The organism is Enterococcus sp. 5H (assembly GCF_028128615.1).
Classification (GTDB): domain Bacteria; phylum Bacillota; class Bacilli; order Lactobacillales; family Enterococcaceae; genus Enterococcus_L.
Window position 1 is genome coordinate 57,672 of sequence record NZ_AMDP01000002.1, and the last position, 461,373, is coordinate 519,044.

Sequence of the window (461,373 nt, forward strand, 5' to 3'; positions counted from 1 at the left end):
TGTGATTATTTATTTAGATCAAGAAAAAATTAAAGTGCATAAACGACAACTTAAATTAGAAAGCAGTAATAAAGATTTATATCCATCCAACTATGATTTAGATTCATTATTTGAAGATTTCCATGAACGGAAAAAGCGTAAAGACTTGGAACGTGGTTCGAAAAAAGCACACAAGAAATTAAAAAAAGAAATGCTTGAGAGACAACTAGCACAAAATCAAAATAAGCACTAAGGAACTTTTTAAAGCGTAGAAACAATTGAAATTTTGTTTGTTTTTACGCTTTTTTTATTTTAATAACACTTCTTCAGGTTTCAACGTTTTCTTCCCAATTTTTCAATGGTATAATGATTTCGGAGGAATGTAGCAGATGAATGAAAATCAATTATCAAAACGTTTAAATCGAGTAGGTGAATTTGTACCGGAGCAAAGTCGTTTAGCCGATATTGGCTCGGATCATGCTTATTTACCAGTCGCGTTAGTTTTACAAAATAAGATCCCATTTGCTCTTGCAGGTGAAGTGGTTAAAGGCCCATTTGAATCAGCCCAAAAACAAGTGAGAAAAAATGGATTAGAACAGCAAATTATCGTCCGATTAGCTGATGGATTGGATGCAGTGGAGAAAGATGATAACATTACTGCAGTAACCATTTGCGGTATGGGCGGCTCCTTGATTCGTGATATTTTAGATGCTGGCTGGAACAAGCAGCGTTTAAATGGAACTGAGCAATTAATTTTACAACCAAATATAGGCGAAAAAACATTGCGAGAATGGCTGACAGTTCATGGCTATACAATTTTGGAAGAAGATATTTTAGAAGAAAATAATAAAATATATGAAATTATCGTAGCAGCTAGAAAAGCAACACGGATTGCTTATTCAGAAAAAGAAAAACTGTTCGGTCCCTTTCTTATGCAGCAAAGATCAACAATTTTCAAAAAAAAATGGCAGCGAGAATTAAAACAGCGTGAGCATATTTTAGCTCAATTAACCCAAGCTGCTGGCGATCAGGAAGCAAGACAAGAACAACTTAAACGCGAAATTAATGAGATTAAGGAGGTTTTAGTTGATGAGTCTTAACGGCAACGAATTTATTCGTCATTTTGAAAATTATTGTCCCCAATGGTTGGCAGAAACAGGTGATCCAGTCGGTCTGCATATTGGAACCTTGAATAAAGACTTGAAGCGTGTTTTAGTCACATTAGATGTTCGTCCAGAAGTGGTTGCTGAGGCAATTGAAAAACAAGTCGATTTGATTATTGCTAAACATCCACCAATTTTTAGACCTGTAAAACGGTTAGAGACGGATGATTTACAAACGAGGATGTATGCTGATTTACTGAAACATAATATTGCGGTTTTTGCTGCGCATACGAATATGGATATCATTAATGATGGTTTGAATGATTGGTTTTGCGAGTTATTAGAAATTAAAAATACTACGTACTTAACCAAAACGCATACAATTCCATATAAAAAATTAGAAGTTTTTGTACCTGTTGATGATGCCCCTAAGATGCGTCAGGAACTGGGAAAAGCTGGTGCTGGTAAACAAGGAAATTATAAAAATACCAGTTATTCGCTTGTTGGTAATGGTCGCTTTACACCAACCGTTGGAGCTAATCCAACAATTGGTGAAATCGATCAAGAAGAAATAGTTCAAGAAACAAAAATCGAAGTTATTTTTCCAGAAACGATCCAAGCGAACGTTATCGAGGCAATGTTAAACGCACATCCATATGAGGAACCTGCGTATAATGTGCAACTAATTGAAAATCATGTAGAAACATATGGTTTAGGTCGGGTTGGAACCTTAGAAAAGCCGCTATCTTTAAAAGAATTTACAGCGATTGTTAAGGAAAAATTTGATTTAGATGGTTTGCGACTAGTTGCTGAGGATGAATCTAAACAAATTCAACGTGTGGCAATCTGTGGCGGCAGCGGAGAAAAATTTTTCCGTGATGCTTTAAAAAAACAAGCAGATGTCTATATTACAGGAGATGTTTATTATCACACTGGACATGATATGTTGACAGAAGGTTTAGCTGTGATTGATCCAGGTCATTATATTGAGCAATTGTGTAAACCAAAATTAGTCGAAAAGTTTAATCAATGGAAGCAAGAGAATAATTGGGATATTATTTTTATAGAGTCTGAAATTAATACAAATCCATTTAAATTTAGATAAAAAGAAAGAAGGAATTTCGTTATGTATGAAAATCTACTACCTCGTTTTTTACGCTATGTCAAAACAGAAACTCGCTCTAATCCTAAAAGTACAACAACTCCATCAACACAAACACAAGTTGCTTTTGCACAGACCTTAAAAAAAGAACTTGAAGATTTGGGTATGAGCGATGTCGTTTATAACGAGTCTAACGGTTTCGTAATTGCTACGTTGCCTAGTAATACAGATAAAGATGTTCGTTCAATGGGCTTTATCGCTCATATGGATACAGCTGATTTTAATGCTGTTAATGTAAATCCGCAAATTATTGAAAATTATGATGGGGAATCAACAATTAAATTAGATAAAGACGGTAAATTTACTTTAAATACAACCGATTTTCCTAATTTGAAAAACTATCAAAATCAAACTTTAATCACAACAGATGGAACGACACTACTTGGAGCAGACGATAAATCTGGAATTGCTGAGATTATGACAGCGATGGAAATTCTAATTAAAAATCCAACTATTAAACACGGAACAATTCGGGTTGCTTTTGGACCAGATGAGGAAATCGGCGTTGGTGCTGATAAATTTGATGTGGATCAGTTTAATGTTGACTTTGCGTATACAATGGATGGTGGTCCAGTAGGTGAATTACAATATGAAACGTTTAATGCCGCTCAAGCAGATGTTACCATTCAAGGGAAAAATGTTCATCCGGGAACAGCAAAAAATACGATGATTAATGCTCTGCAAGTAGCAATTGATTTTCACAACCATTTACCACAAGAAGAAGTTCCTGAAAAAACAGATGGTTATCAAGGATTTTTCCATTTAGCTCAATTGGCTGGTGCACCTGAAGAAGCGCAAATGACCTATATTATCCGCGATCATAATCGTGAAAAGTTTGAAGAGCGTAAAGAACTGATTACAGCAATCCAAACAAAATTGAATCAAAAATTCGGTCAAGAACGCGTTCAAATCAATTTATACGACCAATATTATAATATGGGGGAAATTATTGAGAAGGATATGAGTATCATTGAGCTGGCTAAACAAGCAATGATCGAATTAGACATTGAACCTTTGATTGAACCAGTTCGCGGTGGTACCGATGGTTCTAAGATTTCTTATTTAGGAATACCGACACCAAATATTTTTGCTGGTGGTGAAAATATGCATGGTCGTTTCGAATTCGTTTCTTTACAGTCCATGGAAAAAGCAACGGATGTCATTGTAAAGATTGCTGAGTTAAATGCTAAATAATTGCTTTCGATAGTAAAAAAAGCAAATAGGGAGTAAAGTTACAAGTAGTAGCTTACTTCCTATTTTTACGGAAATTCTAGCTTGTAGGAGGGAAACGATGGAAAATGTCATGATTTTATTTAATGAAACTTCAGGTAAAGATAAAGGCAAAGAATTGGCAGAAAAATTTGTTGACTATGCCAAAGATCAGGGTCGTTCGGAAATTCATTTTTTATTAGAACAAGTTGGACCAGATTGTGATAGCCAAAAAACAGTTGAAAAAGCCAAACAAGAGCAAGTGGATACTCTGATTTTTATTGGTGGTGACGGCACAATTAATCATAATATTGCCGATTTTAAAGATGAACTAGCAGATCTAAAAGTTGGTTTATTACCTGGTGGAACAGTAAATAATATGGCTAGAGTTTTAGGTATACCACTTAAATTTGAAGATGCCGCAGCAGTAATTTTAGCTGAACATACACGCAAGATCGATTATGGAATGATTAATAATCAAGTGATTGTCAGCACAATGACTATTGGCATTTTGGCTGATACAGCTGCACGAATTAGTCAGAAAGAAAAGCAAAAATATGGAAAATTAATTTTTGTAAAAAACTTTTTTAAATTGTTAGCGAAGAAAAAACGTTATCGATTAGCAATTACTACAGAGAAAGAACAATGGCAGGGAAAAACACAGTTAGTAACGGTTACTATGACTAATTCAGTGGGAGGCTATACAAATTTTGATGATTCAGCTTCACCGGATGATGGTTTATTTCATGTAACAATTTTGCCCAAACTAAACTTTTTTAAATTAGCTTTTTATTTACCTAAAATCATCTTAGGCAAGATTTATGAAATTCCAGGCTTGAAATATATGACCGCTACAGATATCGCGATAAAAAGTACAAAAGGTAAAAAAATAGGGACACGCGTTGATGGAGATCCCAGTGAAGATTTACCTATTAATATGAAAGTTGTGAAACATGGGGTGACGGTTTTTGCTCCTGAATAGTAAACTTATAACAATTAATTGTCGAAATAACTTTACATCCAACTCTTATTCAAGGTATTCTATTAGAAGAAAGATTTTGGAGGAAAAGTTATGAACGATTTAATGAAGCATGCACCATGGATATATTTGCTTCTAATAAATGTAAGTGAGTTTTTAGCAATGTATTTTGACAAAAAAAGAGCTGTTAGAAAAAGATGGCGGATTCCTGAATTTGATTTATTATTTATGGGAATTATCGGCGGCGGGATCGGCGGTCTGCTTGCTCAGCAGCTGTTTCATCATAAAACAAAAAAAATACGCTTTTATTTTTTCTTTATTTTTGGTACACTAGTAGCTATCGCAATTCTTTATTTTAGTTATAAAAGGACGTCGTGAATACAAATTAGTGGGGAGAAACCATGAAAAGCAATTCAAAAACAAAAATTTTCGTGAATATTGGCTTATTGGTAATTTTCATAGGCATTTTAATTTATGTCATGGATAATTCATTAAGCGATATATTCGCTCAATTAATGGAAACTAGTTGGCTTGTTGTTGCTCTGGTTATTTTATTAGGTGTTGTCTATCAAATTGTGGAAGGGCGCTCTATTAAAGAAATTGCCTCCTATTTCCAAAAAGATTTTACAACAAAAGATGGTTTTTTTACGTCATGTTATGTAGCGTTTTACCGGGTTATTTCATTTGGTACAGGGACTTTACTTTCAGAAATTTATTTCTATAAGAAAAAAGGTTTAGCTATTTCACAAGGTGTAGGTGTGACAGCGTTACATATGATTATGTATAAAGTAGCTGTTATTTTCTTATCTGTACTAGGTCTTATTGTTCAGTTTTCGCTATTCTATGAGCATGCACCAAAAATGATTCCATTTATTTTGGCAGGGGTTATTTTGACATTTGCAATTATTTTTTCATTATTAGTTCTGTCAAGCAGCCTGAATTTACAAGTCTTCTTAATTAAATGGACGAACAAGTATTTTAAACGCCAAAAATTAAGAGATTGGGTAGATAAATGTAATCTACAAATCTATTCATTGAGAGAAACGGTTTTAACGATTACCAAAGATCGTTCTGCAGCCATTCGGATTTTTGGCTGGAATGTGACAAAATTGCTTTTTTGGTACGTGATTCCATATGTTGTGTTAGTGCAGGAACATCCGAAAATTGACTTCTTGTTAGTTCTCTCGTTTACTAGTTTTGCAGTAATTTTATCTGGAGTTTTCCCAACACCAGCAGGAATTGGACCTTTTGAATTTGTCTACTTACTCTTATTTAAACCATTAGTTGGTACGGTGGATGCTGTTTCTTCTTTACTATTGTATCGTTTTGCTAGTTTTGTTTTACCATTTTTGATTGGTTTCGTATTTGTCTTGGTACAAAAAAGACGAGAAATAAAATCAGATTTGGATGCAGTAAAGAAAGAAAAAGAGCAAGCGGTAGAGGAATAGTCAACTTAATAAAAAATAGAACTTGTAACAAAACGGATGTTTAGTTTTGTCGCAAGTTTTATTTTTTTGTAAGCATCGTTAACAAAATGTTTGAAAAATCCTTATTTATTATAGTTTTTTTGGTAAAATGAAATCAGCAGTGATTTTAAGTAATCAAAAGCTACTGTATTAAATAAAAAGGAGAAAGAAGGGATAGTATGGTTAATGAACAAGTATTAAATGTGGTAGATGTATCTAAACGTGTTGGTAAAAAAAGAATCATTAAAGATGCATCATTTAGTGTGAGGAGTGGCAGAGTAACAGGGCTTCTTGGCCCGAATGGTGCGGGGAAAACAACGATTATCCGAATGTTGGTTGGTTTAATGAGTCATGATAAAGGCTCAATTCAGATCGTTGGACACTCACTTACAGAAAATTTTAAAGAAGCCATGGCTCATGTTGGTGCAATTGTTGAAAACCCTGAATTTTATAATTATATGACTGGGATGGACAACTTAAAACAATTTGTGAGAATGACAGAGAAATCAATTTTTGAAGATACCCTAAATCAAGTAGTTAAAAGCGTGCACTTAGAAAATAACATTGATCAAAAAGTCAAAACCTACTCTTTAGGTATGCGGCAGCGATTAGGAGTAGCGCAAGCAATTTTACACGAGCCAGACTTGTTACTTTTAGACGAACCAATGAATGGTTTAGATCCACAAGGAATGCGGGAATTTCGTGAAATGATTCAGCAGCTTAAAGAACAAGGAGTTGGTGTGCTGATTTCAAGTCATCAGCTGAGTGATATGGAGCTGATTTGTGATGACTTAGTGATTGTTCAAAAAGGAGAAATTTCGTATGTGGGTCCGATGACGGCTGCAAATCAAGAAAATAAACTAGTCGTATTGCTGGAAACGGATCAGCAGGAAAAAGTACAAGTTTTTCTAAAAGAAGAAGGCTACAGTGTAAGTGTTGATCAAAACTATTTGAAGCTTGAATTAACCGAAGATACTAGAACAACGTTAGTTAAGCAGCTAGTTGAGGCTGGTTTTGGTATTAAAGAACTAAAAGTCCATGTTGATTCGTTGGAAGAAAACTTCTTACGCTGGACTGAAAATGGAGGGTTGTAATATGGGAGCATTGATTAAAAACGAATGGATAAAATTAATAAAAAAGAAATCGTCGTGGATTATGTGGATTATTTTAGCGGCTATGACTTTCGGTATTACGTTACTTATAAGGTCAACGACGAATACTGGAACTGAGAGAGTTATAAAGGCTAATGAAGTATTTTTTAATTTAACAGACATGACTTCTTTTCTTAATTTATTCGTTGTAATTGTTGCAGCATCTATTGTAGCTGAAGAATTCAGTCGAGGAACAATTAAGTTCTTACTGATCCGACCATTTACGCGCAGTCAAATTTTATTTTCAAAATTTATTGTATGTCTGATCTACGGCTTGGTTGGAACAGTGATTCTTTATGTCAGTAGCCTTGCTTTTTCGAATTTATTACTTGGTGTACAATCACCATTTGAAGTAGTAAAAGACTTTTATGGTTGGAATGCTTTAACCGTTGCCGCTGCTTATGCGTGTGCTAATTTGTTGCTAGTTTTACTATATATTACGATTACATTGTTTATCTCAGCGGCAGTTCGATCGCAAAGTTTGGCAGTTGGTGTCGGTTTAGGTGTTTTATTTGGAAGCAGCATTATTAATACATTTTTGAATATTTTGATGCAAGAGCGACCTTGGTTAAAATGGAATTTATTTAACATGCTGAATATTAAAAATACAGTTATGGAATCAACTGGCGAAGAAGAATTACTTAAAACGTACCTGAATTTCTGGCAAATGGCTGTAGGGATTTTAATTTATAGTGCAATTATTTACTTTGCAATGCAATTACTGTTTAAGAAAAGAGATGTTTCATTGAGTTAATTTTCATTTTTGCTGTTATTTTATATAATGAAATAGGTAAAATTGTTCTATTTTAACTTTGATTATTAAAAAAAATGTCTAAATGTTAGAAAAGGAAAAATCTAAAAAAAATTCTAGAAGTTGTAAACGTTGACTAATCAACGTTTAGAGCTTCTGTTGTTTTGGGAGTTAAATGAAAAATTAGAGGGATTTATTATTTTCTAAGTAAACTAATAAATTGCTGATAAAACGAGTGTTTATGCGTTTGAGCGCTTGTTTATACATTTAAAAATGATTATGATTAAAAAGAAATTTTAAACTTTATTAGGATTAGGAGTGTTTTAATGGAACAAAAGCAGTTGCGATGGTTTACAGTTGGTTTAATCGCATTTAACATGGTTTGGGGCTTAGGAAATGTTGTAAATAACTATGCTCAACAAGGAATCTCAGTTGTCACATCTTGGGTTTTAATTTTGGTCTTATATTTTATTCCGTATGCCTTGATTGTAGGGCAACTAGGTTCAACATTTAAAGATAGTAGCGGTGGTGTCAGCTCATGGGTCCAAAATACTAGTACCAAACGTTTAGCATATTATGCAGCTTGGACTTATTGGGTTGTGCATATTCCTTATTTGGCTCAAAAGCCTCAATTAGTTTTGATTGCGTTTGGCTGGGCAATTCAAGGAAATGGAAATATTGTTAATAATTTCTCAGTTGTTGGTATTTCGTTAATTTCATTGGCTATTTTTTTGATCTTTCTACTTTTATCTACGCGCGGTTTAATGACCTTAAAAGTTATTGGCGGGATGGCAGGTACGGCTATTTTTGTAATGTCGATGCTATTTATTTTATTGGCAGTTGGCGCACCGTTTATGAATTCTACAGTACAATTTGCAACACCACATATGAATCAAGTCAGCACTTATATTCCAAAATTCGATTTTAGTTACTTTACGACAGTATCTATGCTGGTCTTTGCGGTTGGTGGGGCAGAAAAAATTTCGCCTTATGTTAACTCAATGAAAAATCCAGCAAAAGAATTTCCTAAGGGAATGATTTTCTTAGCAGCAATGGTTGGTGTTTCAGCTGTGTTAGGCTCATTCGCTATGGGAATGCTTTTTGCAAGTAATAATATTCCAGACGATTTGATGGCAAATGGCGCGTATACAGCGTTCCAATTATTAGGTGAATATTATGGTGTAGGGAATTTATTAATGATTATCTATGCAATCACAAATGGTATTGGTCAAATCTCAGCTTTAGCTTTTTCGATTGATGCGCCGCTGCAAATTTTATTAGCAGATGCTGATCCAGAATATGTTCCGGCAGCATTACGCAAAAGAAGTAAAAAAGGAACCTTGGTTAATGGGTATTTACTAACTGGTATTCTGGTAAGTATCATTATTCTATTACCGATGTTTGGTATAAAAAATATTCAAGAGCTAGTTAAATGGTTAACGAACTTAAATTCTGTTGTTATGCCAATGCGTTATCTGTGGGTATTCTTTGCCTATATGATGTTGAACAAAGCATATAAAAACTACAATTCAGAATATAAATTTATTAAAAATCCCAAAATTGCCTTTGGGTTTGGACTGTGGTGTTTTATTTTTACCGCGTTTGCTTGTATTTTAGGAATGGTGCCAAAAGTTGATTTTGGAGTGGATCCAAAAGCTTGGTTCTTCCAATTAGCTTCAAATATAATTACCCCGGTTGTACTAATCTTACTAGGGATGATTTTACCAGCTTTAGCCCGTCGAGATAAAAAAAGAGCATAATTACATTAACTAAATGAAGAGAGAACGATACTTGAAATAATAGTATTTTTCTCTCTTTTTATTTTCTGACTAAAATGATATGATGAATTTAAATAGATCTGATGAATTATGAGGGGATAATAATGAAAAACAAAAATTTAGTTCAAGTAACTATCGATCAATTAAAAAAATATATTCAAACTGAAAACTTTAAGGATGGGGACAAACTGCTAATAGAAAAGCAATTAGCTGAAAAGTTTGGTGTGGGTCGTTCGACGTTGCGTGAAGCTGTAAAAATTTTGGAATACGGCGGTGTTTTGGAAGTTAAACAAGGTGCGGGAACGTTTGTTAAAGCTTTAGAAGAAGGTTCTAATTTGAGGAAAGATTTAATCGATGTTAGAGAAATGCTTGAAACAACTGCTGGTAAACTAGCATGTGAGAATCGAACTGAAGCCGATTTAGCTGCTTTGAACCAAGCGTTATTTACCCGAAATCGTTTATTAGCAAAAGGCAATTTTTCTGAGTATATTCAAGCCGATTTAGACTTTCATTTATTAATTGTAAAAAGCAGTAAAAATGGTTTTTTAATTCAATGGTATCAAGAGATTTTTACAGATTTAAAAACAATGCTTAGTACGCTAGTCATTGATTCAATAGATTATCAGGACAATACGAATTTACATCAGAAAATGTTTGATGGTATTTTGGCTCAAGAACCAGCTGTTATAGTTGAAGCAATCTTAGAGAATAGCAGGAGAAAATAACAGATGGTTAAAGAAGATTATAAAAAAATCGGTCTAGTTTTTTTAGTTGCATTTAGTTTACGAGTAGGAATTTCTTCTATTCCGCCCTTGTTGCCAATGCTGAAAAAGGAATTGGCAATTTCTGATGTAGCAGCAAGTCTATTGACAAGTATTCCAGTGATCTGTATGGGAATCTTTGCTTTGACAGTTTCTTTTGTTCAGGAAAAATTAGGTCGAAGAAAAGGAATCTTAGTTTTTCTTTTGGTACTGAGTGCGGCTATTTTAGCTCGAGCAGTCACAGTCAATTATTTTGGATTGATAACTACGGCATTTATGGTTGGTGTTGGGACAGCTATTATTGGGCCCTTGTTGTCAGGTTATATCAAAGCTGAATTTCCTACAAGATCGGGTTTATTAATTGGTATTTATTCAATTAGTATGGGACTTGGCGCATCGATCAGCTCAGGCAGTGTAATGAAACTGACTGATTATTTTGGCGGAAGATGGAATTTTGCATTGGCTTTTTTTGGTTGTTTGTCATTAGTCGGTTTTTTTAGCTGGAAAACTGGAACGAAGCAACAGTCACAAAGTGAGTTAATTGTAAGAAAAGCTGCTTTACCATTAAGAAATAGGCAAGCGTGGAAAATCACATTATTTTTCGGTATTCAATCGGGAATTTTTTATGGATTGACTACTTGGATCACAACAATTGCATTTTCAAGAGGTGTTAGTATTGAAGTTGCAAGTTTGGTTTTAACTTTTTATACCTTAATACAGATGGTATTTAGCTTTTTAATTCCGTTGTTAATGGATTATGTAGGACAAGTTAAAAGCTGGTCATTAATCTGTAGCTCTCTTGTTCTTATAGGGATTGTTGGTTTACTTATGAGAGGTGCTTTCTTATGGTTTGTCCTTGCTACCTTTGTGATTGGAGTAGGTTTAGGCGGTTTATTTCCGATTGCACTTTTATTACCATTGAAGCTAACTCATTCAGCTGAAGAAACAAGTGCTTGGACTGGAATGGTTCAATCATTTGGCTACATTATTGGTGGAATGATTCCAATTTTAATGGGGATTATTGCAGATATTATTCCGGCGACAAACGCTTCGTTATGGTTTGTTATGTTATTAAGCCTGATAATAATTGGTATCACTTTACGATTCAATAAAATCTAGTTGTCTTAGAGCAGCAAGCTAGATTTTTATTAACCAAAATTATAAAAAAATGAATTAATTAAACTCTATTTTGTTTTTGCAATTGTGTATTATAGAAAAAAAGAGCAATTTTGTATTTTTAAAGGTATAATAGAAGTGGAAGTGTGTTCTTTTTTCTAAAAAAATGATACGATTTATAAAGGATAAAATTAGAGGAAGTGAGAACGATTAGTAAACAACAACAATCAGCTAAACAAGAAAGATCAACGTTTATTTGTAAAGAGATTGATCCTGATTACTTAGGTCGTGAAATTTATGCTGATAATATAAAAACACCGTATTCTTTTTATTTAGTACGAAGATTAACTTTAGCAAAAGATTATCAGAATTTGGCTGAAGGTGAGGCTTTTTTTGATGCTATCTGTGATAGTTGGGATGCAACGGATGATTTCGAAGAATTGGTTGTCAAAAAAATCTATATGTACGTTGAAACTGAAGTGATGTATTATACTTTATTAATGGGTAGCTTTGAGCCAACTAAGCGAGTACTGCGGACAGATTTAAAACACTGGCTTGAAGATATTTCATTGGAAAAAGAAGAACGCTCACTGATTTATAAAGGTGAACCTGAGATTAATACAGGTGAAATGCAGAGTATGATGAAGCAAATGATTGAAACATCAAATGAAATTTTCCGCTTAAGAAAAATGATTGATGATTTATCTGAAACAATTAATCAAGGGAAAATTGAAGTACTTCATCAACCAAAAATTCAACCAGTTATTTCTAGAAGTATTAAAACAATTCATTTAAAACGTGCTCAGCCATTGTTACTAGAAGACGATCACTTAGACTCAAGTAATGCGACTGAAGAATCCATAGAGAAGAATGACTTAAATGTTTTGAGCGATTCGGTAGAGAAAGCAGCAGGGAATGAGACTGAAAAAAAGCCACAAATCAAGTTGAACGAAAAACCAACGCTAGAAAATTCCCCAATAGCAGACGAACGCTTCACCTCTCTAAAGCCAAAAGTAAAAGATGATGCAGATGCTAAGGAAAAAATTACTGAAAATAATGTCACTAAGCCTGAGCTAAAAGCTTTAACATTGGTAAGAGGGAAAGCTCTACAATTGCAGCCGGAAAATTGGCTTGATTTTTCATTACAACTTGAGGATAGTCAAATGGTTGATTCCTCTACAGAAAGATCAAATGTTGAACCAGATGACCTAGAGAATCTTGAAAATGAAATTTATCAATGTTTTGTCAATAAACGCAAACGTTTAGGTGACAAGAAAAAACATACTAAGAAAAAAAGAGTTCTACGATCAGATCTTTTAGCCCAAATTGAGCAGGCAGAGTATTTAAATTATTCTTGGGGACAAGTGCTCAGAAAACGTCAAGAAGATGTCTTGATTTGTGGACGTTTAAGTAGTAGCAGCTTAGTTTCATCTTTAGATGAATTTTTAGATGAAGTACGTGGAATTGCGTATAGCCGTTCTTTATTTGGGAAAAAAGTTCGCTGTTCCATTGAGCTTTTACGGCGTTTGGAAGGTTATGTTTTGATGGATCAATTTATGCAGAAGTTGATTATTCTTTCAGACGAACCAACGCAAAATTAAAATGGTTTAGTCATTTCGAAAGTGTACAATTATTTATTTAATTTTAGGGAAATTATAGGAGCTACTTTTTCTAGCTGTTTAGTCGAATATAGTGTGTGGAGCAAAACGGATCTTTGGTTTTGCCCACACCCTTTTTTTGTTGAAGTATTGGGAAGAATTTAATGAACTCGGGTTAAAATCCACGGTCTAGCTGTTCCTTCAGCATCCTGTTTTGTTGAAGTTGAAGTAAGAATCAGTTTTTTGTTCTCGTAATTAGAAAATGTATATCTTAATGTTTCATCTGAATTAAGATAGACTAGTGATTTATCTGTCTTTTTACTCTCCAGTGTTAGCGGAATCGTTTCACGATCAGAGGCATCTTCTGCTTTTGCTAGAAGTAAATCGATTTTTAGAGGATCAAAAGTCGCTTTGACTTGAATAAATGCTGGATAATCAGATTCAGTAGATTGCCAGCTACCCAAAATATTCTCAGTAGAAATTTGTTGCTGTTTTTTTAAAATAATTGGGGCTAATGAACCGCCAACAGCATTTGGCTCAACCTCATAAGTTGGATAAACAGTTACCGTGCCTTCTTCTAATTTAAAGGTATAGTGAGATTTTTTATCATCAGTCTCATAGGTATATATAGTATTTTCTTCTGTAAAATCAATGGTTAAATGTGTTGAATTAAAATCTATTTTTTGGTTATCACTTGTAATTACATAAGATCCATAATCATAGCTATCTGCAAACCAAGTCCCTACAATTTTCTGAACCGTATCAGTGTTAATGCTATTTTTTCCCTGTGGTCTTGTATGACATGCGCTCAAAAAGAAAATAGTAAATACCAATGTTAAACCAACCAATTTTTTCTTCATAAACTAACAACTCCTTATCTTTTTATCTTAGTTTATCATAATGACTGTTTTATGAAACAAGAGATTAGATTTAATCTTAGCAACTAAGACTAAAAAAAACTTTTGTTTTGTAGTATAATTTTGAAGGAATAGAGGAAAGGTGGGAGCTTATGGAAAAAAGTCAGGTTTATGCAGTAGTTGATATCGAAACAACTGGTACAGATCCCACTGTTGATCGAATTATTCAGTTCGGTTGTGTATTGATCCAAGACGGTGAAATTATTTCTCGTTTTGCTACTGACATTAATCCTAATCAAGCCATTTCTAAACAAATTCAGCACCTGACAGGTATTAGTAATTCACGTGTGCGAAAGGCACCTTATTTTGAAGATGTGGCGTTAACTATTTATAATTTATTAGCGGATACCGTTTTTGTTGCACATAATATTTATTTTGATTATTCATTTTTAACCCATGAATTAGTTCGTTGTGGTGCACCTAAGTTAAAAATACCCGGAATTGATACTGTTGAGCTGGCACAGATTTTTTTACCTACAGAAAAAAGCTTTCGTTTGGGGGATTTAGCAGATAGCCTAGGGTTAATCCATGAAAATCCCCACCAAGCAGATAGTGATGCTCAAGTAACAGCAGAATTGTTGTTGTTAATTGAAGCAAAAATGAGACGTCTTCCTTTAATCACAATGGAGGCGATTGATCGCTTGAGTCAATTGACAGGGATGGATACGAGTGCTTATATTCATGAAATTTATGAAGAAATGAAACAAAATATCCAACCTTTACCTAAAGAGCAACATGTAGTATCTGGGATTGCTTTACGGCGTAAAGAAGTGACTTTATTTGAAGAAAAATTATATGGTGAATCGATCTTTCCTGTTAAGAAAAAAGCAAAGGAAAAAGTCTTTGGTCAAATAATTGGTTATCGTTCTGAACAAAGCCGAATGATGAATTTGGTTTATGAACATTTTATCAACGATGAACATAAGGATTTGTTTGTTGAAGCAGCAACGGGAATAGGGAAAACGCTAGGATACTTATTTCCGCTTAGTTATTTAGCAACCCCGGAAAACCCAGTTATTATTAGTACAGTTTCAATTGTTTTACAAAATCAGCTAGCGGAGAAAGATATTCCATTTGCAAATCAGCTTTGCCCAAAACCGTTGCAAGCAACGATTATTAAAAGTCATCGGCATTATATCGATTTGCAGCGATTTAAAGCAACATTGAATTCACCTGTTAAACAAAAACAGTATGCATTGTACCAAATGGGCGTTTTGGTTTGGTTGTTAGAAACGGAAACGGGTGATTTGGATGAATTGCAATTAACTAATTTCAATCATATTTTCTGGAAAGAGGTTGCTCATCGAGGGGTAGATTTTCTATCGGACCAAGATAATCTTTATCAAGAGGATTTTGTTCGTTTCTTATATAAAAAAGTCAAGCAAAGCAATGTTTTAATTGTGAATCATGCTTTTTTAGCACAGGAAACATTAAGAGAGCTGCCGATTTTACCTAAAAGTTCTTATTTAATTATTGATGAAGCGCATCATTTGCCAGATATTGCTGGTAAAATTGCAAACCGTCAATTTAATTATGCTTCTTTTAAAAAACAAGTAGCAGGTTATTTGGAAGAAGAGCAATTATTCGATCAAGTAATGCAAGTCTTTAAACAAGAAAAAGAAGGACAGCGTTTGTTGCGAATTTACTGTAAAGCTTTGGGGGATTTAGTAGAAGAATTTAGTGATTTATTTTATGAGATTAATCAACTGTTTCCTAAAGAGCAGCAAGTGATGGAGCCCGTGTTGTTAACAAAACAACGATTTGATCATTTGTCTTTAACTGGGGAACGGAGTATTCAAAAAATTGAAGTTCTTTTATCAGAAATGCTGGAAATACAAGAAAGAATTCAACAATTGATTACTAAATACTTAGATAAATATACGGCATCAGACCGTATTATTTTCGTTAGTTTACTACAATTTTTTGATCGGGTGGAATATTTGTATGAATGTTTTGATATTTATGTCAATCAATGGCAGCCGCGCTGGATCAAGGAGTACAGTCAAAGTATACAAGGGAATAGTTTATTATCAATCAATGATCTAGATGCCAGCATTTTACCTGAAACAATATGGTATGCGCGTTATCAACGAATTCTATATACAGGCGGAACACTAAAATTTGGAAATGATAAAAAATATTTACCTGAAAAGTTGGGTTTAACAGATATTGTGTTTAAAACATTACCAGACCCTTATAACTATGAGAAAAATGCTCGTTTATTTATACCATCTGAGGCGATTGCAATCAGTCAGGCGAAAACGGCTGAATTTTCCGCTTATATTGCATCTGTTTTGCAAGAGTTAGCTCAACTTGATCGTTCGGTTTTGGTTCTTTTTACGTCTCATGAAGTCCTGTCTAGTGTTTATTATCGTCTGCATCCATTATTTTTAAATGAGGGTAGGGAACTTTTGGCACAAGGAATTAGTGGCAGCCGTGAAAAAATTCTAAAACGCTTTGCTCATTCAAAAAATAGTGTGTTACTTGGTGCGGATAGTTTTTGGGAAGGTGTCGATTTACCTGGGGAGACCTTATCACTTTTAGTGGTGACACGATTGCCTTTTGAAAATCCTAAGAGACCTTTTGTTAAAGCGCGTTATGATTATCTTGAAGAAAAAGGAATTCAGGCGTTTACCCATGAAGCACTGCCCAAAGCCGCGTTACGATTACGCCAAGCGTTAGGCCGTTTGATACGCTCTGAAAAAGATAAAGGAGCCTTAATTGTTCTAGATAGACGTTTGATTACAGCGAAATATGGAAAACGTATGATTAAGGCTTTACCGAAAAATCTGCCAGTTAAAGAAACCTCTATAGAAGAAATTGTTTCTGAACTAAAAGAATTTTTAAACAATTAAGAGAAAGAAATTCGCTTTTTTGCTATTAAAGTGAACTAATTTTCTGCTATAATGGTAGCCAGTAAGTTTGGAAAGGACGAGAAGATTGCAAGAGCAAGAAAACCGAAATGAAGAAAAAAAGACTAAGATTTTGTTAAGCATAATTACGATTTTATTAGTGATTATTGTTATGATTGCTATTTTCTATGTTCGTTCGACTCATCCAAGAACTCAGGCGAAAAAAGAAGCAACCGAAATCGCAAAAGAATATGCGCAGTTAACTACCGTAGATAATTTTTATTGGTTTACCAGAAAAGAAACATATTTTAGTGTAACTGGTAAAAATGCTGAGGGTGAAAATTTAGTTGTTATTATTCCTGAAAAAGATGGTGACGTAACCGTTCTAAATCAAAAAGACGGCGTAGAAGAAGGTCAGATCCGTCAAATTATGGAGACGGACTATCAAGAAAATAATATCCAAAAAATTAGTTTAGGATTGTATGATGGCAAACCAACCTGGGAAGTTGTTATAAAGGATAAAGATGGTTTGTTGAGCTATTATTTACTGTCATTTGAAAAAGCAGAAGAAATCATGGTTATTAAAAATGTCTGACGAGACTAATTATTAACTTTAAAGAAATTCCAATAGATTAAAATTGAGGCTGTGACAGAAGTGTTAAAATTGCTTCTGCTCTCGCCGTTTATTCAGGTATAGTGTGTGATGTAAAACTAATCTGTAGTTTATGTCCGTTACACATACATGAAAAAATGAATGGAGTGAAAGTATGGAAATCTCAAAACGCGCACAAAAATTAGAACCTTCTGTTACTTTGGCTGCAGCAGCTAAAGCCAATGCATTAAAAGCACAGGGTAAAGATATTTTAAGTTTAACAGTAGGCGAACCAGATTTTACTACGCCAAAAAATATTCAGCAAGCTGCAATTCAAGCTATTGAAAGTGGGAAAGCTAGTTACTATACTCCTTCAGCGGGAATTCCACAGTTACGGGAAGCTGTAGTTCAACACATTGAAACCTACTATCAATTACAGTACCAACCGAAAAATGTGATTGTAACAGACGGAGCAAAGTTTGCTTTATATTTACTTTTCCAAGCAGTTTTAAATCTAGGTGATGAAGTTATTATTCCCGTTCCATATTGGGTTAGCTATGGTGAACAAGTTAAGCTAGCTGAAGGGGTTCCAGTCTTTATTACAGGTGCGCAAGAAAAGGAATTCAAGGTTACAGTTGAACAATTAGAAGCTGCCCGTACTGATAAAACCAAATTGCTGATATTAAATTCACCGTCCAATCCGACTGGGATGATTTATTCGGAAGAAGAATTACGCAGCATTGGCGAGTGGGCTGTTGCAAATAATATTTTGATTGTAGCAGATGATATCTATGGACGATTAGTCTATAATGGTGCCACATTTACGCCAATAGCATCTTTATCTGAGGCAATTCGTCAACAAACAATTATTATCAATGGTGTATCAAAAAGTTATGCTATGACAGGTTGGCGAATCGGTTATGCCGTTGGTGATGATAAAATTATTTCAGCAATGAACGATATTGCGTCCCAATCGACTAGTAACCCAACCGCAGTCAGTCAGTATGCAGCAGTCGAAGCATTACTTGGTGAACAGGATACAGTAGAAACGATGCGTCAGGCTTTTGAAGAACGTTTAAATACAATTTACCCACAGTTTGCTGCATTACCAGGGTTTAAATTACAAAAACCTCATGGCGCGTTTTATCTATTTCCAAATATTAAGGAAACGATGGACTTATGCGGATATACCGATGTGACTAAATGGGTGGATGACTTATTAGAAGAAGCCCAAGTTGCATTAGTTACAGGTGCAGGCTTCGGTGCCCCAGAAAACGTTCGGATTAGTTATGCAACAGACTTAGCAACCTTAGAAGAAGCGGTAAAACGAATCGCTGCTTTCATAGAAAAAAAATCAAAGAATTAAAATTACTATATTCGGGATAGGCAAAAAAAGAAATGAACGGAGAGACAATTGTGGAACAAATTCAAATTATTGATTCAAAACATCATGTTGGAGAAACTGTAAAAATCGGAGCGTGGATTGCTAACAAACGTTCAAGTGGGAAAATTGCTTTCTTACAACTACGTGATGGTACAGCTTATTTTCAAGGAATTGTTGTGAAAAGTGAAGTACCAGAAGAAGTTTTCCAATTAGCTAAAGGCTTAACACAAGAAACATCTGTATGGATTATAGGTGAAATCAGAGAAGATAGCCGTTCAAAATTTGGTTATGAAATTGGGGTTACTGGAATTGAAGTGATTGGTGAAAGTCATGAATACCCAATTACTCCTAAAGAACATGGAACAGACTTTCTAATGGATCACCGTCATTTATGGTTACGTTCTTCTCGTCAGCACGCCATTATGCAAATCCGTAATGAAATCATTCGTGCGACGTACCAATTCTTTAATGATAATAATTTTGTTAAAATTGATCCGCCGATCTTAACTGCAAGTACAGCAGAAGGAACAACTGATTTATTTGAAACAAATTACTTCGATCAAAAAGCTTATTTATCTCAAAGTGGTCAATTATATATGGAAGCGGCAGCCTTAGCTTTTGGTAAAGTCTTTTCATTTGGTCCAACTTTCAGAGCAGAAAAATCGAAAACACGTCGTCATTTGATTGAATTCTGGATGATTGAGCCTGAAATGGCCTTTATGCATCAAGAAGAAAGCTTAGAAGTTCAAGAACAATATGTTTCTTTCTTAGTTCAAAGCGTACTTGATAACTGCGATCAAGCTTTAGATGTGCTGGAACGTGATAAAGAAGTACTGAAAAAATATACACAATTACCATTCCCACGCATTTCTTATGATGAAGCAGTGGAATTGTTGAAGAAAAATGGTTTTGATGATATCGAATGGGGCGACGATTTTGGTTCACCGCATGAAACCTTTATTGCAAATTCATTTGACCGTCCTGTATTTATCTTAAACTATCCAAAAGCAATTAAAGCTTTTTATATGAAACCACATCCAACTCGTGAAGATGTTGTCATTTGTGCTGACATGATCGCACCGGAAGGCTATGGAGAAATCATTGGCGGTTCTGAAAGAGCGATTGACTATGATTACCTATTAGAACAAATTAAAAACCATAACCTAGATGAAAAAGAATATTCTTGGTATTTAGATTTACGTCGTTACGGATCAGTGCCCCACTCTGGTTTTGGTTTAGGGTTAGAACGCACAGTTACATGGTTAGCAGGAATCGAGCATGTTCGTGAAGCAAGTCCATTCCCACGTTTGTTAAACCGTATTTATCCTTAGTATCGTTTTTATTTAGTAGTTAAGACGGAGAATCTATCTTCGTTTTAGCTGCTATTTTAATGTATTTAACTTTTTAATTGAACCAGTAAATTTTTTGGTAAGAATGTATGAAAAAAGAGCAAAAGTTATCATGAAAAAGTAAAGTAAATTGTTTAGAAATCCAAGATTATGTGGTAGAATCAATAGAAAGTACAAAAAAGGAATGACTTGAATGGAAAATCCAACTCAAATTAAAAGAAAACATTTTCGTTTTCCAGCTTACGATGATGAAATCGGTGTAAAATTAACTTCTGAAAATAAGAGAAGACTATTTCAAGATGAGCCGGAACTTAATAAAAATATGACTCAAACACAGCAAAGCACACCAGTAATGGATCCTGTTACTGTTCAGCCTGTGTCTTCTAAACAACCAACTAAAACGAATGCGCAGCACGTTGCTCACAGCCAAGAGCAAATGGAAGAGCTGGCTAGACACAAATCTAATTTACCAAATTATATGATGAGCCACAATAAAGTAGCCAGCCCAAAGCAAAAGACTAATTTATTTGGTTCAATGCCGAAAAAAAGTTCGTATAGTAATGGATTTAAGCGCTCAAATGGATCAAATAAAATGGCTACTTCTAGAGATTATACGTATGATACTCGTTCTTATTTTGTGCCGAAGTATATACCGGCTTCAGTAATTCCAGAATCCTCTACTTCTGTTTTATCAGAGCAGGAATTAGCGCAAGCCATGAAGAAAGATCAAGCTACGTATTTACTTTTTGATGATGAACCAGCAGCATTTCAAGTAAAAGGGAATGAAGATCCTACTGTTAAAAAATTCAATATTCCTAAAGGTTCACCTGAGATTCCGGTGACTAGACGTCAATACCAACAAATCAAACCTGAGATGGAACGTTTTGACAAGGAAGAAGATATTAGCCATACTTTGCCGCGTTCACGGAAAGAATTAAAAACAGCTAAACAAAATGCCAAAGGTCAAACTGCTTATGGACAAAAAGTAGCAGAAGCAGAACAAGATAAAAAGAAGGGAATTCTTGATAAGCCATTGAGTGGTATTATTGAAGATTCCAGCATGGAATTAGAAAACAGCAAGTATTTTTCATAAAGTATTTGCTGTTTTTATCGTCCGTTTTGTCGGAATAGTGAGCAATTTTTTTGTATCCTGATATACTAATTTATTTTTTAGAAATAAAAGTACGTTTTTTGAAAATTAGAATCAGCTTTTTTAGGTTGATTATTTTATGAATTTGTATGATAATGAGTAGCATACGATTTGTTTAAATTGAAATTGATTATCAGTTTTTTACATATGAAAAGAGGATTATAATGAGCAATCAAGAAAATAAATTACATCACTTTGTTGGAATTAAAGGTTCAGGTATGAGTTCATTAGCATTGGTGCTTTTTGAAAAAGGCTACCAAGTACAAGGATCTGACGTAGAAGAATATTTTTTCACTCAACGTGATTTAGAAAAAGCCGGCGTCAAAATTTTACCGTTTAATGCAGATAATATTTCAAAAGATATGATTGTGATTGCTGGAAATGCTTTTCCAGATAGTCACGAAGAGTTAGTGCGCTCAAAAGAATTAGGGGCAGAAGTGATTCGCTATCATGATTTTATCGGCCGCTTTATTCAGCCATATACAAGCGTAGCAGTTACAGGTTCTCATGGTAAAACAAGTACAACAGGTTTGTTGTCTCACATTTTGACAGGTATCGCGCCAACAAGTTATTTAATTGGCGATGGAACAGGTCACGGTGACCCTAATGCGCAGTTTTTTGCGTTTGAAGCTTGTGAATATCGACGCCACTTTCTTGCGTATGCTCCAGATTATGCGATCATGACGAATATCGATTTCGATCATCCAGATTATTATAAGAGTATAGAAGATGTTTTTTCTGCGTTCCAAACAATGGCAGGGCAAGTTAAAAAAGGAATCTTTGCTTATGGTGATGACAAATACTTACGTCAGCTGAAAGCGGATGTTCCAATCTATTTCTATGGTTTGAATGACGATGATGATATTCAAGCCAAAAATATTCAACGAACTACACAAGGATCATCATTTGATGTTTATCATCAAGAACAATTCGTCGGTCATTTTGTATTACCAGCATTTGGGCAGCATAATATCATGAACGCTTTAGGTGTGATTGCAGTTGCTTATTTTGAAAAATTAGACATGACAAAAGTTGCTGAGGAAATGTTAACTTTTGAAGGTGTAAAACGCCGCTTTACTGAGAAAAAAGTTTCTGACATGATTATCGTTGACGATTATGCTCACCATCCAACTGAGATTATTGCGACAATTGATGGGGCACGTCAAAAATATCCAGATAAAGAAATTATTGCTGTATTCCAACCACATACATTTACACGTACGATTGCTTTAATGGATGAATTCGCTCACGCATTAGATTTAGCCGATCATGTTTATCTTTGTGATATCTTTGGTTCTGCCAGAGAACAACAAGGTGATGTGAAGATTGAAGATCTTGGCAATAAAATTCAAAAAGGCGGTCAAGTGATTAAAGAAGAAAATGTTTCTCCGCTGCTGGATCATGAAAATGCTGTAATGGTTTTTATGGGTGCCGGTGATGTTCAAAAGTTTGAACAAGCATACGAAACACTATTGAGTAATACAACTAGAAGTGTGCTTTAAACGTTTATTTTATTTTTCTATAAGAAGTTTCAGCTGAAGGGTTGGAGCTTCTTTTTAACTTGCCTTTTGCCGTCATTTTGGTACAATAAACTTATCATTAGTGGAGGTGTACTAATTTGAATATCGGAAAACCGAGAAAATTAGGCAAAACCATCGAAGATATTGAGGAAGGCGATTCGCTGTCTTTAACCGAATCGATCGAAGATAAAGATTTACTTCTTTATTTAGGCTTAACCAATGATGCCAATCCTTTATATATCCAACATGATTATGCCCAAAAAACAGAATATGGCAAACCAATCGTACCATCGATTATGTTGATGGGGATTATAACAAGTGCGATTTCGAAGCACTTACCAGGACCTGGTTCTCATGTGGTTAATTTTTCTGTGAATTTTGTTGAACCTGTTTTTCATTACGAGACGTTGACGTTTCAGTTTGAAGTAATCAAGGTTGATAAAATGAAAGATGTTGTAACCATTTCAATTGAGGCTGTAAATGAAGAAGAAAGCCGTGTTCTTGATGCGGTCGTGATGGTACAGCCGCCTCAAGTTACACTAGCAGAATTAGAAGAGAAAGTAGGAGAAGTAAATGAATAATGGAGCAGTAGCCAGTGTTGGCTTAAATAAGTTTTATTCAAAGATTTATGCATTTTTAGCAATGGGTATCGGAGTTAGTGCTCTTGTATCTTATCTAATTTTAAATGTTTATCCAGTTGTTTTAAAAACATTATTGAGTTCAGTTCCTTTGTTTTTTGGTTTATGGATTTTACAAATTGGTTTAGTTTTCTTTTTAGGTGTGAAAGCGCAAAAAAATCCTAGTTTAGCAATCGGCGGATTTGTTGCATACTCTATTTTAAATGGTGTAACGATTTCAGCTACTTTACTGATGTACGCACAAGCGACAGTTGTTAGTGCTTTTGTTAGTGCCGCAGCTACATTCGGCGCAATGTCCTTAGTGGGTATGTTTACGAAAAAAGATTTATCTGCAATGGGTCATGCAGCTTACAGTGCTTTGATTGGAATTATCATTGCGATGGTTATCAATTTCTTTTTCTTACGTAGTAGTGCAGTATCATTTTTCATCTCAATTTTGATGGTCTTGATTTTTGCTGGGATTACAGCGTATGATAATCAAAAAATTCGTACGGTTTATAACCAATCAGGCGGACAAGCGGGAACAGGAATTGCTGTATTTTTCGCATTGCAACTTTATCTTGACTTTATTAACTTGTTCTTAGCGTTCTTACGTATCTTTGGTAAAAACAACTAAAATGAGCAATAGTTGAAACACAGTATTTGGAAAAATCCATTACTGTGTTTTTTTGTTGCATAAAGTTAGTCTTATTCTCGGAAATTATGAATATAAATTCTTTTTAAAGGTGTTTTGTGTATAAAAATGTTGACTGTTTACTTTTTATGCATTATACTTTTATAAAATTGAAGAAATATATTTGAATCAGACTAATCGTTTTGTTAGCCAAGGAAAGGTGTTATTGATGGGGATTAATGAGAAAATACCAAAAGGGTTTCAGTTTTATGGAGCACATAGTGGGATTAAGAAAAGGAAAAAAGATTTTGGTTTAATTGTGGCAGACCATATTTGTCATGCAGCAGCTGTTTTTACGAAAAATACTTTTTGTGGTGAGTGTATACCGATTGGTAAGGATCACGTGAAAAATGCTGAATTACAGGCTATTGTTGTGACTAGTGGCATTGCCAATGTTGCAACAGGAGAAATTGGTCGAAAGAATGAATACAAAATATTAGAGCTTCTATCAGCAAAATTCAATTTAAAAAAAGAAGATATCCTTCCTTCTTCAACAGGAGTCATCGGACCACAACTGCCGATTGAAAAAATCGAAGCTTTTATAAAGAATCAATCGTTTGATTTGAAGAATGAGTATGAAGATTTTGCCAATGCTATTTTAACGACAGATCAAAAAATAAAAGTACGGACAATGAAAGTGGGTGAAGCGACGGTTTTAGGTATTGTCAAAGGTTCTGGTATGATTGAACCAAATATGGCGACAATGCTGGCCTATATTGTAACCGATGCTAAAATAGACAAAAATCAAGTTTATCCAATGTTGAAAACAGCAACAGATCAATCATTTAATACCATTAGTATAGATACTGACACTAGTACAAGTGATACAGTTGCCTTGATGGCAAGTGGGTATTACAATGTTGATAAGGATGAATTACAAACAGCTTTAAATCAAGTGAGTAGAGAACTAGCCTTAGACGTTGTGAAAGATGCCGAAGGAGTAACTAAAACATTATTTGTTACCGTAAAAAATGCAGAAAATCAAAAGCAAGCTAAAGATGCAGGAAAATCAATTATTAATTCCCCACTAGTAAAAACGGCTCTATTTGGTTGTGATCCAAATTGGGGTAGAATCGCAATGGCTTTAGGAAAAACAGAAGGATTAGTTTTCGATCCTACGAACGTTGAAGTTTACTATGGGGACTTGCCGATTTTTTCAAAAAACAATGAAGAAAAACAAAATATCAAACGAATCGCCAATTATATTGAAAAAAATGAAGAGATTTATTTAACAGTCGATCTTCATCAGGGAACAAAAAGTTTTCAAGTTATTGGTTGTGATTTGAGTTATGATTATGTCACAATAAATAGCGCTTATTCTACTTAAAAATTGAGAAGTATTCTGTTTACTTAGAAATTAAGTACGGAATAGCTTCTTTTTTTATGTTGTTGATTTTTAACAAAGAACTTTTTTATATTACCTTTCAATTTACGAATGTATGTTCTATAATGAGTAATGATAGGTGGTGGTTATTTATGGTAAATACAGAGAAAATTGCGGTGCGTAGATTAGTTGAGTTCATTTTGCGTAAAGGGAGTATTGATGCTCGGCATGCTAGTGAACATACAGCGCTTGAAGGTGGAAAAATTCATCGAAAGCTTCAAAAAGCAGCAGGAGAAGATTATCAAAAAGAAATCAAATTAGCAATTGACATAGAATTAAATCAACAAGCTTACATAATTGAAGGGCGAGCAGATGGAATTTTTATTAATGAAGATAAGCAAACTGTGATAGATGAAATTAAAACATCTGAACCTGCTTTTTCTGAGCTACTGGAAGAGCAAGTGGATATGTACTGGTATCAAGTAATGTGCTATGGTCATATTTATTGCCAGCAAGAAGCACTAGAGACGATTGATTTACAGCTGACGTATTATCAAGCTACCACAGACGAAATTACTCGCCAAGTGAAGACGTTTAGTAAAGATGAACTAAAAATATTTTTTGATGATTTAACCCAAAGATATGAACAATGGTTAATTTTTAAAGCAAACTGGCGAAGAATCCGCAATCAATCGCTACAAAAAATGTCATTTCCCTACGATTCTTATCGTTCAGGTCAAAGAGAATTAGCAGTAGCTGTGTATAAGACAATCTTAAGCGAACAAAAATTATTTGTCGAAGCGCCAACTGGCACGGGAAAGACGATTTCGACCCTTTTTCCGACATTAAAAGCAGTTGGCGAAGAACAAGCCGAACGAGTCTTTTATTTAACCGCAAAGACGATTACACGTCAGGTAGCCGAAGATGCAGTCGAAGCGATGAGACAAAAAGATATGAAAATAAAAAGTGTTACTTTGACAGCCAAAGATAAAATTTGTTTCTTGACTGAACGAAATTGTACCCCGGAAGCTTGTCCTTTTGCCAATGGCTATTATGATCGATTAAACGAGGGATTGTGGGATTTATTAAACAACGAAAATCAATTTACTAGAGAAGTGATTGAAACTTACGCTCGGAAACACACGTTATGTCCCTTTGAATTATCACTGGATGTGAGTTTGTGGTGTGATTTAGTAATTTGTGATTATAATTATCTTTTTGATCCAGTTGTTTATTTACGACGTTTTTTTGATGAGCAGCAAGAAACGAAAGAGAATCTATTTTTAGTTGATGAAGTACATAACCTAGTCAATCGTTCACGTGAAATGTACTCAGCAGAATTGTCGAAAAATAAAGTCTTGGCTTTAAAAGATATCTTGAATCAAAAACACCCTAAACTGCTGCGAGCAATCAATAAAATCGCAAAAGCCTTTGAAAAAATCGAACAAGTTTGCACAGAAGAAGATCAGGAATTTTTACATCAGCAAGAGCCAATTGATTCATTGATTAATGCCTCATACTCTTTAACAGAAAATATTAAAGAATGGTTACCTGAAAATCAGGAATTTGGCGAATTGAATCAAGTTTCAACAGTCTATTTTGACTTGTTAAACTACATTAAAATTAGTGAAAATTATGACGATCATTACTGTACATATGTTAATTGCCATAATTATGATGTGGTTGTTAAACAATTTTGTTTAGATCCGTCTTATTTATTAGAGCAAAAATTAAATCTAGGTAAGGCAAGTGTCTTGTTTTCTGCCAGCTTAACACCGCTAGATTATTACCAAGAAATTTTAGGCGGTGGTGACAAGAGCTTACGTTATCGGATAGCCAATCCGTTTCCAAAAGAAAATCAGTTGCTGCTGATTGAGAAATATATTCAAACAACGTATAAAGAGCGAGCAGCTAGCTATGATAAAATTGTTGCTAGTTTAACGAGTATGATCGAACAAAAATCAGGAAATTATTTTGTGTTTTTTCCATCATATGCGTACATGGATACTATTTATGAGTTATTTAAACGAAGAAATCCTCAAGTAAAAACAATGCTTCAAAATTCAAAAATGGATGAAACTGAACGAGAAAATTTTTTAAGCGAATTCGTTGAAAATCCAAGTGAGACACTCGTTGGTTTTTGTGTTTTAGGCGGTATTTTTTCTGAAGGAATTGATTTGAAAGGAACACGTTTAATTGGAACGGCTATTATCGGAGTTGGGTTACCTCAAATCAATCATGAACAGGAATTAATCAAGAATTACTACGATCAAGAAAAAAATCAAGGATTTCAGTTTGCTTATCAAATTCCCGGGATGAACAAAGTCTTGCAAGCAGCAGGTCGGGTAATCAGAGATGTTGATGATCAGGGTGTTGTATTGCTATTAGATCAGCGATTTTCATCAAGAAATGTTCAGCAATTTTTCCCGCCTCATTGGGATCAAGTACAAACAGCTTATTCAAATGAACGCTCTAAACAATTATTAACGCAATTTTGGCAGACAAATTACAAGAATCGTCATTAGAAAAAAATAACAGATACTGGTATACTAAACGAGGCAAAAGCGGATATATTTTAGGAGGTTAATACATGAAAACAATACTAGTTTTACATACAGGCGGCACGATTTCTATGTCAAAAGAAGCAGATGGCAACGTAGCTTTAAATACAATGAATCCTTTGTTGGATCAAGAAAAACTTTTAGAGGGAAAAGTTAATTTAATAGTTGAAGAAATTTTCAATATTCCATCTCCTCACATGACTTTAGAACGAATGTTAGAATTGAAACAGCGTATCCAAAAAGCCTATGATGAAGCAATTGATGGTGTGGTTATTACGCATGGAACAGATACATTAGAAGAAACAGCGTATTTTTTAGATATTACGTTAGAACATAAAATTCCAATTGTCTTAACTGGTGCGATGCGTTCCAGTAACGAGATAGGCACGGATGGGCTGTATAATTTTATTAGTGCTGTTTTTACCGCTTGTTCAGAGGAATCTTATGGTAAAGGTGTTTTGGTTGTTATGAACGATGAAATTCATACGGCACGCTATGTAACGAAAACACATACGACGAATGTTGCAACTTTCCGTACACCGACTTTTGGACCGATTGGGATGATTGCAAAAGAAAAAACATTTTTTGCTAGTGAAGTTCCTCCGCAAGAAGTTTGTGATATTCAAACAGTAGCTGGCAATGTTTACGTGATTAAAGCTTATGCTGGAATGGACGGAAGTTTATTTGAATTAGTGGATAATGATCAAACAGCTGGAATCGTGATTGAGGCACTGGGAGCTGGGAATCTGCCGCCTGAAACATTACCAGCTCTGAAAAAAATATTGGCTCGTAATATTCCAGTTGTGTTGGTTTCACGCTGTTCTAACGGAATTGCTGAAGATATTTACGATTACGAAGGCGGCGGTGTAAACTTGAAAAAAATGGGAATTATTTTTTCAAGAGGAATCAATGGACCTAAAGCGCGAATTCGTTTGATTGTTGGATTGAATAGTGGGAAAAGTATGGAAGAATTAAATGCTTTTTTGAGTGAGTAGAAGTAAAAAAAGAACAAAGTCCAATGAGAATGTTACGTTGACTTTGTTCTTTTTATATACATTCGTTTTAGCGATAATTCGTAAATTGTAATTCAATTGGTAAATCTAAATTTCTAAGCAATGTAATCACTTTTTGTAAATCATCACGGCTTTTTCCTGTTACTCGAACTTGATCTTCTTGAATTTGTGATTTAACCTTAATCCCAGAATTTTTAATTGCAACGTTGATTTTTTTTGCATTATCTTTATCAATTCCGCTGATTAAATCACCATATTGACGAGCTGTCCCGCCTAAGGCTTTTTCGCTTTCTGAAAAATGAATATTTTTGATAGGTACTTCGCGTTTTACTAGCTTACTGAACAAAACATCTTTCACTTGTTCAACTTTGTAGTCATCCTCTGCTACAACGACTAATCTATTATTTTCTAATTTAATATCTGCAATTGAACCTTTAAAATCAAAGCGATTTTTGATTTCTTTTAACGCAATTTGAATTGCATTTTTAACTTCCTCCATATTCATTTCAGATGTCACATCGAAACTTGCTTCTTTTGCTGCCATTTGATAACCTCCCATTTTTTTCTTACTTTTATAGTACCATTAAATATAGAAGAAACAAGTGAAAAAGATTGAGAATCTACTAAGGAGTATAAGAGGGGCCGGTGATAAATTGAAAGAGAATAAAATAATCCTCATAATGATCTTTTTTTCTTTTCTTTTTTTGTACAAACTGTTATTCTAATTCGTGGGATTTTACTTAATAAATTAGGATAAAACGACAGACGGTTGTATTTGAGATAGAAGGAGGAGTTGGATGAAAAACAGGGTTACATATCAACAGAATGAATTATTGAAAAAATTGGCTGTTATTTTTATGACAGGTATTTTAGTAGCGATTAGCTTGAATTTTTTCTTAATTCCGGCTAAAGTATTTTCTGCAGGGATGAATGGTGTTGCGCAAATAATTGCGACCTTATTATATACACATTTAGGACTGTCAATTGATACAGGTCTTTTTATTTTGTTATTAAATATTCCAATTTTTATTTTAGGATTTATTAAATTAGGGAAAGAGTCAACGATTTTTAGTTTTCTAAGTGTGGCGTGGGTTTCAATAACGACTATTTTAATTCCAATTCATGTCGTAACAGATAATCCATTGATGAATGCAATTGCTGGTGGTGTGCTGATTGGGATAGGTGCTGGTTTATCTTTAAAACTAGGATTTACTACAGGCGGCATGGATATTATCTCGTTGGTCTTGTCAAAAACGACAGGAAAAACTGTTGGAAACTATATGTTTATGCTAAATGGCATCATTGTACTGATAGCAGGGTTTGTTTTTGATTGGGAAAGTGCCCTTTATACGATTATTTCGATCTATTGTATGACTCAAGTGGTAGATACGATACATACAAGTCATCAAAAGATTACAGCGATGATTGTTACAGTCCAACCAGAGATTGTTACTCAAGCGATTTCGAAACAGATGATTCGTGGTATGACACTGCTTCCCTCGATGGGAGGATATTCTGGTGTTGAAGGACGTATGATTATGATGGTGATTACTCGATATGAACTTTATGACTTGGAGCAAATTGTATATGAAGTCGATGAAAATGCCTTTATGAACATAATTCCGACTCAATCGGTGTTAGGACGATTTGCCAATGAAGATGAGCAGCGTATTTTTAAGAGCACTGGAAGTTTCCCGGAAGCAAAAAAACATAAAAAGAAATAATCAAAACCATCTAAAATCAAGGACAATCAGATCTTGATTTTAGATGGTTTTTTGTATGGAAATTTGGTGAGTTTTATAGGCTGAATTAGTTGGTAAATTTCCCAAGATTTGACACCTTTTCTCAATTGAAAAAGCAACTTCCCTAATCAGCTGCAACGCATTGATAGCGCATACATTCAGATGGTATAACTAATGTGTAAACAAAATATATCGAAGGTGGGTGTTTTTCTATTGATGGAAAAAGTGCAGCGGTTTGGTGGGGCGATGTTTACTCCAGTTTTGTTATTTTCTTTTTCGGGAATAATGGTAGCGCTTGCGATTATTTTTAAAAATCCGATGATCGTCGGCAGTATTGCAAATGAAGGAACTGTTTGGTATGGGATTTGGTCGGTTTTAGAAAATGGGGCTTGGACTGTTTTTAACCAAATGGAGCTACTATTTGTAATTGGGTTACCAATAGGCTTAGCGAAAAAAGCGAATGCTCGAGCAGCGATGGAAGCTTTTGTCGTTTATCTAACCTGTAATTATTTTATTAGTAGTATGTTGGAATATTTTGGTAATTTTTTCGGTGTAGATTTCACACAGGAAATCGGTGGCGATAGCGGCATGAAAATGATTGCTGGGATTAAGACATTGGATACTGGAATTATTGGGGCAATTTTTATTTCGGCAATTGTGGTTTGGCTGCATAATCGTTACTTTGATACGAAATTACCAGATTTTTTAGGAATTTTCCAAGGATCATCTTTAGTGGTTATTTTAGGATTCTTCGCGATGTTGCCAGTCGCATTTCTAATTTGTCTTGTTTGGCCTAAAATTCAGATGGGCATTAGTTCAATGCAAACATTTTTAGCAACGGCAGGAACGTTTGGTGTTTGGCTTTATACATTTTTAGAACGGATCTTAATTCCGACCGGGCTGCATCACTTCATTTATACACCATTCGTTTTTGGCCCGGCTGTAGTGGAAAATGGGATCACCAAATATTGGATGGCTCATTTAAATGAATATGCAAGAACGACTACACCATTAAAAGAATTGTTCCCTCAAGGAGGTTTTGCTTTGCATGGAAATTCTAAAATTTTTGCTTCACCAGGAATTGCGGCTGCGTTCTACTTTACAGCAAAACCAGAAAAACGTAAAAAAGTTTTGGCTATTTTAATTCCGGTTACCTTAACTGCTGTTTTAGCTGGAATTACTGAACCGTTAGAATTTACTTTCCTTTTTGTAGCTCCGCCGTTATTCGTTTTACATGCTTTATTGGCTGCAACAATGGCTGCAACGATGTATTTCTTTGGCGTTGTAGGCGATATGGGCGGTGGATTGATTGATTTATTAGCGAAAAACTGGATTCCTCTATTTGCCAATCATAAAGGGATGATCTTTACTCAGCTTATTATTGGGCTTTCGTTTACTTTGATTTATTTTATCGTGTTTAGAACCTTGATCTTGAAATTTAATTTTGCTACACCTGGTCGGGAAGAAGAAGATAAGGAAGTCAAACTATATAGTAAAAAAGAATACAAAGAAGCGAAAAAAGCTGGTGCACTTGGTGATATTGCTGTGGCGGGTGCCAATCAATATACCGAACAAGCAGCAGTTTATCTAGAAGCATTTGGTGGCAGTGACAATATTGAAAAAGTCAACAACTGTGCGACACGATTAAGAATTACAGTTAAAGATGAAGAACTGGTTTCACCAGATGGAGTGTTTAGAGATGGCGGCGCACATGGAGTTGTCCGAAATGGAACGGCCTTTCAAGTGATTGTTGGGTTGGATGTACCTCAGGTAAGAGAACAGTTTGAAAATCTATTAATGTTAAACAATCAAAACCAAATAAATGAATAAATCGAATTGAGGAGATGGATAGAATGAAGAAATTTTCAGTTGTAATTGCAGGTGGCGGTAGTACATTTACGCCAGGAATCGTATTAATGTTATTGGATAATTTAGAGAAATTTCCAATTCGTCAAATTAAATTTTATGATAATAATTTTGAAAGGCAAAAACAAATTGCTGATGCCTGTGAAATTATCATTAAAGAACAAGCACCTGATATTGATTTTTCAGCGACGACAGATCCGGAAGCTGCGTTTACAGATGTCGATTTTGTAATGGCGCATATTCGTGTTGGTCTATATGCAATGCGGGAACAAGATGAAAAAATTCCTTTGAAATATGGCGTAATCGGTCAAGAAACTTGTGGACCGGGGGGGATTGCTTATGGTATGCGTTCCATTGGCGGCGTTCTGGAATTAATCGATTTTATGGAAAAATATTCACCCAATGCTTGGATGCTAAATTATTCAAATCCGGCAGCGATTGTAGCAGAAGCGACGAGAAAATTACGTCCAACATCAAAAATTATCAATATATGCGACATGCCAGTCGGAATCGAAGAACGAATGGCGAATGCAATTGGCTTAAGTTCACGAAAAGATATGGTGGTGCGTTATTATGGACTGAATCATTTTGGCTGGTGGACAGATATTCGTGATAAAGAAGGAAATGATTTATTACCGAAAATCAAACAACATGTAAAAGATTTTGGTTATTCATTAAAAGAAGAAATAGAGGAATCTCAACATACAGATGCCAGCTGGATGCATACCTTTGCCAAAGCAAAAGAAGTCTATGCGGTTGATCCAGAAACGTTGCCGAACACTTATTTAAAATATTATTTTTATCCCCAAGACGAAGTGGCTCATGCCAATCCAGAATATACTAGAGCTAACGAAGTAATGGCTGGTCGGGAGAAACATGTTTTTGGCGAGTGTAATCGAATAGCCAAGGAGGGGACAGCAGCTGATACGACATTGGAAGTAGATGAACACGCGTCTTATATTGTTGACCTAGCCAGAGCTATTGCGTATAACACGCATGAAAGAATGTTATTGATTGTTGAAAACCAAGGAGCTATTGTGAACTTTGATGAGACAGCGATGGTGGAAGTTCCTTGCATTGTTGGTAGTAATGGTCCTGAGCCAGTTGTACAAGGGAAAATCCCGCGTTTTCAAAAAGGTTTAATGGAGCAGCAGGTTGCTGTAGAAAAATTAGTTGTAGAAGCTTGGGAAGAAGGTTCTTATCAAAAACTATGGCAAGCACTAACGTTGTCAAGAATAGTACCTAATGCTCGGGTTGCTCAAGAAATACTGGATGATTTAGTAGAAGTAAATAAAGAATTTTGGCCTGAACTACGCTAAAAATGAAGGAGCTCAGGGTACGCTAAAAGCGGATAGTCTTTTTAAAAATGAAGCCATCATGGTTTATGCCCCGAGCTCTTTTCCTTTGAGATACTCCCTTAGTTTCCGTTTTGGATGACTTCCATTATAATTGGAGGAAAGAATAAGTGAGGTAGATGGGTTGAAGATGAATTTGGAAATGTTAATGCAAAAATACCAAAAGAATTTAAGTGAAATGGATTGGATGATTTTAGGTTATATTTTAGAAAATGAACAAGAAGTGATGGGTTTAAGCATCGTGGAGCTTGGAGAAAAAGTGCATAGTTCTAAATCCTCAATTTTACGTTTAACGAAAAAACTTGGTTTTTCAGGTTATTCAGAATTTAAATATTTCATGCGACAATCTAAACAAAATCAGACAAATTTAGCGACTGCAAACTTGATTGAATTACAAGCGAAAGACATTGATAATACAGTTAAATTAGCTCAACAAACGAACTTTTCTTTATTAAGTCAGGCGCTCCAAAAAGCCAACACGGTCTATTGTTACGCGACCGGTTATTCTCAAAGGAAAGTAGTAGAAGAATTGTCAAAAATGCTGATGCTGTGCGATAAACGCTCAATTGTGATACCTGTTAAAACAGAATTAGATATTAGTATGTCAATGATCTCAAAAGAAGATATTGTTTTATTTGTCTCATTGAGTGGTGAAACGGACGAAATTAAAGAAAATATTTTGTCGTTAAATGCTCGTAAGATTCCAGTTGTTGCAATAACGGCATTTTCTCATAATTTTTTTGCTGAACACGCACAATTTTCCTATTTTTATTATTCAACACCATTTACCATTTCAGGTAAAAATCATATTGCCCAGTCCCTAGTAGGCTTAAGTGTATTAGTAGACATTATTTTTAGAAAATATGTTACGTACTTAAATAATGAATTCGAGGAGAGGATGTAATGACCATTTTTTGGAATAATTCGGTAAAACTGAAACGAATCTTATTTATATACTGGCTAATGATTCCAGTTCTTTTTGGATCGTATGTAATTGTTTTTGCTGCAGTGAAAAATGTTTCGGTAACGGCTCTTTTTACTAATATTCCTAGTTTGGCTTTGACAAGTGTTGTAGCACTCTTATCTTTTTTTCAAGTTTTTATTTTGTACAAGTTGAAAAATTCTAGCAATTATCGACAATCTTTTTTCGGTGTTTTTTTGAAATTTAGCATGATCCAACAATTGTGCTCTTTGAATGTAATTGGCTTACTTTTGTGTATTTTAGTCTATCGGAGCTTGTTGGAAGGATCAGAACAAGTTAAAATTTCCAAACAAGTGAAAATCCAAGTTTACAGTTCTATGGTTTTTATTACATTGGTAACATTTCTAGTCGTTAGTATTCGATTTTCATTATAATGTTTAAATGAGTGAGAGCAGAAGTTAACAGCTTTTCACTCATTTTTCGTACAAAAAGCGGGATGTGTCACGAATATTGTGAAACTTTGGACAAAAATTTTCTGAAAAAGGGAATTTTAGTAGAAAAGTACTAAAAAGTCTGCTAAAATATAACTGTTGATTAAGGGTATCCTTAACAAATAAAGTTTTTTTAAAACTTAGGAGGAATTTTATTATGCCATTAGTATCAGGAACAGAATTTCTTAAAGCAGCTCGCAAAAGCGGCTACGGTGTTGGCGGATTCAACACAAACAACCTAGAATGGACAAAAGCGATTCTTGAAGCTGCTGAAGCTAAAAAAGCGCCAGTATTGATCCAAACTTCTATGGGTGCAGCTAAATACATGGGCGGCTACCAAGTATGTTACGATTTAGTTAAAGATTTAATTGATTCAATGGGAATTACTGTACCAGTAGCTCTTCATTTAGATCATGGTGAATACGAAGATGCATTAGAATGTATCGAAATCGGCTACACTTCAGTAATGTTTGATGGTTCTCATTTACCATTCGAAGAAAATATTGAAAAAGCTAAAGATGTTGTTGCTAAAGCACATGCTAAAGGTGTTTCTGTAGAATGTGAAGTTGGGTCTATCGGCGGAGAAGAAGATGGAATCATCGGTACTGGCGAATTAGCTGACGTACAAGAATGTGTACAAATGGTTGCTACAGGTATTGATTACCTAGCATGCGGAATCGGTAACATTCACGGTTCTTATCCAGAAAACTGGACTGGTTTAGCATTTGACCATTTACAAGAAATCGCTGACGCTGTTGGTGACATTCCATTAGTATTACACGGCGGTTCTGGTATTCCTTTAGAGCAAGTTCAAAAAGCTATTTCTATGGGCGTATCTAAAATCAACGTAAATACTGAGTGTCAAGAAGTATTTGCAGCTGCAACTCGTAAATATATTGAAGAAGGAAAAGATCTTGAAGGTAAAGGTTTTGACCCTCGTAAATTATTAGCACCAGGAACTAAAGCTGTTACAGAATTAGTTGAACAACGTATCGAATGGTTCGGTTCAGCTAACAAAGCATAATTTAATTTTATACTAATTAGAAAACTAGGATATATGTTATCGCATGGTAGCATATGTTCTAGTTTTTTGCTATTTTAAAAATTATACCGAATAAGTTGCAAATAAAATTAAAAAAATATATTTTGAAAATTGAGAAAAAATAGATAAAAAGTGATGGAATAGCAAAAATATTCCATAGGTGTTGGTTACGCGCTTTTTTATTGTGCCTTAATGTGGTAGAATAGTTTGGGTATATCACACAAAAAAATAAAACTATTTGTTTTACATAGATAGGTGAGAATAATTAATGAAAAAAATAGTAATCAATGGTAACCGTCCTTTAACAGGAGAAGTTTGTATCAGTGGAGCTAAGAATAGTGCAGTGGCTTTAATCCCAGCAGCTATTTTGGCAGATTCTCCAGTAACTTTAGATGGAGTTCCTGATATCCAAGATGTTCATTCTTTAATTGAAATTTTAGAAATTATGGGAGCGAAAACAAGCTTTAAAGATAATACTTTAGTTATCGATCCAACAGAAGTTGTTTCTGTACCGATGCCGAAAGGTAAAATCAATAGTCTCCGTGCGTCTTATTATTTTATGGGTTCTTTATTAGGCAAATTTGGAGAAGGTGTTGTAGGGTTACCGGGTGGCTGTTATTTAGGTCCTCGTCCGATTGACTTGCACATCAAAGGTTTTGAAGCATTGGGTGCTAAAGTTACGAATGAACATGGTGCAATGTATTTACGAACTGAAGATCGTTTACAAGGTACGAGAATATTTATGGATATGGTTTCAATTGGAGCAACAATCAATGTGATGTTAGCCGCAGTTAAAGCTGAAGGCAAAACAATCATTGAAAATGCTGCCCGTGAACCGGAAATTATTGATGTTGCCACTTTACTTAACAATATGGGAGCAAACATTCGTGGTGCCGGTACTGATATTATCAGAATTGAAGGCGTGGAAAGTTTACATGGCTGTCGTCATTCAATTATTCCTGATCGAATTGAAGCAGGGACATATCTAGCTTTAGCTGCTGCTGTTGGCGAGGGCATAAAAGTTCGTAATGTTATCTATGAGCATTTGGAAAGTTTCATTGCTAAGTTACAAGAAATGGGCGTGAAGATGACGATTGAAGAGGATACCATCGAAGTCCATCCATCTCATGACTTAAAAATGACCACTGTTAAAACATATCCTTACCCTGGTTTTGCAACCGATCTTCAACAACCGATCACACCATTATTGTTAAAAGCTAAAGGTACCGGTGAAGTAATCGATAGTATTTATACTCAACGGACAAAACACATTCCTGAGTTAGTTCGTATGGGGGCGGATGCCTCAATTGAAGGAAATATGATTGTGATTAATGGTCCAGCGAAATTACATGGTGCCGAAGTTGTTGCTTCCGATCTTAGAGCAGGTGCTTGTTTAGTGACAGCAGGTTTAATGGCGGAAGGCACAACTACGATTTACAATGTGGAATACATTTTACGCGGATATGACCATATTATTGAAAAATTAACAGCGCTTGGCGCAGATATCCAAATGATCGAAACGGAAGAAGAAATCGAGGTGGCTAAATGAGTGACTATCTAACGATGGCAGAACTTGAAAATAGTACATTAAAAGATATTTACGCTTATGCAAAAGAATTTAAGATTCCCTATTATAGTCAAATGAACAAAAAAGAACTTTCTTTAGCTGTTATTAGAGCTCAAGCAGAAAAGCAAGGGTTCTTCTTTATGGAAGGTGTCTTGGATATTGTTTCTCAAGATGGCTATGGTTTTTTACGCCCGATCAATTATGGACCAAGTGCTGAAGATATCTACATCTCATCTTCTCAAATTCGTCGTTTTGGCTTACGAAATGGAGATAAAGTTGCTGGAAAAGCTCGTCCTCCAAAAGAGTCGGAACGTTATTATGGTTTAATGCATGTTGAAAGTGTGAATGGCAAAGATCCGGAAGAAGCAAAAGAACGTCCACATTTTCCTGCATTAACACCCTTGTACCCCGAAAAACAAATCAAATTAGAAACAACTCCCGGTAGAGTCTCAACCCGTATGATTGACATTTTTTCACCTGTAGGTTTTGGGCAACGTGGTTTAATTGTAGCCCCGCCAAAAGCTGGTAAAACTAGTGTCCTTAAAGAAATCGCTAACGGAATTACTGAAAACTATCCAGATGTAGAACTGATTTTACTTCTGATTGATGAGCGCCCTGAAGAAGTAACTGATTTGGAGCGTAGTGTGAAAGGTGATGTGGTTTCTTCAACTTTTGACCAACAGCCTCAAAATCATACGCGTGTTTCTGAATTAGTTTTAGAACGTGCTATGCGTTTAGTAGAAGATAAGCGTGATGTCGTTATTTTGATGGATAGTATTACTCGTTTAGCTCGTGCCTATAACTTAGTTGTACCACCAAGTGGACGGACATTGAGCGGTGGGATTGATCCTGCGGCATTTTATAAACCAAAACGGTTCTTTGGTGCTGCTAGAAATATTGAAGAAGGCGGTAGTTTAACAATTTTAGCTACAGCTTTAGTAGATACAGGCAGCCGGATGGATGATGTGATTTATGAAGAATTCAAAGGAACTGGAAACATGGAACTGCACTTATCACGTGATTTGGCAGAACGTCGAATTTTCCCAGCAATTGATATTAAAAAATCTGGTACTCGTAAAGAAGAATTGTTAATGTCATCAGAAAAACTTGAGGAAATTTGGAAGCTGCGTAACCATATGGTCGGTGATTCTTTAGAATATACTGAGCAGCTAGTTAAGTTTTTACGTAAGACAAAAAGCAATGAAAAATTCTTCGAAGAGTTCCATGATGTTTCTTTCGGCAGACAAGCCAAAAGAAATGTAAAAAGATAATTGCATCGTTAAACAAATCATGCTATTATAGTACTGTTGTATACCGACAAAATAACTCTGATGCAGCAAATGGATCAGGGCAAAGGAGCGAAAAGACTATGAAACAAGATATCCATCCAGAATATCACCCAGTCGTATTTATGGACTCAACAACTGGTTTTAAATTCTTATCAGGTTCTACTAAGCACTCTGAAGAAACAGTTGAATGGGAAGACGGAAATACTTACCCAGTAATCCGTGTCGAAGTTACATCTGACTCTCATCCATTTTACACTGGACGTCAAAAATTCACACAAGCAGACGGACGTGTGGACCGTTTCAACAAAAAATACGGTCTCAAAGACGAAAACGCTGCAGAATAATAAAAACTTTATTAAAACAGAGTTTATCAGAATTTCTCATTTGGTGGGAAATTCTGTTTTTTTATTTTATACCTAAATGTACATCATGTCTAAGTGCATGTTGACAGATTTATTGTAAAATCAAACAAAAGTAAGTAAAATTCAAAACAAAAGAGGAAAATACAATAAAAGATGGTAAAATAGTTGTGATCCATACAAGGATAAAAATTGAATTGAATTAGAAAGGATGAAGGTTGTGAAGATAAGTCAACGAAAATTTGGAGAATCAGCTATTTTGTATTCGCTTACGAATGATTTAGGCACCACAATGAATGTTACTGATTTAGGAGCTAGAATTGTAGATTTGATTGTGCCTATTAATGGAGAGCAGAGAAATATTATTTTGGGGTTTGATTCTGCAGAAGAATATTTAGAAAAAGATATGTATTTTGGAGCAACGATTGGTCGTGTTGCTGGCCGAATTAAAAAGGGCTTGTTTACAATCGAAGATCAAAACTATTCACTACCAGTTGATCGTGAAAATGGCAATATTTTACATGGCGGACCTAACAGTTTTGAAGCAAAAATTTGGTCAGCAAAAACTGAAGAATCAGATGACAAAGTCTCAGTCGTTTTTTCTTATATCAGCCCAGATGGGGAAAATGGTTTTCCAGGGGAATTGGAAGCGGTTGTAACTTATTCTCTAACAAATAAAAATGAATGGATTATCGATTATCAAGCAGTTGCTGACCAACCAACGTTATATAATCCAACGAATCATGTTTATTTCAATTTGACCGGAGATATGTCTCAATCAGTCGGAACCCATGAATTATTTGTTGATGCAGATCGTTTTGCTGTAGTTGGCAATGATACTACTACCACTGGTGAGTTACGCGCAGTCTTAAATACACCATTCGACTTTAATCAGGCAAGTAAGCTGGATCAGGTATTTTCTGCATCATATGAACAAAACAAACTGGTTAACGGTTTAGATCATCCATTTATTCTTAATCAGACAGGTTTTGAAACTCCACAAGCAATTATTACGGCTCCAACCAAAGATCTTTCTGTTGAGATGTATACTGATCGACCAGCTGTAGTGATATTTACGGCGCAATTTGGCGAAGCTGGACCAGAAGTTCGCGGTCAAAAACTGGTTAATCATGGTGGACTGACGTTAGAAACACAGGTTAGCCCAGGGGCTGTGGAATTTGAAGGTTTTGGCGATATCGTATTATCTCCTGAAACAACATTTAATAGTCGGACAATATTTAAAATTAACAATTAATTTTGAGGAGCTGGTTAAAAGATGGAAAAACTGTTAGGAAGTATTGAGGCAGGCGGTACAAAATTTGTTTGCGGTGTTGGTACAGACGACCTCGAAATTATTGAAAGAGTTAGTTTTCCAACGACAACTCCTGATGAAACAATGGCATTAGTTATTGATTTCTTTAAAAAATATAAGCTGAAGGCAATTGGAATTGGTTCATTTGGACCGATTGATATCTATCCAACTTCACCAACATATGGTCACATTACTTCAACACCTAAATTAGCATGGCAAAATTATGATTTTGTCGGTGAAATGAAAAAGCATTTTGACATACCGATTGCTTGGACAACAGATGTTAATGCAGCTGCATATGGAGAATATGTCGCAGGCAGCGCTGAGGATTTAAATAGCTGTGTGTATTATACAATTGGAACAGGCGTAGGAGCAGGTGCTATTCAAGCAGATCATTTTATTGAAGGATTTAGCCATCCTGAAATGGGACATATGGTTATTAGACGGCATTCGGAAGATACGTTTGAGGGCAATTGTCCATTTCATAGCGATTGTTTAGAAGGTTTGGCTGCAGGACCTGCGCTAGAAAAAAGAACAGGTGAAAAAGGACAAAATCTTTCAGAAGAAGATTCGGTCTGGGATTTGGAAGCTTATTACATTGCACAGGCAGCTTATAATACAACGTTGATGCTTGCTCCTGATGTAATAATTTTTGGTGGCGGGGTTATGAAACAGCGTCATATGTTGGCAAAAGTTCATCAAGAGTTTGAAAAATTGGTGAATGGCTATGTGAAAACACCGCCGTTAGAAGAATACATCGTGACTCCAACTCTTGAAGATGATCCGGGAACGATTGGCTGCTTGGCTTTGGCAAAAAAAGCAATTAAATAATGAAACTAAAATAGTGACTGGAACATAGCTCTCTGAGTTCTATCTACGTCAGCGAAAATCCGAATAAACGATGTGGAAAAGTCAGACTTTTGTCACATCGTTTATTCGGATGTAGTGTGGGGAGCAAAACGGATCTTTAGTTTTGTTCCCCACACTTTTTAGTTAATTTAACTATAATAAGTTTTTACTTTGATATCTTGTTCATAATTACCAAAAGCTTTACCAAATAAGGTACAGCCACCAACATTTTCTGCATCTTTTTTTACTTCAATCCTTAATTGCCAAATATCTGATTGAGCATCAATATCTGTTAACTTCACTGAAGAAAGTGCTTCACCTTCAATGTAAGTTCCATGATTCATAATCCGAATGGTTTTTAATAAGCCGTATTGATTAACATTATCAGGATACCATTTTGGTGTGAGTTTTCCTCGAATATCCGCGAAGTCTCCAGGACTTGTCCAAGTACCCAACTCAATTCCGTTTAACGAAAAAGTAATATCTGACGGCCAATTGTCATTTGAAAAAGGAAATTCAGACGATATTTCCATGGAGATCTCCAACATTTCCAGTGACTGATCTGAGTTGAGAAAATTAGGTGTTTGATATTCAACAAAACCTTCAGTGAACCATAAAATTTGCGCATCCATTCGACTAGGGTCCATAAAATATTTGGGTTCATCTACTTTACCGATAAAATGAGACTCGGTGGCTAAACCGCATGTCGGCTCCACAGAATAATTAGTATAATGACCGACTGGAATAGATGTTTCCAATGTGTCAAAAGCATTAAAAATCTTTTCTGGAAAATGAATTTCAATATTATCTACTCGCAAACTAGAGATCTTTTGTTGTCCAATTTTTTCTGTTTTAATGATATTGGCATCTTCTAATTTTTTTATATGCATTGTTATAATAGCACTACTTAATCCAAGTTCAGTTGCTATCTCTTTAACATTCATTTTTTGTTTAGCTAAGAGTTTAATAATGTTGATTCGAACTGCGCTAGCTAAAGCTTCGTAAACTGGAAGGGCTTCTTCCGAAATCTCGAGTTGCATAGTGTACACCGCCGTTTCGTATTCTTTAAATCATGTTAACATATTTATTAATATTAGTAAACGATGAAAGGTTCTAATGTGTTTGAGTAATGTTTTTATTAATTTGTTTTAGGTTTTTCGAGTTTTTAATTAATATATATATTGTTGACAGCGGTTTCTTTATCGATTATTATTTGTTTGTAAATAAAGATGGAGGTGCTTTTATGGAAAGCATGTTAACGATTTCTAAAGAGTTTCAAATTTCCGAAGTTGATCCCCGCATTTATGGTTCTTTTATAGAGCATATGGGACGAGCAGTTTATGAAGGAATCTATCAACCAGGTCATCCGAGTGCAAATAAGGATGGGTTTCGTCAAGATGTTATCGAACTTGTTAAAGAATTAAACATTCCACTAATCCGTTATCCAGGCGGAAATTTTTTGTCAGGATACAATTGGGAAGACGGTGTTGGTCCCAAAGAAAAACGCCCAAAACGTCTAGATTTAGCATGGCGTTCAATCGAAACAAATGAAGTTGGATTACATGAATTTTCTAAATGGATTAATTTAGTTGGTTCTGAGATTAATATGGCGGTTAATTTAGGTACACGCGGAATTGATGAAGCAAGAAATCTCGTGGAGTATTGTAATTTTGAAGGCGGCACTTATTGGAGTGAACAAAGAAAACAAAATGGTCATGAGCAACCTTTTGGTATTAAGACTTGGTGTTTAGGCAATGAAATGGATGGACCGTGGCAAATTGGACATAAAACGGCAGAGGAATATGGTCGTCTTGCAGAAGAAGCCGGGAAAGTTATGAAATTAGTTGATGATTCAATTGAGCTTGTTTTATGTGGTAGTTCGCACAGCCATATGCCGACTTTTGGCGATTGGGAGTTGACAGTTTTAGAACAAGCTTATGAACAAATCGATTATCTATCCTTACATCAATATTATGGAAATCCTGAAGATGATTTGGAAAACTATTTAGCTCGCTCACTTGATATGGATGAATTTATTAATGGTGTCGTAGCGATTTGTGATTCTGTTAAGGCAAAAAAACATAGTAAAAAACAAATCAATTTATCTTTTGATGAGTGGAACATTTGGTATCATTCGAATGAACACGATGAGCAAGTTGAACCGTGGCAAGTAGCTCCGCCTTTGTTAGAAGATCATTATAATTTTGAGGATGCCTTATTATTAGGCTGTTTATTGATTACGTTATTAAAACATTCAGATCGTGTGAAAATTGCATGTTTAGCTCAATTGGTTAATGTTATTGCGCCGATTATGACGGAAAAAGACGGACCAGCATGGCGTCAAACAATTTTTTATCCTTTTATGCAAGTCTCTAATTTTGGTAGAGGAGTAGTTTTGACACCCATTACTCACTCACCAACGTATGAAACAAAAGATTTTGAAGCTGTTCCCTATGTTGAAACGATTGCGGTCCTGAATGAGGAACAAAATGAATTAGTAATTTTTGCCGTTAATCGTTCAAAAGACGCGATGGATTTTTCGGTTAATACAACTGACTTTAAGATCAAGAGAGTTATAGAATACAGCGAAATGACTGGTTTTGATAAAAAAGCAACTAATCTAGCGAATCAAGAACAAGTAAAACCAAAATTTTCAGATCATTATTCATTAAATGAAAAGAATTTAGTTGTCCAACTTGAACCACTATCTTGGAATATGATTCGCTGTGAATTATAGATAATTATATCTTGGCTAAAGTGAAGGTGAATAAAATGGAAATTATTTTAGCAACAGATAAATCTGGAATTAAAATTAGTAAATATATTTACGGTCAGTTTGCAGAACACTTAGGGCGTTGTATCTATGAAGGGCTTTGGGTGGGTGAAGATTCATCAATTCCAAATAATAAAGGGATTAGAAGTGACGTCGTTGAGGCACTAAAAGCAATAAATGTACCTGTTTTACGCTGGCCTGGGGGCTGTTTTGCAGATGAATATCATTGGAAAGATGGTATTGGGACCAAAGAAAAGCGGAAAAAGATGGTGAATACGCATTGGGGAGGCGTGACAGAAAGTAATTATTTTGGTACACATGAATTTTTTGAGCTGATCGATCAGCTAGGATGTGAAGCCTATATCAATGGAAATGTTGGCAGCGGCACTGTTCAAGAAATGCAAGAATGGGTTGAATATATGACGATGCCTGGTATCTCACCGATGTCAAATTTAAGAAGAGAGAATCAACAGGATCAGCCTTGGAAAGTCCCGTTTTTTGGTGTGGGCAATGAAAGTTGGGGCTGCGGTGGAAATATGCGTCCAGAGTATTATGCTGATCTATACCGTCGTTATCAAACCTATGTAAGACAATACGGAGCGGAAAAAATCTATAAAATCGCTTGTGGTCCAAATGTTGATGATTATCATTGGATGGAAGAAGTCATGAAATCAGCTGGATCGTTTATGGACGGTATTAGTTTGCACCATTATGCATTGACTGGCGCATGGGAAGATAAGGGAAAGGCATTGAATTTTCCAGAACAAGAATGGTGGTCATTGATTGCAAGTGCTCAAAAAATGGATGAACTAATTACGAATCACAGTGCTATTATGGATAAATATGATCCCGAAAAACGAGTTGGACTTATCGTTGATGAATGGGGATCGTGGCTTGCCGTTGAACCAGGCACTAACCCGGAATTTTTGTATCAACAAAACACGATTCGAGATGCAATGGTTGCTGCAATAACGTTAAATATTTTCCATAAACATGCTGAACGAGTTAAAATGGCGAATATTGCTCAAACGGTTAATGTATTACAAGCAATGCTATTAACTGAAGGAAATGAAATGGTCAAAACGCCAACTTATCACGTATTTGATCTATATAAAAATCATCAGGATAGCGAATTGATTGTAAGTTTTACTGAAAAATCTGAAACTATATCGTATACGGTATCCCAAAAAGAAACCCAAATAACAATTTCTATCTGTAATTTTTCCTTAACAAAAACTGAGTCCATCTCGTTTGCTCAAACGGCTAAAATCAAGCTTATTAGTGCGAGGTCGATAAACGGCGATCAGAAGGATGCACATAATGACTTTAGTCATCCAAATACAATTAGTATTCAGAATTTCGATCAAGTTCTAATCAAGGAAACGACTGTGATAGCGGATGTGTCACCAATGTCAGTGACAACGATTATTGTGGAAGTTATTTAAATGGTTTGCATTGGCTGTGAAAAGAAAAAAATTTTGACTGAGGCAGAAGTTAAACAATTAATTCAGGAGCAGTTGACATTGGAGCGAAATTTAGCTGAGGAAAAAGTGAAAGTTGCTAGAATGAGAAAATGTAAAAGCTGTATTTTTCGAGCTCAGCATACTTGTATTAAATGTGGCTGCTTTTATGAATTTCGTGCGAGTTTAGCTGATAAGAAATGTCCAATTAATAGTTGGAATGAATAATAAGACTGAGAAATTCAACCAAGGCGGATGAGTTTCTCAGTCTTTTGTTTAACGGTAATACATTTTTACTTTAATATCTTGATCGTGATTGCCGAAACCTTTACCAAAAAGTGTACAGCCACCCATATGCTCAGCATCTTCTTTAACTTCTATTTTCAGCTTCCAAGTATCAGTTTCACTTTTTATATCTGAAATTTTAATGTCTGATAAGATATTACTATCGACATTCGTGCCATGATTTGTAATACGAATGGTTTTAAGTAAGCCGTATTGATTTAAGTGATCTTCCCACCAGTCAGGAGTGAATTTTCCCCTAGTATCATAAAAATCACCAGGGCTCGTCCAAGTCCCAAGTTCTACATCATTAAGTGTAAAGGTGATATCTGAAGGCCACTCATTGTTAGCAAAAGGAAATTCAGAAGAGATTTCAAAAGAAATTTCCAACATCTCCAAAGTATCATCTGGTTGAAGGAAATTGGTGATTTGATATTCGACAAAACCTTCAGTAAACCACAAAATCTCAGCATTCATTCTTTCTGGTGCCATAAAATATTTTGGTTCATCAAAGATTCCGATTCGATTTGTCGTTGATGCGAGCCCACAGGTAGGCTTAACTCTATAATTTGTGTACAGGCCAACTGGAATGGATGTTTCATATGTATCGAAAGCATGGAAAATTTTTTCAGGGAAACTAATCTCAATATTATCGACTTTTAAACTTGAGATTTTTTGTTGACCTACTCGCTCTGTTTTAATCAGATGAGCTTCTTCTAGTTTATTAATATGCATTGTTACAATGGCACTGCTCAAATTTAGCTCTTTAGCTAGTTCTTTATTATTCATTTTTCTTTCTGAAAGTAGACGAATAATATGCAGCCTCACTGAGCTTGCTAATGCTTCGTAAGTTAGTAAAGATTCATCTGAAATATCTAATTGCATTTGGCACCATCCGTTCATGTTTTTGTTTATTGTAATAGTAACATCACCTTGACTAATTGTAAATGTTTAACATTTGTATTAATTGATTAAAAAAATAATTGAAAAGATTTATGTATTTATTATTGACAGCGCTTGCAATTAAGTATATTATTTGTATGTAAATGAAATGAAGGAGGGAGCATTTATAGTTTAAGTACTGGATTTAGAGAATGCACAACTACTAAATTAACTAGGGAGAGAAAAAGATGAGCGCATGGAAGAAAATTTTAGGAACTTCACTTGTATTAGCTAGTAGTCTGTTATTGTTAAGTGCTTGTGGCGGCGGTGAGAAAAAAGCAGCGGATTCAGATGGTGAAAAAACTAAGTTAACTTTTTGGAATGGTTTTACAGCATCTGATGGTGAAATTTTGCAAGAGATTGTAAACGATTTCAATAAAGAGAATGATAAAGGCATAACAATCGAAATGGATGTAATGACTTGGGCGAACTTAAATGAAAAACTTCCACCAGCGATTTCATCCAAAACAGGTCCTGATTTTATGCTCTTAAATTACGGTGACTTTGCTCAGTATGTTAAAAATGGAGCGGTTCAATCACTAGATGATTTTTGGGACTTTGATGGTGTAGACAAATCAGATTTCACAAAAACAGCAGTCGAGCTTGGAATTGTTGATGAAAAACAATACTACATTCCAATGCAGGTTCAAGGAATGTACACTTATTGGAATAAAGATTTATTCAAAGCTGCTGGTCTGGATGAAAATAATCCGCCTAGAACTTGGGATGAGTTAACTGAAATGGCACCGAAATTGACGGATGCATCTAAAAATGTTTCAGGTTTTGTTTTCAATAAAGATGGTACCGCGCCTCTTTACAACTGGATTTTAGCGAATGGCGGAAAACTAGTGAATGATGATTATACTAAGTCAGAATTTGCTTCTACGCAAACATTGGAAGTATTGAAAAAAATCCAAACGATGATCCATACCGATAAGACAGGTCCTGAATCAATTTCTGGTGCTGAAATGGATAATTTAATGAACGCTGGACAACTAGCTATCGAGCTAAACGGTCCATGGTTAAATAATGGCTTGAAGAAAAATGAAATCAATTACGGTGTAACAACTATTCCTCAATTAGTTGCGGGAAAAAATGAACATGCGATTTTAGATGGTGTTGGTTTTGGTATTCCAGCTAGTACAGATGATTCCAAAAAAGATGCAATTTATGAATTTATTAAATATTGGAATACAACAGAAATCGGTAAAAAATGGAGTATCGAAAACGGCTTCCCTCCATACTTGAAATCAGTTAGTGAAGATGCCGAAGTGAAAGCAGATCCAATTGTTTCTGAACTTGGTAAACAAATTGAATTCGCTGAACCATTTTTACCAGGTTTTGATAAACTACCTTCAATCAACAATGACATTATGAATCCATTAATTGAAAAATTATTAGCAGGCGATGATCCAGAAAAATTAATGAACGATGCGGATAAAGCGATCAATGACATGCTAGCCAATTAGTACACTGACGATTAGTGAAACACACTTGTTGAGCTTTGATAACGAGTGTGTTTCCACTAATATCCTGATTACATAATTGAAAAGGGAGGGGAAACGATGAAAAATTATATGACATCGCTTTCGAATTATTGGAATAAACCAAGCAGAGCTGGTTACATTTTTCTAGCACCATCTATTTTGGTGTTACTATTTTTTACAGTGATTCCTTTGGTTGGCACATTTGCACTTAGTTTTTTCAATATTAATATCTTTTTTACAAACACTACCTTTAATGGGATTGACAATTTTTTACGCGTATTTCAAGATGAACGAGCAATTAATTCATTGATTCACACCTTGTATTTTACCTTACTTGAAACTCCTACACAGATCATCGTTGGTTTGTTATTTGCAGTCTTATTATCTAAAAACACGATGTTCAATCGCTTTTGCCGTTCTACATTTTATATTCCCGTTATTTGTTCTTTAACATCTATCGCTATTATATTTTCTATGTTATTAGATCCAAATATCGGAGCTATTCCTTATGTCCTTTCTCAACTAGGTATGCCTATTCCACAATTTTTTAGAGATCCTACACTTGCGATGCCAACGGTTGCCCTAATGACTGTTTGGAAAAATTTTGGTGTCACAATGACTATTCTCTTGACGAGTATTCAAGGTATTTCTCCTTCATTATACGAATCAGCTGAAATGGATGGAGCGACTAAAAAAGAGCAATTTTTTAATATTACCTTACCGCAAATTGTCCCTTCTTTAGGTTTTTGTATTTTGACAAATCTTATCGGATCGATGCAAGTCTTTGACCAAGTTTATGTTGCAACAGGCGGTGGACCACAATTTAAAACAGAAACAGCCGTTCAATATATCTACAGCCGAGGTTTCTCAGCACCTTATGAGCTTGGTTACGCATCAGCATTATCTTCCGTACTGTTTGTACTAGTTGCGGTACTTGCTGTTTCAGCGAATCTTTACATGACTAGAAAAGAACGCCAAATGAAATAGGAGATGATAAAAAATGAAAGAACTTGCTCAAAGCAGCTCTGTGATTGACAGAAGTCCTGTGAAAAAGAATGGACGAACATTGAAAAAGAAAAATCAAACATCAATTTTTACGAAAATCGCTATGACGATAGTTTTGATAATTATTGCTTTTCCATTTATTTGGCTGATAATATCTTCATTTAAATATGAAAAAGATATTATTTCATTTCCGCCTAGAATTTTTGCTGACAGTTATACTTTTGAAAATTATCTTAAAGTTTGGTCAACAATTCCGTTATTAGATTACATTAAAAATACGGTGATTTTTGCAGGTGGTGTTGTAGTAACTTCAGTATTCTTTGATTCATTAGCTGGTTATGCATTTGCCCGCATGAATTTTAAAGGAAAATCTGTTTTATTTTATTTTGTACTACTGACAATGATGATTCCATTTCAAGTGTTTATGATCCCATTATTTATTCAAATCAACAAATTGGGATTATTAGATACGTATGCGGGATTAATTATTCCTAAAATGACAAGTGCGTTTGGGATCTTCATGATGCGATCGTTTTTCGTAACTTTACCGAAGGATTTAGAAGAAGCTGCACGTGTTGATGGATTGAATGAATTTAAAATTTTTCTAAAAATTATGTTGCCGCTAAGTAAACCAACAATGCTGTCATTGGCTATTTTTACATTAATGAATAGTTGGAATGACTTGCTTTATCCATTGATTTTAACAAGTAGTTCTAAAATGAGAACGTTACCAGCCGGATTAGCTTTATTTACTGGACAAAATATTTCTTTTTACGGACCAGTAATGGCAGGAACGGTAATCTCAATGCTGCCGCTTTTAATTATCTATATGTTTGCTCAAAAATATTTTGTTCAAAGTACAGCAATGTCTGGGATGAAAGAATAGGTGATGGAAAATGAAATTAATCAATAGTCGTTTCTATTCGGCACTGATGATAATTACAGATTATCTACTATTAGGTTTGGTTTGGTTGATTTGCGCATTTCCAATTGTAACGATCTATGGCGCCACAGTTTCACTCATGTATGTTATTGACCAATGGCATGAAGGTGAGTCAGGTAATATCTTGCGGTTGTTTTTCCGTAAATTTAAGGAAAGTTTTTTCGTTAAATTGTTGATTTCATTTGGCTTTCTAATAAGTATCAGTGTAATTTATGTTGATTTTACTATTTTATCAAACCTGATTTCAGACGATCAAAAAATAATAACTATCTTAATTGTGACACTGTTAGTCTTACTGATGCTTTTTATTAATTTAGCTTTCATTGATAGCCAAACAAAAAAGGTGAAATTCACTAATCTATTTAAAGCTGCAGTTATCAGCTTTTTTACGAATTTTTTACCCAATTTATTAGGGATTCTATTGATTATTTTGAACAGTTTTTTAATTTTCTTATTACCTATTACCGTATTTTTTACACCGATTATTACGGCTGTTGCCTTGTATAAATTAAATAATAGAAAAGACATAATAATACAAGAAAACTAGTTTTAAGGAGGTAGCGCATGGCTACATCGATAGAAATTAATCATCAATTTAAAGTCGGAGAGATAAGTCCAAGATTATTTGGCTCGTTTATTGAACATATGGGAAGTGTGGTTTATACCGGAATTTATGAACCGGAACATCCTGAAGCTGATGAAAATGGATTTCGGCAAGATGTTTTAAACAAAATCAAAGCACTGAATCTTGGAATTATTCGTTATCCGGGTGGAAATTTTACTTCTGGTTATAATTGGCTGGATACAATTGGTCCAAAGGAAAAACGAAAAACGACATTGGAACTAGCTTGGCGCGGGATTGAACCAAACTCTTTTGGTTTAAATGAATTTTTTTCATGGCTTAAATTGATTGGAGCAGAAGCAATGATGACGATTAATTTAGGAACTAAAGGAATTGATGATGCTAGAAATATCGTTGAATATTGTAATTTTCCTGCAGGTACTTATTGGAGTGAACTTCGTAAAGCACACGGGGTTGAAAAACCGTATAACGTCAAAGTTTGGTGCTTAGGTAATGAATTAGACGGACCTTGGCAAATTGGCAGGAAAACAGCTTACGATTATGGGCGTTTAGCAAATGAAGCGTCAAAAGTGATGAAATTAGTAGATTCCTCAATAGAAACGGTGCTCGTTGGCAGCTCAACACCTAAATTAGCTTCTTATCCTGAATGGGATCGTGTTAGTTTGGAACAAGCATATGATACAGTTGATTATTTGGCTTTGCATAATTATATTGATCGTTGCCAAGATGAAGATTTGAGCAAGAAAATGCCGAGAGAGCCAGATGATACACCAACATTTTTAGCTCGTTCACTAGAATTTGATCGGCAAATCGAAACAGTAATTGCTACTTGTGATTATGTAAAAGCGCTAGTTCGCAGTGAAAAAACAATGTATTTAGCATTTGATGAATGGAATGTTCACAATTTTCCTGAAAAAGAGCACAAAGATTTTGAAATTGGCAGTCCAGTCGACTGGTGTCACTTTTCGATGGAAGATACGTTGTTATTCGCTTCAATGGGACTCGCGATTTTAAGAAGAGTTGACCGAATCAAAATTACGTGTCAATCATTATTAGTTAATACAATTCCTTTGATTTTAACTGATCCCAATGGTGCCTCATGGTGCAATCCGACTTATTATGTAATGAAAGACTTGAGTAATTTAGCTAAAGGTGAAGTACTGCAAAGTGTGATAAAAGGACCAACCTATGACACGAATATTTATAAAAATGTATCTTTTGTTGATGCAGTTGTTGTTGATTCTGGAAAAGAATTGGTTTGCTTTATTGTTAATCGTTCAAATAAAGAAGAAACAATTACACTAAATACAGATTTTACACTAAGTGGAAATTATCAACATTCAGAATTAGCCAGCACTAATTTAACAGATAAAAATACTAGAGAAAATCCAACACTTATTCAGCCAAAAGAAATAAAAAATCAGGTCAGTATTAGTGGTAGTAAAATACATATCACTATCGCACCGTATTCTTGGAACACCATTCGTGTTGGAAAATAAAGGAGTCAAAAACAATGACAGGAAAAAATTCGTCAGCAAATTATAAAAATCCGATTGTTTTGGAAAGAGCTGATCCGTGGGTCTATAAACATACTGATGGTTACTATTATTTTACTGGTTCAGTACCAGGCTATAAAACGATTGAGTTACGTCGCTCAAAACACTTAGATGAATTAGAAGAAGCTGAAAGAGTAACGGTTTGGCAAGCACCTGATTCTGGCATTATGAGTCAGTTAATTTGGGCACCTGAAATTCATTTTGTACGGGGAAGCTGGTACATTTATTTTGCAGCAAGTGATAGCGAAACCATTCGGGATAAAACGCATCATCATCGCATGTTTGTGATTAAAAATGAAAATGCAGATCCGATGAATTCAAATTGGGAAGAAAAAGGTCAAATTAAAACCCAGTTTGACAGCTTTAGCTTAGATGGAACAATGTTTGAACATCGTGAACGACTCTACTATGTATGGGCACAGCAAGATCCGGTGATTCCTGGAAATTCTAATTTATACATTTCAGAAATGGAAAATCCTTGGACCTTGAAAGGGAAACAAACTCTGTTGTCGATCCCGGAATATGATTGGGAAAAAATCGGCTTTTCAGTTAACGAGGGAGCAGCAGCATTGATCCGAAATGGAAAAATTTTTATCACATATTCTGGAAGCGCGACAGATGAAAATTATGCAATGGGTTTATTGTGGGCGGATGAAAGTAGCGATTTATTAAATGGATTTTCTTGGCATAAAGGCTCAGATCCAGTTTTTAAAAGTTCTGAGCGGAATCAACAATTTGGACCAGGACATAATTCGTTTACTGTAAGTGAAGATAATCAACAAGATATATTGGTTTATCATGCTAGACCTGAACCTAATCACAAGGGTGATCCATTGAATAATCCCAATCGTCATGCTAGAGCGCAAGTTTTTGGCTGGGATGAAGCTGGTTTTCCAATATTTGGTGAGCCAGTTGCTTAGATAAAGAGGAGAAATTGGATATTTTATGAATGGTGATAGGAGGTTATCTCGTGGTGGAAAAAAAAAATACGATTATAGCAGATATTGAGGCTGGTCGGACGTCTTTGGGAATTGAATTAGGTTCTACTCGGATTAAGGCGATTTTAATTGGTTCGGATTATTCAGTGATTGGCGCTGGAAGTTATGATTGGGAAAATCAATTCGAAGCTGGTAATTGGACTTATTCTCTAGATATGATTTGGCAAGGTGTCCAAGCTAGTTATCAAAATATGGTAAAAGAACTTCAAGAAAGTTATGGAATTGCACTGAAAAAAATTGGTTCAATCGGTTTCAGTGGAATGATGCATGGTTATCTTGCATTTGATAAAAATGATGAGTTGTTGGTTCCGTTTCGAACATGGCGAAATTCTGGTACGGAAGCAGCTGAAGAAGAATTGACAGCATTGTTTCAACATAATATTCCGCAAAGATGGAGTATTGCTCACTTGTATCAAGCGATTTTAAATCAGGAAGATCATGTGTCGGAAATAAATTTTTTAACAACTTTATCCGGTTATGTCCATTGGAAATTAACGGGTGAAAAAGTTATCGGGATTGGTGATGCTTCAGGGATGTTTCCCATTGATCCTTTAAACAAAGAGTATGATGCTAAAATGATCCAACAGTTTAATCAATTAGTAAGCAAATATACGTATCAGTGGCAAATAGAGGACATTTTACCAGAAATATTGACTGCTGGACATGAAGCGGGAAAATTAACAAAAGCTGGTGCAAATCTCTTAGATCTAAGTGGGAACTTACAAGCTGGCATCCCATTATGTCCGCCAGAAGGTGATGCTGGTACTGGCATGGTTGCAACGAATAGTGTAGCAGTTCACACTGGAAATATTTCAGCCGGGACATCTGTGTTTGCCATGATTGTATTAGAAAAAGCCTTAAAACAAGTCCATTCTGAAATTGATTTAGTAACGACACCAACGGGTAGTTTAGTAGCAATGGTTCACGCAAATAACTGTTCTTCAGAAATCAATGCTTGGGTTAAATTATTTAAAGAATTTGCCCAGCTTTCAGGAAATAGTATGCAGACAGAACAACTATTTGAATTGTTATTTTCAGTTGCGCTTGAAGGTGATTTGGATGTAGACGGATTGCTATCTTACGGGTATTATTCAGGAGAAAATATTACGGGGATGAATGCTGGTCGACCATTGTTTGTTCGTACTCCTGAAAGTCATTTTAATCTAGCCAACTTTATGAGATTACATTTGTATTCAGCGTTTGGAGCCTTAAAAATTGGGATGGATATTTTATTAAAAGAAGAACACGTTCAAATCGATCAAGTCGTTGGACACGGTGGTTTATTTAAAACTAAAGAGGTCGGTCAAAGAATTGTTTCCTCTGTTATGAATGCCCCAGTTTCTGTTATGGAAACAGCTGGTGAAGGCGGAGCTTGGGGAATAGCGCTATTAGCCTCATTTATGCGTGAAAAATCGACAGATAAACCATTAGCCGATTATCTTAATGAGAATGTATTTATTAAGAATCAAGCAACGACTGTTATGGCAGATGAAAAAGACGTTCAAGGCTATGAAGTCTTTATTAAACGCTATAAACAAGGTCTGCCAATCGAACAAGCAGCAGTCGATCATTTAGTTTAGAAAGGGAGGGTTTGATTGTGTTAGAGCAACTAAAAGAAGAAGTCTTTCAAGCGAATTTAGAATTGCCAAAACATGGATTGATTAAATATACCTGGGGCAATGTCAGTGCTATCGATCGTAAACAAGGTTTGTTTGTCATAAAACCAAGTGGAGTAGACTATGAGACAATGTCAGCTGAGGATATGGTTGTTTGTGATCTAAATGGTAACGTTGTTGAAGGGAAGTTAAACCCATCTTCGGATACACCAACTCATGCCGTTTTATACCAAAAATTTTCTGAAATCGGGGGTATTGTGCATACACATTCAACGTGGGCAACTATTTGGGCGCAAGCAGGTTTAGATGTTCCGGCGATGGGGACGACACATGCCGATACCTTTTATGGTGCAGTTCCATGTGCCCGGTTTTTAAATCAAACGGAAATTGATAATGGTTATGAAGCAGAAACTGGCAATGTGATTGTTGAAACATTTATAGAACGAAGGCTTAACCCCATGGAAATCCCAGGCGTATTACTTCATGGTCACGGACCGTTCACTTGGGGGAAAGATGCAAAAAGTGCTGTAATGAATGCTGTTGTTCTAGATGAAGTATGCAAAATGAATCTTTTTTCAAGAGAGCTAAATCATTTTTCAGAAACACTGCCTAAACGAATTTTAGATAAACATTATTTACGAAAACATGGTGAAAATGCGTACTACGGACAAAAATAACTCAATTTAATGAAGGAGCGAAAATCATGCTAACAACAGGAAAAAAAGAATTCTGGTTTGTCGTTGGTTCCCAACACTTATATGGAGAAGAAACATTATTAGAAGTGAAAAAACATGCTGAAGAGATCGTAGCAGGCTTAAACAATAGCGGAAAACTTCCTTATCCAATTATTTTACAAGAAGAACTAGCGGTTTCAGCAGATGCTATTACAAAGATTATGAAAGAAGTAAATTACCGTGATGAAGTAGCTGGTGTAATTACTTGGATGCATACATTTTCACCTGCAAAAATGTGGATTCGCGGGACACAAATGCTGCAAAAACCGTTACTACATTTAGCGACACAGTATAATGAGAGTATTCCTTGGCAAACAATCGATATGGACTTTATGAATCTAAACCAGTCCGCACATGGTGATCGTGAATATGGCTTCATCAATGCTCGTTTGAAAAAAGGGAATAAAGTTGTAGTTGGGTATTGGCAGCGAGAATCTGTTCAGAAACAAATTGCTGAATGGATGGATGTTGCAGCCGCATTTGAAGATAGTTTTACGATAAAAGTTGCCCGGTTTGGTGATAATATGCGTCATGTTGCTGTTACTGAAGGCGACAAAGTAGAAGCACAAATTCAATTTGGTTGGGTAGTTGACTACTATGGTATTGGAGATTTAGTTGCTGAGATAGATAAAGTAACAGAAGCAGAAATCGAAGCAACTTTTTCTGAATACAAAGAACTGTATGACTTTGATTATGGTAACTATGAAGAAACTGTTTGGGTGAACCATGTCAAAGAACAAGCACAAATTGAAATTGGTTTACGTCGTTTCTTAGAAACAGGAAACTATTCTGCTTTTTCGACCAATTTTGAAGATTTGCATGGTATGAATCAATTACCTGGTTTAGCTGTACAGCGCTTGATGGCAGAAGGTTACGGGTTTGCAGGAGAAGGTGACTGGAAAACAGCAGCGATCGACCGTTTGTTAAAAATTATGGCACATAATCAAAATACTGGATTTATGGAAGATTATACCTATGAACTGGCACAAGGGCACGAAGCAATTTTACAATCTCATATGATGGAAGTTGATCCTACTTTAGCTGGAAATAAACCGAAAATTGTTGTTTCTCCTTTGACTATGGGGAATCGTAAAGATCCGGCACGTTTAGTTTTTGATGGAAAAGCTGGTGAAGGTGTTGTTGTTTCAATGGCTGATATGGGTACACATTACCGTTTATTGATAAATGCTGTTGACCTTTTTGAACCGACAGAGCCTGCTCCATATTTACCAGTAGCACGTGTTCTTTGGAAAGTAAAACCAAGCTTTGATGCTGGTGTTCGTACTTGGATTGAGAGTGGTGGTGGTCACCATACGGTTGTCTCATTAAATATTTCTGTAGAACAAATTATTACATGGGCGAAAATGGTTGGCCTAGAATATGTGGTAATGAACTAAAAAATCAAAGAGGTGGAGAAAAAAGTATTTAGCTCTAAGAAACTATAAGGAGCTGCTTTTTCTCACTGTTTATTTGAATTTAAATTATGGAGCAAAACCGGTTCTAAGTTTTGCTCCATAATTTTTTGATTATTAAAATAATTATTCGTTTAATCGATTATCGTACATTAGCTGGATTTGGATACCAAAAGGATCTTCCACGATTCCATATGCTTCACTAAAAACATTTTTATTTAGCGGCACGATGATTTTAACACGTTTATCTGTTAGCAAGTTAGTATAAAATTCTTTAATTTCTGCAAGATCAGCACTTTGAATACATAAAGAACAATTATTCCCCATTTTGAACGATTCAGCAGGATTCATTTGTTCCTCAGCGATCATTATTTTGGTTTTTCCAATTTGCAAAACTGAGTGTGAAATAAAATGTTTATTTTCATCAGTTAGAGCGAATTCCGGGTCTCTTTTCGCCATATCAGCATAAGTTACTAACAAAAGTTCCTTTGCGCCAAAATGTTTTTTGTAGAAAGATATCGCTTCGCCAGCATGTCCATTCATGGATAAAAATAATGCAACTTCTAATGTCATAGTGAATCCCCATTTCTATTGTTTTTGTTTACAGCTATAGTATACTAGTTAAAAGTGTCAAAATATGAAACCTTTGAAAGGGATAAAATGAAAAAAGTTGAACGAATCAATGACCTGTTGTTATTTTTAGCTGATAAAAACAGTTTTAATTTAAAAGAATTAATGGAAAGATACCAAATCTCAAAAAGTACCGCTTTACGTGATATTGAATCATTGGAAGAAATCGGTTTGCCGTTGTATTCAGAATTAGGAAGATATGGCAAATATACTATTTTAGATACAAAAATTGCTGCTCCGATCTTATTTACAGAAGGAGAAATGTATGCTCTTTATTTCTCGCTGCTGACACTTAATGGATACAAATCGATCCCGTTTGATGCAGAAAGTGATACTTTGGAAAAAAAATATCGGCATGTGCTGCCACAAAAACTTCAAGAAAAGCTCACGCTAATGAAGCAGGTTATCGTTCTTGAGCAAACAAACCATAGTCGAGCAAGTCGTCATTTAAAGGAAATTGTACAAGGAATTATACATGAGGCTGTTTTTGAACTGGTTTATTCCAAGGAAGGAAAAAATAAACAGTCAATCGTTCAATTTATTCAACTTACTTCGAAGTTTGGCCAATGGTATGCTAAAATTTGGAACTTTGAAACTGAGCAAATTCGCATAATCCGCTGTGATAAAATTAAAGATCTTCATTTAAGCAAAAAAAATACAGCAAAATCAATCAATGAACTTTTAAGTCAGATAGCAGATTTAAAAAAACGTAGCAGTGATATCCCGTTTTCTGTAACAGTTAACGAAAAAGGCAGCGATATTTTTACTAAAGAAAGTTACCCATCAATGAAAATGGAGCCTTTCCAAGAAAATTATCGAATTTCTGGTTCTTACGATACTTCTGAAGTAAAATTTATTGCTGCCTATTTTATTCGATTTGGAGAATCTATTTTATCTATAGAACCAGAGCAGCTAAAAGTACTGGTTACAAGAAAACTTAAATCACTGCTGACTCATTTTGAAACGATACAGTGAAACAAATAGCAAGACAGTTATTATAATATATGATAAGATATATACACTTACAAAAAGTAAGTTTTTGAGTAGAATAACCTTAATTTATGATTAAAGAGAATAGGTGATGGCATGGAGCATATTTTTGAAGAAGGACAAGCACAAGGAAAAAAATTATTACTACTTCATGGAACGGGTGGCGATGAGACCTCATTACTTGATATTGCTAATTATATAGCCGAAAAACCAACTATTCTATCATTTCGAGGAACAGTTCAAGAAGCTGGTATGAATCGTTTCTTTAAAAGAAATGGATTAAATCAGTTTGATTTAGTTAGTTTAGAAGAGGAAAGTGATCGACTATTAAATGAAATTATAATGATTAGTGAAGAAAAAGAGATTTCTTTAGAAGATTGGACAATTGTTGGCTATTCGAATGGCGCAAATATTGCTGCACATCTACTGTTGGAGCGAAATTCAAACCTTCAGCAAGCAATTTTATTTCATCCGATGTCTTTGGGTGTGGACACGCAAACATCTTCACTATCAGAAAAGAAAATATGGCTATCTGTTGGTCAAAATGATCCGATCGTGTCACATGAAGATTCACAAAGTTTGATTCAGCAATTAGAAAATAGAGAAGCTCAAGTGACTGTTTTAACTACTAATGAAGGTCATCAATTAACTTTAGAAGAAGTAAACCAAGCGAAAAACTGGTTGGATAAAAATTAATCCGCTAAAAGCGAATCGTTTGAAGACTGACATAATTGATGCTATGCTAGTTATGTACTATATAAAATAACTAGGAGGGATTTTCACATGGCAGATTTAAACGGACGCATTGATGACACAAAAGACAAAGTTGAAGGTACAGCTAAAGAGGTTCAAGGAAAAGTAACAGATGATAAAGGCAAAGAGCTTGAAGGTAAAGCACAATCAACATTTGGTGACGTAAAAGAAAAAGCCAGAGATGCCGGTGATGATATTAAAGAGGGAGCCGACAAATTAGGTGACAAAATCAAAGAAGGCTTTGATGATATCAAAGAAAAATTCCACAAGCATAGTGATAAATAGTAAGACTCTGTATATTTATAAATAAATAGCTGGAAAATACACAAGACAAGTATATGTTTTGTGTATTTTTTTGTTATAAACCCCATAATCCAGATTCGAAAGGAATTAAAAATGCATAATAAAGATATTTTAATCTCGTTTATTTGTTTTTTCTTTTTGGAAAAAATATTTGTCTTGATAAGGTTATTGATGTACAATTTGAAATGTCGAATTTTCTTTTTTTTTGATATTTTTTTAAAAAGATGAGAGAAATAACAATTGTATATAAGATATAATTATTAATGGAATAATATATACAAATGTTAAAAATCTGGAAAAGGAATGAGAATTTATGAAAAAATGGAAACACACGTTACTAGTTTCAACACTTGTTTTGGGTTCAGTACCCTATAATGCTGTAATTTCACCTAATCATGCAAGTGCTGCAGAAGTAGAAGATCAGACTGCTGAAAAATCAGTCGCAACACAACCTGATTCAACTGTGGAAAGTAACGCAGAAGAAGTTCAATCAGAAACTAGATTGTCTGAGAAGATACCTAATGCATCAGAAGTTTCACAAGTGGAGAATGAAAATGCTAACCCAGTTTTGAGTGAAAGTGTGAAGGAGTCTGGCGAAAATTCTAATAGTGAGATACTGCAAATTACTCCTAGAAGAACAGCTGATTTTATCCTAACCGTTGATGGGGTTGAAGAAGCACTTTTGCAGGAGAACTATATGCGAACAAATGTAAAAACTTTTACATTCGCTCGATCTGATAAGTATAACGAAAGATATGATTATATGATTAGTTTAAATGAAGTTCCAATAACAAGTGAAATTCCTGGTAATGTTGTTGATTTATCTGGCTATACAGATGAAGGGATTTATCTCATTGATTTAGCTGGTTATACAGCTCAAAATCGCGCAGATTCAGGGGAATTTTTTAACAACGTTCAGCGAACAGCATCCTCGGTCAATATCGATGGCGTGGTAAATAATCCGAATGAGGTTGTTAAAGACCCTACATCAATTGTGGTCGATAGAGATATAAATGATAATTATGGTGATTATACCTATAGTTGGGTAATTTCCGGAACCGACTTAGCAGGTAATCTTATTGAAATTAAAGGGGATAATACAGAGGTGAAACCTGAGGACTTGGCTTCTTTACCACCAGGTAATTACACAATTACCAATACAGTGAATGAAACTGTTCCGGAAGGATTCGCACCAGCTGAAATCACTGATATAACTTCAGGGGCCTTTAAAATGAGTGGTGGTTCCGTTGTAGTGGAACATATTTTACTTGATAAAGATGGAAATGAAACAGTTGATAAAACTGAAGGTCCTGAGTATGGCAGACTTGACGCGGATTATACAACGAGTTCCATTGATATTAAAGGCTACAAAGTTGTAGAGGAAAAGAAACCTGCAAATCAAAATGGAAAATATACAGAATCAGAGCAAATCGTAAAATACTATTACGAAAAAATCAAAACAAATATTAATGTTAAATATGTCGATGAGGCTGGTGTCGATTTACTGATAAAAGATCCGCTTACTGGGGATTATGGCGATCCTTATCAAACAACTAAGGAAGATATTTATGGTTATGAATTAGTGGCAAATCCAGAAAATGCATCAGGAAATTATACAGACCAAGATCAAACGGTCACTTATGTCTATAAAAAGAAAGCAACTCAGGTAAACGTACATTATGTTGATAAAAATGGTAATCCATTATCAGATGATACTTTGATACCTGGCGTTTTTGATAAGGATTATACTACAACACCTAAAGACATTCCCGGCTATATCGTAACAGTTGTTCCAAATAACGCGGTAGGAAAACATACCGTCGAACCAACAGAGGTTACGTATGTTTATGAAAAAATCAAAACAACTATCAATGTAGAGTATGTCGATGAACAAGGAAATCCTATCGCCACAGAGGAAACCATTCCAGGTGAATATGGAGATAACTATACAGCAGAACCAAAAGACATCCATGGCTATGAAATAGTAGAAAATCCAGAAAATGCGACAGGAACTTTCACAGATCAAGATCAAACAGTCACTTATGTCTATAAAAAGAAAGCAACTCAAGTAAACGTACATTATGTTGATAAAGATGGTAAGAAATTATCAGAAAGTACTTTAATAGACGGCGTTTTTGATAAGGATTATACTACAACACCCAAAGACATTCCCGGCTACATCGTAAAAGTTGTTCCAAACAATGCGACAGGAAAACATACTGTTGAACCAACAGAGGTTACGTATGTTTATGAAAAAATCAACACGAATATCCATGTAGAATATGTCGATGAACAAGGAAATCCTATTACTGAAGGAAAAAATATTCCTGGGGAATATGGGGATAACTACACGACAGAACCAAAAGATATTCCTGGCTATGACTTAGTAGCAGAACCAACTAATCCAAATGGAACTTTTACAGATCAAGACCAAACTGTTAAGTATGTCTACAAAAAGAAAGAAACTAAAGTAAATGTCCATTTTGTTGATGAAAAAGGCAAATCTTTAGCTGATGATCTCGTGAAAGACGGGTTATTCGATGATCCATATTCAACTGAACCAGCATCAATTCCGGGCTATATTCTAGTTGAAGTTCCAAGTAATGCTTCTGGAAAGCATACAGCTGACCCGACAGAAGTCACATATGTTTACAAAAAAATTGAAGCCCCAACTGTCAATGACACACTAGAAGGAGCAAAAACAGTAAGTGGTAAAGGGATGCCTGATTCTCAAGTAATTGTTACATTTCCAAATGGTTCAACGATAACTGTTGATGTCGATAAAGACGGTAATTGGCAAGCTGATGTTCCTGAAGATATTGTATTGAAAAAAGGAGATAATGTCACAGCTGTAACACTGGACCCTAAAACAGGGAGCACGTCAGATTCTGGTAAAGGAAAAGTTTTACCTCTCGTTACTAAATTACCTGATACTGGTACATCTGGAAACACAGAGAAACTAGTAGATCCTGCTAATCCTGCTAACACAAAAACGACGGCGAAAATCACTTCAAGTGATCCGCTAACTCGTTCGGCTAGTACTACAAAATCAGCTAGCGGTAAACAACTACCGAACACAGGTGAAGAAGCTGGAGCTTATGCAGTTAATCTTGGATTGTTCGCTCTGATTTTAGCTTTCTTTGGAAAATTGTTGAAAAAAAGAGAAACTGAATAAGACAATTTAATAAGCAAATAATGAGCGTGGAGCAAAACTAAAAACCAGTTTTGCTCCACGCTTTTAATCCGAATAAACGCATTTGTCTCCGTCTCTGTTTGTATATTGTGAACATAGTCATAATTTCCTTTATATGATAAAGTAGATTTAGAAAAATTCAATAGAAAGAAGGGATTGTCCATGTTCACTGACTGGCTCTTATCATTAGATGCTTGGCAACAAGCACTGGTGGGAACTGGTTTTACTTATTTTATGACAGCTTTAGGAGCAAGCTTGGTTTTCTTTTTTAAAGAAATCAAAAAAGATATTTTAAATATGATGTTGGGATTTGCTTCTGGCGTGATGATTGCTGCGAGTTTTTGGTCGTTACTTGATCCGGCGATAAAACAGGCTGAGGAAAATGGCAGCATTGCTTGGTTGGTGGTTAGTTTTGGTTTTGGTTTGGGCGGATTATTCTTATATATAGCGGATAAGACATTGCCACACATGCATTTTGGACCAAATCATGAAAAAGAAGGACTTCCCAGTCATTTAAAACGAACAATTTTATTGGTATTTTCGATAACGTTACATAATATACCAGAAGGTTTGGCGGTAGGGGTGGCATTCGGTGCAGCAAATTCGGCTGATGATCCACAAAAAGCAGTTTTAGCAGCAATTTCGGTAGCATTGGGAATTGGGATTCAAAATTTTCCCGAAGGTGCAGCTGTTTCGATTCCTTTGCGACAAGAAAATTTAAGTCGTAAAAAAGCCTTTATTTATGGGCAAGCATCTGGAATAGTTGAACCAATTGCTGGAATTATCGGAGCAGTGTTGGTGACTAAAGTAACTTTACTTTTACCATATGCATTAGCTTTTGCGGCAGGTGCCATGATTTATGTAGTTGTCGAGGAACTCATTCCAGAAGCGCAACAAACTGTGACAAGTAAACGTCATTTTGCTGTATTTGGTGTGATGTTAGGATTTATTATTATGATGATTTTGGATGTGGCATTAGGATAAAAAAAGTAGTAAAATTCAGTCGAATTTTACTACTTTTTTTATAATATACGCTCAAAAGGATCTAAACTAATTCCTTTTTCTAAAACGATTTTGGCATATTCCTGTGCAGAAAATAGAGAATGATCTTTATAATTTCCACATTCTTTTGCAGAAACTGCTGGTACAAAATCTGTTTCAACAATAAAATTCAAAACCTTCACTAATGCATCACGGATTTCTTTTGGTGAATGCTCATTCCACATAATCATATAAAAGCCAGTACGACAACCCATTGGTGAAATATCAATAATTCCTTCTAAATGATCGCGTAAGTTTACTGCTAATAAATGTTCCAATGTATGAACCGCAGCGGTAGGAAGCTCATCTTCGTTTGGTTGTAAGAAACGCAAATCGTATTTTTCGATTAAGACCTCACCATTTTTTTCAGTACCAGCTAAACGGACATAAGGGGCTTTTACTGTATTGTGATCTAATTCAAAACTTTCAACTCGTGCCATTATACACACTCCTTCATTTAAGTAAATGTCGCTTTTAACTATATCAAAACACCTTGGAAAGTCAATACTTATGGAAACAATAGTAGTCCAGAACTTTTGTTTTATAAAAATCTTCACTAAATAAAGAAAAATCATTTTACTACCTATGTAGTAAAAGCCAATATTATGGTAAAATGAAAAAAGCAACTTTCTTCAGGAAATTGAGAGGAGATCAATAAGTATGGAAAAAATGTATAATGTTGCCGTGGTAGGCGCAACGGGTGCTGTTGGCACAAAAATGATCGAAATGTTGGAAGAAACAACTTTACCATTGAAAAATGTTAAATTATTAGCATCAAAACGTTCTGCGGGGAAAGAACGTACCTTCAAAGGAAAGACATTAATTATTGAAGAATTAGTACCGGAATCTTTTGAAGATGTTGATATTGCTCTATTTAGTGCCGGTGGCGGCATTTCAAAACAATTTGCACCGGAAGCTGTTAAACGCGGAGCAGTTGTCGTTGATAATACGAGTCATTTTCGGATGGACCCTGAAGTTCCATTGGTGGTGCCTGAAGTCAATCCACAAGCATTAAAACGTCATAAAGGAATCATTGCCAATCCAAATTGTTCAACGATTCAAATGATGGTAGCACTAGAGCCAATTCGCCAAGCATATGGTTTAGATCGCGTGATTGTGTCGACTTATCAAGCGGTAAGCGGTGCTGGAATCAATGCGATGAACGAATTGAAAACACAAGCACAAGCTTATATTGATGGAACTCCGGCAGAGCAATTGCAAGCTGATATTTTACCTTGTGGCGGCGATAAGAAACACTATCCGATTGCATTCAACGCCTTGCCTCAAATTGATGTTTTTTCAGATGCAGATTACACGTATGAAGAATGGAAAATGGTCAACGAAACGAAGAAGATTATGGAAGATGACAGTATTAAAGTTGTTGCGACTTGTGTACGGATTCCTGTTTTATCTGGTCATTCTGAGTCTGTGTATATTGAAGTGGAAAAAGACGGATCTAACGTTGAGAAGATCAAACAGCTAATTGCTGAAGCTCCGGGAGCGGTTTTGCAAGATGATCCAAGTCAACAATTATATCCGCAAGCTTTAACTAGTATTGACCGCAAAGAAACATTTGTCGGCCGCATCCGTCAGGATATTGATATTGAAAAAGGCTATCACATGTGGGTTGTTTCAGATAACTTACTAAAGGGTGCTGCCTGGAATTCTGTTCAAATTGCAGAAACATTACATGAAATGGATTTAGTACGAGTTTAATTAAGGTTGGAGGAGAGTAAGGATGAATTTAGAGAATGCAACAATCATTACAGCAATGGTTACACCTTTTGACGAAAATGGAGCAATCGATTTTGCTAAGTTGCCCCAACTAGTGAATCATTTACTGGATAATCATACTGAAGGAATTATTTTAGCGGGAACAACAGGTGAATCACCAACATTGACCCACGATGAAGAAATCGAGTTATTCAATGAAGTTATTCGTTTAGTTGATGGTCGAGTACCAATTATTTGTGGTGTTGGAACCAATGACACACGAGATTCAGTTGAATTTGTAAAAGAACTTTCAGCTATTCGCGGAATAGATGCCGGCTTAGCTGTTGTACCTTATTACAATAAACCTAACCAAGAAGGATTGTATCAACATTTTAAAGCGATTGCTGAAGCAAGTGATTTACCAATCATTTTATATAATGTGCCTGGCAGAACAGTTGCGAGCCTTGATGTAGCAACTAGTTTGCGTTTAGCTGAGCTTGATAATATTATTGCTATTAAAGAATGTGCTGGTCTAGATGCATTAACTGAGTTGATAGAAAAGGCGCCAAAAGACTTTTTAGTGTATACTGGAGAAGACTCCTTAGCTTTTGCAACTAAAGCTTTGGGTGGACAAGGGGTAATTTCTGTAGCTAGTCATATTTTTGGAACTGAAATGTATGAGATGTTCCAAGCTTTGGATCAAGAAGAAGTTAAAAAAGCAGCAAGTATTCAGCGGCAAGTATTACCAAAGATGAACGCATTATTTTCAGTGCCTTCACCTGCTCCTGTAAAAGCTGTCTTAAATCATTTAGGCGTTTCTGTAGGTGATTTACGTTTACCTCTTGTATCTTGTACTTCTGAAGAAAAAGCGAAAATTTTAAGCATACTGGATTTTTGATTCGGTGTGAGAATATAGAGAGGTGAAATTAGTGAGTACAATAAAAATCGTTCCCTTAGGCGGCGTTCGTGAAAATGGAAAAAATATGTATATCGCAGAAGTGGAAGATGAAATTTTTGTACTGGATTGTGGATTAAAATATCCAGAAAATGAATTATTAGGAATTGATGTGGTTATCCCGGATTTTACGTATTTAGAGGAAAACATTGATCGTGTGGCAGGTATCTTCCTAACACATGGTCACGCTGATGCTATTGGGGCATTGCCATATCTTTTAGCGAAAGTTCATGTACCAGTATTTGGAACGAAGTTAACTGTCGAATTAGCAAAATTAAATGTTGAAGCTCATGCTGGGTCAAAAGATTTTGATGATTTTCATGTAGTTGATGCGCATACAGAAATAGATTTTGCACACGCGACGATTAGTTTCTTCCGTACCACACATACGATTCCAGATTCTATTGGAATCAATTTAAAAACTGCGGAAGGCAATATTGTTTACACTGGTGATTTTAAGTTTGATCAAAGTGCCATTCCAATGTATCAAACTGATTTTGGTCGGTTAGCTGAGATTGGTAATGAAGGAGTATTAGCATTATTAAGTGATTCTTCTAATGCAGAAAATCCAGCTCAAGTTGTTTCTGAATTACAAATTGCTGATGAAGTTTTTGATACTATTCGTTATTGGGAAGGCAGAATTATCGTAGCTTGTGTGGCCAGTAACTTACAGCGGGTCCAACAAGTACTAGATGCTGCTTACCGTTCTGATCGTAAAGTAGTTTTAACTGGACAAGATTTCCAACGAATCATCAATACAGCGATTGATTTAGATAAACTGAAATTACCGAGTGAAGACTTAATTGTCCCTGCAAAGGATATGAAAAAATATCAAGCAGATCAATTAGTTGTGCTGGAAACAGGAACCATGGGTGAACCAATTAAATCATTACAAAAAATGGCAAATGGCACACACCGTGTAATTAAAATTCAAGATGGTGATCTAGTTTATATCACAACGACACCAACAACAGCAATGGAGACAGCTGTTGCTAAAACAGAAGATATTGTTTATCGTGCTGGCGGAATTGTGAAGCAAATTTCTGATAATATGCGTGTTTCCGGTCATGCTAATCCAACTGATTTACAATTAATGCTGAATTTGATTAAGCCTAAATATTTTATCCCTGTTCAAGGTGAATATCGTCAATTAGCTGCGCATGCAGATTTAGCTCATGAAATTGGTATCCCATATAAAAATATTTTTATCACTGGGCGCGGCGATATTTTAGAATATAGCAAACAAAAAATGACTGTTGCCGGCAGCACTACTGCGGATAATATCATGATTGATGGAATCGGTGTAGGAGACATTGGTAATATTGTTTTACGTGACCGTAGAATTTTATCAGAAGATGGCATTTTTGTAGCGGTTGTCACGATCAATCGTCGTGAAAAACGAATTGTTTCACCTGCCAAAATTACTTCAAGAGGTTTTGTTTATGTGAAAACAAGCAAAGACCTGATGAAGGAAAGTGCTAATATTGTTACTGAGATTGTCGAAAAGCATCTTGAAAGTAATGATTTTGAGTGGAGCAAGTTAAAACAAGATATTCGTGAACAGTTGAGTCGTTACTTATTTGAACAAACGAAACGCCGTCCTGTAATTCTTCCAGTAATTATGGAAGCAACTCAGCGAAAAGGGCGTAAATCATCAAATTAGATTGAGCTAAATTTGAATTGTTAAAAGCTTAATTGCTACTAATTGAGGTGACTGAGAAATGACTTGCAAAGTTGTTTCGCAGTCATTTTTTAGTGGATGTTAAAGTATACAATTTTTTACAGATATTCTTTTTTTAGATACAATGAACTTGTGAGAATGGGGGGAAGAAAGAATGGAAAAGAAACAAGAAACTCGCTGGATTAAATTTCTGGGCGGGAAAAATCTATTATTTACTTTAGTAGCTTTAGTATTACTTGGAGCAGTGATTTTTATTTTTCATCAAGTTGGGTTTATTTTTGGTCCGATCGGGGTCGTTTTCAAAACAATTATAGGTCCAACAATTTTGGCTTTGATCTTATATTATTTATTTAACCCAGTTGTAAATTGGCTGGAAAAGCATAAAGTTAAACGTGTATATGGTGTTTCAGCTATTTTTGTTATTGTGATTACATTGATTGTTGTAGGAATTATTCTAGTTGTTCCGATCTTACAAAAACAAGTGGACGGATTAATTAAAAGTTTTCCTCAATATATGACGGACTTAGAAAAAATGGTCAGTGATTTCTTTCATAATTCCGCATTGGAAAAACCATTATCTAATGCTTTAGCAAGTATCCAAAAATGGTTTGATAATGTTTCAGATGGTATTGGCAGCTACTTTACCAAGGCAGTTGAAGGAGCTTCAACGGTTTTTTCAACTTTAACCGGTTTTGCATTAATAATGGTAACAGCACCGATTATCACCTTTTTCTTATTGAAAGACGATCAGAAATTTTTCGGTTTTGTTTTAAGTATTGTCCCTCCTCGTTTTCGAAATGATGCCAAAGAAATTGGGTCAACAATGAGTAGTCAAGTTGGTGCTTATCTAAAAGGGCAAATACTGGTATCGATTGCTATTGGGGTTTTAACTTTTATCGGTTTTTGGATAATTAAAATGCCTTATTCAGGAACGTTATCAATTATTGTGGGAATAACGGCAGTGATTCCTTATATTGGACCAGTTATTGCTTATGTTCCGGCTGCAATTGTGGCATTAATGGTTTCTTTTGGAATGTTTATTAAGATGTCAATAGTCTGGATGATTGTTCAAATGTTGAATGGTCATTTTATTGCTCCGCAAGTAATGGGTAAACGTTTAGTTGTTCATCCTTTAACGATTATTATTGTTTTGTTAGTGATGGGGGATTTGCTTGGGATGTTTGGACTGATTTTTGGAATTCCAATCTATGCTATTGCAAAAGTTTTGGTTACGTATGTATTTCGTAAGTTTAAACAACGTTATAACAGATATTATGGTGACAGCGGTGAATACGAAGATACTGAATTTTCAAAAGAAGATTATTTAGATGAATAAATAAAATTGATTGATCGGTTAGTTTATATAAGAAAAACTTATTTGCTAACAGAATCAATCTTTTTTTATATAAAAAAATTCGTATCTTTTGTATTACTTTTTTTAAGGAGTTACAATTTAATTAGTGAAGAAATAGAATTGAAAAGGAGGAATGCTTATGAAACGATTGATAAAAGTCGTCTTAGCGCTATTCATCTTTCTATTGTTCGTTGGAACGGTAGGATTACTTGGCGGATTAATTGAAATTCCGTGGGTCTCAGGAGAAGTAAATTGGCTTTTATTGAATTATCCTTGGCTAATTTCTTTTTTTAAAGGCATTTTAATTATTTTGGGTGGACTTTTATTTATTTGTTTAGTTGTCGTTTTATCAGTTTCTGGAGGGAGGAAGCGCTTAGTAATTAAAGACGGAAAAAATCGAATTGAAATTCTAAAAAGTACTGTGGAACAAGTAGCTGAAGAGGCATTTAATTCGACTGTCCATCCGGATAAAACCAAAATGAAGGTTAAAATTAAAGGCAAAGCAAAAATAGTGATACATCTTAGGATCGATGTGCTAAGTAAAGTACGTTTCCAACCAATCGCCGATGAAATTAAAGAACAAATGCAAACTGCATTAACTACGGCTTTGGAACCAATTGAAAATCAGGTATCGATTCATCTGAGAGAACAAGAGCCAACCAAGACATCAACTTTTGGAAAAAAACAATCACGAGTGATATAAGGAGGGAAAATTATGGATCAAGAAAAAAAGGAGCGTTGGTTTAAGCAACTTAAACCGTATCGCTTTCGAATTATTTGGTCAACGTTATTTTTCCTTATGGCTTTACTTATACTACTCATAGGTTTTTGGAAAACAGTTATTTTAATTGTTTTTGCATTCGTTGGCTATATTATTGGCAAGATGCGTGATGAAGATTTGGATATTTATTCCTTAATTGATACAGTGCGATCAATGATAGGGATTTAAATAGTAAGTTAAAGGAGAGGATGCAAATGGCAGAACCAGTACAAGAAAATTCAGGTGAGTTTAAATCAAAATTAACATTTGATGACGTTGTTATCAAAAAAATCGTTGGAGTGGTTATTTCAGAGGTTGATGGTATTTTAGGTTTAAGCGGTAATTTATTTACAGATTTTGCAGATCGCTTTAGAGACACTGGCGATATTACTAAAGGTATTGGCGTGGAAGTTGGCACGAAGCAAGTGGCTGTGGATGTATCAGTAATTTGTAAATATGATGTTAATATTTCTGAAGCTTTTGACCGAGCAGTAGAAAGAGTTAAAGAGGCCATCCTTTATATGACAGGTCTTGATCTGGTAGAATTCAATATGAACGTTGATGATGTCATGAACGAAGAAGAATTTTTAGAAAAATATCGTGGTAAAGATAGCAGTAATAATAACAATTAAATTGTACAAAACAATTTTCATTCTATTTTACAACAACAACGAAAAAATAATGGGCAAACAAAGCATTGATTGTTTTGTTTCCCATTATTTTTTATTTTTTTTCTAGTTCTAAAAGAAATTGCTTAATGCTAAGACCATCTTGTTCGGAACTTCCTAAGTAGCCAGTCAATTTTCCGTTTTTTCCAATAATACGGTGACAAGGAATAATGATTGGTAATGGATTTTTACTGTTAGCCTGTCCAATTGCCCGCACGGCTTTTGGTGAATGAACGGCTTGAGCGATTTCCAAATAACTGCGGGTTTCTCCGAAAGGAATCATAGTGAGGGCTTGCCAGACGTTTTGTTGAAATGGTGTACCCGTTTGGATAGATAACGGGACTGTAAAAGCTTGGCGTTTTCCAGCAAAATATTCTGCAAGTTCAAGTGCAGCTTGTTCAGTAAACGCATTTGTTTGATGTCCGATAATTTCGTGAAAAGAAACTGCTGTTAAGCCATTATTATCAGCATCTAACCAAATTGATCCGAAAGGAACCATAATTTTCATCTTGTTCTCTCCTTATTTCGTAGCTGTTGACTTTATTATACGCGATTTTTAGAATTGAGCAATAAGCTAAAAGAGTTGGATTAGCGACTTTCTGGTTAAATATGGTACTATATTTTTATAATTGAAAGAAGAGGGGCGATTTGTTGGAAGAGATCGTAATTTTTCATACGAATGATTTACACTCACATTTAGAAAACTGGCCCAAAATAAGAAGATATCTAATGAAGCAAAAAGAAGCATATAGCGATGCAGGGAAAACAGTTTTAACTGTTGATTTAGGTGATTTTATCGATAGGTGGCATCCGCTTACCGAAGCAACTAACGGTCAGGCAAATGTTGAATTGATGAATACAATTAATTATGATGCAGTTACGATTGGCAACAATGAAGGCGTTGGTAATTCAAAAGATCAATTAAACCATTTATACGACCATGGAAATTTTGATGTGTTGTTAGGAAATTTATTCGATTTAAAAACTAAAAAAGCTCCGAATTGGGTAAAACCTTACAAAATAATCGAAACAACAAACAAAACTAAAATTGGTTTAATCGCTTTAACTGCACCATTTCCGTTGACCTATAATCCAAACGGTTGGGATATTCGTACAGCAAAAGAAATACTACCTGAACTGATTAAAGAAGTTCAAGCAAAATGTGATATTTTAGTTTTAATGAGTCATTTAGGAATAGACGAAGATATTAAGATAGCGAATGATTATCCAGAAATCAATGTATTATTAGGTTCACATACACACCATTTATTTAAACATGGTGAAAAGATTAATCAGACGCAACTATCTGCTGCGGGTAAGTTCGGTTATTATATTGGTGAAGTTCATCTGACAATAGCTAGCGGGAAAATAATTCATAGTGAAGCCCGAGCGATTTCAACAGCTGATTTACCTGTTTTACCAGAAGATCAGGAAGAGATAGCAGACTATCTGGCGTTAGGACATGAATTATTAAAAAGTGAGGAAGTTGCTAAAATTACTCAACCTCTTCTAGTGGATTTAAATGCATCCGCCCCATTAATGATAACAACATTGCAAGCCTTAAAAGAAAAAGGGCAAACAGACGCAGCGATTTTAAACAATGGTTTATTTTTAACAGATATCCCTACTGGTACTGTGAACAAAGATCAACTACATGAAACGCTGCCACATCCTATGCATTTGATTCGGGTAACTTTATCTGGATTTGAATTATCGCGATTGGTAAAAGAGATGGAAAAGAATCGGCATTATCTACGTAAATTTCCAATTAGCGGGATGGGTTTTCGAGGAAAAGTTTTTGGTGAACTTTATTATGATGGACTCACGTATGATAAGGCTAGTCGGCAAGTACTTTGGCAAAACCAGCTTGTTGATCCAAGTCAAACTTATTCATTTACGACTGTTGATCATTTTATGTTTATTCCATTTTTCCCAACGATTGAATTAGCCGGTGAAATTGAATTTATTTTTCCTGAGTTTATCCGAACCGTTTTAGCAGACTACTTAAGTGAACACTATCCAATCCAATAAAAACAAGGTATAATAAAATCTAGGTGGTGAAAATATGACAGAAAAAGTAAAGAAACCATATAAATCAACTAAAACAACTAAACCAGTTAAACATAAAGAAACACAGGATAATACTTTAACTGAAGAAATTACTGCTGTTCTTGAAGAAATAAAAGATGAACCTGTCAAAGAAAAGAAAAAAGGCGAGATCGTTACGATAGTCGATGAAGAGAACATTACTATAGGCGATCGTCAGTATCTGATAGTTAAAAATCATCGTGATGCGTTTGATCCAGAGCGTTTAGGAGAACGTTTTAGCGATGTCCTTTCAAGATATGATTATATTGTGGGAGATTGGGGCTATGACCAGCTTCGTTTGAAAGGTTTTTTCAATGAATCAAACCGCAAAGCGAATCCGGAACAACGAATTGATACATTAGAAGATTATTTGTATGAATACTGTAACTTCGGCTGCGCTTATTTTGTACTAGAAAGAATTGGCGGAAAACGTGAAAAACAACAAACTCGCCGAAAAAGAACCAATAAAAAACCAGCAAATCAAAATCAACAAGCCCATACAGAGGAAAAACGTGGACCGGCAACGAATAAAACGAAACCGGTAATAAAAAACCGCAAAGAAAATGAGCCAAAAAAAGCGCCGGTAGCTAAACCAAAAAAATCAGCTGAAAATGGACGCTCATTTACTATTCGTCAACGTGAGGAGTAATTATTTGTGAAAAAGCATTATCAAGGATATTTAATCGATTTAGATGGAACAATTTATCTTGGAAAAGAAGTTATTCCAGCTGGTAAACGCTTTGTCGAAAGACTTCAGAAATTATCAATCCCATTTCTTTTCGTAACAAACAATACAACAAAATCTCCGGAAGCCGTTTCTTCTCGTTTAGCACAAGAATTTGATATCCATGTGCCGGAACAGACTATTTATACTGCAAGTCTAGCAACGATCGACTATATGAAAGAGCAAAATAAAGGTAAGCGAGTATACGTGATTGGTGAATCTGGGTTGATTGATCTGATTTTGGCTGCAGGCTTTGAATGGGATGAAAAACAGCCAGACTATGTAGTTGTTGGTTTGGATACAGAAGTTAACTATGAAAAATTCGCTATCGCCTCACTAGCTATTCGAAACGGCGCTGAATTTATTGGGACTAATCCAGATAAAAGTATACCGACCGAAAGAGGCTTATTGCCGGGAGCTGGTTCTTTTATTTCTTTAGTACATACTGCGACACAAACGAACCCTATCATGATCGGCAAACCAAATGCTGTCATTATGGATGAGGCGCTTAAGGTGATGAATTTAACAAAGTCAGATGTCTTAATGGTTGGTGACAACTATGAAACAGATATTCAATCAGGCTTGCAAAATGGCATAGATAGTTTGTTAGTATTATCAGGTTTTACACCAAAAGCAGCAGTTCCTACATTACCAGAAAAACCAACATATGTAGTAGATTCTTTAGATGAGTGGGACTTTTAGTAATGAAAGAAAAAAGTTGGATTTGGCGCGAGCGTGCTGGCATTTTATGTTTAATTTTGACCATCTTATCATTAAGTATTACCATAACAATTAATTTTAGACCACTGTATCAGTTTGATATCGGCTATTTAAATATTTTGGATGCTGTAGCAATGGATAAAGCAACACTACTGAAAAATTTTGGTGAGCTAATGTCTTATTTAAACAATCCGTTTAATCATACATTGCAGCTTTCAGATTTTCCATTCTCAAAAAGTGGTGCATTTCATTTTTATGAAGTCAAACGCTTATTTATGCTGTGTTATGGCGTTTTACTCGTAACTATCGTTCCAAGTATCTTATTTGTTCACCAATTGATTCAGAGAAAAAGAGTGTGGCGCTTAATTCGTCCATTTCAATGGGGAATGATTGTCCCAGTCTTCTTTGGAATTCTGATGGCAATTGGCTTTGATCGGTTTTTTGTAGCGTTTCACGGTGTTTTCTTTAACAATGATGATTGGCTATTCGATCCTGCGACAGATCCGATTATTAATGTGTTACCAGAGGGATTTTTCATGCATAGCTTTATCTTGTTTTTCATCGTATTAGAATTATTTTTTTTGATTGGGATTATTGCGGGAAAACGAGAATTAAAAAAATTATAGATAATTAGTGATTGTAGCTTTTATTAGTTGCAATCACTTTCTTGTTATAAAGGTGGCTTTGTTTTCTTAGAAAATATTATATTAAAAAGTTTTAATGAAGTTATTGACATAATAAGAAGGTGCCTTTATAATATAAAGCAGGTACCTGAATTAAAAATGAATTTATGGAGGAATCTATTATGGAAGAACAAACATTAATGGAACAGTTTTTAACTTTGCAAGCAATGATGCAACGATATTTTATGAATCGTCGAAGAGAACATGGTCCTTTTGGTAATCCTCATAGAGGACAAGGAAGAGTACTGAATCTTTTAAAATTAAAACCTGAGACTACGCAAAAAGAACTTTCTTATTTATTAGACATGCGCCCGCAATCTCTGGGAGAATTATTAGGTAAGTTAGAGAAAAAAGGTTATATTAGTCGTGAACCGCTGGAAAGTGATCGACGCGTAATGGTTATCAAATTAACTGAAGCTGGTACAGCAGCAGCCGATAATAGTCAACAAGAAGAAGAAACTATTTTTAATGTTCTTTCTGAAGAAGAGCAAGACTCATTTAAAGAAATTATGGGCAAATTACTAGAAGCTCTTGAGGCTGAAATTCCAGAAGAAGAGCGTGGACATCATGGACGTCGGATGCATGGACACGCTAGGCGCGGTCATGGTTTTGGCGGCGGACATGGACCGATGAATCCAGATTTTGATCCACGTGATCGTTTTAATTCACATGATTTTCCAAGTAGAGGGAAATTTGGTTTTAATCCATTTATGCGTGGTACTGAAGAAGATGATGAGTTTAGTGATTTTTAAAAATTTTTAAAGCAAGCTTTCAATTAAAGAAAGCTTGTTTTTTTATAAAATTTTTATCTAGTTTCGAAAACTAGATTGAATGTTTGTCGAAAAAATGTTAGAATGTTTTCATAATAAGAAGGAGGGGTATTGTGAATGGAATAAGCGGATCTCTTAGAGCCTGGGGTGAAGAATTAGTTGATGTTCATTTACCTAGATGGCATGAATTGCCTGAGATCGAATTATATATGGACCAAGTAATTACGCTGGTAGAACGCTATTTATCTCCAGTTATTCTGAAAGAAAAACATACCTTGCTGACTTCTTCAATGGTCAATAATTATGTCAAATTAGGTTTGATTCCAGCGCCAAACAAAAAACGCTATAATCAAAAGCATCTAGCTTTTTTAATTGCTATAACTTTATTAAAACAAGTTTTAACTATTCCTGAGATTAAGCAAGGTATTTTATATCAAGGAGCTGTAGACGGTATTCGTGAAGCATACAATTTATTTTGTGATGAGCAGGAAGCAGCAATTGCAGTGGTGATTGCGCAAGCATTAGGAACAGAACCACTTGCTGCATTTGAACGGCCAATATCAGTAGAATATATGGCAGTAAAAGGAGCAACATTATCTTTTGCAACCAAATTGTTTACTGAAAAAGTGATTGAGTTAGAACAAAAATACTTAGAAGAAAATGGAGAACAAAATAATGAATAAAGAAAAAATTGCTTTGCTCGTAGATTCGGGTACGGATGTTCCTCAAGAATTGATTGAACAATACGGGATGTATATGATTCCACTGCAAATAATTTATAAAGATCGAATTTATACGGATAAAGTAGATATTACGCCGGAAGAAGTCTATGAGCGCTTACCAATAGAAATTCCAAGTACATCTCTACCAGATGGTGAAACGATCACTAAGATTTTTGAAAAAATAAAAAATGATGGGTACGAAAAAGTTCTTGCGGTAACCATTTCAAGCGGATTAAGTGGTACGTACAATGTGGTGCGTTTGATTGCAGAAGAGGTTGAAGGACTGGATACCTTTGTTTTAGATACTAAAAATATCGGGATTGGTAGTGGATTACAAGCTATTGAAGCTGCTAAATTAATTGAAGCAGGTCTTTCTTGGGAAGAAATTAAGACGACCTTAACGAATAATGTTGCGAAAGCCAAAGTTTTTTTCAATGTTGCTACGTTGGAATATCTACAAAAAGGCGGAAGAATTGGTTTAGTTGCCTCGATTTTGGGTAATGCTTTAAAATTGAATCCAATTATTTCTTGTAATGAGGAAGGCGTCTACCATACTGTAGCAAAAGCGCGCGGTAGAAAGAAAAGTTTAGAAAAAACGTTTGAACTTGTGAAGTCCTTCGTTGGTGACCACAAAAAATTTGCTTTGGCGGTTGCGCAAGGACAAGCTTTGGAAGAAGCTGAAACTTTCTTTGAACGCTTAAAAGAGCAATTTCCACAAGTAGAAAAAATTTATTTTGGAACAATTAGCCCAGCTCTTGTCGTACATACTGGTCCTGGTTTATTAGGAATAGGAATTCAAATTTTAGATTAAAAAATAGTGCCAACAATAATGCCTGTTTTGTGCATTTTGTTGGCTATTTTTTTGACTTTTAATTATTATTATACTTACCTATTAGATTGAGATAACGCTCATCAAATTTTCTCTTAATTTAATTGGTAATATCATGAAAATTTTCATGAATGTGTTATCATAAGTATGAATAAACTGAAAGGAGGAATATAGATGAAAAAAGCAATAGCAGAATGTATTGGTACATTTATTCTAGTTTTCTTCGGAACAGCTACGGCAGTTTTGGGTAATGGGATTGAAGGTATAGGTACAACAGGAATTGCACTAGCTTTCGGGCTGACGATTATTGCAGCGGCGTATAGTATTGGTACTGTTTCAGGAGCGCATTTAAATCCGGCAGTTTCAATCGGAATGTGGTTGAACGAAAGAATCTCAGTGACAGAATTAGTTTATTATATTGTAGGTCAAATTATTGGTGGTTTAATCGCTTCATTTGCTTTACTTTCAATTTTAAACGCTTCTGGTAAAGATACAGCGAATCTAGGGCAAAATGGTTTTGGCGATTTGAGCGCTATGGGAGCATTAACAATAGAAATTATTTTAACATTTATTTTTGTATTAGTTATTATGACTGTGACAAGTTCTAAAAAAGGTAACGCTAAATTAGCTGGAATTGCAATTGGATTAACTTTAACAATGGTTCATTTAGTGGGTATTCCATTAACTGGTACCTCAGTTAACCCAGCAAGAAGTATTGCTCCAGCAATTTTCGCTGGTGGCGAAGCTTTATCTCAATTGTGGGTATTTATTGTAGCACCTATTATTGGTGGTTTATTAGCTGCTTTAGTGGCGAAATACTTGCTTGATACTGAAGCATAATCAAAAAGTTCTTACCGATCTGTGAAGCAAATCGGTAAGAACTTTTTTTGTTTTTAAAAAAATGTAATCTTTTTCTGTTCAGTATCTACTGTAGCTTGATCACCAATCGGGATTGTAAATATTGGCTGAGTATGACCAAAATTCATATTATAAATAACAGGAATTTCACGAAGTAAAGGGTATTTAGCTAAAATTGCTAAAAGACGTTCTTCCGTCATCTCAGTTTCTTTAGGAAACCGTCCAATTAGAAGTGCTTTTGGATGTTCAATCACTTGTAATACAGCAGATAAACCACGTGCAAAATCATGATAATCATCTTCTTCAGCATTTTCTACAAATAAAATAGATTGATCTGGTTTAGGTAAGAACCGAGTACCTAATAGTAATTGAAAAGTTCCTAGATTTCCACCAAAACAAGTACCAGTAACTGGCTCAGAATGATTATATATTTTCCATTCATTTGCATGTAGGTTTCTATCAGAATTCGGCAGATACCATTCATCTTGACTCCAAAAATCAGAGGCAGTTACTTCAAATGTTTTTTCATCAGTGACGGCATGTAAAAAATTTTCAGTTTGATAGTCTTGCAATTCATCCATTTGAAAACTTGAAAAATGTGGACCTACGTAAGTTAAAATCTTTGTTTTAGCTGAAATAGCATTACATAATGCAGTAATATCACTGTAACCGCAAAAAATTTTAGGGTGGCGTTTAATTAATTCAAAATCTAAATATGGGAGTAACTCATTACTATTAAAGCCTCCTATAGCGCTCAAGATACCTTTAACATTTTCATCAGCAAAAGCTTCGTGTAAATCTTTTACTCGGCTCATAATAGAAGAAGAACCAAGTTCATCTTGTTCATAAATATGTTCAGAAAACGTGACTTTAAAGCCTAAATCAGTCAGTCTTTTTTTTGCTAACTCAATTCCTGGTTCTGATAAACGTAAAAAACTGCTGGATGGGGCAATGACTCGAATCTCATCGCCTGTTTGTAATCGTGGTGGTTTCATTATTATCGCTTCCTTTAAAAAAACTTATGTTTAATTATAATCAGAATCCCTTTATTTTTGCAAGATAAAGATAAGAAAAAGTAAGGAGTCTATTCCCAAAGATGAAACAGTGGACAAAATAAGGTATAATAGTAGAGAATATGGTTAAACAATGAAAAGAAAAAAGAGGTGTCTCTTAATATGAAGAAAATTTTAGTAGTAGATGATGAAAAGCCGATCTCAGAAATAGTGAAATACAATCTTACAAAAGAAGGCTATGAAGTTTTTACAGCCTATGATGGAGAAGAAGCTGTTGAGCAAGTAAAAGAAGTTGAACCTGACTTGATTATTCTTGATTTAATGTTGCCTAAAATGGATGGTTTGGAAGTTGCCAGAGAAGTCCGTAAAACATATGATATGCCGATTATTATGGTAACAGCTAAAGATTCTGAAATCGATAAGGTTTTAGGCTTGGAACTTGGTGCAGACGACTATGTCACTAAGCCATTTTCAAATCGTGAACTAGTTGCCAGAGTAAAAGCTAACTTGCGTCGCGGCGCAACAAATGCTAAAGAAGCAGAATCAACAACTCAATCTGAATTAACAATTGGTGATTTGACAATACATCCGGATGCTTACATGGTATCTAAACGTGGGAGTAAAATTGAGTTAACACACCGTGAATTTGAATTGTTGTATTATTTAGCAAAACATATTGGTCAAGTAATGACTCGTGAGCACTTGCTTCAAACTGTTTGGGGTTATGATTATTTTGGTGATGTTCGTACAGTTGATGTAACGGTTCGCCGTTTGAGAGAAAAAATTGAAGATAGTCCAAGCCATCCCACTTACTTAGTGACTCGTCGTGGTGTCGGTTATTATCTACGAAACCCTGAACAGGAGTAGTGATTTATGAAGAAAAAAGTTCACTTTTTTCAATCGGTAAACTTTAAAATTGCGCTATCGTTTATCTTATTGTTGTTAATTGCCATTGAGATCATCGGCGGTTATTTTATTCGTGAGCTGGAATCAACAACGATTAATGACTTTAAGAAAAATGTTGATTTACAAGTTACGCAGTTAGCAAATACACTTAGTCCTAAATTGGGTGAAAAAGATCAGGATCGCACAGAGATTGATGCCAACTTAAAAAAAGCCCTAAGTGACTTTTCTGCTTCTGAAACAATAGAAGCTCGTGTCGTTGATGATAAAGGTATTGTCCGAGCAACGAGCGATTTAAACCAACAAGGGATCGTCGGTAAGAAAAATGATTACCGGGATTTAAATGATTTTAGTGCCAAAAAATATGCTGCGATGGATAAAGACCAACGAGTATATATTAATGTTCAGCCTATCCAATCCCCGAATGCTGGCGAATCAGTTATCGGGGTTCTTTATGTTAAAAGTAATATCGAAGGGAAATATCAGGAAATTACTGATACTGCTCGAATATTTTTTACTGCCTCCTTAATAGCTGGAGCGATTTCAATCATTGTGACTCTGCTGATTGCTCGTTCAATTACACAGCCGATCGGTGAAATGAGGGAGCAGGCTTTGAGGATCGCAAGAGGAGATTATTCTGGCAAAGTTAAAGTATATGGTAAAGATGAATTGGGTCAGTTAGCTGAAACCTTTAATCAACTATCTGAACGAATTGAAGAAGCGCAAGAGACCATGGAAGCTGAACGAAATCGACTTGATAGCGTGTTAACCCATATGACAGATGGGGTAATTGCCACAGATCGACGGGGAAAAGTAATTACAATCAATGAAATGGCTATTTCGCTGCTGAATGTAAAGAATGAAGAAGTTATTGGTTCTTCTTTATTGGAATTGTTAGATATTGAAACAGATTATACGCTTAGAAAACTTTTGGAAGATCCGGAAGAAATCTTAATTGACCGTTCATCTTCTGCAACAGAAGAAGATCAAATGATTATCCGAGTTGATTTTGCTATGATTCGTAGAGAATCTGGGTTTATAACAGGTCTGGTTTGTGTACTGCATGATGTTACTGAACAAGAAAAAAATGAACGGGAACGACGTGAGTTTGTTTCTAATGTTTCACATGAGTTGCGGACGCCGCTTACAAGTATGAGAAGTTATATCGAAGCTTTAAGCGAAGGTGCTTGGCAAAATCCGGAGATTGCACCTAATTTCTTAAATGTTACTTTAGAAGAAACCGATAGAATGATTCGAATGATTAATGATCTATTAAATCTTTCTAGAATGGATTCCGGAAATGGTGAATTACAATTAGAGTATGTGAATTTCAATGAGTTAATTAATTTTGTACTAGACCGCTTTGATATGATGGTTGAAACTAGAGATAAAAAGTACACTATTCTACGTGAATTTACGAAACGTGATTTATGGGTGGAACTAGATACAGATAAGATTATTCAAGTATTGGATAATATTTTAAATAATGCGATAAAATATTCGCCGGATGGTGGTATGATTACTTGTCGCTTACTTGAAACCCATAATAATGTTGTCTTTAGTGTAACCGATGAAGGTTTAGGGATTCCAAAGAAAGATGTCAATAAAGTCTTTGAGCGTTTTTATCGTGTGGATAAAGCGCGAGCACGCGAGCAAGGCGGTACAGGTCTTGGTTTGGCAATTTCAAGAGAAGTAATCAAAGCTCATAATGGCGCAATTTGGGTTGAAAGCCAAGAAGGTCGGGGGTCTACTTTTTATATATCCTTACCTTATGAACCTTATGAGGAGGACTGGTGGGAATGAAACTAACAGAAAAAATTATACGTATTGGATTAGTTTTATTAGTGATGCTCAGTTTGTATTTTTCTGTTAGTATCTGGATCAGCTCTGCTAAGAAAGAGCAACCGCTAAAAAATGATAGCCAAGTCGCTGCAGTTGTTAATGAACGATCAGCTACAGATGTCTTTTTGCCATTGCGTTTAATTCGAATCCAAAATGGAAAAAATGAAATGAACAATAGTGAAAATTTAATTGCTAATGTGCAAAATGAAATTAAACAAAGTTCTTTTGGCAGTCTATCTCAAGTTGTTCAGGAGAATGAAGAACAATTTGAAAAGTTCCTTACTATAGACAGCGGCGTTGAATTAATTTATGAAGATTCCTTTTTGTTAAAAGAATATCTTTCAGTTTATGGAATCGCAATTGATACAGCGGAGCTTACAGATAGTGACAAAGTTGATTTTACTTGCATTCAAATTGATTTGAATCAAAACAAAATCCGTTTTCTAGATTTTAATCGAAAAGATGTCTATGAAGCAGCAATTACGATTGACGCAGAAAGACTCCTAACTACATTAGATAAAACTGGAACTGAGTATAATCAAATCTTCGATCAAAAAGTGATTGGAGCGCAACATTATTATTTCTCGGAAAATCTTAAGATGAAAAAATATAGTTATATTTTGGCATCACAACCTGTAACAAAGTTTCGCAATGCTTTTTTTACAAATACAGATGACATTCAAACGAATGAAGATAGTAATGATTTCTCATATAGTAGTGGAAATGAACGGTTAGTAGTAGAAGAAAGACTGGGCAAAATACATTTTAATGGTGTCTTAGAGTCAAGAAAACCTGAAGATAATATTTACTCGGACAGTTTTGACTACATTAAAAAATTAGGAACAAATATGGGGAATATTCGTTATTTTGATCGAACAAATTCTCAGATCAATTACCGTACTTTTGTAGAAGGCTATCCTGTGTTTAGTGAAAATAATAAAGGCCAAGTTCATATCACTATAGAAGATGCAAAGGCAGAAAATTCTACTGTGGTGATTGATACGAGTGTTGATACGATTCAAGTTCCAATTCCTTCTGAAGAAGAAGTTACGTTGCAAAGTACAGAAAGTTTATTTGAAAGCTTAAGTGCAAACGGTGCTGATGCCGCGAAAATAAGTTCAGTTGTAATTGGGTATACGTGGCATAAGATTGAAGAAATTACCCAAGTCGTTGACCTAACTCCGGAATGGTATATTCGCTATGATGAAAAATGGTATTCAGAACAGGATTTACTAGAACTGTTAGCGAATTCGGAGGTGGAATAATGGACTTTAAACGAATCGAGTGGATTTTTTTCGTTGCTTTTTTAGGATTGAATATTTTTCTTTTTGGGATTTATCAAGAAGGGCTAAAAGAAGAAAGCAATGTCGCTTTTTCAGATCAAACAGATAGTATAGAAAAACGCTTAGGGAAAGATCAGATTACGTATAAAGGTGATTTATCTTCGGAAAAATTAGAGGGTTATTATCTTAGTGGGGAGCAGACTAATTTTTATGATGCGATCCAAAATGAGCGTGAAACAAGAGACCGGAATTTTTTTAGAAGCGGTACAGAGCTGATTGATTATTCTTTAACTGTTTATCCGCAAATGAATTATACCCAAACTAATTATTTTATTGACGAAAAAAGTGTGGAAAAATCTTTACAAACTTTTTTAAATGATCAAGATAATGTCTTATTTGGCAATCAGTATCAGTATCTTTCCAACTTTTCTAATTTAGATGGGGAGTTTCCGGAATTAATTGCTTCTCAAAGTTATAAGAATATTCCTTTTAAGGATGATACTGCACAAATCTCATTGAAAATTGAAAAATCAGATGAATCAGCAGGAATTCACAAAATTTATAAGTACACACAAACACATATTCAAAATATCGAAGAACTAAGAGATAAAATGGACTTATCTTCAGAACGTGATGCAGTCGAAACATTGTATATTAACAATAAAATTCCAAGTAATACAAAAATTTTATTTAGAGAGCTAGCTTATACGAGAATTTATAAAATTCGTGAAAAGAATGTTTATGTTCCAGTTTGGTTTGTGGGGCTGAAACCTAGTGAGGGAAATTTACAGATTGAGCAAGTAAATGCAATGAGTAATACGATCATCACAAATAATACAGTTCCAAAGGTGGAAAATCAGTAGTGATGGTTGTATAATAAGTAGCTGTAAACAAAAGAAGGGAAGCGATCAGAAAAATGAGTCAAGAAACAGCTTTTAACATTAGCATTCTTGCCAGCGGCAGTACAGGAAATTCCCTTTTCATTGAAACTGAGAATAAAAAAATACTTGTAGATGCCGGTTTAAGCGGCAAAAAAATCACTTCATTATTAGCGGAAGTCGGACGTAAACCAGAAGATTTAGATGCCATTTTAGTTACCCATGAGCATCGCGATCATATTCATGGTGTTGGTGTAATGGCCAGAAAATACAAATTGGATGTCTATGCCAATGAACAGACTTGGGCTGCCATGGATCCTTTGATCGGTACTGTTGCGGTTGAACAAAAGCATATTTTTGATATGGGAAAAGTTTTAACTTTTGGTGATATGGATATTGAAAGTTTTGGTGTTTCTCACGATGCAGCTGCACCGCAGTTTTATCGTTTTTATAAAGATAATCGCTCGTTTGTAATGTTGACAGATACAGGTTATTGTAGTGATCATATTCGCGGAACAATTAAAGATGCAGATGCTTATTTAATTGAAAGTAATCACGAACTTGAAATTTTGCGGATGGGTCCGTATCCATGGAGCTTGAAGCAAAGAATTTTAGGTGACAAGGGTCATTTATCAAATGACGATGGTGCGTTAACAATGGCTGATGTTATCGGAGATCATACAAAACGAATTTACTTAGGGCATTTAAGTAAAGAGAATAACACGAAAGAACATGCTAGAATGGCAATGGAATCTATTCTAAAAGAAAAAGGATTAGGTGTGAATTTTGATTTCAATGTTTATGATACTGATCCAGATTCTGCTTCTGAGTTATTTGCGATTTGATTAAATACTTGATGAATAACATTTGATTATTTTGAAAGTGGCTGGGACGTAACCTCTGAGTTATTTCCACGTCAGCAAAAATCCGAATAAACGGTGTGAAAAAGTCAGGCATCATTTCATTTCGATCAGATTGCTGTAAATCACGAAGAATATTGTGATTCGATGATGAACGATACAAGGGACAGAATGTTCGGTGCTTCCTTTAATGCTCTCAGAATTGAAAGATTCGACAATTTCTTAAAACCCACACAATGCGTTTTATTGCATTGTGTGGGTTTTAGTCCGATTGCTCAAGTCTAAACGACTTTTTTCATAATATCTCTTTGGAATGAAAATGACAGTTTTCTTATAGATACCTTAACAAAATAGACCTTGTTTTTTTTGCTTTGGTGCAGTATAGTTAACTATATTTTTGAACGTTGAAAAACAGAAATTATTTTTCTGTTTAAATTTGTTACACAGAAGCAGTACGTTAGAGTTTACTTGTTTCTGCGCTAGGAGGAATTAGATGTTTCAATTTTTACCTCATTCAGTTTTACAGATGGGTACTATTTTTTTATCGATTGTTATTGAAGCTTTGCCTTTTGTTATGCTAGGTTGTGTGATTTCAGGCGCTTTACACGTTTTTTTAACACCGGAAAGAGTCAAGAAATTATTGCCGAAAAATAAATTTTTATCTATTCTTGTTGGCAGCTTTTTAGGCTTCTTTTTCCCCTCATGTGAATGTGGCATCGTGCCGATTGTTCATCAGTTTGTCAAAAAAGATGTGCCGACTTACACTGCTTTTGCTTTTATGATTACAGCCCCTATTATTAATCCAATTGTGCTGTTTTCAACATATATTGCCTTTAGTAACTCAATAAAATTTGTGATTTGGCGTGTGTTGGGGAGTTTAATTGTCGCCTTAGTCGTTGGTGTTTGGTTGGCATACATTAACAAAGAATCAATCTTACGACAAAGTTTGAGTGAAGAAATTTCTTGTACGATTGAATCGAATGAACATCAACATGACCATAAAAAAGAAGGTTTCTGGCAAAAGTGCTGGTCAGTCTTAACACATGGTATTGACGAATTTTTTGACACTGGGAGGTATTTAATTTTTGGTTCATTATTAGCTTCAGCTATGCAGACCTATTTACCGACTGGTGCTATGCTTCAATTAGGAAATACCAAAATTTTAGCTATATTAGTGATGTTGATTTTAGCAGCTACTTTATCATTATGCTCAGAGGCAGATGCATTTATCGGTTCATCTTTGTTGAGTTTATTTGGCAGCGGTCCTGTTATTGGCTTTTTAGTTTTTGGACCAATGGTGGATATCAAAAATTTATTAATGATGAAACGCTATTTTAAAACTTCTTTTATGTTGAAATTTGTAGGAATTGTTACAGTGGTTGTCAGCTTGTACGCGTTAGCAATCTGAGGAGGGTAGAAAGATGATTCGATTTTTGATTTTAATTGGTTATACATTATTGATGACTTATCTGCAAGTATCTGGTCGTTTAAATCAATACATTAATGTTCATTATCGTTACTTAGCAGTTTTGTCAATGGTCCTTTCTTTTGTTTTAGCGATTGTTCAGCTTATTTTATGGAATAAAGAAGAGGATCAGAAAAAAGACGACCACCACCAGCACGAGGGGCACGACCACGGACTAAATAAACCCTATCAGCGTGGGATCGCTAATCTGTTACTGTTATTGCCTTTAGTAGTTGGTTTTCTTTTTCCTACAGTAAGTTTAGATACATCAATAGTTGAAGCAAAAGGGTTTAATTTGCCTTTGAGTAAAGAATCTGTAGGGGATCCAGATGTACAAACCCAATACTTAAAACCTGATACCAGTATTTATTTTGATAAAACAGATTACGATAAGCAAATGAAAGTAGCGCTGGAACCTTATATTAAAGATGAACATGTTACAGTTACAGATGAAAATTATTTAGAAGTTATGGAATTGATTTATAACTATCCAAGTGAATTTATCGGTAAAACAATTTCATATAAAGGATTTGTGTTTAATTCTTCTGAAACAGCCCAGTCCGATGTCTTTGTTTTTCGTTTTGGGATCATTCATTGTGTAGCAGATTCAGGTGTTTTTGGATTACTAACACATATGCCTGAAGGGCAAACATACCAAAATAATGATTGGGTTGAGGTGACTGGTACGATCCACTCTCAATACTATGCGCCGTTCAAACGTGAATTACCAATTGTGGACGTAAGTAAAGTGGTAAAAGTCGATCAACCAAAAAATCAATATGTCTATCGTTCTTTTTAGATAAAAAAAGAGAGAGGCTGAGAAAAAAGTGTTTAGCTCCGAGAAATAAGAAGGGATTCACGAAAATTGCTCTTCAAATTTTTGTGAATTTCAGCTTATTTCCGAAGGAGCTGCTTTTTTCTCGCCGTTTATTCGGATATAGTGAGTGAAACAAAAACTGATTTTTAGTTTTGTACCACTCTTCTCCTTTTAATTTCAGGAAAATTTATTAAAGTTTTTTTCCCAGATAAGTTGATTCTCTAATTCACTTGTTTCATCTATTTGTGTACAGTTGAGTTTAAACCCTTGTTTCAAGTAAAAGCGATAGGCTTTTTGATTTTTTTGATAAACAGAAAGAGTCAATGTCTGATAATTTTTTTTGATATTAGTCAAAAGTTTTTGCCCAATTCCTTGATTACGGAAGTTACTTTCAACAAAAATTCCAGCAAGATAATTATCAATTAGTCCAGCGAAACCAATAATTTTTTCATCTTTCAAATAGATATATAAATCTGCTTGAGGCAATTGTTTCCTCACTGAAGCTGCATTATCCAGCCAGAATTTTTTTGAAACAAACGAGTGTGCTTCAATATTTGCTGTTAACCAAATTTCCATGAGGATGTCTAATTCTTTTGTGGTAGGTGTTTCTATTTTTTTATCATTTTCCTTATCCTTATCCTTATCCTTATCCTTATCCTTTCTAAATTAGCTTATAAAAGAACAATTCCTACACTCATCAATTCAACTCCAAAACTTTATTTATTTTCTTTTTTTCTAATTAGACTGAGTATTTCACGTTTTTCTCTGAAGTTTCGTATGTTATGATTTAACACTTCGGATAGAACCAATCCTAAGGCAATAGCCCCCGCGATCATAATTGCTTGAACAGTCGAGTAAATAGCTATTTCATACTGTCCGATTACTAGATTTCTAACTGCTTGATAAGCAAGACCACCAGGAACTAAAGGAACCATTCCGGGAATATTAAAAATGGTAACAGGTAACTTTAGCGTTCTAGAGCAAATAAAACTTACGGTGGCCACACTTAGAGCTCCTAATAATGAACCTAACGCGGGAACTGCACCTAGTTGAACTGCAAACCAATAAATCATCCAGCCAGACGCTCCAGACAAACCACAGGCAATCAATGAGCGACGAGGAACATTAGTAAGGATCGCATATGCTGCAGAGGCTAAAAAACTAAATGAAAATTGAACAAATAAATCAAACATTTTTATAAACCTCCTAATAAAATAATTGAAACACAAAAGCTATGGCAAAACCAATCATCGTAGCAGTCATAATTGCTTCTGTTCCCCGTGAGACACCTGAAAGGTAATGACCAGCTAACAAGTCTCGCAACGCATTCGTAATCTGAACACCTGGTACCAAAGGCATCACACAACCAATAATAATCATATCCTGATTCGTTCCTAAACCAATTTGCGTGCATAATAAAGCAGCACAGCCAATAAAAAATGCAGATAAAAACTCGGATAAAAATTTTATTCGTAAAATCTTAAGACTAAAATAATATAAACTATAGCCTAAACCACCGATCACAAAAGTTAACGGTAAATCTGACCAAATGCCACCGAATAAAATCATAATCGTTCCACTGATAACCGCTGCACTAACAAAACGTAGCCATAACGGGAAAAACTTTTTTTCTTGCTCTAATGATTTTAGTTGATCCAATAGGTCTTTTAATGTAAATTCACCAGCTACATATTCTCTGGATAATTGATTAATATGAGAGACTTTTTCCAAATTAATAGAACGATTTAAAATTTGAACCATGCGGATCGTGGAAGTGCCATCCAGTCCGACGAAAAGCCCAGTTTGCGTAACATAACTTACCAGTCGATAATCACCGGAAGCTAATGCAATACGACTCATAGTGTCTTCAACACGGTACATTTCAGCATCGCTTTCCAACATGATTTTCCCAGCTAATAAGCAGGTTTCTAGTACCTTTTCTATGTCCAAAGTTGCCATTTCAATTCCTCACTTTTTCTATTGTGTCTATATGTTAGTATAGTTGAAAACTCTCTGAAAAAATAGCATATTGGGACAAAAAGATAAACAAGTAACACCTATTCAAGAAAAACCTACCATGATAAAAATTATAAGAATTTATTTGAAAAAAGTTTTCGTTTATTCCATGTTAGCGTATAATAAGAAAAATACAAAAAATGAATGGGATGAGAAAATGATTTTACTGGGTTCTTTGGTTAATGGCGTTGCAATAATAATTGGGAGTTTGCTGGGCGCAATTTTAAGAAATATTTCAGAACAAATGAAAGATACGGTTACCAAAGGAATCGGTTTAGGTGTACTAGTATTGGGTGTTCAGATGGCTTTCAAGACATCTTCTTTTATCATTATTTTAATTAGCCTGTGTTTGGGTGCAATGCTTGGTGAGCTGTTGGGACTTGAAGACAAAATGAATCAATTTGGTTTATTTTTGGAAAAACGTTATGCAAAACCGAATAGTAATTTTGCGGAAGGTTTCATTACTGCTTCGCTGATCTTTTTGATTGGTTCGATGGGAATTATCGGTGCAATTGAAAGCGGAGTAGCGCATAATCACCAAACGCTGTTTACTAAAGCTGTAATGGATGGTTTTATGTCGATTATGTTGACAGCTACTTTAGGTGTGGGTGTTCTTTTTTCTGCAGTTCCAGTTTTCTTGTATCAAGGATTGATTGCTATTTTTGCTAGTCTAATGATGCGTTATGTGCCCAAAGAGTTATTGGATTTATTAATGAGTGAAATTAGTGCAATTGGTGGATTGATGATTTTAGGTATTGGTTTAAATATTATGAATATCACAAAAATTCGAGTATCAAATTATCTTCCGGGGATTTTGATCTTAATCGCAATAATTACTTACCAATTTTATTTTTAATTGTAATCTAGAAAGCTAAAAAGATGACAGCTAGTTGTCATCTTTTTTGTGATACGATCTAACTATAAAGTGAAGGAGGAAATCAAAATGATGACACAATTAACAGAAAAAATAATTAAGGGAAAGAAAATTCGGACAAATAACGGTAAAATAGATGAAATTATTCAGTTATGGAGTCATGTACCTGAAATGAAGTTAAGTGGTGAAGTGTATGCAGTTTATTCAAATTATGCTAGCAATTTCAAAGGGGACTACGATTTACTTATTGGTAACGAACATGCAAACTTTCAAGAAAGCAGCACAATCCAAGTAGGAAATTATGTTGAGATTACTGTAGTTGATGGAACACCAGAAAATGTAGGTAAAGCGTGGCAAGGTATCTGGGGAGATGCTGAGTTAGAAAGCCGACGAAGCTATTTGACTGATTTTGAATATTATAAAACCGATGGATCTGTTAGTATCTATCTTTCGGTAAATTAAATCAGAAAATGAGATTGTGACAAACGTCGTTTAGTTCAATTGCCGAATAAATTGACTTCTTCACACTATTTATTCAAATTTTCACTGACGTAGATATAACTCAGAGAGTTGTATTTACGTCAGTTTATTTTTATACAAAAATAGGAATATCCCGGTCTGCTTTTGCATAAATATTTGATTTTTTGCTTATTTTTAATAAAAAACCGTTGACTTGTACTCTGACTAATCTTATAATGTGAGAAACAATATAATTAGAAAAATATGAGAAAGTAAAGGTGTGAAGTAAATGAAAGTCTCAATTGTTGGGGTGACGGGGTATAGCGGGTTAGAGTTATTACGATATTTAAAGCAACATCCTTTTGTTGAAATTGTTTCAATTCATAGTCATTCAATGAATAAAAAATCATTAGCTGAAGTTAACCCACATTTGCGGCAACTAATTTCATTACCATTAGAAGAGATTAACTTTCAGAAAATCATGGAATCGAGCGAACTAGTTTTTTTGGCAACACCTTCAGGGATTTCCAAAGAGTTAGCGATTCCGTTTGTAGAGGCTGATTTTCCAGTCATTGATTTATCGGGAGATTTTCGTTTAAAAGAAGTTGGCGCTTACGAAACTTGGTATGGTTCGTCACCTGCACCGGAAGCTATTATTAATATGTTTGATTATGGCTTAGCGGAAGCAAGAGAAAAACCAAAGTCAAAATGGATTGCTAATCCAGGTTGTTATGCAACGGCTACAGAATTATCTTTAGCACCTTTACTAAAAGAAGAGCTAATTTTACCGGATTCGATTATAGTTGATGCAAAATCAGGGCTATCAGGTGCTGGAAAAGGTTTGTCTCAACTCACTCATTTTACAGAAGCTCATGACAATATGACATTGTATAAAATGAATCAACATCAGCATATACCAGAAATTATTCAACAAATAAAGATATGGGAGAAAGCAGTAAAAGCAATTCAGTTTTCAACGTCATTAATTCCAGTTACTAGAGGCATTTTTCTAACTGCTTATGCCAAATTAAAGCAACCAAGTTCTGACGAGAAATTGGTTCAATTATTTAAAGATCATTATGAGGAAAAGCCGTTTGTTCGAGTTCAGGAAGTTGGTAATTATCCAGCGTTGAAACAAGTTATTGGCTCAAATTACTGTGATATTGGTTTGGCTTACAACAAAGAGACGAATTTAGTCACAATCGTTACAGTTATCGACAATCTAGGGAAAGGTGCAGCGGGACAAGCTGTACAGAATTTAAATATTTATGCAGGATTTGATGAATGTAGTGGTCTGGACAATATTCCGATTTTTCCATAAATAAAATTGGTTAATCTAAATATATTGATTAAAGAGGGAGCGGCAAAATGAAGAAGGTTATCGTTATAAAAATGGGTGGAGTAGCTAGTGATAATTTAACAAAAACATTTTTCGAACAAATAGATCATTGGCAAAAGCAAGGGAAAAAGGTAGTAATTATTCATGGTGGTGGGCATTACATTTCCGAAATGATGGAGCGCTTAAATGTACCAGTTAAAATTCAAGATGGCTTACGAATAACGACAGAAGAAACCCTAAAAATTACTCAAATGGTCTTGATTGGACAAGTTCAGCCAATGATTACCACTCATTTTCAACAAGAAGGATTTTCGGTAGTAGGGTTAAACGCCTCTTGCAGTCAAATTATTACGGGAAACTATCTGGATAAACAAGCGTTAGGTTCAGTTGGAGAGGTACAGCAAGTAGACACTGAATTGTTAGAGCATTTATTAGAAACAAAACATATTCCGATTATTGCGCCTTTGGGTTTAACTAAAACAGGCGAATGGTTGAATATCAATGCGGATCATGTAGCTTGTAAAGTAGCCGAAGAACTTCAAGCTGAAAAACTATATTTGCTGACAGATGTACCAGGTGTGAAAAAGGAAGAACAATGGCTGAAAGAACTTTCGACTAACGAAATTCCCCATTTAAAACAGAAAAAAGTAATTAAAGGTGGCATGTTGCCAAAACTGGAAAGTGCAGTTTCAGCGATTAAAGGTGGCGTTAAAGAAGTTCATATCACTAATAAAATTCAATGCGCCGGTACAATTATCAAAGCGGAGGAGGTCTTTGTATGAGCTATTTATTCCCCAATTATGCAAGAAAAGACATTGAGTTTATGAAAGGTTCTAAAAATACTCTCACAGATCAGGCTGGACAATCCTATCTAGATTTTACTAGTGGAATTGGCGTAATGAATTTAGGTTACGAAGTTCCAGAATTAAATGAAATTTTAGCGGAACAAGCAAAATTGTTGTGGCATACACCCAATTTATATGAGAATCATTTACAAGAAGAAGTGGCGGAAAAGCTAGCGAATGGCAAGGATTATATCAGCTATTTTTGTAATAGTGGGGCAGAAGCTAATGAAGCAGCTATTAAGCTTGCACGTAAAGCAACCGGTAGAACAAAAATTATTACGTTCACTAATTCGTTTCATGGCAGGACATATGGTGCGATGAGTGCTACTGGGCAATCAGGTATCCAAGAAAGCTTTCAGCCATTGGTTCCTGATTTTGTTTATCTGCCATACAATGATATTCCTTCGTTGGAACAAGCTTTAGACATGCAGACAGCAGCGGTTATGCTGGAATTGATTCAAGGTGAAGGTGGAGTAATCCCAGCTGATGAGGAATGGATTCAAAAAATAGTAGAGCTTTGCAAAAATACTAGGACGCTCTTAATCATTGACGAAATTCAAACAGGAATCGGTCGAACAGGAACGTTGTATGCCTACGAAACCTATCAAATTGAACCTGACATATTTACATTAGCTAAAGGCTTAGGTAATGGAATTCCAGTTGGCGCAATGCTAGGAAAAAAAGCTTTAGCTGAAGCTTTCAACCCAGGAAGTCATGGCTCAACTTTTGGCGGGAATAAATTAGCAATGAGTGTTGCGAATAAAGTCGTGGAGCAGGTTAATCAGTCGATTTTTTTACAAGACGTTCAGGAAAAAAGTAAACAATTATTTGCAGGTTTGGAAAAATTAGCTGAAAAAAGTAAAAAAATCCAAGCAGTGCGTGGTAAAGGTTTGATGATTGGTTTAGAGTTATCAGATCCAGAAACTTTAAATCAAATCGTAAATGATTTACAAATAAATGGATTGCTGGTTTTAAAAGCTGGGAAAACTGTTTTACGTTTATTACCACCATTAACGATTACTCCTACTGAAATTGATTGTGGGTTGCAAATTCTGGAAAAAGTTTTCATTGAAGGAGAAAAATAAATGATAAATTCTATGTATGGTAAAAGCATTTTGAACTTAACGGAATTAACAAAAGAAGAGTTTTTGTCCGTTATTGAACTAGCAGTAGCAGTTAAAGCTAAACCAGATAATTATAAAGGTGTTTTAGCTGGGAAAATTTTAGCAATGATTTTTGAAAAAAATAGTACAAGAACACGTATTTCTTTTGAAGCAGGTATTATTCAACTTGGCGGACAAGCCATTGTTTTAGATTCTAAGAGTACACAAATGGGTCGAGGTGAACCAATTAAGGATACAGCAAATGTGATGTCAGGTTATGTTGATGGGATCATGATTCGCACATTTTCAGATCAAATGGTGGCTGAATTAGCCAAAGAGGCTTCGATTCCAGTTATTAACGGACTAACAGACGATCATCATCCTTGCCAAATATTAGCTGATTTTCAAACAATTTACGAGAATAAAGGAAAACTTGCTGGATTAAAACTAGCTTACGTCGGTGACGGCAATAATATGGCTCACTCTTTCTTAATTGGCGGAAGTTTAGTGGGCATGGATGTTTCGATTGCAGCACCTAAAGGCTATGAACCAAAAGCTGAATTTATTGAAATAGCTCAAAAAAATGCAGAAAAAAGCGGCAGTAAAATTGAAATTGTAAATGATCCAGTCCAAGCAGTAAAAGATGCGGATGTTCTGGTGACAGATGTTTGGGCAAGTATGGGAGCGGAAGCTGAACAAAAAGAACGTGAAGAAAAATTTAAAAATTTTCAAATTAATAATCGTTTAGCGGTTCAAGCAAAAAAAGATTTTTTATTTTTACATTGTTTGCCCGCGCATCGAGGTGAGGAAGTATCCGCTGACATTATCGACGGTAGCCATTCAGCTATTTATCAAGAAGCTGAAAATCGATTACATGCGCAAAAGGCGTTAATGATTAAAGTTATGGGAAATTTGTAATAGAGAAACAGAGCGTGTTTAGTTAAAAATATATGTTTAAAAAATAGGAAGCTTAGACTCCTATTTTTTTTGTAATGTATACATCATCCACTGATTTGTTGTGTGTTGCTTAATCAAAGTGAAACCAATCTTTGAAATAAAATTACTAAAATCTGTCGAATTTTTTAATTCAGGTAAAAAATAATTGATTTTTGCTGTTTCACAGGCCAAAACAACAAGCCCGTCTTGCTTAAGAACACGATGTATTTCATCTAAAGCTTGTTTTAGATCATTCCAATGAAAATGTGTCTGAAAAGCAGTCACTAAATCAAATTGATCAGCTTCAAAAGTAAGATTATGAACATCCATTGTTTCAAAATGGAACATGTCAGGAGGATATCTTTTTTTAGCGTGTGAAATAGCATCTGGAGAAAGATCAATTCCTGTTACAGAAACTGTATGAAATTTTTGAGCAAGATAGGCGCTAGATGCTCCATTACCAACACCAATGTCCAAAACGGTTGATCCAGCATTTAAATCAATATATTCCATCGCCCATTTGACTAAAGGAAGATAAACTTTATTCCAAAGTCTCATCATTACAAAACCAAGTGCTCCAGTTGGCTTTTTTGATTGTTTTAATAATAGTCCAAATAAACTCATTAATAATATAATAATGCCAAAACTCATCCAAATAAACATAACAGCCTCCTATACTCTATCCCAACTTCTTTTAAAAATAGTATACAATAAAAAAACAGCAAGCAGAGCAAAAATTACGTAGAAATTACCTGCACATTAGGTGAAAAAAACGAATAATACGTTGATTTTGTTAAATTTAAAGAAAATCTTTAGATTATTCTAGGAAATGTTAAGTTTTATTTGTAGTTTCGTCTTGTTTTTAGTAGAATGAAACTGTATGAATAGAAGAAAAGTGAGGTGTAGATAAATGGGTTTTACTGATGAAACTGTACGTTTTGATTTTGATGACAGCCGTAAGAAAGAAGTAAGTGAGACTTTGTCCACTGTATACAGAGCTTTAGAAGAAAAAGGATATAATCCAATTAACCAAATTGTGGGCTATTTACTTTCTGGAGACCCGGCCTACATTCCTCGTTATCAAGACGCTCGAAATTTGATTCGTCGTCACGAACGAGATGAGATCATGGAAGAGCTTGTTAAATTTTACTTATCTAATCATGGAATATCAATTCGATGAGAGTAATGGGGCTTGATGTTGGATCAAAAACGGTTGGAATTGCCGTAAGTGATCCGTTCGGCTGGACAGCACAAGGTGTGGAAATTATCCGGATCGATGAAGCACAAGAAGAATTTGGTTTTGAGCGTTTGGCAGAATTGGTCAAAGAATATGAAGTAACAAGTTTTGTAGTTGGCTTGCCGAAAAATATGAACAATTCTATTGGACCGAGAGCAGAAGCATCAATGGCTTATGGTAAGAAAATTGAAGAAATCTTTCAATTACCAGTTGTTTATCAAGATGAACGCTTAACTACAGTACAAGCAGAGCGAATGTTAGTTGAACAAGCCAATACTTCAAGAGCAAAACGCAAAAAAGTAATAGATAAAGTAGCAGCTGTCATGATTTTACAAAATTATTTAGATGGTGCTGGAAATAAAATTTAAAGAACTTAATGAAGTAAGTTCAAGAGGAGAGCAAGAGAAATGACAGAAGAACACAACCACGATCATGAAGAACATGAGCATATTACCTTAGTTGATGAACAAGGCAATGAAACATTATATGAAATTTTACTAACGGTTGATGGACAAGAAGAATTCGGTAAAAATTACGTACTTCTTTATCCAGCTGGCGTTCCAGAAGAAGAAGACGTTGAATTGCAAGCTTATGCTTACATCGAAAACGAAGAAGGAACAGAAGGCGAATTAGAACAAATCGAAACAGATGCTGAATGGGATATGATTGAAGAAGTCTTCAATACATTCATGGCGGAAGAAGAAGAATAGAGTTTAAATGATAGCTAAGCCCTTGATACATAAGGACTTAGCTTTTTATTTTGTTTTAGTGAATATGTGATTGAATACGGTGTGTTAAAAATTCAAGTGTTTAACAAGCTTTTAGTTAGCAGTAAGGGCAGATACAAATCCAGATGACAAAGCAAGTCCAGCGTTAGACTATTACAATGCGGGTAATGTGATTTCGTATGATAGCTATATTATGGCTAACGGTTATGCTTGGATTAGTTACATTGCTGGCAGTGGTAAACGTCGTTATGTTGCTGTGGGTCCAGATGATGGGCAAACAAATACGACTTGGGGTAGAGGTTTTTTTAATTAAAACATATCTTTAGCTTAGGTTTCTTCCTCCTGTTACACTTAAACCAACAATTAACAGGAGGGAATACATATGTGTGGAAGATTTTCATTGAATCCTGACGAATCAAAAGAAATATGGGATATTGTTAGAGCTGTAGAAGAGAAACATAAAACAATCAAAACGGGTGAGATTTATCCATCTAATGATGTACCAGTGATTTATAGTCCTGATTCTGATGATATTGATTATAATGCTACGACATGGGGATTTCATAGGTTTAAAAAAGGACAGCTTCTTATCAACACACACGATCTGGAACCGTGACCGAGAAAAAGACGCTTGCCAAAGCATTTAAAAGCACATAGTGTGTATTTCCAACCACGGGATTTTATGAATGGGATGCAAATAAAGAGAAGTTTCTATTTTACTGAGCAAGATTCTAAGTCTGTTTACTTGGCAGGATTTACAAAAGATTTGAGGATGGTAATCGTAGTATTATTTTGACTACTGCAGCAAATGAATCTATGCAGCAGATACATGATCGTACGCCTGTAATTTTACCTAAAGAGTCTATTAATCAATGGATATTGGATGAGGAATTTGCAGAGTCCTTTATAAAATAGAGAATGCCGAAGTTGGTTAGTCAAAGAAGTTAAGATCTAGAAATACTGAGGATTCTGTTTAGTCTATGAGAAATTAACAATTAAACTAATTGTTTTATATATGTGCTATTAAAGTTGATAAAGCTGTTGTTTTGTATACGTACTTCTGGTTTAATATAGATAGTATTTAATTAGAAGAGGAGTTTATAAATGTTTAATGATTATTTTGAAAACGAATTAAAAGTTATGCCACATTTCTTAAGAGCTAAATATGTAACAGCAGTAAAGGGACTGACTAAAGAAAAACAATTTGCCTCAAAAAAAGAAGAAATTAATAATATATTCGGAAAAGGAGAGGTGCAATCGTTGCTTTGCGTGAAATTCTGTTAAATCAAAATGAAATATTGATTGAGGCTTATAAAAATATTGAATCTAAAAAAAGTTTAAAATATAGTGCGCTTTTTGAATTGGATGATGATAGAAAAATCCATGACATTGTAAGAGCGATAGGACAAGGCAATGAGCTTTCTGATTCAACTATAGATTTAAGCGATCCTGCATATGAAATAAAGGCAATTATGATAGACAATATGTTGAAATTTACATTTCTTTTGCAAGGGATAAAAATTCAAGACAGTTCTCCGATGCCTTGTAAAACAACATATTCTGTTGTAGTAAAATTTTGGGAGATAGAGAACAGTAGTAAAAAATTCGTTGAAATTGACGTTGATAATGTTGCTACATATTTTAGGCTTGATAAAAGTAATTTCTTTACATTTATGATTGATACTGTATTAAATTACCTTCAAACTGACTTTGCGTTATCATTAAAAGCGATTGATTTATACGCTGTTTTGGAGAAAATTAAAGATAAAGAAAAGTCAGGGGAATTAAAAAATTTACCTAAAGCTTCTGCTCAAAAAATGGTTTTAAGCTCTGGTTCCCAAGCTATACTGGATTCTAACGATGCCGAGACTATAATATTACCTATCCTTGGAGAATTAAAAAAACTAATCGAAGCAAATGAGAAGTTGTTTTCGGAGTCTCCAGATGTTAAAATTCTAATTGAAGATTTTATTAAGGATACAGAATTGATGTCTGATTTACCTTGGATTACATTTACTTGGGATGATAAAATAAAAAGTAAAAAAATTCAGGTTAAATTTGTGTTTTCAGATTATCCATATACACTTTTAAGTTACTATAGCCACACAAAGGGAAGGAGTGGAATGAATGATGTCGTTGAATCTTTACTCAAAGAGTACTGCAATTTCACAAATAGTAACAACCAATAACTTGCCGCAGGAAAAAGTGAAACGATTTCTTGATAAATTAGATGAATATGGAAATAATCGATTATATATATCAACTATAAGAAAATTTTTCAAAATATCTCAAGAAGAATCGCTAAGTGTGATTGAGTTGTTAGTTACTTTAGATATATTGAAACCGGTATACAAAATAAAAATAGATGATAGAATTCTTTCTGCAGAGTATGATTACTTGAAAGATATACCTCCCTTTACTTTTGATGAAGACAAGTATGAAGATGTTCCTATTAACTTTATTGATAATGTGTTTGTGTTTTTTAGAGTGATTTCTGATGAATAATGATTTAACGAAATTAATCGAAGCTGCCAAGACCAACCCAAGTATCTTTAAACGGGAGTATACATTCACAGAGGAGCAAGCATTACAAATAGATAAATTAATTATTCAAATACTTGAAGATAAGTTTGAAACCACCAAAAGTAAGGGCGACGCACTAGAAAGTCTTGTTGATTACATTTTTAGCAGTCACAATATTTATAAAGTTAGAAGGAATTTAAAAACTAGCACAAACGAAATAGATGTATTTTTAGAATTAGAGTTTTTTGGAGATCAAGTGAATCAAACTATCGAGAAAAGTCTTTTAGAAAATGAAGTTTTGGTTGAATGTAAAAACTATAATAGTAAAGCGGATGTGACTTGGATTGGTAAGTTTGCAAGTCTGTTAAGAGTATCTAATACAAAAGTTGGTTTGTTTATTTCGAAAAGAGGTATAACTGGTAGGAGTAAATGGCAAGACGGGAAAGGACTAATAAAAAAAATCGCACTCAGAGATAATAATCTTATATTAGATTTTGAATTAGCTGATTTTATGAATTTAAAAGGTAAAACACTTTTTGAATGTTTAAGGACTAAAGTGCAGTCATTAGAGCTAGATATAGATATAGAATCTTTAATCGAAACACATGATTTAGAATCAAAACTTTAGTATTATGCTCGGAATTAAAATAATATATACTAAACAAAAACAATTATTTACCATCGTGCCGCTCTTTTCGTCGGGCGCGGTGTTTTTATTTGCTAATAATAAAATCAAACGCTAGAATAGCCACATTCCGCTTTATCAGCGCTCATTTACGGAAATAAGTGTGTGCTTTTTTGTCCGCTGGAAATTGTTTTTTTATACCAATAACTAGTGTTATACTAGCTGAGAGTGGTTCGAGAAGTACTCCTATTTGGTTGAAATGCCGATAGGAGTATTTTTGTACAGTTTGCGAGATGTGTCAGTTTACAAATACTTTACTCTATGATATATTCAATATTCGAAAACAACAAAAAACACCAATAACGAGCGATGCAACCTTCCCCAAGATTTTTTATGCTCAATCGGTGTTTTTTTATTTTATCCAGAAAACAGTGTAAATGATAATTAATAATATTTCAAGTAATATGATAAGCGCGTAGTTACGCTCTATAACGTAACTGTTGTTATTATTTAATAAGGATGGAAAGCTTAATTAACAGTGTGTTTTTCGCGTGAATGTGTTTACAAATGTTATTTTATATGATAAATTAATAGTTGTGATATATTACACGAGCCAACCAGCGATGTCTTCCCCAAGATAGTTTAGCGGTTGGCATTTTTTGTGTTGAATTACATTCTAAAGATTTTCTATTACAGACTTTGAGTAAGAATAGAATTGTGTGGAGTCCTATATTTTGTTATACTTTTCTTAAACTAAGAAAAGGAGACTCGCATGACAATTAATAGTAATTCAAGTATTGCTGGGGGAGTATCTGCTTCCTTCAGTAAATCTGCAAGTGCTTTAAATAGCCTCTCTATTTCTGTCGGTTCTGGACAAATAAATGTGGCTGGGAACGGAACTGCACTCGCTAGCTTTTCAAGTTTTCAATCAAGCGTAAAAGCCGTTTCTAACAGTGTGGTGACAGCTGGTGATAATATTAACTCTGTTGCCAAAGAGTTTGAACGGATTGACCAAAAAATCGCCCAATTACCTAACCTATCCTTTGGAGGTATGAGGTAATGGAATTAACACAGCAACAACTCTTTGAAGATAAAAATTACCAGTTTAGAAACCAATTGGAAGAATTACAAGATACACAGCTAGACAACAAAAAGGAACTACGAAAACTGGAAAACTTACAAGAACGGTTTCATTTGTTGCAGCAACAAGAACAAAAAGTTTATCAAGGATCATTGAATGAAGTAGATCCTGAAGAACGATCTTTTTTCGAGGAACGCCATGACGAAGGACTTCATTTATCACGAAAAGTCCAACAAGAGCTTGAAGAGGATCGAGAACAATTAGAACAAGAGCGAAGAATTTTGTTTGAAAAAGAAGAGTCTGTCCATGCAGCTCATAGAGCCTTTCTAAAAACCGAGAGGGAGGCAACTGTTAATGGGACTTAAATTTGTTGTATCAGAAGCACAAACAAGAAGTACACAAGCTTCACAAGCAAGCAGTCAGGCACAACAAGCAGCCGCAGCGTTACAACAAAGTATTCAAACTTTTCTATCAGCGCCGTTATCTAGTAAAGCTTATGATTCAGCAAAAAATTACTTTATGGTAGCCTATACACCAATCGGTCAATCGATTATAATGACAGGTGAGGCATTAGCGAATGCACATAAGAAGTTCTTAAGTGAGTACTTAGCAACGGTTAATGGTTCTGATCTGGACGAAGACCAATTAGTAGCCGAGATTGACAATTACAAAGCATTGTTGGATACGATTGATGATCTCATTCGGGATGCGAAAACGCAAAGAACTGATTTAGAAAGACGCTCGATGAATGCGTATCAAGCGATGCAGAAGCGGCAAGAGAAATTGGAAAAATTTCGTACGTATAGTGGTCAATCAGCAAGCTATTTTTCAGAATACCAATCGTCACAAAGTGAATTAAACAATGGTTTAGCACAAGTACAAGGTTGTAAAGCATGGAACGCGTCCACAGGTACATTTGACATTGCACGGCTTGATATGAACTGGGCAAAACCAATCACCACTCGTTGGGAAGATCGCCAGAAAAAAATTGATGCTAAAGTAAAAGCCTATAATCTAGCCAATCAAGAGATCACGACAAAGTTTGATGAATACGGCAACGTCACAGGTGTTTACGTTGATGGGAAATTTGATTCAGAGTTAACAAGTACCCTGCAAGAAGCGATCAGGACTCAGAATTTCAACATGATTAAAGGTTTTGGTTCTGGTTTTATCGATCAATTAGCAAATAACAACGGTAAATCTTTATTAAACGAATGGTTTGGTGAAAGAAAAGTTGGAGCAGAACTTTCTGGAACACAAAGCTATGCGCTCGGTCAATTTGTTGCGGACTTAGCTTCTTTAGTACAAGGTGGAGCAGAGTTTATAGGCGGTGGTTTATGGGCATTTGGGGGTTCAGCAGCTTCTACTTTCTTTTCTGGTGGAGCAGGAGCGGTTGCAGTTCCTGCGATTAGTTCAAGTGGATTAGCAGTATCTGCGCATGGTGGTGGTGTATTTACCAGTGCTTGGAATAGTTTAGGAAATGGTCATTCTTATAAACCAGATAACAAAGCTGTTGCAAATATGAAAGAATTTTTTGAAACAGAGTTTGGATCTAATATAAAAGGTAACGTTTCAAAAAATGGAAAAATGGTTGATGGACAGCAAGTTTATAAAGTAGACAACAAACAATTGAAAAAATATGGATTAAAAAAAGGTGATCAACTTTATTTAGACGGGATGCACAAAGATCACTTAGAAGTTTTTAATAGCAGCGGTAAGTTAGAAAAAGTTTTAAACTTAGACGGAAGTGTTAATGCTGACAAAACTAGAAAAGCTTTAGGGAGGGTTTTAAAATAGTGAACAATATTGATTGGAAGACTTTAGTAAAATTTTATGAAGATGTAGATAAGAAAAATAAAGAAGAATATGCTTCAGATTTCCCAATAAAAATACTAAAAGAAGATATACTAGAAGAAATTGAAGATGATCTAAAGGAACTACAGCAAACTATTAATAAGATAAAATCAATAGATGTTCATGCTGACTTAAACGTATTAAATAGCAATCAGATGTTTAAAGAACAGTTGATTATGTTACTTGGAATATATGGTCATTTAAATACTGAATTTGAACAGTTATATGATCTTCATTCACAGTTTATTAAACAATTGCCAGAATGGACTGAAGACGCAAATTGAATAAGAAATCGACATGGATGAAAACAAACTATTTTATGGAACGCCAAAGATAATTAGTTAAATAAAATGTAGCCTACCAGTTTCGATCGGTAGGTATTTTCTGTGATTTGAAAAATTCTTTTTAAAAGCCTTTCTTCATTTTTGTTCAAGGAGGTATACTCTTGTGACGGAATCTAAAACACTGCTTTAACAAGATATTCGATTGTTCATAAGGGTTGCTCAAAAATATTTTTCTATCCTAATTAAAGTTATCCTTAAAACATTCGTTATACGTAACACTCATTTTTTCACTCCGTTTTAATTTTCTATCTCTTCAGAACTAATCCTCCTAAGATGATTTTCTGGATAAGTATATCAAATAAAAAGTTGAGGTTAAACTGATGACTCATAATGTGTTAACTTTTAAAATTATAGTGATTTTTAAAAGTAGCAATTAACGACTTTATAAACGGAATATGTTTTACTGAAATAGAGTAAAACTTAATTAGCCGAAAGCAAAATTGCTTTGAGCGGTTATTTCATAGAAACGATAACTGTGTTTTCAAGGTATGCTTTTAAATTTAACATTTTATTTGATATACTTATTTAGAAATACTTTCAAAAAGGATGTGATTATAAAATGAAGAAAAAATATTTAGGGGTCTTATTACTTTTTTCCTTACTATCAGTAGGTTGTTCTAAAAAACAGCCAACTAAAACAGAAGATTCCGACTTCCAAATTAAACAATCCGAATCGACAACAAAGAAATCAGAATCTACCACGGAAGTAACTTCTAGCTCTACTTCGGAATCAATTGTTTCGTCTTCTATCGTTCAACAAACTACCGCTAGCCTTGAGAATGAAGTTCAAGAACAGGTATATCCAGAAGTAGTGGACAATACAAACGAAGAAAATGAAACAAATTCAGAAAACTACTATTATAATTTTATAAAAGATGTAAAGCAGAGACAAGTTGACTACATAAATTCTATTGAAGATCCTCATATAAAACAATCTGTTCAAACCAGTCAATCAGCCGCTATATCAGCATCAAACAGTTTGCTATTAGAAAACCCCCGAGATGCTGACATTATAAAAGAAGCACTTCAAAAAGTGCTTAATGAATAAGCTGTCAATAACTAAGTCCATCGATATTTTAAAATATAAGAACTTTAACAACTGATCTCAAAAAATGTTTGTAGTCGTTCTGAACGACTACTTTAACAGAGTATCAAATAGTAACCTTGTCGAAATGTGGTGACGACCTAGCGAAACGTTAGGGCATAAATTGAACGAACGCAAATATGCGTTGGTTGTATGATTAACGACACCGAAAAAAACAGGGTACCTTATCACCCGCGGGTGAAGAGGTTAAGTCAATGTAACTAAGTCGAAAATATCGAACTAGTTACCTTGTTCATTTGTTTTCAAAAACTAAATTGAAGCAAATTTATTGAATTAGTTTTTAAAAGTTGTTATTATCTAAAAAAACTAAGAGGTGATGGCCTATGTATGCAGTAAAATTTCTCCATGGATATATAACTAAAGATGGTAAGCGAACAAGAAACAAAAAAATAGCACTAACATTTGAAGTTAAGCGTGAAGCTGAATTGTTTGCTAATCGAATAGGTGGGAGAGTAAAGAAAATTGAAGAATAATTGACTAGGTAGTTCAGTGGAAAAACTGACTACCTTTTTTTATATTCACTAGCTATTTATTCTTACTATTGGTATGATTATTCTGAGGTGTTTTTGAATGGAGAGTATAAGTGAATTTTTTCTTCTTTTTTTATTATGTATTCCAATCTTTTGTTTACAAAAAATTAAAATTAAAGATGTTCCTGATAATTCTTTAATGTTCATAGTAGTGTTACAGGGAATTGTTTTTATTGTCAAAAATAATTATTTAGATGAGTCAATTATGTTAGTGGGGATGATATTAACATGTTTTTTTTATTTTGTTGTTTCAAATAGTTTAAGGTTGGAGTTGACTGATTCGTTTCCAAAAATTTATGATGAAAAAAAATTGAAAAGAAGTAGTGTTAAATTTTTTTACGGATTTTTTTTAATAGTTTTAAGATATGTTGAAATGGCTATGTTTTTCTACTATTCTATACTTTTTTTAGTTAGTATCACACCATTAAATAGAGAATTATTGAATAATATTGTGGATATTTTAAAAATAGAGATGCTCATAATATTTTGTGTTGCACTGTTCGCAATTATTTTTTATTATACACGCATTCAATATAGAAGATTATTGATGTTAGCCTTCTTTTTTATTTGTTTAGGCAGATTTGATTTAAAATATTGGACAATTATAACTATTTTGACTTCTATATTGGCATTGACTTTTTCAGAAAATTTTGTGAGAGAATTTATTAAAGAGAAAGTACTTAATTCTGGTAATCTTTATTTCTTTAAGTTTATCACTATATATTCTACTTTACTATTGTATATATCAGTAGTTGTTGTTAAAGATATCATCACACATAAACGAATAATACACTATTTTGAAATGTTAATGGAATTTCAAACAAAAGATGCAACGGAAATGCCGACATATTTAGTCTACATCATTGCTGGAATACTGGAATTATTAATTTTTGTTTTTTTATGGGGTAGAGGAAAATCTTTTTTTAAAAAAATGAATATATTTAATTATCTATTCTTTCAACAAATAACTTATATAGAAAATAAAGTGAAATTTTCGATTAAAAAGATAAGATGATATAACTTTAACAAAGTTATATCCATTGTCATGATGGTTTTTGTCTGTGCATTTGTCTGTATTTGTAAATAAAACTATGTGTATCCTGTTTAGTAGTTTAAAAATAGTAAAAGAATATTTTTTGAGGTGAAATAGTGACTAAAATAACAATGTCTATTTCTATAATAACTTTAGTAGTTACAATATGTAATACTGGTTATACGGTATACGATAAGAGAAAACATAGAAGTATACAAACTAGTTATTCTGAAAATAGAAAACAATTTGAAGAACTTATACAAATAATAGCTGATACTGCGACTATGATTAGACTGTATCCTCGTTCTAAGAACAAACTGGAGCAGCTAGGATATGAGGCAAAGTTATTATCAAAAAAACCACTTTTTTATTCAAATTTAGATTACAATAATAAATTTGCTGAAGAATTGCGATCACAATTTAATTTGATGATAACCATATTGTTAGATGGAACTGTGGTAGATGCTGAGGTTAGTTATAAAGAGCTGATTAAATCTGATCCTGAGGGGTTTAAGGCACTAACTAAACAAGATCAATATATATTGATCTTGTATAAAATTCTAGATGATTATACTAGTGAATATAGAAGAATTAATAAAAGGTTAGTTTAAAAATAGATTTATATAGCGCCCCACGCTAATGATAATTTTAGTGAATACGAGATTGAATACGATTCGCATTCGATTCTTTGAAACTAATTGATACAGCATATTAATTATCTTCTTAAAAAATATTACATGACGTTAGATAAAAGCCTGTGAAATGCTATCATCATTCATGGCTGAAGAAGAGGAATAGAGTTTAAAATATAGCTGAACCCTTGATGCATAGAGGTTCAGCTTTTTTCTTTTGTAAAAAATGTTGACAAAAAACAAACTTTATTGTAAAGTTTTTATAACTTATAGAGAAGGAAGTGTTATAAATGAAAAAAGTTATGTTTGTTGTTTTAATGTTAGGATCTTTTTTACTTTTGTCTAATTATCAAGTTCATGCTGAGGATGTCTCAGACATTGTGCAAGACAGTCGAAATATTAGCCTTCCATACGATGGGGATTTGCTAAAGGTGGGAGAAGATATGTTGATAGAAACATTCAATCAATATAATGTTAACCTGGAGCCGGGGAGTCTAGATTACTCTGATAAATTACAGTTTATTCAAAATGAAGATGATTCGATCCTACCAGAGAGCAGTAGAAACCAAATTCTAGACTATATTTCATTTTATTTATCTGAAATAGCATCAATTCAGCTGATAGACGGAAGTAACCAAGAGGATATTTTATCAGCTTTGGAAAAAATGAATAGATTCACTTTTGCTGAGAAGAGGAATATAAATCTAGATAATTTGCAAGAATTTAACGGTCAACAAAACCCTTTAGCACGAGCTGCCACACCATCAAGGTCTTTCAATGTTAAAAAAGCGAATGAATATGCTGCTAGATATGCAAAAGGAAGGAATGCAATAGACTACCCAACATTTTCAAATGATTGTACAAATTTCGCTTCGCAGATAGCCAAAGCCGGAGGCATGGGAACCAGTAATTCATATACAAATTATTCAGGGGGATACTGGCATCCATCAATATTGAGTAAAAATAAAGCGTGGTATAATGCAAGTACCTTTTTCAATTTTTTTAATGCAGAAGGAATGAGATCTTATGGTGCTGCTAACAAAGCTGAGGTAAATAGCAAAGCGAATACGGGAGATATGCTTTGTTATATTAGAAGAAGCACAGGAGTTGTGGATCATATTGCTTATGTAAACAGAAAAACTGGTGGAAAGATTTATATAAGTCAGCATACAACGGATAGAAAAGATGAAAAATTTGACAACATAGACGTTTTTTCTGGTTTTAGCTACGTCATAGTGTTGAGATTCCAACGGTGGTAAAATGAAAAAAAAAGCTATTTTAGCAATTCTATTGCTCTCTATACTATTATTTGCGCATTCATTTAAAAATTCAAAAAAAATTGATCATCAAGAACTTTTTGCAAGAGCCATAATGGATTACAAAAGAAATGAGAGTAAGAATTATCCAGAAGCATCAAAAGTATCTTTAAAACTTACTTTTTATGGTGTTGAAGAAGAGGAGAACTATACGAAAGTTTACGTTTACCAAAATTTTGACTTAGAAGATTCAGGCAAAAATAATATTAGCGGTTCAAGTTTTCCTTTAGTCTATTATTTTGTTAAAACTGACGGGAATTATACAGTGGAATCAAAGAAAGAACCTTCGGATGGTGCAGAAAACTTTGGTTCTATGCAGCAGTTATTTCCGAAAAAAATATTGAAAAGAATGAATTCTCCATTTGGTTTTTTTTGTATAAAAAATACGGTGAGATTAACTGAAGAATTATAAAAAAATAGTTATCTTTTACAAAAACCAACCTATTATTTATGGCTGGTCAGACTGTAGAAAAAAGGAGCTGGTTTGATTGCCAACTCCTTTTTTTCATAAATATAGTTATTGATGCGAAGTATCTTTTTGAGGTTTTAGATGGATTGAAGTTATAATGATAGTCAAAAATAGAGAAATAATAACATGAAATAGATAAAGAATCCACAGCTATTTGGTACTAATTTAATTGGTTTGTAAAATAAATTAGAGATTCATTTGAAGTAGAAGAGTTAAATACATATAATCGTACTTTATCGTAATCCTTCAAGCTTTTGTGTCCCAAATATACTTTAATTAATAAATAGGTGTTGGTTCAAGCAAAATTAACATAACATTCCAACAAAAACCTGTATAATAACAAAGTCGGAGTATAAAGGAGAGAACCCCATGAAAGACGGTTTATATTACGCATCACAATTTAAAGAAAAAAAGATGAGTGTAACAGAATGGATCGATGACCGAGAGCAAAAATTAAAACAGTTAAACCCTAAATTGAATGCTTTCGTTGACTGGGATGCATCTGCAGCAAAAAGACAATATGAATCTATGGAAGTAAGCAAGGGCCCTTTTTATGGCTTGCCGATTCCTTTAAAAATGTTAGGTCAAGACAAAGCTGGGATGAAGTCAACTTCCGGTTCTAGGCTGTTTACAGAAAATCGTTCAGTTTCGACCGATAATTTTGTTAAAAAATTAGAAAATATTGGCTTTATTCCTTTAGGGAAAACCAATGCGCCTGAGTTTGGGTTTAAAAATATCTCAGATCCAATGATTTATGGACCATCTAGAAACCCTTGGAATCTTGCGCATTCACCAGGAGGTTCTAGCGGTGGTGCAGCGGCAGCTGTTGCCAGCGGTTTGTTCCCAATTGCTGGAGCAAGTGATGGTGGCGGATCTATTCGAATTCCAGCATCTTTCAGTGGTTTAATTGGGCTAAAACCAACAAGAGGCAGCATGCCAGTCGGTCCCAATGGTTGGCGTGGCTGGCAGGGAGCTTCGATTGATTTTGCATTAACGGTTTCTATGCGTGATACGGAAACACTGTTCTATCATTTGCGTGGAACAGAGCCAGAAGCGCCATACCAAGCACCAAAATCTGAATGGAATCACCATAAAATGGCAGAGAAAAAAATCCTGAAAATTGCCTTTTTGACGGAGTCCCCCGTGGGTACTTCAGTTTCAAATGAGGCGAAAAAAGCAATTCGTCATGCAACGGAATTCTTGGTAAAACAAGGGCACGAAGTAACAGAAATCTCTTATCCAGTAAACGGTCGTCAATTGATTGATAGCTACTATTTAATGAATGGTGCGGAAACAGCCGCAATGTTTGCAAGTATTCAACATGAAATTAAACGACCAGTTACTAAAGTAGATATGGAATTAATGACTTGGGGCATCTATCAGTATGGATTAAAATTACCTGCAAGTGACTATGTAAGATCGCTTCAATTATGGGATCAAGCAGCCTTTAAGATGGAGCAATTATTTAAAGAATATGATTTATTTTTGACGCCAACTGCAGCAGATATTGCGCCTGAAATTGATGCAGAATTGCAAAGTGAACAAATCCGTAAATCATTAGCGCAAGCAGAAACCCAATCTACCTCACAACTACAAGACTTGGTGTATGCAATGTTTGAAAAAAGTTTAACTATCACCCCATATACTCAGTTAGCCAATTTAACAGGTCAACCAGCAATTAGTTTGCCCACTCACATTACCGATTCAGGGTTACCAATTGGCATTCAATTTATGGCCTCTAAAGGCAGAGAAGATTTACTTTTTCAAGTAGGCAAGCTCTTTGAACAAGAACAACAATTTTTATTACCTGAAATCTATCGTGAATTATAGGAGGAAGACATGAAAAAAATCTTTGTTAGTTTAAGTATAGTTGTATCAATTTTTATTTTAGCTGCGTGTGGCGGATCACAGGATAAAACAGCAGGAAAAGATGAAAGTTTTGAAAAAGTCGAAAAAGCAAAGCAATTAACCGTTGCAACATCGGGGACATTATTTCCATCGTCTTATTATAATGATAAAAATCAATTAACTGGATATGATGTTGATATTATCAAAGAAGTTGGCAAACGATTAGGTCTTGAGGTTGTATTTAAAGAGTACAATGTAGATGGGCAAATTGCTTCGGTCGAAAAAGGGGAAGCAGATTTAGCTGCAAATGATTTTAGCTTAACCGGTGAAAGAAAGAAGAAATTTATTTTGTCGACACCTATTAAATACTCTTTTGATAGCATGATTGTCCGAAAAAGTGATGATTCTGGAATTGCTTCACTTGAAGATTTAAAAGGTAAAAAAGCAGCAGGTGAACCAAATACAAATTATATGAAAATAGCTGAAAAATATGGAGCAAAATTGGTTACCTATGATAATGCAACAAATGATCAATATTTAACAGATGTAGCGAATGGACGGACAGATGTTATTTTGAATGACTATTATTTACAAAAAATGTCAGTGAGTGCGTTGCCGGATATCCCAGTAAAAATTTTGGAAGGTGTTTATTTCAATGCAAATCATACTGGCTTTATCATGAAAAAAGAGAGTGTTGCACTGAATGAAAAAATTAATGAGACTTTGAAAGAAATGCAAGCTGACGGCACAATGAAAAAAATATCTGAAAGCTATTTCCAAACGGACGTTTCAGTAGAACCAACTGAAAAAGTTGAAGAAAGTGTTTCGGTTGAGTAAATGTATATACCAAAAATTGACTTTCACTTAATGCTGGAATCTATCCCATTTTTATTAACCGGATTACCTTATACGATTGGAATTAGTCTGATAACGTTTTTGATGGGAAATGTGATAGGAATTTTTTTGACGATGTTGGGGATGCTGAATTCAAAAATAATTAAAGCATTTGTACGTTTTTATATTTCATTTTTGCGTGGTGTTCCTGCATTAGTGTTACTTTTTCTTTTGTACTTTGGCTTACCATACCAACTAAGTGCACTAACTGCTGCTTGTATTTGTTTTAGTTTGTCGAGCAGTGCTTTTATTGCTGAAATCTATCGAGGTTCAATTGCTGGTGTGGAAGCCGGACAGTGGGATGCGGCCTATGCGTTAGGCTTACCGTATGGAAAAGTGATGCGCAAAATAATTTTGCCCCAAGCATTTCGGATTTCTATTCCGGCTTTAGGAAACGTGGCGATGGACCTATTAAAAGGAACTTCTTTAGCAGCGATGATTACAATTCCTGATATTTTTCAAAAAGCAAAAATTGTTGGAGGCAGAACCTTTGATTATATGTCTATGTATATTTTAGTAGCGATTATCTACTGGCTGCTTTGTATTGGAATTGGCTGGGGGCAAAATCGTTTAGAAAAATATTATGTGCATCGTTATAAAGTGACTACTGAGGGTTGAAACAGAATAAATCTTGTGGTGATCTGACTAATTAAAGGAGATTAATTATGGATAGGGAAGATAATAGAAATAATGAAATCCGAAAATAATGGATTTTATATTAAACTAGCACTCAGTTTTGATAGGGAAATCCAAATAATGAAAAGTCTTATAGAATTTATCATTAAAAATCAGATGATTATTCACATAAAGATCACAATTACTTTGTATTATATAAGCATACCAACAAACAACCCTAACAAAACACTTTTTCATTTTTAACTCCTTTTCCCACTCTTCCCCAAAGAGTGGGTATTTTTTTGTTAAAAGAATCTTTAGAAAAAAAGAAAGTTACTTTTAATTAATATATACACTCCTAAACCAATAAAAACGAATGGTACAATTTTTTTACCGTACTTTTCTAGAGTTTTAGCTATTTGATTTAACTGAGCTAGTTTGTATCCAAGCCAACACCAAATGGCAAGTAGCACAAAAAACGTGACGATTGTAAAGATGACCTGAATTGGTTGAAGTGTTAAAAAGCACGGCATGTAGATGCCTATATTATCACCACCATTAGCCATAGTGAAAGCAGCAATACTTATCACGGATATCTTAACTTTAAAAACACTGTCCGAATCTGCAAGGTTTACTTGCTTTTGTCTAACTAACATCCTAACTCCTAGATAAATTGGTAGAAGACCTAAAATTCCAGTCCACTCTATAGAAATAAATGTTGCCCCAAAGCTTCCTAATAAACTTAAACCAAGAATGAATCCAAAGCCCAAATATTGCCCTAAAACAATTTTACATAAATCATTCCGCGACTGTTTTTCTTCTGAATCTTTTTGGAAAAATAACAAAATTAATATAAAAATATCATCAAGGTTCGTGGTAATAAATAGACTAATAGCCGTTATTAACATGAAAATCATAAACTAAACCTACTTTCTTTTTTTCCCCTCAGGTACAAAAAAAGACCTAAGTACACAAATGTATACATAGGCCTGTAATTTCAGTTCGATTTGATAGACGAATCTATTAAATGACTTTACCACAACTAAATAATAGTTATAAACTGCCCCGTCCTATGGAGTAGGGAAAATTTAGCATTTATTTTAAAGATTTTCAAGTAGCTAAGTTGATTTAACGCGTACAAATTCTTTTTCTTTTGGAAGATAGATGTCTGTTTTTTCTTTCTGATAATACATTGAGAGAATCAAACCGATCGCAATAAAGTTTGCCAGATAAGCACTACCACCTTGACTGATAAAGGGTAACGGGATACCTGTTAAAGGAAGTAATCCAATATTAGAGCCGATATTTTCAAGAATGTGAAATAAGAAATACATAATAACTCCGGTAGTAATATATGCATAGAATTCTCGCTTCGCATTTAATGTACAAATCAACATTTGATAAATCAGATAGAAGAATAACAAAATCAAAATACAGGTCCCAACAAAACCGTATGCTTCACCAATAACGGTAAAGATCATATCAGATTCTCGCACTGGAACATAAACTTCTAAATTTGATAAACCTTTGCCGAGCATTTCACCCGAACCAATCGCAGTTAGACCTCGTGCTTGCTGAAAGGAAATAGAATCAGCATATTCAAAGGGATTTAGCCAGGCATGAATGCGGTCAAACTGATAGGGTTTAAAGTGAAGAAATGAAAGGATTTTTTGCCCTTGTTCTGTTAAAACCAATAGAATTCCAGTTACACCAAGAGCGGTCAGGGCGGCAAATCCAGTACCTAAAATTTTCCAAGAACAGCCTGAAACTAAAAGCATCCCAACAAAAATGGACATAAAAACCAAACTGGTTCCAAAATCTTTTTGATAAAACATTAAAGCCATCACAGGCAAACTTACAAGAACCATTTCTCCTAGTAAGCGAAAGTCGTCTTTTAATGTCGCCTGATCAGATGTTTTTTGCCTTCTTTTAGTAATGATATAAGCTAACATCAAAATGTAGCCTAACTTCACAAATTCTGACGGTTGGAATGAAAATGGTCCGATTCGAGCCCAGCGTTTTGTACCTGTAGCAGCAGACATTACCGGATCATGAAAAGGAATTAAAAGGCTCATTAAACCTAAAGAAAGGGCGTAAATAGCTGGTGTAAATTTCCATAGATATCTAATCGGGATAAACATTGTAATAAACATTGAGATAAAGCCCAAAATGGTCCATGCTAACTGTTTTTTTAGTAAAGGATCAAAGGATTCAATGGCTGGATCAGCCTTAAAAGCACCGTATTGTGCAACAAAACCAATAAGTATTAAAAGAAAAACAGGTAAAAGCAGAGCATAATTGACAGGTTCATTTTTAGGTGCTAACTTATTTCTCATAAATGCCCTCCTGAGTCATTTCTTTTTCTCTTATTTCGGTACCACGAGCATTGAGAGCGATAGCCAATGTAATACTCAAGATTAACAGACTAGAACCACCATAACTAATGAATGGAAAAGTTAAACCTGTCATTGGAATATACCCTAACAAGCTGCCGATATTTACAGAAACCTGCAAACAAATTAATGTTCCACAACCGATATAAAGATAAGAATAGTACAAAATTTTTGAACGAATAGCTAGTAAAAATAGACGACCCGCAATGAAGAAAACAAGGAACAGAATACCTAATGAAACGATCAGCCCCAACTCTTCAATTACAATAGCAAAGATAAAATCAGTATCTGCTGCAGGTAAAAAGCCTTTCTTTTGGATACTGTTTCCTAATCCTCGTCCAAAAAAACCACCGTTATGCATAGCGTAATAAGCGTTAGAGGTTTGAAATCCGATACCCGTCGGATCAACAAAAGGATTTTGCATAACTTCAAAACGTGTAACTAAATAACTAAATTTTTGCGGCATCCAATTTGTCGGAATCGAAAGCAGCAAAATTGTTCCGAGTCGTTTGATAACAACGAATGAAATTAAGGCTAATGACATAAAAATTGGCGACAAACCACTAGATAAGAAAAATACCGCAACTAAAATGAAGATCATTGAGGCACCAGCAACATTGGGCTGTACAGCCACCAAAAACATAAAGAAAAGCGAAACGTAAAAAGCTTTACGATAATCTTTAAACGAAAAAGGAACTAGTTTATTTGACTTTGTTAAAGTAGAAGACAAATAAAGTACAAGGACTAAAGGAACTAATTCTGATGGTTGAAACAGCATTACGCCCAAATTGATCCAGCGTTTCGCACCACCAACAGTCGTTCCAATGAATGGTAAAGCGATCAATGAAAGAAACGTTACAAAAAGGATAATTTTCATCGTTTGTGGTTTTCGCAGTACTTTCAAATTGATTCGAAAAATAATACTCATACAAATTAAACTAAAAAGAAAGTATGAGCTTTGTTTAATAGCTTTGCTTGCTGGGCTTAAATCAGTATCTAAAAATTGATAGGAGCTGGAACTATAAACCATTAAGATACCGATCACGCATAAGACTAAATAAGGAATTAGAATGTAATAGTCTATATAATGTAACTTAGAAACCTTTGCCGACCACTTCATTTTTGTTCTCCTTCAGCTAAAAAAGCATGAATTGCTTGTTTATTTTGCTCTTCATCAATTTCTAAAACACTGCCAGCATCAGTGTAATCATTAAATGACCAACTATTCTCAACAGGAACGGACAAAGTTTCTAAGTTTTTAACCTTCCCTGATAGAAAGTCTTTTGCTAAAGAAATTAACGTTTCAGAAGGGATATTTGTATCTAGAAACCCCATAGCTTGACCTGCGATTTTAGGTAATTGAGTAATTGGAACAGCATTTTTTGCTTGTTTAGCTAAAGCATCCATTACTTGCTGCTGCCTCCTAATACGACCAAAATCACCTTCTTCGTCCATTCTAAAACGAGCATATTGAAGTAAAGTATTACCATCCATCACTTGAGCACCTTGTTTAATGTCCACATTATCTAAATTAATATCTTTTTCGGCATCAATTTCAACACCATTTGGATAAAGTTCGTTAATCAATTGGATAAAGTGGTTGAAATTAAGCGAAATGTAGTAGTTAATTGGTAAATCAAAAGAATCTTTGAGTACTTGTCTTGTTAATTCTGCTCCGCCATAAGCATATGCTGCGTTAATTTTTTCTAAACCATGGTTTGGAATTTCAACATAAGAATCACGCATGATTGAAATCAGTTTTGGCTGCTTTGTTTCTCTATTATAATGAGCAACCATCAGGGTGTCTGAGCGACCGCCATCTTCATCATCTTCACGACCATCATCACCAATTATCATGATGGAAATTTCTTTCATATCCGTTCGTTGATCTCCAGAAAAATTTTGATTTTTTGTTTTATTTATGGATGTTTGTGCTTGTTTTTTTCCACTGTTGAACTCAATAACGGCGTAACTTCCAATTGCTGTGAAAATCAAGAGGATAAATAAAGTAAGTCCAATAATTATTTTACCTGTCTTTTTCATTTTGTATTCCTCGCTAATCATTTTATTGATCATTAAATAAAGTTGGATTAAGGAGTCGATAGTGAGTGCACGGGGAAAAGTTCTGTAGGCTGTTGTTTTAAATGATAAAATTGACAAATAGGTAAATTGTAAATTAGCTTAGGCATCTCCAGCTAATTAAATAAAAATTTGCCAAAAAAAGTGATCAAAAACAAAAAACCTTCGCTGAAAAAATACTCAGCGAAGGGGATTGATTACAGCACAAATAGAGCTTTCCATCATTCTCATCGTTGAGTTTTAGCACTATGAAACGTAAAAAGCTGCGCTTTTAGCTACTTTGTGAAAAGCCTTAATTCGACAATTCCTGTCCTACCCATGCCTGTCTTTCGACATTTTTGAGCAGTAGCCTGTGTTTCCATAGGAGCCTCACCTAACAAGTTATTTAGATCGTCCTAAATATAGTAAAAAAAACGACTTAAGTCAATGCCATAAAGCTTAATTTTTTCATAATAGAAAAAGCCAAGAGAAAAGAACTTTCGTTATTTAAAAGTTTTTATACTAGATATCGTTGTGAAATAGGCTTTTAAACGTAATAACAATAAATAGTGTCAAAATAAATAGATAAATTAACATTTTTTTATTTCTTAATTTTTTTTTAAGAAAGATTTGTTGTTTTAAAATAATTTTAAAACAAATGATTAAACAAAAAATTTAACGAGTGCTATACTAAAAATGGAATGAAACAGAAATTTTGACTGTACTATTATTTTGCTTTAAAAATAATTTTATTGTTATATTTAAAACCTTAATCGTATTGTCACAACTTGGAAATAGACTAGTACAGAAAATGTGTGGAACTTTGGAAAAGTAAATGAAGTGTTTGTTACAGGATTCAAAATAGATGAACCATTTATGATGAATATTTAATTGATTATCAAGAGAATGAAAAATTGGACGTAACAATTTTACCGAATCAATTTTATTAGAAGGGTGAGCGAATTGACAAAAGAAGCAATTTTATATCAACATGGAACTTTAGGTGCCTTGATGGCAGGACTGATGGATGGCACAGAAACAATCGACAATATTCTAAAAAAAGGTGATTTTGGTATCGGGACATTATCCAGTCTTGACGGAGAGCTAATCATTTTAGATGGAAAAGCTTTTCAAGGAAGAGAAGATGGAGCGTTGCTTGAATTAGATGGCGAAATCGAAACTCCTTATGTAGCAGTTACAACATTTAATCCAACACTTCGATCTGATATTGAAGCTTGTGACAATCATAAAATTAGTGAATTAATAAGAAAACAATTGAAAAGCGAAAACCTTTTTCATGCAATTAAGCTGCACGGAAACTTTAAAGAGGTTCATATACGTGTAATGCCGAGACAACAAAAACCGTATAAACGTTTGGTAGAAGTGTCAAAAGATCAACCCGAATTTATTAAAAAAAATGTAACAGGCACCATTGTTGGTTTTTTTACACCAGAGTTGTTTCAAGGTGTCGCAGCTGCAGACTTTCATTTGCATTTCATTGATGATGAACTGACATTTGGTGGACATTTGATGGATTATACATTGGAAACTGGTATTTTAGAAATTCAAGCAATGGATTCTTTACTACAACACTTTCCTAAAAATGATGAGACGTTTATCCATACATCCATAGATTATGCAGACTTAGATAAAGAAATTCAACAAACTGAATAAGAGTAAATAAAAAAGAGCGGCGCGAACAAATTTTGTTATACAAAAAAACTCCAAAAGCTAGATTTTCAGGTCTAACTTTTGGGAGTGGTCCACTTTCTATTTTTTAAGAAGTTGTTTTGCTTTTTCAGTGTTAGCAAAATGAAGTTTCGTGTATTTACTTAACAGTTCCATACCGCCTTTTTCTAAAACTTTTGCCGCGATTTTATCTGCAGTACTGCCAGCACCAGAGGGAACCTTTATCCCCAATTCTGCAGATTCTTTGTCTAGTTCTTCAAGGAATGCGGCACGACTAATGATCGAAGCGGCAGCTACAGCCACATGATATTGCTCTCCTTTTGTTATAAAATAAAGCTTTTCAGTTACTTGATTTTTTTCACTCTTAACGTATTTTTTAAAATTAGCCTCTGGAGTAAATTGGTCAATTAAAATGGCATCTGGCTTTATGGGTGCAAGTTCATTTAATAGTAAATAAATTGCTTGATTATGCAGTGCAACTTTCATATGAACAGCATTGTATTTAGGTTGTATTTGATTGTATTTTTCTGGCTCAACAATGAGTAATTTATACGGAATTATTTCTTTTATGACTGTTGAAAGATTGATAATTTGTGGATCAGTCAATTCTTTGGAATCTCTAACACCTAAGGCTTTTAATTTCGCTACCATATCTTTATCAACATAAGCAGCACACACAGTAACAGGTCCAAAATAGCTACCATTACCAACTTCATCACTACCTAAAACAGAGAGTTGACTGAAATTTGCTGGTAATGTGTTGGTGTTGTTTTTTTTACTAGTAGATGAAGATTTGGAACTTTTACTTGACGTTGAAATGCCCCATTTAGCGGCAATACGCTCAGCATCTGGTCCTTGAAAAACCACTTTGCCTGATGTGTAAGCAGTGATCGTTGTAGTACCAACTTTTGCAATAAAATCAGTATAAGGGATATTTTTATTTAAACGATTTTTTTCATAAGATACACGCATTTGATTCATTTTATCTTTAGTTACTTTAATGACATGTGTTTGAGACATCTTTGAGCTCCTTTCGACTTTTCTTATCTATAGTAAAACAAAAGAATAAAAAAAGGAAGCAGCTGTCTGGTGAGAAAATGAATAGAAGAGCCAATTAATAATGAAAATTTGAGTTTTCAGAAAATATGTGGTAAAATAACTTGTAAGTAATGATACTAGTCGGAGTGAGCGGATTTCTGCTCACTCTTTTTAATGGAATAACATGAAAAGGAATGCTTTAGCTGCTGGTTTTTCGGATTCGAAAGGGTCAATTTAGATATCCTTTCATAATTCATTTGCATTAGCTAAATAGTGAGGACTGAATAGAAAAATGTAACGATATCCTCGCTTTGTAATTGCCAGCAATTAGTTTGTGGCAAAACGATTTATTCCGCTTTTCATAACTAGTACGTCGTTACATAAATCTCGTAAGGAGGCGAAAATTTTGAGTAGTGTTGTGGAAACTGTTACCGAGTTAGTCACACCAATCTTAGAAAAACAAAATTTTGAACTTGTAGAAGTAGAGTTTGTCAAGGAAGGTAAGAACTGGTTTCTCCGTGTATTTATTGATAAAGAAGGCGGCATTGATATTGAGGAATGCGCATTTGTCAGTGAGCAGCTTAGTGAGCAACTTGACGCTATGAACCCTGATCCTATTCCGCAGGCTTACTTTTTAGAAGTATCCTCTCCGGGAGCTGAACGTCCGTTGAAAAAGGAAAAAGATTATGAACAAGCAGTTGGTGAATATATTCATGTATCACTATACCAAGCAATTGACGGCGAAAAACAATTCGAAGGTACTCTAAAATCAGTTGACGAAAATCAATTGACCTTGACAGTTAAAATTAAAACAAGAGTCAAAGACTATACATTTGAACGAAAAAACATTGCAAAAGCTCGTTTGGCAATTCAATTTTAAGCAATAAAATACTAAACAAAAATTGACATTTTTGTTTACAGCGGGCTGCAAAGTTAAACCTAGACAGGTTAAACAGCTCTGTTCAACTTTCATTTAATACAGTAGGAGGAAATATAAAAAAATGAGCAAAGAAATGTTGAATGCATTGGATGCATTAGAAGCTGAAAAAGGTATTTCTAAGGAAACAGTGATTGAAGCATTGGAAGCAGCGTTAGTTTCTGCATACAAAAGACATTATGGACAAGCAACAAACGTAGAAGTTGAATTTGATTCAAAAAAAGGCAACATTCACGTTTATGCAGTCAAAGAAGTAACAGAAGAAGTATTTGATTCACAACTTGAGGTTTCATTGAAAGATGCAATGGAGGTCAACAAAGCTTACGAAATCGGTGATAAAATCCGTTTTGAAGTAACACCGAAAGATTTTGGTCGGATTGCAGCACAAACAGCTAAGCAAGTTATTTTACAACGTGTTCGTGAAGCTGAAAGAAATATTATCTACAACGAGTTTAGTGCCTATGAAAATGACATTATGCAAGGAATTGTTGAAAGACAAGACCGCCGTTATATCTACGTGAATTTAGGTAAAATCGAAGCTGTTTTATCAAAACAAGACCAAATGCCAAATGAATTTTATCAACCTCATGACCGTATTAAGGTATACGTTTCAAGAGTTGAAAATACATCTAAAGGTCCGCAAGTTTTTGTAAGTCGCAGCCATCCAGATTTATTGAAGCGATTATTTGAACAAGAAATTCCGGAAGTGTATGATGGTATTGTAGAGATTGTAAGTATTGCTCGTGAAGCAGGCGACCGTTCAAAAGTTTCCGTTCGCTCAACTGATCCAAACATTGACCCTGTAGGAACTTGTGTGGGACCAAAAGGTCAACGTGTGCAAGCGATTGTTAATGAATTAAAAGGTGAAAACATGGATATCGTTGAATGGAACGAAGATCCGGCAATCTTCATTAGTAATGCATTAAATCCAGCACAAGTAGTAGATGTTATTTTTGATCCTACAAATAATAAAGCTTGTACGGTTGTTGTACCAGATTATCAATTATCATTAGCGATTGGTAAACGGGGTCAAAACGCTCGTTTAGCAGCTAAACTAACTGGTTTCAAGATCGACATTAAACCTGAGTCTGAAATGGAAGCATTTTACGCTCAACAAGCTGAGAATGAAGGAACTCCTGAAGAAGAAGCTTATGATGAACAAATTGTAGAATCAGATATGACTGCAGATGATTATGAAAATGTTGAATTTGAAGAACAAGCAGCAGAAAACGAAGAATAAGTCTAACGTACTGGAGGGAACAACATGAAAAAAAGAAAAGTCCCGATGCGTAAGTCTGTTGTTTCAGGTGAAATGAAACCTAAAAAAGAATTAGTGCGAATCACGCGTTCTAAAGAAGGTGAAGTAGCGATTGATCCTACTGGTAAAATGCCGGGACGCGGTGCCTATGTGGCTTTAGAGCCTAAAGAAGTTCAAGATGCGTGGGATAAACATATTCTTGATCGTGTACTAGAAACAGCTTTGACTGATGAGTTTTATCAAGAATTATTAGACTACGTTGAACATCAAAAAGCCCGTAAAGAGCTGTTTGGCAATGAATAAAGAAAAAGTATTAAATCTATTAGGTTTGGCAATGAGAGCTGGAAAACTAGTGACTGGTGAAGGATTGACCATTGGTGATATTCGCAGCAGCAAAGCAAAATTTGTCTTTGTTGCCGCCGATGCTAGTGAAAATACAAGAAAAAAAATTAAGGACAAATGTTCTTATTACAATGTTCCTTGGGATGACTCGTTCGTCCAATCGGAGATTAGCCATGCAATCGGTAGAACACGTATGGTTATTGGAATCAACGATCAAGGTTTTGCGACTAAATTCAAGGAACTAATCAAAGGTTAGGAAGGTGATTGCATGGGGAAAAAGAGAATTTATGAATTAGCAAAAGAAATCAATCAATCGAGCAAAGACGTAGTGGAGAAAGCACATGCACTAGGCATGGATGTGAAAAATCACATGGGCGCAATTTCCTCTGATGAAGAGTCAAAACTTCGTCAATCATTCGGAGGAAACAAACCAGCAAGTTCACAACAAAAACCGATGGCTAAACCACAAACTGCACAAAACAGCCAACCACATGGAAAACCAGCAAATCAAAAGCCAGCTAACCAAAACGGGCAAAAGCCAAACCAAAATCAACACAGACCGCAACAACAAAATAACCAACAGCGTCCACCGCAAAATGGACAACATCAAAACCGTCCGGCACAAGCAGGACAACAAAATAATCAAAATCGTAATAACCAAAATCGAAATACACAAGGAAGCAGCCAAAATATGACTCAAAATCGTCCAAACCAAGGGCAACAAAATCGTCCAGCACAAGCAGGACAACAGAATAACCAAAATCGTAGTAATCAAAACAACCAAAGCACTCAAAATAGAAATACGCAAAATAACACTCAAAACACGAACCAAGGACAAAATAATCAAAATCGTACGAATAATAACAACAACAGTAACTACGGAAACCGCAACAACAGCTTTGGCGGAGGCGGACAAAATCGCAACCGTAACGGTTATAATAACCAAAACCGTAATCGTTTCAACAAAAAAGGTAAAAAAGGTAAATATCAAGAATCAACAAAACCTGCAGTGCCAGCACGTAAATTCCGTGAATTACCTGATGTTTTAGAATATACAGAAGGTATGAATGTAGCAGATATTGCGAAAAAAATTCACCGCGAACCAGCAGAGATCATCAAAAAATTATTCATGATGGGTGTTATGGTCAACCAAAATCAATCATTGGATAAAGAAACAATTGAACTTTTAGCTGTTGACTACGGCATGGAACCACAAGAAAAAGTCCAAGTTGATGTAGCTGATATTGATAAATTCTTTGAACCAGAAGCTTTGGTAGAAGAAAATCTTGTAACTCGTCCGCCAGTTGTAACAATCATGGGTCACGTTGACCATGGTAAAACAACTCTGTTGGATACGTTACGTAATTCAAGAGTAACATCTGGTGAAGCTGGAGGTATTACTCAGCATATCGGTGCTTACCAAATTGATATTGACGGCAAACCAATTACTTTCTTGGATACTCCTGGACATGCTGCGTTTACAAGTATGCGTGCGCGTGGAGCTGGAATCACTGATATTACTATTTTAGTAGTAGCTGCTGATGACGGTGTAATGCCGCAAACGATTGAAGCGATTAACCATGCGAAAGCTGCAGAAGTGCCAATTATTGTAGCGGTTAACAAAGTGGATAAGCCAGGTGCAAATCCAGATCACGTAAAACAAGAATTAAGTGAACATGGCTTAATCCCAGAAGAATGGGGCGGAGAAACAATCTTCGTAAACATCTCAGCGAAATTTAATCAAAATATTGATGAGTTACTTGAAAATATTCTATTAATTGCTGAAGTAGAAGACTTGAAAGCTGACCCAACTCAACGTGCGATTGGTACAGTTATCGAAGCTCGTTTAGACAAAGGAAAAGGTCCAGTTGCGACATTACTTGTTCAACAAGGTTCGCTAAAAGTTGGAGATCCGATTGTTGTTGGTAATACATTTGGTCGTGTACGTGTGATGACAAATGATATTGGTCGTCGTGATAAAGCTGTAGGTCCAGCAACTCCAGTTGAGATTACTGGATTAAATGATGTACCTCAAGCAGGAGACCGTTTCGTAGTCTTTGAAGATGAAAAAACAGCGCGTCAAGCTGGTGAAGAACGTGGTAAACGTGCAGTTCTTGAACAACGTTCAGCAAATAACCGAGTAACCCTTGACAACTTGTTTGAAAGTCTTAAAGAAGGCGAATTGAAAGATGTAAATGTCATCATCAAAGCTGATGTTCAAGGTACAGCTGAAGCTTTAGCTGCTAGTTTGCAAAAAATCGATGTTGAAGGCGTTCGAGTTAAGATCGTTCACTCAGCAGTTGGTGCTATCAATGAAAGTGATGTTACTTTAGCTGCAGCAAGTAATGCGATTATTATTGGATTTAACGTTCGTCCGACACCGCAAGCAAAACAACAAGCAGAGCAAGAAGAAGTAGATATTCGTCTGCACCGTATCATCTACAAAGCAATTGAAGAAATTGAAACAGCGATGAAAGGAATGCTTGATCCTGAGTTTGAAGAAAAAATTACAGGTCAAATGGCAGTCCGTGAATTATACAAAGTTTCTAAAGTCGGTACAATTGCTGGGTGTTACGTAACAGAAGGATTCATTCGCCGTGATAGCGGAGTTCGTGTAATTCGTGATGGTATCGTAATCTTAGAAGGTAAACTAGCTAGTTTGAAACGTTTCAAAGATGATGCTAAAGAAGTTAAACTTGGCTTTGAATGTGGCGCAATGATCGAAAACTTCAACGATCTTAAAGTTGATGATGTTATCGAAGGCTTTGTAATGGAAGAAATTAAAAAGTAAAAATACTAAAATATAGAAAGAAGGAGCAACAGTATGGCAAATTATCGTGACCGTCGTGTAGGTCAAGAAATCATGCGTGAAATCAATGATATTTTGAGAAAACGTGTAAGAGATCCTCGTGTAGAAGGTATTACTATTACCGATGTTCGTGTGACTGGCGACTTGCAACAAGCAACGATTTACTACAGTTTGTTATCTGATCTAGCTTCTGATCAACAAAAAGCGCAACAAGGATTGGATAAAGCAAAAGGATTGATTCGCAAAGAATTAGGTCAGCGTCTAACATTATATAAAACGCCAGAGCTAATCTTTGAAAAAGACGAATCTGTTCAATATGGAAATCATATTGACGAATTGATTCGTAAGTTGAATCAAGAATAGGTAAAAAGCTGAGCTGGAACTATTTATTAGTTCCAGCTCAGCTTTTTTTACCAAAAATAACCGTTATTATAGATTGAAATAAATCATGAAATTCAATATACTGTACATAACGTGAATCTATTGGAGGAAAAGTCATGGACAAAAAAGACCAAGTTCTATTAAGTGTCAGAGAGTTATTTAACAAAAAATCTTGGCTTGATAAACTAAAAATGGAAGAACAACTAAATGAATATAAACCTTCTGAAGTTCACTGTATCGAATTTATCGGGAAAAATAAAGATACAAATGTTACCAAACTTGCGGAATCTTTATTTATGACTAGAGGCGCAATCAGCAAAATAACGAAAAAACTTTTAAAAAAAGGCTCGATTGAAAGTTACCAAAAAGCTGATAACAAAAAAGAAATTTATTTTAAACTAACGGAGCAAGGGAAAGTCGTTTTTAATACACATGAAAAACTTCATCAAGAGATTCAAGCACGAGACGAAGCTGTTTTTAATCAAATAACAGATAAACAATATAATGCAATGCTTGTTTTTTTGGAAAATTACAGCCATCATTTAGATAAAGAAATCGAGAAGCTGAATATAGATCGTAAATGAGTGTTTTAGTATGCAGAAAAAAAAACATAAAATTGTGTAAACGTGTGATAATATTATCACCACGTTTTTTTTAAAAAAAATATTGTTGACAAGGAAACAATATAGTTGTATGATGGTTATGTTTCTTAGGAAACATAATATTTTTAAGGAGATTCATATATGTCTAAATTTAATTATGAAAAAAAACAACAAACGATAGATAAACACGCATTAACCTTTGGATTAATTTCAGTGTTTCTTATCGGGGTAGGGTTTAGTATTATTACCCCAGTTATTCCATTTTTGGTAGCACCATATATAAAAAATTCGGCTAACCAAGCAATGGTTGTGACACTTTTAATTTCAGTTTATGCTTTGTGTATGTTTTTTTCAGCGCCAGTATTAGGTGCTTTGAGTGATAGGTATGGTCGACGTCCGTTGCTTTTGATTAGCTTGTTAGGGGCAGCAGTGGGCTTTTTAGTATTTGGCTTAGGAGGAGCGCTTTGGATTTTGTTCGCTGGTCGAATCATTGAAGGGATTACCAGTGGAAGTATTAGTACTATTTTTGCTTATTTTGCCGATATCACTTCAACAGAAGAACGTACGAAGTATTTTGGTTGGGTAAGTGCTGTTGCTGGTGTTGGTTCCATTATGGGGCCAACAATTGGCGGTTTGATTGCAGGAAAATTTGGTTATGCAGCCCCACTTTATTTTGGTGCAATTATTTCGTTATTAAACTTTGTCTATGGCTGGTTCCTAATGCCTGAAAGCCTTGATAAAAGTGAACGACTACAAGAAATCACGTTTGGCAGAATAAAACCGTTTGTACAGCTTGCGTCTGTTCTGTCCATTAAGAATCTAAAATGGGTTTTTATTTCAGCTTTTTTACTTTGGATTCCTAGTGGTAGTTTACAAGGAATTTTATCCCAGTTTACAATTGATACATTTCAGTGGAAACCGGCACTTATTGGTTTAGTTTTTTCAATTATGGGCTTTCAAGATATATTTTCCCAAGGTCTGATTATGCAAAGATTAATTACAAGATTTAGTGATAAACAAATTGTAGTTTTTGGAATGACTGCTGAAATTTTCGGCTATATTTTGATGGCAGCTTCAAGTTTTTTTACGAATTCGATTCTATTTATTGTGGGAATGTTTATCTTTGGTTTTGGTGATTCAATTTTTGGTCCAGCATATAATGGGCTTATTTCCAAATCTGTTGATGGAAGTGAACAAGGTCGAGTACAAGGTGGAAGTCAATCAATTCAAGCCCTGGCGAGGATTATTGGACCAGTTGTCGGGGGAGTTGTTTATGTTTCAGTCAGCCATGCAGCACCAGCTATTATGGGTGTGATACTTGTCGCGATGGCAATCTTAATTTTAGCTAAAAAGAAATAGTCAATAAAAAAAGTTGTTTAATGTGTTTGAAACTGATTGAAATTGGATTAATAATCAAGAGGTTGCTTCTGACTTCTTTATTTATTCGGTTGTTGGGTATTTGTAGCGTAACTCATTGAGTTTTGCTACAATTTTTTTAATTTCACATTCAAAATAATCATTTTGGAGGAAAAAAATGACTAAATAGTACCTTGAATGATTGATGTTAATAAATCGATAAAGATCTAAAACATTAATTCTTGTGTTTTTTCTTGGTAGGAGTTAAGAAGATAATAACTTCTAGGGGATGAAAAATTCAAATTTGGGCATAAATAAACTTTGTGTGAATAATATTTTTTTAAAAATATAGTAAATTATTGTTATAGAGAGAAATTAATTTCTTTTTATTACTATTGAGAAGGGAATCTACCTAATAAAAGTTGATTAATGAAAAATATACAGTTGAAAGGTGTGGTTAGGATGAAAAAAATTATTGTTACAACGTTATTGGTCGCGATGTCTGTGTTTGTGTGTGGTGGTATGACCAAAGTAGATGCTTTTGCTCAAGGAGTAAACAAACAGGAAGTATCGAAGTCACGAATCGAAGAGTCAGATATCAAAATAACAGACTTATTTACTCTTCATGGAGATGCAGAACTAATCGACGATCAAACGGTAAGACTAACGAAAGACGAATTTAACCAATTAGGCGCTATTACGCTAAATTCTCAAATAGATTTCAGTGAAAAATTCAAAATAGAGCTGTATATTGATTTGGGTTACAAATCATCTGGATTTGCCAATGGTATAGGTTTTGCATTCCATGATGGAAAAACTAATGAAGTTGGATTGTCTGGGATAGATGGTAGTGGGCTTGGTATTTTAGGGTTGAAAAATGGTTTAGGGTTTGAATTTGATACGTATATGAATCCAGGTGTTCCAGAGGATACAACGGGGTTAATAAATTGGGCTCACCATGTCTTTGTTCATACAGATTGGTATGATTATCTAAATCCAATAGGATCAATAAAATCTATGATGTTTTCTTTGAGTGGCTATGACAAGGCTATAATTGAGTTTGATGGTGAAGAGTTGTGGCTGACTATGAATACCAGTAGTATTCGACAAAATATTAGTAAAGACAAGGCTTCTTTTATTTTGGCAGCTACAACTGCCAACAATTATTCAGCAGAACATAAATTACGTATTGGTAAAATTGAGGCAACACTAAATATACCTCAGCTTGAGGCTAATGATATTGAGATTCAACAAGATGAGATTTTTAATCCGTTCGATAAAAAAATCGGTCTGAAAGCGTATGATAAAAATGATGGAGATCTAACCAATAAAATCAAAGCAATATCTAATAATGTAAACAGCGCGGTTCCAGGTACCTATAATGTCACGTATGAGGTCAAAAATAACCGTGGTGATGTAGCAAGAAAGACTATTGATGTAAAAGTTAACGTTAAAGATACTTGGCCAGAAGGAAAATCGAATGGTTGGAAGATGTTTGCGGGTCAAGATATTGAATTACAATATAATCCTGATGAAGCTTTGGTTGGTGATTACACTTTCTTCTCAACTCAACATGCGGGTGTGTATAAACACTTTACTGGGACAGAAGCATTAGAGCAAGGAAAAGAATACCGAGTAACTGTCTATGTAAAACCAGAAAACGAGAAACCAGCTGGACATAGATTGAAAGTATCCTTAAAAGAAGATCCAAGTAGTAAAGAGAGTAGAGAGTTAATTAACGCTTTTATTTCTGATGGTACTTTAGCAGAAAAGGGATACTATCGTATGACATCAACATTTAAACTAGGGGCGAAAGAAACAGATCCGTTAATTGTTATTGAAAACTTTAATGCAGGATATATTGGTTCAATCAACGTATCGAAAATCAACTAATAATTAACTGAATAGTTAGAATAGAAGTTCTATATAAAGGGACTAATTTATGTCACTTTTTTGAAAGATGGACGACTTAGACGTAATTCATTGAATTATGCTCAAGTCGTCCTTTTTCTACTATAATAAATTTATCTTTTCGTAAAAGAAGCCAGAATACTGCCAATTATATTTCTATGTTATAATAGCTGAGTTGACAATTTAAAACTGGAGGAAAAAGATGGACGGTATTTTACCTTTATGGAAAGAACGCGGGATGACTAGTCATGACTGTGTTTTTAAATTAAGAAAAATTTTACATACAAAAAAAATTGGACACGGTGGTACATTAGATCCGGATGTGTCTGGTGTTTTGCCAATTTGTATCGGTAAAGGAACGAAAGTTATCGAGTACATGGTAGATTCAGGAAAAACATATGAAGGTGAAATTACGTTAGGATTTTCTACTACAACTGAAGATGCTAGCGGAGATGTTGTTGAAAAGAAAACACTCACTCAACCTTTTTCGATAGAAGCAATTGATCAGGCAATGCACTCGCTAACTGGTGAAATCACTCAAATTCCGCCAATGTTTTCAGCTGTCAAAGTAAATGGTAAACGACTATATGAATATGCACGAAATGGCGAGGAAGTGGAAAGACCGCAACGTAAAGCTAAGATTTATTCTTTTGAACGCACCAGTGAACCTATTTTTGATTCTAAAAATGGCACACAAAGCTGGGGCTTTAAAGTTGTGTGCGGCAAAGGAACTTACGTAAGAACCTTGTCTGTTGATACGGGACTTGCTTTAAGAGTTCCAGCACATATGTCTGATTTAACCAGAACAGCCAGTGGTGGACTGAAAGCTGAACAATGTCTCACTTTAGCAGAAGTTGCTGAAAAAATGAAAAATAATCAAATAGCCGAGGTACTGCTACCAATTGAAGTTGGAATCGAAAAATTTCCAAGGATTGATCTGTCAGATAAATTATATGAAAAAGTAAAAAACGGTGTTCCCTTGAAATTGCAGGAGCTTTCATTGAAAAGTATGCCGGATGAACTAGTTGCCTTATTCTACCAAAATCAAGTAGTGAGTTTATACATGGCGCATCCAACAAAAACAAATCTTTTAAAACCTAGTAAAGTACTAAGAAATAATTAACAGAAAGAAGTTTTAACATGCAAATTATTCCAATTAGACATCCCTTTGATTCGAAACAAATCCCAACAGACGACGTCGTGATGGTTTTGGGTTTTTTTGACGGAGTTCATCGCGGACATCAAAAAGTTATAGAAACAGGTAAAAAAGCTGCAACTGAAAAAGGGTTGAAATTAGCAGTGATGACCTTTAATCAACATCCTTCAATTGTTTTTCAAAAAGTCTTGCCGGAAAACATGAAGTATTTAAATAGTTTACAACAAAAAGAGCGTTTGATGGAAAAGTTAGGTGTTGATATTTTATATATCGTAGATTTCACTTCTGCTTTTGCTCAATTAGCACCACAAGCATTTGTCGATCAATATATCGTTGGTTTACATTCAAAAGTTGCTGTTTCAGGGTTCGATTATACTTATGGCCCTAAAGATGTAGCTGATGTTGACCATCTTCCGAAGTATGCGCAAGGGCGCTTTGAAGTTGTCACAGTAAGTAAGGAAGAACTGGCTGGTGAAAAAATTAGTTCAACTCGGATTCGTAAATTAATGGAATCTGGACAAATGGAAGAAGTCACGGAGTTACTTGGCTATGTCTATGAAATTGAAGGTACAGTTGTTCATGGAGATGCTAGAGGACGTTTACTTGGTTTTCCAACCGCTAATATTAAAGTGAAAAGTACTGTCCGTTTGCCGCGAATTGGTGTTTATGCTGTAGAAATTCAAATTGGTGATAAATGGTATATCGGAATGGGCTCAATAGGGCACAATGATACTTTCGGTGAAGGTCGCGAATTAACGGTAGAGGTCTATATTTTAGATTTCCATCAAGATATTTATGGAGAACAAGTGACTGTTCGCTGGAATCATTATTTAAGAGACCAAGTCAAATTTGATGGGGCAGAAACTTTAATCGCGCAACTAAAACAAGATGAGCTTGATACTGCGGCATATTTTTCAACAGATACAATCGGTTGATTTTGAAAGGAAATATATAAATGGTAAATGAGCATGCAGTGAATAATGCAAAAGTTTCAGCATATATTCACATTCCATTTTGTGAACACATCTGTTACTATTGTGACTTTAATAAAGTATTTTTAGAAGGACAACCAGTAGATGAATATATTCAGGCGTTACTAAATGAAATTCGTTTAACCAAAGAAAAGTTTCCTAGTAATGATACGGAAACAATTTATATTGGCGGTGGAACACCAACCTCATTATCGGCAAATCAATTGGCTGTTTTATTAAATGGGGTACGGGAATTGCTGCCTTTCAATGAGCAAAACGAATTTACCGTAGAAGCTAATCCAGGTGATTTAACGGCAGAAAAATTACGTGTGATGAAAGATTTTGGCGTGAATCGCTTATCTATGGGTGTTCAAACTTTTGATAATCAGCTTTTAAAAAAAATTGGTCGCAAGCATACTGCAGAAGATGTATACGAAACGATGAAGTTTTTAGAAAAAGAAGACTTTACTAATGTGAGTATTGATCTGATTTATGCATTACCTGGTCAAACTTTAGAAGGTTTTAGAGATACTTTAAAACGTGCAATTGAATTAGATTTGCCGCATTACTCTCTATATTCGTTGATTTTAGAAAATAAAACGATGTTTATGAATTGGGTGAGGCAAGGACGTTTACAGCTGCCGGACCAAGAAGTTGAAGCGCTGATGTTTGAAGAAACGATTATTGCTATGGAAAAAGCAGGTCGTCATCAATATGAGGTGAGTAACTTTTCTTTAGCTGGTAAAGAGAGTCAGCATAATTTAGTTTATTGGGATAATAACCATTATTATGGTTTTGGCGCAGGTGCTAGCGGTTATCTTGGTCATACACGTTACCGTAATCACGGACCGATTCAGCATTATTTAAAACCGCTTAGGGAAAATCAGTTGCCAGTGGTTGAAACTGAAAATCTAACGCTAAATAATCAGATGGAAGAAGAATTCTTTTTAGGTCTGCGGAAAAAAGATGGCGTCTCTAAAGAACGGTTTAAAAATAAATTTGGGCGAACAACCAATCAAGTGTATGGTGAAAAAATTTCGTCTTTAATAGAAAAAGGTTTACTAGAAGAAGGTCCAGAGTTTTTACAATTAACGGAACAAGGTCTTTTTGTAGGGAATGATGTATTTGAAGAATTTCTTTTAGATAAAGAGTAATGAAATTAGTAATATTGACTAGTCCTTAAATTGAGTAAAGAGCTCAATTTAAGGACTTTTTCTATTTTTAGCGCTCGTATGTAAAGAGTGCTAAAAAAGTATGTTTTTCTCTTGACAAGTCTATGAGAACTTGGTATATTAATACTTGTATTAGCACTCGACTAACAAGAGTGCTAATGGAGGGTGGTAACTATGATAACAGAAAGACAACAGAATATTCTACGGCTTATCATCCAAGAATACACGAATACAGGAACTCCTGTAGGATCAAAGAAATTGATGGAAGAAGGAATCCAATCAAGTTCTGCAACGATTCGTAATGACATGAAAGCCTTAGAAGAACATGGCCTGCTACTTAAGACCCATTCATCTTCAGGTCGAATTCCTTCGATGGAAGGCTATCGTTATTACGTGGACTATTTATTACGTCCAGCGGAAATTGAACACGATGAATTAGAGACGATTCGTCATTCTTTTGGAAAAGAATTTCATGAAATTAACGACATCATTAAACAATCGGCAGACATACTTTCCAATTTAACAAGCTATACAGCATTTTCTTTAGGTCCGGAAGTTAAGGAACGTAAATTAACTGGCTTTCGAATTGTCCCTCTTAATGATCGGCAAATTATCGCAGTGATTGTAACAGATAAAGGTAATGTTGAAAGCCAAGTTTTCGCTATCCCTCCATCTGTTACGAGTCAGGATTTAGAAAAAATGACTCAAATCATTAACGATAAACTCGTTGGGCAACCGCTTTTAACTGTCTATCATCGTTTAAGGACGGAGATTCCGATGATTTTACATCGTTATTTTCAAACACCTGATGGAATGATGGATTTATTCGAAGCAATGTTAGGACATGCATTTGAAGAAAAAGTTTTTGTTAGTGGTCGTATGAATTTACTTGATTTTGGTGTGAAACAGGACATTGAACAGTTAAAATCAGTTTATTCATTTATGCAGAATACGGATGCGATTACGCACTTACTTTCAAGTGAAATTTCAGATAGCCAAATTGCGATTCGGATTGGTTCTGAAATTGGTAATACCTTACTTGATGATATGAGTATGATTACTGCAACTTATGAGGTAGCTGGACATGGTAAAGGAACCATTGCTTTATTAGGCCCAACTAGTATGCCTTATTCAAAAATGTTTGGATTAGTCGATGTTTTTCGACATGAATTAGCGTCAAAACTTGGTGCTTATTATCGTTTTCTTGATGAGTAGTAACCAGTAAAATATAGAATTTCTAATTAATTCTACGGAAATGAGAAGGGAAGTTGCAAAGTGAGCCAAAAAGAAGAAACAAACGAAGAATTAAAAGCCAAGCAAAACGAAGAACATGAAGAAGCAATCGATGCTTCTGGTGTTTCAGAAGTTGAAGCTGAAATGACAGAGTTAGATAGTACTAAAGCGGAACTTTCAGAAATGGAAGATAAGTTTTTAAGAGCTCGTGCAGAAATTGCTAACATGAGTAATCGTTTCAAAAATGAACGTGAATTACTTGTTCGTTATCGTTCACAAGACTTAGGTAAAAAGTTATTACCGTCAATCGACAATTTAGAGCGTGCGATGGCAATTGAAGTTGATGATGAACAAGGAGCTAGCTTGAAAAAAGGTATTTCTATGGTACTTGAAAGTGTTCAAGCAGCCTTAAAAGAAGAAGGAATTGAAGAAATCCCAGCAATCGGTGAAGCCTTTGATCCTAATTTACATCAAGCAGTTCAAACAATTCCTGCAAGTGCTGAAACGCCTGCAGATACTATTGTTGAAGTTTTACAAAAAGGTTATAAACTACATGAACGCGTTTTACGAGCAAGCATGGTTGTTGTCGCACAATAATCAAAACTGTTTGCATAATATAAATTAACTAAAAAAATTAAAATTTAAAATCAAGATAGGAGATCATAATTATGAGTAAAATTATTGGTATTGACTTAGGAACAACAAACTCTGCAGTTGCTGTATTAGAAGGCGGAGAAGCAAAAATTATTGCAAATCCAGAAGGTAACCGTACAACACCTTCAGTAGTATCGTTCAAAAATGGTGAAATCCAAGTTGGTGAAGTTGCTAAACGTCAAGCGGTAACAAACCCACACACTATTTCATCTATCAAACGTCATATGGGTGAAGCTGGTTATAAAGTTGAAGCTGATGGCAAATCTTATACACCACAAGAAATTTCTGCAATGATCTTACAATATTTAAAAGGTTTTGCTGAAGAATACTTAGGCGAAAAAGTTGATAAAGCAGTTATCACAGTTCCGGCTTACTTTAACGATGCGCAACGTCAAGCAACAAAAGACGCAGGTAAAATCGCTGGTTTAGAAGTAGAACGTATCGTTAACGAACCAACTGCTGCAGCATTAGCATATGGTTTAGATAAAACAGACAAAGACGAAAAAGTTTTAGTATTTGACCTTGGTGGTGGTACTTTTGACGTATCTATCCTTGAATTAGGTGATGGTGTGTTTGATGTATTATCAACTGCTGGAGATAACGAACTTGGTGGAGATGACTTTGATAACAAAATCATCGATTATATGGTAGCTGAATTCAAAAAAGAAAACGGTGTTGATCTTTCTAAAGATAAAATGGCAGTTCAACGTTTGAAAGATGCTGCTGAAAAAGCGAAAAAAGATTTATCAGGTGTAACGTCAACTCAAATTAGCTTACCATTTATCACAGCTGGAGACGCTGGTCCATTGCATTTAGAAATGAACCTAACTCGCGCAAAATTTGATGAATTAACAAGTGACTTAGTAGAACGTACAAAAACACCTGTACGCCAAGCATTAAAAGATGCTGGTTTAAACCCTTCTGAAATTGATGAAGTAATCTTAGTAGGTGGTTCTACTCGTATTCCTGCAGTTGTTGAAGCTGTTCGTAAAGAAACAAACAAAGAACCTAACAAATCTGTAAACCCTGATGAAGTTGTAGCTATGGGTGCTGCTATTCAAGGTGGGGTTATCACTGGTGACGTAAAAGACGTAGTATTACTTGATGTTACTCCATTATCATTAGGTATTGAAACAATGGGTGGCGTATTTACTAAGTTGATTGATCGTAATACAACAATCCCAACTAGTAAATCTCAAGTATTCTCTACAGCAGCTGATAACCAACCAGCAGTAGATATTCATGTATTACAAGGTGAACGCCCAATGTCAGCAGATAACAAAACATTAGGTCGTTTCCAATTAACAGATATTCCAGCAGCTCCTCGTGGTGTACCGCAAATCGAAGTAAGTTTTGATATCGATAAAAATGGTATCGTAAATGTTCGTGCAAAAGACTTAGGTACACAAAAAGAGCAAACAATTACAATTAAATCTTCTTCAGGTTTATCAGACGATGAAATCGAACGTATGGTAAAAGACGCTGAATCTAATGCTGAAGCAGATAAAGCACGTAAAGAAGAAGTTGATTTACGTAATGACGTTGATGCTTTGTTGTTCACTGTTGACAAAACATTGAAAGAATTAGAAGGCAAAGTTGATGCTGATGAAGTTAAAAAAGCTGAAGATGCTCGTGATGAGTTAAAAGCAGCTGTTGAAGCGAACGATATCGAACAAATGAAAGCAAAACGTGATTCATTAAACGAAATCGTCCAAAACTTAACAGTAAAACTTTATGAACAAGCAGCGCAACAACAAGCAGAAGAAAATCCAGAAGCTGCACAAGGTGGAGCAGATGATGTTGTAGATGCTGACTTTGAAGAAGTAGAAGGCGACGATAAATAATCATCGTTAACAAGCTGGCAAAGACCAAAGTCATCACTTTGGTCTTTGCCTATCTTTATTTAGACGCTAAAATAAATTAAGCTATTTTTCTTTTACTTAATTTATGGTATGATTACAACGATGTTTTTAAACAGATAAGTTGGCGTTGACCTTTTAGAATAAATGGAATAATAGTTGGAGGGGAACTAATGGCTACGAAAAGAGATTATTATGAAGTCCTAGGTTTAGCAAAAGGCGCTTCAGATGATGAAATAAAAAAAGCATACCGTAAGCTTTCTAAACAATATCACCCCGATATTAATAAAGAAGCGGATGCGGAAGAAAAATTTAAAGAAGTTTCTGAAGCTTATGAGGTCCTAAGTGATTCTCAGAAAAAAGCTGCATACGATCAATACGGTCATGCTGGAACTGATCCAAATTATGGCGGAGGCGCTGGTGGCTTTGGCGGTTTTGGCGGAGGTGGATTTTCTAGTAGCGGTTTCGGCGGTTTTGAAGATATTTTTGATTCATTCTTTGGCGGAGGCAGCCGTAGCGTTGATCCTACAGCACCAAGACAAGGAGCAGATTTACAATATTCAATTAATTTGAAATTTGAAGAAGCGATCTTTGGTGTAGAAAAAGAAATCAAATATAACCGTGAAGACAATTGTAGTACATGTGGCGGAAATGGTGCCAAACCAGGTACTCAACCTGAAACTTGTCATAAATGTCACGGATCAGGTTCAATTAATGTAGAACGTCAAACACCTCTTGGTCGTGTGATGAGTCGCCAAACATGTGATGTTTGTCATGGAACGGGTAAAGAAATCAAAGATCCTTGTCCTACTTGTCACGGAACAGGTCACGAGAAAAAAGCTCATAAAGTAAAAGTGAATGTTCCAGCAGGTGTTGAAGATGGACAACAAATGCGTTTAGCAAATCAAGGTGAAGCTGGTATGAATGGCGGACCGTATGGCGACTTATATGTTGTCTTTAATGTTGAAGACAGTAATATTTTTGATCGTGACGGCTCTGAAATTTACTATGATTTACCATTAAGTTTTGTCCAAGCAGCCCTTGGAGATGAAGTAAAAGTACCAACTGTTCATGGAGATGTCAAACTAAAAATTCCCGCAGGTACACAAACAGAAACCAATTTCCGTTTACGCGGAAAAGGTGCACCTCGTTTACGTGGTGGGAATAATGGCGATCAACATGTGAAAGTCAAAATCATTACGCCTAAAAACTTGAATGACGAACAGAAAGAAGCGTTACGTAACTTTGCTGAAGCTGGTGGTCAAACAATTAGCGAACAACAAGAAGAAGGTTTCTTTGATAAAATGAAAGATGCTTTCGGCGGTAAAAAGAAAAAATAAATAATTAAACGTCTGGTATTAACTATGCAAGTTAGTTAGTATCAGACATTTTTTGTTCATTAGGCAGAAAGTTTTTAGCAGAAACTAGCTAGAGGTATAATGATTCAGGATAAAAAAACTTTATGAGGTGATAAATATGAAACTATTACTAATTGGACATACAGGAACATTAGGCACAGGTGTTTATAATTATTTTGCTGATAAAGAAGAAGTCATCACTGCTAGTCGTTCAAAAGGGGATGTGCAAGTAGATATTACTGATCCAAAAAGTATTCAACAAATGTTTGATAATGTTGGAAAAGTAGATGCAATCATCTCTACGGCGGGCGCAACTACTTTTGAACCGTTAAATCAATTAACGCCTGAGAAAAATCATTTTTCTATTATGAGTAAATTAGAAGGACAGGTAAACCTTGTTTTAATTGGGCAACATTTTTTGAACCCTAATGGCAGTATTACTTTAACTTCTGGTATTTTAATGGATGAATTTATTCCGACAGGTACATCATCTGCGATGGTTAATGGAGCCTTAACTTCTTTTGTCAAGGCAGCCTCACTTGAATGTCAGCAAGGTATAAGGATCAATGCAGTCAGTCCTAATGCTCTTTTAGAATCTTGGTCTGATTATCAAGACTATTTTAAGGGATTTGTTCCTGTAGCCATTAAAGATGTTATTCCGGCATTCGAAAAGTCAATCTATGGAATTATGACGGGTGAAACTTTTAAAGTTTATTAAATTATGCTAAAACAGTTAATCGTAAAGGGTAGCTAGATCATGGATTCGTCGTTTCAATTCTGCACGCACATGCGGTGGTTTAAGAACTTCACAATTTTTGCCAAAACCAAGTAGTAAGTTATAACCGAATTCATCCTCTACAAAAGGGAAATCCACAGTCAACATTGAGTTCCCAGCCATTTTTGAAAAATTTAAATCACCGAATTTATCAACTAGCTGATCTTTTATTTTGCTGTGGATTTTTAAATGAATAGTTATAAAAGGTAAACTCACCCAGTGATCGGTACCTAAAGGTTGAGGCGTAAATTCACGAGGGATGAATGATTCAGGAAGTATGTTTAATTCTGACATTCGAGATAATTTAAATGTACGAAACCCCTTTTTCTCTGTACAAAAAGCTTGTAAATACCAACTGATTTCTTTTAAAACTAAGCGATAAGGCTCAACAGTACGGTTAGTCAACTGACCTTGATAATCTTCATAATGAAATGTTAGTAATTGGGATTGATCTAGTGCAAGTTTGACTGTCTCCAAAAAGGGTTGCACACTTTTATTACTAGTCCAAGGTGTTAGATCAATGGTGATCTGATCTGTTTTAAATTTAATTTCCTCTAAAAAATGAGCTGGAACAAGTGTTTTTAATTTTTCATAGATTTGATTCAATTGCAGGGCGGAAACATTTTTTGATAAGCTGTTTAATGCAATTAGCAAAGAAGTAATATCTGAACTGGTAAAGAATTGTTTGTCAATTTTATAATGATCCATAATTCGAATACCGCCATTTACACCGGGAATTGTAGTGACAGGAATACCCGCTTCACTTAGTGAGGTAATATCTCTATAAATCGTTCGAACTGAAACTTCTAACATTTCAGCTAATTTACTGGCACTAATTTGTTTTTTATCTAATAAAATCATAATTATTGTGAGTAATCGCTCAGTTTTGATAAAAGCACCTTCTTTTTATTTTTTCAATTCTATGTCTTCAATAATAGTATAATTGAAAAAAATAATTGTGGAAGCGAACATGATGTGAAATTTTGCTAATGAAAGATTTAGCTTTGAATTGCGTTGGAACCGTATTTATTGATTGAAAGAGAAGCGGCAAACTTTAATAAAAATAATTGCCGTTTTTTTATTGTATAAATTGCTGGAAATCCGTATTATAGAAACTAGAGAAAGGAATGTGACGGATGAATCCTCATTTTTTTAAACGTAGCCATCCCTTTGTTTCTTGTTGTTATTTTCTATTACTATTGTTAATTATTATCAGCACAACCAATCCTGTGATTATTACTAGCTGTTTCCTAGCTACTTTAAGCCTTAGATTAGTACAACTAGTTGGAGCAAAGAAAACTCCGATTGTATTTCCATTACTTTTAGTTATTGTGATTACTATTACTAATCCGCTATTTGTACATCGTGGAGGAACCATTCTTTTTTTCCTTTTTAATAAGCCGATCACATTGGAAGCATTTATTTATGGTTTTTTTATCGGGTTAATGATGGCTACAGTTATTTATTCATTTCAAAATTTTCAAAAAAGTGTTGATTCGGAGCGTTTATTTTATTTATTCGGTTCAAAATTGCCCAAACTTACTATGATTTTAACGTTGATTTTTCGTTTTATTCCATTATTCCAACAGTATTTTCAGGAACTAAATCAGGTTCAAAAGTCAGTTCAACTAGCTGAAAAGAGAACATTCAGAGATAAAGCGGCTTACGGTTTTGATTTATTCGGACATTTTTTTTCTTGGGCAATAGAAAACTCGTTGGATACTGCGGATTCAATGCTTGCCAGAGGCTATGGTGTTTCAAAACGGACAAGTCGATTATTTTATCAGTGGAATAGTAGTGATAGTATATATTTATTTGGAATTTTCAGTTTTAGTATAATTTTTATCTACTATTTAGTGGTGGGAAAGTTTGAGTTTAGCTATTATCCTTATTTAGAAGCAATCGAACCGTTCATCCAATTGCAGTGGGTAAACTATTTGCTAATTGTTATTTTTGCTTTTATTCCAACGATTAATCGATTAAAGGAGGCGATCATTTGGGCTATCTTGAAATCAAAAATATAACCTTTCAATACCCGGGAGCTACTCAGCCGGCTTTAAATGATTGTTCTTTATCAATTCGTCAAGGTGAGTTTGTCTTACTATGCGGTGCTTCTGGAAGTGGAAAATCAACTATGCTAAAACTCTTAAAGCTTCAGTTAACACCTGCTGGTAAACAATCAGGCGATATTTATTTAAACAATGAAAAGCTCACTCAGCTTTCAAAGTCAATTTCCGCAAATAAAATCGGCTTTGTTAGTCAAAATCCAGACAGTCAAATTGTCACAGAAAATACTTGGCAAGAATTAGCTTTTGGACTAGAAAATCTTGGTCTAGATCCTTATGAGATTAAAAGTCGAATTGCTGAGATGGTTAATTTTCTTGGCATTCAAGATCTACTAGGAAAACCCACAAAGATACTTTCAGGCGGACAAAAGCAGCTGTTGAATTTAGCCTCTGTTTTAGTTATGCGGCCAGATATTTTATTATTAGATGAGCCAACTACCGAATTAGATCCAATTGCCGCGCAAAGTTTTATCGAAGTATTGATTCGCTTAAATCGTGAAATGGGAACAACTATCCTGATGTCAGAGCATAGCTTAGAAACAATTTTTCCTTCAGTAGATAAAGTTGTTCTTTTAGCGAATGGCCATATCGTTTTGAATGAAAAACCAGTAAATATCTCGGATAGAATTAAACAAAATCAATATGATTTGTCACGTTTTCTTGTTAGTTTGCCTAGTTCAGTTCAACTTTATCATGCGAGCCAGGTAAATGAAGATAAATGCCCATTAACAGTAATAGAAGGGAAACGTTTTTTAGAACAACAGTTTCGTAAGTGTGCACCGTTACCCAAAGAAATAAAACCAACTGTCAAAGATTTAAGTAAAAATAACTATAGTATCGAGCTGAATAATTGCTGGTTTCGTTACGAAAAAAATGGAAAAGATATTTTAGCTGGCGTAACAGCAACATTTAAACAAGGAGAAATTTTTTCTTTAGTTGGTGGAAATGGCAGCGGCAAAACTACATTGCTTAAAGCGATAGCAGGAATTTACAATTGTTATCATGGAAAAATAACGATACTAAATCACTCCCTAAAAAAAATGCGAAAGACAATTGCCTATCTGCCGCAAGAACCGCAAATGCTTTTTATTAAGGATACAATCCAAGAAGATTATCAGACTTGTTTACAAAACCAACACATCAGTGAATTCCAACAACAAGAACGTATCGAAGAAATAACAGCACTTTTAGGCATTCAAGATAGTCTATTAAAGCATCCTTTAGACCTTAGTGGCGGTGAATGTCAGCGAGCTGCGTTAGGAAAGCTATTGTTGACTGATCCTGAAATTCTACTGCTAGATGAACCTACCAAAGGCATTGACAATTATGGGAAAAAACAAATAATTCAATTACTAAAAAAGTTATCCATACAAGGGAAAACGATTATTTGTGTTACCCATGATTTAGATTTTGCGGCTGAATCATCAGATCGCTGCGGGTTATTCTTTGAAAATCAAATACTAACAGTAGCCGATCCATCCAATTTTTTTAGCAGACATGCATTTTATACTACTGCAGCAAGTCGTATTGCTCGAGAATATTTTCCTAATTTAGTGACGATCGATCAAGTAAGTGAGGCCTATCAGAGATGGGAGGATGAGACAGTTGACTAAATATTTTTCGAAACAGTCTATTTTTAGATTGGTAATCATGATGGTCATCTGTCTATTGCTCTGGATTTTTATACAGACAAATCAATATCAAATTGTTTCAATGGCCATAGCGGTGATTGCTTGTTTTCCAATCTATTATAAATATGAAAAAAAAGAATTGAATACGAAAGAATTAGTTTTAATAGCTGTTTTAACAACTACCGCAGTTTTAGGACGTGTGTTGTTTTATATGATTCCGGCGATTACTCCGATGACTGCTATCATTATTATAGTTGGGATTTGCATGGGATCTGAAATCGGCTTTTTAGTTGGGTCGTTGTCGGCGATTACCTCAAATATGTTGTTCGGTCAAGGTCCGTGGACACCATTTCAAATGTTATCTTGGGGAATAATTGGTTTTATAGCTGGAGTACCGTTGATTCAGAAAATACTAAAAAAAAATTATTGGTTTTTAATAATATATGGAATTTTTGCAGGAATCTTTTTCTCTTTTTTTATGGATATATGGACGGTCTTTTCACTTGATCGTCAATTTTCATGGGTGAGATATTTAGCATTACTTGGAACCGCATTACCGTATACCATTTCTTATTGTTTTGCTAATGCTTTTTTCTCATGTTTATTATTCAGAACGATTCAGAAAAAACTTCAGCGAATTTTGATAAAATATGATATAAACAAAGGTGGATAAAAATGAAAAAATTAATAAATGCAACAATGGTTTTAGTGCTTATTTTTTTCTTAGCAGCATGTGGTAAAACTGGAGATAGTCAGAAAACCAACGAGCAGACTAATCAAAACGTGACAATTATTCTAAAAGAAGATGGGAAACAATTTGATAAAAAAGAAATCAAATTTCAACCAAAGGAATCCCTTCAAACGATTATGGATGCTAATTTTAAGTTAGATATGGATAAAGATTTTATTAGTGGAATAGATGGTCATAAGCAAGATGCAGCAACGAGTAAGTATTGGTTATATGATGTAAATGGTAAGCAACCAGATGTAGGAGCGGTAGAATATTTTCCTAAAGATGGTGATGTCGTTACATGGACCTTGGATAAAATATAAACAAGAGTATTTCTGATCCCGCAATATTAGGGAAATTTAGATCTAAAATTAATTATACCTAATATTGATAAACCCTGACACTAAGTTGTCAGGGTTTATTTGCTAGAATGAACTATATCAATCAAAGGAGTGGTTATTAGATGAAAATTGAACAAGCTTTTAAAAAAATTATGCAGGAACAAACAGAAATTGCGTTAGCAACAAGTGTTGCAGAGCAGCCGAATGTGAGGATTGTCAATTTTTTCTATGACGAATCTAAAAAATGCGTATTTTTCTCCACATTTAAAGGAAATCAAAAGGTTAAGGAATTTGAACAAAACCCCAAAATTTCATTTACAACAATCCCGAAAACAACAACAGAACATATCAGAGTTCATCATGGCACAGTTAAAAAAAGTAGTTTAACGATTTATGACGTAGCCGAACAATGGATTCAAAAAATTCCGGAATACGAAGAAAATATTCGGAATGTTGGTGCAATGCTAGTATTATACGAGCTTCATTTTAAAGAAGCTACGGTCATCTTAGATATGGAAAATATGGAGACTGTTTCTCTGTAAAGGATAAGATTGAAAAATATGAAGTGGAATAAAGAAAAGAGCAAAACATACTGAAAAATTGTGTCTTGTTCTTTTTCTGTTTATATATAAGAAAATATGACAATTGGAGCGGCTGTGCCAATGAGTGATACATCATGATCTAAAACTTAATAAATTTATTAAATCATTCATCTTTACTAAACTTAACTGGCGTTTTATGAAGTTGCTTAGTTAAATGTAGGGTATAATAATTTTAACGATTACTGGAAAGGAGTAAAAAGTATGAAAGAATATGTTTACGCAATCAGTGATATCCATGGAGAATTTGAATTATTTGAAGATCTGATTCAATATTATGATAAAGACCTACATCAATTGGTTTTGATAGGAGATTTAAATGATCGGGGACCTAAAACAAAAGAATGCTTCTTTTTAGGTATGGAACTAGTCGAAAAATATGATGCAATCTATCTAAGAGGCAATCATGAAGAATACTTTTTACAGTTTTTAAATAATCCAGAAGACTGGTTTCCAAGTTATATTCGAAATGGCGGCAAAGAAACAATGGAGAGCTTGCTTCATAAAGGTGCAACAGAAGAATACTCCCCGACAGAAATTGCGATGATGATCCGCAGTCGTTATAAAGAATTGATTGACTTTTTAACCGTACGTCCACTCTTTTTTGAATGGAATGATTACATATTTGTTCATGCCGGGGTAGATTTGACTAAAAAGGACTGGCATGAAACCAGCCCGCACGATTTCATTTGGATTCGAGAAGCTTTTCATAAAGGGAAAAATAATACTGGGAAAACGATTGTTTTTGGTCATACAATCACACCAATGTTGCACGGGGACATGGAGACAACAGATTTATGGTTATCAGATAATAAAATTGGGATTGATGGTGGTGCAGTATTCGGAGGTTCTGTTCACGGTGTAATTTTTAATAAAAATGGGATTTTACAAGATATTGAGTATCAAAATTTAACTGGACCTTGGCAGCCTGATTTTTAAAAAAAGGAACATTTTAAAATCATCAAACCTTTCTTAAGCTTCTGACTCATCCTATATTTCAAGTAGAATTTATGCTAAAATAAAAGAGTATGTTTTATGAAGAGAGGTATGAAAAAAATGGCGGAAGCTTACAATCAAGACGTAGTTGAATTATTATTAAAAGAATTATCCGGTTATCGTTCGAAACAAATTACAACTGTACTGACTTTATTGAATGAAGGGAATACAGTACCATTTATTGCACGTTATCGTAAAGAAATGACGGGTAGTTTAGATGAAGTACAGATTCGTGAGATTGAAGAGCGCTATACGTACTTAGGGAATTTGGAAAAACGAAAAGAAGAAGTCTTGCGTTTAATTGAGGAGCAAGGAAAATTAACTGAAGAACTAGCTAAATCAATCCAAAAAGCAACTAAAATGCAGCAAGTAGAAGACCTATATCGTCCATATAAACAAAAACGTCGAACAAAAGCGACGATAGCAAAGGAAAAAGGCTTAGAACCTTTAGCAGATTGGTTACTAAGTTTTCCGAAAAATGCTGATGTAGTGAAAGAAGCAGAGTCGTATGTAAATAGTGAAAAAGAAGTAGAATCCGCTGAAACAGCGTTACAAGGAGCACACGAAATTATCGCTGAACGAGTAAGTGATGAACCCAAATTCCGTTCTTGGATTCGTGATTTCACCTTTAAAAACGGCCAATATATTAGTACCGTTAAAGACGAAGAAAAAGATGAAAAAGCTGTTTATGAAATGTACTATGATTTTTCAGAACCTGTTAGTAAAATGGTTTCCCATCGTGTGTTAGCAACGAATCGTGGAGAAAAAGAAGAGATTCTAAAAGTTGCTATTTTAGTTGATGAAGAAAAAATCAAAGCTTATTTAGAACGTCAAATTGTTGGTGATAATCAACAAGCTTTAACCGTATCATACGTTGAAGCTGCTTATCTTGATAGTTATAAACGATTCATCGGACCAGCAATTGAACGTGAAATCCGTAATGAATTAACTGAAAAAGCTGATGAACAAGCGATCAATATTTTTGGTGAAAACTTACGTAATTTATTATTACAGCCGCCTTTGAAAGGCAAAGTAGTTTTAGGGTTTGACCCGGCTTATCGTACGGGGTGTAAAATGGCTATCGTAGATGCAACTGGTAAAGTTTTAGCTATTCAAGTAATCTATCCTCACAAACCAGCATCAGCAGATAAACGTGCAGCAGCTGGATCTGTCTTCACTAAATTAATCGAGGATTACCAAGTTGAAATGGTCGCTATAGGGAATGGAACAGCTAGTCGTGAGTCTGAATTATTCGTGGCTGAACAACTCAAACAGATTAAGCGTGAAGTATTCTATGTAATTGTTAATGAAGCTGGCGCATCCGTTTATTCTGCAAGCGAAGTTGCCAGAACAGAATTTCCTGATCTACAAGTTGAAGAACGCAGTGCGATAAGTATTGCTCGTCGTTTACAAGATCCGTTAGCAGAATTAGTTAAAATTGATCCCAAAGCTGTTGGTGTTGGTCAGTATCAGCACGATGTTTCTCAAAAACGTTTAGCTGAACAATTGGATTTTGTGGTTGAAACTGCAGTTAACCAAGTTGGGGTAAACGTAAATACAGCAAGCCCGCAACTCTTACAGCATATTTCAGGATTGAACAAAACAACTGCTCAAAATCTAGTTACTTATCGCGATGAAAATGGCGCTTTTACTGCACGGAATCAAGTGAAAAAAGTACCTCGTTTAGGTCCTAAAGCTTTTGAACAAGCAATTGGGTTCTTACGTATCCCAAATGGTAAAAATATTTTAGATAATACGGGTATTCATCCGGAAAGTTATGATGCTGCAAAAGCTATTTTAGAAAAAGCGAATGTAAAATTAGCAGAGTTAGGTAGTCTAGAATCAGCACAAAAAATCAAAACATTGTCATTGACTGAATTAGAAACAGAATTGGCCGTTGGAACTGAAACGTTGAAAGATATCATCTCTGCTCTAATTCAGCCAGGTCGCGATATGCGTGACGAAATGCCTGCGCCGCTTTTAAGAAAAGACGTTTTGTCGATGGAAGACTTAAAATCTGGCATGGAGCTTCAAGGAACGGTACGTAATGTTATTGATTTTGGTGCATTTGTAGACATTGGTGTGAAACAAGATGGTTTGGTGCATATCTCAAAACTAAGTACAAAATTTGTGAAGCATCCAACGGATATTGTTGCAGTAGGCGATGTAGTGACTGTTTGGGTAGAAGAAGTAGACTTGAAGAAAGGACGCATTAGTTTAACAATGCTGCCACAAGCTGAAAGGAAAGATTAATTTTGGACCGTTCTTCTAGAGGAGATAACCTAACGAAAAATCAGTATTCAGATAACCAGTTACAGACTTTAGTTGAGAAAATTTCACGTATATTTTTTAGAAAACCATTTGCACACAAAGCTTTCTTTAATCGACGTTTGCGAACAACAGGCGGTCGGTATCATTTAAGTTCTCACAACATTGATTTCAACCCCAAAGTTGTTGAAATCTACGGCGAAGAAGAACTAGTTAATGTTATAAAGCATGAGTTGTGTCATTATCATTTGCATTTAGAAGGGCGCGGTTATCAACATAAAGACTCTGATTTTAAGACACTTCTAAAACAAACTGGAGGCAGCCGCTATGTTCGACCATTAACTGAACAAAAGCCACAATCTTATTATCAATATCAATGTGAAAAATGCCAAACATTGATTTTAAGAAAACGCCGAGTCAATCTTAATAAGTTTGTATGTGGAAAATGTCGTGGTAGACTAATTGAGGTAACTGTTCCGGCTAAATTTTGAAAAACTAAGCTCCTGGAAAGAAGAATCGTTCTCAATACGAGATTGAGTTACCTAATTTCCAAGGAGCTGTTTTTTAATTAAAGTGGATAAGGTAATGGAGGTAATAGCGATGGAAGAAATTAAGCATTGGAATACCATTATTGATTTTTTAGCTTCAAGAGAAACAGTTAATGGAACGTATGATCTGGCAATTTTAGCTGGAAATAGTTTACCTTATCTGGCGGATGAGCTAATACGTTTAAAAAAACAAAATATAACGGCTTCTGTTATGCTAGTCGGAGGTGTTGGACATGCAACGCATTTTTTACGGGAAAATTTAAAAAAAATTGGAATAACAGTCTCCAATAAAAGTGAAGCAGAAATGTATCTAGAGTACTTTGAAGAAAAATTTAAATTACCAAAAGATAGCTTTTTAATAGAAATGGAATCTACCAATTCTGGTGCAAATGCTGCGAATGCATTAAAAGTAGTTAAACAAGCAGAACTAAATCCCGAAAAGGTGTTATTATTACAAGACCCAATTTTACAGAGAAGAATCAAGGCAGCTTTCGAAAAAGAATGGGCTGGTACTGGAACAAAATTTACAAATAATGTTCCGAGGATTCCCTATATAAAAGCAATTCAAAATTCTATAATTTTTGAAGATGATCGATTAAATGGACTATGGCATAAGGAGTATTTTATTTCACTTGTTTTAGGTGAGATTCCTCGACTAAGAAATGATAAAAACGGCTATGGACCACTAGGCAAGAGTTATATTGATGTAATTGAGATCCCTGATGAGGTAGAACAAGCTTATGAGCAACTATGTATTAACTATCCCAACGATCGATATCTGTGAAAATATGAATGCGTATGGAATAATTTGGAATTCAGCGTATCTTGACAAGGTTAGTGAGCTATTTTATACTGGGATGGTTGAATAGCTATGTTTTTTTACGCGGTCATGGCGGAATGGCAGACGCGCCAGCTTGAGGGGCTGGTGGGAGTACTCCCGTGGAAGTTCGAGTCTTCTTGGCCGCATGTTTTAATCCTAACCCTAGAAATATATAGGTTTAGGATTATTTTTTATACCTTTATAAAAGTATTAGCTACTATAATGTCAGTGCTATCTGTTTTTATAGATTAAAATAAAATTATTATATAGTTCAAGCCGTTGCTTTTGTTTAAAAATTTCAAAAACCCATGCATTATAGATACGCTTTTTATTCTTTTATTTTATAATGTAGGGAAAGATAAGAATAGGGGTGAAACAGATGACAATCAAGAAGACTTGGTGGAAAGAAGCAGTTGGTTATCAAATTTATCCAGGAAGTTTTATGGACACAGATAATGATGGAATTGGTGATTTGAATGGCATTCGTTCAAAACTAGATTATCTAAAAGACTTAGGAATTGGTTTTATCTGGATTACACCAATTTATGAGTCGCCTAATGTGGATAACGGTTATGATATTAGCGATTACCAAAAGATACTTAAAACATTTGGTACGATGGAAGAATTCGATTTACTTTTGTCAGAGGCCCATGAACATGGAATTAAGGTAATACTGGATTTGGTTATTAACCATACTTCAAATCAGCACGAATGGTTTATTGAATCTAGATCGTCTATTAAAGACGATTATCGTGATTATTATATCTGGGCGGACGGAACGGTTGATGGTCCCCCAAATGATTGGGTATCAATATTTGGCGGATCAGCTTGGGAATACGACGAAACAACGCATCAATATTACTTACACGTTTTTGCAAAAGAACAACCCGATCTTAACTGGGAAAACCCTCGTGTCAAAAGAGAACTATTTTCGATGATTGACTGGTGGTTGGATAAAGGAATTGATGGATTTCGAGTAGATGCAATCTCTCATATAAAAAAAGCCCCACTAGCAACAAAATCAACTAATGACCCATTTGATTCCTTCAAAAATGTTCCGGGAATTGAAACTCATTTAGAAGAACTAAGAGATATTTTCAAAAAACGTGATATTTTAACTGTAGGCGAAGCTAATGGAGTTAGCGCTGAACAGGCATATCAATGGGTTGGTGACAATGATGGCTATTTTAATATGTTGTTTGAGTTCGATCATATTTCTTTATGGAATAAATCAGAAAATGATACATTGGATGTGATTCATTTTAAACAGGCTTTAACTAACTGGCAGGAAGCTTTAGCAGATGGAAAAGGCTGGAATGCTTTATATATGGAAAATCATGATATTCCACGTTCTGTATCAAGTTTTGGTAGTGAGGAAGAAGTTTTTTGGCAGGCATCTGCTAAGGCATTAGCATTATCGTTCTTACTTTTACAAGGGACACCGTTTATCTATCAAGGACAAGAGATCGGTATGACGAATATGCCTTTTACGTCAATCATTGAAATTGATGCAGTAGATACAAAAAACTTTTATTATGAAATGCTTCAAACTGGTTTATCACCAGATAAAGCCATGGAAGTTATTCGTAAAACAGCAAGAGATAACTCAAGAACACCTATGCAATGGACTGGTGAAGAATTTGCAGGCTTTTCAAAAAGAACACCATGGATGGTCATTAACCCAAACAAGCACAAAATTAATGTTTTAGATGAAATGGCTGATCCAGATTCTGTATTAAATTTCTACAAAAAAATAATACGGCTAAGAAATCAAAATGAAGCGCTGATCTACGGTGAGTATAAATTGTATCTACCTGAACATCCACAATTGTTTGTCTATGGTCGTCGCTTGGGTGATGAACGCTTTGTTGTTATAATCAACCTTTCCAAAGAATTTGCTTCTGCTGATTTGCCAGAAAATGTGCAGATTGAACAGTGGGATCTTCAATTGTCTAACTTAAATAAGTATGAGATTCATCAACATACCATTTTTGCACCATATGAAGCAAGAGTCTATAAACATAAATAAGTAAAATCAGAGTAAAGTGTCCTTAAAAATTGTGTGATGCTTTACTCTTTTTATGTTTAAGAAAAGCTAAGATGTAAGAATAGAAAAATTTTTTAGAAAATTTCAAATTTTTCATTGCTTTTTTTTTGTGAGTGGCGTAACTTTAAAGATATAAAATTTTGAAAATGAGGGATACAGTATGAGAAATTTTGAGAAGTCCAACAAACTTGATGGTGTAAGTTATGATGTACGTGGTCCAGTTTTAGAAGAAGCTGACAGAATGCAAGAAGAAGGCATTCGTATTCTGAAACTTAATACTGGTAATCCCGCCCCATTTGGATTTGATGCTCCGAATGAAGTTGTTCGTGACATGATTATGAACGTACGTAATTCAGAAGGTTACTCTGATTCAAAAGGTATTTTTTCTGCACGCAAAGCCATTGAACAATATTGTCAGGTAAAGGGTTTCCCTAATGTGACAATTAATGATATTTATACGGGTAATGGTGTTAGTGAATTAATTACGATGTGTATGCAAGGCTTGCTAAATAATGGGGACGAGGTACTAGTACCCATGCCAGATTATCCGTTATGGACTGCATCTGTTTCGTTAGCTGGAGGAAATCCTGTTCATTATATTTGTGATGAACAGGCAGAATGGAATCCAGACATTGACGATATTAAAGCAAAAGTCACACCGAACACTAAAGCAATTGTTTTAATTAACCCAAATAATCCAACAGGTGCTTTGTATCCTAAAGAAATTCTTGAACAGATCGTTGAAATTGCAAGACAAAACGATTTAATCATTTTCTCTGATGAAATTTATGATCGCTTGGTTATGGATGGTTTAACTCATATACCTATCGCGACTCTAGCACCAGACTTATTTGTAGTGACCTTGAATGGTTTGTCTAAATCTCATAGAGTGGCAGGATTCCGTTGTGGCTGGATGGTTTTAAGTGGAAATAAAAAGCATGTAAAAGGCTACATCGAAGGGTTGAATATGTTGGCATCTATGCGTTTATGTTCAAATGTATTGTCACAACAGATTATTCAAACCGCACTTGGAGGCTACCAAAGTGTAGATGATTTACTATTGCCTGGTGGAAGAGTCTATGAACAAAGAGAATTTATTTATAATGCAATCAATGATATTCCCGGTTTATCAGCTGTCAAACCGAAAGCGGCATTTTACATTTTCCCTAAAATTGATATTGAACGCTTTAATATTTATGATGATGAAAAATTTGTTTTAGATTTTCTACATGAACATCATATACTTTTAGTTCATGGTGGGGGTTTTAATTGGACTCAGCCGGATCACTTTAGAATTGTTTATCTGCCTAAAATGGAAGATTTAAAAATTACTGCTAATAAAATGCAAGAGTTTTTGAGTACGTATCGACAAAAATAAACGTCAGAGATATGAAAAAGTGACTCAAAACGACATGTTTTGAGTCACTTTCATTTGGAAAGACTAGATATTTTTGATTATTTTGTTGTTTGACAATCTTTTTTACTGATGACCATGCGATTTGTATATTTTTCTTCCATATCTGGACTAGGATCCGAAACAACGACCAAGTAAGCATTTTCGTATTCTTTTTCGATATAGCCTATGTAACTACCCTTGTCCCAATTAAAGCTAATTCGTTTTTCTTGCATCATGAATAGCACTCCTTGTTTGCAAAGCAAAAGTATTTTTAATCGTCTTAGTCTAGTATTAGGTAATGTTCTTGCAGTATATTATGCAATAAAGTACAATAAATGCATAATGCGAATTCGCATATTTTTAAGTTTTTTGGTAATAAATACTTTTTTTGCAGTTAAATATAATTGAAAATAGCTTAGGAGTGGAGATATGGAATCTTTTGGGGCAGTGATTAAGGAAATTCGTAAGAATAGAAAATTAACACAAAAGATGTTATCAGAAGATATTTGTTCACAAAGCGTATTGAGTAGAATAGAAAATAATGAAGAACTACCTAACGTAGTTGTGATGCAGCAGATTTGCCAGCGGCTAGGAGTAACGATGGATCAGATTATGCAATTTAAATCAGAAGAAGTCCATTTGATTACCCGAATATTTGAAAAAATAGCAGATTATTTTCGGCATAAAGAATATCAAAAAATTATCAACTATATGAATGACATTAAAATTGAAGAACGTTTATATTTGGATACGGATTGGCAGAGGTATTATTATTATTTAGGTAGTTGTAAGTTTTATCTTTTCAATGATTGTGAACAAACCATTATCGATTTAAAAAAAGGCTTGTCGTATACTTATCAAGCGAATAAAGTTAATTTGTCAGATTTTGAAATACAAGTAATCAGCTGTATCGGAAGTGCTTATGGTAGTGCAGGGAAAATTGTCGATGCTGAAAAACATTTAAAATTAAGTATTCATTATTTCCACAAATTGCCAAATGAACGAGTAAATGCTGAATTAACTAAAATTTTCTATAATTATGCGCATTTTCTAACGAATCAGAACCGCTTGGAAGAAGCCCAAATTTATATAGATCAGGGAATTGTTTGGTCACGAAATAGAAATAGTTACTATTATCTAAGTGAGCTTTTTCAATTAAAAAGTCAATTAATGCATGTTAAAGGATTAGCCGATAAATCAAAAGAGTATCAAGCTTTATCTGAGCAAATTCACCGTATTGAAACAATTAAAATCTAACGAAAGTTAAGTAAAAATTTTAGAAAAGGTCTAAACCATTCTTGACTTATTTTGATTTTAAGAGTACGTTTAAATTAGAAAATTTAAAGAAAGAAGGATGAAGATGAGAACGTTTATCTTTGCTGAAAAGTTCTTTTTAAAAAGTGATGTAAAAGGGCCGGGCTATTTAGAAATTACAGATGGTATTTTTGGAGACTTTTATAAAGAAGCACCTGAAAGCGATGCAAAAGTTATTAAAGAAGAAGGAAAATGGATAGCACCTGGTTTAGTCGATACTCATATTCACGGCTACATGAATCATGATGTAATGGACAATGATGCTGAAGGGTTAAAAGTAATGTCAGAAGGCTTACTATCTTGTGGCGTGACGTCATTTTTACCAACTACTTTGACATCAAGTAAAGAGCGCTTGAAAGATGTTGCTCAAACGATTGGTGAAGTCTACCAAGAAGTTCCGGGAGCAAAAGTGCAAGGTATATATTTTGAAGGTCCGTTTTTCACTGAAGAACATAAAGGGGCTCAAAATCCAATTTATTTCGGAGATCCAGATTTAGCAACATTTCATGAATGGCAAGAAGCTTCGGGTGGTTTAATTAAAAAAATTGCTTTAGCTCCTGAGCGAAAAGGCGTAAAAGAATTTGTAAAAGCAATTACTGATGAGGGCGTAGTTGTCGCTTTAGGACACAGTGATGCTACTTTAGAACAAGCAACAGATGCAGTTGAAGCGGGTGCTAGTGTTTTTGTTCATGCATTCAATGGTATGCGTGGATTAAATCATCGTGAACCTGGAATGGTTGGAGCATTAATGTCATTAAACCAAGTCTTTTCTGAATTAATTTGTGATGGACATCATGTTCATCCTAATGCAGCTGATATTTTAATGGAAAAAGCTGGTCATGACCACATTGCTTTAATTACTGATTGTATGATGGCAGGTGGAATGCCTGATGGCGACTACAATTTAGGTGAATTCCCTGTTGTCGTAAAAGATGGTACTGCTCGTTTAGAATCTGGTAATTTAGCTGGCAGTATTTTAAAATTAAAAGAAGCCATTAAAAATGTAGTGGATTGGGAAATTGCAACTCCTGAACAAGCAATTATGATGGCAACATTAGTTCCTGCTGTAAGTTGCAAAATCGAGGACAAATGCGGGATGATCGCTAATGGTCGCGATGCAGACTTTATTGTTTTAGATCCTAATATGGATTTAGCTGCAACTTATTTAGATGGTGTAGAACGTTATCGCGCATAAGTATTAATAGTAAAAACCAGATTTCAGAGATTTTTCTGAAATCTGGTTTTTTAATTCATTCACTAAATTTCGGTAAGACAGTTGATTCAATAGTACCTTCAGTATATGCAGTAAAAAACTCAGAGAGAAATAAATTATAAGTTTCTATATCAGACTTATATAAAGAGACTGGAATTACAAAAGTTTGATTAACAGTTCCTGCAATATAGTCGCCGTCAATGGTTTGAGCCACCACTAAAAAAAGATCCTTTTGCCATTCTACTACATCTTTCAAGGAAATTGTTTCATCAGACGCAAGATATGAAACGGCTTGTTCAAAATGTTCTTCTGCATTTTGGCTAAAAATAATACTGCTATCCTCAGACTGTTCTGTACGTAATAGGGTTGTTAAAAAAGATTGCGGGTTGGGTTCAGTTACCTGTTTTTTTATTTTATAAAAATCCAAAAAATCCCCTCCTATTTATAAATTTTTGATTTATTTTTCATTTAGAATCGTTACTCGGAAATTGATTTTAGAATCTTTGCTCAATCCTTTTGCTTCCAAATCAATTTGTTTACACATTAACTCAGTTCCTTCATAAACTGGTGTTACCCGATAACGAATGGTTTCACCATTATCCAGTGCTTGGCGAATTTGATTTTCGTATTTTGTCATAAAGGGTGTGTTTACCGGTGTTTGGTAAAGGGTTGTTAAGTTTCTCGCATCATCGCCAGTTCCGCCTAGTTGTCGTCCAATTAAATGTCCTCTAGAATGATTCGTTGGATCTAATCCGGAAATAAAACCAGGCGGACGAATATCTTTGTTGGCAGAAGTACCAGTATTTACCATAGCTGGTTTTAACAATGCGTCTGCACCTGTTGCTCGGCCTAGTGAATCTAATGAATGATAATCAATCCAACCTTTACTGCTATTTTTTAATTCCTCTGCAGTGAACGTTGCTTCGCCAAGTTCCTGAGGTCCTGGGTTCGTTGAAGCTACTGATGTAGTAGTGTTTTGTTTGGTTTCTTCTTGGGTATTAATCCCGAAAAGTTCTTGAATATCTTTTGGAACTTGAACCCCTAGTACACCTAAAACTAAAATAACTAAAAATCCTAGAAGCATTATCTGCGGTGTGAGGGTTGTTTTTTGTTTTTTTCTTCTTGCCATGTTTTTCTCCTAACTATGGGTAAAAGGTAAAATCAAATGACATAACATAAGACTTAAAAATTAGTCCAAATATTGTATACTATTCAATTTTAATCCTATCTTTCTATTATACGAAAAAAAATGTAAAAATCAAAAAACCTTTTGAGCTGTTAGGGGACTTGTCAGATTAGTTGTGATAAAATTTCCTTGAGAGGAGTTTGAAGAATTATGGCTTATATTGATGTAATAAATGAATACAAAAGATATCACATGGGTGAAACAACCATAGCAGCAAATGACGGAATTTCTTTTTCAGTTGAAAAAGGTGAAGTAGCAATTATTTTAGGACCAAGTGGGGCTGGAAAATCAACAGTTTTAAATATTTTAGGCGGGATGGATTCATGTGATGAAGGTCAGATAGTTATTGATGGTACTGACATTGCAAAATATAATGAAAAACAGTTAACAACTTATCGTAGAAATGATGTTGGATTTGTGTTTCAATTTTATAATTTAGTCCCGAATTTAACTGCTAAAGAAAATGTTGAACTAGCATCTCAAATTGTATCCGACGCACTAAATCCAGAAGAAGTACTGAAATCTGTGGGGTTGGGCGAGAGATTAGATAATTTTCCTGCACAATTATCTGGTGGAGAACAACAAAGAGTGACAATAGCCAGAGCGATTGCTAAACGCCCCAAATTATTACTGTGTGATGAACCGACAGGAGCACTGGATTATGAAACAGGAAAGCAAATCTTAACTATTTTGCAAGAAACAGCGCGTAAAACTGGGACGACCGTTTTGATTATTACACATAATTCGGCAATTGCACCGATAGCTGATCGAGTAATTCGGATCAATGATGCAAAAGTACGCAGTGTTACTATTAATGATGAACCCAAACCTGTTGCAGAGATAGAATGGTAGGTGCTTGTGTTGAAAAAAACAGCATTATTAAAAACAAGTGGTCGAGAAATTAAACAATCTAAAACCCGCTTTATTTCAATCATGGGTATAATTTTTCTTGGTGTAATGGTCTTTGTAGGTTTAAAAGCCACGGGTCCAGATATGACTCAGACCGCTTCAAACTATTTTCAAAACCAAAAACTACCAGATGCTAGGGCTGTTTCATCCTTAGGGTTAGTAGAACAAGATATTGATGAAATCAAAAAAGTAGCCGAAGTGGAGAGCGTTTATCCAAGGTATACAAAGGATATTCAAATAACTGACCACAATGTTGCGATTAAATTTATCAGCTATGATCTGAATGAGAAGCCGCTTTTGTCAGATTACTTAGTTGTTAAAGGACGAATGCCAGAAAAAAGCGGTGAGGTTGCGTTAGATGACCTAGCTCAAACTAGAGGAAACTATAAAATAGGTGAAACAATCACTTTATCAAAAGATGATAATCAAGAAAAATCGCTAAAAAAAGAGCAATTCAAAATAGTTGGATTTGTTCAGTCTCCTGAGTACATTGAAAATACTTCAAGGGGAACCACTACTGTTGGGAAAGGAACAATTGATTTCTTCGCGGTTATTCCTAAAGAAGATATGGATCTTTCGGCTTACACTGAAATCTTGCTTTCATTTAAAGAGTTAAGTAGTCAAAATAGTTATTCATCAGAGTATACAGAACAGCGTGATAAAGCTATTGAAGCTGTAAAAAAACAATTAAAAAACCGTCCAGCTGAACGTGTGGAAGAGATTCGTAAAGAAGCTGAAGTGTCTTTAGAGAAAGCACAAAAAGAGATTACTGAAAATGAAAATTCCTTAAACGATGCAGAAACGAAACTTGAAAAGAGCAAACAGGATCTAGAAGCTGGCAAACAAGATTTATTAAAAGCGCAAGATGCCTATTCACAGCAAATAGAAGCTGCTCAAAATGAACTAGTTCAAAATCAAACGGCGTTAACAAGTAATGAAAACAATCTAGCTGAACAAAAACGTTTATTAGATGGAAAGAAAAATGAATTAGCGCAAGCTGCTACTCAAGTAACACAAGCACAAAATACGTTGCCGACTTTACAGCAACAACTAAGTGAATTAACTGCTACAAGTGACTCTTTAACCCAAACGACTAACGGTTTTCAAAGTTTGGCTGCTTCTGTAGCGCTGATTGATCGCGTTCCAGATGATTTATTAACCGAAAGTATTGCAGAGGCAGCGCCACAATTGCAAGCAGCTGTCCAAGCATTAGGTTCTCCTGCCGAGCTTAGTGCAGCAATTAATCAACTAATCGCTCAACCAGTTAGAGAGAATATAGCAGTTGTGATGGGCGTAATTAATCATTCTCTAACTACTTTAACGGCTCAACAAAGCCAAGTTACAGCAAATATTCAATTATTAGATCAAAATATTGCTACGCTTAATCAATCAATTGCACAATATACAGAAGGTCAACAACAAATTACTGTGGCGGAAGCAGAAATTACCCAAGCTGAAAATCAACTTGCTTCCGTGAAAGAACAGTTAGCTGATGGACAGCAGCAATTAGAACAAGCAAAAATTGAAGGTCAGGCAAAATTAAATGACGCTCAGGTTAAAATTGACGAAGGCCAGAAAACCTACGATCAAGGGCTAGCAGAATTTACTCAGAAGAAAAATGAAGCTTTACCTAAATTAAATGAAGCAAAACAACAATTAGAAGAGAAACAAAAAGAATTAGCAGGATTGAAAAAAGCAGATTATTATTATTTTACAAGAAATGATAACCCAGGTTATTCTGAATACGAAGACAATGCTGATCGAATTTCTTCATTATCGACTGTCTTTCCAATTTTCTTTTTCTTAATAGCTGCTCTAGTTAGTTTAACCACGATGACCAGAATGGTTGAAGAAAAACGAACTGAAATTGGCAGTTTAAAAGCGATTGGTTACCGTAACGGCGAAATTGCTTTTAAATTTCTAATATATGCTGCTGCAGCAAGTCTTTGCGGGGCTTTTCTAGGTCTAATCGTTGGTTACTATTTATTCCCGACAATTATATTTGATGCTTACGGGCAGCTCTATAATATTCCTAATTTTGTTACACCGTGGTACTTGAGTTATAGTATCGTTGGAATCTTAGTTGCTGTTTTATGTACAGCAGGAGCAGCGATGGTCGTGTTGCGAATTGATTTGTTTAGTGCACCAGCTAGTTTATTACGACCAAAATCCCCTAAGGCAGGGCAAAGAATTTGGTTAGAGCGATTAACACCAATTTGGCGGAGACTAAGCTTTATTCAAAAAGTAACAGCGAGGAATCTCTTTAGATATAAACAGCGGATGTTAATGACTGTATTAGGGATTGCTGGCTGTATGGCTTTAATTATTACAGGATTTGGCTTAAAAGATTCAATTTCTGATATTGTCAACGTTCAGTTTAATAAAATTTGGCACTATCAAGCGGTTGTAACGTTAAAAAATGATGATTCAGAACAGGAAACAAAAAATTATCATGATGTATTAGACAATGTTGAGGGTCTGAAGGAAGTTATGCCATTACACGTAGAGCAGTTGGAAACAGTAAACAAGTCTAATACTAAGCAAAATGTTTCTATTTACGTTCCTGAAAAAACAAAGTCAATTGACCAGTTTATCTTATTTAATAATCGACAAACTGGAGAAAAGTACCAATTACCAGATGATGGAGTCATTATAAATGAAAAATTAGCTAACCTTTTTCAGTACAAAAAAGGTGATACGATTATCTTGAAAAATAGTGACAGTCAAGAGTTTAAATTAAAAATTTATGCAATTGCCGAAAATTATATTGGTCATTTTGCCTATATGTCTCCAGTGTACTACCAAAAGATTTTTAAACAAGAGCCGACCTACAATACAGAATTTTTATTATTCGATCAACCATTAGACGATAAAGAAGAAGAAACAATTAGCAAAAGTTTGATGGCTAATCAACAAGTATTGAATGTTTCGTTTTTATCAATCTCAAGTGATGCATTAGATGATACAATTCATAGCTTAAATATTGTTGTGTGGGTTTTGATTACTGTATCTGGATTATTGGCCTTTATCGTGTTGTATAATCTGACAAATATTAATATTTCAGAACGTATTAGAGAGTTATCGACCATTAAAGTTCTAGGTTTTTATGATAAAGAAGTAACGATGTACGTGTACCGAGAAAATATAATTTTGACCTTAATAGGTATTGTAATCGGATGTTTCTTAGGTAAAATTGTACATGGATATGTTTTAACTACTGTAGAAGTAGATATGTTAATGTTTTCGCCAACGATTCACTGGTTTAGCTATGTTTATTCATCTTTAATTACTTTGTTCTTTACATTATTAGTTATGGTGTTTATGCATAGAAAATTAAGGAAAGTGGATATGATTGAAGCGTTAAAATCAAATGAATAAAATCATTCATTAAAAGCCTGAGATAAAACGGGATGTTTCGTTTTATCTCAGGCTTTTTTTGCTAAAAAAGACATAAGGATATTTAGGTTGCTTACTTTATTTTGGAATTATAATCATTTATTGTTGAAAACGAGTTTTATAGTAGTTTAAAAATATCACAATGTTCGAAAAAAAATAAAAAAAGTGAACTTGAATTAGTAACTTTTTTCATATATTATGTAGCTATGATATGTATAGAAAAACCAGAAAAAAATTTATAATATGTTATTAAATTCTTATGTATGAAAAACATTATTTTTTATATTTAACTAATAGTTTGATTTGGATTACTTTTCATATTTTTATATAAAACATGAAATTTCTCATCTGAAGTCAGTATATAGCTTTTAAATCAATAAATCAATAACTTTTTTTATTAAAATTTCTCATTTTTTTGCATATCACTACAAAAAAATGAGAAATTCGGTTATTATTTGTCTGACATATCAATATTTTATGAAGTGTTTTTTTAAGCCGTCAATAGCGCCGTCAAAAATTTTTTTAGAAAGGATTTGATTTTTTTGGCTAAAGGGGAAAATATTTATAAAAGAAAAGATGGTCGTTGGGAGGGAAGATATCCTAAGGCTCGAAAATCAGATGGTTCCATTCATTATGGGTATATTTACGCTAATTCTTATAGATCTGTAAAAGAACAGTTACTTGAAAAAAAAGTTCAAACTACAGTTTTATACTCTCGGTCTAATAAAGATTTCAAGGGTACTTTTGGAGAGTGGGCAAATATCTGGTTAACCACTATAATGGCTCCTAAAATTAAGGAAAGTACATATGCTAGCTATAAGAATAAAATGAAACTACACATTTTTCCAAGTTTTGAAAAACGAACTTTAAAAAGTATTAAAGCTTCTGATATTGATTCGATGATATCGAATCTATCAAATTCCTTATCTGCAAGTTCGGTTCATGTCATCTTTCGCATTATGAGTGGTTGTTTCGAAAATGCTAAGGAACATGCATATATATTTACTAATCCATGTGAAGGTGCTGTTTTACCAAAAGTTCAAATGGAAAAAGTTCGTGCATTAACAAGAGCTGAGCAGAAAGATTTGGAAAAAGCTAGTTTAAAAAATAAAAATGGTTTGCCTATACTAATTGCTTTGGAAACGGGAATGCGGATAGGAGAGATTTGTGCACTTAAATGGAAAGATGTGGATTTTAGTAGCTCGATGATTCATGTTCATAGAACGATTCAAAGAGTGAGTTTACCTGATTCACATGGAAAAAAGACAAAAATTATTGAAACAACGCCCAAAACACCAAATTCAGACCGAATGATTCCATTAACCGCTAAATTGAGGGATATTTTACTTCAAACGCATAAAACCTCCCAAGAATGTTTTGTTATAAGCAATGGCTATAATGCTATTGAACCAAGAACCGTGAGCTATCGCTTTGACCAGATAAGGCAGGAAATCGGCTTAAATAGTATTTCATTCCATTCGTTGCGACATACTTTTGCAACAAGATGTGTTGAAATTGGCGTGAATGTTGCTGCAGTCAGTTCTTTGCTAGGTCATTCTTCAATAAAATTAACTCTGGATACTTATACTACTTCTTTTTTAACAGAAAAACGGGAAGCGATAGAAAAATTAGACCATCTAGATTTATAACTGATAGAACTACAATCATGAATAAAAAACTCTGTTTAGAATGAATTATTTTAGACAGAGTTTTTTTGTACGCCGTCAGTTTTTCCGTCAATCATTAAATTTGACTATTACGGTATTGAGGATTCGTACCATTTTTCATGTTTTATATAAAAATATGAAAAATAGGGAGAGATACTTCAAATGTATACATTAGGAATAATAATGTCAGAAGATCCTTCTGATTTGAAAATAATTGAGAAAATAGATTCAAATGATTTTCAATCAAAAGTGATTGAAAAAATGGAACAAACTGATGAAGTCGATGGAATCTTAATAAATGTTGATGACAACGAAAATAGTCAAGTATTTAAGGGATTAGAATGGCTGACAAACTTAAGAAAAGAAAATATGTCTGTACCTGTGTGGCTGTATTCTGGTCGACCTATGTCACAAGTTGAACAAAAGTTATGTTTACATCTTGGAGCAAATGGCGTTTTCAGTAGTGGAATTGATGATGACAGTATGTTCATCATTTTAAAAAACACCTTAAATTGTATTAATGCTTCGGATACATCAGAACAATGTCAATCAAATTCAACAATTGTTTTGAATCCTGACTCGCACAGTTTACTTTTAGACGGGCAAATAGAGATTTATTTTACTCGTTTAGAATTTATGATGATTTCATACCTCTACGATCATGCTGATAAAGTAATGACTTACCAAGATATATCAAATCACCTGTGGCATGATGGGCACACTAAACAAAAATATCGTGTCGCTCATATCATTTTTCTGATTAGAAAAAAATTGGGGGAGGAAGGAAAGGACTTAATTAGGACTGTACGATCAATCGGCTACCAGTTAAATAAACAAGGTGCGTAAAGATTCTAATTTTGACAGAAATGTTGATTTTAAAGGAGTTGTTTAATTAGACATGAAGAAAAAATTAGGCATACTAGCAATTCTGAGTTGTTTAAGTGTTTTGTTTCTATATGGATTTGGAAACGAAAAAATTAAAGCAGCCACTGAGAAAGATAAAGCTGAAATTAATATATTTCAGAGCGTTAGTATTGCTAAATATGATTCAAAGACTAAAAAAGTTTCAGATGGTTTAAAAGATGGCGATACCGTCAGCTATGATGAATTGTTTCAATTAGAATATCATATAGTAATTCCTGCGGGAAGTTATAAAGAAGCAGATCAGCCTCAAGAGTTTTCAATAGAAATTCCTGAATTTGTACCTATTACTATGAGTGAAGCACAACTAGTGAAAAATGAACAAGGTGATAATTTAGGGAGTTGGAAAATTTTAGATGATTCAGAAAAAAATAGGGTCTTAACATTGCAAGTGACGAGTAAGCTATTTGAAATGGAAAAATCAGAATTAGATATTCAGTTTTATGCTACTTTTGATCACGAGAAAGTAAAGGATATTGATCAGTATTTAAGTTTTAATTTTAAAACAGCTAAGAAACCATTATTAGGTTTGAATATTTTAAAACAAATAGATGTTCTTAAAGAAAGTAGACCTAAAATATATACTGCTAGTTCAAGTTTAAATACTCAGGTGATTGAAGAAAAAGATAATAGGTTCAATAATTATATAGAACAAAAAAATTGGGGGCTCAACCGAGAAACTGTAGGAAACGGTATTTTAATAAGGTCAGTTGATATTAATAACTCTGGTATAAATGTTCCGGCCAGCATATTTATATCTTCACATGAGGATATAGGTCAACCTATAGACATGAAACAAACAATAGCCGGTCCAATCTTGTTTGAGGACTTAGAAGCAGGTACTTATAGGGTCTTTGGTGGTGTAGCACTTGATGGTATTCACTTTTTACCTAGAGAAAACTGGGTTGATATAACTCTGCCTAATGACAACCCAGTTATAGTCTTTAAATATTCACCAGGTTGGGGAGCTGTAAAGTTATTCAAAGAAGATAAGGAAACAAAACAGCGTTTAAGTGGAGTGGAATTTAAATTAATGCAGTATGTAAGGGATGGCAGTCTATCGTTAGTTAAAGATGATTTAGTAACAGATGAAGATGGAATTGTTCAAGTTGGAAAATTGGAAGAGGGAGAGTACGCTTTTATTGAAACAAGAGCTGCAGAAGGGTATGTATTGGATAATACACCAATACCGATTAGTTTGGGAAAAGGAAATATGAGCTATCCCGATGAAAAATATGATTATATTTGGAATAGTAAAAATCAAGTTACTGTAACTAATGAAAAAATGAAAGTTACAATGGACAGTACAAAATTACCTGATAATCTTGATTTTGGTTCTCATAAAATTCAATATAAGCAGGATGAAACCTATACTGCAAGTGATAGTACTGACGCTCAAACAAAAGGTGAAATTACAATAAATGATACCCGTGATAGCGGTGGATGGACTTTAAAAGTTAAACAGGATTCTGAATTTCAGCATACTGATTTAACGAATTTATCTGACAATACTAGCCTTACAATAGATATTGGTACAGTAACAAACAGTAATTCTAAGTTGCCAAATAGCATTACGCAATCTGTATCTTTACAACCAAATGATGAAAAGAAGATAGCTGTAGCTCAGGATAATGAAGGATCAGGAAAAACAATTATTCCTTTGGATAAATTTTCATTAACTGTTCCTAAAAACTCATCTAAAAGAGTAGGTAAATACAACTCGTCAATAACTTGGACACTTTCAGATGTTCCAGAAGGATAGAAAGGATAAAAAATGAAACTTAAAAAAGTATTATTAACTTGTCTTCTCTTGTTTATGTCAATTACCTCTTTTTCAATGATTAGTTTTTCACAAACAACTGATGGTCAAAAAACTAAAATGGGTGTGGAATATTATGATGGTAACTTGGCTAGAGATCAAAAAACAGATGAATCTTCATTTCCGAATACTTCAGGCATAAAGCCAGCTGGAGGGAATAAACTTGCATCAATGTTGCCTAGCACAGGTGAAGAAGCAGTCAAATTTTTAGCGATTTTGGGTTTGGTTTTGCTAATTTTTAGTGGAATGTACTATATAAAAAAATGGTATCAAGCTTTTAAAGCTTAATATATATAACTTATTTTAGGAGGATTTTTCAAACATGAAAAAAATTGTAGGAGTAACATTATTATCAACATTATTATTATCATCAGTGGGCTTTTCTAGCCAAGCATTTGCGGTACCTGTGACATCGACACCAACTAATGCAGAGGTTGAATATACTTCTGGAGACGGCCCCGGCATTATTGAAGAAGATGACAAAGATCCGAATACTGGAAAAGATGTTTTAGGTACAGGCTTACCAAAAAACTTGTATTTTGGTAGCCATAAAATCACTAAAAATGAGGAAACATATCAAGCACATGATAAAACAAGCAAAATAGCAACTACAGGGAAGTTAAAAATTGATGATGCTCGTGGTGATGGTACTGGATGGCATATTAAAGTTGCGCAAACTGGTCAATTTGCTAATGGTTCGAGTACTTTGGATAATGCAAAATTATCAATTACAACTGGTGCAATTGATAATTTAGGTGGACTAAAACCATCTGTTGGTGCAGGGCAAGTTGTAGAATTACATGGTGATCCGAAAGATGAAAAAGTTATTTTTGCTGCAAATGCTGGAGAAGGTAATGGTAGCTCGTCTTTAGCGCTTGATCGTTTTGATTTAGATGTAGCGGCAGGAGTGGAGAAAATTAAAGGTAGTTATACAGCTCAACTAACTTGGACTGTAACTGACACACCGATGAAATAGTTTCTTAAAAAAACAAGTATAGGAACGTTCCTATACTTGTTTTTTGAAAGGGGGAAGTTATGCTAAATAAAAATAAAGTTATTAAATCTCTATTTTTTAGCATATTAATTTGTTTAATTTTTGTGGTGGATTTTTATAGTGCTTATGCTGATAGTGAACAATCATTTGCTGATTTTACAGTGGATGCTAAGTTGCCAGATAATCAATTTTCAAAGGATGTTACATATTTTGATGTCAAAGTAGATCCTGGTCAAAAGCAACAACTTGAAGTTGTTTTAAAGAATAACTCATCGAAAGAAATAGAAATCATTCCATCTTTTAATAGAGCACAGACAAACCGTTCTGGTGTTGTTACGTATTCAACTAAAAGTAATGATGAAGGTGCAGGCCTAAAATATAACATCGAAGATATCGTGAAAATCAGCGATAAGAAAATAGTACTAAAAGCAAATGAAGAATATACACTAAAATTGCAGATAGACATGCCAGATGGACCATTTGATGGAATTTTAGCAGGGGGACTTTATCTTCTAAATAACAGTAGTGGGGAATCGGAAGGTAATATTAAAAATTACTTTGCTAGAGAAATTGGCGTTATTTTAAGAGAACAAGAGAGCAGTAAGGATATACTGGGGGATATAGAATTAATAAATGTTAGTAGTGGGCAAGAAGCAAGTAGAAATGCTATCAGTGTACTTTTAGAGAACTCTCAACCAGCGTATTTAAATGGGTTTAGTCTTAAAGGAACCATCACCAAAAAAGGTGAAACTGATCCAACTATAAACATTGACAGAGAAAGTTTATCTATGGCTCCGAACAGCATATTTGATCTATCTACTTCACTAAATGGAAAACCCTATGTAGCAGGTACGTATATTTTTAAAGCTCAAGCTAAAAAAGATGATAGAGTATGGGACTTGGAGAAAGAATTTGAAATCACTGCGAAAGAAGCAAAAAAATATAACAAAGTTGATGTAAGTATCGATAAAACAAGTATTTTTGATAATAAGCTAGTTGTAGCGATGATGATCGTACTTATGCTCTTAGTTTTTGTTATTGTAATTTTAATCATACGAATGATTTTAAATAAGAAAAAAGAGAAGAAGAGAAAATACAATTTAAATAAAAAGAGAAAAAAACGGAAAAACTCAAATAGAAAAAAGTAGATAAACGATGAATGAAAAAAATATAAAATTTTTGATTTTTAGTAAAATAAACAATTTACAATGTATGTTATATATGCTAGCATGTACATGGAAAATATTTATTTTTCAAAAAAGGAGAAAGAGGTATTAAATAGAATGAAAAGCAATTTAAAAAAGGGTCTTTTTGCAATTAGCTGCACATTATTGGTAGGATGTGTATCAACTTTAAGCAATTATGACACAGCGTTAGCTGAATCTAATGAAACAAATTTAAGAGTAAGTGGTAAGCTAATTAATGGCTCATTTACTGAGTACTATCAAAGATCAGGAGCAAGTTTAGTTTCAGTAGGAAGCCAGTATGAGAGAGGGAATTTAGACTTTGAATCTTCTAATAAAGTAGCTCCTTACCCAGGACTAGACATGACGAAACCATTCCAAGTTCATAAAACAGGTTATATACAAGCACCTGGCACGGGTAATTATCGTTTTTTTGTGCAGACTGCTAATGGTGGTCAGGTATATGTAAATGATGAATTAGTTGCAGCGGGTAAGCTTATTAGATTCCAAAAAGGAGATATCATTAAAGTAAAAGTTGTGAGTAATTTTGCTGGTACGCCAAGCGCATCTGCGGGAACAATTTCACTATATTCAACCCTGTATTGGTCCACTCCAGCATCACTAAGTGCTGGTGGCTCACAAGCAAATCAGCAAGTGCCTAAAGAAATAGTTTATACGACTCCTGACATGCAAGGTGTTGATACTGAATTTGATGAAACTTTAGTACACGGTGTATATGCTGAGTACGAAACTCGATCAAAAACTGTCTTGAATGCATATGATCTGTTTGCTAGCCAATATGAAGATAGCACTCTTGATTTCAGTTGTTTGGCAGGAAAGCAACCATATCCAGAATTGAATCCAGTACAAGGTTTCCGTGTTAAGAAAACTGCTTATGTAAAAATTGAAGAAAGTGGAACGTATCGCTTCAATACATCTAATAATGCAAAATTATATGTTAACGACGTTTTAATTCAAAATAATAGTACTGCAATGTATTTTAATGAAGGACAAGTCGTAAAAATGAAAGTAATATCTAACGGTTACGGAGGTACAACTGGTACAAGATACTTTTACGATGTATATTGGATGACACCTGACAGCATGTATAAATATGTTTCAATTCCTAAAGACAGATTATATACAACCGTTGATCTAAATGGAGTTCCATTAACTTAATAAACTACTGACTATCATTCAGTAAAAAATATCTTGGAGGTTTCATACAGTCGTAGTATCTCCAAGATATTTTTGTAATAATTTACGTAATGTAATAACTTTAAAATTTTAGAATGATGAAAGTAGTAGAGAACTGGAATAGATATGAAAAATTGGTTTAATTACTGCTTAACTATTCTAGTTTTGTGGGAGAATAGGAAATTAATCAGAAAAGTTTTTAAAATTTAGATTGATTGTTTTTGTTCTTTTGTGTGATCAAAATTAAAATGTAAATCAAGATAATTTTAGAAATTTAAATTTCAAAGAAAAATAATAAATTTAAATGTAAAATGAAAACTTAAAAAAGGTGATAAAATGAAAAAATTCAAAATAATCAATATATATATGACTATATGCATTGTTTTAGCTGCTTTTATTCCCAATATATCAGTTCTAGCGATAACACAAGCTGATGGAACTGGAACTAGTTCAATTACTTCGGTCCTTTATGAAGACTTTAATATGAACACCATACATGACCAAGATGATCCGCCTATGGTTGGGGTAAATGTTACATTACTCGATTCAGCTAAAGAAAAGATTAGGAACATTGAAACAGATGCTGATGGAAGATATAGGTTTGATAATCTATCAGCTGGAAAGTACTATCTAAAAATTGACACTCCTGAAAGATATACAACTTTTAATGAGGGAACTGTTAGATTTATTGATGGTTTATCCAGTGAAATTATCATAAAAGATGGTGAAGTTTTCACTGATGCTTGGATTAGTTATGTAACAACGGATGTATCAGTCAATGGATATGTGTTTAATGATCAAAATAAAGATGGAAAAAAAGATTCAGGTGAACTTGGAATTGAAGGAATTGAAATGGGATTATATTTGAAAGGGACAACTAATCCAATTCAAATAGTAAAAACAGAAGCTAATGGGAAATACTCACTAAAAAAAATTCCTTCAAGTGAAACCTATGAAGTAAAAGTACTATCTGTTCCACCTAAATATCAAATTATTAAAAATACGAATTTTGATGAAAACGGTAAAAGTAATCCACTAGAATTGAAGCCATTTCAGTCTCGTAACAATATAAATTTAGCTCTTTCCGAAGAAATCGACGTATCAGACATAATAGTAGAACCAACCGAATTAAATCAAGTAGTAGGTGACACTGGAACCTTAAAAGTAACATTAATCCCAGAAGATGCCACTGATCAGACAATAACCTATGAAAGCAAAGATTCAACAATTATAACCGTAGATGAAAATGGTAAATGGGAAGCTAAAGGAGTGGGCACGACTGAAATTACTGTTAAATCAGGTAATATATCTAAAACAGTAAAAGTAATAGTAAAAGCAAACGAAGTGCCAGTAGATGGTTTGACTGTAGAACCGAAAGAGTTAAATCAAGTAATAGGGGATACAGGTAAATTAAAAGTAACGATTACTCCAGATAATGCCACAGATAAAACGGTTACCTTTGAAAGTGCTGATCCAAAAATTATAACGGTTGATGCCAATGGTAATTGGACGGCTTTAGCTGAAGGAACAACAGAAATAACTGTTAAATCAGCGAATGGTAAATCTGATACCGTAAAAGTAACAGTAAAAACAAAAGACGTTCCAGTTGATGGCTTAATAGTAGAACCAACAGAACTAAATCAATATGTAGGCGATACAGGTCAACTAAAGGTAACACTTACACCAGAAAATGCTACAGATAAAACAGTCACGTATGACAGTCAAAATGAATCAATTATAACTGTAAACTCAGATGGTAAATGGGAAGCCAAAGGAGTAGGCACAACCGTTATTACTGTTAAATCGGGCAATATATCTAAAACAGTAAAAGTAACAGTAAAAGCAAAAGATGTGCCGTTAGAAAGCATTACGGTAGAACCCAAAGAATTGAATCAAGTAGTAGGAGATAAAGGGACGCTAAAAGTGATTTATACCCCAAGTAATACAACTAATAAAGAAGTGACCTTCACAAGTGTCGAACCAGCAATTATCACAGTAGATGCTAATGGAAATTGGGAAGCGAGAAAAGCTGGAACAACCAAGATTTTGGTGATGGCCGGAACAAAAATGGAATGGGTAGAAGTAACAGTTAGTGAAAAAGATATCCCATTGGAAAGTATTACAGTTGAACCAAAAACGTTAAATCAAGTAGTGGGAGACAAGGGCACACTAAAAGTGATCTATACGCCAAGTAATACAACCAACAAAGAAGTGACCTTCACAAGTGTTGATCCAACAGTTATCACAGTAGATGCTAACGGAAATTGGGAAGCGAAAAAAGTTGGAACAACCAAAATTTTGGTGATGGCAGGCACGAAAATGGAATGGGTAGAAGTAACAGTTAGTGAAAAAGATATTCCATTGGAAAGCATCACAGTTGAACCGAAAGTACTGAATCAAGTAGTAGGAGATAAAGGGACACTAAAAGTGATTTATACCCCAAGTAATACAACCAATAAAGAAGTGACCTTCACAAGTGTCGACCCAACAGTTATCACAGTGGATGCTAACGGAAATTGGGAAGCGAAAAAAGCTGGAACAACTAAAATTTTGGTGATGGCAGGCACAAAAATGGAATGGGTGGAAGTAACAGTTAGCGAAAAAGACATTCCATTGGAAAGTATCACAGTAGAACCAAAAAGATTGGATCAAGTAGTAGGAGATAAAGGGACGTTAAAAGTTATCTTCACTCCAAGCAATACAACCAATAAAGAAGTGACCTACACAAGTATTGATCCATCAATTATTACCGTAGATGCTAACGGAAATTGGGAAGCGAAAAAAGTTGGAACAACCAAAATATTGGTGATGGCCGGAACAAAAATGGAATGGGTAGAAGTAACAGTTAGCGAAAAAGACATTCCATTGGAAAGCATCACAGTCGAACCCAAAGAATTGAATCAAGTAGTAGGAGATAAAGGCACGTTAAAAGTTATCTACACTCCAAGCAATGCGACAAATAAAGAAGTAACCTACACAAGTGTTGATCCATCAATTATTACCGTAGACGCTAACGGAAATTGGGAAGCGAAAAAAGTTGGAACAACTAAAATTCTGGTGATGGCAGGCACGAAAATGGAATGGGTAGAAGTAACAGTTAGTGAAAAAGATATTCCAGTAGAAACTATCACAGTTGAGCCTAGATCATTAGACCAGTATGTAGGAGATACAGGCACCTTAAAAGTAACAATTACACCAGATAATGCTACGGATAAAAATGTTACATTTACGAGCAATGATCCAGCGATTATGACGGTAGATGCCAATGGCAACTGGGAAGCGAAAAAAGTCGGAACAACAGTGATTATAGTTAAAGGTTCAAATGGTAAAACAACGCCCGTGCAAGTAACAGTTAGGGAAAAAAATATTCCATTGGAAAGCATCACAGTCGAAACAGAGAGATTGGATCAACTAGTAGGAGACAAAGGCACGTTAAAAGTTATATTTAACCCAAGCAATGCGACAAATAAAGAAGTAACTTTCACAAGTGTTGATCCATCAATTATTACCGTAGATGCTAACGGAAATTGGGAAGCGAAAAAAGCTGGAGCAACTAGAATTCTCGTATTGGCAAACGAAGGCAAAATGGTGTGGGTAGAAGTAACAGTTAGTGATAAAGATATTCCAGTAGAAAGTATTACAGTCGAACCAGAAAGATTGGATCAACTAGTAGGAGATACTGGAGTCTTAAAAGTAACGATTACACCGAATAATGCTACAAATAAAAATGTATTATTTACAAGTAATAATTTATCAATTATCACAGTAGACGCTAATGGAAACTGGGAAGCCAAAGCTGTAGGTGAAACTAGTATTACAGTAAGAAGCTCTAACGGAAAAGTATTTGTTGTACCAGTTACTGTCAATAAAAAAATCTCACAAGGTGTTTCAGTATCCTACTATGATTATCCAAAATTCCTAGGAATGTTTGAGTTAAAAGGTACGGGAACTGCTACAAACTTTGATGATAATTATGGTAAGACAGAGCCTTATCCTGGTCTTGGTACAGATAATTATAAAGTTACAAAAGTTGGTTATGTTAAAATAACAGAAACTGGACTGTATAAGTTTTCTATAGCAGTAGACGATAATGCGACTGTTTATATCGATGATGAACAATTCTTAAAACGTGATACTGTTGTTGGAGGATCATTGTCTAATACTCGCTATTTAAAAGCAGGCCAAACAATTAAAATTAAAACAGAACATTACCATAAAATATCTGCTAATTCTTATTTCCAATTAAGATGGTGGAAACCAAGTAATCCGTATTCTCCATTACCAATTCCTGACTCTGAAATTATGATGGAAAACTAAACGGGAAAATTTAAGATTTTAGCAACAACAAAAACGTTTTGTGTTCAATTAATTGAGCACAAAGCGTTTTTGAATATAGTGATTTACGAAAACTAGTTAACATTCAGCAATTTCGCTACATTTTTCAAGAATATCTGTCATTTTATTCAAAGTATTGGTAAAATAGATATATAATCAGGAAAAGGTTCAGTTTTAATAAAGTGAGTAAGTAATGGAAAATGAGAGGGTGTGAGACAGTGATTCAGGGAATTCCAATTGAAACAATTTATCTTTATATTTTAATAGTGTGCGCAGCGCTGGCTTTTTTGCTAGTGATTTTTGGAGATATCTTTGATTTTGATGGACCAATAGACCCAATGCTGGTGATTCCATGGTTGGCCTTTACTTCATTATTCGGGTATTTAGGCGAGCAGCTACTTGATTGGAGCCATTTGGTTTTGTTTTTTGTTAGCGCTACAATTGCTTCGGTGCTGGTGTTTTTCTTGAATTTTTATGTATTAATGCCGATGAAGAATGCTGAGTCTACAATTTCTATTTCTGAAAAAGATATGGAAGGGAATACTGCGACTGTAGTAACACCAATTCCGGTAAGTGGTATGGGTGAGATTCAATTTAAGAGTGTTACAGGATCAATCAGTCGACCTGCCGCTTTCTATGCTCCGCAAGAGCAATCGATCGATCGTGGGGAGCAAGTACTGATTATCGAAGTCAAAGATCGAGTATGTTATGTAGTTCCTTATAAAGGAAGTTTACAATTATAAAAAGAGGGAGAGAAAAAAATGGGATTTGGAATTTTGGGACCAATTGTACTGGTTGTTTTTATTTTGTTAATGATGCTGATTGTTTTTATTTCAAAGTATCAAACAGCGAAACCAGACGAGGCGTTAATTATTAGTGGGAGTTACTTAGGTAATAAAAATGTGCATGCAGATGAACGGGGCAATAAAATCAAAATCGTTCGTGGTGGCGGTGCTTTTGTATTACCAGTGTTTCAGCGCTCAAACCGAATCAGTTTACTATCAAGTAAACTTGACGTATCAACACCTGAGGTTTATACAGAACAAGGGGTTCCAGTTATGTGTGATGGAACGTCAATTATCAAAATTGGGTCTTCTGTAGAAGAGATTGCGACTGCAGCGGAACAATTCTTAGGGAAAACTCGTGAAGAACTTGAAAATGAAGCACGTGAAGTTTTGGAAGGACATTTACGTTCAATTTTAGGTTCAATGACTGTGGAAGAAATCTATCAAAATCGTGATAAATTCAGCCAAAGTGTGCAAGAAGTTGCCAGTGTTGACTTAGCTAAAATGGGTCTGATTATTGTATCGTTCACCATCAAAGAAGTTCGCGATAAAAACGGCTACCTTGATTCATTAGGTAAACCAAGAATCGCTCAAGTAAAACGTGATGCAGATATTGCTGAAGCGGAAGCATGGAAAGAAACACGTATTAAAAAAGCGGAAGCGGAAAAAGAATCGCAGCAAGCTGAATTACAACGTCAAACCGAAATTGCAGAAGCGTCGAAAGAGAAAGAACTAAAATTGGCTACGTACAAAGAAGCACAAGATATTGCTAAAGCAAAAGCGGATCAGGCCTATAATTTGGAAAGTGCTAGAGCGCAACAAGAAGTTGTTGCTCAAGAAATGGAAGTTAAAGTTATTGAGCGTCAAAAACAAATTGAATTAGAAGAAAAAGAAATTGTTCGTCGTGAAAAACAATACGATTCTGAAGTGAAGAAAAAAGCGGATGCGGATCGTTACGCGAAAGAACAAGAAGCTTTAGCGCAAAAAGCACGTGAAGTTGCCGAAGCTGAAGCTGAACGTTTCCGTGTAGAAGCATTAGCCGAAGCTGAAGCCAGTCAAACTCGTTTAGCCGGTCAAGCTGAAGCTGAATCAATTTTAGCTCGCGGTGCTGCTGAAGCCGAAGCTAAACAAAAAATTGCGGATGCTTTTAAAGAGTATGGCGAAGCTGCTGTTTTAAGTATGGTTATGGAAATGTTGCCGCAATTGATGAAAGAAGCAGCACAACCACTCGGCAACATTGATAAAATCTCTGTTGTTGACACAGGTGGCGGTGGGGAAAATGCGGGAGCAAACCGTATTACTAATTATGCGACAAACTTGTTAGCTGGCACACAAGAAACATTAAAAGAAACAACAGGTTTAGATGTGAAAGAATTGATTGAAAGCTTCTCAAAAAAAGGAACCCACAGTAATGTGAATTTCTATGGTGACGACGAGAAGAAAGATAACGAATAGAAAAAGATGGAAAAGACCATTTCGGCTCTTTTCCATCTTTTTAGTTAATCTACTTTTTTATTTTCCTGTGCTCTTTTTTGCTGAATTTTAAGTCGCAGAGCTTGTAATTCTTTTTCCTTCTTATCTAATTCAGCTAAATCTTCATCAATGGCGCGTTCCTCTTCTTGTGGTTTAGGCCTAAAGAAAAAATTTAAACCTATACCGATAAACGTCCCGATAAATGTATCAATTACTCTAGACAGGGCAAAGGAAAAAGATTCTCCCTGAGGAACACTCAAAGCGATTAATAGTAATGTGGCGATTGCTGAGATGATACCTGAATTATTATTCATACCATCAGACAATACAATGACAATAATTACTAATAATGGCATTAAAAACAACTCTACAAGAAAATCGTTTGAGAAAAGATCTTTCGTTAATATGTAGACAATGGCTAAACCACCACCCAAAGTATTACCAAGTATTCTGGATTTACCGAAAGAAACACTAGTTGTCAAGTCCTGACGTAATGAAAATACTGCCGCCAAAGCCGCAATCATCGGTGCACCGCGGTCAAGTACTTTAAATAAAACAATACACAGCATGACAGCTAAAGCTGTTTTTAAAGTGCGCATACCTAAACGAAATGGACCGATTTCCATAAATTTCCTCTCCTATAATCAACATTTAATGGTTTTTCTATTTAATCATAACCGAAATAGAGGTAAAATTACTAGTATTAAAGTAAAAGATTGATTTTTTTTAAGGAGTGACCGAATGAAAATAGGTTTGAGAACGATTAAAACAGCAGTTAGTGCAACATTATCGATGATTGTTGCAGAGAGTTTAGGGTTGCTTTATCCAGCTTCTGCTGGAATTATTTCAGTATTAAGTGTAACCAATACAAAAAAAACATCATTACTTACAGGTTTCTATCGGTTGCTTTCATTAGCACTGGCAACGGTGATAGCTTTTATTTGTTTTTCAATTTTAGGTTTTAATCCGTGGGCATTTGGTGTATTTTTACTTTTATTTATTCCAAGTGCAGTTTATTTTAAATTGTCTGACGGGATTGTCGTAAGTTCTGTTTTGGTCACGCAATACTTAATCGAGCACAATATGTCTTGGACAATTATTGGCAATGAATTTTTATTAATGACTATTGGTGTTGGTTTCGCGTTGCTACTGAACTTGTATATGCCGGATACTGAGAAGCGTTTAAAAGAAGATCAAGAAGTTATCGAAACAATGTTTAGGCAAGTTTTGAATGAGATGGCTGAATATCTGAATCAATATGGAAAAGAACGAAATTTATTTGAGAAATGTGATGATTTAAAAACGTTTATCCGGACTGGCGAAAATTGGGCAAAAAATCATGCTGAGAACCAATTATTATCATCAAACGATTACTATTTAAATTATTTTGCGATGCGCCGAATGCAAAGCAATAGTTTGAAAGATATGCTGAGGCTGCTAGAAAAAATTACAATTGAACCAGAACAGGTAGAAAATCTTCAAAAATTATTGCAACATACGGCGGAAACTTTTGCTGAAAATAATGATGGTGAAGACATATTAGCAAGAATTGCTCAAGTTTATGAAGCGTATCGGGGAAAAGAGTTACCGAAAACTAGAGAAGAATTCGAAAATCGTGCAAAACTTTTTCAGTTGCTGCAAGTTTTTCAGTTATTTATAGAGATCAAAGCAGAGTTTGTTAGACATCAAAGTGAAGGGAATCATTAATATGTTTGAAGAATTTTTGGTAGAATTTGAGCTTACAGGAAATTTAGAAGAAAATATTAAAAACTTTTTTGGGAAAGAATTTGAATCTGTAGCCAAACATTCATGTGAAGTTGCTGCTTGCGCAAAAATCTTAGCAGAGCGTTTTAATCAAGAACCAAAAGCTGCTGAATATGGTGGATTGTTGCATGATATTAGTGCTGTTATTCCAAATAATCAACGAATTGCTGTGGCAGAAGCTTGGGGTATTCCAATAATTGAAGCAGAACGTAAGTTACCAATGATCGTGCATCAAAAACTATCCAGACATATAGCTAATGAAATATTTAAGGTAAATGATGAATCAATTCTCTCCGCAATAGAATGTCATACTACTCTAAAATCAAAGCCGACAAAAATGGATCAGATTGTTTTTATCGCGGATAAGATCAAATGGGATCAAAAAGGGGAACCACCTTATTTAGAAGAGTTATTAAGTGCACTAGATAATTCATTAGAAGAAGCTTCCCTTGTTTATTTGAATTATTTATTAAATAGTCACCCCCAAGTTATTCATCCTTGGGCTCTGGAAGCTCAAACGGAGTTAAGCAAGAGGATATCCTTATAATAAAAAGTATAAAATGAGTCTAAATTGTAAAGTAATTATTAAAGTTTAGTTACGGAATCCAAAATACCTAGTATTTATAAAATCAAGGTGCTATACTTTCATCAAGTAAAAAAGACTTACACTTAATACAAGTAGAGAGTTTTTTGAGTTTTTAAATATGTCAAGCTAGCGAAATGGTTCAATCTATATAAGTCGATTTGAACCTAGCTGAAAGCTTCTCTAAAAAGGTGGAACCAGAATTAATGACTGAAAAATGGCGTGAAGATCAAGAATATATGTCTTATGTAGAAGATTTATTAGCAACTGAAGAAGTGCAACGCTTGGCTAACTACACGCAGCATGTTCATTCAACTCGTTTAGATCATTCGATTAGTGTTTCTTATCATAGTTATAAATTAGCCAAAAAGTGGAAGGGCGATGCCAGAGCAACTGCTCGAGCAGGTCTTTTACATGATTTATTCTACTATGATTGGCGGACAACTAAATTCGATGAAGGATCACATGCGTATATGCATCCGAGAATTGCCGTGAAAAATGCAGAAAAATTAACAGAACTTTCCGACTTAGAACGTGATATCATTATTAAACATATGTGGGGTGCAACGATTGCTCCGCCGAAATATAAAGAAAGCTACATTGTAACTATGGTAGATAAGTATTGTGCTGTTAAAGAAGCATCTGAACCTATGACTACTAGTGTAAAAGCAAAATGGCGCCAGTATTTTGGTAAAAAACAATCTGTATAGTAAAACGACCGATTTTCAGTTGAGAATCGGTCGTTTTTTTGTTAAATATTCGTTTCCATTACTTGTTCCTGTTCTAATTTTTTGAGACGTTTGATTGCTTTGAAATATGAAGCAAGTAACACCATGACCGATCCGGCCCAAGCCAATGGCGAAGCTAAAGCGGCTCCAACAAACCCTAATGAGGCGGTTAAAATAATCGCAGCAAATGAGCGCATAAGTAATTCCATAATACCGGCTAAAGTAGGAATAACACTTTGCCCCAGCCCTTGTAATGTATAGCGGATAATAAATAGAATAGCTAAAAGCCAGTACATGCTACCGTTTACATTGAAATAAATTTGCGAAAGCTTAAGTACTTCTGTTTCCTGACCACTAATGAAAAGTGTGACCAGACTTTGACCAAAAAAGATCACGATGGCGCCTGCTAAAAAGCTAAAAGCGATACTCATAGTCAAGCATTGATTAACACCTTGTAAAATGCGCTTATATTTTTTTGCACCATAATTTTGCGCGGTAAAAGTTGCCATGGCAATCCCGAAAGACATCATGGGTTGTGTTGCAAACTGTTCAATTTTTCCCGATGCAGCTTGAGCAGCAACCACGTCTGTTCCTAAACTGTTTAAAGCAGACTGCAAGACAATCGCACCAATCGCAATAATCGAAGATTGAAAAGCCATCGGCAAAGCAATTAGTAAGTGATCTTGAAGTTCTTGTTTATCAATAAAAAAATCTTTTTTTCGTAGTTGAAGTTGGGGGATTTTTCTTTTTATATAAATGACACATAAAACACTTGAGACAATTTGTGCTGTAACGGTTGCAATCCCTGCCCCTGCGACCCCCATATGAAAGTTAATAATCAAAATCAAATCCAGTACAACGTTGATGATACTAGCAATAATTAAAAATAAAAGTGGTGTTCTGCTATCCCCTAGAGCTCGAATGATATTGGAAAGTAAATTAAAAGCCATAGCCGCAAATATTCCAATAAAGATAATTGATATAAAGATTTGGGCATCATCAATAATTTCTTTTGGTGTTTGCATGAGTATAAGCATTGGTCGGACGAAAATTAAACTTAAGGCAGTTAAAACAATCGTGACAATAGCACTAATAATAATACCCGTCGCAAAACTTTTTTTTACCCCGCGAAAATCCTGACCACCAAAACGTTGTGACGTTAAAATAGACAAACCAGCTGTCAAACCTTGAGCAAATCCAATGATTAAAAAAGTAATACTTCCTGTAGAACCGACAGCAGCTAAAGCATCTTTTCCTAATGTTTGTCCGACGATTATCATGTCAGCCATATTATAGAACTGCTGGAAGAGATTACCGATTAATAATGGAATTGTAAAGAAAAAAATCAGTTTTGCGGGATTTCCTTGTGTCAATTCTTTCAATAAAATACATCCTCTCTGTTCCTTCAATTGAGATTAGTAACGTTGATAGTGTAATAATGAATTAAAATTTCCTCCTCATACTAGCATAAACATCTTGATTTACAAGAGGGTTTGGATGTTTTGTTGAAATTTGTATAAAATGACGAAAAGCTTCGTCACTTTTTTATAGAAATATTGTAGCTATGCTTTAAAAGGTTTCAAACCAAATGATAAGAAACTTGCACTTTAGCTAAACAAATGCTATATTTTCAATAGTAAACAAGGTCAGGGCGATGGTGTTCGCCGTTAACTATTTATTTGAAAAAATAGATTAATGACACCTACTCAACAGGATGTTTCTGTCCAGTGGGTAGGTGTTTTGTTTTTGTGTAAGTTGTGATGATAAATTGGGAGGCTATTTCGTATGAAAAAAGAATTGATGGGACCATTAAAAATAGGAGCTTATATGCTGAAATGGCTATTATTATCAGCTTTAATCGGTCTGTTTATGGGTGCGTTGTCCACATTTTTTCTTGCTAGCTTAAACGCAGTTACAAATTTTAGAAGTGAGCATCTATGGATTGTTTTACTGCTACCTTTTAGCGGCGCATTTTTTGCTTTCTTATATAAACGATATGGTGGAAATTCTATCTATGGAAATAATCTTGTGATAAATAAAGCTAACGGGGGAGAAGATAATATACCCTTGCGACTTGTTCCCTTAACCCTTTTTAGTACAATCGCATCTCATTTGTTTGGCGCCTCTGTAGGACGTGAAGGAACAGCGGTACAGATGGGTGGAGCTGTAACGAATGAGATTGGGCGTATTTTTCGTTTAAACAAAGTTGAACGGGAAATTGTGATTATTTGTGGGATTAGTGCCGGATTCAGTTCAGTTTTTGGAACACCATTAGCAGGTACGATTTTTGGTTTGGAAGTTCTAGTCATTGGACGTATACGTTCAGAAGCTTTATTTCCTAGCTTTTTTTCAGCATTTTTTGCTAATATGGTCGCTATAAAACTTGGGATTAGTCATGCTCATTATTCAATGGGGACAATCCCGGAATGGTCAGTAATTTTGTTCCTAAAGTTATTTATCGCAGCGGTGTGCTTTGGTATTATTGGTTGGTTATTTAGTCGTTCATTAGTGTACGTCAAAAAAATATATACGAATTGGATTAATGATCCTATCTTAAGAAATTTTGTTGGTGGCTGTGTTATAGTTGCGGCTGCAGGATTATTAAGAAGTCAGCGGTATTTGGGCATAAGTCTCCACTTGTTGGAAGATGCATTTGCAGGGACGAATTATTTATTTGATTTTCTTGGGAAATTATTATTTACTGTTTTATCTTTAGGTGCCGGATTTCAAGGCGGAGAAGTGACACCTTTATTTGAAATTGGTGCAACATTAGGCAGCAGCTTGGCGTTACTTCTTCATGTTTCAATTCCTTTTTTAGCTGGTTTAGGGTTTATTGGTGTGTTTTCAGGTGCGACGAATACGCCAATTGCTTGTTTTATTATGGGAATTGAGTTATTTGGTGGTGAAGCAGCCTTGTTTTTCTTTATGGTCTGTTTGATAAGTTTTATGTGTTCTGGAAATTCAGGGATCTATTCAGCGCAAAAAGTTGAAGTTGAAAAAGGGATTTTATTTTTACCAGTCTGGATGAACCGCAAAGGAAGGCAAGATGGTCTGGATTAGGATTAATTTTTGTTACAATAGAATAAAGGAGTGGCGTCATGAAAGATTATCAATATCCATTGGACCTTGATTGGACAACTGATGAAATGGTCGTTGTTACAAATATGTGGACAGCAGTCGAAAAAGTTTATGAAACAGGTCTGGAAACAACTACGTTTTTAAACATATACAAACAGTTTAAAGAGGTCGTTAAAAGTATAGGAGAAGAAAAACGTTTGGGAAATGAATTTGAACGAGTATCTGGATATTCTCTGTATCGTGCTGTGCAACAGGCAAAAAAACAAGAAACGGGCAAATTAAAGATGGGGAGCTGATTAGATGACATGTGAACAAAAAGTAGATCAAGTTAAAGCGTGGATATATGAGGCAGCAGACAATATTCGTGAAAATCTTCATCAAGATTTTACCGTTTCTCAAAAAACAGGGCGTACCGATTTGGTGACCAATATTGATGAAGAAACGCAAGCTTTTTTTATTAATAAAATCAAAGAAACCTACCCTGATGATAAAATTTTAGCTGAGGAAAAGGAATATTGTACGATTGATTCTTTAAAAGGAAATGTTTGGATTATAGACCCAATTGATGGAACGATGAATTTTATACTGGAGAAAGAAAATTTTTGTATTATGATTGCTTTATTTAAAGATGGTATTGGACAGTTAGGTTTTATCTATGATGTAATCAAAGAAGAGCTATACTGGGGCGGGAAAAATCTGGGTGTGTTTATGAATGAACTAAAGCTATCCCAGCCTAAAAATGCCTCATTATCTGAGGGCTTGCTGGGAATGAATGCTTATATGTATGGAGAAAATATTTATTCAGCTGGTGATATTGGACGCGCTAGTATGGGGATTCGAGTTAGTGGGTGTGCGGGATTAGAATTAATCGCAATGCTAAAAGGAACACACATCGGTTATGTTTCTAATTTGAGTCCGTGGGATTACGCTGCAGGTCTTGTTCTAATTGAAGAATTTGGTTTTAAGTATGGTAACATCGAAGATAAAAGTCTAGCATTTTCTAAACGAGAATATTTTTTAGCAGCTACGCCAAAAGCATATACTGAAATTCAAGAAAAATTTATTCAAAATTCTTTTGAGTTTGAATGAGATTAATAAAACTAAGCTTGCTTTTTTGGAGAATAATTCACCTGTTTTTCTGAAAAGTAAAATAAAATATGAAATTTTCATGATTTTTACATGCTTTAGACTATATTTCGTGAAAAATATTTGCTATAATAAACAGTCGGATTTAATGAACAAGTGACGTAAGGCATAAGGATAAGGAGCAATTACATTGAAATACAGAGAAGATATTCGTAACGTGGCAATCATTGCCCACGTTGACCATGGTAAAACAACATTAGTAGATGAGTTATTAAAACAATCACAAACTTTAGATGGACATACACAATTGCAAGAACGTGCGATGGATTCAAACGCGATTGAAAGTGAACGCGGCATTACGATCTTAGCTAAAAATACAGCAGTTGAGTACAATGGCACTCGTATCAATATTTTGGATACACCTGGACACGCGGACTTCGGTGGTGAAGTTGAACGTATCATGAAAATGGTTGATGGTGTAGTTTTGGTTGTTGATGCCTATGAAGGAACAATGCCACAAACACGTTTCGTATTGAAAAAAGCGTTGGAACAAAAAGTAACACCAATCGTTGTTGTAAATAAAATTGACAAACCGTCTGCACGCCCAGAACACGTTGTGGATGAAGTCTTAGAATTATTTATCGAATTAGGTGCCGATGACGATCAATTGGATTTCCCTGTTGTTTATGCATCAGCTTTAAACGGAACATCAAGTGATTCTGATAATCCAGAAGATCAAGAACCAACGATGGCACCAATTTTTGATCAAATTATCGAACATGTACCAGCACCAGTTGATAATTCTGATGAACCTTTACAATTTCAAGTATCATTATTAGATTATAATGATTACGTTGGACGTATTGGTATTGGTCGTGTTTTCCGCGGAACGATGAAAGTTGGAGATCAAGTTGCTTTAATGAAATTAGATGGCAGTGTGAAAAACTTCCGAGTGACTAAAATCTTTGGTTTCTTTGGTTTACAACGTGTTGAAATCACTGAAGCTAAAGCCGGCGATTTAATTGCCGTTTCTGGTATGGAAGATATCTTTGTCGGTGAAACAGTTGCTGATGTCAACCACCAAGAAGCATTACCAATTTTACACATTGATGAGCCAACACTACAAATGACATTCTTAGTTAATAATTCGCCATTTGCAGGTCGTGAAGGTAAATTCGTGACAGCTCGTAAAATCGAAGAACGTTTGATGGCTGAATTACAAACCGACGTATCATTACGTGTAGAGCCAATTGCTCCTGATGCATGGACTGTTTCAGGTCGTGGAGAACTACATTTATCTATCTTGATTGAAAACATGCGTCGTGAAGGATATGAATTGCAAGTTTCTCGTCCAGAAGTTATCGAACGTGAAATTGAAGGTGTGAAATGTGAGCCGTTTGAACGTGTTCAAATTGATACACCAGAAGAATATATGGGTAGCGTGATTGAATCTTTAAGCTTACGTAAAGGTGAAATGCAAGACATGATTCATACTGGAAATGGTCAAATTCGTTTGATTTTCTTAGCACCTGCTCGTGGTTTAATCGGATATACAACTGAGTTCTTATCAATGACTCGTGGCTACGGAATCATGCACCATACTTTCGATCAGTATTTACCAATGATTCAAGGAACAATTGGCGGACGTCATCAAGGCGCTCTTGTTTCAATTGATACTGGTAAAGCAACAACCTATAGTATTATGAGTATCGAAGAACGCGGAACAGTTTTTGTTGAACCTACAACAGAAGTTTACGAAGGTATGATTATCGGTGAAAACAACCGTGATAATGACTTAACAGTAAACATCACAAAAGCTAAACAAATGACTAACGTGCGTTCTGCAACAAAAGACCAAACGTCAGTAATCAAAAAACCGAAAAAATTAACATTAGAAGAATCATTAGAATTCTTGAACGAAGATGAATATTGTGAAGTAACTCCTGAAAGCATCCGTTTAAGAAAACAAATTCTTAATAAAAATGAACGTGAAAAAGCAAGTAAAAAAAGTAAAAAAGCCTAATAAATAAAGCGATAAATTTTATTTATTCAGATTTTAGAGAAACCGAGAAAAAAGCATTTAGCTCCGAGAATTAAGAAGGAATTCACGAAAATAGTTTTTTAAATTTTATGTGAATTTCAGCTTATTTCTGAAGGCGTTGCTTTTTCTCGTCGTTTAGTTGAAGTAGTGAGTGGAGCAAAACTGATCTTTAGTTTTGTTCCCTCGCTTTTTTTGTGGATAACTTTTCGTGAATATGTATGGAAAGTGCGTATATTATTTAAAGAAAGCTTGTTCTATCAGTCTTTTAAATTTTTCAGAAGAAGACTAAATGTTTCACAATAAGAAAGGTGTTTCACGATAAGCTAGAATCATCTCTTGAATTGAGGTATGGCAAATGCTAAAATTACAAACAGATACAAAGAACGGAGCGAATGTCATGATTGATACAAAAGGACTGCTGAAAGAAAAATTTGGATATGACGAGTTCCGTCAAGGACAAGAAGAGATCATCAATCATGTTTTAAATAAAGAAAATGTTTTGGGGATTATGCCGACTGGCGGAGGTAAATCGATTTGTTATCAGTTGCCGGCTTTGATACTGGAGAATTTAACATTAGTAATTTCACCTTTAATTTCTTTAATGAAAGACCAAGTTGATGCATTGAATATGATGGGAATCCCTGCAACTTTTATTAACAGTACGATTTCTCAACAAGAAATGAATAAGCGGGTACAAATGGCAGTAAATAGAGAAGTCAAACTGCTATACGTGGCGCCTGAACGGTTAGAATCATTTGATTTTCAGCAATTATTATTACATGTTCCAATTGATTTATTAGCAGTGGATGAAGCGCATTGTATTTCTCAATGGGGGCATGATTTTCGACCAAGTTATTTGCGATTAGCTGAAATTATTGAGCAGTTTCAGCAACAACCGGCAGTAATAGCTTTGACTGCAACGGCAACACCGCAAGTTGCAGAGGATATTATTCAACAATTACATATTCCCACAGATAATCAAATCCAAACTGGGTTTGCGCGAGATAATTTATCATTTCAGGTAATCAAAGATCAAAATCGTGATGTTTTCCTGTTAGAATACTTGAAATTGAATAAAGATCAGTCTGGAATTGTCTACGCAAGTACGAGAAAAGAAGTAGAACGTATTTTCCATTTACTTCAAAGTAAGAAAATAGCTGTTGGAATGTATCATGGCGGGATGAGTGAAAGTGAGAGAAACCGAAATCAGGAGCAATTTTTATTCGATCAACTTCAAGTAATGGTAGCGACGAATGCTTTTGGTATGGGAATTAATAAAAGTAATGTCCGGTTTGTTATTCATGCTCAGATACCTGGAAATATTGAGTCTTACTATCAGGAAGCCGGAAGAGCAGGTCGAGATGGCTTACCAAGTGATGCTATTTTACTTTATGCTGCTCAAGATTTACAAATTCAGCAATTTTTTATCGATCAGTCAGAAATGACCATTGATTACAAGCAGAAAGAATATATGAAATTACGTGAAATGTCTCAATATGCGAATGCTCAAATGTGTTTACAAAAGTTTATTCTCCGTTATTTTGGTGAACAAGGGGCTGAATGTGGACGTTGTTCAAATTGTTTAGACGAACGAGAATTGGTGGATATTACAGTTGATGTACAAAAAGTTTTATCCTGTGTCAAACGTATGGGAGAAAAATTTGGGAAAGGACTTGTTGGAAAAGTTTTGACAGGTTCAAAAGACCAAAAAATTGAACAGTGGCATTTTAATCGCTTACCGACGTATGGTTTAATGAAAGATCGCAGCCAAAAAGAAGTGAATCAGTTGATTGATTATTTAACTGCTGAGCGATATTTAACTCCTTCTGATGGGCAGTTTCCTTTATTGTCAGTTTCATCTACAGGTATCCAAGTACTTTTAGGAAAACAGACTGTTTTTAGGAAAGAGGATCAACGGGTACGTAAAGTGGCAGTGAATGATGAGTTGTTTGAGACATTAAGAGCATTACGAATGGATTTAGCGCAATCAGCTGGAGTTCCTCCGTATTTGATTTTTTCAGATAGCACTCTAAAAGAAATGTGTGAAAAATTGCCCAAGAATTCAATTCAGCTATTGCAGATAAAAGGTGTTGGACAAAATAAATTAGACAAATATGGTGAACAATTTTTAGCTGTTTTGGAAAAGTTTAAGCAGAAGCAAGAGTCATAAAATTAATTAAAATACTGTAATGTGAAATCTAAAAAAACAGTGATTATTTCCATCCAGAAGTTTAACTTTTTAGCTGGGTAATGATTACTGTTTTTTTATACAGAGTCAGAGACATTAATAGCATCTTAAAATGGATTCTGTTACTATTAATAATAGAATTTGCTTGAAAGGAAAATGTTTATGCTGATTCGATTAGAGAACGAACAAGATTTTGCTGCAATCTATTCTTTTACAAAAGAAGCATTTAAAACAGCTAAAGTTAAAGATGGAAATGAACAAGATTTTGTAGAGCGATTAAGGAAAAGTGAAGATTACCTTCCTAGCTTAGCTTTTGTAGCAGAAGAAAATAACGAAATAATAGGTCATGTGATGTTGACGAAAGTTAGGATTAAAGGTGAAAATCAAATTTTTGAAGAACTGATTTTAGCGCCTTTAACAGTTCGCTTAGATCAGCGAAATAAAGGCTTAGGCAGTCAATTGATGAATAAAGCAGAGCAAGCTGCGATAAGTCAGGGATATCAAGCAATTGTTTTAATCGGTGATCCACAATATTATGGACGATTTGGATATACGCGAGCAGAACAATTTGGGATTGTGTCAGATAGCGGAATTCCGTCTGACTACTTATTGATTAAAAAAATTGGTCAAACTGAGTTAGCTAATATAGCAGGAACGGTTTCGATTCCAGAGTGAGATATAACTAAATAGAGGTTTTTATAATTCATATAATAATAGGGGGAGATTGTGATGAAAGAGAGTGCAAAAGCTGGGATTTCTTTTGGCTGTGCGTTGGCACTAGTCATATCGTATGTTAATTGGCATAGTATATTGTGGGCAATTTTTCATGGTATTTTAAGTTGGTTTTATGTCATTTATTACGTTGTTGTTTATGGACTAAACTAAGTAATGTGTCTAGTTAGCTTTATTGTAAATGAATTTTTATCAGAAAAGGAAGAACGGATGAGAGTTTCTTTCATTCAGCTTCTTGAAAAATTAAAAATTTTTTTGAGACTAAGGATTTTCAGAAAATTTCTGTTAATCCTTAGCTGAATTATGCTATAATTACATAATTAAGATGGGAGGTTGAGTCCAAATGGAATCCATTTCAAAAGAGTTTGCAATTCAGTTGTTAAATGAAGATGCTCAAAGAATTATGATGCTTATTCGTAATCAAAAGAATAGCTTATGTATATCCCAGTGTAAAGCTTTTGAAGAAGTTGTTGATACACAAATGTACGGCTTTTCTCGTCAAGTGACTTATGCCATACGTCTAGGGATTTTAAGCTCAAAACAAGGACATCAATTACTAAGTGATTTAGAAAAAGAACTAAATCAATTATATAGTGACGTTTATGAGGAAAGACAAGAAAATAAAGAGATTGGCAAGGAGGTTTAAACTTTGCCAAACAAGGTAAAAAAGAGACACCTGTTAGATTATAGTATTTTAATTCCCTATCTAGTTTTAAGCGTCGTTGGACTAATTATGGTATACAGCTCGACGTCATCCCTACTTGTATCAAAAGGGCTAGCTCCAACTGGAATGGTTATTTCTCAGTTACAGTTTTGGGGGCTAAGTTTGGTGGCGATGTTTTTCATCTACAAAATGAAAACAACGGTTTTCCAACATAAAAATTTTATTATGTTTGCAATAGCTGTTATATCGGTTTTACTTTTAGCTGTTCGTTTTACTAAACTTGGAGCTGAGATTAATGGGGCTAAAGGATGGATTCAAATTGGTTCTTTTTCAATGCAGCCTGCCGAGTATTTAAAGATTATGGTTATTTGGTATTTAGCTTATATTTTGGGTCGCAGACAAAAGTATATTGATAAAGAATTTAAAAAAGCGGTATTCAGACCAATGCTGTTGGTTGGTTTTTTAATTTTTCTAGTGGCAATACAGCCAGATTTGGGTAATGCAGCAATTCTGACTTTATTGGTTATAGTAATGCTTTTGGCAAGTGGTGTAAATTATATGTATACATATCTTGTCGGTGGCGTAAGCATACTTGGCAGTATCGTTGTGATTGAGGCGTTAATTTTAAGTAAAGGGAATTTTATCCCTCAGCGTTATCAATATGTTTATCAACGATTTGCAAGTTTTCTAAACCCTTTTATTGATGAACGAAATGCAGGTCATCAGTTAGCAAATTCGTATTATGCAATTAATAATGGTGGTTGGTTTGGTAAAGGTTTAGGTAATAGCATTCAAAAGAAAGGCTTTTTGCCAGAGGCTCATTCCGATTTTATTTTTGCCATTACAATTGAAGAGTTAGGACTTTTAGTAACCCTGATTATTTTAGCACTCTTGATGTTCATGATTGCTCGGATTATATTGGTAGGAGTACGTTCAAAAAAACCATTTAATTCGTTGATGTGTATTGGGATTGGCGCTATGTTATTGTTACAAGTATTTATTAATTTAGGCGGAATTACAGGGGTTATTCCTCTAACTGGGATTACATTTCCTTTTCTAAGTCATGGGGGAAATAGTGTATTGATTATCTCCGTGGCGGTCGCTTTTGTGCTAAATATTAGCGCAGATGAAAAACGACAAAAAATGGACCAAGAATACCAATTACTTGGTAATTAAATAAAATAGAAGGTAAAAAAACAGGTAGGAGTGAAAGAATGAAAAAAGTTTTAGTAGCAAATCGTGGAGAAATTGCAATTCGAATTTTTAGAGCCTGCACAGAAATGCACATCGGGACAGTAGCAATCTATGCAGCAGAAGATGAATATTCCGTACATAGATTTAAAGCGGATGAAGCATACTTAGTCGGTAAAGGTAAAAAACCGATTGATGCCTACCTGGATATGGAAGATATTATTCGGATTGCGAAAAAATCAGGAGCAGATGCTATTCATCCTGGTTATGGTTTTCTTTCTGAGAATCTTGAGTTTGCTCGTCGTTGTGAAGAAGCAGGTCTTATTTTTGTTGGTCCTTCGTTACACCATTTAGACATTTTTGGTGATAAAATTAAAGCCAAAGAAGCGGCTGTCCAAGCTGGTATTGCCTCGATTCCAGGGTCTGAGGGACCAGTAGATACAGTGGACGAAGTAGTTGGATTTGGTCAAACACATGGTTTCCCAATCATGATTAAAGCGGCTTTAGGCGGCGGCGGTCGCGGTATGCGGGTTGCTCATGATGAGAAAGAAGCCAGAGAAGGCTATGAGCGAGCGAAAAGTGAAGCCAAAGCTGCTTTTGGTTCGGATGAAGTGTATGTAGAAAAATATATTTCAAATCCTAAGCATATTGAAGTTCAAATTTTAGGTGATAAACATGGTAATGTGATTCATTTATTCGAACGTGATTGTTCTGTTCAAAGACGTCATCAAAAAGTAGTTGAAGTAGCACCATGTGTTTCAATGAACGAAGAACAGCGTAAAGCGATTTGTGATGCAGCAGTTCAGCTAATGAAACATGTAGACTACATTAATGCTGGAACAGTTGAGTTTTTAGTTGAAGGGGATAAGTTTTACTTTATTGAAGTTAATCCTCGTGTTCAGGTTGAGCATACAATTACTGAGATGATTACTGATATTGATATCGTTGTTTCTCAACTTCAAATTGCACAAGGACTTGATTTACACAAAGATATGAAAATCCCGCAACAAGAAAATATCACATCAAATGGCGCTGCAATTCAATGTCGAATCACGACTGAAGATCCATTGAACCAGTTTATGCCGGATACTGGAAAGATTGATACGTATCGTTCACCGGGAGGTTTTGGTGTTCGTTTGGACGTCGGAAATGCCTATTCTGGTGCAGTTGTTACTCCTTATTTTGACTCTTTATTAGTGAAAGTATGTACGCATGGTTTTACCTTTGAAAAAGCAATTCTAAAAATGGAACGTTGTTTAAGAGAATTTAGAATTCGCGGTGTAAAAACAAATATTCCATTTTTACACAAAGTAATTGCTCATCCAGAATTTCAATCTGGTGAGGCTAAAACAACATTTATTGACAATACTCCGCAATTATTTGAATTTCCTAAATTAAGAGACCGTGGTAACAAAACTATGAAATATATTGGTGAGGTTACTGTTAACGGATTTCCTGGTATTGACAAAACGACTAAAAAATATTTTGAAACACCTCGTATACCAACTGATCTAGAATTACGTGAAGACTACGTAACTGCGAAAAATGTATTAGATAATGATGGAGCTAAAGGGGTTATTGACTGGATTAAGCAACAAGATAATGTCTTACTTACTGATACGACCTTTCGTGATGCTCACCAAAGTTTACTAGCAACACGCGTAAGAACACAAGACTTCAAAGAGATCGCCCGTCTAACTGGAGAAGGTTTACCTGAGTTATTTTCTAGTGAAATGTGGGGCGGTGCGACTTTTGATGTTGCTTATCGCTTCTTAAATGAAGATCCTTGGGAACGATTACGCAAAATACGTAAGTTAATGCCAAATACATTACTGCAAATGTTATTTAGAGGTTCAAATGCTGTTGGGTATCAAAATTATTCTGATAATGTTATAGAAGAATTTATCCAAGAGTCTGCTAGACAAGGGATAGATGTGTTCCGTATTTTTGATAGTTTGAATTGGTTGCCACAAATGGAAAAAAGTATTCAGGCAGTACGTGACACAGGTAAAATTGCTGAAGCAGCCATTTGTTATACGGGTGATATCAATGATCCTTCAAGACCTAAATATAATGTTGATTATTATAAAAATATGGCGAAGGAATTGGAAAAAATGGGCGCTCATATCATTGCAATTAAAGATATGGCTGGCTTATTAAAACCTCAGGCGGCTTATCGCTTAATAAGTGAATTAAAATCTACGACTGATTTGCCAATTCACTTGCACACACATGATACAAGTGGAAATGGAATTATTACGTACTCTGCTGCAACTAAAGCGGGCGTAGACATTGTCGATGTTGCAACAAGCGCTATGAGTGGCGCTACAAGCCAACCGAGTATGAGCAGTTTGTACTACGCATTAGTTAATGGAGATCGGACTCCAGATATTAATATTGATAATACACAGAAAATTAACCACTATTGGGAAGATGTCCGCATGTATTATCAGCCGTTTGAGAATGGCTTAAACGCACCGCAAACAGAGGTTTACATGCATGAGATGCCGGGCGGACAATATTCTAATCTGCAACAACAAGCTAAAGCCGTTGGATTAGGTCATAAGTGGGATGATATTAAAAAAATGTATCATACTGTGAATTTGATGTTTGGTGATATCGTTAAAGTAACTCCTTCTTCAAAAGTTGTTGGAGACATGGCTTTATTCATGGTTCAAAATGAACTAACTGAAGAAGATATTTTTGCAAATGGAGAAGAATTAAGTTTCCCTGAATCAGTTGTAACATTCTTCCAAGGGGATTTAGGACAGCCAGTTGGTGGTTTTCCGAAAGAATTACAACGGATTATTTTAAAAGGTCGACCTGCTTTTACTGAAAGACCAGGGAGTCTTGCTGCACCAGTAAATATGGAAAAAGTTAAAGCGGAATTAGCAGAATTAGTTGGCTATGAACCAAAATTAGAAGAAGTTTTAAGCTATTTAATGTATCCACAAGTCTTTTTAGATTATCGTACATCTTATCAAAATTTTGGAGATGTTACTTTATTAGATACACCGACTTTCTTCCAAGGTATTCGCCAAGGAGAATCAGTTGAGGTTCAAATCGAAAAAGGTAAAACATTGATTATTCGCTTGGATGAAGTAGGAGATCCTGATATTGAAGGGAACAGAGTTCTATTCTTTAATTTGAATGGTCAACGTCGTGAGATTGTAATTAAAGATACTTCTGTTAAATCATCTGTACAGGCAAAACGTAAAGCTGAACCGACAAATAAAGAGCAGATTGGGGCAACAATGTCTGGATCAGTTCTTCAGGTCTTAGTTAAAAAAGGCGACAAGATCAAAAAAGGTGATGCTTTACTTGTAACAGAAGCAATGAAAATGGAGACAACCATAGAAGCACGTTTTGATGGTGTTGTCGATCATATTTATGTTTTTGAAGGAGAAGCGATTAGCTCTGGTGATTTATTGATAGAGGTAAAAGAAAAATAAATGGAAGGTAGGGAAAAAGATGAAACGTTTTTTAGCTTTCATAGGCGTATTCTTTGTGGTCTTAGTGATTGGCTATTTACAGCCGGTCTTTTTCCCTGCTGAAAAACCCAAACAGGTTGCAGATAGTGGGATGCGTGATGTTTCCCACACTGCATTACCTTATGAAGAAATTGCTACTTCGGGTTTTGCTGAATACATAGGAAAAAAAACAGACGATTTTATCAATCAGTTTGGCGAACCAATTGAAAAACAAAAAACTGGAATGGGTTATGATTTATGGATTTACGGGGAAAAAGACGCTGACTATTTTGAAATCAATGTGCAGGACGAAAAGGTTGCAGTAATTAAAGCGTTCAACAATTCTAAAGAAGTCATTCCATTTTCACTAGGTATGAATTTGTCTGATGTTTCAGAACAAATGACTATTTTTTCAAATTTTACATTTACATATAAAGAAAATGATTATAGCATAGAATTAATGGAAGAAGATATGAATTATCGACCTTTGATAGCATTCGATAATAAAACATTCGCAATTTTATTTTTCGATCATTCAGACGGTAGGTTATCTGCGATTACTTATTTAAATAAGGAATCCTTACTAACTCTTATGCCATATCAAATGGTTGAAGGAGAAGCATTACCAATCCTTATGACTGAAGAGCAGGCAGGCTTCGATTCAGTGAAAAGTAATCATGCCATCCGTATAATTAACCTGTTGAGAATCACAGAAGGTTTACCAACTTATTCTGCAAATACAGAAAGTCAAAGAAATGCTCAAAAACTTTTTGATGCATTAATAAAAAATGAAAAAACGATTCTTTCGTCTGAACGAGCAGAAATTTGGCAATTCAGCAAGGAACAGGCAACATCTCAAGCGATTTTCACTTTAACAAATAACGAATATCAAAAATTACTAAAAGCCGGACAGCTTAATAAAAAAGATGCTACCGGAATGTATACTGAACCAGTTTATGATGCAACTTTTACGATTTTATCGTGGTTTTCTGATTCTTTATACCATTCCCGTTTTGCTCATGATGAAACTGAAAACATTGGCGTTGCCTTCTCTAACGCAAGTATGTTAGTCTTATTACAAGAAAGTGAATCAGAAATATCACAAACAGAGGAAAGTGAATAACAATGATTGTAACCGAAAAACTTTTTGAAATAGAAGATCAAACTGAAAAACTTGTTCAAGCAATTTTGACAAGTGAAAGTATTGAAACTTATAAAATAAATCGTCAGAAAATGCATGCATCAAATGATGTACAAGAAAAGCAAAAACAATTTTTAAGCGCAAAAGATTCATTTGAACGGATTGAGGCTTTTGGAAATCACGCGCCTGATTTTCGGACAAAGCAGCGTGCGGTTCGTCAAGCCAAACGAGCGTTAGACATGAATGAAGAAGTTGCAGAGTTTCGTTTTTCCGAAACATCAGTCCAAACAATTTTGGATTTGGTTGGTATGGCTGTTGCTAAAACAATTTCAGACGATATTAAAGTAGATGCTGGAAATCCTTTCTTTGAAAAAGGAAAACATTCAGGTTGTGGAGGTAGTTGTCATGCAAGTTAAAGAGGAAAAAGAATTTACTATTCAAAAACGCCGTTGTTTAGTTGTTTGGGTTTATAGCTTAAAACAATTAAAGACTTTAAAACGATATGGCTTGATTCATTATGTCTCTCGTCGTATGAAATATGTTGTTATTTACATGAATGAAGAGGATATTGAGCAATCTGAAGAGAAGATTAATGGATTACATTTTGTTCGTAAAGTCGAACGCTCATATCGTCCGGATGTCGAAATGAATTTTGCTGAAAAAATTGGTACAAAAGCTGCTTATCAGTATAAGGAAGAAGAAGGTTTTGAGGTAGAAGAGATTAGTACTCAGATCCGTTTAGCTGAAAACGTGTAAATACTAGATGAAAAATGTGAACGAACTTCAAACATTTTTCATCTTTTTTCTGTATTTTTGTTATACTGTTATAGTTATAAGGAATAAAAAGGAGCGATAATTAATGCGGGTTATTTCTGGAGAATACGGTGGAAGACGATTAAAAGCTTTAGATGGGGATAATACTCGTCCAACAACTGATAAAGTAAAAGAATCTATTTTTAATATGATTGGTCCCTATTTTGACGGAGGTATAGCTTTAGATTTATATGCTGGAAGCGGTGGATTAGCCATAGAAGCAGTTTCTAGAGGAATGGATCAAGGAATTTGCGTCGAAAAAAATGGTTTAGCAATTAAAATTATAAATGAAAATATTGCAATTACAAAAGAACCTGAAAAATTTCTGATCAAAAAAATGGATGCCAACAAAGCGTTGGAAATTCTAAAAGATGAAGGGAAAAAAATAGACTTAATTCTTTTAGATCCGCCATATGCAAAACAGGAAATTACTAACCAACTTGAAAAGATGGTTTCTTATGATTTATTAGCTGAAGATGCTATTATTGTTTGTGAAACAGACAAATCAGTAGAGCTACCTGAGTCAATTGGATCATTGAGTAAAAGACGTGAAACAACTTACGGTATTACTCAAATAACAATTTACAGACAGGAGGAAACCAATGAATAGAGTCGCTCTTTTCCCTGGAAGTTTTGATCCCTTAACAAAGGGGCATCTCAATTTAATTGAACGAAGTGCAACACTTTTTGATAAAGTTATTGTAGGTATTTTTGTTAATACAAATAAAACAGCATTATTCACACTTGAAGAAAAAATAATAATGGTAAAATCATCCGTCAAACACTTAAAAAATGTTGAAGTTATTGTACAAGAGACTAAGTTGACGGTTGAAAGTGCTTCAGAATTAGGAGCTAATTTCTTAATTCGTGGGATTAGAAATGTGAAAGATTACGAATACGAGAAAGATATAGCACGAATGAATCAACATTTGGGCCCTCAATTAGAAACTGTTTTTTTGTTAGCAGAAGAGCCATATGCGCATATTAGTTCAACCTTACTAAAAGAAGTGCTTAAATTTGGTGGAGATGTTTCTATTTACTTGCCTGAAGCAGTTAATGCAGTAATAAATCAAAAAAATCGCGGGGTGAAACCAATTGAATGATGAACATGAAGAGAGATTATCTGTTAAGGCAATATGGCCTTTTGCTCTAATTATTTTTTTAATCATTGTGATGATCGTCCCGATTCCTTATTACATTGAAGGACCCGGCTCAACAGAAAACCTAAAGGAATTTGTCACTGTAGACAACAAAAAAGATTCAGCATCGGGCGCATTTTACTTAACAACGGTTGGTGTTAGAAAAGCAACATTAGGTTCCGCTTTAATAGCTAATTTTTCTGATTTCAAAGAGATTATAAGTAAAAAAGATTTAATGGGAACAAGTAATAGCAGTGAATATGCGCGTATTCAGCAATATTATATGTCATCTTCCAAAAATGCTGCTATTGAACAAGCTTTAAAACTTGCGGATATCCCTTACGAAATGACTTTTAAAGGAGTTTATGTCTTAGCCATAGAAGATAATTCTAGCTTTAAAGATAAAATTTCAGTTGGTGACACGGTTACAGGGATTGATGGCAACACGTTTAAAAGCAGTGAAGAATTTGTAAATTACGTCAAAGAACAAAAAGTTGGGCAAGAAGTGACGGTTAGTTATTTGCAAGATAATGAGCCTAAAGAAGCAACTGGTAAATTGATTGAATTGCCTACTGACAAAAAAGCTGGTATTGGTATTGGTCTAACGGATCACACAGAGATTAATTCTTCTGTACCTGTGGAAATTGATGCCGGCGATATTGGCGGACCTTCAGCAGGATTGATGTTTACCTTAGAAACATATGAACAGTTAACACAGAAAAATATTCGTAAAGGTTATAGAATTGCCGGTACAGGTACGATTAATACGGATGGCGTTGTGGGTAGAATTGGCGGTATTGATAAAAAAGTTGCAACTGCCAATGAAAATAACATAGATATATTTTTTGCTCCGGATGATGAAATTACAGACGAGATGAAAAAAGCTGAGCCAAAAATTAAAACAAATTATGAAGAAGCTAAAGCAGCTGCTGAAAAACTTGGCACGAAAATGAAAATAGTTCCTGTAAAAAATGTTCAGGAAGCTTTAGATTATCTTGATAAGTTGAAAGAAAAAGAATAAAACATATTATGTAGACTTTCCAACTAATGAAACAAGACTGAAATTTAGTTTTGTTTTATTAGTTTTTTTTGTCGAATAATCATAGAAAAACGAAAAAACTGCGTATCTTACATACGAAGGGGGAAAAAGATGAATTATCGTATGTTGTTACAAAGATACTGGCAATACTTGGTCGGTGCAGTTGTTGTACTACTTATTTTGATCTGCAGCATTTTATTTTATAATAAATCAGAAAATGAGGTGAATGAGGAAATAAGTATGGTATCAACCGGATCATCAGAGAGTTTTGAATCAGAATCAATTTCTCAGCAAATTTATGTGGATATTAAAGGCGCTGTTAAAAAACCAGGAATGTATGAAGGAATGCTAGAAATGCGTGTATGGGACGCTGTGATGCTTGCAGGAGGCGTTCGTGAAGATGCTGACACCAAACAAGTGAATTTTTCAGAACGAATTGTTGATCAAATGGTCATTTATGTTCCAACGATCGGTGAGGAAGTTCAAGAGCTTACAAGCAGCGAAGATTCTGAGGATGGGCTAAAAAGTACAACTAACAAAATTAATCTTAACAAGGCTAATGAAGCAGAGTTAACAACTTTAACAGGGATTGGTCAAAAGAAAGCGCAAGAAATTATCCGTTATCGTGAAGAAAATGGCGGATTTAAATCAATTGAAGAGCTAAAAAATATTTCTGGTTTTGGCGAAAAAACATTTGAAAAGCTAAAAGATTCTATTTCTGTTTGACTGTTATGAAGTGAGTAGCAAAAGTATTTGATAAATTTCTAGCACTGGTTCTTGACGAGACTTTTTCTATAATTTACTATTTGTATAACTGAATAGTAATCTATCAACAGCAAAATTATTTTTTATAAAAATATATCAAAGTAAAAGGAGTTAATTATGACATTAGAACGAATTCCATGGGACCAATACTTTATGGCACAAAGCGTCCTATTATCTTTAAGAAGTACGTGTACTAGATTAGAAGTTGGCGCGACGATTGTTAGAGACAAGCGAATTATTGCAGGAGGATATAATGGATCAGTTAGTGGAGATGTGCATTGCATTGATGATGGTTGTTACATTGTTGACGGGCATTGTGTCCGAACAATTCATGCAGAAATGAATGCAATCTTACAGTGTGCAAAATTCGGTATTCCAACAGATGGCGCTGAAATTTACGTTACTCATTTTCCTTGTTTGCAATGTACTAAGATGCTTTTACAAGCAGGAATCAAAAAGATTCATTATTTAAAAGATTATCGAAATGACGAGTACGCACTGGCTTTAATCAAACAAGTTGGTGCAACGGTCGATCAAGTAACCTTATCAAAAAAATATTTTGCTGAATTACAATTAGGAGAAGACGAGATTGCTTCATCTGAAGAAGCACCTCAAACGGACCAATAATTACTGGTTTTTTCCAGCAGTAATTTCTATAGGAACAGTCTTTCTAGTTTTAGAACCTAATTGGCTAGTCGGGATAATTTTGAGTTATCTCGTTTATCGAATATTTTGTTTAGGTAATAAAACAATAGTAGTTATAAGTCTTGTTTGCTCGGGTATCTTTACGTTGCTGAGCTTACACGTGATAACCAGTGAAAAATCAGAGAAATTTATTGAAGAAATTGAAATTTCTGGAGAGTTAACGGTTTTGCCGGATCAATTTAACGTAGATGGTGACCGTTTACAAATCAAAGGTTATTTTCACACAGCTGAAGAAAAGCGAAGAAAAATTATTGCTTTTTATCAATTTACGTCAGAACAAGAAAAGAAGCATTGGCAAATGAAGAACCAAATGCTTAAAATACAGCTCTCTGGTAACTTTGAGACACCAAGCGGGCAAACGAATCTTAATGGTTTTGACTATCAAAAGTTTTTAAGAGAACAAAGGATTTTTCACCTATTATCGATTAACAAAATCGAAAGTATTTCCGAAAAGAAACCAAAAATTTATGAGTTTTTTAGCTGGTTAAGCATTCTTAGGAAGAAAGCCATTGATTACACTCAAAAAACGTTTCTGTCGGATACAGCTCTCTATATAAACACATTAATTTTTGGCTCTAAATCAACTGAGTTTTCACAAAAAGCTGACGTTCTAGCTGACTTAGGAATCTTGCATTTGTTTAGTTTGTCAGGGATGCATGTGACATTTTTTATCGGATGGTTTCGTTATTTTTTCTTAAGAATAGGAGTAACTATTGAACGTTTATTTGGTGTACAGTTACTTTTTTGTTTAGTATATGCTGGGATGACTGGTTTTTCAATTAGTGTTGTAAGAGCATTAGTACAAAGCACAATATCTTTGAGTAATCGGCAATTTAAGTGGTACTTATCCGCGCTGGATTGCTGGAGTATCTCATTAATCATCGTTTTGTTGTTTAATCCGTATTTGTTATTTACTACAGGCGGACAGTTTAGCTACGGGTTATCTTTTTTTATTCTATATGTTCATCCGATTATGGAAAATATTAAAAATAAGTATTTACGACAGTATTGTTTTTCTTTGATGCTGAATATTATGACACTTCCAATAATTGGCCTATCGTTTTTTGAATGGCATTTAACTAGTAGCTTCTTTACGTTTTTATTATTACCAATATTTGAGCGGTTGATTCTTCCGATATTGAGTATTAGCTTGCTTAGTTCATTTTTCATCAAAGTCCCTTTTTTAATTGAAGGGCTAGAATATTATTTCTCGATTCAGCAAAAGTTTTTTGTTTGGTTAAGTCAGAACAGTACATTGAGAATTGTTACGGGTGTTTTTACGCATATCCTTTTTGTAGTAACATGTATGCTATTATTTAGCTTACTGCATTTTCTCTCTAGTAAATCGAAAAAATCATATTTGGTTGGATCGCTACTTTTGTTAATTATGTTTAATAAGTACTTCTCTGTAAAAGGAACTGTTGCATTTATTGATGTTGGGCAAGGAGATAGTATTTTTTTACAAGCTCCGTTTCATAAAGAAAATATATTGATTGATACTGGTGGTAAAATAGCATTTGAAAAAGAAGCGTGGAAAATGAGAAGTAAACAGAAAGCGAATGCAGATTATTCTGTAATTCCTTTTTTAAAAAGCAGTGGTGTGAAATATTTAGATAAAGTACTCATTAGCCATGGAGATGTAGATCATTGCGGAGATTTACTTGAGATTAATAAAAAAATTCCCATTCGTGCACTCTATTATCCTAAAGGTACTGAAAACAAAACTGTATTTAAACAAATACTCAATCAATTAAAAAAAAGTGGAACCAAGTGTTATCCTATTTTGGCAACGACAACACTTAGCCAGGAGTTGAATATACAAATGCTCATGCCCCAGTCATCTGGGTTAGGAGAAAATAAGGATTCAATGGTTTTATATGCTAAGATTGCTGAAAAACGTTTTCTGTTTACTGGAGATTTGGAAAAAGAGGGAGAGCGACAGTTAATAAATTATTTTCCAACATTAGATGTAGATGTACTAAAAGTCGGACACCACGGTAGTAAAACATCGACAGATCCGCTGTTTATTCAAAAAATTTTACCAAGGGATAGTATCATTTCATGTGGGCGCGATAATCGGTTTAAACATCCTCATGATGAAACGTTAGTGACTTTAAAACAGGAAAACGTCACAATTTATCGAACGGATCAACAAGGAATGATCTATTATCAATGGACACCATTTTCTAAAATGTCAGCTGCAAAAACTACTATCAAAGAAGACTAGCATTTATCAATTTGGCGTGATAGGATGATAGAGAGAAATGAGGGGAAAGATGAATTTACAAGAGGTTTTAAAACAAGTTAGACAGCAGCAATTTGAGTCAGTTTATTTAGTACAAGGAACAGAAGACTATTTAAGCGAATTATTTAAAACGGAATTAATGAGTCAATTAATAAAAACAGAAGACGATCAATTTAATTATTCTTCCTTTGATATGGAAGAAGTTTCGCTATCAATGGCCATGGAAGAAGCTGATACAATACCGTTCTTTGGTGATTATAGGCTTGTATTTATTGAAAATCCATATTTTTTAACAGCAGAGCGAAGAACAAATGCAATTGAACACGATATTGATAGTTTGTTAAAATATTTGGAGCAACCTTCACCAACTACAATTTTAGTTTTTTGTGCAAATGTTGAAAAACTCGATGAACGAAAAAAAATAACTAAAGCACTTAAAAAAAAGGCTGAAGTAGTTGAAGTTAATCCAATGGGAGAGCGAGAAGTTCGTCAATATGTTGAGCAAACGATCCAGAGTGAAGGCTACGACATTCGTCCGGAGGCGTTTGATTTATTATTGCTGCTAACGGATTTAAATTTATCTAAAATCATGGGGGAATTACAAAAATTATTTCTGTATGCGTCAGATAATAAGATCATTACATTGAATAGCGTGAAAGAACTAGTGCCAAAATCTTTGGAACATAACGTATTTGACCTAACCAATGATGTTTTATCTGGTAATGGTGAAAAAGCTATCCAATTATATGAAGATTTATTGCTTCAAGGAGAAGAAACAATAAAATTAAATGCAATTCTCTTAACTCAAATTCGGTTGTTCTTGCAGACAAAAATTCTAGCAAAATTAGGCTATCAGCAAGCGAATATTGCTGAAACATTAAAGGTCCATCCATATCGTGTGAAGTTAGCTTTGCAACAAGTAAGGCATTTTGGATTAGAGCGATTGGAAGCAATTTATGACGAATTAGTCGAAAATGACTTTCATATGAAGACAGGTAAGATGGATAAGGAATTACTCTTTGAATTATTTATTTTGAAATTATCTGGTCAAACCTCCAGATAGGAAAAGGTGTGACTGATATGAAGGAAGCTAAACAAATAGTTACTGATTTTTTTGAAAATATACGTTCAGGAAAGAACCTGCAGGCTGCATATGAATTTATGCATCAAAGAGTGATTGCTCATCAGGTCCAATCTGAAAATGAGTATACAGTAGAACGATCCCCTCAAGATTACGTCGATCATGTAAAAGAAATGCAGGACCTTTACGGCAATTTTAAACTGGAAATTCAAGAAATACTAGCAGACGGAAATAAAGTGTATGTTCGTTGGAAACAAACAGGTGAGATGGTAGATGGAAGACGAATTATCCAGATTGCCAGTGCCGTATACTTAGTTAAACAAGAAAAAATTTCTGAATATTGGATTCAAATCGACCGAAAAGGATTAGAACTTCAAAATAATTGAATGATAGTTAAAAAACGTGTAGAGAAACTGTGACTAGTTTCTCTACACGTTTTTATTACTCTACAAAAAAAGCTAACAAAAAAGTTAGCTTTAATGAATTCATTATTTAGCTACTTTTTTGCTTAAGCGAGATTTGTCGCGATTCGCTTTGTTTTTATGGATTAATCCTTTAGATTCAGCCATATCAACAGCTTTAATAGCATCTTTGTGTAACGCATCTACGTTGTCAGCACCAGCAGCAACAGCTTCTTCAAATTTCTTGATAGCTGTACGCATAGCATTTGTTTGAGATGAATTTTTCGCATTCGCATTCGCATTTGTACGTACACGTTTAATTGCAGATTCAATATTTGGCATTTATTTCACCTCCGATAAAATAGGGTCTTACATAGGAAATTCCATATGTAATTCAACACTAATCATTATACCCAATCCAAACGGGCATTGCAATAAAAGATGACAAGTTTTTTTCCTTAACAGTAAAAATGCTCAAATCTCCAAGAAAAAAAGTTGATTCTTTAAGGATTTACATCGAAAAATAAATACATTTTATAAAAAATATGTTATCATAGCAGGGGAAAAATGAAATGGTGGTGTCAATGTGAATATTGCTTTAATTGTAACCGTTACACTAGTGATGGGTGTTATTTTTGTTAATGGCTGGACAGATGCTCCGAATGCAATTGCAACCGCTGTCTCAACACGTGTTCTAAAACCGAATGTTGCGATTGGAATGGCAGTTGTAATGAACTTTCTTGGTGCTTTGGTAATGACTTATTTTAATGCTCAGGTCGCTGAGACGATTAGTAATATCGTTAGTTTTGATGCACAGGGAAATGCTTCTCAGGTTGCTTTAGCAGCGGCATTATTTTCAATTGTCGTTTGGTCAGTAGCCGCTTGGTATTTTGGAATTCCAACAAGTGAGAGCCATGCGCTAATTGCCGGATTGACTGGTTCTGCGATGGCTTTAGGTGGTCTTGGTGCTGTTAATGGTACTGAATGGACAAAAGTCCTTGTTGGGTTAGTTGTTTCCACTGTGATGGGGTTTGGTGGCGGATATCTTGCAACAAAATTAATTGTAATCCTTTTCAAAGGCGTGGCTAGGAGAACGGCCAATAAAGTTTTTACTTATGGTCAAGCATTTGGGGCGGGAGCAAATGCCTTTTTACATGGGGCTCAAGATGGTCAAAAATTTATGGGTGTATTTATGTTGGGGCTTTATTATAATAATTTGGCAGAAAAATCTGGCTCTGGTTTTATTATTCCAATTTGGGTGATGGTTCTTTGTTCTGTAACGATGGGATTTGGAACTTCTGTTGGAGGAATGAGAATCATTAAATCGGTTGGAATGGATATGGTAAAACTGGAACGTTATCAAGGGTTTGCAGCAGATTTAAGTACAGCTATCTGTTTATTTTTAGCTTCTATTTTTGGTATTCCTGTTTCAACGACACATACTAAAACGACGGCTATTATGGGTGTGGGCGCCTCCAAACGTGTATCTAGTGTTGACTGGAGAATAGTAAAAGAGATGCTGATTGCTTGGATTTTAACATTTCCTGGCTGTGGTATTATAGCTTTTGTGATGGCAAAATTATTCGTGGCATTATTTTAGAACTAATCAGGTTTTAGTAAAATGAAAATCACAAAAGATGGAACATCCAATTAATTGGTGAAGGGAAAGAATAAAATGGCTAGAAAAAAACAGTTTGACTATTTTGGTGAGTTAGAGCATCTAGCAAAAAATGCTCATCAGGCAGCAGAAATTTTACAGATGATTACAATTGATTATTCGCTTGAGCTGTTGGAAAATGAAGCTGAAAAAATTCATGAGCTAGAGCGTGAAGGGGATCAAATTGTTAAAAAAATCTTGAGTGAGCTATATATATCATTTATCACACCGATTGATCGTGAAGATATTGTAGCAATTACAGAACGTTTGGATGATGTCTTAGATTCTGTGAACAGTATTGCGTATTTGTTAAGTAGTTTAGTTGTTCAAGAGCTAAAAGAAAATGCACTTATTTTTATCACATATGCTTTAGAAGCAACTGCAGGTGTTTTAACTGCTACCAAAGAATTTGCTAAATTCAAAAATTCAAAAACCTTGCATTTAATGATGGATGAAGTCAGTGAGATAGAAGGCAAAGCGGATAAATTATATAGCGAATCATTGAAAGACTTATTTACAAATGAGCAAAATCCCATTGAAGTAATCAGATGGAAAAATGTTTACGATCAGTTGGAAGAATTGTTGAATGCCAGTGAATCAGTTGTAGATGTAATTGGTGGTTTGGTAATTAAAAATACGTAATTCAAGACAAAAGTGATAGCAGGCTAAAGTCAACTAGGTTGATTAAGTCTGCTGCTTTTCCTTAAATTGGAGGGAATCAAATGAATGAGATTCAATTGGACAAAATTAAAAAATTTACTGAATTAACGTTGGAAGAAGACCAAACAGGACATGGAATGGATCATATCAATCGAGTGGTAAAGTTAGCCGATCAAATTGCAGAAACAGAAAAATGCGATCGTTTTATCGTCCTAGCGGCTGCATATTTACATGATACAGTAGATGATAAGGTAGTTTCAGATTCGGTTGAAGCATATCATCAACTAAAAAAATTTTTAGAAGAAATTAATCTATCTAATCAACAAATTCGGGAAATTATTCAAATTATAAATAATCTTTCATTTAGCAAATCTTTAGATGGAACAGCAGAAGAACTTTCTATTGAAGGGCAAATTGTGCAAGATGCTGATCGTTTAGATGCGATAGGAGCAATAGGAATTGCGCGGACGTTTTACTATGGTGGTTATAAAGGAAATCGCATGTATGATCCAGAAATTAAGCCGAGAGATTTACAATCAAAAGCAGAGTATAGAGAAGATACAACAGTTATTAACCATTTTTATGAAAAACTACTTTTATTGAATAAGACATTAAATATAGCATATGCGAAAAAAATAGGAGCTAAACGTCAAAAATTTTTGGAACTTTTTCTAGATGAATTTTTAGAAGAGTGGGATTAAATTTATTTAGAGGCTGAGAAAAACGGGTATTTTCTCAACCTCGTAATATCAAATAGTAACTTTTAACTATTTATTACTAAATAAATTTTGCGGTTTGTGGATGAGATGATTTCTTTTGTTTCACCTCATTAACAGGAATTGTTTTAAGCATCCTCAAACCGTTTAAAATGACCAATATTGTGCTTCCTTCATGACCGATTACACCTAAAGGTAAATTAACGATTTGAAAGAAGTTAGAAAGAACTAAAAGTAGAATGACGCCTGCAGAAAAGGCAATATTTTGACTAACAATGCGTTTTAATTTTTTTGAAAGCATATGGCTCATTTGTAGTTTTTCCAGATCATTTTGCATTAAAATTACATCCGCAACATCCATTGCAATGTCCGTTCCTTCACCCATCGCAACTCCGATTGCAGCGTTAGCTAAAGCAGGTGCGTCATTTATGCCATCACCTACCATTGCATTCACACCATATTTTTCTTTTTGCTCTTTGATAATTATTGTTTTTTCTTCCGGTAAGCAATCAGCATGGATTTCATCAATTTCTAGTTGTTCAGCTACAGCTTGGGCAGTTTGTTTATGGTCCCCTGTAATCATTGTAGTATGAATACCTACTTGTTTAAAATAGTGAATGCAATTTTTAGCTTCACTTTTCGGTACATCAAGCAAACCAAAATAGGCAATTATTTCCTGATCTTGGAATAAGTAAATAACCGTTTTTCCCTCTTTTTGAAGTTGTTCTATTTTGTCAATTTTTTGTTTATTCACGTCACTGTTTGAGACAAACGAGTTTTTACCGATTCGCCAAGTAATGCCGTTAACTGATGTTTCCATACCAAATCCTGTGATATTTTTTACTTCAAGTTGTTCAGTTAAAGGTCTGACTTCAGCTTCAAACCGTTTTACAATTGCTTGTGCTAGAGGATGGGTAGATTGTCTTTCCATGGCCACTAAGATATTTAACGCTTCAGACTGATTTTCTAAAAAGACAGCATCTGTTACCACTGGAAAACCCTTTGTTAATGTTCCTGTTTTATCAAAGGCAATGGCTTTTAAAGATGCTAGGTTTTCTAAGTAAACACCGCCCTTAAATAAGACGCCATTTTTAGCACCATTTGATATTGCGGCTAACGTAGCTGGTGTAGCAGAAGCAACTAAAGCACATGGTGACGCTACAACCAATAACACCATTCCTCGATAAAAACTTTCATTCCATGACCAGCCTAATAATAAATAAGGAAGCAAAATCATTAGAGGAATAGCGATTAAGACAATTTTTACATAAGTGCCTTCTAATTTTTCAATAAAACTGGCTGTTTGAGAGGGGGTGTTTTGTGCTTCATCAACTAAACGAATGATTTTAGCAAAGAGCGTATCTTCACTATTTTTTGTCACCTTCATGGTAATTGCTTCACCTAGATTAATTGTACCGCTAAATAATTCATCACCTTGACCTTTTTCTACTGGGAGAGATTCACCAGTAAGCGCAGCTTCATCAATTGTTGAAACGCCAGTGACTAATTTTCCGTCAATTGGGATACTTGCGCCTTTAGGAACTAAAACAAGATTTCCAATTTGTAATTTGTTAACAGAAATTTCTGTAGTCTTACCTTGTTCATCTAATAAAAAGGCCGTTTCAGGTTGTAAATTCATCAAGGCTGAAATTTCTTTTTTACTTTTATTTGTTGTGTATTCTTCAAGTGCGCCGCTCAGACAGAAAATGAATGTCAACATTGCGCCTTCAAACCAATTCCCAATTATACAAGCGCCGATAGCGGCTAAAGCCATTAATAAATCGACATTTAAGTGTTTGTTTTCGAAGGTATCAAGCAGACCTTCTGTTGTTTGTTTCCATCCGCCGAATAAAATTGCCAAAACGAAGCTAACTGGATAAAATGCAAAGCCAATTTTTTCCAAAGTAAAACCGATAATCATAAATATTAAGCATAGGATCGTTGATAAAATAGCTTTTTTTTCTTTTGTAAGTTTCATTAAAATCACTCCTCATTTAGAGGATAACACAAATAAATTCTAATTGATAATGGAATATCTTAATTGAGAACGATAGTGATTATCAATTAGAATAACCTTGTTTTTCGGTATTTAATATTTTTTAAAGATTATATTAATTCTAATTAATAGTGATAATCATTATCAATAAAATCTACAAAAAAAACTAAGACAAAAGAAGATAATTTTTGTCTTAGTTTATAAAGATTATGAGAATAGCCAATAACTAATAAGTAGAACACCAAGCACGATTCGATACCAGCCGAAAGCAGTAAAATCGTTTCGCTTCAAATAATTTAGCAAGAACTTAATTACAATAATCGAAACAACAAATGCCACAATCGATCCAGTTAATAAAACTAAGATTTCACTAAAACCAAATGAATTCCCTTTAAGTAAAAATTTTCCGATTTTAAGAAAACTTGCGCCAAACATGACTGGAATACCAAGGAAAAAAGAAAATTCTGTTGCGACAAAACGAGATGCACCAATAATAATTGCGCCTAAAATAGTAGCACCTGAACGTGAAGTACCAGGAATTAACGACAGGACTTGGAAAAAACCAACAACAGCCGCAGCCTTATAAGTAAAATCTCTTAAGTCGGAACATTTTGGTTTCCGATGTTTATTTCTTTTTTCAATAACTATAAATGCAATTCCGTAGACAATTAGCATCAATGATACAGTAAAGAAATTATGAAATTTCGCTTCAAGCCAGTCGTCTAATAAAATCCCGATGATTCCCGCGGGTACACAAGCGACTACGACTTTTGACCAAAGAATCCAAGTATCTTTTTTTTCAGTCTCATTTTTTTGAGGTGAAAAAGGATTTAGTTTGTGAAAGTATAGTACTACAACAGCCATGATAGCGCCAAGTTGAATAACAACGTTGAACATTTCCATGAAGTCTTTACTAAGGTTCATCTTGATAAATTCATCAACTAAAATTAAATGCCCCGTACTACTGATTGGAAGCCATTCAGTCACTCCTTCAATAATTCCTAGAATAATTGCTTTCCATAAATTTGATAAAAGCATAGGTTCAACCCTTTCCAGCTTAAATTAGTAAATCACTAATAGTATACCTTTTAGGCGAAGAAAAACCAACTAACATTTTAGCGCAAAAATAAAAACTTAGATTGATAGTTGTAATTATTCTAAGAATTTTCTATACTGTTACTATTCATGTGTAAATGGAGGAGAAGAAGAAATGTTTGGATTTTTAAAAAAGAAAGAACCAGTTCAGTTAAATAATCATTTATATGCTGTGGCAACGGGAAATCTAATTCCAATCACTGAAGTCAATGATCCAGTGTTTTCACAAAAAATGATGGGTGACGGTTTTGCTGTCATTCCTCAATCGGGAGAAATATATTCACCCATCGACGGAGAAGTACTAAGCGTTTTCCAAACAAAACATGCGATTGGGATGAAAATGACCAATGGGGCAGAAGTCTTGCTTCATATGGGAATCGATACGGTCGAGTTAAATGGAGAACCTTTTTCAATCAAAGTCAGCGAAGGCTCAAAAGTTACACAGGGAACTCAGGTCGCAAATGTTGATCTGGATTCAATTATTGCTGCAGGTAAGGCAGTAGACATGGTCGTTGTCATTACAAATATGGATGTAGTCAAAAAATTTGATTTAACTAAAACCGGACAAGTAACTTTAGGTGATGAAGTTGGTATGGTTGAAGTATAAAGCTAATTTTTATTAGATCATTAATAGTATCCGCTGTAACAGAAGAGATTGTTTCTGTCACAGCTGTTTATTCGGATATAGTGTGTGAAGCAAAACTTGATTTTAGTTTTGTCTCGCACACTTATTTTTTTATCGTAATAATGAAAAATAATTTCAAATAAGATATTATATAATAATTTATGTTGAAATATTATTTCATAAAAGCTATAATAAGTTCGTATTAGGAAGGAGTCGTTGGGAATGTATGGTATTTCAGTTTTTTTAGGAGAAGAAATTACGAACCAGACACGGAATTATATTCAAAAAATGCAGCAAATAGGATTTGAAGGGATTTTCACTTCTTTGCATATTCCGGAAGATGATGCCAGCCTTTATGCAGAAAGATTAAAGGAACTCGGCCGTATTGCTAAAGTAAATCAAATGAAATTGATGGTAGACATTTCTGGAGAGGCATTGATGCGAGCTGGTTTTTCTTTTGAGGATTTAGATGAAATCATAGCAATTGGCGTAACTGGGTTACGTATGGATTATGCGATTTCAAATCAAAAAATAGCAGAAGCTTCTCGAATAATAGAAATAGGATTGAATGCAAGTACCATTACTGAAAAAGATGTAGCAGAGTTGAACTATTATAAGGCTGATTTTACTAACTTTCAGGCTTGGCATAATTATTATCCTCGACCAGAAACTGGTTTATCCAGTCAGTTCTTTAATAGTAAAAATAGTTGGCTTAAAGAAGTTGGGTTTCAAGTTTTTGCTTTTATTCCTGGTAATGGTGAATTAAGAGGTCCACTTGGTGAAGGATTGCCTACGCTTGAAAAACATCGATATACAAATCCATTAGCAGCAGCAATTGAACTAAAAGAAGATTTTGACATTGATGGTATTTATATTGGTGATCCAAGGATTTCTGAAAGAACAAGACTTCAATTTGAAGAATACAATCATAAAAAATTAATTTTAATGGAAGTAGCAGATGTTGGTAGTGACTATTACGAGCTGATTTTAGGTGATCATACGAATCGTCAAGATGAAGCCAGAGATGTTTTACGCAGTGCAGATGCCCGATTTAGAGACAGAGTAACTATTATTCCAGAGAGAGCGCAATCTCGAAATTTGGGTAGCGTCACAGTAGATAATGAATTATATGGTCGGTACATGGGAGAAATTCAAGTTGCTTTGAAAGAACTGCCAGCTGATAAAAAAGTCAATGTAGCAGCCAAAATAGTTAAAGATGATCGCTCTTTATTGAATGTGATAAAAGCAGGATCAGCCTTTAAATTGATAGAGAAGGGAAATTTATAATATGAACTTAGACAAATTAACAACTGAACGAAGAAATCAAGAAACGATGAATTTAGATCAATTAACAGTAAAAGAAGCTTTAATTAAAATGAACCAAGAAGATCAAAAGGTTGCTGTTGCAGTAGAAGAAGCACTTCCGCAGATTGAACCAGTAGTGACTGCAATAATCAGCTCTTTTAATCAAGGTGGACGGTTAATTTATATGGGAGCGGGTACCAGTGGTCGTTTGGGTGTTTTAGATGCTGCTGAATGTGTACCAACTTTCGGAGTTGAACCTGAAATGGTGCAAGGATTAATTGCAGGTGGTCAACAAGCGATGACTGTGGCAGTTGAAGGGGCTGAAGATTCTAAAGAGTTAGGCAAAGAAGATTTAGTCAAAATAAAATTAACAAATAAAGATGTTGTTGTAGGAATTGCAGCAAGTGGACGAACACCTTATGTTATCGGTGGTTTAAAATATGCTGATTCTATCGGTGCGATTACTGCTTCTATTTCTTGTAATAAAGATGCTGAAATTAGTAAATATGCGCAATTTCCAATTGAAGTTGATGCTGGACCTGAATTTTTAACAGGCTCAACAAGATTGAAATCCGGAACAGCACAAAAATTAATTTTGAATATGTTATCAACTATTTCAATGATCGGTATTGGCAAAGTCTACAATAATTTGATGGTTGATGTGAAACCGACAAATGAAAAGCTAGTTGAACGCTCAAAACGGATCATCATGGAAGCAACTAACTGCGATTATGATACTGCAGCAAAATACTTCGTAGCAGCCGATGAAAATGTAAAATTAGCAATTGTAATGTTACTGACAAATTCATCTAAAACAGAAGCAGCAGAAAAATTAATTGCGGGAAACCAATTTATAAAAAACACTATTTAAAAAATGAGGAGGAAATAGTTATGGCAGAAGAAAAAATCACACGTTTAGCAAAAGAAATTTATGAAGAAGTAGGCGGTCAAGGTAACGTCTTAAAACTTCGTCATTGCATGACTCGGGTTCGTATGGATATCCGAGATTATGACAAGGTAAATTTGGAAGCGCTAAAAAATATTGATGGTGTCATGGGTGTTGTTGAAGACGATACACTTCAAGTAGTTATTGGACCTGGAACGGTAAATAAAGTAGCTCAAGAAATGGTTGATATGGCTGGAGTAAAACTAGGAGAGCCTTTCCCAAGTCAAGAAGCGCAATCAGGAAAACAATTAGTAGAAGAAAAAGCTGCTCAAATGAAGGCAGCTCAAAAGGAAAAAAATAAAAATAATTCAGGCTTTAAAGTTGTTTTGAAATCGATTTCTAATATTTTCGTTCCGTTGATTCCAGCCTTTGTTGGAGCGGGAATTATCGGCGGAATCGCAGCAGTAATGTCAAATTTATTAGTTGCAGGTACAATTGGAGATTCTTGGCAGCAATATATTGATGTGTTAAATATCATTAAAAATGGGATTTTTGCTTATCTAGCGTTATACACAGGGATCAATAGTGCCAGTGAATTCGGTGCGACTCCAGCATTAGGTGGTGTTATTGGAGCAGTAACGATGTTAACTGGAATGAATCCAGATGCCCCACTGCCCAATTTTTTAACTGGAGGTAATTTATCAGCAGGACAAGGCGGAATTATCGGCGTTATTTTTGCTGTCTGGTTACTTTCTTTGATTGAAAAACAATTGCATAAAGTTATTCCTGATTCTATTGATATTATTGTAACCCCAACTGTGTCACTCTTAGTAATTGGTCTAATTACAATCTTTTTAATTATGCCCGTAGCTGGATTGATTTCAAACAGTTTGGTCGGTGTAATCAATCTTGTTTTAGAAAAGGGAGGAATGCTTGCTGGATTTACGTTAGGCTTAACATTCTTACCGATGGTTATGTTTGGTTTGCATCAAATTTTAACACCTATTCATATTGAAATGATTAATCAAACTGGAATGACGTTATTGTTACCAATTCTTGCAATGGCTGGAGCTGGTCAAGTAGGTGCTGCGTTGGCTTTGTGGATCCGTTGTAAAACAGATACGAAATTAGTTGAAATGATTAAAGGGGCTTTACCAGTTGGAATTTTAGGGATTGGCGAACCATTGATTTATGGCGTTACGTTACCGTTAGGACGTCCATTTATTACTGCTTGTATTGGTGGTGGTATTGGCGGAGCTGTGATTGGTGCGTTTGGTAATGTCGGATCGATTGCCATTGGTCCAAGTGGAGCTGCCTTAATCCCTTTGATTGCAAATAATCAATGGTTAGCTTATGTTTTAGGTCTTTTAGCAGCATATGCAGGTGGGTTTGTCGCAACATTCTTCTTTGGAATTCCAAAAGATTTACAAGAAAAATAACATTTTATCAATCGTTTATTTTATAAACTGATTTCTTATTTGTAAGTAGTGTTAATTGCTTAAAATGAGAAGTCAGTTTTTTCAATAGCTAAAATTGATTCCATTATTTATAGATTTCTTTTAATGTTTTTTTTAGCTATAATAGTGTCAGTTCATAAAAAGTTTTATGGGATTTCAATTGATAAAGGACGTGAATAACATGCAGCAAAACATTATTTTAACCATTCAAGATCATCTTGGGAATCTACCGGGATCTGAACAGAAAATTGCAGAGTATATTTTAAAAAATACAAATGAAGTTATTAATTTAAGTACACAAGAACTTGCAAAAAAAGCTGGTTCAAGCCCAGCTGCAATTATCCGTTTTTGCCGTTCGATTGAAGTTAGTGGTTTTACAGATTTAAAAATATTACTATCTGCTAATTTAGGTATGATTGATACTGAAATGTATACAGAAGTCGAAAATGGCGAGACGACTGCAGCAATTAAGCAAAAACTACAGCATCGTGTAATCCACGTAATTGAAAGAACTAACGAGCATTTAGAAGATAAAGCCATTGATTTAGCTGTAAATGAAATAGAAGCAGCAGAAATCATCTATGTTTATGGAGTAGGAGCTTCTTCATTGGTTGCTCAAGATATCTATCAAAAATTTACTCGACTTGGAAGAAACGTTTTTTTTAGCATGGATCATCATTTGTTTGCCTCAGCAATTGGAACCAATCATTTAAAAGGTATTTTTATTGGGATTTCAAGTTCAGGTATGAACCAGGAAACTGTTGCATTAGCAGATTTATCCGCAAGTAAAGGCATGACGGTAATTAGTTTGACCGCTGATACAGGCTCTCTTTTAGCTAGTAACAGTGACGTTGTGTTATTAACACCAGAAGGAGAAGAGGCGCCATTAAGAAGTGCTGCGACGGTTTCTCTAACAGCGCAACTATTTGTGGTAGATGTTTTATTTTTTGCATATGCTGCTAAAAATTATGATGAAACGCTGAAAGAAATTCGACATTCTAAAAAGGCTGTTGAAACGGTAAAAAAACGCTGAATTTAAAAAATGAGGCTGAGACAAAAGCGCTTAGCTCCAAGAAATAAGAAGGGATTCACGAAAATTGATCTTCAAATTTTTGTGAATTTCGGCTTATTTCCGAAGGAGCTGCTTTTTTCTCCCCGTTTATTCGGATCTAGTGAGTGAAACAAAACTGATCTTTAGTTTTGTCCCACTCACATTTTTTTACGCTTAATTGTGCAGTGATATTTTTTTACCTTCATCAATATAATGAGTATCATTAACAGTATCAATAGTAAACCTACCATTTTCATAGATAAGCTTAGTCACACTGCCATTTTCTAACCCAATTTGCATTGGCAAAGTATTGTCAATTAAAGAAAGCAGAAATGAAATTGTCAGACCGTGCGAAACAATCATGACATTACCGCCGCCATTTTTTTCTGTTTTATGAGCGATGTCTTCAAAACCAGTCCAGACACGTTCACGAATTTTTTCATAAGGTTCAGCCCAATCAGCGGTATCAGCTGCGATAATAGCATCAGCTAAATCTTTATAACTAATTCGGTTCGTCATCATATCTTCATAATTTTTAAATGCTAATATTCTAGGAACAACTCCCCAAAGCTCGCCATCATAACCGCCATCCAATGAACCAAAACACCATTCTCGAATCCGGCTATCTGTAGCATAAGGAATAACGGCCCCTTGCTTGTGTTCTTGTAAAATAATTCTGGCGGTCTGCATCGCTCGGCCACTATCACTGGAATAGGCTTCTTCAAAATCGATATTTTTTAACCCCATACCTAAATAGTGAATACCAGCTTCACCTTGCTTAGTTAAAGGTGTATCCGACCAGCCTTGCGTTCGTCCAATTGTGTTGAACATTGTTTTACCATGTCTAATGATATACAGCGTTGTTGGTTTAGTCATAAAACATCCTCCTAAAAAAATTATTCAATAAAATTTAGTTAAAAAAAGGATTTGTCTTTTTTTCATGTTCAATTGTTGTCGCATCACCATGACCAGAATAAGCAGGAAATTCGTCTGGTAATGTGAATAGATACGTTTGAATACTGTGGAGTAATTGATTCATATCACCTGTGTGTAAATCTGTTCTGCCAATGCTTCCTTTAAACAGAGCATCACCAGTTATGACAAAATCATCAAAAATAAAACTTACACTGCCAATTGAATGACCAGGAGTGGGAACAACTGAGAATTTCATGCCGCCTAAATCATAACTTTTCATTTCAAATTCTACTTCTGCAGGCTGGACAATAATATCTGCAATGTCATCATGACGACCTAATCCAGATAAGTTTAGAGTAGGATCTGATAACCATTCTTGCTCAAGCGGACTAACATATACTGGGATTTTATAAAGAGAACGAAGCTCTTCAACGGCACCGATATGATCGTAATGGGTATGTGTTAATAAAATAGCAACTGGTGCTTTTCCAGTTTTTTCAATCTGTGTTGAGATTTTCTGCGCTTCAGCACCTGGATCAATAATTAGTAAATTAGTATCATTGTAAATTAAGTAACAATTTTCTTGAATTGGTCCAGTTAAAATCCGTTCAATTTTCAACATATTTATTTAGCCTCCTTGTAAGTTTGAATCTTAATTAAGTATAACCTAATATGAGGAAGATTCAAAAGCCATTAGTATTGATTTTTATTATTTTCATTATAGTCCTTAGTTGGAAATTATCACTAACTAAATTAGTTAATGTTCGTATTTTAATTGTTTTTATGATTATTAAAAACTTTTTTCAATAAAATATAGATTAAATACGAATTATTGTATATAAAGTGTTTTGTATTGTTACGAGAGGGGCGCATGGCATGTTTAAGAATATTGTAAAAGGAACAGGTTTTACAAGTGTAGATCCAAAAAATATCAGAATTCTCGAAAATACACTATTTTGTATTTCAGAAACTGGAAGTATTGCTAAAATAATTCAGCCAAATGAAAAAGATTATGAAGAACTGAGTGAGAGCTATTCGGCTGCCGATAAATTAGTTGAACTGAAAAAAGGGCAGTATATTTTACCAGGATTTGTTGATCTTCATGTCCATGCACCTCAATGGGCTCAGACTGGCACAGCTCTTGATCTACCATTATATGAGTGGTTAAATACTTACACGTTTCCGTTGGAAGCAAAATTTTCTGATCTAGAATTCGCTGAAAAAGTTTATTCTGATCTTGTTTCTCAATTACTGCGCAATGGGACTACGACGGCACTTTATTTTGCTACTGTGCATCGTAAAGCAAGCTATCGTCTAGCTGAAATTTGTAGTGAAAAAGGTCAACGAGGATTAGTTGGTAAAGTTGTGATGGATGATAAAGAACAGAATCCAGAATTTTACCGTGATGACACAGCTGAATCAGCTATTGCAGAAACAGAGCTTTTTATAAAAGAAGTTCAAGCACTAAATAAGCATACGCCACAAGGTGTTTATCCAGTGGTGACACCACGTTTTATCCCAAGCTGTACGGATGAATCTCTTAGAGGACTTGGAGCGCTGGCGAAAAAATATGATGTGCATATTCAATCTCATTGTAGTGAGAGTGATTGGGCACATGAATTTGTCAAAGAACGATTTGGAAAGAACGATGCATTTGCACTGAATGAATTCGGTTTGCTGTCAGAAAAAGCTGTAATGGCGCATTGTGGCTTTTTATCAGATCAAGATATGCGATTGTTTTCAGAAACTGGAACAGCAGTAGCTCATTGCCCAATTTCAAATGCTTATTTTGGAAATGCTGTGACACCCATAGCAAAATTACTCAACGATTACCAAGTTCAGGTTGGATTAGGTAGTGATGTTTCTGGTGGTTTTTCACCTAGTCTGTTTGACAATGTTAGGCAAGCGGTCATCTCTTCAAGAATGTTGGAAGATGGTGTCGACAATAATTGTTGTAGTGAGAAACGTGGTGTGAAAAATTCCAGCATTACTTTAAACGAAGCTTTTTATTTAGCAACAGCTGGTGGCGGCAATTCGTTAAGTATGCCGATTGGTAAATTGGAAGTGGGTTTTGCTTGGGATATCCAAATTATTGATACAAAGAACTTACCTATTTTTTCTGAGGAAGAGTCGTTAGCAGATCTTTTTCAAAAAATACTTTATCTTTCAAGACCTGAAAACATTAAAGAAGTTTGGGTTCAAGGCAAAAAAGTTCATGAAAATACTTTAGGACTAGGAGTGTACAAAGAAAATGTCAGATAACCAAGAAAAGCCATCAAAATTAACTGTAGGACCAAATGATGATCTGTCTTTGGGACAATCAGCACTACTAGGGATTCAACATGTTTTGGCAATGGATGTATATGTTGTACCATTTATTATCGCATCTGTTATTGTTTTAACAACGAAAGAATCTTCTGCGTTAATTCAATCAACTTTTATTGCAGCGGGGTTGGCAACGATTGTTCAATCGTATTTTTGTATGAAATTACCTGTTGCTCAAGGTCCTTCATTTATTCCAATTGGAGCAATTGCGGGGATTTATTTTGCTAATAGCCAAGGCGGAAATGGTTGGGGAACTGTTTTAGGCTCGAGTTTAGTTGGTGCAGTTTTAGTGATTATTTTGGGAATGACTGGGATCTTTAATCGTTTAATTAAAGCTTTTGTGCCGCCTATTGTTGGCGGAACGATAATATTTATCGTAGGTTTGTCTTTAATGCCAGTTGCGTTGAATGATAATGTTTTCAAAGCTTCTGGAGATTTAGGTCAAAATATTTTATTGGCAATAATAGCTGCTACTACATTAGTTGTATTCGCAATGATTGGCTCCCGATTCTCAGGGAAAGGGCGTATATTCCGAATTTCATCCGTTATCTTAGCCTTGGTTTTCGGGTGTTTGGCTGCACAATTTATGGGCATTCTTGATTTTTCTCAAGTAGCGAATGCTCGATTATTTAGCCTACCTCAAGTACCGTTTGTTGATTTTCATTTTTCTTTTGATTTGTCTTCTATATTAACTATGACAATTATTTATATTGTTTTAATGGCAGAAACGACAGGAACTTGGTTTGCGGTTAGTCATGTATGTGAAGAACCTTTGACAGATGAAAATATTAATCGTGGTGTTGTGGGTGAAGGCATCGGTTGTTTGATCTCTTCTGTATTGGGAGCGACACCTGTAACTGGTTATTCCACAAATGCGGGAATTATTTCAATTACAGGAGTAGCCAGCAAAAAAGTATTTGCGGCAGCCGGAGTTTGGTTTATTATTTTTGGTTTTTCAGGAAAACTTTCAACTCTAATTTCTTCAATTCCAGCACCAGTGATTGGTGGTGTTTTTGTAATTGTTTGCGGAATTATTTCGATTAGTGGACTCAAGGTAATTAAAGAAATTGATATCAATGAAAAAGAGATGTATGTTATTGCGATTCCGATGATTCTGACAATTGCTTTAACGTTAATTCCTGAAGAATTTATTCAATCATTACCACAATTTTTGCAATACTTATTTGGTTCATCAGTGGCAACTGCATCAATTGCGGCAATTATTTTAAATCGACTACTTCCATCTGAAAAAAATGAAAAAGTAAGAACTCAAGAGAAACTGGTCGAAGCTCAAGAGATAGAAACAGCGTAAATACAGAGTAGCTAAAAAGTTATTCGCAAAGAACTGCTTAATTTTTTATCTAATTTCCTTATTTTTCGTCATTTACCTTTGACTTTCTAGGGGAAATAGTGTAAATTATCATGGGTGTTCGAAAATACGAACGATATTATGGTTAATGTTCGTGTTTTTGCGTATTTTAATAGATCTTGCTAGGAGGCAGTAAAGTATGAAAGTATTTGATTATGAAGATGTCCAGTTGATTCCCAATAAATGTATTGTGAACAGCCGATCCGAATGTAATACAGAAGTAAAATTAGGTAAACATACCTTTAAAATGCCTGTAGTTCCAGCGAATATGCAGACGATTATTGATGAGAATATCGCTGAGTTTTTAGCCGAAAATAATTATTTTTACATCATGCATCGTTTTGATGAAAATGCTCGTATCCCTTTTATTGAAAAAATGAATAAAAAAAGATTAATCACTTCAATTAGTGTTGGAGTAAAAGAAGCTGAATATGGATTTGTTGAAGAATTGGCAAAACGCAAATTAGTTCCTGACTATGTGACAATTGATATTGCTCATGGTCATTCTAATGCAGTAATAAATATGATCCAACATTTAAAAAAACATTTACCTGAAACGTTTGTTATCGCGGGTAATGTTGGTACTCCAGAAGCTGTTCGTGAATTGGAAAATGCCGGAGCGGATGCAACCAAAGTTGGAATCGGTCCCGGTAAAGTCTGTATTACAAAAATCAAAACAGGTTTTGGAACAGGCGGCTGGCAATTAGCAGCACTACGTTGGTGTGCTAAAGCTGCGAGAAAACCAATTATCGCTGATGGTGGCATTCGTACACCGGGAGATGTTGCGAAATCGGTTCGTTTTGGTGCGACAATGGTAATGATCGGATCATTATTTGCAGGGCATGAAGAATCTCCTGGTGAAACTAAAGTTGAAGATGGTATTGTTTACAAAGAATATTTTGGCAGTGCTTCTGAATTTCAAAAAGGTGAAAAGAAAAATGTTGAAGGTAAGAAAATTTGGATTCAGCATAAAGGCAGTTTAGCTGATACACTGAATGAAATGCAGCAAGATTTACAATCTTCTATTTCGTATGCTGGCGGGCGTGATCTTGAAGCGATTCGAAAAGTAGATTATGTAATTGTCAAAAACTCAATTTTCAATGGTGATACAATTTAATAAGAATAACATTTAGACAAAAGCAGCTAGTAACCGGAAAAAGGGCTAGTTGCTTTTTTATTTTCAATTTTTTACTTTACCTGTCGTAGTAATCATGTTATGATAATTACAACGACAGACGTAGTACGTTAGGTGTAGTAATCGGAGGTGGTTAAATGATTAGCAGCGATGCTATCAGGGGATACAATGACACGTTTATCTTGTCCGTTTTGATGGAAGGAGACTCATATGGTTATGCAATTTCTAAGCGAATTACAGAAATTTCGGCGAATAATTATTCTATAAAAGAAACCACATTATATTCGGCATTTAACCGTTTAGAAAAAAATAGTTTCATTCAATCGTTTCCGGGACAAGTCACACATGGAAAAAAACGAACATACTATACCATTACCAAAGCTGGAAAAGACTATTTAGAAGAAAAAATCGCAGAATGGCAACTAACTAAAAATGTTGTCGAGCGATTTATTGAGGGGGATAAAAATGAAAACAATTAGAGATTATATTGAAAGCTTATTTTTAGGAATTGCAGAAACAAGTCAAACAAGGAAGTTAAAAGAAGATTTACTAGCCAGTGCAGAAGATCGGTATGAAGATTTGAAAAATCAAGGAAAAACCGAAAATGAAGCAATTGGTGGAGTTATTGCAGAATTTGGTTCTATAGACGAATTGTTGGATGAAATGAATATTAAACAAGATTTTATGGATGAAAAGGGCTATGAAATCGATGAAATTACCTTGGATGAATCGCTTGAATATTTAAGTATTCGCCGCCGGGGAGCAACTTTAATTGGCTTAGGAGTTACGTTGATTATGGTTGGTGTAGCTATTTTTGCAGCGATCGCTGGCGTAATGGGCACAAATGCTGCAGGTGTCGGAGCTGGATTACTCTTTTTATTCTTAGGTGCGGCGATCGGTGTTCCTCTCTTTATTATTGCTGGAACAAAAATTTCTAGTTCAAATAAAAAATTAGACGACCGCTTTATCCCAGTTCAAATAAAAAATGAAATGAAAAAAAGAAAAGAAAGTTTTCAGCGTTCATTTGTATTTTGTATAGTAGCAGGTGTTGTTTTATGTATCTTATCAATTATTCCATTGATTTTCTTTACGACAGTTTTTCAAACAGAGGAGTATGAATTATTTGGAGTTGCCTGTTTATTAATCATTGCTGCGTTTGGTGTCTTTTTCTTCATTTTTGGTGGTGTGATTATGGGAAGCTTTACGAAAATGATCGATCAAACCTATTTTATTTCTGATGAAAGTGAGCTAGGTCCAAGAGCTAAAGCAGAGCGAGAAAAAAAGATTCCATTTTGGCTACAGAACCTTGAAAAAATTTATTGGCCAATTGTCGTAGGAATCTTTTTGATACAAGGATTTGTTCTTGGAAATTGGGCCACAAATTGGGTGGTTTTCCCGGTAGGAGCAATTCTATTTTGGATTCTTGAAAGTATTTTTGGTGATAAAAAATAGCATATCAAAAACTCGCTTACCAGACTATTTGGTAGGCGAGTTTTTAGGTCAACAATTAAAATGCTTGTCTGGTAAAAATTGTATCCATTGCTTTTTTTAGCGGGAAGTACACAAGAGTTACAATGATTATTGTAGTAATAACATTAATCAAAGTTGCAGGTAATTTAGATAATGCACTAGCAAAGGCGACATTAAAATCAGCGCCGGCAATTAATCCCATCGTGGTATTTTTGATTTGGGTCATAATAATTTTAGCAATACCAGTTACAATAGCAATAGAAATGATTTTCCAGATAGCATCAATTTTATTGTGAAAGAACAGAATCATTAAGGCTGCAGCTCCGCCAACGATAAAACTTTCAATAACAAAATAGGGTGCTTCTGCTGCAAAACCATTCATAATATCAAAAATGGCAAACCCGATACCGCCAGCTAATGCACCACGTTTATAGCCAATTAATAGGACGGCTAGTAATAATACTGCATTGCCCAAATGAACAAAAGCGCCAGTTGGTAAAGGAATTTTCAACATTGTACCTAAGATGGTTAAAGCTGCAAAAAGTGCAACCAATACAATTGATGTTGTTGAATTTTTGCTATTCATAAGAAAACAACTCCTTTATTTTTCATTCATTCGGTTTTCCGCTTGGTTATATGCTCCATGCCAAACATGACCGAGAAATGGATTAATTTGTTGTCCGTTTTTAATAGCAGCCTGAACAAATTTTTTAGCTAAACTTACTGCATCAACTACCGAGTAGCCTTTAGCCAGCCCAGCAGTTACTGCAGCAGCAAATGTACAACCAGCACCATGATTGAAATCGGTCGGAACTAACTCAGCTTCTAAAACAGTAAAATCACTACCATCATAAAAAACATCAATCGCTTGTTCCGTTTGAAGACGGTGACCACCTTTGATAACAACATTTTTAGGTCCTAATAGACGAATTTTTTTAGCTGCTTCTTTCATTTGATCGATAGAAGTTAAATCGCCCATTTCAGATAAAATACCAGCTTCTACTAAATTTGGTGTTGTAATAGTTGCTTTAGGTAAAAGTAAACGGGTCATCGCAGCGACATTTTCGGGTTGTAATAATTCACTAGTTCCTTTACATGCCATCACTGGATCAATGACAATATTTTGCATATCAAAAGAATCAATATATTTTCGTGTGATTTCAATTGCTTCAATTGTACCTAACATGCCTGTTTTCATCGCATCTAACGCGCCACCGGCAAAAATTGTTTTAAGCTGTTTATCAACTAGATCCGGATCAATTGGTGTAACAAGGTGGCTCCAATCTTCATCAGGGTCCATAGTGACGATACTTGTTAAAGCTGAAAAACCAAATGTTCCATATTCTTCAAAAGTTTTTAAATCTGCTTGAATTCCAGCACCTCCGCTTGAATCAGATCCAGCAACAGTAAGTACTTTTTTAATCATATACATAACCTCTATTCAAATTTAGATTTTTATATTATTTATTGTAAACGAAAGATCAGTTGACAAAAACAGCCAATTGGGTTATTTTCAACTCATCCAATTGCTGCGATACACAAAGAACGAAGTGATTTGATGTAGAGCAGTACAAGGCGAACGAAAGAGAGAGTTGTGACATATAGTTTGATACACAAAAAACGAAAAGTAAGTTGTATCAATTAAATAATATCCAAAAAATAAATAACTAGATTTAAAATGGTACAAAATAATATTGACAAACCCTTATAATTCAAAGTTGTTCCATTATAAAACGTTTCAATAAATAAAACAAAAATTACAGATCTTTTCAAAGAGGAGTAAAAAAATGTGGACTTTAAAAAAAGAACCAGGTGTTCCGGTTTATGTTAGTATCGTCGAGTTAATTTTATCTTATATAAAAAATGGGGATATACTGCCAGGACAGCGGTTACCTGCAGAAAGAAAGTTAGCAGAATCTTTCAAAGTAAATCGTTCAACAGTTGTGCACGCGCTGGATGAATTGGTAGATTTAGGATGGATTGTCAGAAAACAAGGAAGTGGAACGATCGTTAATGAGGGTAAATGGGGTATTAGCACGACTCCAAGAACTGATTGGCGCCGTTATCTAGATCAAAATGTCTTTGCACAAGTAGACCCTTTTTTAAATCAGATTAATGCGTTATTAAAAAAGCCCAATGAAGATATCTTAGATTTGTACACTGGAGAATTACCTTTAGATTTAATTCCCAGCTTTGCTTTTCCACCATTAACTTGGAAACATTTTTTAAAAGAAGAACAACAAGAAGATTTAGGTTATTTACCTTTAAGAGAAGCGATTAGTCTGGAGATGGAAAGAGAATACGGTTTTACATTATCACCTGAAAGTTTGTTAATTACTTCAGGTGCTCAACAAGCGCTATTTTTAATTTTACAAGTTCTTCTAAAATCTGGGGATAGTGTTGCGATCGAAGATCCATCGTTCCTATACGCTTTGCCGATTTTTCAAGCAGCTGGGATCCGACTATATGGTGTAGAGATGGACGATGAAGGAATCAATTTAGACTCACTAGAAAAAACAATTCGCCAGCATCGAGTTAAAATGATTATGGTAAATCCTTCGTTTCAGAATCCTACCGGAAAAACAATGTCAGTCAAAAGAAGACATGAACTAGTCCGTTTATGCCAGAATTATCAAGTTCCGATTTTAGAAGATGATGTTTTTGCTCGACTAAATTTTGTACCATCTGACCAAATTCCACCTCTAAAAAAAATAGATCCAGAAAATGTTCTATATATTGGCTCACTGTCAAAAATACTTGGATCAACTACTAAGATTGGCTGGCTAAGCGCCCCTAGCTCAATCAACCAACAATTAGCAGAAGCTAGAAAAATGATGGACTTCACATTAAGTATTTTCCCACAATTATTGGCGAATCTTGCGTTATCGGATGATGATTTTTCTGAGAAGATAAATTCATTAAAAAAGACTGTCGAAGCTAGAGGGAAAGCAGTTTATGACATGATTAATAAATTACCAGAATGGCAGGTTGAAATGCCGAAAGGCGGTTTTTACATTTGGGCGCACTGGAAAGCTGGGAATCTTAGACAAAAAGACTTCTATACTTTTTTACAAGAAGGATTACTGATTGCTCCAAGTTTCTTTTTTAGTGAGGATCGTCAAAGCATTCGAATTAATTTTTCCAGAGTTGATGAACAGGATTTGCCACTTGTTGAAATGAGACTTAAACAAATAACTAAAAAATTACGCTCGATTCATTAACGGTATGATAAAATAAAAGTAAATGGAGGGATGCTGTTTGAACGAAACAATTGAATTACTAAAAAATCGGCGAACAAACCGGGATTTTGATGAGAATTACCGTATTCCTGATAATCAGCTGCAAGAGATCTTGGATGCTGCTCGACAAGCGCCTAGTTGGATGAACGGTCAATTTTATAGCATTTTAGTTGTCCAAGATCCTAACATACGACAACAATTAGTCGCATGGAATCCGGGCAATCCGCATATGTTAAAGAGTTCTGTATTTTTAATTTTTGTTGCAGATCTCTATCGAACAAAGTTGGTTAGTGAGTCATATGAAAGTGACTATTTAATTGACCAAAGTGTTGAATCATTACTCGTTGCAACGACGGATGCAGCACTAGCGCTTGAAAATGCTGTAATCGCTGCTGAAAGTCTTGATCTTGGCTCTGTTGTGGTTGGAAGTATTCGTAAACATGGACGTGAGATAAGCGAATTACTTAATTTACCAGAAATGACCCTGCCTTTATTCGGACTAAGTATTGGCAAACCGATCGTTGAAATGAAAGTAAAACCTCGTTTGTCAGAAAATGCGGTGATTCACTATGACACGTACAAGCCATATCCGTATACCGCAATTGAACAATACGACAAGGTTATGAAAGCTTTTGGTGAAGCTCGTGAGACAAAACTTTGGAGTCAAAAATTTGCTGACTATTTCTCCGCAGAACCTAAAATGATAACGGATCAATTATTAAAAACACAAGGTTTATTTAGATAAAATGAAAGCAAACTAAGAATGAATATTTTTAAAAGCCATCTCTTTCCTATGATGAGCTTGAATGATATACTTATTAAGGAGTCAAAAACAATCGAATAGAAGAGGTGTAAAACATGTCTTGGGAACAAGTCTATGAACAATGGCTAAACGAAGAAAATATACCACAAAATTTAAAAACTGAATTAAAAGATCTAAAAGAAGATCCAGAAAAATGTGAAGATGCTTTTTATGCACCTTTAGAATTCGGAACTGCTGGAATGCGTGGGATTCTAGGTGCGGGTATCAACCGTATGAATATTTTTACAATACGCCAAGCAACTGAAGGTTTAGCTCGTTTTATGGATGCACAAGGTCCAGAAGCTAAACGTAGAGGTGTTGCTATTGCTTATGATTCACGTCATATGTCACCGGAATTTGCAATGGAAGCTGCTAAAACGTTAGCAAATCACGATATTCCTGCCTATGTATTTGAAAGCCTACGTCCAACTCCAGAGTTATCCTTTGCAGTAAGACATTTGAATGCTCTAACAGGTATTATGATTACAGCTTCTCATAATCCGGCTGCCTATAATGGTTATAAAGTATATGGTGAAGATGGTGGACAAATGCCGCCAGCCGATGCTGATGCTTTGACAGCTTACGTAAGAGCCGTAGAGAATCCTCTAAAAGTAGAAGTTTTATCTGAAGAAAAAGCTCAACATAGCGAGTTAATTTCAATTATTGGTCAAGAAGTTGACGAGGCTTATCTACAAGAAATAAAATCAGTTACCATTAATCAAGAATTGATTGATGAAATGGGAAAAGAGTTAAAACTTGTTTATACACCACTTCATGGTACTGGGAAAATGCTCGGAGAAAAAGCGCTGAAGCAAGCTGGATTTGAAAAATTTATGCTGGTTCCTGAACAAGCGATTGCTGACCCTGATTTCACAACTGTTAAATCACCAAATCCTGAAGAACATTCTGCTTTTGAATTAGCCATTCGTTTAGGTGAAAAAGAAGATGCAGATTTATTAATTGCAACAGACCCTGATGCGGATCGTTTAGGTGCGGCTGTTCGTTTACCAGATGGTACTTATCAAGTATTGACAGGAAATCAGTTAGGTTCAATTATGATCCAATATATTTTAGAAGCACATAAACAAGCAGGTACTTTGCCAGAAAATGCGGTTGTTTTAAAATCAATCGTATCTAGTGAATTAGCTACAGCTGTTGCGGCTAAATATCAAACAAAAATGGTTGATGTATTAACTGGATTCAAATTTATCGCAGAAAAAATTCAACAATACGAAGAAGATCTTTCTCAAACATTTATGTTTGGTTTTGAAGAAAGCTATGGTTATTTAGTGAAATCTTTTGTACGTGATAAAGATGCGATTCAAGCATTAGTATTGTTAGCTGAAGTAGCTGCTTACTACAAAAAACAAGGCAAAACACTTTACGATGGTTTGCAAGATATCTTTAAAGAATATGGTTATTATGAAGAAAAAACAATTTCTGTGACATTGAGCGGTATTGAAGGCAGTGAGAAAATTAAAGCTCTGATGAAAAAATTCCGTGAAGAAGCGTTGACAGAATTTGCTGGGACAAAAGTAATTCAAACTGAAGACTTTAAAGAATTAACAAGAACTTCTGCTTCTGGGAATGTTGAAACTTTAACAACACCGCCTTCAGATGTTTTAAAATATTTCTTAGAAGATGGTAGTTGGATCGCCATTCGTCCTTCCGGAACTGAACCGAAAATTAAATTTTATCTCGCAACAAAGGCAGACTCTCAAGCAGAAGCTGACCAAAAAATTAAAAACTTTGAACAAGTAGTAAATACGTTAACAAAATAAGCACGTAGAAAAAAGGTATTTGCTTATTCGAAAATAAGGTGGGTCAGACAAAACATCGACCGTTTTGTATTGCTCACCTTATTTTTAAAATTTTATGAGGGGGATTAAGTTCTATGAATATTGGATTTATCGGAGCTGGTCATATGGGAAGTGCGATGATCGAAGGCCTTTTAAAAGCAAAAATAGTTTCACCTAAAAATCTTTATGTAAAAGGTGGTTCAAGTGGTACAGCTGAAGCTTTGCAAGCTAAGTTAGGCTTTCAATTAATTTATGATTATAATCGTTTAAAAGAATGTGAAGTTGTTTTTATAGCAACTGGAGCTAAAATTGTTCTAGAAGTATTACAAGAAGCTGCACCATTTTTGGCAGAGGAAACGATCTTAATTTCTGTAGCAACAGGCCATACGGTTGAAGATGCACAGGCAGTTTTGGGAGCTAAAATACATGTTGTACATGCGATTCCTAATACTCCCGTCAGTGTAAATGAAGGTATGATTGGTGTTGCTTTTGCTCAAATGCCTGAGGAAACAAAAAATAAAGCATTAGCTGTGTTAACGTCATTAGGTAAAGTTGAAGAGGTAAATGAAAACATTTTAGGTACGTTTGGCACAGTAGCTGGCTGTAGTCCGGCGTTTGTCGATATCTTCATGGAGGCATTAGCTGATGGAGCTGTTCGTGAAGGGATGTCTAGAACGTTGGCTTATGAAGTAGTTGCTCAAATGTTACTTGGAACTGCTAAACTAGCGATAGACAGTAAAAAACATCCGGGCGAATTAAAAGATGGAGTAACGTCTCCAGGAGGAAGTACGATTAGAGGCGTTGAAGCTTTAGAGAAAAATGGTTTTAGATATGCAGTGATAGATGCTGTAAAACAAGCGAATAGCTAAACTATTTTAGTGAAGAGATAATGGCAATCTTAGGTGATGATCATTATCTCTTTCTTAGATTTAACTTGATGATAAATCTAGCTTTTTTTTTAGAAATTTTGTTATAATAAGCAAAGAAGATTGAAGAAAGGAAGCTCAGCGATGAAAGAAAACGAAGAAATTCAAAAAGTCAGCCAGCTCTACAAAGTGTTGAGCGATCCCACGCGTTTAAGAATTTTACTTTTATTAAAATCAGGAGAACTAAATGTTACGGCGATAGGTGAAAAACTTTCAATGGAACAATCCGCTGTTTCACATCAATTAAAACTGCTGAGGGATAGTCATGTTGTAAAGTCTAGAAGAGAAGGCAAAACTATCTATTATACGTTAGACGATCATCACGTAATTGATATTCTTAACCAAACTTTTGAACATATTAAACACCAATAACTCACCTTTTCTCTGGTTCTCTCTGGAAAATCACAGAAAAGGGTAGTTTTTTTTTCTACAGTTCGTTATACTATAAACATGTTTTATTAGAATAAGATGAAACGTTTCTAATTTTTTATAGCTGGAGGAAGAAGAATGAAGGAAAAATTAAAGATTGGTTTACTTGGACTAGGTACGGTTGGATCTGGTGTACCAACAATTTTACAAGAACATCAAGAAAAAATTTCTCAAGTAACAGGAATGGAAATTACCATTTCAAAAGCGTTAGTTCGCGATGAAGCAGAAAAAAGACGTCAGGCAGAACAGTTTGATATTCAACTAACGACTAATATTGATGATATTATTAACGATGATGAAATTAAGATTATTGTAGAATTAATAGGAAAAGTAGAACCTGCAAAAACCTTCATTACCAAAGCTCTTGAAAATGGCAAACATATTGTTACGGCAAATAAAGATCTTTTGGCACAACATGGCAGTGAGTTAGTTGCGTTAGCCCAAAAGAATCATTGTGATTTATATTATGAAGCAAGTGTAGCCGGTGGTATCCCAATTTTACGAACAATTGCGAATAGTTTAGCTGCTGATAATATCCAAAAAGTTTTAGGTATTGTCAATGGTACGACTAATTATATGTTGACGCAAATGGTTTCAGCAAAAAAATCTTACGATCAAGCATTAAAAGAAGCACAAGAACTAGGGTTTGCTGAATCTGATCCGACAAATGATGTAGATGGAATTGATGCAGCGTATAAAATGGTGATATTAAGCCAATTTGCTTTCGGAATGAATATAAAATTGGATCAAGTGGAAACCCGTGGTATTCGCGGGTTATCATTGGATGATGTTGAAATGGCAGCGCAACTAGGCTATGAAGTAAAACTTATTGGTTCTTCTGAAAATAAAAACGGTAGTATCGCTGTAGAAGTAGGCCCAATGCTTGTAGCGAAGGCTCATCCGATAGCTTCTGTTCGAAATGAATTTAATGCCGTGTTTATTGAAAGTTCAGGTGTCGGTGAATCAATGTATTACGGACCTGGTGCTGGGGCTAAACCTACGGCTACTAGTGTGGTTAGTGATCTTATTACAATTGCGAAAAATATTCGCTTAGGAACAACCGGACATATGTTTAATGCTTATCAGCATGATACAAAATTAGCTAAAGATGACAGTATTTCTGGAAAGTATTACTTTTCGATTGGCGTACCCGACAGACATGGTCAGATCTTAAAGTTAACTCAAATCATGACAGAAGCCAATGTTAGCTTTGAGCAATTAGTTCAACAGAAGTCAGATGGAACAAGAGCTAGAATTGTCGCGATCACACATACAATTACAAAAGAGCAAATGAAACAGGTCATTAAAGAAATAGAAGCAACCGAAGAATTTGAACTACTAAATACTTTTAAAGTACTGGGGGACTAAGATGATGTATGAAGGATTACTAAAACAATATAAAGAATATTTGCCGATTACAGATAAAACACCAATGATTTCATTGGCTGAAGGAAATACACCATTAATTCCGCTGCATAGTTTATCAAAAGAACTAGGCATCACTTTATATGGAAAATACGAAGGCTTGAACCCAACTGGATCCTTCAAAGATCGTGGTATGGTAATGGCAGTTGCTAAAGCAGTTGAAGAAGGAGCAAAAGCAATTGTCTGTGCTTCAACTGGAAATACTAGTGCAGCAGCAGCAGCATATGCAACACGAGCAGGTGTAAAAGCGTACGTTGTTATTCCTGATGGTAAAATTGCAATGGGCAAGCTGGCGCAAGCAATCATTTATGGGGCGGATATTATTTCTATACCTGGTAATTTTGACGAAGCCTTAAAAGCAGTACGTGATATTGCTAAGACAGAAGCTGTTGCGTTAGTTAATTCGGTGAATCCTTATCGATTAGAAGGTCAAAAGACAGCTGCATTTGAAGTTTGTGAACAATTAGGGCAAGCACCAGATGTTTTAGCGATTCCGGTTGGAAACGCAGGTAACATTTCTGCTTATTGGAAAGGCTTCAAAGAATGGCATGACAAAAAAGGAACGTTATTACCAAGAATGCATGGTTTTGAAGCAGAAGGAGCAGCTGCGATTGTCAAAGGCGAGGTTATCGAGCAGCCGGAAACTATTGCAACAGCAATCAGAATTGGAAATCCAGCTAGCTGGAAATTAGCTGAAGCAGCCCGTGATGAATCAAAAGGGTATATTGATTCTGTAACAGATGAAGAAATACTGAATGCTTATCGAAAAGTTGCTGCTCAAGACGGTGTATTTGTTGAACCAGGCTCTGCTGCGTCACTTGCAGGTGTCATTCAACATGTGAAGAGTGGGAAGATTAAACCAGGGGAAACAGTTGTGACTGTCTTTACTGGCAATGGGTTGAAAGATCCTGATACAGCAATTAATGCAACTGATGTAAAAATTTCAAAAATGAGTGATTTAGAAGAAATGCGTATGCATTTACGTAATGGAGTGTCTGAATTATGAAAATAAGAATTCCCGCTACCAGCGCTAATTTGGGTCCGGGTTTTGACTCTTGCGGTATTGCCCTATCACAGTACCTCAGTATTGAAGTACTAGGTAATGCTAAAGAATGGAAAATAGAACATACTTTAGGGGAAGATATTCCTGTTGATGAAACAAATTTACTAATTCAAACAGCCTTACAAGTTGCTCCTGGCCTTTCGCCTAAAAACTTGAAGATGACTTCGGATATTCCTTTAGCTCGGGGTTTGGGAAGTAGTTCGAGTGTGATAGTTGCTGGGATTGAACTGGCTAATCGTCTTGGAAATTTGAATTTAACACAAAAAAATAAACTTGAGATTGCGACTGAAATTGAAGGGCATCCAGATAATGTTGCTCCAGCGATTTGCGGAGATTTTGTGGTAGCCAGTTATATAGGTGATGAAGTTCATTATGTGAAACACCATTTTCCGATGTGTGATGTGATTGCGTATGTTCCTGATGTCCAACTATTAACATCTGAGAGCCGCAGTGTTCTTCCTAAATCTATGCCATATAAAGAAGCAGTACAAGCCAGTGCAATCGCCAATGTAATGATAGCTGCGATTTTGAATGGAAACCTGCCTTTAGCTGGCGAAATGATGGAAGAGGATCGATGGCATGAAGCATATCGTAATGAATTAGTACCGCATTTGGCGCAAATTCGATCGATAGGTCATGCAGTTGGTGCTTATGGTGCATTTCTAAGTGGTGCTGGTCCGACTGTCTTAGTGTTAACTCCAGAAGAAAAAACGGATCAAATGGTCCTTGAATTAGAGAAACTTTCTCAGTCAGCAACAATTAATGTGCTGTCAATCGATCAAGAAGGAATTCAGGTATTCTAAAAAAGAACAGCAGAGATGATAAAAAATCATCTCCGCTGTTCTTTTTAATTTATGCTTCAGGAGATTCTGTTGCGTAATAACTATGATCTTCCAAATTTAAGGCATTTAAAATCATAGATGCTGTTTCTTCAATTGAGAGCGAAGCGACATTAATAACAACACAACCTAGTTTTTCATACAAATCATTAGCGAATTTCAATTCTTTTCTAATTTTTTCGATATCCGAATATGAAGTGTCTGCTGGCAGTCCGTAAGTTTTCATTCGTTCTTTTCTAATACCGTTCAATATATCAGGATCATTAGTTAGACCTACAATTTTTTTGGGATTCGTTTCCCAAAGTTGTTTTGGTAGATGAGCTTCTGGTATTAATGGTAAATTAGCGACTTTTAAATTTTTATTTGCTAAAAATAAGCTTAATGGTGTCTTAGATGTTCTAGAAACACCTAATAAAAGAACATCCGCTTCAAGGAATCCTCGAGGATCTTTACCATCATCATATTTTACTGCAAATTCCATCGCTTCAATCCGCTTGAAATAATTTTCGTTTAAATGGTGGAGAGCACCCGGTTCTCTTGTTGGGGCTACTCCAGTTAATCGCTCAATTTCTGCTACGGGAGGAGTCAAGATATCAAAATGATATAAGTCATGCTCATCAAAAAAATCATTAGCAATTTTAACTAAGCGTTCGTTAACGATTGTATGTAAAACCATCGCATTTTCCCGCTTCGCATCTTCCAATGCTTTTTTTAGTTTATCTTCTTCTTTAGCAAATGTTCGTCTAAACAAGGAAAATTCAACAGTAGGGTATTGAGCCATTGATGCAGCCGCTAATTTTGATGCAGTTTCTCCAGCTGAATCTGAAATTACAAAGATTGTTACACATTTTTTTTGTTCATCATTTGTCATATTCGTATTCCTCTCTTGCTTTTTTTATAAATTTATTATACCATACCTTCATAAATCTTATTCGTAATCATTCTGATTTAGGATTGGGGGTAACAAAATGACACAATCAACATCAAAAGTAGAACAAGCCTTAGCTTCTATGAAAGAACATGGATTAAAATATACGAAAAAAAGAGAAGCGATGATTACTTATCTTATTAAGCGAAATCGTTATATAGCAGCTAAAGAAGTCTATGAATTTATGAATCAGGAGTACAAAGGTGTAAGTTATGATACAATTTACCGTAATCTTCATGATTTTGAATCACTGGGGTTATTGGAAACAACAGATCTAAACGGCGAAAAAAAATTTCGCTTTCTCTGTTGCCAACACGTAGGTCATCATCATCATTTTATTTGTACCGTTTGCGGAAAGACGAAAGAGATTCACATGTGTCCTATGGATTTCTTTAAAGAACAACTTAGCGGTTGTGAAATTGAAGGTCATCGATTTGAGATATTTGGACGTTGCGAAGAATGTTGTTGATCTGTTTTTTTGATTAAAAACACTAATTATCGGGTGAATGTGTAAAAATTTACTCTTTTTGGTACTTTTTCATACATTTTTTGAAGACAAAGGTTGACGTTAAAATAACCATTCGATATAATATAAAAAGAACGGTATTTTATGTATGTGGATTAGATCATAAATATAAAAAACGGTTACTTTTTAAGCTCGGAGGGAGGGAATTAACATGTCAAAAACTGTCGTTCGTAAAAACGAATCTCTTGACGATGCTCTTCGTCGCTTCAAACGTTCCGTTTCAAAAGCGGGTACTTTACAGGAATCTCGTAAACGTGAATTCTACGAAAAACCAAGTGTAAAGCGTAAGAAAAAATCTGAAGCAGCTAGAAAACGTAAAAAATTCTAGTTTTCGATGAGTTGGAGCTGGTTATATGTCATTACTAACAACATTGAATGACGATATCAAAACAGCAATGAAGTCAAAAGATAAAGAAACGTTATCTGTTCTTCGTATGCTGAAATCAGCCATTCAAAATGAGCAGATTAAAGTTGGCCGTGATTTGAACGGAGAAGAAGAGTTGACAGTGTTATCTCGTGAGATGAAGCAACGCAGAGACTCTTTGTCAGAGTTTGAAAAAGCGGGACGTGATGATCTTGCTGACAAAGTTAAAATCGAAATCACAATTGTTGAAAAATATATGCCTAAACAACTTTCAGAGGAAGAAATTCGTCAGATTGTTCAAAAGGCAATTGATCAGACTGGAGCCTCTTCTCCAAAAGAATTTGGAAAAGTTATGGGTGCTGTTATGCCGGAAGTTAAAGGTAAAGCAGACGGTAATCAAGTCAATGCAATTGTAAAAGAATTACTACAAGAGAATTAACAAAAATGAAGAAACCAGCGGATTCCCGTTGGTTTTTTTGTCCAAAAATACATAGAAAAGTGACGACTTCTTTTTAAAAAAATCATAATATGGTATGATTAGACAGAATGAAAAAATAAAGGAGATGGGCAATTTTTGACAGAAAATCAGTCTATATCTTTGGAATTAAAATTGAATGATTCCGACGATGTGAGTATGCTTTTAGGAACCCATGATAAACATATAAAATTTTTAGAAGAAAATACTGCTGTAACAATCAATACACGCGGTGAGACGATTCAATTAATTGGAGCAGAGTCTGAAGTTCAGTTAGTGGCATCGATTATTCGTACATTACAAGTACTAATTCAGCGTGGTATTAAAGTCAGCACACCAGACGTTGTTTCAGCTTTAAAAATGGCAAAAACGAATGATTTAGATGCCTTTATCGCGATGTATGAAGAGGAAATACTAAAAGATCATCACGGAAGAGCAATCCGCATTAAAAATATCGGGCAAAAAAGATACGTCGATGCAGTAAAAAAACACGATATTATTTTTGGCGTTGGTCCAGCTGGTACGGGTAAAACATTTTTAGCTGTTGTGATGGCAATTGCTACCTTAAAAAAAGGTGAAGTTCAAAAAATCATTTTGACACGTCCTGCAGTTGAAGCCGGCGAAAGTCTTGGATTTTTGCCAGGTGATTTGAAAGAAAAAGTTGATCCATATCTTCGTCCAGTCTATGATGCTTTATATCAAGTTTTTGGCATGGAACATACTAATCGTTTAATGGAACGCGGCGTGATTGAGATTGCTCCGCTTGCATATATGCGAGGCCGTACTTTAGATGATGCTTTTGTTATATTAGATGAAGCACAAAATACAACAGTTGCCCAAATGAAAATGTTTTTAACTAGATTAGGCTTTAATTCGAAAATGATCGTTAATGGAGACACGAGTCAAGTTGATTTACCGAAAGGCGTTGTTAGCGGCTTGGTGCACGCGGAGAAAACACTTCAGTCAATAAATAAAATTGCCTTCGTTCATTTTGATGCAGGTGATGTTGTTCGACATCCAGTTGTAGCCGAAATCATTCGCGCATACGACAAAGAGAATCAAAACCATACTTAAACTTTCGGAAAGGAGTGAGTATTCCGTTGAAGTTTACATTACTAAAATTACGTGACAAATTGGGAAAAGCGTTTATCCCAATACTTTTACTTGTTTTTTCCATATTCCTATTCTTTATAATGTTTGGGAGTGTCTATCAAAAAAGAGTTGAGATCAAAGAAGGTCAACTTGCAGAGAAAACAATTCGTGCCACTAAAAATGTAGAAAATACCTACGAAACTGAGGCTAAGAAAAAATTAGCAGCTGAATCGATTACACCTGAATATATTTATCAGGAAGATACTGCGGAGATACAGCATAATCGCATTGAAAAGCTATTTAAATTAATTGGCACTACAAATGATAAGATTGATAAAGAATATCAAGATAAGCAAGCAAAAGCTAAAAAAGATGAAACGGTGCCAAAACCGACTGCTGAAGAACGAGTGGCTAGTTTAAAATCACAATTTGAATCTCTGGATCAAGATGAGGTTACATTTTACCAAAAGCTGCCTAATGTTTTTTATCAAAATATTTTTTCTTTAGACACCGATCAATTACAGAGTGTGAAAACTGAAGCACTAAAGATAATTGATGATAAAATGAAAGATCATGTTCGTGAAGCGGATTTAGATAATATTCGACAAACCGCGATTGAGAAAATCCAATTCCTCGATGTGACTAGCACAATGCAACAAATGATTCGTTATCTGGTAAATGAAGGTATCGTGCCAAATGATTTTGCCAATGATAAGAAAACCAAGGAATTACGTCAAAACGCAATGGATGCTGTTGCGCCAGCAATGATTTATCAAGGCGAAATTATTGTTCGTGAGGGAACTCAAATCGATTCAAAAGCAATGGAAAAATTAGAACTTTTAGGGATGACTAATCAAAATACATCCATTTTTCCAATGGTAGCTTTAGGATTGGCGATTGTATTTCAAATATTGGTTCTGCTCTTTTTTACAAAACAAGTGACAGAAGAAGGAAAACGCCGTTATTTCATTTTATTTTATGTTATGGCAATGTCATTAAGTGTAATCTTGATGAAGTTTTTCCAAATTTTCCAAACAGAGCAAATGACTTATATTTCACTGTTTTTCCCAGCAGCTTTTACTCCGCTGGTGTTAAATTACTTTGTAAGCCGTCGAGCGGGTGTATTGGCTGCTGTTTTTCAAGTTATCTTTTCGTTGTTTGTGTTTTATCATTCAATTGGGACAAATTCGTTAACGATTATCTTGATTAGCTATACGATTTCTGGCTTGTTTGCTACCGTGGTTAAACGAACGCGAATTAGCGAGCAAGGAATGATTGCAGTTTTTTGGGTAATTATTTTTCCAGTCTGTATGGACTTTATCTTAATGATTTATCAAGGCATGAGCCTATTGGATAGTAAATCATGGACGATGATGATTTGTTCATTAGCAGGAACAGTTTTATCTTTTTTAGCTACGATGGGTTTACATCCGTACATTGAATTGCTGGTTACAGATGATAGTGTGATTGTCTTAAATGAATTAAGTAATCCAAATCATCCGTTATTGAAAAAATTACTTGAAGAAGCACCGGGGACCTATCATCATAGTATGATGGTTGCAAGTCTTAGTGCAAATGCAGTAGCTGAAATCGGCGGACGTTCTCTGTTAACTAGAGTTGCTTGTTATTATCATGATATAGGTAAAATTAAACATGCCAATTTCTTCGTAGAAAATTTACCAGCAGGTGCAGAGAATCCGCATAACTTTTTATTGCCGGAAGATAGTAAACAGATTATCTTTGGACATGTAATTGATGGTGCTGTTATTTTAGAAGACTATCATATGCCGGAAATGGTTATTGATATTTGTCGTCAACATCATGGTACGACATTAATGAAATTTTTCTATATAAAAGCGAAGGAACGAAATCCTGAGATTTCCGAAGCTGATTTTCGTTATCCTGGACCAAAACCGCAAACACGAGAAGCTGGAATTGTCAGTATTGCAGATACTTGTGAAGCAGCAGTCAGAGCTATGGATCATCCAACGAATGAAAAAATTAAAGATTTTGTTCATAATGTGGTTCAAGATCGAATTTCTGATGGACAATTAGATGAATGCGGCTTGACTATGAAAGAAATTCGTATTGTTGAAAAATCACTCGTAAATGGATTATGTAGTACTTTCCATTCAAGAATTAAATATCCAAAAATGAAATCAGAAGCGGAAAAAATGAAAGACGAACAAGAAAAGAGAGATGACTAGTGGATATTACGTTCATTGATGAAACAACTAAAATATCAGAGGCAAACTTAAAAGAAGTAGAAGAACTATTACAATTCGCAGCGGATTTTCTGAAAATTTCTGAGGATACGGAAATGTCAGTAACATTTATGGACAATGCTGGTATCCAAGTAATTAACAGAGATTATCGCGGTAAAGATGTACCTACAGATGTGATTAGTTTTGCTTTGGAAGAAGAAGGCGAAGATGAATTACCGATTATTTTTGAAGATGAAGAAGAAGTATTTCCTAGAAATTTAGGTGACATCATGATTTCGATTGAGCGAACAGAAGAGCAAGCTTTAGAATATGGTCATTCTTTTGAACGTGAACTTGGATTTTTAGCAGTACATGGTTTTTTACATTTAAATGGGTATGATCATATAGAAACTGAGGATGAGAAGGAAATGTTTGGTTTACAGAAAGAGATTTTAGATGCCTATGGACTCAAAAGATAAGCAAACAGGAAAGAATAAACATTTCATAGCTTCATTGGAATTTGCTTTACAAGGGATTAAAACGGCTTTTAAAGAAGAACGAAACATGCGGACACATGTTTTAGCGGGAATTGCTGCTATAGTAGCAGGATTTGTTTTCCGTTTATCTTTATCAGAATGGCTGTGGCTGTTGTTAGTGATTTTTCTCGTTTTAGTGATGGAAATGGTGAATACTGTCTTTGAGAACGTCGTTGATATGTTTACAGACTTTCATTTCCATCCCATCGGTAAAAAAATCAAAGATATGGCTGCAGGAGCGGTACTTTTAACAACAGGCTTTGCTGTGATTGTGGGAGTACTGTTATTCGGGCCAAAAATCTGGCAAATACTAATAGATTTATTATAGAGGAGAAAAACTATGACTGAAGAAGCGCATAAATCCGGTTTTGTAGCTATTGTGGGACGACCAAATGTTGGGAAATCTACTTTGCTAAATCGAATTGTCGGACAAAAAATTGCAATAATGAGCGATAAAGCTCAAACAACACGAAATAAGATTCAAGGTATCTATACTGTGCCGGAAGCGCAGATTGTTTTTATTGATACTCCAGGGATTCATAAGCCAAAACATCGTTTGGGTGATTTCATGGTTGAAACGGCGTACAGTGCATTACGTGAAGTTGATGCCACACTATTTATGGTCAGTGCTGACCAAAAAAGAGGAAAAGGTGATGACTTTATCATCGAGCGGCTTAAATCGATGAATAGTCCTGTTTATTTGGTTATAAATAAAATAGATACCGTTCATCCTGATGAATTGTTAGGAATTATTGAAGATTATGCAAATCAAATGACCTTTGCTGAAGTTGTGCCGATTTCAGCTACTGAAGGAAATAATGTTGAGCGGCTAATGGATATTTTGGTCGACCAAATGCCGGAAGGACCGCAATATTTTCCAGACGATCAAATAACTGACCATCCTGAATATTTTATTGTGTCTGAGTTGGTTCGTGAAAAAGTCTTATTGCTTACTCGTGACGAAATCCCGCATTCAGTTGCAGTAGTTGTCGATTCGATGAAACGTGACGAGAATGATAAGGTGCATATTCAAGCGACTATCATTGTTGAACGAGATAGCCAGAAAGGGATTATTATTGGAAAAGGCGGTAAAATGCTGAAACAGATTGGAACAAAAGCGAGACAAGATATTGAACACTTGCTAGATGACAAAGTTTATTTAGAACTTTGGGTTAAAGTACAGAAAGACTGGCGAGATAAAAAAGTTCATTTACAAGATTTTGGATACCGTAAAGACGATTATTAAAAAAATGATGGAGTCCGGGACAAACTAATTTTTAGTTTTTGTTTCGGGCTCTAAAATGCACATAGTCATAAAAATGAGAATAAATAGGGGGCATTAATATGACAGTTGGTGAAACAAAAGGAATTATTTTGTTCACGAAAGACTATAAAGAAAAAGATAAACTAGTCAAAATTTTTACTGAATCATTTGGAAAACTGATGTTTTTTGTAAAAGGTGCCCACCGTAAGAATAATCCGATTGCTCCTGCTATTTTGCCATTTACAGAAGCGGTTTTCATAGGAGATTTTAAAGAAGACGGACTTTCTTTTTTAAATGGTAGTAAGGAAGTTTATCCGTTTAGAGTGATTCAAGCAGATATTTTTGTAAATGCATACGCAACATATATTTTAAACTTAGTAGATGCTGCCATTGAAGATCGAACTTATGATCCTAATCTATATCATTTTGTGAAACAGGCATTAACGCTATTGAATGAAAATAAAGATCCAGAAATCATTACGAATATTTTTGAAATCCAACTGCTCAATCGTTTTGGAATTACCCCGTTATGGAGTCACTGTGCAGTTTGCGGCGAATCTCACGGTAAGTTTGATTATTCGTCAAAATATAGTGGGGTTCTTTGTGAAAGACACTGGCACCTTGATAATCATCGCTACCATGCTGATCCAGTCGCTATTCATTTTATTCGTTTATTTTCAGCAATATCTTATGACAAAGTACAGGACATCAGTGTAAAACCAGAAACGAAAACAGCCATTCGCCTTACTATTGATGAATTATACGAGGAATATGTTGGTATTCATTTAAAAAGCAAAAAATTCATTGATCAAATGCAAAGTTGGGAAAATACATTAAAACTTCCAAAACGAGAAACTAAAATAGATGATGAGAAAGATTCTAATTCGCAAAAATAATTTGACATCTGTTCTTTCAACCCTTATTATAAAGAGTAATTAAATACATATGTTGATGAAGAAGAGTAGGAAGCATTGCTGTTGTAGCGAGTCTGGGAAAGTGTGAGCCGGATACTAGCAACTTTTGAAAGGCGCTTTTGAGTATGGCTAAACGAAGCTGCCGACAGTTGATGTCGGAAGTAGGGTGGAACCGCGATTATTCGTCCCTATGTCTCTATGAGGCATAGGGACTTTTTATTGTGAATCACAAAGAACGAAGAGATTTGATGATGAACAATACAAGACTTGCATAAGAAAGAGTTGATCATTACTGTTTTACGAATCACAAAGAACAAAGAGATTTGATAATGAACAATACAAGGCTTGCGTAAGTAAGAGTTGATCATTACTGTTTTACGAATCACAAAGAACGAAGAGATTTGATGATGAACAATGCAAGACTTGCATAAACAAGTGTCGATCATTACTGTTTTACGAATCACAAAGAACAAAATGAGTTAATAATGGAAGCTACGCTTTAAACTTAACTCTATAGGAAAGGAAGTGGTCTAACGTGGAATTTAACGCTACTTTTTTGCCAACGGATTTTTCAGAAAATAAACTTAAAATTTTATCTCTGGTCAAACTTATCGTACAGGTAAAGGATAATAATGGAACGATAGTTGAAGAATTTCAAACAAATCCCAGTGAGAAAATCTATAAAATCAGTACACTATTGACACCAAGCATGGAAGTTGAAGTTACTGTTTTATCTGGTGAAGTCGTAGAATTTTATCCAGTTGTTACAGCACTTTAAAAATAAGGAGGATTATAATGAAAAAGAAACTTACGGTACAAGAAATGATTTTAACGTTACAGAAATTTTGGTCATCAAACGGTTGTATGCTTATGCAAGCATATGATACTGAAAAGGGTGCAGGTACAATGAGCCCGTATACGTTTTTACGTGCGATTGGACCCGAACCTTGGAATGCTGCATATGTAGAACCTTCACGTCGTCCAGCTGACGGACGCTACGGAGAAAATCCTAATCGTCTTTATCAACATCATCAATTTCAAGTGGTGATGAAACCTTCTCCTGAAAATATCCAAGAATTATATTTAGAAAGCTTAGAATTATTAGGGATCGACCCTTTAGCGCATGATATTCGTTTTGTTGAGGATAATTGGGAGAATCCTTCAATGGGGTGTGCTGGTCTTGGTTGGGAAGTGTGGCTTGACGGGATGGAAATCACTCAATTTACTTATTTTCAACAAGTAGGCGGTTTGGCCTGTCAACCAGTAACTTCAGAAATTACTTATGGGATCGAACGTTTAGCATCTTATATCCAAGAAGTTGAAAGTGTTTATGATTTAGAATGGACTGAAGGCGTAAAATACGGTGAAATTTTCAATCAGCCTGAATATGAACATTCAAAATACTCATTTGAAATCAGTAATCAAGAAATGTTATTAGAAAACTTTGACAAGTTTGAAAAAGAAGCGAAACGCTGTATTGATGAGAGTTTGGTTCATCCAGCTTATGATTATATTTTAAAATGCAGCCATACATTCAATTTACTTGATGCTCGTGGTGCAGTTTCTGTAACAGAGCGGGCCGGTTATTTAGCTCGTATTCGAAACATGGCACGTGCTGTTGCGAAAATTTTTGTAGCAGAACGTGAAAAATTAGGGTTTCCACTTTTGAATAAAGCAAATGAGACAACTAAGGAGGAAAAATAACATGGCGAAAGATCTGTTACTTGAAATTGGTTTGGAAGAAATGCCAGCGCACACTGTCAGTCCTAGTCGTGTGCAATTAGAAGAAAAAGTTATTAAGTTTTTAGATGAAAATAGCTTAACATATGAAACAGTTCAAAGTTTTTCAACTCCACGTCGTCTTGCTATACGGGTGACACAACTTCCGGAACAACAAGCAGATACTCAAGAAGAAGTAAAAGGGCCTGCTAAAAAGATTGCCCAAGATGCTGAAGGAAACTGGAGTAAAGCAGCAGAAGGTTTTGTTCGAGGACAAGGTTTAACGACGGAAGCGATTGTATTTAAAGAACTTAACGGCGTAGAATATGCCTATGTGACCAAACATAATCATGGACAAAAGACTATTGATGTTCTAATTGGATTGAAAGAAGTGATCACTAGCTTAACATTTCCAGTGACAATGCATTGGTCAAATTATAATTTTGAATATATCCGCCCCATTCATTGGGTAGTGGCTCTGTTAGCAGATGAAGTGATTCCATTTTCTATTCTTGATGTACAAACAGGTAACACATCTAGAGGACATCGATTCTTAGGTGATGCAGTTACATTTAAGCATTCAGATGATTATGAAGCTAAAATGAAAGAACAGTTTGTTATTGTTGATCCGAAAGAAAGACAACAAATGATCGTGGATCAAGCGAATCAATTAGCAAAGAAAAATCATTGGTCTCTTGATTTAGATGCTGATTTATTGGAAGAAGTCAATAATTTGGTTGAATATCCAACGGTTTTTGTCGGTGGGTTTGATGAAAAATACCTTTCAGTACCAGATGAGGTGTTAGTTACTTCTATGAAAGAACATCAACGTTATTTTGATGTGAGAAATGACCAAGGTTTATTGTTGCCTCACTTTATTTCAGTTAGAAATGGTGACAATGTTCATCTTGAAAATGTGGTAAAAGGCAATGAAAAAGTGTTGGTTGCTCGTTTAGAGGATGCAGAATTTTTTTATAACGAAGATAAAAAACTAACAATTGATGCTTGTGTCAATAAGTTGAAACAAGTAACATTTCATGAAAAAATTGGTACTATTTATGAAAAAATGCTACGTGTTGGGGTTATTAGTAAAATTATTGGTAGAGAAATAGGATTAACAGATGCTGAACTAACTGATTTAAAACGAGCTTCTGAAATTTATAAGTTTGATTTAGTAACCAATATGGTTGGAGAATTTCCTGAGTTACAAGGGATTATGGGAGAAAAATATGCGTTGCTTCAAGGAGAAAAACCTGAAGTTGCACAGGCGATTCGCGAACATTATATGCCGACATCTAGTGAAGGCGAATTGCCGCTTTCTGATATGGGCGCAGTTTTAGCGATAGCAGATAAATTAGATAGCGTATTTTCATTCTTTGCTGCTGGTATGGTTCCAAGCGGTTCAAATGATCCTTACGCGTTACGTAGACAAACATACGGTGTAATAAGGATTGTTGAAAGTAAAGGCTGGCAATTCCCACTAGTTGAATTGAAAAAAGATATTGATAGAGCTGTTAACGCAGATAGCGAAACATTTGGCATTCAATTAATGAATGGCCAAGAAGAGGTTATTGACTTTGTTAAGGCTCGTTTACGCCAGTTATTATTGACAGAAGAAGTACGTCATGACGTTATCGATGCAGTTATTTCTTCAGAGCAAAAAGATTTATCTAAGCTATTTTCATCTGCTAAAATTTTGAAGCAACATTTATCGGATGATGAATTTAAACCTTCTATTGAAGCTTTGACTCGTGTAATTAATCTTTCTAAAAAAAGCAGAGAATTACTTATTCAAGAAAGCCAAGTAGATGACTCGTTGTTTGAAAATGATGCTGAAAAAGCCCTTCATCAAGCAGTGAACCAACTTGAAGCTGAGTTTGAAAATCGAACTATGAGTGAAAATTATCAAGCATTAGTTGATTTGCGACCATTAATTGAACGTTATTTTGATGAAACAATGGTTATGGTAGATGACAAAGCTGTAAGAGCCAATCGTCTAAATGAATTAAATCGAATTGCAAAAATGGCTTTATCATTAGCTAGTCTAGATTTGTTGATTGTAAAATAATATTAAAAAAAAGAAAGATCGTAAGGTCTTTTTTTTTATAAATTCATAAATCAAAATTTTTTCATCAAAAGAAATTTCATGTTAGGATTAACTTATCGAATGATAAGTTTTTTTGTTTGCGATTTAACTATAAAATTATTCATCTAAAAAAGTAGGAGGGATCAAGATGAATCTAACAAAATCTAGAAAGTGGATGGTAACACTATTTTATTTCGTCATGATTGGGACCAATGCTGCTGCAGTTTTGCTTCCTTTGAATGGCGTGAGTACGCAAGAAGTTTCTAATACGTATGGCAATTTGTTTGCTCCGGCTGGCGTGACTTTTTCAATTTGGTCGGTTATTTATTTGCTGTTAGCTGGATTCGTAATTTATCAGTGGCAAACACCAGACAAGCAGTCTATTTTAGCAGATACATCAAGTAGTAACATGTTAAGAATTATTTTTATACTATCTTCAATTTTAAATAGTGTCTGGCTGGTTTTATGGCAGTATTTCCATATAAACCTTTCAGTGATAGTGATGCTATTTTTATTAATTTCATTAATTTATGTTAATCAGCTATTAGCCAACGCGACGTTGACTAAAAAAGATTATATCTTAGTTAGATTGCCATTTAGTATATATTTTGGTTGGATAACAATAGCAACAATTGCTAACATTACAGCTTTTTTTGTAGATAAGGATATCGCATTTTTACAAGATAATCAACCTATTTGGACGGTTATAATTTTAATCATCGGAGTAGTAATTATTAGTGTAACGATAATTAAAAATCATGATATTGCGTATGGCATAGCAACGTTATGGGCATACTTGGGTATTTTACTGGAACATCAAGCACAAGGAGGTTGGAACCATAAATATCCAATAATTATTAATACTGTGTTTGTTTCTTTAATTGTAATTGTTTGTGTTTGTTTGTATGTTTTGGCATTAGAGGTTAAAAAGAAAAACAATAAATAATGTATTTTTCTTAGTTGAATTCTGTTAAAATAGTGTGGAAATCAATGATAGGTGGCCGATCAATGGAAAGTAAGACAAAAAATACAAGAGCTAAAATTATAGAAGTTGCAACTGAATTATTTATGGCAAATGGTTATCAAAGTACCTCAACTAGGCAGATTGCGCAATTAGCAGAAGTAACTCAGCCTAATTTATACCACCATTTTAAAAATAAAGAAGAAGTCTATATCGGTGTAATTGAAAACTTATTAAGTGATGTAAACGTAGAATTAGTTAAAATTGTTGAAGATTCATCACTAGATACAATTCATAAATTGCAAAATTTTGCAGAATGTCTAAAACTAAAACATCCATTTGACTTAGAGTTAATGATGCGAGACTTTCAAACGAAACTAACGCAAAGTACTCAACAGCAGTTGTTTTCTCTCTGGAACGACTCCTATAAAAAGCCTTTATTAGCAATTTTTCAGAAAAGTGATCTTTTGATTCGTACGGATTTATCGGCTGAAGTTGCCACAACACATTTCCTTAATACATTATCACCTTATATAAAAACTGAAAAATATAATAGTCCTTTAACTATAGCTAAAGTTGTTGATCTTTTTGTATATGGTATTTCAGCGGATAAAAAATAATAAGATTTCCAGTATAAAAAAAGAGATCAACATCATTTAGTATTGTGAGCCGCCCCCAAAAAGTTAGATTTCCAGGTCTAACTTTTTGGGGGCGGCTCATTGATGTTAATCTCTTTTTTTATTACATTTATTTTCGATTTTGTTTTCCTGCATTTCTACCTGTGTTGGATGTATTTCTTGGTTTAGAAGTCTTTTGTGGTTCTTTTGCTTCTGCTGGCGTTACATCCTTACGAGGAGTAATCACTTGTTTAGGCGGATTTTTCTTTAATTCTTCCGCAACTTGCGCTCTAATTCTTGGTTTAAGTAAAATGTTTGTAATGAAAGTTTGGATACAGGTGAAGATACCACCAACCACCCAGTAGAGTGTTACACCAGCTGGAGAGCTAAACGACATGAATACAATCATCAATGGAGAAACAATTAACATTGATTTCATGGTTTTCTTTTGTTCTTCAGGAATTCCTATTGTAGAAAGATAACCTTGGATTAGATAGGCTACACCAGCTAAAGCAACAAATATCAGACTCGGTTCACCTAGATTCACGCCAAAGAAAGTAGCATCACTAATTCCTTGTGTATAACGTGCCGCAAAGAATAATGCAGAGAAAATCGGCATTTGGATAAGTAATGGCAGACAGCCAATACCGCCCATCATACTCATATTGTTTTCTTTATAAACTTGTTGTAGTTCTTGTTGCGCTTGCATTTGCTCTTCACGAGTTGTTGCTTCTTTTAATTTTGCTTGGGCAGCATCAACTTGAGGCTTGATGGCTTGCATTTTTTCAGTTTGAATCATACTTTTTTTAGACTGATTCAAGCCTAAAGGCATAATAATGATTCTCACAATAATCGTAATAAAGATAATTGCCCAGCCGTAGTTCCAGTTGAAATTATCAACAAGGTACGTAATAGCACTACTCATGGGTTTAACTAAAAAGTTGTAGATAATTCCTTCACCGGTAGGCTGTCCGTCTGAACCAGTCTTTACACAACCAGATAAAAAAAGTACTAGAGTGAATAAACCGGAAGTTAAAAGCCACTTATTTAATTTTCGCATTGTATTCTGTCCTTTTCTAAAAAATTTACACAAGATTAACTATACTTGAAAAAGCGTTTTTTTTCAATAAAAAATAGAAGAATCAGACTCAAGTAGGAGTGGGATTCTTCTTTTGTTATTAATTCGTAACTTTAAATTGTGTATATTCCTCCATCATAGGGTCTTCTTGAAGATCTACATATGTAACTCGACCTGCAGGACTAGGTGATTCCTTAACTTTTTTGATAAAGATATTAATTAAGTCATCTTCGCCAAAAGCTTCAATAGATACAGAACCATCATCTTCATTTCGAACAGTTCCAGCGACACCTAATTCATCAGCAACCATTTTAGTCATATAGCGAAAGCCAACACCTTGTACTCTGCCTTGGACATTCATACGTACTTTTCTCATTTTGACGACACCTCGCTTTTTAATTAATGATAGCGATTTTCTTAATATATAGCAAGTAAAGTAATGGCTGTTTGATTGAAAAAAACATGTTATAATGACAATTACGAGGTGAGCAAATGAAAGAAATTTTGTCAACAAAAAATGCTGCGATTAAGAAATTCAAAAAACTACATAAAAAGAAATATCGAGATGAGCGTCAGCAATATATAATAGAAGGTTTTCATCTGTTAGAAGAGGCTATTAAAGCTCAAGTCCAGGTTGAATGGATTCTATATAATCAGCGAGGTAAAATAGAATGGGGTGCATGGTTGGCTGCTCAGCCGGAAGAACAGTTGATTTTTGTTTCAGATGACGTTTTAGAATCTCTTTCAGAATTACCAACTCCTCAAGGAATATTAGCGATTGTTCAGATGCCAAACAATGAAAAAAATATAGATTTTTCCGGAAGATGGTTACTTTTAGATAATGTGCAAGATCCTGGCAATGTTGGAACGATGATTCGAACGGCTGATGCAGCTGGACTGTCAGGGATTATTTTAGGAGAAGGCTGCGCAGATATTTACAATACTAAAGTTTTGCGTGCGATGCAGGGGAGTAATTATCATTTACCAATTATTCGTCAAATTTTAAGCGATATTATTCCGAAATTTAAACAAGCCCACATACCTGTTTATGGAACGGAATTGAACCCAGAAGCAATAGCTTATTCGGACGTCACAGATGTAAAAGAGTATGCATTGATTTTGGGAAATGAAGGTCAAGGCGTAGGTAAAGAACTTTTAGAGCTGACAGACCAAAATATTTATATTCCGATTAGTGGAGATGCTGAATCTTTAAATGTCGCAATTGCAGCAGGAATTATCATGTTCCACTTTGAATTACAGCGTTGAAGCATAGCGTGTATTTTCAATGCTAAGAAAAGTTGAGAAAAAACAGTAGAATGTTATTGAAATCTATTAGATAATCATGTATACTAAACAACGGTGTGAAAACACTAAATCCACATTCAGATTTGATTTGTAAAGCGGTGCTGCTTAAATTAGTAGTTCTTTACAAAGATGAGAACTGAAGAGGGAACAAATAAAAACCAAATTGGAGGAAACAAACATGGCAGTAATTTCTATGAAACAATTACTAGAAGCCGGCGTACACTTTGGTCACCAAACTCGTCGCTGGAACCCAAAAATGAAGAAATACATCTTCACAGAAAGAAACGGAATCTACATTATTGACTTACAAAAAACAGTTAAATTAGTAGATGCTGCTTACGATTACATGAAAAATGTTGCTGAAGACGGCGGCGTTGCATTATTCGTAGGTACTAAAAAACAAGCACAAGAAGCAATCAAAGACGAAGCTATTCGTTCAGGTCAATACTTTGTAAATCACCGTTGGTTAGGTGGAACTTTAACTAACTGGGATACAATCCAAAAACGTATCAAACGTTTGAAAGACATCAACAAAATGGAAGAAGACGGTACATTCGATCTTTTACCTAAAAAAGAAGTTGTTGGCTTAAACAAACAACGTGAACGTCTTGAAAAATTCTTAGGTGGTATCGCTGATATGCCTAGAATTCCAGATGTAATGTACATCGTTGATCCTCGTAAAGAGCGTATCGCTGTTCAAGAAGCACAAAAATTAAACATTCCAATCGTTGCGATGGTTGATACTAACTGTGATCCAGATGAGATCGATGTTGTAATTCCATCAAATGATGATGCAATTCGTGCGGTTAAATTAATTACAGCTAAAATGGCTGATGCTTTCATCGAAGGAAACCAAGGTGAAGATCAAGTCGTTGAAGAAACTTTCACTGAAGAAGTAGCAGAAGCTGCAACTTCAATCGAAGAAATCGTTGATGTTGTTGAAGGCAGCAACGAATCAGCAGAATAATATAAAATAACGGAGCTGTCTCAAAGGCTGGGCGAAAAAAAGCCTGTTACCTCCTTTGAGATAGCTTTTTTTAAAACAAACTTTACAATTATCGAGCTTTTCGGGTTAGCCTATTAAAGAAGTGACTGACCAGTTCGGCTTATAAAATTAGGAGGAACATAAAAAATGGCAGATATTTCAGCAAAATTAGTTAAAGAACTACGCGACATGACTGGTGTCGGTATGATGGATGCTAAAAGAGCATTAGTCGAAGTAGAAGGAAATATGGATGCAGCTGTTGATTACCTACGCGAAAAAGGTATGGCAAAAGCAGCTAAGAAAAACGACCGTGTAGCAGCTGAAGGTTTAGCAAATGTTGCTTCAAACGGAAACTTTGCTGCAATCGTTGAAGTAAACTCAGAAACTGACTTTGTTTCTAAAAACGAAATGTTCCAAGATTTAGTTAAAAAAATTGCAACTGAAATTGCAACAAACAAACCAAAATCAATGGAAGAAGCGTTAGCACTTAAAACTGATAAAGGTACAATTGAATCAGAATTAGTTGAAGCTACAACAGTTATTGGTGAAAAAATTAGCTTCCGTCGTTTTGAATTAGTTGAAAAAGCTGACAATGCAGCATTCGGAGCATACTTACACATGGGTGGGCGTATTGCCGTATTAACTGTATTAGATGGAACTACTGACGAAGAAGTTGCAAAAGACGTTGCAATGCACGTTGCAGCAATCAACCCTCGTTATGTAAACGAATCTCAAATTCCTCAAGAAGAATTAGATCATGAAAAAGCTATTCTTTCTGAGCAAGCATTAAACGAAGGCAAACCAGCAAACATCGTTGAAAAAATGGTGATTGGTCGTTTGAACAAATTTAAAGCTGAAATTTCATTAGTGGATCAACCATTCGTTAAAGATCCTGATATGACAGTTGAAAAATATGTTGCTTCAAAAGGCGCAACAGTTAAATCATTCACTCGTTTCGAAGTAGGCGAAGGAATTGAAAAACGTGAAGATAACTTTGTTGATGAAGTTATGAGTCAAGTGAAAAAATAATTCTATTACAAATCGTAATAGTTTAGGGTGGGATGAAACTTCTTTAAGTTTTGCTCCACCCTTAAATATGAATGAACGGCGAGATGAAGGCATTTTTAAACTTTTATCCCAGCCGCTTTTTTTAGGAATTAAACAAAATGAACTGGCAGATTCTATAGAGTATGTTAAAATGTTTATAGACAAATGGTGGAGGGAATTAAAAAATGGTAAAACCTAAATATCAACGTGTTGTATTAAAGTTAAGTGGCGAAGCTTTGGCCGGAGACGAAGGGTTTGGAATTAAACCTCCTGTAATTGCAGATATTGTTCAAGAAATCAAAGAAGTCCATGAATTAGGAATTGAGATGGCGATTGTTGTTGGTGGTGGAAATATCTGGCGTGGACAAATTGGTGCTCAAATGGGTATGGAGCGCGCTCAAGCAGATTATATGGGAATGTTAGCTACCGTGATGAATGCTTTGGCGTTACAAGATACGTTAGAGAATCTTGGTGTTCCTACACGCGTGCAGACATCAATCGAAATGCGTCAAATCGCAGAACCGTATATCCGTCGTCGAGCAGAACGTCATTTGGAAAAAGGGCGTATCGTGATTTTTGCCGGTGGGACAGGTAACCCATATTTCTCAACGGATACAACTGCCGCATTACGTGCAGCAGAAGTAGATGCAGATGTTATCTTGATGGCTAAGAACAATGTAGACGGTGTATACTCTGCTGATCCTAAATTAGATGCAAATGCTGTCAAATTTGAAGAGTTGACTCATTTAGATGTCATCTCAAAAGGTTTGCAAGTGATGGATTCAACTGCTAGTTCATTAAGTATGGATAATGATATTCCATTAGTTGTCTTCAATTTAAACGAAAAAGGCAATATTCGCCGCGCATGCCTTGGTGAAAATATCGGAACAACCGTAAGGGGGAAATAAGAAATGACTGGAGCAATTCTAACAACAGCTAAAGAAAAAATGAGTAAAGCAGAACAAAGCTTACAACGTGAACTTGGTCAGATTCGTGCAGGACGTGCAAATGCTAGCCTATTAGATCGTATACAAGTTGATTACTATGGCGCACCAACGCCAGTTAATCAATTAGCTGGAATCAATATTCCGGAAGCTCGTGTACTGATGATTACACCGTTTGACAAAAATTCGCTTGAAGATATTGAAAAAGCGATTCAAGCAAGTGATATCGGAATTAGCCCGACAAATGATGGGACAGTGATTCGTTTAGTCATTCCGCAATTAACAGAAGAGCGTCGTAAAGAATTAGCTAAAGACGTTAAAAAAGCTGCTGAGAATGCAAAAATTGCGATCCGCAACATTCGTCGAGATGCTATTGATGATTTAAAGAAACAACAAAAAAATAACGAAATTACTGAAGATGAATTACGTGGTTTGGAAAAAGAGACACAAAAATTAACAGACGATAGCGTGAAAAATATTGATGCTATTACAGCTGAAAAAGAAAAAGAACTTCTTGAAGTTTAAATGTAAAAAAAATTAAAACAATAAAATCTTACCTTTTCATTTGTGTAAGATTTTGTTGTTTTTTTATTTTTTAAATATATTGTTATTTAAAAGAAATATTCCGAATAAATGATAAAATTATAATCTAATAAATTTGTAAGGTCAAAGGGATATACAAAAAACATCTTGTTTCTCATCTGGTGTTATGGAATAATGATATTAGTTATATTTTTCTTAAAGGAGGATGAGAAAGTGGATTTCGTCAAACGAGCTTTATGCAGTGTTACAAGAAAAAAAGGGAAATCACTGATTTTATTTGCAGTGATATTTGTTTTGGGGAATGTTATTGCAGGTGCAATTGCGATCCAACAATCAACACAAAATGTTGAATCAAATGTAAAAAAACAACTAGGTGCTATGGCAACTATTGAGATTGATTGGGAAAATAACCAAGACGAACTGATGAGTGAAGGTAGTGATATTGAGCAGCTAAACGTTGATTTGATCAAAAAAGTTGGCGAATCACCTTATGTTAAATATTACGATTATAATGCAAGCAGTTATGCAGAAACGAAAGATTTAAAAAGCGTTACATTAGATTCTGATCAATTTGGTGGTATGGAAGGTTTTACGCTAAAAGGCTCTAACTATGCTAAGATTTTAGATGTAGAAGAAAAAAGTATTAAATTAGTTGATGGATCAGTCTTTAGTCAATCTGATATTGATGACGGAAAAAATGTTGGACTGATTTCCTCTAAAGTAGCTGACGAAAATGGCTTATCAGTTGGCGATCAGATGGTTATTGACATGCGCGGTAATGATTATACTGATGATAGTGGCAAGAAAGAGTTATTTAAAATAGATGTTCCAATTCAGATTATTGGGATTTTTGAGCCGGAAAATGTTGAGATGGAAGACAAAGATCAAAGTAAAAAATCTGAAGAACAAAATATGAATCAGCAATTTATGTCTGTTCAACAATTTAATACGATTTATTTACCGAACAAAACAGTTTTAGAAGTTAGTAAAAACTATTTCGAAAAAATGAAAAAAGAAGCACCTGAAAGCATGGGATATACGGATATTGATTCGGAAGATACGGAATACTATACACCTGTATATGTTCTAAAAAGTCCAGATGATGTTGAAGCCTTTAAGCAAGAAACAGAACCACTTTTACCCAAATTATATACAGTAAAAGCTTCTACAGACCAATATGAAAAAATTGGTGGCAGTATGAAAAAAATGTCACAAATATCCGGTTATGTAGTTTTAATATCAGTTATTGCTACTTTACTGATTATCTCACTTGTAGTCTTGCTGTTTATGCGCGATCGTAAACATGAACTTGGTATTTACCTATCATTAGGTGATAAACGTAGTCATGTGATGGGGCAAATAATCATTGAGATGCTGATTATCAGTGGTATTGCATTAATTATTTCCTTAATCACTGGGAATTTCTTAGGTAAGATGGTTTCTGAATCATTGTTGAATAGCGATATTCTCAGCAATGGCGGAAATCAGTTGGATATGTATGCAGGTTTAAGTACATCTCTAGGATCAATGGATCTTACAGCAGATGATATTATGAATGCTTATGAAGTGAAATTTTCATTAGGCTATATTGTGACTTATTTAGTGGTTGGCTTAGGAACTGTATTATTGTCCGCTATTTTACCACTGCTGTATATTGTCCGCTTAAATCCAAAGAAAATCATGATGTAGGAGGTAAGAAAGATGGCGATTTTAGAAACTAAAAATTTAAGTTACTTTTACCAAGATGGCGATCAACGACGTTTTATTCTTAAGGATACAAATGTATCATTCGAACAAGGTAAATTTTACACAATCTTGGGTCAATCTGGTTCTGGTAAAACAACTTTTCTCTCATTAATTAGTGCATTAGACACTCCAAAAGAAGGTCAAGTCCTTTTAAATGGGAAAGACATTAAAACAATTGGCTATGAAAAATACCGTCGAGATGATATTAGTATCATTTTTCAAAGCTATAATTTAGTCCCTTATTTGACTGCACTAGAAAATGTATTAGTTGCAATGTCGATTACGGACAACGAATTACCACCGAACCAAAAAGAAGTGGCCTATAATTTATTAGACTACATCGGAATTACACGAGAAAAAGCGGATCGTCTAGTGAATCAACTTTCTGGTGGTGAACAGCAACGTGTGGCTATTGCTAGAGCTTTGGCGACCAATGTTGATGTCATCCTTGCAGATGAACCAACAGGGAACTTAGATGAAGGAATGGAACAAGAAATTGTTGATATTTTCCAAAATCTTGCCAAAGAGCATAATAAATGTGTGATTGTTGTTACTCATTCAAATGATATAGCAGCTCAATCTGATGAGACGTATTACCTGAAAAAAGGTGTGTTAAATAAATATGAGTGATTTTTTATCAAACTTTAGCGGAGAAAATTATAATAAAACCCGTCAAGATAAAGACAAGCAAAAAGAAGAAAAACAATCTGAATCAAAGTCAGTAATCAAAAAAACTGACAAAACAATAAACAATGAACAATCTAAACAATCAGAAGAACTTATAGGACCAAGAAATAATCCTCTAAACGAACAAAATAATTCTGAGGAAAAAAAGGAAAATTCGGAAGACTTAATTTTCACAAAAAAAAGGTCAAAAAAGAAAAAAGTCAAAAAAGAAACGCCAGAAGTTGTTGAACAAGTAAAAGAACCGATTGCTAGTACGACAAAAAATCCGGATGAGTTCATTGAAACTGACCCGACCTACAAAAAAACGCAACAAAAAAAATATCTTTTAATGGGCTTGGGTATTTTAGTTGCAGGTTTCGTTCTATTTTTCGGTTATTATCAATTAACCCATGTAAAAGTCCCTAATTTTGAGGGTAAAGAATTATCAGAAGTCCGCGAGTGGACAGCTGAAAACGGGGTTAAACTCCAAGTAGAACAGAAATATGACTTTGATAAAAATGCTAATATCATTATTCATCAAAATGTCAAAGATAAAAAAATAAAAAAAGGTAATGAATTAGTGGTAGATGCGAGTTTAGGTGCAGATCCAGAAGAGAAGATTTCTTTACCAGATTTTAAAACAATGAAGCTCGATGAAGCCAAGCAATGGATTGAAGAGCAAAAAGCTGATAATTTAGCAATTATTGAAGAATACAGTGACAAAATTGCTGCAACTGAATATATCAAATTTGAAATAACCAATAGAGATGTTAAAGCAGAGGACTATAAACGCAAAGATAAAGCAAAAGTCTATTTTTCAAAAGGAAAAGAAGTGTTTGAAAAAGACATCTCAGTACCAGATTTTGCTGGAAAGATGAAAGAAGAAGCAACTGACTGGGCAAAGAAAAATGAAATTGATTTAAAGATTGAAGAAACAGATTCAGACAGTATCGAAAGTGGAAAAATCATATCTCAGAGTGTTGGTAAAGACACGAAGATTGCTAAAAAAGATGCCATGTCAATCGCTGTTTCAACTGGTAAAGCGTTAGTAGTGCCAGATTTCTCTCAATTCACAGTTGAAGAAGCTGAATCAAAAGCCAATGGTTTACAAGTTCAAGTGAAACAAGTCTTTAATGATAGTGTTCCCTATGGTGGTTTTATTAGTCAATCAGTTGAAATTGGGAAAAAATACAAAGAAAAAGATGAAAAACCAACGATTCAAGTTGTTTATTCTTCTGGAAAGCCTTATATCAAGGATTTGAGAGATAATACTTTAGAAGGTGATCTGCAAAAGATTTTTTATGAGGAATATCAATCAAAAGGTGCAAATATTACTTATCAAGTTAATTATGTCGATTCAACCGTAACTAAAGGAACTGTGGTAAATATGAGTAAATATAATGAATTTGCACCAATTAATTATGTTGTTCAAATCAGTATTAGTAAAGGGAATTTAACACCAGAAGTGAGTAAAACTGCTGAATCTGAAAAATAATATATGCTATCTATTTGCATATCTGTAATAAAATTGAGAGCAGGAAAAGCTGTTTTGCAGGCTTTTTCTGCTCTTTTCTTTTGCTAAAAGAACACAATTTATTAAATAATATTGAAAATCTTTCTATTTGCATAGGCATTTTTAAAAGATATTGCTATAATGGTTAAGATAGATTTTGGATTGGAGGGAAAAATATGTTGCGTTTTTTTCCACAAAAGAATAAATACATACAAGCAGAAAGCTTATATACTTTTAAACGTGATGGAGCAATTCCTAATCATGTAGCTATTATTATGGACGGGAATGGACGTTGGGCTCAAAATCGACGTTTACCAAGAATTGCTGGCCACAAAGAGGGAATGGATACTGTTAAAAAAATCACGAAACATGCGAGTAAATTAGGTGTGAAAGTCCTTACTTTATATGCCTTTTCTACTGAAAATTGGAAGCGACCATCTGATGAGGTTAGCTTTTTAATGCAATTACCAGTTGATTTTTTTGATACATTTGTTCCTGAATTAATTAAGGAAAATGTCAAAGTTCATGTAATGGGCTATCAGGAATTTTTACCAGCGCATACACAAGATGCAGTAGAGCGCGCGATGGAGCAGACAAAGGATAATACGGGAATGGTATTAAATTTTGCTCTAAATTATGGTTCAAGAGCTGAGATTGTGACAGCAGTCAAGGAAATAGCTGGAAAAACTGCGAATGGTCAACTTGATCCAGCAACAATAGATGAATCAATCATTGCCGATCATTTAATGACTAGTTTTTTACCTGAAGAATTAAGAGATCCCGAGTTATTAATTCGTACAAGTGGAGAAGAACGAATCAGCAACTTTTTACTTTGGCAAATTGCTTATAGCGAGTTGTTTTTCACAGATGCTTTATGGCCGGATTTTACAGATGAATTATTGGAAGATGCTTTAGCATCATTCCAGAATAGAAACCGTCGATTTGGTGGTTTAAAAGAGGTTGAGGAGGAAAATAAATGAGACAGCGCGTTATTACAGCCGCAGTTGCATTAGTTGTTTTTATACCAATTATTTGGTACGGAGGATTTGTCATTGAATTGGCAGCAGCGGTATTAGCTGTTGTGGGTGTTTATGAATTGTTTAGAATGAAAGGCTTGGAAATAGCAAGTTTTGAAGGAGTACTTTCTGCATTGGGTGCAGTCTTTTTGGTACTACCAAAAGATCGTTGGTTTTTCTTTTTGCCTGAAAAAGCCGATAATTTTATCCTATTTTATTTAACAGTTATGATTTTGTTAGGCGGCTTAGTTGCCTCAAAAAATATGTATACAATTTCTCAAGCTGGTTTTCCTGTTATTGTAAGCTTATATGTTGGCGTAGGATTCCAAAATTTTGTGAGTGCTAGACATACTGGTTTTGTCGTTTTGCTTTATGCATTATTTGTTGTATGGTCTACAGATATTGGAGCTTATTTTATTGGTAAACGTTTTGGAAAAAGAAAATTATGGCCAGAAGTATCACCAAATAAAACAATTGAAGGTTCTATAGGCGGTGTTATTTGTGCAGTTGTTGTATCTTTATTATTTTTAACGTTAACACCTAATAAAGAGTTATTCACTTATAACTTGCCAGTTATGTTGGCTATTACAGTAGTATTTTCGATCGTAGGTCAATTTGGTGATCTAGTTGAATCTTCCATTAAAAGACATTATGATGTTAAAGATTCTGGAACTATCTTACCTGGACATGGTGGAATATTAGATCGTTTTGATAGTTTACTTTTTGTTTTTCCAATCATGCATTTATTCGGATTATTTTAATTTCTAAACAAGAAGGGAAGGCGAGAAACTCTGAATGTTCAGAGTTTTTCTTTTTACTATGAAAAAAATTGCATTATTAGGCGCAACTGGTTCGATTGGTACGAGTACTGTAGACGTAGTTCTAGCGTATCCAGAATTGTTCAAGATTGTTTCTTTAACTTTTCATTCTAATATTGAAAAAGGTATTTCCTTAATTAAGCAGTTGCAACCGCAATTTGTGGGTGTCGGATCAGAGGAAACTAGAGTTGAATTATCACGTCATTTTCCTAATATTGAATTTGGAGTTGGAGAAACTGGGCTAGTTCAAGCAGCTACGCTAGAATCAGCGAATGTTGTGTTGACAGCAGTTTCCGGAAGTATAGGCTTGAAACCGACGATGGCCGCTATTGGAGCTGGAAAAGATATAGCTTTAGCCAATAAAGAAACCTTAGTTATGGCGGGGAAGTGGGTTATGGCTGCAGCTAAGAAGCATGAAGTTAGTATTTTACCAGTAGATAGCGAACACTCAGCGATCTATCAGTGTTTGGAGGGACAAAAACCTGAAAACCTAAAAGAACTAGTTATTACAGCTTCAGGTGGAAGTTTTAGAGACTTAACCCGTTCTGAGCTGAAATTTGTTACTTTAGAACAAGCCTTAAATCATCCAAATTGGTCGATGGGACAAAAAATTACGATTGATTCCGCTACAATGATGAATAAAGGGTTAGAAGTTATCGAAGCCCATTGGTTATTTGGAACGGATTATGATAAAATAAAAGTTGTTTTACATAAGGAAAGTATCGTTCATTCAATGGTTGTCTTAAAAGATGGGGCATACTTGGCACAATTAGGTCCTAGTGATATGCGGGAACCTATTCAATATGCATTGACATATCCAGAACGATTACCAATAAAAAATGAAAAAGAATTTGATTTGACGAAAATCGGTCAGCTGCATTTTGAACCGATGGATCTGGTACGTTTTCCAATGCTGGCGCTAGCTTTTAAAGTTGGTAAAAAAGGTGGCAGTTATCCTACTGTCTATAATGCAGCGAATGAAATTGCTGCTATGGCATTTATTGAAGGGCGTATTTCATATTTACAGATTGAAGATTTTGTACAACGGGCTGTTGAAAATCATTTTGAAACAACTGAAGTTACATTAGATGATGTGATTGCGATTGACCAACAAACAAGAGCAATCGTAGAAAGATGGATTAAGGAAGAAGGTCGTTTATGAAAACAATTATTACATTTATTATAGTCTTTGGAATTCTTGTCTTAGTACATGAATTTGGACATTTCTTCTTCGCAAAGCGTTCTGGTATTTTAGTACGTGAATTTGCAATTGGAATGGGACCGAAGATTTTCGCACATCAAGGAAAAGATGGAACAGCTTATACGATTCGCATTTTACCAATTGGCGGTTATGTGCGTATGGCTGGCATGGGGGAAGATGAAACAGAGTTAGCCCCCGGGATGACTCTTTCTGTTGAGTTAAATGAACAGGAAGAAGTCGTGAAAATTAATACAAGTAAAAAAGTTCAATTAACAAATAGCATTCCGATGGAAATGTTGGAAGCTGATTTAGAAAGAGAACTATTCATCAAAGGATATGTCAATGGCGATGAATCTAAGGAAATAACGTATAAAGTTAATCATGATGCGACAATTATTGAGCAAGATGGAACGGAAGTTCGAATTGCACCAATCGATGTACAGTTCCAATCAGCTAAGCTTTGGCAAAGAATGTTGACTAATTTTGCTGGTCCTATGAATAATTTTATTTTGGCATTTGTTTTGTTTACAGTTTATGTTTTCATGCAAGGTGGCGTAACGTATACCAATACAAATCTAATTGGTGGAATTCAAGCGGATAGTCCAGCTCAAAAAGCGGAATTAAAAGCTGATGATCGGATTTTGGCAATTGATGGTGAAAAAGTTTCTAATTGGAATGAATTTACTGAAATTATTCAAGCAAATCCTGATAAAGAGTTGAGCCTAGAAATAGAATCAGATGGAAAAATAAGAGAAGTTGACATTACGCCTAAATCGCAAGAGTCAGGCGGTCAAGAAATAGGTGTTATTGGCATTTTACCTCCAATGAAAACGAGCTTTACTGATAAGCTATTTGGTGGAATTCAAACAACTATAGACAACTCTTTGCAAATTTTTAAAGCTTTGAAATCATTGTTTACTGGTTTTAGTTTAGATAAATTGGGTGGTCCAGTGATGATGTTCCAAATGTCTTCAGAAGCATCAAAAGCAGGTGTGAGTACAGTTATATGGTTGATGGCCATGCTTTCAGTTAACTTGGGTATTATCAACTTATTGCCGATTCCTGCGTTAGATGGCGGGAAAATTGTTTTAAATATTTTTGAAGGTGTTAGAGGAAAACCTCTTAGCCAAGAAAAAGAAGGAGTCATTACACTGATTGGTTTTGGGTTTATCATGTTATTAATGGTGTTAGTGACTTGGAATGATATACAGCGGTTTTTCTTTTAAACTATTAATTGAATTTACGACGAATAACTTGAGGAGTTTATACACATTCGTTTAAACAAAGGAGAGTTCTAATGAAACAGTCAAAAATGTTAATCCCTACTTTACGTGAAGTTCCAAATGATGCAGAGGTTTTAAGTCATCAAATGTTGCTTAGAGCGGGCTATATCCGTCAAGTCTCTGCAGGTATCTACTCATATTTACCTTTAGCTAACAAAGTACTTGAAAAACTTAAAAAAATCATGCGTGAAGAGTTTGATAAAATTGATGCGGTTGAAATGTTGATGCCGGCATTGTTACCAGCGGAACTTTGGAAAGAATCTGGACGTTATGACACATATGGCCCCAATTTATTTCGTCTAAAAGATCGTAACGATCGTGATTTTATTCTTGGTCCAACTCATGAAGAAACATTTACTAAACTAATTCGCGATGAAATAAACTCTTATAAACGCTTGCCGCTAAATCTTTACCAAATTCAAGCAAAATATAGAGATGAAAAACGTCCACGTTCTGGTCTATTAAGAGGTTTGGAATTTATCATGAAAGATGGCTATTCTTTCCATGCAGATGAAGAAAGTTTGGATCAATCTTACCGTGATTATGAAAAAGCTTATTCTGCTATTTTTGAACGTTGTGGTTTGAATTTCCGTGCAATCATCGGTGATGGCGGTGCAATGGGTGGTAAAGATTCTAAAGAATTTATGGCGATTTCTGAAATTGGTGAAGATACAATCTGTTTTTCAACAGAAGGTGACTACGCAGCTAACTTAGAAATGGCGACAAGTCTATACACACCTAAAAAATCCCATGAAACACAATTAGACGTTGAAAAAGTTGCGACACCAAATGTTACTTCTATTGAACAAGTAGCTGAATTTTTCGATGTTGAACCTCAAAAAATCATTAAGTCTGTTTTGTTTATTGCAGATGAAGAACCTGTGATGGTTTTGGTTCGTGGCGATCATGAAGTGAATGATGTTAAATTGAAAAACTATTTGGGCGTTGATTTCTTAGAAGAAGCAACAGATCAAGATGCCCTAAAATACTTAGGTGCTGAATTTGGCTCGGTAGGTCCAGTCGAATTAAGTGAAGATGTGAAATTATATGCTGATTTACATGTTCAAGATTTAGCCAATGCAGTTAGTGGCGCTAATGAAACAGGTTACCATTTAACGAATGTAAATCCAGGGCGTGATTTTACTCCAATTAGTTATGAAGATTTACGCTTTGTTCAAGAAGGCGATCCTTCTCCAGACGGAAACGGAACGTTAGAATTCACTAAAGGTATTGAGATTGGTCATATCTTCAAACTAGGAACACGTTATAGCGAATCTATGGGTGCTACTGTATTAGATGAAAATGGCAGAGAGAAACATGTGATCATGGGCTGTTATGGAATTGGTGTAAGCCGCTTATTATCAGCAATCGTTGAACAAAATGCGGATGAAAATGGCATTAATTGGCCTGCTGGAATTTCACCGTTTGATTTACATGTTGTTCAGATGAATGTGAAAGACGAGTACCAAACAAAATTAGCACAAGAAGTTGAAGCAATGATGACAGCTACTGGCTATGAAGTTTTAGTAGATGATCGTAATGAGCGTGCTGGTGTTAAATTTGCTGATGCAGATTTAATCGGCTGTCCGATCCGCATCACTGTTGGTAAAAAAGCAGTTGATGGTGTTGTAGAAGTTAAAATTAAACGTACTGGAGAAATGGTTGAAGTACGCAAAGAAGAACTTGAAAGTACATTATCAATTTTATTAAACGCAGAATCTGAATAAGATAGAAAAAGTGTGGGAAATCAAAGTGTTACTTGATTTCGTACACTTTTTACTTAAGTAAATCCTTTGCCAAAGTAAACTATATCAAACAAATGTTTTTTTGAATAGATTGTATTTTTACATGGAAAATAGTATACTTAAGTGTGGCGAGGCACTTGGCAGAAATGTCTAAGGGCCTCTTTCTTATCAAATTGTCTGAGTTACTTTTTCAGTCAATGTGAACAAAGAATTTAGATACTGTTAAACTAAGGAGGTTCGTTTGGTGGCAGAAAAAGCACAAGAATTATTTGCAAAACTGATTGATCAAATTCAATTAAGTGAACAAGAACGAGAACATCCGCTGATTCAACAAGGAAGAATCGAGAAAGTGATTGTTCATCAACAAAGTCGGTTGTGGGAATTTCATTTAGGTTTTGCTGGAATTTTACCCGTGATGCTTTATCAATCATTTATGCAGCAATTAGAACTTGCCTTTCAACAAATCGCAGGTGTTTCCGTAAAAGTTTCAGCAGATAAAAATGATTTCACAGAAGAACAATTAACGGATTATTGGCAACTAGCATTGTTAAATAGCCAATGTGATACACCGTTAGTTCAACGAGTAATTAAAACGCAACGACCAGTAATTGAAGATAAAAAAATTATTTTACCGGTTGATAATGAAGCGGTTATTCCTTATTTAAAGCAACAATATTTACCAATTATTGAAGACTTGTACCTAAATTATGGGTTTCAAAAGTTTCATATTGAACCTAAAATGGATGAACAGCAAGCTAAACGTGTATTGGCTCTATTTGAAGAACGTAAACAAGAACAAGATGCTGCTTTCCAACAGCAAGCGGCTGAATCACTTGTCAAACATGAGCAAAAGAAAAAAGAAAAACAACAGCAAGGTCCAGCGCTGGATGGTCCAATTCGTTTAGGACGAAATATTCCAAATGATGAACCAATTATGCCAATGGGGAATATTTTAGAAGAAGAACGCCGAGTAACAATTGAAGGCTTTATTTTTGATAAAGAAGTACGTGAGTTACGATCAAAGCGTAAAATTTTAATTTTAAAAATCACAGACTATACGTCATCATTTATCGTTAAGAAATTCTCTAATGGTGAAAAAGATGAGCAGATTTTTGATGCTATTCAAAGTAAAAGCTGGGTTCGTGTGCGTGGGAGTATTCAAGAAGATACGTTTATGCGGGATCTAGTTATGAACTGTCAAGATTTGATGGAAGTCAAACATGCTCCTCGTAAAGATTACGCACCTGAAGGCGACAAGCGTGTGGAACTTCATTTACACAGCAATATGAGTACAATGGATGCTACAAATAATGTTGCAGATTTTGTCGCTCAAGCTGGTAAATGGGGGCACAAGGCGATTGCAATTACTGATCATGGCGGTGCGCAAGGGTTCCCAGATGCTCATAGTGCTGGTAAAAAAGCAGGGGTAAAGATCCTGTATGGTGTTGAAGCGAATGTTGTTGATGATGGTGTACCCATTGCGTACAACGAAGCTCACATTGAATTGACAGATGCTACTTATGTTGTATTTGACGTGGAAACCACAGGACTATCTGCAGTTTACGACACGATTATCGAATTAGCCGCTGTAAAAATGCATAAAGGTAATATTATTGATACGTTTGAACAGTTTATTGATCCTGGGCATCCATTATCTCAAACAACGATTAGTTTGACAGGGATTACTGATGAAATGGTTCGTGGTTCAAAATCAGAAGAAGAAGTTTTACGTCTATTTAGAGAATTCTCAGAAGATACGATTTTAGTTGCCCATAATGCGTCTTTTGATATGGGCTTCTTAAATACAAGTTATGGCAAATATGATATTCCGGAAGCTGAGAATCCTGTTATTGATACGTTAGAACTATCTCGTTACTTACATCCAACATTTAAGAGTCATCGTTTGAACACTTTATCGAAAAAATTTGGTGTTAATTTGGAACAACATCACCGTGCGATTTACGATTCTGAATCAACAGGTCATCTGTGCTGGATCTTTTTAAAAGATGCGAAAGAAAATCATGGTATGAATTATCATGATGAATTGAATATGCACATTGGTGAAGGTGATTCTTATAAGCGAGCGCGACCTTTCCATGCTACGATTTTAGCAACTACCCAAGCTGGATTGAAAAATTTGTTTAAGCTTATCTCTATGTCAAATGTGAACTACTTTTTCCGAATCCCTCGAATTCCTCGGTCTCAACTGAATAAATTGCGGGAAGGACTTATCATCGGTTCTGCTTGTTCGAATGGTGAAATTTTTGAGGCGATGATGCAAAAAGGTGTGGAAGAAGCGAAAAATCGGGCGAAATTTTATGACTATATTGAAGTAATGCCTAAAGCAGTATACGCGCCATTACTTGAGCAAGAATTGGTTAAAAGTGAAGCAGATTTAGAAGAAATTATTGCGAATTTAGTTAAAATTGGTGATGAACTAGATAAACCTGTTGTAGCTACTGGAAATGTTCATTATTTAAATGAAGAAGACAGTGTTTATCGTAAAATTTTGGTTGGTTCAATGGGCGGTGCGAATCCGTTGAATCGTCATAGTTTACCCCAAGTCCATTTTAGAACGACTGATGAAATGTTGACAGCTTTTCAATTTTTAGGTGAAGAAACGGCTCATCGTTTAGTTGTAGAAAATCCGAATGCCATCGCAGACATGTGTGACGAAATTACACCTGTTAAAGATGACTTGTATACACCAAAGATTCCCGGTTCAGAAGATGAAATCAGAAATCTAAGTTATACTAGAGCTAAAGAATTATATGGTGATCCATTACCTGATATTGTTGAAAAACGTTTGAAAAAAGAATTAGATAGTATCATCGGAAATGGTTTTTCGGTTATTTATTTAATTTCACAAAAATTGGTGCATAAAAGCATGGAAGATGGCTATTTGGTTGGTTCTCGTGGTTCGGTTGGTTCAAGTTTTGTAGCAACAATGACAGGTATTACCGAAGTAAATCCACTTGCTCCTCACTATCACTGTGTAAATTGCCAGTATTCTGAGTTCTTTGAGGATGGTTCTTATGGTTCCGGTTTTGATATGCCTGAGAAGAATTGCCCGAATTGTGGTCAACGCTTATTTAAAGATGGACATGATATTCCGTTTGAAACATTTTTAGGTTTTCATGGTGATAAAGTACCCGATATTGATTTGAACTTTTCAGGAGATTATCAAGCGGAAGCTCATAACTATACAAAAGTCTTATTTGGTGAAGAATATGTGTATCGAGCAGGAACGATTGGTACTGTTGCAGATAAAACTGCTTATGGTTTTGTTAAGGGGTATGAACGCGATCATAATTTACACTTTAGAGGAGCGGAAGTTGATCGATTAGCCAAAGGTTCAACAGGCGTGAAAAGAACGACTGGTCAGCATCCGGGAGGAATTATCGTTATTCCTGATTATATGGATGTTTATGATTTTACACCAATTCAGTTTCCGGCAGATGATCAAAATGCTGAGTGGAAAACAACTCATTTTGATTTCCATTCGATTCACGATAATATTTTAAAACTTGATATATTGGGCCATGATGATCCTACTGTTATTCGGATGTTACAAGATTTATCTGGGATTGATCCCAAGACCATACCAACAGATGATCCTGAAATGATGCGGATTTTCGCCGGTCCTGAAGTGTTAGGCGTTACAGCAGATCAGATTTATTCTAAAACGGGTACTTTGGGTATTCCTGAGTTTGGTACGCGTTTTGTACGAGGCATGTTGGAAGAAACACATCCATCGACATTTGCAGAATTACTACAAATTTCTGGTTTGTCCCATGGTACGGATGTTTGGCTGGGTAATGCAGAGGAATTAATTCGTCGTGGAGAAGCGACCTTAGCAGAAGTAATTGGTTGTCGGGATGATATTATGGTTTATCTAATTCACGCTGGACTTGATAGTGGCATGGCCTTTAAGATCATGGAAACAGTACGTAAAGGTCAGTGGAATAAGATTCCAGATGATTTAAGAGAAACATATTTAACTGCTATGAAAGAAAACAATGTTCCAGATTGGTATATTGATTCTTGTTCAAAAATCAAATATATGTTTCCGAAAGCCCATGCGGCAGCTTATGTATTGATGGCGTTGCGTGTTGCATACTTTAAAGTGTATTTTCCAATTTTATATTATTGTGCATATTTCTCTGTACGGGCAGATGATTTTGATTTAGTTGCGATGTCACAAGGGAAAGAAGCTGTCAAAGCAAGAATGAAAGAAATCCAGGATAAAGGATTAGAAGCATCTACAAAAGAGAAAAATCTTTTAACTGTTTTAGAACTTGCTAATGAAATGATTGAACGGGGCTTTAAATTCGGTATGATTGATCTATACAAATCTGATGCTGAAAACTTTGTAATTGAGGGTGACACTTTAATTGCACCATTTAGAGCGGTTCCCAGCTTAGGACTTAACGTGGCTAAATCTATTGTAGAGGCACGTGAAGAGCCATTCTTATCAAAAGAAGATCTAGCAAGCCGGGGTAAAGTTTCAAAAACACTAATTGAATATATGAATGAAAATGGTGTTTTAAAAGATTTACCAGACGAAAATCAATTATCTTTGTTTGATATGTTGTAAAAATGTAGATTAATACAGAAAAAACGGACGATCGTATGTATCATCCGTTTTTTTCTATTAATCGATTGCAATTAAAGAATCACTGACACCGTTCGTATAAAGCTCCAACAAGCTCTTTAATGAGCTTTCCATCAGGATTTTCGATGCTTGCAATGTATAAAAAGCAATATGTGGGCTAACGATAACATTGTCGAGTTGCAATAGTTCTTCGATGTATGGATTTTTTTGAAGTTGTTCCGCTTTTGTTTTATTGACAAACAACATTTCATCTTCTAACGTATCTAAACCTGCTCCAGCAATTGTCCCTGATTTTAGAGCGTTAATCAATGCTTGCGTATCAACTAAAGGTCCGCGAGCGGTATTAATAATTAATGCATCTGACTTCATCATGGATAAAATATGTTGGTCAATTAAATGATGATTTTCTGGTAAGTACGGTGTATGAAGTGATAGAATATCCGCTTCTTTTGCCACATCTTCCAAAGTAGAGCGATAAGTTAAAATGGAATCTAAATCCTGTTTTGGATATTTATCATAAGCAATCACAGTTGCTCCTAAAGCCTTAAATAATTCAGCTGTTACCAGACCAATATGACCAGTTCCAATAATGCCCACAGTCAACTCATGAATTTCACGACCGATTAATCCGTCTAAACGAAAATCTTGCTGTTGTTCTCTTTGGACTAATTTAGGAATTTGGCGTAAAAGCATCATAGTCAGTGTTAAGGCGTGTTCTGCAATCGCTCTAGGACTATAAACAGGAACATTTGCTGCTTTAATTTGATATTTTTTTAAATATTCTTTAGCTAATCCATCAATTCCAGCAGATCTGGTTGAAAGCAAATGAATTTGGTTTTCTGCCATTTGTTGATAAACTGCTTCATCATGGACAGCTGCCATCTGTTGAAAAGAAATGGCATCCGCTCCTTGAGCTAAAGTAACGGTTTGCGCATTTAATTCTTGATCGGTAGTTTCGATCGTAATGCCGTGTTCTTTGGCCCATTTTTCTGCAACAGGCTGTTCTTTGTTTCCAATTCCATAAATGAATACTTTCATATAATTTTCTTCCCTTCTCGAAAAGTAGCAAACTTTTCCTAGTATATTGTATGAAAATTCCAGACAATTTCCTAGTCAGAAGTATTTTTAAGAAAAAAATCTAATGAAACTCGTAATAATAACACTAAACCTTTAATTTTTTCGCTTAGTAGCATATAATAAGAAAGGGTTTATCAGAGAATACACGCAGGTGTTTTTCGTGGTAAAATAGCAGTTATGGATAGATACTACAGGAGGGAACACCATCATGGTTAAAGAAAAAACAAGATATAAAGCTGTAATTGCCGATCATTCCTATACAATTATCGGACAAGAAAGCAAACAACATATGGATTTAGTCACTAAAATTGTCAATGAACAGTTAGCAGAGCTCAAACATATTTCACCACAAACAGATGATGAACAAGCATCCGTTCTTTTAGCAATTAATGCTATTTCGGATCAATTGAAAAAACAAGAAAAAGTCATTAACTTGGAACAAGAAGTAGCTGAATTGAAAAAAAGAACGATTCGTTTAGCTGAATTAGAAAATCGAATTAAGCGAATTGAAGCAATTGAAGATGAAGCACGTGATGTCCTTAAAAAAAATGGACGGGAAGATGTAGAGATTCATAATCATATGGAAGCTCAACAGATTTTAAATGAAAATCGAAAACAACAAATTCAAAGTAAAAGTACACAAGATCAATAATATGAGAGGATGACGGGATGTTAACTTTACTCATTTTACTATTATTAGCTATCGGATTTTATACAGGTGCTAGAAGAGGATTAGTTCTGCAAGTTTTATATACATTCGGGTATCTTTGTACATATTTTATTGCGAGAACATATTATCAAAGTCTTGCTTCTCACTTAAAATTATATGTACCATACCCCTCTCCAACTGCAGAGACTAAATTAGTTTTCTTTGATCAAAATCTTACACTAGACTTGGATCAGGCATTTTACGGTGCAGTAGCTTTTTTACTAATCTTAGCAGCGGGTTGGTTGGTTGTAAGATTTTTAGGCATTTTTGCACATCATTTAACATTTATTCCTGTACTAAAACAAGCGAATGGACTAGCTGGCGGAGTGATTAGTTTTATTGTGATGTATGTTGGAATATTCTTAGTTTTAATGATGCTGTCAATGTTGCCGATTGATGCCATTCAAAATCAATTTAAAAATAGCGGTTTAGCTCAATTTATTGTTAAAGACACACCCGTTTTTTCAAATCAAATTTATCAATTATGGGTTGAGAAAATGATTCGCTAGTATCACAAGAACAGAAGGTGAAAAAATGAACACTAGAATTTTAACGACGCTTGGTTTTGATAAAGTGAAGCAATTAATTGCTCAATACGTTGTTACAGCTCAAGGAGTAGAAGAAGTTGAGATGTTAGTTCCAGTTAATGATAAAAATAGTATTCAGTCATGGCTGGAAGAAACGGAAGATGGCTTAAAAATTCAGCGTCTACGAGGTGGTATCCCGATTCCTAAACTGGAAAATATTCGTCCTCATATGAAAAGAATCGAAATTGGAGCTGATTTAAACGGGATTGAATTAGCTCAAGTTGGACGGGTTCTTTCAACAACATCTGAAGTTATTCGATTTTTTAATGATCTTAAAGACAGTGAGATTGATTTATTAAGACTTTATTCATGGGTCGATCAGCTAATTGTTTTACCTGAATTAAGTCGTCGTTTAAGAGAATCCATTGATGAAGATGGCAGAGTGACAGATGAAGCGTCACCAGAATTAAAAATTATTCGTAATAATATTCGGAGAAGTGAACAAACGATTCGTGAACAACTAGATGGTATTGTTAGAGGGAAAAACGCTAAATACTTGAGTGATGCGATTGTAACAATGAGGAATGAGCGCTATGTAATTCCTGTTAAACAAGAATATAAGAGTGTATTTGGTGGTGTCGTCCATGATCAAAGTGCTTCTGGTCAAACCTTATTTATTGAACCGAAACAAATTGTGGAACTGAATAATCGATTGAGGCAACATCAAATAGCAGAGCGCAATGAAATTGAACGGATTTTAGCGGAGTTGTCTGCTGAATTGGTTCCTCATAGAAATGAGATTCTGCACAACGCTTATGTGATTGGGAAGTTAGACTTTGTGAATGCCAAGGCTCGTTTTGGGAAAGAATTAAAAGCTGTTGTTCCTGAAATCAGCGATACTAATCAGATTCATTTTAAACAAGCCAGACATCCGCTAATCGATCAAGAAAAAGCTGTTCCTAACGATATAACAATTGGAAAAGATTATCAGGCAGTTGTTATCACTGGACCAAATACAGGAGGAAAGACGATTACATTAAAAACTTTAGGTTTACTACAATTAATGGGGCAATCGGGCTTGCCGATTCCAGCTGGTGAAGAAAGTTGTATGGGGATTTTTGATGAGGTTTTTGCTGATATTGGGGATGAACAGTCAATTGAACAGAGTTTAAGTACATTTTCTTCACATATGACTAATATTGTAGATGTCTTAAAGAAAGTTGATAACCAAAGTTTGGTTTTATTTGATGAACTAGGTGCTGGGACTGATCCCCAAGAAGGGGCAGCTTTAGCTATTTCAATTCTGGATGCATTAGGTAGTAAAGGCGCTTATGTTATGGCGACAACTCACTATCCTGAATTGAAAGTTTACGGCTATAATCGTGCTGGAACAATTAATGCAAGTATGGAATTTGATGTGGATACATTAAGTCCGACTTATCGATTGTTGATTGGGGTACCAGGACGAAGTAATGCCTTTGAAATCTCCAAACGATTAGGGTTAGATACTACTATTATTGATGAAGCGAAACATATCATGGACGGCGAAAGTCAAGATTTAAATGAAATGATCGCAGATTTAGAAAATCGTCGCAAAATGGCGGAAACAGAATATTTAGAAGTTCGTCACTATGTCGATGAATCAGAGCGTTTATACAATGAATTAAAAGAAGCATATAGTTATTTCTTTGATGAAAGAGAAAAAGAAATGAATAAAGCACGTATTAAAGCTAATGAGCTGGTTGCTAAAGCGGAAGAAGAAGCTAGTGACATCATTTCTGATATTCGTAAAATGCAGCTTACAAGCGGTAATCAAGGCGGAATTAAAGAGCATCAATTGATCGATGCGAAATCAAAACTTTCTCAACTGCATCAAGAAGAAGCTCATTTAGATAAAAATAAAGTCTTGAAAAAAGCTAAAGAACAAAAACAATTTAAAGTTGGCGATGAAGTTTTAGTCCAAACTTATGGGCAAAGAGGGACGCTAATTCGTAAGTCTGGAGATCATGAATGGCAAGTTCAATTAGGCATTTTAAAAATGTCTGTTGACGAAAGCGATATGGTACCAGTTGCTCCGGAAAAAGAACCAAAACAACGAGTTACCGCTGTGCGTTCCAGCGAATCTAGTCACGTTGCCAATCAATTAGATTTACGTGGGAAACGTTATGAAGAAGCGCTTGCGGAAGTCGATCAATATCTAGATGCTGCAATTTTAGCTGGGTATCCTCAAGTAACGATTGTTCATGGAAAAGGAACTGGGGCATTACGCACAGGAATCACAGATTATCTGAAAAATCACCGCAGTGTTAGCAGTTATGAATTTGCTCCTGGAAATCAAGGCGGCAACGGTGCGACAATTGTTAAGTTCAAATGAATTAGCTTACCTTTAGTAAGCAGAAAACTAGTCGAACAGTAAAACCAGTGATATACTATAAATAGATGTAAAAGAACTAGGAGGCGTTATTATGACACAAGTAATAACTGATAAAGATTTTTCAGCTGAAACTGATAGCGGTCTTGTTTTAATCGATTTTTGGGCAACTTGGTGTGGTCCTTGTCGCATGCAAGCACCGATTTTAGAACAATTAAGTGAAGAATATGATGAATCTGAATTGAAAATTGCTAAAATGGATGTTGATGAAAATCCTGAAACACCCGCTTCATTTGGAATCATGAGTATTCCTACATTGTTATTGAAAAAAGATGGAGAAGTTGTAGAAAAAGCAGTAGGTGTTCATTCTAAAGAACAATTACGTGCGCTGATTGATAGCTACTTATAAGCGATTTTCTTAGGATGGAGACTTTCTTCATCCTATTTTTTATGCTGATTTGATTGGAAAATGATATAATAGATGGTATCAACGAACTGAAAGGAAGTACTATGAACGAAAGAATCAAAAATAAGCTAGCATTACTTCCTGACCAACCAGGATGTTACTTAATGAAGGATAAAAATGGCACGATTATCTATGTCGGAAAAGCCAAAGTCCTTAAAAACCGTGTAAGATCTTACTTTACTGGCAGCCATGATACTAAAACAGAGCGTTTAGTCAGTGAGATAGAAGATTTTGAATATATTGTTACTGAGTCTAATATCGAGGCATTACTTTTAGAGATTAACCTAATTCACAAAAATGACCCTAAATATAATATCATGTTGAAAGATGATAAGAGCTATCCTTTTATTAAAATCACAAATGAAGATTTCCCTCGTTTGCTGATTACACGTAAAGTCGTAAAAGATAAAGCCTTATATTTTGGGCCATATCCAGATGTTGGTGCTGCTAATGAAACTAAACGCTTACTGGATCGATTATTTCCTTTAAGAAAATGTCGTGTATTACCAAAAGAGGTTTGTTTATATTATCATATGGGTCAGTGTTTGGCACCTTGCGTTTTTGATGTGCCAAAATCAACGTACAAAGAAATGGTTGATGAGATTAAACGTTTTTTGAATGGCGGACATCCAGTGATTGAAAAAGAATTGATGGAAAAAATGGAAGTAGCTGCTGAAAATATGGAGTTCGAAAAAGCTGCGGAATATCGTGATCAAATAAAAGCAATTGAAACAGTGATGACTCGGCAAAAAATGACTAACGCTGATTTGGTTGATCGAGATGTATTTGGCTATGCAGTTGATAAAGGCTGGATGTGTGTACAAGTCTTTTTTATTCGTCAAGGAAAATTAATTGAACGTGATGTTTCGATTTTTCCATTTTATAATGAAGAGGAAGAAGACTTTTTAACTTTTGTTGGTCAATTTTATTTGGAGAATGAACATTTTGTTCCCAAAGAAGTTCTGATTCCAGATAATATAGATGTAGCCAGCGTGGAAGCAATGCTTTCCACTAAAGTTTTACAACCAGTGCGGGGAGAAAAAAAGAAACTGGTCAGGCTAGCTGGGAAAAATGCGACAGTTGCTTTGCAAGAAAAATTTGATCTAATCGTCCGGAAGCAAGAACGAACGATTGGCGCAGTAGAAAAGCTGGGCAATGCGATGAATATCCCAACGCCAATTAGAATTGAAGCCTTCGATAACTCGAATATTATGGGAACCGATCCGGTTTCTGCGATGGTTGTATTTATTGATGGGCGACCAGATAAAAAAGAGTATCGCAAATATAAAATAAAAACAGTTAAAGGTCCAGATGATTACGCTTCTATGCGGGAAGTTATTTACCGTCGCTATTCACGCGTTTTAAAAGAGGGATTACCATTTCCAGACTTAATTGTTATTGATGGAGGGAAAGGGCAAGTAGATGCTGCAAAAGAAGTATTAGATAACCAATTAGGCTTGGATATTCCAATTGCCGGCTTAGCTAAAAATGATAAGCATAAGACTAGTGAATTGCTTTTTGGTTCTGATCTGGCTATCGTTCCTCTTGAAAGAAATTCTCAAGAATTTTTTCTATTGCAACGAATTCAAGACGAAGTCCATCGTTTTGCAATCACTTTTCATCGTCAGTTACGTAGCAAAAACAGTTTTTCATCTCGCTTGGATGATATTGAAGGACTTGGACCAAAGCGCAAAAAAGAATTGCTAAAGCAGTTTAAATCGCTAAAAAATATTACGGCAGCTTCAATAGAAGATCTAAAGGATTCTGGTTTACCCAAAAATGTGGCAAAAAATGTTTATGATCACTTACATCAAGAAGCAACCAGCTCAAATGATGAAAAATAAAATGGATTATCTAAACTCGCTAAGTTGAATTCTCGATTTAGCGGGTTATTTTATTTAAAGTAAGAAAATGAGTAATTGATTAAAAAAAGATTTGACAGTTGGAATAACAAACGATACCATAATGTTATGTAGTAATTTGTGTAATTGTTAATAAAGGGTTGAAATTTTTTTAATCAATAAAATAACGATGAATATTTATTTTTTTAAATTACTAAAAAGATGCTTGAAGAATAATTATTGCTTGTAACAAGGTAATTTATTCTATTTTTTATAAATAAATGATAAAATTTGGTGAAAGGTTTTAAGACCTTTAAAAAAACTATTGTGGATTTAAAATTTTTGGAGCTAGGCTAGTTTAAATATAGGAGGATGGGAAATGTTAGAAGTAAAGAATTTGGTTAAAACATTTGGGGATTATACAGCTGTAGACAATATGTCTTTTGAAATCCCAGATGGAAAAATACTTGGGCTGATCGGTCAAAATGGTGCTGGGAAAACGACAACTTTTCGTTTGATTTTAGACTTTTTAACCCAAGATAGTGGAACCGTCTTGTGGAATGGACATCAGTTAAGCGGGAAAGACTATAATGATATTGGTTATTTGCCCGAAGAACGTGGGTTATATCCAAAAGTATCCATTCAAGATCAACTGATCTATTTTGCCGAATTAAGAGGCAAAACAAAAAAAGAAATCGAACCAAAAATTGACGAATGGATGGAAAAATTTAAAGTCAAAGGGAAAAAGACGGATAAAGTAAAGTCTCTTTCTAAAGGGAATCAGCAAAAAGTTCAATTAATTGCAACGTTGATTCATGAACCGAAATTAGTTATTCTTGATGAGCCATTTAGCGGACTTGATCCGGTGAATGCAGAACTGCTTAAAGATGGCATTATTGCATTAAAAGAGCAAGGATCTTGTGTTATTTTCTCAAGCCATAATATGGATAATGTTGAAAAAATTTGCGATCACCTTGTCATGTTACGAAGTGGCAAAATGGTTTTAAATGGCAAAGTTCATGAAATTCGTGAAAGCTTTGGCCGTACAAAAGTATTCTTAGAGTCTCCATTAACACCAGAAGATGTTCTCGCAATTGACGGTGTTCAATCTGCTGTCAAACGCGGTGATGGCGTGGTCGAAGTGACATTGAATGATCCTAAAGCTGGAGAAGAAATCTTTACTAGAGCGACACAGTATGGCTATATTCCGATGTTTAATCAACAACCACCGACTCTGGAAGAAATATTCAAAATGAAAGCAGGTGAACCAAATGAATAAATTTTGGATTATTGCAAGTGATGTATATAAGAAAAATGTAAAATCACTATCATTTTTGATTATGATTTTGGTTCCCTTTATTGTAATGGGTGTGATTTATGTTGCAGGCAGTTTAGCTAGTGGATTTTCAGAAGATAGTAAAATTGGTATCGTATCCGATAATGAAGCTTTAGCTAAGCAACTCGCGGAAGCCAAAACTGAAGATTATTCATTTAAATATGTTTCTTCCAAAGCAGAAGCAGAGAAGCAATTGAAGTCCGAGGATATTGAAGCTTTTCTAGTATTAAATACAGCAGGAGATGAAATTAAAGGTGAGTTATTTTCAGAATCATCTCTTGGCGCTACTACGGAAATGACGGTTGGTCAGCTTTTAAATAATATGCAGTCGTCGATAAATGCCAGTAAATTGAATTTAACCCAAGAGCAAGTTGCTAGTCTAAGTCAGCCGGCAAGCTTCTCAAAAACCAAAGTTAGCTTTGATGCTGATGGTAAAATGAAAACAGGTCAAGACAATACTATGATCCAAATGGCCGTATCCTTTGTTGTAACGATTATTTTATGGGTAATTATTATTACGTACTCATCCATTATTGCTCAAGAAATTGCATCTGAAAAAGGAACAAGAATCATGGAAGTCATCTTATCCAGTACGAAGGCGCAAACGCATTTTTATGGTAAGCTAACAGGTGTTATTATGGTTGCGTTAACGCAGATGGTAATTTATGCAGCTGCAATTGGTATTGGTTATTCTCAACTTAAAAATATGGATATTGTTAAAGATTTCTTGTCAGGTGTATCAACAGGGAACCTTCTTGGCAATTTCCTAATATTTACACTTCTATTCTTTATTTTAGGTGTTTTAGTTTATTCTGTTTTAGCAGCATTGTGCGGATCACTAGTGTCTAAACCAGAAGATACGGCTAAAGCAGTTCAACCTATTATTTACATTGCTATGATTGGTTATTTTATTGGCATTACAATAGGAACATCTGATCCACAAAATATTGTTATTAAAGTAACTTCATATATTCCGTTAATTTCATCATTTATTATGCCGATTCGCTTGGCTAATGAAACTGCGACTATGGGAAATGCAATAGTTTCCACGATTATTTTGGTCGTTTTCGGAATTGCTTTAACCATGTTTTCAGCTAAACTTTATAAATCAAACGTCTTGGTTTATAGTGAAGGTGGCGTTTTGAAATCATTAAAACAGTCGATTTCTATTTTAAGAAATGAGCGAAAAAATTAGCAAAATAAGCAAAACAGATAAATAGTAGGAAGTGAAAGGAAGATCCAACGTTGCCTCTTGGACCTCGAGTCCTACAAAAAACGGTCTCTTTCACTGCCCATTTAAAATCTGGTTTAAGTATGTTGGGGTTTCGAACTCGTGTTTAGGAGATTGTCGAAGAAGCTGACCTCTTCACACCGTCTATGTCACTTTTGATTTATAGGTACCGTTTTTCTCTCAATCAATTCAACACTCATTTTCCGTTCGGAAATTTTTTCTTGATTTAATTGGTTATGGATATAAATAAATGAGTTTTCAGCTTGATGTTTAATGGAATAATCGACAGTGGTAATATGCATTAAACGACTTATTTCGCTATTGTCAAAGCCGATAACAGCGACATCTTCAGGAATCGAATAGCCTAAGGTTTGTAATTCAGAAATAAAACCTGCAGCGACTGAGTCAGTATAAAAAGCCATAGCATCCGTTTTTTGCGGTAGTTCATGCCATAATTGCGCTATTGAACGTCCGTTATCCAGTCTAGTTTTGTCATGGAAAATCCATTTTTCCTCTAAAGGTAGCTGATGTTTATTATTGAAATCAGTAATAGCTCTCATTCTAGCTTTAGTATTTAGATTTTCTGCGTTTCCTAAAACATGTCCGATAGAGCGATAGCCGCGCTGGAAAAGATAATCCAATGATCTTAAATAACCTGAATAATGATCGACATAGGAAGAATAAATACGTTCAGAATCAATTCGATGCCAAGTTGAAATCGGTCCATAGATACTATAAGGTTCGATCACATCCCATGAATTCGCGCGTGTTAAAATAAGAACACCATCCAATTGTTTATATTTCATTTGATTTAACGCTTCAATTTCTTTTTTCTTATCACCATCAGTAAAATAGAGGGTGACATAATAGTTATAGGTTTTAGCAATTGAGATAAAACTTTGCAGAAATACACCTAAAGGATCAAAAAAGCCTTGAGCTAAAAAACCAATTGTTTTTGTTTCGCCACTTTGTAGGTTTCTAGCAATCAGGTTAGGAGAATATGCTAACGCTTCCATAGCTTCAAGAACTTTTTTTCGGCTTTCTTGGCTAACATAACCGTTGCCTGAAATAACTCTTGAGACAGTGGATTTTGATACTTGAGCTTTTCTTGCAACATCAATGATGGTAGTCATAAAATCCCTCGCAATCAAAATAAATACTTTCCTTTTAATTATAACATAAAATAAATTAAAAAAGACCTTGACATGGGAACATTCCCACAGATTATGATAAAAATGTAAACGATGTCAGAACGTATTCTGAACAAAAAATCAGGAGGGAAACACATGACAAGAGAAGCATTGAAAATCGCGACAATTGGTGGAGGATCAAGTTATACACCAGAGCTAATTGAAGGGTATATTAAAAGAAAAGACGAATTACCAATTAAAGAAATCTGGTTGGTTGATATTGAAGCAGGAAAAGAAAAACTAGAAACTGTCGGAGCAATGGCCAAACGAATGGTGAAAGCAGCTGGTTTAGATTGGGAAGTTCATTTAACTTTAGATCGCCGTGCAGCCTTGAAAGATGCGGATTTTGTTTCAACACAGTTTCGAGTTGGTTTGTTAGATGCTCGTATTAAAGATGAGCGAATTCCTCTATCTCATGGTGTATTAGGTCAAGAGACCAATGGTGCAGGTGGAATGTTTAAAGCATTTCGTACAATACCAGTGATTTTAGGCATCATTGAAGATATGAAAGAGCTTTGTCCAGATGCGTGGTTAGTAAACTTTACGAATCCAGCTGGAATGGTTACAGAAGCTGCCATTAAACATGGTGGATGGAAAAAAACTGCAGGTTTATGTAATGTACCGATTGGTCACAGAAAGCAAGCAGCAGAAAAATTAGGGATTCCAGAAGATGATTTATTCTTTAAATTTGCTGGGATTAACCATTTCCATTGGCATCGTGTTTGGGATAAAGAAGGCAATGAACGTACACAAGAATTGATTGATTTAATTTACGGACCGCAAGAAGATTCTGAAAGTCATTTAAAAAATATTCACAATGCACCATTCCATTATGAGCAAATCAAAGATTTAGGTCTGTTACCTTGTGGTTATCACCGTTATTACTATATTGAAGATGAGATGTTAAAACATTCAATTGAAGAGTTTGAAAGAGGCGAAACCAGAGCACAAGTAGTGAAGGAAACAGAAGCTCGTTTATTTGAATTATACAAAGATCCAAATTTAGATTATAAACCAAAAGAATTAGAACAACGTGGTGGTACTCATTATAGTGATGCAGCTTGTGAATTAATTGCATCGATTCATAATGATAAACGTACAGATATGGTTGTTTCAACTGAAAATAATGGGACAATTACTGATTTGCCATATGATTGTGTAGTTGAAGTTTCGGGACCTGTGACGGCTCATGGTCACGAACCATACAATTGGGGATCATTCCCACCAGCTGCCCGTGGTATTATTCAAGTGATGAAAGGGATGGAAGAAACAGTTATTCGTGCGGCGATTGATGGTGATTATGGTGCAGCGCTACATGCTTTCACAATCAATCCTCTAGTTCCAGGTGGTGCTATGGCGAAAACATTGTTGGATGAGTTATTAATTGCTCACAAAGATCATTTACCAAACTTCTCAGAAGCGATTGTTAAAATCGAAAATGAACAACCAGATACAGTTGCTTATGTAACGGAACTAATGAAAAGTAATTAAGTAAAAAAACTTGCTAAGACGTAATTGTCTAGCAAGTTTTTTTGATAGGTAGTTTAAATGCTCCTGATTGGTGCTACACTTTGAAGTAGAGAACGAAAAGGACGTCTAGTCTCAACACTGAATTGATAAGAACGGTAGCGGAACAAAAAGTTTAAAAATAAAAAGATACTGACTTCAGCAATTAAAAATATTGCTAATGATTTTATTGAAAAGATTAGTAAAGAAAGTGCTAAAAATAGCAAGATAAATAAAGAGAATAATTGCTGAATATGTTTAGTTGTTGTAATTGTGACTTCTTTTGTATCGTCTGTGACTTCTATTTTTTGTGAGAAACGGAAAAAACCTTCTCTGAATTCTAAAATATCACCTTTAGCGACTTCCAACTCATTTGAAATATTGTTAAATAATTTTCCTTGGTAAGAACCATTTTTATAAACTTTAAAGTGACGGACACAGCCCCACGTAGTTTGACGTTTTAAAATAATTTTCATAGTATTACCTCCTACAACTATTTTCACACAAATAAAGTGAAAAAGGATCGCACGTAAGACTGATTTATTTTCACTTTTTTATCGTTCTGAAGTCGTAGAGGTAATAAGATTAAGCTTCATCAAGTGGTGGTAAATAAGTGTACTCAGCTACTTCTGCAGCATGTGTGCCAGCAACGTGACCTGTAACAAAAGCTGCCGTCACATTATATCCACCAGTATAACCATTTATATCTAATAATTCTCCAGCAAAAAATAAACCATTAACTAACTTGCTTTCCATTGTTTTAGGTTGAATTCCTTTTAAGGAAATACCACCACCAGTGACAAAAGATTTTTCAATCGGGAACGTTTTTTCAGCAGTAAATTTAAAGTCTTTTATTTGTTTCGTTAATTCATCAAGTTTTTTCTCAGTGACTTGTTTAGCAGAGCTGTCATTTAAATCAGTTTTATCTAGCATATAATCAAGCAAGCGTTCAGGTAAAAAGTTTTTTAAGGCATTTTTTACTGATTTGTCGGGTTGTTCAAGCAACTTACTTTGTAAATCATTTTTTAGTTCCGTTGTAGATTTTTGTGGCATAGCATCTAAAACTAATTCAACAGGCTTGTGACCGTTTCTTTCAAGTTCTTGATTTACAAAACTTGAACATCTTAAAGCTGCAGGACCTGAGACGCCAAAATGAGTGAAGAGGAGATCCATTTGATGCTCAATAATGACTTTTCCTTTATTGTTTAAAACAGATAATGAAACATCGCGTAAAGACAGACCTTGAAGCACTTTTTTTTGAATAAAGTCATCATTTGAGATGATTGGTGATTCTGTTGCATATAAGTGACTAATCGTGTGACCAACTCTTTTAGCCAGTTTATAGCCATCGCCAGTGGCTCCTGTTGAAGGATACGTTCGACCCCCAGTTGTTAAAATAACACAAGGTGCATAAATTTTTTCTTTTTCTAAAGCGACTCCAATGATTTGCTGATCTTTGTGCAGTAGTTTCTCAACTTTTGCTTCAGTATATATTGTTACATTTAACTTTTGCAATTGCTCAAAAAGTGTTTCAACAATTGTTTTAGAGCGATCGGTTACAGGGAACATTCGACCATGATCTTCTTCTTTTAAATGTGTGCCGTTTGACTCGAAAAACTCCATAATATCATAGTTATTAAATTGCGAAAAAGCACTGTATAAAAATTTACCATTACCTGGAATATGAGCGATAATTTCATCAGCTGATCGGTTATTAGTGACATTACAACGTCCGCCGCCAGTTAACAACAATTTTTTTCCCACACGTTTATTTTTTTCTATTAGTAACGTTTTGCTGCCGGATTCTGCCGCTGCGATCGCAGCCATCATACCGCTAGTACCGGCACCCACGATAATTACATCGAATAATTTCACGTTAATTCCTCCAATTCAATGGTAGTTTAACACAATTTTCAAATTTTTTTCTACTTTTTTTGCAATTTTCGGTAAAAAGTTGTGGAAATTTTCTGAATTTAGGTTAAAATAGGGTTACAACTATGAGAGGATGATTAGATGGAAGCAAAACAGTACGTGGAAGAGATGCAAAAGAAGATTCACGAAAATGATCGAGGTCAAGTGGAATACTTGCAAGCTGTAGATGAATTTTTGCCATCAGTAGAAGTGTTTTTGAAAGAAAACCCTGCTTTCATTGAAGCCAATATTTTAGGGATCCTAATTGAACCTGAAAGAATTCTGCAGTTCAGAGTTCCGTGGCAAGATGATGAAGGTAACTGGCGTGTTAATCGTGGTTATCGAGTACAATATAATTCTGCGATTGGTCCTTATAAGGGCGGTTTGCGTTTTCATCCTAGCGTGAATTTAAGTGTTATGAAATTTTTAGCATTTGAACAAATTTTTAAAAACAGCTTAACTGGTTTACCTATCGGTGGTGGTAAAGGTGGTAGTGATTTCGACCCTAAAGGAAAATCAGATGCTGAAGTCATGCGATTTTGTCAAAGTTTTATGACAGAACTGCATAAACATATTGGACCTAGTACGGATGTACCTGCGGGTGATATTGGTGTTGGCGGCCGAGAAATTGGCTACTTATATGGAATGTACAAGCGTTTGAGAAATTATGATGCAGGTGTTTTAACAGGAAAACCATTAGGCTACTGGGGAAGTCAGGCAAGAACGGAAGCAACTGGCTACGGTTGTGTTTATTTTGTTAAACATCTACTCAATGATTCTAACGATTCTTTTGCAGGTAAAAAAGTAGTCGTTTCCGGAAGCGGAAATGTATCAATTTATGCAATTGAAAAAGCCCAGGAGTTAGGAGCAACAGTGCTTACTTGTTCAGATTCTACCGGCTTTGTCTATGATCCCGATGGTATTGATGTTGAATTAGTCAAGGAGTTAAAAGAAAAGAACCGTGAGCGTATTTCAAAATATGTAGAGATTCGTACAGGTGCTACTTATTATGATGGTCAATCAGTTTGGGATTTCAAAGTGGCATATGATATAGCATTGCCTTGCGCGACTCAAAATGAAATTAATGAAGATCAGGCAAAACTTCTCGTAGAAAACGGTGGTAAAATTGTTGCTGAAGGTGCAAATATGCCATGTACGCTTGAGGCTGTACATGTATTAGATGATGCTGGTGTTTATTACTGTCCGGGTAAAGCAGCCAATGCAGGTGGAGTGGCTGTATCTGCTCTAGAAATGAGCCAAAATGCCGAACGATTATCATGGTCTTTTGAAAAAGTAGATGGTATGTTAGATGATATTATGAAAAATATTTATGAAACTTGTCGTGACACGGCAAACCGCTATGACGCAACGAATAATTTTGTTTTGGGTGCAAATGTTGCTGGTTTTGAAAAAGTAGCTACTGCGATGATTAGTCAAGGATTAGTATAAAAACTTTATAATACTGCTAAATTGTTTTCTGACATTCTTAGCAGTATTTTTTTATTTATTAGATAAATTAGCGAGGCTCTTTTAATAATGAACGGTTTTTGGTATAGTCCATATCAGCTAGATTCTGATTAATAAAAATGATTTTAGTGAAAAAAACTAAAATTGGTACATATATTCACAATTTGCTTGAAAAAAGTCTGAAAAAAACGTAAAGTAGAGAGTGTATTAAGTTTAATTTCAAGGAGGAGAAGGAATGTCACACATTCAATTTGATTATTCCAAATTAGCACCATTCGTTGCTGATCATGAATTGGAATACATGCAGACACAAGTGACTGCGGTAGACAAAGCTTTACGAGAAGGAACAGGGGCAGGCAGTGATTTTACTGGCTGGATTAATTTACCTGAAGAATATGATAAAGATGAATTTGCCCGTATCAAAAAAGCGGCTGAAAAAATTCAGTCTGATTCTGAAGTTTTAGTTGTTATTGGGATCGGCGGTTCTTATTTAGGAGCTAGAGCAGCGATTGAATTCTTACACCATTCATTTAATAATTTATTACCTACTGAAGAAAGAAAAGCACCGCAAATTTTCTTTGCTGGAAACAGTATTAGTTCAACATATTTAGCTGATTTAATTAATGTTATTGGTGATCGTGACTTCTCTGTTAATGTTATATCTAAATCTGGTACAACAACAGAACCTGCTATTGCTTTTAGAGTTTTCAAAGAGCTATTAGTTAAAAAATATGGCAAAGAAGAAGCAAACAAACGTATTTATGCTACAACTGACCGTGCTAAAGGTGCTGTTAAAGTTGAAGCTGATGCTGAAGGTTGGGAAACATTTGTTATTCCTGATGATGTTGGCGGACGTTTCACTGTCTTAACACCAGTTGGTTTATTACCGATTGCTGTAAGTGGTGCTGATATAGATGCATTGATGACAGGGGCAAATGACGCTCGTAAAGAATATGCTGAAACTTCAGATTTATCGAAAAATCAAGCATACCAATATGCAGCTTTAAGAAATATTTTGTACCGCAAAGGTAAAACAACAGAGATGTTGATTAATTATGAACCAGGAATGCACTATTTCTCTGAATGGTGGAAACAGTTATTTGGCGAGTCAGAAGGGAAAGATCAAAAAGGTATTTTCCCGGCAGCAGCTGATTTTTCTACGGATCTACATTCTATGGGGCAATATGTTCAAGATGGTATGCGTAATTTATTTGAAACAGTTGTTAAAGTTGAAACACCTCGTCATACAGTTTCAATTCCAGAACTGACTGAAGATTTAGATGGCTTGGGTTACTTACAAGGGAAAGAAATTGATTTTGTAAATACTAAAGCATTTGAAGGTACGTTACTTGCTCATACAGATGGTGGAGTACCGAATATGATCGTTAAAATTCCGGCAATGGATGCTTATTCATTAGGTTTCGTAATGTACTTCTTTGAAATCGCTGTTGGAATCTCTGGCTATTTAAATGGTGTAAATCCATTTGACCAAGAAGGTGTAGAAGCTTACAAGAAAAATATGTTCGCATTACTTGGTAAACCAGGGTTTGAAGATTTAGCGAAAGAGTTGAACGAACGTCTGTAAAACAGCGTTTATTAGTAGTTTTAGAATTTAAAAATATGCCACTAGAAGGAAAGTGAAATTCCTTTTGGTGGCATTTTGCTTGTTTTTTAAAGGATGATAAAATATATAGGAGACTTAATAGCAACCAGACTAGATTTATCTATATCCCACTATTGTCTAATTGTATTGCATTTTCGCTTCCTGAAAGGACTAATACTAAAAAGTGAATTAGCACTTTCCTCATAAAATCTCTTTTACACGTTCACTGATTACATATGAATCAAGTTTATTTTTTGTTATAATTAGTTTTGGATGGTGAATTATTTTGAAAAAATTATTAGAGCAATTTAAATTGTATGACTATATTATTGTGATCTGTTGTGTAGTATTTTCTTTTTTTCCGTTAATAGCATTTGCAATGACGACAAGTAATGAGGGAGACAAAATTGCAATAGTTAAAATTAATGGAGAAGAAGTTGAGCGGTATCGAATAGATGAGATTGACCATTTTGAAAAAACATATCAGTTGGAAGATGGAAAATATAATGTAATTGAAGTAGAAAGAGGTAGGGTCAGAAATAAAGAGGACAACAGCCCGGATCAAATAGCTGTTAGGACAAGCTGGATAAATAAACCAGGGCAAATAGCCATCTGTATACCACATGATTTCCTTATTGAAATCGTTACAGAAGGAGCTAAAAAAGATGAAAATTATCCTATCTATTAATTAAAATACCGACAGGAGAAACTGACATTTCTCTAGTCGGTGTTTTAGTTAGTAATTAGTTAATATCATCATCTTTAGGATAGGGTAGTACATGTAAAGATAGATCATCTTGCGTAGCGTTTTCAGAATTTGGATCTTGGGAAAAACGAACATTTTCTCGGTTGTTATTTTCATGAGCGGACTCGCTTGATTCGAAAGGAATAGAGTGAGATGCCACATGATTATTTTGTGCTAAACGAGCTTTCGCTTCTTTTTCAGGGTCATAATTATTTTGATGATAGGATTTATCATTTTTGCCGCTTGTAAGTGTTAGATAGATGATTAAAATAATCATAATAATGGTTACAATAATTAATGTAACAAACATACCAAACGAGATGAACATAGGAAATAACCTCCTTTAATGGACCTTTAGTCTTTTACAGTTTATCAAATGTTTTGTCTTGCGTCATCTATTTTTCTTTCACTTTTGTAGTAAAACACTATTTTTGCGATACATTTTCTGCTTAAGTATGATAAATATATACTATGAATCAGAAATAGCTTATAGAAAATAATTGCTAATTAGTACAGCTGTGATAAAATGTATTAGTATGATAATTGTTACAAAGTGATTTGCGGTTTTCGTAGAGGTCGAACTTACTTTGAATTTAGGTTAAAAGAAGAGTGATACTCTGGTTGATAACGAAGTTGAAAAAACTGATTAGTTGTTAAAAATCAGATTAAAATTTATATAAAAAGTAAAGAATTCTGTAGGAATTCCTTTGTTTATGGTAAACTATAGAAAGTAAGTTTTTTGGAGGAATGAGTTTGAAATCTAAAGAGTTTTTGCATACAACATTATTTTTTGTCGGCTTAGTAGTCGTGTTATTTTTACTAAGACAATTTGTATTTACACCAGTTATGGTTAAAGGTCATTCGATGGACCCTACTTTAGCTGATGGTGAACGAGTGATTGCATTAAAAAACACAAAAATTAAACGATTTGATATTGTAACGTTTCCAGCGCCAGATGAGCCGAAGAAAAATTATATTAAACGTGTGATTGGCTTGCCAGGTGAAACAGTTGAAATGAAAGATGATGTTTTATACATTGATGGCAAAGAAGTGAAAGAACCATATCTTGATGAATTTAAAGGTGAATTAACAGATGGTGATCCATTAACGTACGATTTCACTTTGGAAGAAGTGACTGGAGAAAATAAAGTGCCGGAAGGTCATTACTTTGTAATGGGAGATAACCGTAGAAATTCTAAAGATGGAAGAATGATTGGCTTTATTAGTGAAGATAAGATTTTAGGTGATGTTAAGTTTGTTTTATGGCCATTGAATCGTTTTGGTGTACTGTCAACAGACGGTAAATAAAATTAGTTTTTCTAATATTTAGTCAATAAAAAAAGCGAGTAGCAAAGAAATGTGCTGCTCGCTTTTTTGTTATTTTATTTTACTGTTATATAGTTAGAATTGTTTTTTAATTCGCTTGGATTTTCAGTTCATCTGAGTAATATAAATTCAAGATAATATTTTGTTTATGGTTGCCAAAATTTTCTCCAAAAAGAGTAATTCCACCTTTATTTTTCGCATCTGTTTCAATTTCAAAACGTAGTTTGATAAAAGGGTTATTTTCTAAATCTAAGTCTTTAATCGTAATATCTGAATATTTTTCGCCATCAATTCCTGTGTCAAGAGTATTGATACGCAAATGTTTTAAAAGTCCATATTGACTAAAGTGATCGTCCCACCAATCAGGAGTATAGTGACCTCTAGTATCAGAGTAATTTCCCGGAACGGTGTAGACAGCTACTTTTTGATCGTTTACATAAATTGAAATGTCACTTGGCCAAACGTTATTTGATAATGGAAATTCAGAAGAAACCTCGAAACTAATCTCCAATAGTTCTGGTATTTGACGCTCTTGAAGTAGGTTAGGAATCTTATACTCAACAAAGCCTTCTGAAAACCAAAGTAGCGATGCATCAACACGATTGCTATCCATAAAATATTTAGGTTCATCCGCTTTACCAACTATTGAGGTAGCAGTAGCTAAACCACAAGTTGGTTTAATTTCAAAATCAGTAAAATGACCGATTTTTAAGTCTGTTGTATGCAGCTTATAAGCATGATAAATTTGTTCAGGAAAACGAATATGGATATCATCAATACCAAGATAGACTAATTTTTGTACACCGGATTTTCCAGGAAGTTTTTCTGATTTAACAATGCCTGCTTGCTCCAATTTTTGAATATGACGGGTAATGATTGCGTTACTCAAATTCATTTTTTCTGCTAGTTGGCTCATATTCATCTTTTTCTTCCCGATTAATTGGATAATAGCTAATCTGGTTTCGCTGGCCAAAGCGTCATAAACCTTCAGCGAATTTTTACTAATATCTAATTCCATGTTATCCTCCTCATATACAACTTTAACTATTTAGTTAAAGTTGTATTCTTATTTTATAGTTTACCATATCAGGTGTTTAACCGTAAAGTGAAACGTATATTTTTCTTTTATATCTTTATTGACAACGCTTTCTTTAAATGGTATTTTAATTTCAAGTTAAACAATTTTTGTTTTTGTTTAACTTTATAGTTAATTTAATTAGTTTAGAATTGAATTAATAAGTTAAAGAAAGGTGAGGGAAAAAGTGAGGAAGAAAAAACTGATTTTAGGAGCGTCAATTGTTTTGATGGGGGCACTATTACTTGCTGGATGTGGTGGTTCTAAAGATGGAGGAGGCAGCAGCGCAAAAGAAATTACTTTTTGGAATCCGTTTACAGGAGCCGATGGTTCCAATATGAAAAAAATGATTGATGATTATAATAAAACAAATCCTGAGTTCAAAATAAAAAATGTCTCGCTTAAAGAGGGCGACATGTATGCCAAGATTCCTACAGTCGTAAATTCGGGCAAAAATATTCCTGATTTGACTATTGTTCATGCGGAACGAATTAAACAATTTAAAGATAATGATATGTTGAAAACCTATGATGAAGTGCTCAAAGAATACCCGGACATTAAAGCAGAAAATTATGTTGCAGAAGCTTGGAATTTAGGGGAAATTGATGGCGAACGTTATAGCTTACCTCTGGATATTCATAGTTGGGGAACGTATTACAATAAAGATTTGCTGAAAAAATATGCACCTAATGCTATGGACGATGATATTTTAACGTTTGATGAAATTATTGAAGCAAGTGAAAAAGCAAAAGCTGATGATGTCCGGGGAATTGCGGTTACATGGGTTAAACCAAATTATTTATCCTTGATGGCTCAGTATGGCGGGAAATTAACAGAAGATGGTACTGCACCGACACTTGATACTGAAGCAGGTAAAAAAGCCTTTGAAATGTGGAATACTATGTATGAAAAAGGTGTAACAACTCAAGATGGTGAAGATCCAACCCAACTATTTTTGAGCGAAAAACTATTGTTCTTCCCAGAAGGAATCTGGATTCAAAACAACATCAAGGATGCAAAATTTGAATGGGGTTTAACGAATTCACCTCAAGTAACGAATGATCTATCTCAGTCAGTCAATTGGGCTTCCTCTCATCAATTTGTGATGTTCAATTCTAAAGATCGAAGTGAAGAAAAAGAAAAAGGCATCGGGAATTTTATTAACTGGTTACGTGATAATTCATTAGAATGGGCAAAAGCTGGACAAAACCCTGCAACGTTAAGTCTTTTGGATGATCCGGAATATACTGAAATGCCTCAGTCTATTTTCTTGAAAACACCTGAAGAACAAGCGACATTGAAAATTTTTGATTATAAATATAATGGATACGTATCTGAATATCTAGATGCTCATGGTTTCGATACGATTTTTGGAAAAGTATCTATTGATGAAACGTTAAAAGATATGCAAAAAGAAGTTTCAGATAAAATCTCAAAAGATGATTCTGGGAAATAAAATGTTAGGTTACTGAGAAGAAGAGAACTGATTCGAGTAATGATGCTATCAGTTGTTTAAAGCCCACGTATAGAGTGAGAATAGAAAATTTCTGAAGATAAAGTAAAAATGTGTCTGTTCTCACTTTTGTATTGGGGTGATTTATAGAAAAGGGGTTTTTTTATATGCAGTCTGCTATCAGTACAAAAGTAAAAACAACCAAAAGGAAGCGTAATGTTTTACCTTGGTTCTTTTTAGCACCTCATTTATTGATTTTTGCAATCTTTTTTTTAATTCCAGTTTTATTTGGCATTTATATCTCATTAACAAATTGGGATTTAGTTAATTCTCCAACATTTGTTGGTCTAGATAATTATAAAGAAATTTTGTTTAACTCGGATTCGACGTTCTATACACAATTTCACAATGGATTTAAAAACACATTTTTATTCGTCCTTTTTTCAGTTCCGTTTTGTATAGTGGTACCGTTGTTAATTGCTGCAGCTTTGAATACGAAGCCTAAACTGGGGAAATTGTTTCAATCGATTTTTTATTTGCCGTCTCTTTTCGCGATTTCTGCTGTGGTAATTATTTGGACATTGATATTTAATGTGACTTACGGACCAGTGAATAATATTTTTAATCTAGATACTGTTTGGTTAGGAACACAACCTTATGCTTGGTTTGCCTTGGTTGTCGTAACAGTTTGGTGGACAATTGGTGGAAATATGGTGATTTATCAGGCGGCGCTTAACGGTATTTCAAAAGATTTTTATGAAGCAGCCGACATTGATGGCGCATCAGCTGTTCAAAAATTTTTTAAGATCACCTTACCAAGTATTAAAGGACAAATTCTTTATACCGTTGTAATGACAACGATTGCGCAATTTAATGTTTATGGACAACCATTAATGTTAACTGCTGGAGGGCCTAATAATTCCACTCGTGTTCTATTAATGTATATTCAGCAAAATGCCTTTGGCTCTGGTCAATCAATTGCTGGGATTGCTTCAGCGATGGCCGTTCTATTAGGGATTTGTATTATGATTGTTGCGGCATTGCAGTTTAAGTTTCTAAATAAAAAAGATTAGGAGAATCCTGATGAAAAAGAAAAAATTATCAAGTTCAAAAATTGTTTCACTACTTTTTCTGCTGTTAATGGCATTTGTTTGGATTGTCCCAATTTTATGGGGAGTCGTAACGTCATTTAAATCAGAAATGGAACTGATGACAGCTGGATTTAAATTTTTACCAATTGAATGGGTGATGAGCAATTACACAGAATTGCTTTTTGATAATTCGAGTACACCGTTAGTTCGCTGGTTTTTAAATTCTTTATTTATTTCTGTGAGTCACTCGCTGCTAGTATTGTTAGTGGTTTCGTTATCTGCATTTGCGTATAGTCGTCTAAATTTTAAAGGGAAAACGTTGTTGTTTTCTTTTTTGATGGCTACGATGATGTTTCCGAGTGTAGTCAATTTGATTCCGTTGTACAAAATCGTTGATACTTTTGGCTGGGTAAACTCGCCATTAGCGATGATTGTTCCAGGTGCAGCTGGTGTATTTAATATTTTTCTGGTTAAACAATTTATGGATAATATTCCGAAAGAATTTGACGAGGCAGCGCGGATTGATGGAGCAGGAGAGTTTGCGATATTTTTAAAAGTTATATTACCTTTGATGAAACCGGTATTGTTAGTGGTCACACTGTTCTCTTTTACAGGTTCATGGAATGATTTTTTGTGGCCGTCGATCGTTTTCAATGATATTGATAAAATGCCGATAACACCAGGTTTGCAGTTGCTTCAAGGGATGTATCAAGCGCAACCGACTTTATTGATGGCTGGAGCTTTAGTTGCAATTATACCAACATTCGTATTGTATTTATTTGCGCAAAAATACTTCTTGGAATCTATGTCATTATCAGCAGGAGTGAAGGGATAATGAATCGGAAATTAGAACGGACATTAGTTACAATTTTAGGTTGTTGGCAAATAGTTGATGGTGTAATTACGATTCTTTTTTACAGTATGTATAAAAGAAGTCAAATCAGCAGCATCAGTAATCTTTCGAACGAAAATGCTCGAGCTATTGACGCGGTTTTCGGAAATATTTTTATTTTTATAGGAATTTTCGGTACGATTTTAATAGGTTTGGGTTTGTTTAATTTGGTCGTTGCTAAAAGATACATTAAAGATAATCAAATAAATAAAAAAATTGGTGCTTGGCTGATTGGTTTAAGCATTATATCTTATTTTTCAATGGATATTTTAAGTGTTGTGCTAAGTATGGCGGCAGGGATTATTTTACTATCGAAAAACAAGGGAATTCGGTTGAACCAAGAGAAACAAGTAGAAGGACTAAAAGGAAAGTTGAGTGTGATAAATGAAAAGAGCAGAGTATCCTAGGCCACAGTTTGTTAGGGAAAAGTGGCAAAATTTAAATGGAACATGGAAGTTTGCCTATGATGACAAAAATATTGGAAAAAAATCTGGCTGGTATTTAGGTAGTGAAAATTTTCCAGATGAAATTGAAGTCCCATTTGTTTACCAATCGGAATTAAGTGGACTTCATGAACGAGCAGTACATGAAACTGTTTGGTATCAACGTGAGTTCGAAGTGGATCAAGTGGCTAAAAACCAGCGTGTGTTGCTACATTTTGGAGCGGTTGATTATGAGGCGGAAGTCTATGTAAATCAACAGTTTGTCGGAAGACATCAGGGAGGACATACTTCATTCTCCTTTGATATTACAGAAGCGATCACAGATAAGCGACAAGTTGTTACAGTTAGAGTGAGTGATCCTTATGAAGATGAAACGATTCCTCGAGGAAAGCAATTTTGGGAAAAGGAGTCGCGTGGTATTTGGTACACTAATTCAACTGGGATCTGGCAAACTGTATGGCTGGAAGTTGTACATCAAACGTTTGTTGAGAATATTCAATTTACACCTGATGTCGATCGAGGCTTTGTGGATATTTCATTGCAAGTCTCAGATGCCGCGAAAAACTTATCAGTGAATTATAAAATTAGTTATAAAGGTTTAAAAATCATCGATGACACAGCGCAATTGATGAGTAAAAATAATCGAATGAGCTTCGATATTTATCAAAATCGGATTTTTAGAAGCAATTTTCATGATAAAGGGTGGACGTGGAGTCCTGAAGAACCCAATTTATTTGAGATTGAAATTGTATTATTAGATGATGAAACTATTTTAGATCGGGTCGAAAGTTATTTTGGTATGCGAAAAATACATACTGAATCAGGAATGACCTTTTTAAATAATCAGCCCTATTATCAAAAGCTAGTTTTGGACCAAGGTTATTGGGAAAAAGGACTGCTAACAGCACCGTCAGATGAAGATTATAAAAAAGACATATTATTATCCAAAGAGATGGGGTTTAATGGTTGTCGCAAACACCAAAAGACATCAGATCCACGTTTTCTTTATTGGGCAGATAAACTTGGTTTTATTGTATGGGGCGAGTGTGCTTCGGCGCCGATTTATACTGAAAAAGCAGTTGAACGTTTAACTAAAGAATGGTTGGAAATTATTGAGCGTGATTATAATCATCCTTCAATTATTACGTGGGTTCCTTTAAATGAAAGTTGGGGAGTACCTGAGATTCATCATGATTTACAACAGCAGCATTTTTCGGAAGGTTTGTATCATCTAGTGCATGCGTTGGATAAAACGAGATTAGTGATTTCAAATGATGGATGGGAAATGACCAAAACTGATATTTGTGCGATTCATAACTATAATCACGGCGCCAAAGAAGACACAAAAAAATATGATTGGTTTAAAGAAACATTAGCGACTAAAGCAAATCTATTAGCTTATCCACCAGGAAAGTGGGCCATTTATGCTAAAGGCTATCAGTATCAAGGAGAACCGATTATGTTAACAGAGTTTGGTGGGATTGGATACAAAATTTCAAAGCAAAATGGTTGGGGCTATACTTCTGTTAAATCGTCGGAAGAGTTTGTAGCAGAATATCAACGAATTATGGCAGCGATTTATGAATCTAAAGGCTTATGGGGGTTTTGCTATACACAGCTAACAGATGTGGAACAGGAAATTAATGGCCTGTTAGGCTATGATCGAAAACCCAAATGTGATTTAGCCGAAATAAAGAAAATAAATGATCAATTTTATCCAGAAAGAATTTGAAAAAGAGGAGAAGTGTATGGAGAAACTGAGGAGAAAACATCCAAGACCACAATTTATCAGAAAAAACTGGACTTCGTTGGATGGAGAATGGGATTTTAGCTGCGATGATGAAAATACTGGATTAAAAAATAGCTGGCAAAATGGTTTTACTGAAGCAAGGAAAATAAATGTTCCTTTCACTTATGAAACAAAATTAAGTGGAATTGAAGACACATCTCACCATGCAATTGTTTGGTATCAAAAAAAGCTTACTTTAGAGGAAACAAAAAATTGGGTTCTTTATTTTGAAGGAGTTGATTACCAAGCAAAAGTTTGGCTTAATGGTCAAATGGTAGGCGAACATATTGGTGGATATGAACGTTTTTCTTTTGATTTGTCTGGCTATCAGGTTTCAGGTGAGAATACTTTAATTGTTCGAGTGGAGGATTCCTTGGCTTGTGAACAGCCTAGAGGCAAACAGCGCTGGCTAAAAGATAATTTTGGTTGTTGGTATGTTCAAACTACAGGTATTTGGAAAAGTGTTTGGTTGGAAGAAGCTGGCTCTCAACGATTTGAGCATGTTAAAATGACCCCGATGTTGGACGAAGACCAAATATGCTGTGAGATAGAACTTCATGATCAAAAAGTTATGCCGGATATGCAAGGTTTATCAGTAGAAATTGAGTTGTTTTTTAATGATAAAAAAATTCAAGCAGTAAAAAGTTTATTTCAACATGAAATGATGCCGATTAATATTGACACCCGCGTTCAAGAAGATGCTTGTTGGGGAACGAAAGTTTGGAATACCAACACACCTGATTTATATGATATTGTATTTAAGCTTTATGATGAATCAGGTCAATTAATAGATGAAGTTTTTTCTTATTTTGGTATGAGGAAAATTTCGATTAAAAATGGACGTATTTTACTAAACAATACAGAGCTATACCAACGCTTGATTTTAGATCAGGGCTACTGGTCTGAATCGGGTTTAACACCGCCATCTGTTGAGAAATTAGAGCTGGATATCGAGAAAACCATCGAAATGGGCTATAACGGATTGCGTAAACACCAGAAAATTGAAGATGAACGCTTCCTTTACTTGTGTGATTTAAAAGGTGTTTTGGTTTGGTCTGAAATGCCCTCAACTTATACTTTTAATGATATTGCGCTTAATAAGTTTACCAACGAGTGGCTGCAAATTGTCAAACAAAGTTATAATCATCCATCCATCATCACGTGGGTTCCGTTTAATGAATCGTGGGGAATTAAAAATATTAGTCGTTCAAAAGAACAGCAACGATTTACTGAAGGTATCTACTATTTAACAAAAGCAATTGATCCAAATCGTCCAGTAATTACCAATGATGGTTGGCAACATACGATTTCTGATATTATTACGCTACATGATTACGAAGAGAATAGTACCGATTTTATTGAGCGTTATAAAGATTCCAACAAGATAGTAGGAGGCTCCCATCAAAAGGCGCAACAGTTTAATAAAGACTTTTTTGCTTTTGCAGATGGTTTCGAGTACAAAGGTCAACCGATTATTATTTCAGAATTTGGCGGAATTGCTTTTGATTCAGGCGAAGGTTGGGGGTATGGCAATATGGTAGCTGATGAAAAAGCATTTATGGAACGTTTTGAAGCAATTCACCAAGCTATTCAAGAACTGCCCTATGTTACAGGTTATTGCTATACGCAGCTGACGGATGTTGAGCAAGAAGTGAATGGTTTGCTAACAGTTGATCGTAAAGCGAAAATTGATTTGGAAGAAGTAAAAAGGATCAATGTAAAAAGACTAGACTAAGTAATTTAAAAGAAGTTAGTGGATATCTCTCTATTCAGTAGCTTCTTTTTTGTTTTTGTCCAAAAGGAATTTTTTTTAATATTCAAAATTTCCAATATTTTTAGGATTTTTGTACAGTTCTAATTTTTTTAGACAGTGTCAGTCATAATTCTATCAAATATATGATAAACTAAAGCCAGGAAACATTTATAAAGGATGTGACAAAATGGCGCTACAGTTTATTCGTGGAACTGCTGAAATGGATTTAGAAGCAGCTCTTTTACAAGCTTCCGTGGATTGGTTAGAAGCGGATCAGGCGCATGAAGTATTTTATTTAGTTCCCAACCATATGAAATTCGAGCAGGAAATCAATGCTTTGAAACGAATTAAAAATCTTCAAAATAATCAAAGCGATTCAATTGCTACGATGCGATTACAAGTTTTTAGTTTTTATCGATTGGCTTGGTACTATTTACAGCACACTCAATATTATAGTTCAGAAGTACTTTCAGATGCTGGTGCAGCAATGGTTTTTCGAAAAATTCTTTCAGAAAATGAAGAATCCTTGAAGGTATTTCGTGGAGAAATCAATAAATCAGGTTTTATCAAGCAACTGTTTGAGTTGTATCAAGAAATAAAAGAAGGGAATATTGATTTAGAAGAACTTCTGAGTTTTATGGCGGGGTCAACGAGTGATACCAAAGAACAAGACTTACAATTAAAAATCCAAGATATCAAGCTAATTTTTACTAAGTTTGAAAGCTTAATGAGTGAGTATGGAATAAAATCTGCTGAAATTATCGATTATTTGACCTCGTATTTAGAAACGCAAGATTTAAGTAACGTATTATTTGTAATTAATGGTTATCACCATTTTTCTGCTAGGGAATTAAAGTTAATCGACGTATTAATGCGCCGCGGCGGTCAAGTAAAAATTTCGTTGGTTTTAAATAAAAAATATCCCAATGAATTGCCATCCTTAATGGATTTATTTTATGAAACCGGAGCAACATATCAACAACTTTATCAAATAGCCAGACAAGCTCAAGTAGCTATTTTGCCGGATTATGTTGAGAAAAAGCAGTCATTAGTTTCTAATAATAGCCTGCAGGTACTTCAAGAATATTGGATTAACGCGCAAGAAAATGGTCCAATCAAAAATAGAACCCAGATTAAGGACAATTACTTACAACTTTGGTGTACTGAAAATATTAAAGAAGAAATTAATCATATCGCGAAAGAAATTAGGCGTTTAGTTGTTGAAGAAGGCTATCGCTATAAAGACATTCAATTGTTGACGCGGGAATTAGATAGCTATGAAACGATGATTGAACCGTTATTTACTATGCATGAAATACCCATTTATTTAGATCGTGATATGGCAATGGAGCAGCATCCGTTAGTTGAATTTATCCAGTCGCTTTTTTCTATTAATTCTTATAATTATCGCTATCGTGATGTGCTACGCTTTTTAAGAACAGAATTATTTTTCCCATTTGGTGATCAAGATACTGTTTCCGACTGGCAAGTAATTCGGGATGAATGGCGTAGAAAGATTGATCTTACTGAAAATGTTGTACTTGCATATGGATATGAGGGTTACCATTGGAAGCAAGATAAAAACTGGCATTTCATTCGCTATGATTTTGAAACGGATGAACAAGACGATACCGAAATGATTGAGCAAGATTCAAATACTGTACGAAAATTGATTCAACAATCAATTCCAGCTTTCTTCGAAAATATCCAAAAATCTCAAACGGGTATTGAAGCGGCGGATTATTTTTATCAATTTTTAGTAGGTAATGGAATTGAAAAGCAGTTAATGATGTGGCGTAATCAAGCGATTGAAAGTGGTCAGTTAGAAGCTGCTAGAAATCACGAACAAACTTGGGAAGCATTAATGAACTTGTTAGATGAATTTGTCACAATTTACGGGCAAGAATCCTTTAATTTATCAACCTTTGAAGAAATCTTCTCTAGTGGATTAGAAGGTTTACGCTATAACAAGGTTCCCACGGCAATTGATCAAGTACAAGTTCGGTCGATTGATTTAGCGCGTCCTGGACAAGCCAAAGTAGTTTTTGCGATTGGTTTGACAGATCAGGTCTTACCACAAAGATTTGATAATACAACATTACTTTCGGATGAAGAACGCCAGGCAGTAAACGATCATTTAGATGATTCACGTTTTTTATTGAATAACACTAGAAAAAGTATCGCAAAAGAACCATTCAATGCATATATTATGTTTGCATCAGCGAAAGAACGCCTATATTTTTCTTATCCGAGTGTGAAAGATACTGCTAAAGATGTGAAAATTTCAACTTATTTAACCAATATTCAAAATGACTTAGGTCTGTCAATGCAATTTAAGAACACGCTCTCTATTTCTGATAATGAACAAATTAGTCTAGAACACATTGGGACGTACCGCACATTAATCAGTGATTTAACTAACTTAAAAAGACAAAAAAAAGAAATTAATGAAGGAATCTTATCTTTTTGGCATACGATGGAACGTGCTTTGATGAGCCATTCAGAGGCGTTTCTTGCTGAACATGTTTTTACAAGTCTAGGACATCAAAATTTACCAGAAAATCTGGAAGCAGATTTAACCGACGAGCTCTATAGTAAGCATATCTATACTTCTGTTTCACGGATGGAGAGTTTTTACCGTTGTCAGTATCAATACTTCTCTCGTTTTGGACTGGGCTTAAAAGAACGGGATGTATTCGGTTTATCACCTGCGGCAACTGGAGAGTTTTTCCACGAGGCTTTGGATCAGTTTTTCAAATTGCTAATTATGCAGAAAAAACAGTTGTCTGATTTAACGGATCGAGAAGTTAATGAGTTTACTGAGCAAGTGCTAAATGCAGTATTTGGTGAGATTAAATTTTCGATTTTGGATACATCTAGCCGTATGAACTATATTCGTTACCAGTTAGGGCAAACGATTAAAAAAGTTAGCTGGGCGTTAAAAAGACAAAGCGAACGTAGCGGTATGAGCACGGTTCAAACAGAAATATTATTTGGTCAAATTGCGAGTCAAAAAGGAATTAAAGGTTTAGAGTTGCCACTTGAGAATGATGGACAGATTAGTGTTCGAGGGAAAATAGACCGCCTAGATCAGCTAGTTACTCCAGATGCACTGTACTTAGGTGTAGTTGACTATAAATCCAGTCATAAGAAATTTAATATTACAGAAGCTTATTACGGTTTAGCGATGCAGATGTTAACTTATTTAGATGTTGCATTGATGGATGCAGTAAATCTAGTAGGACAAGCTGCTAAACCAGCAGGATCTTTTTATCTTCATGTTCATAACCCTATTTTACCTTATGAAACGGATGATAAAAAAGAACAGCAACTTCTGAAAAAATTCCAGTTTGACGGTTTAATGCTGAATGATTCTGGTTTACTTGAAAACTTGGATAAAAGTTTGCAAGCAAAACAAAGTTCTTTAATTTATCCAATTGAAGAATCAGCCAAAGAAATTATTAAACCAGGACGTCGCCAAGAAGATAAATTCGTGACCGAGCCAGAATTAGATGCGTTGTTAATCCATAATCGGAGTAAATTTATCGAAGCTGGGAATAAAATTACAAAAGGTCAAATTGATTTAAATCCGGCTTATCAAGGGAAAGAACGAATTGCCTGTCGTTTTTGTCCATTTAGAAGCGTGTGTAATTTTGATGTAATGTTGAAAGAAAATAATTACAATCGAATAGAAACGTTATCAAAAAAAGAAGTAATGGATCGTTTAGTTGAAAACAAACAAGAAGGAGGATCAGTAAATGAGTAAAGAAATACCTTTACGACCAGAGAATGAACAGTTTACTGATAATCAATGGCAAGCTGTTTTTGATGGAGATGAGAACATTCTGGTTTCTGCATCAGCTGGTTCTGGTAAAACAACAGTACTTGTTCGACGTGTAATTGAGAAATTAAAGAGTGGTTCTGATATTGACCGTTTATTGATTGTGACTTATACAGAAGCAGCCGCGAAAGAAATGAAAGAACGAATTCAAGTTGCTCTGCAAAAGGCGATTAATGGCGAGAGCGATCAAGAAAGAAAGCAGCATTTTGTTAAACAGTTAACGTTATTACCAACAGCTAACATCAGTACCTTACATGCTTTTTGTTTGACCGTTATTCGTCGATTTTATTACTTAATTGAAATGGATCCAGTTTTCAGGTTGTTAACAGATGAAACAGAAATGCTGTTACTCAAAGAAGATGTTTGGGATGACTTAAGAGAAACTTTTTATGCAGATAATCGTGAACCTTTTTATCAATTGACAAGTAATTTTTCTAATGATCGCAGTGATGACGGATTGACTAGGTTAATTTTTTCTTTATATGAATTTGCTAGAGCTAATCCTGATCCAGATGAATGGCTGCAACACTTGGCAGATAGTTATCGGGTCGAGGGTAGTTTAGGGGAGTCTGTTTTATTTCAAAATTTTTTAAAACCACAAATTATGGAAAATCTTTTCCGATGCATCGAACGTTATGAAGAGATGATTCATTTAACAGAAGGTGAAGAAAAGCTAGTTAAGATTGTAGATCTTGCCAGAAATGAGAAGGACTTTACTGAAACATTTGCTAGCCAATTAGCAGATAATGATTTAGAAGCAGCTTATGGGCTGTCTAAATCAATAAAATTCGATCGTTATCCAACTGTTCGTGCAGAAGATCTAAAAGAAACTGCTGCAATGGCGAAAAATTTGCGGGAACAAAATAAAAAAACGTTGAACAATATTTTGGCAGATCTGTTTGTATTGTCACCTGAGCAAATGAAGCAGGTCATCGATGCTGCAACACCTGTAGTTGTGGAAATGGCAAAAGTAGGACAGGCTTTTATTGATAACTATAGTGAAGAAAAGTTGAAAAAAGGTCTGGTGGACTTTAATGATCTAGAACATTTTACACTAGCTATCTTAGCAAATAAAGAGTCAGATCAATGGTTCGCTACTGAAGCATCAATGTATTATCGTGAGAAATTTGATGAAGTTTTGGTGGACGAATATCAAGATATCAATCGATTGCAAGAAACTATTCTTTATTGGCTTAGAAGACCAGAAGCAAATAAGGGTAATTTGTTTATGGTTGGCGATGTAAAACAATCGATTTATTCATTCCGATTAGCTGATCCTACCTTGTTTATTGAAAAATATAATCAATATGGAGCAAATCAAGATGGTAAGCGAATTGTTTTAGCAGAGAATTTTCGATCCAGAAAAAATGTGTTGGATTTTACTAATTTAGTTTTTGAGCAGTTAATGGATGAACGAGTTGGGCAAATTGCTTATGATGAAGCAGCTAAATTAGTTCATGGCTTCGACCAATTTCTGGAAGCGGAAAATTATGATACGGAATTATTGATTTATGAAAAAAAAGCGGGACAGTCGGAAGCTGAAGAACCCATTTTGAAGCTGGATGATTCAGAATTGATCTTAGAAGATAAAACTGAAGGCGAACTCCATATGACAGCTTTGAAAATCAGAGAGCTAGTCGATCAACAGTTTTTAATTTATGATAAAAGTACGAAAGAAAACCGCCCAATCACCTATAAAGATATTGTTTTATTAACGCCAACGAAAAAAAACAATTTAACAATTTTAGAAATATTTAAAACTGCTGGAATACCAATTCAAGTTAATGATGCACAAAATTACTTTCAAGCAACTGAAGTTCAGACGATGGTTGCACTTCTGCAGATTATTGATAATCCGTACCAAGATATCCCGTTGGTAGCTGTGTTGCGTTCACCGATTGTTGGCTTAAAAGAAAATGAATTAGTGAGGATTCGTTTAGCTGCTAAAAAAAGTTCGTATTATGATGCATTTCTAACGTTTAACCAAAATCAAAGCGTGGATGAAACAGCAGATGAACTAAAGAAAAAAACAGTACAATTTTCCAATCTTTTAGCGAAGTGGCGCGAACTTGCTCGTCGAGATCAATTAGCAACACTTATTTGGGAAATCTATCGAGATACTGCATACTTAGACTACGTAGGAGGAATGCCTGCTGGTAAACAAAGGCAAGCCAATTTGTATGCTCTGGTTGAGCGTGCAGCTAGTTATGAGCAAACAAGTTTCCGAGGGTTATTTCAATTTGTTCGCTTTATTGAGAAAATGCAGGAAAAAGACAAAGATTTAGCTGAGCCAGTAATTTTAAGCGAAGAAAATGCTGTTCGAGTTATGACAATTCATGCCAGTAAAGGTTTGGAATTTCCTGTTGTATTTGTTCTTGATATGACAAAAGAATTTAATCTTGGAGATTTAAATGAACGCTATATATTTGATGATCGATTAGGTGTAGGTATCCGTTATCTTGATCAAACAGATCGAATGCTATATGAAACGTTACCCTTTCTTGCAATTAAGCAAGCTAAATTAAAAAAATTACTCTCTGAAGAAATGCGGAAATTATATGTTGCGTTAACGAGAGCTGAACAAAAGCTTTTTTTAGTAGGTTCATACAACGATCAGGATGCAACTTGGAAAGAGTGGCTAAAAGTTGGGGATGTCCAAACCAAAGTGCTGCCTAGCGAAAATCGCTTACAGGGAAAAAGTAGTCTGATGAACTGGGTTGGTATGAGTTTGGTCCGACATAAAAGAATGAGTGATTTCCAAACAGAATTTATTACTCAGGAAATTGTAGGTATTAGTCACCATCCAGCTAGTTTTTCTGTAACCTTTATTAATGAAAAAGATATTCAAAATCAATTTTCTCAACTTCAATTTGTTGATACAGCTGTTTTGCAAGAGGACAAAAGTGGGCAATTTGACCAAGCAGTTGTTGATAAAGGGTTGTATCGTTTAAACTATTTATATCCATATGAAGTGGCTACTAAAACAACGAATTATCAGTCTGTTTCAGAAATTAAGCGTGTTTTTGAGGATCCGGATAATAAAGAAATTGCCAAAATTGAATTGGATGAAAAAAGTACGATTCAAGCGCCTCAAATGATTGTTCATCGCATGAGTGAAGGCGAGCTGGGAAAACCAAGATTTATAGAAACTATTCGTAAACCTTCATCAATGGAAATTGGAACAGCTACCCATTATGTTTTACAGCTTTTGGATTTAGAACAAATGCCAACTAAAGTAAGAATAGAACAACTTATAGATGAGTTAGTTCAAACGAAAATCATACAAGAAAATGTAGCTGAATATATTAAGAGTGATCGAGTATTGGCGTTTTATGAAACAAGTTTAGGTCAGCTGATTTTAGAAAATTCAAAACAAGTTAAACGCGAGCAACCTTTTTCGATGCTGTTAAATGCTGAAGGATTGATAAAAGACTACCCTGATAAAACAGATGATGATTTGCTAATTCACGGAATGATTGATGGTTATATAGAACTGGAAGATTCTTGTGTTTTATATGATTACAAAACCGACTTTGTTCAAAACATAGACAATTTAAATGAGGTTAAAAAAATCATTCAACGGTATAGAGGTCAGTTAAATCTTTATAAAAAAGCGTTGGAGCAAGCTTCTGGCAAGCCTGTTAATCAAGTCCTGTTAGTCTTATTATCAGCAGGAGTTATTATTGATTTGGATAAAGAACAGATAATAGAAAAAATTTATTAAAATGAAAGCAGATCTACTTACAAATTGTAAGTTGTATGCTATACTCAGGACACGAGGTGAGGAATATGGAGCAAGTAAAAACAACCGAATTTTCACTATGCCCTAAGTTTGAAAAAGCATTTGCAATTTTAGGCAAAAAATGGAATGGTTTGATTATTGATGTCTTGTTGGAAAATGGTCCTCAACGATTTGGTGAGTTAAGACAAAAAATCCCAGAACTTAGCGATCGAGTATTAGTCGAACGATTAAAAGAACTTGAAGTAGAGGGGATTATTGCAAAAGCAGTTCGCTGCGATGAAAGTAGCCGCTTAGAATATTTTCTCACACAAAAAGGTGCAGATCTACAGCAAGCGATGGAACAAATTCAAGGATGGGCAGAAAAATGGGTTACAGCTGAAGAATGCAGTTGACCTATGACTAAAGTTCTTGTAAAATGTAATCAATTGAATAACAAAAAAATGTTGAAGGAAAAGAGTAATTTGGCTGATGTGATTTAGGGAGTACCTGTCTAAGACTGGAAGCAGGTATCACAATCGAAAAATGAAGTTCACTTCCGGAGTTTGTTTGTTCCAGAGAGGTCAGACCGGTGAAAGCCGTTATCAGAATTGAGTGCATAGCCTTTTTTGCTATGAAGTAGGATGGTAACACGATAGCTCGTTCCTTTAATTAAGGAATGGGCTATCGTTTTTTATTTGGATAAAACTTTAACTTAATTCGATGAATAACCAAAAGAAAGGAATAGAAAAATGACATTAAAAGACCAATTAGAAGCATTAAGAGATGAGACGTTGAAACAGATCCAAAATGTTTCAGATCTTAAAGCACTAAATCAGATCAGAGTAGAAACTCTAGGTAAAAAAGGTCCGATTACTGAAGTATTGCGTGGGATGAAAAATTTATCGGCAGAAGAACGTCCTGTTGTGGGAGGTTTTGCTAATGAAATTCGTAATTTGTTAACACAAGCTTTGGAAGAGCGCAAAGAAGTATTAGAATCTGCGGCACTAAATGCAGCATTAGAAAAAGAAACAATTGATGTAACTTTACCGGGTAAACAAATTGGGCATGGTAATCGTCATGTACTATCACAAGTCATGGAAGAAATTGAAGATATTTTTGTAGGTATGGGGTATCAAATTGTTGAAGGATTTGAAGTTGAATCTGATCACTATAATTTTGAACGTATGAATTTACCTAAAGATCATCCAGCTCGTGACATGCAAGATACGTTTTATATTTCAGATGAAATTTTAATTCGTACTCATACCTCACCAGTACAAGCTAGAACGATGGAAAAACACGATTTTTCTAAAGGTGCTTTGAGAATGATTTCTCCAGGGAAAGTATTCCGCAGAGACACAGACGATGCAACTCATAGTCATCAATTCCATCAAATCGAAGGTTTAGTTATTGATAGAAATATTACCATGGGTGATCTAAAAGGGACGTTAGAAGTTGTTATGAAAAAAATGTTTGGTGAAGATCGTAAGATTCGGTTACGTCCAAGTTATTTCCCTTTCACTGAACCATCTGTTGAAGTCGATGTTAGTTGTTTCAAATGTGGCGGATCAGGTTGTAATGTATGTAAACATACTGGCTGGATTGAAATTTTAGGTGCTGGTATGGTACATCCAGATGTACTGGAAATGTCTGGAATTGATTCGAATGAATACACTGGTTTTGCTTTTGGTTTAGGTCCGGATCGAGTGGCAATGCTACGTTATGGAGTTAATGATATTCGTAATTTTTATCAAAATGACTTACGTTTCTTAAATCAATTCAAGGTAAAGGAGTAATTGACGATGTTAGTTTCTTATAAATGGTTAAGTGAGTATTTAGATTTATCCAAAATTTCTGCCAAAGAATTATCAGATCAAATGTCTTTGACAGGAATTGAAGTTGAAGGGGTTGAAGTACCAGAAGAAGGTTTGAAAAAAATCGTAGTAGGTGAGGTCAAAGAATGTGTTCCTCATCCAAATTCAGACCATCTGTCAATTTGCCAAGTGGATATTGGCGAAGCTGAATTATCTCAAATTGTTTGTGGTGCACCTAACGTAAAAGCTGGAATCAAAGTTATTGTTGCTTTACCTGGTTCAAGAATAACGGGTAACCAAAAAATTAAAAAAGGCAAAATGAGAGGCGAAGTTTCAAATGGAATGATCTGTTCATTACAAGAATTAGGTTATTCTGATAGTGTTATTCCAAAAGCTTATTCTGAAGGAATTTATTATATGCCTGAAGAGGCAGTCAATGGAACTGATGTATTTTCATATTTAGATATGGACGATCATATTATTGAACTTTCAATTACACCAAACCGTGCAGATGCTTTAAGCATGCGTGGAGTAGCTTATGAAGTAGGTGCAATTTATCGTCAAACACCTAATTTTAATGATGAAGTATTGAAAGAAGATTCAAGTGAGTATGCAACTGAGTATGTATCAGTAAAAGTGGAAGATGAGAAAGATGCTCCTGCATATCAAATTAGAATTATTAAAGATGTTAAAATCTCGGAGAGCCCATTATGGTTGCAAACAAGATTGATGAACGAAGGCATTCGTCCGATTAACAACGTTGTAGATATAACAAATTATATTCTGTTATTGTTTGGTCAACCTTTACATGCTTTTGATTATGATAAATTAGCAAGTAAAGAAATTCTTGTAAGACGTGGAAACAACGGTGAAGAATTAGTAACCCTTGATGGGGAAACTAGAAAGATTACGAATCAAAATATCGTAATTACAAACGGTAAAGTTCCTGTTGCTTTGGCTGGCGTTATGGGTGGAGCAAATTCAGAAATTACTGAAGAAACTACTACAGTTGCTTTAGAAGCGGCTTTGTTTGATTCTTTATCTATTCGCAGAACTTCTAAAGAATTTAATTTACGTAGTGAATCATCTAGTCGCTTTGAAAAAGGAATTAACCGTGGAACAGTCGGTCAGGCAGGCGATGTAGCAGCAGCAATGATTGCTTCTTTAGCGGGCGGAACAGTTGTTTCAGGCAAGAGCATTGGCTCTGATTTAACACTTAATGAAGTTAATGTTAGCGTAACGATTCCACGTATAAATGAGTATCTAGGCACTGAGCTAAATGAAGCTACTGTTAGCGAAATTTTTGAAACTTTAGGTTTTGAATATACTTTAGAGAAAGAAAAATACACAGTAACGGTCCCATCAAGACGTTGGGATATCACTATTGAAGCAGATCTTATTGAAGAAGTAGCCCGCATTTACGGATATGACAATTTACCGTCTACTTTACCAAAAGGTGAAACAGTAGCAGGCAGTTTAACGAGAGGACAATTGTTAGTTCGTAAGATCAAGAGTCTTTTAGAAGGTTGTGGAGCAAGTGAAGCGATTAGTTATGCGTTAACTACTGAAGAAAAATCACGCCAATTTATGATGAGAGAAAGCAACACAACTAGTCTACAATGGCCAATGAGTGAGGAACGTTCAGTTTTAAGAATGAATCTTATTTCAGGCTTACTGGATGACGTAGCATATAATGTAGCAAGAAAAAACACTGATATTGCTTTATATGAAACTGGTCGAGTATTTTATCAAGAAAATGATAGTAAAAAAGAATTGCCATATGAAGAAAATCACCTAGGAATTGTCTTATCAGGAAATCGTGTGGTAAAAGATTGGCAAACAAACGCGGTAGCAGTTGATTTCTATACAATTAAAGGCATGCTTGAAGTTTTGTTTGATTCGATTGGTATTTCAGCTAAAATATCTTATGATGGAACAAATGAAATTGCAGAACTACATCCAGGTCGAACAGCGCTAATTAAAATGAATGACTCAATTGTCGGGTTTATCGGTCAAGTTCATCCAAATACAGCAAAAGAATATGATATTCCAGAAACTTATGCGGCAGAATTAAATCTTCAAGCAATCATCGATGAAGAAAACGAAGCAGTTGTCTATCAACAAGTTTCTAAATTCCCGGAAGTCTCTAGAGATATTGCTTTATTAGTAGATGAATCCGTATCAAACCAATCATTAGTAGAAATAATTACAAAAAATGCAGGAAAATTTTTACAGTCAGTGCATCTGTTTGATGTTTATCAAGGGCAAAATATTGCGGATGGTAAAAAATCAATGGCATACAGCTTGACTTTTGTAAATGCTGAAGCGACTTTAGTAGATGAGGAAATTAATCAATCTATGGAAAAAGTAGCCAAAGCTTTAGAGGAGCAATTTGCTGTAACAATTAGATAATAAAAAAACAACCTACTGGACTTTGAGTAGGTTGTTTTTTTTAGACCCAATTTCTTGATAGCCATCTTGAAAATTGGGAAATAGTAAAATTAATAACAAAATATACCAAAGCGACAATTGCGTATATGGTAAAGACTTGTTCAGTCTCAGTATAACGTCCCATTAAGATATATGATTTACCAAAAAGCTCCTGTAAAGCAATGACAGAATATAAGAAGCTTGTATCCTTGATAACCGTGACAAATTGAGAAACGATAGCAGGGAGTACATTTCTGATTGCTTGAGGTAAAACAATATAGATCATAATTTGAAAATTGCTAAAACCTTGAGAACGTGCAGCTTCTTTTTGACCTTTGTCGACACCGTTTAATCCTCCACGGATAATCTCTGCTAATGCAGCAGTAGTGAAGACTGTAAAACTGACGATACCAGCTGGTGTTGATCTCAGTTGGAATATCAAAAAAATGACATAAATCCATAATAGATTAGGAATATTTCGAACAATTTCAATATAAAAACTAGCTAAAAATTTCAAAGGACCATTTTTTTGATTTCTTAAAATGGCTAATATTGTTCCGAAAATTGTACTTAGTACAATTGAAATAAAAGAAATATATAGAGTAAGCTTTAAACCTTCGAATAAAAAGCGCATATTATTACTGGTCAAAAGTTGGCTCATTTGTTCTGAATATGACGACATAAATGCACTCTCCTATCTAGTGTAAGCTTTCTTATTATTTTCTTCTAAGCGCCGTGCTAATTTCGCTAATGGGAAGCACAGAATGAAGTAAAGCAGTCCTGCAACAGTAAATGCTGGAATATAGTTTAGATTAACAGAAGACCAACTATTGGCCGTAAACATAACATCTACACCTGAAATAATCGCAACAGTAGATGTATTTTTAATTAAATTGACAATCTGATTAGTCAAAGGCGGCAGCATAATACGCCAAGCTTGCGGTAATATGACATAGCGCATCGTGTCTCCATAAGAAAAACCTTGTGAATAAGCAGCTTCAAATTGACCTTTTGGAATTGCTCCAATCCCAGAACGAACAACTTCAGATATATAAGCGCCGTGATAAGCGCCAACACAGACAATCGCAATTGTTGTTGTAGAAAAAGTTAAAATTGGGCTAATCAATGGTAATCCGTAATAAGCAACGACAAACTGGATTAATAGCGGTGTATTCTGAAAAAATTCCACATAGATTCGACTAATAATATTTAATGGTTTATTCTGAATTGTCGATAAGCTGCCAAATAAGATACCCAAAATCATTGCAACAATTAATGCACCAATCGATAAAAGAATTGTATATAGAAAAGCGTGACCAAAAAGTTGCCAGTCTTTAAATAATGCTTCCCAACGATAAAGTGCAAAAGGACTTGCATTTGCTAAAATAAACATCTAATCTCCTCCCGAATTCTAATAAAAAACGTTAGAACCGAGAATAATCATTCAAGATTCTGTTCTTTATATATTTTTTTCAATGTACCATCTTGTTCCCATTTTTCAATCAGACTATTTAAATAGTCATTTAATTCAGTATTTGATTTTTTCGTAGCAATTCCATATTCTTGCGGCGAAAAACCATCTTTTAGAATTTCAGTTTTATCATCGACATAACCAGCTAAAATCGACTTGTCAACTGAGAAAGCATCGATTCTTTTGGCTGTTAGGGCCATTTTTAATTCTGGATAAGATCCAAGTTCTTTGTATTTAAAACTGATTCCGTGTTCTTTTGCTTCTTTTTCAAGGGACATTTTTGTCGTCGCGGATTGAACAACTCCGATTGTTTTACCATCTAAACTTTCAATATCAGTAAAATGATCGTCCTTTCGAACTAAAAAACCAATTTCATCTTTGTAGTAAGGGATAGTGAAATTATAAGTTTCTTTTCGTTCTTCAGTAATTGTGAACGTGGCAATAACCATATCAAGTTCGCCGTTATCTAGCAAAGGACCTCGTGTTTTGGCAGTGATGCCGACAAATTCAACATTGTCTTCGCTGCCAGTTAGTTCTTTAGCAATTAGACGGGCAATATCCGGTTCCATACCTTCATTCTTGTTAGTATCAGGATTCATATAGCCAAAGTAGGGAACATCTTCCTTCACACCAACTCTAATAACGCCTGCTTCTTTAATTGTTTGAGGTGTGGTGATACTGGATGAATTACCAGACGTCGAATCATTGCTGCACCCAGCCACTAAGCTTAGTAACAATACAAGAAATAGTGCGCTTAATAATTTTTTCTTTCTAATCATAAAAAATCCTCCGTGGAAATATAGTCTGTCAATTAATGTTGGATGATTTTGCTTAAGAAGCTTTTAGCTCGTTCATTTTCAGTATTTGTGAAGAAATGTTCAGGAGTTCCTGTTTCAATAATTTGACCGTCATCCATGAAAATTACTTTATCAGCTACTTGGCGGGCAAAGCCCATTTCATGCGTAACACAGATCATTGTAATATTTTGTTTGGATAGGTCAACCATTACATCTAGAACTTCTTGTATCATTTCAGGATCAAGTGCTGAAGTAGGTTCATCAAATAAGATGATTTCTGGATGCATATTTAAGGCTCTAGCAATCGCAACACGCTGTTGCTGACCACCAGAAAGTTGGGCAGGATAAGAATTTGCTTTATCAGCAAGACCGACTCTTTCTAAGTATTCCATACCCGTTTTTGTTGCTTCTTCTTTTGAAATACCTTTCACTTTGATCGGAGCTAGTGTCAGATTTTGAATAATGGTTTTATGTGCGTAAAGATTAAAATTTTGGAAAACCATCGCCGCTTTTTGTCTAACCTTTTGAACTGGAGCTTTTGGTTCAGTAATGTCAATTCCATCGACAAAAATATGTCCATCACTAACTTTTTCTAAACGGTTGATACAGCGAATTAAGGTGCTTTTTCCAGAACCAGAAGGACCAATAATAACAATTTTTTCTCCTTGGTTAACGTTTAAAGAAATATCCTTTAATACGTGGTGATTGCCAAAATACTTATTTACATGTTCTAACGAAATCATAATTATTCTCCTTTATGTATAAATTTGTTACATGATTTACAGTAATAAATGCTTCTCTAAAGCTTGAGAAGGTACTGATATAATCTAATTGTGAGAAAATAAAACGAACTAGCGATTAAATAAAAATGATTATAATGGTATATTATAAGTAATTTCTATGATTTATCAGAAAAAAATATTTCCTTTATATTTAATCGTATCTTCATAATTCTTTCTATCCTGTAATGTTAGAAATTATAACATAAGAAAAATAAGATTACCAGTTTTTTTTGAATGAAAGAAGAAAGCTCAAAACTAAAACCTAAAAAAGTGGTATAATTAGGAGATCGTATGTTAAAACTTGAAAAAATAGTGTAAATAGCTGAAAATAGTACTATTGAAAAAATACTGAAAAGGTTTGATTCGTTTGAATAATCATGAAGCAATAGGATTTATTGATTCTGGAGTCGGTGGACTTACAGTAGTTAAAGAAGCTTTGAGACAGTTACCTAATGAACGATTGATTTATTTAGGAGATACTGCTCGTTGTCCATATGGACCTAGACCAGCAGAACAAGTCGTTCAATTTACTTGGGAGATGACAAATTTCCTGTTAGAAAAAAATATAAAAATGCTGGTCATTGCCTGTAATACAGCAACAGCTGTTGCTTTAGAAGAAATCAAAGAAAAATTGGATATTCCTGTAGTAGGTGTTATTTTACCTGGGACTAGAGCTGCATTAAAAGCAACTCAAAACAACCGAATTGGTGTTATTGGTACAGTAGGAACCATCAAAAGTGAAGCGTATAAAAATGCGTTGAAAGGTAAAGCACCAAAGACCACGGTAGTGAGTTTAGCGTGTCCTAAGTTTGTTCCATTAGTCGAAAGCAATGAGTTTGGCTCATCAGTTGCAAAAAAAGTTGTCTCAGAAACACTAAATCCTTTGCAGCTGAAAAAGTTAGATACGTTAATTTTGGGGTGTACACATTATCCATTACTACGTCCCTTGATTCAGAATGTGATGGGAAGTCACGTGAAATTAATTGATTCTGGTGCTGAAACAGTGAGTGAAGTAAGTATGTTGTTGGATTATTTTGATATTGCCAATTCACCAGATTATAAAAATGAGGTAAATGATTTTTATACAACCGGTTCACCAAAAATGTTTAAAGCCATTACAGATGAATGGTTAGCTATAGAAGATATTAATATACAGCAAATCCGTTTAGGAGGAATGAAACATGATTAGACATGACGGTAGAAAAGCTAAAGAACTAAGAAAAATAAAAATTGAAACAAATGTCTATAAACATCCAGAAGGCTCCGTAGTAATTTCTTTTGGTGATACTCAAGTAATTTGTTCCGCTACTATTGAAGAAAAAGTACCGCCGTTTTTAAGAGGTGAAGGAACAGGTTGGGTTACTGCAGAATATAGCATGTTGCCACGAGCAACAAATACACGAAATATACGTGAAAGCGCCAAAGGAAAGTTATCTGGAAGAACAATGGAAATTCAGCGCCTCATTGGACGTTCATTGCGTGCAGTTATTGATTTAAAAAAATTAGGCGAACGTAGTATAGTTGTTGATTGTGATGTTGTGCAAGCTGATGGTGGTACGCGAACGGCAAGTATTACTGGTGCTTTTGTCGCTATGAAAATTGCTGTAGATAAAATGCTGCAAAAAGGCATACTTGAAGAAAATCCAATTAAAGAGTATCTGGCTGCTGTTAGCGCAGGTATTTTAAGTGATGGAAATTGTGTTCTTGATTTAGATTATGTAGAAGATTCTGCAGCGGCGGTGGATATGAATTTAGTGATGACTGAATCTGGAAATTTTGTGGAGCTTCAAGGAACAGGTGAGGAAGCAACGTTTTCTGGAGACGAACTAAATGCGTTACTTTTTTATGGTAAAACTGGTATTGAACATTTAATCGCTTATCAAAAAGAAGCACTTATGGCACAAACAACACAAAATACTCAGTCCATAGAAGAAAATACAATCGTCATTGCTACAAGAAATCCGGGGAAAGCCAAAGAATTTAAGAAAATTTTTGCTGAAAAGGGCTATTCTGTTAAAACATTATTAGATTATCCAGACTTACCGGATGTTGAAGAAACAGGGAAAACCTTCGAGGAAAATGCTCGGCTAAAAGCAGAAACAATTGCAGCCATTTTACAACAACCAGTGTTAGCAGATGACTCTGGATTAATTGTCGATGCATTGAACGGTATGCCGGGAATTTATTCTGCACGATTTGCCGGTGAGCCAACGAATAATGCGGCTAACAATGCCAAGTTACTGCACGAGCTGACCGGTATACCTCAAGAAAAAAGGATGGCTAAGTTCCATTGTACGTTAGTCTTTGCAGCACCTGATAAAGAAAGTCTTGTTGTTACAGGAGATTGGTCAGGAGAAGTGGGTACGATTCCACGTGGAGACAATGGTTTTGGTTACGATCCGTTGTTTTATGTGCCAGAAGAAGGAAAAACTGCGGCAGAACTTACAGACGATCGTAAAAATGAAATCAGTCATCGTGGTAAAGCTGTTGCAAAACTTAAAGACCAATGGGAAAATTGGCTAAAAAGCTAGGAGGAAGCGCATGAAATATTTAGTCGTAAGTGATAATCATGGAGATCGTGAAGTTTTAGTAGATTTAGCAGATACTTATCGTGGAAAAGTAGATCGAATGTTCCACTGCGGTGACTCAGAATTAGAGCCAACAGATACTTTGTGGAATGAGTTTATTGTCGTTAAAGGCAATTGTGATTATGACCCAGAGTTTCCAGAAACAATCGTAGAAAAGACAGATAGAGATATTATTTTTATGACTCACGGTCATTTGTCTAACGTTCGTTTTGGTTTAACTACATTAGCATTGCAAGCTAGGGAAGCTAACGCAACGATTGCATTATTCGGACATACTCATGAGATTGGGTGTGAAGTTCATGACCATATCCTTTTCTTGAATCCAGGCAGTATTAGTCAGCCTCGTGGTCCGATTCAATTAAAATCATATGCAATTATTGAAAGCTCCCCGGAAAAGTTTACTATACAGTATTACGGTAGAGATCATCGTCCTTTTGATAAATTGCATTTTGTCTTTGATAAATAATAATGAGAAAAAGATGGCGGCTTAGGCAAAAGCGTTTAGCTCCGAGAACCAAGTAGGTACTGTGCACATCAACTTGATACTCGCCGTTTATTCGGATTTGAAGTGTGTGTCAAAACTAAAAACCAGTTTTGACACACACTCTGTTTTTCCTGTTTTTACATATTAGTTAGCAGTACAAACAGTCAATTCAAATCTTAATTTTTCTTTATAGATGTGAAAAAAGTTTGAATTTGAAGACATTTGCATTTGTTTTCGGTACAATAATAGTTGTAGCATAGAAAATGAAATGGAGGCACTCCAATGATTGGAACTGCTGTTAAAGAATTACTATTAGAAAAAGAAGAAACTTTTTTAATACCAGCGGAAAATGTTGCAAACGTAATGTGTTTAAATCCGCTAAGCCATGCGCTGCTTGTTTTATCACAAGTAAAATATTCAAAAATCCCTGTTTTAGATAAAGGTGATCGTTTTGTAGGTCTTATCAGTTTATCTGATGTGGTTGATAAAATGTTTGATATAACATCTGTCGATTTTGACAAACTAAAAGATTTTACGGTAGCGGATGTTATGGAAGTCAATGTTCCAGTGATAGGAGAAAAATGGGAACTTGAAGACATTCTGCACTTATTAGTCGATGCAGCATTTTTACCTGTAGTTGATGATAATCAATGTTTTAAAGGGATTATTACTCGCAAAGAACTGTTAAAAGCCATTAATCATATGGCACATGAGTTGGAAAGAAATAATATTATTTTACCAAAGACAAATGAAGAAGAACGGGAAATAAAAGCAATTTAGACCATTTATTTTGGGGAAAAATAGTTTGAAAATTTTAAAATAAGTAAGTTATTGAAGGGAATTATCTTATGGACGCATATGAAATTATTAATTATATCGGCAATGCTGAGAAAAAAACACCAGTAAAAGTAACTTTAAAAGGGAAACTTAAACAAGTAGAATTCCCGGAAACTATTAAAGCATTTACAAATTGTAAAACTGGAACTCTTTTTGGAGAATGGCAAGATATTAAAGTCTTTTTAGAAGAAAATAAAGAACTGATTATCGACTATGTAATTGAAAACGATTCACGAAATTCGGCTATTCCAATGTTGGATATTAAAGAGATAAATGCACGAATTGAACCAGGTGCAACTATTAGAGATCAAGTGGAAATTGGTGACAATGCAGTTATTATGATGGGAGCAGTTATTAATATTGGCGCTGTTATCGGCGCAGGTACTATGATCGATATGGGAGCAATTTTAGGTGGTCGAGCGACCGTTGGGAAAAACTGCCATATCGGTGCAGGAACTGTTTTAGCTGGCGTTATTGAGCCACCAAGTGCAGAGCCTGTTGTGATTGAGGATAACGTAATGATTGGTGCTAATGCGGTTGTTTTAGAAGGAATTCGTGTTGGTAAAGGAGCGGTTGTTGCAGCTGGAGCTATTGTTGTAGACGATGTGGCGCCAAATACTGTTGTTGCAGGTGTTCCAGCTAGAAAAATCAAAGATATAGACGAAAAAACTAAAGGTAAAACTAATATGATGGAAGAATTACGTAAACTATAATAAATTAATAACAGAGACTGAGAAAAATGTAGTAACTGCTTTTTTCTCGTTGTTTATTCGGATCTAGCGTGTGGAACAAAACTGATTTTTAGTTTTGTCCATACGTTTTTTTATGAAAACTAACAATCAGCTTACATAACTTTCGATTATGTAAGCTGATTGTTAGGCTATTCAATTTTCTGTAAGCACCCTAATCTCTATACTTACTTTTATAGATAGAACTAGGAGGAAACAGTAAAATGAAAAGTAAAAAAACAAAATGGATTATCGGTGGAATTGCAATTGGCGTATGTGTAGGAAGTTATTTTCTATTTTTTTCCTCACCTAAAAGTAATGAACCCACTTATAATGCATTCACATTAAAACCTTTAGACCCACTTCTTTTGAAGGGTGAAATCAAAGCAGCGCAAACTCAGGATATTTACTATGACCAAACATTTGGAACGATAGCTAATATTCCAGTAAAGAATGAACAAGAGGTTAAAAAAGATGATAACGTACTTAATTATCAAAATGGAGAAGCACAAACTAGAGCAGACCAACAGCAAAGAGCCGTAAATAAAAGTAACTTATCTGCCCAACAAGCATCACAAAATTTAGCTAGAGCGCAAGCTCGTTATAATGAAGCTCAAGCAACTTTAGAACAAGCACGAGTTGCAGCTGATCGTGAGGCAGATCCTGATAAAAAAGAAGAACTGAAAAGCAAATTTGAACAACAAAAATCAGAATCAGCAAGCTTAAATAATGAAATGATTCAAGCCCAACAAGCAGTTGATTTAGCAAATACCGAAGCTGTTGACGAAACTGCGATGTTGGAAACGGAGCAAGGCAAAGTTAGTTCTGTTGTAAATGCAACAATTGATGGCGTTGCACTAGTGAATGAAGCGGGTAAAAAATCCTTGGAGACTCCATTGATTCAAATATTAAGTAAAACGAAACAAGTCAAAGGAACGGTCAGTGAATATGATTTAAACAAATTGAAAACAGGACAAGAAGTAAGCGTGACATCAATCGGTTCTAATCAAAGTGCACAAGGAAAAATTAGCAATATTAATCAATTACCCAATTCAAAAGCTGGTACAGAATCTGAAATACCAGTCTACGAATTCACTGTTGAAGGAGATTTTAGCTGGCCGTATGGTTCGTCCGTTCAAGTTTCTATGGCAAAACCACAATTGATTATCCCGGAGAAAGCAATAGTAACAAAGGATCAACAAACGTTTGTTTTCGTATATAAAAATGGGCAGGCGCTTAAGACAGAAGTAAAACTAAAAGAAGTAGACGGTGGAAAACAAGTAGAATCAGGTCTTTCAGAAGGTGTAAAAATTATTAGTAATCCAGACCAAGCTTTAACAGACAAAGCAGAAGTGCAGGTGCTTGAAAATGATTAAGCTTGAGCAAATTAACAAGTATTATTCCTTAGAAGAAGGACAGCTTCATGTATTAAAAAATATAAATTTTGAGATTAAAGAAAAAGAGTTTGTTGCGGTGATGGGGCCTTCTGGGTCTGGTAAATCAACGTTAATCAATTTGATTGGTTTTATTGATAAAAAGTTTGAGGGCACGTATTTATTTGAAGATAAAGAGATCACTGATTTTTCAGATAAAGAACTTTCTGCGATTAGAAATCGATCAGTTGGCTTTGTTTTCCAAAATTTTAGCTTAATTGAAAATAATACTGTTTTTGAAAATATAGAACTGCCTTTGCTCTATAATGGTTCAGCTTATGAGGATAGTAAGAAACGGGTTCAAGAAGTATTAGGGAAAGTCGGTTTAGCAGACAAAGGCAATAAATACCCGAAACAACTTTCTGGCGGTCAGCAACAACGGGTAGCTATTGCTAGAGCGATCGTTAATTCTCCTAAATTTATAATTGCGGATGAACCAACTGGAGCCTTAGATTCAAAAACCTCTGAAGATATTATGCAGTTGTTCCAGGATCTGAATAGGAATGAGGGAGTCACGATTATCTTAGTCACTCATAATCCTGATATGGTCTCTTACTGTGATCGATTGATCCGAGTAAAAGATGGAGCGATTGTGGAAGAGGAGTTGATTAAATGAAAAATATTGTTATCGCAAAAACAGCATTGAAATCAATTCTAAAGAACAAAAAACGTAGCTTTTTAACTATGTTTGGGATTATTATTGGTATTGCATCGGTTATTACGATTGTCTCAATAGGTAATGGGTTTAAACGTGATATGATCGACAAAATGTCAATGACAAATACGAATGAATTTACAAGTAATATTACTTTTAATTATTTTGAATTGTCGAATGCCTTAAGTGACAAGGAAGTTTTTAAAAAAAGTGATCTGGATTTAATCAAAAATGTTAAAGGTGTTAAAAAAGTCGATTTCTATAAACCAAAACAAAAATTAACTGAACGTCAAGTGGATCTATATATTCGTGGTAAGAAAATGAACAAAAAAATTGAACGAGTTGAAGAAACGTCACTTGATCTGTTAGAGGGGCGTCAAATTGATCAAGCGGATAATGAGCGGTTAAACAAAGTAGTCGTTATTGATGAAGTTTTAGCTCAGAAACTTTATGGAGATGCTGGACAGGCCATTGGAAAAGGTTTTGAAATTAAGAACGAGTTATTTACGGTTGTGGGAGTTATTGCTAGTGGGAGTGGCACACTTTCTTTAGAAAATCAGGCAGCGTTGGCTTATTTTCCTATAAAAAGTTACGATCACTATTTTAGCGCAGTAGACAGTCAGTCTATTTTGGATTTGGAAACCGAACCAGATCAGAATTTAGACAAAGTGACAGCAGAAGTATTAAAACAGCTTAATTTTAATGGAAGTTTACGAAATGCAGGAGAATACGAACGATATAATCCTAAATCAGATATTAAAGAGATGGGCAGTATCTTGGATAACTTGACGTTATTTATCTCAGCTGTAGCAGGTATTTCGCTATTTATTGCTGGAGTCGGAGTGATGAATATGATGTATATTTCTGTTTCAGAACGGACTAAGGAAATTGGTATTCGCCGAGCATTAGGTGCAACTGAAAAAGACATTAAAAAACAGTTTTTAGCAGAGGGCTTAACGTTAACTTTACTTGGTGGGACGATTGGTTATCTATTAGGAATGTTGCTTGGGTTATTGGCTTCGGTATTTTTACCATTTGCTGTACGACCAGATTTATTCACTATAACTTTAGCCGTTAGTATATCTGTGTTGATCGGTGTTATTTTTAGCTATATGCCAGCTTCGGCAGCTTCTAAAAAAGATTTAATCGATATTCTGAAATAATTGATTTAGTTAAATTTAAATTGAAAGCGAGGTTGGGACAGAAGTGTTTAGCTCCGAGAACCGGGTAGGTACTGTGCAACATCAACTCGGTTCTCGTTGTGTTTTACAGCAATAAGAAGGAATTCACGAAAATTGCTCTTCAAATTTTTGAACCAAGTAGGTACTATTCTACATCAGTTCGTACCTCACTGTGTTTCATAGCAATTTCAACTTATTTCCGAAACCTTCAATTCTTAGCGCTTTAGCTCTTAGAAATTGTTGTGATCGGAAATAAGTGGAGTAGTTGCTTCTGCTCCCACCGTTTATTCGGAAACTAAGAGGTTGAAACATAACTTTTTGTGTTATGTCCAAGCTCGTTTTTGCATGGATCAAAGAAGTTTTTATAAAAATAGATTGACAGAACCTCATTTTTATTCAACAATAAATTATGTGAAAAAGAAATGAGGCAGATGACCAGTGATTCAAGAACGTTTGATTGAGATAAGAAGACAATTACATCAAATTCCAGAAATCGGCTTAGAAGAAGTAAAGACACAAAAAGCTTTGCTGGAAATAATATCAATTATTGATAAAAATTACATAGAGATTAAGACTTGGCAGACGGGAATTTTAGTGTTTGTTCATGGTAGTAATCCTGAAAAAACAATTGGCTGGCGGGCAGATATTGATGGTTTGCCAATTCAAGAAGAAGTTCTTTCAGAATTTCAATCCGGACACCCAGGCTTTATGCATGCATGTGGTCATGATTTTCATATGACGATTGCTTTGGGCTTATTGGATCAAATGACAGTGGAGCAGCCGAAAAACAATTATTTATTCCTTTTTCAACCAGCGGAGGAAAATGAATCTGGTGGTATGTTAATGTACGAAGCCAGTGCATTCGGTTCGTGGTTACCAGATGAATTTTACGGATTGCATGTCAATCCAGATTTACCGGTCGGAACTATCACGACAAAAGTAGGTACGCTGTTTGCTGCAACATGCGAAGTACAAATTACACTGACAGGGAAAAGTGGACATGCAGCATTTCCTCATGCTTCTAATGACATGATTGTAGCTGGAATGAGTCTGGTTCAACAAGCTCAAACGATCGTGAGTCGAAATGTTAATCCTGTGGAAGGAGCAGTGATTACATTTGGAACTTTTCATGCTGGAACGGCAACAAATGTAATTGCAGGAGAGGCTAAACTTTCAGGAACGATCCGTACGCTCACTGAAGAAATGAATCAATTAACCCAGCAAAGAATTAGAGAAGTGTGCATAGGAATTTCAAAATCTTTTAATTGTGAAGTTGAAGTGTCTTTAGAGCAAAAAGGCTATTTGCCGGTAATTAATGATAAAGAAAAAACTACGAATTTCATGTCATTCATGACACAAGAACCCGATGTTGTTTTTGAAGAAGCTGATGTGGCGATGACAGGTGAAGATTTTGGGTATTTATTGTCCAAAGTTCCCGGAACGATGTTTTGGTTAGGTGTTGATAGTCCGTTTGGATTACATTCCGAGAAATTTGATCCAAATGAAGCCGCAATTCCTTTTGCTGTTAAACATATTAGTAAGTTTTTGAAATCACTGGATAATTAAATAGTATTGTATAAAAAGAAAAAGCCGTCACTTGTTGAGTTGACAGCTTTTTTTGATAAATGCTCTATTACTGTAGAGTAATTGGAGAATTGGGAATCGTAAAATTCGCTTCAGAAAGTTTTTTCACATACTGAGCTAAAAACTCTTCCTTAATTAGAGCTTGTTTTCCATTTAGAACATACATTGTAGTACGGACGGCAAAATTACCATTACCAAGATCTACCATTCCAAAAACAGAAGGTCCCGTTTGAATACTATCAATGTATTTTTCTTTTAATTCTTCATTAACCTGATCGATGATCGTGATGATTTGTTCGTATCCTTCATCAGGGATAATTCTGACATCAATCAAGACTTGCATATTTGATCTGGAAAGGTTGCTGATAGTTGTAATATTACGGTTTGGAATAAAATGGACTGTTCCATCTAAGGCTTTCATTTGAGTTGTTCGAAGACCTATAGAAGTCACAGTTCCTTCAATACTGAGATTAGCCAACCGAATATAATCACCGACATCCATTTGCTGTTCAAGAATAATGAAAAAACCTGTTATGATATCATTCATAAAACCCTGAGCACCTAAACCAATGGCGACACCGGCAATACCAGCTCCTGCGAGTAATGAACCAACTGGAACACCGATAATTGTGAGTAAAGAATAGAGAAAAAAGAAAAATAGTGTGTATTGAAAAGCATTATTTATTAATGTATGTAACGTTTTTAAACGACTTTCACTAAAAGCTTGCTGTTTTGCACCATAGTTTCCATAGGCGCGATCAATTAATTTTTTGCCTACCCGATTTAAAATGATAAAAAGAAAAATCAAAAAGATAATATAGATGGTTTTTCCAATAACCATAGCAATAATTTGATCCCAGTTAATGTTTTTCCAAAATTGCTCAAAGGCATTTACATTTTTTTCAGTAACTTTCTTTATATTTAGAGCTGAATCAACTGTACTTTCAAGGGTTGAGCTAGGTGTTGTTTGGCCAAATATAAACATGGTGGTACCAACTTTCTATTGAGACTTTTATTTAATAGGGGATGTTGAAATATTTGTTTTCTCTATTATTATACTTGAATTTGAAAAAAGATGTCATTATTTATGAAAAAAGGTTAACAAAGATATTGTAAATATGTTACAATATTCTGAAAATAAGGAGTGATTCGATGTCAATTGATTGGGATAATTTAGGATTTGATTATATAAAAACCCCGTACCGCTATATTTCAGTGTGGAAAGATGGTCAGTGGGATGAAGGTAAACTGACGGAGGATAATACCTTAAATATTCATGAAGGTTCGGCTGCACTGCATTATGGTCAACAATGTTTTGAAGGTTTGAAAGCTTATCGTTGTGAAGATGGATCAATTAATTTATTTAGAATTGACGAAAATTCTAAGCGGATGAACCGCAGTGCGCGTCATTTACTTATGGCGGAAGTACCAGAAGAGAAGTTTATCCAAGCTGTAGAAGAGGTTGTGAAAGCCAATGAGGAGTTTGTCCCGCCTTACGGTAGTGGAGCTACTTTATATATTCGTCCATTATTGATTGGGATCGGTGAGGGGATTGGTGTTCATTCTGCACCTGAGTTTTTATTTACAGTTTTTTGTATGCCTGTGGGTGCTTATTTTAAAGGTGGTCTGACTCCAACAAACTTTGTTGTATCTGATTATGACCGGGCCGCTCCACATGGTACTGGATCTATCAAAGTAGGTGGAAATTATGCTGCAAGTCTCTTGCCTGGGGAAAAAGCTAAAGAAAAGCATTTTTCTGATTGTATTTACTTAGATCCAACAACTCATACAAAAATTGAAGAAGTCGGCTCAGCGAATTTCTTTGGTATTACAAAAGATGATCGGTTTATCACTCCATTATCGCCATCTATTTTACCAAGTATTACGAAGTATTCTTTACTTTATTTGGCAGAACATCGTTTAGGAATGGAAGTAGTAGAAGAAGATGTTTATTTAGATTCATTGAGTAAATTTAAAGAAGCAGGTGCATGTGGAACAGCAGCAGTAATTTCACCAATTGGCGGTATCCAAACGTTTGATGAATTCCACGTTTTTTATAGTGAAACTGAAGTTGGACCAGTTACCCAAAAATTGTACAATGAATTAACTGGTATTCAGTTTGGTGATGTACCAGCACCTGACGGATGGATTAGAAATATTAAGTAAAATTGTTTATTAAGAAAACCATGTTGATTCCATGTGGTTTTCTTCTTTTTATTTATTGAGAAAAGAGCTTATAAGCTTTGTTAGTTTCAACTGAGTCTTGTAAGGAGTATAATAAAATTGTATTTACTTTTCCAAAGAAAGGAATGACCAAAGAATGACTTTTGAAAAAACAAAAGAGTTAGCTAATGGCTCTATTATCCCGCGCTTAGGTTTGGGAGTATGGCAAGTAAAAGACGGAGCTGAAGCGGTTAATTCTGTAAAATGGGCGTTAGAAGCTGGTTATCGCTTAATTGACACAGCTGCAGCCTACAAAAATGAAGAAAGTGTTGGCGAAGGTATTCGTCAGTCTGGTGTCCCAAGAGACGAAATTTTTGTTACGACGAAATTATGGAATGCAGATCAAGGATATGAATCAACGTTGAAAGCATTTGATGAAAGTTTAAAAAAATTAGAATTAGACTATGTGGATTTATATTTGATTCATTGGCCAGTTGAAGGGAAATATAAAGATTCTTGGCGAGCAATGGAAGAAATATACAATAGTGGACGTGCCAAAGCGATAGGTGTTTCTAATTTTTATGCTCATCATATTGAAGATCTTTTAACGACAGCTGAAGTAACACCAATGGTTGACCAAATTGAATTGCATCCTACGTTAACTCAAGAACCCTTACGTAAGTTCTTAGCAGATCACGAAATTGCTGTAGAAGCGTGGTCTCCATTGGGACAAGGAAAAATTCTTGAAAATCCAACATTGGTTGAATTGGGTGAAAAATATCATAAAACAGCTGCGCAAATCATTATTCGCTGGCACTTACAAAGTGATATTATTGTCATTCCAAAATCTGTGCATCAAGAACGAATCAATCAAAACTTTGATGTTTTTGATTTTGAATTATCCGTAGAAGATATGAAACGAATTGATCAATTAAATACGAATGAGCGTTTAGGTCCAGATCCGGATACTTTTAATTTTTAAGCTAAAAGAGGTCGAGAAAAAGGGCTTAGCTCTGAGAAATAAGAAAGAGCTGTTTTTTTCTCGTCGTTTATTCGAATATAGCGAGTGGAGCAAAACTAAAGATCAGTTTTGCTCCACTCATTCTTTTTTTATAATTTATGCACAAAATAATCGAATAGCTCAAATTCTTGTTTGGAAAATTCAAAGCGTAATTCTGGATGCCACTGAACACCTAAAATTCGTTGATTGGAGTCAATTGCTTCAACAGCCTCAATTAGTCCATCAGTAGATTTAGCTGAAACTTGTAATGATGGGGCTAATTGATTAATTGCTTGATGGTGATAAGAATTGACGCGATATAGTTTCCCAAACAGCGGGTAAAGTAGACTTTCTTTTTCTATACAGATATCGTGTGTAGCAAATTGTGGTTGAGTAGGTTCTTGACCGTGTTTAACCGTCCAATTTGGATATAAAGACAGGTCTTGATACAAAGAACCTCCCAACGCAACATTCAATAGTTGCATTCCGCGGCAAACTGCAAAAATAGGTTTCTGTTGTTTAAGAGCTTCTCTAATTAACGCTAATTCAAAAAGATCTCGATTTCTATTAGTTTCCTCAAGTTTTGGATGAGGTTCTTCATTAAAAAAATCAGGACAAATATCTTGTCCACCAGCCAGCAATAACTTATCTATTTTAGAAATATATGCTGCAGCTGTTTCTTCTGGTGAAATCGGTATAACTAATGGTAAACCACCCGCTTTTTGTACAGCATTTACAAAACCTTGCGGGGTATAGGTAACATAATTACCATGAAATACTTCAACAGATTGAATAAGTTGATTTCCCGCAATCCCTATCACTTTTTTCATCTAATCACTTCCTAAATTTATCATTACAAATAATAGTTTATCATGCTTTCAAGCTCTTAGTTTCGAATAAACGGTGGGTGCAGAAGCAACTACTCCACTTCGTTCCGATCACAACAATTTCTAAGAGCTAAAGCTCTAAGAATTGAAGGCTTCGGAAATAAGCTGAAATTGCTATGAAACACCGTAAGGTACGAACTGATGTAGAATAGTACCTACTTGGTTCAAAAATTTGAAAAGCACCAAGTAGGTACCAATCATCATCCATTCACAAGCTCATGGTGATTCTTGGCAATTTTCGTGAATTCCTTCTTATTGCTGTAAAACACAACGAGAACCGAGTTGATGTTGCACAGTACCTACCCGGTTCTCGGAGTTAAACATTTCTGTCCCAACCTCATTCTAAAAAACAACTATTTATTGTGTAGTAAAAACCTAAACAATAAATAGTCATTTCAGTAATTAACGAGAACGAATAACTTCGACTTTATATCCATCTGGATCTGTAATAAAGTAATACGATGGAGGTGTACCTGGTAAACCCTTCATATCAGTAACGTTAAAGCCGGCGTTTTTTTGCTCTTCATGCAGCTTTTCGATTTCATCAGTGCTTATGGCAATATGACCATAGCCATCACCAAGATCATAAGCTCCGTGATCGTAATTATAAGTTAGTTCTAATTCATAATCGTCACCAGGTAAAGTTAGGTAAACGAGCGTAAATTTATTTTCTGGAAAATCACGGCGGCGGCTTTCTTCAAAGTTAAATGCCTTTTGATAAAATTCAAGAGATGCTTCCAGATCTTTGACACGTACACAAGTGTGAGCCATTTTCATAGGAGTATCTTCCTTTCTTAGCTGAGTTATTTATTACAGATGTAATCAAACAATCTGTCAATGTATTTATAGTATCATAGACTTTAAATAAATTGTGAATGAAATGATAAGTTAATACTTGTTCATGAGAAAATTCTCATGTAAAATTAGTCTAAACGAAAGGGAGTTGTTTTTATGGAAACACCGACATTCGGTGAAAAATTGGAAACCTTGGTATATAAAAAAAGAGTGGGCGCTTATATCGTTATTTCTAGAAACGAAAGAACAGAAATCGTATTGGTCCAGGCGCCAAATGGGGCGTACTTTTTACCTGGCGGAGAAATTGAACACGGAGAAACGAAGGAAGTAGCTATTGACCGTGAAATGATTGAAGAATTAGGTGTTGAGGTTGTTATTGGAAAGTATTTAGGTCAAGCTGATGAATATTTTCATTCGAGGCATCGAAGTACAGATTATTATAATCCCGGTTATTTTTTCGTTGCAGATAGTTGGAAACAAATCTGTGATCCTTTAGAAAAAACTAATACCATTCGCTGGGTTCCAGTTGATGAGGGGATTGAATTGCTTAAACGAGGCAGTCATAAATGGGCAGTGAAAAAATGGCAAGATAATAAGTAGCAAAAAGAATAAAATCACTAGATTAGGAAAACTTGTTTATTTACCTAGTCTAGTGATTTTTTAGTTTTACTACATGTATTTTAATAAAGCCTCAGCAACTCCGTCTTCGTCATTACTGGTCGTTAATACATCTGCTGCACGTTTGACACTTTCAGTAGCATTCCCCATAGCAACGCCAACACCAGCATATTCAATCATTGATAAATCATTTTCATTATCACCAATTGCCATTGTTTCCTCTTGAGAAACGCCTAAATGTTCAGCAAGCTTCGCTAAAGCATGTCCCTTACTGGCTTCTTTGTTTAAAATCTCATAATAAAATTCCGTACTTTTCACAGTTGTAAACTTTTCTGTGAAAGATTCTGGAAGCTGAGCGATTGCTCGATCTAAAACATCTGGTTCATCAATCATCATCATTTTAATAATAGACATATCGGGTGTCATTTCATCAACTGCGCGATATTTTAACGGCATATCTACTAGGAAAGCTTCGTGAATTGTGTATTTACCAATATCACGATTAGCTGTATAAATCGCTCGATCATCAATTGTATGCAAATGAACGCCAGCTTTTCGTGCAGCTAATTCAATTTCTAAAAAATCATCATAACTTAATGTATACTGCGAAATGATTTCATTTGATTTCGTTGCTTGAACTAAAGAACCGTTATATGTAATTACATAATCATTAGGTCCATATAATTCTAATTCAGCTAATTGTTCTTTGACACCAGGCAAAGGACGTCCAGTACATAAAACAATATAAATTCCACTATCATTAGCTCTTTGCAGTGTTTCTTTAACCTTGGGGCTGATTTTTCTGTTTGAATCGAGTAAAGTTCCATCAATATCGATTGCGACTAGTTTAATTGACATAAGTTCCTCCTGTAAAAAAAAATTTATTTTGTGCCTTCAACGATAGCACCATTATGAATATATGTAGCAAATTCACGGTAAGTATCATCAAATAAATCATAATGTTGTTGCCTTTTTGGATCAACCATTTCTTTAGGGAAATAGAAACGTTCATCAATCTGCGTTTGTCCAGCAAGAGCTGCAACAAGATGGCTGATTTTAGATAACTCGATCAAGGTTCCATCTTTTTGCATGATTTCAATTTGAGTACGATGGCTATTTTTCTCCGGACGATAAAAATCATAGGGTAAATCATAACTTGAATTAATCGCTGTATAATACTTAGGATTGTAACCAACTTTTTCAATTAATGCTTTTAAATGACGGATGGTTACAGAATCCCGATTTCCAGAAAATGTTGCCGATTTTAATGGCTTACGAATTAAAAAGCGATTGGCTAAATCGTTCAAAATCGGATCAGGTAAAGACGTCCATTGAGTGAAATAAGTATTTAAAACGCCATCATCTAATTTCAAATAATCTTGTAACGAAAAATCACCAGTGAAAAAAGGAACCAATAACTGTGAATGGAGCTGATAATCTTTAGGATCTTTTTCATATAACTCTTTCGCTCGATGAAGTAGATGATCTAAAATGACTTCCATACCACGAGAAACAGGATGAAAATAGACCTGAACATACATTTGATAACGGCTGACAATATAGTCTTCCACCGCATGCATGCCGTTCATAGCAAATGCCAAACCATCTTTATACGGGCGAATCACTCTTAGAATTCTGGTTAGATCAAAGGTGCCGTACTCTGTCCCGGTAAAATAAGCATCCCGTAACAAATAATCCATACGATCAGCATCAATTTGACTTGAAATCATTTGAACAACTTGGGGATTTGGATACTGTTTAGTAATAACACTAGCTACTTTATGCGGAAAATCTGCTGAAACACGATTTAGAATTTGAAATACTTCTGTTTCAGGTGAAGTGATGATTTCCACAGTAATTGCTTCATGGTCAGTATTAAAGATATGCTCAAAAGTATGAGAATAAGGACCGTGTCCAACATCATGCAGTAAGGCAGCACAAAGAGTAACTAATCGTTCATCATCATTCCAGCCTTCTTCACCTAGTGTTTCGGATGAGTAGTTTCGTTGAAAAATATCGCAGATCCTGCGAGTGATTTCATACACACCTAAAGAGTGGGAAAAACGGCTGTGTTCTGCTCCATGAAAGGTGAAAGAAGAAGTACCCAACTGTTTGATTCGGCGTAATCGTTGAACTTCTGCAGAATTAATTAAGTCTAAAATAACTTGGTGCTGTACGTGAATATAATTATGAACGGGATCTCGAAAAACTTTTTCAATTGGTAAAATTTGATTTTTATAAGGTGTTGGCATTTTTTCACTCCTTTTTTAGTTTAATAATTGATTTCGTTGCTGCATTTTTTCAATCTGCTTATTTAGTTCGGTACTAAACCACTCAGAAGGCAATGCTTCCGAGATAAATTGATTGTCAATCTCAAATGCTGCATCTTTTGATAATGCACGAATCAATTCTTTTTTTACTTCAGCAATAGTCAAAGGTCGTTGGATTAAATCCTCTAAATTAGCCATTACTGATGGATCTACAGGAGGATAACCATTTTTCCCGAAGTCATCTTTTAAGCTTGCTTGATAGAAATCGCGAACGCTTTCGCCACGTTTTTGCTGATCCCCAGTAACACTTAAATAAATCATAATAGCAGTACCATCTTTTACACGCCGTTGGGCAATCCCGGCAAATTTTCGCCCATCAATACTTAAATCAAAAGTTCCTGGACAATAGGATTCAGTAATTTCAAAGGCTTTAATCAAGTGTGTTTTATCTTCAAAAGCTGATCGAATCCATTGCCACATTATTGTATAGGCTTCATCAATACTGATTTTTTTATTATTAGGATTGGGCAAAATTAAAGATACGTTCAAAACTCCAGTGTCAGCAATAACCCCCAAACCACCAGCATTACGAACGATACTATTGTAGCCAGCTTGCTTTAAAGAATTAATACCACTAGCTAAATTTGTGACCCGAGTATCTTTCATACCGAGAATCATCGTATGATCTAGTTGCCAAAAATGTATAATCGGCTGATGATTAATACCAGCGAATGTAGTTAAGACATCGGTTAAGGCAAACGGTAAAAAATAATTTTTTTTCTTCAAACATCCTTGGTCATACACATAAACTTTTTCAGATTCAATAACTTGTCTTAATTTATTCATCACGCTCTTCTTCCTGTTTGACACGAGAAACGTAGTCTTTAACTTCTTTATTTAATTGATTATATTCATTGGTAAAACGCATTGGTTTACTTATTATTCGCATCGGCATGGTAGCTAAGAACTTACTAAAATCCATTCGTGCTTCTTCCGTTAATCTTCCAGGTTTAGAAACTAAACGTTCATAGAGATAGTGATAAAATTGATTCATCGCATCAATGTCAATACTCATTTGATTATGACATTCTTCGCATTCAATGAAAGAAATAATCTCATTCATATATTGAATGTCATGAAGCGTTTCTTTCTGACAATGCATACAAAACAACATTGCTTCTTCGTCGTGAAATAACATTTGTTTCCACCTCCAAATTCTATTATAAACGATTTAGCTAAAAAATCATGCTTATCTAAGTAGAATGTCAAAGAAAATTGAAAATTTTTAAGGAAAGCAAAAAAATAGCTGAAATAACTTGCTATCATTTAAGGAAAACTATAAAATATTTACATATGATTCTGGGTGGAACAAATGTAAAACCGGGTTGTCCTTCTTTTAATTTTAGTTTGAAGAACAATTCGAAACGTAAGGAGGGAAGAAGATGAGTCAAAAAGTAATCGAACTCCAAAATAACCATCAAATAGATCCCAAAGTAGCCTTAGCTAAAATGTGGGAAATAAGGATTTTTGAAGAACTGATTCAAGAACTTTTTGAGGCTGGTGATTTGCACGGAACGATGCATCTTTGTATTGGACAAGAAGCTACGGCGGTTGGTGGAGCGGGAATTTTACAACAAAGTGATTGGATTGTTTCAACCCATCGCAACCATGGCCATTGTATTGCTAAAGGAACCGATGTTAGAAGTATGTTTGCAGAAATGCTTGGGAAAAAAACTGGGACTAATGAAGGAAAAGGCGGCAGTATGCATATCGCAGATTTAACAATTGGCAATTTAGGATCTAATGGAATTGTCGGAGCGGGATTTCCGATTGCAGCTGGCGCAGCACTTAGTGCGCAAATGCAAGGGACCAATCAGGTTGTATTGTGTTACGCAGGTGATGGTGCTACAAATGAGGGAAGTTTTCACGAAGCATTAAATTTAGCTTCTATCTGGAAGTTGCCAGTAATCTATTTTATTGAAAATAATCAATATGGAATGAGTAGTTCTATTGAGCAAATGGTAAACATCGAGAAACTTTCTGATCGTGGTAAAAGCTATGGCATTGAAGGTGTAACAATTGATGGGAATGATTTGAATATGGTGGCTGATACTGTTGCTAAAGCTGTAGCAAAAGCTAGAAATGGTGAAGGTCCAGCATTGATCGAAGCATTAACATATCGTCATAAGGGACATTCAAAGTCAGATAAGCTGATGTATCGTACCGAAGAAGAATGTCTCCAGTGGCAAGAACATAATGATCCAATTATTCGTTTAGAACATGAATTGATTCAAACTAAACAAATGAATGAAACAGAGATTCGCCAACTAGAACAATCGATTCGTATGAAACTTAGTAACTTAATTGATTCAGTGAAGCAAGATGATGAACCGACATTGGCAGATTTATGGACCCATGTATATGCGGAGGACGAATGATGCGAATAATTACTTATTTAGAAGCAATTAACGAAGCTCTGGATGAAGCCTTAGCGCAAGACCCAAAGGTTTTTCTGCTGGGAGAGGATATTGGTATTTACGGCGGTGGTTTTGGTGCAACAAAAGGACTTCAAGCAAAATATGGAAAAGAACGAGTAAGAGATACACCGATATCCGAAAGCGCAATCGTTGGCGCAGCGGTAGGCGCAGCTATGACAGGAATGCGTCCGATTGTTGAACTACAATTTTCTGATTTTATTACGGTTGCGATGGATCAATTAGTAAACCAAGCTGCCAAAATTCATTATATGTATAGTGGTAAAGCGAGTGTTCCTTTGGTCATGAGAACAGCTGGCGGGTCTGGAACTGGGGCTGCAGCGCAACATTCACAAAGTTTGGAAAATTGGATGGCCCATGTCCCCGGTTTAAAAGTAATTCAACCATCAACTGCCTATGACGCAAGAGGATTACTTCTTGCGGCTATTCAAGACAATAATCCTGTAATGTTTTATGAGCACAAATTGTTGTATAACACGTTTAGCGATGTTCCTGAAGCTAGTTATGTCTTGCCGATCGGTGTAGCGGACATCAAAAAAACAGGTGAAGATGTCACAATTATTGCAACAGGAATTATGGTTAATAAAGCGCTTGAAGCAGCAGGAATCGCTGAACAAAAAGGGATTTCAGTAGAAGTAATTGATCCAAGAACTTTGGTTCCTCTTGATAAAGAAACGATTTTAAATTCTGTAGCAAAAACAAAACGAGTTATTGTAGCGACAGAAGCAGTCAAAAATAGTGGTTTTAGTGGAGAAATTACATCCGTCATTGCTGAGTCTGAAATCGCGATGGAGCTAAAAGCCCCAATCGTTCGCTTAGGTGGCGAATTTGTACCAATGCCAGCTCAAAAAATGCTGGAAGCACACGCAATACCGCAAGTAACATCTTTTCTTGAAGCAATTGAAGACATGTTAGCAAAGGATAAACATTAGGATGAAAATTAGTGAAGACCGCAGAAAAATGCTGAAAATAGTCACAATGTATTATGAACAAGGCTTAACTCAAGCAGTTATTGCAAAAAAGCTGGGCATTTCGCGTCCAGTTGTATCAAAAATTTTGCAGCAAGCAAGGGAAACTGGGATAGTATCCATTTCAATTAAAGATGAGTCAGCTTATACGATTGAATTAGGTTTACGAATTGAAAAAAAATATCAGCTGAAAGATGTTCTTGTGACGCCTGTAAATGAGCAAAGTCAGTCTGATCTTCTTCAGCGTGATGTCAGTCGTGTTGCTGCGGGTTACTTGAAGAATCAACTTAAGTCTGGAATGGATATCGGGCTATCTTGGGGAACTACGTTGGCAGATATGATTGATGAAATGCCTTACAGTTCTTTTCCAACAATCAATGTTTGTCCATTAGTCGGCGGTGTATCAAGTGAACATTTATATTTTGACACGAATCATCTGGCTTTTCGTTTGGCAGAAAAGTTAAATAGTCGCTGTCAATATTTCTATGCGCCTGCATTAGCGGAAAGTGTTACCTTGGCAGATGTTTTGAACGATTCGAAATTAGTCGGAGATGCGATCGCTCAAGCGAAAAATGTTGATTTTGCTGTTATTGGAGTTGGAAATCCTAACGAAAGTTCTACTTGGAAACAACTTGGTTATTTGGATAAAAAAGAACTTCAAATTATTAATGAAACGGCTGTAAAAGGAGATGCAGTAGCGTCCTTATTTGACAAAAATGGTCAAACAGTGAACAATGAAATAAGTAAACGAATGTTAGGCGTTAAAATAGAAGATTTATCAGCAATCCCAAATGTTATGATTATTGCTTGTGGTCGGGAAAAAGCTGAAAGTATTAAACCGCTGTTACTGGGAAATTGTTGTACTGTCTTAGTAATCGACCAAGAAATAGCTGAAGCTTTAGTCTAACTTATATTTAAAAAGCAACAAGTGTATTTAAAGGAGAGTGTTTTTAATGGATTTATCACAAGGAACGCCAGTCTCAATTCAACTAAAGACAGTTGTAGATCAAGCTGGAGAAAAGAAAAATTTTTATTTTGATTTAGATGGACAAATCGTTAAAATCGGTGATACATTGTATATCCGTTATAAAGAAGAGCAAGAAGCAGGTGAAGCAATTCCGGTTACCATTAAAGTAGAGCCAGATGGGAAAATTCAATTAATTCGTGCGGGTGAAATGCGTATGCGTTTAAAATTTGATTATCAAGAGCGTTTGGACACTAGCTATCGCACGCCATATGGATTATTTCAAATTAGTACATTTACAAAGAATTTGCGCTTCAGTCTAAAGGATCAACCCGTTGCTGGAAGTATTTTAATTGACTATGATTTGTATTCTCAAGCTGAAAAAATTGGGGAATATCATTTAGAACTAGAATTTACTGCCTAATTTTGCAATAATCAATTGATTTTTTCTTTATGTTTTTGTATGATAAGGAGTAGACTGTGAAAGGACGTGTACCGTTTGGAAATTAATGTATTTGACGGGTTGAATAAAGAGGAATTATCCATGATTGAAGTTGCGCATGCAATTTTAGAACAACGTGAAGATGTAATGGACTTCTCTGATCTAGTAAACCAAATTCAAAATTATCTTGGAAAATCTGACAGCGAAATTCGTGACTCTTTAGCACAATTTTATACTGACTTAAATATTGATGGCAGTTTTATCTCTCTAGGAGACAACCGTTGGGGCTTGCGCTCATGGTATCCAATTGATTCTATCGATGAAGAAGTAACTCATGGTTTGGAAGAAGATGAAGAAGACAAACCACGTCGTAGAAAACGTAAGAAAGTCAATGCGTTTATCATTGATTCAAATGATGAAGATGTTATTGACTACAATGATGACGATCCGGAAGATGCTGAATTAACGGATGAAGACGAAGATGATATCTTGTATGATGACGATGAAGAGGATGAAGAAATCAAAGCATACAACTCAGACCTTCAAGAAATCGGTGCTGATTCTGATGACGAAGAAGAGGAATTACCTGGAATCGAAGAAGATTTAACAATCATTGATGAAGATGATGTTGATGATGACTTTGACGATGAAGAAGAGGAATATCCTGAAGCTGACGAATAACAAATCAAAAAATGGCAATCTCCTTAGAAAAAGGGATTGCCATTTTTTGATATATCTGACTATTTTATAAAAAATATATCAAAATATGTTGACAAATGGTCTATATCTTTGTAAACTATGTCTGTTAACAAAATTGAAGAGCGTTTTCATGTGACTAGATAATACTAGGCATGGAATAATTTCATTAAAATATGATATACTCATATTTTGACGGGATTGTTCTATGCTTTTTTTGTTATTTATCACAGAAATCCGAGCAATCTACTTCTGCAGAAGAGGAATGTTTATGAAAATCAAAAAGGTACTCAACCAAAACGCGGTACTCGTTGAAGATGTTGGGCAAGAAAAAGTGGCAGTCGGTAAAGGTGTAGGGTTTAATAAAAAGAAAAATGATTTGTTATTCCCAAATCAAGTGGAGCGAATGTTTGTTATGGAACCTGAAGGAGTGAAAAAACTTCAAGTTCTGTTATCACAAATTGATGAGAAGTATTTTTTTGTTACAGAAGAAATTATTGCTCACGCTGAAACTGTACTTGGCGAAAAGTTGAATGAACATATTAACATTGGTTTGAGCGACCATATTGCGTTTGCTGCAGAAAATATTCAAAACAATATTATTGTTAGGAATAAGCTGTTAAATGAAATTGAAATTCTATATACAGAAGAGTTTTCGATTGCACAATGGGCCGTGGATTACTTAACTCAAACATTAGGAGTTCCATTTAGTTATGATGAAGCAGGTTATATCGCTATCCATATTCATAGTGCTCGCAGTGGACGAACGGATAATAGTAAAAGTATTCGTGAAGTCACAATCGTTTCAGAAATCATTCATTTAATTGAGCAAGAATTAGGAATTGATATTCATGACGAAAAAATGAGTTTAAGTTATTCACGTTTGGTTAATCATTTACGGTTGTTTATTCATCGTTTTCAACAAAATCAGTACGCAGTATTAGATGATGAAATTTTAGATGTAGTTAGAAAAAAATATGCTGAAAGCTACGAGATTTCGAAAAAAGTTCAAGTTTTGTTAATGAGGAACTTTCACTATCAAGTTCCAAACGAAGAATTAGGTTATTTAGCTATTCATATTGAACGGCTGAGAATGACCAAATAAAAGTAAGAGGAGAGACAAAAATGAAAGCTTATATGCAAAGAATGGGACGCTCATTAATGCTTCCTGTAGCAGTATTGCCTGCTGCAGCAATTTTAATGGGTATTGGGTATTGGATTGATCCTAACGTAATGACTGGACTTGGAGATCCAAACTTCTTATCTGTTTTCTTAGTTAAAGCCGGCGGAGCAATTATTGATAATTTACCTGTATTATTTGCTGTTGGTTTAGCATTAGGAATGTCTAAAGATAAAGATGGTGCAGCAGCGCTTAGTGGGTTAGTTGCTTTCTTAGTAGTTACAACACTACTTTCAACAGCAGCAGTTGGCGCAATGAAAGGAATTCCAATTGAGGAAGTTGATCCATCATTTGCTAAAATCGGAAATGCATTTATTGGTATTTTATCCGGTTTAATAGCAGCGTCAATGTACAATCGATTTAGTCAAGTAAAATTACCAATGGCATTATCTTTCTTTAGTGGGAAGCGATTGGTTCCAATTATGACAGCTTTAGCAATGTTAGTTGCTTCAGGGGTATTATTCTTCTTATGGCCAGTTGTTTTCTCTGGTTTAGTTGCTTTCGGTGAAGCAATCTCTCAATTAGGCGCTTTAGGTGCCGGTCTTTATGGATTCTTTAACCGGTTATTAATTCCAACAGGGTTACATCACGCTTTGAATTCAGTGTTCTGGTTTGACGTGGCGGGGATTAATGATATTGGTAATTTCTTATCTGGTACAGGTGAAAAAGGAATCACTGGTATGTACCAAGCTGGTTTCTTCCCGATGATGATGTTTGGTTTACCAGCAGGTGCTTATGCAATTTACCGTAATGCACGTCCTGAAAAGAAAAAAGCCACTGCTTCATTGATGATTGCGGCAGCTTTTGCATCATTCTTTACTGGGATTACTGAACCATTAGAGTTTTCATTTATGTTTGTTGCGTGGCCTCTATATGTATTACATGCAATTTTAACTGGTATTTCGCTATTTATTTCTGCATTCTTCCATTGGACAGCAGGATTTGCATTTAGTGCTGGTTTAGTCGATTTTGTTTTAAGTTTACGTAATCCAATTGCTAACCAACCATACATGTTGATCGTTCAAGGTTTAGTAATGGCAGCTCTATACTTCTTTGTATTTGATTTTGCAATCAAGAAATTTAACTTGATGACTCCAGGTCGTGAAGAAGGTGAAGACGAGGTAACTCCAGATATTGATACAACTGGTGACAATAAATTTGCTGTTTTAGCTGGTAAAATTTACCAAGGTCTTGGCGGCGATGCTAACGTTACTTCAATTGATAACTGTACGACTCGTTTACGTTTAACGGTTGCTGATACAAGTAAAGTTGACCAAGCTAAAATCAAAGCTACAGGCGTTCCAGGTGTGAAAGTTATTGATGATACAAATATTCAAGTAATCGTTGGTACAGAAGTTCAATTCGTTGCTGATGAAATGAATAAAATCCGCAATGGCGCATCAACAGTGGTAGTAGCAAGTGAACCAGAAAAAAAGCCTGAAGTAAAACAGGAATCAACTGAAACCGAAACAAAAGAAACTGAATTATTTGCAGTTGCAAATGGAAAAGTAGTTCCGGTTTCAGATGTACAAGATGATGTTTTCTCAGCTAAAATGATGGGTGACGGTTTTGCTGTAATTCCAACAGATGGTGAAGTTTCAACACCAGTTGCCGGAAAGATCACAAGTATATTCCCTACAAAACATGCTCTAGGTATCCAAACAGATTCAGGTATTGAAGTTTTATTACACATGGGCTTAGATACTGTTGAATTAAAAGGTGAACCATTTACTCTTCATGTTGAAGAAGGACAAGTTTTAAAACAAGGTGATAAAATCGCAACAATCGATTTAGCTGCATTAGAATCAGCAGGCAAAAAATCAGATTTAATCGTTGTCTTCACGAATCAAGACGTTGTTGCAAATTATGATTTAGCTAAAGCAAATCAAGAAGCTAAAGCTAATGATGTAATTGGGCAAGTTACAGTAAAATAAGCTAATACGAGACTGGGACATAACTTATCGAGTTATTCTCAGTCTCTTCTTTAAATCTGATTAACTATTGAAGTAGAATCGACAAGTCTTTTTTCTCTGTTTTCGAGTTGCTTTATTTTCTTTGTATGATATGGTAAAGGAGTATCTTTAATTTTTAGGAGGAGATTATCTTGCATGAATGAAGCTGGACACAAAGAAGTGCCAGTGGATAATCATAGGTTTCTTTGTGTCATATACTAACAAATATGATAGATATGAAGGAGCAAAATACATGATTATTGTTAAGGGAAACAATCCGAGAAAAATTGAAAAAATTTGGGAATTAGTAAAGCGGGAACACACAGGAAAGAAAATTGCGGTTATAAGTTATTCAGGTGAGGTTCCACATAATTTTATCCGGGCCAAACAAATATCTGCATATGAAACGATGACGAAACAAAATATGCTAACTAATTTGACTGATTTTTTGAGCAAAATAAAAGGTCGTTACGAAGCGATTATTTTGTATATCGATTGTGAGGCTCACTTAGTGGAACCATTACGTGAACTTGCTGCATCACATCAGGAAAAGTTTGTTTTGACTGTATATGAAGACAAAGTTGATTGTGTCATAGAAAGATAATTAAGGTGGGTAGTTGGATGAAGGAGAATATGAAAAAATTAGTTGGTTTGATCGAAAAATTTCAAATAGAAGAACTTTCTTTAGAAGAAGCGATCGAATTAAGACGATTGTCAGCAGAATTTGCTAATGTTTGTGGTGCTACTGTTGAAGAGAAAATGGATCAATATTATAAGAAATAACCTTGAGAGGTCGAGATAAAAGTGTTTAGCTCCGAGAAGTTAATGTGATCGGAGCGAGGTGTGGCAGCTACTTTTTCTCGTCTTTTGTTCGGATGTGTTGAGCGAAGCGAAACTGATCTTTAGTTTTGCTCCGCTCATAACTTTCAGAGCTAGAAATTATTTTCTTCGAAATACTTTAATATCAAAGTCAGGAGCATCAAAACTAATTTCAGCCTCATCAATCATCAATCCCAGTAAATGGTAATCCTCTTCTTCATGATGGGTAATCCCCAGCAATTCTTCATAATATCCTTCAATACTTAAGTCTCGTGGTGTATTTAACAATTCCAATAAATGAAGCAGATTTTCAGGCTCTTGTTCTGTTTTTCCTTGCATATCAATGTAAAATCCTTCAGATGTAAAATCCATTGCGATGCGGATTTCTTCGATATTGTTAGAAAAGAAATATGTTAAAAGTTCATCTACAATCCGCTTAGCTTTTTCTCTTTCTTGCATGTTGTTTCACCTTTCTGATCTGTAAAATATTATCAAGTAATGGTACCATGACGGCAGCCACAAAACCAGTAGAAAATCCATTATTATAAAGATTCAAACCACCATGAAGGTAACTGACATTAGTTACAATGGACATATGCAAAAAGCCGGCGAGCAAACCGAAAGTTATGCCGTAATAACCAGCAATTGGAGCTAGACCAGTTCCAAAAATACCGGCTAATACCACAGTCGTCTGATCAATTTCAAAAACAGAAGATAACTGTGCGGTTAAATAAACGCTTACTAATAACGGTAGACTATTCAGCAAATGATTACCAAAGGCACTAAAACCAACAGCTGATAAAATTGCACCAACAATCGGACCATTCAAGGTAGAATGACTAAGCTGCGTGTAGCCTACAAGCAACAAACCAATAATTGCCATATTCATCATTGTTGCTCCAATACCGGCAATTGAAATAAAGTCAGTAATCAGTTTACCTGAAGTTTTACTGATCGCTTTAAATCCTTTGAGTGAAAAATGATTTAGTATAAAACCAACTAAAAACATTAGTAAAAATAAAAAAATTAAGAAAAGAAGCAGTTCTTTGTGATAAGCTGTTGAGATTAAATTTTTTCCTTCAATTTTCCAACCAAACATCCTCAAAATCCCTGTAAAGATCATCGCAATCAACCCAGAGGTGAAACCAACGTTATATAATGAAAAACCTTGATGAAACGTTAGCACATGAGAGGCTAGAGGCGGTAAAATCATACCAATCAAGATCCCGACAATACAGCCTAAGGGAACTGAAAAAGCAAATGGTAATGAAAGACCAAAAGTTAAATAACTAATAATCGGTGAAAGAGCACTGCCGAATAAACTAACAACAATAAACTGTGAAAATGGTTTTTTTACCAAACGGGCGTAACAAAGCCCGCCGATAATAATAGGAATAGAATTATATAAATTTTTTCCAAAAAAAGAACAGCCAGATACGGTAAAGAGAGCTGCAATAATTGCACCATTAATGGGAACTTTTTCCTTTTTTGCAAGTAAGACACTAATTAAGGTTAGTAGCCCGCTATTTACAAATGCACTGCCCAATGTACCTAATTCAATGTAATCAGTTAATAAATTACTTGGAGAAGTCAAGATAAGAATCATTCCAGCCAAAAGTGTGGTGAAAGGTTCACTCAAGAAACCAATAATTAATAACAATATACAATACCCAATAAGTAAATAATAACTTCTATTTGTTTGATTTTTTTCAGGAAGTTTTTTATCTGTATGTAAAAAAAGTGTTTGGCCATGAGTGTTAGCCATATTAATACCTCCAATTTTTAGTCAATAGGCTAACTATAGCGCGTTAAGTCAATTATAGTCAATAAAAATTTCTTATATAAATTATCATCTTTTTAAGAAATATTCACAATTATTGAAAAAATAAGTGGTTTAAAGAGTGTAAAATAAAAGGATAAAATAGTGAAAAACTGAATTATTTTTTTGTAACATTAAAACATATGGAGGGAATGGATTTGGTCAGAAAAAAAGTATATACAAAACAACATATTTTAGCTGATGCTCAAGATTTATTGATAAAAAAAGGTTTTTCTAGTATAACGGCACGAAATGTGGCAGAGCATATGGGTATTTCAACGCAACCTATCTACCTTGAGTTCAAGGATATGGAAGACTTGAAAATAACACTATTAAAAACAACACATGAATTAATAGAAAAAAAATATTTTTATGAAAATCCAACGATGGATACTGTAATAAACTTCGGTTTAAACTACATTAAATTTGCCAAAGAAGATAGTGCTTTGTATTTATCTTTATATGTAAGACCACATTCATTTGGGCAAGAACTTCAGGATCTATCATTCGACTTATTTGAAAGAGTGACTAAAGATGATGAAAAAATTGCTGATCTAACACTGGAGGATCGCAAAGCATTACATATGAGTCTTTGGATTGTTGCTACAGGCATCTCTTCATTAACTGCGTCAGGTATGATGGAATTCTCAGAAAATAAAATAATCACCAGTTTACAAAGAGTTGAACAAAGCAAGCTAGGATGAAGTCAGATGTTAGTATAAACGTATTGAGTTATCAATCAAGCACCTAATAAGTGAATAAAGAGTGGGAGTAGAAGTAACTTCTTTGAAAGGCTTAGAACATTCTAGGTCAGAAGTCTGAAATAGAATTCGTAAATCCGACCGATTTCAATTGTGTGAATCACTGCTAAAATGTGATTATCAAATGAAATTTGGAGGAACGATTATGAAACTTATTAAAACACTTGTTGTACTAACCTTATTTGGAGCCGGAGTTCTTTTAGGGGCTAAATTTTATACAAAAAACCAATCAGATGAATTATCAGGTACGATTGATCAGCTTAATCCGCTTGTTAGTAGTGGTGAAGTCTATATAAAAACGAAAAAGGCTGATAGCGTAAATGATTACGGAATTACAACTTATAAGCAAACTGCATTTGATGAAAGTGGACAAGGCAAAGAACTTGTTTTTACAGCAGATCATGAGTTGAAAGAAGAACGCTATTTAAAAATTTTTAATAAGGGGGCACATGTAGAAACTTACGAAGAAGTTTCGCAAGTAGATGTTCCTGAAAAAGCATTAGCGAAATTAGGTAATTAATCAAAAAACTGTCTGATTTAAAAAATTTACTTTTAGTAAATTTTAATTCGGACAGTTTTTTTGATAATTAGAATTGTTGAATAGAGGTTATGACAGAAGTCGCTTAATCTAGTTTTTTCGCACTGGTTATTCGAATTTTTGTTGATGTAAATATAACTAAGAGAGTTATACTCCAGTTATTTTTAGTTCAGAAAAAGCTTGAGGATTTTTTATTGTTTTAATTTTATCAGAATTTTGTTCGATTAGTTTTTGTAATTCATAAAGATTCTTTTTTTCGTAATGATGATTCCATGCAAATAGATTTAACAACAATTTTAGTGATGGTTGATAATGTGAGGGTTCTAAATGAATAAGTTGTTTTAAAAATCGGGTGAAAATTCTAGTAACACGAACATGGTAAGCTGGTAGAAGTAATAAAATTATTTCAGCTTCCATCAGCGCTGGTTTTATCCAAGATTGGGTAGTTGTTCCTTCTATGATCCAAGTATCTTTGTTTAAAATATCTTTAAGTTTTTGTGTGGATTCCTTTTTCGTGAAGCGTTGATCTCCTTCTGGAAGCCGATTCCAAATAAGATTATCCAATTCGTAAAAAGGAAGACCATGTTCTTTAGCCAGTTGCCTAGCTAAGGTTGTTTTGCCGCTACCAACAGGGCCTACAATCATAATTTTTTTCATAAATTATTCTCCCAAGAAAAAAGAATGACACTAGCGCGCCATTCTTAGAAAATATTATTTAGCTTCTTGTAAAATGTTGATTTTTTCAATACGAACTTCATTTACTGGAGTACTACTTTCACCACTAGCACTTGCTTTTGTTTCAGTATTAGCAATTTTATTTACAACATCCATTCCTTTAACTACTTGTCCAAAGACTGAGTATTGAAAATCCAAAAACGGAGTTCCGCCATTTTTATAGGCTTCAATAATTTTTTCAGGATATTCAGATTTTAGCAGGCCATCAGACACATCTTCGTCATTTTGAACGATATAGAATTGACTGCCTTGAGTCTTCTCTGATACATCACCGCCTGTTCGAGCCATTGCTAACGCTCCGTTTAAATGATAAAGGTTAGGAGAAATTTCTGGTGCAAATTCATCATTCCAAATACTTTCGCCGCCAGTTCCATCACCTTTAGGATCTCCACTTTGGATCATGAAATCTTTAATGATGCGATGGAAAGTAACATTGTCGTAGTAGCCGTCTTTTGCATGAGTCATAAAGTTTTCAACAGCTTTTGGTGCATATTTTGGAAATAGTTTGATTTCAATAGAACCTTCAGTTGTCACTAACTCAACTAGATCTTCATCTTCTGTAACTTCATCAGAAAGTTGTGGTAAATCCAATGCATTTAGATCTACAGCTGATTCAGAAGATTTTGTTTCAGCAGAAGAGTCAGCTGACGAGTCTGCACTTTTTTCAGTTTTAGTTCCACATGCCGCAAATGCAACTAGTGATGCTAATAAAATTGTTGCAGCCATGAATTTTTTTGTTTTCATAAAGTTAAGTCTTCCTTTCAAATATGGTTACTTATCAATAATAACAAATCCTCATAGGAACTACCAGTCTAAACAAAAAAAATTTAAGAATCATAAAAGGTGTAGACCACTTTTTTTAGTTCTGTTATAATGAAAGTGGATACATTATAATCAACGCAACTTTTAGGAGGCAGCAATAATGGGAAAATTAGGTATTTCAATCTATCCAGAACGCTCAACATTTGAAAAAGACAAAGCATATTTAGACTTAGCACACAAATATGGATTTAAACGTGTTTTTACTAGTCTGCTTCAAATTACTGAAGATAAAGACAAAGTATTAGCAGAATTCAAACAAGTGGTTGACTATGCAAACAGTCTTGGTATGGAAGTCATGGTTGACATCAATCCTGCTTTATTTGAGCAGTTGTGCATTTCATATGATGATCTATCTTTCTTCGATGAAATGGGTGCCTATGGTGTTCGTTTAGATGTTGGATTTACAGGCGCTGAAGAAGCCAAAATGACTCGAAATCCTTATGGCATTAAAATTGAAATCAACATGAGTACTGGTACTAGCTATGTTGACAATATCATGAGCTATTCACCAAATACAGATAATTTATTAGGTTCACATAACTTCTATCCCCATCGTTATTCTGGTTTAGGGTATGACCATTTTGTTTTCTGTTCTGAAAAATTTAGAAAATATAATTTAAATACGATGGCTTTTGTTAACTCACATGATGCAACATTTGGTCCTTGGCCAACGCAAGATGGACTTTGTTCATTGGAAGATCATCGTGATTTAGAAATCGCCACACAGGTAAAACATTTAGTCTTAACTGGATTAATTGATGATATTTTAGTTGGAAATGCATATGCGTCAGAAGCTGAATTAAAAGCAATGGCTGAAGCTTTTACAGCGGAATATCCTTCAGTTAAAGTCGACGTGGCTGAAGATATCACAGCTGATGAAAAAGAAGTACTATTTACTAGCCTGCATAGTTATCGCGGTGATCGCTCAGAATATATTTTACGTTCGACAATGACACGTATTCACTTTAAAGATCGTGCTTTCCCAGCACATAATACTAATGATATGCAAAAAGGGGATGTTTTAATCGATAATGTTGGCTATGGTCAATATAAAGGTGAAACCCAGATTGCGTTAAAAGAAATGAAAAATGATGGGCGCGTTAACGTAGTCGGCCGTATTTCAGAAGATGAGCTATTCTTATTAGATTTCTTAAAACCATGGTCCAGCTTCAAATTAATTGAAAACAACAAATAACAGAGAAAGAGATTAGGCTGAAGATAAATATTCGCCTAGTCTCTTTTTATTATTTTTTTTCATTTAGAGCTAAACTACACAAACAAAATTAGTTTAGAGTAAAATGATAATTGAGGTGATTAATATGGAAAAAGAGTTAAGCATTCTATTAGCCAAACTTCAAGGTATTGCACAAACAGGTAAAAAATATGGAAATGATATTTTTGATCTAGAACGTTATGAAGAATTGGCTCAAATTACTAAGGAATTGACTAAAATTATTTATCCAGCAATATCAGATCAAAAATTATCGATTATTATCGACAAAGACGAAGGCTATGCAACACCTAAGGTTGATATTCGGGCTGTTGTTTTTAATTCAGCTGGGAAATTATTGCTTGTAAAGGAAAAAAGTGATAATGCTTGGTCTTTGCCAGGTGGTTGGGCAGATATTGGTTATTCCCCAAAAGAAATTGCTGAAAAAGAGACATTTGAAGAAGCTGGGATATTAGTGAAAGCGCAGTACTTAATTGCTGTTTTGGACAAAGCCAAGCATGATTATCCAGCAGCCTTAACCTATGTTTATAAATTTTTTATTCGTTGTGAACCACTCAATGAACAACTTAAAACAGGAGTTGAAACTGAGGATGCTCAATTTTTCTCCTTACCAGAAATTTCTATGCTAATATTGTCAGAAGAACGAGTAATAATGGAAAATATTGAAATGATTTTTAACGACTATCATAATAAAAAAGATACATTGATTTGTGATTAGCATTGCGAAAATACTTTGAAAACATTATACTATTTAAGGATTTGAAAAAGTATAGTGACAAATTTGCCAATGAGAGTTGTTGGTTAGAACAAGGAGTAAAAGGATGAATCGTTTAGTAAAAATTTTAATAGCACTAGCACTATTAATCGTAGTAATTTTGATCGGAGCAGGCATGTATTTTTATAATTATGCAGTGGTTCCTTCTGAAAAAGACTTTCTAGCTGGAGACACACCGGGAACTGATGTGGAGTCTAAAAAGCCGGAAGAAAAGTGGTTTAAAGACGAATCTAATCGGGAATACTGGGATTTAACTTCTGAAGATGGATTAAAGTTAAAGGCAATCTATTTACCCGCTGAAGAAAAAACAGATAAAAATGTTATCATGGCTCATGGATATATGGGGACTGCCGAAACAATGGCAAGCTTTGCTAAAATGTATCATGATTGGGGCTATAATGTACTTGTTCCTGATGCACGCGGACATGGCGAGAGTGAGGGAGATTATATCGGATTTGGCTGGCCCGAAAGAAAAGATTACGTTAAATGGATTGATAAGCTGATTAATGAAAATGGAAAAAATGCTCAAATCACTTTATATGGCATTAGCATGGGTGGCGCGACTGTAATGATGACAAGTGGCGAACAACTACCGGAAAATGTCAAAGCAATCGTAGAAGACTGTGGTTATTCGACTGTTAATGGTGAGTTATCCTATCAATTGAAAGATATGTTCAATTTACCATCGTTTCCGCTTATTCCCGTTACCAGCGTTATTACTAAAATTCGAGCAGGGTACTTTTTCGGAGAAGCAAGTTCCGTTGCCCAATTGAAAAAAAATAAAACACCGATTTTATTTATTCATGGTGATGCAGACAAATTCGTGCCGTTTGAAATGTTGGCAGAGGTTTATGATGCAACAAATGCACCAAAAGAAAAATTTGTTGTTAAAGGGGCAGAACATGCTCAAGCTTACAATGTAGATCCAGAAGCGTATAAAGATAAAGTTAACAGCTTTTTAACGAAATATGTAAAATAATAAAATTATCGTCATCCAGATATAATGCTGGAGGCGATTTTTTACTGTTTGAACTAAATGTATATCTGTTTTAACGATTTTTTTAATTTTACTATACATATGCTGGAATTCTTTGATATGATAATAAAAAGAAATGAGGTAAAATGAATGGAAGAACAAGTTAGGGATTATCTTCATTATTTACAAATAGAACGTGGGTTGTCTTTAAATACAAGAAAAAGTTATGAGCGAGATTTATATAAATATTTAGCATTTGTAGAAGAACAAAAGATTGATTCTTGGCAAGAAATTGATCGATACATAATTATGGAATATCTACAAAGGTTACATAGTGAACAAAATTCATCTGCTACTATTATCCGAATGATTTCTACTCTAAGAGGTTTTCATCAGTTTTTAAGACAAGAGCGGCTGACCGATCATGATCCTATGCAGCACATTGATTCACCTAAAAAAGCTCAAAAGCTTCCTAACACATTGTCCATTGATGAAGTAACTCTACTAATTGAAACACCCGATACATCAAAGCCACTAGGTATACGCAACCGTACAATTTTAGAAGTGATGTATGCGACAGGTTTACGAGTAAGCGAATTGGTTGATCTTAAAATTGGTGATTTACATTTAGCAATGGGACTTTTGCAAACACTTGGAAAAGGTGATAAAGAACGAATTATTCCATTAGGCGATTATGCCATTCAATGGATTGAAAAATATTTGGAAGAAGCACGACCGTTTTTAACTAGGAAAAATCAAAATGAAATTCGTTTATTCGTAAACAATCATGGTAAACCGCTATCACGCCAAGGGGTTTGGAAGAACTTAAAGCAAATTGTGAGAGAAGCTGGGATCGATAAAAATATAACTCCCCATACCTTACGACATAGTTTTGCAACACATTTATTAGAAAACGGTGCTGATTTAAGAATTGTTCAAGAACTTTTAGGACATGCTGATATTTCAACGACACAGATTTACACACACATTACTAAACAACGGATGGCAGATGTATACAAACAGCATTTCCCAAGGGCTTAAAAATAATATATGAGAAGGTGAAATCATGTTAAACGATTATCGAAAAGAGCAACGGAAAATTGCAATGGGACTGTTAAGTTTTCATCAAAAATTAACGGAGTATCACTCCTTACTGAAAGAAATTGATACGTATGAAGGTGACGAAAATTTACAGTTATTCTTTTGGATACCTGAAGGAGAAAATAATATTCAAGGAATCATTGGGATTGAAAAACAAATACCCGATATGATAATCGTTCATGATATCTCAATCAACCCTTCGTTTAGAGGAGAAAAATTAGGGTTTATGCTGTTAGACGAAATGACAACGGTTTATCCAAATGCACAATTTTTAGGTACATTAGCTACATCTTCCTATCTGTCTAAATGGAAAGAATACAAATCATAATTTTTATGGTAAACTAGAGAGTCGAAAAAGAAAGTTGGATGATCTTGCAGGAAATTAATGTAAAATTAGATGTTTTTGAAGGTCCTTTAGATTTGCTCTTGCATTTAATTCAAAAGTTAGAAATTGACATTTACGATATTCCAATTGCTGCAGTAACTGAACAATACATGAATTATATTCACACTATGAAAACACTAGAATTAGAAATTGCTGGTGAATATTTAGTGATGGCGGCCACACTGATGGCTATCAAAAGTAAAATGCTGTTGCCGAAACAAGAATTGGAAATATCTGATGATGACGAGAGTTTAGAAGGCGACGATCCGCGAGATGCCTTAGTTGCCCAATTATTAGAATATCGAAAATTCAAATACGCTGCAGGGCTTCTACACGAAAAAGAATCTGAACGTAGTCTGTATTATACCAAAGAACCTATGGATATAGATGAGTATAAAGAAGATAATCCATTTTTGGAACCCAACCAAATTAATACAATTGATTTATTTTTAGCGTTCCATGCTATGTTGGAAAAGAAAAAAAGTCGTCAGCCAATTGAAACTACGGTTGCAGGTGATGACGTATCTATTGAAGAAAAAATTTCAGAAATCTCAAAAAAAATGTGCCAAATTGATCGAAATACACCGATGCGTTTTGACTCTTTTTTCACCTCCTTTTCCAAACAAGAAGTTGTTACAACGTTTATGGCGTTATTAGAGTTAATGAAAAAAGGAAGCGTTCATGTAGAACAAGAAGACAATTATGGTACTATACTTTTGTATAACAGATCTGATGAAATTGAAGCAAGTACGGAGGAAACAGTGTGACCACAGTAAGTCAAATTGAAGCGATTCTATTTGTAGTTGGTGAAGAAGGAATCGGCTTAGAAGAATTATCTTATTTATTAGAGATATCAACAGCTAAAACATACGAAGCGTTGACAAATTTAAAAGAGCGGTATGATTCAGATACACAGTCAGCATTAAATATTCTAGAGGTCGGTAATCATTTTGTTTTATCTACTAAAAAAACATTTGCCCCTTTATTAAAAAAATATGCACAGTCACCAATTTCTAATTCATTATCTCAAGCAGCTCTGGAAACCTTATCAATTGTAGCCTATAAACAACCAATTTCAAGAGTAGAAGTGGATGAAATTAGAGGGGTGCAATCAGCGGGCTCGATGCAAAAATTGGTAGCACGGCAGTTGATCGAAGAAAAAGGTCGAGTGGATGGTCCAGGAAGAGCTATTTTATATGGTACAACAGCTTATTTTATGGATTATTTTGGTTTGAGATCACTCGATGAACTTCCCGACATTCATCAAATGGAAGAAGAAATCGCTGAAGAATTGCCTTTAGATCTATTCTTTGACCGCTATAAAGAATTAAATGAAGACGTTGCAGAAACAACAATAGAGTTAAATGAATCGGAGGAAGAAAAATAAATGGAAAGACTTCAAAAAGTGATTGCTCACGCAGGTGTCACTTCGCGTAGAAAAGCTGAAGAGTATATTGTTAACGGTCGTGTCAAAGTTAACGGTAAAATTGTTAAAGAATTGGGGACACAAGTTGGTAAAAACGATCAAGTCGAAGTTGACAACGTTCCAATTTATCAAGAAGAATATGGCTACTATCTATTTTATAAACCAAAAGGTGTAATTTCTGCAGTATCTGATGATAAAGGAAGAAAAGTTGTAACCGATTATTTTACCCATATAAAAGAACGAATTTATCCAGTGGGTCGCTTAGATTATGATACATCGGGACTGTTACTTTTAACAAATGATGGAACCTTTTCACAAAAATTAACACATCCAAGTCATGAAGTCGATAAAGTTTATGTAGCCAAAGTAAAAGGTCTTGCCAAAAAGCATGATTTACTACCTTTAACAAAAGGAATGAAGATTGAAGGGTACAAAACAGCACCAGCTTCGTTCCAAATTATTTCTGTAGATCTAAAAACCAATACAAGTATCATTGAACTAACAATCCATGAAGGCCGCAATCATCAAGTGAAAAAAATGCTTCAAGCGGTTGGTTATCCAGTTCAAAAATTAAAAAGAGAAAAATATGGTGACTTAACTCTTAAAGGATTAAGACCCGGTGAATATCGTAATTTAAACAAAAAAGAGATTAGCAGTTTGTTAAATCAAGCGAAATAATCATTTTGGAAAAAACGTTAAAAGCGGCTGTGACATAAATATTTGAGTTATATCTATGTCAACTAAAATCCAAATAATTGGTATGAAAAAGCCAAGCACTTCTAAAACCTGCACAATGCGTTTTATGCATTGTGCAGGTTTTAGTCTAATTGCTCCTTTTTACCGCACCGTTTGTTTCTGTGTGACACGCTGAACATAAAGATTGCATTTTCAAATTTTCATTGTATAATGATTGTGTACTAAAAATTTAATAAAGGTTCGTCTTCAGGGGCAGGGTGAAATTCCCGACCGGTGGTTATAGTCCACGACCTACTTCATTTGAGGTGGCTGAATTGGTGTAATTCCAATACCGACAGTAAAGTCTGGATAAAGAAGATAGGGCTTATTTGAATTGGCATTTTTCAGATAAGATAACTCTACTCTATTTTCCCTGCAGGAAAATAGAGTTTTTGCTGTGAATCACTACACTTCGTTCCGATCACATCAAATTCTAAGAGCTGAAGCTCTAAGATTTGAAGGACTACGATTGGTCGAAGAACAGAGTAGATGATGAACAGTACTTGGCGAGCGAAGAGAGCGAAGTTACCCAAATATTGAATCACTACACTTCGTTCCGATCACATCAAATTCTAAGGGCTGAAGCTCTAAGATTTGAAGGGCTACGATTGGTCGGAAAACAGAGTAGATGATAGCAGTATGTGGCAAAAGAAAAGAGTAACATAATATCATCAATCTCTAAAAGCTAATGCCCTTAAAGATGCAAGATAGATTAGACAAAAGTCTTATTGAGTCAAACATCAGTCAATATAAGGGAACATTTTTACTAGCTCATTCATAGTCAATAAAGAGAAATCACTGAAAAATTTAATTTGGAAAAGTTCGTTTGAAGATGGGTCCTTAAACAGGAGGATTTCATATGCGAAACAACAAGGTACAAAAAATGGTAAGTGTAGCAATGTTAGCGGCAATCGGTGTGGTTCTACAGTTCGTGGCGTTTCCAGTCATACCGGCATTCAGTTTTTTAAAAATTGACTTTAGTGATATTCCGATATTACTTAGTATGTTTTTATTTGGTCCATTGGCTGGTATTAGTACAGCCTTTATCCGATCTGTGTTGCATTTATTTATGACGGGTGCATCACCACAAAACTTGGTTGGAGATGTTACTGTATTTTTTGCAAGCATAGCGTTTACATTACCGATGTATTACTTTTTTAAACAAGGCAGCCATAAACTAGTGAATAAAGTTTTAGGTATTACTACCGGCATTCTTGCGCTGACGTTCTTTATGAGTGTGGCAAACTACTTTATCGTTACACCATTGTATTTAAAAATATTTGGTGTTTCAGCTGGTGAATTTTTAGGAATGTCTTTAGCTAAGTATGTAGCAATCGGAATAATTCCGTTCAACCTGATTAAAGGTGCACTTGTGAGTGCTGTTTTCTTAGTCTTACATGCCAAATTATTACCTTGGCTGATTCGAAAAGAAAATCAATTTAATACCAAAATAACGCAACCTAAATAGATTAAAGTCCGAGAGATAACAATTATTGTTATCTCTCGGACTTATTTTTATCTAATGAAAAGTAATTGCTGATAAGAATAAAATTATGGTATACTGTTTATCACTTGATAAGGAGGGGCATAATGCAGAAGAAACGCACACGTTTTTTAGTAATAGCTTTAGGAATCATTATTAGCTTATTAATTGTTGGGTTTATTTATGTAAAGACGATTACCTACCAACCGACTACACAAGCACTGGATATTTCAAAAAATGCGGAGCTTAAGAATGATACACTAGTCTTTGAAGGAGATAAGGATCATCCGTCTTTAATATTTTATCAAGGTGCTTTAGTAGAGAATTCTAGTTACAGCATTTGGGCTCAAAAAGTAGCAGATGCTGGCTATACAGTTTATTTAGCGAAAGAGCCGCTTAATTTAGCTGTTTTAGGACAAAATAAAGCAGAAAAAATTATTGAAGCAAATCAAGTAACTGATTATGTAATTGGTGGACATTCACTAGGCGGTGTTATGGCCAGTCGATTTGCTGCTGCTCACGAAGATCAAGACAACTTGAAAGGCGTTTTCTTTTTAGCAAGTTATCCTGATGAAAAAGGAAGTTTAGCAAATTTCAATGGTCAGGTTTTATCTTTGACTGGCTCGAATGATGGCGTATTAAACTGGGATGCTTATGAACAAGCAAAAGAATATTTACCAAAACAAACAGTTTTTGAGGAAATAAAAGGCGGAAATCATGCCGGATTTGGCAGTTACGGTGAACAAAAAGGTGACGACTCTGCTGCAATCAACAATGATGAACAACAAAGTGAAGTAGCAGAAAAACTAATTCAGTGGTTAAATACAATTGAGTAAAAAATAGGATGACAAAATCAAAGATCAACCTTTGTTTTGTTATCCTATTTTTTAGTTATAAAAACTATTTTTCATTAATCTCTATTGCACGAACCGGACATTTGCGGTACGCTAATAACGCATGATCCTTTTGATTTTCAGGAATAAATTCTTGAAGAGCTTCATGATCTTTTGTTAAAAGAACAATTCCGTCATCATTATAATCAAAAATTTCTGGTGCATACACTTGGCATAAACCGCAAGCAATGCATTTTTCAGGAATTATTTTACATAACATATGTACACATCCTATTCTAACCTTAAAGGGGTATTGAGATGGAACCTTACTTTATTTTAGCTTTATTTGGACATGGATACAAGGCAAGAACATCAACTTTGTACCATCTTTTAAAAGGCAAGCGGACAACGTCAGTATTACTCTATGGTTTCTTATATGATAATTTACGCTTTTTTCAATTGACACCCGAACTAACTGAAAGACAATTTAATAAGATGTTGAATCAATTATTCGAACAGAAGTTACTCCAATTAGATGGGGGAAGTGAAGCCCAAATAACCGATCAAGGATTACAGGTGTTTAGACAAATATCCTATTTTTATGAACATCTTGATAATTACCGTTTCGGCAAAACTGATGTAGCTATTTGGCGTTTGTTGCAATTCACGGTTCAAGTTGTGTCCCATTTATCTTATACTGACAAAAACTATATTCCACTGGAACAATCACCGCTATACCAACAACAAGTAAAATCTTTGCTTAGATCATTACCAAAAGCGCAGTTAATTAAAGCTTCAAAACAAGAATGGCAGCAAATATTTTCTTTTTTACCAAAAGAACAAGCCAATTTTTTTGCTCGACAATTTTCAGGATATCACACAATTGGTAAAACTTCTGCTCAATTATTAGAACCTGAGCTTAACAAGCTTGAACGATTTTTAACTGTAAAAGATGCATTGCATCAGTTATTAGCACTTATTTTATCATTGGAAGAAAATAGTTTGTTACGAAAGCTTATTCTGCCGTATATAAAGCAAAATGAAAATCAAAGTATGAATGAAACGAGTCAATACCTAAAGTATAATCTTTCATTAGATGAGTTAGCGAAACAGAGAAATTTAAAAAAGAGTACGGTTCAAGATCATCTATTAGAATTAGCCTTAGCTAGTGATTTTCCTTTTGAACAATATTTGTCTGAAGAAAGTGAGATCTCCTTGAACAAGTTAGTAACTCCCTATCAAAACTGGATTTATCAGGAAGAAAAACAAAAACAGCCACAACTTGATTATTTTGAGTTTCGGCTGTATCAAATAAAAAAACTTAAAGAAGAAAGAGAAGCGGACAAATGATTTTGGAAGAAGCTTTATATCAAAATTTTGGATTCCAAACATTCAAGCCAGGACAAAAGGAAGTTATCCAAGCACTTTTGAATAAACAGGATACACTAGCTGTTTTGCCAACCGGAACAGGGAAATCACTGTGCTATCAAATGGTGGGGAAATTACTTGTGGGAACAGTCCTGATTGTTTCACCGCTGTTATCGCTAATGGAAGATCAAGTAATACAGCTGCAAAAAAAAGGCGAAACACGTGTAATTGCACTTAATAGTAGTTTGTCATTTATGGAAAAACAATACGTCTTAGCCAATTTAAGCAGTTACAAGTATATATTGATAAGTCCGGAAACGTTAACGCAAAAAGAAGTGCGACAACAAATTTCTCGTTTAAATATTGCTTTATTTGTTGTGGATGAAGCTCATTGTGTTTCGCAATGGGGCGTAGATTTCCGTCCGGAATATACAAAATTAGCTCAAATTCAAAAAGAATGCGGAAACCCATTAACATTGGCATTAACGGCAACCGCTACAGCTGATGTAAAACAAGACATTCTTCAACAAGTTTTTTCTAAAAGTGAAAATATCAAAGAAATTATTTATTCAGTGAATCGGCCAAATATAGCATTAATTGTGGATAAAACCGATGAAAAAGCAGCAAAGTTGTTAAATTATTTAAGTCAATTAAAAAATAAAGGAATTATTTATTGTGCAACTAGAAAAACCGCTGAAAAACTGGATCGTCTAATAAAAGAGCAAACAGATTTGAAATCGGCGTTTTATCATGGTGGTTTAACGGCAAATGAACGAAGTTTACTTCAACAACAATTTGTTTCGAATCAATTAGATGTTTTATGTGCAACAAATGCTTTTGGTATGGGAATTGATAAGCCTGATGTCCGTTTTGTTATTCACTATGATTGTCCTGATAGTTTGGAAAATTATGTCCAAGAATTTGGTAGAGCTGGCAGAGATGGACAGCCAAGCGTAGCTATTTTACTCTATCAAAAAGGGGATGAATCCATTCATTACTATTTTCAAACAGAAACTCGTCAAGATCGAGAAGTCTTAAATCAACTATTCACTGATAAAACGGAAATCCGAGAAGAAGTTTTAACAAATTTGAATGAAATTCAGCAAAAATGGGTTCAGGGTTTTCTAGAAAAAGAATATACTTTTGAAGAATTAGAACAAAGATTATTAAGAAAAGAGAAAGATCGTTATCGACAGTTAAGTAGTATGTTAAACTATATCAACGAAGCTAAATGCCGTCGTGAGTTTATTCAGCATTATTTTTCAGAAAAAATTAGTAAAAAAACGCAGAAAAATTGCTGTGACTGCTGTGGCTTATTCTTTGACAATTATCAAGCTCAAATAGTACAATCACCAGAAGAAAAAGAAATCTCTGAACAATGGGAGGACATTTTACTAAGATTATTTAAAGAATGAAAATAATCTTTTTTTAAACTGCAGTTCACAAAAAGCTGTGGTATAATAACAAACGAGAGAATTTTAGGAGGAACAATACGTGAGTAAAAGAGATAAGAAAAAAACATCAGGAGCACGTGAACCTTGGGAGCAATCAATCTATGATACTGATAAAGATACTGGCAGTTCCCGTTCAGAGAAACGTCAACAAAAAAAAGGAAATACGGTATTTCTGACTATTTTAGTTATCTTGCTACTATTGATTATTGCTTTACCAGTAGGTACCTATCTTTATGTAATGAGAGATAATTCTAGCGATAATAAAAATGCGAGCCAACCTTCATCATCTGTCGTTGTTCAATCTTCAACAAAAGAAAGTAGCTCAGAATCAACTGCTGCGTCTAGTGAAGCACAAGAGCAATCAACTGCAGAAGCTGAAACACCAGCGGAAACTACGCCAACTACTCAAGCTGACGAAGCAGCGGTCTATACAGAAGTACTTAGCGGCGAAGGTCCCAATCAGGTTGCGACAAGAAATGGAATTACAACGGAAGAGCTATTGCAATTAAATGGTTTAAGCTTAGATTCTGTTTTACAGCCAGGTCAATCTTTACGTGTTAAATAAATTAGGTAAAAGTTAACAGTTGCTTCTGTTAACTTCTTTGCCTTGTTAATCGGGGGTCTGAAGCAAAACGAATCATGTTTTGTACCAGACTCTTTTACTATGTAGTCACTAAAGGAGTTTATTATGAAAAAAATTAGTATAGCAATTGATGGTCCAGCATCATCTGGGAAAAGTACGGTAGCTAAGATTTTAGCTAAGCAATTAAATTATATTTATTGTGACACAGGAGCTATGTATCGAGCGCTGACTTATTTGGCAATTAAAGAAAATGTTGATTTTGAAAATGAGTCGGGTCTTGTTGAACTATGTTTAGCTCATACTATTTCATTTAAGCAAACCGAGGCAGAACAACTAGTTTTTATCGATGATAGGGAAGTAACGAAAGAAATTAGACAACCTGATGTGACAAATTCTGTTTCAATAGTGGCAAAACACGCGCTTGTTCGTGAAAAATTGGTGCAATTACAACAAAAAATTGGTGAAGCTGGCGGAGTAGTAATGGACGGACGTGATATTGGTACGGCAGTTCTGCCTGATGCAGAAGTGAAAATTTTTTTAGTTGCAAGTGTAGAAGAAAGAGCGCAACGGCGTTACAAAGAAAATCAGGAAAAAGGGATTCAAACAGATTTTGAAACATTAAAAAAAGAAATTGAACACCGTGATTATTTGGATTCAACACGTGAAGTATCACCGCTAAAACAAGCAATTGATGCTGTTAAAATTGATACGACAGGGATGAACATTACTGAAGTCGTTCAAGCTATAGAATCCGTTATACAGCAGAAGAATATCAACTAAATTCCCATGGTTACACGCTATCTAACTCGATTTATAGAAATTGAAATGACACTTTATTTGTCTTTAAGATAGAAAAGTACTTCTTATTTTGAAGAAAAACTAGAAAATAAGAGAAATCGCTTTATTTTTTTGATAAAATCCCTTACTATAAAGGGAGTAGGTCAGTTTTTACGAATTTTTTGGTGGCATAGGAGGATAAGTATTCATGACAGAAGACAAACAAGTGGAAAACAACAACGAAACAATGGAAGCTGCATTGAACAGTTTTCAAGAAGTAAGCGTCGGTGACATCGTTAAAGGTGAAGTGCTTGCTGTTGAAGACAAACAAGTGATTGTAGGTATTGAAGGTGCTGGAGTTGAAGGTGTTGTACCAGCAAAAGAATTATCTACAACTCAAGTAGAAGATATCAACGAACTAGTAAAAGTCGGTGATACTTTGGATTTAGTTGTAATCACATCAATTGGCAAAGACAAAGAAAATGGCAGTTATTTACTTTCTAAACGCCGTTTGGATGCTAAAAAAATCTGGGAAGAAATCGAACAAGATTTCCAATCTGGAAAAATTATTGAAGCGCCTGTTACCAACGTAGTTAAAGGCGGCTTAGTTGTTGATGTCGGTGTACGTGGGTTTGTGCCAGCATCAATGGTAGAAGATCATTTTGTAGCTGATTTTTCAGAATACAAAGGTCAAACATTAGCATTTAAAATTATTGAAATTGAACCATCTGAAAACCGGTTGATTTTGTCTCATAAAGCAGTCGTTGAAGCTGAGAAAAGTTCCAAGAAAAAAGACATTCTTGCTCAACTTCATGATGGAGATATCGTTGAAGGTAAAGTTGCTCGTTTAACAGACTTTGGAGCATTTATTGATTTAGGCGGTATTGACGGTTTAGTTCACGTTTCTGAAATTGCGCATCAACATGTTGGCAAACCAAGTGATGTGTTGACTGTCGGTGACGATGTAAAAGTTAAGATCTTATCAATTAATCCTGACGAAGAACGTGTTTCTTTATCAATTAAAGAAACTTTAGCAGGACCGTGGGAGGATATTGAAACTAAGGCAGCAGTTGGCTCTGTTCTTGATGGTACAGTAAAACGCTTAACTAGTTTTGGTGCTTTTGTTGAAGTATTCCCAGGTGTTGAAGGCTTAGTTCACATTTCTCAAATTTCACATAAACATATTGCAACACCTCATGAAGTCTTACAAGAAGGTGAAGCAGTTAAAGTGAAAGTATTAGAAGTTAATCCGGATGAACACCGTATAGCCTTAAGTATTAAAGCATTAGAAGCGAAACCTGAATCTCAGGAAGAACCAAAAGATGTCCAAGAATATGAATTGCCAGAAGAAAATACTGGTTTTACAATGGGCGATATTTTAGGTGATGCTTTAAAAGATCATGATACAGATTCTGAATAAATAAATATTTCAAAGCGAGATAAGACTGATTTATGGTTTTATCTCGCTTTTTAGTTCAAACCAGAAAATCAAAAAAGTAGCGTAGGCACAAAAATGTGATGCGCTACTTTTTTCTCATACTTAATGATAAACTACTCTTAAATCAGCTGGTGTGTGAGCTCCTTGGTATAATTTACGAAATTGATGTGGTGACTGACCGACTTTTTTCTTGAATAGCTTACTGAAATAGGTAGAATCGATATAACCAACTGTACCAGAAATTTCAGTGATGGATTCTTCAGTTCTCATTAACAATTGTTTAGCTTTTTCAATCCGATAAGTAGTCAAATAATCAATAAAGTTCATTCCGACAGTTTCTTTAAAAAAGCGACTAGTATAATGTCGATTTAGATGCATAATATCTGCTAAAGTAGCTAGATTAATTTCTTCATTGTAGTGATCGTGTATGTAGTCAAGTATGGTATTAATTTGTTCTTTTGCCAAAACTGTAGGTTTGTTGTTCAATACATCCATTAATGAAACTTGGTTTAAAGATTTAACACTACGGTCAATGGCAAATTTTAATTCATTAGAGTCAATCGGTGTAAGTAAGTAATCAATTACGCTGCATCGTAACGCTTGATGAACACTTTGGAAATCAGTACATGCTGTTAAAATGATTACTTTGATATTCGGAAATTGTTGTACAATTTCTCGTTTAACAAGAAAACCATCTACATCCAAATGATCGATCGCAATTAGCAAAATTTCTGGAACATATTTTTCGGCAATCATTAATGCTTCCGCTTGTGTGCTGGCAAAAGGTAAAATTTTAATATTCATAAAAGAATCATGGATGGTCTGTTGAAGTAAATTTTGTTCACTTGAGTCATTACTGGCAATTAGTAATCGGCACATAAAAAGTCCTCCATTTCATATATATAAATAATTATTGTCGTTTGTGAATATTACTTTATGACTCTATCATACTATTAATAAACAGCGCTTTCAATACCGAATATTTGTGAAAAAAATACATTCAAAGAAGTAGATTTTGTCCATAATTTTCATAAAAATCTCCCTAACAAATTTGGCTAAATGAATTAACATTAGTTTGTAAGCGTTATACAGCGGAAGGGGAGAATAAAAAATGATAGAAAAAATCAAGGTAGAAGAAATTGAAGTATTGGTAGAAAAGGCTAAACAAGCCCAAGCGGAATATGAAACTTTTACTCAACAACAAGTGGACAAGATTGTTAAAAATGTGTATCAGCAAACACTAGCTAATGCCGAAAAACTTGCAGTATTAGCAAATGAAGAAACTGGTTTTGGGAAAGTGTCAGATAAGGTAATCAAAAATACTTTTGCTAGTGAGCAAGTATATCAAAGTATTAAGGATGTTCCTACTGTAGGAATTATTAATCGAATTGAAGACAAAAAAATGATAGAAATTGGGATTCCTTTAGGTGTTGTTGCAGGGTTAATTCCATCAACAAACCCAACTGCAACAACTATTTTTAAATCATTGATTGCACTAAAAACTAGAAATGCAATTGTTTTTTCGCCACATCCTAAAGCCTTAAAATCTATTTTAACAGCTGTTGAGATTATTGAACAAGCTGCTGTTGAAGCGGGAGCGCCCTCGGGATTGGTTCAAGTAATCCAGAATCCAACATTAGATGCAACCAGTGCACTAATGAAACACGAAAATATTGCGTTGATTCTTGCAACTGGAGGAAAAGCAATGGTTCAAGCAGCCTATAGTTCAGGAAATCCTGCAATTGGTGTCGGACCAGGTAACGTTCCTGTCTTAATTGATGAAACAGCAGATCTTAAGCATGCAATTGACTGTGTTATAAGTAGTAAAACATTTGATAATGGCATAATTTGTGCTTCTGAACAAGCTCTAGTTGTTGATGCATCAGTAAAAGCATCCGTCATAAAAGAATTAAAAGAAAAACAAGCATATTTTATGAATTCAGAAGAATCTCAAAAGATAAGTCAATTTATTTTAAGAGAAACAGGTACTCTGAATCCTGAAATCGTTGGAAAAAGTGCTTTTGATGTAGCAAAATTAGTTGGACTAAATGTACCGGAAACGACTACTATTTTAATTTCTGAACAAACGGAAATTAGTTCACACAATCCATATTCAAGAGAAAAATTAACACCAATTCTTGGACTTTATACCGTTGACTCATTTGAACAAGGGATTGCAACGTGTAAAGCTCTACTGGCAAATGAAGGAACTGGTCACACAGCAGTCATCCATACAACGACAGATGCTAATGCTGAACAATTTGGTTTGGAAATGAGAGCTTCCCGTATTTTGGTAAACACTTTAGGAGCTTTGGGAGCGATTGGTGCAACAACAGGATTAGCTCCGTCAATGACATTGGGCTGTGGCGCCATGGGAGGCAGCAGTACAACAGATAATATTACAGCTCATCATTTAATGAATGTGAAACGAATTGCTTATGGTGTTGAATAAATAAGAATTAAACATTTGATTTCTACTGACCTATGATTGCAGTCATTTAATAACTGTAATCGTAGGTTGTTTATATATCTGTGAGAAATGACGATTTTGAGTGTCTAATTTCACATATTTTATCAGTTTTTCTTGCATCTTAGACGCGCTTTAGGTAAACTAGTAAGGATTGAAAGCTGTCAAGGAGGTAGTTTGAATGGCAAATCCAACAATTGCAATTGTCGGTCGCCCAAATGTTGGGAAGTCGACAATTTTTAACCGGATAGCTGGTGAAAGAATCTCTATTGTAGAGGACACACCAGGAGTAACCAGAGATCGCATTTATACCACAGGAGAGTGGTTAGGACGCGAATTTAGTATTATTGATACAGGTGGAATTGATTTAGGTGACGAGCCTTTTATGGATCAAATTAAGTATCAAGCAGAAATCGCAATTGAAGAAGCAGATGTAATCATTTTCGTCGCTAGTGGTAGAGAAGGTGTTACAGATGCCGATGAATTAGTTGCTAAAATTTTGTACCGCAGCAAAAAACCAGTTATTTTAGCTGTAAATAAAGTAGACAATCCAGAAATGAGAAATGAAATTTATGAATTTTATTCTTTAGGATTAGGTGATCCATTCCCAGTTTCGGGAAGTCATGGCTTAGGCCTTGGAGATGTACTGGATGAAGCAGTGAAACACTTTTCGACTGAAATTGAGGAAGATGATGAAGATACAATCAAATTTAGTTTGATCGGTCGCCCGAATGTAGGGAAATCTTCATTAATTAATGCGATCCTTGGAGAAGAACGAGTGATTGTTTCTGAGATTGAAGGTACAACACGTGACGCGATTGATACGTATTTTGAATCAGAAGATGGTCAAAAATTCTTAATGATTGATACTGCGGGAATGCGCAAACGTGGGAAGGTCTACGAAAGTACAGAAAAATATAGTGTAATGCGTGCAATGCGTGCTATTGAGCGCTCAGACATTGTTCTAATGGTGTTAAACGCAGAAGAAGGTATTCGGGAGCAAGATAAGAAAGTTGCTGGATACGCTCATGAGGCAGGACGAGGTATTATTATCGTCGTTAATAAGTGGGATACTGTTGAAAAAGAAACGAATACTATGCGTGATTTTGAAGAAGAAATTCGTGATGAGTTCCAATATTTAGATTATGCACCAATTATTTTTGTTTCAGCTCTGACAAAACAACGCTTAAATAAATTACCTGACTTGATTGAAACAGTCAGCATGAATCAAAATTTACGAATTCCTTCAGCATTATTAAATGATGTAGTAATGGATGCGATCGCGATCAACCCAACGCCAACAGACAAAGGTAAACGTTTGAAAGTATTTTATGCGACACAAGTAGCGATTAAACCCCCAACATTTGTTATTTTCGTAAATGAGGAAGAATTAATGCATTTTTCTTATGCAAGATTTTTAGAAAATCAAATTCGTAAAGCTTTTACTTTTGAAGGAACACCAATTAAAATTATTCCAAGAAGGCGTAAATAGCGCATTTTACCACACTTTTTTCAAATGTACAAATAAATTCTTCAAGTTATAAAAAAAAATGACATTTTTAGAAAAAAGTGGTTAAAAAGCATCAAAAACCTTGCTATTACAAGCTTCCTATGATATCGTGATAACAGAATATTGAACCAATTCAATATTTATACGTCGTTTTTGGACCACTCAAAAATAAGCGTATTTAAGGTATCTATTAGATATCCTATCCCTTGTTGAGGAGGTGAAATAATCCATGGCAAATAAAGCAGAATTAATCGAAAACGTTGCATCTTCAACTGGTTTAACTAAAAAAGACGCAACTGCAGCAGTGGATGCTGTATTTTCAACAATCCAAGAATCTCTTGCTAAAGGTGAAAAAGTTCAATTAATCGGTTTTGGTAACTTTGAAGTACGCGAACGCGCTGCTCGTAAAGGACGTAACCCACAAACTGGTAAAGAAATTCAAATCGCTGCAAGTAAAGTACCTGCGTTCAAACCAGGTAAAGCGTTGAAAGATGCTGTTAAATAAGACAGTTCTAAGAACCCTTGATTATTCAAGGGTTCTTTCTTTATTTTGGATATAGTCTGTTAGAATGCACTTGAATTTTTCTTTTTTATTTGAAATCTCTATTTTTTATTTAAACTTCATGGTATATTAATAAGGAAATAGGGAGGAGATACATTGTGGATAAAAAGGTGATCGAACATGCAAAGGAATTGCTAGATTTAAGTGAATCATTTTTACTTACTACAAATGATAGAAATGGATTTCCCAACACAATTGTTGTATCTAAACCTATTGTGAGGGCCAGTTTTCATAGTTTAAAGTTTTACGTTGACGGAAGTGGCCAAACAGTAGATAATATCGGGCGAAATAATAAAGGAAATATCTGCTGCTACAGTGAATCAGGTCGTGAAAGCCTATTATTAAAAGGTGTTTTTAGCGTTGAGATGATTGAAGATTTCAAGCTTATTGAAGATCGTTTAAATATTTATCAAAAAGAATTAAATCATCAGAATCCAGTCATTCTGTCTTTTGAAGTCTATACTGTAAAAGTTCATTCTCAGACAAAAACTTTTCATAATGATATTGGTGATTTTAGTATTTAGAAAGCAAAAAAGGTTTGGAAATTTTATATTCCAAGCTTTTTTAGTATCTATTGGAATCAACAAAAATCCGAATAAACGGTGTGAAAAGTTAGGCACTCCATTTCAAGGCTTCGACAATTTCGTAAAACCCGCACAATGCTTAAAACGCATTGTGCGGGTTCTAGTCCGTTTGCTCAAGTCTAAACGACTTTTGTCAAACCTCTTAAAGGATAAGAAATAATTAGTTATGTTTAAAGCAGTATACATTTAAATACTAATTATTTGTATCTGACCGAATCACTCTTTATTCTGATTAAAGTAGTTTGATAAAAAAGTGCGCTATGTTTTTTATTAAGTACTCTAACAGAATAAATTTATTATAACAATAAAATAAGGTTATTTTAATAATAATGCTTGAAGAGATTCGATTTTTTAATGAATAAATCATGTATTTGGTTAAGAAAAAATAAAGTATCGATATTTTATTGCTTAAACGATTTATTTTAAAATAGGGACTCTACCTCTTTTGGTTTTGTAGTAAGTAATGGTAAAATATAGAAGAGGGAGGTTCGTGATGGAAAAAATCTATAAGAAAAGTCGGTTTCAATCAACCATTATCTATGGTGAAACTTTTGCATCTCAGATTAAGCACAATTCAACTAACGGAAAGCACATTTTTTTAATCACGAATCAACGTTACTATGATTTGTTTTCTGAAAAGCTGGTGCAGTTGTTTGAAAATAAGCAAGCACTCGACTGGTATATTTGTAAAAACGACGCTCGTTGTAATAATTTGAATGAGTTGGAAAATTTATTAGCTTTTTTAGCGGACTTTAATTTACAGGAAGAGTATTTATTTTTAGGTGTTGGAAATGAAGGCGTTATTCAACTAACTAATTTTTTACATCAATCAGCTGTGTTAAAATCAACATGTTGGTTACTACCGCTCTCGATTCGTTCCTTCAGCAAAAGTTTAATTGGAAGTGCTCAAATTGAGTTGAAAAACCGACCTGTTTTACAAATACCAGTTTTAGCAGAAAAGATTATTTATGATCGGACGTTAACGACGGACCAAGGAGAAGGCAAACTGGTTGATTTTCTTGTTTTTATCCGGTGTGGGTTAGTGTCTAGTCATGAATTTCTAAGAATGCTTTTTAAAAACTACAGTACTCAAACCCGATTAAATCAACAGTCGTTTAATGGTATGCTGGATGAAATGATTCGTTATTACGAACAATCAGGAAACGAAATCGATCAGTTTGGTAAACTATTTGAACAAGGATTTTCAGAATCAGTGAATGGTTCTCTTTTATCCAGTCATATGAAACGCCTTCTAGGTTGTTTGTTACAATTACTTTGGTCACAAGAAAAGAACCAATTTTCGTTTCATTATAAAAATTTTATTATCTGGCTGATTCGTTTGGGATTTCCAGTAGATTTTCCTGAACAAATATTAGTGAGCGATTATGTAGAAGGTGTGTTAAAATGCATAGATCGAGGTCAAACAGCACTATGTTTAAAAGAAATAGGGGAGATTGATAGTATTCAGTTACCTACAACAGAAGAGTTATTGATGACCGTAGAAAAGTATAAAACAACATTATTAGAGATTAGAGGACATATAAATGACAACGTATAGTGAAAAAATGTTACATGCTTTGCATGATGAAGATTTAGCTCAAGCCCAATTATTTCTTCAAGAAGCCATTAGAAAAGACGATGATGATACACTGGCTGATTTAGGTGAGGAACTATTGTCTCTAGGTTTTTTAGAAGAAGCAAAAGAAGTATTTGAACATTTAGTAGAACTATTTCCAAATGTGGACGGCTTGAATATTCCGTTAGCAGAAATTGCAATTGAAAATAATTTGGTTGACGAAGCATTTGCCTATTTAGAAAAAGTTAGTAAAGAAAGTGATAGCTATGTTCAAAGTTTACTTGTGACAGCAGATTTGTATCAAGTTATTGGTATTCCGGAAGTTAGTGAAGCAAAATTAAAGGAAGCACAGCGTATTTTACCAGATGAACCATTGATCCAATTTGCTTTAGGTGAGTTGTATTTTGTTAATGGTCAATTTCGTGAAGCAGCGGAGATGTATCAGGAATTATTAGAAGCTCAAGTAACTGAAATCTCTAGTGTTTCTATGAATGAGCGAATTGGTTCAAGTTTTAGCATGCTGGGAGAATTTGAGGAAGCCATTCCATTTTTAGAAAAAGCTATTAATGAAGACCAGACAGATGATCGTTTATTCCAATTAGCTTTCACTTATTTACAGTTACACGAAAATCAAAAGGCGATCGCACTTTTACAGCAACTTAAGGCGCTAAATCCACATTATCAATCCCTTTATTTATCATTAGGTGAAGCGTTACAGGAAGAGGAACAATTGGAAGAAGCTCGTGAAGTGTTAGCTGAAGGAATCAAGGAAAATCCATTCCAAGTTGATTTATATCAGTTAGCTTCTGAAAATGCTTATCGTTTACATGATACTGCTCAAGCAGAGGTATTATTAAAACAAGCTCTTGAACTTGGTGAAAAGGCGGATGAAACAAGACTTACTCTGAGTAATTTATATTTAAACGAACAACGATTTGATGAAGTAATCGAAACAGTCAAGCAAATGGAAGAACAAGGGCATCCGTATGGTGAATGGAATTTAGCACACGCCTATAATGAACTCGAAGAATTTGATTTAGCCAAAGTTCATTTCGAACAAGCCTATCAAGAATTGAGTCACGAGCCTGAATTTCTGAAAGAATATGCTGTTTTTCTTCGTGAAGAGGGACAGTTGGAAAAGGCCAAAGAATTATTAACGCACTACCTACAGCATGAACCAGGCGATAATGAAGCACAATCATTGTTGGATGATATTGAAGAAAGATAGGTGGTCAACATGTTTGTCAATGTCTCAGATAAAAAAGAATTCTTAGTTTGGTTAGTTAATAATATTTCATTTAGCCAAAGAGAAGTTTTGTGGATTTTAAATTATCTAATCAATCATGAAGCTATTTTAAATAATGTCCATTTTGTTGAAAAAGCAGATAAAGCGACGCGCGGATTGAAAGTTACATCAAACGAGATTGATGGTGAACCGATTAAGTTATTTCTATCGGGAAAAGAATTTACTGATACCGATCAAATTTTTCATGAAATTCGAATGAATTGGAAAGACGCTTTGTATCTTGAGTGTATCTTTGATGCATCTTGGCAGAATAGTCAATATCTATCTATTTTAGAAGACAATCCATATGCACGATGGAATGAGCAGATCAGCGAAGAAATTGTTGAAAATATCAATGCATTTTTTGTAGAGGAAGAGAAACAAGCGAAAATGGATCTTTTATACAAGCAAATTGATTTAGCGTTAGAAGACAACAATTATGAAGCTTTTTTAGAATTAACTGATGAATTGAATAGACTTCAAAATACTTAAAAAACAGCTCAGAACATCCGTTTACTTGTTCTGGGCTTGTTTTTTATTATGCGACAGTTTTGCGTTTTCTGAAAACGGCTCTTGTTGGACGGGAATAAGTAAAACCTTCGCCAACAGCTTCATGGACGTTAATGACCGAAAGAAATGCTTTAGGGTCCAGCTCATGAGCAATCCGCTTAATTTCCATGATTTCACTTGGACTGACAACGATATACAAGACTTTTTTATCTTGTTGAGAATACCCGCCTTGACCGTTTAAATAAGTCACTCCACGTTCTAATAAGGCCATAATGACTTCTCCAATATCTTCAGTATAATCGGAAATAATCAGAACTCCTTTAGCAGCATAAGCGCCATCAATTACAGAATCAACAACTTTACTGAAAACAAATGAAACAATTAATGTATACATCATCCGTTTAACATCAATATAACTTAAAGAAAGGACTAACACGAAGATATCAAAAATAAGCAGAGATCGTCCCATACTTATCCCGTAATTTTTTTCTAAAATCCGGGCAATAACATCAGTACCTCCTGTTGTACCACCAACCCGATAAACAAAACCACTGCCGATTCCAGCCGCAAGCCCGGCCAGCAATGATGCAATTAATAAATCATGATCCAAATTAACTTCTATCGGGAATCGCTGCCATAACCATAAAAAAACAGAGAGAGAAACTGTCCCTAAAATCGTGTAGTAGAAAGAATGTTTCCCTAAAACTTTTCCTCCAATCAAAATTAGCGGAATATTGATAATTAAAGTTGAATAGGCTGGATCAATATGAAAAAGTGCACGTAAAATCAGCGTAATCCCTGTTACACCACCTTCGGCTAGATCATTAGCAATGTTAAAAGTTACCAAACCAAATGCATAAAGACACGTTCCAGCTAAAATTAAAAGAACATCTTTTACATAAAATTTTTTTTCTTCAATCATCTTGTTCACTCCCAATGTCAAGGGCTTTTTACTCTAATTCGAGCTATCCCTTACCCAGTAATCACTTTATCATTCTAAAGATAAAACAACAAGTAGAACCTTTCCAGATTGCAGACTTTTTGATAAGATAAAGAGTAAGAAAGGTTGGGGTAAAATGACAGACACAAATCAATCCTTACATTCCATGCAGCAAGAGGTGGATGACTATATCCAACAATTCAAAACAGGTTATTTTTCTCCATTAAGTCAAATGGCTCGTCTAACAGAAGAAGTGGGTGAACTGGCTCGGGAAATTAATCATTATTATGGTGAAAAACCTAAAAAAATGGATGAAAAACCAAAAACTGTTTCTGAAGAATTAGGCGATGTACTATTTGTCACCATGATTATGGCGAATTCGCTAGATATAGATTTAACGCAAGCTTTTCAAAAAAATATGGAGAAATTCAATCAACGGGATAAATATCGTTTTGAACGAAAGGACGGGCAAACAAATGATTAAAATACTAGTTGCAGGTTTTAAAGGTAAAATGGGAGCTACCGCTACTAAAATGGTTTTAGAACGTGAAAATTTTGAATTAGTTGGTGTTTTGGACCCATTTGAAGATAAAGTGAATTTGAATGAAATAGTGGATTACCCAGGAATTGATATACCCATTTTTAAAACGAAAGAAGACGTTCTTTCAGTTCAGCCGGATGTGTGGATTGATTTTACAATTCCAGCTGTTGCATATGAAAATACTCGTTTTGCTATTGAGCATAAGATTTCGCCTGTAGTTGGCACAACTGGATTGACAGAAGATCAATTAAAAAAATTGACTGAACGTTCACAAGAATTAAAAGTGGGTGGTTTGATTGCTCCTAATTTTGCTGTAGGCGCGGTTTTAATGATGCAATTTGCTCAAAAAGCAGCGGAATATTTTCCTGATGTAGAGATTATCGAATTACACCATGACAATAAATTGGATGCGCCGAGCGGAACAGCTTTAAAAACAGCTGAGATGATGAGTGAAGTCCGTACGGCTAAAAAACAAGGACATCTTGAAGAAGAGGAGTTAATTGAAGGTGCACGTGGCGCAGATTTTGATGGTATGAAGATTCATAGTGTTCGTTTACCTGGTTTAATTGCTCATCAACAAGTCCAATTTGGCGGAGTAGGAGAAGGCTTGACAATCAGGCATGATTCGTATGATCGCAGTTCATTTATGACAGGAGTTGCTTTAGGTTGTGAAAAAGTTGTGAACTTAGAAAAACTTGTTTATGGATTGGAAAATCTATTATGAAGCTAGACATCATTCCAGATGAATTTACAAAAGCGATTGGAGTATTAGAAGAAATTCAGGCAAACGGATTCGAAGCTTATTTTGTCGGTGGCAGCGTTCGTGATGCCTTATTAAATAAACCAATCCATGATGTGGATATAGCTACCAGCGCTTATCCAGAAGAGATCAAGCAAATCTTTCCACGAACCATTGATGTTGGTATCGATCATGGCACGGTATTAGTCTTGTCCAATGATGAACAATATGAAATAACCACCTTTCGAACTGAATCTACTTATCAAGATTTCAGACGACCAGATAAAGTTACGTTTGTTCGATCGTTAAAAGAAGATTTGAAACGGCGTGATTTTACGATTAACGCACTGGCCATGGATGTGTCAGGGGAAATTATTGATTTATTCGACGGAATGGCAGATTTACAGCAGCAAATTATTCGAGCTGTCGGCAATCCTAAAGAACGATTTCATGAAGATGCCTTACGAATGATGCGTGGGTTACGTTTTGCTAGCCAGCTGAGTTTTACAATCGAATCAGAAACATTAGGTGCAATCCAAGAATTTCATCCATTATTAGAAAAAATTTCAGTTGAACGAATTTCAGTCGAATTTAGTAAACTTCTTTTAGGTAAAAACAGAAAAAAAGCGTTATTGCCTTTTATCAAAACCGAATGCTATCAATATTGTCCTGGATTAAGAAATTATGGTGAAGAATTATTACGTTTTTCTGACTTACCAAACAAGCAATTAGAAACTGAGAGTCAAGCATGGGCATTGTTATTAAAATTACTAAATTTATCAGAGAAAGAAGTTCGTGACTTTTTGAAAGCATGGAAATTGTCTAATCACTTAATTCATGAAGTACAACAATTACTTTATGGTTTAAACAGACGATTATCTGGTAACTGGTGTTCGCAAGATTTATTTCAGTTAGGTTTAGAAACAGCGTTATCTGTTGAAAAATTATTGTTTTATTTTGATAAAAAGAGTACACTTGAAGAAGTTAAAGAACAATATTTACGCTTGCCGATTCATGATCGAAAGCAGCTTCTTGTATCAGGTAATGATCTATTAAATTATTTTGATAAAAAACCAGGAAAATGGTTGGGTGATCTGCTTGAAACACTCGAATCAGCAGTGATAAATAGTCAAGTAGCTAATACAAAAAAAGACTTACTTTCATTTGCAAAGGATACAATCAATAAGGAGTGATAAAAAGTGGAGGAGTTTTCGAAAAATTTTGTTGTTGGGTCTCAAGATACTGCAAAGGAAATTGGTTCAGGTGATTTAGAAGTTTTAGCTACACCAGTAATGTTGGCAATGGTAGAATACACGGCGAAAGAATATTTGAATAAAGCTCTTGCACCAGAAGAAACAAGTGTTGGTTCGGTAATTAACGCGAGACACTTACGACCTTCTAAAGTTGGAGCTAACATTCAAGTAAAAGTCAAAGTGGAGTCACAAGAAAAAACAAAAATAAATTTTTCTTTTGATGTTTTTGATAACGATCAGGTTGTTGCTACTGGAAATCATCAACGAGCTGTTATCTTATCAGAGCCGTTTTTAAAAAAATTAGGACTTTCAGAACAAACAAGCTAATAGTGTGACCGACAAATGAAGTTATGCTAAACTTGGTAGTGTAGAAATTATTTTAGTAAGGAGATTTTTATTATGAGTAGAGAAATGACAGGCTTAAAATTTTATTTTAGAAATGGCGAAACTTGGACAATTGGTCGTCGTTTTATTGGAGATTTATGGATTAAACAAATCACAACTAGCTTTGGCCGTATCCATGGCAGTGAATTTATGGAAATCCACCCATGTGAAGGTTTTAAAATCGAAATTTTCCAAGAAGGTGATCATGTACAAACACATGATATCAATCTTGGCGGTTTAGAATTAGGTATGTTTGCCCGCGCTTTAAAATATGAAGATATTGAACGTATGGAAATTTTATACAAAACTGGCACACCAGATTTAGTGTATTTCCCATACAAAGACAAAACAGACGAAGGATTGGATAACGTTTACCAATCTACTAAAGTTAGTGAAAAAACAAAAAGCTTATACATTGTTATCGATCCAAAACAAACAGTTGATGATGTATATGGTGAAGAATTATAATTTTAAAAGTAGACCGTGGACTTCTATTGAAGTTCTACGGTTTTTTGTATCCATAAAATGAATAAAAGGAGCATCTAATGAAAGCTATCAAAAGAATCAGCGAGAATAATCAAGCTCATTTACAGCTATGTGAAAATATTGATATACCGGAACGTAAAGCCGGTCAACTCTTAGTAAAAGTTGGTGCAGCAGCGATAAACCGTACAGACTTGATTGCTAAAAAAACAGGAAATTTGCCACAAGGAAATTCGATATTAGGAGTAGAGGTATCAGGAATAGTTGTTGAGAGTGATAGCGATAGCTTCCAAGTAGGCACACGCGTGATGGGTTTAGTCAATGGCGGCGGTTACGCAGAGTTTGCTGTGATGAATGCTGGTAACGCTATGCTGCTACCTGATAGCTTAGATTTTGAAGAAGGAGCAGCCATCCCTGAGGTATTTCTTACGGCCTATCAAACGTTATTTTGGTTAGGTCAATTGAAGAACAACGAAAAGGTCTTAATACATGCGGGTGCAAGCGGGGTAGGTACTGCTGCCATCCAATTGGTAAAACAATTAACATCTGCCAAAATTTTTGTCACAGCTGGGAGCGTAGAAAAACTTGCATTGTGTCAAAAACTTGGTGCCGACGTTCTGATTAATTATCATGAAGAAGATTTTGATCGACGAATTGAAAAAGCAACTGCTGGAGAAGGTGTAGATGTTATTTTAGATTTTGTCGGTGCATCTTACTGGAAACAAAACTTGAATAGTTTGGCATATGATGGTCGCATGATTCTGATTGGTATTTTAGGAGGCAGTATGGTTAATGAGGTAAACTTAATGCAGTTGCTAGAAAAAAGAGTGACAATTACAGGAACTTTACTTACCCCAAGAAGCGATGCTTATAAATCAGATTTAACTAAAGAATTTATAGAAAAAACAAGTCAACTTTTTACATCAGGTCACTTAAAGCCTATTGTAGATTCTACTTTCTCTCTTGATGAAGTAGATGCGGCTCACGAATATATGGAAAGTAATAAAAATAAAGGAAAGATTATTTTAACAGTCAATAAAATATAATCAGATACAGCACCACTTTTAGGTAAATTAGCAATAAATAGGAAAATGTGTTGACACTAAGATTGAATAGGTATATACTAAGAACAATTCTTAAATAATCAGTTACGGAGTGATTCATATGACAACCATGAAGCATAACCAATTACAACTGAATAATTATTACTTTAGCTATTTTAGATGAGTTTGTATTCATAAACATTATGGATGCAGACTAGCAAGTTTGTATCTATGATGGCTAGGGGATTTTGAGATGACTTTCAGCCGCGTAGATGAGAAATCTATAGTGGCTTTTATTTTACCTATTTTTGTGAGGTGTTCACTGTAGATTTTTCTAAAAATTTACGTGAACACCTTTTTTGTTTAGATTAAATAAATTGCTTGAGGAGGAAAAAATGGATAACAAAATCACAGGTCATACCAGACTAACGGCATTATTTGCAACACCTATTCGTCATAGTGTTTCACCCATGATCCATAATACAGCGTTTCAAGCGTTAAATATTGACGCAGTTTATCTTGCATTTGAAGTAGGTACTGAAGGGTTAGAACAAGCAATTGCTTCAATCAGGAATTTGGATATGATAGGTGCCAATTTATCAATGCCTAACAAGATTTTAGCTGTTGAATTTATGGATGAATTAAGTGAAGCAGCCCGCTTAATTGGTGCGGTGAATACAATTACAAATGATAATGGAAAGTTAACTGGTCATAATACAGATGGAACAGGGTTTATGCGGAGCCTGCAAGATATTGAAGTCGATATCATCGGTAAGAAAATGACGATCATTGGTGCAGGTGGGGCAGCTACAGCAATTATTGTTCAAGCAGCACTAGATGGTGTGAAAGAAATTACAGTCTACAATCGTAAAGATGAATTTTATGAAAAAATCAAAGAAAAATTAGCATTTATTTCTAATAATACTGACTGTCTTATTTCATTAAAAGATTTAGCAGATGAGCAAACTTTAGCAAAAGATGTAGCTGAAAGTAGGTTACTATTAAATGCTACAGGCGTTGGAATGAAGCCTTTAGAAAACCAAACACCAATTCAAGATTTTTCAATTATCCGACCAGATCTAGCGGTTTGTGACGTAATTTATACACCAAAAGAAACAGAATTTTTAAAACAAGCCCGCTTACGCGGAGCCAAAACAAACAACGGATTAGGCATGCTGCTTTATCAAGGTGCGGCGGCATTTGAAAAATGGACGGGACAAGAAATGCCAATAGATATTGTAAAACCTATTATTGAAAACAACTAATATAGAATTTATTGAGGAGAGAAAATACCATGATCGTAATTATGAAATCAGAAGCAACAAAAGCACAAATTAAATCGGTAATCGAACGAGTAAAAAAAGAAGGTTTAGAAGTTCATTTGAGTGAAGGCAAAGAACAAACAATTATTGGCTTAGTTGGAGACACAAGAAAAATGCAAGATGTAGCTTTCAATAGTTACGAAGGGGTAGAAAATGCCGTTAGAATCTCATTGACCTACAAATTAACAAGCCGTGAATTTCATCCAGAAAATACAGTTGTCGATGTTGATGGTGTTAAAATTGGTGATGGCAGTATGACTATGATGGCCGGACCTTGTTCAATCGAAGGTTTAGATCAAATTCGTGAATGTGCAAGAATCGCTAAAGCTGGTGGAGCAACTATTTTACGCGGCGGAGCTTTTAAACCAAGAACATCACCTTACGCTTTCCAAGGTTTAGAAGAAGAAGGTTTGAAATACATTCGTCAAGCTGCGGATGAACTAGATATGAAAGTTATTACAGAAGTTATGGATGAAGCTCATATTGATATGGTAGCTCAATACAGTGATATTTTACAAATTGGTGCAAGAAATATGCAGAACTTCAAACTTTTAGAAGCTGTAGGAAAAACAGGCAAACCAATTGGCTTAAAACGCGGCATCTCAGGTACAATTGATGAGTGGTTAAATGCTGCTGAATATATTGCAGCGCAAGGTAACTTTAATGTTATTTTCATTGAACGTGGTATTCGTACTTACGAAACAGCAACAAGAAATACTCTTGATTTAAGCGCCGTTCCATTAATCAAAAAACTAAGTCATTTTCCAATTATTGTTGATCCAAGTCATGGAGTTGGTATTTGGGATCTAGTTCCCCCAATGGCACGAGCTGGAGTAGCAGCTGGAGCTGACGGACTAATTGTTGAAATCCATCCAGATCCAATCAATGCTTGGTCAGATGGACCACAATCATTAAACGAGAAAACATACCTACGTATGATGCAAGAAGTTCATATCATGGAAAAAGCGATGAAAGAAATAGCAGCATTGGCCTAAGTATAGGAGTTGAAAAAATGAAACTCACGGTGACGTTACCAAATCATTCTTACGATTTAACGATCGAAAAAGGTTTATTAGCAGAAATTGGCAATTGGACAAAACAATTATGGACACCGCAAAAAGTTGTTATCATTACAGATACGAATGTTCAAAAACTTTATGCAGAACAAGTTCAGAATAGTTTAAAAGAAGCTGGGTTTCAGCCATCAATCTTTGTGGTTGAAGCTGGTGAACAAAGTAAAAGTTTGACCGTAGCAGCACAAATTTATGATTTTTTGGCTGATGAAGGACTAACGCGCAGTGACGGGATTATCGCTTTAGGTGGCGGTGTGGTTGGTGACTTAGCAGGTTTTGTTGCATCGACCTATATGCGTGGGCTGCATTTTCTACAAGTACCAACAACATTATTAGCCCAAGTAGATAGCAGTATTGGTGGAAAAACAGCAGTTAACACAACTAAAGCCAAAAATTTAGTAGGAACTTTTGCCCAGCCTGATGGTGTTTTGATTGATCCTGATACGCTAAATACACTGGAAATCAGACGAGTTAGAGAAGGTATTTCAGAAATTATTAAATCTGCCGCTATTGCAGATAAAGAATTATGGCAACAATTGCTGGCTTTAAAAGATGAACAGGATTTATTGACACACTCTGTCGATATTATTACAGCATGTTGTAAAATTAAACGAAAAGTAGTAGAAGAAGACGAGTTAGATAATGGCGTTCGTTTACTTTTAAATTTTGGACACACAATTGGTCATGCATTAGAAAATACAGCTGGTTATGGAGTGCTGACTCATGGAGAAGGTGTGGCAATCGGGATGAGTCAAATTACTAGAGTTGCTGAAGAAAAGGCACTTACACCTTTAGGAACAACCCAGCAACTTAATGAATTAATTCAAAAGTTTAATTTACCGATTACGACAGATAAATGGGAAAAAGAAGCGCTGTATGCGGCACTGACCCATGATAAAAAAACACGTGGCGGTAAAATTAATATCATCTTATTGGAATCAATTGGACAAGCAAAAATTGTTCGGATTCCTATTGAAGAAATGAAGAGTTATTTAGACTAGGAGGAATTGGAATGCGATTTATTACAGCGGGAGAATCACACGGACCAGAATTAACAGCTATTATTGAAGGTTTACCGGCTGGTATGCCGTTGTCTCCAGAAGATATTAATCTGGAACTAGCTAGAAGACAAGTTGGTTACGGACGTGGTGGAAGAATGTTGATTGAAAAAGATCAAGTCAAAATTACATCTGGAATTCGTCATGGTAAAACACTTGGTTCACCAGTTACACTAATTGTCGAAAATAAAGACTGGAAAAACTGGACTTCAGTTATGTCAATTGAAGAAGTTTCAGAAAAAGAGAAAAAAATTCGTAGAGTGAACAAACCTCGGCCAGGGCATGCAGATCTAGTTGGTGGTATTAAATATCAACATGATGATCTTAGAAATGTTCTAGAACGCTCTTCTGCTCGTGAAACAGCAATGCGTGTAGCAATCGGCGCAGTTGCGAAAAAATTACTGAAGGAATTAGATATTGATGTAGCTGGACATGTAGCAGTTTTAGGCGGAATTAAAGCAGAAATACCAAATAATTTGACAGTCAAAGAAATACAAGAACGCTCCGAAAATTCTGACGTGCGTGTGCTAGATTCAAATGTTGAAGAAGATATGCGTCAATTAATTGACCAAACTAAGAAAAATGGTGACACTATTGGTGGTGTTGTTGAAGTTATCGTTGGCGGTGTTCCAATTGGACTGGGTAGCTATGTTCAGTGGGATCGTAAATTAGATGCAAAAATTGCTCAAGCAGTAACTAGCATTAATGCATTTAAAGGAGTAGAGTTTGGAATCGGCTTTGAAATGGGCTTTAAACCAGGTAGCCAAGTAATGGATGAAATTGTATGGGATGAAGCAACAGGTTACACACGTACGTCAAATAATTTAGGTGGATTTGAAGGTGGTATGACTAACGGTATGCCAATTATCGTACGAGGCGTGATGAAACCAATTCCCACACTATACAAACCTCTTCAAAGCGTAAATATCGATACCAAAGAACCATATAAAGCCAGTGTTGAACGTTCTGATAGTACAGCTGTTCCAGCAGCCAGCGTCGTTTGTGAAGCTGTTGTTGCAACCGAAGTAGCACAAGCGATGTTGGAAAAATTTCATAGCGATGCGTTCGATCAGATGAAAGAAGACGTTGCAGCTTATCGCCGTTATTCACAAGCATTTTAAAGAAATAAAAAATGGAGAGTGAAGCGGGATGGAAAAACAAGTACTTATCATTGGACTTGGATTGATCGGCAGTTCATTAGCATTGTGTATAAAAAAGGAACACCCAAATACGACAATTATCGGATTTGATAAACAAAAATCTTCAGAAGAATTTGCATTGAAACGAAAATTTATCGATCGGCGAGCAACAACTTTTGAACAAGAAGCTACAAATGCAGATGTTATTTTCTTGTGTTCACCTGTCAAAAGTACCTTAGAACAATTAAAACAATTAGGTCAGCTTTCACTTAAAAAATCAGTTATTGTCACAGATGTCGGCAGTACCAAAGAAGAGATTTTAAATACAGCTAAACAAGCTGGCTTAAATAGATTTATCGGTGGACATCCCATGGCTGGTTCTCATAAATCAGGAGTAACAGCTGCTGACGAAAATTTATTTGAAAATGCGTACTATATTTTAACGAGTTCATCTTCAAACGAACAAAGTTCTATAGACCGATTAAAAGAATTATTAAAAGGAACAAGGGCCAAATTTGTAATTTTATCTGCAAAAGAGCATGACCAAATTACTGGAATGTTAAGTCATTTACCACATATTATCGCTGCTGGTTTAGTCAATCAAAGTAAGGTCTTTAACGAAGAACATCCTCGTTCCAGACAACTAGCTGCAGGGGGATTTCGAGATATTACGAGGATTGCCTCGTCTGATCCGCAAATGTGGACAGACATTCTGCTTAGCAACAAAGAAGCGTTAATGCAGTTAATGACTGGTTGGGAAAAAGAAATGCAACAAGTCTATCATTGGATTCAAACTGAGGATAAAGCTGCTATTTTCCAATTCTTTTTTGATGCGAAAGAAACGAGAAATCAAATGCCGATTCACAAAGAAGGCGCAATACCAGCATTTCATGACTTGTTTGTCGATGTGCCTGATGTTCCAGGTGTAATCGCTGAGATCACTGGTTTATTAGGCAAAGCGAATCTTTCTTTGATTAATTTGAAAATTCTTGAAACGCGGGAAGATATTTATGGTATTTTACAATTGACCTTTAAGCGGGCAGAAGATTTAATTCTAGCCAAAAAAGCGATTGAAACAGAGACGGATTATTTATGTTACGAAAAATAAATTCTTTTTCTTATAGGAGTAGGAATAAATTAGGAGGGATATTTTGGAATTAGCAATAAATAAAACAGGGCTAGAAGGACAGATTGAGGTGCCAAGCGATAAATCAATATCACATAGAAGTATTATGTTTGGGGCGATAGCACAAGGAAAAACAACAATCAAAAATTTTTTACGAGGGGATGATTGTTTAAGTACTTTAAAAGCATTTCAAGATTTAGGTGTGAAGATTGAAGATGATGGGACAACCATTATTGTTCACGGAACAGGCTTCTCTGGAATCAAACAAGCCAAACAAGCGATTGATGTAGGAAATTCTGGTACAACTATTCGATTAATTATGGGGATTTTAGCAGGCCGTCCTTTTGCAACTGAGCTTTTTGGAGATCATTCGATTGCGAAAAGACCAATGAACCGAGTAATGCTGCCTATTAATCAAATGGGAGCGACTTGTTCAGGACATGACGGTACAGAATTTCCACCGCTGACTGTTTGCGGAACAGAGCAATTGCAACCAATCCACTATCAAATGCCAGTAGCTAGTGCTCAAGTGAAATCAGCAATTCTTTTTGCTGCACTACAAGCTCAAGGTGAATCAACTATCATTGAAAAAGAAAGAACGAGAGATCATACCGAAGATATGATTCGTCAATTTGGCGGCGAAATTACTGTTTCAGGAAAAGAAATTCGGATCAAGGGTCCTCAAAAATTGACGGGTCAAGAAGTTTATGTGCCTGGAGATATATCTTCAGCGGCTTTTTTCCTTGTGGCAGGTTTAATCATTCCAAACAGCAAAATCACTCTGACAAATGTTGGATTAAATCCGACTCGAACAGGTATTTTAGATGTTATCGAGCAAATGGGTGGGAAATTAACGATTCAAGAAACGGGCAATAAACAAAATAAAGCGGGTACAATCACTGTTGAAACTAGTACGCTTAAAGGTATTGAAATTAGTGGCGAAATTATTCCAAGATTAATTGACGAATTACCGATTATTGCACTACTGGCAACTCAAGCGCAAGGTAAAACAATCATCCGTGATGCAGAAGAATTAAAAGTTAAAGAAACGAACCGGATTGATGCTGTAGCAAATGAGTTAGCTAAAATGGGGGCAAATATCGAACCGACAGAAGACGGGCTAATTATTCATGGTAAAACAAATTTACATGAAGCTCAAGTGACTAGCTACGGCGATCATCGGATTGGGATGATGCTTCAGATTGCAGCTCTTTTAGTGAAATCTGGAACGGTTGAACTAGAAAAAGCAGAAGCAATCTCAGTTTCCTATCCAGCATTTTTTGAAGACTTAAACAAATTATACCAATAAGCGGAGGCAAGATCATGAAGGGAATTATTTTGATTGGATTTATGGGAGCAGGAAAAACAACGGTAGGAAAACTTCTATCTCAAAAAACTGGAATGAAACACATAGATTTTGACGATAAAATCGTTGAAGAGATTGGCATGACTATTCAAGAATACTTTGATTTGTATGGCGAAGAAGCGTTCAGAGAAAAAGAAACTGCAGTCTTAAAACGCTATTTAGATCATAATCAAGTTGTTTCAACTGGTGGTGGCATAGTTATGCGCTCTGAAAATCGTGAACTCTTAAAACAAATGGCTCCAGTTGTGTATTTACAAACAAAACCAGAAATCTTTATTTCTAGATTAAAACATGACCATACAACAGTTAGACCCTTAGTTGTCTCAAAATCTGCTGATGAAATCAAACAAGTTTTTGAACCTAGAATACCTTTTTACGAAGAGAGTGCCAGTATGGTGGTAGATACAGATGAACGGACACCAGAAGAAATTGTTGATGAAATATTAAATAAAATATAGGTAGGTGAGCCAATGAAAGTCGGATTTTTAGGTCCAGAAGCTTCTTTCACACATACAGCAAGCAAAACGGCATTCCCTAATGAAACGTTAGTTTCGTATCATTCTATTCCTGCATGTATTAAAGCAGTTGAATTTGGTGAGGTCGACTTAGGGGTTGTACCGATTGAAAACACAATTGAAGGCTCTGTCAATACTACCGTGGATTATCTTTTTCATCAAACAAGCATACCTGTCGGTGCTGAGATTGTTCTACCGATCTATCAGCAACTCATGGTAACGAAAAATAATACAGATTCATGGCGGGACATTACAAAAATTTTGTCCCATCCGCAAGCTTTAGCACAATCACAAGAATTTATTCATAATCATTTTCCGATGGCAGAATTAGAAGCGACACCATCAACTGCGTATGCGGCAAATTTTGTCGCTCAACACCCGGCAGAAAAAATTGCTGCAATTGCGCCGAAGCTGTCAGCAGATACTTATGGGCTTGACATTGTTGGAAAAGACATCCAAGATGTTGCAATCAATCAAACACGTTTTTGGGTTTTAGGTGCGGAAAAAGTTAATCTACCGATTAAAGTAGAAGCCCATAAACTTACGATAGCTGTAACTATGCCAAATAATATGCCAGGAGCGTTACATAAAGCTTTATCTGTGTTTAGTTGGCGAGAAATAGACTTAAGTAAAATCGAGTCACGTCCATTAAAAACAACCTTAGGTGAATATTTTTTCCTAATTGATATTAACGTTGAAAAGTCACAAGAGTTATTGGAAAATGCAATTGAAGAGTTACGTCTAATGGGTGGAACTGTAAAAATATTTGGTAACTACGCCATTCATTTAATAGACGGAGTATAAAGATCTGCAAAGATCTTTTTATTTTTTTTTAATTTTTTCATTAACTAATAGGATTTTTCCTAAAGATAAGGTATGCTTATTAGTGTTGTTAATTGAAGTGAGGTGGAAATAATGAGCCGTGTGGATCGTTATAAACATATACATGATAAAGCTAAACCTGTTGAAGAAAAAAAAGGCTTTAATCCTAGAAAAGAAAAAAATCAAACAGATTTTTATGAACAAAGTAATTATGAAGATCAAAATAATTATCAAGAACAGGCAACTTTTAATGAAAATTTAAGACAAGAACCTGTTCATTCCGACTCTAAAAAGAAACAAAAAGGTTCTTCAAAAAAAGAGAAGAAACCCAAAAAGAAAAGACGGGTTAGCTGGCTCAAACGAATCTTTCTATTTTTTATTATTCTTATAGCATTAGCAGTAGGATTCTTTTTTAAAGGTAAGTTTTTTGCGGAGAATGATAAGTCGTTGCCAAAAGAAGAAGTTGAAACATTCAATGGCGTTACAAGTGCAAATGGTGCGAATAATATCTTAATTTTGGGTAGTGATACTCGCGGTGAAGATGCTGGTCGAGCAGATACTATTATGGTATTACAATTAGATGGACCGTCAAAAAAACCAAAATTAATTTCATTTATGCGTGATACATTTGTTGACATTCCCGGCTATGATGCGAATAAAATTAATGCCTCTTATGCACTGGGAGGAGCGGAATTAGTCCGTCAAACCTTAGCAGAAAATTTCAATATCCAATGCCGTTATTATGCGAAAGTCGATTTTCAATCTTTTGAAAAAATTATTGATTCTATGTTTCCTAGCGGAGTGAAACTTGATGCAGAAAAAGATTTGAATTTAGATGGAGTAGATATTACTAAAGGCAGTCAGAAAATGGATGGTCATACGTTGCTTCAGTACGCTCGTTTTAGAATGGATGAAGAAGGAGACTTTGGTCGTGTCAGACGCCAGCAGCAAGTAATGTCAGCTGTTATGGGACAATTGAAAAACCCATTAGCATTAATTCGTACACCAGAATCTTTAGGACGTTTAGTTGGCTATATGTCTACAGACGTTCCGACATCATTCATGTTGAAAAATGGTCCTTCATTGGTCTTGAAAGGTGCTGGAGGGATCGAACGTTTAACTGTTCCTGTCGATAATTCTTGGTACAATGATGAAGTTCATTACGCTGGAAGTGTGCTTCAAATCGATTTACAAATGAATCAAGAAGCGATTCAAAAATTTTTAGGACAATAAGTATTTATTTAATTATTAAGTGAATTGTGCTATATTAATAGTGCTGTGTAAAATTAGTGAAACGAGGTTACAAAATGAAAATTGCTATTGTGACAGATAGTACAGCTTACTTACCTGAGCGGATTAAAAATGCATCGAATTTGTTTGTTATTCCAATACCAGTAATCTTGGACGGAAAAATATATAATGAAGGAATTGATATTGAAGCTGATGAGTATTACGGCTTATTGAATAATAGTCAGGAGTTTCCTACAACATCTCAGCCAGCTTTAGGTGAAGTGATTGAAATGTATGAAAGTATTGCAGCAAAAGGCTACGATACCATTATCAGCATTCATTTATCTGCAGGTATCTCCGGATTTGTTAATACATTATTTTCTTTAACTGATTCGATTAATGGTGTGACATTATATCCTTATGACTCAAAAATTACTAGTGTACCCATGGGACATATGGTTGAAGCAGCACTTGACTTAGTCTCAGAAAATGCTAGTCTAGAATCAATATTTACTAAATTGGATATCATTAGAGATAATACTTATGCTTACTTAATTGTTGAAGATTTAAATAATTTAGTTCGTGGCGGTCGTTTAACTAACGGTGCTGCGTTAATAGCGGGATTGTTAAAGATCAAACCGATCTTAACATTTGAGGATGGAAAAATTATTTTATTTGAGAAAATTCGTTCAACCAAAAAAGCTTTTGCACGTGCGGAAGAAATTATCGGTAAAAGAGCTAAAGAAATTGATCGACCGGTCAAATTTTACGTGATCCATGCCAATAATTTGGCTGTAGCAGAGGAAGAAAAAGAAAAATTACAAAAAAAATATCCAGATGCAATTATTGAAATAGGCCATTTTGGTCCAGTTATCGGCACTCATTTAGGTGAAAAGGCAATCGGAATTGCCATCTCTGCTCAGTAAATCAAAAGGAACCAAGCTGTATAAGCAGTTTCGTTCCTTTTTTATTTTGATAAAGTAGGTAAGGATAATTCAAACGTTTAATATTCATATCGTTCACTAGAATACAAAGACTGTGTTACAATAACAACTAAAGTTAAAAAGAAATAATTTCAGTGGTCATTTTCCTTTAAAAGTAAGGTATACTTAAAGAAAAGGAGGCGAGTGGATGAATCTAACTGAAGAACGCTTACAAAAAGATAAAATGAAACAAGTTCAACTGCTCGCAGCATACTATCAAGTGGTCAACCGATTACCTCTTGGTGATAAGCGAGATCAGATGATTCGCGATATACTGGCTTGCAAGGATAAAATAAAAAAAATAAATCAGCAGTTAACTGAATTAAATAAAAAATAATGATAGATTTTAAAAGAACAATAGGACAAATCAATTCTATAAAAGGAGAGCGTTTTGGGGATAAATCTATTTACAGTGTTACTTACTATTTTTGTAGTAATTATGTACGTTTACCTAATTTTAGTAAGGAAAAGTATTCTCATTAAAAGCATAAAAAAACAATTTTATATTTTCTTGATTATTATCGGAAGTTTGCTATTGTTAGCTTTTACTTTTCTAGTAGAACAAACGATTGATCAAAGAATCCGCAGCATTCTATCAGCTTTACTTTTATTGAGTTTTTTGTTAGATGCTAAAGGACTTTGTGATGATCGAATTATTTCAGGACCGTTTGATAATAGAGGGATCATGTATCAAGATATAGATAAGGTAGCTCTTTTGCTTAAAAACAACGAAATTCGTTTGAACTATTTTAAAAATGGTTATAGAGGACCGATGATGAAATTTACGATCCCATTAGAAGATTTACTAGCATTCTTTTCTGAACGTTTGAATGAAAATGCAGAAATTAATATTTTAGTTGATGAAGAAAATTAATATCTAACAAGATAGTACTTGATTTTATTGAGTATTATCTTGTTTTTATCTGTAATTATTAGCTATTTTCTCAGATTTAGAATTATTTTCATAAAATAGTCAATTTATGTTGGTATTTCCTATTCTGTTTGCTATAATTGTCACAGAAATTCTGAAAGGAAGTAATGTTGTGAATAAAGATGTAGAGCAACGGATTGCTGAATTGCGTGAAAAATATCAAAATATCTCTCCTGAGAAAAAAGCAGAATGGGAGAAGCATATCAAAAAAAGAAATTTTCTTAACTATAAGAAAATTGAATTAGTTAAATTGGAATTATTACGCTTGGAAGCCCGTCGTGCACAACTTGAGCTATGTGATAAAGAAAAAGAACTTGATCACATTGAAAAAAAAATCAACTGTAAAAAAGAAAAATTATTGCGCTATTTGGGCAAACAAATACATCAATGATTCGTAAGGGGGACACAAGATGGAATTTGTTAATTTAATAATTGTATTTGTATTTGCTATAACTTTTTCTAACGTTTTCAATCGAATTGTTCCAATCATTCCTCTACCAATTGTTCAAATTGTCGTAGGTGTTATTATCGGAGTTACATCAATTGGTAGGGAAATTACTTTTGAGCCGGAAATATTTTTAGTAATGATTATTGCACCTTTACTATTTCGTGAAGGTGAACGAAATGATATATCTTCAACGCTAAAAAATTTCAGTGTCATATTATTTTTAGCTTTTATTGGCGTCATAATCACTCTAGTTAGTGTTGGTTGGGCCTTACATATGATTATCCCAGCGTTACCGATTGCAGCCTGTTTTGCTTTAGGTGCAGCTTTAGGTCCTACAGATGCAGTCGCTGTGGGCTCATTGTCTGGTAAAATTCAAATACCTCCAAAAGCCATGCATATTTTAGAAGGTGAGGGATTGATTAATGATGCTTCTGGCGTTACAGCCTTTCAGTTTGCTTTAGCAGCTTTACTTACTGGAAGTTTTTCAATCGCTGATGCAGGAATTAGTTTAGTCGTTTCGAGTATTGGCGGAGCCTTAATCGGTGCCCTTTTAGTGATGATTAAACGTCAAGTTGTATTGATTCTAGAAAAAGCTTCGGCTAGAGATGTAACAGGTTATCTTTTATTAGAGTTATTACTACCGTTTTTAGCTTATATGGTTGCTGAACTGTTTCACGTTTCTGGTATTATTGCAGCTGTTGTAGCAGGTGTAATGCAAGCTGCTAGTTTAAAAAAAGTGTCACTATTTGAAGCCGAATTGTCAAGTGTTTCTGAGAGTACGTGGGGAACAATTACATTTACTTTAAACGCGTTAGTTTTTTTATTTTTAGGTATCGAATTGTCACAAGTTTTTTCTCCTATTTGGAATAGTGAAACGTACTCAAACAGCTTTTTACTATTGGTTATTTTGATCTTAAGTGTCACGCTGTTCGTGGCTAGATTTTTATCTATTGTCTTGATTTATAGTGTGAAAAATGGAATAAAAAATCTTTGGGAATCTATGAATGAAATGTTGATTTTAACTTTTGGCGGTGTAAAGGGAACAGTCAGTTTAGCAACTATCTTTATTTTGCCGCTTACTTTGAATGGAGATGCATTTCCAGAACGTTCATTACTGTTATTTATTACTGCTTGCGTCATTTTGGTTACGTTAATCGGCGGTATTGTTGTTTTACCATTTTTGACAGAATCTGATGAGAGCGAAAGTTCCAATGCTCAAGGAATTGAACTGTTGAAAGAGGTTATTAAGCAGTTAGAAAAAATTAATGACGAAGATCCGCAAGTTGAAATGAACGTTGTGATAGAGAATTATCAAGACCGTGTAAAGGAACTATACACTGAGCAATTACCATCAGAGCAACGACAAGAGGTTCAAGAATTGAGAGCGTTGATAGTTTCCATTGAACGTGATGGTTTGGAAGAAAGCTTTAGACAAAAAGAAATCGGTATTGAAGGTTATCGTTTATATGAACGTTTAATTTCACGAATGGAAAAATCAATTGCTAGACAACTACTTTCAATTATTGGATTTTGGCTCTTATTCGTTCGCCAAATCATTGCATTTTTTATTCATCCTAAGCTATTTTCTACCAAAAGAGATGAAGAACATCGGAAAGAATTTCAAAAAGAAGAACTTGAAAATGTTCGGCAAGTATTCTTACAAAACACAGAAGTTGTTTTGAAAAGTTTAGATAATTTAAAAGGTGTTTATGATGATGAAATTATTCGGTTCTTTATCGAAAGCCGATTGCAGCTCGCCCATAGACTGGAAGATGGAACGTTTATTGACTCCTTTATTGTTCGTTCTCAATCAAACTATGTAAAGGAATTATTAATTGGCTATCACGAAGAACGGAAGATTATTGATGAATACGAAATCTCGGATAAGATAAGCTCATTTGAAGCAAACGAGTACCGCAAAAATGTTAATTTATTAGAATCTTATTCAATAAACGATATTCCGAATGCTATTCCGTTAACAAAATTGTCAAGAGATTTAAAAAAAGAAGCTGGTCGGTAAAACTGGCTTCTTTTTTTCACAAATTTTTGATACAATAAGCAGGATGAAAAGGGCGTGAACAGATGAAAGAATTAAAAATAGCCGAATTAACTAAAACGTACGGCGAAAAAACACTATTTGATCATATATCTTTCAGTATCCGTGACAAAGATCGCATCGGGTTAATTGGTACTAACGGTACTGGTAAAACAAGTTTGTTAAATATTTTAGCAGGTAAAGACAGCGGGGATGGAGATGTAAATTCGATCCAGCAACCAAATGAATACCAAATTGGCTATTTATCTCAAGATCAAACATTCGATCCTAACTTAACCGTAGTAGAAGCTGTTTTCCAAGGCGATACACCGATTATTAAAGCTGTAAAAAATTATGAATTAGCATTACTTGCATTAGCAGAAGACGGTAGTAGTGAAGCGGCACAGAAAAAATACGCTCAAGCTGAAGAACGCATGAATAAAGAAGATGCGTGGACAGCAGACACAGATGCCAAGATTATTTTACAAAAATTAGGTATTGAAACCTTGCACAAAAAAATTGGTGAACTTTCAGGTGGACAAAAAAAACGTGTCAGTTTAGCACAAGTCTTGATTGAATCACCTGACTTGCTCTTATTGGATGAACCAACAAACCACCTTGATTATGAAGCAATTAGTTGGCTTGAAAGTTTCCTCAATAGCTATCGAGGAGCAATATTAATGGTAACTCATGATCGTTATTTTTTAGATCGGGTAACGAACCGAATTTTTGAATTATCTTTCGGTAAATTATATGAATATAAAGGGAATTATGAAGCCTATCTTTTAGCGAAAGCCGAGCGAGAACGTGTAGAAGTTGAGCAAGAAGAAAAAAGAAAACAATTATATAAACAAGAATTGGAATGGATGCGTGCGGGTGTACAAGCTAGAGGCACAAAACAGCAGGCACGACAAGATCGATTTCATGATCTGAAAGAAAACCTTAATCAAGTGAACCATAAAGATCAACTAGAAATTGATGTCGGGACTCAAAGACTAGGCAAAAAAGTTTTAGAAATTCAAGGTGGTTGTTACGAGATTGAAGATAAAGTAATTCTGAATGACTTTAATTTGTTAATTCAAGCGAAAGATCGAATAGGTATTACTGGAAAAAACGGTGCTGGAAAATCAACATTATTAAATATCTTGGCTGGCAGAATTCCTTTAATGAGCGGTGTTTATTCTATTGGAGAAACCGTCCATTTAGCTTATTACACACAACAAAATGAAGCAATGGATCCCAATAAACGCATGATTGCTTATTTACAAGAAGCTGCTGAGCAAGTTCAACGAAACGACGGAACAACAATCAGCGTTGCTGAATTACTAGAACGATTTCTTTTCCCGCGTTTTATGCATGGAACAATCATCGGAAAACTTTCTGGTGGTGAAAAACGTCGACTTTATTTACTAAAACTATTAATAACTCAGCCAAATGTGTTATTATTGGACGAACCAACTAATGATTTGGATATTGATACTCTAACAATTTTAGAAGACTATATTCAATCGTTTAAAGGTGCAGTGGTTGCCGTTTCACATGATCGCTATTTTCTTGATAAAACAATGGACAAACTTTTAATCTTCCAAGGATCAGGTCAAATTGATAGCTACTTTGGATCAATGAGTGAATATGTCACTATCGCAAAAGAACAATCGAAAAAAATAGCTAAAATTGAAAACAAGCCACTTAAAAAAACGAGTGATAAAAAAGAAAAAATCAAACTAACTTATATGGAACAAAAAGAGTGGGAAACGATTGAAGCAGAGATTGAAGTTCTTGAAGAAACCACTACACAACTCGCTGAAGAAATGAACCATCAAGGGGACGACTTCACAAAATTGCAGCAGCTTCAAAACGAGTTGACTATTGCAGAAAAAGAGTTAGAAGATAAAATGGAACGTTGGGAATATTTAAGTGAATTTGCAAACAACTAGGAGGCAGTAAATATGGAAGAAACATATTTAGCGTTAGGGCGTAAAATTTTAGAAGAAGGTCATGTGAAAGAAGATCGTACGGGTACAGGAACTCGTAGTATTTTTGGTTATCAAATGCGTTTTGACCTAGCTGAAGGATTTCCGCTATTAACTACTAAACGGGTTCCTTTTGGCTTGATTAAAAGTGAATTACTGTGGTTTTTAAATGGTGATACGAATATTCGCTATTTATTACAACATAACAACCATATTTGGGATGAATGGGCATTCGAACGATATATAAAAAGTGAAGACTATCAAGGACCTGATATGACTGATTTTGGCCGTCGTGTATTGATAGATGAGACTTTTAAAGAAAACTATGAGCTGGAACATAAAAAATTTTGCGAAAAGATTTTAACTGACGATGCATTTGCCGCTAAATATGGTGAATTAGGTAATATTTACGGTGCTCAATGGCGCCACTGGGAAACGAAAGATGGCGGATTTATTGATCAAATTAAAAATGTTATTGAGATGATTAAAAATACACCTGATTCTCGTCGATTGATTGTATCAGCTTGGAATCCAGAAGATGTACCTTCCATGGCTTTGCCTCCTTGTCATACAATGTTTCAATTTTACGTGAATGATGGAAAACTAAGTTGTCAATTGTATCAACGTAGTGGGGATGTTTTTCTGGGTGTTCCATTTAATATAGCAAGTTACGCTTTGCTAACACATTTAATTGCACATGAAACGGGACTTGAAGTTGGTGACTTCGTGCATACATTAGGTGATGCACACTTATATACGAATCATATCGATCAAATGAAAGAACAACTTTCACGCGACATTCGCTCATTTCCAACGATTAAATTGAATCAAGAAAAAAAATCTGTTTTTGATTTTGATATGGAAGATATTGTGATTGAAGGTTATGATCCGCATCCGGCGATTAAAGCACCGATTGCCGTTTAAGTTGAAAGGAGTCTACAATGTTAGCAGCTATATGGGCGCAAGATGAAAAGGGAACAATTGGAAAAAATAATCATTTACCATGGCACATGCCAAATGATTTAAAATTCTTTAAACAAATGACAGAAAATAACACGATTGTAATGGGTAGAAAAACATTTGAAGGAATGGGCAGCCGTCCATTGCCAAATCGTCAAACAATTGTTATGACAAGAGATAAAAACTATCAAGCCAATGGTGTGATCGTACTCCATACAGTTCAAGAAGTTCTTAACTATGCAGAATCTTTTTCAGGAATAATCTTTATTTCTGGCGGTTCAGCAATTTACGAAGAGTTTTTACCATTTTGTAATGTGCTGTATCGAACTGTAATCAGTCATACTTTTGATGGAGACACAAAGTTTCCTTCAATAAATTGGGATGATTGGACTAGGATTAATTTAAGTGAAGGCGAGCAGGATGAAAAAAATCTTTATCCTTATCAGTTCGAAACTTATCAAAGAAAAGTTTCAGCAGAATAATTTGAATATAGACAAAAAAAACATACTTAAGTTAGTATGTTTTTTTCTGTCTATATGTGGTTACGGTATAAACCGACAACTTTACCTAAAATACTGACGTTACTTAAAATTATCGGTTCCAGTGCATCATTTTCAGGCTGTAACCTAATATGATCTGATTCTTTAAAAAATCTTTTACAAGTTGCTTCATCTTCATCAGTCATAGCAATCACTATATCGCCATTAGAAGCGTCACCCTGTTTTCGAACGATAACTTGATCGCCATCTAATATACCGGCGTTAATCATACTTTCTCCACGAATTGTCAGCATAAACAAGGCATTCTCTTCTGATTGTAAATCAGGAGGAATCGGGAAGAAATCAGAAGCTTCCTCAACAGCCAAAATAGGTTCACCGGCAGTAACTACGCCAAGCATCGGAATAACTGTTGGCTGAACACCGATTTTTTCCAAACCTTCCGCTGTTAGTTCGATAGCTCTCGGTTTAGTAGGATCTCTTAGAATCATGCCTTTTTTTTCTAAACGGGCTAAATGGCCATGAACAGTCGAAGTGGATGACAAATCAACTGCTTTTCCGATCTCCCTTACGGTTGGCGGATAGCCTTTAAGTTCAACTTGTTCGTATATATATTTTAGTACTTCAATTTGTCTTGTGTCTGTACGTTTAACCAAAACCCGCACCTTCTTTCAATTTATAGTTTTAGTGTACCATAGATTAAAGCAGGAATCAAACAAGCGTTCGTGTTTTTCGAAAGTTTGTACTGCCACGATTATTTTAAGACATAATAATTAATCTTTTGCGATGGAAAACCGAATTTTTTCATTAATAATTTAGTTGTATTTTTCTAGTGCTTCTTATAAGATAGACATTGAAGTATAGTTATTAAAAACTATTTAAAGGAGGAGAGAACCATGTTATCGCAGGAAAAAATGAATCGAATTAATGAGCTTGCAAAAAAAGCTAAAGAAAGTGAATTGACTGCAGCTGAAAAAGAAGAACAACAAGTACTTCGTCAAGAATATCTTGCAACATTTAGAAGTGGTATGCGTCATCATATTGAAGGAATGAAAGTTGTTGATCCTGAAGGAAAAGATGTAACTCCTGAAAAATTAAAGGAAATTCAAAAAGCTAAAGGACTACATAATCGAAAATAATTTTGGTTATTTTTACTAAAAGTAATTGCTTTCATAATAGAAATAAGCTAAAATATAGTTAATAAAGGTAAAAAAAACCTAAATAGGAGATGATTTTTTTGTTCGACAACACCGATCAGTTAGGCGTTAACACTATTCGCACATTAAGTATTGAAGCAGTCCAAAAGGCTAACTCAGGTCATCCTGGATTACCTATGGGAGCTGCTCCGATGGCATATGCACTTTGGACAAAACACTTAAAAGTAAATCCTAAAACATCAACCAATTGGGCTGACAGAGATCGTTTTATTTTATCTGCCGGGCATGGATCTGCAATGCTTTATAGCTTATTACATTTAGCTGGATATAACGTTACCATAGATGATCTTAAGAGTTTCCGTCAATGGAACAGTAAAACACCAGGACATCCTGAGGTTCATCATACAGATGGAGTAGAAGCTACAACAGGTCCTTTAGGCCAAGGGATTGCTATGGCTGTTGGAATGGCGATGGCTGAAGCACATACTGCTGCAACATATAATCGTGATAGTTTCCCTGTTATTGATCATTATACTTACGCATTATGTGGAGATGGTGATTTGATGGAAGGCGTTTCACAAGAAGCAAGTTCAATGGCTGGTCATATGAAGCTAGGCAAATTAATTGTTTTATATGATTCAAATGATATCTCACTAGATGGACCGACTTCAAAAGCATTCACCGAAAATGTTGGTGCGCGCTACGAAGCTTACGGATGGCAACACATTTTAGTTAAAGACGGTAATGATTTAGAAGCAATTTCTGCTGCAATTGAGAAAGCAAAAGCTGAAACTGATAAACCAACATTGATTGAAGTCAAAACTGTGATTGGTTATGGCGCACCTAAAGAGGGTACTTCATCTGTTCATGGTGCCCCAATTGGAGCTGATGGCATCACTGCAGCAAAAGCTGTTTATGGTTGGGAATATCCTGATTTTACAGTTCCGGAAGAAGTAGCTGTTCGCTTTAAAGAATCAATTGTTGATGGAGGCGAAAAAGCTGAAAATCAATGGAATAAAATGTTTGGAAACTACGAGAAAGAACATCCACAGTTGGCAAAACAATTTAAACAAGCTTTTGCGGACAAATTACCAGAAAATTGGGATGCTGAATTACCAACATATGAAGTTGGGACTAGTGCTGCAAGTCGTGTGACTAGCAAAGAAACAATTCAAGCTATTTCTAAATCTGTGCCTAGTTTCTGGGGTGGTTCTGCTGATTTATCTGCTTCCAATAATACAATGGTTACAGCTGAAAAAGATTTTGAACCTGGACAATACGAAGGACGTAATATTTGGTTTGGCGTTCGTGAATTTGCTATGGCGGCAGCTATGAATGGAATACAATTGCATGGAGGAAGCCGTATCTATGGAGGAACATTCTTCGTATTTACAGATTACCTACGTCCAGCAGTCCGTTTAGCGGCTATTCAAAATACTCCGGTTACTTATGTTTTAACTCATGATTCAGTAGCTGTTGGCGAAGACGGTCCTACGCATGAACCTGTTGAACAACTTGCAAGTGTACGTTGCATACCAGGAGTTCAAGTAATCCGCCCAGCAGATGGAAATGAGACTGTAGCAGCGTGGAAAATTGCGATGACTACAAAAGATGCTCCAACTGTTTTGGTATTAAGTCGACAAAATTTACCTGTAATTGAAGGTACTAAAGAAAAAGCGACTGAGTTTGTTCAAAAAGGTGCTTATGTAATCTCACCACAAAAAGGTGATAAGCCTCAAGGGATTTTGATTGCTACTGGTTCAGAAGTGAACTTAGCAATTGACGCTCAAAAAGCATTAGCTGAGCAAGGCAAAGATGTATCTGTTGTTTCTATGCCAAGCTTTGATCTTTTTGAAAAACAATCAGCAGATTATAAAGAATCAGTTCTACCAAAAGAAATTACTAAACGTGTAGCAATTGAAGCAGCATCACCATTTGGTTGGGAACGTTATGTAGGTTCAGCAGGATCTACAGTGACAATTAACCATTTTGGAGCATCAGCACCAGGCGATTTAGTATTGAAAGAATTTGGTTTTACTGTCGAAAATGTAGTTGCAACATTTAACAACTTATAATTTTTAAGAGGCTGAGACAAAAGTGTTTAGCTCCGAGAAATAAGAAGGAATTCACGAAAATTGTTCTTCAAATTTTTGTGAATTTCGGCTTATTTCCGAAGGAGCTGCTTTTTTCTCGCCGTTTATTCGGATCTAGTGAGTGAAACAAAACGGATTTTTAGTTTTGTTCCACTCACTTTTTTGTTTTAATTAAATGAAATAAATAGGAAATATTTTTGTAATACTAATAAATTAAAACAAATATGACATAATGCGGTATTTTTGTTTTTAATATTTTCCCAAAATCATTATTTGTAGGATCTACAAATTTTAGGAAACATAAATTACCAACGCTGTGTAAAAAATACAAAACAAAATTTTAATTACCAATAAATCAAACATTTCAGCTAGATTACGCTACTTTTAAATCTTCAAATTATAGGACTTAATTATTGTTTATAAAAATAGACACTAGTAAAATGACTTTATGATGTTCTATTGAGGAGGAACAAAAGAATGAATAAAAGTACGAGAAGTAGTAGACACCAGCACAAAACAAAAGGATATAAAGTGAGTGGAAAGCAATTGGCAGCAGTTATTGGTACGTCGTTAGTTGTTATGCCAGTCGCAGGTAGCTTGTCTCCTTTAAGCGCGCAGGCAAACGAAGTCGAACAACAAGGAGCAGCTTCTCAACAAGCATTTATTGATTCTATTGGTTATTCAGCTGCTTCTGTTGCTAGTGCAAATGATTTATACGCATCTGTAATGATTGCGCAAGCTCTTTTAGAAAGTAGCTATGGTACTTCTGGTTTAGCGGCAGCACCAAATTATAATTTGTTTGGTGTAAAAGGAAGTTATAATGGACAAACCGTATATATGCCAACTTCTGAATATTTAAATGGAGAATGGGTAACATTGACCGAACCATTTAGAAGTTATCCTTCATATGCTGATTCATTTCAAGATCATGCCAATGTTTTAAGGACAACTTTAGCTTCTAGCGGTGATTATCATTATTCAGGCGTTTGGAAAAACAATACAACCAGTTATGCTGATGCTACAGCAGCTTTAGCTGGCAGATATGCTACCGATCCGAATTATAGTAGTAAATTAAATTGGTTAATATCGACCTATAATTTAACAGCTTATGATTGGGGAACAACTGATACTTCAGTGACGGATCAATCAACAGTTGGTCAAAGTAGTGCTACTACTGTTTCTTCTAGCCAATCTTACACAGTAGTTTCTGGAGACACTTTATGGGGAATTGCTGAAAAATCTGGAATGTCAGTAGATCAATTGATGTCATTGAACGGAATATCTGCTGAATTAATCACAGTAGGTCAAGTATTACAAGTTGCGTAAAAAAACAAAGATTGTCTGAGTGGACAATCTTTGTTTTTTTATCTTTTTCCAGAACGCAATTCTTCTAAACGTCGTTGACGATTTTTGGTTAAATCCTTAAATCGTGATCTTGGAAGAATTGCTTCAGCAGTTGTTGTAGAATTTTTAGTATGTGTTTCAGGATTAGTTATATCAAATTCTTGCAGATATTCTATGACTTCACGAACAATTTGAGTAGGGGTTGAGGCTCCAGCAGTTACTGCTACTTTTTTTACATTAGTCAACCAATTTACATCAATTTTTGAGACATCAGAAATTCTATACGCATTTACACCAGCTTGTTCGATGGAAACTTGAGCTAATCGGTTGCTGTTGTTACTTTTAGGATCACCGACAACTAGAGTTAAATCGCAGCCTTGTGCTTGTTCAACTACAGCTTCTTGCCGTACCTGCGTCGCTTTGCAAATATCTTTATGGATTACAACTGTAGGATATTCAGCCTGGATTGCCAGCATCAAATCATTCACATCCCATTGGCTCATAGTGGTTTGATTAGTGACAAAAATTTTTTCAACAGACAAGTTTAAATTTGTAATATCATCTAGATTTGAGACTAAATGAACGTGATTGGGTGAAACACCTAATGCACTTTCAGGTTCAGGGTGATTTTTTTTACCAATGTATATGATCTCAAATCCTTCTGCAACTTTTTCCGCAATCAATTCATGAGTAATCATCACGTCAGGGCAAGTAGCATCTAGTACTGTCAGGCCTTTTTCCTTAGCTAACTTCTTTACCTTTGGAGAGGTACCATGTGCTGTGAAAATGACCGTTCCATGTTCTACTTGTGCTAAGATAGATTCTCGATTTTCCCCATCTAAAGTGTGAATACCAATACTTTCAAAAGCATCAGTGACATGCTGATTATGAACAATCATACCTAAAATATAGATAGGTCGAGGCAAGCTTTCATCTAATGAAGCATTTCTAGCGATGACCATTGCATCAACAACTCCATAGCAATAGCCTCGGGGACTAATATTTATAATTTCCATTTTTTCAATATCTCCTAATTGAAATTTTAAAATCTCATTAACTATACTACACTTTATTTAAAAAAAATTAAAGAGTAGACAACATTGCAAAATAATAGCCAGAATGAAGGTTTTGAGCTATTATAAACACAAGAAAGTTTTTAACTGTAAGGAATATGAAAATGGAGGAAAAAAATATGACTCAAATTTTTAATTCAGTAACAGAATTGATCGGTAAAACACCGATTGTAAAACTAAGAAACGTTGTTCCAGATGGAGCTGCTGATGTTTATGTTAAACTTGAATTTTTTAACCCAGGCGGTAGCGTAAAAGATCGAATCGCTTTAAATATGATTGAACAAGCTGAGAAAAATGGTCAGTTAAAAGCTGGGGATACAATCGTTGAACCGACTAGTGGCAATACAGGGATCGGTTTGGCAATGGTTGGCGCAGCTAAAGGTTATAAAGTGGTAATTGTTATGCCTGATACAATGAGCATTGAACGTCGCAAACTAATGCAAGCATACGGTGCTGAGTTACTATTAACACCAGGTGCTGAAGGGATGAAAGGTGCCATTGCTAAAGCTTCTGAACTTGCTGAGCAAGATGGTTACTTTATGCCGATGCAATTTGAAAATCCCGCAAATGCTGAAGCTCATGAAAAAACGACAGGTAAAGAAATCCAGCAAGCTTTTGGACAAGCTGGATTAGATGCTTTTGTTGCAGGTGTCGGAACAGGTGGGACAATAACTGGCGTTGGCAAAGAACTAAAACGAGTATATCCTAAAATTTCTATCATTGCAGTTGAACCAACTGAATCACCTGTGTTAGAAGGTGGACAACCTGGTCCTCATAAAATCCAAGGAATTGGCGCAGGATTTGTTCCAAAAGTATTAGATACTGCAATCTATGAAAAAGTCATGGGTGTTCCAAGTGAAGCGGCAATGGAAACTGCACGTCAATTAGCTGAAAAAGAAGGTCTTTTAGTTGGAATTTCAGCAGGTGCTGCTGTAAATGCTGCAATAGAAGTAGCAAAAACGTTAGGAAAGGGCAAGAAAGTCCTAACAGTAATCCCAGATAATGGAGAAAGGTACTTATCAACTGCCTTGTATAATTTGCCTGAATAAATTCTCACAACCCAAAGAAAAGTTTATTTTCTTTGGGTTGTATTTGTATATAAATCAGCCAAAATGTTGTCATTTGCATCTTTTCTTAAAAAAACAGTGATATTATTGATATATTCAGTATTTTTTGTTGTCAATATAGTTTAGAAATAGTATTATTTAAGAAAGATAAACTGGGAGGGAAACCAAATGGATAATATATTGGTAAAAAATGCACTTGAAGAATTAAAAGAAGCCAATATTCGTATTACTCCTCAAAGATATGCTATTTTAGAATATTTAATTGAAAATCATAGCCATCCAACTGCTGATGAAATTTATCGTTCATTGGAAGCTCGTTTTCCTAATATGAGTGTGGCAACTGTATATAATAATTTACGTTTATTTACGGATATCGGTTTTGTACAAGAAATGAACTACGGTGATGCATCAAGTCGTTTTGATTTTAGTTCAAAAAAACATTACCATGCTATTTGTCAAAATTGCGGGAAAATTGTTGACTTTCATTATCCAGGCTTAGAGGATGTTGAAATGGCTGCAAGTAAATTAACTGGTTTTGAGATCAACGAACACCGTTTAGAATTATACGGATTATGTCCAGATTGTCAAAACGCAGAAAAAAAATGAAGTGAGGGAAACGATGAAATCAATTCATACAGATAAAGCACCTAAAGCAATCGGACCTTATGTACAGGGAAATATTGTGAATGGCTTATTATTTGCTTCAGGTCAAGTTCCTTTAAGTCCTGAGACAGGAGAAGTAGTTGGAACTACAATTAAAGAACAGACTGAACAAGTTCTAAAAAATATTTCGGCAATTCTGGAAACAGTTGAAAGTGACTTCGATCATGTGGTTAAAACAACTTGTTTTTTGAAAGACATGAACGATTTTGCTGCATTTAATGAAGTATATGCGACTGCATTTACAAACAATTTGCCAGCTCGTTCAGCTGTAGAAGTAGCCCGATTACCAAAAAATGTTCTGGTTGAGATAGAAATTATCGCAACAGTTAATAACTAGCTAAATATTTTCACAAGCTGAGAAATTAAATTTTCTCAGCTTTTTTTCTTGTAAACACAGTGTTTATATTTGGAAATAAGAATATATCAATGAGGATCTAGTTAAATTTAACAAAGTTTGTGAAAAAATATTTTTATAATTCACAAGCAAAGAACTCGAATATGGGTTTCCAGTTTGTTATATTTTTAATAGACCAATAGAATTATTCTAATCTAATTGGTGAAAAATTTAACTTGAAAGAAGGGATTTACAATATGAAAGTCGTAGTCGTAGGATGTACGCATGCAGGAACAGCTGCAGTCAAAAGTATTTTAACAAATCACCCAAATGCGGAGGTAACCGTTTATGAACGAAATGATAATGTATCATTTTTATCTTGCGGTATTGCTCTTTATGTCGGAGGCGTGGTGAAAGAAGCTAGCAGCTTATTCTATTCAAGTCCTGAAGAACTAGCGTCTCTTGGTGCTACTGTCAAAATGGAACATGAAGTCGAAACAATCGATGTTGATCATAAAACTGTAACTGCTAAAAACTTACTAACAGGAAAAGAAGAAACTGTTTCATATGATAAGTTAGTTATGACCACTGGTTCTTGGCCAATCATTCCGCCAATCAAAGGAATTGAATCAGAAAATATTTTATTATGTAAAAACTATAATCAAGCCAATGTAATTATTGAGCGAGCAAAAGACGCGAAAAAAGTCGTTGTTGTCGGTGGCGGCTACATCGGAATTGAATTAGTGGAAGCTTTTGTGGAATCTGGTAAGGAAGTTACTTTAATTGATGGACTTGACCGTATTTTAAATAAATATTTAGACAAACCTTTTACAGATGTTTTAGAAAAAGAATTAGTTGAGCGTGGTGTTAATTTGGCTTTAGGTGAAAATGTTCAAGAGTTCAAAGCTGATGAACATGGTCATGTGAATAAAGTAATTACACCAAGTCAAGAGTTTGAAGCGGATATGGTTATTATGTGTGTTGGTTTCACACCAAATACTGTATTGCTTAAAGACAAAGTAGAAATGTTGCCAAACGGAGCTATCGTAGTTGATAAATTTATGCGATCAAGCAATCCAGATATTTTGGCTGCTGGAGATAGTGCAGTAGTACACTACAATCCAAGTAATACTACAAATTATATCCCATTAGCTACAAATGCCGTTCGTCAAGGAATGTTAGTTGGATACAATCTAGAAGAAGAAAAATTAGCATATCGTGGCACCCAAGGAACTTCAGGTTTATATTTATTTGGTTGGAAAATTGGTTCGACAGGTGTTACTGTTGAAAGTGCAAAAATGAACAATTTAGATGTAGCAGCTACTGTTTTTGAGGATAACTATCGTCCTGAATTTATGCCAACAACTGAAAATGTAATGATGGAACTTGTTTATGAACAAGGAACAAACCGAATTGTTGGTGGACAATTAATGTCTAAATATGATATTACTCAGTCTGCAAATACATTATCATTAGCAGTTCAGAATGAAATGACAGTAGAAGATTTAGCTATATCTGATTTCTTCTTCCAACCGCACTTTGACCGCCCTTGGAATTACTTGAACTTATTAGCTCAAGCAGCATTAAAGGATATTAACAATAAATAAACTAAAAAATCTAGAGTTGAATGATTCTTCGTTCAACTCTAGATTTTTTAGTTTATTTAAGAAAACGGATGAAAATAATGAAATCCTAAACCTTGTAATATTAACTTAATAATAATTATTGTATTTTTTTTATTTGTCAAATAAACGTCAATATGAGTGGAATAACATTCTAAAAGATTGTTATCAACCCTTAGAAACTGTATAATACAGGTATTTTTTAAATATAAATCTAGTGTAAATCAAAAAAAGAGTGATTTTTGAATCATTTTATTTCCAAAAATATTATAAAGGTTATAAAATCCGAAGGTAGAAGCTTAATTTTTTATTTTTTGTCTGTTGCTCGTGTTCTACGAAAGGAGAGTGTGTCTGTTTTGTTCAAATAAGCTTCTGTTTGTTATGTGATATCAGTTAAATGTAAGAGGAGGATAATCATGAAAAATGATAAGCAAAAAAAGAAAAGTGTTAAATCTTCAAAAAAGCAAAATAAGTATCGTGCGTTATCTTTAGTATTGACAAGTACGTTAGTTATTGCGCCATTAACTGTCCCATTATCGTTTTACTTACCAGGAGGAATTACTGCTTCAGCTGCTATTTTAGACGCAGAAATCCTCTCAAACATTACAAGTTCGAACAATAGTGGGACAACAACTGCAAATCGTTGGACAGCTGATGGTACTTCAAAGAATGTTAATTTCACTATTTCTGGAGGAGAATTAGTTGGCGGTTCTGTTATCACAAGCGGGAGAAAACAAGCAGTATTAGCTATTCCAAATGAACTTAAAGGACGTGTTTCTCTAAATGGAGCAGCACAAATTAATACAAATGTTACTATAACGGTAAGTCAACTAGCCTTTTTATCTGCAACATTGACCGCAGTCAATAATTTATCAAATGTATTAACTCAAGTTGCAGATGGTGTTTTTGGTAGTTTAACAGGAGTTAATATCAATTTGACAACTGTTAACCAAAAAATCGCAGCGTTAAACAACTTATCTAATTTCGGAAGTGCGACATTCAATTCTACACCTGTCCTATCTACTGACGGATCATATATTAGCGCAAATATCGATGATGGGTTAGGTTTAGTACTAGCGCAAAATGTGACAACGATACTACAAGATTTAAAATCGGCAGTAAATGCATTAAATGCTACAGGCACAAACATTCCTACAAATATAGTTGCAGGTGCAATTAATGTTGCCTTGTCTCCAGTAAAACTGGCTACAAATGCTGCTCTTGACATTGCAATTCCTCTTGTGGGTGTTGGAGGTGCAGGTGTTAATCAGTTAGCTGATGCTTCGGTTTTAGGTTCAACAACTGTTAATTTACCAACAACTGTAACTAGTCCACAAAGTTTGACTCAAAACTTAAATGCTCGATTTGTTGGTACTGTGGTTAAAGCTGATGTTATTGATATCGGGTTAATTACCACAGCAAATGGTGTTTCGAATATTTATTATGCTGGTACAGCTGCAGTTGTAGCGCCACCAGTAGTAACCAACACAACTGGTACTTCTCAAACTGGATATACAGTAACCGGTACAGCTACTGCTGGCAACACAGTCGATATCCGAAACGCTGGCGGAACAACAATCGGTACTGGTGTTGCAAATGGAAGCGGCATTTTTAGTATTACCATTCCTCAAGGCCAGGCTGGAGCAAGTCAAGCTCTTAATGCCATCGCAAAAGACGGAGCAACAGAAAGTACTGCAACTGCTTTTACAACGCCTGTAGATCCAATAGTCGTAGCACCACCAGTAGTAACCAATACAACTGGTACTTCTCAAACTGGATATACAGTAACCGGTACAGCTACTGCTGGCAACACAGTCGATATCCGAAACGCTGGCGGAACAACAATCGGTACTGGTGTTGCAAATGGAAGCGGCATTTTTAGTATTACCATTCCTCAAGGCCAGGCTGGAGCAAGTCAAGCTCTTAATGCCATCGCAAAAGACGGAGCAACAGAAAGTACTGCAACTGCTTTTACAACGCCTGCAGATCCAATAGTCGTAGCACCACCAGTAGTAACCAATACAACTGGTACTTCTCAGACTGGTTATACAGTAACCGGAACTGCTGCTGCTAATGATACAGTGGATATTCGTAATGCAAATGGACCAACAATCGGTACTGGTATTGCTGATGGCAGTGGCAATTTCACTATTACCATTCCTGAAGGGCAAGCAACAGCAAATCAGTCATTACATGCAGTTGCAAAAGTTGGAGCAGTTGAAAGTACACCAACATCATTCACTACACCTGCTGACCCAGTAACGGTTGATGCACCAACTATCGACTCAGTCACTGGTACTTCTTTGACTGGTCATACGGTTAAAGGTAATGCACCTGTAGGTACACAAGTACAGATCCGCAATACAGGTGGTACAGTTATCGGAACAACTGCAACTGATAACGATGGGAATTTTGAGATTGTACTTCCTATCGGATTAACAACAGCAAATCAAAACTTATTGGCAATAGCGATTGATGAAAATAATAATCAAAGTCCTGAAACATCATTTACAACACCAGCAGATCCAGTAGCAGTCGTTGCGCCAACTGTAGATAACGTAGCTGGAAATTCTACTTCTGGTTATACCGTGACAGGTACAGCAACTGCTGGAAATACAGTTGAAATCAAAAACACAGGCGGCACAGTAATTGGTTCAACAATTGTTGATGGTAGTGGTAACTACACTGTGATCTTACCTATTGGAAGTGCGACTCCAAATCAACAATTAAATGCAATTGCTAAAGATGGCAATGGAAATCAAAGTCCAGCAACATCATTCACAACACCTGCCGATCCGGTAGAAATTACTGCACCGACTGTAAAAACAGTCATCGGAAGCTCAACAACCGGCTATACAGTAACAGGTACAGCAACTGCTGGAAATACGGTTGAAATTAGAAATACTGGCGGCACAGTAATTGGTTCTGGTATTGCTGATCCAAGTGGCAACTTTACAGTAACATTACCTATTGGCAGTGCAACACCAAGTCAACAGTTAAATGCGGTAGCTAAAGATGGGGATGGAAATACTAGCCCGGCTACTCCATTTACAACACCAGCAGATCCAGTAGTAGTTAACGCACCATCAGTAAATAGCGTAACAGGAAATTCTACTTCCGGCTATACAGTAACCGGTACAGCAACTGCTGGAAACACAGTTGAAATTAGAAATACAGGCGGTACAATTATTGGTTCTGGTATTGCTGATGGCAGCGGCAACTTTACTGTTACTTTACCTATTGGAACAGCAACGCCAAATCAACAATTAAACGCAATTGCTAAAGATGGCGATGGAAACACTAGTCCTGCAACACCGTTCACAACACCAGCTGACCCAGTAATTGTAAATGCACCAACAGTTAGTAGCGTAACAGGAAATTCTACTTCTGGTTACACGGTGACCGGTACAGCAACTGCTGGAAACACAGTTGAAATTAAAAATACAGGCGGTACTGTAATCGGTACTACAATAGCTGATCCAAGTGGAAACTATACAGTTATGATCCCTGTTGGATTAGCAACACCAAATCAACAATTAAGCGCAGTGGCCAAAGATGGTGATGGCAATCAAAGTCCAGCTACACCATTTACAACCCCAGCTGATCCAGTAGTAGTTAGTGCACCAACAGTAAACAGCGTAACAGGAAATTCTACTTCTGGTTATACAGTAACAGGTACAGCAACTGCTGGAAATACTGTTGAGGTGAGAAATACAGGAGGTACAGTTATTGGTACAACTATTGCTGATCCAAGTGGAAACTATACAGTTACAATCCCAGTTGGACTAGCATCTCCAAATCAGCAATTAAATGCAATAGCTAAAGATGGTGATGGCAATCAAAGTCCAGCAACACCATTTACAACACCGACTGATCCAGTAGTAGTTACTGCGCCTACAGTCGATAGCGTAACAGGAAATTCTACTTCTGGTTACACAGTAACTGGTACTGCACCTGAAGGTAGTACTGTAGAAATCAAAAATACAGGAGGCACAGTGATTGGCTCTGGTGTGGCTGATGGTGATGGTAATTATACGATTACACTTCCTGCAGGAACAGCAACACCAAATCAACAATTAACAGCAACAGCTAAAGATGAGGATGGAAATACAAGTCCTGGAACTACATTTGTTACGCCTGCTGACCCAGTAGTGATTTCATCTCCAACGGTCAATAACGTAAGTGGTAACTCAACAACTGGTTATACTGTGACAGGCACCGCAACACCAGGAAATACAGTTGATATCAAAAATACAGGCGGAACAGTGATTGGTACAGCAGTAGTTGACCCAAGTGGTAATTATACCGTTACTATTCCGGCAGGGTTAGCAACACCAAATCAACAACTTAACGCAGTAGCCAAAGATGGTGACGGAAATCAAAGTCCGGCAACACCATTTACAACACCTGCTGATCCAGTAACTATTACTTCACCTACAGTAGATAGTGTAACGGGTAATTCAACAACAGGCTATACAGTAACTGGTACAGCAGCTGCAGGAAATACTGTCGAAGTTAGAAATACTGGTGGCACAGTTTTAGGCTCAGCAATCGCTGATGGTAGTGGCAACTATACGATTATTTTACCTACAGGAACTGCGACACCTAACCAACAATTAAATGCAGTAGCGAAAGATGGCGACGGTAATCAAAGCTCAGCTACTCCATTTGTTACCCCTGCTGACCCAGTAGTTGTAACCTCACCTACCGTAACAAATGTAACAGGAAATTCAACGACCGGTTATACAGTAACAGGTACTGCAACTGCTGGAAATACAGTTGAAATTAGAAATACTGGTGGTACTGTCATTGGCTCTAGCATTGCAGATGGTGATGGAAACTACACAGTTATAATTCCAGCCGGTTCTGCAACACCAAATCAACAATTAAGCGCAGTAGCGAAAGATGGCGATGGTAATCAAAGTCCAGCAACACCATTTACAACACCAGCAGACCCAGTAGTAATTGCAGCCCCTACAGTAGATAGTGTAACGGGTAACTCGACATCTGGTTATACAGTAACAGGTACTGCTGCTCCAGCTGACAGCTCTATTGAGATCAGAAATACAGGCGGAACAGTCATTGGTTCTGGCGTTGCAGATGGCAGTGGTAATTATACTGTGACAATTCCTGCTGGTTCTGCAAATCCAAACGAGCAATTAACAGTAGTTGCAAAAGATGGCGATGGGAACACTAGTCCAGCGACACCATTTACAACACCAGCAGATCCAGTAGTAATTACAGCTCCTACAGTAGATAATGTATCTGGCAATTCAACAACAGGCTATACAGTAACTGGTACTGCACCAGCTGGCAGCACTGTAGAAATAAAAAATACTGGTGGAACAGTGATCGGTTCTGGTACTGCGGATGGTAGTGGTAATTTCACAGTGACAATTCCAGCCGGTTCTGCGACTCCGAATGAAGAGTTAACAGCTTCTGCTAAAGATAATAATGGTAATACTAGTCCTGAAACATCATTTACAACCCCGGCTGATCCAGTAATAATTGCTGCTCCGACAATTGAAAATGTTACAGGAACAGCAGCTACAGGATACACAGTAACAGGTACTACTACTGTAGGTAATACAGTTGATGTTAAAAACACTGGTGGGACAGTTATTGGTACAGCAGTAGTTGATCCAAGTGGTAATTTTACAATTACAATTCCAACTGGTTTAGCTACACCAAATCAACAACTAAGCGCAGTAGCGAAAGATGGTGATGGCAATCAAAGTACAGCTACACCATTCACCACCCCTGCAGATCCAGTACATGTCAACGCACCAGTGGTTACTAATGTTACAGGTACCTCATCGACAGGTCATACAGTGACAGGTACTGCAACTGCAGGTCATACGGTTGAGATTAGAAACACCGGAGGAACATTACTTGGAACAACGACAGTTGATGAAGGCGGAAACTTTGTTGTTGCACTTTCAGTTGGAACAACAACAGCTAGTCAACAATTGAATGCAGCAGCCAAAGATGGCGATGGAAATCAAAGTACAGCTACACCATTCGCTACTCCAGCCGATCCAGTTTCAATTACAGCTCCAACGGTTGATAGTGTAACTGGTAATTCTGAATCAGGTTATACGGTAACAGGGACAGCTCCAGCTGGAAGTACAGTTGAAGTAAGAAATACGAATGGAACAGTGATCGGAACAGGTACAGCAGATCAAAACGGTAACTACACAGTTGTTATTCCAGCTGGTTCAGCAGGAGAAAACGAACAACTAACTGCAGTAGCCAAAGATGGCGATGGAAATACAAGCCCTGGAACTTCATTTGTTACTCCAGCTGATCCAGATGTTATTGTTGCCACTCCAATAATTACTAAAATAACAGGAAACTCTTTAACTGGTTATACTATATTTGGTAAAGAAACACCTGGAAACACAGTAAAAATTTATGATACTGACGGTTTCCTTCTAGGTCAAGCAATTGTTAATGAATCAGGCACATTTACTATCAAGCTTCCAATTGGCTTTGCTCATGCAAAAGAACTGCTTTCAGCAATTGCTTTAGACCCAGAGGAGAATCAAAGTTCTCCAGCTAACTTTAATTTACCGGATGATCAAACTAGTGTGACAATATCTGCACCAATTGTAGAAAACGTAACAGGTAGTTCAACAACTGGATATAATGTTAGCGGTACGGCAGATCCTGGAACAATTGTTGACATCTATAATACAGATGGAAATAAAGTAGGTTCTAGTAATGTAGATGAAAATGGTGATTTTGATGCTAACATTTTACCTGGAATGGTTAAACCGAATGAAGAAGCTACGGCTGTTTCAAGGGATAATAATGGAAATCATAGCGAATCAACCTCATTTGTAATACCGTCTGATCCAGGAACAGGTAATAATGGGAATGGCAATAATGGTACAAATGGCAATGGTACCAGCACAGGAACTAATACTACTGGAACTGGAACAAATAACGGAACAACTTCCGGTTCACAAAGTCTCGGCGGATCACAAAAAAATCTACCTAATAATGGTGAAGTAGTTAGTAATTGGAGCTTAATTGGATCACTATTACTTGGCGCCTTAGGTATTTTCGCAATTAAACGTAAAAACAAAAAAGAAGAAGAATAAGTCATTTGTTTTTACGAACTTCAATAAAAAATGAGATAGGTTGAATGACCTGTCTCATTTTTTTATTTTATTTTATTTTTCACAAAGAAACAAGCTTTCTTTATAGAGCCATATAGCGTAAAATAGAAGTATTCAAATAAAAAGGGAGGAATAATAGCATGCCGATTCGTGTACCAAAAGAACTACCTGCAATAAAAGTTTTAGAAAAAGAAAAAATATTTGTAATGGACGAAGATCGCGCCATGCGGCAAGATATTCGCCCTTTAGAAATACTAATTTTAAATTTAATGCCAAAAAAAGATGAGACTGAGGTCCAATTACTGAGACTTTTAAGTAATACTCCGTTACAAATAAATGTAGAGCTTTTACATATGAGTAGTCATGAAGCCAAAAATACTTCTAGTGACCATTTGAAGCGATTTTACAATCAATTCGAAAAAGTCAAAAACAAATTTTACGATGGAATGATTATTACTGGTGCTCCGATTGAACAATTGCCATTTGAAGAAGTTGATTATTGGCATGAACTTCAGGAAATTTTTTTATGGAGCAAGACCCATGTTTTTTCAACGTTCCATATTTGTTGGGGCGCACAAGCAGGGCTTTACTACCATCATAATATCCCGAAATATAAGCTCGACAAAAAACTTACAGGTATTTATTCTCATACTGTTTTGTCACCAACTTGGAGTATTTTAAAAGGGTTTGATGATATTTTTTCTGCACCTCATTCACGATATACAGAAGTTAAAAGAACAGATATACAGAAGATCAACGAATTAGAAATTTTAGTTGAATCAGAGCAAGCTGGCATTTTCTTAGTGGGCAATAAAAATAATCGAGCATTTTATGCAATGGGGCACTTAGAATATGATCGAAAAACGTTGCAACAAGAATTTGAACGCGATCAAAAAAAGGGGATCCAGCCTGACCTGCCAGAAGATTATTTTCCTAATAACAATCCAGCTGAATTTCCACAACTACGTTGGCACATGGCAGCATCGCTATTATTTACCAATTGGTTAAATTATGCCGTTTATCAAAATACTCCTTATCACCTACATGATTTATTAAACCTATAGACCTACTGAATGAATAAAAGAGTGAATTCAGCTAAATATTTTAGCCGATTCATTCTTTTTTTACAAGAAAATGCAACCGCTCTCTTTTTTTCTAGTTATGAGAGCAAACTTATTTCTTTTTAAATAAAATAAACGTATTATAAATATTAAAGGAGGATATGTTTATCAGTAAAATAACGTATATTCACTATATAGAGGAGGTTAATTAGTTCATGACGCTGTTAGTATGACAAAGAGAATTTATTATAAAATTTTGATGATAAGGGGATTAATTATGAAAACACCAAAAAGGTTCTTAGGCGGTTTATTGTTCTCAGTTTTATTACTATTTTCATTTGTTCCAGCATTTGCACAAGAGATAGATGAGATAGTTGCACCAACTGGGATTCAAGCAATTATTGTGATTATTCCATTGATTGTGGTTTTAGTTTTACTTTTTAAAAAGGTTGATATGATTATTGCTGGTTTTGTTGGCGGTGTTCTTGCAATGATTATTGGGGGGATTGGTTTAGAACAAGCGAACACTCAATTGTTGGAGACCGTGCCCACAATGTTAGGAATTACGGTACCTATTATTAATTCTGCAATTGCAATGGCTGTTTTCAAATCGGGAGGCTACTCAGCCGCTTTAACACTAGCTAAACGCGGAACCAAGGGGAAAGTTGAATATGTATCGGCATTTATTGTAATTCTTTTAGCTGCTGCGACGTATATGTCTGGAATTGGGGGCGGAAGTGCGATGGTTATTGCGCCATTAGCATTTGTAGCAGTAGGGGTTGTCCCAGAATTAATTGCCGCTATGTCTTTAGCTGCAGCCGTATCCTTTACAACTTCACCAGCTTCTTTAGAATCCAGTATTGTTTCTAAATTAGGTGACTTTAGTGTTGCTAAATACGTTTCAGATATGCGACCAATTTGGCTGATTTTTTGTGCTTTAGCAATTATCCTAGCATTCTGGGGAACAAAACGACGAAACCTTGGGTTTAAAGAAAGCGAGGAAGATGAATATGCGACAATGAGTAATCGAAAACTATTTAAATTAACTTTACCAGCAATTTTTTTACTTTTTTCAGTAATTTTCGGTCCAGTCGTAAATGATCTTGTTGGTTTTCCTCTATTAACACCGTTAGTTTACATGGTTTTAACTCTATTTTTAATTTTCCTATGTTCAACATTTACCTTAAACCAATCTGTTGAAGCGATGGTAGATGGTTCAACTTATATCTTAACTCGTTTATTCCAAGTTGGAATTTTTCTAGCTTTTATTAATATTATTGCGGAAACCGGGACTTTTGCTGTTATCGCTGGAGTTGCAAGCGCTGCGCCAATTATGATTATGGTCCCAGTTGCAATTTTAACCGGCATTTTAATTGGTATCCCAGCTGGAGCTTATGTGGGCTCTGTTTTAACCTTAGTTTTACCAGTTGCAGTCTCATTGGGTTTTTCATCAGTAGAACTGGGATTAGTAGCTGTTGGCGTTGGATTAGGAAGTCAGATGAGCTTTGTAAACATCACGATGCAAGCTTTATCATCTGGTTTTCAAATTCCGATTTTAGAAGTAGTTAAAGGGAATGTGAAATGGATTAGTATTGCTTCAGTTATCTTAATTGCAATCGGATTCTTTATTTAAACTAGAAAGGGAGGAATTTTTATGATGGATATTCTAATTAAACAGGCACGGCTAAACGATGGGGAAGCTTTACAAGATATTGGTATTAAAGATGGAAAAATTATAGCTATCTCTGAGTATATTTCGGAAAACGCTACTCAAGTCATTAATGCGGATGGTCGAGTATTGATTCCTGGCTTAGTTGAAAGCCATATACATTTAGACAAAGCATTGATAGCAGATAGAAAACCGAATATGTCTGGTACATTGCATGAAGCTATAGATGTAACTGCAGAATTGAAACCTACGTTTACCGAGGAAGATATTTACGAACGGGCAAAAAAAGCATTGGAAATGATTATTGCTCATGGAGTGACTGCAGTACGAACACATTCAGAATTTGATCCAGCGCAAGGCTTCTCTGGTTTTAAAACGATTTTAAAGCTGAAAGAAGAATACCGTGATTTGATTGATATGCAAGTAGTTGCTTTCCCACAAGAAGGAATTTTTAAAGCACCGGGCACTGAAAAAATGATGTATGAGGCCATGGATATGGGCGCTGATGTAGTTGGAGGAATTCCTTATAATGATGCACCAGCAAACGAACACATTGATTTAATTTTTGACATTGCCAAAAAATACGATAAAGATATTGATCTTCACCAAGATTTCAGTGATGAAGCAACAGATACATCAATTGAGTATCTTTGTAAGAAAACGATCCAAGAAAATTATCAGGGCAGAGTTTCAGTAGGACATTTAACGGCACTTCATGCTATGGAACCAGAGAGACTTAACCAAGTTATTGATTTGATTGCGCAAGCTCAAATTAGTGTAATGGCTTTGCCGGCTACCGATCTACATTTAGGTGCGAGAAATGATAAATATAATGTTAGAAGAGCGGTAACGCCAATTAGGAAGTTACGTGATGCTGGTGTTAATGTTTGCTTGGCTACAAATAACATTCGAAATGCTTTTACGCCATATGGAAATGGTGATTTGATGCAGATAGCCATGTTGGCAATTCCTGTTGCTCATTTAGGAGGTGCTAGTGATCTTCCAACAGTTTTGCCAATGATTACTGAGAATCCTGCTAAAGCATTGAAACTACAGAACTATGGGATTCAGGTTGGTAACAAAGCGGATGTAGTACTGCTAGATACAAAAGTAAAAGCTGATGCTATCATCGATTTACCTGAAAGAAACTATGTTATTAAAGATGGTAGAATTACTGTGGAAGTGAAAAAAGAAGTTAAAATTTTTAGATAGGTGTTTAAAAGATGTTTAGTTGAGCATAATTATATTATGTCAACGTAACATCTTTTATTTTGGATAATTTACTATTATCTCGCTGTTCTCATAGCTTGAAAGTTACAATAATTATATTATGTCATCTTAATAAAACAGCTTAATTCTCAATTAATATATCTAATTGAGAATATTTTCAGCTAAATACTTGAAATGTTCAGTAATTATATGATACTCTTTATTATGTAATAAATAATATTGGAGGTTTATGAAATGAAAGTTATCGTTTTAGGTTCATCACATGGCGGATATGAGGCAGTTGAAGAATTATTAATTTCTCACCCTAATGCTGAAATTCAATGGTATGAAAAAGGAGATTTTATTTCTTTCTTGTCTTGTGGGATGCAATTATATTTAGAAGGTAAAGTTAAAGATGTTAATTCAGTTCGTTATATGACTGGTGAAAAAATGGAAAAACGAGGCGTTAATGTTTTTTCAAATACTGAGATCACTGCAATCAAACCAGAGCAACACCAAGTAGTTGTAAAAGATCTATTAACAGATACAGAACGTGTGGAAGAGTATGATAAACTAATTATCAGCCCAGGAGCAGTTCCAATTGAATTAAATTTACCAGGAAAAGACTTAGAAAATATTTATTTAATGCGCGGCAGAAAATGGGCCATTAAATTAAAACAAAAAACAATTGATCCTGATATTGATAATGTTGTAGTTATTGGTAGTGGCTACATTGGTATCGAAGCAGCAGAATCTTTTGCAAAAGCTGGTAAAAATGTTACTGTAATCGATATTTTAGATCGTCCTTTAGGTGTTTATTTAGATAAAGAATTTACAGACGTTTTAACTGAAGAAATGGAAGCTAATAATGTAAAAGTTGTAACGAATGAAACTGTTCAAAGCTACAAAGGTGATAGACATGTGCAAAAAGTTGTAACGGATAAAGGCGAATATGATGCTGACTTAGTTGTTGTAGCAGTAGGGGTTCGTCCAAATACAGCTTGGTTAAAAGATACGTTAGAATTACATCCTAATGGCTTAATTAAGACTGATGAGTATATGCGGACGAGTGCAGCTGATATATTTGCAGTGGGTGATGCAACATTGATTAAATATAATCCAGGTGAAACAGATGTTAATATTGCGTTAGCTACTAATGCAAGAAAACAAGGACGTTTTGCTGTTAAAAATTTAGAAGCTCCTGTGAAACCATTCCCAGGTGTTCAAGGCTCTTCAGGCTTAGCTGTTTTTGATTACAAATTTGCTTCAACTGGTATTAACGAAGAAATGGCTAAAAAGTTAAACAAACAAACTAAATCAACTTTAGTTGTTGAAGACTACCTAATGGACTTTAACCCAGATAAAGAAAAAGCTTGGTTTAAACTTGTGTATGATCCTGAAACAACACAAATTTTAGGTGCTCAATTACTATCAAAAGCTGACCTAACTGCTAATATTAATGCAATTTCATTAGCTATTAAAGCTAAAATGACGATAGAAGATTTAGCCTATGCAGATTTCTTCTTCCAACCATCATTTGATAAACCATGGAATATTATTAATACAGCCGCTTTAGAAGCTCTAAAAAATGAACAGTAATCTATAATATAAGTTTTTTAATCACGACTCAATAATACGCAAAACTTGCGGAAATTGAGTCGTGTTTTTTTAGCGTAAAAAACTTTTACTATAACAGCTATTTTTAAATGATAATCAATGGTATGATAAAAATAATAAATAGAAATAGGTGATAAATTAATGACTGTTAAATTAAGAACAATGTTAGAAAGTGAATATGAGAGTTATTTGTCAGTTGCAGTAAAAGACTATGCTAAAGATAAAATAGCTGCTGGAACATGGGGGAAAAATGATGCCTTACGCCTTGCCGAGGAAAGTTTCCAAAGACTTTTGCCAGAGGGAATAAATACCCCTAAAGAATTTTTATATGCAATAGTCGATGAGGAAATCGATGAGAACATTGGATTTCTATGGGTTCACTTAGATAAATCAAAAGAACTTTCTAAGTTTTTTATCTATGATTTTATCATATTTGAATCATTTAGAAATTCAGGTTATGGAACAAGAACTTTAGCTTGTTTAGACGAAATAGCAAATGAGATGAACGTTTCGCAAATTGATTTACATGTCTTCGCTCATAACAAAGGTGCGATTCATTTGTACGAAAAAGTTGGTTTTATTCCAACTGATATTAGTATGTCAAAACAAATTTGAACTACCTCGAAAAAGACTTTTCAGAGACGTGAGAGAAATCCTGCGTCTTCCGAAAAGTCTTTTTGTGTTTTTAAATAAATCACTATAAGATCTAGTAGATTTTGTCCCTAAACATAAATGGGTGCACGAAATCAAGAATCAACTATACTTATTTTATTTTTAGGGATACCCCTATTTTAAATTTTAAGGATAGATACTTTTTCAATTAAGCAGTCGCTAAACAATAAAAATATACTAAAAACTGCCTGTTTTCACTCGATAAAAAATAAACAAACCAGTATGATTAGTAAATCGATCAAAAATGAAGGGAAGAAATCGATTTGAAAAACATTAACTGGAATGGCCTTAATGATGAACAGGTTAATCAAACATTAGAACAGGTTGGTTTAAATCAGCTAGAACAAAAAAAGAAGGAACCTTTTTACATAAAAATACTCCACATTATCATGGAGCCGATGTTTTTGCTTCTGATAGTTGCTGCATTAATTTATTTTTTCTTGGGAGAACCAGGAGATGGATTGATGATGATTACTTTTGTTCTTGTTATTATAGCCATTGAAGTAATCCAAGAATGGAAAACGGATCAAACCTTGAATGCGTTAAAAGATCTTTCAGCACCTAAAATAAGAGTGATCCGAAATGGTAAATCAGAAGAAATCTTGAGCCAATATTTAGTTCCCAACGATCTAATGTTGATTGAAGAAGGCGTGAAAGTTCCTGCTGATGGTTTTGTGATTCGAGCAAATGATCTAAGGATAAATGAATCTTCACTAACAGGGGAAGCAGAAGCTGTTTGGAAAACGATTGCGGATTCAAAGACAACAACAACTGAGGACTATTGGCGTGAAGATTATGTTTATACAGGAACCTTGGTAACTACAGGAAGTGCAACAATTCTTGTCGATAAAACTGGATCAAAAACAGAATATGGAAAAATCGGCAATCATTTAGCAACCGTCAAAGAAAAACCGACATTATTAGACCGACAAATTGGAAAACTAGTTAAGATTTGCGCAATTATTGCTTTTATTTTTCTATCACTGGTTACACTAGTTACTTTCTTTAGTTCTGCTGATGCACCTTTAAAAAGTCGTATTATTGAAAGCATTTTATCAGGGATTACGATTGCAATGGCGATGATACCCGAAGAATTTCCTGTTGTTTTAACTGTTTTTCTTTCAATGGGTGCCTGGAGACTAGCTAAAAAAAATTCTTTGATTCGAAAATTACCGGCAGTCGAAACAATGGGAGCAGTATCTGTTTTAGCTGTTGATAAAACTGGAACAATAACTGAAAATAAAATGTCAGTTACCGAAGTTTGGCCAATCGATGTCGATTTAGAAGAACGCTTAATTGAAGTTATGGGGCTAGCAAGTGAAATAGATCCATATGACCCAATGGAAATTGCTATGCTGGAGTATGACCGGGCACATGGGTGGGATAAAGAAAAATTATTCAATGGCGAATTAATAACGGAGTATCCTTTTACAGATGAACTCAAAATGATGGGACACGTTTGGAAAAGAAACGAGAAAATTGAAGTAGCAGTCAAAGGATCTCCTGAAAGGATTCTTACAATCTCAAACTTAGCACTAGAGAAGAAACAAGAAATTCTGTCCATTGTCGATGAATTCGCTAAAAAGGGCTTACGGATGATTGCTGTAGGAGAACAAATTATTCAGACAGTAGAAGACATCCCCAAAAATATTGAAAGCTGCCAATTGACATTCTTGGGCTTGATTGGACTTTCTGATCCACCTAGAAAAGGAATAGCAGCTGACATTGAACATTGCCGAGAAGCAGGTATAAAAGTTGTTATGATAACCGGAGACAATGGTATTACCGCTGGAGCTATAGCAAAAAAAGTCGGTATATCGAATGCCGATCATTATTTAACAGGAATAGAAATCGACAGTATGACTGATGAAGATTTAATGAATATTGTTTCAACCGTTAATGTGTTTTCAAGAGTTACTCCTGAGCATAAAATGCGTATTGTTCGTGCCTTTAAGGAAAGTGGGGAGGTAGTAGCAATGACTGGAGATGGAGTGAATGATGCACCAGCTTTAAAATATGCTGATATAGGTATTGCCATGGGACAACGGGGATCAGAAGTTTCTAGAGAAGCAGCTGATTTAATTTTACTAGATGATAATTTTTCAACCATCGTAAATACAATTAAAGATGGCCGCCGAATCTATGATAATATAAAAAAAGCGATTAGCTATATCTTTATTATCCATATCCCCATTGCCTTAACCGCTTTAGTCGGACCTTTGTTAGGAATTCCGCAAATGTCGTTATTTCTTTTACCAGTCCATGTTGTTTTGCTTGAATTAGTGATTGATCCGACTTGTTCAGTTGTATTAGAAAGACAACCTAGCGAGCCGGGAATTATGGAGCGACCGCCAAGAAACGCCAAAGAAAGTATTTTAACTAAAAAGCTGTTGTTTAAAAGTCTAGCTCAAGGGTCAGTGATTTTTATCATTTCATTTGCAACTTATTATTTGACGCTTCAACAAGATTTAGCCAATGATGAAAAGGCGAGAACGATGGGATTAGCCGTTTTGGTTGTTGCAAACTTATTTCTAGTTCAAGTGAATAGTTCTGATCGCTTATTAGGTATCCAAACCTTCGCTAAGCTAATTTTTGATAAAGTAATTTGGATTATTTTAGGTGGTACGATTTTAGTGTTACTTGCTTTAATTTATTCACCACTAAATGGATTTTTAGATTTAGCTCCGTTGACAGTTACACAGCTTTTAATATGCGCTGGATTAGGTATGATTTCTGTTTGTTGGTATGATTTGGTTAAGTTAATAAAAAGGAAATAAGCTATAAAAACGCCTCAGTCATCAGGCTGAAGCGTTTTTGTTTAGACTTTTCTATATTTTTTAAGTCCGACTATATTTAGAAATGTAAATACTATTCCAAAAAGAGCGAGAATCGCCAAATCAGGCCAGATATAACTAAAACCTTGTCCTTTGATCATGACCGCCGAAAGAGTATTTGCTGCGTAACTTAATGGGAAAATATAACTAACTGTTTTAACCCAGTCGGCCATCGTATCCAGCGGAATAAGACCAGAGAAAAAGATTTGCGGAATAATAATCAATGGGATAAATTGAACCATTTGAAATTCAGAATGCGCAAATGTAGACACAAAAAGACCCATTGATAAAGCAACCAAAGCTAAAAGGAGATTTGTAATTAGTACCCAACCGAGACTACCGGCTATCTCCAAATTTAACAGAAAAATTGAGTAGAAAATGATTATTAAGGTCTGAAGTATAGCAAATAAACCATATCCAGCTAAATAGCCAAAGATAATTTCACTTCTTTTAACAGGTGTTGCCAACAAACGCTCTAATGTATCTGCAGTTCTTTCTTTCAACAGTGCGATTCCTGATACTAAAAAAACAAAAAAGAAAACAAAAAAACCAATAAGAATCGGTAGGATCTTATCAAAAAATGTACTATCTTTGTTTCCATAAACGTATGATTCTTTAATTGAAAAGGCTTCAATTGGTAAAGTTTGTCCTGTTTGTACAGCAAATTTTTGTACTTCAGCAGTTAATTCTTTTAATTGATTTTCCATTAATGTACTATTAAATATCGCTTTGGTTTGTGTGGAAATGCTGGGATCTTCGTTTTCATAAATAATTTTAAATGTTGAACCTTCTAATGTAATAAATGCATCTAAATCATCATCACTCATGGTTTGTTTTATATTTTCTTGACCATTATATTTTTTTACTTTGACTTTATCAGAAGAGAGTGAATCTATAATTTCAGAAGGAACAGTTGAATTATAACCGATTTTTATATGTGCCTCTGAATTAGAATTAAAAACAACGTTCATCAAAGCAAGAATTATGATGGGCGCTATTAACATCAAAGCCAGCGTTCTTTTATCACGAAGCAACTCTTTAACTACTCTGTTTACAATTGCTTTAAATCGTGTCATTTTCTTTTTACCTCAGTTTTCAAGAAAACTTCTTCAATAGAAGCAGCCTTAAATTGTTCTTTTAGTTGGTCAGGGGTTCCTAGAGCTAGAATTCCACCATTAATAATCAGTGCGACTTGGTCACATTTTTCAGCCTCATCCATAACATGGGTTGTTACAATGATAGCTTTCTGTTCGTTGGCTAAATCACGTAATTGTTGCCAAATATCGACACGTAAACTCGGATCAATCCCAACAGTCGGTTCATCTAAAACTAATAAATCAGGATTTGAAAGTAGGGTAATAGCTAAGGATAGACGACGTTTCATTCCGCCAGAATAGGTAGTAACTAACTGATTCTTAAAGTCTTGCAAATCCACTAGATTCAAGTACTTTTCAATTGCGCTATCAAGTTCGTTTCCTTTGATATTCATGAGATTGCCAAAAAAAGTTAAGTTTTCTTTGGCACTCAAATCTTCATATAATGCATCGCTTTGTCCCATATAACCAATTTTAGCTAAAATTTTTCGGTTGGGCATTGTTGTATTAAATATTTCTACAGAACCATTATCTAATTTTTCCATCCCCAATAAACATTTAATCAAAGTTGTTTTCCCTGCGCCGCTAGGTCCGATTAAACCCAAAATTGTGCCGGAAGGTAGTTGAACAGATACATCTTTTAATACGTCGAGTTTGCCAAAGGATTTAGAAGCGTGAGTGATGCTCGCAACTTTATTCATCTAAAAAACAAACCTCCTTTAACTAATGTGTATACTCTGATAAGTATAGAAGCATTTCTCTTTAATTCAAGTAATATACACCGGATTATTCGATAATTTTAAAAGGAGATTAGAAGTATGGGCTATTATAGAAAGAAATCGAAATCTGATTTATGATAAATGCAAATCTAGTTGAGGATCAGGACAAGATTTATAAACTATACAATATAATATTAAAGTTGATATACGGTGACCGAATCATATCTAATCTACAAAAAATGAACTTAAAATAGATAAAAATTAATTGCATGAGTCAGATAGAGGATGAAACTAGATGAACCAACAGATCTCACTAAAAACAAAAGAACTTTGTATAATGTATATTATGTTAACTAAAATAAAATATTATTTTAGGACGAAACTTATATTAGTTTCGTCCCTATCTCTTCTGCTAAACGCAGCTATAAAATCGGTGATAATAACCTTGAGAAGTTTTGTTTAAATCGTAACCAGTGAGTTTGATTACTCATTATTTCATCTGTTAACAAAATACTTTGAGTAATATCATGTTTAAAGATCTCAGTTAATTTTGAAGCGATTTGTGCGTCGTATATAAACGTACTCACTTCAAAATTTAAAGCATAACTACGGATATCCTGATTTGTTGTTCCGACCATACAAATCTCATTATCAATAATCATTGTCTTAGCATGTAAAAAACCATTTTGATACATATAAATTTTCACTCCGCGCATATGTAGATAATTCGCAAAATATTGCGTCGCACGATAAATAAACGGATGATCCGGCATACATGGAATCATAATTCTTACGTCAATTCCTGATCTGACAGCGATTAATAGCGCGTTAATCATACTTTCGTCCGGAATTAAATAAGGCGTCTGGATCCAAACAGATTTTTCAGCTGATAATATCATTTTGATAAAACCACTTTTGAGAATTTCTTCTTCAGTATCAGGTCCATCTGAAACAACTTGCAAAGCTAAATTTCCTAGTTCTTCATCACTGGCAATTCGGAAATAATTTTCTGAATAATCCATTTTGTCTGACGGATGTTGTACTGACGCATTCCAATCCATAATAAAAATTTCCTGCAGCGAAAATACTGAGGTACCAACTAAACGAATATGGGTATCTCTCCAATAGCCAAATTTTTTACTCTCACCTAGATACTGATCCCCAACATTGAAGCCCCCTGTCCACCCTATTTTGCCATCAATAACGACAATTTTCCGATGTAAATGGTAGTTCAAACGTGTCTTTCTAATCATATCTTTAGAAGTGATAAATGGTGTAACTTTACCACTTAATGCAACAAAATCTTTAAAAAACTTCTTATTTGCGCCAGGAGACCCCCATGGATCGTAAATTAAATGAACAGCAACACCCTCTTTTAATTTCTCACACAGTAAACTTAAAAAACGATTGCCAATACAGTCATTAAAAAATGAATAATACTCTACATGAACAGTTTCTTCTGCCTTACGAATATCCTCAAATAAAGCTTCGAACTTTTCTTTACCGTCTGTATAAATAGCTAAACTATTACGTTTACTTAAAGGAGAGGCATCCATATTTCTGAAATATTTATTTAAAACACGTGCATCCGTTAACAAATTGATATCTAAAGTCCCATTGGCTTTTAAATTGTCTTGATCGACCATTTCCTTAATCTCAGCAATCTTTGCCTTATCATCAGAACTTAAATTAAAAACCTTTTGACCATCGATTCCCCTTCCACAAAATAGATAGATCACAAAACCAAGACCTGGTAAAAATAATAAAGTTAAAATCCATGCTAAAACACTGGAAATATTCCGTGGTTTTCTAAAAACTGTAATCAATGCTGCTGCTGTATTTAGTAATAACAAACCCACAAGTATGATGATAAAAATGTTCATCTTTTTCATTTCTCCCTCAAATTAAGTAATATATTGATTATAGCAAAAACTAACGATTCATCCAACAATTAGTTCATTCTAGTTAAATTCCAATCATTTATAAAAGAAACATAAAAACTTTATATTTTTTGAATACCTTCGAAATAAACACTTTATATTTTTACGATATTGTACTATAATGTGCGAATATGTTTAATTGAAAAGAGGAATCATTTATCATGGATATCAAGATGTTGGTTACAATTTTTGTCATTAATTTTTCGTATATTACGTTAAATACAATCCGTTTTATGCTGACAATGAAAGGTTATCGGGTGATTGCCCCATTAGTTAGCATGGCTGAGATTACTATTTATGTATTAGGTTTAAGCATGGTATTGAATCGGTTGGACAATCCTATAAACTTAGTTGTTTATGCCCTTGGCTACGCGGTTGGAATTAGTGTCGGGATAAAAATTGAAGATTATTTAGCTTTAGGTTATATCATGGTTACGGCTATTCTACCTTCATCGACAGAACAATTGAATCTTGCTGAAATGTTAAGAGAACACGGATATGGTGTTACCCAAAGTTTTGGACAAGGACGTGAAGGTGAACGGATAATTCTAGAAATTCTTTCGCCAAGAAAAAATGAACGAAACCTATATAAATTAATTAACGAACTAGAACCGCGAGCTTTTATGATCTCGTATGAACCCAAGTATATATCAGGTGGATTTTGGACCAAAAAAGTTCGTAAAAGAAATACCTAAAATCAGTTGATACTGGTTTTAGGTATTTTAGTTTACATAATATAATTATGGTCTATTTAACATTTTTGAAATAGTGTAAGGATTTATTTTGAGGAAAACATTCTTTAAATAAAGAACGAAATAATTGTAGTTTAAAAAAGACTCGTTGATTCACATCCTCTATCAACTTCCATGATTCAGATAATTCCAGCGCCAACTCTTCTAAAACAGGTTCTAATTCTATTGGAGGAGACAAATTTTCCAAAATAGGTGTTACAATGATCTCTTCCCCTACTTCATTTTGAATCAGGTCACCTGTTAAAAGTAATGTCTCACGGAAAATATCCCGTTTCGTTTTGGCTACTTTTTGTCTTTTAGCAGATCGGATAACTTTCTGAAGTTGTGGAATGAAGTAATTAATATCAACATCACCAACTAAATCTTGCAGAGGTTTGAATTGGTCTGGCAGCTTTGTTTGAGCAGATAACAAAGTAAAAAAGTTTGCTAGATCTAACGGCTGCTGTCTTTTCAAACAAATTGAAACCATTTTCCATGTATCATTGCCTACTTCCCTCTTAATAAAAAAATCTGCTTCTCTGACACCGAAGAAATATGGATTACGCTCTTCTGAAAAAAGCAAGCTCCAAAACCATTCTCCAAATAGATAGCAAGCAGTCTCAGCATTTTCTCCAATTATTATTTTTAAGCTATCAATAATTGTTTCTGAAATTTGAATTGGAGGTTCAGGTTGAAATATAGGAAATAATAAAGAATATCTTCTATCTTTACGCTGAATAAGCTTATATTTGATTAATTTATCCAAAAATAGTTCTAAGTTTGTATCTGTATGAATATCTGTTTTTAGTTTCCTTAGAATAATTTCTTGATTGCAGTGCTTGATAAAATAATCAACAATTGTTTGAAATAATGGATCGTTGACCACTTTTGTAATATCTTTTGACTGATTGTTATTATCAAAAAAATAGGTAATAGCTTCCAAAATATATTCACTCTTTTCTAAAGCAATAAAACTGCAGTTAAAGCAATTGAGGCTTTCTGCAGTTTTATTTAATAATGTATATGTGTTTAGCTAAATACTTCTGTTAACTGAGGAACAACTTGTTTTTTGCGAGAAACAACACCATTTAAGAATGCACGATTGTTGTCTAAAGTAACTCCAAAAGCAGCTTCCACTTTATCAATTGAATCGCCAATTACTAAAAGTTCAGAGTTACTATTTAAAATATCAGTAATGATCAAAACGAATAAATCATAGCCATTTGCTTTAATCTCATTGTTCATCGCAGCTTCTAGCTCATCCTGACGATCTAACACTTCATTCAAATCAACTGTATTGACTTGGGCAATTCGTACATTTTTGTCTCCCATTGGGAAGCTTTTTGCATCTAAATCTAGTAATATATCTGCAGGTTTATCACTTAAATTTGTACCAGCTTTTAACATGTCTAAACCGTAGCCATTTAAATTAATTTCTGCAATGTCTGCTAATTCATTGGCAGCATCTATATCTTCTTGAGTGCACGTTGGTGATTTAAACAATAAAGTATCAGAAATAATTGCAGAAACCATCATTCCAGCAATTTGCTTAGGAACAGTCACATTGTTTTCTTTAAACATCTTAAAAATGATTGTACTTGTACATCCTAGCGGTTCTGCACGATAGTACAACGGATCTGCTGTTTCAAAATTTGCGATACGGTGATGATCGACCACAGCTAAGATATTTAAATCAGCAATATCAGAAATACTTTGTTGGAATTCGTTATGATCCACTAACATCACTTGAGTTGTTTCACCAGCAGCGCTCTCTACCACTCTTGGTGCATCAACGTTAAAATAATCAAGTGCATATTGCGTTTCTTCGCTCGGTGTTCCTAAAGCAACAGGTTCAGTGTCCTTACCTAGTTCTTTTTGTAAATAAGCGAAACTGATTGCTGCTCCAATGGCATCTGTATCAGGATTTCGGTGTCCAAAAACAAGAATTTTTGACATAAAAATAATTCACTCCTTCTATCTTCTTCATTATTAATAATAACAAAAAATAGAAAAGAAACAACAATAATTGTCGCTCTTTTCTATTTTTATTGACTATCTTGTGGCATATTTTTGATAATCATTGACGTGTAGCAGTTTCTTCGCGTTTGTTACACGATCTTCAGTCGGAGGCTCAATGCCATCTAGCGGATAAGTTAATCCTAATTCATCCCATTTATACTTACCCATCGTGTGATACGGTAAAACCTCTACTTTATCAACATTTTTTAGTGTTTTGATAAAACTATCTAAACGAATAAGATATTCATCATAATCGCTACGTTCTGGCACTAATACATGACGAATCCAGACTGGCTTACCAATTTCTGATAAGTACTGTGCCATCTCCAAAATATTTTCATTCCCTAAAGAAGTTAAGAGCTTGTGTTGTTCATTATCAATATGTTTAATATCAAATAATAACAGGTCTGTATAATTCATTAACTCTTCGAATTGACTGAAGAACGGCTCTTCTCTAGTGAAAGGTTTCCCACACGTATCAATCGTTGTATGGATTCCTTTTTCTTTGGCCTTTTTGAACAAGTCTGTTAAGAATTCTAACTGAAGTAAAGGTTCTCCACCGCTGACCGTGATCCCGCCTTTGTCACCCCAATAAGAACGATATTTTATTGCCTCGTCCAAAACTTCATCTGTTGTAACTTCACGCCCGCCGGAACCGATTTTCCAAGTATCGGGATTATGACAAAATTGGCAACGCATCCGGCAACCTTGGGTAAATACGATAAAACGAACACCAGGACCATCTACGGTTCCAAAATTTTCTGTAGAATGGATTCTACCAATTACAGGAGCTGTCATTCTAAATTCCTCATTTCTTCATGTCTGATTTAACAAACGAGCTCTTTATGTAGTGTAAGAGTAAATCAAGTTTGCTCGGTTTTTCTTTTAAAAAAAGGGATGACCGAGAAGTCACCCCTTCAATTGTTTATTTATTACAGTCTATCGTGTGAAGTTCTTGAAATAACATCTGCTTGTTGTTCAGGAGTTAAATCACGGAATTTCACAGCATATCCAGATACACGGATAGTTAAGTTAGGGTATTTTTCAGGATGTGCTTGAGCGTCTAATAATAATTCATTTGTGAATACGTTAACGTTCAAGTGGTAACCACCTTTATCGAAGTATCCATCCATTACGTTACGTAAGTTATCAATTCTTGTATCATCATCTTTACCTAAACCATTAGGATTGATTGTTTGTGTATTAGAGATTCCATCTAACGCACTTGTATATTCTAATCTAGCAGTTGAGTTAAGTGATGCTAAAAGACCATTTTTCTCACCTAAGAATTTACCATCTTGGTAACTTGGGTTAGCACCTGGTGCTAATGGTTTACCAGCACGTCGTCCATCAGGTGTGTTACCTGTTGCTTTACCGTAAACAACGTTTGAAGTGATTGTTAATAATGATGTTGTTGGTTTAGCATTACGGTACGTATGTTGACGTCTGATTTGAGTCATGAAGTACTCAAGAATCCAGTTAGCTGCTGCATCTGCTTCTTCATTATCGTTACCATAAGTTGGGAACTCATTTTGAGGAACATAATCAATTGCTAAGCCGTCTTCATCACGGATTACTTGTACATTACCATGTTTGATCGCCATTACTGAGTCAGCAGCATGTGAAATTCCTGCAATACCAGTTGCAAATGTACGTTGTAAGTTGCTTTCCATGAAGGCTAATTGAGCTGCTTCATATGAATATTTATCATGCATGTAGTGGATAACGTTTAGAGTATTTACATACAATTCTGCTAACCAATCCATAATATCTTTGTAACGATCGATAAATTCGTTGTAGTCTAAAGTATCGCCAGTCATCGGACGGAATTTAGGCGCAACTTGCATCTTCGTTTTCTCGTCTACTCCACCATTGATTGCATAAAGCACAGCTTTCGCTAAGTTAGCACGAGCACCGAAGAATTGCATATCTTTACCCATAACAGTTGCAGATACACAACAAGCGATAGCACAGTCGTCTGATCCCCAGTTTGAACGTAATAAGTCATCATTTTCAAATTGGATAGATGAACTTTGTTTGGCAATCTTAGACGCAAATGTTCTGAAACCTACTGGTAAATGTGAAGAATATAGCACAGTTAAGTTAGGTTCTGGAGATGGTCCCATATTTGTTAACGTGTGTAAGATACGGAAATCACTCTTAGTCACTAATGAACGGCCATCTAAGCCCATCCCAGCGATTGACAATGTAGCCCAAATTGGGTACCCAGAAAATAATTGGTTATATTCTGGTGTACGAGCAAATTTAACCATACGTAATTTCATGATTAAGTGATCGATCATTTCTTGTGCATCAAATTCAGTAATTGCGCCTGCTTCTAAATCACGTTGGATATAGATATCTAAGAATGCTGAGATACGACCAATAGACATTGCAGCACCGTTTTGAGATTTGATCGCACCAAGGTAACCAAAGTATAACCATTGGATAGCTTCTTTTGAATTTTCAGCTGGTTTTGAAATATCAAAGCCATAAGTTGAAGCCATTTCTTTAAGGTCAGCCATTGCTCTAATTTGTTCAGAAATTTCTTCTCTTAGACGAATAACATCGTCAGTCATTACTTTATTACCAGTATTGCTTAAATCTTTTTTCTTTTCAGCAATCAAGAAATCCATACCATATAATGCAATACGACGGTAATCACCGATAATACGACCGCGGCCATAAGCATCTGGTAAACCAGTAATAATTTTGTTTTTGCGAGCTGATCTCATTTCAGGCGTGTAAGCATCGAATACACCTTGGTTATGTGTTTTTCTCCACTCAGTAAAGATTTTAGACATTTCAGCGTCTACTTCGTAACCATTTGAAGTTAAAGAATTGTTTGCCATGTTGATACCGCCAAATGGCATGAATGCTTGTTTCAATGGTACATCTGTTTGTAAACCGACGATTGTTTCTTCTTCTTTAATTAAATATCCAGGTTCATGAGATGTGATTGTTGCAGGAATGTTGCTGTCCATGTCGTAAACACCATTTTTTTCGTGTTGTACTTCAAATAATTCCTGTAATTTAGTCCATAATTTGTCTGTGCTTGGTGCGATTGGTTCTAGGAAAGAATCGTCACCTGTGTATTCAGTGTAGTTTCTTTGAATAAAATCACGCGTGTCTACTGATGTTTTCCATTTGTCGCCTTTAAAGCCTTTCCATTGCTCCATTGTGGGCCTCCTTAGTATGCTGAAATCTATGTAACAGCTTTATGTGATTAGTATAACACACGATCGTTTTTATGCAAGCCTTTTCTTACTATGTTTTGAGCAAATTAGAACTTTTTCATCTTAATTTAAGCTAAAATGCTTATATAACAGCTTTTTATTTTTGTGATTTAATTAACTAATTAACTTTATTATAATATGAAATCTGTATTTTCTGTAATATAAAAACCGGAAACTGTACTAATACAGTTTCCGGTTTTTATAAATTATATAGAACAGAATTTCCGTCTAAATTGATTCTGGATCGCTCTTTTCTGCCAATTCCGCTGAATGCATCTCATGAACTTCCAAAATTTCTCCATCCTGTTTTTCATCTAACATAAATGATCCGTTGGATGTGCGATCATTAATTGGATATTTTTCCGACTCTATTGTAAATTGTCTACCTGTTTGTGTCGTAACCAGTAATTCTAGTGGACTACTTTCAGCCATAAAAATTACTCGATGTGGATTTTTCTTCAATTCTCGCAGTACCATTAAACCGCGTTTAGCTCTACCTAATTGAGTTAACTCTTGAGCCAGCATTCGTTTGATACTACCACGTTGTGTTAGCATGACTATTGGCGTATCGCCTTCTTGATAAACAAGTAACCCATTAACAACATAGTCTTCTTCTTTTAAGTTCATCGCTTTTACACCAGCAGCTTTCGCCCCTACCACTGGTACTTCTTCTAATGGATAACGTAAACCAAAACCTCTGTGGCTGACTAGGAAAACGTCTAAAGCCTTTTGTTCGTTCGTTAAATAGACATTAACAATTTCATCTGATTCAGATTTTAACTTCATACAACTAGTTGGCCTGCTCTTATATGTGCGCCAAGGTTCAAAGTCGGACATTTTGGTTTGTTTAACCATGCCCTCTTTTGTCATGAAGACAAATGTTTTAGTTGGTGAAAGCTCTTTGTACGGATAAACAGCGATTATTGATTCGTCTATCGATAGATTCAAAATAGTTTGTGAAATATGTTCACCAATTTCTTTCCATCGTAAATCAGGTAGTTCATGTATTGGACGATAAATCACATTGGCTTTATTGGTAATTAACAATAAATGATCCAATGTATTCGCTTCGCCTGAGTACAGTAAGAAGTCTCCGTCTTTCATGCCAACCTCTTCTGGTTTGGAAGCACTATAAGAACGTAAACTACTGCGTTTAATATAACCTTCGTGTGTAACTGTTACCACAACATCTTCTTGGGCTACTAACACTTCTGTTTCAATTTTAATCTCTTGGATTTCATTTTCAATTTGCGTTAGACGGTCATTTCCATATTGTTTCTTGACTTCACGCAGTTCTTTTTTCATGACGTTAAATAGTTCTTTTTCATCATTCAAAATAGTTGTTAATTCAGCAATAGATTGATTCAATTCTTCTGCTTCTTTTTCTAATTGCGTAATATCAGTATTCGTTAAACGGTATAATTGCAATGTCACAATGGCTTCAGCTTGTTCTTCAGTAAATGCGTATTCTTTTACTAAATTCATTTTGGCATCTTTTTTGTCTTTACTGCCACGGATCGTCTCAATTACTTGATCTAAAATAGATAATGCTTTAATTAACCCCGCAACGATATGCTGACGGGCTTGCGCTTTGTTTAGTTCATAACGGCTACGGTTAGTAATCACTTCTTTACGGTGAGCAACATAGCTATCTAAAATGCGTTTCAAGCCTACTTGCTGCGGAGTCATGTTATCAATTGCTACCATATTAAAGTTGTAATTGATTTGTAGTTCTGTATTTTTGAAAAGATAGTTTAGAATTCCTTCAGCATTTGTATCTTTTTTCAGTTCTATTGCGATTTGTAAACCAGTACGGTCACTTTCGTCACGAACTTCAGCGATACCATCAACTTTTTTATTTAAACGAACTTCATCGATCTTTTTAACTAACGTCGCTTTATTGACTTCATAAGGAATTTCAGTAACAACTATTTGCTGTTTACCACCTTTTAACGGTTCGATCCTTGTTTTAGAGCGTAGAATAACTTTGCCTCGCCCGGTTTCATAGGCTTTCTTGATTTCTTCTTTTCCTTGTAAAATACCACCTGTCGGGAAATCAGGTCCAGGAATAAATTCCATCAATTTATCTAATGAAGCATTTGGATGATCGATTAAATAAATTGTCCCATCAATAATTTCTGATAAATTATGGGTAGGGATTTCCGTAGCATATCCAGCTGAAATCCCTGTAGAGCCGTTAACTAATAAGTTAGGGTATTTCGCTGGTAAAACAGTTGGTTCTTTTTCTGTATCATCAAAGTTCCAAACAAAATCAACAGTTTCTTTCTCGATGTCTTTTAGCAATTCTCCGCTAAGTTTAGATAATCGTGCTTCAGTATAACGCATCGCGGCAGGTGGATCACCATCCATACTTCCGTTATTTCCATGCATTTCAATCAAGACCTCACGCAATTTCCAATCTTGACTTAAACGAACCATCGCTTCGTAAATACTGCTATCACCATGGGGATGATAATTCCCCATGATATTTCCGACTGATTTCGCAGATTTTCTAAAACTCTTATCAAAAGTATTGCCATCTTTATTCATTGAAAAAAGAATTCTTCGTTGTACCGGTTTTAATCCGTCACGAATATCTGGTAGGGCCCGTTCTTGAATGATATATTTGGAATATCTTCCAAAACGATCGCCCATTACTTCTTCAAGTGTTAACTCTTGAATTTCTTGGCGCTTTTCCAAATTTGTCACTCCCTACTCTAAATCAAATAAGCTGATTTCTTCTGTATCTGTATTTTTATTTTCTTCGTGTTTTTCTTCGTCTAAAAGTTCATTTGAAATAGATGGTGCAATTTCAGTTTCTTCGTCTTTTCGATCTAGAATACTACCATCTTCTTCTAAGGTAAATTGAACATGACGCTCAATCCATTTTCTTCTAGGTTCCACTTTATCGCCCATTAAGGTAGTTACCCGACGTTCTGCTTGAGCAGCATCATCAATTCTAACCCGGATCAATGTACGTGTCTCAGGGTCCATTGTCGTCTCCCACAATTGATCGGCGTTCATTTCACCCAAACCTTTATAGCGTTGCAGCATATAACCTTTACCAACCTGTTCAGTGACTTGAGCAAGTTCTTCATCTGTCCATGCATATTCAAGGACAGCTTTTTTCCCAGTCCCTTTTGAGACTTTGTATAAAGGCGGTAAAGCAATATAGACTTTGCCAGCTTCAATCAATGGCTTCATGTAACGATAAAAGAATGTCAGTAGTAAAACTTGAATATGAGCCCCATCGGTATCTGCATCGGTCATGATAATAACTTTATCGTAGTTGCAATCATCAACGGTAAATTCTGGACCAACTCCAGCACCGATTGTATAAATCATTGTGTTAATTTCTTCGTTTTTTAAAATATCCTGCATCTTCGCTTTTTCAGTATTTAAGACTTTTCCACGTAACGGTAAAATAGCTTGGAATTTTCTATCTCGACCTTGTTTGGCAGAACCGCCGGCAGAGTCTCCTTCGACCAGGTATAATTCATTCTTCTTAGGATTTCGTGATTGAGCGGGTGTTAATTTTCCGGATAAAAGAGATTCCCCTTTTTTCCTTTTTTTACCATTACGACTTTCTTCACGGGCTTTGCGGGCAGCTTCACGGGCTTCACGGGCTTTGATTGCTTTACGTACCAACTGTTGGCTCATTTCGCTATTTTCGAGTAAATAATAACCCATTTGCTCCCCAACAACATTGTCAACCGCATTACGTGCCATCGGTGTTCCCAGTTTTTCTTTTGTTTGACCTTCAAATTGAAGTAAATTCTCTGGTACTCGGATAGATAAAACAGCTGCCAAACCTTCGCGGAAGTCGCTTCCTTCTAGGTTTTTATCTTTTTCTTTTAAAAGACCAACTTTTCTAGCATATTCATTATATGCTTTAGTCATGGATGTTTTCATCCCAACTTCATGAGTACCGCCATCTTTTGTGCGAACATTATTTACAAAAGAAAGTACGTTTTCAGAGTAGCCATCATTGTATTGATACGCCAGTTCAACTTCTATTCCGTCTTTTTCGCCGGAAAAATAAACCACGGGGGTCAGCGTATCTTTTTCTTCATTTAAATATGAAACAAATTCTTTGATTCCTTCTTCATAATGAAAAGTTTCTTCTTTTGCTTCTTCCACGCGAAGGTCGGTTAGTGATATTTTTACACCTTTTAAAAGAAAGGCAGATTCTCTTAAACGTTCCGCCAATGTTTCATAAGAAAAATGGATGGTTGAGAAAATAGTATCATCAGGTAAAAAGCTTACGGATGTTCCATTTTTCTTCGTAGTTTTCCCGACTTTTTTAAGTGTACCTACTGGTTTTCCGCCATTCTCAAAACGTTCCATATATTCGACACCGTCACGAACAATACGAACTTCCAGCCACTTGGATAAGGCATTTACCACACTAGCACCTACACCATGCAGTCCGCCAGAGGTTTTATAACCGCCTTGACCAAATTTCCCCCCAGCATGAAGAACTGTGAAGATTACTTCAACCGTAGGAATTCCAGAAGCATGCATTCCGACAGGCATTCCCCGTCCTGAGTCGGTAATTTTAATGCTATTGTCTTTTTGAATGGTTACACTAATTTCATTACCATAACCAGATAAGGCCTCGTCGACTGCGTTATCAACAATTTCATAAACTAAATGATGTAAACCACGGCTATCAGTTGAACCAATATACATACCGGGTCTTTTTCTTACTGCTTCCAATCCCTCTAAAACTTGGATGGAGGCGTCATTGTATTCATTATTTACTTTTTTCGCCAAAGAAAAAACTCCTTACACGTGAATTATAGGGCTTTTCGCCACATCATTACAATCATACTCTAAAAGCTCTCAAAAAAAAAGAGCTTTCCGTTTCGGCAACTCTTTTTTTACATAATTTCAATCTATTTAGACATTTCAGCTAATTCGATTTTAATGCAGCGATTCATTATAATATCATTCTTACCAGCCTTTTTCAATATTTTAGCTGCTTCTTCACTTTCTAAACCTAATTGCGCCCAAAATACTTTTGCATCAGTTTCAATAAAGTCCGCTGCTACCTCCGGTAAAAATTCGCTACGACGGAAGATGTCCACAATATCAATATGCCCAGGAACATCTTGAAGCTTTTCATAAACTTTTTCACCTAGAATCTCTTGTCCTGCTAAAATAGGATTGACTGGAATTATTTCATAGCCATGTTCTTGTAGTAGTTTTGCAATTTTATAGCTGGTACGCTCTTCTTTTGCGCTTAGACCGACTACAGCGATTCGTTTAGCTTCTTTTAAGTAATTAAAAATCTGTTCTTGTGATGGATTTTCTACTGTCATTTCTGTCATCCTTTCCAATTTCTCTTCTCTCTTATTATACAACGAATATTTATTTATTGTTAGCTGTTTGTATTCATGATAAAATAAATGCTAGTTTGAACAGAAAGAGGTTTCTCAATGGAAATTTTTGTGCTATTAATTATAGCCTATTTATTAGGATCTATTCCTTCAGGTGTTTGGGTAGGAAAACTTTTTTTCAAAAAAGATATTCGACAATTTGGCAGTGGCAATACTGGTACAACCAATACGTTTCGTGTTTTAGGGAAAAAAGCTGGTATTGCAGTTTTAATGATGGATATTTTAAAAGGAACCTTGGCAACTTGCTTGCCTCTTATCTTTTCTTTAGATATTAATCCTTTAGTTTTTGGTGTAGTTGCCGTTTTAGGACACACATTTCCGATTTTTGCTAATTTCAAGGGAGGTAAAGCTGTTGCTACTAGCGCAGGTATGTTGTTAGCTTACAATCCGACATTTTTTGTCTATTCCGCTCTTATTTTTATTATTATGTTGTATATCACAAGTATGGTAAGTTTAACTAGCATGATAAGTGCTGTATTGATTACTCTTTCGACAGTTATTTTGCCGTTTGCAATTCCAGCAATTTTGCCAAATTTCGACTGGCTATTGACAACAATCGCGATCGCATTAACCATTTTTATCTTTGTCCGTCATAAAGATAATATTAAACGGATTAAAGATGGTACTGAGAGTCGGGTCTCATTTGGGTTAGGTGCAAAAAGAAATAATACTACAGATAAGTAAAAACAAGGATATGTCGTCATTTGACTGCGTATCCTTGTTTTACTTTATTTTGCTGTCAATGTATACTGCGTTTTAAAGATATCAGCGGCTGCTAAACGATTGATCCCTTTTTTATCAACAAGCTTGCCACTAGTATTCACTTCATCAGCAATTCCACACCAAGGCTCAATACAGACAAACGGTGCTTCTTTATCATATGGCGACCAAATCCCAACATAAGGCATATCTGTATAGCTTAAGCTAATGCTGTGTGGACTCTCGTCAGTTTCAATGGTAAAGGTATTGACGCCTTTTGTCTCGAAGATCACAGCGTCATTTTTGAATAACTCTCGGCGTAAATCAAGACTAGTATTAGTCTGCCCCAAGGTCTTGTGTTCAAAATCCGCATAAGGACCACTTAAAGGAATTTGAATTCTTGATTTTTGCGGTGAAAACCCTAAAAAATAATCATCAAAAGTTAAGTGTTGTTCTAAAGGAACATTAAATGCTGGATGTCCGCCGATTGAGAAATACATTTCTTTATTACCAGTGTTTTCTACTTGGTATTTAACAATTAATTGGTCTTCTTCTAATTCGTAGGAAAGAATCAATTCAAAATCGAATGGATATTTTTGTTTTGTTTCTTTATCACTTTTCAAAGAAAAAGAAGCTAATTCAGGAGCATGCTCAATTACTTCGAATAGACTATCCCGAGCAAATCCATGCTGACTCATTGAAAATGTTTGATTTTCAAAAGTATATTGATCGTTTTTTAAACGTCCAACGATCGGAAACAAAACTGGCGCATGACGCCCCCAAAATTTAGGATCACCTTGCCAAAGATATTCAATCTGATGTTTTTTTGATTTTAAACTAATTAATTCAGCACCTTCTTCAGCAATTGTAGCGATCAGAAAGTCATTTTCAATTTGTACAGTCATTTCAAACCTCCTAGTTGTTATCTTTTTCTAATTCTTTGATAAATTGTTTATTTAAAACTTTCAAATATGTTCCTTTCATCCCTAAAGAGCGAGATTCGATGATTCCAGCAGATTCTAACTTTCTTAGTGCATTAACGATCACTGAACGAGTGATACCTATTTCATCTGCAATACTTGAGGCAGTTAAACGTCCTTCTTCCCCATCCAACGCTTTAAAAATCGCCTGTACAGCTTTTAACTCGCTATATGACAATGTATTGATCGCCATTTGGACAGCTGTAGCACTACGAACTTCTGCTTCTATATTTCTTGATTGTTGATACAAAATTTGCATACCGACTACTGTTGCACTATATTCCGCTAAAACAAGATCGTTATCATCAAACGATTTTTCCACTCTTGCCAAGATAATTGTACCTAAACGTTCACCAGCACCATACATCGGAACAATTGTCGTTAAACCAAATGGATATTTTTCACGTAACTCAATTGGAAAAGCAGTTAAGTCGCTTGTAATTGAAATGTTGGCTTCAGTTTTCATAAGATTGTCTGCAGCATCCGTATAGCTTTGCGGAAATCTTTTTTCTTCGAACATGTGTTTCACACGCGCATTATTTACATCTAATTTTTCGTTATATCCCAATAAAACCCCATTATTACTAATAATATACGCATTGCTTTCTAGTACATCACCCAAAATCATCGCCATTTTGTCATAGGGTAGTTCAGATTGAAGATCAAAAGTGTTCTTTTGTTGTAATAGTTTGTTAATTTGACGTGTTTTTTCTAATAAAGTAGTCATTTTTACTCCTCCAGTTTTTAAAGAATGTAACGGCTTAAGTCTTCATTTTGAACGATGCTATTTAATTTTTCATCCACATATGCTTCCGTAATCGTAATTTCACCCATTTGCATATCTGGTGCTTCAAATAAAAGATCTTCCAATAAACGTTCTAAAATTGTGTGTAAACGACGAGCACCGATATTATCTGTATCACGATTGACATCAAAAGCAATATTTGCGATACGTTCAATCGCTTCTTTCGTGAAAATTACAGTAACATTCTCAGTTCCAATTAATGCAATATATTGTTTAATTAACGCATTATTTGGTTCAGTTAAAATTCGAACAAAGTCTTCAGCAGTTAAATCATCTAGCTCTACACGAATTGGGAAACGACCTTGCAGTTCAGGAATTAAATCACTAGGTTTGGACAAATGGAACGCTCCAGATGCAATAAATAAAATGTGATCCGTTTGAATTGAACCATATTTTGTATTGACTTGAGAACCTTCAACGATTGGTAAAATATCGCGTTGAACGCCTTCTCTGGAAACTTCTCCAGAATTTTGCTGACTTTTTGATGTAATTTTATCAAATTCATCGATAAAAATAATTCCGCTGCTTTGGGCTAATTGAATGGCTTCACTATGAATATCTGCATCGTTTACGATTTTTGCAGATTCTTCTTTTACCAATAATTCTTGTGCTTCTTTAACGGTGACTGTCCGCTCAACTTTTTTCTTAGGTGATAATGCACCTAAAGTTTCATTCAAGTCAATTCCCATCTGTTCCATACCAGCATTCATCGAAGGCATTGTCTTTTTAGGTTCCTCGATTTCAATTGTAACTTCACGATTATCCAACAACCCTTTTTCTAGTTGTTCAAGAATTGTTTTACGGTTAACTTTGATTTCCTCAGTAACTTCTTCTTGCGCTTCCTGTGGTTGCTGTCCTGCACTAAACATTTGCATCATTTGTTCAAATTGATTGGTAGAGGTTTGTTTTTGTTCTTTTTTAATACCTGGTACCAGTACTTTTACTAAACGATTATTCGCTTTTTTCAATGCTTGTGAATATACACGGCTATATTGTTTCTTTTCAACAATTTGAATGGCATTTTCCACAAGGTCACGAACCATCGATTCGACATCACGACCTACATAACCAACTTCTGTAAACTTAGTTGCTTCGACTTTAATAAAAGGAGCATTTACAATTTTGGCTAAACGACGGGCAATTTCAGTCTTACCCACACCTGTGGGACCAATCATCAACATATTTTTAGGTGTGATATCTTGCTGCATCTTTTCTTCAAGCTGTAATCGACGGTAACGATTTCTTAGCGCTACTGCTACAGACTTCTTAGCTGTTTCTTGTCCAATAATGTATTCGTCTAATTCTTTTACAATTTCTTTTGGGGTTTTATTTAATTCATTCATATATGTCTGCTCCTATCTATAATTCTTCTACGATAATATTGTGATTTGTGAAGACACAGATATCTGCCGCGATGTTCAAGGCATTTTGTGCTATTTCTTTAGCTGACATTTCCTTGTCTCCATAGCGTTTCATCGCACGCGCAGCAGACAAAGAAAAATTACCGCCTGAACCAATCGCTAAGATTCCGTCATCTGGTGTAATAACTTCTCCTGTACCGGAAACGAGCAACATTTCTTTCTCATTCATTACTATTAACATAGCTTCTAACTTTTGCATAGATTGCTGCGTGCGCCATTCCTGGGCTAATTCAACTGCTGCACGAGTTAGGTTACCGTTATATTCGTTTAACTTACCTTCAAATTTTTCTTCCAAGGTAAAAGCATCAGCAACACTACCAGCAAATCCAACAACGACTTCATCATTATAAATACGGCGGACTTTTTTTGCTGTACCTTTCATAACAACAGATTCACCCATTGTTACCTGACCGTCTCCTGCCATAGCAAATTTTCCATCTTTTTCTACTGCACAAATTGTTGTTGAATGAAATTGTGATTCGACCATTCTATTTCCTCCTAAATCATTTCATTCTCTATGCACGCGGATGAAATGATCGATAATTTTTTTGTAAACTTTCTTTTGTCACATGAGCATAAATCTGGGTTGTGGACAAATTTGAGTGACCTAATAATTCTTGAACTGTGCGCATGTCAGCACCGTTATTCAATAAATGTGTGGCAAAAGTATGCCGTAACATATGAGGGTGAATATCACTATTCAAAGTACTTTTTTTAATTAGTTGATTTAGTACATACTCAATCCCAGTAGGTGTGATCCGCTCACCATGGTGATTTATAAAGACATAGGGATGTTCCTGTTGATATTTTTGCATTAGGACTGAACGTCCGTTTTCTAGATACTCTTTGAGTGTGTCTTGAGCAAATGATCCAAATGGAACATAGCGATCTTTATTTCCTTTACCATTAATTAACAATACATTTGCAGTAAAATCAACGGATTGAAGTGTTAGATTCGCACATTCGCTGACACGTATACCTGTTCCGTAAAGAATTTCTAACAATGCCTGATTACGTAATTCTAAAGGTTTTGAACCTTTAGCGCTTTCAAACAACGCATCCATTTCTTTTTCATAAAAAAAACGTGGTAAACGTAATTGCTTTTTCTTCATGTGAACATATGAAAAAGGATTTTCATTAATTACTTCGTTTTTTAGTAAAAACTGATAAAAAGAACGTAAACTAGCTACTTTGCGACTAATCGAATTTCGACTGTATTGTTGATCATAAAGGAAACTTAAGTAAGTTCGGATATCCAAATGATCTACACTTAAATAGTCAGGATCTCCAGAAGTTTTTAGAAAATCAAAATAGTTGAGGATGTCCTCTTCATAAGCAATTTTTGTCTTATCAGAATAACCTCGTTCAACAATCAAGTACTTTAAAAATAAGTCCAGCCAGTTTTTCTGCTGCATTTATATCCTCCTCTGCTAATTTACAAAGTAACTTTAGCATAACAAATTTGAAAAGACAAATGAATTGTCAGAATTTAATTAATATTTTCAAATTTAGTAACAATTTATTCATATTTGACTTTAAAGATTCATTTTCTATAAGCAAAATTTAATATTACTGGAAACGTATTTATATTTTATAACTGAAAAAAAGTGTAAGGCAAAACTAATTTTTAGTTTTGCCTTACACTCACTAGATCCGAATAAACGGCGAGAAAAAAGCAGCTTCTTCTTATTTCTCGGAGCTAAACGCTTTTTGTCTCAGCCTCTCTAAAATTCAGATGAACAGAGTGGAAAAGAACACTCTGTTCAAATTCGTTTTGATCTATTTATTGAGCTTAAGTTCCCATTCACTAGTTACTTCAGCTAGTTTAGTCAATGCTCTATCTGCAATTGCTTGATAACGTTCTTTTTTATCACGAATTCTTTCCGGCATTTCAGGGAAAAGGCCAAAATTCGCATTCATTGGTTGGAAATGTTTGCCTTCAGCGTGTGTAATATAATACGCCATACTGCCAAGAGCTGTTTCTCTCGGTAATACAACAGGTTCTTCGCCTTTCGCTAATCGAGCAGCGTTAATCCCCGCTAACAAACCACTTGCCGCGCTTTCTACATATCCTTCAACACCAGTCATTTGACCAGCAAAGAACAGATTATCTCTTTTTTGAGATTGATAGGTTGGTTTTAATAATTCTGGAGAGTTCATAAAACTATTTCGATGCATTACACCATAACGGACAAATTCAGCGTTCTCTAGTCCCGGAATCATTTGGAAAACTCGTTTTTGTTCGCCCCATTTTAAATGCGTTTGGAATCCAACTAAATTGTACAGAGAAGCCGCTGCATTATCTTGACGCAATTGAATTACTGCATACGGACGTTTGCCTGTTTTAGGATCTTCTAGACCAACTGGTTTTAACGGACCAAACAGCATTGTTTTAATCCCTCTTTTAGCCATTACTTCAATTGGCATGCAACCTTCAAAGAATTTTTCTTTTTCGAATGTTTTTAAAGGTACTACTTCGGCTGCAATCAAAGCTTCATAAAACGCTGTAAACTCTTCTTCTGTCATCGGACAGTTCAAGTAGGCAGCTTCACCTTTATCGTAGCGAGATTTTAGATAAACTTTATCCATATTGATAGTTGACTTATCAACAATCGGTGCTGCAGCATCATAAAAATAAAAACCTTCTGATCCATTAAATTCTTTGATTTTTTCTGCTAATCCTTCTGATGTCAAAGGTCCTGTTGCTACAATAACGATTCCTTCAGGGATATCTGTAATTTCTTCAGTTTTAACCGTAATTAATGGATGATTCTTAATTCTTTCAGTGATTTCTTCAGAAAAAGTATCGCGGTCTACTGCAAGAGCTCCACCAGCAGGAACCGCGGTATTGTCTGCGCTAGAAATAATGATTGAATCCAAGCGGCGCATTTCTTCTTTTAATACACCTACTGCATTTGTTAATGTGTTTCCTCTTAGCGAGTTAGAACATACTAATTCAGCAAAGTTTTCTGTTTGGTGAGCAGGTGTTTTTTTTACGGGACGCATTTCATATAGTGTTACAGGGACGCCAGCTTGTGCAACTTGCCATGCTGCTTCACTTCCAGCTAAACCAGCGCCAATAACTGTTACAGGTGTAGTCAATTTGTTTCCTCTTTTCTTTAAAAAACCAACGGACTTAGCCGTTGGTTTTTTACTTTTTTATTTTTGAATGTTCTCTTCGTAGTCACCATTAATACAGACTACTTGTTTTCCGCCTTTAACTTTCTTTTCGACCAAGTATTGACCACATTTTGGACATGGACGACCAATTGGTTTATCCCAAGAAGTAAAGTCACAGTCTGGATAACGGCTACATCCGTAAAACAGACGGTTCTTTTTGGATTTTCGCTCAATAACTTGACCTTCATTACAAACTGGACAAGTTACGCCAATCTCTTTGACAATTGCTTTCGTATTCCGACATTCCGGAAAATTACTGCAGGCATAAAACTTACCATAACGACCTAATTTAATTACCATAGGATGGCCACAAAGATCACAATCAAAGCCAGCAGGTTCGTCTTTAATTTGGATTTTTTCAATTTTTTCTTCAGCATTAGTTAATTCTTTTTCAAAAGGTTGGTAGAATCGATCAACGACTTCTACCCATTTCTCTTGACCATCGCCAATTTTATCCAAATCTCCTTCCATAGATGCTGTAAAGTGAACATCTACAATCTGAGGGAAAAATTCAACGATTAGTGAGTTGACAATTTCACCTAATTCAGTTGGCTCAAAACGTTTATTTGTTAGTTTAACATAATAACGTCTTTGAATCGTTTCAAGTGTTGGTGCATAGGTTGAAGGACGTCCTACGCCATTTTCTTCTAACGCACGAATCAAAGTTGCTTCACTAAATCTTGCTGGTGGCTGAGTGAAATGTTGTTTCGGCTCGATATCCAAGGCATTAACTTTATCGCCTTCTACTAAATCAGGTAAAATATTTTCTTTATCTTCTTTACCATCATCACGACCTTCAACATAAACTTGCATAAATCCTTTAAACTTAACTTTAGCACCATTAGCAATGAAGATCACTCCATTTTGTTCTAAGGTAACTTTCATAGTATCTAAAACTGCTGGGGTCATCTGACTAGCCACAAAACGCGACCAAATTAAAGAATACAATTTTAACTGATCTTTATCTAAATATTGCTTAATTTCATTAGGCGCTCGTAACACACTTGATGGACGAATCGCTTCATGGGCATCTTGTGCACCTTGCGCATTTTTAGTTTTGCGGCTCCCGTGAGCAGAAAATTCAGATCCAAAGTTTTTTTCAATATACTCAGCTGCCTCACCTTTAGCAGAATCCGCAATTCTAGTCGAGTCTGTACGCATATACGTAATCAAACCAACTGTACCTTGTTTTCCTAATGCGATTCCTTCATAAAGCTGTTGTGCTACCATCATTGTTTTACGAGTTCGGAAGTTTAATTTTCTAGCTGCTTCTTGTTGCAAACTACTTGTAGTAAACGGTAATGCTGGATTTCGTTTGCGTTCTTTTTTCTCAACTTTTGTGACATCGTATTCCTTACCGTCAATACGAGAAGTGACTTCCTTTACAGCTTCTGCATTTGGTAATTTTTTCTTTTTACCGTCAAGTCCCCAGAAATTAGCTTTAAATTTTTTCTTTGCTTTCTGGAAATTGCCGTCAATACTCCAATACTCTTCAGGAATAAATTTACGAATATCATTTTCGCGATCAATAATAATCTTCAATGCAACTGATTGAACACGCCCGGCACTTAAACCTTTTTTGACTTTTCTCCATAAAATTGGACTTAAAGAGTAACCTACTAAACGGTCTAAAATCCGACGAGCTTGCTGTGCATCAACTAAATCAAGATTAATTGTGCGTGGTTCTTTAAATGCTGCTTTTACAGCTTCTTTCGTAATTTCATTAAATACAACACGGTTTTTATCGTTTAAATCTAACCCAAGTAGGAAAGACAGATGCCAAGCAATCGCCTCTCCCTCGCGATCCGGATCGGCTGCGAGATAAACTTTGTCTGCTTTTTTTGCTGCAGTTTTTAAACTTTTAATAACATCGCCTTTACCCCGAATTGATATATAATGTGGCTCATAGTTATTTTCAATATCAATACCCATTTTACTTTTAGGCAAATCTCTAATATGCCCAACACTGGCTACAACCTTATAATTTTTTCCTAAATATTTTTCAATCGTTTTGGCTTTTGCAGGTGATTCTACAATAACTAGATATTTATACGCCATTCAACGTGTGGCTCCTTTCGGTTTTTGTGTTTCTTCTATTATATATGTCAAAATGTAGAGAACTCACAAATCGTACTTCATCATATCTATTCATTGATAGTTTGTCAAGGATTGATATAGCTAAATTGAAAAAAACTGAACTTCTTCTAAAATATCTTGAGATGAAATTGTACATTTTGCTCCATCTTGAATCAGTTTATGACAACCGTCAGATCGCGTTTCAAATAAATTTCCCGGTACAGCAAAAATTTCTCTACCATATTCAAGGGCTGCTTGAGCCGTAATCAAAGAACCACTGTTTATTTTTGCTTCAACAACGCAAGTACCTAAGCTGATACCAGCAATAATCCGATTTCTCATTGGAAAATGAAATTTTCTAGGTCCTGTTCCGTTTAAATATTCACTAACAACCAGCTGTTCTTCCATCATTGTTCGTTGAACATGTGCTGTTTCCTTAGGGTAACAGATATCTAAACCTGTCCCAACCACTCCAATTGTTTGACCACCGTTTTGCATAGCAACCTGATGACTCACGCTATCAATCCCTTTTGCCAAGCCGCTAACAATAGTAAAATCATTTTTAATCATCTCTGGGATTAATTGCCGAACTACTTTGATACCATAAACAGAGGCAGCTCTTGCTCCGATAAATGACAAGCATTTGTTTTTTAACAAATCAATATTACCTTTATAGAATAGTAAAGCTGGGCAATTATATATTTGCTTCAAATAATCTGGATAAGTTGAATCCATTACTGTGATAAAATTATGCTGCTTTTGATAATGTATTAATTTTTCATCAGCGTTGGTCCAATAGTCCCACGAATCAGAGAATATTTTTTGATACGTAGTAATTTCTGCTATGTGAATAATCTCTTCCTTGGAAAAATCTGTGCTATCGTTATATCTAATTGAAAAGTCTAAGACTTTAAGCATACCTAGATTACCAATACCATTACATACTGCTAGTTTAAAAAGTAAATCTCGTTGTTTTTCTTCCACAATAAAAACCTTCTTTCGCAAATACTTGTTTGAATAAGTATTCGCAAAAAAAGGCCGATTTCATTTTTTAATACAAATCTTTAATTGGCGCAAATGTTTTTCTATGAATAGTACAAATTCCTTGATTTTCAATTCCTAATAAATGCTCTTTTGTGCCATAGCCAGCATTTTTTTCAAAAGCATATCCGGGATACATAACTGCATATTCTTCCATTAATCTATCACGAATAACTTTTGCTACAATACTTGCTGCCGCAATAGAAATTGAACGTGCATCACCTTTAATAATATTTTCTTGCGGAATTGATACGTCTAAGGTCATTGCATCAATTAATAAATAATCCGGCACGAAACACAGGTCTTCTAAAGCAATCCCCATCGCCAGTTTTGAAGCCTGATAGATATTAATTTTATCAATCATATTGTGATCTACCATACCAATACCAATCGATATCGCTTGATTTTGGATTTCATCATAGAGCTCATCTCTTTTTTTGGCAGATAGCTTTTTCGAATCATTTACTCCTAATAATTGAAAATTTTCCGGTAGAATGACTGCCGCAGCCACTACTGGTCCAGCCAACGGTCCACGGCCAACTTCATCAATTCCGACAATTAGTCGATGCCCTTTGGAACGAGCATTTTTTTCAAATTGCTGCATTTCTTCAAAGAGGGCGAGATCTTTTTCATGACGTTGAAGTCTCCGATTCCACTGAGCCAAGGCTTGTTGAACACCACTACGTTCATCTTTTTTCCAGTCTTCAATTCGTTTATCTTCACGAATATCTATTGTTGCTAATGCTGCCTTAATTTGTTGAATTGATTCAGTTTTCATCTTTTAGTGCTCCTAGTTCTTCCCAACGATCTAGTGTATACGGACCTAATTTGCTACTACGTATCTCTTGGATAATCATTTCACTAGCTCGAGCATAATCATCCCGGTAGCCTCGTTTTTGACTAATTAGCATTAACAATTCAGCTGCAGGTAAAAAAGTATCTTCTTCAGTGACTTGGTAACGTTCAATTAATCGTTCTGGATAAAAACGAGCAAAGAAACTTAAGCCATAAATCGCCAAATCATCCAAATGAAGCAGTTGGTCTTTAATTGCTCCTGTTAAAGCTAATTTTTTACCGATTTCTTGATCTTCAAATTTGGGCCATAAAATTCCCGGGGTATCTAAAAGCTCTAAATCAGTTCCTGAACGAAGCCATTGTTGTCCTTTGGTAACTCCAGGTTTATTGCCGGTTTGCGCAATTTTTTTGCCCACCAGACGATTCATTAAAGTTGATTTTCCGACATTCGGTATCCCGATACACATTGCACGGATTGCTCGTGGTTTCAAGCCTTTAGAACGTTCACGATCTAGCTTTTCCTTCAAGGCTTTCTTTGCTTCAGGAACTATTTTGTTAACGCCTTTATTTTGTTGGGCATTAATAACTAAGGTATGGTAACCTTTTTGCTGAAAATAGTGCTGCCATTTTTGATTTTGATCTTTATCCGCTAGGTCACCTTTGTTTAATAAAATCAAACGAGGTTTTTGTTGTACAATTTGATCCATCATCGGATTTCTAGATGAAAGCGGTAATCGTGCATCAATTAATTCAAAAACGATATCAACATATTTAATTTTTTCAGATACTTCTCTTCTGGCTTTAGCCATGTGTCCCGGAAACCATTGTATTGTCATTCTATCACCTATCTTGGTATAAATTTCATATGAGTTATTGGATAATAAACAAATTGTGCTTTGCCTATTATATATTTACTTTCTACTGCTCCAAAAGAACGGCTGTCTTTTGACATTCTACGATTATCACCTAAGACGAAATAACTATCTTCCGGCAAAACTTCTTCCGTAGTTAGATCACTTAAATTAAAATTCGTCGTATAAGGTACAGATTCATGATCTTTTTTTAAATTTTTCTCTAAAAACGGCTCTTCAATTGGTTTATCATTTATATATAACTGATCATCTTCGTAACGCACGGCATCACCTGGCAAACCGATCACTCGTTTAATATAAATTTCTCCATTTGGCAACTTGAAAACTACTACATCGAAACGCTTGATAGACGAAAATTTTTCCATCAAAATCATATCGCCTTGACTAAGTGTTTTTTCCATTGAATTGCCGTCAACCGGCACAGGAATTAAGATAAAACCTCTTAGTATAAACAATAATACTAAGGAAGGAATGAGCATTTTCATGAAAAACATAAAGTAGCCGATATAAGTTTTCTGTTTTTCCACTCCTGTTCTCTCCCTTTTTAAGTTTCTAGTTCTATTATAAGTTAAAAACATTGGAAAAAGCGACTAATACATCATATTAATTAAAGTAAAATTAGCGCAAAATATAATTGTTTTTTATTTTTGTAGTTCTTTGACAGCAGTATCGTATGCACGATCATTTTCTTGAATTTTTTTCCCGATTTCTCGTTCGATAGCTGTCGCAGTTTCGTTATCTAGTTCTCCATTCGCTGGCAAGTTATTCGCTGCCTGAATTGTTGTTACTGCTGTTTTAGTCTGCTTTGTATAATCACTACTGTCAGCATTCACGTCGTAGCCAAGTGCACTCAATATTGCATTGACATTTTTCACAACAGCTGACGAATCACCTTCTTTTAAAACTTTTTCTCTAGAGATTGGTGAAAAGTACGCATAATCTGGATAATCGGCTTCAATGCTAGGCTCTAGACCTTTTTCATGTATCCATTCCCCATTAGGAGTTAACCATTTTAAAACTGTTAATTTAATTTCACTTTTGTCGTTTAAGTTTTTAACTGTTTGAACAGTTCCTTTACCGAAAGTTGTTGTACCAATTATTTTTTTATCACCAGATTCTTTCAATGCAGCCGCGAAAATTTCAGAGGCACTAGCACTATCTTTATCAACTAAAACTACAGTTGGTTCAGTCACTTTAAAGCCACCATCTAGCTCGGGTCCAGCAACAGCCTTACTTGTATGTCCATTTTTGTCTTCGAATTTAAGGATGGTCTGTCCATCTTCTAGGAACATACTAGCCATTTGCTCAACTTGATTTAATAACCCACCCGGATTTTGTCTTACATCAATAATAAACGAAGTTGCTCCTTCTTTTCTTAAAGACTTAATGGTTTCTTGAAGTTCTTCATACGTTTTCTGACCAAAAGAGGTAATCGTAATTGCGCCGATAGAAGGATCTTGTTTAGCCAAACTACCTTTAACTGTCTCAATTGGAATTTCATCACGAATCAGTTTTAGCTCGAAAGTTTCTGTTCCTCGAAGAATAGTCAAACGGACTTCTGATCCTTTTTTTCCACGAATTTTACTAACAACTTGGGAAAGTGTTTTACCTTGTGTTTCTTCGTTATCAACTTTTAAGATCACATCATCTGTTTTCATACCAGCTTTTGCTGCCGGTGAGCCTTCAATTGGAGCTTGTGCCACAGTGGGTAAATCATCTTTCATTGTAAGAGTTGCGCCAATTCCTTCGAAACTTCCAGCTAAACTTTGATCTAGCTCATCTGCTTCTGGTTCGTTTAAATAGCTAGAATAAGGATCATCCAAGGCTTCTGCCATTCCTTTTAAGGCACCTTCTACTAATTTATTTTCGTCAACATCACCAACATAGTTCGATACGATTTCGTTGTAAAGCTCATCAACTTTTTTTAAGTTACTACTTTGAATTGGTTGATTGGCTAATTGCTGCTTATAGCGATAATCAAAATAGATATAAAAACTACCACCAGCTAAAAATGCAACACAAATAATTGAAACTATGTATTGGTAAAAAGGCACTTGTCGTTTATCTTTCATAAGTGTCATCTCTTTCCTTTTAAAATATCATTGCGTAGGTTCCAGTTTACCATGAATAAAAAAGAAGGAAAAGCTTTCTTTGCCTTTCCTACTCCATTTTATTTATTATTTTCAAGATATTTTTCCCAGACTTCATCAAAAATAAGCATGTTCGGTAAATAATCAACGTTCATTTCCAAATAAGTAGACAATTCATGATAATCTTCTGATTGCTTAGGAAACTGGATATCTTTTGCCGCATCGTTGGCAAATTGACTTTCGGTTGTTTTTATCGGTGTTCTCAATGTCATTAGGTAATGGTAAAAACTTCTTCTCATTAACTCACCAATTCTCCTCTAAAAAATTTGCTCGATTCACATGTGCTTGCTCGTAACGTTCTGGTTCTTTTTGATAAAAATCTTGATGATAGTCTTCTGCTGGATAAAAAATAGTTGCCGGTTCAATCGTTGTAACTATTGGTTCAGTAAAACGTCCACTATTTTGTAAATTGTCTTTACTTTTTTCAGCAATTATCTGCTGCTTATCATTTGTGTAAAAAATTACTGGACGATAATTATCTCCACGATCTTCAAATTGTCCAAGCGCATCTGTCGGATCAGTTTGCTGCCAATAAATTTCAACTAATTTTTCATATGCCATAATTTCAGGATCAAATTCAATTTCTACCGCTTCTGTATGTCCAGTAGTATGACTCAAAACTTGTTCGTAGGTTGGATTCGCTACATGTCCTCCAGTATATCCAGAAATGATTGAGAGAATCCCTGGTTGCGTATCAAAAGGCTGAATCATACACCAAAAACAACCACCTGCAAAAATAGCTTTTTCACTCAATTCGTTCCCTCCTCACTGTTAGTTGTTGTCTCTTCTTTATCCTTTGGTAAATAAACATTCATTCGAATATCATCATCTACTAAATTAATTTTTTCAGCTCGGATAAATAAACCATTCTGCATTCTAAATTGATCCAAACGTAACAAGATTGTACTTTCATCCGGATTTACTTCTACCCAGCTTGGTAACTTGTAGTCTCTTTGAACAAACTTCAAAATTTCCTTTATTGGCAAGCTTAAAGTGCCAATTGATAAACTTTTTGCCTTTAATTGAATATTACCATTGTCCATTACATAGGGATCAAAGTATAAATAAAATTGAATTGGAAACCCTAAGACTTCAAAAGTACCATTCAGCATTGCTTCATTTTCTAAATAAAACTTGTAGGTAATATCTGATCCTTGTTGAAAATCACTAAGATAAAAATCAATTAAGGCATTGACTTGTTTTTTTGTTGATTGTACTGCGATTACTGGTGTTCCATCCGCTTCAACAAGCTCTGGTACTGGTTTAAAATTGGGTTCTCTAACCTGTGTAATTCGCATAAAAACAAAAGCTGTACTTCCAATAATCACGGCGATTAATATAAGAAAGGCTATTTTCCACCGATTAGTTGGCGTTTTATCCTTAGGTGCTTTTTGTTTTTTTCTACTCGTTTGCTCTATTTCTGTTTTTTCATTTGGCTCATTCGTCATTTTTTCACTCACTTCCTTTTTTTAACCACTTATCTTGCGTTTCAACCATTTTATCCCGTACTGTACTCGCCATAATTTGATAGCCTAAATTATTCGGATGAAAATGATCTTCTTCGTATAATGCATTATTTTTAATACTCTGATCCTCACTAGAGCTACTCGTACCCTCACTGCTGACAATTCCTACCTCATCACCAGAACCTTTATATAGTAAATCATTGATTGGAATAAAATAAGCATTATGTTCAGCTTCAACAACTTCTTCTGTTCCTGCATTCCAGCTGTTTACGATTTCCTGCATATCAGTAATTTCAGGGAAATACAGATAAAAGGGATTATAAATACCTAACACATAGATTGGTGCATCTGCATTATATTTGCGAATTTCTGTTAATAATTTTTCAACTTGTTTTTGATAACTAGCTAGTGGTTTTGTAAAGGAGTCTTTCGTTAAATGGAAAACATCACCTTTGATAACTTTCATTAAATCATTTCCACCCACAGTTAAGGTGATAAGATCTGCTGAAGCTAAACCTTCTTGGATATCTTTATTTTTTTTAATACGACTCAAAATTTGGTCACTACGGTCGCCATTTTTGCCAAAATTATCCGTTTGTACACCATTTAAATTATATTGCTCTTGTAAATCTCGCGCAACTAAGGGAACAAAACCACCTGAGTTAGTGGAATCACCGATTCCTTCTGTCAGCGAATCTCCAATAGCAGTGTAATGAATGACCTCTTTCGTTTCAACTTTAGTCGCTGGTTTCGTTCCCGGACCTAAAATTGGCTTTGCCTTTGGAATAGCAATCATTAAAATGAAGAATATGCCAATAAGTGTAAGCAAAAATAATGCAAAACTAGACCAGTTTTTTTGAAAAAATTTTTTCATTAAATCCCTTCCTTTACAAAAAAATCACAAAGCACAACAATGACTTAATCAAATAGTTCATTGTCTCAATTGCAGACTTTTTACTTCATTAAAATCACGTGCACTTGGTGATTTGATAAATCTATGTTTTATTTTGGATAAAATCGGATATAAACATTTAATAAGTATGATTATGCCAATTTTATCAGCATTTGTACAGAGAATTTTTAACAAAATTAAAAAAGCAGATCAGGTTGATCTGCTAAAAAGCTTAATCTGTATAATACATGATGGCGAATGCGCCCTTACCTGTATGTGTAGCAATGACAGGATTTGTATGCAAAACGGGGATATCCATATCTGGGAACAATGCTTGAAGACCTTCTTTAAACCCATTAGCGATTTCTAGACCATCCGCATGAGAAATACCAATTTGGCGTACATTTGATAAGTTACTTAATTCAGTTTTTAAATCTTCAAACCAATTATTGAACGTTTTTATCCCACGTCCTTTAGCAATCGGAATTAATTCTGTGTGGTCGAAATCCATAACTACTTTCATATTAAAAATATTGGACAATAAACCAGTCGTTCGGCTAATGCGACCACCTTTAACTAAATTATCTAGTGTAGAAATCCCAATATATAATTTTGTATTTTCTTTGACATGGTTAATTTCTGCCAAAATTTCAGCAACACTTGCACCATTTTTAGCTAATTTCGCTGCTTGGATGACTTGGAAAGATAAACCTTGGTCAGTAAAATCACTATCTATCACAGTAACATTGCTTGAACTAAGGTTACCAGCTTGTCTAGCGGCTTCAACAGTACCACTCAGTCCTTTAGTCATATGAATAGAAATGACTTCACTACCATCTGCCCCTAATTGATCGTAAAGTTCAACGAACTCTCCAATCGGCGGCTGACTAGTCTTAGGCAAAGCCTTTGCTTTACTCATCAACTCCATGAATTGCTCACCTTCTAAATGATCGTCGTCAGTATAGACAACTCCGTCAATCATCACAGATAAAGGCATCATATGAATATTTAAATCATCGCGTACACTTTTAACCATCGTGCATGAAGAATCGGTTACAATTTTAACGTTTGTCATAATTTTATCACTCTTCCTTTTAAAACAACCTCAATTCATGGTAAAATATCTTTGAGGCTTAAATGTCTGTTTACAGTATAACAGACAAAGAATTATTTTTCACCAAATTAAAATGAAGGAAGTTGATTTCTTGGAAAAAGTAAAATTCTCGAGAAAATATATGATCTTAAATGAAGTTCTCAATGCAGTCACGCATGGGATTGGTGCCGGCTTAAGTATTGCCGGATTGGTAATTTTACTTGTAAAAGGAGCTAGACTTGGTTCAGCAGTCCATGTCGTTTCTTATGCGCTATATGGATCGACGCTAATTCTTTTGTTTTTGTCTTCCACTTTATTCCACAGTTTAATTTTTACCAAGGCAAAAAAAGTATTTCAAGTTTTTGATCATAGCACTATATTTTTATTGATTGCGGGAAGTTATACACCGTTTTGTTTATTAAGTATTAAAGGTTGGCTCGGCTGGGTGCTGTTTGTCCTTATCTGGGTAATGGCTATTAGCGGAGTTGTTTACAAATCATTGACTTTACATAAACAAGAAACAGTCAAAAATGTATCGACAGTTATCTATATCATAATGGGCTGGCTTTGCTTGATTGCTGCTAAACCTTTATATGATTCACTCGGATTTACTGGAACTGCTTTGTTGGTTGCTGGTGGTGTTTCTTATACTTTAGGCGCTGCATTTTACAGCCTAAAAAGTGTTCGCTTTATGCATGTCGTTTGGCATTTGTTTGTTATGTTAGGTGCCGGGCTAATGTTCTTTTCAATTTTGTTCTATACTTAAATTAACTTAAATCAATAAAGCTACTAATTGAGCCCCTATCTTTTTGCAAAATAAAAAAAGATGGAGGTTTTTTTATTTTTTCTCTTTACAAACCGAACAAACATTCGTATAATAGATATACAAACGTTTGTTCGATAAAAATTATGAGGTGATGAGAATGAAAGCTATTCGTCGTGGCGGTTTATTATTTTTTGTTTTGATTATTGGTATTTTCTTGGGAACTTTAGGGTTACGATCTGCTTTACTTATTGTTAGCCCTCTTTTTATAATATGGTTTATGCTCTGGGATGAAAAAAGATACACCCAAACTAGAAAAAAAAATGAACATCATCAGTATGTTTATCGGAAATATCCATAAGTTAAAAAAAACGACAAGATACAGGAATTTAATTTCCTGCTCTTGTCGTTTTTTTAATATTCCATTAAAGTTACAATCTCATAACCTTTAATTTTATCGCGACCATGTAAGTCCATCAATTCAATTAGAAATGCACAGCCGACAACAATACCGCCTAATGATTCAATCAATTCTATTGTAGCTTTAATTGTACCACCAGTTGCTAGTAGATCATCACAGATCAAGACACGTTGTCCTGGTTGAATAGCATCTTTGTGTAAGGTTAATGTATCTGTACCATATTCTAAATCGTAAGTCACTTCGATTGTTTCACGAGGTAATTTGCCTTTTTTGCGAACAGGAGCAAAACCAACACCTAATTCATAAGCAACTGGGCATCCTACGATAAACCCACGCGCTTCAGGTCCTACAACCATATCAATTCTTTTTTCTTTTGCATAGTCAACAATCTGTTTTGTTGCTTCACGGTAAGCATCACCATTTGCCATCAATGGTGAGATATCTCGAAAAACGATGCCTTTTTCAGGATAATCTGGAATACTAGCAATATAATCTTTTAAATTCATTTTGTTACTTCCTCCTCATTCCACAACCATTGTTGCAGAGTCTCACGATCACTGTAAAGCAAAAATTCTTCCGTCTTGATTCTTTTCAAACGAGCTTGATAAATCTTACTTGTCGTTAAAGGGTGATTTTCTGGACTTTCAACTTTTCTTAAAATACCGTTTTCTATTGTAACAAATCCTAAGTCAAAAAACACCTGAATCATAAAAATTAATAATTTTTCTTGAATCTTTAAATGCTGCGCTACTGCATTTAGCTTATACCGGACATCTACTTGCTCTTGTTGTCTCACAAATTTGTATAGTTGAGCAAATTGTTCTCTCGTTCCAGCCCCATTCAAATAAGCTTCTTCTTGAGAAATTCCCATCATATAAATTCGTTCTAGCTTGCCTTGTTGTGTAATTTCTCTGAGCACATCAATCTCTTCTGGACAATCTACAAAGACTACTTGCTGAACCTTTCTCGCCTCAATCATGGAAACAGCCTCAATTACGTCTTTAAACAGTAATTTATTGTCACTTTGATCTTCAATCAATTTTAGACTGTCTGGATTAAAGTAAATATACAATGTGTTAGACGTTGGTATTTCTTTTTGGCGTGCATTTTTCCCACGAAGGTCAAACAATTGAACACCTTCTACTGAAAAATCGTTTACCATTAACTGTGGTTTTTTATTACCGTTCCATTCATTAATCGATAGTTGTCCACACACGCTAGTCGTCCCTTGCCCCAATTCATCTGCCTGGCTGCCCATTTGAAAAGCAATCGCATCTAAATTAGCGCCAGCTTGAGCTAATTGAAACTTTAAATGGCTTTTGTCAGCTCCGATTTGCCGACACTGTTCAACCGTTACATCTTCAAACAGAAAGTTTGGGACAGGATTATCTGTTCCAAAAGGAGCTAGAATTTTTAATTGCTGAATAAATGGTAAAGTTGCCTCGGAAACTGAAAGCGATTCATCGATTTGTAGTTCTTGACCTTGAGAGAGATCAATTTGATTTTTTTCAAGATAGTCAACTAAATGCAGCTTAATTTTTTCGATATTCTCAACAGGTAACGTCATCCCTGCAGCCATGTGATGACCGCCAAAATGGGTAAAGTCTTCACGAATTTCACTTAAAGCTTCGAACAAGTTTAACGCAGAAACACTTCGACCAGAACCTTTGGCAAGTTCATTATTTTCATCAATAGTCAATATAATCGTTGGTTTTCCAGTATCTTGCATAATTCGACCAGCTACTATTCCCAGAACACCTTCATGCCAACCTTGTTTAGCAATTATATGAACTGAATCACTAGTATTTATTAAGTCAAATGCTTCTTTGGTTATAGTCGCAACAATTTCTTTTCGCTCATCGTTTTGAGTATTAATATATTTTGCGATTTTCTCGGCTTCTTCTTCATCAAAAGTTGTCATTAGTTCGACCCCTGGAGAAGCATCACCTAACCTGCCTAAAGCATTCAATCTAGGCCCAATCGTAAAGGCAATGTTTTCTTCGCTAACGGATTCTTTTTTTAATTCAGCCAAATGAATTAGCATATCTAAACCGATACGTTCACCCGTTTGAATCATTTCCAAGCCCATTTTAACTAGTATTCTGTTTTCATCAGTAAGTGAAACTAAATCTGCAATTGTACCAATAGCAACTAAATCAAGAAATTCAACTGGCAGCTCACCTAACAATGCGGTTGCAACTTTGAAAGCAACGCCAACACCAGCTAAATCGCCAAAAGGATACTGCCCTTTTGGATGCTTTGGATGAATAATCGCAAAAGCGTTTGGCAATTCCGGCGGTAACTCGTGATGATCCGTTACAATAACATCAATTCCTTGTTTTGCTGCAAAATCAATTGCTTCGTGCCCAGCTACGCCATTGTCTACTGTGACAATCAGCTGTACACCATTTTCGATCTGTTCTTTAAAAACCGCTAAATTAGGCCCATAACCATGAATGAAGCGATTTGGCAAGAAGTATTCCACTTCACCGCCAATTAACTCAATCGCTTCTTTCATTACAGTAGTACTGGTGATACCGTCCGCATCATAGTCTCCATAGACCAATATTTTTTCACCATTGGCGATAGCATCTTGAATTCTAGTTACAACTTTTTCCATATCATGCATTAAATATGGATCGTATAAATTATCGATTGTTGGACGTAAAAAGGTTTCTAGTGCTTCATTGGATTGAATTCCACGATGCCACAAAATTTGTCCAATCAAAGGATTAATCTTTTCATTCGTTAATAGTTCAGAGAATTCTCCTGATAATTCCGTTTTCTCACGTAATTGCCAAGTATATTTTGCTTTTTTCACGACGTCACTCCTAACCAAGTAATTATATCAAATGACAGGGAAAAACTAAAGAAAGTATCTTAAAAGAAACCAAACAAAAAAACAAATCTAAAATCCAACGAATCTTAGATCTGCTTTTTTTATAATCTCAATCAAAGAAAAAGTTATTAATCGTTCCTTGGCTTAGTAAAATGATCCACGCGACTGCCGACAGGTTCTTCTTCTGAAACTTCGGGCATTGGCGCAAGAGCATCGTATTTTGCCTGTAATTCTGTCAACTTAGTTTCATAGTTTTGTTTAACTTTTTCTATTTCTTCTTGAGCTGATTTGTCTGTATCTTCTTTATATGACGCTAATTCTTTTATTTGCTTTTTTTGTTTCCAAATCGTTGTTGTCGATGTCAATAAGCCAATTAGAGCCCCTAAAATAGCAGAACCTAAAATAATAAGGATTAACGGACCTGATATTTGAGTGAAACCGAAATTAACAGGTACAGCTTGACTGTTTAGCACCGCAAAAAGCACGATTATTAGCACTAAAACAAGTCCTAAAATAACTCGCCATTGATTTTTCATTCTTATTTTCCCTCCTTATTTTTTATTCAATAATCCGCCAGCCAACAAATCGCCTAAATGCGGAAATAGTGTATACAATCGGTACGCACCTTCCATAATTAGCGGACGATTAATTTCTCTTTTAAAAGTTCCCATAGCATTAACAATTTCTTTTGCTAATTTATTTGGCTCTAAGACTAATAAATCAACCGATGCTAAATATTCGCCGGAAGGATCTGCTTTATCAAAGAATTCCGTTTTAATTGGACCGGGGTTAACCGTTGTTACGGAAATTCCTAATGGTTTTAGCTCTAAACGTAAAGCATTTGAAAAACCTAATACCGCAAATTTAGTTGCAGAATACACGGTAGATTTCGCGGTTGCCATTTTGCCAGCCATGGATGCAATATTAATAATGTGCCCTGTTCCACGTTCTGCCATTTGAATTGCCGCTTTTTGCGTGAAAACCATCATTCCTAAAACGTTCACTTCAAACATATTTCTGGCAACGGATAAATCTGTATCAATAAAGTTTTCAAAAATCCCAAAGCCTGCATTGTTAACCAATACATCAATTGGACCAGCTTCAGCTAAAATTTTCTGAAAAATATGTTCAACATTTTCTGGGTCTGCAATATCTAATTGAAACGAAAATGCTGGCTTCCCGCTTAATTCTTCACATTTCTCTTTAACTTTACCAATTAAATTAATCCGTCTAGCACATACAACAACAATAGCGCCTTTTTTAGCTGCTTCGTAACAAATCTGCTCACCTAATCCAGCAGAACCTCCAGTTACTACCACAATTTTATCTGTTAAATCCTGATTAAGATACATAAGCTCTTTCCCCCTATTCAACTTTAAATGGAATATCTATAATTTCCATATCTTTCACAACTTTTGTATTAGAAAAAATTTCTTTTGCTTCATCTTCTAAATGAATGATATCGCCTGTTAAATAACGAGCACTAATATGGGTGAGTATGAGTTTTGATACATTAGCATCCCGCGCAACTTGAGCTGCCTGATGACTAGTCGAATGATAATAAGCTTTTGCCATCTTCTCTTCATCTTTATTAAATGTACTTTCATGGACTAAGACATCCGCATTTTGGGCAAGTTTCGCACTATTTTTGGTTTTTCTAGTATCACCAAGAATTGTCACGATTCTACCAGCTTTTTTCTCACCCACAAATTCTTTTCCATCAATAACACGCCCATCAGGTAATTCAACAGTTTCTCCACGTTTGATTTTTCCATAAATGGGACCGGAAGGAATATTTAATTCCGCTAATTTTTCAACTTGCAGCTGTCCTTCATGATCCGCTTCTACAATTCTATAACCAAAACTTATAATACCATGATCTAACGGTAAATAAGAGACAGTAAATTGTTTGTCTTCAAATACGATGCCCGGCTGTGATAGTTCAATAATTTTCAGTTCATATGAAAGCTTCGTTTGCGAAACTTTTAAAGACGTTCTGACAAAATCAGCGATTCCAACGGGGCCATAAAGTTCGAGTTTTTCATTGCCGCCTTGAAAAGATCGACTGCTTAATAAACCTGGTAAACCAAAAATATGATCACCATGTAAATGGGTAATAAAGATTTTTTCAATCTTTCTTGGACGAATATTACTTTTCAAAATTTGTAATTGTGTTCCTTCGCCGCAATCAAATAACCAGACGGCATTTCTTTCGTCTAATAGTTTTAGAGCAATCCCGCTCACGTTACGATGTTTTGCTGGAACCCCAGCACCTGTACCTAAAAATTGTAATTCCATTGGCTACCTAACTTTCTTTTATCTTCTTTCTTATTTTAGAAGAAAGTGGCTGCTTTAGCAAATATAAATTATTTTATTGGAAAACGTAAAATAACTGTTGTTCCTTTCGGTGAAGTATCTGCCAATTCGATTTTCCCTTGATGTTCATCAACAATCCATTTGGCAATCGCTAAGCCAATACCATATCCGCCTGTCTTTCGATTCCTTGACCCTTCACCTCGATAAAATCGTTCAAAGACAGCTGCTTTTTTATCTTCTACTATTCCAATTCCTGTATCAATAATCTTAAGTTCCCATTCACTATTTTTTACCGTTGATAAAACCATAATTTTTTCATTTGTTGCTGTATACTTTAATGCATTATCTAATAAAATAATTAACAACTGATGAATTCTTTTTCTGTCCAGTATTAATTGTTGTTCTTCACCTAAATCGATGACAAACTCTTTATTTTCAGCAATAGCTAATTCTTGATAAGGCACTAAAACATTGTTTAAAAAAGCATTGATTTTAACTGGTTCTTTTTCTAAAGTTAGTGCATTTGAATCCGAACGAGCTAGTAAAAGTAAATCACTTGTTAACTGACTTAAGCGTTGTACTTCATCCAATGATAAAGCAATTGTTTCAGATTCTTCTAAAATAGTATGGTTGGGTTTGGTAAATAATTTTTCTAATTTTGCTTGAATAATAGTTAACGGTGTTCTAAGCTCATGTGAAGCATTTTCAACAAATTCTTGTTGTTTTTTCCAAGAAACTAAAATAGGTTTCATAAACCATTTCGATAAAAAATAACTTAGTGCAATAGATAGTAAGCCAAAAACCATCATGCAGATAATCAGAATCTGTTTAAATTGATTGACCGTACCCTTGATCGGATCTGTGTTTATCAGCATTTGAATATAGGCAACGCTATTCTGAGACTCAACAGGTATCGTTACTGAACGAAATTGCAGTGAGCGATCATTGCTGTCTTTGGTTTGAACACTGACAATTTTGTTTAAATCTTCAGTTGAAAGTTTTAAATTTTGGAAATCATACAAACGTGAACCCAATTCTGATTCATTGAGAATCTCACCTGATGCAGACCAAAGAATTACTTGCTGCTGAAAATTATTAGGTGGTGGTGAATCGAATTTGCCAATTTGCGGACTTGTTCCCTGAAGTCGCTCTGGTTTCAATAATTGACGTTGAATAAATTGTTCGTCAGTAGAAAGCCTTTGTAAGTCATGATCCACAGATTCGTAAATGGAGGTTTGCACCAATTTAAAAACAATTAGTCCAAGAATTAAAAAAATACTGGCAAATGAGATTAAATTAATAGCAAAATAATTAAAGCGTTGTTTTTTACTTAGTTGTTTATTCATCGGACCCTCCTTCCGGAATTTCAAATAGATAACCTACATTTCTCAACGTTTTAATCCAGCGATCCACACCGAATGGTTTTAAATTTTTTCTCAGATTACTCATATAGACTTCGACAACGGTTAATGTCGTGTCAGATTGAAACCCCCAAATCCGATCAAATAACTGATCTTTAGTAATAATTCGTCCCTGATTTTGCATCAGGTATAAAAGCAGATCAAATTTTTTGCCCTGAAGATTGATTTCATTTTCTTTAAAACGAACTTGGTGATTGTCTAGATCTACACATAAATCATTTACAACAAGTTCATTTTTACCTTTCATTCCCAAAGAGCGGCGAACAAGTGCTTGGACACGTAATATTAGTTCTTCACGATGAAATGGCTTTGTTAAATAATCATCTCCGCCATTTTTAAATCCATTCACTTTGTCTTCTAAAGCATCTTTAGCCGTTAAAATCAAAACGGGTGTAAATATATTTTTCTTTCTTAAGGCCATTAAGACTTGTTCTCCGTTCATCAAAGGCAGCATTAGATCCAATACAATGACATCGTAAATTTCACGCTCGCCTTCATATAATGCTTCTTCTCCATCATAAACTTGAACAACTTCGCCAATTTCAGATAAAATCTCTAGGATACTGTCTGATAATATTTCATCATCTTCTACTAATAGTATTTTTAACATATGCTTTCCCATCCTTATAATCAAAAAGAAGACGATCAGAAATAAATTCTTTGTCACGTCTTCTAAAATAGTCAATATTCTTTTTTATTCATTTTCTGAAGCGTCGTTAGTATCTTGTTTTTTATTTTTCCAAGATTTTTCAGCTGAGTCTTTCGTTTCTTTTTCGACATCTTTGGCGTCTGTGATTTCTTTTTCAACATCATCAAAGTCCAAACGAGTGATTTCTCCGCCTAATTCATTCATGATTAACTGATTTAAGGGTCTATTATCGTCTTCTTCAGCAATTAAAATTAATCCTGTTTCACCTTCACCGATTTGTTTAGTCACATGTTCAAACACAGTTTGAGCACCTTGAATTTCTTTTGCATCTTGAGAAGCGCCGAATATACTGCCGGCAAACCAGCCAAGTAAGATTCCTAAGGGACCACCTAAAATACCGACTAACATCCCAATCATACTACTTTTAGCCGTGTGATTGTTACCAGTAAAATCCAAGAAATCATCGATTTTAAATTGATGAGCACCGTCGTTCACATGTGTCACAACAGCCATTTGTTCCCCTTTAATTTGTCTTTCTGCGTACAATTTTTTTATTTCTGAAAATGCTTGATAAGCTTGACTTTCTACTTCAAAATGCGTAATAATAACTCTTTTTGACATACGACCACCTCAATCTATTTTATATGTCTATCTTATCAATAAACTAGTCATTAAGGCAATGAAAATCTATTATCTGGGTCCTTGCCCTCCTGGACCACCCATTTGACTACCGTCAACTTCAGCACCAGTTTGATCTACGGAGGTCAAAATATTATTGATTGAAATTTTAGCCAGTTCAGTCCCATTTGTATAGGCTCCACCAGTGTATAGTCCATTTTTCTCAGACCCTGAGTCTTGCCCACCACTTGAAAGTGTGATTGTTTCCCCTACTTTCAATTCTGGTGAACTAATAGCAATGTGCGAAAAGTCTTTTTCTGGCGCGAATGAGACAATTGTTTCTCCTGCTTCATTTTTAAGGTTTATCATCGTACCTGCCTTTTGTGTTTCATTGAAAAACAGACTAAGAGCTGCTTGTGAGGATGCATCGCTGGCACTCATTGCCATACCAGAACTTCCACTTGCGATAAATGTACCACCGTCCATTGTAAATGTGCCGTCATAATCAAGGGCGCCATTGCCATTATCCGTTGGTCCGTTCACGATTAATGTTCCTGCAGTCATTCGAATATCACCATTGCTGTCAACGCCATCTCCGTCAGCATTTACATAAGTTGTACCGCCATTTATCTCAATAAATTTGCTACTATCACCACCGCCTCCGGGTCCGCCAAATGAATCAGCACCGAATTGTCCTTCTTGATCCGTTTCACCTGAGCTTCCACCAGCAGCATTGATTCCATCATCCGATGCTTGTACTGAAATATCGCCATCATTAATTGTGATGGTGGATCCTTCCAATCCTTCATAGGAGTTCGTTACGTCAATTTTCCCATTATTAATAACTAAATCTGTATCTGCATGGATACCATCATCTCCACTGGCTAAAGAAAAAGTACCATTATTAATGGTAACTGCAGCATTTGAATGAATTGCATCATCAGCAGTATTTAGATCAAATGTTCCATCATCTACAACAATATTTCCTGATGCTTTCAAACCTTTGTAACTCGCTGTCGTATCAATGGTTTGATCGTCGTAGCCATCTGCTGTCTGAATATTTATTTTTGCTGTAGCAATTGATAAATTGGTTTCTGCTTGAATACCATCGTTGCCTGATTGAATTGAGAATGTACCGCCATCAATCGCAATCCAACCTTTTTCCGCATCAGTACTATTATTTGCTTGAATGCCATCACCTTCCGTTGTCTTTAAAGTGAATGTACCAGCTGCAATTGATATCGAGTCTTTTCCTTTAATAGCATTATTTTTGGCAGTAACATTAATGGTTCCATTCGCGATAACTAAATCATCTTTACTGCGAATCCCGTTGTTATAATTACCATTTACATCTAATGAACCTGATCCATTAATTGTTAGATCATCTTTACTGAAGAAGGCTGCATCTGGCTCGGTTTCATCTGCTGAAGCAAAAACATAATCTGTTCCATCAGATAAACTATTTTTTGTTCCCTCAGCTAATGTTGTAATCACTTTTTTTGCTTGTTCGACATAGATCGCTGAAGAAGAAGCGTTTGTGATTGTAGCATTTTTCAGCACTATATGAACTGTTTCATCATTTGCACTAACTTTAATCTGACCTTGATAATTCCCGGAAATAACATAAGTGCCCCCGGCTGTGATTGAAATCGTTTTGTCTTTTTCTGATGCGCCATCTCCATCAATTGTACTTCCAGAATCACTTAGTTCAATTTTTGTTGCAGTTGTTTCATCGTAGCTTTCATCAAAGTCCTCTTCGTCATAACTTCCATATTTATTTTCAGAAGATTTTTGGGCTTGCTGAACTACAGTTGTTTGTTCGGAATTTTTTGTCGTTGAAGTTACCGTAGTTTCTGCTTCTTTCGAACAACCGGTTAAAAGCATAAGTAAAAGTGTAAAAGATACTAAAGTAAATTTAATTTTTTTCATATAGTTATTCACCTACAATTCTTCTCTATTTGTTGATACTTTGCCTGAAACAATCGTTAAATTACCATTTCTAACACGCATGGCATCCATCAACTCCTTCTCATTTTGGTTATCTTTTAATGTCACTCGGTAGCGTAATTCATAAAGGCTGCCCATATTCGTTGTTTTTACTGAATCTAAATTAGCAGCATAGGTATATGTTTGAAATAAATCATCAAACAGTCCCGGATAATCTAGGTCTTCAGGAATGGTGACTTTAATTTCCCGTTCCGCTACTCTTTGTTTTTCACCGAAATGAACTGTGTTTAAAAGCAATAAAAAGACCGCAATAATTACTGAAAATAAAACTATATAACCAATAAAGCCCATTCCTGTTGCTAAACCAATTCCCATTGACCAGAAAATACTAGTAATTTCTCTAGCGCCTCCAGCAACTGAGCGGAATCGAATTAAACTAAACGCACCTAGCACAGCAACACCTGTTCCTAGATTTCCATTTACCAGCATAATCACTAATTGAACAAGGATCGGTAAGACAGCTAAGGTAATTACAAAATTTTTACTATAAACATTTCTATACATATGGACAATAGCCACTAAAAGTCCTAATAGAATCGAAACCAGCATACAAATTAATAATTGCTGATAGGATAAATCTACCGTACTTTCGGTATTTTCAATTAATAAACTAGACAACATAACTAAAATCCTCCTTACAATATAAATATCTTTCATAGGTTTGGGCATATTTTGAAAAAGAAGATGGATAGATCTCCAGATCAGCTAAAATTTCGGAAAACCAAAGGGGATAAGCACCTAAAGCTTTAACTTCCATCAATACATCTATTTCAGGGGCTACTCGCTCACCGGAATCGTTCAGCTCATTTTTCCCGTTAATTTTGCAATACCGTATATTAAAGTCAAACGTAATCCGAAAATCTTGATTATCATGAGCAAACAGCGCTCTTCTGTCATAAGCAATCATTACTTTAGGTTCAAGTTTCTTTCTCGCCAATACCCAATCTATTTCCTGTTTAATTTGTTGATCTTTAATGCCCTTTAATTTAAATGAATGAGGATACTGAATATATTTTTTCGCAAGTTGATAGTTCAATGCAATCCTTCGTTTATAGACAACTCCTTTAACCTTTTTCTTAATTTCTAAAAAAACATCTGAATCATTATTGGGAATCCCATAACTTCTAATCCGAAATTTTTCTTTATAGGCTGGTTTACTGATAGAATGTCGAATCATTTCGTAACTTGGCGTATCAAAATATATCGACATAATTGTATGTAATCCATAGTCATCTTCCTGCATGAAAGGAATTAGTCTTTCTCTTAGTTTCTGGTATGTAACACTATCTAACGGATATTTTTTTTCTTTTCTTTGAAAACTATTTTTCAATTTAACCATTTGAACTCCTCCTTTATCTGAGTTAATCATAAAACTAAAAACATAAATGAAGCTTAAAATAAAAAAGCATCCTATTTCTGAATAGAATTTTACTCAGAAATAGGATGCTTTTACTTTAATTAACTAATTAATTCATAAATAGGTGTATATTCTTTACTTTGATCTTTTGCAACAGCTGCCATTGTAAGATGTTTTTTATAGGTATTAATTCCCGTAGAAACTGTTTCATTTTCTTTAGCTGCTTGAACAATACCTTTATTTGCAATTGCTACTGCGTAAGGAAGTGTTGCGTTTGTTAAAGCAAATGTAGATGTTCGAGGAACAGCTCCCGGCATATTTGCCACTGCGTAGTGTACGACACCATGTTTTACATAGGTGGGATTATCATGTGTAGTAATTTGATCTGTTGTTTCGAAAATGCCACCTTGATCGATAGCAATATCAACAATAACTGCCCCGGGTTTCATCTGTTTAACCATTTTTTCGGTAACTAGTTTTGGCGCTTTTGCACCTGGAATAAGCACTGCACCAATAACTACGTCAGCTTCTTTGACTTTACTTTCAATATGATAGGCATTGGAAATTAATGTTTGAACATGATTACCGAACAAATCATCTAATTCAGCTAGACGATTAGGATTGACATCTAAGATTGTTACTTTTGCTCCTAAACCAATTGCGATTTTAGCTGCATTCGTTCCAGCAACCCCGCCACCAATAATGACTACTTTTCCTCTTTCTACTCCAGGTACACCAAATAGTAAGATGCCTTCACCGCCTTTTGGCTTTTCTAAAAATTGTGCACCAACTTGTACAGACATTCTGCCAGCAACTTCACTCATTGGTGTTAACAAAGGAAGTGTATGATTTAGGGTCATCGTTTCATAAGCAACAGCGGTCACATTATTTTCAATTAAAGCATCTGTTAATTCAGGTTCAGGCGCTAAATGCAGGTAAGTAAATAATATCAAACCATCATGAAAATACTGAAATTCTTCTTTTAAGGGTTCTTTCACTTTCATAACCATTTCTGACTGCCAAACTTTTGCAACATCCGCTTCAACGACTGCTCCAACTTCTTCAAACTCTTGATTTGTAAAACCAGAACCTAGCCCGGCATTATTTTCAATTATCACTTGATGACCATTGTTAACTAAACTAACAACGCCAGCTGGTGTGATTGCAATTCTATTTTCATTATTTTTGATTTCTTTAGGAATACCGATAAGCATATTTTTCACCTCACTATTTTTTTAAACGACTAATGTGCGTTCGTTACTGAATTTTTCATATTTTTTATTTACGATGATGTTTTCAAGTGTTTCTACTAATGTGTAGACTTCCTCATATGTGTTGTATAAGGCAATTGGTGCTAAACGAATAACGTTTGGTTCTCTAAAATCAGGAATAATATTCGCTTCTTTTAATGCTTTACAAATGCGGTAAGCTTCATCATGTTCCAAACAAACATGCCCACCCCGTTTACTATCTTCACGTGGATTTCCAACTGTGTAGCCATATTGCGAGAGTTTTTCATCAATCAAATACATAAGATAGGCAGTAATGTTTAATGATTTTTCACGGATTTTACTCATACCGATCTCGTTAAAGATAGTCAAGGTTCCTTCTAACGGTGCCATAGCCAAGAAACTTGGTGAACCAATCTGCCAGCCGCTAGCATCGTGTTGATGTTCAAACTCATGTTTTAACTCAAATTGGGTATCATCTTTATTTCCCCACCAACCCGCTAAACCAGGTGTTTCTTTAAAATGTTTGCGATTCATGTATAAACCAGCAATTGACCCCGGACCAGCGGATAGATATTTATACGTACACCACACAGCAAAGTCTGGTTGAATATCTTTGAAATCCATTGGAATTGCTCCGATTGCATGGCATAAATCCCAGCCGATTAAAATTCCTCTTTGATGAGCAGCATCCGTTACACGTTTCATATCGACTATTTGAGAACTTCTATATAGAACTGTCGGCAATAAAATCATAGCAACATCATCAGTCATAGCCTCAATAACAGCAGCTTCATCAATTAAACGTCCGTCTGAGCTTTTCACTACTTTAACCGCATCTTTAGGATCGTATCCGTGGAGACGAACTTGGCTGTCTACAGCGTAACGATCAGTCGGAAAATTCAAATCATCTACCAAGATTTTATAGCGCTCTTTCGTCGGTTTGTATAACGTACTAATACATTGATGAATATTAATTGTGGTACTTCCAGTAATAACAACTTCATCTGGATTAGCATTAATTAATGGTGCTGACATCTCCCCTAATTTCCCAGCATAATGGAATAACGCATCCCATAGTTTTATCCCTTCTTTTTTCCAAGTTTCCATCATACGAAGTAACGCCTCTTCAGCATCCTTTGAAGCTAAGCCTAATGAATTCCCATCCATATAAATCTCATCTGCTTGAACATAAAAGCGATCTCTTACTTTTCTTAGCGGATCTAATTTGTCCATTTCTTGTGCACTAGCCCGATCTGTTTGAAATTTTCTTTCCATCTCTACATCACCTTCCAAATCTTTTTCATTAAAAGCAGCAAGCTGCCTTACTAACTAATTAACTAGGATAAAACTTTATGTTTATTCAAGCGGATAAACCCTATCACAGCAAGTAACGCAATCATTCCAACTGCGACCAGCAAATAAATTGCTGTCAACCAAGAGTCACCGATTTCACTGACTTTGGTCACTAAAGGTGTACCGATAAAAATACCAATATAATAAAACAAATTAATAAACGAAATACTTGCACCGATTAATCGCTCTTGTTTGACAACTTTTGGTGCCAGAATCATGACACAGGAAGAAGATAAGCTTGCTCCTGCAGATAGTGCAAAAAGTTGAGCAATAAATGTAATATTGCTGTTTAAATACCCCATCCAAAACGTAGCGACTAACATTAGTAAAAACGAACAAAATATAATTACTTGTCCTTTTTTCAGTTTGTCTATCAAAAAACCTGCTAGAGCTCCAAATGGAATTCCAAACAACCCAAAATATCCTGTATAACTATTAGCTAAATTTTCTGACAAACCGTAATATTGTGTATAAATCACGGGATAGAGATTGATAAAAGCGAACAAAATGAATGCCATACAGCCTTGAGCTACTGCTAAAAGCCAAATTGCTTTATTTTCCATCGCATTTTTGACTGATCCCTCTTTTTTTCTACCTTCAGCAATAGCTTGACTAGCTGGTTCATCTAGAAAAATTAGATACAAAAACAGCAGAATCAAGGATAAAACAGCAATCAAATACCATAATGAATGTAGTCCGTATTTTTGTACGATTGGTTTAAATAAATTCATTGCCAACATAGAACCTAACGCTGAGAATGTCCCCCACAGCCCTGTCGCAATTCCGCTATGATTCTCTTTAAACCAAAAATTAATTAAAACAATTCCTACCATAATTATCATAGAAAAAGAAATTCCTTCAACGGCTCTTGATAAAAGTAATGACCAAAAACTAGTAGAAAAAGCCCCCCATAAATTCCCTAATGCCAAAAATCCCATCAATGCCAATAGTAATTTTTTAGGACCAAATCGTGTAACCAAAGTACCGCCTGGAACTGCCAAAAAAATACCTGAAACTGTAAAAATCGACATTAACCACGATACCATCGAAAGACTGATTCCTAATTCTTGTACCAATTCATTTTGGATAGGCACCAATTTTAGCTGACTTAGTGAAACGACAACTCCGCCAATATACAACAAAATAAATTTAATCCATCTGTTTCTCACCATAAAGATTGCTCCTTTTTTGGTTCTGTCTTTTTAGATTGAAGAAACAACATATTTACCAGTAAATATCAGTTCGTCTTAAGATACGTTAATCATAGCGAAACTCACCCAACTTTGTATATAAAAATCCGAATAAAAAGTAAGCGTTTTCTTTTCGAATTAGAAAATGTTTTAGCTTTATTTTTACAATGTGAAAAAAATGGATGTAAAGGTTGATTTTTAGCCATTTATTTAGTGAAAAATTGTTAAAATTTAATTTACTATAGCATCTAACCTTAATATCCTCTATAATTAATGTACGAAATAGATTTAATTAAGGATATTGAAGAAAGAGGTGTACCAGTGGATAAAACAGACCGTAAACTGTTAAAAATTCTGCATGAAAACTCTCGTATCTCTATTGTAGAATTATCTCAAAAAATTAATTTAAGCCGTCCCAGTGTTAAAGAACGAATTGACAAGTTAATTGAGCAAGGAATTCTCACTAATTTCACAATTCAAGTATCTTTGGAACAAATTGACCAGACCATTACTTTTTTTAGTGAACTAAGCCAAGTCACTCTTTCAGTTGAAAAAGTACTAAAGTTATTAAAAAACACACCTGCAGTCAATGATGTATACATCGTCAGCGGACACGTCAATTATTTAGTAAAAGCGACTGTTGCCAATCCTAGTGAAATGAAAGATTTATTAGCAAAATGGATGCTGTTTGCCAGCGTCAACAGTTCAATTGTTCTAGAAACAGCTATCGAAAATCAGCAAAATTTCGATTTAAATAGTTAAGTGAACGAAAAATAAATTACCCTTGGAAACAAATTTTAATTATTTGCAACTTATTGTGAATAAGATCACTAACGTTCCTACAAAAAAAGAGCCGATTTTCATCAGCTCTCCTCTACAAATTACTTATTCTATTCAACAAACTCAAATTCATATTCCGCAATCCGAACAATATCGCCATCTTTAGCTCCACGCGCACGTAATGCTTCATCGATACCCATACCACGCAATTGACGTGCAAAACGCATAACACTTTCATCATGCTCAAAATTGGTCATCTTAAATAAGCGCTCCAATGTTTCACCAGACAATACCCATGTAGCATCTGGATCACGATCAATAGTATATTCAGGCCCTTCAGGCTGGAAGCCATAATGAACGGTATCTTCAATGATTTCTTCTTCGTATAATGGGAATTCCGGTGTTACATCCAATAAATCTGCTGTTGCATTTAGTAAAGGATCGATTCCCTTACGTGCAACACCTGAGATTGGAAAAATTGGCAAATGATCTGCGTACTCATCTGTTCGTTCTTTTTCAATTTGTTCTTTAAATTTCTTTAAATTCTCTTCTGCTTCAGGCATATCCATCTTATTCGCAACAATAATTTGCGGACGTTCCATTAAACGAAGGTTATGAGAAGCTAGTTCCTTGTTAATCGCTAAATAATCCTCGTATGGATCACGCCCTTCCATTCCACTCATATCAATTACATGTAGAATAACTCTTGTACGCTCGATATGACGTAAGAATTGCGTTCCAAGACCAATACCTTGAGATGCACCTTCAATCAATCCAGGCAAGTCAGCCGCAGCAAAACTACGACCATCACTCGTCGAAACCATCCCTAAATTAGGAACTAGTGTCGTAAAATGATAAGCACCGATCTTCGGTCTAGCAGATGAAATAACAGATAATAAAGTCGATTTTCCTACAGAAGGGAAACCAACTAAACCAACATCCGCTAAAACTTTTAATTCTAATTCAATTTTACGTTCTTGCCCTGGTTCACCATTTTCAGCGATTTCTGGAGCAGGGTTTTTAGCTGAAGCAAAACGAATATTTCCGCGTCCGCCGCGTCCGCCTTTTGCTACTGTCAATGTTTGACCGTTTTCAATTAAATCACCGATTAATGTTCCTGTATCCGCATCACGAACTGTTGTACCTGGCGGAACTTTTACAAATGTATCTTCTGAGCCACGGCCATGCATTCCTTTACTCATTCCATTTTCACCAGGTTGGGCTTTGAAATGACGATTAAAACGGAAATCCATTAACGTACGCAAACCTTCTTCTACTATTAAAATCACATCACCGCCGCGACCACCGTCACCGCCTGCAGGTCCGCCATCCGGAACATATTTTTCTCTACGAAAAGCAACCATCCCGTCTCCGCCTTTACCGGCTTTGACATCTATTGTTACCTGATCTAAAAACATGGACATTTTTTGTCCTCCTATCTTATATAAGGTGTATGTAAAGTTAAAATCCGCATAAATAACTTTTATATCACCGTTGTCTTATTCAGATTCTAACTACCTAAACTGTGCAGTTTAAAAGCCTTTCTTATTGTAAAGGTTATCGCTGAATTTGTCTAGCCAAATTCTTCTTTCATAATTGTCAGATGACCAAAATGATCTTTAAAAATTGGCAATTAAACTAGATCATCTCTATTTTGCCTAACCAAAGACAAGATTTTTGACAAAATTAAACGATGCGTTCATCCTTATAGTATAGCTTATATAGAAGGTATTTGATATAACCAATTATATACAGC

The 461,373-nt window shown here is 35.0% G+C and carries 429 protein-coding genes, 1 tRNA gene, 1 pseudogene, 3 riboswitches and 1 other annotated feature (1 of these 435 cut by a window edge); of the genes and pseudogenes, 330 read left to right on the top strand and 101 right to left on the bottom strand.

Annotation, left to right across the window (positions count from 1 at the left end):
• The 13 genes from C240_RS00450 to C240_RS00510 form a co-directional block, all read left to right on the top strand.
• Positions 1–232, top strand: partial view of an endonuclease MutS2 gene (locus C240_RS00450; RefSeq protein ID WP_271489196.1) — the end only. 1,682 nt of this gene lie to the left of the window's left edge; 232 of the gene's 1,914 nt are visible here — the last part of the coding sequence; its start codon lies beyond the left edge, outside the window; it ends in the stop codon at positions 230–232.
• Between the two features lie 136 nt (positions 233–368).
• Positions 369–1,079 carry a tRNA (adenine(22)-N(1))-methyltransferase gene (locus tag C240_RS00455; protein WP_271489199.1) on the top strand — a complete coding sequence of 237 codons (711 nt, stop codon included), beginning with the start codon at positions 369–371 and terminating at the stop codon, positions 1,077–1,079.
• A complete protein-coding gene (locus C240_RS00460; RefSeq protein WP_271489202.1) occupies positions 1,069–2,187 on the top strand; it encodes a Nif3-like dinuclear metal center hexameric protein in 1,119 nt (372 codons plus the stop codon). The genes C240_RS00455 and C240_RS00460 overlap by 11 nt, the downstream gene beginning before the upstream one ends.
• Positions 2,188–2,208: 21 nt before the next feature.
• Complete coding sequence (gene pepT, locus C240_RS00465) at positions 2,209–3,438, top strand: peptidase T (RefSeq protein WP_271489205.1); 1,230 nt, start codon at positions 2,209–2,211, stop codon at positions 3,436–3,438.
• A 97-nt stretch (positions 3,439–3,535) separates the two neighbouring features.
• Positions 3,536–4,435, top strand: coding sequence for a diacylglycerol/lipid kinase family protein (locus C240_RS00470; RefSeq protein WP_271489208.1), 900 nt, complete (start codon positions 3,536–3,538; stop codon positions 4,433–4,435).
• Positions 4,436–4,525: 90 nt separating this feature from the next.
• Positions 4,526–4,810 carry a DUF1294 domain-containing protein gene (locus tag C240_RS00475; RefSeq protein ID WP_271489211.1) on the top strand — a complete coding sequence of 95 codons (285 nt, stop codon included), beginning with the start codon at positions 4,526–4,528 and terminating at the stop codon, positions 4,808–4,810.
• A 23-nt stretch (positions 4,811–4,833) separates the two neighbouring features.
• The gene (locus C240_RS00480; RefSeq protein ID WP_271489214.1) at positions 4,834–5,880 is read left to right on the top strand and encodes a lysylphosphatidylglycerol synthase transmembrane domain-containing protein; all 1,047 of its coding nucleotides are present in this window, start codon (positions 4,834–4,836) and stop codon (positions 5,878–5,880) included.
• A gap of 197 nt (positions 5,881–6,077) precedes the next feature.
• Positions 6,078–6,992 carry an ABC transporter ATP-binding protein gene (locus tag C240_RS00485; RefSeq protein ID WP_271489217.1) on the top strand — a complete coding sequence of 305 codons (915 nt, stop codon included), beginning with the start codon at positions 6,078–6,080 and terminating at the stop codon, positions 6,990–6,992.
• 1 nt (position 6,993) lies between these two features.
• On the top strand, positions 6,994–7,803 hold the full coding sequence (locus C240_RS00490) for an ABC transporter permease (RefSeq protein ID WP_271489220.1): 810 nt from the start codon (positions 6,994–6,996) through the stop codon (positions 7,801–7,803).
• A gap of 323 nt (positions 7,804–8,126) precedes the next feature.
• Positions 8,127–9,560 (top strand): amino acid permease, encoded by a 1,434-nt coding sequence (locus C240_RS00495; protein WP_271489222.1) that lies wholly within the window; start codon positions 8,127–8,129, stop codon positions 9,558–9,560.
• Between the two features lie 122 nt (positions 9,561–9,682).
• Positions 9,683–10,303, top strand: a complete 621-nt coding sequence (locus C240_RS00500; protein ID WP_271489224.1) for a FadR/GntR family transcriptional regulator — start codon at positions 9,683–9,685, stop codon at positions 10,301–10,303.
• Positions 10,304–10,306: 3 nt separating this feature from the next.
• Entirely contained in the window at positions 10,307–11,458 is a 1,152-nt protein-coding gene (locus tag C240_RS00505; RefSeq protein ID WP_271489226.1) for an MFS transporter, read from the top strand.
• Positions 11,459–11,655: 197 nt separating this feature from the next.
• Positions 11,656–13,056, top strand: coding sequence for a hypothetical protein (locus C240_RS00510; RefSeq protein ID WP_271489229.1), 1,401 nt, complete (start codon positions 11,656–11,658; stop codon positions 13,054–13,056).
• Between the two features lie 158 nt (positions 13,057–13,214).
• On the opposite strand, the gene C240_RS00515 is transcribed toward C240_RS00510, so the two are convergent.
• A complete protein-coding gene (locus C240_RS00515) occupies positions 13,215–13,913 on the bottom strand; it encodes a hypothetical protein (protein WP_271489232.1) in 699 nt (232 codons plus the stop codon).
• 149 nt (positions 13,914–14,062) lie between these two features.
• Here C240_RS00515 and C240_RS00520 point away from each other — a divergent pair, with 149 nt between their 5' ends.
• From C240_RS00520 to C240_RS00570, 11 genes are all read left to right on the top strand, one after another.
• On the top strand, positions 14,063–16,825 hold the full coding sequence (locus C240_RS00520) for a helicase C-terminal domain-containing protein (RefSeq protein ID WP_271489235.1): 2,763 nt from the start codon (positions 14,063–14,065) through the stop codon (positions 16,823–16,825).
• 85 nt (positions 16,826–16,910) lie between these two features.
• A complete protein-coding gene (locus C240_RS00525) occupies positions 16,911–17,417 on the top strand; it encodes a cell wall elongation regulator TseB-like domain-containing protein (protein WP_271489238.1) in 507 nt (168 codons plus the stop codon).
• A 172-nt stretch (positions 17,418–17,589) separates the two neighbouring features.
• Positions 17,590–18,780: a pyridoxal phosphate-dependent aminotransferase gene (locus C240_RS00530; protein WP_271489240.1), complete on the top strand. Its 1,191-nt coding sequence runs from the start codon at positions 17,590–17,592 to the stop codon at positions 18,778–18,780.
• Between the two features lie 50 nt (positions 18,781–18,830).
• Positions 18,831–20,129, top strand: a complete 1,299-nt coding sequence (asnS, locus tag C240_RS00535; RefSeq protein WP_271489242.1) for an asparagine--tRNA ligase — start codon at positions 18,831–18,833, stop codon at positions 20,127–20,129.
• A gap of 211 nt (positions 20,130–20,340) precedes the next feature.
• Positions 20,341–21,240 (top strand): hypothetical protein, encoded by a 900-nt coding sequence (locus tag C240_RS00540; RefSeq protein ID WP_271489245.1) that lies wholly within the window; start codon positions 20,341–20,343, stop codon positions 21,238–21,240.
• A gap of 221 nt (positions 21,241–21,461) precedes the next feature.
• Positions 21,462–22,799 carry a UDP-N-acetylmuramate--L-alanine ligase gene (gene murC, locus C240_RS00545; protein ID WP_271489248.1) on the top strand — a complete coding sequence of 446 codons (1,338 nt, stop codon included), beginning with the start codon at positions 21,462–21,464 and terminating at the stop codon, positions 22,797–22,799.
• 116 nt (positions 22,800–22,915) lie between these two features.
• On the top strand, positions 22,916–23,398 hold the full coding sequence (locus C240_RS00550; RefSeq protein ID WP_271489250.1) for a MaoC family dehydratase: 483 nt from the start codon (positions 22,916–22,918) through the stop codon (positions 23,396–23,398).
• A complete protein-coding gene (locus C240_RS00555; protein ID WP_271489253.1) occupies positions 23,391–24,071 on the top strand; it encodes a Bax inhibitor-1/YccA family protein in 681 nt (226 codons plus the stop codon). Before C240_RS00550 ends, C240_RS00555 begins: the two co-directional genes overlap by 8 nt.
• Positions 24,072–24,252: 181 nt before the next feature.
• A complete protein-coding gene (gene argJ, locus C240_RS00560) occupies positions 24,253–25,455 on the top strand; it encodes a bifunctional glutamate N-acetyltransferase/amino-acid acetyltransferase ArgJ (protein WP_271489256.1) in 1,203 nt (400 codons plus the stop codon).
• Between the two features lie 149 nt (positions 25,456–25,604).
• Positions 25,605–27,977: an ATP-dependent DNA helicase gene (locus C240_RS00565; RefSeq protein WP_271489259.1), complete on the top strand. Its 2,373-nt coding sequence runs from the start codon at positions 25,605–25,607 to the stop codon at positions 27,975–27,977.
• Between the two features lie 65 nt (positions 27,978–28,042).
• Positions 28,043–29,008: an asparaginase gene (locus tag C240_RS00570; protein ID WP_271489262.1), complete on the top strand. Its 966-nt coding sequence runs from the start codon at positions 28,043–28,045 to the stop codon at positions 29,006–29,008.
• Positions 29,009–29,075: 67 nt separating this feature from the next.
• Here the strand turns inward: C240_RS00570 and C240_RS00575 are convergent, their stop codons facing one another.
• Positions 29,076–29,570, bottom strand: a complete 495-nt coding sequence (locus C240_RS00575) for a YajQ family cyclic di-GMP-binding protein (RefSeq protein WP_271489265.1) — start codon at positions 29,568–29,570, stop codon at positions 29,076–29,078.
• A 253-nt stretch (positions 29,571–29,823) separates the two neighbouring features.
• Between C240_RS00575 and C240_RS00580 the strand changes: the two genes are divergently transcribed.
• The 11 genes from C240_RS00580 to scrK all read left to right on the top strand — a co-directional run bounded on the left by C240_RS00580 (position 29,824) and on the right by scrK (position 41,802).
• A complete protein-coding gene (locus tag C240_RS00580; RefSeq protein WP_271489268.1) occupies positions 29,824–30,750 on the top strand; it encodes a YitT family protein in 927 nt (308 codons plus the stop codon).
• A 231-nt stretch (positions 30,751–30,981) separates the two neighbouring features.
• Entirely contained in the window at positions 30,982–32,598 is a 1,617-nt protein-coding gene (locus tag C240_RS00585; protein ID WP_271489270.1) for an alpha-glucoside-specific PTS transporter subunit IIBC, read from the top strand.
• Between the two features lie 23 nt (positions 32,599–32,621).
• On the top strand, positions 32,622–33,953 hold the full coding sequence (locus C240_RS00590) for a 6-phospho-alpha-glucosidase (RefSeq protein WP_271489272.1): 1,332 nt from the start codon (positions 32,622–32,624) through the stop codon (positions 33,951–33,953).
• A gap of 166 nt (positions 33,954–34,119) precedes the next feature.
• Complete coding sequence (locus C240_RS00595) at positions 34,120–34,893, top strand: MurR/RpiR family transcriptional regulator (RefSeq protein WP_271489275.1); 774 nt, start codon at positions 34,120–34,122, stop codon at positions 34,891–34,893.
• The gene (locus tag C240_RS00600; protein WP_271489278.1) at positions 34,893–35,345 is read left to right on the top strand and encodes a hypothetical protein; all 453 of its coding nucleotides are present in this window, start codon (positions 34,893–34,895) and stop codon (positions 35,343–35,345) included. Before C240_RS00595 ends, C240_RS00600 begins: the two co-directional genes overlap by 1 nt.
• Before the next feature lie 214 nt (positions 35,346–35,559).
• The gene (locus C240_RS00605) at positions 35,560–36,426 is read left to right on the top strand and encodes a class II fructose-bisphosphate aldolase (protein ID WP_271489280.1); all 867 of its coding nucleotides are present in this window, start codon (positions 35,560–35,562) and stop codon (positions 36,424–36,426) included.
• 286 nt (positions 36,427–36,712) lie between these two features.
• Positions 36,713–37,993: a UDP-N-acetylglucosamine 1-carboxyvinyltransferase gene (locus tag C240_RS00610; protein ID WP_271489283.1), complete on the top strand. Its 1,281-nt coding sequence runs from the start codon at positions 36,713–36,715 to the stop codon at positions 37,991–37,993.
• Positions 37,990–39,282, top strand: coding sequence for a transcription termination factor Rho (gene rho, locus C240_RS00615; RefSeq protein ID WP_271489286.1), 1,293 nt, complete (start codon positions 37,990–37,992; stop codon positions 39,280–39,282). The genes C240_RS00610 and rho overlap by 4 nt, the downstream gene beginning before the upstream one ends.
• 98 nt (positions 39,283–39,380) lie before the next feature.
• Positions 39,381–39,644, top strand: coding sequence for a type B 50S ribosomal protein L31 (locus tag C240_RS00620; RefSeq protein ID WP_087641402.1), 264 nt, complete (start codon positions 39,381–39,383; stop codon positions 39,642–39,644).
• A gap of 226 nt (positions 39,645–39,870) precedes the next feature.
• Entirely contained in the window at positions 39,871–40,914 is a 1,044-nt protein-coding gene (locus C240_RS00625; RefSeq protein ID WP_271489297.1) for an aldose epimerase family protein, read from the top strand.
• A 21-nt stretch (positions 40,915–40,935) separates the two neighbouring features.
• Positions 40,936–41,802, top strand: coding sequence for a fructokinase ScrK (gene scrK, locus C240_RS00630; RefSeq protein WP_271489300.1), 867 nt, complete (start codon positions 40,936–40,938; stop codon positions 41,800–41,802).
• Positions 41,803–41,969: 167 nt separating this feature from the next.
• Here the strand turns inward: scrK and C240_RS00635 are convergent, their stop codons facing one another.
• Positions 41,970–42,860, bottom strand: a complete 891-nt coding sequence (locus C240_RS00635; protein ID WP_271489304.1) for an ArsR/SmtB family transcription factor — start codon at positions 42,858–42,860, stop codon at positions 41,970–41,972.
• Positions 42,861–43,063: 203 nt separating this feature from the next.
• Here C240_RS00635 and arfA point away from each other — a divergent pair, with 203 nt between their 5' ends.
• The 3 genes from arfA to C240_RS16345 are packed head-to-tail and all read left to right on the top strand — an operon-like array spanning position 43,064 to position 46,281.
• Entirely contained in the window at positions 43,064–44,557 is a 1,494-nt protein-coding gene (gene arfA, locus C240_RS00640) for an arabinosylfuranosidase ArfA (protein ID WP_271489307.1), read from the top strand.
• A 35-nt stretch (positions 44,558–44,592) separates the two neighbouring features.
• Positions 44,593–46,038, top strand: coding sequence for an alpha-N-arabinofuranosidase (locus tag C240_RS00645; protein ID WP_271489310.1), 1,446 nt, complete (start codon positions 44,593–44,595; stop codon positions 46,036–46,038).
• On the top strand, positions 46,039–46,281 hold the full coding sequence (locus C240_RS16345) for a DUF6171 family protein (protein ID WP_442896563.1): 243 nt from the start codon (positions 46,039–46,041) through the stop codon (positions 46,279–46,281).
• Between the two features lie 48 nt (positions 46,282–46,329).
• On the opposite strand, the gene C240_RS00650 is transcribed toward C240_RS16345, so the two are convergent.
• Positions 46,330–47,220, bottom strand: a complete 891-nt coding sequence (locus C240_RS00650) for an ArsR/SmtB family transcription factor (protein ID WP_271489313.1) — start codon at positions 47,218–47,220, stop codon at positions 46,330–46,332.
• Between the two features lie 245 nt (positions 47,221–47,465).
• Between C240_RS00650 and C240_RS00655 the strand changes: the two genes are divergently transcribed.
• The 9 genes from C240_RS00655 (at position 47,466) to araA (ending at position 57,596) form a co-directional block, all read left to right on the top strand.
• Positions 47,466–48,746, top strand: coding sequence for an ABC transporter substrate-binding protein (locus C240_RS00655; RefSeq protein WP_271489316.1), 1,281 nt, complete (start codon positions 47,466–47,468; stop codon positions 48,744–48,746).
• Between the two features lie 96 nt (positions 48,747–48,842).
• On the top strand, positions 48,843–49,751 hold the full coding sequence (locus tag C240_RS00660; RefSeq protein WP_271489318.1) for a carbohydrate ABC transporter permease: 909 nt from the start codon (positions 48,843–48,845) through the stop codon (positions 49,749–49,751).
• A gap of 13 nt (positions 49,752–49,764) precedes the next feature.
• The gene (locus C240_RS00665) at positions 49,765–50,655 is read left to right on the top strand and encodes a carbohydrate ABC transporter permease (protein ID WP_442896564.1); all 891 of its coding nucleotides are present in this window, start codon (positions 49,765–49,767) and stop codon (positions 50,653–50,655) included.
• Positions 50,656–50,665: 10 nt separating this feature from the next.
• Positions 50,666–51,259: a YesL family protein gene (locus C240_RS00670; RefSeq protein WP_271489321.1), complete on the top strand. Its 594-nt coding sequence runs from the start codon at positions 50,666–50,668 to the stop codon at positions 51,257–51,259.
• 17 nt (positions 51,260–51,276) lie between these two features.
• Positions 51,277–52,794 carry an alpha-N-arabinofuranosidase gene (locus tag C240_RS00675; protein WP_271489323.1) on the top strand — a complete coding sequence of 506 codons (1,518 nt, stop codon included), beginning with the start codon at positions 51,277–51,279 and terminating at the stop codon, positions 52,792–52,794.
• A gap of 14 nt (positions 52,795–52,808) precedes the next feature.
• Positions 52,809–53,771 (top strand): glycoside hydrolase family 43 protein, encoded by a 963-nt coding sequence (locus C240_RS00680; protein WP_271489325.1) that lies wholly within the window; start codon positions 52,809–52,811, stop codon positions 53,769–53,771.
• 53 nt (positions 53,772–53,824) lie between these two features.
• Entirely contained in the window at positions 53,825–55,429 is a 1,605-nt protein-coding gene (locus tag C240_RS00685) for a xylulokinase (protein ID WP_442896565.1), read from the top strand.
• Positions 55,430–55,446: 17 nt separating this feature from the next.
• Complete coding sequence (locus tag C240_RS00690; protein WP_271489329.1) at positions 55,447–56,142, top strand: L-ribulose-5-phosphate 4-epimerase; 696 nt, start codon at positions 55,447–55,449, stop codon at positions 56,140–56,142.
• A 26-nt stretch (positions 56,143–56,168) separates the two neighbouring features.
• Positions 56,169–57,596, top strand: a complete 1,428-nt coding sequence (gene araA / locus C240_RS00695) for an L-arabinose isomerase (RefSeq protein ID WP_271489331.1) — start codon at positions 56,169–56,171, stop codon at positions 57,594–57,596.
• Between the two features lie 141 nt (positions 57,597–57,737).
• On the opposite strand, the gene C240_RS00700 is transcribed toward araA, so the two are convergent.
• Positions 57,738–58,184 (bottom strand): VOC family protein, encoded by a 447-nt coding sequence (locus tag C240_RS00700; protein ID WP_271489334.1) that lies wholly within the window; start codon positions 58,182–58,184, stop codon positions 57,738–57,740.
• A gap of 87 nt (positions 58,185–58,271) precedes the next feature.
• Between C240_RS00700 and C240_RS00705 the strand changes: the two genes are divergently transcribed.
• The 5 genes from C240_RS00705 to C240_RS00725 all read left to right on the top strand — a co-directional run bounded on the left by C240_RS00705 (position 58,272) and on the right by C240_RS00725 (position 64,464).
• The gene (locus C240_RS00705; RefSeq protein WP_271489337.1) at positions 58,272–59,216 is read left to right on the top strand and encodes a helix-turn-helix transcriptional regulator; all 945 of its coding nucleotides are present in this window, start codon (positions 58,272–58,274) and stop codon (positions 59,214–59,216) included.
• Between the two features lie 111 nt (positions 59,217–59,327).
• Positions 59,328–59,927, top strand: a complete 600-nt coding sequence (locus C240_RS00710) for an alpha/beta hydrolase (RefSeq protein WP_271489339.1) — start codon at positions 59,328–59,330, stop codon at positions 59,925–59,927.
• Between the two features lie 87 nt (positions 59,928–60,014).
• Positions 60,015–60,269 carry a CsbD family protein gene (locus C240_RS00715; RefSeq protein WP_271489342.1) on the top strand — a complete coding sequence of 85 codons (255 nt, stop codon included), beginning with the start codon at positions 60,015–60,017 and terminating at the stop codon, positions 60,267–60,269.
• A gap of 331 nt (positions 60,270–60,600) precedes the next feature.
• Entirely contained in the window at positions 60,601–63,462 is a 2,862-nt protein-coding gene (locus C240_RS00720) for a MucBP domain-containing protein (RefSeq protein ID WP_271489344.1), read from the top strand.
• Positions 63,463–63,642: 180 nt separating this feature from the next.
• On the top strand, positions 63,643–64,464 hold the full coding sequence (locus C240_RS00725) for a ZIP family metal transporter (RefSeq protein ID WP_271489348.1): 822 nt from the start codon (positions 63,643–63,645) through the stop codon (positions 64,462–64,464).
• Between the two features lie 38 nt (positions 64,465–64,502).
• On the opposite strand, the gene C240_RS00730 is transcribed toward C240_RS00725, so the two are convergent.
• Positions 64,503–64,961, bottom strand: coding sequence for an S-ribosylhomocysteine lyase (locus C240_RS00730; protein WP_271489351.1), 459 nt, complete (start codon positions 64,959–64,961; stop codon positions 64,503–64,505).
• 220 nt (positions 64,962–65,181) lie between these two features.
• Here C240_RS00730 and C240_RS00735 point away from each other — a divergent pair, with 220 nt between their 5' ends.
• The 7 genes from C240_RS00735 to C240_RS00765 all read left to right on the top strand — a co-directional run bounded on the left by C240_RS00735 (position 65,182) and on the right by C240_RS00765 (position 71,616).
• Positions 65,182–66,237, top strand: coding sequence for an aspartate-semialdehyde dehydrogenase (locus C240_RS00735; RefSeq protein ID WP_271489354.1), 1,056 nt, complete (start codon positions 65,182–65,184; stop codon positions 66,235–66,237).
• A 22-nt stretch (positions 66,238–66,259) separates the two neighbouring features.
• A complete protein-coding gene (dapA, locus tag C240_RS00740) occupies positions 66,260–67,132 on the top strand; it encodes a 4-hydroxy-tetrahydrodipicolinate synthase (RefSeq protein WP_271489357.1) in 873 nt (290 codons plus the stop codon).
• 31 nt (positions 67,133–67,163) lie between these two features.
• Positions 67,164–68,852 carry a ribonuclease J gene (locus tag C240_RS00745; RefSeq protein ID WP_271489359.1) on the top strand — a complete coding sequence of 563 codons (1,689 nt, stop codon included), beginning with the start codon at positions 67,164–67,166 and terminating at the stop codon, positions 68,850–68,852.
• Positions 68,853–69,024: 172 nt separating this feature from the next.
• Positions 69,025–70,206 carry an AI-2E family transporter gene (locus C240_RS00750; RefSeq protein ID WP_271489362.1) on the top strand — a complete coding sequence of 394 codons (1,182 nt, stop codon included), beginning with the start codon at positions 69,025–69,027 and terminating at the stop codon, positions 70,204–70,206.
• A 157-nt stretch (positions 70,207–70,363) separates the two neighbouring features.
• Entirely contained in the window at positions 70,364–70,927 is a 564-nt protein-coding gene (amaP, locus tag C240_RS00755) for an alkaline shock response membrane anchor protein AmaP (RefSeq protein WP_271489364.1), read from the top strand.
• A gap of 12 nt (positions 70,928–70,939) precedes the next feature.
• On the top strand, positions 70,940–71,173 hold the full coding sequence (locus C240_RS00760) for a DUF2273 domain-containing protein (RefSeq protein WP_271489367.1): 234 nt from the start codon (positions 70,940–70,942) through the stop codon (positions 71,171–71,173).
• Positions 71,174–71,199: 26 nt separating this feature from the next.
• A complete protein-coding gene (locus C240_RS00765; protein ID WP_271489370.1) occupies positions 71,200–71,616 on the top strand; it encodes an Asp23/Gls24 family envelope stress response protein in 417 nt (138 codons plus the stop codon).
• Positions 71,617–71,707: 91 nt separating this feature from the next.
• Here C240_RS00765 and C240_RS00770 read toward each other — a convergent pair whose 3' ends face one another.
• The gene (locus C240_RS00770; protein WP_271489371.1) at positions 71,708–72,160 is read right to left on the bottom strand and encodes a methylated-DNA--[protein]-cysteine S-methyltransferase; all 453 of its coding nucleotides are present in this window, start codon (positions 72,158–72,160) and stop codon (positions 71,708–71,710) included.
• 143 nt (positions 72,161–72,303) lie between these two features.
• Here C240_RS00770 and C240_RS00775 point away from each other — a divergent pair, with 143 nt between their 5' ends.
• The 8 genes from C240_RS00775 to C240_RS00810 all read left to right on the top strand — a co-directional run bounded on the left by C240_RS00775 (position 72,304) and on the right by C240_RS00810 (position 79,028).
• Positions 72,304–73,683, top strand: a complete 1,380-nt coding sequence (locus tag C240_RS00775) for a bifunctional metallophosphatase/5'-nucleotidase (RefSeq protein WP_271489374.1) — start codon at positions 72,304–72,306, stop codon at positions 73,681–73,683.
• Between the two features lie 34 nt (positions 73,684–73,717).
• A complete protein-coding gene (locus C240_RS00780; RefSeq protein ID WP_271489377.1) occupies positions 73,718–74,389 on the top strand; it encodes a YutD family protein in 672 nt (223 codons plus the stop codon).
• A 6-nt stretch (positions 74,390–74,395) separates the two neighbouring features.
• Positions 74,396–75,166, top strand: a complete 771-nt coding sequence (locus C240_RS00785; protein ID WP_271489380.1) for a TIGR01457 family HAD-type hydrolase — start codon at positions 74,396–74,398, stop codon at positions 75,164–75,166.
• A gap of 2 nt (positions 75,167–75,168) precedes the next feature.
• Entirely contained in the window at positions 75,169–75,810 is a 642-nt protein-coding gene (locus C240_RS00790; RefSeq protein ID WP_271489382.1) for a TIGR01906 family membrane protein, read from the top strand.
• A gap of 179 nt (positions 75,811–75,989) precedes the next feature.
• Positions 75,990–76,619 (top strand): MarR family winged helix-turn-helix transcriptional regulator, encoded by a 630-nt coding sequence (locus C240_RS00795; protein ID WP_271489384.1) that lies wholly within the window; start codon positions 75,990–75,992, stop codon positions 76,617–76,619.
• A 131-nt stretch (positions 76,620–76,750) separates the two neighbouring features.
• Positions 76,751–77,320, top strand: coding sequence for a DUF1836 domain-containing protein (locus tag C240_RS00800; protein ID WP_271489386.1), 570 nt, complete (start codon positions 76,751–76,753; stop codon positions 77,318–77,320).
• Positions 77,313–78,170, top strand: coding sequence for a DegV family protein (locus C240_RS00805; protein WP_271489389.1), 858 nt, complete (start codon positions 77,313–77,315; stop codon positions 78,168–78,170). The genes C240_RS00800 and C240_RS00805 overlap by 8 nt, the downstream gene beginning before the upstream one ends.
• A gap of 192 nt (positions 78,171–78,362) precedes the next feature.
• Positions 78,363–79,028: an MIP family channel protein gene (locus tag C240_RS00810; RefSeq protein WP_271489392.1), complete on the top strand. Its 666-nt coding sequence runs from the start codon at positions 78,363–78,365 to the stop codon at positions 79,026–79,028.
• A 53-nt stretch (positions 79,029–79,081) separates the two neighbouring features.
• On the opposite strand, the gene C240_RS00815 is transcribed toward C240_RS00810, so the two are convergent.
• Positions 79,082–80,041 (bottom strand): S66 family peptidase, encoded by a 960-nt coding sequence (locus C240_RS00815; RefSeq protein WP_271489395.1) that lies wholly within the window; start codon positions 80,039–80,041, stop codon positions 79,082–79,084.
• A gap of 180 nt (positions 80,042–80,221) precedes the next feature.
• On the opposite strand from C240_RS00815, the gene yycF reads away from it, so the two are divergent.
• The 7 genes from yycF to C240_RS00850 all read left to right on the top strand — a co-directional run bounded on the left by yycF (position 80,222) and on the right by C240_RS00850 (position 88,089).
• Positions 80,222–80,926 carry a response regulator YycF gene (yycF, locus tag C240_RS00820; protein ID WP_271489398.1) on the top strand — a complete coding sequence of 235 codons (705 nt, stop codon included), beginning with the start codon at positions 80,222–80,224 and terminating at the stop codon, positions 80,924–80,926.
• Between the two features lie 6 nt (positions 80,927–80,932).
• Positions 80,933–82,765 (top strand): cell wall metabolism sensor histidine kinase WalK, encoded by a 1,833-nt coding sequence (gene walK / locus C240_RS00825; RefSeq protein WP_271489400.1) that lies wholly within the window; start codon positions 80,933–80,935, stop codon positions 82,763–82,765.
• The gene (locus C240_RS00830; protein WP_271489402.1) at positions 82,762–84,069 is read left to right on the top strand and encodes a YycH family regulatory protein; all 1,308 of its coding nucleotides are present in this window, start codon (positions 82,762–82,764) and stop codon (positions 84,067–84,069) included. Before walK ends, C240_RS00830 begins: the two co-directional genes overlap by 4 nt.
• A complete protein-coding gene (locus C240_RS00835; protein WP_271489403.1) occupies positions 84,069–84,950 on the top strand; it encodes a two-component system regulatory protein YycI in 882 nt (293 codons plus the stop codon). The genes C240_RS00830 and C240_RS00835 overlap by 1 nt, the downstream gene beginning before the upstream one ends.
• Positions 84,951–85,003: 53 nt before the next feature.
• Positions 85,004–85,810, top strand: coding sequence for an MBL fold metallo-hydrolase (locus tag C240_RS00840; RefSeq protein WP_271489404.1), 807 nt, complete (start codon positions 85,004–85,006; stop codon positions 85,808–85,810).
• 508 nt (positions 85,811–86,318) lie between these two features.
• The gene (locus tag C240_RS00845; RefSeq protein ID WP_271489405.1) at positions 86,319–87,233 is read left to right on the top strand and encodes a permease; all 915 of its coding nucleotides are present in this window, start codon (positions 86,319–86,321) and stop codon (positions 87,231–87,233) included.
• 13 nt (positions 87,234–87,246) lie between these two features.
• Entirely contained in the window at positions 87,247–88,089 is an 843-nt protein-coding gene (locus C240_RS00850) for a TIGR03943 family putative permease subunit (RefSeq protein WP_271489408.1), read from the top strand.
• Positions 88,090–88,284: 195 nt separating this feature from the next.
• Here the strand turns inward: C240_RS00850 and C240_RS00855 are convergent, their stop codons facing one another.
• The 3 genes from C240_RS00855 to C240_RS00865 form a co-directional block, all read right to left on the bottom strand.
• On the bottom strand, positions 88,285–88,683 hold the full coding sequence (locus C240_RS00855) for a GNAT family N-acetyltransferase (protein ID WP_271489411.1): 399 nt from the start codon (positions 88,681–88,683) through the stop codon (positions 88,285–88,287).
• A 140-nt stretch (positions 88,684–88,823) separates the two neighbouring features.
• Positions 88,824–89,300, bottom strand: coding sequence for a threonine/serine exporter family protein (locus C240_RS00860; RefSeq protein WP_271489413.1), 477 nt, complete (start codon positions 89,298–89,300; stop codon positions 88,824–88,826).
• Positions 89,301–89,313: 13 nt separating this feature from the next.
• Complete coding sequence (locus tag C240_RS00865; protein ID WP_271489415.1) at positions 89,314–90,066, bottom strand: threonine/serine exporter family protein; 753 nt, start codon at positions 90,064–90,066, stop codon at positions 89,314–89,316.
• 214 nt (positions 90,067–90,280) lie between these two features.
• Between C240_RS00865 and C240_RS00870 the strand changes: the two genes are divergently transcribed.
• The 6 genes from C240_RS00870 (at position 90,281) to argF (ending at position 95,661) form a co-directional block, all read left to right on the top strand.
• Positions 90,281–90,979 carry a DUF554 domain-containing protein gene (locus tag C240_RS00870; RefSeq protein WP_271489420.1) on the top strand — a complete coding sequence of 233 codons (699 nt, stop codon included), beginning with the start codon at positions 90,281–90,283 and terminating at the stop codon, positions 90,977–90,979.
• Between the two features lie 87 nt (positions 90,980–91,066).
• Positions 91,067–91,459: a GyrI-like domain-containing protein gene (locus tag C240_RS00875; protein WP_271489423.1), complete on the top strand. Its 393-nt coding sequence runs from the start codon at positions 91,067–91,069 to the stop codon at positions 91,457–91,459.
• Between the two features lie 286 nt (positions 91,460–91,745).
• A complete protein-coding gene (gene argC, locus C240_RS00880) occupies positions 91,746–92,777 on the top strand; it encodes an N-acetyl-gamma-glutamyl-phosphate reductase (protein WP_271489426.1) in 1,032 nt (343 codons plus the stop codon).
• Positions 92,778–92,824: 47 nt separating this feature from the next.
• Complete coding sequence (gene argB, locus C240_RS00885) at positions 92,825–93,577, top strand: acetylglutamate kinase (protein ID WP_271489430.1); 753 nt, start codon at positions 92,825–92,827, stop codon at positions 93,575–93,577.
• Positions 93,574–94,725 (top strand): acetylornithine transaminase, encoded by a 1,152-nt coding sequence (locus C240_RS00890; RefSeq protein ID WP_271489432.1) that lies wholly within the window; start codon positions 93,574–93,576, stop codon positions 94,723–94,725. The genes argB and C240_RS00890 overlap by 4 nt, the downstream gene beginning before the upstream one ends.
• Positions 94,726–95,661: an ornithine carbamoyltransferase gene (argF, locus tag C240_RS00895; protein WP_271489436.1), complete on the top strand. Its 936-nt coding sequence runs from the start codon at positions 94,726–94,728 to the stop codon at positions 95,659–95,661.
• 60 nt (positions 95,662–95,721) lie between these two features.
• Here argF and C240_RS00900 read toward each other — a convergent pair whose 3' ends face one another.
• A complete protein-coding gene (locus tag C240_RS00900; protein WP_271489439.1) occupies positions 95,722–96,342 on the bottom strand; it encodes a class I SAM-dependent methyltransferase in 621 nt (206 codons plus the stop codon).
• Between the two features lie 247 nt (positions 96,343–96,589).
• On the opposite strand from C240_RS00900, the gene C240_RS00905 reads away from it, so the two are divergent.
• From C240_RS00905 to C240_RS01015, 23 genes and pseudogenes are all read left to right on the top strand, one after another.
• Positions 96,590–96,859 (top strand): IreB family regulatory phosphoprotein, encoded by a 270-nt coding sequence (locus tag C240_RS00905; protein WP_271489442.1) that lies wholly within the window; start codon positions 96,590–96,592, stop codon positions 96,857–96,859.
• Entirely contained in the window at positions 96,856–97,284 is a 429-nt protein-coding gene (ruvX, locus tag C240_RS00910) for a Holliday junction resolvase RuvX (protein ID WP_271489445.1), read from the top strand. The genes C240_RS00905 and ruvX overlap by 4 nt, the downstream gene beginning before the upstream one ends.
• A gap of 39 nt (positions 97,285–97,323) precedes the next feature.
• The gene (locus tag C240_RS00915; RefSeq protein WP_271489448.1) at positions 97,324–97,626 is read left to right on the top strand and encodes a DUF1292 domain-containing protein; all 303 of its coding nucleotides are present in this window, start codon (positions 97,324–97,326) and stop codon (positions 97,624–97,626) included.
• Positions 97,627–97,786: 160 nt separating this feature from the next.
• Positions 97,787–97,957 (top strand): annotated as a pseudogene (locus C240_RS00920) (SH3 domain-containing protein); the annotation flags it as partial.
• A gap of 69 nt (positions 97,958–98,026) precedes the next feature.
• Positions 98,027–98,260 (top strand): hypothetical protein, encoded by a 234-nt coding sequence (locus tag C240_RS00925; RefSeq protein WP_271489451.1) that lies wholly within the window; start codon positions 98,027–98,029, stop codon positions 98,258–98,260.
• Between the two features lie 176 nt (positions 98,261–98,436).
• Positions 98,437–98,559 carry an SOS response-associated peptidase family protein gene (locus tag C240_RS00930; RefSeq protein WP_271489454.1) on the top strand — a complete coding sequence of 41 codons (123 nt, stop codon included), beginning with the start codon at positions 98,437–98,439 and terminating at the stop codon, positions 98,557–98,559.
• 189 nt (positions 98,560–98,748) lie between these two features.
• Positions 98,749–98,928, top strand: coding sequence for a hypothetical protein (locus C240_RS00935; protein ID WP_271489457.1), 180 nt, complete (start codon positions 98,749–98,751; stop codon positions 98,926–98,928).
• The gene (locus C240_RS00940) at positions 98,910–99,833 is read left to right on the top strand and encodes a hypothetical protein (RefSeq protein WP_271489459.1); all 924 of its coding nucleotides are present in this window, start codon (positions 98,910–98,912) and stop codon (positions 99,831–99,833) included. Before C240_RS00935 ends, C240_RS00940 begins: the two co-directional genes overlap by 19 nt.
• Positions 99,772–100,149 carry a hypothetical protein gene (locus C240_RS00945; protein ID WP_271489461.1) on the top strand — a complete coding sequence of 126 codons (378 nt, stop codon included), beginning with the start codon at positions 99,772–99,774 and terminating at the stop codon, positions 100,147–100,149. The genes C240_RS00940 and C240_RS00945 overlap by 62 nt, the downstream gene beginning before the upstream one ends.
• Positions 100,142–100,795, top strand: a complete 654-nt coding sequence (locus C240_RS00950) for a restriction endonuclease (protein ID WP_271489463.1) — start codon at positions 100,142–100,144, stop codon at positions 100,793–100,795. Before C240_RS00945 ends, C240_RS00950 begins: the two co-directional genes overlap by 8 nt.
• Before the next feature lie 769 nt (positions 100,796–101,564).
• On the top strand, positions 101,565–101,852 hold the full coding sequence (locus C240_RS00955) for a TIGR04197 family type VII secretion effector (protein WP_271489466.1): 288 nt from the start codon (positions 101,565–101,567) through the stop codon (positions 101,850–101,852).
• A complete protein-coding gene (locus C240_RS00960; protein ID WP_271489468.1) occupies positions 101,852–102,238 on the top strand; it encodes a DUF3958 family protein in 387 nt (128 codons plus the stop codon). The genes C240_RS00955 and C240_RS00960 overlap by 1 nt, the downstream gene beginning before the upstream one ends.
• Positions 102,228–103,670 carry a hypothetical protein gene (locus C240_RS00965; RefSeq protein WP_271489470.1) on the top strand — a complete coding sequence of 481 codons (1,443 nt, stop codon included), beginning with the start codon at positions 102,228–102,230 and terminating at the stop codon, positions 103,668–103,670. Before C240_RS00960 ends, C240_RS00965 begins: the two co-directional genes overlap by 11 nt.
• Positions 103,670–104,011, top strand: coding sequence for a hypothetical protein (locus tag C240_RS00970; RefSeq protein ID WP_271489473.1), 342 nt, complete (start codon positions 103,670–103,672; stop codon positions 104,009–104,011). The genes C240_RS00965 and C240_RS00970 overlap by 1 nt, the downstream gene beginning before the upstream one ends.
• A gap of 619 nt (positions 104,012–104,630) precedes the next feature.
• Positions 104,631–105,119, top strand: coding sequence for a hypothetical protein (locus C240_RS00975; RefSeq protein WP_271489475.1), 489 nt, complete (start codon positions 104,631–104,633; stop codon positions 105,117–105,119).
• 380 nt (positions 105,120–105,499) lie between these two features.
• Positions 105,500–105,649 (top strand): hypothetical protein, encoded by a 150-nt coding sequence (locus tag C240_RS00980; protein ID WP_271489477.1) that lies wholly within the window; start codon positions 105,500–105,502, stop codon positions 105,647–105,649.
• A 97-nt stretch (positions 105,650–105,746) separates the two neighbouring features.
• Complete coding sequence (locus C240_RS00985; RefSeq protein WP_271489480.1) at positions 105,747–106,721, top strand: hypothetical protein; 975 nt, start codon at positions 105,747–105,749, stop codon at positions 106,719–106,721.
• Between the two features lie 134 nt (positions 106,722–106,855).
• The gene (locus tag C240_RS00990; protein ID WP_271489482.1) at positions 106,856–107,350 is read left to right on the top strand and encodes a hypothetical protein; all 495 of its coding nucleotides are present in this window, start codon (positions 106,856–106,858) and stop codon (positions 107,348–107,350) included.
• A 311-nt stretch (positions 107,351–107,661) separates the two neighbouring features.
• Positions 107,662–108,630: an amidase domain-containing protein gene (locus C240_RS00995; RefSeq protein WP_271489484.1), complete on the top strand. Its 969-nt coding sequence runs from the start codon at positions 107,662–107,664 to the stop codon at positions 108,628–108,630.
• A gap of 1 nt (position 108,631) precedes the next feature.
• Positions 108,632–109,099 (top strand): hypothetical protein, encoded by a 468-nt coding sequence (locus C240_RS01000; protein ID WP_271489486.1) that lies wholly within the window; start codon positions 108,632–108,634, stop codon positions 109,097–109,099.
• Positions 109,100–109,525: 426 nt separating this feature from the next.
• The gene (locus C240_RS01005) at positions 109,526–110,986 is read left to right on the top strand and encodes an amidase (protein WP_271489488.1); all 1,461 of its coding nucleotides are present in this window, start codon (positions 109,526–109,528) and stop codon (positions 110,984–110,986) included.
• Between the two features lie 9 nt (positions 110,987–110,995).
• Positions 110,996–111,841: a transporter substrate-binding domain-containing protein gene (locus C240_RS01010; RefSeq protein ID WP_271489490.1), complete on the top strand. Its 846-nt coding sequence runs from the start codon at positions 110,996–110,998 to the stop codon at positions 111,839–111,841.
• A complete protein-coding gene (locus C240_RS01015; RefSeq protein WP_271489492.1) occupies positions 111,842–112,516 on the top strand; it encodes an amino acid ABC transporter permease in 675 nt (224 codons plus the stop codon). It abuts the gene before it with no gap.
• Between the two features lie 314 nt (positions 112,517–112,830).
• Here C240_RS01015 and C240_RS01020 read toward each other — a convergent pair whose 3' ends face one another.
• The 4 genes from C240_RS01020 to C240_RS01035 form a co-directional block, all read right to left on the bottom strand.
• Positions 112,831–113,430, bottom strand: coding sequence for a cadmium resistance transporter (locus C240_RS01020; RefSeq protein WP_271489531.1), 600 nt, complete (start codon positions 113,428–113,430; stop codon positions 112,831–112,833).
• A 201-nt stretch (positions 113,431–113,631) separates the two neighbouring features.
• Positions 113,632–114,849, bottom strand: a complete 1,218-nt coding sequence (locus tag C240_RS01025; RefSeq protein WP_271489533.1) for an FtsW/RodA/SpoVE family cell cycle protein — start codon at positions 114,847–114,849, stop codon at positions 113,632–113,634.
• A complete protein-coding gene (locus tag C240_RS01030; protein WP_271489535.1) occupies positions 114,839–116,026 on the bottom strand; it encodes an FtsW/RodA/SpoVE family cell cycle protein in 1,188 nt (395 codons plus the stop codon). Before C240_RS01030 ends, C240_RS01025 begins: the two co-directional genes overlap by 11 nt.
• Positions 116,023–116,949 carry an LCP family protein gene (locus tag C240_RS01035; RefSeq protein WP_271489538.1) on the bottom strand — a complete coding sequence of 309 codons (927 nt, stop codon included), beginning with the start codon at positions 116,947–116,949 and terminating at the stop codon, positions 116,023–116,025. The genes C240_RS01030 and C240_RS01035 overlap by 4 nt, the downstream gene beginning before the upstream one ends.
• 254 nt (positions 116,950–117,203) lie before the next feature.
• A riboswitch (M-box (ykoK) riboswitch) is annotated at positions 117,204–117,373 on the bottom strand.
• Between the two features lie 554 nt (positions 117,374–117,927).
• On the opposite strand from C240_RS01035, the gene budA reads away from it, so the two are divergent.
• Positions 117,928–118,638, top strand: a complete 711-nt coding sequence (gene budA, locus C240_RS01040; protein WP_271489541.1) for an acetolactate decarboxylase — start codon at positions 117,928–117,930, stop codon at positions 118,636–118,638.
• Positions 118,639–118,734: 96 nt separating this feature from the next.
• On the opposite strand, the gene rnhC is transcribed toward budA, so the two are convergent.
• Positions 118,735–119,673 carry a ribonuclease HIII gene (rnhC, locus tag C240_RS01045; protein WP_271489544.1) on the bottom strand — a complete coding sequence of 313 codons (939 nt, stop codon included), beginning with the start codon at positions 119,671–119,673 and terminating at the stop codon, positions 118,735–118,737.
• A gap of 424 nt (positions 119,674–120,097) precedes the next feature.
• On the opposite strand from rnhC, the gene rimP reads away from it, so the two are divergent.
• The 17 genes from rimP (at position 120,098) to C240_RS01130 (ending at position 138,408) form a co-directional block, all read left to right on the top strand.
• Positions 120,098–120,571, top strand: a complete 474-nt coding sequence (rimP, locus tag C240_RS01050) for a ribosome maturation factor RimP (protein ID WP_271489546.1) — start codon at positions 120,098–120,100, stop codon at positions 120,569–120,571.
• Positions 120,572–120,692: 121 nt separating this feature from the next.
• Positions 120,693–121,868, top strand: a complete 1,176-nt coding sequence (nusA, locus tag C240_RS01055; RefSeq protein WP_271489549.1) for a transcription termination factor NusA — start codon at positions 120,693–120,695, stop codon at positions 121,866–121,868.
• Between the two features lie 24 nt (positions 121,869–121,892).
• Entirely contained in the window at positions 121,893–122,189 is a 297-nt protein-coding gene (gene rnpM / locus C240_RS01060; RefSeq protein WP_271489551.1) for an RNase P modulator RnpM, read from the top strand.
• Positions 122,182–122,484, top strand: a complete 303-nt coding sequence (locus C240_RS01065; protein WP_271489552.1) for a L7Ae/L30e/S12e/Gadd45 family ribosomal protein — start codon at positions 122,182–122,184, stop codon at positions 122,482–122,484. The genes rnpM and C240_RS01065 overlap by 8 nt, the downstream gene beginning before the upstream one ends.
• Positions 122,485–122,496: 12 nt before the next feature.
• On the top strand, positions 122,497–125,019 hold the full coding sequence (gene infB, locus C240_RS01070; protein ID WP_271489553.1) for a translation initiation factor IF-2: 2,523 nt from the start codon (positions 122,497–122,499) through the stop codon (positions 125,017–125,019).
• Positions 125,020–125,052: 33 nt separating this feature from the next.
• Complete coding sequence (rbfA, locus tag C240_RS01075) at positions 125,053–125,400, top strand: 30S ribosome-binding factor RbfA (RefSeq protein ID WP_271489554.1); 348 nt, start codon at positions 125,053–125,055, stop codon at positions 125,398–125,400.
• Positions 125,401–125,534: 134 nt separating this feature from the next.
• The gene (locus tag C240_RS01080) at positions 125,535–126,002 is read left to right on the top strand and encodes a MarR family transcriptional regulator (protein WP_271489556.1); all 468 of its coding nucleotides are present in this window, start codon (positions 125,535–125,537) and stop codon (positions 126,000–126,002) included.
• Between the two features lie 159 nt (positions 126,003–126,161).
• Positions 126,162–127,379 (top strand): MFS transporter, encoded by a 1,218-nt coding sequence (locus tag C240_RS01085; RefSeq protein WP_271489558.1) that lies wholly within the window; start codon positions 126,162–126,164, stop codon positions 127,377–127,379.
• A 459-nt stretch (positions 127,380–127,838) separates the two neighbouring features.
• Positions 127,839–129,269, top strand: a complete 1,431-nt coding sequence (locus tag C240_RS01090; protein ID WP_271489559.1) for a lectin-like domain-containing protein — start codon at positions 127,839–127,841, stop codon at positions 129,267–129,269.
• A 220-nt stretch (positions 129,270–129,489) separates the two neighbouring features.
• Positions 129,490–130,410, top strand: a complete 921-nt coding sequence (gene truB, locus C240_RS01095; protein WP_271489560.1) for a tRNA pseudouridine(55) synthase TruB — start codon at positions 129,490–129,492, stop codon at positions 130,408–130,410.
• Positions 130,411–130,427: 17 nt separating this feature from the next.
• Entirely contained in the window at positions 130,428–131,378 is a 951-nt protein-coding gene (gene ribF / locus C240_RS01100; RefSeq protein ID WP_271489562.1) for a riboflavin biosynthesis protein RibF, read from the top strand.
• Between the two features lie 20 nt (positions 131,379–131,398).
• Positions 131,399–132,568 (top strand): radical SAM family heme chaperone HemW, encoded by a 1,170-nt coding sequence (gene hemW, locus C240_RS01105; protein ID WP_271489564.1) that lies wholly within the window; start codon positions 131,399–131,401, stop codon positions 132,566–132,568.
• 192 nt (positions 132,569–132,760) lie between these two features.
• Positions 132,761–133,801, top strand: coding sequence for a heat-inducible transcriptional repressor HrcA (hrcA, locus tag C240_RS01110; RefSeq protein WP_271489566.1), 1,041 nt, complete (start codon positions 132,761–132,763; stop codon positions 133,799–133,801).
• Positions 133,802–133,861: 60 nt separating this feature from the next.
• Positions 133,862–134,416, top strand: coding sequence for a nucleotide exchange factor GrpE (gene grpE, locus C240_RS01115; RefSeq protein WP_271489568.1), 555 nt, complete (start codon positions 133,862–133,864; stop codon positions 134,414–134,416).
• A gap of 71 nt (positions 134,417–134,487) precedes the next feature.
• Positions 134,488–136,317 carry a molecular chaperone DnaK gene (gene dnaK / locus C240_RS01120; protein WP_271489570.1) on the top strand — a complete coding sequence of 610 codons (1,830 nt, stop codon included), beginning with the start codon at positions 134,488–134,490 and terminating at the stop codon, positions 136,315–136,317.
• 188 nt (positions 136,318–136,505) lie between these two features.
• A complete protein-coding gene (gene dnaJ, locus C240_RS01125) occupies positions 136,506–137,672 on the top strand; it encodes a molecular chaperone DnaJ (protein ID WP_271489571.1) in 1,167 nt (388 codons plus the stop codon).
• A 136-nt stretch (positions 137,673–137,808) separates the two neighbouring features.
• Entirely contained in the window at positions 137,809–138,408 is a 600-nt protein-coding gene (locus tag C240_RS01130; RefSeq protein WP_271489572.1) for a short chain dehydrogenase, read from the top strand.
• A gap of 15 nt (positions 138,409–138,423) precedes the next feature.
• Here the strand turns inward: C240_RS01130 and C240_RS01135 are convergent, their stop codons facing one another.
• Positions 138,424–139,356, bottom strand: a complete 933-nt coding sequence (locus tag C240_RS01135; RefSeq protein ID WP_271490716.1) for a helix-turn-helix transcriptional regulator — start codon at positions 139,354–139,356, stop codon at positions 138,424–138,426.
• A 245-nt stretch (positions 139,357–139,601) separates the two neighbouring features.
• Here C240_RS01135 and C240_RS01140 point away from each other — a divergent pair, with 245 nt between their 5' ends.
• The 12 genes from C240_RS01140 (at position 139,602) to C240_RS01195 (ending at position 151,889) form a co-directional block, all read left to right on the top strand.
• Positions 139,602–140,489, top strand: a complete 888-nt coding sequence (locus C240_RS01140) for an energy-coupling factor transporter transmembrane component T (RefSeq protein ID WP_271489573.1) — start codon at positions 139,602–139,604, stop codon at positions 140,487–140,489.
• Complete coding sequence (locus C240_RS01145) at positions 140,462–142,144, top strand: ABC transporter ATP-binding protein (RefSeq protein WP_271489574.1); 1,683 nt, start codon at positions 140,462–140,464, stop codon at positions 142,142–142,144. Before C240_RS01140 ends, C240_RS01145 begins: the two co-directional genes overlap by 28 nt.
• Complete coding sequence (locus C240_RS01150; RefSeq protein ID WP_271489575.1) at positions 142,137–142,835, top strand: ECF transporter S component; 699 nt, start codon at positions 142,137–142,139, stop codon at positions 142,833–142,835. Before C240_RS01145 ends, C240_RS01150 begins: the two co-directional genes overlap by 8 nt.
• 2 nt (positions 142,836–142,837) lie before the next feature.
• Positions 142,838–143,215, top strand: coding sequence for a DUF4430 domain-containing protein (locus C240_RS01155; RefSeq protein ID WP_271489576.1), 378 nt, complete (start codon positions 142,838–142,840; stop codon positions 143,213–143,215).
• A gap of 140 nt (positions 143,216–143,355) precedes the next feature.
• A complete protein-coding gene (locus C240_RS01160; protein WP_271489577.1) occupies positions 143,356–143,775 on the top strand; it encodes a pyridoxamine 5'-phosphate oxidase family protein in 420 nt (139 codons plus the stop codon).
• 261 nt (positions 143,776–144,036) lie between these two features.
• Entirely contained in the window at positions 144,037–144,771 is a 735-nt protein-coding gene (locus C240_RS01165) for a metallophosphoesterase (RefSeq protein ID WP_271489578.1), read from the top strand.
• A gap of 117 nt (positions 144,772–144,888) precedes the next feature.
• Positions 144,889–147,081 (top strand): Tex family protein, encoded by a 2,193-nt coding sequence (locus tag C240_RS01170; RefSeq protein WP_271490718.1) that lies wholly within the window; start codon positions 144,889–144,891, stop codon positions 147,079–147,081.
• Positions 147,082–147,083: 2 nt separating this feature from the next.
• Positions 147,084–147,587, top strand: a complete 504-nt coding sequence (locus C240_RS01175; RefSeq protein ID WP_271489579.1) for a SprT family protein — start codon at positions 147,084–147,086, stop codon at positions 147,585–147,587.
• Positions 147,588–147,696: 109 nt separating this feature from the next.
• Entirely contained in the window at positions 147,697–148,428 is a 732-nt protein-coding gene (locus tag C240_RS01180) for an ElyC/SanA/YdcF family protein (RefSeq protein WP_271489580.1), read from the top strand.
• Positions 148,429–148,527: 99 nt separating this feature from the next.
• Positions 148,528–148,610, top strand: a tRNA-Leu gene (locus C240_RS01185).
• A gap of 233 nt (positions 148,611–148,843) precedes the next feature.
• Positions 148,844–150,493 (top strand): glycoside hydrolase family 13 protein, encoded by a 1,650-nt coding sequence (locus C240_RS01190; protein WP_271489581.1) that lies wholly within the window; start codon positions 148,844–148,846, stop codon positions 150,491–150,493.
• Positions 150,494–150,671: 178 nt separating this feature from the next.
• The gene (locus tag C240_RS01195; RefSeq protein ID WP_271489582.1) at positions 150,672–151,889 is read left to right on the top strand and encodes a pyridoxal phosphate-dependent aminotransferase; all 1,218 of its coding nucleotides are present in this window, start codon (positions 150,672–150,674) and stop codon (positions 151,887–151,889) included.
• 77 nt (positions 151,890–151,966) lie between these two features.
• On the opposite strand, the gene C240_RS01200 is transcribed toward C240_RS01195, so the two are convergent.
• The gene (locus C240_RS01200; protein WP_271489583.1) at positions 151,967–152,143 is read right to left on the bottom strand and encodes a hypothetical protein; all 177 of its coding nucleotides are present in this window, start codon (positions 152,141–152,143) and stop codon (positions 151,967–151,969) included.
• Between the two features lie 193 nt (positions 152,144–152,336).
• Between C240_RS01200 and C240_RS01205 the strand changes: the two genes are divergently transcribed.
• Complete coding sequence (locus tag C240_RS01205; RefSeq protein ID WP_271489584.1) at positions 152,337–153,164, top strand: helix-turn-helix domain-containing protein; 828 nt, start codon at positions 152,337–152,339, stop codon at positions 153,162–153,164.
• 103 nt (positions 153,165–153,267) lie between these two features.
• Entirely contained in the window at positions 153,268–154,416 is a 1,149-nt protein-coding gene (gene nagA, locus C240_RS01210; protein WP_271489585.1) for an N-acetylglucosamine-6-phosphate deacetylase, read from the top strand.
• Between the two features lie 55 nt (positions 154,417–154,471).
• Here the strand turns inward: nagA and C240_RS01215 are convergent, their stop codons facing one another.
• Together C240_RS01215 and C240_RS01220 are read right to left on the bottom strand one after the other, a co-directional pair.
• Positions 154,472–154,861 carry a hypothetical protein gene (locus tag C240_RS01215; RefSeq protein ID WP_271489586.1) on the bottom strand — a complete coding sequence of 130 codons (390 nt, stop codon included), beginning with the start codon at positions 154,859–154,861 and terminating at the stop codon, positions 154,472–154,474.
• 30 nt (positions 154,862–154,891) lie between these two features.
• On the bottom strand, positions 154,892–155,563 hold the full coding sequence (locus tag C240_RS01220; RefSeq protein WP_271489587.1) for a DNA/RNA non-specific endonuclease: 672 nt from the start codon (positions 155,561–155,563) through the stop codon (positions 154,892–154,894).
• A gap of 207 nt (positions 155,564–155,770) precedes the next feature.
• Between C240_RS01220 and C240_RS01225 the strand changes: the two genes are divergently transcribed.
• The 12 genes from C240_RS01225 to C240_RS01280 all read left to right on the top strand — a co-directional run bounded on the left by C240_RS01225 (position 155,771) and on the right by C240_RS01280 (position 174,282).
• On the top strand, positions 155,771–156,472 hold the full coding sequence (locus tag C240_RS01225; RefSeq protein WP_271489588.1) for an ABC transporter ATP-binding protein: 702 nt from the start codon (positions 155,771–155,773) through the stop codon (positions 156,470–156,472).
• Positions 156,473–156,478: 6 nt separating this feature from the next.
• Positions 156,479–159,907 carry an FtsX-like permease family protein gene (locus C240_RS01230; RefSeq protein WP_271489589.1) on the top strand — a complete coding sequence of 1,143 codons (3,429 nt, stop codon included), beginning with the start codon at positions 156,479–156,481 and terminating at the stop codon, positions 159,905–159,907.
• Positions 159,908–160,467: 560 nt separating this feature from the next.
• The gene (locus C240_RS01235) at positions 160,468–161,574 is read left to right on the top strand and encodes a tyrosine-type recombinase/integrase (protein WP_271489590.1); all 1,107 of its coding nucleotides are present in this window, start codon (positions 160,468–160,470) and stop codon (positions 161,572–161,574) included.
• A gap of 180 nt (positions 161,575–161,754) precedes the next feature.
• Complete coding sequence (locus C240_RS01240; protein WP_271489591.1) at positions 161,755–162,438, top strand: winged helix-turn-helix domain-containing protein; 684 nt, start codon at positions 161,755–161,757, stop codon at positions 162,436–162,438.
• Positions 162,439–162,490: 52 nt separating this feature from the next.
• The gene (locus tag C240_RS01245; RefSeq protein ID WP_271489592.1) at positions 162,491–164,275 is read left to right on the top strand and encodes a WxL domain-containing protein; all 1,785 of its coding nucleotides are present in this window, start codon (positions 162,491–162,493) and stop codon (positions 164,273–164,275) included.
• 12 nt (positions 164,276–164,287) lie between these two features.
• Positions 164,288–164,620 (top strand): LPXTG cell wall anchor domain-containing protein, encoded by a 333-nt coding sequence (locus C240_RS01250; protein ID WP_271489593.1) that lies wholly within the window; start codon positions 164,288–164,290, stop codon positions 164,618–164,620.
• Positions 164,621–164,654: 34 nt separating this feature from the next.
• Entirely contained in the window at positions 164,655–165,308 is a 654-nt protein-coding gene (locus C240_RS01255) for a WxL domain-containing protein (RefSeq protein WP_271489594.1), read from the top strand.
• Positions 165,309–165,367: 59 nt separating this feature from the next.
• A complete protein-coding gene (locus C240_RS01260) occupies positions 165,368–166,474 on the top strand; it encodes a DUF916 and DUF3324 domain-containing protein (protein WP_271489595.1) in 1,107 nt (368 codons plus the stop codon).
• 135 nt (positions 166,475–166,609) lie between these two features.
• The gene (locus C240_RS01265) at positions 166,610–167,689 is read left to right on the top strand and encodes a PA14 domain-containing protein (protein WP_271489596.1); all 1,080 of its coding nucleotides are present in this window, start codon (positions 166,610–166,612) and stop codon (positions 167,687–167,689) included.
• 354 nt (positions 167,690–168,043) lie between these two features.
• Positions 168,044–172,024, top strand: a complete 3,981-nt coding sequence (locus C240_RS01270) for an Ig-like domain-containing protein (protein ID WP_271489597.1) — start codon at positions 168,044–168,046, stop codon at positions 172,022–172,024.
• Between the two features lie 236 nt (positions 172,025–172,260).
• Positions 172,261–172,785, top strand: a complete 525-nt coding sequence (locus C240_RS01275) for a hypothetical protein (protein WP_271489598.1) — start codon at positions 172,261–172,263, stop codon at positions 172,783–172,785.
• An 18-nt stretch (positions 172,786–172,803) separates the two neighbouring features.
• A complete protein-coding gene (locus tag C240_RS01280; RefSeq protein WP_271489599.1) occupies positions 172,804–174,282 on the top strand; it encodes a flotillin family protein in 1,479 nt (492 codons plus the stop codon).
• A gap of 44 nt (positions 174,283–174,326) precedes the next feature.
• Here the strand turns inward: C240_RS01280 and C240_RS01285 are convergent, their stop codons facing one another.
• Positions 174,327–174,926, bottom strand: coding sequence for an FUSC family protein (locus C240_RS01285; protein WP_271489600.1), 600 nt, complete (start codon positions 174,924–174,926; stop codon positions 174,327–174,329).
• Between the two features lie 115 nt (positions 174,927–175,041).
• Here C240_RS01285 and C240_RS01290 point away from each other — a divergent pair, with 115 nt between their 5' ends.
• From C240_RS01290 to C240_RS01300, 3 genes are all read left to right on the top strand, one after another.
• Positions 175,042–176,007 (top strand): aromatic acid exporter family protein, encoded by a 966-nt coding sequence (locus C240_RS01290; protein ID WP_271489601.1) that lies wholly within the window; start codon positions 175,042–175,044, stop codon positions 176,005–176,007.
• 1 nt (position 176,008) lies between these two features.
• A complete protein-coding gene (yqeK, locus tag C240_RS01295; protein ID WP_271489602.1) occupies positions 176,009–176,611 on the top strand; it encodes a bis(5'-nucleosyl)-tetraphosphatase (symmetrical) YqeK in 603 nt (200 codons plus the stop codon).
• A 242-nt stretch (positions 176,612–176,853) separates the two neighbouring features.
• Positions 176,854–177,357: an HD domain-containing protein gene (locus C240_RS01300; protein WP_271489603.1), complete on the top strand. Its 504-nt coding sequence runs from the start codon at positions 176,854–176,856 to the stop codon at positions 177,355–177,357.
• Between the two features lie 41 nt (positions 177,358–177,398).
• On the opposite strand, the gene C240_RS01305 is transcribed toward C240_RS01300, so the two are convergent.
• Entirely contained in the window at positions 177,399–178,757 is a 1,359-nt protein-coding gene (locus C240_RS01305; protein ID WP_271489604.1) for an MATE family efflux transporter, read from the bottom strand.
• Between the two features lie 259 nt (positions 178,758–179,016).
• Positions 179,017–179,087, top strand: a riboswitch (Fluoride riboswitch).
• A 73-nt stretch (positions 179,088–179,160) separates the two neighbouring features.
• Here C240_RS01305 and C240_RS01310 point away from each other — a divergent pair.
• From C240_RS01310 to C240_RS01410, 21 genes are all read left to right on the top strand, one after another.
• A complete protein-coding gene (locus C240_RS01310) occupies positions 179,161–180,435 on the top strand; it encodes a voltage-gated chloride channel family protein (protein ID WP_271489605.1) in 1,275 nt (424 codons plus the stop codon).
• Positions 180,436–180,473: 38 nt separating this feature from the next.
• Positions 180,474–180,749 (top strand): UPF0223 family protein, encoded by a 276-nt coding sequence (locus C240_RS01315; protein ID WP_271489606.1) that lies wholly within the window; start codon positions 180,474–180,476, stop codon positions 180,747–180,749.
• Between the two features lie 4 nt (positions 180,750–180,753).
• The gene (locus C240_RS01320; RefSeq protein WP_271489607.1) at positions 180,754–181,542 is read left to right on the top strand and encodes an inositol monophosphatase family protein; all 789 of its coding nucleotides are present in this window, start codon (positions 180,754–180,756) and stop codon (positions 181,540–181,542) included.
• Positions 181,543–181,729: 187 nt separating this feature from the next.
• Positions 181,730–183,562, top strand: coding sequence for a translational GTPase TypA (gene typA / locus C240_RS01325; RefSeq protein ID WP_271489608.1), 1,833 nt, complete (start codon positions 181,730–181,732; stop codon positions 183,560–183,562).
• Positions 183,563–183,977: 415 nt separating this feature from the next.
• On the top strand, positions 183,978–185,750 hold the full coding sequence (gene recQ, locus C240_RS01330; protein ID WP_271490720.1) for a DNA helicase RecQ: 1,773 nt from the start codon (positions 183,978–183,980) through the stop codon (positions 185,748–185,750).
• A gap of 180 nt (positions 185,751–185,930) precedes the next feature.
• Positions 185,931–186,443 (top strand): GNAT family N-acetyltransferase, encoded by a 513-nt coding sequence (locus tag C240_RS01335; RefSeq protein WP_271489609.1) that lies wholly within the window; start codon positions 185,931–185,933, stop codon positions 186,441–186,443.
• A gap of 54 nt (positions 186,444–186,497) precedes the next feature.
• A complete protein-coding gene (locus C240_RS01340; RefSeq protein WP_176271428.1) occupies positions 186,498–186,653 on the top strand; it encodes a hypothetical protein in 156 nt (51 codons plus the stop codon).
• 190 nt (positions 186,654–186,843) lie between these two features.
• On the top strand, positions 186,844–187,146 hold the full coding sequence (locus C240_RS01345; RefSeq protein WP_271489610.1) for a YlaN family protein: 303 nt from the start codon (positions 186,844–186,846) through the stop codon (positions 187,144–187,146).
• Between the two features lie 3 nt (positions 187,147–187,149).
• Positions 187,150–188,340, top strand: a complete 1,191-nt coding sequence (locus C240_RS01350; RefSeq protein WP_271489611.1) for an FtsW/RodA/SpoVE family cell cycle protein — start codon at positions 187,150–187,152, stop codon at positions 188,338–188,340.
• 38 nt (positions 188,341–188,378) lie between these two features.
• Complete coding sequence (locus C240_RS01355; protein ID WP_271489612.1) at positions 188,379–191,807, top strand: pyruvate carboxylase; 3,429 nt, start codon at positions 188,379–188,381, stop codon at positions 191,805–191,807.
• 19 nt (positions 191,808–191,826) lie between these two features.
• On the top strand, positions 191,827–192,948 hold the full coding sequence (locus C240_RS01360) for a CAP-associated domain-containing protein (RefSeq protein WP_271489613.1): 1,122 nt from the start codon (positions 191,827–191,829) through the stop codon (positions 192,946–192,948).
• Positions 192,949–192,950: 2 nt separating this feature from the next.
• On the top strand, positions 192,951–193,382 hold the full coding sequence (locus tag C240_RS01365; RefSeq protein WP_271489614.1) for a YlbF family regulator: 432 nt from the start codon (positions 192,951–192,953) through the stop codon (positions 193,380–193,382).
• Complete coding sequence (locus C240_RS01370; RefSeq protein ID WP_271489615.1) at positions 193,372–193,722, top strand: YlbG family protein; 351 nt, start codon at positions 193,372–193,374, stop codon at positions 193,720–193,722. The genes C240_RS01365 and C240_RS01370 overlap by 11 nt, the downstream gene beginning before the upstream one ends.
• A gap of 103 nt (positions 193,723–193,825) precedes the next feature.
• Positions 193,826–194,389 (top strand): 16S rRNA (guanine(966)-N(2))-methyltransferase RsmD, encoded by a 564-nt coding sequence (gene rsmD / locus C240_RS01375; RefSeq protein ID WP_271489616.1) that lies wholly within the window; start codon positions 193,826–193,828, stop codon positions 194,387–194,389.
• Positions 194,382–194,882: a pantetheine-phosphate adenylyltransferase gene (gene coaD, locus C240_RS01380; RefSeq protein ID WP_271489617.1), complete on the top strand. Its 501-nt coding sequence runs from the start codon at positions 194,382–194,384 to the stop codon at positions 194,880–194,882. Before rsmD ends, coaD begins: the two co-directional genes overlap by 8 nt.
• A gap of 31 nt (positions 194,883–194,913) precedes the next feature.
• Positions 194,914–195,939 (top strand): SepM family pheromone-processing serine protease, encoded by a 1,026-nt coding sequence (locus tag C240_RS01385; RefSeq protein ID WP_442896569.1) that lies wholly within the window; start codon positions 194,914–194,916, stop codon positions 195,937–195,939.
• Between the two features lie 129 nt (positions 195,940–196,068).
• On the top strand, positions 196,069–196,683 hold the full coding sequence (locus C240_RS01390; RefSeq protein ID WP_271489619.1) for a helix-hairpin-helix domain-containing protein: 615 nt from the start codon (positions 196,069–196,071) through the stop codon (positions 196,681–196,683).
• A gap of 156 nt (positions 196,684–196,839) precedes the next feature.
• Positions 196,840–197,349, top strand: a complete 510-nt coding sequence (locus tag C240_RS01395; protein WP_271489620.1) for a ComE operon protein 2 — start codon at positions 196,840–196,842, stop codon at positions 197,347–197,349.
• The gene (locus C240_RS01400) at positions 197,312–199,654 is read left to right on the top strand and encodes a DNA internalization-related competence protein ComEC/Rec2 (protein ID WP_333908782.1); all 2,343 of its coding nucleotides are present in this window, start codon (positions 197,312–197,314) and stop codon (positions 199,652–199,654) included. The genes C240_RS01395 and C240_RS01400 overlap by 38 nt, the downstream gene beginning before the upstream one ends.
• Before the next feature lie 49 nt (positions 199,655–199,703).
• Positions 199,704–200,735, top strand: a complete 1,032-nt coding sequence (gene holA, locus C240_RS01405) for a DNA polymerase III subunit delta (RefSeq protein WP_271489622.1) — start codon at positions 199,704–199,706, stop codon at positions 200,733–200,735.
• 17 nt (positions 200,736–200,752) lie between these two features.
• Positions 200,753–201,139 (top strand): ester cyclase, encoded by a 387-nt coding sequence (locus C240_RS01410; RefSeq protein WP_271489623.1) that lies wholly within the window; start codon positions 200,753–200,755, stop codon positions 201,137–201,139.
• A 102-nt stretch (positions 201,140–201,241) separates the two neighbouring features.
• Here C240_RS01410 and rpsT read toward each other — a convergent pair whose 3' ends face one another.
• The gene (gene rpsT, locus C240_RS01415) at positions 201,242–201,496 is read right to left on the bottom strand and encodes a 30S ribosomal protein S20 (protein WP_271489624.1); all 255 of its coding nucleotides are present in this window, start codon (positions 201,494–201,496) and stop codon (positions 201,242–201,244) included.
• A 280-nt stretch (positions 201,497–201,776) separates the two neighbouring features.
• On the opposite strand from rpsT, the gene C240_RS01420 reads away from it, so the two are divergent.
• From C240_RS01420 to C240_RS01430, 3 genes are all read left to right on the top strand, one after another.
• Positions 201,777–202,754, top strand: a complete 978-nt coding sequence (locus C240_RS01420) for an inorganic phosphate transporter (protein WP_271490722.1) — start codon at positions 201,777–201,779, stop codon at positions 202,752–202,754.
• Between the two features lie 75 nt (positions 202,755–202,829).
• Complete coding sequence (locus C240_RS01425) at positions 202,830–203,453, top strand: DUF47 domain-containing protein (protein ID WP_271489625.1); 624 nt, start codon at positions 202,830–202,832, stop codon at positions 203,451–203,453.
• An 80-nt stretch (positions 203,454–203,533) separates the two neighbouring features.
• Positions 203,534–204,172, top strand: coding sequence for an HD domain-containing protein (locus tag C240_RS01430; RefSeq protein ID WP_271489626.1), 639 nt, complete (start codon positions 203,534–203,536; stop codon positions 204,170–204,172).
• Positions 204,173–204,248: 76 nt separating this feature from the next.
• On the opposite strand, the gene C240_RS01435 is transcribed toward C240_RS01430, so the two are convergent.
• The gene (locus tag C240_RS01435; RefSeq protein WP_271489627.1) at positions 204,249–206,165 is read right to left on the bottom strand and encodes a heavy metal translocating P-type ATPase; all 1,917 of its coding nucleotides are present in this window, start codon (positions 206,163–206,165) and stop codon (positions 204,249–204,251) included.
• A 225-nt stretch (positions 206,166–206,390) separates the two neighbouring features.
• On the bottom strand, positions 206,391–207,221 hold the full coding sequence (locus tag C240_RS01440) for an undecaprenyl-diphosphate phosphatase (RefSeq protein WP_271489628.1): 831 nt from the start codon (positions 207,219–207,221) through the stop codon (positions 206,391–206,393).
• A 172-nt stretch (positions 207,222–207,393) separates the two neighbouring features.
• On the opposite strand from C240_RS01440, the gene C240_RS01445 reads away from it, so the two are divergent.
• From C240_RS01445 to C240_RS01465, 5 genes are all read left to right on the top strand, one after another.
• Positions 207,394–207,885, top strand: coding sequence for a PTS sugar transporter subunit IIA (locus C240_RS01445; RefSeq protein ID WP_271489629.1), 492 nt, complete (start codon positions 207,394–207,396; stop codon positions 207,883–207,885).
• Between the two features lie 240 nt (positions 207,886–208,125).
• Positions 208,126–209,190 carry a DUF871 domain-containing protein gene (locus C240_RS01450; RefSeq protein ID WP_271489630.1) on the top strand — a complete coding sequence of 355 codons (1,065 nt, stop codon included), beginning with the start codon at positions 208,126–208,128 and terminating at the stop codon, positions 209,188–209,190.
• Position 209,191: 1 nt separating this feature from the next.
• Positions 209,192–210,079, top strand: coding sequence for an N-acetylmuramic acid 6-phosphate etherase (gene murQ, locus C240_RS01455; protein WP_271489631.1), 888 nt, complete (start codon positions 209,192–209,194; stop codon positions 210,077–210,079).
• 20 nt (positions 210,080–210,099) lie between these two features.
• Positions 210,100–211,533, top strand: coding sequence for a PTS transporter subunit EIIC (locus C240_RS01460; protein ID WP_271489632.1), 1,434 nt, complete (start codon positions 210,100–210,102; stop codon positions 211,531–211,533).
• Between the two features lie 199 nt (positions 211,534–211,732).
• Positions 211,733–212,584 (top strand): MurR/RpiR family transcriptional regulator, encoded by an 852-nt coding sequence (locus C240_RS01465; protein ID WP_271489633.1) that lies wholly within the window; start codon positions 211,733–211,735, stop codon positions 212,582–212,584.
• Positions 212,585–212,776: 192 nt separating this feature from the next.
• Here C240_RS01465 and C240_RS01470 read toward each other — a convergent pair whose 3' ends face one another.
• Positions 212,777–213,478, bottom strand: a complete 702-nt coding sequence (locus C240_RS01470; RefSeq protein WP_271489634.1) for a histidine phosphatase family protein — start codon at positions 213,476–213,478, stop codon at positions 212,777–212,779.
• A 34-nt stretch (positions 213,479–213,512) separates the two neighbouring features.
• Positions 213,513–214,139: an MBL fold metallo-hydrolase gene (locus C240_RS01475; RefSeq protein ID WP_271489635.1), complete on the bottom strand. Its 627-nt coding sequence runs from the start codon at positions 214,137–214,139 to the stop codon at positions 213,513–213,515.
• 254 nt (positions 214,140–214,393) lie between these two features.
• On the opposite strand from C240_RS01475, the gene guaD reads away from it, so the two are divergent.
• The 5 genes from guaD to C240_RS01500 all read left to right on the top strand — a co-directional run bounded on the left by guaD (position 214,394) and on the right by C240_RS01500 (position 219,798).
• Positions 214,394–215,779, top strand: coding sequence for a guanine deaminase (guaD, locus tag C240_RS01480; protein WP_271489636.1), 1,386 nt, complete (start codon positions 214,394–214,396; stop codon positions 215,777–215,779).
• Positions 215,769–217,154 (top strand): uracil-xanthine permease family protein, encoded by a 1,386-nt coding sequence (locus C240_RS01485; RefSeq protein WP_271489637.1) that lies wholly within the window; start codon positions 215,769–215,771, stop codon positions 217,152–217,154. Before guaD ends, C240_RS01485 begins: the two co-directional genes overlap by 11 nt.
• A 196-nt stretch (positions 217,155–217,350) precedes the next feature.
• Positions 217,351–218,328: a GMP reductase gene (gene guaC, locus C240_RS01490; protein WP_271489638.1), complete on the top strand. Its 978-nt coding sequence runs from the start codon at positions 217,351–217,353 to the stop codon at positions 218,326–218,328.
• A gap of 155 nt (positions 218,329–218,483) precedes the next feature.
• On the top strand, positions 218,484–218,825 hold the full coding sequence (locus C240_RS01495) for a PadR family transcriptional regulator (RefSeq protein WP_271489639.1): 342 nt from the start codon (positions 218,484–218,486) through the stop codon (positions 218,823–218,825).
• Entirely contained in the window at positions 218,812–219,798 is a 987-nt protein-coding gene (locus C240_RS01500) for a permease prefix domain 1-containing protein (RefSeq protein WP_271489640.1), read from the top strand. Before C240_RS01495 ends, C240_RS01500 begins: the two co-directional genes overlap by 14 nt.
• 55 nt (positions 219,799–219,853) lie before the next feature.
• Here the strand turns inward: C240_RS01500 and C240_RS01505 are convergent, their stop codons facing one another.
• Together C240_RS01505 and thiD are read right to left on the bottom strand one after the other, a co-directional pair.
• Complete coding sequence (locus tag C240_RS01505; RefSeq protein ID WP_271489641.1) at positions 219,854–220,402, bottom strand: ECF transporter S component; 549 nt, start codon at positions 220,400–220,402, stop codon at positions 219,854–219,856.
• A 15-nt stretch (positions 220,403–220,417) separates the two neighbouring features.
• Positions 220,418–221,242, bottom strand: a complete 825-nt coding sequence (thiD, locus tag C240_RS01510; RefSeq protein ID WP_271489642.1) for a bifunctional hydroxymethylpyrimidine kinase/phosphomethylpyrimidine kinase — start codon at positions 221,240–221,242, stop codon at positions 220,418–220,420.
• A gap of 361 nt (positions 221,243–221,603) precedes the next feature.
• Between thiD and C240_RS01515 the strand changes: the two genes are divergently transcribed.
• The 8 genes from C240_RS01515 to thrB all read left to right on the top strand — a co-directional run bounded on the left by C240_RS01515 (position 221,604) and on the right by thrB (position 230,302).
• Positions 221,604–223,037, top strand: a complete 1,434-nt coding sequence (locus tag C240_RS01515; RefSeq protein WP_271489643.1) for an aminotransferase-like domain-containing protein — start codon at positions 221,604–221,606, stop codon at positions 223,035–223,037.
• Between the two features lie 37 nt (positions 223,038–223,074).
• Positions 223,075–223,800: a nitroreductase family protein gene (locus tag C240_RS01520; protein ID WP_271489644.1), complete on the top strand. Its 726-nt coding sequence runs from the start codon at positions 223,075–223,077 to the stop codon at positions 223,798–223,800.
• Between the two features lie 113 nt (positions 223,801–223,913).
• Complete coding sequence (locus C240_RS01525; protein WP_271489645.1) at positions 223,914–225,638, top strand: phospho-sugar mutase; 1,725 nt, start codon at positions 223,914–223,916, stop codon at positions 225,636–225,638.
• A gap of 113 nt (positions 225,639–225,751) precedes the next feature.
• Positions 225,752–226,525, top strand: a complete 774-nt coding sequence (gene proC, locus C240_RS01530; protein WP_271489646.1) for a pyrroline-5-carboxylate reductase — start codon at positions 225,752–225,754, stop codon at positions 226,523–226,525.
• 141 nt (positions 226,526–226,666) lie between these two features.
• On the top strand, positions 226,667–226,954 hold the full coding sequence (locus C240_RS01535) for an ArsR/SmtB family transcription factor (protein ID WP_442896566.1): 288 nt from the start codon (positions 226,667–226,669) through the stop codon (positions 226,952–226,954).
• A gap of 135 nt (positions 226,955–227,089) precedes the next feature.
• Entirely contained in the window at positions 227,090–228,379 is a 1,290-nt protein-coding gene (locus C240_RS01540) for a homoserine dehydrogenase (RefSeq protein ID WP_271489648.1), read from the top strand.
• 4 nt (positions 228,380–228,383) lie between these two features.
• Complete coding sequence (gene thrC / locus C240_RS01545) at positions 228,384–229,442, top strand: threonine synthase (RefSeq protein WP_271490724.1); 1,059 nt, start codon at positions 228,384–228,386, stop codon at positions 229,440–229,442.
• Complete coding sequence (thrB, locus tag C240_RS01550) at positions 229,439–230,302, top strand: homoserine kinase (protein WP_271489649.1); 864 nt, start codon at positions 229,439–229,441, stop codon at positions 230,300–230,302. Before thrC ends, thrB begins: the two co-directional genes overlap by 4 nt.
• 49 nt (positions 230,303–230,351) lie before the next feature.
• On the opposite strand, the gene C240_RS01555 is transcribed toward thrB, so the two are convergent.
• Positions 230,352–231,209, bottom strand: coding sequence for a pyruvate, water dikinase regulatory protein (locus tag C240_RS01555; RefSeq protein ID WP_271489650.1), 858 nt, complete (start codon positions 231,207–231,209; stop codon positions 230,352–230,354).
• A gap of 97 nt (positions 231,210–231,306) precedes the next feature.
• Here C240_RS01555 and C240_RS01560 point away from each other — a divergent pair, with 97 nt between their 5' ends.
• From C240_RS01560 to C240_RS01625, 14 genes are all read left to right on the top strand, one after another.
• The gene (locus tag C240_RS01560; protein WP_271489651.1) at positions 231,307–231,735 is read left to right on the top strand and encodes a Fur family transcriptional regulator; all 429 of its coding nucleotides are present in this window, start codon (positions 231,307–231,309) and stop codon (positions 231,733–231,735) included.
• A 208-nt stretch (positions 231,736–231,943) separates the two neighbouring features.
• Positions 231,944–232,120 (top strand): 30S ribosomal protein S21, encoded by a 177-nt coding sequence (rpsU, locus tag C240_RS01565; protein ID WP_002356740.1) that lies wholly within the window; start codon positions 231,944–231,946, stop codon positions 232,118–232,120.
• Between the two features lie 25 nt (positions 232,121–232,145).
• Positions 232,146–232,595, top strand: coding sequence for a GatB/YqeY domain-containing protein (locus tag C240_RS01570; protein ID WP_271490129.1), 450 nt, complete (start codon positions 232,146–232,148; stop codon positions 232,593–232,595).
• 135 nt (positions 232,596–232,730) lie between these two features.
• Complete coding sequence (locus C240_RS01575) at positions 232,731–233,705, top strand: PhoH family protein (RefSeq protein WP_271490132.1); 975 nt, start codon at positions 232,731–232,733, stop codon at positions 233,703–233,705.
• A 26-nt stretch (positions 233,706–233,731) separates the two neighbouring features.
• A complete protein-coding gene (locus C240_RS01580) occupies positions 233,732–235,930 on the top strand; it encodes an HD family phosphohydrolase (protein ID WP_271490135.1) in 2,199 nt (732 codons plus the stop codon).
• On the top strand, positions 235,930–236,406 hold the full coding sequence (ybeY, locus tag C240_RS01585; RefSeq protein ID WP_271490138.1) for an rRNA maturation RNase YbeY: 477 nt from the start codon (positions 235,930–235,932) through the stop codon (positions 236,404–236,406). The genes C240_RS01580 and ybeY overlap by 1 nt, the downstream gene beginning before the upstream one ends.
• Entirely contained in the window at positions 236,390–236,791 is a 402-nt protein-coding gene (locus tag C240_RS01590; protein ID WP_271490726.1) for a diacylglycerol kinase, read from the top strand. Before ybeY ends, C240_RS01590 begins: the two co-directional genes overlap by 17 nt.
• Positions 236,792–236,803: 12 nt before the next feature.
• The gene (era, locus tag C240_RS01595) at positions 236,804–237,709 is read left to right on the top strand and encodes a GTPase Era (protein WP_271490141.1); all 906 of its coding nucleotides are present in this window, start codon (positions 236,804–236,806) and stop codon (positions 237,707–237,709) included.
• A gap of 98 nt (positions 237,710–237,807) precedes the next feature.
• The gene (gene recO / locus C240_RS01600) at positions 237,808–238,623 is read left to right on the top strand and encodes a DNA repair protein RecO (RefSeq protein ID WP_271490144.1); all 816 of its coding nucleotides are present in this window, start codon (positions 237,808–237,810) and stop codon (positions 238,621–238,623) included.
• A gap of 553 nt (positions 238,624–239,176) precedes the next feature.
• Positions 239,177–239,419 (top strand): hypothetical protein, encoded by a 243-nt coding sequence (locus C240_RS01605; RefSeq protein ID WP_271490147.1) that lies wholly within the window; start codon positions 239,177–239,179, stop codon positions 239,417–239,419.
• A gap of 17 nt (positions 239,420–239,436) precedes the next feature.
• Positions 239,437–240,345, top strand: a complete 909-nt coding sequence (glyQ, locus tag C240_RS01610; protein ID WP_271490150.1) for a glycine--tRNA ligase subunit alpha — start codon at positions 239,437–239,439, stop codon at positions 240,343–240,345.
• A gap of 1 nt (position 240,346) precedes the next feature.
• Positions 240,347–242,428: a glycine--tRNA ligase subunit beta gene (glyS, locus tag C240_RS01615; protein ID WP_271490153.1), complete on the top strand. Its 2,082-nt coding sequence runs from the start codon at positions 240,347–240,349 to the stop codon at positions 242,426–242,428.
• A 166-nt stretch (positions 242,429–242,594) separates the two neighbouring features.
• Complete coding sequence (locus tag C240_RS01620; protein WP_271490156.1) at positions 242,595–243,392, top strand: tryptophan-rich sensory protein; 798 nt, start codon at positions 242,595–242,597, stop codon at positions 243,390–243,392.
• A gap of 62 nt (positions 243,393–243,454) precedes the next feature.
• The gene (locus C240_RS01625) at positions 243,455–244,027 is read left to right on the top strand and encodes a TetR/AcrR family transcriptional regulator (protein WP_271490159.1); all 573 of its coding nucleotides are present in this window, start codon (positions 243,455–243,457) and stop codon (positions 244,025–244,027) included.
• A gap of 127 nt (positions 244,028–244,154) precedes the next feature.
• Here C240_RS01625 and yidC read toward each other — a convergent pair whose 3' ends face one another.
• The gene (gene yidC, locus C240_RS01630; RefSeq protein ID WP_271490163.1) at positions 244,155–245,084 is read right to left on the bottom strand and encodes a membrane protein insertase YidC; all 930 of its coding nucleotides are present in this window, start codon (positions 245,082–245,084) and stop codon (positions 244,155–244,157) included.
• Between the two features lie 118 nt (positions 245,085–245,202).
• Positions 245,203–245,478, bottom strand: a complete 276-nt coding sequence (locus C240_RS01635; RefSeq protein ID WP_271490166.1) for an acylphosphatase — start codon at positions 245,476–245,478, stop codon at positions 245,203–245,205.
• Between the two features lie 116 nt (positions 245,479–245,594).
• Here C240_RS01635 and C240_RS01640 point away from each other — a divergent pair, with 116 nt between their 5' ends.
• The 14 genes from C240_RS01640 (at position 245,595) to C240_RS01705 (ending at position 264,511) form a co-directional block, all read left to right on the top strand.
• Positions 245,595–246,368: a TrmH family RNA methyltransferase gene (locus C240_RS01640; protein ID WP_271490169.1), complete on the top strand. Its 774-nt coding sequence runs from the start codon at positions 245,595–245,597 to the stop codon at positions 246,366–246,368.
• A gap of 217 nt (positions 246,369–246,585) precedes the next feature.
• Complete coding sequence (rpsB, locus tag C240_RS01645) at positions 246,586–247,374, top strand: 30S ribosomal protein S2 (protein ID WP_271490172.1); 789 nt, start codon at positions 246,586–246,588, stop codon at positions 247,372–247,374.
• A 165-nt stretch (positions 247,375–247,539) separates the two neighbouring features.
• Positions 247,540–248,421 carry a translation elongation factor Ts gene (gene tsf, locus C240_RS01650; RefSeq protein ID WP_271490175.1) on the top strand — a complete coding sequence of 294 codons (882 nt, stop codon included), beginning with the start codon at positions 247,540–247,542 and terminating at the stop codon, positions 248,419–248,421.
• Positions 248,422–248,624: 203 nt separating this feature from the next.
• Positions 248,625–249,347, top strand: a complete 723-nt coding sequence (pyrH, locus tag C240_RS01655) for a UMP kinase (RefSeq protein WP_271490178.1) — start codon at positions 248,625–248,627, stop codon at positions 249,345–249,347.
• Between the two features lie 3 nt (positions 249,348–249,350).
• Complete coding sequence (gene frr, locus C240_RS01660; RefSeq protein WP_271490182.1) at positions 249,351–249,908, top strand: ribosome recycling factor; 558 nt, start codon at positions 249,351–249,353, stop codon at positions 249,906–249,908.
• A gap of 231 nt (positions 249,909–250,139) precedes the next feature.
• Complete coding sequence (locus C240_RS01665) at positions 250,140–251,615, top strand: ABC transporter permease (protein ID WP_271490185.1); 1,476 nt, start codon at positions 250,140–250,142, stop codon at positions 251,613–251,615.
• 12 nt (positions 251,616–251,627) lie between these two features.
• Entirely contained in the window at positions 251,628–252,302 is a 675-nt protein-coding gene (locus C240_RS01670; RefSeq protein WP_271490188.1) for an ABC transporter ATP-binding protein, read from the top strand.
• A complete protein-coding gene (locus tag C240_RS01675; protein ID WP_271490191.1) occupies positions 252,295–253,833 on the top strand; it encodes a PASTA domain-containing protein in 1,539 nt (512 codons plus the stop codon). The genes C240_RS01670 and C240_RS01675 overlap by 8 nt, the downstream gene beginning before the upstream one ends.
• 194 nt (positions 253,834–254,027) lie before the next feature.
• The gene (locus C240_RS01680) at positions 254,028–254,831 is read left to right on the top strand and encodes an isoprenyl transferase (protein WP_271490194.1); all 804 of its coding nucleotides are present in this window, start codon (positions 254,028–254,030) and stop codon (positions 254,829–254,831) included.
• On the top strand, positions 254,828–255,628 hold the full coding sequence (locus tag C240_RS01685) for a phosphatidate cytidylyltransferase (RefSeq protein ID WP_271490197.1): 801 nt from the start codon (positions 254,828–254,830) through the stop codon (positions 255,626–255,628). Before C240_RS01680 ends, C240_RS01685 begins: the two co-directional genes overlap by 4 nt.
• A gap of 58 nt (positions 255,629–255,686) precedes the next feature.
• A complete protein-coding gene (locus C240_RS01690) occupies positions 255,687–256,847 on the top strand; it encodes a 1-deoxy-D-xylulose-5-phosphate reductoisomerase (RefSeq protein WP_271490200.1) in 1,161 nt (386 codons plus the stop codon).
• Positions 256,844–258,112: an RIP metalloprotease RseP gene (gene rseP, locus C240_RS01695; RefSeq protein WP_271490203.1), complete on the top strand. Its 1,269-nt coding sequence runs from the start codon at positions 256,844–256,846 to the stop codon at positions 258,110–258,112. The genes C240_RS01690 and rseP overlap by 4 nt, the downstream gene beginning before the upstream one ends.
• Before the next feature lie 71 nt (positions 258,113–258,183).
• Complete coding sequence (locus C240_RS01700) at positions 258,184–259,896, top strand: proline--tRNA ligase (protein WP_271490206.1); 1,713 nt, start codon at positions 258,184–258,186, stop codon at positions 259,894–259,896.
• 262 nt (positions 259,897–260,158) lie between these two features.
• Entirely contained in the window at positions 260,159–264,511 is a 4,353-nt protein-coding gene (locus C240_RS01705) for a PolC-type DNA polymerase III (protein WP_271490208.1), read from the top strand.
• A gap of 57 nt (positions 264,512–264,568) precedes the next feature.
• Here the strand turns inward: C240_RS01705 and C240_RS01710 are convergent, their stop codons facing one another.
• The gene (locus C240_RS01710) at positions 264,569–265,567 is read right to left on the bottom strand and encodes a D-2-hydroxyacid dehydrogenase (RefSeq protein ID WP_271490211.1); all 999 of its coding nucleotides are present in this window, start codon (positions 265,565–265,567) and stop codon (positions 264,569–264,571) included.
• Between the two features lie 247 nt (positions 265,568–265,814).
• Between C240_RS01710 and zapA the strand changes: the two genes are divergently transcribed.
• From zapA to C240_RS01745, 7 genes are all read left to right on the top strand, one after another.
• Complete coding sequence (gene zapA, locus C240_RS01715) at positions 265,815–266,258, top strand: cell division protein ZapA (RefSeq protein WP_271490214.1); 444 nt, start codon at positions 265,815–265,817, stop codon at positions 266,256–266,258.
• Between the two features lie 17 nt (positions 266,259–266,275).
• Positions 266,276–266,824, top strand: coding sequence for a CvpA family protein (locus C240_RS01720; protein WP_271490218.1), 549 nt, complete (start codon positions 266,276–266,278; stop codon positions 266,822–266,824).
• Between the two features lie 25 nt (positions 266,825–266,849).
• Positions 266,850–269,216, top strand: a complete 2,367-nt coding sequence (locus C240_RS01725; protein WP_271490221.1) for an endonuclease MutS2 — start codon at positions 266,850–266,852, stop codon at positions 269,214–269,216.
• A 91-nt stretch (positions 269,217–269,307) separates the two neighbouring features.
• Positions 269,308–269,622 (top strand): thioredoxin, encoded by a 315-nt coding sequence (trxA, locus tag C240_RS01730; RefSeq protein WP_271490224.1) that lies wholly within the window; start codon positions 269,308–269,310, stop codon positions 269,620–269,622.
• A gap of 101 nt (positions 269,623–269,723) precedes the next feature.
• Positions 269,724–271,523, top strand: a complete 1,800-nt coding sequence (gene uvrC / locus C240_RS01735; RefSeq protein WP_271490227.1) for an excinuclease ABC subunit UvrC — start codon at positions 269,724–269,726, stop codon at positions 271,521–271,523.
• Between the two features lie 376 nt (positions 271,524–271,899).
• On the top strand, positions 271,900–272,799 hold the full coding sequence (locus tag C240_RS01740) for an ABC transporter ATP-binding protein (protein ID WP_271490229.1): 900 nt from the start codon (positions 271,900–271,902) through the stop codon (positions 272,797–272,799).
• Positions 272,792–274,051, top strand: coding sequence for an ABC transporter permease (locus C240_RS01745; RefSeq protein ID WP_271490234.1), 1,260 nt, complete (start codon positions 272,792–272,794; stop codon positions 274,049–274,051). The genes C240_RS01740 and C240_RS01745 overlap by 8 nt, the downstream gene beginning before the upstream one ends.
• 185 nt (positions 274,052–274,236) lie before the next feature.
• Here C240_RS01745 and C240_RS01750 read toward each other — a convergent pair whose 3' ends face one another.
• Positions 274,237–275,220, bottom strand: coding sequence for a LacI family DNA-binding transcriptional regulator (locus C240_RS01750; protein WP_271490236.1), 984 nt, complete (start codon positions 275,218–275,220; stop codon positions 274,237–274,239).
• A 153-nt stretch (positions 275,221–275,373) separates the two neighbouring features.
• On the opposite strand from C240_RS01750, the gene C240_RS01755 reads away from it, so the two are divergent.
• Entirely contained in the window at positions 275,374–276,768 is a 1,395-nt protein-coding gene (locus C240_RS01755) for a 6-phospho-beta-glucosidase (protein WP_271490239.1), read from the top strand.
• Between the two features lie 53 nt (positions 276,769–276,821).
• Here the strand turns inward: C240_RS01755 and C240_RS01760 are convergent, their stop codons facing one another.
• Complete coding sequence (locus C240_RS01760) at positions 276,822–277,259, bottom strand: hypothetical protein (RefSeq protein ID WP_271490242.1); 438 nt, start codon at positions 277,257–277,259, stop codon at positions 276,822–276,824.
• 109 nt (positions 277,260–277,368) lie between these two features.
• A complete protein-coding gene (locus C240_RS01765; RefSeq protein WP_271490245.1) occupies positions 277,369–278,658 on the bottom strand; it encodes an NAD(P)/FAD-dependent oxidoreductase in 1,290 nt (429 codons plus the stop codon).
• Positions 278,659–278,796: 138 nt separating this feature from the next.
• On the opposite strand from C240_RS01765, the gene gdhA reads away from it, so the two are divergent.
• From gdhA to C240_RS01780, 3 genes are all read left to right on the top strand, one after another.
• Positions 278,797–280,143, top strand: a complete 1,347-nt coding sequence (gene gdhA, locus C240_RS01770; RefSeq protein WP_271490248.1) for an NADP-specific glutamate dehydrogenase — start codon at positions 278,797–278,799, stop codon at positions 280,141–280,143.
• A 253-nt stretch (positions 280,144–280,396) separates the two neighbouring features.
• On the top strand, positions 280,397–281,746 hold the full coding sequence (locus tag C240_RS01775) for a glucose-6-phosphate isomerase (protein ID WP_271490251.1): 1,350 nt from the start codon (positions 280,397–280,399) through the stop codon (positions 281,744–281,746).
• Positions 281,747–282,050: 304 nt separating this feature from the next.
• Positions 282,051–282,452 (top strand): NusG domain II-containing protein, encoded by a 402-nt coding sequence (locus tag C240_RS01780; protein ID WP_333908783.1) that lies wholly within the window; start codon positions 282,051–282,053, stop codon positions 282,450–282,452.
• A 55-nt stretch (positions 282,453–282,507) separates the two neighbouring features.
• Here the strand turns inward: C240_RS01780 and C240_RS01785 are convergent, their stop codons facing one another.
• Positions 282,508–282,837 (bottom strand): hypothetical protein, encoded by a 330-nt coding sequence (locus tag C240_RS01785; protein ID WP_271490254.1) that lies wholly within the window; start codon positions 282,835–282,837, stop codon positions 282,508–282,510.
• 419 nt (positions 282,838–283,256) lie between these two features.
• Here C240_RS01785 and lepB (C240_RS01790) point away from each other — a divergent pair, with 419 nt between their 5' ends.
• Positions 283,257–283,817, top strand: a complete 561-nt coding sequence (lepB, locus tag C240_RS01790) for a signal peptidase I (protein WP_271490257.1) — start codon at positions 283,257–283,259, stop codon at positions 283,815–283,817.
• Positions 283,818–283,923: 106 nt separating this feature from the next.
• On the opposite strand, the gene C240_RS01795 is transcribed toward lepB (C240_RS01790), so the two are convergent.
• Positions 283,924–284,853, bottom strand: coding sequence for an ArsR/SmtB family transcription factor (locus tag C240_RS01795; protein ID WP_271490260.1), 930 nt, complete (start codon positions 284,851–284,853; stop codon positions 283,924–283,926).
• 244 nt (positions 284,854–285,097) lie between these two features.
• Between C240_RS01795 and C240_RS01800 the strand changes: the two genes are divergently transcribed.
• The 11 genes from C240_RS01800 to pheT all read left to right on the top strand — a co-directional run bounded on the left by C240_RS01800 (position 285,098) and on the right by pheT (position 304,119).
• Positions 285,098–286,366 carry an extracellular solute-binding protein gene (locus C240_RS01800; protein ID WP_271490265.1) on the top strand — a complete coding sequence of 423 codons (1,269 nt, stop codon included), beginning with the start codon at positions 285,098–285,100 and terminating at the stop codon, positions 286,364–286,366.
• A gap of 164 nt (positions 286,367–286,530) precedes the next feature.
• Positions 286,531–287,436: a carbohydrate ABC transporter permease gene (locus C240_RS01805; protein WP_271490268.1), complete on the top strand. Its 906-nt coding sequence runs from the start codon at positions 286,531–286,533 to the stop codon at positions 287,434–287,436.
• Between the two features lie 10 nt (positions 287,437–287,446).
• Positions 287,447–288,289, top strand: a complete 843-nt coding sequence (locus tag C240_RS01810) for a carbohydrate ABC transporter permease (RefSeq protein WP_271490271.1) — start codon at positions 287,447–287,449, stop codon at positions 288,287–288,289.
• Positions 288,289–288,753 (top strand): hypothetical protein, encoded by a 465-nt coding sequence (locus C240_RS01815; protein ID WP_271490273.1) that lies wholly within the window; start codon positions 288,289–288,291, stop codon positions 288,751–288,753. Before C240_RS01810 ends, C240_RS01815 begins: the two co-directional genes overlap by 1 nt.
• On the top strand, positions 288,731–290,521 hold the full coding sequence (locus C240_RS01820; protein ID WP_271490276.1) for a glycoside hydrolase family 2 protein: 1,791 nt from the start codon (positions 288,731–288,733) through the stop codon (positions 290,519–290,521). The genes C240_RS01815 and C240_RS01820 overlap by 23 nt, the downstream gene beginning before the upstream one ends.
• Before the next feature lie 16 nt (positions 290,522–290,537).
• Positions 290,538–292,313 carry a glycoside hydrolase family 2 protein gene (locus C240_RS01825; RefSeq protein WP_271490279.1) on the top strand — a complete coding sequence of 592 codons (1,776 nt, stop codon included), beginning with the start codon at positions 290,538–290,540 and terminating at the stop codon, positions 292,311–292,313.
• 205 nt (positions 292,314–292,518) lie between these two features.
• Positions 292,519–296,097: a PD-(D/E)XK nuclease family protein gene (locus tag C240_RS01830; RefSeq protein ID WP_271490282.1), complete on the top strand. Its 3,579-nt coding sequence runs from the start codon at positions 292,519–292,521 to the stop codon at positions 296,095–296,097.
• A complete protein-coding gene (gene addA / locus C240_RS01835) occupies positions 296,090–299,896 on the top strand; it encodes a helicase-exonuclease AddAB subunit AddA (RefSeq protein ID WP_271490285.1) in 3,807 nt (1,268 codons plus the stop codon). The genes C240_RS01830 and addA overlap by 8 nt, the downstream gene beginning before the upstream one ends.
• Before the next feature lie 65 nt (positions 299,897–299,961).
• Complete coding sequence (locus tag C240_RS01840) at positions 299,962–300,306, top strand: winged helix-turn-helix transcriptional regulator (RefSeq protein ID WP_271490288.1); 345 nt, start codon at positions 299,962–299,964, stop codon at positions 300,304–300,306.
• Between the two features lie 42 nt (positions 300,307–300,348).
• Positions 300,349–300,561, top strand: a binding site (T-box leader).
• A gap of 81 nt (positions 300,562–300,642) precedes the next feature.
• Positions 300,643–301,689 (top strand): phenylalanine--tRNA ligase subunit alpha, encoded by a 1,047-nt coding sequence (pheS, locus tag C240_RS01845; RefSeq protein ID WP_271490291.1) that lies wholly within the window; start codon positions 300,643–300,645, stop codon positions 301,687–301,689.
• A 6-nt stretch (positions 301,690–301,695) separates the two neighbouring features.
• Complete coding sequence (gene pheT / locus C240_RS01850) at positions 301,696–304,119, top strand: phenylalanine--tRNA ligase subunit beta (RefSeq protein ID WP_271490295.1); 2,424 nt, start codon at positions 301,696–301,698, stop codon at positions 304,117–304,119.
• Positions 304,120–304,159: 40 nt separating this feature from the next.
• Here the strand turns inward: pheT and C240_RS01855 are convergent, their stop codons facing one another.
• From C240_RS01855 to C240_RS01870, 4 genes are read right to left on the bottom strand one after another with little or no spacing between them, the layout of a single operon-like run.
• Positions 304,160–304,798: an amino acid ABC transporter permease gene (locus tag C240_RS01855; protein ID WP_271490729.1), complete on the bottom strand. Its 639-nt coding sequence runs from the start codon at positions 304,796–304,798 to the stop codon at positions 304,160–304,162.
• Between the two features lie 33 nt (positions 304,799–304,831).
• Complete coding sequence (locus C240_RS01860; RefSeq protein ID WP_271490298.1) at positions 304,832–305,530, bottom strand: amino acid ABC transporter permease; 699 nt, start codon at positions 305,528–305,530, stop codon at positions 304,832–304,834.
• A gap of 47 nt (positions 305,531–305,577) precedes the next feature.
• Entirely contained in the window at positions 305,578–306,387 is an 810-nt protein-coding gene (locus C240_RS01865) for a transporter substrate-binding domain-containing protein (RefSeq protein ID WP_271490300.1), read from the bottom strand.
• 32 nt (positions 306,388–306,419) lie between these two features.
• Positions 306,420–307,148 carry an amino acid ABC transporter ATP-binding protein gene (locus tag C240_RS01870; protein ID WP_271490307.1) on the bottom strand — a complete coding sequence of 243 codons (729 nt, stop codon included), beginning with the start codon at positions 307,146–307,148 and terminating at the stop codon, positions 306,420–306,422.
• A 400-nt stretch (positions 307,149–307,548) separates the two neighbouring features.
• Here C240_RS01870 and racE point away from each other — a divergent pair, with 400 nt between their 5' ends.
• The 9 genes from racE to C240_RS01915 all read left to right on the top strand — a co-directional run bounded on the left by racE (position 307,549) and on the right by C240_RS01915 (position 316,659).
• The gene (racE, locus tag C240_RS01875) at positions 307,549–308,376 is read left to right on the top strand and encodes a glutamate racemase (protein ID WP_271490731.1); all 828 of its coding nucleotides are present in this window, start codon (positions 307,549–307,551) and stop codon (positions 308,374–308,376) included.
• Positions 308,369–309,718, top strand: a complete 1,350-nt coding sequence (gene rph / locus C240_RS01880) for a ribonuclease PH (protein ID WP_271490310.1) — start codon at positions 308,369–308,371, stop codon at positions 309,716–309,718. Before racE ends, rph begins: the two co-directional genes overlap by 8 nt.
• Positions 309,719–309,728: 10 nt before the next feature.
• Positions 309,729–310,241 (top strand): metallophosphoesterase, encoded by a 513-nt coding sequence (locus tag C240_RS01885; RefSeq protein ID WP_271490313.1) that lies wholly within the window; start codon positions 309,729–309,731, stop codon positions 310,239–310,241.
• A gap of 300 nt (positions 310,242–310,541) precedes the next feature.
• Positions 310,542–311,039, top strand: coding sequence for a cyclic-di-AMP-binding protein CbpB (cbpB, locus tag C240_RS01890; protein WP_271490316.1), 498 nt, complete (start codon positions 310,542–310,544; stop codon positions 311,037–311,039).
• A 68-nt stretch (positions 311,040–311,107) separates the two neighbouring features.
• Positions 311,108–311,809 (top strand): 2,3,4,5-tetrahydropyridine-2,6-dicarboxylate N-acetyltransferase, encoded by a 702-nt coding sequence (gene dapD, locus C240_RS01895; protein ID WP_271490319.1) that lies wholly within the window; start codon positions 311,108–311,110, stop codon positions 311,807–311,809.
• Between the two features lie 239 nt (positions 311,810–312,048).
• Complete coding sequence (locus tag C240_RS01900) at positions 312,049–313,200, top strand: efflux RND transporter periplasmic adaptor subunit (RefSeq protein ID WP_271490322.1); 1,152 nt, start codon at positions 312,049–312,051, stop codon at positions 313,198–313,200.
• Positions 313,193–313,873, top strand: coding sequence for an ABC transporter ATP-binding protein (locus tag C240_RS01905; RefSeq protein WP_271490325.1), 681 nt, complete (start codon positions 313,193–313,195; stop codon positions 313,871–313,873). Before C240_RS01900 ends, C240_RS01905 begins: the two co-directional genes overlap by 8 nt.
• Positions 313,870–315,075 (top strand): ABC transporter permease, encoded by a 1,206-nt coding sequence (locus C240_RS01910; protein WP_271490329.1) that lies wholly within the window; start codon positions 313,870–313,872, stop codon positions 315,073–315,075. Before C240_RS01905 ends, C240_RS01910 begins: the two co-directional genes overlap by 4 nt.
• A 456-nt stretch (positions 315,076–315,531) precedes the next feature.
• A complete protein-coding gene (locus C240_RS01915) occupies positions 315,532–316,659 on the top strand; it encodes an N-acetyldiaminopimelate deacetylase (protein ID WP_271490332.1) in 1,128 nt (375 codons plus the stop codon).
• A 67-nt stretch (positions 316,660–316,726) separates the two neighbouring features.
• On the opposite strand, the gene C240_RS01920 is transcribed toward C240_RS01915, so the two are convergent.
• Positions 316,727–317,662 (bottom strand): mechanosensitive ion channel family protein, encoded by a 936-nt coding sequence (locus C240_RS01920; RefSeq protein ID WP_271490335.1) that lies wholly within the window; start codon positions 317,660–317,662, stop codon positions 316,727–316,729.
• Positions 317,663–317,829: 167 nt separating this feature from the next.
• Here C240_RS01920 and C240_RS01925 point away from each other — a divergent pair, with 167 nt between their 5' ends.
• Together C240_RS01925 and C240_RS01930 are read left to right on the top strand one after the other, a co-directional pair.
• Positions 317,830–318,843 (top strand): branched-chain amino acid aminotransferase, encoded by a 1,014-nt coding sequence (locus tag C240_RS01925; RefSeq protein WP_271490338.1) that lies wholly within the window; start codon positions 317,830–317,832, stop codon positions 318,841–318,843.
• A gap of 154 nt (positions 318,844–318,997) precedes the next feature.
• Positions 318,998–319,822 carry an aldo/keto reductase gene (locus C240_RS01930; protein WP_271490341.1) on the top strand — a complete coding sequence of 275 codons (825 nt, stop codon included), beginning with the start codon at positions 318,998–319,000 and terminating at the stop codon, positions 319,820–319,822.
• Between the two features lie 128 nt (positions 319,823–319,950).
• Here the strand turns inward: C240_RS01930 and C240_RS01935 are convergent, their stop codons facing one another.
• Both C240_RS01935 and gloA read right to left on the bottom strand, forming a co-directional pair.
• Entirely contained in the window at positions 319,951–320,670 is a 720-nt protein-coding gene (locus tag C240_RS01935; RefSeq protein WP_271490344.1) for a gamma-glutamyl-gamma-aminobutyrate hydrolase family protein, read from the bottom strand.
• A 459-nt stretch (positions 320,671–321,129) separates the two neighbouring features.
• A complete protein-coding gene (gloA, locus tag C240_RS01940; protein ID WP_271490347.1) occupies positions 321,130–321,504 on the bottom strand; it encodes a lactoylglutathione lyase in 375 nt (124 codons plus the stop codon).
• A 174-nt stretch (positions 321,505–321,678) separates the two neighbouring features.
• On the opposite strand from gloA, the gene C240_RS01945 reads away from it, so the two are divergent.
• Positions 321,679–322,122, top strand: a complete 444-nt coding sequence (locus tag C240_RS01945) for an NUDIX hydrolase (protein ID WP_271490349.1) — start codon at positions 321,679–321,681, stop codon at positions 322,120–322,122.
• Positions 322,123–322,191: 69 nt separating this feature from the next.
• Here the strand turns inward: C240_RS01945 and yidA are convergent, their stop codons facing one another.
• The 4 genes from yidA to C240_RS01965 are packed head-to-tail and all read right to left on the bottom strand — an operon-like array spanning position 322,192 to position 325,608.
• Positions 322,192–322,998, bottom strand: coding sequence for a sugar-phosphatase (gene yidA / locus C240_RS01950; protein WP_271490352.1), 807 nt, complete (start codon positions 322,996–322,998; stop codon positions 322,192–322,194).
• Positions 322,999–323,021: 23 nt separating this feature from the next.
• The gene (locus C240_RS01955; protein ID WP_271490354.1) at positions 323,022–324,392 is read right to left on the bottom strand and encodes an HD domain-containing protein; all 1,371 of its coding nucleotides are present in this window, start codon (positions 324,390–324,392) and stop codon (positions 323,022–323,024) included.
• Between the two features lie 15 nt (positions 324,393–324,407).
• Positions 324,408–325,256 carry a lipoate--protein ligase family protein gene (locus C240_RS01960; RefSeq protein ID WP_271490357.1) on the bottom strand — a complete coding sequence of 283 codons (849 nt, stop codon included), beginning with the start codon at positions 325,254–325,256 and terminating at the stop codon, positions 324,408–324,410.
• Positions 325,249–325,608 (bottom strand): hypothetical protein, encoded by a 360-nt coding sequence (locus tag C240_RS01965; RefSeq protein WP_271490360.1) that lies wholly within the window; start codon positions 325,606–325,608, stop codon positions 325,249–325,251. The genes C240_RS01960 and C240_RS01965 overlap by 8 nt, the downstream gene beginning before the upstream one ends.
• A gap of 244 nt (positions 325,609–325,852) precedes the next feature.
• Here C240_RS01965 and C240_RS01970 point away from each other — a divergent pair, with 244 nt between their 5' ends.
• From C240_RS01970 to C240_RS02010, 9 genes are all read left to right on the top strand, one after another.
• Complete coding sequence (locus tag C240_RS01970) at positions 325,853–326,848, top strand: thiamine pyrophosphate-dependent dehydrogenase E1 component subunit alpha (protein ID WP_271490363.1); 996 nt, start codon at positions 325,853–325,855, stop codon at positions 326,846–326,848.
• Positions 326,848–327,837 (top strand): alpha-ketoacid dehydrogenase subunit beta, encoded by a 990-nt coding sequence (locus tag C240_RS01975; protein ID WP_271490733.1) that lies wholly within the window; start codon positions 326,848–326,850, stop codon positions 327,835–327,837. The genes C240_RS01970 and C240_RS01975 overlap by 1 nt, the downstream gene beginning before the upstream one ends.
• Position 327,838: 1 nt before the next feature.
• Positions 327,839–328,780, top strand: coding sequence for a sugar-binding transcriptional regulator (locus C240_RS01980; protein WP_271490366.1), 942 nt, complete (start codon positions 327,839–327,841; stop codon positions 328,778–328,780).
• Positions 328,781–328,826: 46 nt separating this feature from the next.
• Positions 328,827–329,261: a DUF1934 domain-containing protein gene (locus C240_RS01985; RefSeq protein ID WP_271490369.1), complete on the top strand. Its 435-nt coding sequence runs from the start codon at positions 328,827–328,829 to the stop codon at positions 329,259–329,261.
• A gap of 75 nt (positions 329,262–329,336) precedes the next feature.
• A complete protein-coding gene (rpoE, locus tag C240_RS01990; RefSeq protein ID WP_333908784.1) occupies positions 329,337–329,960 on the top strand; it encodes a DNA-directed RNA polymerase subunit delta in 624 nt (207 codons plus the stop codon).
• A gap of 286 nt (positions 329,961–330,246) precedes the next feature.
• The gene (locus tag C240_RS01995) at positions 330,247–331,080 is read left to right on the top strand and encodes a PRD domain-containing protein (protein ID WP_271490375.1); all 834 of its coding nucleotides are present in this window, start codon (positions 330,247–330,249) and stop codon (positions 331,078–331,080) included.
• Positions 331,081–331,100: 20 nt separating this feature from the next.
• On the top strand, positions 331,101–333,089 hold the full coding sequence (gene nagE / locus C240_RS02000; protein ID WP_271490379.1) for an N-acetylglucosamine-specific PTS transporter subunit IIBC: 1,989 nt from the start codon (positions 331,101–331,103) through the stop codon (positions 333,087–333,089).
• A 271-nt stretch (positions 333,090–333,360) separates the two neighbouring features.
• Positions 333,361–333,711: a hypothetical protein gene (locus tag C240_RS02005; protein ID WP_271490381.1), complete on the top strand. Its 351-nt coding sequence runs from the start codon at positions 333,361–333,363 to the stop codon at positions 333,709–333,711.
• A 17-nt stretch (positions 333,712–333,728) separates the two neighbouring features.
• The gene (locus tag C240_RS02010; RefSeq protein ID WP_271490384.1) at positions 333,729–333,890 is read left to right on the top strand and encodes a hypothetical protein; all 162 of its coding nucleotides are present in this window, start codon (positions 333,729–333,731) and stop codon (positions 333,888–333,890) included.
• Between the two features lie 156 nt (positions 333,891–334,046).
• Here C240_RS02010 and C240_RS02015 read toward each other — a convergent pair whose 3' ends face one another.
• Both C240_RS02015 and C240_RS02020 read right to left on the bottom strand, forming a co-directional pair.
• Positions 334,047–334,385, bottom strand: coding sequence for a hypothetical protein (locus tag C240_RS02015; protein WP_271490387.1), 339 nt, complete (start codon positions 334,383–334,385; stop codon positions 334,047–334,049).
• Positions 334,363–335,691, bottom strand: coding sequence for a DUF1576 domain-containing protein (locus tag C240_RS02020; RefSeq protein WP_271490390.1), 1,329 nt, complete (start codon positions 335,689–335,691; stop codon positions 334,363–334,365). The genes C240_RS02015 and C240_RS02020 overlap by 23 nt, the downstream gene beginning before the upstream one ends.
• Before the next feature lie 212 nt (positions 335,692–335,903).
• Here C240_RS02020 and C240_RS02025 point away from each other — a divergent pair, with 212 nt between their 5' ends.
• Positions 335,904–336,449: a TetR/AcrR family transcriptional regulator gene (locus tag C240_RS02025; RefSeq protein WP_271490392.1), complete on the top strand. Its 546-nt coding sequence runs from the start codon at positions 335,904–335,906 to the stop codon at positions 336,447–336,449.
• Between the two features lie 202 nt (positions 336,450–336,651).
• Positions 336,652–337,026, top strand: a complete 375-nt coding sequence (locus C240_RS02030; RefSeq protein WP_271490395.1) for a YxeA family protein — start codon at positions 336,652–336,654, stop codon at positions 337,024–337,026.
• Positions 337,027–337,191: 165 nt separating this feature from the next.
• On the opposite strand, the gene C240_RS02035 is transcribed toward C240_RS02030, so the two are convergent.
• Both C240_RS02035 and C240_RS02040 read right to left on the bottom strand, forming a co-directional pair.
• Entirely contained in the window at positions 337,192–337,701 is a 510-nt protein-coding gene (locus C240_RS02035) for a shikimate kinase (protein WP_271490398.1), read from the bottom strand.
• Between the two features lie 54 nt (positions 337,702–337,755).
• Entirely contained in the window at positions 337,756–338,523 is a 768-nt protein-coding gene (locus tag C240_RS02040; protein WP_271490401.1) for a peptidylprolyl isomerase, read from the bottom strand.
• A gap of 178 nt (positions 338,524–338,701) precedes the next feature.
• On the opposite strand from C240_RS02040, the gene C240_RS02045 reads away from it, so the two are divergent.
• The 10 genes from C240_RS02045 (at position 338,702) to C240_RS02090 (ending at position 347,549) form a co-directional block, all read left to right on the top strand.
• Positions 338,702–339,796: a DUF871 domain-containing protein gene (locus tag C240_RS02045; RefSeq protein WP_271490404.1), complete on the top strand. Its 1,095-nt coding sequence runs from the start codon at positions 338,702–338,704 to the stop codon at positions 339,794–339,796.
• A 124-nt stretch (positions 339,797–339,920) separates the two neighbouring features.
• Positions 339,921–340,550 (top strand): NUDIX hydrolase N-terminal domain-containing protein, encoded by a 630-nt coding sequence (locus C240_RS02050; protein ID WP_271490408.1) that lies wholly within the window; start codon positions 339,921–339,923, stop codon positions 340,548–340,550.
• Positions 340,551–340,653: 103 nt separating this feature from the next.
• Positions 340,654–341,586: an alpha/beta hydrolase gene (locus C240_RS02055; RefSeq protein WP_271490410.1), complete on the top strand. Its 933-nt coding sequence runs from the start codon at positions 340,654–340,656 to the stop codon at positions 341,584–341,586.
• Between the two features lie 147 nt (positions 341,587–341,733).
• Positions 341,734–342,624 carry a site-specific tyrosine recombinase XerD gene (gene xerD / locus C240_RS02060; RefSeq protein WP_271490413.1) on the top strand — a complete coding sequence of 297 codons (891 nt, stop codon included), beginning with the start codon at positions 341,734–341,736 and terminating at the stop codon, positions 342,622–342,624.
• A gap of 25 nt (positions 342,625–342,649) precedes the next feature.
• A complete protein-coding gene (locus C240_RS02065) occupies positions 342,650–343,012 on the top strand; it encodes a GNAT family N-acetyltransferase (protein WP_271490416.1) in 363 nt (120 codons plus the stop codon).
• 44 nt (positions 343,013–343,056) lie between these two features.
• Positions 343,057–343,836 carry a segregation/condensation protein A gene (locus C240_RS02070; RefSeq protein WP_333908788.1) on the top strand — a complete coding sequence of 260 codons (780 nt, stop codon included), beginning with the start codon at positions 343,057–343,059 and terminating at the stop codon, positions 343,834–343,836.
• Positions 343,833–344,456, top strand: a complete 624-nt coding sequence (gene scpB, locus C240_RS02075; RefSeq protein ID WP_271490422.1) for an SMC-Scp complex subunit ScpB — start codon at positions 343,833–343,835, stop codon at positions 344,454–344,456. Before C240_RS02070 ends, scpB begins: the two co-directional genes overlap by 4 nt.
• On the top strand, positions 344,457–345,173 hold the full coding sequence (locus C240_RS02080; RefSeq protein ID WP_271490425.1) for a pseudouridine synthase: 717 nt from the start codon (positions 344,457–344,459) through the stop codon (positions 345,171–345,173).
• Between the two features lie 256 nt (positions 345,174–345,429).
• Positions 345,430–345,554: riboswitch (FMN riboswitch) on the top strand.
• A gap of 535 nt (positions 345,555–346,089) precedes the next feature.
• Positions 346,090–346,698 (top strand): ECF transporter S component, encoded by a 609-nt coding sequence (locus tag C240_RS02085; RefSeq protein ID WP_271490427.1) that lies wholly within the window; start codon positions 346,090–346,092, stop codon positions 346,696–346,698.
• Positions 346,699–346,820: 122 nt separating this feature from the next.
• Positions 346,821–347,549, top strand: coding sequence for an alpha/beta hydrolase (locus tag C240_RS02090; protein ID WP_271490430.1), 729 nt, complete (start codon positions 346,821–346,823; stop codon positions 347,547–347,549).
• A gap of 64 nt (positions 347,550–347,613) precedes the next feature.
• Here the strand turns inward: C240_RS02090 and C240_RS02095 are convergent, their stop codons facing one another.
• Positions 347,614–347,826: a ferredoxin gene (locus tag C240_RS02095; RefSeq protein ID WP_271490433.1), complete on the bottom strand. Its 213-nt coding sequence runs from the start codon at positions 347,824–347,826 to the stop codon at positions 347,614–347,616.
• A gap of 38 nt (positions 347,827–347,864) precedes the next feature.
• Here C240_RS02095 and C240_RS02100 point away from each other — a divergent pair, with 38 nt between their 5' ends.
• The 5 genes from C240_RS02100 to rpsA all read left to right on the top strand — a co-directional run bounded on the left by C240_RS02100 (position 347,865) and on the right by rpsA (position 353,148).
• The gene (locus tag C240_RS02100) at positions 347,865–348,896 is read left to right on the top strand and encodes a helix-turn-helix domain-containing protein (protein WP_271490436.1); all 1,032 of its coding nucleotides are present in this window, start codon (positions 347,865–347,867) and stop codon (positions 348,894–348,896) included.
• Positions 348,893–350,329, top strand: a complete 1,437-nt coding sequence (locus C240_RS02105; protein WP_271490439.1) for a RecQ family ATP-dependent DNA helicase — start codon at positions 348,893–348,895, stop codon at positions 350,327–350,329. The genes C240_RS02100 and C240_RS02105 overlap by 4 nt, the downstream gene beginning before the upstream one ends.
• Positions 350,330–350,408: 79 nt before the next feature.
• Complete coding sequence (locus tag C240_RS02110; RefSeq protein WP_271490442.1) at positions 350,409–350,933, top strand: SAG1386/EF1546 family surface-associated protein; 525 nt, start codon at positions 350,409–350,411, stop codon at positions 350,931–350,933.
• A 123-nt stretch (positions 350,934–351,056) separates the two neighbouring features.
• Positions 351,057–351,731, top strand: a complete 675-nt coding sequence (gene cmk, locus C240_RS02115) for a (d)CMP kinase (protein ID WP_271490445.1) — start codon at positions 351,057–351,059, stop codon at positions 351,729–351,731.
• A 205-nt stretch (positions 351,732–351,936) separates the two neighbouring features.
• Positions 351,937–353,148, top strand: a complete 1,212-nt coding sequence (gene rpsA, locus C240_RS02120; protein ID WP_271490448.1) for a 30S ribosomal protein S1 — start codon at positions 351,937–351,939, stop codon at positions 353,146–353,148.
• Positions 353,149–353,268: 120 nt separating this feature from the next.
• Here rpsA and C240_RS02125 read toward each other — a convergent pair whose 3' ends face one another.
• On the bottom strand, positions 353,269–354,045 hold the full coding sequence (locus C240_RS02125) for a helix-turn-helix domain-containing protein (protein ID WP_271490451.1): 777 nt from the start codon (positions 354,043–354,045) through the stop codon (positions 353,269–353,271).
• A gap of 232 nt (positions 354,046–354,277) precedes the next feature.
• On the opposite strand from C240_RS02125, the gene C240_RS02130 reads away from it, so the two are divergent.
• The 7 genes from C240_RS02130 (at position 354,278) to C240_RS02160 (ending at position 361,642) form a co-directional block, all read left to right on the top strand.
• The gene (locus C240_RS02130) at positions 354,278–355,618 is read left to right on the top strand and encodes an aldehyde dehydrogenase family protein (RefSeq protein WP_271490454.1); all 1,341 of its coding nucleotides are present in this window, start codon (positions 354,278–354,280) and stop codon (positions 355,616–355,618) included.
• 196 nt (positions 355,619–355,814) lie between these two features.
• Positions 355,815–357,125 carry a ribosome biogenesis GTPase Der gene (gene der / locus C240_RS02135; protein ID WP_271490457.1) on the top strand — a complete coding sequence of 437 codons (1,311 nt, stop codon included), beginning with the start codon at positions 355,815–355,817 and terminating at the stop codon, positions 357,123–357,125.
• Positions 357,126–357,372: 247 nt separating this feature from the next.
• Complete coding sequence (locus tag C240_RS02140) at positions 357,373–357,648, top strand: HU family DNA-binding protein (protein WP_010761417.1); 276 nt, start codon at positions 357,373–357,375, stop codon at positions 357,646–357,648.
• A gap of 155 nt (positions 357,649–357,803) precedes the next feature.
• Positions 357,804–358,229, top strand: a complete 426-nt coding sequence (locus tag C240_RS02145; protein WP_271490489.1) for a pyridoxamine 5'-phosphate oxidase family protein — start codon at positions 357,804–357,806, stop codon at positions 358,227–358,229.
• 553 nt (positions 358,230–358,782) lie between these two features.
• Complete coding sequence (locus C240_RS02150) at positions 358,783–359,847, top strand: hypothetical protein (RefSeq protein WP_271490492.1); 1,065 nt, start codon at positions 358,783–358,785, stop codon at positions 359,845–359,847.
• Positions 359,834–361,093, top strand: a complete 1,260-nt coding sequence (locus C240_RS02155) for a tetratricopeptide repeat protein (protein WP_271490495.1) — start codon at positions 359,834–359,836, stop codon at positions 361,091–361,093. Before C240_RS02150 ends, C240_RS02155 begins: the two co-directional genes overlap by 14 nt.
• 9 nt (positions 361,094–361,102) lie before the next feature.
• A complete protein-coding gene (locus C240_RS02160) occupies positions 361,103–361,642 on the top strand; it encodes a ReoY family proteolytic degradation factor (protein WP_271490498.1) in 540 nt (179 codons plus the stop codon).
• 46 nt (positions 361,643–361,688) lie between these two features.
• Here the strand turns inward: C240_RS02160 and C240_RS02165 are convergent, their stop codons facing one another.
• Positions 361,689–362,582, bottom strand: a complete 894-nt coding sequence (locus tag C240_RS02165; RefSeq protein ID WP_333908785.1) for a YitT family protein — start codon at positions 362,580–362,582, stop codon at positions 361,689–361,691.
• 154 nt (positions 362,583–362,736) lie between these two features.
• Between C240_RS02165 and C240_RS02170 the strand changes: the two genes are divergently transcribed.
• The 23 genes from C240_RS02170 (at position 362,737) to C240_RS02280 (ending at position 384,506) form a co-directional block, all read left to right on the top strand.
• Complete coding sequence (locus C240_RS02170; RefSeq protein WP_271490501.1) at positions 362,737–363,084, top strand: nucleotide pyrophosphohydrolase; 348 nt, start codon at positions 362,737–362,739, stop codon at positions 363,082–363,084.
• Positions 363,077–363,865, top strand: a complete 789-nt coding sequence (gene dapB / locus C240_RS02175) for a 4-hydroxy-tetrahydrodipicolinate reductase (protein WP_271490504.1) — start codon at positions 363,077–363,079, stop codon at positions 363,863–363,865. Before C240_RS02170 ends, dapB begins: the two co-directional genes overlap by 8 nt.
• Positions 363,862–365,073 (top strand): CCA tRNA nucleotidyltransferase, encoded by a 1,212-nt coding sequence (locus tag C240_RS02180; protein ID WP_271490507.1) that lies wholly within the window; start codon positions 363,862–363,864, stop codon positions 365,071–365,073. The genes dapB and C240_RS02180 overlap by 4 nt, the downstream gene beginning before the upstream one ends.
• A 6-nt stretch (positions 365,074–365,079) precedes the next feature.
• Positions 365,080–365,460, top strand: coding sequence for a thioesterase family protein (locus C240_RS02185; protein WP_271490510.1), 381 nt, complete (start codon positions 365,080–365,082; stop codon positions 365,458–365,460).
• A gap of 72 nt (positions 365,461–365,532) precedes the next feature.
• Positions 365,533–365,985, top strand: coding sequence for a hypothetical protein (locus C240_RS02190; RefSeq protein WP_010764973.1), 453 nt, complete (start codon positions 365,533–365,535; stop codon positions 365,983–365,985).
• 86 nt (positions 365,986–366,071) lie between these two features.
• Complete coding sequence (locus C240_RS02195; protein WP_442896570.1) at positions 366,072–367,046, top strand: NAD(P)H-quinone oxidoreductase; 975 nt, start codon at positions 366,072–366,074, stop codon at positions 367,044–367,046.
• Between the two features lie 392 nt (positions 367,047–367,438).
• On the top strand, positions 367,439–368,308 hold the full coding sequence (gene aroE / locus C240_RS02200; RefSeq protein WP_271490518.1) for a shikimate dehydrogenase: 870 nt from the start codon (positions 367,439–367,441) through the stop codon (positions 368,306–368,308).
• Between the two features lie 29 nt (positions 368,309–368,337).
• Positions 368,338–369,360 (top strand): 3-deoxy-7-phosphoheptulonate synthase, encoded by a 1,023-nt coding sequence (gene aroF, locus C240_RS02205; RefSeq protein WP_271490521.1) that lies wholly within the window; start codon positions 368,338–368,340, stop codon positions 369,358–369,360.
• A gap of 17 nt (positions 369,361–369,377) precedes the next feature.
• Entirely contained in the window at positions 369,378–370,439 is a 1,062-nt protein-coding gene (aroB, locus tag C240_RS02210; RefSeq protein WP_271490524.1) for a 3-dehydroquinate synthase, read from the top strand.
• Between the two features lie 11 nt (positions 370,440–370,450).
• On the top strand, positions 370,451–371,617 hold the full coding sequence (gene aroC / locus C240_RS02215; RefSeq protein ID WP_271490527.1) for a chorismate synthase: 1,167 nt from the start codon (positions 370,451–370,453) through the stop codon (positions 371,615–371,617).
• A 28-nt stretch (positions 371,618–371,645) separates the two neighbouring features.
• Positions 371,646–372,743: a prephenate dehydrogenase gene (locus C240_RS02220; RefSeq protein ID WP_271490530.1), complete on the top strand. Its 1,098-nt coding sequence runs from the start codon at positions 371,646–371,648 to the stop codon at positions 372,741–372,743.
• 43 nt (positions 372,744–372,786) lie between these two features.
• Positions 372,787–374,070 (top strand): 3-phosphoshikimate 1-carboxyvinyltransferase, encoded by a 1,284-nt coding sequence (gene aroA, locus C240_RS02225; RefSeq protein WP_271490533.1) that lies wholly within the window; start codon positions 372,787–372,789, stop codon positions 374,068–374,070.
• Positions 374,071–374,084: 14 nt separating this feature from the next.
• The gene (locus tag C240_RS02230; RefSeq protein WP_271490535.1) at positions 374,085–374,585 is read left to right on the top strand and encodes a shikimate kinase; all 501 of its coding nucleotides are present in this window, start codon (positions 374,085–374,087) and stop codon (positions 374,583–374,585) included.
• A 12-nt stretch (positions 374,586–374,597) separates the two neighbouring features.
• Positions 374,598–375,446 (top strand): prephenate dehydratase, encoded by an 849-nt coding sequence (pheA, locus tag C240_RS02235; protein ID WP_271490537.1) that lies wholly within the window; start codon positions 374,598–374,600, stop codon positions 375,444–375,446.
• A 111-nt stretch (positions 375,447–375,557) separates the two neighbouring features.
• The gene (locus tag C240_RS02240; protein ID WP_271490539.1) at positions 375,558–376,697 is read left to right on the top strand and encodes an LCP family protein; all 1,140 of its coding nucleotides are present in this window, start codon (positions 375,558–375,560) and stop codon (positions 376,695–376,697) included.
• A gap of 74 nt (positions 376,698–376,771) precedes the next feature.
• Positions 376,772–377,620, top strand: a complete 849-nt coding sequence (locus C240_RS02245; RefSeq protein ID WP_271490541.1) for a DegV family protein — start codon at positions 376,772–376,774, stop codon at positions 377,618–377,620.
• Between the two features lie 205 nt (positions 377,621–377,825).
• Complete coding sequence (locus tag C240_RS02250; RefSeq protein WP_271490543.1) at positions 377,826–378,014, top strand: hypothetical protein; 189 nt, start codon at positions 377,826–377,828, stop codon at positions 378,012–378,014.
• Positions 378,015–378,212: 198 nt separating this feature from the next.
• Positions 378,213–378,551: a hypothetical protein gene (locus C240_RS02255; protein ID WP_271490546.1), complete on the top strand. Its 339-nt coding sequence runs from the start codon at positions 378,213–378,215 to the stop codon at positions 378,549–378,551.
• 169 nt (positions 378,552–378,720) lie between these two features.
• Positions 378,721–378,999 carry a hypothetical protein gene (locus C240_RS02260; RefSeq protein ID WP_271490549.1) on the top strand — a complete coding sequence of 93 codons (279 nt, stop codon included), beginning with the start codon at positions 378,721–378,723 and terminating at the stop codon, positions 378,997–378,999.
• Between the two features lie 19 nt (positions 379,000–379,018).
• The gene (locus C240_RS02265) at positions 379,019–381,076 is read left to right on the top strand and encodes a cation:proton antiporter (RefSeq protein ID WP_271490552.1); all 2,058 of its coding nucleotides are present in this window, start codon (positions 379,019–379,021) and stop codon (positions 381,074–381,076) included.
• A 62-nt stretch (positions 381,077–381,138) separates the two neighbouring features.
• Positions 381,139–383,028, top strand: a complete 1,890-nt coding sequence (locus tag C240_RS02270; RefSeq protein WP_271490555.1) for an ABC-F family ATP-binding cassette domain-containing protein — start codon at positions 381,139–381,141, stop codon at positions 383,026–383,028.
• A gap of 12 nt (positions 383,029–383,040) precedes the next feature.
• Complete coding sequence (locus C240_RS02275) at positions 383,041–383,988, top strand: thymidylate synthase (protein WP_271490557.1); 948 nt, start codon at positions 383,041–383,043, stop codon at positions 383,986–383,988.
• 17 nt (positions 383,989–384,005) lie between these two features.
• Entirely contained in the window at positions 384,006–384,506 is a 501-nt protein-coding gene (locus tag C240_RS02280) for a dihydrofolate reductase (RefSeq protein WP_271490559.1), read from the top strand.
• A gap of 50 nt (positions 384,507–384,556) precedes the next feature.
• On the opposite strand, the gene lexA is transcribed toward C240_RS02280, so the two are convergent.
• Positions 384,557–385,177: a transcriptional repressor LexA gene (gene lexA / locus C240_RS02285; protein ID WP_271490562.1), complete on the bottom strand. Its 621-nt coding sequence runs from the start codon at positions 385,175–385,177 to the stop codon at positions 384,557–384,559.
• A gap of 240 nt (positions 385,178–385,417) precedes the next feature.
• On the opposite strand from lexA, the gene C240_RS02290 reads away from it, so the two are divergent.
• The 3 genes from C240_RS02290 (at position 385,418) to C240_RS02300 (ending at position 389,097) form a co-directional block, all read left to right on the top strand.
• Positions 385,418–385,660: a DUF896 family protein gene (locus C240_RS02290; RefSeq protein WP_271490564.1), complete on the top strand. Its 243-nt coding sequence runs from the start codon at positions 385,418–385,420 to the stop codon at positions 385,658–385,660.
• A 98-nt stretch (positions 385,661–385,758) separates the two neighbouring features.
• Positions 385,759–387,753, top strand: a complete 1,995-nt coding sequence (tkt, locus tag C240_RS02295; protein ID WP_271490566.1) for a transketolase — start codon at positions 385,759–385,761, stop codon at positions 387,751–387,753.
• 495 nt (positions 387,754–388,248) lie between these two features.
• The gene (locus C240_RS02300) at positions 388,249–389,097 is read left to right on the top strand and encodes a glucosaminidase domain-containing protein (RefSeq protein ID WP_271490568.1); all 849 of its coding nucleotides are present in this window, start codon (positions 388,249–388,251) and stop codon (positions 389,095–389,097) included.
• Positions 389,098–389,135: 38 nt separating this feature from the next.
• Here the strand turns inward: C240_RS02300 and C240_RS02305 are convergent, their stop codons facing one another.
• Positions 389,136–390,131 (bottom strand): 4-hydroxy-3-methylbut-2-enyl diphosphate reductase, encoded by a 996-nt coding sequence (locus tag C240_RS02305; RefSeq protein WP_271490570.1) that lies wholly within the window; start codon positions 390,129–390,131, stop codon positions 389,136–389,138.
• Between the two features lie 176 nt (positions 390,132–390,307).
• Here C240_RS02305 and cysK point away from each other — a divergent pair, with 176 nt between their 5' ends.
• The 11 genes from cysK to C240_RS02360 all read left to right on the top strand — a co-directional run bounded on the left by cysK (position 390,308) and on the right by C240_RS02360 (position 410,003).
• Positions 390,308–391,237 (top strand): cysteine synthase A, encoded by a 930-nt coding sequence (cysK, locus tag C240_RS02310; RefSeq protein WP_271490573.1) that lies wholly within the window; start codon positions 390,308–390,310, stop codon positions 391,235–391,237.
• A gap of 186 nt (positions 391,238–391,423) precedes the next feature.
• The gene (perR, locus tag C240_RS02315; RefSeq protein WP_271490575.1) at positions 391,424–391,861 is read left to right on the top strand and encodes a peroxide-responsive transcriptional repressor PerR; all 438 of its coding nucleotides are present in this window, start codon (positions 391,424–391,426) and stop codon (positions 391,859–391,861) included.
• 13 nt (positions 391,862–391,874) lie between these two features.
• Positions 391,875–392,255, top strand: coding sequence for a RidA family protein (locus tag C240_RS02320; RefSeq protein ID WP_271490577.1), 381 nt, complete (start codon positions 391,875–391,877; stop codon positions 392,253–392,255).
• A gap of 254 nt (positions 392,256–392,509) precedes the next feature.
• Positions 392,510–393,859 (top strand): NADH oxidase, encoded by a 1,350-nt coding sequence (locus C240_RS02325; protein ID WP_271490579.1) that lies wholly within the window; start codon positions 392,510–392,512, stop codon positions 393,857–393,859.
• Positions 393,860–394,290: 431 nt separating this feature from the next.
• Positions 394,291–400,980, top strand: a complete 6,690-nt coding sequence (locus C240_RS02330; protein WP_271490581.1) for an Ig-like domain-containing protein — start codon at positions 394,291–394,293, stop codon at positions 400,978–400,980.
• Between the two features lie 158 nt (positions 400,981–401,138).
• A complete protein-coding gene (metA, locus tag C240_RS02335) occupies positions 401,139–402,062 on the top strand; it encodes a homoserine O-acetyltransferase MetA (protein WP_271490583.1) in 924 nt (307 codons plus the stop codon).
• A gap of 274 nt (positions 402,063–402,336) precedes the next feature.
• A complete protein-coding gene (locus C240_RS02340) occupies positions 402,337–403,692 on the top strand; it encodes a citrate transporter (RefSeq protein WP_271490585.1) in 1,356 nt (451 codons plus the stop codon).
• 24 nt (positions 403,693–403,716) lie between these two features.
• Entirely contained in the window at positions 403,717–404,940 is a 1,224-nt protein-coding gene (locus C240_RS02345) for an amidohydrolase family protein (RefSeq protein WP_271490737.1), read from the top strand.
• 252 nt (positions 404,941–405,192) lie between these two features.
• The gene (locus tag C240_RS02350; RefSeq protein ID WP_271490587.1) at positions 405,193–406,536 is read left to right on the top strand and encodes an FAD-dependent oxidoreductase; all 1,344 of its coding nucleotides are present in this window, start codon (positions 405,193–405,195) and stop codon (positions 406,534–406,536) included.
• Between the two features lie 159 nt (positions 406,537–406,695).
• Complete coding sequence (locus C240_RS02355) at positions 406,696–407,169, top strand: GNAT family N-acetyltransferase (RefSeq protein WP_271490589.1); 474 nt, start codon at positions 406,696–406,698, stop codon at positions 407,167–407,169.
• 320 nt (positions 407,170–407,489) lie between these two features.
• Entirely contained in the window at positions 407,490–410,003 is a 2,514-nt protein-coding gene (locus tag C240_RS02360) for a cation-translocating P-type ATPase (protein WP_271490591.1), read from the top strand.
• A gap of 41 nt (positions 410,004–410,044) precedes the next feature.
• Here the strand turns inward: C240_RS02360 and C240_RS02365 are convergent, their stop codons facing one another.
• The 3 genes from C240_RS02365 to cls all read right to left on the bottom strand — a co-directional run bounded on the left by C240_RS02365 (position 410,045) and on the right by cls (position 413,756).
• Positions 410,045–411,136, bottom strand: a complete 1,092-nt coding sequence (locus C240_RS02365; RefSeq protein WP_271490593.1) for an ABC transporter permease — start codon at positions 411,134–411,136, stop codon at positions 410,045–410,047.
• Positions 411,133–411,855 carry an ABC transporter ATP-binding protein gene (locus C240_RS02370; protein WP_271490595.1) on the bottom strand — a complete coding sequence of 241 codons (723 nt, stop codon included), beginning with the start codon at positions 411,853–411,855 and terminating at the stop codon, positions 411,133–411,135. The genes C240_RS02365 and C240_RS02370 overlap by 4 nt, the downstream gene beginning before the upstream one ends.
• Positions 411,856–412,295: 440 nt before the next feature.
• A complete protein-coding gene (cls, locus tag C240_RS02375; RefSeq protein WP_271490738.1) occupies positions 412,296–413,756 on the bottom strand; it encodes a cardiolipin synthase in 1,461 nt (486 codons plus the stop codon).
• 218 nt (positions 413,757–413,974) lie between these two features.
• On the opposite strand from cls, the gene C240_RS02380 reads away from it, so the two are divergent.
• Entirely contained in the window at positions 413,975–414,508 is a 534-nt protein-coding gene (locus C240_RS02380) for a DUF2179 domain-containing protein (RefSeq protein WP_271490597.1), read from the top strand.
• Between the two features lie 52 nt (positions 414,509–414,560).
• On the opposite strand, the gene C240_RS02385 is transcribed toward C240_RS02380, so the two are convergent.
• The 7 genes from C240_RS02385 to C240_RS02415 form a co-directional block, all read right to left on the bottom strand.
• Positions 414,561–415,430, bottom strand: a complete 870-nt coding sequence (locus tag C240_RS02385; protein WP_271490739.1) for a DUF1803 domain-containing protein — start codon at positions 415,428–415,430, stop codon at positions 414,561–414,563.
• Positions 415,431–415,573: 143 nt separating this feature from the next.
• Positions 415,574–416,500 carry a manganese-dependent inorganic pyrophosphatase gene (locus C240_RS02390; RefSeq protein ID WP_271490598.1) on the bottom strand — a complete coding sequence of 309 codons (927 nt, stop codon included), beginning with the start codon at positions 416,498–416,500 and terminating at the stop codon, positions 415,574–415,576.
• A gap of 96 nt (positions 416,501–416,596) precedes the next feature.
• Positions 416,597–417,361: a pyruvate formate-lyase-activating protein gene (pflA, locus tag C240_RS02395; protein WP_271490599.1), complete on the bottom strand. Its 765-nt coding sequence runs from the start codon at positions 417,359–417,361 to the stop codon at positions 416,597–416,599.
• Between the two features lie 134 nt (positions 417,362–417,495).
• Positions 417,496–419,742, bottom strand: a complete 2,247-nt coding sequence (gene pflB / locus C240_RS02400; protein ID WP_271490600.1) for a formate C-acetyltransferase — start codon at positions 419,740–419,742, stop codon at positions 417,496–417,498.
• Between the two features lie 285 nt (positions 419,743–420,027).
• Positions 420,028–422,499 carry a DNA topoisomerase IV subunit A gene (gene parC / locus C240_RS02405; protein WP_271490601.1) on the bottom strand — a complete coding sequence of 824 codons (2,472 nt, stop codon included), beginning with the start codon at positions 422,497–422,499 and terminating at the stop codon, positions 420,028–420,030.
• Between the two features lie 12 nt (positions 422,500–422,511).
• Entirely contained in the window at positions 422,512–424,575 is a 2,064-nt protein-coding gene (parE, locus tag C240_RS02410; RefSeq protein ID WP_271490602.1) for a DNA topoisomerase IV subunit B, read from the bottom strand.
• Between the two features lie 122 nt (positions 424,576–424,697).
• Positions 424,698–425,123 carry a CoA-binding protein gene (locus C240_RS02415; protein ID WP_271490603.1) on the bottom strand — a complete coding sequence of 142 codons (426 nt, stop codon included), beginning with the start codon at positions 425,121–425,123 and terminating at the stop codon, positions 424,698–424,700.
• Positions 425,124–425,240: 117 nt separating this feature from the next.
• On the opposite strand from C240_RS02415, the gene plsY reads away from it, so the two are divergent.
• Positions 425,241–425,885: a glycerol-3-phosphate 1-O-acyltransferase PlsY gene (gene plsY, locus C240_RS02420; protein WP_271490604.1), complete on the top strand. Its 645-nt coding sequence runs from the start codon at positions 425,241–425,243 to the stop codon at positions 425,883–425,885.
• Between the two features lie 44 nt (positions 425,886–425,929).
• On the opposite strand, the gene C240_RS02425 is transcribed toward plsY, so the two are convergent.
• The 17 genes from C240_RS02425 to C240_RS02505 all read right to left on the bottom strand — a co-directional run bounded on the left by C240_RS02425 (position 425,930) and on the right by C240_RS02505 (position 442,653).
• Positions 425,930–426,805, bottom strand: a complete 876-nt coding sequence (locus C240_RS02425) for an aldose 1-epimerase family protein (protein WP_271490605.1) — start codon at positions 426,803–426,805, stop codon at positions 425,930–425,932.
• 10 nt (positions 426,806–426,815) lie between these two features.
• Entirely contained in the window at positions 426,816–427,607 is a 792-nt protein-coding gene (gene codY, locus C240_RS02430) for a GTP-sensing pleiotropic transcriptional regulator CodY (protein ID WP_271490606.1), read from the bottom strand.
• A 17-nt stretch (positions 427,608–427,624) separates the two neighbouring features.
• Positions 427,625–429,028: an ATP-dependent protease ATPase subunit HslU gene (hslU, locus tag C240_RS02435; protein WP_271490607.1), complete on the bottom strand. Its 1,404-nt coding sequence runs from the start codon at positions 429,026–429,028 to the stop codon at positions 427,625–427,627.
• A gap of 16 nt (positions 429,029–429,044) precedes the next feature.
• Positions 429,045–429,593, bottom strand: a complete 549-nt coding sequence (hslV, locus tag C240_RS02440) for an ATP-dependent protease subunit HslV (protein WP_271490608.1) — start codon at positions 429,591–429,593, stop codon at positions 429,045–429,047.
• A gap of 28 nt (positions 429,594–429,621) precedes the next feature.
• Positions 429,622–430,521, bottom strand: coding sequence for a tyrosine recombinase XerC (xerC, locus tag C240_RS02445; protein ID WP_271490609.1), 900 nt, complete (start codon positions 430,519–430,521; stop codon positions 429,622–429,624).
• 364 nt (positions 430,522–430,885) lie between these two features.
• Positions 430,886–432,208 (bottom strand): FADH(2)-oxidizing methylenetetrahydrofolate--tRNA-(uracil(54)-C(5))-methyltransferase TrmFO, encoded by a 1,323-nt coding sequence (gene trmFO, locus C240_RS02450; RefSeq protein ID WP_271490610.1) that lies wholly within the window; start codon positions 432,206–432,208, stop codon positions 430,886–430,888.
• 57 nt (positions 432,209–432,265) lie between these two features.
• A complete protein-coding gene (topA, locus tag C240_RS02455; protein WP_271490611.1) occupies positions 432,266–434,344 on the bottom strand; it encodes a type I DNA topoisomerase in 2,079 nt (692 codons plus the stop codon).
• A 120-nt stretch (positions 434,345–434,464) separates the two neighbouring features.
• The gene (gene dprA / locus C240_RS02460; protein WP_271490612.1) at positions 434,465–435,346 is read right to left on the bottom strand and encodes a DNA-processing protein DprA; all 882 of its coding nucleotides are present in this window, start codon (positions 435,344–435,346) and stop codon (positions 434,465–434,467) included.
• A gap of 67 nt (positions 435,347–435,413) precedes the next feature.
• Positions 435,414–436,181 (bottom strand): ribonuclease HII, encoded by a 768-nt coding sequence (locus tag C240_RS02465; RefSeq protein ID WP_271490613.1) that lies wholly within the window; start codon positions 436,179–436,181, stop codon positions 435,414–435,416.
• A complete protein-coding gene (gene ylqF, locus C240_RS02470) occupies positions 436,171–437,034 on the bottom strand; it encodes a ribosome biogenesis GTPase YlqF (RefSeq protein ID WP_271490614.1) in 864 nt (287 codons plus the stop codon). Before ylqF ends, C240_RS02465 begins: the two co-directional genes overlap by 11 nt.
• A gap of 8 nt (positions 437,035–437,042) precedes the next feature.
• Positions 437,043–437,597: a signal peptidase I gene (gene lepB / locus C240_RS02475; protein ID WP_442896567.1), complete on the bottom strand. Its 555-nt coding sequence runs from the start codon at positions 437,595–437,597 to the stop codon at positions 437,043–437,045.
• Between the two features lie 114 nt (positions 437,598–437,711).
• On the bottom strand, positions 437,712–439,142 hold the full coding sequence (locus C240_RS02480) for a S41 family peptidase (RefSeq protein ID WP_271490615.1): 1,431 nt from the start codon (positions 439,140–439,142) through the stop codon (positions 437,712–437,714).
• Positions 439,143–439,240: 98 nt separating this feature from the next.
• Positions 439,241–439,459, bottom strand: a complete 219-nt coding sequence (locus C240_RS02485) for a YozE family protein (RefSeq protein ID WP_271490616.1) — start codon at positions 439,457–439,459, stop codon at positions 439,241–439,243.
• A 4-nt stretch (positions 439,460–439,463) separates the two neighbouring features.
• Positions 439,464–439,973 carry a peptide-methionine (S)-S-oxide reductase MsrA gene (msrA, locus tag C240_RS02490; protein WP_271490617.1) on the bottom strand — a complete coding sequence of 170 codons (510 nt, stop codon included), beginning with the start codon at positions 439,971–439,973 and terminating at the stop codon, positions 439,464–439,466.
• Positions 439,970–440,668: a YpmS family protein gene (locus C240_RS02495; protein ID WP_271490618.1), complete on the bottom strand. Its 699-nt coding sequence runs from the start codon at positions 440,666–440,668 to the stop codon at positions 439,970–439,972. Before C240_RS02495 ends, msrA begins: the two co-directional genes overlap by 4 nt.
• A gap of 4 nt (positions 440,669–440,672) precedes the next feature.
• Complete coding sequence (locus tag C240_RS02500; RefSeq protein WP_271490619.1) at positions 440,673–441,560, bottom strand: SGNH/GDSL hydrolase family protein; 888 nt, start codon at positions 441,558–441,560, stop codon at positions 440,673–440,675.
• 250 nt (positions 441,561–441,810) lie between these two features.
• Entirely contained in the window at positions 441,811–442,653 is an 843-nt protein-coding gene (locus C240_RS02505) for a DegV family protein (protein ID WP_271490620.1), read from the bottom strand.
• Between the two features lie 130 nt (positions 442,654–442,783).
• On the opposite strand from C240_RS02505, the gene trhA reads away from it, so the two are divergent.
• Together trhA and C240_RS02515 are read left to right on the top strand one after the other, a co-directional pair.
• Complete coding sequence (trhA, locus tag C240_RS02510) at positions 442,784–443,437, top strand: PAQR family membrane homeostasis protein TrhA (RefSeq protein ID WP_271490621.1); 654 nt, start codon at positions 442,784–442,786, stop codon at positions 443,435–443,437.
• Positions 443,438–443,594: 157 nt separating this feature from the next.
• On the top strand, positions 443,595–443,795 hold the full coding sequence (locus C240_RS02515) for a hypothetical protein (protein WP_271490622.1): 201 nt from the start codon (positions 443,595–443,597) through the stop codon (positions 443,793–443,795).
• A gap of 53 nt (positions 443,796–443,848) precedes the next feature.
• On the opposite strand, the gene C240_RS02520 is transcribed toward C240_RS02515, so the two are convergent.
• From C240_RS02520 to C240_RS02585, 14 genes are all read right to left on the bottom strand, one after another.
• On the bottom strand, positions 443,849–444,361 hold the full coding sequence (locus C240_RS02520) for an adenine phosphoribosyltransferase (RefSeq protein WP_271490623.1): 513 nt from the start codon (positions 444,359–444,361) through the stop codon (positions 443,849–443,851).
• On the bottom strand, positions 444,358–446,676 hold the full coding sequence (recJ, locus tag C240_RS02525) for a single-stranded-DNA-specific exonuclease RecJ (RefSeq protein ID WP_271490624.1): 2,319 nt from the start codon (positions 446,674–446,676) through the stop codon (positions 444,358–444,360). Before recJ ends, C240_RS02520 begins: the two co-directional genes overlap by 4 nt.
• A gap of 146 nt (positions 446,677–446,822) precedes the next feature.
• Positions 446,823–447,230 carry a LapA family protein gene (locus C240_RS02530; protein ID WP_271490625.1) on the bottom strand — a complete coding sequence of 136 codons (408 nt, stop codon included), beginning with the start codon at positions 447,228–447,230 and terminating at the stop codon, positions 446,823–446,825.
• A gap of 15 nt (positions 447,231–447,245) precedes the next feature.
• Positions 447,246–448,046: an SDR family NAD(P)-dependent oxidoreductase gene (locus C240_RS02535; protein ID WP_271490626.1), complete on the bottom strand. Its 801-nt coding sequence runs from the start codon at positions 448,044–448,046 to the stop codon at positions 447,246–447,248.
• Between the two features lie 13 nt (positions 448,047–448,059).
• Positions 448,060–448,992, bottom strand: a complete 933-nt coding sequence (rnz, locus tag C240_RS02540; protein ID WP_271490627.1) for a ribonuclease Z — start codon at positions 448,990–448,992, stop codon at positions 448,060–448,062.
• Positions 448,993–449,060: 68 nt separating this feature from the next.
• Entirely contained in the window at positions 449,061–450,356 is a 1,296-nt protein-coding gene (locus tag C240_RS02545; RefSeq protein ID WP_271490628.1) for a sensor histidine kinase, read from the bottom strand.
• On the bottom strand, positions 450,349–451,041 hold the full coding sequence (locus C240_RS02550) for a response regulator transcription factor (RefSeq protein ID WP_271490629.1): 693 nt from the start codon (positions 451,039–451,041) through the stop codon (positions 450,349–450,351). Before C240_RS02550 ends, C240_RS02545 begins: the two co-directional genes overlap by 8 nt.
• Positions 451,042–451,125: 84 nt before the next feature.
• Entirely contained in the window at positions 451,126–451,701 is a 576-nt protein-coding gene (locus C240_RS02555) for a DUF1269 domain-containing protein (RefSeq protein WP_271490630.1), read from the bottom strand.
• Between the two features lie 69 nt (positions 451,702–451,770).
• The gene (locus C240_RS02560; RefSeq protein ID WP_271490631.1) at positions 451,771–453,627 is read right to left on the bottom strand and encodes a carbohydrate-binding domain-containing protein; all 1,857 of its coding nucleotides are present in this window, start codon (positions 453,625–453,627) and stop codon (positions 451,771–451,773) included.
• A 12-nt stretch (positions 453,628–453,639) separates the two neighbouring features.
• Positions 453,640–454,326 carry a DUF4956 domain-containing protein gene (locus tag C240_RS02565; RefSeq protein WP_271490632.1) on the bottom strand — a complete coding sequence of 229 codons (687 nt, stop codon included), beginning with the start codon at positions 454,324–454,326 and terminating at the stop codon, positions 453,640–453,642.
• Positions 454,316–455,044 (bottom strand): polyphosphate polymerase domain-containing protein, encoded by a 729-nt coding sequence (locus C240_RS02570; RefSeq protein ID WP_271490633.1) that lies wholly within the window; start codon positions 455,042–455,044, stop codon positions 454,316–454,318. Before C240_RS02570 ends, C240_RS02565 begins: the two co-directional genes overlap by 11 nt.
• A 119-nt stretch (positions 455,045–455,163) precedes the next feature.
• Positions 455,164–456,276, bottom strand: a complete 1,113-nt coding sequence (gene ald, locus C240_RS02575; RefSeq protein WP_271490634.1) for an alanine dehydrogenase — start codon at positions 456,274–456,276, stop codon at positions 455,164–455,166.
• A gap of 21 nt (positions 456,277–456,297) precedes the next feature.
• Positions 456,298–457,569 (bottom strand): kynureninase, encoded by a 1,272-nt coding sequence (gene kynU / locus C240_RS02580; protein WP_271490635.1) that lies wholly within the window; start codon positions 457,567–457,569, stop codon positions 456,298–456,300.
• A gap of 62 nt (positions 457,570–457,631) precedes the next feature.
• Complete coding sequence (locus tag C240_RS02585; RefSeq protein ID WP_271490636.1) at positions 457,632–458,819, bottom strand: MFS transporter; 1,188 nt, start codon at positions 458,817–458,819, stop codon at positions 457,632–457,634.
• Positions 458,820–459,158: 339 nt separating this feature from the next.
• Between C240_RS02585 and C240_RS02590 the strand changes: the two genes are divergently transcribed.
• Positions 459,159–459,599 (top strand): Lrp/AsnC family transcriptional regulator, encoded by a 441-nt coding sequence (locus tag C240_RS02590; protein ID WP_271490637.1) that lies wholly within the window; start codon positions 459,159–459,161, stop codon positions 459,597–459,599.
• 128 nt (positions 459,600–459,727) lie between these two features.
• Here C240_RS02590 and obgE read toward each other — a convergent pair whose 3' ends face one another.
• A complete protein-coding gene (gene obgE / locus C240_RS02595; RefSeq protein WP_271490638.1) occupies positions 459,728–461,041 on the bottom strand; it encodes a GTPase ObgE in 1,314 nt (437 codons plus the stop codon).
• Between the last annotated feature and the right edge of the window lie 332 nt (positions 461,042–461,373).

What these genes read in the sequence shown, in the direction of transcription:
- C240_RS00565 (WP_271489259.1), top strand. Translation starts at nt 25,605, where the DNA reads ATGGTAAATACAGAGAAAATTGCGGTGCGTAGATTAGTTGAGTTCATT.
- C240_RS02320 (WP_271490577.1), top strand. Translation starts at nt 391,875, where the DNA reads ATGAAATCAATTCATACAGATAAAGCACCTAAAGCAATCGGACCTTAT.
- arfA (WP_271489307.1), top strand. Translation starts at nt 43,064, where the DNA reads ATGGAAAGCATGTTAACGATTTCTAAAGAGTTTCAAATTTCCGAAGTT.
- C240_RS01805 (WP_271490268.1), top strand. Translation starts at nt 286,531, where the DNA reads ATGCAGTCTGCTATCAGTACAAAAGTAAAAACAACCAAAAGGAAGCGT.
- C240_RS00520 (WP_271489235.1), top strand. Translation starts at nt 14,063, where the DNA reads ATGGAAAAAAGTCAGGTTTATGCAGTAGTTGATATCGAAACAACTGGT.
- C240_RS02270 (WP_271490555.1), top strand. Translation starts at nt 381,139, where the DNA reads ATGAAAGAATTAAAAATAGCCGAATTAACTAAAACGTACGGCGAAAAA.
- C240_RS02165 (WP_333908785.1), bottom strand. Translation starts at nt 362,582, where the DNA reads ATGATTGAAGAAAAAAAATTTTATGTAAAAGATGTTCTTTTAATTTTA.
- araA (WP_271489331.1), top strand. Translation starts at nt 56,169, where the DNA reads ATGCTAACAACAGGAAAAAAAGAATTCTGGTTTGTCGTTGGTTCCCAA.
- C240_RS16345 (WP_442896563.1), top strand. Translation starts at nt 46,039, where the DNA reads ATGGTTTGCATTGGCTGTGAAAAGAAAAAAATTTTGACTGAGGCAGAA.
- ylqF (WP_271490614.1), bottom strand. Translation starts at nt 437,034, where the DNA reads ATGACAATACAATGGTTTCCGGGACACATGGCTAAAGCCAGAAGAGAA.
- C240_RS02080 (WP_271490425.1), top strand. Translation starts at nt 344,457, where the DNA reads ATGGAAAGACTTCAAAAAGTGATTGCTCACGCAGGTGTCACTTCGCGT.
- C240_RS00985 (WP_271489480.1), top strand. Translation starts at nt 105,747, where the DNA reads ATGGAGAGTATAAGTGAATTTTTTCTTCTTTTTTTATTATGTATTCCA.
- C240_RS01225 (WP_271489588.1), top strand. Translation starts at nt 155,771, where the DNA reads ATGGCTTATATTGATGTAATAAATGAATACAAAAGATATCACATGGGT.
- C240_RS00925 (WP_271489451.1), top strand. Translation starts at nt 98,027, where the DNA reads ATGTGTGGAAGATTTTCATTGAATCCTGACGAATCAAAAGAAATATGG.
- C240_RS02480 (WP_271490615.1), bottom strand. Translation starts at nt 439,142, where the DNA reads ATGAAAGATAAACGACAAGTGCCTTTTTACCAATACATAGTTTCAATT.
- C240_RS02035 (WP_271490398.1), bottom strand. Translation starts at nt 337,701, where the DNA reads ATGAAAAAAATTATGATTGTAGGCCCTGTTGGTAGCGGCAAAACAACC.
- yqeK (WP_271489602.1), top strand. Translation starts at nt 176,009, where the DNA reads ATGTTTGAAGAATTTTTGGTAGAATTTGAGCTTACAGGAAATTTAGAA.
- C240_RS01930 (WP_271490341.1), top strand. Translation starts at nt 318,998, where the DNA reads ATGACTTTTGAAAAAACAAAAGAGTTAGCTAATGGCTCTATTATCCCG.
- C240_RS00780 (WP_271489377.1), top strand. Translation starts at nt 73,718, where the DNA reads ATGACAGAAAAAGTAAAGAAACCATATAAATCAACTAAAACAACTAAA.
- glyQ (WP_271490150.1), top strand. Translation starts at nt 239,437, where the DNA reads ATGAAAAAGAAACTTACGGTACAAGAAATGATTTTAACGTTACAGAAA.
- yycF (WP_271489398.1), top strand. Translation starts at nt 80,222, where the DNA reads ATGAAGAAAATTTTAGTAGTAGATGATGAAAAGCCGATCTCAGAAATA.
- C240_RS02495 (WP_271490618.1), bottom strand. Translation starts at nt 440,668, where the DNA reads ATGACGAATGAGCCAAATGAAAAAACAGAAATAGAGCAAACGAGTAGA.
- C240_RS02055 (WP_271490410.1), top strand. Translation starts at nt 340,654, where the DNA reads ATGAATCGTTTAGTAAAAATTTTAATAGCACTAGCACTATTAATCGTA.
- C240_RS01690 (WP_271490200.1), top strand. Translation starts at nt 255,687, where the DNA reads ATGAAAAAAATTGCATTATTAGGCGCAACTGGTTCGATTGGTACGAGT.
- C240_RS01810 (WP_271490271.1), top strand. Translation starts at nt 287,447, where the DNA reads ATGAAAAAGAAAAAATTATCAAGTTCAAAAATTGTTTCACTACTTTTT.
- thrB (WP_271489649.1), top strand. Translation starts at nt 229,439, where the DNA reads ATGAAAATAAGAATTCCCGCTACCAGCGCTAATTTGGGTCCGGGTTTT.
- C240_RS02100 (WP_271490436.1), top strand. Translation starts at nt 347,865, where the DNA reads ATGGAACCTTACTTTATTTTAGCTTTATTTGGACATGGATACAAGGCA.
- C240_RS02560 (WP_271490631.1), bottom strand. Translation starts at nt 453,627, where the DNA reads ATGAAAAAAATTAAATTTACTTTAGTATCTTTTACACTTTTACTTATG.
- C240_RS01525 (WP_271489645.1), top strand. Translation starts at nt 223,914, where the DNA reads ATGTCTTGGGAACAAGTCTATGAACAATGGCTAAACGAAGAAAATATA.
- C240_RS00605 (WP_271489280.1), top strand. Translation starts at nt 35,560, where the DNA reads ATGCCATTAGTATCAGGAACAGAATTTCTTAAAGCAGCTCGCAAAAGC.
- lepB (WP_271490257.1), top strand. Translation starts at nt 283,257, where the DNA reads ATGAGTTTGAAATCTAAAGAGTTTTTGCATACAACATTATTTTTTGTC.
- pyrH (WP_271490178.1), top strand. Translation starts at nt 248,625, where the DNA reads ATGGTAAAACCTAAATATCAACGTGTTGTATTAAAGTTAAGTGGCGAA.
- C240_RS01760 (WP_271490242.1), bottom strand. Translation starts at nt 277,259, where the DNA reads ATGAAAATTATTTTAAAACGTCAAACTACGTGGGGCTGTGTCCGTCAC.
- C240_RS01720 (WP_271490218.1), top strand. Translation starts at nt 266,276, where the DNA reads ATGTTAACTTTACTCATTTTACTATTATTAGCTATCGGATTTTATACA.
- C240_RS00765 (WP_271489370.1), top strand. Translation starts at nt 71,200, where the DNA reads ATGGCAGAACCAGTACAAGAAAATTCAGGTGAGTTTAAATCAAAATTA.
- C240_RS01855 (WP_271490729.1), bottom strand. Translation starts at nt 304,798, where the DNA reads ATGAGCCAACTTTTGACCAGTAATAATATGCGCTTTTTATTCGAAGGT.
- C240_RS01010 (WP_271489490.1), top strand. Translation starts at nt 110,996, where the DNA reads ATGAAAAAAATCTTTGTTAGTTTAAGTATAGTTGTATCAATTTTTATT.
- C240_RS02330 (WP_271490581.1), top strand. Translation starts at nt 394,291, where the DNA reads ATGAAAAATGATAAGCAAAAAAAGAAAAGTGTTAAATCTTCAAAAAAG.
- C240_RS01865 (WP_271490300.1), bottom strand. Translation starts at nt 306,387, where the DNA reads ATGATTAGAAAGAAAAAATTATTAAGCGCACTATTTCTTGTATTGTTA.
- C240_RS01815 (WP_271490273.1), top strand. Translation starts at nt 288,289, where the DNA reads ATGAATCGGAAATTAGAACGGACATTAGTTACAATTTTAGGTTGTTGG.
- nagE (WP_271490379.1), top strand. Translation starts at nt 331,101, where the DNA reads ATGAAAGCTTATATGCAAAGAATGGGACGCTCATTAATGCTTCCTGTA.
- murC (WP_271489248.1), top strand. Translation starts at nt 21,462, where the DNA reads ATGAGCAATCAAGAAAATAAATTACATCACTTTGTTGGAATTAAAGGT.
- C240_RS02305 (WP_271490570.1), bottom strand. Translation starts at nt 390,131, where the DNA reads ATGGAAATTATAAATATTAGTCCCCGAGGCTATTGCTATGGAGTTGTT.
- C240_RS00660 (WP_271489318.1), top strand. Translation starts at nt 48,843, where the DNA reads ATGAAAAATTATATGACATCGCTTTCGAATTATTGGAATAAACCAAGC.
- aroE (WP_271490518.1), top strand. Translation starts at nt 367,439, where the DNA reads ATGGATAACAAAATCACAGGTCATACCAGACTAACGGCATTATTTGCA.
- C240_RS00915 (WP_271489448.1), top strand. Translation starts at nt 97,324, where the DNA reads ATGACAGAAGAACACAACCACGATCATGAAGAACATGAGCATATTACC.
- C240_RS01685 (WP_271490197.1), top strand. Translation starts at nt 254,828, where the DNA reads ATGAGACAGCGCGTTATTACAGCCGCAGTTGCATTAGTTGTTTTTATA.
- C240_RS02125 (WP_271490451.1), bottom strand. Translation starts at nt 354,045, where the DNA reads ATGTGCCGATTACTAATTGCCAGTAATGACTCAAGTGAACAAAATTTA.
- cysK (WP_271490573.1), top strand. Translation starts at nt 390,308, where the DNA reads ATGACTCAAATTTTTAATTCAGTAACAGAATTGATCGGTAAAACACCG.
- C240_RS00680 (WP_271489325.1), top strand. Translation starts at nt 52,809, where the DNA reads ATGACAGGAAAAAATTCGTCAGCAAATTATAAAAATCCGATTGTTTTG.
- C240_RS01955 (WP_271490354.1), bottom strand. Translation starts at nt 324,392, where the DNA reads ATGCCAACACCTTATAAAAATCAAATTTTACCAATTGAAAAAGTTTTT.
- C240_RS01935 (WP_271490344.1), bottom strand. Translation starts at nt 320,670, where the DNA reads ATGAAAAAAGTGATAGGGATTGCGGGAAATCAACTTATTCAATCTGTT.
- C240_RS01285 (WP_271489600.1), bottom strand. Translation starts at nt 174,926, where the DNA reads ATGGAAATCGGTCCATTTCGTTTAGGTATGCGCACTTTAAAAACAGCT.
- uvrC (WP_271490227.1), top strand. Translation starts at nt 269,724, where the DNA reads ATGAACGAAAGAATCAAAAATAAGCTAGCATTACTTCCTGACCAACCA.
- scrK (WP_271489300.1), top strand. Translation starts at nt 40,936, where the DNA reads ATGGAAAAACTGTTAGGAAGTATTGAGGCAGGCGGTACAAAATTTGTT.
- rpsB (WP_271490172.1), top strand. Translation starts at nt 246,586, where the DNA reads ATGGCAGTAATTTCTATGAAACAATTACTAGAAGCCGGCGTACACTTT.
- glyS (WP_271490153.1), top strand. Translation starts at nt 240,347, where the DNA reads ATGGCGAAAGATCTGTTACTTGAAATTGGTTTGGAAGAAATGCCAGCG.
- C240_RS02030 (WP_271490395.1), top strand. Translation starts at nt 336,652, where the DNA reads ATGAAACTTATTAAAACACTTGTTGTACTAACCTTATTTGGAGCCGGA.
- C240_RS01985 (WP_271490369.1), top strand. Translation starts at nt 328,827, where the DNA reads ATGGATTTATCACAAGGAACGCCAGTCTCAATTCAACTAAAGACAGTT.
- nusA (WP_271489549.1), top strand. Translation starts at nt 120,693, where the DNA reads ATGAGCAAAGAAATGTTGAATGCATTGGATGCATTAGAAGCTGAAAAA.
- C240_RS02345 (WP_271490737.1), top strand. Translation starts at nt 403,717, where the DNA reads ATGGATATTCTAATTAAACAGGCACGGCTAAACGATGGGGAAGCTTTA.
- C240_RS02045 (WP_271490404.1), top strand. Translation starts at nt 338,702, where the DNA reads ATGGGAAAATTAGGTATTTCAATCTATCCAGAACGCTCAACATTTGAA.
- C240_RS01625 (WP_271490159.1), top strand. Translation starts at nt 243,455, where the DNA reads ATGGAAAGTAAGACAAAAAATACAAGAGCTAAAATTATAGAAGTTGCA.
- C240_RS01570 (WP_271490129.1), top strand. Translation starts at nt 232,146, where the DNA reads ATGTCATTACTAACAACATTGAATGACGATATCAAAACAGCAATGAAG.
- C240_RS02265 (WP_271490552.1), top strand. Translation starts at nt 379,019, where the DNA reads ATGGAATTTGTTAATTTAATAATTGTATTTGTATTTGCTATAACTTTT.
- C240_RS01250 (WP_271489593.1), top strand. Translation starts at nt 164,288, where the DNA reads ATGAAACTTAAAAAAGTATTATTAACTTGTCTTCTCTTGTTTATGTCA.
- C240_RS02240 (WP_271490539.1), top strand. Translation starts at nt 375,558, where the DNA reads ATGAGCCGTGTGGATCGTTATAAACATATACATGATAAAGCTAAACCT.
- C240_RS00625 (WP_271489297.1), top strand. Translation starts at nt 39,871, where the DNA reads ATGAAGGTTGTGAAGATAAGTCAACGAAAATTTGGAGAATCAGCTATT.
- C240_RS01485 (WP_271489637.1), top strand. Translation starts at nt 215,769, where the DNA reads ATGTCAGATAACCAAGAAAAGCCATCAAAATTAACTGTAGGACCAAAT.
- metA (WP_271490583.1), top strand. Translation starts at nt 401,139, where the DNA reads ATGCCGATTCGTGTACCAAAAGAACTACCTGCAATAAAAGTTTTAGAA.
- cmk (WP_271490445.1), top strand. Translation starts at nt 351,057, where the DNA reads ATGAAAAAAATTAGTATAGCAATTGATGGTCCAGCATCATCTGGGAAA.
- C240_RS01750 (WP_271490236.1), bottom strand. Translation starts at nt 275,220, where the DNA reads ATGACTACCATCATTGATGTTGCAAGAAAAGCTCAAGTATCAAAATCC.
- C240_RS01965 (WP_271490360.1), bottom strand. Translation starts at nt 325,608, where the DNA reads ATGTTATTTCACGACGAAGAAGCAATGTTGTTTTGTATGCATTGTCAG.
- C240_RS01470 (WP_271489634.1), bottom strand. Translation starts at nt 213,478, where the DNA reads ATGACTAAACCAACAACGCTGTATATCATTAGACATGGTAAAACAATG.
- C240_RS02040 (WP_271490401.1), bottom strand. Translation starts at nt 338,523, where the DNA reads ATGAAAACAAAAAAATTCATGGCTGCAACAATTTTATTAGCATCACTA.
- C240_RS00580 (WP_271489268.1), top strand. Translation starts at nt 29,824, where the DNA reads ATGAAAAACAGGGTTACATATCAACAGAATGAATTATTGAAAAAATTG.
- C240_RS00665 (WP_442896564.1), top strand. Translation starts at nt 49,765, where the DNA reads ATGAAAGAACTTGCTCAAAGCAGCTCTGTGATTGACAGAAGTCCTGTG.
- C240_RS02105 (WP_271490439.1), top strand. Translation starts at nt 348,893, where the DNA reads ATGATTTTGGAAGAAGCTTTATATCAAAATTTTGGATTCCAAACATTC.
- C240_RS02535 (WP_271490626.1), bottom strand. Translation starts at nt 448,046, where the DNA reads ATGTATCTTAATCAGGATTTAACAGATAAAATTGTGGTAGTAACTGGA.
- C240_RS01090 (WP_271489559.1), top strand. Translation starts at nt 127,839, where the DNA reads ATGAAAAAAATTATTGTTACAACGTTATTGGTCGCGATGTCTGTGTTT.
- C240_RS00790 (WP_271489382.1), top strand. Translation starts at nt 75,169, where the DNA reads ATGAAAGAAAAAAGTTGGATTTGGCGCGAGCGTGCTGGCATTTTATGT.
- cbpB (WP_271490316.1), top strand. Translation starts at nt 310,542, where the DNA reads ATGATTGGAACTGCTGTTAAAGAATTACTATTAGAAAAAGAAGAAACT.
- C240_RS00570 (WP_271489262.1), top strand. Translation starts at nt 28,043, where the DNA reads ATGAAAACAATACTAGTTTTACATACAGGCGGCACGATTTCTATGTCA.
- C240_RS00650 (WP_271489313.1), bottom strand. Translation starts at nt 47,220, where the DNA reads ATGCAATTAGATATTTCAGATGAATCTTTACTAACTTACGAAGCATTA.
- C240_RS00635 (WP_271489304.1), bottom strand. Translation starts at nt 42,860, where the DNA reads ATGCAACTCGAGATTTCGGAAGAAGCCCTTCCAGTTTACGAAGCTTTA.
- C240_RS01475 (WP_271489635.1), bottom strand. Translation starts at nt 214,139, where the DNA reads ATGTTGAAAATTGAACGGATTTTAACTGGACCAATTCAAGAAAATTGT.
- C240_RS02180 (WP_271490507.1), top strand. Translation starts at nt 363,862, where the DNA reads ATGAAGCTAGACATCATTCCAGATGAATTTACAAAAGCGATTGGAGTA.
- infB (WP_271489553.1), top strand. Translation starts at nt 122,497, where the DNA reads ATGGGGAAAAAGAGAATTTATGAATTAGCAAAAGAAATCAATCAATCG.
- C240_RS01170 (WP_271490718.1), top strand. Translation starts at nt 144,889, where the DNA reads ATGGCGGAAGCTTACAATCAAGACGTAGTTGAATTATTATTAAAAGAA.
- C240_RS02085 (WP_271490427.1), top strand. Translation starts at nt 346,090, where the DNA reads ATGCGAAACAACAAGGTACAAAAAATGGTAAGTGTAGCAATGTTAGCG.
- C240_RS02585 (WP_271490636.1), bottom strand. Translation starts at nt 458,819, where the DNA reads ATGGTGAGAAACAGATGGATTAAATTTATTTTGTTGTATATTGGCGGA.
- C240_RS01495 (WP_271489639.1), top strand. Translation starts at nt 218,484, where the DNA reads ATGATTAGCAGCGATGCTATCAGGGGATACAATGACACGTTTATCTTG.
- thrC (WP_271490724.1), top strand. Translation starts at nt 228,384, where the DNA reads ATGTATGAAGGATTACTAAAACAATATAAAGAATATTTGCCGATTACA.
- C240_RS01885 (WP_271490313.1), top strand. Translation starts at nt 309,729, where the DNA reads ATGAAATATTTAGTCGTAAGTGATAATCATGGAGATCGTGAAGTTTTA.
- C240_RS01290 (WP_271489601.1), top strand. Translation starts at nt 175,042, where the DNA reads ATGAAAATAGGTTTGAGAACGATTAAAACAGCAGTTAGTGCAACATTA.
- gdhA (WP_271490248.1), top strand. Translation starts at nt 278,797, where the DNA reads ATGGAAGCAAAACAGTACGTGGAAGAGATGCAAAAGAAGATTCACGAA.
- C240_RS00760 (WP_271489367.1), top strand. Translation starts at nt 70,940, where the DNA reads ATGGATCAAGAAAAAAAGGAGCGTTGGTTTAAGCAACTTAAACCGTAT.
- C240_RS00975 (WP_271489475.1), top strand. Translation starts at nt 104,631, where the DNA reads ATGAAGAAAAAATATTTAGGGGTCTTATTACTTTTTTCCTTACTATCA.
- C240_RS02340 (WP_271490585.1), top strand. Translation starts at nt 402,337, where the DNA reads ATGAAAACACCAAAAAGGTTCTTAGGCGGTTTATTGTTCTCAGTTTTA.
- C240_RS00620 (WP_087641402.1), top strand. Translation starts at nt 39,381, where the DNA reads ATGAAACAAGATATCCATCCAGAATATCACCCAGTCGTATTTATGGAC.
- C240_RS00715 (WP_271489342.1), top strand. Translation starts at nt 60,015, where the DNA reads ATGGCAGATTTAAACGGACGCATTGATGACACAAAAGACAAAGTTGAA.
- C240_RS01640 (WP_271490169.1), top strand. Translation starts at nt 245,595, where the DNA reads ATGAAAGAAATTTTGTCAACAAAAAATGCTGCGATTAAGAAATTCAAA.
- C240_RS00725 (WP_271489348.1), top strand. Translation starts at nt 63,643, where the DNA reads ATGTTCACTGACTGGCTCTTATCATTAGATGCTTGGCAACAAGCACTG.
- C240_RS01445 (WP_271489629.1), top strand. Translation starts at nt 207,394, where the DNA reads ATGTTTGGATTTTTAAAAAAGAAAGAACCAGTTCAGTTAAATAATCAT.
- C240_RS01345 (WP_271489610.1), top strand. Translation starts at nt 186,844, where the DNA reads ATGGAATCCATTTCAAAAGAGTTTGCAATTCAGTTGTTAAATGAAGAT.
- C240_RS01435 (WP_271489627.1), bottom strand. Translation starts at nt 206,165, where the DNA reads ATGAAACTTACAAAAGAAAAAAAAGCTATTTTATCAACGATCCTATGC.
- C240_RS01300 (WP_271489603.1), top strand. Translation starts at nt 176,854, where the DNA reads ATGACTGAAAAATGGCGTGAAGATCAAGAATATATGTCTTATGTAGAA.
- C240_RS01410 (WP_271489623.1), top strand. Translation starts at nt 200,753, where the DNA reads ATGAAGGAAGCTAAACAAATAGTTACTGATTTTTTTGAAAATATACGT.
- rpsU (WP_002356740.1), top strand. Translation starts at nt 231,944, where the DNA reads ATGTCAAAAACTGTCGTTCGTAAAAACGAATCTCTTGACGATGCTCTT.
- C240_RS00480 (WP_271489214.1), top strand. Translation starts at nt 4,834, where the DNA reads ATGAAAAGCAATTCAAAAACAAAAATTTTCGTGAATATTGGCTTATTG.
- C240_RS01340 (WP_176271428.1), top strand. Translation starts at nt 186,498, where the DNA reads ATGAAAGAGAGTGCAAAAGCTGGGATTTCTTTTGGCTGTGCGTTGGCA.
- guaC (WP_271489638.1), top strand. Translation starts at nt 217,351, where the DNA reads ATGAAAGTATTTGATTATGAAGATGTCCAGTTGATTCCCAATAAATGT.
- C240_RS02015 (WP_271490387.1), bottom strand. Translation starts at nt 334,385, where the DNA reads ATGCAAGAAAGAGAAAAAGCTAAGCGGATTGTAGATGAACTTTTAACA.
- C240_RS02275 (WP_271490557.1), top strand. Translation starts at nt 383,041, where the DNA reads ATGGAAGAAACATATTTAGCGTTAGGGCGTAAAATTTTAGAAGAAGGT.
- C240_RS01020 (WP_271489531.1), bottom strand. Translation starts at nt 113,430, where the DNA reads ATGATTTTCATGTTAATAACGGCTATTAGTCTATTTATTACCACGAAC.
- C240_RS01635 (WP_271490166.1), bottom strand. Translation starts at nt 245,478, where the DNA reads ATGAGAAAAGTACGTATGAATGTCCAAGGCAGAGTACAAGGTGTTGGC.
- C240_RS02250 (WP_271490543.1), top strand. Translation starts at nt 377,826, where the DNA reads ATGAATCTAACTGAAGAACGCTTACAAAAAGATAAAATGAAACAAGTT.
- topA (WP_271490611.1), bottom strand. Translation starts at nt 434,344, where the DNA reads ATGGCGTATAAATATCTAGTTATTGTAGAATCACCTGCAAAAGCCAAA.
- ribF (WP_271489562.1), top strand. Translation starts at nt 130,428, where the DNA reads ATGCAAATTATTCCAATTAGACATCCCTTTGATTCGAAACAAATCCCA.
- C240_RS01000 (WP_271489486.1), top strand. Translation starts at nt 108,632, where the DNA reads ATGAAAAAAAAAGCTATTTTAGCAATTCTATTGCTCTCTATACTATTA.
- truB (WP_271489560.1), top strand. Translation starts at nt 129,490, where the DNA reads ATGGACGGTATTTTACCTTTATGGAAAGAACGCGGGATGACTAGTCAT.
- C240_RS00595 (WP_271489275.1), top strand. Translation starts at nt 34,120, where the DNA reads ATGAATTTGGAAATGTTAATGCAAAAATACCAAAAGAATTTAAGTGAA.
- C240_RS01700 (WP_271490206.1), top strand. Translation starts at nt 258,184, where the DNA reads ATGAAACAGTCAAAAATGTTAATCCCTACTTTACGTGAAGTTCCAAAT.
- C240_RS01785 (WP_271490254.1), bottom strand. Translation starts at nt 282,837, where the DNA reads ATGTTCATCTCGTTTGGTATGTTTGTTACATTAATTATTGTAACCATT.
- C240_RS00830 (WP_271489402.1), top strand. Translation starts at nt 82,762, where the DNA reads ATGAAACTAACAGAAAAAATTATACGTATTGGATTAGTTTTATTAGTG.
- C240_RS01420 (WP_271490722.1), top strand. Translation starts at nt 201,777, where the DNA reads ATGGGTGTTATTTTTGTTAATGGCTGGACAGATGCTCCGAATGCAATT.
- C240_RS00845 (WP_271489405.1), top strand. Translation starts at nt 86,319, where the DNA reads ATGTTTCAATTTTTACCTCATTCAGTTTTACAGATGGGTACTATTTTT.
- pheA (WP_271490537.1), top strand. Translation starts at nt 374,598, where the DNA reads ATGAAAGTCGGATTTTTAGGTCCAGAAGCTTCTTTCACACATACAGCA.
- C240_RS00805 (WP_271489389.1), top strand. Translation starts at nt 77,313, where the DNA reads ATGAATAAAGAAAAAATTGCTTTGCTCGTAGATTCGGGTACGGATGTT.
- argF (WP_271489436.1), top strand. Translation starts at nt 94,726, where the DNA reads ATGATAAATTCTATGTATGGTAAAAGCATTTTGAACTTAACGGAATTA.
- thiD (WP_271489642.1), bottom strand. Translation starts at nt 221,242, where the DNA reads ATGATTAAAAAAGTACTTACTGTTGCTGGATCTGATTCAAGCGGAGGT.
- C240_RS01920 (WP_271490335.1), bottom strand. Translation starts at nt 317,662, where the DNA reads ATGTTTATATTTGGCCAAACAACACCTAGCTCAACCCTTGAAAGTACA.
- C240_RS00470 (WP_271489208.1), top strand. Translation starts at nt 3,536, where the DNA reads ATGGAAAATGTCATGATTTTATTTAATGAAACTTCAGGTAAAGATAAA.
- C240_RS02520 (WP_271490623.1), bottom strand. Translation starts at nt 444,361, where the DNA reads ATGAATTTAAAAGATTATATTGCTAGTATTCCAGATTATCCTGAAAAA.
- C240_RS00810 (WP_271489392.1), top strand. Translation starts at nt 78,363, where the DNA reads ATGAAAAAAGCAATAGCAGAATGTATTGGTACATTTATTCTAGTTTTC.
- C240_RS01080 (WP_271489556.1), top strand. Translation starts at nt 125,535, where the DNA reads ATGGACAAAAAAGACCAAGTTCTATTAAGTGTCAGAGAGTTATTTAAC.
- C240_RS00460 (WP_271489202.1), top strand. Translation starts at nt 1,069, where the DNA reads ATGAGTCTTAACGGCAACGAATTTATTCGTCATTTTGAAAATTATTGT.
- C240_RS01425 (WP_271489625.1), top strand. Translation starts at nt 202,830, where the DNA reads ATGGCTAGAAAAAAACAGTTTGACTATTTTGGTGAGTTAGAGCATCTA.
- C240_RS01910 (WP_271490329.1), top strand. Translation starts at nt 313,870, where the DNA reads ATGAAAAATATTGTTATCGCAAAAACAGCATTGAAATCAATTCTAAAG.
- C240_RS00950 (WP_271489463.1), top strand. Translation starts at nt 100,142, where the DNA reads ATGAATAATGATTTAACGAAATTAATCGAAGCTGCCAAGACCAACCCA.
- C240_RS00530 (WP_271489240.1), top strand. Translation starts at nt 17,590, where the DNA reads ATGGAAATCTCAAAACGCGCACAAAAATTAGAACCTTCTGTTACTTTG.
- C240_RS01820 (WP_271490276.1), top strand. Translation starts at nt 288,731, where the DNA reads ATGAAAAGAGCAGAGTATCCTAGGCCACAGTTTGTTAGGGAAAAGTGG.
- ruvX (WP_271489445.1), top strand. Translation starts at nt 96,856, where the DNA reads ATGAGAGTAATGGGGCTTGATGTTGGATCAAAAACGGTTGGAATTGCC.
- C240_RS00575 (WP_271489265.1), bottom strand. Translation starts at nt 29,570, where the DNA reads ATGGCAGCAAAAGAAGCAAGTTTCGATGTGACATCTGAAATGAATATG.
- C240_RS00500 (WP_271489224.1), top strand. Translation starts at nt 9,683, where the DNA reads ATGAAAAACAAAAATTTAGTTCAAGTAACTATCGATCAATTAAAAAAA.
- dnaK (WP_271489570.1), top strand. Translation starts at nt 134,488, where the DNA reads ATGAGTAAAATTATTGGTATTGACTTAGGAACAACAAACTCTGCAGTT.
- C240_RS00505 (WP_271489226.1), top strand. Translation starts at nt 10,307, where the DNA reads ATGGTTAAAGAAGATTATAAAAAAATCGGTCTAGTTTTTTTAGTTGCA.
- C240_RS01840 (WP_271490288.1), top strand. Translation starts at nt 299,962, where the DNA reads ATGGAGCAAGTAAAAACAACCGAATTTTCACTATGCCCTAAGTTTGAA.
- C240_RS01280 (WP_271489599.1), top strand. Translation starts at nt 172,804, where the DNA reads ATGGGATTTGGAATTTTGGGACCAATTGTACTGGTTGTTTTTATTTTG.
- C240_RS00645 (WP_271489310.1), top strand. Translation starts at nt 44,593, where the DNA reads ATGGAAATTATTTTAGCAACAGATAAATCTGGAATTAAAATTAGTAAA.
- C240_RS00515 (WP_271489232.1), bottom strand. Translation starts at nt 13,913, where the DNA reads ATGAAGAAAAAATTGGTTGGTTTAACATTGGTATTTACTATTTTCTTT.
- C240_RS01315 (WP_271489606.1), top strand. Translation starts at nt 180,474, where the DNA reads ATGAAAGATTATCAATATCCATTGGACCTTGATTGGACAACTGATGAA.
- C240_RS00475 (WP_271489211.1), top strand. Translation starts at nt 4,526, where the DNA reads ATGAACGATTTAATGAAGCATGCACCATGGATATATTTGCTTCTAATA.
- yidC (WP_271490163.1), bottom strand. Translation starts at nt 245,084, where the DNA reads ATGCGAAAATTAAATAAGTGGCTTTTAACTTCCGGTTTATTCACTCTA.
- C240_RS01860 (WP_271490298.1), bottom strand. Translation starts at nt 305,530, where the DNA reads ATGTTTATTTTAGCAAATGCAAGTCCTTTTGCACTTTATCGTTGGGAA.
- C240_RS01015 (WP_271489492.1), top strand. Translation starts at nt 111,842, where the DNA reads ATGTATATACCAAAAATTGACTTTCACTTAATGCTGGAATCTATCCCA.
- C240_RS01245 (WP_271489592.1), top strand. Translation starts at nt 162,491, where the DNA reads ATGAAGAAAAAATTAGGCATACTAGCAATTCTGAGTTGTTTAAGTGTT.
- C240_RS02555 (WP_271490630.1), bottom strand. Translation starts at nt 451,701, where the DNA reads ATGTCAAAAAGAGTTATTATTACGCATTTTGAAGTAGAAAGTCAAGCT.
- ald (WP_271490634.1), bottom strand. Translation starts at nt 456,276, where the DNA reads ATGCTTATCGGTATTCCTAAAGAAATCAAAAATAATGAAAATAGAATT.
- C240_RS00935 (WP_271489457.1), top strand. Translation starts at nt 98,749, where the DNA reads ATGTTTAATGATTATTTTGAAAACGAATTAAAAGTTATGCCACATTTC.
- C240_RS02355 (WP_271490589.1), top strand. Translation starts at nt 406,696, where the DNA reads ATGACTGTTAAATTAAGAACAATGTTAGAAAGTGAATATGAGAGTTAT.
- C240_RS00555 (WP_271489253.1), top strand. Translation starts at nt 23,391, where the DNA reads ATGAATAATGGAGCAGTAGCCAGTGTTGGCTTAAATAAGTTTTATTCA.
- C240_RS01370 (WP_271489615.1), top strand. Translation starts at nt 193,372, where the DNA reads ATGCAAGTTAAAGAGGAAAAAGAATTTACTATTCAAAAACGCCGTTGT.
- yidA (WP_271490352.1), bottom strand. Translation starts at nt 322,998, where the DNA reads ATGTCAATTAAACTAGTCGCAATCGATATTGATGGAACTTTACTCGAT.
- kynU (WP_271490635.1), bottom strand. Translation starts at nt 457,569, where the DNA reads ATGGAAAGAAAATTTCAAACAGATCGGGCTAGTGCACAAGAAATGGAC.
- pflB (WP_271490600.1), bottom strand. Translation starts at nt 419,742, where the DNA reads ATGGAGCAATGGAAAGGCTTTAAAGGCGACAAATGGAAAACATCAGTA.
- rnz (WP_271490627.1), bottom strand. Translation starts at nt 448,992, where the DNA reads ATGGAATTACAATTTTTAGGTACAGGTGCTGGGGTTCCAGCAAAACAT.
- C240_RS00980 (WP_271489477.1), top strand. Translation starts at nt 105,500, where the DNA reads ATGTATGCAGTAAAATTTCTCCATGGATATATAACTAAAGATGGTAAG.
- C240_RS01980 (WP_271490366.1), top strand. Translation starts at nt 327,839, where the DNA reads ATGAAAATTAGTGAAGACCGCAGAAAAATGCTGAAAATAGTCACAATG.
- C240_RS02230 (WP_271490535.1), top strand. Translation starts at nt 374,085, where the DNA reads ATGAAGGGAATTATTTTGATTGGATTTATGGGAGCAGGAAAAACAACG.
- C240_RS01995 (WP_271490375.1), top strand. Translation starts at nt 330,247, where the DNA reads ATGAAAATCAAAAAGGTACTCAACCAAAACGCGGTACTCGTTGAAGAT.
- C240_RS02465 (WP_271490613.1), bottom strand. Translation starts at nt 436,181, where the DNA reads ATGAAAACTGAATCAATTCAACAAATTAAGGCAGCATTAGCAACAATA.
- C240_RS01740 (WP_271490229.1), top strand. Translation starts at nt 271,900, where the DNA reads ATGTTAGAAGTAAAGAATTTGGTTAAAACATTTGGGGATTATACAGCT.
- C240_RS01560 (WP_271489651.1), top strand. Translation starts at nt 231,307, where the DNA reads ATGACACAATCAACATCAAAAGTAGAACAAGCCTTAGCTTCTATGAAA.
- C240_RS00815 (WP_271489395.1), bottom strand. Translation starts at nt 80,041, where the DNA reads ATGAAACCACCACGATTACAAACAGGCGATGAGATTCGAGTCATTGCC.
- guaD (WP_271489636.1), top strand. Translation starts at nt 214,394, where the DNA reads ATGTTTAAGAATATTGTAAAAGGAACAGGTTTTACAAGTGTAGATCCA.
- C240_RS02530 (WP_271490625.1), bottom strand. Translation starts at nt 447,230, where the DNA reads ATGAAAAATCAATGGCGAGTTATTTTAGGACTTGTTTTAGTGCTAATA.
- C240_RS01395 (WP_271489620.1), top strand. Translation starts at nt 196,840, where the DNA reads ATGACATTAGAACGAATTCCATGGGACCAATACTTTATGGCACAAAGC.
- C240_RS01005 (WP_271489488.1), top strand. Translation starts at nt 109,526, where the DNA reads ATGAAAGACGGTTTATATTACGCATCACAATTTAAAGAAAAAAAGATG.
- C240_RS01260 (WP_271489595.1), top strand. Translation starts at nt 165,368, where the DNA reads ATGCTAAATAAAAATAAAGTTATTAAATCTCTATTTTTTAGCATATTA.
- C240_RS02140 (WP_010761417.1), top strand. Translation starts at nt 357,373, where the DNA reads ATGGCAAATAAAGCAGAATTAATCGAAAACGTTGCATCTTCAACTGGT.
- C240_RS01725 (WP_271490221.1), top strand. Translation starts at nt 266,850, where the DNA reads ATGAACACTAGAATTTTAACGACGCTTGGTTTTGATAAAGTGAAGCAA.
- rho (WP_271489286.1), top strand. Translation starts at nt 37,990, where the DNA reads ATGAGTGACTATCTAACGATGGCAGAACTTGAAAATAGTACATTAAAA.
- rpsT (WP_271489624.1), bottom strand. Translation starts at nt 201,496, where the DNA reads ATGCCAAATATTGAATCTGCAATTAAACGTGTACGTACAAATGCGAAT.
- C240_RS00495 (WP_271489222.1), top strand. Translation starts at nt 8,127, where the DNA reads ATGGAACAAAAGCAGTTGCGATGGTTTACAGTTGGTTTAATCGCATTT.
- C240_RS01450 (WP_271489630.1), top strand. Translation starts at nt 208,126, where the DNA reads ATGTATGGTATTTCAGTTTTTTTAGGAGAAGAAATTACGAACCAGACA.
- C240_RS00735 (WP_271489354.1), top strand. Translation starts at nt 65,182, where the DNA reads ATGGAAAAAATGTATAATGTTGCCGTGGTAGGCGCAACGGGTGCTGTT.
- C240_RS02005 (WP_271490381.1), top strand. Translation starts at nt 333,361, where the DNA reads ATGATTATTGTTAAGGGAAACAATCCGAGAAAAATTGAAAAAATTTGG.
- rnhC (WP_271489544.1), bottom strand. Translation starts at nt 119,673, where the DNA reads ATGTCTCAAACACATGTCATTAAAGTAACTAAAGATAAAATGAATCAA.
- C240_RS02290 (WP_271490564.1), top strand. Translation starts at nt 385,418, where the DNA reads ATGTTATCGCAGGAAAAAATGAATCGAATTAATGAGCTTGCAAAAAAA.
- frr (WP_271490182.1), top strand. Translation starts at nt 249,351, where the DNA reads ATGACTGGAGCAATTCTAACAACAGCTAAAGAAAAAATGAGTAAAGCA.
- C240_RS02565 (WP_271490632.1), bottom strand. Translation starts at nt 454,326, where the DNA reads ATGTTGTCTAGTTTATTAATTGAAAATACCGAAAGTACGGTAGATTTA.
- C240_RS00590 (WP_271489272.1), top strand. Translation starts at nt 32,622, where the DNA reads ATGAAGAAATTTTCAGTTGTAATTGCAGGTGGCGGTAGTACATTTACG.
- C240_RS02415 (WP_271490603.1), bottom strand. Translation starts at nt 425,123, where the DNA reads ATGACAGTAGAAAATCCATCACAAGAACAGATTTTTAATTACTTAAAA.
- obgE (WP_271490638.1), bottom strand. Translation starts at nt 461,041, where the DNA reads ATGTCCATGTTTTTAGATCAGGTAACAATAGATGTCAAAGCCGGTAAA.
- C240_RS00860 (WP_271489413.1), bottom strand. Translation starts at nt 89,300, where the DNA reads ATGTTTGATTTATTTGTTCAATTTTCATTTAGTTTTTTAGCCTCTGCA.
- C240_RS00675 (WP_271489323.1), top strand. Translation starts at nt 51,277, where the DNA reads ATGGCTACATCGATAGAAATTAATCATCAATTTAAAGTCGGAGAGATA.
- C240_RS00720 (WP_271489344.1), top strand. Translation starts at nt 60,601, where the DNA reads ATGAAAAAATGGAAACACACGTTACTAGTTTCAACACTTGTTTTGGGT.
- C240_RS01775 (WP_271490251.1), top strand. Translation starts at nt 280,397, where the DNA reads ATGTCACACATTCAATTTGATTATTCCAAATTAGCACCATTCGTTGCT.
- dapA (WP_271489357.1), top strand. Translation starts at nt 66,260, where the DNA reads ATGAATTTAGAGAATGCAACAATCATTACAGCAATGGTTACACCTTTT.
- dapD (WP_271490319.1), top strand. Translation starts at nt 311,108, where the DNA reads ATGGACGCATATGAAATTATTAATTATATCGGCAATGCTGAGAAAAAA.
- C240_RS01065 (WP_271489552.1), top strand. Translation starts at nt 122,182, where the DNA reads ATGAATAAAGAAAAAGTATTAAATCTATTAGGTTTGGCAATGAGAGCT.
- C240_RS01970 (WP_271490363.1), top strand. Translation starts at nt 325,853, where the DNA reads ATGAGTCAAAAAGTAATCGAACTCCAAAATAACCATCAAATAGATCCC.
- C240_RS00770 (WP_271489371.1), bottom strand. Translation starts at nt 72,160, where the DNA reads ATGAAAATTATGGTTCCTTTCGGATCAATTTGGTTAGATGCTGATAAT.
- C240_RS00870 (WP_271489420.1), top strand. Translation starts at nt 90,281, where the DNA reads ATGATTTTACTGGGTTCTTTGGTTAATGGCGTTGCAATAATAATTGGG.
- aroF (WP_271490521.1), top strand. Translation starts at nt 368,338, where the DNA reads ATGATCGTAATTATGAAATCAGAAGCAACAAAAGCACAAATTAAATCG.
- C240_RS02570 (WP_271490633.1), bottom strand. Translation starts at nt 455,044, where the DNA reads ATGGTTAAATTGAAAAATAGTTTTCAAAGAAAAGAAAAAAAATATCCG.
- C240_RS00795 (WP_271489384.1), top strand. Translation starts at nt 75,990, where the DNA reads ATGGAAGAACAAACATTAATGGAACAGTTTTTAACTTTGCAAGCAATG.
- C240_RS00890 (WP_271489432.1), top strand. Translation starts at nt 93,574, where the DNA reads ATGAGCTATTTATTCCCCAATTATGCAAGAAAAGACATTGAGTTTATG.
- C240_RS01430 (WP_271489626.1), top strand. Translation starts at nt 203,534, where the DNA reads ATGAATGAGATTCAATTGGACAAAATTAAAAAATTTACTGAATTAACG.
- xerC (WP_271490609.1), bottom strand. Translation starts at nt 430,521, where the DNA reads ATGCAGCAGAAAAACTGGCTGGACTTATTTTTAAAGTACTTGATTGTT.
- C240_RS01025 (WP_271489533.1), bottom strand. Translation starts at nt 114,849, where the DNA reads ATGAGAAATAAGTTAGCACCTAAAAATGAACCTGTCAATTATGCTCTG.
- C240_RS00995 (WP_271489484.1), top strand. Translation starts at nt 107,662, where the DNA reads ATGAAAAAAGTTATGTTTGTTGTTTTAATGTTAGGATCTTTTTTACTT.
- hslV (WP_271490608.1), bottom strand. Translation starts at nt 429,593, where the DNA reads ATGGTCGAATCACAATTTCATTCAACAACAATTTGTGCAGTAGAAAAA.
- nagA (WP_271489585.1), top strand. Translation starts at nt 153,268, where the DNA reads ATGAGAACGTTTATCTTTGCTGAAAAGTTCTTTTTAAAAAGTGATGTA.
- C240_RS02130 (WP_271490454.1), top strand. Translation starts at nt 354,278, where the DNA reads ATGATAGAAAAAATCAAGGTAGAAGAAATTGAAGTATTGGTAGAAAAG.
- amaP (WP_271489364.1), top strand. Translation starts at nt 70,364, where the DNA reads ATGAAACGATTGATAAAAGTCGTCTTAGCGCTATTCATCTTTCTATTG.
- recO (WP_271490144.1), top strand. Translation starts at nt 237,808, where the DNA reads ATGACAGTTGGTGAAACAAAAGGAATTATTTTGTTCACGAAAGACTAT.
- C240_RS02220 (WP_271490530.1), top strand. Translation starts at nt 371,646, where the DNA reads ATGGAAAAACAAGTACTTATCATTGGACTTGGATTGATCGGCAGTTCA.
- C240_RS01680 (WP_271490194.1), top strand. Translation starts at nt 254,028, where the DNA reads ATGTTGCGTTTTTTTCCACAAAAGAATAAATACATACAAGCAGAAAGC.
- C240_RS01195 (WP_271489582.1), top strand. Translation starts at nt 150,672, where the DNA reads ATGAGAAATTTTGAGAAGTCCAACAAACTTGATGGTGTAAGTTATGAT.
- C240_RS02425 (WP_271490605.1), bottom strand. Translation starts at nt 426,805, where the DNA reads ATGACTGTACAAATTGAAAATGACTTTCTGATCGCTACAATTGCTGAA.
- C240_RS01500 (WP_271489640.1), top strand. Translation starts at nt 218,812, where the DNA reads ATGAAAACAATTAGAGATTATATTGAAAGCTTATTTTTAGGAATTGCA.
- C240_RS01905 (WP_271490325.1), top strand. Translation starts at nt 313,193, where the DNA reads ATGATTAAGCTTGAGCAAATTAACAAGTATTATTCCTTAGAAGAAGGA.
- C240_RS01465 (WP_271489633.1), top strand. Translation starts at nt 211,733, where the DNA reads ATGCAGCAAAACATTATTTTAACCATTCAAGATCATCTTGGGAATCTA.
- C240_RS00750 (WP_271489362.1), top strand. Translation starts at nt 69,025, where the DNA reads ATGGAAAAGAAACAAGAAACTCGCTGGATTAAATTTCTGGGCGGGAAA.
- C240_RS00730 (WP_271489351.1), bottom strand. Translation starts at nt 64,961, where the DNA reads ATGGCACGAGTTGAAAGTTTTGAATTAGATCACAATACAGTAAAAGCC.
- C240_RS01390 (WP_271489619.1), top strand. Translation starts at nt 196,069, where the DNA reads ATGAATTATCGTATGTTGTTACAAAGATACTGGCAATACTTGGTCGGT.
- C240_RS02190 (WP_010764973.1), top strand. Translation starts at nt 365,533, where the DNA reads ATGAGTAGAGAAATGACAGGCTTAAAATTTTATTTTAGAAATGGCGAA.
- C240_RS01160 (WP_271489577.1), top strand. Translation starts at nt 143,356, where the DNA reads ATGAAAATTGAACAAGCTTTTAAAAAAATTATGCAGGAACAAACAGAA.
- argC (WP_271489426.1), top strand. Translation starts at nt 91,746, where the DNA reads ATGAAAGTCTCAATTGTTGGGGTGACGGGGTATAGCGGGTTAGAGTTA.
- C240_RS01270 (WP_271489597.1), top strand. Translation starts at nt 168,044, where the DNA reads ATGAAAAAATTCAAAATAATCAATATATATATGACTATATGCATTGTT.
- C240_RS00965 (WP_271489470.1), top strand. Translation starts at nt 102,228, where the DNA reads ATGGGACTTAAATTTGTTGTATCAGAAGCACAAACAAGAAGTACACAA.
- gloA (WP_271490347.1), bottom strand. Translation starts at nt 321,504, where the DNA reads ATGAAAATGGCTCACACTTGTGTACGTGTCAAAGATCTGGAAGCATCT.
- C240_RS02550 (WP_271490629.1), bottom strand. Translation starts at nt 451,041, where the DNA reads ATGTTAAAAATACTATTAGTAGAAGATGATGAAATATTATCAGACAGT.
- walK (WP_271489400.1), top strand. Translation starts at nt 80,933, where the DNA reads ATGAAGAAAAAAGTTCACTTTTTTCAATCGGTAAACTTTAAAATTGCG.
- C240_RS01755 (WP_271490239.1), top strand. Translation starts at nt 275,374, where the DNA reads ATGACAAGAGAAGCATTGAAAATCGCGACAATTGGTGGAGGATCAAGT.
- C240_RS01180 (WP_271489580.1), top strand. Translation starts at nt 147,697, where the DNA reads ATGGAAGAAATTAAGCATTGGAATACCATTATTGATTTTTTAGCTTCA.
- C240_RS01590 (WP_271490726.1), top strand. Translation starts at nt 236,390, where the DNA reads ATGGACTCAAAAGATAAGCAAACAGGAAAGAATAAACATTTCATAGCT.
- C240_RS01540 (WP_271489648.1), top strand. Translation starts at nt 227,090, where the DNA reads ATGAAGGAAAAATTAAAGATTGGTTTACTTGGACTAGGTACGGTTGGA.
- rph (WP_271490310.1), top strand. Translation starts at nt 308,369, where the DNA reads ATGATTAGACATGACGGTAGAAAAGCTAAAGAACTAAGAAAAATAAAA.
- C240_RS01190 (WP_271489581.1), top strand. Translation starts at nt 148,844, where the DNA reads ATGACAATCAAGAAGACTTGGTGGAAAGAAGCAGTTGGTTATCAAATT.
- C240_RS02020 (WP_271490390.1), bottom strand. Translation starts at nt 335,691, where the DNA reads ATGGCTAACACTCATGGCCAAACACTTTTTTTACATACAGATAAAAAA.
- argB (WP_271489430.1), top strand. Translation starts at nt 92,825, where the DNA reads ATGAAGAAGGTTATCGTTATAAAAATGGGTGGAGTAGCTAGTGATAAT.
- C240_RS01085 (WP_271489558.1), top strand. Translation starts at nt 126,162, where the DNA reads ATGTCTAAATTTAATTATGAAAAAAAACAACAAACGATAGATAAACAC.
- C240_RS01205 (WP_271489584.1), top strand. Translation starts at nt 152,337, where the DNA reads ATGGAATCTTTTGGGGCAGTGATTAAGGAAATTCGTAAGAATAGAAAA.
- C240_RS01130 (WP_271489572.1), top strand. Translation starts at nt 137,809, where the DNA reads ATGAAACTATTACTAATTGGACATACAGGAACATTAGGCACAGGTGTT.
- C240_RS02090 (WP_271490430.1), top strand. Translation starts at nt 346,821, where the DNA reads ATGCAGAAGAAACGCACACGTTTTTTAGTAATAGCTTTAGGAATCATT.
- C240_RS00655 (WP_271489316.1), top strand. Translation starts at nt 47,466, where the DNA reads ATGAGCGCATGGAAGAAAATTTTAGGAACTTCACTTGTATTAGCTAGT.
- pheS (WP_271490291.1), top strand. Translation starts at nt 300,643, where the DNA reads ATGACATTAAAAGACCAATTAGAAGCATTAAGAGATGAGACGTTGAAA.
- perR (WP_271490575.1), top strand. Translation starts at nt 391,424, where the DNA reads ATGGATAATATATTGGTAAAAAATGCACTTGAAGAATTAAAAGAAGCC.
- C240_RS01360 (WP_271489613.1), top strand. Translation starts at nt 191,827, where the DNA reads ATGAAACGTTTTTTAGCTTTCATAGGCGTATTCTTTGTGGTCTTAGTG.
- rnpM (WP_271489551.1), top strand. Translation starts at nt 121,893, where the DNA reads ATGAAAAAAAGAAAAGTCCCGATGCGTAAGTCTGTTGTTTCAGGTGAA.
- xerD (WP_271490413.1), top strand. Translation starts at nt 341,734, where the DNA reads ATGGAAGAACAAGTTAGGGATTATCTTCATTATTTACAAATAGAACGT.
- C240_RS02380 (WP_271490597.1), top strand. Translation starts at nt 413,975, where the DNA reads ATGGATATCAAGATGTTGGTTACAATTTTTGTCATTAATTTTTCGTAT.
- pepT (WP_271489205.1), top strand. Translation starts at nt 2,209, where the DNA reads ATGTATGAAAATCTACTACCTCGTTTTTTACGCTATGTCAAAACAGAA.
- C240_RS02300 (WP_271490568.1), top strand. Translation starts at nt 388,249, where the DNA reads ATGAATAAAAGTACGAGAAGTAGTAGACACCAGCACAAAACAAAAGGA.
- pheT (WP_271490295.1), top strand. Translation starts at nt 301,696, where the DNA reads ATGTTAGTTTCTTATAAATGGTTAAGTGAGTATTTAGATTTATCCAAA.
- C240_RS00900 (WP_271489439.1), bottom strand. Translation starts at nt 96,342, where the DNA reads ATGTTTATTTGGATGAGTTTTGGCATTATTATATTATTAATGAGTTTA.
- der (WP_271490457.1), top strand. Translation starts at nt 355,815, where the DNA reads ATGGCAAATCCAACAATTGCAATTGTCGGTCGCCCAAATGTTGGGAAG.
- C240_RS01155 (WP_271489576.1), top strand. Translation starts at nt 142,838, where the DNA reads ATGAAAAAATTAATAAATGCAACAATGGTTTTAGTGCTTATTTTTTTC.
- C240_RS01165 (WP_271489578.1), top strand. Translation starts at nt 144,037, where the DNA reads ATGAAAGAATATGTTTACGCAATCAGTGATATCCATGGAGAATTTGAA.
- hrcA (WP_271489566.1), top strand. Translation starts at nt 132,761, where the DNA reads ATGATAACAGAAAGACAACAGAATATTCTACGGCTTATCATCCAAGAA.
- C240_RS01310 (WP_271489605.1), top strand. Translation starts at nt 179,161, where the DNA reads ATGAAAAAAGAATTGATGGGACCATTAAAAATAGGAGCTTATATGCTG.
- proC (WP_271489646.1), top strand. Translation starts at nt 225,752, where the DNA reads ATGAATATTGGATTTATCGGAGCTGGTCATATGGGAAGTGCGATGATC.
- C240_RS01670 (WP_271490188.1), top strand. Translation starts at nt 251,628, where the DNA reads ATGGCGATTTTAGAAACTAAAAATTTAAGTTACTTTTACCAAGATGGC.
- C240_RS00945 (WP_271489461.1), top strand. Translation starts at nt 99,772, where the DNA reads ATGATGTCGTTGAATCTTTACTCAAAGAGTACTGCAATTTCACAAATA.
- C240_RS00855 (WP_271489411.1), bottom strand. Translation starts at nt 88,683, where the DNA reads ATGGAAATTTGGTTAACAGCAAATATTGAAGCACACTCGTTTGTTTCA.
- rseP (WP_271490203.1), top strand. Translation starts at nt 256,844, where the DNA reads ATGAAAACAATTATTACATTTATTATAGTCTTTGGAATTCTTGTCTTA.
- C240_RS01320 (WP_271489607.1), top strand. Translation starts at nt 180,754, where the DNA reads ATGACATGTGAACAAAAAGTAGATCAAGTTAAAGCGTGGATATATGAG.
- C240_RS01255 (WP_271489594.1), top strand. Translation starts at nt 164,655, where the DNA reads ATGAAAAAAATTGTAGGAGTAACATTATTATCAACATTATTATTATCA.
- C240_RS02515 (WP_271490622.1), top strand. Translation starts at nt 443,595, where the DNA reads ATGAAAGCTATTCGTCGTGGCGGTTTATTATTTTTTGTTTTGATTATT.
- zapA (WP_271490214.1), top strand. Translation starts at nt 265,815, where the DNA reads ATGGTTAAAGAAAAAACAAGATATAAAGCTGTAATTGCCGATCATTCC.
- C240_RS02325 (WP_271490579.1), top strand. Translation starts at nt 392,510, where the DNA reads ATGAAAGTCGTAGTCGTAGGATGTACGCATGCAGGAACAGCTGCAGTC.
- C240_RS00960 (WP_271489468.1), top strand. Translation starts at nt 101,852, where the DNA reads ATGGAATTAACACAGCAACAACTCTTTGAAGATAAAAATTACCAGTTT.
- C240_RS02170 (WP_271490501.1), top strand. Translation starts at nt 362,737, where the DNA reads ATGACAGACACAAATCAATCCTTACATTCCATGCAGCAAGAGGTGGAT.
- C240_RS00840 (WP_271489404.1), top strand. Translation starts at nt 85,004, where the DNA reads ATGAGTCAAGAAACAGCTTTTAACATTAGCATTCTTGCCAGCGGCAGT.
- codY (WP_271490606.1), bottom strand. Translation starts at nt 427,607, where the DNA reads ATGACTACTTTATTAGAAAAAACACGTCAAATTAACAAACTATTACAA.
- holA (WP_271489622.1), top strand. Translation starts at nt 199,704, where the DNA reads ATGAATTTACAAGAGGTTTTAAAACAAGTTAGACAGCAGCAATTTGAG.
- C240_RS02485 (WP_271490616.1), bottom strand. Translation starts at nt 439,459, where the DNA reads ATGAGAAGAAGTTTTTACCATTACCTAATGACATTGAGAACACCGATA.
- hemW (WP_271489564.1), top strand. Translation starts at nt 131,399, where the DNA reads ATGGTAAATGAGCATGCAGTGAATAATGCAAAAGTTTCAGCATATATT.
- C240_RS00710 (WP_271489339.1), top strand. Translation starts at nt 59,328, where the DNA reads ATGGAGCATATTTTTGAAGAAGGACAAGCACAAGGAAAAAAATTATTA.
- C240_RS01335 (WP_271489609.1), top strand. Translation starts at nt 185,931, where the DNA reads ATGCTGATTCGATTAGAGAACGAACAAGATTTTGCTGCAATCTATTCT.
- C240_RS01925 (WP_271490338.1), top strand. Translation starts at nt 317,830, where the DNA reads ATGTCAATTGATTGGGATAATTTAGGATTTGATTATATAAAAACCCCG.
- C240_RS00700 (WP_271489334.1), bottom strand. Translation starts at nt 58,184, where the DNA reads ATGACATTAGAAGTTGCATTATTTTTATCCATGAATGGACATGCTGGC.
- C240_RS00905 (WP_271489442.1), top strand. Translation starts at nt 96,590, where the DNA reads ATGGGTTTTACTGATGAAACTGTACGTTTTGATTTTGATGACAGCCGT.
- C240_RS01220 (WP_271489587.1), bottom strand. Translation starts at nt 155,563, where the DNA reads ATGGCAAGAAGAAAAAAACAAAAAACAACCCTCACACCGCAGATAATG.
- C240_RS01035 (WP_271489538.1), bottom strand. Translation starts at nt 116,949, where the DNA reads ATGAAAAAGACAGGTAAAATAATTATTGGACTTACTTTATTTATCCTC.
- dnaJ (WP_271489571.1), top strand. Translation starts at nt 136,506, where the DNA reads ATGGCTACGAAAAGAGATTATTATGAAGTCCTAGGTTTAGCAAAAGGC.
- murQ (WP_271489631.1), top strand. Translation starts at nt 209,192, where the DNA reads ATGAACTTAGACAAATTAACAACTGAACGAAGAAATCAAGAAACGATG.
- C240_RS01710 (WP_271490211.1), bottom strand. Translation starts at nt 265,567, where the DNA reads ATGAAAGTATTCATTTATGGAATTGGAAACAAAGAACAGCCTGTTGCA.
- pflA (WP_271490599.1), bottom strand. Translation starts at nt 417,361, where the DNA reads ATGACAGCTCCTGTAATTGGTAGAATCCATTCTACAGAAAATTTTGGA.
- C240_RS02155 (WP_271490495.1), top strand. Translation starts at nt 359,834, where the DNA reads ATGACAACGTATAGTGAAAAAATGTTACATGCTTTGCATGATGAAGAT.
- C240_RS02095 (WP_271490433.1), bottom strand. Translation starts at nt 347,826, where the DNA reads ATGTTATGTAAAATAATTCCTGAAAAATGCATTGCTTGCGGTTTATGC.
- C240_RS02245 (WP_271490541.1), top strand. Translation starts at nt 376,772, where the DNA reads ATGAAAATTGCTATTGTGACAGATAGTACAGCTTACTTACCTGAGCGG.
- C240_RS01555 (WP_271489650.1), bottom strand. Translation starts at nt 231,209, where the DNA reads ATGACAAATGATGAACAAAAAAAATGTGTAACAATCTTTGTAATTTCA.
- C240_RS00540 (WP_271489245.1), top strand. Translation starts at nt 20,341, where the DNA reads ATGGAAAATCCAACTCAAATTAAAAGAAAACATTTTCGTTTTCCAGCT.
- C240_RS01140 (WP_271489573.1), top strand. Translation starts at nt 139,602, where the DNA reads ATGAATCCTCATTTTTTTAAACGTAGCCATCCCTTTGTTTCTTGTTGT.
- C240_RS00875 (WP_271489423.1), top strand. Translation starts at nt 91,067, where the DNA reads ATGATGACACAATTAACAGAAAAAATAATTAAGGGAAAGAAAATTCGG.
- C240_RS02010 (WP_271490384.1), top strand. Translation starts at nt 333,729, where the DNA reads ATGAAGGAGAATATGAAAAAATTAGTTGGTTTGATCGAAAAATTTCAA.
- C240_RS00865 (WP_271489415.1), bottom strand. Translation starts at nt 90,066, where the DNA reads ATGGCAACTTTGGACATAGAAAAGGTACTAGAAACCTGCTTATTAGCT.
- C240_RS01030 (WP_271489535.1), bottom strand. Translation starts at nt 116,026, where the DNA reads ATGAAGTGGTCGGCAAAGGTTTCTAAGTTACATTATATAGACTATTAC.
- C240_RS01675 (WP_271490191.1), top strand. Translation starts at nt 252,295, where the DNA reads ATGAGTGATTTTTTATCAAACTTTAGCGGAGAAAATTATAATAAAACC.
- C240_RS01365 (WP_271489614.1), top strand. Translation starts at nt 192,951, where the DNA reads ATGATTGTAACCGAAAAACTTTTTGAAATAGAAGATCAAACTGAAAAA.
- rsmD (WP_271489616.1), top strand. Translation starts at nt 193,826, where the DNA reads ATGCGGGTTATTTCTGGAGAATACGGTGGAAGACGATTAAAAGCTTTA.
- plsY (WP_271490604.1), top strand. Translation starts at nt 425,241, where the DNA reads ATGGAAATTTTTGTGCTATTAATTATAGCCTATTTATTAGGATCTATT.
- era (WP_271490141.1), top strand. Translation starts at nt 236,804, where the DNA reads ATGACTGAAGAAGCGCATAAATCCGGTTTTGTAGCTATTGTGGGACGA.
- C240_RS02050 (WP_271490408.1), top strand. Translation starts at nt 339,921, where the DNA reads ATGGAAAAAGAGTTAAGCATTCTATTAGCCAAACTTCAAGGTATTGCA.
- C240_RS01900 (WP_271490322.1), top strand. Translation starts at nt 312,049, where the DNA reads ATGAAAAGTAAAAAAACAAAATGGATTATCGGTGGAATTGCAATTGGC.
- C240_RS00955 (WP_271489466.1), top strand. Translation starts at nt 101,565, where the DNA reads ATGACAATTAATAGTAATTCAAGTATTGCTGGGGGAGTATCTGCTTCC.
- C240_RS01960 (WP_271490357.1), bottom strand. Translation starts at nt 325,256, where the DNA reads ATGAATAAATTAAGACAAGTTATTGAATCTGAAAAAGTTTATGTGTAT.
- C240_RS01825 (WP_271490279.1), top strand. Translation starts at nt 290,538, where the DNA reads ATGGAGAAACTGAGGAGAAAACATCCAAGACCACAATTTATCAGAAAA.
- C240_RS00455 (WP_271489199.1), top strand. Translation starts at nt 369, where the DNA reads ATGAATGAAAATCAATTATCAAAACGTTTAAATCGAGTAGGTGAATTT.
- cls (WP_271490738.1), bottom strand. Translation starts at nt 413,756, where the DNA reads ATGAACATTTTTATCATCATACTTGTGGGTTTGTTATTACTAAATACA.
- C240_RS01200 (WP_271489583.1), bottom strand. Translation starts at nt 152,143, where the DNA reads ATGATGCAAGAAAAACGAATTAGCTTTAATTGGGACAAGGGTAGTTAC.
- C240_RS00705 (WP_271489337.1), top strand. Translation starts at nt 58,272, where the DNA reads ATGAAAAAAGTTGAACGAATCAATGACCTGTTGTTATTTTTAGCTGAT.
- C240_RS01745 (WP_271490234.1), top strand. Translation starts at nt 272,792, where the DNA reads ATGAATAAATTTTGGATTATTGCAAGTGATGTATATAAGAAAAATGTA.
- rbfA (WP_271489554.1), top strand. Translation starts at nt 125,053, where the DNA reads ATGGCAAATTATCGTGACCGTCGTGTAGGTCAAGAAATCATGCGTGAA.
- C240_RS02280 (WP_271490559.1), top strand. Translation starts at nt 384,006, where the DNA reads ATGTTAGCAGCTATATGGGCGCAAGATGAAAAGGGAACAATTGGAAAA.
- C240_RS02065 (WP_271490416.1), top strand. Translation starts at nt 342,650, where the DNA reads ATGTTAAACGATTATCGAAAAGAGCAACGGAAAATTGCAATGGGACTG.
- addA (WP_271490285.1), top strand. Translation starts at nt 296,090, where the DNA reads ATGAGTAAAGAAATACCTTTACGACCAGAGAATGAACAGTTTACTGAT.
- C240_RS02545 (WP_271490628.1), bottom strand. Translation starts at nt 450,356, where the DNA reads ATGAATAAACAACTAAGTAAAAAACAACGCTTTAATTATTTTGCTATT.
- C240_RS02150 (WP_271490492.1), top strand. Translation starts at nt 358,783, where the DNA reads ATGGAAAAAATCTATAAGAAAAGTCGGTTTCAATCAACCATTATCTAT.
- aroB (WP_271490524.1), top strand. Translation starts at nt 369,378, where the DNA reads ATGAAACTCACGGTGACGTTACCAAATCATTCTTACGATTTAACGATC.
- rpsA (WP_271490448.1), top strand. Translation starts at nt 351,937, where the DNA reads ATGACAGAAGACAAACAAGTGGAAAACAACAACGAAACAATGGAAGCT.
- C240_RS01265 (WP_271489596.1), top strand. Translation starts at nt 166,610, where the DNA reads ATGAAAAGCAATTTAAAAAAGGGTCTTTTTGCAATTAGCTGCACATTA.
- C240_RS02160 (WP_271490498.1), top strand. Translation starts at nt 361,103, where the DNA reads ATGTTTGTCAATGTCTCAGATAAAAAAGAATTCTTAGTTTGGTTAGTT.
- C240_RS00490 (WP_271489220.1), top strand. Translation starts at nt 6,994, where the DNA reads ATGGGAGCATTGATTAAAAACGAATGGATAAAATTAATAAAAAAGAAA.
- hslU (WP_271490607.1), bottom strand. Translation starts at nt 429,028, where the DNA reads ATGAATGAATTAAATAAAACCCCAAAAGAAATTGTAAAAGAATTAGAC.
- trxA (WP_271490224.1), top strand. Translation starts at nt 269,308, where the DNA reads ATGACACAAGTAATAACTGATAAAGATTTTTCAGCTGAAACTGATAGC.
- C240_RS00835 (WP_271489403.1), top strand. Translation starts at nt 84,069, where the DNA reads ATGGACTTTAAACGAATCGAGTGGATTTTTTTCGTTGCTTTTTTAGGA.
- C240_RS01460 (WP_271489632.1), top strand. Translation starts at nt 210,100, where the DNA reads ATGGCAGAAGAAAAAATCACACGTTTAGCAAAAGAAATTTATGAAGAA.
- C240_RS01440 (WP_271489628.1), bottom strand. Translation starts at nt 207,221, where the DNA reads ATGCTTTTATCAAATTTATGGAAAGCAATTATTCTAGGAATTATTGAA.
- C240_RS01240 (WP_271489591.1), top strand. Translation starts at nt 161,755, where the DNA reads ATGTATACATTAGGAATAATAATGTCAGAAGATCCTTCTGATTTGAAA.
- C240_RS02390 (WP_271490598.1), bottom strand. Translation starts at nt 416,500, where the DNA reads ATGTCAAAAATTCTTGTTTTTGGACACCGAAATCCTGATACAGATGCC.
- C240_RS00610 (WP_271489283.1), top strand. Translation starts at nt 36,713, where the DNA reads ATGAAAAAAATAGTAATCAATGGTAACCGTCCTTTAACAGGAGAAGTT.
- C240_RS02365 (WP_271490593.1), bottom strand. Translation starts at nt 411,136, where the DNA reads ATGACACGATTTAAAGCAATTGTAAACAGAGTAGTTAAAGAGTTGCTT.
- C240_RS01505 (WP_271489641.1), bottom strand. Translation starts at nt 220,402, where the DNA reads ATGAATAGCAAAAATTCAACAACATCAATTGTATTGGTTGCACTTTTT.
- C240_RS01795 (WP_271490260.1), bottom strand. Translation starts at nt 284,853, where the DNA reads ATGGAATTAGATATTAGTAAAAATTCGCTGAAGGTTTATGACGCTTTG.
- aroC (WP_271490527.1), top strand. Translation starts at nt 370,451, where the DNA reads ATGCGATTTATTACAGCGGGAGAATCACACGGACCAGAATTAACAGCT.
- recQ (WP_271490720.1), top strand. Translation starts at nt 183,978, where the DNA reads ATGATTGATACAAAAGGACTGCTGAAAGAAAAATTTGGATATGACGAG.
- coaD (WP_271489617.1), top strand. Translation starts at nt 194,382, where the DNA reads ATGAATAGAGTCGCTCTTTTCCCTGGAAGTTTTGATCCCTTAACAAAG.
- C240_RS01535 (WP_442896566.1), top strand. Translation starts at nt 226,667, where the DNA reads ATGAAAGAAAACGAAGAAATTCAAAAAGTCAGCCAGCTCTACAAAGTG.
- C240_RS01870 (WP_271490307.1), bottom strand. Translation starts at nt 307,148, where the DNA reads ATGATTTCGTTAGAACATGTAAATAAGTATTTTGGCAATCACCACGTA.
- C240_RS00600 (WP_271489278.1), top strand. Translation starts at nt 34,893, where the DNA reads ATGACCATTTTTTGGAATAATTCGGTAAAACTGAAACGAATCTTATTT.
- C240_RS01830 (WP_271490282.1), top strand. Translation starts at nt 292,519, where the DNA reads ATGGCGCTACAGTTTATTCGTGGAACTGCTGAAATGGATTTAGAAGCA.
- dapB (WP_271490504.1), top strand. Translation starts at nt 363,077, where the DNA reads ATGATTAAAATACTAGTTGCAGGTTTTAAAGGTAAAATGGGAGCTACC.
- C240_RS02370 (WP_271490595.1), bottom strand. Translation starts at nt 411,855, where the DNA reads ATGAATAAAGTTGCGAGCATCACTCACGCTTCTAAATCCTTTGGCAAA.
- tsf (WP_271490175.1), top strand. Translation starts at nt 247,540, where the DNA reads ATGGCAGATATTTCAGCAAAATTAGTTAAAGAACTACGCGACATGACT.
- C240_RS01515 (WP_271489643.1), top strand. Translation starts at nt 221,604, where the DNA reads ATGTGGACTTTAAAAAAAGAACCAGGTGTTCCGGTTTATGTTAGTATC.
- C240_RS00670 (WP_271489321.1), top strand. Translation starts at nt 50,666, where the DNA reads ATGAAATTAATCAATAGTCGTTTCTATTCGGCACTGATGATAATTACA.
- C240_RS00485 (WP_271489217.1), top strand. Translation starts at nt 6,078, where the DNA reads ATGGTTAATGAACAAGTATTAAATGTGGTAGATGTATCTAAACGTGTT.
- C240_RS01355 (WP_271489612.1), top strand. Translation starts at nt 188,379, where the DNA reads ATGAAAAAAGTTTTAGTAGCAAATCGTGGAGAAATTGCAATTCGAATT.
- C240_RS01620 (WP_271490156.1), top strand. Translation starts at nt 242,595, where the DNA reads ATGAATCTAACAAAATCTAGAAAGTGGATGGTAACACTATTTTATTTC.
- C240_RS02350 (WP_271490587.1), top strand. Translation starts at nt 405,193, where the DNA reads ATGAAAGTTATCGTTTTAGGTTCATCACATGGCGGATATGAGGCAGTT.
- C240_RS01945 (WP_271490349.1), top strand. Translation starts at nt 321,679, where the DNA reads ATGGAAACACCGACATTCGGTGAAAAATTGGAAACCTTGGTATATAAA.
- C240_RS02500 (WP_271490619.1), bottom strand. Translation starts at nt 441,560, where the DNA reads ATGAAAAAATTTTTTCAAAAAAACTGGTCTAGTTTTGCATTATTTTTG.
- C240_RS02505 (WP_271490620.1), bottom strand. Translation starts at nt 442,653, where the DNA reads ATGACAAACGTTAAAATTGTAACCGATTCTTCATGCACGATGGTTAAA.
- C240_RS01975 (WP_271490733.1), top strand. Translation starts at nt 326,848, where the DNA reads ATGCGAATAATTACTTATTTAGAAGCAATTAACGAAGCTCTGGATGAA.
- C240_RS00850 (WP_271489408.1), top strand. Translation starts at nt 87,247, where the DNA reads ATGATTCGATTTTTGATTTTAATTGGTTATACATTATTGATGACTTAT.